The sequence below is a fragment of the Microbacterium sp. XT11 genome, assembly GCF_001513675.1.
Taxonomy (GTDB): Bacteria; Actinomycetota; Actinomycetes; order Actinomycetales; family Microbacteriaceae; genus Microbacterium.
The window spans coordinates 2,955,582-3,404,013 of record NZ_CP013859.1 but is presented as its reverse complement, the minus strand read 5'-3'; the positions used below and the strand labels follow the sequence as shown (position 1 = coordinate 3,404,013).

At 69.1% G+C, this 448,432-nt stretch carries 450 protein-coding genes, 5 tRNA genes, 6 rRNA genes, 4 pseudogenes and 1 riboswitch (2 of these 466 only partly in view); of the genes and pseudogenes, 248 read left to right on the top strand and 217 right to left on the bottom strand.

Going from position 1 to position 448,432, the window contains the following annotated elements; genetic code table 11:
* A protein-coding gene (locus tag AB663_RS16350; protein WP_067201677.1) for an ATP-binding protein crosses the window boundary here: on the top strand, positions 1-2,830 show its 3' portion. Its footprint begins 890 nt before the window's first position; only the last 2,830 of its 3,720 coding nucleotides appear in the window; its start codon lies beyond the left edge, outside the window; the stop codon is at positions 2,828-2,830.
* A gap of 302 nt (positions 2,831-3,132) precedes the next feature.
* On the opposite strand, the gene mscL is transcribed toward AB663_RS16350, so the two are convergent.
* Genes mscL through AB663_RS16335 form a run of 3 tightly spaced genes read right to left on the bottom strand, consistent with a single transcriptional unit; the run spans position 3,133 to position 4,448 of the window.
* Positions 3,133-3,537 (bottom strand): large conductance mechanosensitive channel protein MscL, encoded by a 405-nt coding sequence (gene mscL / locus AB663_RS16345; RefSeq protein ID WP_067201674.1) that lies wholly within the window; start codon positions 3,535-3,537, stop codon positions 3,133-3,135.
* A 25-nt stretch (positions 3,538-3,562) separates the two neighbouring features.
* Entirely contained in the window at positions 3,563-3,835 is a 273-nt protein-coding gene (locus AB663_RS16340) for an FmdB family zinc ribbon protein (protein WP_067201671.1), read from the bottom strand.
* Between the two features lie 16 nt (positions 3,836-3,851).
* A complete protein-coding gene (locus AB663_RS16335; protein WP_067201668.1) occupies positions 3,852-4,448 on the bottom strand; it encodes a 5-formyltetrahydrofolate cyclo-ligase in 597 nt (198 codons plus the stop codon).
* 41 nt (positions 4,449-4,489) lie between these two features.
* On the opposite strand from AB663_RS16335, the gene galU reads away from it, so the two are divergent.
* The 7 genes from galU (at position 4,490) to rrf (AB663_RS16300) (ending at position 12,963) form a co-directional block, all read left to right on the top strand.
* The gene (gene galU, locus AB663_RS16330) at positions 4,490-5,377 is read left to right on the top strand and encodes a UTP--glucose-1-phosphate uridylyltransferase GalU (RefSeq protein WP_067201666.1); all 888 of its coding nucleotides are present in this window, start codon (positions 4,490-4,492) and stop codon (positions 5,375-5,377) included.
* A gap of 28 nt (positions 5,378-5,405) precedes the next feature.
* Positions 5,406-6,035, top strand: a complete 630-nt coding sequence (locus tag AB663_RS16325) for a GNAT family N-acetyltransferase (RefSeq protein WP_232304579.1) — start codon at positions 5,406-5,408, stop codon at positions 6,033-6,035.
* A gap of 74 nt (positions 6,036-6,109) precedes the next feature.
* A complete protein-coding gene (locus tag AB663_RS16320; RefSeq protein ID WP_067201660.1) occupies positions 6,110-6,964 on the top strand; it encodes a hypothetical protein in 855 nt (284 codons plus the stop codon).
* A 49-nt stretch (positions 6,965-7,013) separates the two neighbouring features.
* A tRNA-Ala gene (locus tag AB663_RS16315) sits at positions 7,014-7,086 on the top strand.
* 663 nt (positions 7,087-7,749) lie between these two features.
* Positions 7,750-9,274 (top strand): 16S ribosomal RNA (locus AB663_RS16310).
* A 358-nt stretch (positions 9,275-9,632) separates the two neighbouring features.
* A 23S ribosomal RNA gene (locus AB663_RS16305) occupies positions 9,633-12,735 on the top strand.
* Positions 12,736-12,846: 111 nt separating this feature from the next.
* A 5S ribosomal RNA gene (rrf, locus tag AB663_RS16300) occupies positions 12,847-12,963 on the top strand.
* The 16S, 23S and 5S rRNA genes sit together here, the layout of an rRNA operon.
* 87 nt (positions 12,964-13,050) lie before the next feature.
* Here the strand turns inward: rrf (AB663_RS16300) and AB663_RS16295 are convergent.
* Positions 13,051-13,830 carry an IclR family transcriptional regulator gene (locus AB663_RS16295; RefSeq protein WP_067201658.1) on the bottom strand — a complete coding sequence of 260 codons (780 nt, stop codon included), beginning with the start codon at positions 13,828-13,830 and terminating at the stop codon, positions 13,051-13,053.
* Positions 13,831-13,882: 52 nt separating this feature from the next.
* Here AB663_RS16295 and hutH point away from each other — a divergent pair, with 52 nt between their 5' ends.
* The 3 genes from hutH to hutI all read left to right on the top strand — a co-directional run bounded on the left by hutH (position 13,883) and on the right by hutI (position 18,296).
* Positions 13,883-15,424 carry a histidine ammonia-lyase gene (gene hutH, locus AB663_RS16290; RefSeq protein ID WP_067201655.1) on the top strand — a complete coding sequence of 514 codons (1,542 nt, stop codon included), beginning with the start codon at positions 13,883-13,885 and terminating at the stop codon, positions 15,422-15,424.
* The gene (gene hutU, locus AB663_RS16285; RefSeq protein WP_067201652.1) at positions 15,417-17,069 is read left to right on the top strand and encodes a urocanate hydratase; all 1,653 of its coding nucleotides are present in this window, start codon (positions 15,417-15,419) and stop codon (positions 17,067-17,069) included. The genes hutH and hutU overlap by 8 nt, the downstream gene beginning before the upstream one ends.
* 81 nt (positions 17,070-17,150) lie before the next feature.
* Positions 17,151-18,296: an imidazolonepropionase gene (gene hutI / locus AB663_RS16280; RefSeq protein ID WP_067201649.1), complete on the top strand. Its 1,146-nt coding sequence runs from the start codon at positions 17,151-17,153 to the stop codon at positions 18,294-18,296.
* Between the two features lie 53 nt (positions 18,297-18,349).
* Here the strand turns inward: hutI and AB663_RS16275 are convergent, their stop codons facing one another.
* The 4 genes from AB663_RS16275 to AB663_RS16260 are packed head-to-tail and all read right to left on the bottom strand — an operon-like array spanning position 18,350 to position 23,449.
* A complete protein-coding gene (locus tag AB663_RS16275; RefSeq protein WP_067201645.1) occupies positions 18,350-20,269 on the bottom strand; it encodes a glycogen debranching N-terminal domain-containing protein in 1,920 nt (639 codons plus the stop codon).
* Positions 20,266-21,105, bottom strand: coding sequence for a carbohydrate ABC transporter permease (locus AB663_RS16270; RefSeq protein WP_067201642.1), 840 nt, complete (start codon positions 21,103-21,105; stop codon positions 20,266-20,268). Before AB663_RS16270 ends, AB663_RS16275 begins: the two co-directional genes overlap by 4 nt.
* Positions 21,102-22,199: a carbohydrate ABC transporter permease gene (locus AB663_RS16265; protein WP_067201640.1), complete on the bottom strand. Its 1,098-nt coding sequence runs from the start codon at positions 22,197-22,199 to the stop codon at positions 21,102-21,104. Before AB663_RS16265 ends, AB663_RS16270 begins: the two co-directional genes overlap by 4 nt.
* 2 nt (positions 22,200-22,201) lie before the next feature.
* Complete coding sequence (locus AB663_RS16260) at positions 22,202-23,449, bottom strand: sugar ABC transporter substrate-binding protein (protein WP_067201637.1); 1,248 nt, start codon at positions 23,447-23,449, stop codon at positions 22,202-22,204.
* Between the two features lie 145 nt (positions 23,450-23,594).
* On the opposite strand from AB663_RS16260, the gene AB663_RS16255 reads away from it, so the two are divergent.
* Positions 23,595-24,599, top strand: coding sequence for a LacI family DNA-binding transcriptional regulator (locus AB663_RS16255; RefSeq protein ID WP_067201635.1), 1,005 nt, complete (start codon positions 23,595-23,597; stop codon positions 24,597-24,599).
* A 19-nt stretch (positions 24,600-24,618) separates the two neighbouring features.
* Here the strand turns inward: AB663_RS16255 and AB663_RS16250 are convergent, their stop codons facing one another.
* Entirely contained in the window at positions 24,619-25,536 is a 918-nt protein-coding gene (locus tag AB663_RS16250; RefSeq protein ID WP_067201631.1) for an agmatinase family protein, read from the bottom strand.
* Between the two features lies 1 nt (position 25,537).
* A complete protein-coding gene (locus AB663_RS16245) occupies positions 25,538-26,815 on the bottom strand; it encodes a DUF445 domain-containing protein (protein ID WP_067201627.1) in 1,278 nt (425 codons plus the stop codon).
* A gap of 137 nt (positions 26,816-26,952) precedes the next feature.
* On the opposite strand from AB663_RS16245, the gene AB663_RS16240 reads away from it, so the two are divergent.
* Positions 26,953-27,225, top strand: a complete 273-nt coding sequence (locus AB663_RS16240; protein WP_067201624.1) for a metal-sensitive transcriptional regulator — start codon at positions 26,953-26,955, stop codon at positions 27,223-27,225.
* A gap of 11 nt (positions 27,226-27,236) precedes the next feature.
* On the opposite strand, the gene AB663_RS16235 is transcribed toward AB663_RS16240, so the two are convergent.
* Genes AB663_RS16235 through AB663_RS16225 form a run of 3 tightly spaced genes read right to left on the bottom strand, consistent with a single transcriptional unit; the run spans position 27,237 to position 30,384 of the window.
* Positions 27,237-28,394, bottom strand: a complete 1,158-nt coding sequence (locus tag AB663_RS16235) for an acyl-CoA dehydrogenase family protein (protein WP_067201621.1) — start codon at positions 28,392-28,394, stop codon at positions 27,237-27,239.
* The gene (locus AB663_RS16230) at positions 28,391-29,167 is read right to left on the bottom strand and encodes an alpha/beta fold hydrolase (protein WP_067201618.1); all 777 of its coding nucleotides are present in this window, start codon (positions 29,165-29,167) and stop codon (positions 28,391-28,393) included. Before AB663_RS16230 ends, AB663_RS16235 begins: the two co-directional genes overlap by 4 nt.
* Positions 29,168-29,175: 8 nt before the next feature.
* On the bottom strand, positions 29,176-30,384 hold the full coding sequence (locus AB663_RS16225; protein ID WP_198147890.1) for an MFS transporter: 1,209 nt from the start codon (positions 30,382-30,384) through the stop codon (positions 29,176-29,178).
* A 379-nt stretch (positions 30,385-30,763) separates the two neighbouring features.
* Here AB663_RS16225 and nrdH point away from each other — a divergent pair, with 379 nt between their 5' ends.
* The 4 genes from nrdH to nrdF are packed head-to-tail and all read left to right on the top strand — an operon-like array spanning position 30,764 to position 34,594.
* Positions 30,764-30,997 (top strand): glutaredoxin-like protein NrdH, encoded by a 234-nt coding sequence (nrdH, locus tag AB663_RS16220; RefSeq protein WP_067202914.1) that lies wholly within the window; start codon positions 30,764-30,766, stop codon positions 30,995-30,997.
* A gap of 9 nt (positions 30,998-31,006) precedes the next feature.
* On the top strand, positions 31,007-31,441 hold the full coding sequence (gene nrdI, locus AB663_RS16215) for a class Ib ribonucleoside-diphosphate reductase assembly flavoprotein NrdI (RefSeq protein WP_083511292.1): 435 nt from the start codon (positions 31,007-31,009) through the stop codon (positions 31,439-31,441).
* On the top strand, positions 31,438-33,582 hold the full coding sequence (gene nrdE, locus AB663_RS16210) for a class 1b ribonucleoside-diphosphate reductase subunit alpha (RefSeq protein WP_067201609.1): 2,145 nt from the start codon (positions 31,438-31,440) through the stop codon (positions 33,580-33,582). The genes nrdI and nrdE overlap by 4 nt, the downstream gene beginning before the upstream one ends.
* Positions 33,583-33,613: 31 nt before the next feature.
* The gene (nrdF, locus tag AB663_RS16205) at positions 33,614-34,594 is read left to right on the top strand and encodes a class 1b ribonucleoside-diphosphate reductase subunit beta (protein ID WP_067201606.1); all 981 of its coding nucleotides are present in this window, start codon (positions 33,614-33,616) and stop codon (positions 34,592-34,594) included.
* A 63-nt stretch (positions 34,595-34,657) separates the two neighbouring features.
* Here the strand turns inward: nrdF and AB663_RS16200 are convergent, their stop codons facing one another.
* On the bottom strand, positions 34,658-34,942 hold the full coding sequence (locus AB663_RS16200; RefSeq protein ID WP_067201604.1) for a hypothetical protein: 285 nt from the start codon (positions 34,940-34,942) through the stop codon (positions 34,658-34,660).
* Between the two features lie 71 nt (positions 34,943-35,013).
* On the opposite strand from AB663_RS16200, the gene AB663_RS16195 reads away from it, so the two are divergent.
* Positions 35,014-35,961 (top strand): acyltransferase family protein, encoded by a 948-nt coding sequence (locus AB663_RS16195; RefSeq protein WP_067201601.1) that lies wholly within the window; start codon positions 35,014-35,016, stop codon positions 35,959-35,961.
* Positions 35,962-35,964: 3 nt separating this feature from the next.
* Here the strand turns inward: AB663_RS16195 and pgi are convergent, their stop codons facing one another.
* The gene (pgi, locus tag AB663_RS16190) at positions 35,965-37,644 is read right to left on the bottom strand and encodes a glucose-6-phosphate isomerase (RefSeq protein ID WP_067201598.1); all 1,680 of its coding nucleotides are present in this window, start codon (positions 37,642-37,644) and stop codon (positions 35,965-35,967) included.
* A gap of 156 nt (positions 37,645-37,800) precedes the next feature.
* Here pgi and AB663_RS16185 point away from each other — a divergent pair, with 156 nt between their 5' ends.
* Together AB663_RS16185 and AB663_RS16180 are read left to right on the top strand one after the other, a co-directional pair.
* Entirely contained in the window at positions 37,801-39,120 is a 1,320-nt protein-coding gene (locus AB663_RS16185; protein WP_067201595.1) for a serine/threonine-protein kinase, read from the top strand.
* 46 nt (positions 39,121-39,166) lie between these two features.
* A complete protein-coding gene (locus AB663_RS16180; RefSeq protein ID WP_067201593.1) occupies positions 39,167-40,168 on the top strand; it encodes a hypothetical protein in 1,002 nt (333 codons plus the stop codon).
* 1 nt (position 40,169) lies between these two features.
* Here AB663_RS16180 and AB663_RS16175 read toward each other — a convergent pair whose 3' ends face one another.
* Positions 40,170-40,775 carry a flavodoxin family protein gene (locus AB663_RS16175; RefSeq protein WP_067201590.1) on the bottom strand — a complete coding sequence of 202 codons (606 nt, stop codon included), beginning with the start codon at positions 40,773-40,775 and terminating at the stop codon, positions 40,170-40,172.
* A 91-nt stretch (positions 40,776-40,866) separates the two neighbouring features.
* On the opposite strand from AB663_RS16175, the gene AB663_RS16170 reads away from it, so the two are divergent.
* Entirely contained in the window at positions 40,867-41,070 is a 204-nt protein-coding gene (locus AB663_RS16170) for a hypothetical protein (protein ID WP_067201587.1), read from the top strand.
* Between the two features lie 3 nt (positions 41,071-41,073).
* Here the strand turns inward: AB663_RS16170 and AB663_RS16165 are convergent, their stop codons facing one another.
* Genes AB663_RS16165 through AB663_RS16155 form a run of 3 tightly spaced genes read right to left on the bottom strand, consistent with a single transcriptional unit; the run spans position 41,074 to position 42,509 of the window.
* Positions 41,074-41,676: a GNAT family N-acetyltransferase gene (locus AB663_RS16165; protein ID WP_067201584.1), complete on the bottom strand. Its 603-nt coding sequence runs from the start codon at positions 41,674-41,676 to the stop codon at positions 41,074-41,076.
* 35 nt (positions 41,677-41,711) lie between these two features.
* On the bottom strand, positions 41,712-42,095 hold the full coding sequence (locus tag AB663_RS16160; protein WP_067201581.1) for an ImmA/IrrE family metallo-endopeptidase: 384 nt from the start codon (positions 42,093-42,095) through the stop codon (positions 41,712-41,714).
* Positions 42,096-42,116: 21 nt separating this feature from the next.
* The gene (locus AB663_RS16155; RefSeq protein WP_232304577.1) at positions 42,117-42,509 is read right to left on the bottom strand and encodes a helix-turn-helix domain-containing protein; all 393 of its coding nucleotides are present in this window, start codon (positions 42,507-42,509) and stop codon (positions 42,117-42,119) included.
* 92 nt (positions 42,510-42,601) lie between these two features.
* Between AB663_RS16155 and AB663_RS16150 the strand changes: the two genes are divergently transcribed.
* The 3 genes from AB663_RS16150 to AB663_RS16140 are packed head-to-tail and all read left to right on the top strand — an operon-like array spanning position 42,602 to position 44,193.
* On the top strand, positions 42,602-42,835 hold the full coding sequence (locus AB663_RS16150) for a hypothetical protein (protein ID WP_067201578.1): 234 nt from the start codon (positions 42,602-42,604) through the stop codon (positions 42,833-42,835).
* A gap of 10 nt (positions 42,836-42,845) precedes the next feature.
* Positions 42,846-43,775 (top strand): aldo/keto reductase, encoded by a 930-nt coding sequence (locus tag AB663_RS16145; protein ID WP_067201574.1) that lies wholly within the window; start codon positions 42,846-42,848, stop codon positions 43,773-43,775.
* Positions 43,776-43,806: 31 nt separating this feature from the next.
* A complete protein-coding gene (locus AB663_RS16140) occupies positions 43,807-44,193 on the top strand; it encodes a PLDc N-terminal domain-containing protein (RefSeq protein WP_067201571.1) in 387 nt (128 codons plus the stop codon).
* Here the strand turns inward: AB663_RS16140 and AB663_RS16135 are convergent.
* From AB663_RS16135 to AB663_RS16125, 3 genes are read right to left on the bottom strand one after another with little or no spacing between them, the layout of a single operon-like run.
* On the bottom strand, positions 44,190-45,170 hold the full coding sequence (locus tag AB663_RS16135; RefSeq protein ID WP_067201568.1) for an epimerase: 981 nt from the start codon (positions 45,168-45,170) through the stop codon (positions 44,190-44,192). The two genes, AB663_RS16140 and AB663_RS16135, sit on opposite strands and share 4 nt — an antisense overlap.
* Positions 45,167-45,796 carry a DUF4166 domain-containing protein gene (locus tag AB663_RS16130; RefSeq protein ID WP_067201565.1) on the bottom strand — a complete coding sequence of 210 codons (630 nt, stop codon included), beginning with the start codon at positions 45,794-45,796 and terminating at the stop codon, positions 45,167-45,169. The genes AB663_RS16135 and AB663_RS16130 overlap by 4 nt, the downstream gene beginning before the upstream one ends.
* Entirely contained in the window at positions 45,793-46,419 is a 627-nt protein-coding gene (locus AB663_RS16125; RefSeq protein ID WP_067201561.1) for a TetR/AcrR family transcriptional regulator, read from the bottom strand. Before AB663_RS16125 ends, AB663_RS16130 begins: the two co-directional genes overlap by 4 nt.
* 110 nt (positions 46,420-46,529) lie before the next feature.
* Here AB663_RS16125 and AB663_RS16120 point away from each other — a divergent pair, with 110 nt between their 5' ends.
* Together AB663_RS16120 and AB663_RS16115 are read left to right on the top strand one after the other, a co-directional pair.
* Complete coding sequence (locus AB663_RS16120) at positions 46,530-47,336, top strand: sugar phosphate isomerase/epimerase family protein (RefSeq protein WP_067201558.1); 807 nt, start codon at positions 46,530-46,532, stop codon at positions 47,334-47,336.
* On the top strand, positions 47,336-48,475 hold the full coding sequence (locus tag AB663_RS16115; protein WP_067201554.1) for a Gfo/Idh/MocA family protein: 1,140 nt from the start codon (positions 47,336-47,338) through the stop codon (positions 48,473-48,475). Before AB663_RS16120 ends, AB663_RS16115 begins: the two co-directional genes overlap by 1 nt.
* Before the next feature lie 31 nt (positions 48,476-48,506).
* Here the strand turns inward: AB663_RS16115 and AB663_RS16110 are convergent, their stop codons facing one another.
* The 5 genes from AB663_RS16110 to AB663_RS17455 are packed head-to-tail and all read right to left on the bottom strand — an operon-like array spanning position 48,507 to position 53,485.
* Positions 48,507-49,424, bottom strand: a complete 918-nt coding sequence (locus AB663_RS16110) for an NYN domain-containing protein (protein WP_067201551.1) — start codon at positions 49,422-49,424, stop codon at positions 48,507-48,509.
* Positions 49,417-50,412, bottom strand: coding sequence for a Gfo/Idh/MocA family protein (locus AB663_RS16105; protein ID WP_067201548.1), 996 nt, complete (start codon positions 50,410-50,412; stop codon positions 49,417-49,419). Before AB663_RS16105 ends, AB663_RS16110 begins: the two co-directional genes overlap by 8 nt.
* 22 nt (positions 50,413-50,434) lie before the next feature.
* Complete coding sequence (locus AB663_RS16100; protein ID WP_067201544.1) at positions 50,435-51,490, bottom strand: LLM class flavin-dependent oxidoreductase; 1,056 nt, start codon at positions 51,488-51,490, stop codon at positions 50,435-50,437.
* A 13-nt stretch (positions 51,491-51,503) separates the two neighbouring features.
* On the bottom strand, positions 51,504-52,796 hold the full coding sequence (locus tag AB663_RS16095; RefSeq protein ID WP_067201541.1) for an O-acetylhomoserine aminocarboxypropyltransferase/cysteine synthase family protein: 1,293 nt from the start codon (positions 52,794-52,796) through the stop codon (positions 51,504-51,506).
* Positions 52,793-53,485, bottom strand: a complete 693-nt coding sequence (locus AB663_RS17455) for an alpha/beta hydrolase (RefSeq protein WP_067201537.1) — start codon at positions 53,483-53,485, stop codon at positions 52,793-52,795. The genes AB663_RS16095 and AB663_RS17455 overlap by 4 nt, the downstream gene beginning before the upstream one ends.
* 117 nt (positions 53,486-53,602) lie before the next feature.
* On the opposite strand from AB663_RS17455, the gene AB663_RS16085 reads away from it, so the two are divergent.
* The 6 genes from AB663_RS16085 to AB663_RS16060 are packed head-to-tail and all read left to right on the top strand — an operon-like array spanning position 53,603 to position 59,850.
* Positions 53,603-55,126, top strand: coding sequence for an ABC transporter substrate-binding protein (locus AB663_RS16085; protein WP_067201534.1), 1,524 nt, complete (start codon positions 53,603-53,605; stop codon positions 55,124-55,126).
* A 6-nt stretch (positions 55,127-55,132) separates the two neighbouring features.
* Positions 55,133-56,155 carry an ABC transporter permease gene (locus AB663_RS16080; RefSeq protein ID WP_067201532.1) on the top strand — a complete coding sequence of 341 codons (1,023 nt, stop codon included), beginning with the start codon at positions 55,133-55,135 and terminating at the stop codon, positions 56,153-56,155.
* On the top strand, positions 56,152-57,006 hold the full coding sequence (locus tag AB663_RS16075; RefSeq protein ID WP_083511291.1) for an ABC transporter permease: 855 nt from the start codon (positions 56,152-56,154) through the stop codon (positions 57,004-57,006). The genes AB663_RS16080 and AB663_RS16075 overlap by 4 nt, the downstream gene beginning before the upstream one ends.
* Entirely contained in the window at positions 56,999-57,907 is a 909-nt protein-coding gene (locus AB663_RS16070) for an ABC transporter ATP-binding protein (RefSeq protein WP_232304576.1), read from the top strand. Before AB663_RS16075 ends, AB663_RS16070 begins: the two co-directional genes overlap by 8 nt.
* Positions 57,904-58,716 carry an ABC transporter ATP-binding protein gene (locus AB663_RS16065; protein WP_067201529.1) on the top strand — a complete coding sequence of 271 codons (813 nt, stop codon included), beginning with the start codon at positions 57,904-57,906 and terminating at the stop codon, positions 58,714-58,716. The genes AB663_RS16070 and AB663_RS16065 overlap by 4 nt, the downstream gene beginning before the upstream one ends.
* 3 nt (positions 58,717-58,719) lie before the next feature.
* On the top strand, positions 58,720-59,850 hold the full coding sequence (locus AB663_RS16060; protein WP_067201526.1) for an LLM class flavin-dependent oxidoreductase: 1,131 nt from the start codon (positions 58,720-58,722) through the stop codon (positions 59,848-59,850).
* Positions 59,851-59,857: 7 nt separating this feature from the next.
* Here the strand turns inward: AB663_RS16060 and AB663_RS16055 are convergent, their stop codons facing one another.
* Both AB663_RS16055 and hrpA read right to left on the bottom strand, forming a co-directional pair.
* A complete protein-coding gene (locus AB663_RS16055; protein ID WP_067201523.1) occupies positions 59,858-60,802 on the bottom strand; it encodes an NADP-dependent oxidoreductase in 945 nt (314 codons plus the stop codon).
* A gap of 34 nt (positions 60,803-60,836) precedes the next feature.
* The gene (gene hrpA / locus AB663_RS16050; RefSeq protein ID WP_067201521.1) at positions 60,837-64,706 is read right to left on the bottom strand and encodes an ATP-dependent RNA helicase HrpA; all 3,870 of its coding nucleotides are present in this window, start codon (positions 64,704-64,706) and stop codon (positions 60,837-60,839) included.
* 85 nt (positions 64,707-64,791) lie between these two features.
* On the opposite strand from hrpA, the gene AB663_RS16045 reads away from it, so the two are divergent.
* From AB663_RS16045 to AB663_RS16020, 6 genes are all read left to right on the top strand, one after another.
* Complete coding sequence (locus AB663_RS16045; protein WP_067201518.1) at positions 64,792-65,628, top strand: aldo/keto reductase; 837 nt, start codon at positions 64,792-64,794, stop codon at positions 65,626-65,628.
* 76 nt (positions 65,629-65,704) lie between these two features.
* On the top strand, positions 65,705-66,274 hold the full coding sequence (gene msuE / locus AB663_RS16040) for an FMN reductase (protein ID WP_067202903.1): 570 nt from the start codon (positions 65,705-65,707) through the stop codon (positions 66,272-66,274).
* Positions 66,275-66,307: 33 nt separating this feature from the next.
* A complete protein-coding gene (locus AB663_RS16035; RefSeq protein ID WP_067201515.1) occupies positions 66,308-68,107 on the top strand; it encodes a thioredoxin domain-containing protein in 1,800 nt (599 codons plus the stop codon).
* Positions 68,108-68,264: 157 nt separating this feature from the next.
* Positions 68,265-69,326: a histidinol-phosphate transaminase gene (hisC, locus tag AB663_RS16030; RefSeq protein WP_067201512.1), complete on the top strand. Its 1,062-nt coding sequence runs from the start codon at positions 68,265-68,267 to the stop codon at positions 69,324-69,326.
* Positions 69,323-70,711, top strand: coding sequence for an amino acid permease (locus AB663_RS16025; RefSeq protein WP_067201510.1), 1,389 nt, complete (start codon positions 69,323-69,325; stop codon positions 70,709-70,711). The genes hisC and AB663_RS16025 overlap by 4 nt, the downstream gene beginning before the upstream one ends.
* 2 nt (positions 70,712-70,713) lie before the next feature.
* Positions 70,714-71,196, top strand: coding sequence for an Lrp/AsnC family transcriptional regulator (locus AB663_RS16020; RefSeq protein ID WP_067201507.1), 483 nt, complete (start codon positions 70,714-70,716; stop codon positions 71,194-71,196).
* Positions 71,197-71,215: 19 nt separating this feature from the next.
* Here AB663_RS16020 and AB663_RS16015 read toward each other — a convergent pair whose 3' ends face one another.
* Entirely contained in the window at positions 71,216-72,769 is a 1,554-nt protein-coding gene (locus AB663_RS16015; protein ID WP_067201504.1) for a dolichyl-phosphate-mannose--protein mannosyltransferase, read from the bottom strand.
* Between the two features lie 35 nt (positions 72,770-72,804).
* Between AB663_RS16015 and rsmI the strand changes: the two genes are divergently transcribed.
* From rsmI to AB663_RS15995, 4 genes are read left to right on the top strand one after another with little or no spacing between them, the layout of a single operon-like run.
* Positions 72,805-73,626 (top strand): 16S rRNA (cytidine(1402)-2'-O)-methyltransferase, encoded by an 822-nt coding sequence (gene rsmI, locus AB663_RS16010; protein WP_067201501.1) that lies wholly within the window; start codon positions 72,805-72,807, stop codon positions 73,624-73,626.
* Positions 73,623-74,048, top strand: a complete 426-nt coding sequence (locus AB663_RS16005; RefSeq protein ID WP_067201498.1) for a hypothetical protein — start codon at positions 73,623-73,625, stop codon at positions 74,046-74,048. Before rsmI ends, AB663_RS16005 begins: the two co-directional genes overlap by 4 nt.
* A 31-nt stretch (positions 74,049-74,079) precedes the next feature.
* Complete coding sequence (gene metG / locus AB663_RS16000; RefSeq protein ID WP_067201495.1) at positions 74,080-75,657, top strand: methionine--tRNA ligase; 1,578 nt, start codon at positions 74,080-74,082, stop codon at positions 75,655-75,657.
* A complete protein-coding gene (locus AB663_RS15995) occupies positions 75,654-76,523 on the top strand; it encodes a TatD family hydrolase (RefSeq protein WP_067201493.1) in 870 nt (289 codons plus the stop codon). Before metG ends, AB663_RS15995 begins: the two co-directional genes overlap by 4 nt.
* Here the strand turns inward: AB663_RS15995 and AB663_RS15990 are convergent.
* Entirely contained in the window at positions 76,505-77,758 is a 1,254-nt protein-coding gene (locus AB663_RS15990) for an MFS transporter (RefSeq protein WP_232304575.1), read from the bottom strand. The genes AB663_RS15995 and AB663_RS15990 overlap by 19 nt on opposite strands.
* 36 nt (positions 77,759-77,794) lie before the next feature.
* Between AB663_RS15990 and rsmA the strand changes: the two genes are divergently transcribed.
* The 7 genes from rsmA to AB663_RS15955 all read left to right on the top strand — a co-directional run bounded on the left by rsmA (position 77,795) and on the right by AB663_RS15955 (position 85,991).
* Positions 77,795-78,649 carry a 16S rRNA (adenine(1518)-N(6)/adenine(1519)-N(6))-dimethyltransferase RsmA gene (gene rsmA / locus AB663_RS15985; protein WP_067201487.1) on the top strand — a complete coding sequence of 285 codons (855 nt, stop codon included), beginning with the start codon at positions 77,795-77,797 and terminating at the stop codon, positions 78,647-78,649.
* A 9-nt stretch (positions 78,650-78,658) separates the two neighbouring features.
* Entirely contained in the window at positions 78,659-79,726 is a 1,068-nt protein-coding gene (gene mgrA / locus AB663_RS15980; RefSeq protein WP_067201484.1) for an L-glyceraldehyde 3-phosphate reductase, read from the top strand.
* A gap of 7 nt (positions 79,727-79,733) precedes the next feature.
* Positions 79,734-80,666 carry a 4-(cytidine 5'-diphospho)-2-C-methyl-D-erythritol kinase gene (locus tag AB663_RS15975; RefSeq protein ID WP_067201481.1) on the top strand — a complete coding sequence of 311 codons (933 nt, stop codon included), beginning with the start codon at positions 79,734-79,736 and terminating at the stop codon, positions 80,664-80,666.
* A gap of 112 nt (positions 80,667-80,778) precedes the next feature.
* Positions 80,779-81,792, top strand: coding sequence for a LacI family DNA-binding transcriptional regulator (locus AB663_RS15970; protein WP_083511290.1), 1,014 nt, complete (start codon positions 80,779-80,781; stop codon positions 81,790-81,792).
* A 153-nt stretch (positions 81,793-81,945) separates the two neighbouring features.
* Entirely contained in the window at positions 81,946-83,466 is a 1,521-nt protein-coding gene (gene mmsA / locus AB663_RS15965; RefSeq protein WP_269465172.1) for a multiple monosaccharide ABC transporter ATP-binding protein, read from the top strand.
* Positions 83,463-84,812, top strand: coding sequence for a multiple monosaccharide ABC transporter permease (gene mmsB, locus AB663_RS15960; protein ID WP_067201475.1), 1,350 nt, complete (start codon positions 83,463-83,465; stop codon positions 84,810-84,812). Before mmsA ends, mmsB begins: the two co-directional genes overlap by 4 nt.
* 60 nt (positions 84,813-84,872) lie before the next feature.
* The gene (locus AB663_RS15955) at positions 84,873-85,991 is read left to right on the top strand and encodes a substrate-binding domain-containing protein (RefSeq protein ID WP_067201472.1); all 1,119 of its coding nucleotides are present in this window, start codon (positions 84,873-84,875) and stop codon (positions 85,989-85,991) included.
* 111 nt (positions 85,992-86,102) lie between these two features.
* Here the strand turns inward: AB663_RS15955 and AB663_RS15950 are convergent, their stop codons facing one another.
* Genes AB663_RS15950 through AB663_RS15940 form a run of 3 tightly spaced genes read right to left on the bottom strand, consistent with a single transcriptional unit; the run spans position 86,103 to position 88,870 of the window.
* The gene (locus tag AB663_RS15950; protein WP_067201469.1) at positions 86,103-86,714 is read right to left on the bottom strand and encodes a hypothetical protein; all 612 of its coding nucleotides are present in this window, start codon (positions 86,712-86,714) and stop codon (positions 86,103-86,105) included.
* Between the two features lie 56 nt (positions 86,715-86,770).
* A complete protein-coding gene (locus AB663_RS15945) occupies positions 86,771-87,394 on the bottom strand; it encodes a hypothetical protein (protein ID WP_157541166.1) in 624 nt (207 codons plus the stop codon).
* 60 nt (positions 87,395-87,454) lie between these two features.
* Positions 87,455-88,870: an HNH endonuclease signature motif containing protein gene (locus tag AB663_RS15940; RefSeq protein WP_067201463.1), complete on the bottom strand. Its 1,416-nt coding sequence runs from the start codon at positions 88,868-88,870 to the stop codon at positions 87,455-87,457.
* A gap of 288 nt (positions 88,871-89,158) precedes the next feature.
* Here AB663_RS15940 and AB663_RS15935 point away from each other — a divergent pair, with 288 nt between their 5' ends.
* The 6 genes from AB663_RS15935 to AB663_RS15910 all read left to right on the top strand — a co-directional run bounded on the left by AB663_RS15935 (position 89,159) and on the right by AB663_RS15910 (position 95,993).
* On the top strand, positions 89,159-89,830 hold the full coding sequence (locus AB663_RS15935) for an alpha/beta hydrolase (protein WP_083511288.1): 672 nt from the start codon (positions 89,159-89,161) through the stop codon (positions 89,828-89,830).
* Between the two features lie 40 nt (positions 89,831-89,870).
* Positions 89,871-91,679, top strand: a complete 1,809-nt coding sequence (locus AB663_RS15930; protein WP_067201456.1) for an ABC-F family ATP-binding cassette domain-containing protein — start codon at positions 89,871-89,873, stop codon at positions 91,677-91,679.
* A gap of 53 nt (positions 91,680-91,732) precedes the next feature.
* On the top strand, positions 91,733-93,172 hold the full coding sequence (locus AB663_RS15925; protein ID WP_067201452.1) for a cation:proton antiporter domain-containing protein: 1,440 nt from the start codon (positions 91,733-91,735) through the stop codon (positions 93,170-93,172).
* A gap of 108 nt (positions 93,173-93,280) precedes the next feature.
* The gene (locus AB663_RS15920; protein ID WP_067201450.1) at positions 93,281-94,198 is read left to right on the top strand and encodes a MetQ/NlpA family ABC transporter substrate-binding protein; all 918 of its coding nucleotides are present in this window, start codon (positions 93,281-93,283) and stop codon (positions 94,196-94,198) included.
* 92 nt (positions 94,199-94,290) lie between these two features.
* On the top strand, positions 94,291-95,334 hold the full coding sequence (locus tag AB663_RS15915; protein ID WP_067201447.1) for a methionine ABC transporter ATP-binding protein: 1,044 nt from the start codon (positions 94,291-94,293) through the stop codon (positions 95,332-95,334).
* The gene (locus AB663_RS15910) at positions 95,334-95,993 is read left to right on the top strand and encodes a methionine ABC transporter permease (RefSeq protein WP_067201444.1); all 660 of its coding nucleotides are present in this window, start codon (positions 95,334-95,336) and stop codon (positions 95,991-95,993) included. Before AB663_RS15915 ends, AB663_RS15910 begins: the two co-directional genes overlap by 1 nt.
* Here the strand turns inward: AB663_RS15910 and AB663_RS15905 are convergent.
* Together AB663_RS15905 and AB663_RS15900 are read right to left on the bottom strand one after the other, a co-directional pair.
* On the bottom strand, positions 95,980-96,900 hold the full coding sequence (locus tag AB663_RS15905) for a pseudouridine synthase (RefSeq protein WP_198147889.1): 921 nt from the start codon (positions 96,898-96,900) through the stop codon (positions 95,980-95,982). The genes AB663_RS15910 and AB663_RS15905 overlap by 14 nt on opposite strands.
* 16 nt (positions 96,901-96,916) lie before the next feature.
* Positions 96,917-97,852 carry a GlxA family transcriptional regulator gene (locus AB663_RS15900; RefSeq protein WP_083511287.1) on the bottom strand — a complete coding sequence of 312 codons (936 nt, stop codon included), beginning with the start codon at positions 97,850-97,852 and terminating at the stop codon, positions 96,917-96,919.
* A 130-nt stretch (positions 97,853-97,982) separates the two neighbouring features.
* On the opposite strand from AB663_RS15900, the gene AB663_RS15895 reads away from it, so the two are divergent.
* Entirely contained in the window at positions 97,983-98,924 is a 942-nt protein-coding gene (locus AB663_RS15895; RefSeq protein WP_083511286.1) for an NADP-dependent oxidoreductase, read from the top strand.
* A gap of 44 nt (positions 98,925-98,968) precedes the next feature.
* On the opposite strand, the gene AB663_RS15890 is transcribed toward AB663_RS15895, so the two are convergent.
* A complete protein-coding gene (locus AB663_RS15890; RefSeq protein ID WP_067201435.1) occupies positions 98,969-99,718 on the bottom strand; it encodes an SDR family oxidoreductase in 750 nt (249 codons plus the stop codon).
* A gap of 80 nt (positions 99,719-99,798) precedes the next feature.
* Between AB663_RS15890 and AB663_RS15885 the strand changes: the two genes are divergently transcribed.
* Positions 99,799-100,263 (top strand): RrF2 family transcriptional regulator, encoded by a 465-nt coding sequence (locus AB663_RS15885; protein WP_067201432.1) that lies wholly within the window; start codon positions 99,799-99,801, stop codon positions 100,261-100,263.
* Between the two features lie 3 nt (positions 100,264-100,266).
* Here the strand turns inward: AB663_RS15885 and AB663_RS15880 are convergent, their stop codons facing one another.
* Positions 100,267-100,761: a MarR family winged helix-turn-helix transcriptional regulator gene (locus tag AB663_RS15880; RefSeq protein ID WP_067201428.1), complete on the bottom strand. Its 495-nt coding sequence runs from the start codon at positions 100,759-100,761 to the stop codon at positions 100,267-100,269.
* Between the two features lie 74 nt (positions 100,762-100,835).
* Between AB663_RS15880 and AB663_RS15875 the strand changes: the two genes are divergently transcribed.
* From AB663_RS15875 to AB663_RS15850, 6 genes are all read left to right on the top strand, one after another.
* Positions 100,836-100,907: transfer RNA gene (locus AB663_RS15875), tRNA-Gln, on the top strand.
* A 1-nt stretch (position 100,908) separates the two neighbouring features.
* Positions 100,909-102,339 (top strand): bifunctional UDP-N-acetylglucosamine diphosphorylase/glucosamine-1-phosphate N-acetyltransferase GlmU, encoded by a 1,431-nt coding sequence (gene glmU / locus AB663_RS15870; protein WP_067201425.1) that lies wholly within the window; start codon positions 100,909-100,911, stop codon positions 102,337-102,339.
* A gap of 7 nt (positions 102,340-102,346) precedes the next feature.
* Positions 102,347-103,381: a ribose-phosphate diphosphokinase gene (locus AB663_RS15865; protein WP_067201422.1), complete on the top strand. Its 1,035-nt coding sequence runs from the start codon at positions 102,347-102,349 to the stop codon at positions 103,379-103,381.
* 97 nt (positions 103,382-103,478) lie between these two features.
* Positions 103,479-103,955, top strand: a complete 477-nt coding sequence (locus tag AB663_RS15860) for an FMN-binding protein (protein ID WP_067202897.1) — start codon at positions 103,479-103,481, stop codon at positions 103,953-103,955.
* 14 nt (positions 103,956-103,969) lie between these two features.
* Positions 103,970-104,845, top strand: a complete 876-nt coding sequence (locus tag AB663_RS15855) for an FAD:protein FMN transferase (RefSeq protein WP_067201418.1) — start codon at positions 103,970-103,972, stop codon at positions 104,843-104,845.
* A gap of 5 nt (positions 104,846-104,850) precedes the next feature.
* Positions 104,851-106,398: an FAD-dependent oxidoreductase gene (locus tag AB663_RS15850; protein ID WP_067201414.1), complete on the top strand. Its 1,548-nt coding sequence runs from the start codon at positions 104,851-104,853 to the stop codon at positions 106,396-106,398.
* Positions 106,399-106,584: 186 nt separating this feature from the next.
* Here the strand turns inward: AB663_RS15850 and AB663_RS15845 are convergent, their stop codons facing one another.
* The 3 genes from AB663_RS15845 to AB663_RS15835 all read right to left on the bottom strand — a co-directional run bounded on the left by AB663_RS15845 (position 106,585) and on the right by AB663_RS15835 (position 110,002).
* Positions 106,585-107,421, bottom strand: coding sequence for a DUF559 domain-containing protein (locus AB663_RS15845; protein ID WP_067201411.1), 837 nt, complete (start codon positions 107,419-107,421; stop codon positions 106,585-106,587).
* A gap of 227 nt (positions 107,422-107,648) precedes the next feature.
* Complete coding sequence (locus tag AB663_RS15840) at positions 107,649-109,247, bottom strand: sensor histidine kinase (RefSeq protein WP_083511285.1); 1,599 nt, start codon at positions 109,245-109,247, stop codon at positions 107,649-107,651.
* A 26-nt stretch (positions 109,248-109,273) separates the two neighbouring features.
* Entirely contained in the window at positions 109,274-110,002 is a 729-nt protein-coding gene (locus tag AB663_RS15835; RefSeq protein WP_067201408.1) for a response regulator transcription factor, read from the bottom strand.
* A gap of 168 nt (positions 110,003-110,170) precedes the next feature.
* Here AB663_RS15835 and AB663_RS15830 point away from each other — a divergent pair, with 168 nt between their 5' ends.
* Positions 110,171-111,649, top strand: a complete 1,479-nt coding sequence (locus AB663_RS15830) for an ABC transporter permease (protein ID WP_067201405.1) — start codon at positions 110,171-110,173, stop codon at positions 111,647-111,649.
* Positions 111,650-111,692: 43 nt separating this feature from the next.
* Positions 111,693-112,418: an ABC transporter ATP-binding protein gene (locus tag AB663_RS15825; protein WP_198147888.1), complete on the top strand. Its 726-nt coding sequence runs from the start codon at positions 111,693-111,695 to the stop codon at positions 112,416-112,418.
* Positions 112,419-112,470: 52 nt separating this feature from the next.
* On the opposite strand, the gene gndA is transcribed toward AB663_RS15825, so the two are convergent.
* Together gndA and AB663_RS15815 are read right to left on the bottom strand one after the other, a co-directional pair.
* Positions 112,471-113,925, bottom strand: a complete 1,455-nt coding sequence (gene gndA / locus AB663_RS15820; RefSeq protein ID WP_157541163.1) for an NADP-dependent phosphogluconate dehydrogenase — start codon at positions 113,923-113,925, stop codon at positions 112,471-112,473.
* 57 nt (positions 113,926-113,982) lie between these two features.
* Positions 113,983-114,873 (bottom strand): NAD(P)-dependent oxidoreductase, encoded by an 891-nt coding sequence (locus AB663_RS15815; protein WP_067201399.1) that lies wholly within the window; start codon positions 114,871-114,873, stop codon positions 113,983-113,985.
* A gap of 102 nt (positions 114,874-114,975) precedes the next feature.
* Here AB663_RS15815 and AB663_RS15810 point away from each other — a divergent pair, with 102 nt between their 5' ends.
* The 7 genes from AB663_RS15810 to AB663_RS15780 all read left to right on the top strand — a co-directional run bounded on the left by AB663_RS15810 (position 114,976) and on the right by AB663_RS15780 (position 121,468).
* Positions 114,976-116,034, top strand: a complete 1,059-nt coding sequence (locus AB663_RS15810; protein WP_067201396.1) for a D-2-hydroxyacid dehydrogenase — start codon at positions 114,976-114,978, stop codon at positions 116,032-116,034.
* 18 nt (positions 116,035-116,052) lie between these two features.
* Positions 116,053-116,841, top strand: coding sequence for an IclR family transcriptional regulator (locus tag AB663_RS15805; protein ID WP_067201393.1), 789 nt, complete (start codon positions 116,053-116,055; stop codon positions 116,839-116,841).
* A gap of 142 nt (positions 116,842-116,983) precedes the next feature.
* Entirely contained in the window at positions 116,984-118,402 is a 1,419-nt protein-coding gene (locus AB663_RS15800) for an MFS transporter (protein ID WP_067201389.1), read from the top strand.
* Positions 118,399-119,184, top strand: a complete 786-nt coding sequence (locus AB663_RS15795) for an SDR family oxidoreductase (protein WP_083511284.1) — start codon at positions 118,399-118,401, stop codon at positions 119,182-119,184. Before AB663_RS15800 ends, AB663_RS15795 begins: the two co-directional genes overlap by 4 nt.
* Positions 119,184-119,903, top strand: a complete 720-nt coding sequence (locus AB663_RS15790) for a fumarylacetoacetate hydrolase family protein (RefSeq protein ID WP_067201386.1) — start codon at positions 119,184-119,186, stop codon at positions 119,901-119,903. Before AB663_RS15795 ends, AB663_RS15790 begins: the two co-directional genes overlap by 1 nt.
* A 45-nt stretch (positions 119,904-119,948) precedes the next feature.
* Entirely contained in the window at positions 119,949-120,986 is a 1,038-nt protein-coding gene (locus AB663_RS15785; protein ID WP_067201384.1) for an alcohol dehydrogenase catalytic domain-containing protein, read from the top strand.
* Positions 120,983-121,468, top strand: coding sequence for a gluconokinase (locus AB663_RS15780; RefSeq protein WP_067201381.1), 486 nt, complete (start codon positions 120,983-120,985; stop codon positions 121,466-121,468). The genes AB663_RS15785 and AB663_RS15780 overlap by 4 nt, the downstream gene beginning before the upstream one ends.
* A gap of 51 nt (positions 121,469-121,519) precedes the next feature.
* Here AB663_RS15780 and AB663_RS17665 read toward each other — a convergent pair whose 3' ends face one another.
* Positions 121,520-121,645, bottom strand: a complete 126-nt coding sequence (locus tag AB663_RS17665) for a hypothetical protein (RefSeq protein ID WP_257720789.1) — start codon at positions 121,643-121,645, stop codon at positions 121,520-121,522.
* A gap of 222 nt (positions 121,646-121,867) precedes the next feature.
* Between AB663_RS17665 and AB663_RS15775 the strand changes: the two genes are divergently transcribed.
* A complete protein-coding gene (locus AB663_RS15775) occupies positions 121,868-122,470 on the top strand; it encodes a 50S ribosomal protein L25/general stress protein Ctc (RefSeq protein WP_067201378.1) in 603 nt (200 codons plus the stop codon).
* Positions 122,471-122,564: 94 nt separating this feature from the next.
* Positions 122,565-123,146: an aminoacyl-tRNA hydrolase gene (gene pth / locus AB663_RS15770; protein ID WP_067201375.1), complete on the top strand. Its 582-nt coding sequence runs from the start codon at positions 122,565-122,567 to the stop codon at positions 123,144-123,146.
* Between the two features lie 80 nt (positions 123,147-123,226).
* Here pth and AB663_RS15765 read toward each other — a convergent pair whose 3' ends face one another.
* The 7 genes from AB663_RS15765 to sdhC all read right to left on the bottom strand — a co-directional run bounded on the left by AB663_RS15765 (position 123,227) and on the right by sdhC (position 129,419).
* Entirely contained in the window at positions 123,227-123,856 is a 630-nt protein-coding gene (locus AB663_RS15765; RefSeq protein WP_083511283.1) for a hypothetical protein, read from the bottom strand.
* Positions 123,857-123,878: 22 nt separating this feature from the next.
* Positions 123,879-124,883, bottom strand: a complete 1,005-nt coding sequence (gene trpS, locus AB663_RS15760) for a tryptophan--tRNA ligase (RefSeq protein WP_083511282.1) — start codon at positions 124,881-124,883, stop codon at positions 123,879-123,881.
* 115 nt (positions 124,884-124,998) lie between these two features.
* A complete protein-coding gene (locus AB663_RS15755) occupies positions 124,999-125,838 on the bottom strand; it encodes an exodeoxyribonuclease III (protein WP_067201371.1) in 840 nt (279 codons plus the stop codon).
* A 105-nt stretch (positions 125,839-125,943) separates the two neighbouring features.
* The gene (locus AB663_RS15750) at positions 125,944-126,714 is read right to left on the bottom strand and encodes a succinate dehydrogenase iron-sulfur subunit (RefSeq protein ID WP_067201368.1); all 771 of its coding nucleotides are present in this window, start codon (positions 126,712-126,714) and stop codon (positions 125,944-125,946) included.
* Positions 126,715-126,716: 2 nt separating this feature from the next.
* Positions 126,717-128,522, bottom strand: a complete 1,806-nt coding sequence (gene sdhA / locus AB663_RS15745; protein ID WP_067201364.1) for a succinate dehydrogenase flavoprotein subunit — start codon at positions 128,520-128,522, stop codon at positions 126,717-126,719.
* A gap of 19 nt (positions 128,523-128,541) precedes the next feature.
* The gene (locus AB663_RS15740) at positions 128,542-128,985 is read right to left on the bottom strand and encodes a succinate dehydrogenase hydrophobic membrane anchor subunit (RefSeq protein WP_067201362.1); all 444 of its coding nucleotides are present in this window, start codon (positions 128,983-128,985) and stop codon (positions 128,542-128,544) included.
* Positions 128,985-129,419 (bottom strand): succinate dehydrogenase, cytochrome b556 subunit, encoded by a 435-nt coding sequence (gene sdhC, locus AB663_RS15735; protein WP_083511281.1) that lies wholly within the window; start codon positions 129,417-129,419, stop codon positions 128,985-128,987. Before sdhC ends, AB663_RS15740 begins: the two co-directional genes overlap by 1 nt.
* Before the next feature lie 214 nt (positions 129,420-129,633).
* On the opposite strand from sdhC, the gene AB663_RS15730 reads away from it, so the two are divergent.
* From AB663_RS15730 to AB663_RS15685, 10 genes are all read left to right on the top strand, one after another.
* Positions 129,634-130,749: a mannose-1-phosphate guanylyltransferase gene (locus tag AB663_RS15730; protein WP_067202881.1), complete on the top strand. Its 1,116-nt coding sequence runs from the start codon at positions 129,634-129,636 to the stop codon at positions 130,747-130,749.
* A 168-nt stretch (positions 130,750-130,917) separates the two neighbouring features.
* The gene (locus AB663_RS15725) at positions 130,918-132,003 is read left to right on the top strand and encodes a BMP family lipoprotein (protein ID WP_067201358.1); all 1,086 of its coding nucleotides are present in this window, start codon (positions 130,918-130,920) and stop codon (positions 132,001-132,003) included.
* A 105-nt stretch (positions 132,004-132,108) separates the two neighbouring features.
* Positions 132,109-133,623 (top strand): ABC transporter ATP-binding protein, encoded by a 1,515-nt coding sequence (locus tag AB663_RS15720; RefSeq protein WP_067201356.1) that lies wholly within the window; start codon positions 132,109-132,111, stop codon positions 133,621-133,623.
* On the top strand, positions 133,620-134,903 hold the full coding sequence (locus AB663_RS15715) for an ABC transporter permease (protein ID WP_083511280.1): 1,284 nt from the start codon (positions 133,620-133,622) through the stop codon (positions 134,901-134,903). The genes AB663_RS15720 and AB663_RS15715 overlap by 4 nt, the downstream gene beginning before the upstream one ends.
* Positions 134,900-136,174 carry an ABC transporter permease gene (locus tag AB663_RS15710; protein WP_067201353.1) on the top strand — a complete coding sequence of 425 codons (1,275 nt, stop codon included), beginning with the start codon at positions 134,900-134,902 and terminating at the stop codon, positions 136,172-136,174. Before AB663_RS15715 ends, AB663_RS15710 begins: the two co-directional genes overlap by 4 nt.
* 7 nt (positions 136,175-136,181) lie before the next feature.
* On the top strand, positions 136,182-136,580 hold the full coding sequence (locus tag AB663_RS15705) for a cytidine deaminase (RefSeq protein ID WP_067201350.1): 399 nt from the start codon (positions 136,182-136,184) through the stop codon (positions 136,578-136,580).
* Complete coding sequence (locus AB663_RS15700; RefSeq protein WP_157541160.1) at positions 136,580-137,890, top strand: thymidine phosphorylase; 1,311 nt, start codon at positions 136,580-136,582, stop codon at positions 137,888-137,890. The genes AB663_RS15705 and AB663_RS15700 overlap by 1 nt, the downstream gene beginning before the upstream one ends.
* Positions 137,891-137,942: 52 nt before the next feature.
* Positions 137,943-139,058 carry an adenosine deaminase gene (locus AB663_RS15695; RefSeq protein WP_067201344.1) on the top strand — a complete coding sequence of 372 codons (1,116 nt, stop codon included), beginning with the start codon at positions 137,943-137,945 and terminating at the stop codon, positions 139,056-139,058.
* Between the two features lies 1 nt (position 139,059).
* The gene (locus AB663_RS15690; RefSeq protein ID WP_232304574.1) at positions 139,060-140,163 is read left to right on the top strand and encodes a polysaccharide deacetylase family protein; all 1,104 of its coding nucleotides are present in this window, start codon (positions 139,060-139,062) and stop codon (positions 140,161-140,163) included.
* A gap of 27 nt (positions 140,164-140,190) precedes the next feature.
* Positions 140,191-141,051 (top strand): carbohydrate kinase family protein, encoded by an 861-nt coding sequence (locus AB663_RS15685; RefSeq protein ID WP_067201341.1) that lies wholly within the window; start codon positions 140,191-140,193, stop codon positions 141,049-141,051.
* Positions 141,052-141,063: 12 nt separating this feature from the next.
* On the opposite strand, the gene AB663_RS15680 is transcribed toward AB663_RS15685, so the two are convergent.
* From AB663_RS15680 to AB663_RS15650, 7 genes are all read right to left on the bottom strand, one after another.
* Positions 141,064-142,356, bottom strand: a complete 1,293-nt coding sequence (locus AB663_RS15680) for a flavin-containing monooxygenase (RefSeq protein ID WP_067201338.1) — start codon at positions 142,354-142,356, stop codon at positions 141,064-141,066.
* A gap of 97 nt (positions 142,357-142,453) precedes the next feature.
* Positions 142,454-143,611 (bottom strand): mannitol-1-phosphate 5-dehydrogenase, encoded by a 1,158-nt coding sequence (locus AB663_RS15675; RefSeq protein ID WP_067201335.1) that lies wholly within the window; start codon positions 143,609-143,611, stop codon positions 142,454-142,456.
* The gene (locus AB663_RS15670; protein ID WP_067201331.1) at positions 143,611-144,042 is read right to left on the bottom strand and encodes a PTS sugar transporter subunit IIA; all 432 of its coding nucleotides are present in this window, start codon (positions 144,040-144,042) and stop codon (positions 143,611-143,613) included. Before AB663_RS15670 ends, AB663_RS15675 begins: the two co-directional genes overlap by 1 nt.
* Positions 144,039-145,667, bottom strand: a complete 1,629-nt coding sequence (locus AB663_RS15665; RefSeq protein WP_067201328.1) for a PTS mannitol transporter subunit IICB — start codon at positions 145,665-145,667, stop codon at positions 144,039-144,041. The genes AB663_RS15670 and AB663_RS15665 overlap by 4 nt, the downstream gene beginning before the upstream one ends.
* Before the next feature lie 44 nt (positions 145,668-145,711).
* On the bottom strand, positions 145,712-147,379 hold the full coding sequence (gene ptsP, locus AB663_RS15660) for a phosphoenolpyruvate--protein phosphotransferase (RefSeq protein ID WP_083511279.1): 1,668 nt from the start codon (positions 147,377-147,379) through the stop codon (positions 145,712-145,714).
* Positions 147,379-147,657: an HPr family phosphocarrier protein gene (locus tag AB663_RS15655; protein ID WP_067201325.1), complete on the bottom strand. Its 279-nt coding sequence runs from the start codon at positions 147,655-147,657 to the stop codon at positions 147,379-147,381. Before AB663_RS15655 ends, ptsP begins: the two co-directional genes overlap by 1 nt.
* Positions 147,654-147,971, bottom strand: coding sequence for a PTS sugar transporter subunit IIB (locus AB663_RS15650; RefSeq protein WP_067201320.1), 318 nt, complete (start codon positions 147,969-147,971; stop codon positions 147,654-147,656). The genes AB663_RS15655 and AB663_RS15650 overlap by 4 nt, the downstream gene beginning before the upstream one ends.
* A 168-nt stretch (positions 147,972-148,139) precedes the next feature.
* Between AB663_RS15650 and AB663_RS15645 the strand changes: the two genes are divergently transcribed.
* Positions 148,140-150,062 (top strand): BglG family transcription antiterminator, encoded by a 1,923-nt coding sequence (locus AB663_RS15645; protein WP_067201318.1) that lies wholly within the window; start codon positions 148,140-148,142, stop codon positions 150,060-150,062.
* Positions 150,063-150,089: 27 nt separating this feature from the next.
* Here AB663_RS15645 and AB663_RS15640 read toward each other — a convergent pair whose 3' ends face one another.
* The 3 genes from AB663_RS15640 to AB663_RS15630 are packed head-to-tail and all read right to left on the bottom strand — an operon-like array spanning position 150,090 to position 152,874.
* Positions 150,090-150,356 (bottom strand): HPr family phosphocarrier protein, encoded by a 267-nt coding sequence (locus tag AB663_RS15640; RefSeq protein ID WP_067201315.1) that lies wholly within the window; start codon positions 150,354-150,356, stop codon positions 150,090-150,092.
* Between the two features lie 17 nt (positions 150,357-150,373).
* Positions 150,374-152,044: a phospho-sugar mutase gene (locus tag AB663_RS15635; protein ID WP_067201312.1), complete on the bottom strand. Its 1,671-nt coding sequence runs from the start codon at positions 152,042-152,044 to the stop codon at positions 150,374-150,376.
* A complete protein-coding gene (locus AB663_RS15630; RefSeq protein ID WP_067201309.1) occupies positions 152,041-152,874 on the bottom strand; it encodes a purine-nucleoside phosphorylase in 834 nt (277 codons plus the stop codon). Before AB663_RS15630 ends, AB663_RS15635 begins: the two co-directional genes overlap by 4 nt.
* Before the next feature lie 48 nt (positions 152,875-152,922).
* Here AB663_RS15630 and AB663_RS15625 point away from each other — a divergent pair, with 48 nt between their 5' ends.
* Entirely contained in the window at positions 152,923-154,371 is a 1,449-nt protein-coding gene (locus AB663_RS15625) for an NAD(P)H-quinone dehydrogenase (RefSeq protein ID WP_083511278.1), read from the top strand.
* Positions 154,372-154,439: 68 nt separating this feature from the next.
* Here the strand turns inward: AB663_RS15625 and AB663_RS15620 are convergent, their stop codons facing one another.
* Positions 154,440-156,206 (bottom strand): acetyl/propionyl/methylcrotonyl-CoA carboxylase subunit alpha, encoded by a 1,767-nt coding sequence (locus AB663_RS15620; RefSeq protein WP_067201306.1) that lies wholly within the window; start codon positions 156,204-156,206, stop codon positions 154,440-154,442.
* A gap of 78 nt (positions 156,207-156,284) precedes the next feature.
* The gene (locus AB663_RS15615) at positions 156,285-156,923 is read right to left on the bottom strand and encodes a Maf family protein (protein WP_067202870.1); all 639 of its coding nucleotides are present in this window, start codon (positions 156,921-156,923) and stop codon (positions 156,285-156,287) included.
* Positions 156,924-156,946: 23 nt separating this feature from the next.
* Between AB663_RS15615 and AB663_RS15610 the strand changes: the two genes are divergently transcribed.
* From AB663_RS15610 to AB663_RS15590, 5 genes are all read left to right on the top strand, one after another.
* Positions 156,947-158,191, top strand: coding sequence for a class I SAM-dependent RNA methyltransferase (locus AB663_RS15610; protein ID WP_067201302.1), 1,245 nt, complete (start codon positions 156,947-156,949; stop codon positions 158,189-158,191).
* Positions 158,192-158,251: 60 nt separating this feature from the next.
* On the top strand, positions 158,252-158,914 hold the full coding sequence (locus AB663_RS15605) for a response regulator transcription factor (RefSeq protein ID WP_067201299.1): 663 nt from the start codon (positions 158,252-158,254) through the stop codon (positions 158,912-158,914).
* Positions 158,904-160,139 (top strand): hypothetical protein, encoded by a 1,236-nt coding sequence (locus AB663_RS15600; protein WP_067201296.1) that lies wholly within the window; start codon positions 158,904-158,906, stop codon positions 160,137-160,139. Before AB663_RS15605 ends, AB663_RS15600 begins: the two co-directional genes overlap by 11 nt.
* A complete protein-coding gene (locus AB663_RS15595) occupies positions 160,136-161,146 on the top strand; it encodes a hypothetical protein (RefSeq protein WP_232304573.1) in 1,011 nt (336 codons plus the stop codon). Before AB663_RS15600 ends, AB663_RS15595 begins: the two co-directional genes overlap by 4 nt.
* A 219-nt stretch (positions 161,147-161,365) precedes the next feature.
* Complete coding sequence (locus AB663_RS15590) at positions 161,366-162,589, top strand: ROK family transcriptional regulator (RefSeq protein ID WP_232304572.1); 1,224 nt, start codon at positions 161,366-161,368, stop codon at positions 162,587-162,589.
* Positions 162,590-162,782: 193 nt separating this feature from the next.
* Here AB663_RS15590 and AB663_RS15585 read toward each other — a convergent pair whose 3' ends face one another.
* The 4 genes from AB663_RS15585 to AB663_RS15570 form a co-directional block, all read right to left on the bottom strand.
* Positions 162,783-163,007 carry an acyl-CoA carboxylase subunit epsilon gene (locus tag AB663_RS15585; protein ID WP_067201290.1) on the bottom strand — a complete coding sequence of 75 codons (225 nt, stop codon included), beginning with the start codon at positions 163,005-163,007 and terminating at the stop codon, positions 162,783-162,785.
* Positions 163,004-164,593, bottom strand: a complete 1,590-nt coding sequence (locus tag AB663_RS15580) for an acyl-CoA carboxylase subunit beta (protein ID WP_067201287.1) — start codon at positions 164,591-164,593, stop codon at positions 163,004-163,006. The genes AB663_RS15585 and AB663_RS15580 overlap by 4 nt, the downstream gene beginning before the upstream one ends.
* Positions 164,590-165,606 carry a hypothetical protein gene (locus AB663_RS15575; protein WP_067201284.1) on the bottom strand — a complete coding sequence of 339 codons (1,017 nt, stop codon included), beginning with the start codon at positions 165,604-165,606 and terminating at the stop codon, positions 164,590-164,592. The genes AB663_RS15580 and AB663_RS15575 overlap by 4 nt, the downstream gene beginning before the upstream one ends.
* Positions 165,607-165,681: 75 nt before the next feature.
* Positions 165,682-166,374: a phosphocholine cytidylyltransferase family protein gene (locus AB663_RS15570; RefSeq protein ID WP_067201281.1), complete on the bottom strand. Its 693-nt coding sequence runs from the start codon at positions 166,372-166,374 to the stop codon at positions 165,682-165,684.
* A gap of 251 nt (positions 166,375-166,625) precedes the next feature.
* Here AB663_RS15570 and AB663_RS15560 point away from each other — a divergent pair, with 251 nt between their 5' ends.
* The 3 genes from AB663_RS15560 to AB663_RS15550 are packed head-to-tail and all read left to right on the top strand — an operon-like array spanning position 166,626 to position 170,299.
* Positions 166,626-168,452, top strand: a complete 1,827-nt coding sequence (locus AB663_RS15560) for an ATP-binding cassette domain-containing protein (protein ID WP_232304571.1) — start codon at positions 166,626-166,628, stop codon at positions 168,450-168,452.
* Positions 168,428-169,993 carry a hypothetical protein gene (locus AB663_RS15555; protein ID WP_067201271.1) on the top strand — a complete coding sequence of 522 codons (1,566 nt, stop codon included), beginning with the start codon at positions 168,428-168,430 and terminating at the stop codon, positions 169,991-169,993. The genes AB663_RS15560 and AB663_RS15555 overlap by 25 nt, the downstream gene beginning before the upstream one ends.
* A 39-nt stretch (positions 169,994-170,032) precedes the next feature.
* Complete coding sequence (locus AB663_RS15550) at positions 170,033-170,299, top strand: DUF3039 domain-containing protein (RefSeq protein ID WP_067201268.1); 267 nt, start codon at positions 170,033-170,035, stop codon at positions 170,297-170,299.
* A gap of 12 nt (positions 170,300-170,311) precedes the next feature.
* Here AB663_RS15550 and AB663_RS15545 read toward each other — a convergent pair whose 3' ends face one another.
* Entirely contained in the window at positions 170,312-171,637 is a 1,326-nt protein-coding gene (locus AB663_RS15545) for a nicotinate phosphoribosyltransferase (RefSeq protein ID WP_067201264.1), read from the bottom strand.
* A 70-nt stretch (positions 171,638-171,707) separates the two neighbouring features.
* On the opposite strand from AB663_RS15545, the gene murI reads away from it, so the two are divergent.
* The 4 genes from murI (at position 171,708) to AB663_RS15525 (ending at position 174,897) form a co-directional block, all read left to right on the top strand.
* Positions 171,708-172,541 (top strand): glutamate racemase, encoded by an 834-nt coding sequence (murI, locus tag AB663_RS15540; RefSeq protein WP_067201261.1) that lies wholly within the window; start codon positions 171,708-171,710, stop codon positions 172,539-172,541.
* 35 nt (positions 172,542-172,576) lie between these two features.
* Positions 172,577-173,308, top strand: coding sequence for a ribonuclease PH (gene rph, locus AB663_RS15535; RefSeq protein WP_067201257.1), 732 nt, complete (start codon positions 172,577-172,579; stop codon positions 173,306-173,308).
* Positions 173,305-173,898 (top strand): RdgB/HAM1 family non-canonical purine NTP pyrophosphatase, encoded by a 594-nt coding sequence (rdgB, locus tag AB663_RS15530; protein ID WP_067201254.1) that lies wholly within the window; start codon positions 173,305-173,307, stop codon positions 173,896-173,898. The genes rph and rdgB overlap by 4 nt, the downstream gene beginning before the upstream one ends.
* A 78-nt stretch (positions 173,899-173,976) precedes the next feature.
* A complete protein-coding gene (locus AB663_RS15525) occupies positions 173,977-174,897 on the top strand; it encodes a cation diffusion facilitator family transporter (RefSeq protein ID WP_067201251.1) in 921 nt (306 codons plus the stop codon).
* 21 nt (positions 174,898-174,918) lie between these two features.
* On the opposite strand, the gene AB663_RS15520 is transcribed toward AB663_RS15525, so the two are convergent.
* Positions 174,919-177,321, bottom strand: coding sequence for an ATP-dependent DNA ligase (locus AB663_RS15520; protein WP_067201248.1), 2,403 nt, complete (start codon positions 177,319-177,321; stop codon positions 174,919-174,921).
* A 58-nt stretch (positions 177,322-177,379) separates the two neighbouring features.
* On the opposite strand from AB663_RS15520, the gene ku reads away from it, so the two are divergent.
* Complete coding sequence (gene ku, locus AB663_RS15515; protein ID WP_067201245.1) at positions 177,380-178,237, top strand: non-homologous end joining protein Ku; 858 nt, start codon at positions 177,380-177,382, stop codon at positions 178,235-178,237.
* 3 nt (positions 178,238-178,240) lie between these two features.
* Here the strand turns inward: ku and AB663_RS15510 are convergent, their stop codons facing one another.
* The 3 genes from AB663_RS15510 to AB663_RS15500 form a co-directional block, all read right to left on the bottom strand.
* Positions 178,241-178,981 carry a DedA family protein gene (locus AB663_RS15510; protein ID WP_067202864.1) on the bottom strand — a complete coding sequence of 247 codons (741 nt, stop codon included), beginning with the start codon at positions 178,979-178,981 and terminating at the stop codon, positions 178,241-178,243.
* Between the two features lie 73 nt (positions 178,982-179,054).
* Positions 179,055-179,136, bottom strand: a tRNA-Leu gene (locus tag AB663_RS15505).
* Between the two features lie 46 nt (positions 179,137-179,182).
* Entirely contained in the window at positions 179,183-180,052 is an 870-nt protein-coding gene (locus tag AB663_RS15500; RefSeq protein ID WP_067201243.1) for a hypothetical protein, read from the bottom strand.
* 69 nt (positions 180,053-180,121) lie between these two features.
* Between AB663_RS15500 and AB663_RS17265 the strand changes: the two genes are divergently transcribed.
* Positions 180,122-180,409, top strand: a complete 288-nt coding sequence (locus tag AB663_RS17265) for a hypothetical protein (RefSeq protein WP_157541154.1) — start codon at positions 180,122-180,124, stop codon at positions 180,407-180,409.
* A gap of 41 nt (positions 180,410-180,450) precedes the next feature.
* Here the strand turns inward: AB663_RS17265 and AB663_RS15490 are convergent, their stop codons facing one another.
* The 72 genes from AB663_RS15490 to AB663_RS15155 form a co-directional block, all read right to left on the bottom strand.
* The gene (locus AB663_RS15490) at positions 180,451-180,756 is read right to left on the bottom strand and encodes a hypothetical protein (protein ID WP_067201240.1); all 306 of its coding nucleotides are present in this window, start codon (positions 180,754-180,756) and stop codon (positions 180,451-180,453) included.
* 53 nt (positions 180,757-180,809) lie between these two features.
* Positions 180,810-180,989, bottom strand: a complete 180-nt coding sequence (locus AB663_RS15485) for a hypothetical protein (RefSeq protein WP_067201237.1) — start codon at positions 180,987-180,989, stop codon at positions 180,810-180,812.
* Positions 180,990-181,109: 120 nt separating this feature from the next.
* A complete protein-coding gene (locus tag AB663_RS15480) occupies positions 181,110-181,364 on the bottom strand; it encodes a hypothetical protein (protein ID WP_067201234.1) in 255 nt (84 codons plus the stop codon).
* Between the two features lie 56 nt (positions 181,365-181,420).
* Complete coding sequence (locus tag AB663_RS17260; RefSeq protein WP_157541151.1) at positions 181,421-181,576, bottom strand: hypothetical protein; 156 nt, start codon at positions 181,574-181,576, stop codon at positions 181,421-181,423.
* Between the two features lie 141 nt (positions 181,577-181,717).
* Positions 181,718-181,906, bottom strand: coding sequence for a hypothetical protein (locus tag AB663_RS15475; RefSeq protein ID WP_067201231.1), 189 nt, complete (start codon positions 181,904-181,906; stop codon positions 181,718-181,720).
* On the bottom strand, positions 181,903-182,100 hold the full coding sequence (locus AB663_RS15470) for a hypothetical protein (protein WP_067201228.1): 198 nt from the start codon (positions 182,098-182,100) through the stop codon (positions 181,903-181,905). The genes AB663_RS15475 and AB663_RS15470 overlap by 4 nt, the downstream gene beginning before the upstream one ends.
* A 79-nt stretch (positions 182,101-182,179) precedes the next feature.
* Positions 182,180-182,443: a DUF4258 domain-containing protein gene (locus tag AB663_RS15465; protein ID WP_067201225.1), complete on the bottom strand. Its 264-nt coding sequence runs from the start codon at positions 182,441-182,443 to the stop codon at positions 182,180-182,182.
* A gap of 113 nt (positions 182,444-182,556) precedes the next feature.
* Positions 182,557-183,099, bottom strand: a complete 543-nt coding sequence (locus tag AB663_RS15460) for a hypothetical protein (protein WP_067201222.1) — start codon at positions 183,097-183,099, stop codon at positions 182,557-182,559.
* Between the two features lie 40 nt (positions 183,100-183,139).
* A complete protein-coding gene (locus AB663_RS15455) occupies positions 183,140-183,829 on the bottom strand; it encodes a DUF2637 domain-containing protein (protein WP_067201219.1) in 690 nt (229 codons plus the stop codon).
* Entirely contained in the window at positions 183,826-184,137 is a 312-nt protein-coding gene (locus AB663_RS15450) for a hypothetical protein (RefSeq protein WP_067201213.1), read from the bottom strand. The genes AB663_RS15455 and AB663_RS15450 overlap by 4 nt, the downstream gene beginning before the upstream one ends.
* Entirely contained in the window at positions 184,134-184,727 is a 594-nt protein-coding gene (locus AB663_RS15445) for a hypothetical protein (protein ID WP_067201210.1), read from the bottom strand. The genes AB663_RS15450 and AB663_RS15445 overlap by 4 nt, the downstream gene beginning before the upstream one ends.
* A gap of 93 nt (positions 184,728-184,820) precedes the next feature.
* On the bottom strand, positions 184,821-185,198 hold the full coding sequence (locus AB663_RS15440; protein ID WP_067201208.1) for a hypothetical protein: 378 nt from the start codon (positions 185,196-185,198) through the stop codon (positions 184,821-184,823).
* 115 nt (positions 185,199-185,313) lie between these two features.
* Entirely contained in the window at positions 185,314-185,448 is a 135-nt protein-coding gene (locus tag AB663_RS17660) for a hypothetical protein (protein WP_257720788.1), read from the bottom strand.
* Positions 185,445-186,275 carry a hypothetical protein gene (locus tag AB663_RS15435; RefSeq protein ID WP_067201204.1) on the bottom strand — a complete coding sequence of 277 codons (831 nt, stop codon included), beginning with the start codon at positions 186,273-186,275 and terminating at the stop codon, positions 185,445-185,447. Before AB663_RS15435 ends, AB663_RS17660 begins: the two co-directional genes overlap by 4 nt.
* A 234-nt stretch (positions 186,276-186,509) precedes the next feature.
* Entirely contained in the window at positions 186,510-186,827 is a 318-nt protein-coding gene (locus tag AB663_RS15430) for a DUF7169 domain-containing protein (RefSeq protein WP_067201200.1), read from the bottom strand.
* A gap of 31 nt (positions 186,828-186,858) precedes the next feature.
* On the bottom strand, positions 186,859-188,724 hold the full coding sequence (locus tag AB663_RS15425; RefSeq protein WP_083511274.1) for a DNA polymerase: 1,866 nt from the start codon (positions 188,722-188,724) through the stop codon (positions 186,859-186,861).
* A gap of 90 nt (positions 188,725-188,814) precedes the next feature.
* Complete coding sequence (locus AB663_RS15420) at positions 188,815-189,051, bottom strand: hypothetical protein (protein ID WP_067201197.1); 237 nt, start codon at positions 189,049-189,051, stop codon at positions 188,815-188,817.
* A 15-nt stretch (positions 189,052-189,066) separates the two neighbouring features.
* Positions 189,067-191,550 (bottom strand): phage/plasmid primase, P4 family, encoded by a 2,484-nt coding sequence (locus AB663_RS15415; RefSeq protein WP_067201194.1) that lies wholly within the window; start codon positions 191,548-191,550, stop codon positions 189,067-189,069.
* A 119-nt stretch (positions 191,551-191,669) separates the two neighbouring features.
* Entirely contained in the window at positions 191,670-191,924 is a 255-nt protein-coding gene (locus tag AB663_RS15410; protein WP_067201191.1) for a hypothetical protein, read from the bottom strand.
* Positions 191,925-191,946: 22 nt separating this feature from the next.
* Positions 191,947-192,093 (bottom strand): hypothetical protein, encoded by a 147-nt coding sequence (locus tag AB663_RS17255; RefSeq protein WP_157541148.1) that lies wholly within the window; start codon positions 192,091-192,093, stop codon positions 191,947-191,949.
* Positions 192,090-192,455 (bottom strand): hypothetical protein, encoded by a 366-nt coding sequence (locus AB663_RS15405; protein WP_067201187.1) that lies wholly within the window; start codon positions 192,453-192,455, stop codon positions 192,090-192,092. Before AB663_RS15405 ends, AB663_RS17255 begins: the two co-directional genes overlap by 4 nt.
* Entirely contained in the window at positions 192,448-192,636 is a 189-nt protein-coding gene (locus AB663_RS15400) for a hypothetical protein (RefSeq protein WP_067201184.1), read from the bottom strand. The genes AB663_RS15405 and AB663_RS15400 overlap by 8 nt, the downstream gene beginning before the upstream one ends.
* Positions 192,633-192,839, bottom strand: a complete 207-nt coding sequence (locus tag AB663_RS15395) for a hypothetical protein (protein WP_157541145.1) — start codon at positions 192,837-192,839, stop codon at positions 192,633-192,635. Before AB663_RS15395 ends, AB663_RS15400 begins: the two co-directional genes overlap by 4 nt.
* Positions 192,840-192,955: 116 nt before the next feature.
* Positions 192,956-193,186, bottom strand: coding sequence for a hypothetical protein (locus AB663_RS15390; RefSeq protein WP_067201178.1), 231 nt, complete (start codon positions 193,184-193,186; stop codon positions 192,956-192,958).
* Positions 193,183-193,884, bottom strand: coding sequence for a recombination directionality factor (locus AB663_RS15385; protein ID WP_067201175.1), 702 nt, complete (start codon positions 193,882-193,884; stop codon positions 193,183-193,185). Before AB663_RS15385 ends, AB663_RS15390 begins: the two co-directional genes overlap by 4 nt.
* 333 nt (positions 193,885-194,217) lie before the next feature.
* Entirely contained in the window at positions 194,218-194,637 is a 420-nt protein-coding gene (locus tag AB663_RS15380) for a beta-sandwich lipoprotein (protein ID WP_067201173.1), read from the bottom strand.
* Positions 194,634-194,906 carry a hypothetical protein gene (locus AB663_RS15375; RefSeq protein ID WP_067201171.1) on the bottom strand — a complete coding sequence of 91 codons (273 nt, stop codon included), beginning with the start codon at positions 194,904-194,906 and terminating at the stop codon, positions 194,634-194,636. Before AB663_RS15375 ends, AB663_RS15380 begins: the two co-directional genes overlap by 4 nt.
* Positions 194,903-195,142 (bottom strand): hypothetical protein, encoded by a 240-nt coding sequence (locus AB663_RS15370; protein WP_067201169.1) that lies wholly within the window; start codon positions 195,140-195,142, stop codon positions 194,903-194,905. Before AB663_RS15370 ends, AB663_RS15375 begins: the two co-directional genes overlap by 4 nt.
* 10 nt (positions 195,143-195,152) lie before the next feature.
* Entirely contained in the window at positions 195,153-195,377 is a 225-nt protein-coding gene (locus tag AB663_RS15365; protein WP_067201165.1) for a hypothetical protein, read from the bottom strand.
* Entirely contained in the window at positions 195,374-195,583 is a 210-nt protein-coding gene (locus tag AB663_RS15360; protein ID WP_067201162.1) for a hypothetical protein, read from the bottom strand. The genes AB663_RS15365 and AB663_RS15360 overlap by 4 nt, the downstream gene beginning before the upstream one ends.
* Positions 195,580-195,867, bottom strand: coding sequence for a hypothetical protein (locus tag AB663_RS15355; protein WP_067201160.1), 288 nt, complete (start codon positions 195,865-195,867; stop codon positions 195,580-195,582). The genes AB663_RS15360 and AB663_RS15355 overlap by 4 nt, the downstream gene beginning before the upstream one ends.
* 132 nt (positions 195,868-195,999) lie before the next feature.
* Entirely contained in the window at positions 196,000-196,377 is a 378-nt protein-coding gene (locus AB663_RS15350; RefSeq protein WP_067201157.1) for a hypothetical protein, read from the bottom strand.
* Entirely contained in the window at positions 196,374-196,652 is a 279-nt protein-coding gene (locus AB663_RS15345) for a hypothetical protein (RefSeq protein WP_067201155.1), read from the bottom strand. The genes AB663_RS15350 and AB663_RS15345 overlap by 4 nt, the downstream gene beginning before the upstream one ends.
* On the bottom strand, positions 196,649-197,047 hold the full coding sequence (locus tag AB663_RS15340; RefSeq protein ID WP_067201153.1) for a DUF4406 domain-containing protein: 399 nt from the start codon (positions 197,045-197,047) through the stop codon (positions 196,649-196,651). Before AB663_RS15340 ends, AB663_RS15345 begins: the two co-directional genes overlap by 4 nt.
* Before the next feature lie 9 nt (positions 197,048-197,056).
* Positions 197,057-197,884 (bottom strand): hypothetical protein, encoded by an 828-nt coding sequence (locus AB663_RS15335; RefSeq protein WP_198147887.1) that lies wholly within the window; start codon positions 197,882-197,884, stop codon positions 197,057-197,059.
* A gap of 175 nt (positions 197,885-198,059) precedes the next feature.
* The gene (locus AB663_RS15330) at positions 198,060-198,650 is read right to left on the bottom strand and encodes a hypothetical protein (protein WP_067201151.1); all 591 of its coding nucleotides are present in this window, start codon (positions 198,648-198,650) and stop codon (positions 198,060-198,062) included.
* Positions 198,651-198,744: 94 nt separating this feature from the next.
* A complete protein-coding gene (locus AB663_RS15325; RefSeq protein WP_067201148.1) occupies positions 198,745-199,338 on the bottom strand; it encodes a deoxynucleotide monophosphate kinase family protein in 594 nt (197 codons plus the stop codon).
* Positions 199,335-199,703, bottom strand: coding sequence for a DUF7574 domain-containing protein (locus AB663_RS15320; protein WP_067201145.1), 369 nt, complete (start codon positions 199,701-199,703; stop codon positions 199,335-199,337). The genes AB663_RS15325 and AB663_RS15320 overlap by 4 nt, the downstream gene beginning before the upstream one ends.
* A gap of 61 nt (positions 199,704-199,764) precedes the next feature.
* Positions 199,765-200,022 carry a hypothetical protein gene (locus AB663_RS15315; protein ID WP_067201142.1) on the bottom strand — a complete coding sequence of 86 codons (258 nt, stop codon included), beginning with the start codon at positions 200,020-200,022 and terminating at the stop codon, positions 199,765-199,767.
* 71 nt (positions 200,023-200,093) lie between these two features.
* Positions 200,094-200,249, bottom strand: a complete 156-nt coding sequence (locus tag AB663_RS17250) for a hypothetical protein (protein WP_157541139.1) — start codon at positions 200,247-200,249, stop codon at positions 200,094-200,096.
* A 160-nt stretch (positions 200,250-200,409) separates the two neighbouring features.
* Positions 200,410-200,688 carry a holin gene (locus tag AB663_RS15310; RefSeq protein ID WP_067201139.1) on the bottom strand — a complete coding sequence of 93 codons (279 nt, stop codon included), beginning with the start codon at positions 200,686-200,688 and terminating at the stop codon, positions 200,410-200,412.
* Between the two features lie 9 nt (positions 200,689-200,697).
* Positions 200,698-200,928 carry a hypothetical protein gene (locus tag AB663_RS15305; protein ID WP_067201137.1) on the bottom strand — a complete coding sequence of 77 codons (231 nt, stop codon included), beginning with the start codon at positions 200,926-200,928 and terminating at the stop codon, positions 200,698-200,700.
* A complete protein-coding gene (locus AB663_RS17595) occupies positions 200,928-201,710 on the bottom strand; it encodes a peptidoglycan-binding protein (RefSeq protein WP_067201134.1) in 783 nt (260 codons plus the stop codon). The genes AB663_RS15305 and AB663_RS17595 overlap by 1 nt, the downstream gene beginning before the upstream one ends.
* A gap of 66 nt (positions 201,711-201,776) precedes the next feature.
* Entirely contained in the window at positions 201,777-202,592 is an 816-nt protein-coding gene (locus AB663_RS15295) for a fibronectin type III domain-containing protein (RefSeq protein ID WP_067201131.1), read from the bottom strand.
* Positions 202,589-203,494 carry a hypothetical protein gene (locus tag AB663_RS15290; protein ID WP_067201129.1) on the bottom strand — a complete coding sequence of 302 codons (906 nt, stop codon included), beginning with the start codon at positions 203,492-203,494 and terminating at the stop codon, positions 202,589-202,591. Before AB663_RS15290 ends, AB663_RS15295 begins: the two co-directional genes overlap by 4 nt.
* 77 nt (positions 203,495-203,571) lie before the next feature.
* Positions 203,572-203,718, bottom strand: a complete 147-nt coding sequence (locus AB663_RS17245; protein WP_157541136.1) for a hypothetical protein — start codon at positions 203,716-203,718, stop codon at positions 203,572-203,574.
* Between the two features lie 5 nt (positions 203,719-203,723).
* The gene (locus AB663_RS15285) at positions 203,724-205,571 is read right to left on the bottom strand and encodes a Gp37-like protein (protein ID WP_067201126.1); all 1,848 of its coding nucleotides are present in this window, start codon (positions 205,569-205,571) and stop codon (positions 203,724-203,726) included.
* A complete protein-coding gene (locus tag AB663_RS15280; RefSeq protein ID WP_067201124.1) occupies positions 205,568-206,446 on the bottom strand; it encodes a phage tail domain-containing protein in 879 nt (292 codons plus the stop codon). The genes AB663_RS15285 and AB663_RS15280 overlap by 4 nt, the downstream gene beginning before the upstream one ends.
* A 7-nt stretch (positions 206,447-206,453) precedes the next feature.
* On the bottom strand, positions 206,454-208,802 hold the full coding sequence (locus AB663_RS15275; protein WP_067201122.1) for a phage tail protein: 2,349 nt from the start codon (positions 208,800-208,802) through the stop codon (positions 206,454-206,456).
* Positions 208,803-208,811: 9 nt separating this feature from the next.
* Entirely contained in the window at positions 208,812-209,030 is a 219-nt protein-coding gene (locus AB663_RS17240) for a hypothetical protein (RefSeq protein WP_067201106.1), read from the bottom strand.
* Positions 209,031-209,149: 119 nt separating this feature from the next.
* Positions 209,150-209,428 (bottom strand): hypothetical protein, encoded by a 279-nt coding sequence (locus AB663_RS17235; RefSeq protein ID WP_067201101.1) that lies wholly within the window; start codon positions 209,426-209,428, stop codon positions 209,150-209,152.
* 104 nt (positions 209,429-209,532) lie between these two features.
* Positions 209,533-210,096, bottom strand: coding sequence for a phage tail tube protein (locus AB663_RS15260; protein ID WP_067201096.1), 564 nt, complete (start codon positions 210,094-210,096; stop codon positions 209,533-209,535).
* Between the two features lie 6 nt (positions 210,097-210,102).
* Positions 210,103-210,516: a hypothetical protein gene (locus AB663_RS15255; protein ID WP_067201089.1), complete on the bottom strand. Its 414-nt coding sequence runs from the start codon at positions 210,514-210,516 to the stop codon at positions 210,103-210,105.
* The gene (locus tag AB663_RS15250) at positions 210,513-210,800 is read right to left on the bottom strand and encodes a hypothetical protein (RefSeq protein WP_067201086.1); all 288 of its coding nucleotides are present in this window, start codon (positions 210,798-210,800) and stop codon (positions 210,513-210,515) included. Before AB663_RS15250 ends, AB663_RS15255 begins: the two co-directional genes overlap by 4 nt.
* Complete coding sequence (locus tag AB663_RS15245) at positions 210,797-211,153, bottom strand: hypothetical protein (protein WP_067201080.1); 357 nt, start codon at positions 211,151-211,153, stop codon at positions 210,797-210,799. The genes AB663_RS15250 and AB663_RS15245 overlap by 4 nt, the downstream gene beginning before the upstream one ends.
* Complete coding sequence (locus tag AB663_RS15240) at positions 211,153-211,632, bottom strand: hypothetical protein (RefSeq protein ID WP_067201078.1); 480 nt, start codon at positions 211,630-211,632, stop codon at positions 211,153-211,155. Before AB663_RS15240 ends, AB663_RS15245 begins: the two co-directional genes overlap by 1 nt.
* Before the next feature lie 74 nt (positions 211,633-211,706).
* The gene (locus AB663_RS15235) at positions 211,707-212,669 is read right to left on the bottom strand and encodes a P22 phage major capsid protein family protein (protein WP_067201077.1); all 963 of its coding nucleotides are present in this window, start codon (positions 212,667-212,669) and stop codon (positions 211,707-211,709) included.
* Between the two features lie 33 nt (positions 212,670-212,702).
* Positions 212,703-213,227 carry a hypothetical protein gene (locus tag AB663_RS15230; protein ID WP_067201075.1) on the bottom strand — a complete coding sequence of 175 codons (525 nt, stop codon included), beginning with the start codon at positions 213,225-213,227 and terminating at the stop codon, positions 212,703-212,705.
* Between the two features lie 167 nt (positions 213,228-213,394).
* On the bottom strand, positions 213,395-214,945 hold the full coding sequence (locus AB663_RS17445; protein ID WP_198147886.1) for a VG15 protein: 1,551 nt from the start codon (positions 214,943-214,945) through the stop codon (positions 213,395-213,397).
* Positions 214,946-214,960: 15 nt separating this feature from the next.
* Positions 214,961-216,331, bottom strand: coding sequence for a phage portal protein (locus tag AB663_RS15220; protein ID WP_067201073.1), 1,371 nt, complete (start codon positions 216,329-216,331; stop codon positions 214,961-214,963).
* Positions 216,332-216,405: 74 nt separating this feature from the next.
* Positions 216,406-218,097 (bottom strand): hypothetical protein, encoded by a 1,692-nt coding sequence (locus AB663_RS15215; protein ID WP_067201070.1) that lies wholly within the window; start codon positions 218,095-218,097, stop codon positions 216,406-216,408.
* Between the two features lie 24 nt (positions 218,098-218,121).
* Positions 218,122-218,508, bottom strand: coding sequence for a P27 family phage terminase small subunit (locus AB663_RS15210; protein ID WP_067201067.1), 387 nt, complete (start codon positions 218,506-218,508; stop codon positions 218,122-218,124).
* A gap of 655 nt (positions 218,509-219,163) precedes the next feature.
* Positions 219,164-219,237: transfer RNA gene (locus AB663_RS15205), tRNA-Gln, on the bottom strand.
* 100 nt (positions 219,238-219,337) lie between these two features.
* The gene (locus AB663_RS15200) at positions 219,338-219,667 is read right to left on the bottom strand and encodes a hypothetical protein (protein WP_067201065.1); all 330 of its coding nucleotides are present in this window, start codon (positions 219,665-219,667) and stop codon (positions 219,338-219,340) included.
* Positions 219,664-220,050: a hypothetical protein gene (locus AB663_RS15195; protein WP_067201059.1), complete on the bottom strand. Its 387-nt coding sequence runs from the start codon at positions 220,048-220,050 to the stop codon at positions 219,664-219,666. The genes AB663_RS15200 and AB663_RS15195 overlap by 4 nt, the downstream gene beginning before the upstream one ends.
* A 362-nt stretch (positions 220,051-220,412) precedes the next feature.
* A complete protein-coding gene (locus tag AB663_RS15190; RefSeq protein WP_067201056.1) occupies positions 220,413-221,051 on the bottom strand; it encodes a metallophosphoesterase family protein in 639 nt (212 codons plus the stop codon).
* A complete protein-coding gene (locus AB663_RS15185) occupies positions 221,048-221,356 on the bottom strand; it encodes a hypothetical protein (RefSeq protein WP_067201052.1) in 309 nt (102 codons plus the stop codon). Before AB663_RS15185 ends, AB663_RS15190 begins: the two co-directional genes overlap by 4 nt.
* Before the next feature lie 144 nt (positions 221,357-221,500).
* On the bottom strand, positions 221,501-221,749 hold the full coding sequence (locus tag AB663_RS15180) for a hypothetical protein (RefSeq protein WP_067201049.1): 249 nt from the start codon (positions 221,747-221,749) through the stop codon (positions 221,501-221,503).
* Positions 221,750-221,909: 160 nt separating this feature from the next.
* Positions 221,910-222,173, bottom strand: a complete 264-nt coding sequence (locus tag AB663_RS15175) for a hypothetical protein (protein WP_067201047.1) — start codon at positions 222,171-222,173, stop codon at positions 221,910-221,912.
* On the bottom strand, positions 222,170-222,424 hold the full coding sequence (locus AB663_RS15170; RefSeq protein ID WP_067201044.1) for a hypothetical protein: 255 nt from the start codon (positions 222,422-222,424) through the stop codon (positions 222,170-222,172). Before AB663_RS15170 ends, AB663_RS15175 begins: the two co-directional genes overlap by 4 nt.
* Positions 222,425-222,547: 123 nt before the next feature.
* Complete coding sequence (locus AB663_RS15165) at positions 222,548-222,889, bottom strand: hypothetical protein (RefSeq protein WP_067201041.1); 342 nt, start codon at positions 222,887-222,889, stop codon at positions 222,548-222,550.
* A gap of 526 nt (positions 222,890-223,415) precedes the next feature.
* The gene (locus AB663_RS15155) at positions 223,416-224,969 is read right to left on the bottom strand and encodes a recombinase family protein (protein WP_067201036.1); all 1,554 of its coding nucleotides are present in this window, start codon (positions 224,967-224,969) and stop codon (positions 223,416-223,418) included.
* A 62-nt stretch (positions 224,970-225,031) separates the two neighbouring features.
* Here AB663_RS15155 and AB663_RS15150 point away from each other — a divergent pair, with 62 nt between their 5' ends.
* From AB663_RS15150 to AB663_RS15120, 7 genes are read left to right on the top strand one after another with little or no spacing between them, the layout of a single operon-like run.
* Positions 225,032-225,994, top strand: a complete 963-nt coding sequence (locus AB663_RS15150) for a CpaF family protein (protein ID WP_083511271.1) — start codon at positions 225,032-225,034, stop codon at positions 225,992-225,994.
* Positions 225,991-226,848 carry a type II secretion system F family protein gene (locus tag AB663_RS15145; RefSeq protein WP_067201031.1) on the top strand — a complete coding sequence of 286 codons (858 nt, stop codon included), beginning with the start codon at positions 225,991-225,993 and terminating at the stop codon, positions 226,846-226,848. The genes AB663_RS15150 and AB663_RS15145 overlap by 4 nt, the downstream gene beginning before the upstream one ends.
* Positions 226,845-227,783: a type II secretion system F family protein gene (locus AB663_RS15140; protein ID WP_067201028.1), complete on the top strand. Its 939-nt coding sequence runs from the start codon at positions 226,845-226,847 to the stop codon at positions 227,781-227,783. Before AB663_RS15145 ends, AB663_RS15140 begins: the two co-directional genes overlap by 4 nt.
* A gap of 20 nt (positions 227,784-227,803) precedes the next feature.
* Entirely contained in the window at positions 227,804-227,995 is a 192-nt protein-coding gene (locus AB663_RS15135; protein WP_067201025.1) for a hypothetical protein, read from the top strand.
* A gap of 1 nt (position 227,996) precedes the next feature.
* Complete coding sequence (locus AB663_RS15130; RefSeq protein ID WP_067201017.1) at positions 227,997-228,398, top strand: TadE/TadG family type IV pilus assembly protein; 402 nt, start codon at positions 227,997-227,999, stop codon at positions 228,396-228,398.
* Positions 228,388-228,819, top strand: coding sequence for a TadE family protein (locus AB663_RS15125; protein WP_067201013.1), 432 nt, complete (start codon positions 228,388-228,390; stop codon positions 228,817-228,819). Before AB663_RS15130 ends, AB663_RS15125 begins: the two co-directional genes overlap by 11 nt.
* Positions 228,820-228,827: 8 nt before the next feature.
* The gene (locus AB663_RS15120) at positions 228,828-229,289 is read left to right on the top strand and encodes a pilus assembly protein TadG-related protein (protein ID WP_232304570.1); all 462 of its coding nucleotides are present in this window, start codon (positions 228,828-228,830) and stop codon (positions 229,287-229,289) included.
* A gap of 24 nt (positions 229,290-229,313) precedes the next feature.
* Here AB663_RS15120 and AB663_RS15115 read toward each other — a convergent pair whose 3' ends face one another.
* Positions 229,314-230,549, bottom strand: coding sequence for an MFS transporter (locus tag AB663_RS15115; RefSeq protein WP_067202849.1), 1,236 nt, complete (start codon positions 230,547-230,549; stop codon positions 229,314-229,316).
* Between the two features lie 122 nt (positions 230,550-230,671).
* Here AB663_RS15115 and prfB point away from each other — a divergent pair, with 122 nt between their 5' ends.
* Positions 230,672-231,781, top strand: coding sequence for a peptide chain release factor 2 (prfB, locus tag AB663_RS15110; RefSeq protein ID WP_067201010.1), 1,110 nt, complete (start codon positions 230,672-230,674; stop codon positions 231,779-231,781).
* A gap of 111 nt (positions 231,782-231,892) precedes the next feature.
* Here prfB and AB663_RS15105 read toward each other — a convergent pair whose 3' ends face one another.
* Complete coding sequence (locus AB663_RS15105) at positions 231,893-233,326, bottom strand: DUF2510 domain-containing protein (protein ID WP_067201006.1); 1,434 nt, start codon at positions 233,324-233,326, stop codon at positions 231,893-231,895.
* Between the two features lie 141 nt (positions 233,327-233,467).
* Between AB663_RS15105 and ftsE the strand changes: the two genes are divergently transcribed.
* The 3 genes from ftsE (at position 233,468) to smpB (ending at position 236,000) form a co-directional block, all read left to right on the top strand.
* Positions 233,468-234,532 carry a cell division ATP-binding protein FtsE gene (gene ftsE / locus AB663_RS15100; RefSeq protein ID WP_067201003.1) on the top strand — a complete coding sequence of 355 codons (1,065 nt, stop codon included), beginning with the start codon at positions 233,468-233,470 and terminating at the stop codon, positions 234,530-234,532.
* Complete coding sequence (gene ftsX / locus AB663_RS15095) at positions 234,529-235,443, top strand: permease-like cell division protein FtsX (RefSeq protein WP_067200999.1); 915 nt, start codon at positions 234,529-234,531, stop codon at positions 235,441-235,443. Before ftsE ends, ftsX begins: the two co-directional genes overlap by 4 nt.
* Positions 235,444-235,523: 80 nt before the next feature.
* The gene (smpB, locus tag AB663_RS15090; protein ID WP_067200996.1) at positions 235,524-236,000 is read left to right on the top strand and encodes an SsrA-binding protein SmpB; all 477 of its coding nucleotides are present in this window, start codon (positions 235,524-235,526) and stop codon (positions 235,998-236,000) included.
* Positions 236,001-236,036: 36 nt separating this feature from the next.
* Here the strand turns inward: smpB and AB663_RS15085 are convergent, their stop codons facing one another.
* Complete coding sequence (locus tag AB663_RS15085) at positions 236,037-237,881, bottom strand: S9 family peptidase (protein ID WP_067200994.1); 1,845 nt, start codon at positions 237,879-237,881, stop codon at positions 236,037-236,039.
* Between the two features lie 194 nt (positions 237,882-238,075).
* On the opposite strand from AB663_RS15085, the gene AB663_RS15080 reads away from it, so the two are divergent.
* Together AB663_RS15080 and metE are read left to right on the top strand one after the other, a co-directional pair.
* Complete coding sequence (locus AB663_RS15080; RefSeq protein ID WP_067200992.1) at positions 238,076-239,017, top strand: methylenetetrahydrofolate reductase; 942 nt, start codon at positions 238,076-238,078, stop codon at positions 239,015-239,017.
* A 39-nt stretch (positions 239,018-239,056) separates the two neighbouring features.
* On the top strand, positions 239,057-241,369 hold the full coding sequence (metE, locus tag AB663_RS15075; protein ID WP_067200990.1) for a 5-methyltetrahydropteroyltriglutamate--homocysteine S-methyltransferase: 2,313 nt from the start codon (positions 239,057-239,059) through the stop codon (positions 241,367-241,369).
* Between the two features lie 196 nt (positions 241,370-241,565).
* Here metE and lexA read toward each other — a convergent pair whose 3' ends face one another.
* A complete protein-coding gene (gene lexA, locus AB663_RS15070; protein WP_067200987.1) occupies positions 241,566-242,252 on the bottom strand; it encodes a transcriptional repressor LexA in 687 nt (228 codons plus the stop codon).
* A 291-nt stretch (positions 242,253-242,543) separates the two neighbouring features.
* On the opposite strand from lexA, the gene AB663_RS15065 reads away from it, so the two are divergent.
* From AB663_RS15065 to AB663_RS15040, 6 genes are all read left to right on the top strand, one after another.
* A complete protein-coding gene (locus AB663_RS15065) occupies positions 242,544-242,909 on the top strand; it encodes a LysM peptidoglycan-binding domain-containing protein (protein WP_067200984.1) in 366 nt (121 codons plus the stop codon).
* Positions 242,910-243,007: 98 nt separating this feature from the next.
* On the top strand, positions 243,008-244,093 hold the full coding sequence (locus AB663_RS15060; protein ID WP_067200982.1) for a histidinol-phosphate transaminase: 1,086 nt from the start codon (positions 243,008-243,010) through the stop codon (positions 244,091-244,093).
* Positions 244,090-244,704, top strand: coding sequence for an imidazoleglycerol-phosphate dehydratase HisB (gene hisB, locus AB663_RS15055; RefSeq protein WP_067200978.1), 615 nt, complete (start codon positions 244,090-244,092; stop codon positions 244,702-244,704). The genes AB663_RS15060 and hisB overlap by 4 nt, the downstream gene beginning before the upstream one ends.
* Positions 244,701-245,336 carry an imidazole glycerol phosphate synthase subunit HisH gene (gene hisH / locus AB663_RS15050; protein ID WP_067200975.1) on the top strand — a complete coding sequence of 212 codons (636 nt, stop codon included), beginning with the start codon at positions 244,701-244,703 and terminating at the stop codon, positions 245,334-245,336. The genes hisB and hisH overlap by 4 nt, the downstream gene beginning before the upstream one ends.
* Positions 245,337-245,433: 97 nt before the next feature.
* Complete coding sequence (gene priA / locus AB663_RS15045; RefSeq protein WP_067200972.1) at positions 245,434-246,180, top strand: bifunctional 1-(5-phosphoribosyl)-5-((5-phosphoribosylamino)methylideneamino)imidazole-4-carboxamide isomerase/phosphoribosylanthranilate isomerase PriA; 747 nt, start codon at positions 245,434-245,436, stop codon at positions 246,178-246,180.
* Positions 246,164-246,982: an SseB family protein gene (locus AB663_RS15040; protein WP_067200968.1), complete on the top strand. Its 819-nt coding sequence runs from the start codon at positions 246,164-246,166 to the stop codon at positions 246,980-246,982. Before priA ends, AB663_RS15040 begins: the two co-directional genes overlap by 17 nt.
* A gap of 69 nt (positions 246,983-247,051) precedes the next feature.
* Here the strand turns inward: AB663_RS15040 and AB663_RS15035 are convergent, their stop codons facing one another.
* Positions 247,052-247,444: a DUF1844 domain-containing protein gene (locus tag AB663_RS15035; RefSeq protein WP_067200966.1), complete on the bottom strand. Its 393-nt coding sequence runs from the start codon at positions 247,442-247,444 to the stop codon at positions 247,052-247,054.
* Positions 247,445-247,733: 289 nt separating this feature from the next.
* On the opposite strand from AB663_RS15035, the gene infC reads away from it, so the two are divergent.
* The 21 genes from infC to argH all read left to right on the top strand — a co-directional run bounded on the left by infC (position 247,734) and on the right by argH (position 270,420).
* Positions 247,734-248,312 carry a translation initiation factor IF-3 gene (gene infC, locus AB663_RS15030; protein ID WP_232304569.1) on the top strand — a complete coding sequence of 193 codons (579 nt, stop codon included), beginning with the start codon at positions 247,734-247,736 and terminating at the stop codon, positions 248,310-248,312.
* 73 nt (positions 248,313-248,385) lie between these two features.
* Positions 248,386-248,580 (top strand): 50S ribosomal protein L35, encoded by a 195-nt coding sequence (gene rpmI / locus AB663_RS15025; RefSeq protein WP_067200964.1) that lies wholly within the window; start codon positions 248,386-248,388, stop codon positions 248,578-248,580.
* A 33-nt stretch (positions 248,581-248,613) separates the two neighbouring features.
* Positions 248,614-249,000: a 50S ribosomal protein L20 gene (rplT, locus tag AB663_RS15020; protein WP_067200962.1), complete on the top strand. Its 387-nt coding sequence runs from the start codon at positions 248,614-248,616 to the stop codon at positions 248,998-249,000.
* Between the two features lie 123 nt (positions 249,001-249,123).
* Positions 249,124-249,936: a TrmH family RNA methyltransferase gene (locus tag AB663_RS15015; protein WP_067202843.1), complete on the top strand. Its 813-nt coding sequence runs from the start codon at positions 249,124-249,126 to the stop codon at positions 249,934-249,936.
* Between the two features lie 112 nt (positions 249,937-250,048).
* Positions 250,049-250,720 carry a response regulator transcription factor gene (locus AB663_RS15010; RefSeq protein WP_067200959.1) on the top strand — a complete coding sequence of 224 codons (672 nt, stop codon included), beginning with the start codon at positions 250,049-250,051 and terminating at the stop codon, positions 250,718-250,720.
* Between the two features lie 3 nt (positions 250,721-250,723).
* A complete protein-coding gene (locus AB663_RS15005; protein WP_067200956.1) occupies positions 250,724-252,100 on the top strand; it encodes a sensor histidine kinase in 1,377 nt (458 codons plus the stop codon).
* On the top strand, positions 252,097-253,059 hold the full coding sequence (locus AB663_RS15000; RefSeq protein WP_067200952.1) for a TAXI family TRAP transporter solute-binding subunit: 963 nt from the start codon (positions 252,097-252,099) through the stop codon (positions 253,057-253,059). Before AB663_RS15005 ends, AB663_RS15000 begins: the two co-directional genes overlap by 4 nt.
* A 370-nt stretch (positions 253,060-253,429) precedes the next feature.
* Positions 253,430-254,176 carry an amino acid ABC transporter ATP-binding protein gene (locus AB663_RS14995; RefSeq protein WP_198147983.1) on the top strand — a complete coding sequence of 249 codons (747 nt, stop codon included), beginning with the start codon at positions 253,430-253,432 and terminating at the stop codon, positions 254,174-254,176.
* A gap of 38 nt (positions 254,177-254,214) precedes the next feature.
* Positions 254,215-255,123 (top strand): glutamate ABC transporter substrate-binding protein, encoded by a 909-nt coding sequence (locus tag AB663_RS14990; RefSeq protein WP_067200945.1) that lies wholly within the window; start codon positions 254,215-254,217, stop codon positions 255,121-255,123.
* 61 nt (positions 255,124-255,184) lie between these two features.
* Positions 255,185-255,841 carry an amino acid ABC transporter permease gene (locus AB663_RS14985; protein WP_067200942.1) on the top strand — a complete coding sequence of 219 codons (657 nt, stop codon included), beginning with the start codon at positions 255,185-255,187 and terminating at the stop codon, positions 255,839-255,841.
* On the top strand, positions 255,838-256,758 hold the full coding sequence (locus AB663_RS14980; RefSeq protein ID WP_067200939.1) for an amino acid ABC transporter permease: 921 nt from the start codon (positions 255,838-255,840) through the stop codon (positions 256,756-256,758). Before AB663_RS14985 ends, AB663_RS14980 begins: the two co-directional genes overlap by 4 nt.
* Before the next feature lie 37 nt (positions 256,759-256,795).
* Positions 256,796-257,836 (top strand): phenylalanine--tRNA ligase subunit alpha, encoded by a 1,041-nt coding sequence (gene pheS, locus AB663_RS14975; RefSeq protein WP_067200936.1) that lies wholly within the window; start codon positions 256,796-256,798, stop codon positions 257,834-257,836.
* A complete protein-coding gene (gene pheT / locus AB663_RS14970; RefSeq protein ID WP_067200933.1) occupies positions 257,836-260,334 on the top strand; it encodes a phenylalanine--tRNA ligase subunit beta in 2,499 nt (832 codons plus the stop codon). Before pheS ends, pheT begins: the two co-directional genes overlap by 1 nt.
* 97 nt (positions 260,335-260,431) lie before the next feature.
* Positions 260,432-260,526: riboswitch (TPP riboswitch) on the top strand.
* Complete coding sequence (gene thiM / locus AB663_RS14965; RefSeq protein ID WP_067202841.1) at positions 260,518-261,366, top strand: hydroxyethylthiazole kinase; 849 nt, start codon at positions 260,518-260,520, stop codon at positions 261,364-261,366. Its footprint overlaps the riboswitch before it by 9 nt.
* Entirely contained in the window at positions 261,363-263,501 is a 2,139-nt protein-coding gene (locus AB663_RS14960) for a bifunctional hydroxymethylpyrimidine kinase/phosphomethylpyrimidine kinase (protein WP_067200930.1), read from the top strand. The genes thiM and AB663_RS14960 overlap by 4 nt, the downstream gene beginning before the upstream one ends.
* Before the next feature lie 204 nt (positions 263,502-263,705).
* Complete coding sequence (gene argC / locus AB663_RS14955) at positions 263,706-264,782, top strand: N-acetyl-gamma-glutamyl-phosphate reductase (protein ID WP_067200927.1); 1,077 nt, start codon at positions 263,706-263,708, stop codon at positions 264,780-264,782.
* Positions 264,779-265,936 carry a bifunctional glutamate N-acetyltransferase/amino-acid acetyltransferase ArgJ gene (argJ, locus tag AB663_RS14950; protein ID WP_067200924.1) on the top strand — a complete coding sequence of 386 codons (1,158 nt, stop codon included), beginning with the start codon at positions 264,779-264,781 and terminating at the stop codon, positions 265,934-265,936. Before argC ends, argJ begins: the two co-directional genes overlap by 4 nt.
* Entirely contained in the window at positions 265,933-266,850 is a 918-nt protein-coding gene (argB, locus tag AB663_RS14945; RefSeq protein ID WP_067200921.1) for an acetylglutamate kinase, read from the top strand. The genes argJ and argB overlap by 4 nt, the downstream gene beginning before the upstream one ends.
* Entirely contained in the window at positions 266,847-268,058 is a 1,212-nt protein-coding gene (locus tag AB663_RS14940; protein WP_067200918.1) for an acetylornithine transaminase, read from the top strand. The genes argB and AB663_RS14940 overlap by 4 nt, the downstream gene beginning before the upstream one ends.
* A complete protein-coding gene (gene argF, locus AB663_RS14935) occupies positions 268,055-268,990 on the top strand; it encodes an ornithine carbamoyltransferase (RefSeq protein WP_067200915.1) in 936 nt (311 codons plus the stop codon). Before AB663_RS14940 ends, argF begins: the two co-directional genes overlap by 4 nt.
* Positions 268,990-270,420 (top strand): argininosuccinate lyase, encoded by a 1,431-nt coding sequence (argH, locus tag AB663_RS14930; protein ID WP_067200913.1) that lies wholly within the window; start codon positions 268,990-268,992, stop codon positions 270,418-270,420. The genes argF and argH overlap by 1 nt, the downstream gene beginning before the upstream one ends.
* A gap of 33 nt (positions 270,421-270,453) precedes the next feature.
* On the opposite strand, the gene AB663_RS14925 is transcribed toward argH, so the two are convergent.
* Entirely contained in the window at positions 270,454-271,041 is a 588-nt protein-coding gene (locus AB663_RS14925) for a DUF1349 domain-containing protein (RefSeq protein WP_067200910.1), read from the bottom strand.
* 59 nt (positions 271,042-271,100) lie between these two features.
* Here AB663_RS14925 and AB663_RS14920 point away from each other — a divergent pair, with 59 nt between their 5' ends.
* The 4 genes from AB663_RS14920 to AB663_RS14905 are packed head-to-tail and all read left to right on the top strand — an operon-like array spanning position 271,101 to position 274,677.
* Positions 271,101-271,745, top strand: coding sequence for a SatD family protein (locus AB663_RS14920; RefSeq protein ID WP_067200907.1), 645 nt, complete (start codon positions 271,101-271,103; stop codon positions 271,743-271,745).
* Positions 271,742-272,509, top strand: a complete 768-nt coding sequence (locus AB663_RS14915) for a hypothetical protein (RefSeq protein ID WP_067200905.1) — start codon at positions 271,742-271,744, stop codon at positions 272,507-272,509. The genes AB663_RS14920 and AB663_RS14915 overlap by 4 nt, the downstream gene beginning before the upstream one ends.
* Before the next feature lie 35 nt (positions 272,510-272,544).
* Complete coding sequence (gene tyrS, locus AB663_RS14910) at positions 272,545-273,873, top strand: tyrosine--tRNA ligase (protein ID WP_067200902.1); 1,329 nt, start codon at positions 272,545-272,547, stop codon at positions 273,871-273,873.
* 9 nt (positions 273,874-273,882) lie between these two features.
* On the top strand, positions 273,883-274,677 hold the full coding sequence (locus tag AB663_RS14905) for a DUF4184 family protein (protein WP_067200899.1): 795 nt from the start codon (positions 273,883-273,885) through the stop codon (positions 274,675-274,677).
* On the opposite strand, the gene AB663_RS14900 is transcribed toward AB663_RS14905, so the two are convergent.
* Positions 274,662-275,969 (bottom strand): CoA transferase, encoded by a 1,308-nt coding sequence (locus tag AB663_RS14900; RefSeq protein ID WP_083511269.1) that lies wholly within the window; start codon positions 275,967-275,969, stop codon positions 274,662-274,664. The genes AB663_RS14905 and AB663_RS14900 overlap by 16 nt on opposite strands.
* Positions 275,970-276,548: 579 nt before the next feature.
* Between AB663_RS14900 and AB663_RS14895 the strand changes: the two genes are divergently transcribed.
* The 20 genes from AB663_RS14895 to AB663_RS14805 all read left to right on the top strand — a co-directional run bounded on the left by AB663_RS14895 (position 276,549) and on the right by AB663_RS14805 (position 298,422).
* Positions 276,549-278,073, top strand: a 16S ribosomal RNA gene (locus tag AB663_RS14895).
* A 358-nt stretch (positions 278,074-278,431) separates the two neighbouring features.
* A 23S ribosomal RNA gene (locus tag AB663_RS14890) occupies positions 278,432-281,534 on the top strand.
* A gap of 113 nt (positions 281,535-281,647) precedes the next feature.
* Positions 281,648-281,764: ribosomal RNA gene (gene rrf / locus AB663_RS14885) — 5S ribosomal RNA — on the top strand.
* 499 nt (positions 281,765-282,263) lie between these two features.
* A complete protein-coding gene (locus AB663_RS14880) occupies positions 282,264-283,049 on the top strand; it encodes a hypothetical protein (protein ID WP_232304567.1) in 786 nt (261 codons plus the stop codon).
* On the top strand, positions 283,049-284,086 hold the full coding sequence (locus tag AB663_RS14875; RefSeq protein ID WP_067200896.1) for an HAD-IIA family hydrolase: 1,038 nt from the start codon (positions 283,049-283,051) through the stop codon (positions 284,084-284,086). The genes AB663_RS14880 and AB663_RS14875 overlap by 1 nt, the downstream gene beginning before the upstream one ends.
* A 67-nt stretch (positions 284,087-284,153) precedes the next feature.
* Positions 284,154-284,327: a hypothetical protein gene (locus AB663_RS17440; RefSeq protein WP_198147885.1), complete on the top strand. Its 174-nt coding sequence runs from the start codon at positions 284,154-284,156 to the stop codon at positions 284,325-284,327.
* Positions 284,324-285,121, top strand: coding sequence for a TlyA family RNA methyltransferase (locus AB663_RS14870; RefSeq protein WP_067200894.1), 798 nt, complete (start codon positions 284,324-284,326; stop codon positions 285,119-285,121). Before AB663_RS17440 ends, AB663_RS14870 begins: the two co-directional genes overlap by 4 nt.
* Positions 285,118-286,032: an NAD kinase gene (locus AB663_RS14865; protein WP_067200892.1), complete on the top strand. Its 915-nt coding sequence runs from the start codon at positions 285,118-285,120 to the stop codon at positions 286,030-286,032. The genes AB663_RS14870 and AB663_RS14865 overlap by 4 nt, the downstream gene beginning before the upstream one ends.
* Positions 286,029-287,711 (top strand): DNA repair protein RecN, encoded by a 1,683-nt coding sequence (recN, locus tag AB663_RS14860; RefSeq protein ID WP_067200889.1) that lies wholly within the window; start codon positions 286,029-286,031, stop codon positions 287,709-287,711. The genes AB663_RS14865 and recN overlap by 4 nt, the downstream gene beginning before the upstream one ends.
* 26 nt (positions 287,712-287,737) lie before the next feature.
* The gene (locus tag AB663_RS14855; protein ID WP_067200886.1) at positions 287,738-289,432 is read left to right on the top strand and encodes a CTP synthase; all 1,695 of its coding nucleotides are present in this window, start codon (positions 287,738-287,740) and stop codon (positions 289,430-289,432) included.
* Positions 289,425-289,994 (top strand): NUDIX domain-containing protein, encoded by a 570-nt coding sequence (locus tag AB663_RS14850; protein ID WP_067200883.1) that lies wholly within the window; start codon positions 289,425-289,427, stop codon positions 289,992-289,994. Before AB663_RS14855 ends, AB663_RS14850 begins: the two co-directional genes overlap by 8 nt.
* 1 nt (position 289,995) lies before the next feature.
* The gene (xerD, locus tag AB663_RS14845) at positions 289,996-290,970 is read left to right on the top strand and encodes a site-specific tyrosine recombinase XerD (RefSeq protein ID WP_083511268.1); all 975 of its coding nucleotides are present in this window, start codon (positions 289,996-289,998) and stop codon (positions 290,968-290,970) included.
* Positions 290,963-291,853 carry a ParA family protein gene (locus AB663_RS14840; RefSeq protein WP_067200880.1) on the top strand — a complete coding sequence of 297 codons (891 nt, stop codon included), beginning with the start codon at positions 290,963-290,965 and terminating at the stop codon, positions 291,851-291,853. Before xerD ends, AB663_RS14840 begins: the two co-directional genes overlap by 8 nt.
* A complete protein-coding gene (locus AB663_RS14835; protein ID WP_067200878.1) occupies positions 291,837-292,673 on the top strand; it encodes a segregation and condensation protein A in 837 nt (278 codons plus the stop codon). Before AB663_RS14840 ends, AB663_RS14835 begins: the two co-directional genes overlap by 17 nt.
* A gap of 4 nt (positions 292,674-292,677) precedes the next feature.
* Positions 292,678-293,274, top strand: coding sequence for an SMC-Scp complex subunit ScpB (gene scpB / locus AB663_RS14830; protein WP_442922676.1), 597 nt, complete (start codon positions 292,678-292,680; stop codon positions 293,272-293,274).
* A complete protein-coding gene (locus AB663_RS14825; protein ID WP_067200871.1) occupies positions 293,271-294,059 on the top strand; it encodes a pseudouridine synthase in 789 nt (262 codons plus the stop codon). Before scpB ends, AB663_RS14825 begins: the two co-directional genes overlap by 4 nt.
* Positions 294,056-295,195 carry a prephenate dehydrogenase gene (locus AB663_RS14820; RefSeq protein ID WP_198147884.1) on the top strand — a complete coding sequence of 380 codons (1,140 nt, stop codon included), beginning with the start codon at positions 294,056-294,058 and terminating at the stop codon, positions 295,193-295,195. Before AB663_RS14825 ends, AB663_RS14820 begins: the two co-directional genes overlap by 4 nt.
* A 34-nt stretch (positions 295,196-295,229) precedes the next feature.
* Positions 295,230-295,910: a (d)CMP kinase gene (gene cmk / locus AB663_RS14815; RefSeq protein ID WP_067202832.1), complete on the top strand. Its 681-nt coding sequence runs from the start codon at positions 295,230-295,232 to the stop codon at positions 295,908-295,910.
* A 40-nt stretch (positions 295,911-295,950) separates the two neighbouring features.
* Complete coding sequence (der, locus tag AB663_RS14810) at positions 295,951-297,423, top strand: ribosome biogenesis GTPase Der (protein WP_232304696.1); 1,473 nt, start codon at positions 295,951-295,953, stop codon at positions 297,421-297,423.
* Positions 297,424-297,513: 90 nt separating this feature from the next.
* The gene (locus tag AB663_RS14805; RefSeq protein ID WP_067200865.1) at positions 297,514-298,422 is read left to right on the top strand and encodes an NUDIX domain-containing protein; all 909 of its coding nucleotides are present in this window, start codon (positions 297,514-297,516) and stop codon (positions 298,420-298,422) included.
* Positions 298,423-298,475: 53 nt separating this feature from the next.
* On the opposite strand, the gene AB663_RS14800 is transcribed toward AB663_RS14805, so the two are convergent.
* Genes AB663_RS14800 through AB663_RS14780 form a run of 5 tightly spaced genes read right to left on the bottom strand, consistent with a single transcriptional unit; the run spans position 298,476 to position 301,985 of the window.
* On the bottom strand, positions 298,476-299,858 hold the full coding sequence (locus tag AB663_RS14800) for an HNH endonuclease signature motif containing protein (protein ID WP_067200861.1): 1,383 nt from the start codon (positions 299,856-299,858) through the stop codon (positions 298,476-298,478).
* Positions 299,859-299,895: 37 nt separating this feature from the next.
* Positions 299,896-300,273, bottom strand: coding sequence for an RNA-binding S4 domain-containing protein (locus AB663_RS14795; protein ID WP_067200858.1), 378 nt, complete (start codon positions 300,271-300,273; stop codon positions 299,896-299,898).
* Entirely contained in the window at positions 300,270-300,929 is a 660-nt protein-coding gene (locus AB663_RS14790) for a lysoplasmalogenase family protein (protein ID WP_067200855.1), read from the bottom strand. Before AB663_RS14790 ends, AB663_RS14795 begins: the two co-directional genes overlap by 4 nt.
* The gene (locus AB663_RS14785; RefSeq protein ID WP_067200852.1) at positions 300,929-301,384 is read right to left on the bottom strand and encodes a hypothetical protein; all 456 of its coding nucleotides are present in this window, start codon (positions 301,382-301,384) and stop codon (positions 300,929-300,931) included. Before AB663_RS14785 ends, AB663_RS14790 begins: the two co-directional genes overlap by 1 nt.
* A gap of 16 nt (positions 301,385-301,400) precedes the next feature.
* A complete protein-coding gene (locus AB663_RS14780) occupies positions 301,401-301,985 on the bottom strand; it encodes a GNAT family N-acetyltransferase (RefSeq protein ID WP_067200849.1) in 585 nt (194 codons plus the stop codon).
* A gap of 108 nt (positions 301,986-302,093) precedes the next feature.
* On the opposite strand from AB663_RS14780, the gene AB663_RS14775 reads away from it, so the two are divergent.
* A tRNA-Pro gene (locus AB663_RS14775) sits at positions 302,094-302,170 on the top strand.
* Here the strand turns inward: AB663_RS14775 and AB663_RS16990 are convergent.
* The 3 genes from AB663_RS16990 to AB663_RS14760 all read right to left on the bottom strand — a co-directional run bounded on the left by AB663_RS16990 (position 302,133) and on the right by AB663_RS14760 (position 303,807).
* Positions 302,133-302,489, bottom strand: a complete 357-nt coding sequence (locus AB663_RS16990) for a hypothetical protein (protein WP_083511267.1) — start codon at positions 302,487-302,489, stop codon at positions 302,133-302,135. The genes AB663_RS14775 and AB663_RS16990 overlap by 38 nt on opposite strands.
* Positions 302,490-302,884: 395 nt before the next feature.
* The gene (locus tag AB663_RS14765; protein ID WP_067200842.1) at positions 302,885-303,472 is read right to left on the bottom strand and encodes a hypothetical protein; all 588 of its coding nucleotides are present in this window, start codon (positions 303,470-303,472) and stop codon (positions 302,885-302,887) included.
* 5 nt (positions 303,473-303,477) lie between these two features.
* A complete protein-coding gene (locus AB663_RS14760; RefSeq protein ID WP_067200839.1) occupies positions 303,478-303,807 on the bottom strand; it encodes a hypothetical protein in 330 nt (109 codons plus the stop codon).
* A 113-nt stretch (positions 303,808-303,920) separates the two neighbouring features.
* Between AB663_RS14760 and AB663_RS17800 the strand changes: the two genes are divergently transcribed.
* Positions 303,921-304,196, top strand: coding sequence for a glycohydrolase toxin TNT-related protein (locus AB663_RS17800; protein ID WP_442922675.1), 276 nt, complete (start codon positions 303,921-303,923; stop codon positions 304,194-304,196).
* A gap of 23 nt (positions 304,197-304,219) precedes the next feature.
* Here the strand turns inward: AB663_RS17800 and AB663_RS17435 are convergent, their stop codons facing one another.
* Together AB663_RS17435 and AB663_RS14750 are read right to left on the bottom strand one after the other, a co-directional pair.
* Positions 304,220-305,632 (bottom strand): hypothetical protein, encoded by a 1,413-nt coding sequence (locus AB663_RS17435; RefSeq protein WP_198147883.1) that lies wholly within the window; start codon positions 305,630-305,632, stop codon positions 304,220-304,222.
* A 24-nt stretch (positions 305,633-305,656) separates the two neighbouring features.
* Complete coding sequence (locus AB663_RS14750) at positions 305,657-305,953, bottom strand: hypothetical protein (RefSeq protein WP_067200836.1); 297 nt, start codon at positions 305,951-305,953, stop codon at positions 305,657-305,659.
* Positions 305,954-306,097: 144 nt separating this feature from the next.
* On the opposite strand from AB663_RS14750, the gene AB663_RS14745 reads away from it, so the two are divergent.
* On the top strand, positions 306,098-306,349 hold the full coding sequence (locus AB663_RS14745) for a hypothetical protein (protein WP_067200833.1): 252 nt from the start codon (positions 306,098-306,100) through the stop codon (positions 306,347-306,349).
* On the opposite strand, the gene AB663_RS14740 is transcribed toward AB663_RS14745, so the two are convergent.
* Positions 306,330-307,196: a recombinase family protein gene (locus AB663_RS14740; RefSeq protein ID WP_257720787.1), complete on the bottom strand. Its 867-nt coding sequence runs from the start codon at positions 307,194-307,196 to the stop codon at positions 306,330-306,332. The genes AB663_RS14745 and AB663_RS14740 overlap by 20 nt on opposite strands.
* Before the next feature lie 92 nt (positions 307,197-307,288).
* The gene (locus AB663_RS17430) at positions 307,289-307,432 is read right to left on the bottom strand and encodes a hypothetical protein (protein ID WP_198147882.1); all 144 of its coding nucleotides are present in this window, start codon (positions 307,430-307,432) and stop codon (positions 307,289-307,291) included.
* On the opposite strand from AB663_RS17430, the gene AB663_RS14735 reads away from it, so the two are divergent.
* The 3 genes and pseudogenes from AB663_RS14735 to AB663_RS16985 all read left to right on the top strand — a co-directional run bounded on the left by AB663_RS14735 (position 307,431) and on the right by AB663_RS16985 (position 309,466).
* Positions 307,431-307,742, top strand: a complete 312-nt coding sequence (locus AB663_RS14735) for a transposase (RefSeq protein ID WP_067202826.1) — start codon at positions 307,431-307,433, stop codon at positions 307,740-307,742. The genes AB663_RS17430 and AB663_RS14735 overlap by 2 nt on opposite strands.
* 212 nt (positions 307,743-307,954) lie before the next feature.
* Entirely contained in the window at positions 307,955-308,176 is a 222-nt protein-coding gene (locus tag AB663_RS14730) for an IS3 family transposase (RefSeq protein WP_067200827.1), read from the top strand.
* Between the two features lie 45 nt (positions 308,177-308,221).
* Positions 308,222-309,466: pseudogene (locus AB663_RS16985) on the top strand (IS3 family transposase).
* A 21-nt stretch (positions 309,467-309,487) separates the two neighbouring features.
* Here AB663_RS16985 and AB663_RS14710 read toward each other — a convergent pair.
* A pseudogene (locus AB663_RS14710) lies at positions 309,488-309,766 on the bottom strand (transposase); the annotation flags it as partial.
* Positions 309,767-310,031: 265 nt separating this feature from the next.
* Entirely contained in the window at positions 310,032-310,847 is an 816-nt protein-coding gene (locus tag AB663_RS14705; protein WP_067202823.1) for a helix-turn-helix domain-containing protein, read from the bottom strand.
* A gap of 130 nt (positions 310,848-310,977) precedes the next feature.
* Between AB663_RS14705 and AB663_RS14700 the strand changes: the two genes are divergently transcribed.
* The gene (locus tag AB663_RS14700; protein WP_067200821.1) at positions 310,978-311,754 is read left to right on the top strand and encodes an alpha/beta fold hydrolase; all 777 of its coding nucleotides are present in this window, start codon (positions 310,978-310,980) and stop codon (positions 311,752-311,754) included.
* Between the two features lie 55 nt (positions 311,755-311,809).
* Here the strand turns inward: AB663_RS14700 and AB663_RS14695 are convergent, their stop codons facing one another.
* Positions 311,810-313,117 (bottom strand): cytosine permease, encoded by a 1,308-nt coding sequence (locus AB663_RS14695; RefSeq protein WP_067200818.1) that lies wholly within the window; start codon positions 313,115-313,117, stop codon positions 311,810-311,812.
* Positions 313,118-313,331: 214 nt separating this feature from the next.
* Between AB663_RS14695 and AB663_RS14690 the strand changes: the two genes are divergently transcribed.
* From AB663_RS14690 to AB663_RS14675, 4 genes are read left to right on the top strand one after another with little or no spacing between them, the layout of a single operon-like run.
* Positions 313,332-314,615: an amidase family protein gene (locus AB663_RS14690; protein WP_083511264.1), complete on the top strand. Its 1,284-nt coding sequence runs from the start codon at positions 313,332-313,334 to the stop codon at positions 314,613-314,615.
* Positions 314,612-315,637, top strand: coding sequence for an alpha/beta fold hydrolase (locus AB663_RS14685; protein WP_198147879.1), 1,026 nt, complete (start codon positions 314,612-314,614; stop codon positions 315,635-315,637). Before AB663_RS14690 ends, AB663_RS14685 begins: the two co-directional genes overlap by 4 nt.
* A 13-nt stretch (positions 315,638-315,650) precedes the next feature.
* Positions 315,651-315,959, top strand: coding sequence for a metalloregulator ArsR/SmtB family transcription factor (locus AB663_RS14680; RefSeq protein ID WP_067200808.1), 309 nt, complete (start codon positions 315,651-315,653; stop codon positions 315,957-315,959).
* A 3-nt stretch (positions 315,960-315,962) separates the two neighbouring features.
* On the top strand, positions 315,963-317,381 hold the full coding sequence (locus AB663_RS14675; RefSeq protein ID WP_067200805.1) for a substrate-binding protein: 1,419 nt from the start codon (positions 315,963-315,965) through the stop codon (positions 317,379-317,381).
* A 561-nt stretch (positions 317,382-317,942) separates the two neighbouring features.
* Here AB663_RS14675 and AB663_RS14670 read toward each other — a convergent pair.
* The 8 genes and pseudogenes from AB663_RS14670 to AB663_RS14635 form a co-directional block, all read right to left on the bottom strand.
* Positions 317,943-319,192 (bottom strand): annotated as a pseudogene (locus tag AB663_RS14670) (IS256 family transposase).
* Between the two features lie 109 nt (positions 319,193-319,301).
* Positions 319,302-319,751 carry a DUF2269 family protein gene (locus tag AB663_RS14665; protein WP_067200803.1) on the bottom strand — a complete coding sequence of 150 codons (450 nt, stop codon included), beginning with the start codon at positions 319,749-319,751 and terminating at the stop codon, positions 319,302-319,304.
* A 14-nt stretch (positions 319,752-319,765) separates the two neighbouring features.
* Positions 319,766-320,239, bottom strand: a complete 474-nt coding sequence (locus AB663_RS14660) for a COG4315 family predicted lipoprotein (RefSeq protein ID WP_067200800.1) — start codon at positions 320,237-320,239, stop codon at positions 319,766-319,768.
* A 107-nt stretch (positions 320,240-320,346) separates the two neighbouring features.
* Entirely contained in the window at positions 320,347-321,567 is a 1,221-nt protein-coding gene (locus AB663_RS14655) for a Dyp-type peroxidase (RefSeq protein WP_067200796.1), read from the bottom strand.
* The gene (locus tag AB663_RS17425; protein ID WP_067200793.1) at positions 321,567-322,349 is read right to left on the bottom strand and encodes a hypothetical protein; all 783 of its coding nucleotides are present in this window, start codon (positions 322,347-322,349) and stop codon (positions 321,567-321,569) included. The genes AB663_RS14655 and AB663_RS17425 overlap by 1 nt, the downstream gene beginning before the upstream one ends.
* Positions 322,346-323,590 (bottom strand): ABC transporter ATP-binding protein, encoded by a 1,245-nt coding sequence (locus tag AB663_RS14645; RefSeq protein ID WP_067200790.1) that lies wholly within the window; start codon positions 323,588-323,590, stop codon positions 322,346-322,348. The genes AB663_RS17425 and AB663_RS14645 overlap by 4 nt, the downstream gene beginning before the upstream one ends.
* Positions 323,591-323,693: 103 nt before the next feature.
* Positions 323,694-323,978: a hypothetical protein gene (locus tag AB663_RS14640; RefSeq protein WP_232304566.1), complete on the bottom strand. Its 285-nt coding sequence runs from the start codon at positions 323,976-323,978 to the stop codon at positions 323,694-323,696.
* A gap of 69 nt (positions 323,979-324,047) precedes the next feature.
* A complete protein-coding gene (locus AB663_RS14635) occupies positions 324,048-324,725 on the bottom strand; it encodes a DJ-1/PfpI family protein (protein ID WP_067202820.1) in 678 nt (225 codons plus the stop codon).
* Positions 324,726-324,887: 162 nt separating this feature from the next.
* On the opposite strand from AB663_RS14635, the gene AB663_RS14630 reads away from it, so the two are divergent.
* Positions 324,888-325,859 (top strand): GlxA family transcriptional regulator, encoded by a 972-nt coding sequence (locus AB663_RS14630; protein ID WP_067200784.1) that lies wholly within the window; start codon positions 324,888-324,890, stop codon positions 325,857-325,859.
* 34 nt (positions 325,860-325,893) lie between these two features.
* On the opposite strand, the gene AB663_RS14625 is transcribed toward AB663_RS14630, so the two are convergent.
* Positions 325,894-326,190: a helix-turn-helix transcriptional regulator gene (locus AB663_RS14625; protein WP_006902578.1), complete on the bottom strand. Its 297-nt coding sequence runs from the start codon at positions 326,188-326,190 to the stop codon at positions 325,894-325,896.
* A 68-nt stretch (positions 326,191-326,258) separates the two neighbouring features.
* On the opposite strand from AB663_RS14625, the gene map reads away from it, so the two are divergent.
* On the top strand, positions 326,259-327,035 hold the full coding sequence (gene map, locus AB663_RS14620) for a type I methionyl aminopeptidase (protein WP_067200780.1): 777 nt from the start codon (positions 326,259-326,261) through the stop codon (positions 327,033-327,035).
* Between the two features lie 46 nt (positions 327,036-327,081).
* On the opposite strand, the gene AB663_RS14615 is transcribed toward map, so the two are convergent.
* Positions 327,082-328,026: an NAD(P)/FAD-dependent oxidoreductase gene (locus AB663_RS14615; protein ID WP_067200777.1), complete on the bottom strand. Its 945-nt coding sequence runs from the start codon at positions 328,024-328,026 to the stop codon at positions 327,082-327,084.
* Between the two features lie 73 nt (positions 328,027-328,099).
* Here AB663_RS14615 and AB663_RS14610 point away from each other — a divergent pair, with 73 nt between their 5' ends.
* A complete protein-coding gene (locus AB663_RS14610; protein WP_067200774.1) occupies positions 328,100-328,654 on the top strand; it encodes a helix-turn-helix domain-containing protein in 555 nt (184 codons plus the stop codon).
* Here AB663_RS14610 and AB663_RS17705 read toward each other — a convergent pair.
* Positions 328,577-328,954: an FAD-dependent monooxygenase gene (locus AB663_RS17705; protein WP_083511372.1), complete on the bottom strand. Its 378-nt coding sequence runs from the start codon at positions 328,952-328,954 to the stop codon at positions 328,577-328,579. The two genes, AB663_RS14610 and AB663_RS17705, sit on opposite strands and share 78 nt — an antisense overlap.
* On the opposite strand from AB663_RS17705, the gene AB663_RS14605 reads away from it, so the two are divergent.
* A complete protein-coding gene (locus AB663_RS14605; RefSeq protein WP_232304565.1) occupies positions 328,926-329,564 on the top strand; it encodes a TetR/AcrR family transcriptional regulator in 639 nt (212 codons plus the stop codon). The genes AB663_RS17705 and AB663_RS14605 overlap by 29 nt on opposite strands.
* A 94-nt stretch (positions 329,565-329,658) precedes the next feature.
* Here AB663_RS14605 and AB663_RS14600 read toward each other — a convergent pair whose 3' ends face one another.
* The gene (locus AB663_RS14600) at positions 329,659-330,807 is read right to left on the bottom strand and encodes a sensor histidine kinase (protein ID WP_067200767.1); all 1,149 of its coding nucleotides are present in this window, start codon (positions 330,805-330,807) and stop codon (positions 329,659-329,661) included.
* 110 nt (positions 330,808-330,917) lie between these two features.
* A complete protein-coding gene (locus AB663_RS14595; RefSeq protein WP_067200762.1) occupies positions 330,918-331,580 on the bottom strand; it encodes a response regulator transcription factor in 663 nt (220 codons plus the stop codon).
* Positions 331,581-331,916: 336 nt separating this feature from the next.
* Here AB663_RS14595 and AB663_RS14590 point away from each other — a divergent pair, with 336 nt between their 5' ends.
* The 4 genes from AB663_RS14590 (at position 331,917) to AB663_RS14575 (ending at position 335,345) form a co-directional block, all read left to right on the top strand.
* Positions 331,917-332,312: a hypothetical protein gene (locus AB663_RS14590; protein WP_157541122.1), complete on the top strand. Its 396-nt coding sequence runs from the start codon at positions 331,917-331,919 to the stop codon at positions 332,310-332,312.
* Positions 332,313-332,395: 83 nt separating this feature from the next.
* The gene (locus AB663_RS14585; RefSeq protein ID WP_198147877.1) at positions 332,396-333,445 is read left to right on the top strand and encodes an efflux RND transporter periplasmic adaptor subunit; all 1,050 of its coding nucleotides are present in this window, start codon (positions 332,396-332,398) and stop codon (positions 333,443-333,445) included.
* Complete coding sequence (locus tag AB663_RS14580) at positions 333,442-334,143, top strand: ABC transporter ATP-binding protein (RefSeq protein ID WP_067200752.1); 702 nt, start codon at positions 333,442-333,444, stop codon at positions 334,141-334,143. Before AB663_RS14585 ends, AB663_RS14580 begins: the two co-directional genes overlap by 4 nt.
* On the top strand, positions 334,140-335,345 hold the full coding sequence (locus AB663_RS14575) for an ABC transporter permease (RefSeq protein ID WP_067200749.1): 1,206 nt from the start codon (positions 334,140-334,142) through the stop codon (positions 335,343-335,345). The genes AB663_RS14580 and AB663_RS14575 overlap by 4 nt, the downstream gene beginning before the upstream one ends.
* Before the next feature lie 392 nt (positions 335,346-335,737).
* On the opposite strand, the gene AB663_RS14570 is transcribed toward AB663_RS14575, so the two are convergent.
* From AB663_RS14570 to AB663_RS14545, 6 genes are read right to left on the bottom strand one after another with little or no spacing between them, the layout of a single operon-like run.
* Positions 335,738-336,568 carry an ABC transporter permease gene (locus tag AB663_RS14570; protein WP_067200746.1) on the bottom strand — a complete coding sequence of 277 codons (831 nt, stop codon included), beginning with the start codon at positions 336,566-336,568 and terminating at the stop codon, positions 335,738-335,740.
* Complete coding sequence (locus AB663_RS14565; protein WP_067200742.1) at positions 336,565-337,512, bottom strand: ATP-binding cassette domain-containing protein; 948 nt, start codon at positions 337,510-337,512, stop codon at positions 336,565-336,567. The genes AB663_RS14570 and AB663_RS14565 overlap by 4 nt, the downstream gene beginning before the upstream one ends.
* 1 nt (position 337,513) lies before the next feature.
* Positions 337,514-338,290 (bottom strand): hypothetical protein, encoded by a 777-nt coding sequence (locus tag AB663_RS14560; protein ID WP_067200738.1) that lies wholly within the window; start codon positions 338,288-338,290, stop codon positions 337,514-337,516.
* A 9-nt stretch (positions 338,291-338,299) separates the two neighbouring features.
* A complete protein-coding gene (locus AB663_RS14555; protein WP_198147876.1) occupies positions 338,300-339,580 on the bottom strand; it encodes a vWA domain-containing protein in 1,281 nt (426 codons plus the stop codon).
* Between the two features lie 38 nt (positions 339,581-339,618).
* On the bottom strand, positions 339,619-340,767 hold the full coding sequence (locus AB663_RS14550; protein ID WP_257720803.1) for an AAA family ATPase: 1,149 nt from the start codon (positions 340,765-340,767) through the stop codon (positions 339,619-339,621).
* 53 nt (positions 340,768-340,820) lie between these two features.
* Complete coding sequence (locus tag AB663_RS14545) at positions 340,821-341,057, bottom strand: hypothetical protein (RefSeq protein WP_024842381.1); 237 nt, start codon at positions 341,055-341,057, stop codon at positions 340,821-340,823.
* Positions 341,058-341,564: 507 nt separating this feature from the next.
* Between AB663_RS14545 and AB663_RS16970 the strand changes: the two genes are divergently transcribed.
* The 3 genes and pseudogenes from AB663_RS16970 (at position 341,565) to AB663_RS14525 (ending at position 344,444) form a co-directional block, all read left to right on the top strand.
* Positions 341,565-342,224, top strand: coding sequence for an alpha/beta fold hydrolase (locus tag AB663_RS16970; protein ID WP_232304695.1), 660 nt, complete (start codon positions 341,565-341,567; stop codon positions 342,222-342,224).
* Positions 342,225-342,482: 258 nt separating this feature from the next.
* Positions 342,483-343,141 (top strand): annotated as a pseudogene (locus tag AB663_RS17225) (transposase); the annotation flags it as partial.
* Positions 343,142-343,439: 298 nt separating this feature from the next.
* On the top strand, positions 343,440-344,444 hold the full coding sequence (locus tag AB663_RS14525; RefSeq protein WP_067200723.1) for a hypothetical protein: 1,005 nt from the start codon (positions 343,440-343,442) through the stop codon (positions 344,442-344,444).
* Positions 344,445-344,514: 70 nt separating this feature from the next.
* Here the strand turns inward: AB663_RS14525 and AB663_RS14520 are convergent, their stop codons facing one another.
* The 7 genes from AB663_RS14520 to AB663_RS14490 all read right to left on the bottom strand — a co-directional run bounded on the left by AB663_RS14520 (position 344,515) and on the right by AB663_RS14490 (position 352,666).
* On the bottom strand, positions 344,515-346,104 hold the full coding sequence (locus AB663_RS14520) for an ABC transporter ATP-binding protein (protein WP_067200720.1): 1,590 nt from the start codon (positions 346,102-346,104) through the stop codon (positions 344,515-344,517).
* Positions 346,101-347,774 (bottom strand): ATP-binding cassette domain-containing protein, encoded by a 1,674-nt coding sequence (locus AB663_RS14515; RefSeq protein ID WP_232304564.1) that lies wholly within the window; start codon positions 347,772-347,774, stop codon positions 346,101-346,103. The genes AB663_RS14520 and AB663_RS14515 overlap by 4 nt, the downstream gene beginning before the upstream one ends.
* Entirely contained in the window at positions 347,767-348,678 is a 912-nt protein-coding gene (locus AB663_RS14510; protein ID WP_083511256.1) for an ABC transporter ATP-binding protein, read from the bottom strand. Before AB663_RS14510 ends, AB663_RS14515 begins: the two co-directional genes overlap by 8 nt.
* Positions 348,675-349,742, bottom strand: coding sequence for a FecCD family ABC transporter permease (locus AB663_RS14505; protein ID WP_067200717.1), 1,068 nt, complete (start codon positions 349,740-349,742; stop codon positions 348,675-348,677). The genes AB663_RS14510 and AB663_RS14505 overlap by 4 nt, the downstream gene beginning before the upstream one ends.
* Entirely contained in the window at positions 349,742-350,746 is a 1,005-nt protein-coding gene (locus tag AB663_RS14500) for a FecCD family ABC transporter permease (protein ID WP_067200713.1), read from the bottom strand. The genes AB663_RS14505 and AB663_RS14500 overlap by 1 nt, the downstream gene beginning before the upstream one ends.
* Positions 350,747-350,835: 89 nt before the next feature.
* A complete protein-coding gene (locus AB663_RS14495) occupies positions 350,836-351,819 on the bottom strand; it encodes an ABC transporter substrate-binding protein (RefSeq protein WP_232304563.1) in 984 nt (327 codons plus the stop codon).
* 109 nt (positions 351,820-351,928) lie between these two features.
* On the bottom strand, positions 351,929-352,666 hold the full coding sequence (locus AB663_RS14490) for a siderophore-interacting protein (RefSeq protein ID WP_083511371.1): 738 nt from the start codon (positions 352,664-352,666) through the stop codon (positions 351,929-351,931).
* Between the two features lie 224 nt (positions 352,667-352,890).
* Between AB663_RS14490 and AB663_RS14485 the strand changes: the two genes are divergently transcribed.
* The 4 genes from AB663_RS14485 to AB663_RS14470 all read left to right on the top strand — a co-directional run bounded on the left by AB663_RS14485 (position 352,891) and on the right by AB663_RS14470 (position 357,616).
* Complete coding sequence (locus AB663_RS14485; RefSeq protein ID WP_067200707.1) at positions 352,891-354,441, top strand: helix-turn-helix domain-containing protein; 1,551 nt, start codon at positions 352,891-352,893, stop codon at positions 354,439-354,441.
* A gap of 81 nt (positions 354,442-354,522) precedes the next feature.
* A complete protein-coding gene (locus tag AB663_RS14480; protein WP_067200704.1) occupies positions 354,523-354,837 on the top strand; it encodes a DUF7882 family protein in 315 nt (104 codons plus the stop codon).
* A gap of 102 nt (positions 354,838-354,939) precedes the next feature.
* Positions 354,940-357,009, top strand: a complete 2,070-nt coding sequence (locus tag AB663_RS14475; protein ID WP_232304562.1) for an MDR family MFS transporter — start codon at positions 354,940-354,942, stop codon at positions 357,007-357,009.
* Between the two features lies 1 nt (position 357,010).
* Positions 357,011-357,616 carry a TetR/AcrR family transcriptional regulator gene (locus AB663_RS14470; RefSeq protein WP_067200700.1) on the top strand — a complete coding sequence of 202 codons (606 nt, stop codon included), beginning with the start codon at positions 357,011-357,013 and terminating at the stop codon, positions 357,614-357,616.
* A gap of 26 nt (positions 357,617-357,642) precedes the next feature.
* On the opposite strand, the gene helR is transcribed toward AB663_RS14470, so the two are convergent.
* Entirely contained in the window at positions 357,643-359,784 is a 2,142-nt protein-coding gene (gene helR / locus AB663_RS14465) for an RNA polymerase recycling motor ATPase HelR (RefSeq protein ID WP_067200697.1), read from the bottom strand.
* Between the two features lie 150 nt (positions 359,785-359,934).
* Between helR and AB663_RS14460 the strand changes: the two genes are divergently transcribed.
* The gene (locus tag AB663_RS14460) at positions 359,935-360,519 is read left to right on the top strand and encodes an NADPH-dependent FMN reductase (protein ID WP_067200694.1); all 585 of its coding nucleotides are present in this window, start codon (positions 359,935-359,937) and stop codon (positions 360,517-360,519) included.
* Positions 360,520-360,576: 57 nt separating this feature from the next.
* The gene (locus AB663_RS14455) at positions 360,577-361,230 is read left to right on the top strand and encodes a UdgX family uracil-DNA binding protein (protein WP_067200690.1); all 654 of its coding nucleotides are present in this window, start codon (positions 360,577-360,579) and stop codon (positions 361,228-361,230) included.
* 113 nt (positions 361,231-361,343) lie between these two features.
* Here the strand turns inward: AB663_RS14455 and AB663_RS14450 are convergent, their stop codons facing one another.
* Positions 361,344-362,222: a DUF72 domain-containing protein gene (locus AB663_RS14450; protein WP_067200687.1), complete on the bottom strand. Its 879-nt coding sequence runs from the start codon at positions 362,220-362,222 to the stop codon at positions 361,344-361,346.
* Positions 362,223-362,297: 75 nt separating this feature from the next.
* Here AB663_RS14450 and AB663_RS14445 point away from each other — a divergent pair, with 75 nt between their 5' ends.
* Complete coding sequence (locus tag AB663_RS14445; RefSeq protein ID WP_067200683.1) at positions 362,298-362,501, top strand: hypothetical protein; 204 nt, start codon at positions 362,298-362,300, stop codon at positions 362,499-362,501.
* A gap of 649 nt (positions 362,502-363,150) precedes the next feature.
* Entirely contained in the window at positions 363,151-363,534 is a 384-nt protein-coding gene (locus AB663_RS14440) for a hypothetical protein (protein ID WP_067200680.1), read from the top strand.
* A 14-nt stretch (positions 363,535-363,548) separates the two neighbouring features.
* Here AB663_RS14440 and AB663_RS14435 read toward each other — a convergent pair whose 3' ends face one another.
* From AB663_RS14435 to AB663_RS14425, 3 genes are read right to left on the bottom strand one after another with little or no spacing between them, the layout of a single operon-like run.
* The gene (locus AB663_RS14435; RefSeq protein WP_067200675.1) at positions 363,549-367,007 is read right to left on the bottom strand and encodes an error-prone DNA polymerase; all 3,459 of its coding nucleotides are present in this window, start codon (positions 367,005-367,007) and stop codon (positions 363,549-363,551) included.
* Positions 367,007-368,545 (bottom strand): DNA polymerase Y family protein, encoded by a 1,539-nt coding sequence (locus AB663_RS14430; RefSeq protein ID WP_067200673.1) that lies wholly within the window; start codon positions 368,543-368,545, stop codon positions 367,007-367,009. Before AB663_RS14430 ends, AB663_RS14435 begins: the two co-directional genes overlap by 1 nt.
* Positions 368,542-369,339, bottom strand: a complete 798-nt coding sequence (locus AB663_RS14425) for a hypothetical protein (protein WP_067200670.1) — start codon at positions 369,337-369,339, stop codon at positions 368,542-368,544. The genes AB663_RS14430 and AB663_RS14425 overlap by 4 nt, the downstream gene beginning before the upstream one ends.
* Positions 369,340-369,494: 155 nt before the next feature.
* Here AB663_RS14425 and AB663_RS14420 point away from each other — a divergent pair, with 155 nt between their 5' ends.
* The 6 genes from AB663_RS14420 to AB663_RS14395 all read left to right on the top strand — a co-directional run bounded on the left by AB663_RS14420 (position 369,495) and on the right by AB663_RS14395 (position 374,030).
* Positions 369,495-369,965, top strand: a complete 471-nt coding sequence (locus AB663_RS14420; RefSeq protein ID WP_067200667.1) for a prepilin peptidase — start codon at positions 369,495-369,497, stop codon at positions 369,963-369,965.
* A gap of 38 nt (positions 369,966-370,003) precedes the next feature.
* Positions 370,004-370,216 carry a response regulator gene (locus AB663_RS14415; RefSeq protein WP_067200664.1) on the top strand — a complete coding sequence of 71 codons (213 nt, stop codon included), beginning with the start codon at positions 370,004-370,006 and terminating at the stop codon, positions 370,214-370,216.
* Positions 370,209-370,841, top strand: a complete 633-nt coding sequence (locus AB663_RS14410; RefSeq protein WP_067200661.1) for a CYTH domain-containing protein — start codon at positions 370,209-370,211, stop codon at positions 370,839-370,841. Before AB663_RS14415 ends, AB663_RS14410 begins: the two co-directional genes overlap by 8 nt.
* 199 nt (positions 370,842-371,040) lie before the next feature.
* Positions 371,041-372,207: a type III polyketide synthase gene (locus tag AB663_RS14405; RefSeq protein WP_232304561.1), complete on the top strand. Its 1,167-nt coding sequence runs from the start codon at positions 371,041-371,043 to the stop codon at positions 372,205-372,207.
* Positions 372,197-372,919: a methyltransferase domain-containing protein gene (locus tag AB663_RS14400; RefSeq protein ID WP_067200658.1), complete on the top strand. Its 723-nt coding sequence runs from the start codon at positions 372,197-372,199 to the stop codon at positions 372,917-372,919. The genes AB663_RS14405 and AB663_RS14400 overlap by 11 nt, the downstream gene beginning before the upstream one ends.
* Positions 372,906-374,030 (top strand): FAD-dependent oxidoreductase, encoded by a 1,125-nt coding sequence (locus AB663_RS14395; RefSeq protein ID WP_067200654.1) that lies wholly within the window; start codon positions 372,906-372,908, stop codon positions 374,028-374,030. Before AB663_RS14400 ends, AB663_RS14395 begins: the two co-directional genes overlap by 14 nt.
* Positions 374,031-374,101: 71 nt before the next feature.
* On the opposite strand, the gene lpdA is transcribed toward AB663_RS14395, so the two are convergent.
* Together lpdA and AB663_RS14385 are read right to left on the bottom strand one after the other, a co-directional pair.
* Entirely contained in the window at positions 374,102-375,499 is a 1,398-nt protein-coding gene (gene lpdA, locus AB663_RS14390) for a dihydrolipoyl dehydrogenase (RefSeq protein ID WP_067200650.1), read from the bottom strand.
* Positions 375,500-375,508: 9 nt separating this feature from the next.
* Positions 375,509-376,177, bottom strand: a complete 669-nt coding sequence (locus AB663_RS14385; RefSeq protein WP_067200647.1) for a copper resistance CopC family protein — start codon at positions 376,175-376,177, stop codon at positions 375,509-375,511.
* A gap of 99 nt (positions 376,178-376,276) precedes the next feature.
* Between AB663_RS14385 and AB663_RS14380 the strand changes: the two genes are divergently transcribed.
* From AB663_RS14380 to AB663_RS14370, 3 genes are all read left to right on the top strand, one after another.
* Positions 376,277-376,762, top strand: a complete 486-nt coding sequence (locus tag AB663_RS14380; RefSeq protein ID WP_157541113.1) for an FHA domain-containing protein — start codon at positions 376,277-376,279, stop codon at positions 376,760-376,762.
* A complete protein-coding gene (gene ftsR / locus AB663_RS14375) occupies positions 376,762-377,448 on the top strand; it encodes a transcriptional regulator FtsR (RefSeq protein ID WP_067200644.1) in 687 nt (228 codons plus the stop codon). The genes AB663_RS14380 and ftsR overlap by 1 nt, the downstream gene beginning before the upstream one ends.
* A gap of 99 nt (positions 377,449-377,547) precedes the next feature.
* Positions 377,548-378,093, top strand: coding sequence for a MerR family transcriptional regulator (locus AB663_RS14370; protein WP_067200642.1), 546 nt, complete (start codon positions 377,548-377,550; stop codon positions 378,091-378,093).
* A gap of 86 nt (positions 378,094-378,179) precedes the next feature.
* Here AB663_RS14370 and AB663_RS14365 read toward each other — a convergent pair whose 3' ends face one another.
* The gene (locus AB663_RS14365) at positions 378,180-378,992 is read right to left on the bottom strand and encodes a ParA family protein (protein WP_067202808.1); all 813 of its coding nucleotides are present in this window, start codon (positions 378,990-378,992) and stop codon (positions 378,180-378,182) included.
* Positions 378,993-379,085: 93 nt separating this feature from the next.
* Here AB663_RS14365 and AB663_RS14360 point away from each other — a divergent pair, with 93 nt between their 5' ends.
* From AB663_RS14360 to AB663_RS14350, 3 genes are all read left to right on the top strand, one after another.
* The gene (locus AB663_RS14360) at positions 379,086-382,493 is read left to right on the top strand and encodes a pyruvate carboxylase (RefSeq protein WP_067200639.1); all 3,408 of its coding nucleotides are present in this window, start codon (positions 379,086-379,088) and stop codon (positions 382,491-382,493) included.
* A gap of 67 nt (positions 382,494-382,560) precedes the next feature.
* Entirely contained in the window at positions 382,561-384,375 is a 1,815-nt protein-coding gene (locus AB663_RS14355; protein ID WP_067200636.1) for a MinD/ParA family ATP-binding protein, read from the top strand.
* Positions 384,375-384,866 carry a peptide deformylase gene (locus AB663_RS14350; protein ID WP_067200633.1) on the top strand — a complete coding sequence of 164 codons (492 nt, stop codon included), beginning with the start codon at positions 384,375-384,377 and terminating at the stop codon, positions 384,864-384,866. The genes AB663_RS14355 and AB663_RS14350 overlap by 1 nt, the downstream gene beginning before the upstream one ends.
* 9 nt (positions 384,867-384,875) lie before the next feature.
* On the opposite strand, the gene AB663_RS14345 is transcribed toward AB663_RS14350, so the two are convergent.
* Positions 384,876-386,708, bottom strand: coding sequence for an AMP-dependent synthetase/ligase (locus AB663_RS14345; RefSeq protein WP_067200630.1), 1,833 nt, complete (start codon positions 386,706-386,708; stop codon positions 384,876-384,878).
* Between the two features lie 149 nt (positions 386,709-386,857).
* Here AB663_RS14345 and AB663_RS14340 point away from each other — a divergent pair, with 149 nt between their 5' ends.
* Positions 386,858-387,574 (top strand): lysophospholipid acyltransferase family protein, encoded by a 717-nt coding sequence (locus AB663_RS14340; RefSeq protein WP_067202806.1) that lies wholly within the window; start codon positions 386,858-386,860, stop codon positions 387,572-387,574.
* A 9-nt stretch (positions 387,575-387,583) separates the two neighbouring features.
* Entirely contained in the window at positions 387,584-388,924 is a 1,341-nt protein-coding gene (locus AB663_RS14335) for a class II 3-deoxy-7-phosphoheptulonate synthase (RefSeq protein WP_067200626.1), read from the top strand.
* A 92-nt stretch (positions 388,925-389,016) separates the two neighbouring features.
* Here the strand turns inward: AB663_RS14335 and AB663_RS14330 are convergent, their stop codons facing one another.
* The 3 genes from AB663_RS14330 to AB663_RS14320 form a co-directional block, all read right to left on the bottom strand.
* Positions 389,017-391,785, bottom strand: a complete 2,769-nt coding sequence (locus AB663_RS14330; protein WP_067200623.1) for an esterase-like activity of phytase family protein — start codon at positions 391,783-391,785, stop codon at positions 389,017-389,019.
* Between the two features lie 122 nt (positions 391,786-391,907).
* Positions 391,908-393,863, bottom strand: a complete 1,956-nt coding sequence (gene pknB, locus AB663_RS14325; protein ID WP_067200621.1) for a Stk1 family PASTA domain-containing Ser/Thr kinase — start codon at positions 393,861-393,863, stop codon at positions 391,908-391,910.
* 76 nt (positions 393,864-393,939) lie between these two features.
* Positions 393,940-395,094 (bottom strand): LysM peptidoglycan-binding domain-containing protein, encoded by a 1,155-nt coding sequence (locus AB663_RS14320; RefSeq protein WP_067200618.1) that lies wholly within the window; start codon positions 395,092-395,094, stop codon positions 393,940-393,942.
* A 130-nt stretch (positions 395,095-395,224) separates the two neighbouring features.
* Between AB663_RS14320 and AB663_RS14315 the strand changes: the two genes are divergently transcribed.
* A complete protein-coding gene (locus AB663_RS14315) occupies positions 395,225-395,593 on the top strand; it encodes an Rv2175c family DNA-binding protein (RefSeq protein WP_232304560.1) in 369 nt (122 codons plus the stop codon).
* 41 nt (positions 395,594-395,634) lie between these two features.
* Here AB663_RS14315 and AB663_RS14310 read toward each other — a convergent pair whose 3' ends face one another.
* The gene (locus AB663_RS14310; protein ID WP_232304559.1) at positions 395,635-396,723 is read right to left on the bottom strand and encodes a polyprenyl synthetase family protein; all 1,089 of its coding nucleotides are present in this window, start codon (positions 396,721-396,723) and stop codon (positions 395,635-395,637) included.
* A gap of 96 nt (positions 396,724-396,819) precedes the next feature.
* On the opposite strand from AB663_RS14310, the gene AB663_RS14305 reads away from it, so the two are divergent.
* The 19 genes from AB663_RS14305 to AB663_RS14215 all read left to right on the top strand — a co-directional run bounded on the left by AB663_RS14305 (position 396,820) and on the right by AB663_RS14215 (position 415,259).
* Positions 396,820-397,191 carry a DUF3040 domain-containing protein gene (locus AB663_RS14305; RefSeq protein WP_067200609.1) on the top strand — a complete coding sequence of 124 codons (372 nt, stop codon included), beginning with the start codon at positions 396,820-396,822 and terminating at the stop codon, positions 397,189-397,191.
* 262 nt (positions 397,192-397,453) lie between these two features.
* Positions 397,454-397,885 carry a division/cell wall cluster transcriptional repressor MraZ gene (mraZ, locus tag AB663_RS14300; RefSeq protein WP_067200606.1) on the top strand — a complete coding sequence of 144 codons (432 nt, stop codon included), beginning with the start codon at positions 397,454-397,456 and terminating at the stop codon, positions 397,883-397,885.
* Between the two features lie 102 nt (positions 397,886-397,987).
* Positions 397,988-398,926, top strand: a complete 939-nt coding sequence (gene rsmH / locus AB663_RS14295; protein WP_067200602.1) for a 16S rRNA (cytosine(1402)-N(4))-methyltransferase RsmH — start codon at positions 397,988-397,990, stop codon at positions 398,924-398,926.
* Complete coding sequence (locus AB663_RS14290) at positions 398,923-399,501, top strand: hypothetical protein (RefSeq protein WP_067200600.1); 579 nt, start codon at positions 398,923-398,925, stop codon at positions 399,499-399,501. Before rsmH ends, AB663_RS14290 begins: the two co-directional genes overlap by 4 nt.
* 29 nt (positions 399,502-399,530) lie before the next feature.
* Positions 399,531-401,309 carry a peptidoglycan D,D-transpeptidase FtsI family protein gene (locus tag AB663_RS14285; RefSeq protein WP_067200597.1) on the top strand — a complete coding sequence of 593 codons (1,779 nt, stop codon included), beginning with the start codon at positions 399,531-399,533 and terminating at the stop codon, positions 401,307-401,309.
* A gap of 29 nt (positions 401,310-401,338) precedes the next feature.
* Positions 401,339-402,751, top strand: a complete 1,413-nt coding sequence (locus AB663_RS14280) for a UDP-N-acetylmuramoyl-tripeptide--D-alanyl-D-alanine ligase (protein WP_067200594.1) — start codon at positions 401,339-401,341, stop codon at positions 402,749-402,751.
* On the top strand, positions 402,748-403,860 hold the full coding sequence (gene mraY / locus AB663_RS14275) for a phospho-N-acetylmuramoyl-pentapeptide-transferase (RefSeq protein WP_067200590.1): 1,113 nt from the start codon (positions 402,748-402,750) through the stop codon (positions 403,858-403,860). The genes AB663_RS14280 and mraY overlap by 4 nt, the downstream gene beginning before the upstream one ends.
* Positions 403,850-405,388 (top strand): UDP-N-acetylmuramoyl-L-alanine--D-glutamate ligase, encoded by a 1,539-nt coding sequence (gene murD, locus AB663_RS14270; RefSeq protein WP_067200587.1) that lies wholly within the window; start codon positions 403,850-403,852, stop codon positions 405,386-405,388. Before mraY ends, murD begins: the two co-directional genes overlap by 11 nt.
* A complete protein-coding gene (gene ftsW / locus AB663_RS14265; protein WP_067200583.1) occupies positions 405,357-406,595 on the top strand; it encodes a putative lipid II flippase FtsW in 1,239 nt (412 codons plus the stop codon). Before murD ends, ftsW begins: the two co-directional genes overlap by 32 nt.
* On the top strand, positions 406,592-407,680 hold the full coding sequence (locus tag AB663_RS14260; RefSeq protein WP_067200581.1) for a UDP-N-acetylglucosamine--N-acetylmuramyl-(pentapeptide) pyrophosphoryl-undecaprenol N-acetylglucosamine transferase: 1,089 nt from the start codon (positions 406,592-406,594) through the stop codon (positions 407,678-407,680). Before ftsW ends, AB663_RS14260 begins: the two co-directional genes overlap by 4 nt.
* Positions 407,681-407,704: 24 nt before the next feature.
* Positions 407,705-409,102, top strand: a complete 1,398-nt coding sequence (gene murC, locus AB663_RS14255; RefSeq protein WP_067200579.1) for a UDP-N-acetylmuramate--L-alanine ligase — start codon at positions 407,705-407,707, stop codon at positions 409,100-409,102.
* Between the two features lie 78 nt (positions 409,103-409,180).
* Positions 409,181-410,071, top strand: coding sequence for an FtsQ-type POTRA domain-containing protein (locus AB663_RS14250; protein ID WP_232304558.1), 891 nt, complete (start codon positions 409,181-409,183; stop codon positions 410,069-410,071).
* Positions 410,072-410,277: 206 nt separating this feature from the next.
* A complete protein-coding gene (ftsZ, locus tag AB663_RS14245) occupies positions 410,278-411,426 on the top strand; it encodes a cell division protein FtsZ (protein ID WP_067200576.1) in 1,149 nt (382 codons plus the stop codon).
* A complete protein-coding gene (locus tag AB663_RS14240; RefSeq protein ID WP_067200573.1) occupies positions 411,423-412,106 on the top strand; it encodes a YggS family pyridoxal phosphate-dependent enzyme in 684 nt (227 codons plus the stop codon). Before ftsZ ends, AB663_RS14240 begins: the two co-directional genes overlap by 4 nt.
* Positions 412,107-412,150: 44 nt before the next feature.
* Entirely contained in the window at positions 412,151-412,624 is a 474-nt protein-coding gene (locus AB663_RS14235) for a cell division protein SepF (RefSeq protein ID WP_067200569.1), read from the top strand.
* A 3-nt stretch (positions 412,625-412,627) separates the two neighbouring features.
* The gene (locus AB663_RS14230) at positions 412,628-412,924 is read left to right on the top strand and encodes a YggT family protein (RefSeq protein WP_067200566.1); all 297 of its coding nucleotides are present in this window, start codon (positions 412,628-412,630) and stop codon (positions 412,922-412,924) included.
* A gap of 155 nt (positions 412,925-413,079) precedes the next feature.
* Positions 413,080-413,661 carry a DivIVA domain-containing protein gene (locus AB663_RS14225; protein ID WP_067200563.1) on the top strand — a complete coding sequence of 194 codons (582 nt, stop codon included), beginning with the start codon at positions 413,080-413,082 and terminating at the stop codon, positions 413,659-413,661.
* 9 nt (positions 413,662-413,670) lie between these two features.
* Positions 413,671-414,333, top strand: coding sequence for a signal peptidase II (gene lspA, locus AB663_RS14220; protein ID WP_067200560.1), 663 nt, complete (start codon positions 413,671-413,673; stop codon positions 414,331-414,333).
* Between the two features lie 2 nt (positions 414,334-414,335).
* Positions 414,336-415,259: an RluA family pseudouridine synthase gene (locus tag AB663_RS14215; protein ID WP_067200556.1), complete on the top strand. Its 924-nt coding sequence runs from the start codon at positions 414,336-414,338 to the stop codon at positions 415,257-415,259.
* Here the strand turns inward: AB663_RS14215 and AB663_RS14210 are convergent.
* Positions 415,256-415,855 (bottom strand): TetR/AcrR family transcriptional regulator, encoded by a 600-nt coding sequence (locus tag AB663_RS14210; RefSeq protein WP_067200553.1) that lies wholly within the window; start codon positions 415,853-415,855, stop codon positions 415,256-415,258. The genes AB663_RS14215 and AB663_RS14210 overlap by 4 nt on opposite strands.
* A gap of 102 nt (positions 415,856-415,957) precedes the next feature.
* Here AB663_RS14210 and AB663_RS14205 point away from each other — a divergent pair, with 102 nt between their 5' ends.
* From AB663_RS14205 to AB663_RS14165, 9 genes are all read left to right on the top strand, one after another.
* Positions 415,958-416,575, top strand: a complete 618-nt coding sequence (locus AB663_RS14205) for a DUF6230 family protein (RefSeq protein ID WP_067200550.1) — start codon at positions 415,958-415,960, stop codon at positions 416,573-416,575.
* Positions 416,566-417,033 (top strand): DUF6114 domain-containing protein, encoded by a 468-nt coding sequence (locus tag AB663_RS14200; protein ID WP_232304557.1) that lies wholly within the window; start codon positions 416,566-416,568, stop codon positions 417,031-417,033. The genes AB663_RS14205 and AB663_RS14200 overlap by 10 nt, the downstream gene beginning before the upstream one ends.
* Positions 417,030-417,788, top strand: a complete 759-nt coding sequence (locus AB663_RS14195) for a hypothetical protein (RefSeq protein ID WP_067200547.1) — start codon at positions 417,030-417,032, stop codon at positions 417,786-417,788. The genes AB663_RS14200 and AB663_RS14195 overlap by 4 nt, the downstream gene beginning before the upstream one ends.
* Positions 417,789-417,824: 36 nt before the next feature.
* Positions 417,825-418,397, top strand: coding sequence for a GNAT family N-acetyltransferase (locus tag AB663_RS14190; RefSeq protein WP_067200544.1), 573 nt, complete (start codon positions 417,825-417,827; stop codon positions 418,395-418,397).
* Between the two features lie 96 nt (positions 418,398-418,493).
* Complete coding sequence (gene dnaE / locus AB663_RS14185; protein WP_067200541.1) at positions 418,494-422,012, top strand: DNA polymerase III subunit alpha; 3,519 nt, start codon at positions 418,494-418,496, stop codon at positions 422,010-422,012.
* A 135-nt stretch (positions 422,013-422,147) separates the two neighbouring features.
* Positions 422,148-423,455 carry a hypothetical protein gene (locus AB663_RS14180; protein WP_232304556.1) on the top strand — a complete coding sequence of 436 codons (1,308 nt, stop codon included), beginning with the start codon at positions 422,148-422,150 and terminating at the stop codon, positions 423,453-423,455.
* Positions 423,456-423,457: 2 nt separating this feature from the next.
* On the top strand, positions 423,458-424,762 hold the full coding sequence (gene hisD, locus AB663_RS14175) for a histidinol dehydrogenase (RefSeq protein ID WP_067200538.1): 1,305 nt from the start codon (positions 423,458-423,460) through the stop codon (positions 424,760-424,762).
* Between the two features lie 9 nt (positions 424,763-424,771).
* A complete protein-coding gene (gene nrdR, locus AB663_RS14170) occupies positions 424,772-425,245 on the top strand; it encodes a transcriptional regulator NrdR (RefSeq protein WP_067200535.1) in 474 nt (157 codons plus the stop codon).
* 39 nt (positions 425,246-425,284) lie between these two features.
* On the top strand, positions 425,285-426,310 hold the full coding sequence (locus tag AB663_RS14165) for a quinone-dependent dihydroorotate dehydrogenase (protein ID WP_067200532.1): 1,026 nt from the start codon (positions 425,285-425,287) through the stop codon (positions 426,308-426,310).
* A gap of 94 nt (positions 426,311-426,404) precedes the next feature.
* On the opposite strand, the gene AB663_RS14160 is transcribed toward AB663_RS14165, so the two are convergent.
* A complete protein-coding gene (locus AB663_RS14160; protein ID WP_067200529.1) occupies positions 426,405-426,992 on the bottom strand; it encodes a DUF3043 domain-containing protein in 588 nt (195 codons plus the stop codon).
* Positions 426,993-427,038: 46 nt separating this feature from the next.
* Here AB663_RS14160 and AB663_RS14155 point away from each other — a divergent pair, with 46 nt between their 5' ends.
* From AB663_RS14155 to AB663_RS14135, 5 genes are all read left to right on the top strand, one after another.
* Positions 427,039-428,442: a dipeptidase gene (locus AB663_RS14155; RefSeq protein ID WP_067200526.1), complete on the top strand. Its 1,404-nt coding sequence runs from the start codon at positions 427,039-427,041 to the stop codon at positions 428,440-428,442.
* A gap of 75 nt (positions 428,443-428,517) precedes the next feature.
* Positions 428,518-428,880 carry an iron-sulfur cluster insertion protein ErpA gene (gene erpA / locus AB663_RS14150; protein ID WP_067200523.1) on the top strand — a complete coding sequence of 121 codons (363 nt, stop codon included), beginning with the start codon at positions 428,518-428,520 and terminating at the stop codon, positions 428,878-428,880.
* A 96-nt stretch (positions 428,881-428,976) separates the two neighbouring features.
* On the top strand, positions 428,977-429,879 hold the full coding sequence (gene ctaC / locus AB663_RS14145) for an aa3-type cytochrome oxidase subunit II (protein WP_067200520.1): 903 nt from the start codon (positions 428,977-428,979) through the stop codon (positions 429,877-429,879).
* A gap of 3 nt (positions 429,880-429,882) precedes the next feature.
* Positions 429,883-431,616 (top strand): aa3-type cytochrome oxidase subunit I, encoded by a 1,734-nt coding sequence (gene ctaD, locus AB663_RS14140; RefSeq protein WP_198147875.1) that lies wholly within the window; start codon positions 429,883-429,885, stop codon positions 431,614-431,616.
* Positions 431,617-431,619: 3 nt separating this feature from the next.
* A complete protein-coding gene (locus AB663_RS14135; protein WP_067200516.1) occupies positions 431,620-432,054 on the top strand; it encodes a cytochrome c oxidase subunit 4 in 435 nt (144 codons plus the stop codon).
* 62 nt (positions 432,055-432,116) lie between these two features.
* On the opposite strand, the gene AB663_RS14130 is transcribed toward AB663_RS14135, so the two are convergent.
* From AB663_RS14130 to ctaE, 6 genes are all read right to left on the bottom strand, one after another.
* A complete protein-coding gene (locus AB663_RS14130) occupies positions 432,117-432,536 on the bottom strand; it encodes a rhodanese-like domain-containing protein (RefSeq protein ID WP_067200513.1) in 420 nt (139 codons plus the stop codon).
* A 68-nt stretch (positions 432,537-432,604) separates the two neighbouring features.
* A complete protein-coding gene (locus AB663_RS14125; protein ID WP_067200511.1) occupies positions 432,605-433,123 on the bottom strand; it encodes a GNAT family N-acetyltransferase in 519 nt (172 codons plus the stop codon).
* Positions 433,124-433,289: 166 nt separating this feature from the next.
* A complete protein-coding gene (qcrB, locus tag AB663_RS14120) occupies positions 433,290-435,104 on the bottom strand; it encodes a cytochrome bc1 complex cytochrome b subunit (RefSeq protein ID WP_067200508.1) in 1,815 nt (604 codons plus the stop codon).
* Entirely contained in the window at positions 435,101-436,177 is a 1,077-nt protein-coding gene (gene qcrA / locus AB663_RS14115; RefSeq protein ID WP_067200505.1) for a cytochrome bc1 complex Rieske iron-sulfur subunit, read from the bottom strand. The genes qcrB and qcrA overlap by 4 nt, the downstream gene beginning before the upstream one ends.
* Before the next feature lie 36 nt (positions 436,178-436,213).
* Positions 436,214-437,017 (bottom strand): cytochrome bc1 complex diheme cytochrome c subunit, encoded by an 804-nt coding sequence (qcrC, locus tag AB663_RS14110; RefSeq protein WP_067200502.1) that lies wholly within the window; start codon positions 437,015-437,017, stop codon positions 436,214-436,216.
* Between the two features lie 20 nt (positions 437,018-437,037).
* Entirely contained in the window at positions 437,038-437,691 is a 654-nt protein-coding gene (gene ctaE / locus AB663_RS14105) for an aa3-type cytochrome oxidase subunit III (RefSeq protein ID WP_157541110.1), read from the bottom strand.
* Positions 437,692-437,882: 191 nt separating this feature from the next.
* Here ctaE and trpD point away from each other — a divergent pair, with 191 nt between their 5' ends.
* Positions 437,883-438,947 (top strand): anthranilate phosphoribosyltransferase, encoded by a 1,065-nt coding sequence (gene trpD / locus AB663_RS14100; RefSeq protein ID WP_067200498.1) that lies wholly within the window; start codon positions 437,883-437,885, stop codon positions 438,945-438,947.
* 8 nt (positions 438,948-438,955) lie between these two features.
* Positions 438,956-439,942, top strand: a complete 987-nt coding sequence (locus tag AB663_RS14095; protein WP_067200495.1) for a PHP domain-containing protein — start codon at positions 438,956-438,958, stop codon at positions 439,940-439,942.
* Between the two features lie 38 nt (positions 439,943-439,980).
* Here AB663_RS14095 and AB663_RS14090 read toward each other — a convergent pair whose 3' ends face one another.
* The 3 genes from AB663_RS14090 to AB663_RS14080 all read right to left on the bottom strand — a co-directional run bounded on the left by AB663_RS14090 (position 439,981) and on the right by AB663_RS14080 (position 442,458).
* Positions 439,981-440,910: a 5'-3' exonuclease gene (locus tag AB663_RS14090; protein ID WP_067202786.1), complete on the bottom strand. Its 930-nt coding sequence runs from the start codon at positions 440,908-440,910 to the stop codon at positions 439,981-439,983.
* Positions 440,911-441,094: 184 nt separating this feature from the next.
* A complete protein-coding gene (locus AB663_RS14085; RefSeq protein ID WP_157541107.1) occupies positions 441,095-441,787 on the bottom strand; it encodes a hypothetical protein in 693 nt (230 codons plus the stop codon).
* Between the two features lie 119 nt (positions 441,788-441,906).
* A complete protein-coding gene (locus AB663_RS14080; RefSeq protein ID WP_157541104.1) occupies positions 441,907-442,458 on the bottom strand; it encodes a hypothetical protein in 552 nt (183 codons plus the stop codon).
* A 261-nt stretch (positions 442,459-442,719) separates the two neighbouring features.
* On the opposite strand from AB663_RS14080, the gene rpsA reads away from it, so the two are divergent.
* From rpsA to AB663_RS14065, 3 genes are all read left to right on the top strand, one after another.
* Complete coding sequence (rpsA, locus tag AB663_RS14075; protein WP_067200487.1) at positions 442,720-444,174, top strand: 30S ribosomal protein S1; 1,455 nt, start codon at positions 442,720-442,722, stop codon at positions 444,172-444,174.
* Positions 444,175-444,289: 115 nt separating this feature from the next.
* Entirely contained in the window at positions 444,290-444,889 is a 600-nt protein-coding gene (gene coaE, locus AB663_RS14070; protein ID WP_067200484.1) for a dephospho-CoA kinase, read from the top strand.
* Positions 444,865-446,094, top strand: coding sequence for an MFS transporter (locus AB663_RS14065; RefSeq protein WP_232304555.1), 1,230 nt, complete (start codon positions 444,865-444,867; stop codon positions 446,092-446,094). Before coaE ends, AB663_RS14065 begins: the two co-directional genes overlap by 25 nt.
* 32 nt (positions 446,095-446,126) lie before the next feature.
* Here AB663_RS14065 and AB663_RS14060 read toward each other — a convergent pair whose 3' ends face one another.
* A complete protein-coding gene (locus AB663_RS14060) occupies positions 446,127-446,744 on the bottom strand; it encodes a DUF4126 domain-containing protein (protein ID WP_067200481.1) in 618 nt (205 codons plus the stop codon).
* 63 nt (positions 446,745-446,807) lie between these two features.
* On the opposite strand from AB663_RS14060, the gene uvrB reads away from it, so the two are divergent.
* Positions 446,808-448,432 carry the 5' portion of an excinuclease ABC subunit UvrB gene (gene uvrB, locus AB663_RS14055; protein WP_067200478.1) on the top strand. It continues 448 nt past the right edge of the window, so 1,625 of the gene's 2,073 nt are visible here — the first part of the coding sequence; it begins with the start codon at positions 446,808-446,810; its stop codon lies beyond the right edge, outside the window.

Below are 448,432 nucleotides of genomic sequence, written 5' to 3'. Positions count from 1 at the left end.
GATCGCGGCCGGTCATTCGATGACCATCGCGACGCTCCCCGGCACAGGGGGCACCCAGACCGTCATCAACGCCCTCGGCGAGCTCGTGCGCGCGGGCAAGCGGGTGCTCGTCGTGTCGGCGCGGCGCTCGACCCTCGACGGGGTGCGGCATCGCCTCGCCGGCATCGGCCTGGACAGCCTCGCCGTCTCGCCCGCGACCCTCCGCCGCGACCTCGTCCGCGCCATCGGACGCAACGAGAAGGCCGTAGCGCCCAAGGTGAGCGACGTGGATGACGCGCTCGTGCGGCTGCGCACCGTGCTGCGCGACTACCGGCAGGCACTCACCGCTCCGGTCCCCGGCACGAACGCGTCGGTCCTCGACGCTACTCGCCACCTGACGCGACTGGCATCGCTCCCGCATCCGCCGTCGACCACGGCGAGGCTGAGCCAGGACACGCTGCGCCGACTGGCGGGAGACCGCAGTGAGGCGGCCGCCGCGCTCGCTCACGCCGCGCGCCTGGGGGAGTTCCGGTTCGGGCCCGACGACTCGCCCTGGTACGGCGTGAGCTTCACGAGCACCGAGGCCGCGCGCGCTGCGCACGAACTGGCTTCCCGGCTGCACGCGGCGAGCGTGCCCGCTCTGCTGGAGCGCGGCTACGCGCTGATCGCGCAGACCCACATGCGACCGTTCGCGACGGTGGACGAGCTGGGCGAGTACCTCCGACTCCTCGAGGGCATCCGCGATTCCCTCGACCGGTTCAGCCCGACGGTCTTCGAGCGTCCGCTGGGGGAGCTCATCCAGGCGCACGGCTCACGCCGCGACGCACCGGGGATGTCCTCGGCGAACCGCCGCCGGCTCCGGCGCCTTGCGAAGGAGTACGTGCGCCCGGGCGTCCACATCACAGAGATGCACGAGGCGCTGTTGCGCATCCAGACGCAGCGGACGCAATGGCAGAGGTACGTCGACGCGGGCGTGGCGCCGGAGATCCCCATCGGGCTCGCCGAGGTGCACGCCTCGTGGCAGCGGGTCGACGCGGAGCTCGCCGAGCTCGACGCCGCGCGGGGCCGCCGGGAGCCGCTCGCGTCGCTCCCCGTCGCCAGGCTCGTGCGGACTCTCGCGGGGCTCGCGGCGAAGTCCGACGTCTTCGAGAACCTCGTCGAACGGGCCACCCTGCGCGATCGTCTGGCCGGGCTGGGCCTCGAGCCCCTTCTCACCGAGCTCTCGGTGCGGCACGTCTCGGAGGATCGTGTCGGCGACGAGCTGGAGTTCGCCTGGTGGCAGTCGCTCCTCGAGCGGGCGCTGCAGGACAACCGGGCGCTGCTCGGTGCGAACACGGCCGTGGTCGACCGCCTGGAGCGGGACTTCCGGCTGGTCGACGAGGCGCACGCGGCAGCCGCCGGTCCGCTCCTGGCGTGGCAGCTCGCGAATCAATGGAAGATCGCCATCGTCGACGAGCCGCAGGAGGCGCAGAACCTCCGCCGGGCGCTGACCCAGCAGGGGACGACCACGGCGGAGCTCGTGAGCGCTGCGCCCACCCTGATGAACGCTCTCGCACCGGTGTGGATCTCGTCGCCGTACCTCGTGCCGGAGATCCCCGACTCGGTGGAGTTCGACGCCGTGCTGCTCGTCGACGCCGCGGCGATCAATCTCGCGGAGGCCGCACCGGCCATCCGTCGCGCACGGCAGGTCATCGCGTTCGGCGACCCGGTCACCCAGCGCCCGACTCCGTTCCAGGTGGCCGTCGATCCCGATCCCGCGTGGGAGGCCGAGGTGCCCTTCGACGAGGTGTCGGTCTTCGAGCGGCTGTCAGAGCTGCTTCCGGTGGCGACGCTCACGCGCAGCTACCGTGCCGGCGGTGAAGACCTGGTCGAGCTCATCAACGACGCGTTCTACGGCGGCGAGATCGTCTCCTTGCCCTGGGCCGGTTCGTACCTCGGCCGCGGCAGCCTGACGGTCGACTACGTCGAGGGCGGCACCGGCACGCCCGATCCGGTGTCGGGAGCCGTCGAGAGCCCCGATGCCGAAGTGGCCCGAGTGGTGACGCTCGTCGTCGAGCACGCCGTGCACCGCCCGGAGGAATCGCTCATGGTCGTGACCGCGAGCACTCGGCATGCGGAGCGCGTGCGTGCAGCCGTCACCGCCGCGTTCGCCGGCCGATCTGACGTCGCGGACTTCGTCGGCCGCGACACCGCAGAGCCCTTCGCGGTGCTCACGCTCGAGGAGTCGGTGGCGGAGAGCCGCGACCGCGTGATCTTCTCGCTCGGGTTCGGCCTCACGAAGCACGGTCGCGTGCTCAGCGACTTCGGCGACCTGTCATCGCCCGATGGCGAACGCCTGCTGACCGTCGGCATGACGCGGGCTCGCCGGTCGATGGTGATCGTGTCGTCGATCCGTCCGTCCGCGTTCGACGACGGTCGCCTCGAGTACGGCGCCGCGACGCTCATGTCGATCCTCGGCGGCTTGGCCGGTCGAGGCCGCGCCCCCCGCCTCGAGGATCTCGCCGATCCGCTCACGCTGGCGCTGGCTCGCGAGCTGCGGCGCCTTGGCGCCTCCGTCGACGTCGACTACCGCGGCCTGCTGCCGCTGGTGGCGCAGCACGGCGGGAAGGCCGTGGTCATCGAGTCCGACCCCGAATCGCGCGGCGAGTCGCTTCGTGAGACGCTGCGGCTGCGGCCCAATGTGCTTCGCCGCCTCGGCTGGCACTACGTGCGCGTGCACGCTTTCGACCTGTACAGCGACCCGACGACCGTGGCGACGCGGATCGCCGGCGTCCTCGGGATCTCGCCGTCCGCCCCCCGTGCCGAGAACGACACCCAACCGATCGATGCCGACGACGCGAGAGATGCCTGAAGACCCCGAGCGTCCGAGACAGCGGGTGGTCCGTGTTGCCGGATCGCGCAGAGCGCGGCTGACCCCTGCGCCCGGCACGGACCCGGAGCCGGACACCGCCGTGCCGGGTGGCGCATCTGGGAGAGCAGCGTCGGAGAGCGGACCCGGGTCGGGCGCTGACGGCGGCGGACCCAACGACGAGCGGATGCGGCGCGAGGTGCCGCCGCACTACTGACCCGTGACCGAGCCGGATGCAGAAGAGGAGCACGGCGCCATGGGCACCGTGCTCCTCTTGTCAGCGGGTCGGGCTTGTCGTCAGCGGGTCAGGCCTGCTGCTTGCGGAGCAGGTCGCGGATCTCGATGAGCAGCTCCTGCTCGGTGGGGAGCGTCGGCTCCTCGACCTTCGGGTTCTTCGCGGCCTGACGCTCCTTGTACTTGTTCATCGGCACGACGAACACGAAGTAGACGACGAGAGCGACGGCGAGGAAGCTGATGATCGCGCTGATGAGGTCCCCGATCGGGAACGTCACCTCCTGGCCGTAGATGCCGTGCGTGGGGATGCCGATCTTGCCCGTCGAGTCGGCGTCGAAGAACAGCGACACGAGCGGGTTGATGATCGACGACACCACCGCGTTGACGATCGCGGTGAACGCACCGCCGATGACGACGGCCACCGCGAGGTCGATGACGTTGCCTTGCGAGATGAACTCCTTGAAGCCCTTGAACATGTTTCTCCCCTATTCGGATCGCGCCTCAGGTGGAGGCGGGGCTCGACGCGGGAGCCTTCGTGGCGCTCGTCGACGATTCCGACTTCGATGATGCCGAAGCATCCTTCGATGCACCAGATTTCGCGCGCGAGTCCGTGCGATAGAAGCCGGAGCCGTTGAAGGTCACCCCGATCGACCCGTACTGCTTGCGCAGCGCGCCTCCGCATTCGGGGCAGATGGTCAGAGCGTCGTCGGAGAAGCTCTGCACCGCGTCGAACTGGTGTCCGCACGTCGTGCAGGCATAGGCGTAAGTGGGCATAGCCGTCCTCGTGTGTTCAGCGTCGCGTCTGCGACAGGTTCAGGGTCTGCGTCGGGGTGACGACGCCGGTCACCGGCTGGTCGTGCACCTCGCGAGGCAGGGAGTCGAGTACCTCGGAATCATAGATGACCGCGTAGACGGGAGGGCACTTCTCCATGGAGCCGATGGTCTTGTCGAAGTAGCCGCGGCCCCACCCCATGCGCATGCCCGTGCGGTCGACGGCCGCCGCGGGGATGATCATGAGGTCGACGTCGTTGACGGCGATCGGCCCCAGCACCTCGCCCGTCGGCTCGGGGAGGCCGTGCAGGCCCTCGGCCACCTCGTCGTCGTCGGTCGCCACGGCCCAGTCGAGAAGTCCGTCGGCCCGGGTGATGGGCAGCAGCACGCGGATGCCGCGGCGGACGGCGCTCGACACGAACTCGCGCGTGCCGGGTTCGGTCGTCGTGGAGAGGTAGCACGAGATCGATCGCGCTCCCAGCGTGTCGACGAGATCGTCGAGTCGGCGGGCGATGGCCGCGGCCGCCTCGTCACGCTGCGACTCGCTCAGCAGCTGCCGGCGCTCGCGGAGCTCGGCGCGCAGTGCGCGTTTCGCGTGCTCGATGTCATTCGACATGCCTCCGAGTCTACGGGGCGGGTCACCGCTAGGCTGGAGCAATGGGTCATCAGAAGATCAAAGCCGTCATTCCCGCAGCAGGACTGGGGACGCGTTTCCTGCCTGCGACGAAGGCGATGCCGAAGGAGATGCTGCCCGTTGTCGACAAGCCGGCGATCCAGTACGTCGTGGAAGAGGCGGCGGATGCAGGGATCGAAGACATCCTGGTCATCATCGGCCGCAACAAGAACGCCATCTCCAACCACTTCGACTCGGTGCCGGAGCTCGAGGTCAAGCTCACCGAGAAGGGCGACATGGGTCGCCTCGAGCGCGTGATGAAGTCGAGCGACCTCGCCGACATCCACTTCGTCCGTCAGGGCGAGCCCAAGGGTCTGGGTCACGCCGTCCTCCGCGCGAAGACGCACGTCGGGGACAGCTCGATGGCGGTCCTGCTGGGTGACGACCTCATCGACGAGCGCGACCCGCTGCTGACCGAGATGATCGCCGAGCACGAGCGCACCGGAGCCGCCGTCGTCGCACTCATGGAGGTCGACCCCGCCAGCATCCACCTCTACGGCGCGGCCGCTGTCGAGCCGATCGAGGGCTCCGAGGCCGTGCGCGTCACGGGCCTCGTCGAGAAGCCCGCTGCGGAGGACGCTCCGTCGAACCTGGCGATCATCGGGCGCTACGTGCTGCCGTCGTCGGTGTTCGAGATCCTCGAGCGCACCGAGCCAGGCAAGGGCGGAGAGATCCAGCTGACCGACGCGCTGCAGGAGCTTGCGACCGACCCGTCCGGCCCCGGCGTGGTGGGCGTGATCTTCCGTGGTCGCCGCTACGACACCGGCGACCGCGTCGACTACATCAAGGCCATCGTGCAGCTGGCGTCCGACCGCGACGACCTCGGACCAGAGCTGCGTCCGTGGCTCAAGGAATTCGCGGAACGCCTCTAGGCGGCACCGCGGCGTCGGGAGTGCGCACATGGATCTGGCGACAGGGATGCGGCACGGTCCGATACAACTGCGGCTCGTGCGCACGCGCGCCGCGCGGCCGCTGCAGCACGAGCTCCTGTCCAACCGCGCGTGGCTCCAGCCGTGGGAGGCGACGGTGCCGCACGGGTCTGTGTCGTTCGACATGCGGCTCAGCATCCGTCGTCTCCTGCAGCAGTACCGTGACGGCACCGGGTATCCGTTCGTCATGGAGTACGAGGGCGAGATCGCCGGGCAGCTCAACGTGTGGGGTGTGGCCCGAGGATCCCTGTGTTCGGCGACCATCGGCTACTGGGTGAGCGAGCGTTTCGCCGGCAAGGGCATCACCCCGACCGCGGTCGCTCTCGCCACCGACGCGTGCTTCGTCGAGTACGGACTGCACCGCATGGAGATCTGCATCCGGCCCGAGAACGCCGCGAGCCTGCGAGTGGTGCAGAAGCTCGGCTTCCGGTACGAGGGTCTGCGGCGGCGGTACATCCACATCGACGGCGACTGGCGCGACCATTACGCCTTCGCCCTGACCAAGGAAGACGTCCCCCAGGGCGTGCTCGCTCGGTGGCTGAGCGGCCAGGTGCCGCCGAATGCCGCGACCGTCCCACCTGCGGACCGGCTGACCCCCTGATCGCGTATCCGGTGATCGCGACACACGTCGCGCCCTGAGCCGCACGCACCGCGGGTTCCCTTACCGTTGTCGGTATGGACGGGCCGGTGCTGAGCGGAGGAGTGATCTTCCTCGTCGCCGTGCTGCTGTGGATGCTCTACCTTCTGCCCTCGTGGCGCGGGCGGTTCCAGTACAACGCCGCCGAGCGCAACGCGGTGCGACTGAACCAGGCTCTCCGGGTGCTCGCCGAGACCAGCGAGACGCCGGGGGAGGTGCATCTCGAGCTCACGGCGCGCACCGCACTCGCCCAGCAGAAGCTGGCCAAGCGGCTGCAGTCGGAGAAGGAAGCCGCTGAGCTGCTGCTCCTCAAGGAGCAGCTCGCCGCTACCAAGGCCGACCCGGTGGTGCGGCAGACGCGCGCGCGTCGCCGCGTGCGTCTCGGTGCGACCATCGGTCTGGTGTCGGGGCTCGTCCTCGTCGGCGTCGGCGTATGGCAGGTCATGGCGGCGTCCTCGTCGCTCCTGCTGTGGATCGGAGGACCCGTCGCGCTGCTCTCGGCGGTCACGCTGCAGCGGATGGCGGCGGTGACGCAGCGTGCAGCGCGTCGACGGATGCCGGTTGCGTCGACGGAGCTCCCCGTGGTGCGCCGGTCGACCCCGGTGCTGCACGATCAGGGTGCTGCCACCTGGACTCCGCGCCCGCTGCCCGAGCCCCTCGTATCCAAGGCAGGTTCTCGCGCGCAGGTGGCGCAGGCCGAGATCGATGCGCAGGAGGAACGGCGCAAGGCGGCGCGACTGGCGGAGCTCCGCGAGCGCGCGGAGCGCATGGCTCCCGCCGAGCCGGTGCAGTTGCCGGCCGCCTCATCGCCGTATGCGCAGATGGGGTTCGTCGACGACGCGGAGATCGAAGCGCACGTGCGTCAGCTCCTCGCGCGGAGAGCGGCGGGGTGACCCTCGTGCGCGAGCACCTCTGATCGCGTGATAACGTAGACGAGGTCAAGGGCCTATGGCGCAGTTGGTAGCGCGCCTCGTTCGCATCGAGGAGGTCAGGGGTTCGAATCCCCTTAGGTCCACCGAACGGAAGAAGCCCCCGAGCACTCGCTCGGGGGCTTCTTCGCATACCGGGTCCTTCGTATGCGGACGGCACGCAGCCGTAGTCGGCTGATCCGTGCGCTCGAGCGCGACACGCCCGGCGGAACGGGGCGATTTGCCCGGACCCCGGAATCCACGTAAGTTATTACCTGTTCGCCCCACAGGGAAGCGGAGAGGCCGAGAGCCTCACCCCCCTCAAGCGGAGAACCGCCTCCACCGGATCAGCTTCTCGAAGCGGATCACGGACCACTTCTGTCCAAGGTGGAGGATCCTGTCCCGGCAGCGTCGATTTGACAGCCGCGCGGGAACGGATACACTAGTGAAGTTGCCTCGGCGCGGTCAGCGCCGGGTGATGAATCTGGTCCACTCCTTCTGAACATGTCGGTTTGATGTGTGGGGGAGGGTGGGTATGATTGTGAAGTTGCCCTTCGGGCCTGGTTGTGATGGCTGGGTCGGGGGAGCGTCCGATCCTTGAGAACTCAACAGCGTGCACTTGTCAAATGCCAAATTTTCCTCGTCCAGTCTTCGGGCTGGTTGAGAATTCCTTTGGATCATTGATGTGAATGTCAGTTTGATATTCATTCTTTTGGTCAGTTTCAAACTCGCTGCGTCGCCGTTTTTCCCGGTGGTGTATGCATTTCTTTTTTACGGAGAGTTTGATCCTGGCTCAGGATGAACGCTGGCGGCGTGCTTAACACATGCAAGTCGAACGGTGAACACGGAGCTTGCTCTGTGGGATCAGTGGCGAACGGGTGAGTAACACGTGAGCAACCTGCCCCTGACTCTGGGATAAGCGCTGGAAACGGCGTCTAATACTGGATATGAGCCATGAAGGCATCTTCTGTGGTTGGAAAGATTTTTCGGTTGGGGATGGGCTCGCGGCCTATCAGCTTGTTGGTGAGGTAATGGCTCACCAAGGCGTCGACGGGTAGCCGGCCTGAGAGGGTGACCGGCCACACTGGGACTGAGACACGGCCCAGACTCCTACGGGAGGCAGCAGTGGGGAATATTGCACAATGGGCGGAAGCCTGATGCAGCAACGCCGCGTGAGGGATGACGGCCTTCGGGTTGTAAACCTCTTTTAGCAGGGAAGAAGCGAGAGTGACGGTACCTGCAGAAAAAGCGCCGGCTAACTACGTGCCAGCAGCCGCGGTAATACGTAGGGCGCAAGCGTTATCCGGAATTATTGGGCGTAAAGAGCTCGTAGGCGGTTTGTCGCGTCTGCTGTGAAATCCCGAGGCTCAACCTCGGGCCTGCAGTGGGTACGGGCAGACTAGAGTGCGGTAGGGGAGATTGGAATTCCTGGTGTAGCGGTGGAATGCGCAGATATCAGGAGGAACACCGATGGCGAAGGCAGATCTCTGGGCCGTAACTGACGCTGAGGAGCGAAAGGGTGGGGAGCAAACAGGCTTAGATACCCTGGTAGTCCACCCCGTAAACGTTGGGAACTAGTTGTGGGGTCCATTCCACGGATTCCGTGACGCAGCTAACGCATTAAGTTCCCCGCCTGGGGAGTACGGCCGCAAGGCTAAAACTCAAAGGAATTGACGGGGACCCGCACAAGCGGCGGAGCATGCGGATTAATTCGATGCAACGCGAAGAACCTTACCAAGGCTTGACATATACGAGAACGGGCCAGAAATGGTCAACTCTTTGGACACTCGTAAACAGGTGGTGCATGGTTGTCGTCAGCTCGTGTCGTGAGATGTTGGGTTAAGTCCCGCAACGAGCGCAACCCTCGTTCTATGTTGCCAGCACGTTATGGTGGGAACTCATGGGATACTGCCGGGGTCAACTCGGAGGAAGGTGGGGATGACGTCAAATCATCATGCCCCTTATGTCTTGGGCTTCACGCATGCTACAATGGCCGGTACAAAGGGCTGCAATACCGTGAGGTGGAGCGAATCCCAAAAAGCCGGTCCCAGTTCGGATTGAGGTCTGCAACTCGACCTCATGAAGTCGGAGTCGCTAGTAATCGCAGATCAGCAACGCTGCGGTGAATACGTTCCCGGGTCTTGTACACACCGCCCGTCAAGTCATGAAAGTCGGTAACACCTGAAGCCGGTGGCCTAACCCTTGTGGAGGGAGCCGTCGAAGGTGGGATCGGTAATTAGGACTAAGTCGTAACAAGGTAGCCGTACCGGAAGGTGCGGCTGGATCACCTCCTTTCTAAGGAGCATCTGAGGTCTTCGGGCCTCCAGAACCCGGATCGAGCCCGAATGTGGTTCGCTGGGAGCTCATGGGTGGAACATTTGACATGGCATCGAGAGTGGATCTCGGGTTAGTACGCAGCTTGCTGTGGGAACGTCTGGGTGAAGGGTTTCGGTGCCTGCACGCTGTTGGGTCCTGAGGGACCGGGCCGGCCGTTGGGTTGGACTGTTCCTCTGGGCCTTTCGTTGTCTCCCGGGTGGGAGGGGCGAGGGGTACCGACCGTACTTTGAGAACTACACAGTGGACGCGAGCATCTTAGAGACGATCCCTTTGGGGGTCGTTTCACAACGAATGATCGATAGATCAGCTCATGTGATTTCAAGTCTTTAAGAGCAAACGGTGGATGCCTTGGCATCTGGAGCCGAAGAAGGACGTAGCAATCTGCGATAAGCCTCGGGGAACTGATAAGCAAGTTTTGATCCGAGGGTGTCCGAATGGGGAAACCCCGCTGGGCGGCGTGCCGACCTAGTGACTCCCGTCTGAATATATAGGGCGGGTAGAGGGAACGTGGGGAAGTGAAACATCTCAGTACCCACAGGAAGAGAAAGCAACAGCGATTCCGTGAGTAGTGGCGAGCGAAACCGGATCAGGCTAAACCTAGCGTGTGTGAGAGCCGGCAGGCGTTGCACGTTGGGGGTTGTGGGACTTTCCTGTCAGTTCTGCCGAACTGGCGACGTGACAGAAGCGTATAGACGAACGGTCTTGAAAGGCCGGTCATAGAGGGTGCCAACCCCGTAGTCGAAATGCGTGTTCTGGCGTGGAGAGTATCCCGAGTAGCACGGGGCCCGTGAAATCCCGTGTGAATCTGTCAGGACCACCTGATAAGCCTAAATACTCCCAGATGACCGATAGCGGACAAGTACCGTGAGGGAAAGGTGAAAAGTACCCCGGGAGGGGAGTGAAATAGTACCTGAAACCGTTTGCTTACAAACCGTTGGAGCACCCCTGGTAGGTGTGACAGCGTGCCTTTTGAAGAATGAGCCTGCGAGTTAGTGATATGTGGCGAGGTTAACCCGTGTGGGGTAGCCGTAGCGAAAGCGAGTCTGAATAGGGCGTTTCAGTCGCATGTCCTAGACCCGAAGCGAAGTGATCTATCCATGGCCAGGCTGAAGCGACGGTAAGACGTCGTGGAGGGCCGAACCCACTTAGGTTGAAAACTGAGGGGATGAGCTGTGGATAGGGGTGAAAGGCCAATCAAACTTCGTGATAGCTGGTTCTCTCCGAAATGCATTTAGGTGCAGCGTTGCGTGTTTCTTGCCGGAGGTAGAGCTACTGGATGGCCGATGGGCCCTACAAGGTTACTGACGTCAGCCAAACTCCGAATGCCGGTAAGTGAGAGCGCAGCAGTGAGACTGTGGGGGATAAGCTTCATAGTCGAGAGGGAAACAACCCAGACCACCAACTAAGGTCCCTAAGCGCGTGCTAAGTGGGAAAGGATGTGGAGTTGCTCTGACAACCAGGAGGTTGGCTTAGAAGCAGCCACCCTTGAAAGAGTGCGTAATAGCTCACTGGTCAAGTGATTCCGCGCCGACAATGTAACGGGGCTCAAGCACGCCACCGAAGTTGTGGCATTGACATTAGTGGTAGGCCTTCGTGGTCCAGCCGTGTTGATGGGTAGGAGAGCGTCGTGTGGCGGGTGAAGCGGCAGAGTGATCTAGCCGTGGACGCTACACGAGTGAGAATGCAGGCATGAGTAGCGAAAGACGTGTGAGAAACACGTCCTCCGAAAGACCAAGGGTTCCAGGGTCAAGCTAATCTTCCCTGGGTAAGTCGGGACCTAAGGCGAGGCCGACAGGCGTAGTCGATGGACAACGGGTTGATATTCCCGTACCGGCGAAGAACCGCCCAAGCTAATCCAGTGGTGCTAAACGTCCGAACCATCACATCGTCACCTTCGGGTGGCACCGTGGTGGGGAGCACGTGACCCCATGCTGGTGCGGTTAGCGTATTAACAGGTGTGACGCAGGAAGGTAGCCCAAGCCAGGCGATGGTTGTCCTGGTGCAAGTGCGTAGGCCGAACGGTAGGCAAATCCGCCGTTCATGCAGGCTGAGACACGATGCGGATGAAAAGTGGGTGATCCTATGCTGCCGAGAAAAGCATCGACGCGAGGTTCTAGCTGCCCGTACCCCAAACCGACTCAGGTGGTCAGGTAGAGAATACCGAGGAGATCGAGAGAATCGTGGTTAAGGAACTCGGCAAAATGCCCCCGTAACTTCGGGAGAAGGGGGGCCATCCACTTATTAGGACCTGCTCCGAAAGGGTGTGGTGGCCGCAGAGACTAGTGGGTAGCGACTGTTTACTAAAAACACAGGTCCGTGCCAAGTCGCAAGACGATGTATACGGACTGACGCCTGCCCGGTGCTGGAAGGTTAAGAGGACCGGTTAGCCGTAAGGCGAAGCTGAGAATTTAAGCCCCAGTAAACGGCGGTGGTAACTATAACCATCCTAAGGTAGCGAAATTCCTTGTCGGGTAAGTTCCGACCTGCACGAATGGCGTAACGACTTCCCAACTGTCTCAACCGCGAACTCGGCGAAATTGCATTACGAGTAAAGATGCTCGTTACGCGCAGCAGGACGGAAAGACCCCGTGACCTTTACTACAGCTTGGTATTGGTGTTCGGTGTGGCTTGTGTAGGATAGGTGGGAGACTGTGAAGCGGGTACGCCAGTATTCGTGGAGTCATTGTTGAAATACCACTCTGGTCACTCTGGATATCTAACTTCGAACCGTGATCCGGTTCAGGGACAGTGCCTGGTGGGTAGTTTAACTGGGGCGGTTGCCTCCCAAAAAGTAACGGAGGCGCCCAAAGGTTCCCTCAACCTGGTTGGCAATCAGGTGTCGAGTGTAAGTGCACAAGGGAGCTTGACTGTGAGACTGACAGGTCGAGCAGGGACGAAAGTCGGGACTAGTGATCCGGCAGTGGCTTGTGGAAGCGCTGTCGCTCAACGGATAAAAGGTACCTCGGGGATAACAGGCTGATCTTGCCCAAGAGTCCATATCGACGGCATGGTTTGGCACCTCGATGTCGGCTCGTCGCATCCTGGGGCTGGAGTAGGTCCCAAGGGTTGGGCTGTTCGCCCATTAAAGCGGTACGCGAGCTGGGTTTAGAACGTCGTGAGACAGTTCGGTCCCTATCCGCTGCGCGCGTAGGAAGTTTGAGAGGATCTGACCCTAGTACGAGAGGACCGGGTTGGACGAACCTCTGGTGTGTCAGTTGTTCCGCCAGGAGCACCGCTGATTAGCTACGTTCGGGATGGATAACCGCTGAAAGCATCTAAGCGGGAAGCCGGCCTCAAGATGAGACTTCCATACCTTCGGGTGAGAGGCTCCCAGCCAGACTACTGGGTTGATAGGCCAGATGTGGAAGTGCAGTAATGCATGCAGCTGACTGGTACTAATAAGCCGATGACTTGATAACACACCCGTTGCGGGTGCCCGCGTCCACTTTGTGGTTCTCGATGTACGGTCGAAAACCACCGACACGATGAACACGTGTGTCATCGCTAGGTTTTTGAAACATCAATAGTGTTTCGGCGGCCATAGCGTGAGGGAAACGCCCGGTCACATTCCGAACCCGGAAGCTAAGCCTCACAGCGCCGATGGTACTGCAGGGGGGACCCTGTGGGAGAGTAGGACACCGCCGGACTCCTTTTAAACAAGAAGGCCACCCAATGTTGGGTGGCCTTCTTGCGTTAATCATCGATCTTGTGCCGGCGAGGAGCCCGCAGGGTCGTCACCGCTTCAGGCGCGACTCCAGAGTCTGTGCTGTCTCCGCGACAGCATCGGCCAGCCGGGCCTCGTCGCCGCCGTCACCGGGCCACGTCACGGCGACGGCGGCCACAGGCCACCCGGTGTGGTCGGCGACGGCCACACCCACGCTGCGGAGGCCCTCAGCGACCTCGCTGTTCTCGGTCGCGTATCCCCGCGCCCTCACCTCACGCAGCAGTTCGCGGAGCTCCCTCGGCGTGCGGGGGCCGTGCCCCGTCCGGTCGGGGAACGCGGCCGCCGACGGATAGAGAGCACGGACCTGCTCGCGGGGGAGCGCGGCCAGCATGGCCCTCCCCGTCGCGGTGAGGTGCGCAGGCAGGCGCACGCCGACGTCGGTGATGAGTGCTGGGCGGCGCGGTGCGCGTTCCTCGACGATGTAGAGCACGTCTCCGCCGCTCATCACGGCGAGGTGTGCGCTTTCGCCGAGCCGGTCGGACAGTGCGGCCACGAGAGGTCGCCCCAGGCGCGCGAGGGGCTGTTGTCTGGCGTACCCGCCGGAGAGCTCGAACGCCGAAGTGCCGAGGCCCCAGCGCCGGTCCTCGCGCAGGTGCAGCACGAACCCGTGTGCTGCCAGCGTCGCGAGCAGGTGGTACACCGTCGATCGTGGCAGCTCCAGATCGCGTGCGATGGCGGATGCGGCGACCGGTGCCGGACGCCCCGCCAGGTAGCTGAGGATGCGGAGGGTGTGCTCCGCGGCCGGCACCCGGGCGGAGTGCGTCTCGCTGTTGTCTGTGATCACAGACACAGCCTGCCACGATCACCCTCCCGAGAGCACTCCGAAGGTGTGGAATCAAGTCATGAGTGATCTGCCTTCCGTTCTCGTCGGCTCCGAGCCTCTGCGGCTCGCCGACGTGGTCTCCGTCGCGCGTCATGGCGCGCCGGTCGTCGTCGCCCCGGAAGCGCTCGAGCGCGTCGCCGAGACACGCAGCGTGATCGACGGTCTCGCCGCGGATCCCGACCCGCATTACGGCGTCTCGACCGGGTTCGGCGCCCTCGCCACGACCTTCATCGCGCCGGAGCGCCGCATGCAGCTCCAGGCCAGCCTGATCCGGTCGCATGCCGCGGGCACCGGCCCCGAGGTCGAGCGCGAAGTCGTTCGCGGTCTCCAGCTCCTCCGTCTGCAGACGCTCGCGTCGGGACGCACGGGTGTGCGGCCTGTCGTGGTCGAGACGTATGCGGCGCTGCTGAACGCGGGCATCGTCCCCGTCGTGCGCGAGTACGGTTCACTGGGCTGCTCCGGTGACCTGGCCCCGCTCGCCCACATCGCTCTCGCGGCCATGGGCGAAGGCGACGTGCGCGATGCGTCCGGAGCGCTCGTCTCGGCATCCGATGCCCTGCGCGCCGCGGGCATCACGCCGCTCACGCTGGTCGAGAAGGAGGGCCTGGCGCTCATCAACGGGACCGACGGGATGCTCGGGATGCTCGCGTTGGCGCTGTACGACCTCGATGCTCTCCTGATCACGGCCGACATGGCGGCAGCCATGTCGATCGAGTCGCAACTGGGCACGGATGCCGTGTTCGCCGCGGATCTCATGGCTCTGCGCCCGCAGCACGGGCAGGCCGAATCCGCCGCGCACCTGCGTGCGTTCCTCGGCCGGTCGCCGATCGTGCACAGCCACAAGGGGCCTGAGGACGGCCGCGTGCAGGACGCGTACTCCCTGCGCTGCTCGCCGCAGGTGCACGGTGCCGCGCGCGACACGATGGCGCACGCGACCGCGATCGCGGAGCGAGAGCTGGCGAGCGTGGTGGACAACCCCATCATCACGCTCGACGGGCGGATCGAATCCAACGGCAACTTCCACGGAGCCCCCGTCGCGGCGGTCCTCGACTTCCTCGCGATCTCGGTCGCCGACGTGGCATCCGTATCCGAGCGGCGGACCGACCGCGCGCTCGATCCGGCACGCAACCGCGGCCTCGCGCCCTTCCTCGCCGACGAGGTGGGCGTGGACTCCGGGCTCATGATCGCCCAGTACGCCGCGGCCGGCATCGTGTCCGAGCTCAAGCGCCTCGCCGTCCCTGCGTCTGTCGACTCCATCCCCTCGTCGGCGATGCAGGAGGACCACGTGTCGATGGGATGGGCCGCCGCTCGCAAGCTTCGCCGCGCGATCGACGGGCTCGGTCGAGTGCTCGCGATCGAGATCCTCACCGGCGCCCGCGCGCTGGATCTGCGCGCCCCGCTCGAGGCAGGACCAGCCACAGGCGCCGTCCGAGACCTCGTGCGCACGGTCGCCGGCGGCCCAGGGCCTGACCGTTTCCTCTCCCCGGACATGGAGGCCGTGACTGCGCTGGTGCAGTCCGGCGCCATCGCACGAATCGCAAAGGAGCACGTCGATGACTGATGCACGCACCGTCCGCGCACCCCGCGGCAACACGCGCACCGCCAAGAGCTGGGGTGCCGAGGCCGCCAAGCGGATGCTGATGAACAATCTCGATCCCGAGGTCGCCGAGCATCCTGAGGATCTCGTGGTGTACGGCGGCACGGGGCGCGCGGCCCGGAGCTGGGAGGCCTACGACGCGATCGTCCGCACGCTCGACGAGCTCGAGCCCGATGAGACCCTGCTCGTGCAGTCGGGCAAGCCGGTTGGTGTGTTCCGCACCCACGAGTGGGCCCCGCGCGTGCTCATCGCGAACTCGAACCTCGTGGGCGATTGGGCGACGTGGCCCGAGTTCCGCAGGCTGGAAGCTCTCGGCCTCACCATGTACGGCCAGATGACCGCCGGGTCGTGGATCTACATCGGGTCGCAGGGCATCCTGCAGGGGACGTATGAGACGTTCGCGGCGGTCGCGCGGTCGCTGGGCAAGGAGTCTCTGCGCGGGACCCTGTCGCTCACCGGGGGCGCCGGAGGAATGGGCGGCGCGCAGCCGCTCGCCGTCACCCTCAACGAGGGGGCGTGCCTCATCGTCGACGTCGACGAGACGCGACTCGCGCGTCGTGTGGAGCACGGTTACCTCGACGAGTACCACACCGACCTCGACACGGCCGTCGCAAGGGCGGTCGCCGCCAAGGACGCCGGTGAGGCGCTCTCGGTGGGTGTCGTCGGCAATGCGGCCGAGGTGTTCCCCGAGCTGTTCCGCCGCGGGGTGCCGATCGACGTGGTCACCGACCAGACCAGCGCGCACGATCCGCTCGCCTACCTGCCGATCGGCGTCTCCGTCGAAGACTGGAAGGCGGAGGCGGAGCGTGATCCCGAGGAGTTCACGCGGCGCTCACGCGAATCGATGGCCGCGCATGTCGCTGCGATGGTCGCATTCCAGGACGCCGGTGCCGCCGTCTTCGATTACGGCAACTCGATCCGAGCAGAGGCGAAGCTGGGCGGCTTCGAGCGCGCCTTCGAGTTCCCCGGCTTCGTTCCCGCGTACATCCGGCCGCAGTTCGAGGAAGGTCGCGGACCGTTCCGCTGGGCGGCGCTCTCGGGCGACCCCGAGGACATCTACAAGACCGACCGAGCCATCGCCGAGCTGTTCCCCGACGACAAGGCGCTGCACCGCTGGCTCGAGAAGGCCGGGGAGAAGGTGCATTTCGAGGGTCTGCCCGCGCGCATCTGCTGGCTCGGCTACAAGGAGCGTCACCTGGCTGGTCTCAGATTCAACGAGATGGTCGCTTCCGGCGAGCTGTCGGCTCCGATCGTCATCGGGCGCGACCACCTCGATTCCGGCTCGGTCGCGTCGCCGTACCGTGAGACCGAGGCCATGAAGGACGGCTCCGACGCGATCGCCGACTGGCCTCTGCTCAACGCACTGCTGAACACCGCATCCGGCGCGAGCTGGGTGTCGTTGCACCACGGCGGCGGCGTCGGCATCGGCCGCTCGATCCACGCCGGGCAGGTCACCGTCGCCGACGGCACGGATCTCGCCGCCCAGAAGCTCGAGCGCGTTCTGACGAACGACCCCGGCACCGGCGTCATGCGGCACGTCGACGCGGGCTACGACCACGCGAAGGACATCGCGCGCGAGCGCGGACTCACGATCCCGATGGGACTCTGAGGTACCAGTGTCCCGCTCCGCGCACGGTCGGGGGATGCGTTGCGCGGAGCGGGGCCACCACACGGAAGGCGAAGGCGGCACATGACCACTCTCCTCACGAACATCGGCGAGCTGACGACGAACGACGGACCAGCCCGTCATGACGCTGCCGTGCTCATCGACGGCGACCGCATCGCCTGGGTGGGCGCGGCGGCGGAGGCACCCGCCGCTGACGAGGTCGTCGACACGCAAGGCCGCGCCGTCATCCCCGGGTTCGTCGACAGCCACAGCCACCTCGTGTTCGGGGGTGACCGTGCCGCCGAGTTCGAGGCACGGATGGCGGGACAGAAGTATGCGGCCGGCGGCATCCGCTCCACGGTCGCGGCCACCAGGACCGCGACCGACGACGAACTCCGCTCGCGCCTGCGAGGGTTCGTCGACGAGCTGCTCGCGCAGGGCACCACGACCGTCGAGATCAAGAGCGGGTACGGACTCAGCGTCGAGGACGAGGAGCGCCTGGTGCGCCTGGCCGCCGAGGTGACGCCGGAGGTCACGTTCCTCGGCGCGCATGTCGTGCCGACCGAGTACGCGGACCGCCCGGACGAGTACGTCGACCTCGTGACGGGGCCGATGCTCGACGCCTGTGCCCCGTATGCGAAGTGGATCGACGTCTTCTGCGAGACGGGTGCGTTCACCGTGGAGCAGTCGCGGCGGGTGCTCGAGGCGGGCATCGCCCGAGGACTGGCCCCCCGTATGCACGCCGGCCAGCTCGGGCCGGGCGACGGCGTGCGACTCGCGGTCGAGCTCGGTGCGGCGTCCGTCGACCACGGCACCTATCTGACGGATGCCGACATCGAGGCGCTCGCCGCGTCGGACACGGTGCTGACGCTGCTCCCCGGGGTGGAGTTCTCCACGCGGCAGCCCTACCCCGACGCGCGACGACTGATCGACGCCGGCGTGCGCGTCGCGCTCGCGTGCGACACCAATCCGGGGTCGAGCTTCACCAGCTCGATGCCGTTCTGCATCGCCGTGGCGGTGCGCGACATGGGCATGACCCCGGCCGAGGCGCTGCACGCAGCGACGGCCGGGGGAGCGGCGGCCCTCCGCCGTGACGATGTGGGCGTGATCGCGCCGGGGCGGCGAGCCGATCTCGTGCTGCTGAAGGCGCAGACGCACATCCACCTCGCGTATCGTCCTGGGGTGCCGCTCGTGGAGCGGGTGTGGAAGGACGGCGTGGCGGTCAGCTGACGCGCACCGCTCGCGGGGCCGGTGACAGATCCGGTGATACTCGAGGCGCGCCGTCAGACCGCGGCGGCGAGAGCCCTCGCGCAGACGACGGCCGCGGCCGCCGACCACGCCTGCGGACGGCACGCCGCGGGGTACGGCACCGGCCGGCCTCCCGGCACCCGCTCGTCTCCCGCGTGCAGCTCCGGCATCCGATAGGCGAAGCCCTCGGCGGCGTCGAGCAGCTGCCGCGCCACGGCGGCGGCCGGCTCCACGAGTCCCGCCCGCAGCATCCCGTGCACCGCGATGGCGCTGTCGTGCGTCCACACGCTGCCGCCGTGGTAGCTGAGAGGCCAGTAGCCTGCGGCCCCGGTCGACAGCGTGCGGATGCCGTAGCCGCTCGACAGCGCGGGCGAGGTCAGCAGCTCGGCGCACGCGCGTTCTTCGTCGCCATCGAGGAGCCCTGTGCCGAGCAGGTGACCGATGTTGCTCGTGAGCGTGTCCACTGCGCGCCCGTGGGCGTCGAGTGCGATCGCCGGGTAGCGTCCTTCCGGTGTCGAGACCCAGAACCGCTCACGGAACCGCACGCGGAGGTCCGCCGCCCAGGCGCGCAGCTCGGTGGCGCCCGTCTCGCCCAGTTCGTCGAGCAGTGCCGCGCCGCGCACAGCGGCCTCGTACGCGTACGCCTGCACCTCGCTGAGGGCGATCGGGCCCTCGGCGAGGCTCCCGTCGCGCCACTGGATCGAGTCGCCGGAGTCCTTCCACCCCTGGTTCGCGAGGCCGTGGCCGCTCTCGTCGACGTAGTCGATGAAGCCGCTTCCCGACGAGTCGCCGTGCACGGTCATCCACTCGAGCGCCCGGCGGAGCGCGGGCAGCAGCTCGCGGACCTCCGCGGTGGGCATGCCCGCCTGCGCAGCATCGGCGAGCAGGCAGACCCAGAGCGCCGTGGCGTCGACCGTGCCATAGTACAGCGGCGGCAGGTGCACGCCCTCGTTCGGCAGCGACAGCGCTCCGCTGCGCAGCTCATGCGGGATCTTGCCCGGCGCCTCCGCTGTCGCGGCATCCGCTCTCGTCCCCTGCAGCCGTGCGAGCACGCGCAGGGTCGACGCTGCGACGGAGGTGTCGTCGCCCAAGGCGAGCCGAGCCGCCCAGAGCGAGTCGCGCCCGAACAGGGTGAAGAACCACGGCGCGCCGGCGGCGTAGAACGCGTCGTCCGGATGCTCGGGCAGCGCAAGTCGCAGGGCGTCGAGGTCGGCGAGAGCCTGGGCGAGCCATCGAGTCGCGCGCGGATCGGCCGGCGCCGTTGCGGGTGCGCCTGTCGGATCGGGCGTCTCCGCCGCGCCGTCCCCGGCATCCGTCACCGCCGTGCGCGGGGGCGCGATGACGACGAGCGTCGGGTCGTCGAGCTCCACCGACCATTCGGCGTGGGCCTCGCCGCGCGCAGGCGTCTCGAGCGTCCAGCGCAGCACCAGCTCGTGCGATGTCGATTCGATGACGCCGCCGGGAGCCCGCACGGTGAAGGAGGCGTCGCCGCGCCGGCAGGTCGCGCCGTCCCATTCCCATCCGCCCTCGGCGGGGAGGCCGGCCTTGACCGACTGCATCGGTGCGAAGTCGGGGGTGAGGCGCACCGTGAGCACCACGGGCACGCTCGTGGCCAGACCGGTGGACACCCGGATGCTCTCGCTCAGCCGGCCGGCGACCACCGCGCGCTCCCTGTCGAGGCGCACCTTGGGGTCGGCCGAGGCGTCGTCGATGCCCCGGAGCACGTCAGTGAAGCGGACGTGCCGCGGGTCGGGGGAGCCGTAGCCGATGGGCTCGAGAGCCGACCCCTCGACCTCGGTCGAGATCGCGCGGATGTGCCGCACGTCGCCGTGGTACACGCCGTGGATCGGCGCCGTGCCGAGGGTCCCCGCGGCATCCGACCACACCTGCGTCGGCGCCTCCAGGACGATCACAGCGGCGTCGAGCAGCGGCTGGAGGGGGAGGGTGTCGGTCATTCCTTGACGGCTCCTTCGGTGGAGTTCATGATGCGGCGCTGGAACACGAAGAACATCACGGCGACCGGGATCGTCATGATGAGCGCCGCAGCCAGCTTGAGGGGATACTGGGTGCCCTGGCTGAGCTGGCCGCTGGCGAGCGATGCGACGCCCTTCGTGAGCGTGGTCAGGGCGGGGTCGTTCGTCGACACGATGAAGTGGCTGAGCTCGTTCCACGATCCTTGGAACGACAGGATCACGATCGTGACGAGCGCGGGGGTCGCCATGGGGAGCACGACCGACCAGAACAGGCGGAACGTGCCGGCGCCGTCGATGCGCGCCTGCTCCTCCACGGAGACGGGGATGGACTCGAAGAAGTTCTTCATGATGAAGACGCCGGCGGCGTCGACCAGAAGGGGCAGGATCATCCCGGCGTAGGAGTTGAACATTCCGAGCTGGTTGATCACCAGGAACTTCGGGATCAGGAGCACGACGGTCGGCACCGACATCACGGCGACCAGCGCGGCGAACACGACCCCGCGTCCGCGGAACCGGAGGCGCGCGAGAGCGTATCCGGCGAGAGAGTTGAAGAACACGCGCCCTGCCGTCACGACGACCGTCACGATCGCGCTGTTGACGAACCACGAGGCGAAGTCGGAGTGCGCGAACAGGCGCTCATAGGCGGCGAACGTCCACACGTCGGGGATGAGGGAGATCCCGCTCGACGCCGCGTCCTCGTCGGTCTTGAAGCTCGTGACGACCTGGATCAGGAACGGGTAGACGTAGATGAGCGCGAGCACCACCAGCACGCCGTACAGCACGATCTGCCAGGTCAGCTGCTTGGGGGAGAGTCTCATGACATCGCTCCCTTCTCCGCGACCTCATACGCCCTGATGCGACGGCGTGAGACGGGCCGGTCTCGGAGCGCCCAGCGCTGGATCAGCGTGAACACCACGATGATCACGAACAGGATGAACGCGATCGCGGCGCCCTGCCCCCACTCCTGGTTCTTGAACGCGGTCTGGTACGACAGGAACGCAGGGGTCAGCGTCGTCTTGCCCGGTGCGCCCTGGGTGCCGGTGTAGATCTGGTCGAACACCTGCCAGCACCCGATGAGCCCGAGCGTCAGCACCGTGAAGAGCGTGGGGCGCAGCTGCGGGAGCGTGATGCGCCAGAAGCGCTGCCAGCCGTTCGCGCCGTCCATCATCGCGGCTTCATCGACGTCGGCACCGAGGTTCTGCAGGCCGGCGAGGAAGAGGAGCATGAAGGTGCCGGAGGTGGTGAAAACGGCCATCAGGATGTAGGCGCTCATCGCGATCGACGGTCCGGCGAACCAGTCCCACCAGGAGACGCCCAGCATCCCCCCATCGGTCAGTGCGGCGGGACCGGCATCCGCTCCGAAGGCGGAGAGGACGAGATGCAGGATGCCGCGCGGATCGTTGAACCAGTTCGGGCCGTTGACGCCGAACCACGCGAGAACGTCGTTCACGGCGCCGCTCGCGGAGAACAGGAACATCCAGAGCACCGTGATCGCCACCGAGCTGGTGACGGAGGGGAAGTAGAAGGCGGTGCGGAAGAAGCCGCGTCCGCGCAGGACCGCGCGGTTCACGAGGATCGCGAGGAAAAGCGACAGCGCCGTCTGAAGCGGGACGACGAGCAGCACGTACCACGCGTTGTTGCGGAGAGCCGTGCCGAAGTCCTTCGTCGCGAGGCCTCCGTCGGCGAGCACGGCCGCATAGTTGTCGGCGCCGACGAACGACACGTCGCCGGAGAGGGGGCTGCCGCGTCCGGCCCAGTCGGAGACGCTCACCCACAGCGCCATCAGCACCGGAACGAGCAGGAAGACCCCGAGGATGACGATGACCGGGGCGGTGAACAGCCACCCGGCCACCGCCTCGCCGCGGCGGAGCCCTGAGGCCCTGCCGCGGCGAGGAGAGGCGTGCGCAGCCATGGTTACTCGACGACCGCTTCGAGGTTCGACTGAACGGAGTCGAGGATCTGCGCGGGGTCGCCGGTCTTGAGCGACTCCAGCTGTGCGTTGAAGTCGGCGATCACGTCGGCGGCTCCGTCCTGGTTCGGCGGGAACTGGGCGTAGTCGGCGCCCGCGAGGAACGGCTCGAGCTCGGGGTTGGCGGAGGTCCACGCGTCGGCGGCGGAGGCGATCGACGGCATCGGGCCGAAGGCCTTCGAGAACGCCAGCTGGCTGTCGGCGCTCGTCAGGTACTCGACGAGGTCGAGCGCCGCCTCCTGGTTCGGGCTGTCGGCGGCCATGCCCCAGCAGTTCGTGAACTGCAGTGTGCCCTTCCCGGCGGGCCCGGCGGGGAGCTCGGCGACGGTGTAGTCGACGGAGCTGTAGTCGTTCGACATCGCGCCGGTGATCCAGTTGCCCTCGATGACCATCGCCGCCGACTGCTTGCCGAGCGCCTCGCCGCCCCATCCTGCGCCGATGTCCTTGGCGAAGGCGAACGTCCCGTCGGCGAGGTGCGACTTCACGTACTCGAGGGCCGCGACGTTCGCGTCGTCATCGGCGATCGCCGCGCCGTCCTTGACGAGACCTCCGCCCGACTGCGCAATGAAGACCCCGAGGCGCTGATACTCCGCGCTGAACGCGAGGCCCACGTGCTCGGGGGTCGTGAGCTTCTTGGCGACCGCGGCGAGGTCGTCCCACGTCTTCGGCAGGTCGGCGTCGGTGAGTCCGGCATTCGCCCACATCGTGGAGTTGATGACGAGCGCGAGCGTGGAGAAGTCCTTGGGAGCGCAGTAGAACTCGCCGTCGACCGTGAAGTTCTCGACGAGGGACGGATAGAAGTCGTCTTTGTTCTTCAGCTCGTCGCCGTAGGCCTTGAGCGAGCCGTTGGCGGCGAAGCCGGCGATCTGGTCGGTCGAGAGGTAGAAGAGGTCGGCGGGCTTGCCCGCGGCGAACCCCTGGGACAGCTCCTGGCTCAGGTTGCTCGCGGCCTGCAGCGAGACCTTCGTGCCCGACTCCTTCGACCACGCGTCGATGGCCTCCTGCACGGCCTCGGTCTCGGCGTCGCCGGACGAGCCGATGAGCACGGTGAGGGCGTCGTCCGACGAGGTCAGGCCCTCCGACGAGGAATCGCCGCCCCCGGAGAAACCAGAGCCGCAGCCGGTCAGGGCGAGCGCGCTGGTGATGAGCACCGCGCCGGTCCCGAGGGCCGCGCGGGTGGTGTGCCGTGTCATGGTCGATCTCCTTTGATGTGTCACTGCAGGCGAGGTCGGGAGGGAGCGAAGAAATTTGAACGATCAAACTCCGCGTAGCCTAGGCTAGGCGCGGGGCTGCGGAAGTGTCAAGCCCCGCTCCTGGCGGCGGTCGAGAGGAGGACGGATGCCGAAGGCGCCCACCGTCGAAGACGTCGCGGCGCTCGCCGGGGTGTCGCGGCAGACCGTGTCGAACGTGCTCAACACCCCGGAGATCGTGCGGGAATCGACACGCGAGCGGGTGCTCAGCGCCATCGATGAGCTCGGATACCGCCGGCACGCCGCCGCGCGGCGCCTCCGTCTGCGCCGGAGCTCAGCGATCGGCATCCGTCTCGACCCGTATGTCGGCGGAGTGTCCGGTGTCGTGCTCGATCGCTTCGTGCATGCCGTGACCGAGCGCGCCAGTGAACGCGGCATGCGCATGCTCGTGTACGCGGCGCGCACGCCGGAGGAGGAGCTGGCCCGCCTGTCGGAGCTGTGGGAGGGCTCGGAGATCGATGCCGCCATCCTCACCGGCACAGTGCAGGACGACCCGCGAGTTCGCAGGCTCGACGACCAGGGTGTGCCGTTCATCTCGTTCGGCCGGCCGTGGGGTGAGGACGACATCGCCGACCCCGTGCACCTCTGGGTCGATGTCGACGGCGCCGCGGGAACGAAAGCAGCGACGGAGCACGCCCTGACCTTCGGCCCCGGCGTCGCGTTCCTCGGCTGGCCTGCCGGCTCGGGAACCGGCGACGACCGCGAGCGCGGATGGCGGGAGGCGATGCACGCGGCCGGTGCGTCCGGAGCGCGACTGGTCGCGGAGGAGTCCGTGCAGGCGGCGCTCGGGCAGATCGACGCTGCCCTTCACGACGGTCAGCGGCTGGACGCGATCGTCTGCGCGAGCGACTCCCTCGCCGTCGGCGCCCAGATCGCCGTTTCGCGCGCGGGTCGTCGCATCCCCGTCATCGGCTTCGACAACACCCCGACGGCGGAGGCGCTGGGCTTCTCCAGCATCGAACAGCATCCGGAGGACGTCGCAGCGGCGATCCTCGACCTGCTCATGGGGCCGACCGGAGATGTCGTCGTCCCGCGACAGGTGCGACCTGGCGCGGCTCACGCCCTCATCGTGCCCGAGCTCGTCGTGCGCTGAAGGGAGCGGCGTTCGCGGCTCAGCGGCGTGCGTGCAGTCCGGCGAGGAGCTCGAGCACGCACAGAGCGGCCAGCCGAACCGTGCGTCCGTCGGGGGCATCCGCCGTGGCATCCACCTCGGCGATGTCCGCACTGACCACTCTGGCGTCGGATGCCACGCCTCGGGCGAGAGCGCGCAGCTCCCAGGCGGCGAGCCCGCCCGGGACGCTCGCCGGGCAGCCGGGAGCGACGGAGCGATCGCACACGTCCACGTCGATGTCGAGGTGCACGCGCGCTCCTGCTCCGGATCCCGCGATCTCCAGGGCTTCGGCCACGACATCCGCCACGCCGCGTCGACGGAGCTCGTCGAGCGTGATGACGCGGATGCCCCAGTCGGCGGCGCGCCGCGCGTATGCGACCGAGTTGGTGAAGTCCGCGATCCCGATCTGCACGATCCGCCGCGGATCGATGCGGGAGGTCTCCAGGTCGGATGCCGCCGGCGCGTCCTCGACGAGCCGACGCACCGGCGTGCCGTTGGAGATGCCGTCGCGCAGATCGAAGTGCGCGTCGAAGGTGATGAGCCCGGTCGCCCGCGCTCCGAGCGCGACGGGGTAGGTGAGCGAGTTGTCGCCGCCGAGAGCGATGACGAGGTCGGCCACCGGCGACAGGTCTCGGACGCGGGCGATCACCTCGGCCTCGCCGGCGTCGCCGTCGGGGTCGGGCACGTCGCCGGCGTCGGCGATGCGGAGCGCGTCGTTCAGGTCGACCGCGGGCGGGCCCATGAGGGCGGTGCCGTACCGGGGGAGTGCCTCGCGGATCGCCGCCGGTGTCGCATGCGCACCCGTCGGGGAGAGGGACGTGCGCCAGACGGGTACGCCGAGGAGCACGGCATCCGCCGTGGTGTCGATGGGAGGCCAGCCTCCGGCGCGCGGCCAGAGCGGGTCGTGAGAGAGCGCCATGTCAGACTCCAGGGATCAGCGCGTGGGCGATGGTGAAGATGACGAGGCCGGCGAGAGCGCCGACCACCGTGCCGTTGAGGCGGATGTACTGCAGGTCGCGACCGACCATGAGCTCGATCTTCTCGGTCGTCTCCGCCGGATCCCACCGCTCGACCGTGTCGGTGATGATCGAGGCGATGTCGTGGCGATAGCGCTCGACGAGGAAGACGGCTGCATCGGATACCCACGTGTCGACGCGGTGCTGCAGGGCCGTGTCGGTGGTGAGGCGCTGCCCGACCTCCTGGAGCGCCTGGACGGAGCGGCGCCGCAGTCCGCTCTCCGGGTCGGCGAGCGCGGCGAGCAGTCCGTTCTTCGCGGTGTTCCATGCCTCGGCCGCCAGTGCCCCGACGCGGGGACTGTCGAACAGCGACGCCTTCGCGTTCTCGAGGCGTGCTCGTGTGACGGGGTCGTGCTGCAGGTTGTCGGCGAGCCGGGAGAGGTAGCCGTCGATCGCGAGCCTGGCCGGATGCCGAGGATCGGCCTGAACCGCGTGCACGAACTTGACGGCCTCGTTGTAGGCGGTGTCGTCGACGAAGCGGTGTGCGAGCTTGGGCACCCACGACGGCAGCCGTCGGGAGATGAGGCCGGTGAAGGCCGACGCGTTCGCATGCAGCCAGGTCGCGATGCTGTCGACCGCGAGATCGACGGCGCCATGGTGCGCATCGGTCTCGACGATCTTCTGCAACCAGGCGCCGGCGGGGGTTCCCCATTCCGGCGACAGCAGGTGCTCGCGGGCGAGGTCGCTGATGAGATCGCGCACGTCGTCGTCGCTCAGGGCGTCGAGCACCGCCGTCGCGACGGTCGCCCCCTCTCCGGCGACGCGTTCGGCGTGCTCGGGTTCGCGCAGCCATTCACCGGCGCGGCGGGCGATCGGCGTGCTCGAGAGCTTGGTGCGCACGACGTCGCCGGCGAGGAAATTCGTCTCGACGAACTCGCCCAGCGTGCGCCCGATCTCGTCTTTGCGGCTGGGGATGATCGCGGTGTGCGGGATGGGGAGCCCCAGCGGCCGCCGGAACAGCGCGGTCACGGCGAACCAGTCGGCGAGCGCTCCCACCATCCCGCCCTCGGCCGCCGCGCGGACGTACGCGAGCCACCCGACCCGCTCCTGCAGGGCGAAGGCGATGACGAAGGCGACCGCCATGAACACGAGAGCGCCGAGTGCGACGGCCTTCATGCGCCGCAGGGCGCGGCGGCGTTCCTGGTCGGCCAGGGAGAGCAGCGTCGTCGGTGTTCGCGGCATGACGTCATCCTTTCACGCGCCTCCGACGCTCCGCGGGATATGCGAGGACGATCGTCTGGCCCGCCAGACAGCGCGACCTGTCCCGTGCACCCACGACGTTCGAGTGACTTCCCTGCCACGCGACTACGCTCGATCTCGTGATCGAAGACATCAAGAAGCGCGCCCTGCATCGCACCAGCATCCTCGAGGGTCAGATGCGCGGCGTCGCGCGGATGATCGAGAACGAGGAGTACTGCATGGACATCATCACGCAGTCGCGTGCCATTCAGCGCTCCCTCGAGTCGCTGAACCGGCTGCTGCTCGAGAATCACCTGCGCACGCACGTCACGCACATGTTCGAAGAGGGCGGCGACGAGCGTGACAAGGCCGTCGTCGAACTGCTCAAGGCGTTCGACTTCGACTCCAAGTAGACGCCTCGACGTCAGGGCTCGAGCGGTCCCAGCCAGGCGCTCGCGGCCGTGGCGTGCGCGGACTCGGGGTCGGACGGATGGAAGGCGCCGGCCAGCACGTCGCGGTACAGCCGCGACAGCTCATTGGACGAGAAGTACGATCCGCCGCCCGCGGTGAGCATGGCCTGGTCGACGACGTGCTTCGCCATCGTCACGGCGCGGTGCTTGACGCCGGACAGGAGGGTGAACCAGCGGGGGCCGTTGTCGACGAGATCGTCGACCTGGCGCGCCAGGTGGGCGATCTGCGGTGGAAGCGCGTCGTAGGCGAGAGCCATGTCGGCGATCCGCCAGCGGATGTCGGGATCTTGGCTGTACGTCGTTCCGGTCTTCTTCGAGCGGCGCGCGTGAACCGTCTGCACCGAGAGGTCGAGTGCACGGCGCGCGATCCCCGTGTAGACCGACGCGAGGAGGATCTCGAACACCGAGAAGATGCCGAACACGATCGGGTCGGGGTTCGGTCCGGGGTCGATCCGGCGGACGACGTGGGCGGCGTCGGCGACAGCGCCGTTCAGGCGGGTCGTGCGCGACTGCGTCGCCCTCATCCCGAGTGTGTCCCAGTCGTCGCCGGTGTCCACGGCGTCGGTGCGCTCGACGAAGGCGAAGACCAGCTTGGGGGCATCGGGGCTGGTGGTGTCGAGGCCGTGGAGCCCCAGCCTGGTCCACACCGGGGCGAGCGATGTGAAGATCTTCGTCCCGGTGAAGGAGTAGCCGCCGTCGCCCGTCGGCGCGGCCTCGGTATCGCTGCCGAACAGCACGAGGTCGTTGCCACCCTCGCTGATGCCGAACGCGAACACCTCGCCGGCCACCGCGCCGTCCTGGACGAACTCGAGACCGGGCACTCCGCGGTCGGAGAACACCTTGGCCACGCCGGTCCACACGAGGTGCATGTTGATCGCGAGCGCTGTCGCCGGCGCCGCCGTGGCCAGGCGCTGCTGGAGCTCGGCGGCCTGGGCGAGGGAGAGCCCCGCTCCGCCGCGTTCCGCCGGGACGAGGATCGACAGGTAGCCGGCCGCCCGCAGCTCGTCGAGGTCGTCGTGCGGGAAGGTGTTCTCCCGATCGTGCACGGCGGCGCGTTCGCGGATGCGGTCGAGCAGGTCGTCGGGAAGGTGGTGGGTGGGATCGAACGTCATGACAGCGCCTCCCGCAGTCGTCGGACGGTCTCTTCGGGTTTGTCGCGGTGGGGCGAGTGCCCGGCGCCCTCGACGACCGACATCGTCAGGCGCGGGTTCGACGCGAGGATCGCGGCGGCGGCCTCGCCCCGGAACAGGCTGTATACGGCGGGGTCGGCGGCGATGACGTGCGTCGGGACGGTGAGCGCCGCGACGGCCTCGCGCACATCCCACGGCTGGTTCTGCGCGCTGGTCTGCTCCACCGCCCAGCGGCTGGCGCGCGCGACGGCGTCGACCTTCAGCTCGATGTCCTGGGGGTGCCAGTGCGGGTGCTCCTGCCGCACGGTCTCCATCCGGTTGTCCGCGAACGCGCGCTCCTGACTCTTGCGGATCACGGCGGCATCGCGGCCTTCGAGCACGATGGCGGGATCGATGAGCACGAGGCGCCGGGTCCACGACGGCACGGACGCCGCGGCCAGGGCGCTCGCCGCGCCGCCGAGCGAGTGGCCGACGACGGCATCCCATCCGCGCTTCGATGAGGGCAGGGTGGCGACCAGATCGGCTCCGAAGGCCGCGATGGAGTAATCCGTCGATCGGGGCGCGTCGCCGTGTCCGCGAAGGTCGACGGCCGTGGCGTGCCAGCCGTCGGCGGCGAGGGCATCGCCGAGACGCCACATGAGCGCGGCAGACGAGCCGAGCCCGTGCACGAGCAGCACGTGGCGGGCGGACGAGGGGTCGCCCCAGGAGAGCCGAGGCAGCGTGACCGGGGCCGGCGGGGCCGGGTGGTGGGGCATCCGATCGCTCATGAGGGGGTGACCGCCAAGGGCTCGGTGTCGGGGCGAGGGCTCGCATCCCGCCCGCGCAGGTCGGGGAACGCACGCACGAAGACGACTGACACGACGAGGCCCGCCGCTGCGAAGAGGGTTGCGGCGAGGTACGCACCGCGCGGATCCGAGAGGTCGACGAGGAAGCCGGCGACGGCCGAGCCGGCCGCGGCGCCGATGAGCTGCCCCGTTCCCGCCCAGCCGAACGCTTCCGCCGTCTCGCTGAACTTCACGCTCGCCGATGTGATGGCGAACAGCACGGCGAGGGCGGGAGCGATGCCGATGCCGGCGACGATCAGCGTGCCGCCGAGCCAGAACTCGTTCAGGGAGATCATGGTGAGCGCCAGGCCGACGGTGACGATGACGAGGCGGCGCGCCATCGCCCACGGGCCGATGGGGATGTGCCCGAAGGCGAGCCCGCCCGCCAGGCTCCCGACGGAGAACACGGCGAGCACGATGCCTGCGGCGAGGCTGCCGTGCTCGAAGGTCGCGACGACGCCCACCTCGACCGCGGCGCACGCACCGATGAGCAGGAATCCGATCACGGTGGCGAGCATCACCGGCGGCTTCAGCACCACGGTGCCCAGGGCGTTGCGGCTGCGCGGGATGCGGACGCGCCCGACCTCGGGGGAGAGGATGAACCAGGCGCCCCCGGCCACGAGGATGACGGCGACGAGGAGCAGCCCCTGCACCGTGCCGATCTGCGTCGAGACGAAGGTGATGAGCACGGGGGCGAGGATCCAGATGATCTCCTGCAGCGACGCGTCGAGCGAGAACAGCGGAGTCAGCTGAGAGGAGTTGACGAGCTTGGGGTAGATCGTGCGCACGGCCGCCTGGATGGGAGGCGTGGACAGCCCGGCGAGGCACCCGGCGATCATGTAGCCGGGCAGGCTCAGCGGCAGGAGGGCGAGGCCGAGGATCGCGACGGTGCAGACGGCGAGGGTGAGCGTGAGCACGCGGCGCATGCCCCATGCGCCCATCCACCTGCTGGTGAGCGGCCCGGCGACGGCCTGTCCGATGCTGGTCGCCGCGAGCACCAGGCCGGCCGCGCCGTAGGAGCCGGTCTGCTGTTCGACGTGCAGGAGGATGGCCAACGAGCTCATGCCGTTGGGGAATCGCGCCGTCAGCTGTGCGGCGATCATGCGCGCCACTCCCGGCGTGCGAAGAAGGTCCCGATATCCCGCCACGGGACAACGCTACCGGCCGCCGGCGACACCCGCGCATGCCGGACGGTCGCGACACGCCGCGACACGCCGACGACCCGATTCCACAGAAATCCGAATGTCGGATGCCGGGCGTAGCCTCCCCGCTGTGGATGGATCGCGGAGGAGCGTGCACGAGCCGCAGAATCTCGCGTTTCGACACCCGGTTCGACACGGCTCCGGCTGTGGAAGAAACGGTGGAGAACCTGTGTTGTACCAGTGGAGAGCGGTGGAAAACTACACGGATGTAACTACTATCCCTTGTGGTCGCACCGAATGTCCGCACCCATATGTAGTATTGAACTCCCGGAGGCGGTCAGCCCGGGGCACACCAGAGTTGTCACGAGATTTGAGGGGAATGACGATGTCGATCACCGTCTACACGAAGCCTTCCTGCGTTCAGTGCAACGCCACCTACCGCGCGCTGGATGCCAAGGGCATCGAGTACGAGATCCACGACCTGTCGGAGGACCCGGCGGCGCTGGAGCAGGTCAAGGCGCTCGGCTACATGCAGGCACCGGTCGTCGTCACCGACGAGGACCACTGGTCGGGCTTTCGTCCCGACAAGATCGACGAGCTCGCGTCTCGTCTCGCGTAGGCCCCGATCATGAGCGCCGTCGCGACCGCTGCGCCGCTCCTGGTCTACTTCTCGAGCGTGTCGGGCAACACCGCGCGCTTCATCGAGAAGCTCGGGCTTCCGGCCCGGCGCATCCCGCTGCACGCCAACGAAGAGCCGCTCGTCGTCGACGAGCCCTTCGTCCTCGTCACCCCGACCTATGGCGGGGGCGAGGGACGGGGCGTGGAACGCGGGGCCGTGCCCAAGCAGGTGATCCGGTTCCTCAATGACGAGAACAACCGGCGTCATCTCCGCGGAGTGATCTCCGCAGGCAATACCAACTTCGGCGATTCGTTCTGCCTCGCCGGAGACATCATCAGCCGCAAGTGCCACGTGCCTCACTTGTACCGGCTAGAGATCTTCGGCACACAGGACGATGTCGATCGGGTGACCGACGGATTGGAACGACGGTGGAAGCTTCAGTGACCGAGACGGTGGCGTTCAAGGAGAACCCCGCGTACGAGGGGCTCGACTATCACGCGCTGAACGCGATGCTCAACCTCTACGACGCGAACGGGAAGATCCAGTTCGACGCCGACAAGCGCGCCGCGCGCGAGTACTTCCTGCAGCACGTGAACCAGAACACCGTGTTCTTCCACTCCCTCAAGGAGCGACTCGACTACCTCGTCGAGAAGGAGTACTACGAGGGCGCCGTGCTCGAGAAGTACTCGTTCGACTTCATCCAGAAGCTCAACGACCTCGCCTACTCGAAGAAGTTCCGCTTCGAGACGTTCCTCGGGGCGTTCAAGTACTACACCAGCTACACGCTGAAGACCTTCGACGGCAAGCGCTACCTCGAGCGCTTCGAGGACCGTGTCGTGATGACGGCGCTCGCCCTCGCCGACGGCGACGAGAAGCTCGCCGTCGACCTCGTCGAGGAGATCATCTCCGGGCGCTTCCAGCCGGCCACCCCCACCTTCCTCAACGCGGGCAAGGCGCAGCGCGGCGAGCTCGTCAGCTGCTTCCTGCTGCGCATCGAGGACAACATGGAGTCGATCGCCCGTGGCATCAACTCCGCCCTGCAGCTCTCCAAGCGCGGCGGCGGCGTGGCGCTGCTGCTGTCGAACATCCGCGAGTCCGGCGCTCCGATCAAGCAGATCGAGAACCAGTCGTCCGGCATCATCCCCGTCATGAAGCTGCTCGAAGACAGCTTCAGCTACGCCAACCAGCTCGGCGCGCGTCAGGGCGCAGGCGCGGTGTACCTCAACGCGCACCACCCCGACATCATGCGCTTCCTCGACACCAAGCGCGAGAACGCCGACGAGAAGATCCGCATCAAGACCCTCTCGCTGGGCGTCGTCGTGCCCGACATCACGTTCGAGCTCGCCAAGAACGACGAGGACATGTACCTCTTCTCGCCGTACGACGTCGAGCGCGTCTACGGCGTGCCGTTCGGCGACATCTCCGTCACCGAGAAGTACCGCGAGATGGTCGACGACCCTCGCATCAAGAAGACGAAGATCAACGCGCGCGAGTTCTTCCAGACCATCGCCGAGATCCAGTTCGAGTCCGGCTACCCGTACGTGATGTTCGAGGACACGGTCAACCGCGCGAACCCCATCAAGGGCCGCATCAACATGTCCAACCTCTGCAGCGAGATCCTGCAGGTGAACACGCCGACCACCTACAACGACGACCTGTCGTACAAGGAGATCGGCAAGGACATCTCCTGCAACCTCGGCTCGATGAACATCGCGCTGTCGATGGATGCCGACGATCTCGGCCACACGGTCGAGACCGCCATCCGCGCGCTCACGGCGGTCAGCGACCAGAGCCACATCGGCTCGGTGCGTTCGATCGAGGACGGCAACGACCGTTCGCACGCGATCGGGCTCGGCCAGATGAACCTGCACGGCTACCTCGCCCGCGAGCACGTCTACTACGGCTCGGAAGAGGGCATCGACTTCACGAACATCTACTTCTACACGGTGCTGTACCACGCGCTGCGCGCGTCGAACAAGCTCGCCATCGAGCGCGGCCAGGCCTTCGACGGGTTCGAGGACTCGAAGTACGCGTCCGGCGAGTTCTTCGACAAGTACATCGAACAGGAGTGGGTCCCGGCGACCGAGAAGGTCAAGGAGCTGTTCGCGGGCAAGCACATCCCGACGCAGCAGGACTGGATCGAGCTGAAGGAGAGCATCCAGAAGCACGGCATCTACAACCAGAACCTGCAGGCCGTGCCGCCGACGGGCTCGATCTCGTACATCAACAACTCGACGTCGTCGATCCACCCGATCGCGTCGAAGATCGAGATCCGCAAGGAGGGCAAGCTCGGTCGCGTGTACTACCCGGCTGCGTTCATGACGAACGACAACCTGGAGTACTACCAGGACGCGTATGAGATCGGCTACGAGAAGGTCATCGACACCTACGCCGCCGCGACCCAGCACGTCGACCAGGGTCTGTCGCTGACGCTGTTCTTCAAGGACACCGCCACCACCCGTGACATCAACCGGGCGCAGATCTACGCATGGCGCAAGGGCATCAAGACGATCTACTACATCCGCCTGCGTCAGCTGGCGCTCGAGGGCACCGACATGACCGAGTGCGTCTCCTGCATGCTCTGACCCTCCCGGAACCCAAGGAACGACGAGAAGAATGACTCCTCACGAACCCCTCAAGCTGGTCGACCGCGTGCAGGCGATCAACTGGAACCGCATCCAGGACGACAAGGACCTCGAGGTCTGGAACCGTCTGGTGAACAACTTCTGGCTGCCCGAGAAGGTGCCGCTGTCGAACGACATCCAGTCGTGGAACACGCTCACCCCGGAGGAGCAGACGCTCACCATGCGGGTGTTCACCGGTCTGACGCTGCTCGACACCATCCAGGGCACCGTCGGCGCCGTGTCTCTCATCCCCGACGCGATCACCCCGCACGAGGAGGCCGTCTACACGAACATCGCGTTCATGGAGTCGGTGCACGCCAAGAGCTACTCGTCGATCTTCTCGACGCTGTGCTCGACGAAGGAGATCGACGAGGCGTTCCGCTGGTCGGTCGAGAACCCGAACCTTCAGAAGAAGGCGCAGATCGTCATGGACTACTACCGTGGCGACGAGCCGCTCAAGCGCAAGGTCGCATCGACCCTGCTGGAGAGCTTCCTCTTCTACTCGGGCTTCTACCTGCCCATGCACTGGTCGAGCCGGGCGAAGCTCACCAACACGGCCGACCTCATCCGCCTCATCATCCGCGACGAGGCCGTGCACGGCTACTACATCGGCTACAAGTTCCAGCGCGGTCTCGAGACGCTCGACCAGGCGAAGAAGGACGAGCTCAAGGACTACACCTTCTCGTTGCTGTACGAGCTCTACGACAACGAGGTGCAGTACACGCAGGACCTCTACGACGGCGTCGGTCTCACCGAGGACGTCAAGAAGTTCCTGCACTACAACGCGAACAAGGCGCTGATGAACCTCGGCTACGAGGCGATGTTCCCGTCGACGGTCACGAACGTGAACCCGGCGATCCTCTCGGCCCTGTCGCCGAACGCCGACGAGAACCACGACTTCTTCTCGGGGTCGGGATCGTCGTACGTCATCGGCAAGGCCGAGGCCACCGAAGACGAAGACTGGGACTTCTGAACCCCATCGTGTGATCGAGCGAAGGGCGGATGCTGCGGCATCCGCCCTTCCTCGTCTCCGGCGTCAGAGCCCGGTGTTCGTCGCCCATCGCGAGGCGGCCGCCTGTGCTGCCGACTCGATGAGCGCATCGATCTCGGGTGAGCGCCGCACGGCGAACGACACGTAGGCGCCGCGGCCGCCCGCGACGGGCCTGCCGTACGCCTTGGCGGCGAGCGAGCCGTCCGGCAGGAGACGCACGGTGATCGACTGCAGCTGGAACCGCTCTCCCCGCCGTTCGTCCTCCCAGCGAAGGTGCTCGGGAATGGCGACGTTCAGGGCGAGCGCGGCGACCTCGACAGGAGTACCCATGCTGCGACGATAGCGGTGCCGCGCTCGTCAAGCCCACTGCCCTCATAGGGAGCGCGGCCGATACTGGGGGCATGCTCGACCACCTGCCTGACCGCTCGGGCGCGATCGATCTCGTACGACTGATCGCCGTCACTGCGATCGTCGCGGGGCACTGCTTCACCAAGGAGGTCACTCAGGACTGGCTGTACACCTGGCACGTCGCCGTGTTCTTCATCCTCGCCGGGTATCTCTGGAGACCTCGCCGGCCGGTGCACGTCGAGGTCGAGAAACGGGCGATGAGTCTCGGGCGGCCCTATGTCGCCGGGTTCCTTGTGCTCACTGCGGCTCTGCTGCTCGTGAAACCCGCCGGCGCGCTCGAGAAGATCGCCGGCGGGATCGAAGGCGGACGCTTCGCACACATGCCGTATGTCACACTGTGGTTCGTCTCGGCCCTGTTCTTCACCGCCGTCGCATTCCGTGTGGTCGAGCGCGTGCCGTATGCGGCGCAGTGGGGGATCGCCCTCGCCGCAGCCGTCGCGGGGTGGATCTGGACAGAGCCGCTGTCGCACACGCCGCTCGGCATCGGTTACGTCGCGACCTGCCTCATCTATCTGCTCATCGGCGATGCGCTGCGTCGTCTGCGCACACGGATCAGAAGACCTCTGCTCTGGGGTGCGCTCGCGTTCGTCATCGGCGTCGTGCTCGTGGTGACGGGCGCTGCCGCGCCGCTTGACATCAAGCTCGGCGATTACGGAACACCCGTGTTCTCCCTGCTCGCGTCGAGTGCGATCTCGATAGGACTGATCCTCGTGGCCGAGAGCGTCGTGCACCCCGGTCGATTCTCCCGCGCGTGCACGCTGCTCGCCCTGCCTCTGCTCGCGGTCGTGCTCCTGCACCCGTTGGTGCTGTGGCTCGATGTGTCGCCGTGGATCCGCTTCGCGATCGGGATGCTCGTCCCCCTCGCCATCGGACTGATCGCCCTGCCCACCCGTGCCGCGCCCTGGATCACGGGGCAGCACACGGTGCGCAGGGCGATCTGACCGCTACTTGCGGTTGGCGTGGTAGAAGGCCAGGAGCGCCTTGGTGGACGCGTCCTGTTCGTCGATCGCGGCCTCGTCTCCTCCGATCGCCGGGGCGATCTGCAGCGCCAGCTGCTTTCCGAGCTCGACGCCCCACTGATCGAAGGAGTTGATGCCCCAGATCGTGCCCTGCGTGAAGGTGATGTGCTCGTACAGCGCGATGAGCTGGCCGAGCACCTGCGGGGTGAGAGCCGGCGCGAAGATCGACGTGGTCGGACGGTTGCCCGAGAACGTGCGCGCGGCGACGAGGGCGCCGGTGGTTCCCTCGGCCTCGACCTCCTCCGCGGTCTTGCCGAAGGCCAGCGCCTTCGTCTGCGCGAGGAAGTTCGCCAGGAACAGGGCGTGCACGTCCTGATCGCCGTCGGTCAGCGGGTAGGCCGGATTCACGAACGCGATGAAGTCGGCCGGGATGACGCGGGTGCCCTGGTGGATGAGCTGGTAGAACGCGTGCTGGCCGTTCGTGCCGGGCTCACCCCAGAAGACCTCGCCCGTGTCGGTCGTCACGGGGCTGCCGTCCCAGCGCACCGACTTGCCGTTCGACTCCATCGTCAGCTGCTGGAGGTAGGCGGGGAAGCGGCTCAGCTGCTGTGCGTAGGGGAGCACCGCGTGCGACTGGGCATCGAAGAAGTTGACGTACCAGACGTTCAGCAGGCCCATCAGGACGGGGACGTTGCGCTCCAGCGGCGTGGTGCGCACGTGCTCGTCGACGGCGTGGAATCCGGCGAGAAGGTCGCGGAACGTGGCGGGCCCCAGCGCGATCGCGAGCGACAGCCCGATCGCCGAGTCGACCGAGTAGCGGCCGCCCACCCAGTCCCAGAAGCCGAAGGCGTTCTCCGGATCGATGCCGAAGGCCGCGACCTTGTCGAGAGCCGTCGAGACCGCGACGAAGTGGTGGGCGACGGCATCGGTGCGGGACGCCTCGTCACCCGAGATCGCGCCCGCGGCCTCCAGCCCGGCCCACAGCCAGTCGCGCGCCAGCCGCGCGTTCGTGAGGGTCTCGAGCGTCGTGAAGGTCTTGGACGCGACGATGAACAGCGTCGTCTCGGGGTCGAGGTCGGCCGTCTTCTGGGCGAGGTCGGTCGGGTCGATGTTCGACACGAAGCGCGCGTGGATGCCGGCATCCGCATAGGGCTTCAGCGCCTCGTAGACCATGACCGGGCCGAGGTCGGAACCGCCGATGCCGATGTTGACGACGTGTGTGACCTTCTTGCCCGTGACGCCGAGCCAGTCGCCCGACCGCACACGATCGGCGAACGCCGAGAGGCGGTCGAGCACCTCGTGCACGTCGGCATCCACGTCCTGTCCGTCGACGACGAGCGCGGGGGATGCCCCGGCAGGGCGGCGCAGCGCGGTGTGCAGGACGGCGCGGTCCTCGGTGGTGTTGAGGTGGGTGCCCGACAGCATCGCCGCGTATCGCTCCGCCACTCCGGTCTCGCCGGCGAGCCTCACGAGCGCCGCGAGCACGTCGTCGGTGACGAGATTCTTCGACAGGTCGACGTGCAGATCGGCCAGAGGGAAGGAGAAGCGCTCTGCGCGGTCGGGGTCGGCGGAGAACCATGCGCGGAGATCGGGGACGAACCCCTCGCGCAGGACGGTGAGCTCGGACCAGGCTGCGGTGCGTGTCGGATCGATGGGAGCGGTCATGGATACACGGTATCGCTCTGCGGCGTGTGCGATCAGCAGAAGTCGAAACAGCGGATGCGCGCGGCGTCAAGCCCCGTGACACTCCGGATGCGGGGCGGATAGCGTCGGCGGCGACGCGCGGGCGTACCCGAGCCGGCGTGCGACGAGGAGGACACCGTGACGACCCCCGAGGCGACCACCACGGCGGCGCTGATCGACGGCCGGTACCGGCTGCTGGACGCCGTCGGCCAGGGCGGCATGGCGACCGTCTACCGCGCGGAGGACGTCCTGCTCGGCCGCACGGTCGCGGTCAAGATGATCCGCCACGTCGACGACGCGACGACGTCGGCGGACCGTGCGCACGTGGAGGAGGCGGCCCTGGCTTCGCTCAACCATCCGGCCCTGGTCACGCTCTTCGACTCGCAGCTGGAACCCGGCAGGGCGCAGTACCTCGTCATGGAGTACGTCGACGGACCCACGCTCAGCTCCTGCCTCGCACGCGGTCCCCTGTCGGAACGCGACGTGGCGCGGCTCGCCTGCGACCTCGCGGAGGCCCTCGACGCCGTGCACACGGCGGGCATCATCCATCGCGACGTGAAGCCGTCGAACGTGCTGATGCGCGCGCCGCGGCGGGAGGGCGCACCGTGGACGGCCAAGCTCGCGGACTTCGGCATCGCGTGTGCGATCGGCGCATCGCGGATCACCTCGCCGGGGGTCGTGCTCGGCACGGTCGCCTATATGGCCCCGGAGCAGCTGCGCGGAGCCGAGCTGACGCCGGCCGTCGACGTGTACGCGCTCGGTCTCATCCTCATCGAAGCGCTCTCGGGCCGGCCGGGCTATGCCTCGGGGAACAGCGTCGAGTCGGCCCTCGCGAGGCTCAGCGTGCCTCCGCTGATGACCGAGTCGATCGCCGGGGAGTGGCGTGAGCTCCTGACTCGCATGACGAGCATCGATCCGGCGGATCGCCCGTCAGCCGCCGAGGTCGCCACGATCGCATCGGCCCTGCTCGAGCGCGCTTCCGGGCCGCCCTCGCCCGTGCAGGCGGTGACGCATCGCGCGCAGGAGACCGGGCTGGCCCCGGCCACCGCTCCCACCCTGAGGCCCCTGCGCTCTCGGGTGCGGAGGGGCCGTGATGTGTGGCGCCGGCGGCGCGCGATCGTCGCGGTGTCGGCGGCCGCAGCTGCAGCCGCCGTGGTCGCCGGTGCGACCCTTGCCGTGCATCCGCAACCGACGGCTCGGGAGGCGGGCGGCTCACCCGTGCGCACGGGCGTCGTCTCTCAAACGGATGGCGCCGTCGATCCGCAGCCGGTCACGGTCGCGGACCAGGGCACGGAGGCGCCGGTCGGGGAGCTCACGACCGGCCCTGGTGCGAATGCCGGATCCGGTACGCCTCCGCACGCGCACGGACCGGGCGGCAAGCCCGGCCAGGGCGGCGGCGGCCAGGCCGGCGGCCAGGGCGACGACAGCCGAGGCGGCGACCAGGGCGGCGACGGCTGACCGCGGGCCTCCGGCGGCTCGCGGCGCGCCGTCTAAGATGTGCGTGATGACCGACGTCACCGCGACCGCGCCGCCTCAGCGTGCCGCGCCCCTGTGGCGTCGACTCCTGCGCAGTCCCGTTCTCTGGGGCCTGCTGCTCCTGGCCACGGCCGTCGCGCTCACGGCTGTGCACCCCGATCTCGGTCTGCTGCCGTTCCTGTGCGTCCTGGTCGGAGGCTGGCTTCTCGGCGTCGCCTTCGTCGCACGGACCTATCGGATGCCGCGCCACGGATCCGCCGTGCACGTCTCCGGCGCCTTGGTGACGGCATCCGTTCTCGTGGTGCTGACGGTGGGCGATGTCCTCGCCGGCGCTCCCGCAGCCGTGCGCCACGGACTTCTCATGCTGCAGCTGGGCGCGATCCCCGCCGCGGCCTGGATCTGGCTGGGGCTGCTCGGCCGCATCACCGGCGCGGTCGGGCGGTCGGCGCGCCGCCGCGTCGTGCCACGCGCCGTACCCCGGTGGGAACCGGTGGAGTCGGGCGAGGGCTCCGTCGTCCGGTTCGCCGGTGTGCCCCTGCGCATGCGGCGCCTGGTCGTGGTCCTGGCAGGCGCGGTCGCGGCCGTCGGTGCCGCCACGGCCGGTACGCTCATCGTCCTCGATGATGCCGTGATGCGCGTCGGTCCGCGGTTGTCGATCGTCGTCCTGGCCGTCGTGCTCGGCCTTCCGGCCTACCTCGTCATCGCGGCGGTGCTCCGCCGTCGCACGGTGCCCTGTACGGTCACGGTCGGCGCGCACGATCTCCGTGTGGCCGTGGGGGAGTCGGTGACCGTCATCCGCCTTGCCGAGATCACCCATCTGCGCTGGCGCACGCGAAGCGAGTACGCGCGGGTGGAGGCACGAGGCGGCGGTGCGGATGTCTCGGTGTTCGCGGGCATGGCGGCGACGGAGCGGGGTGTGGCGGCCGAGCTGCCGCCGCTCTCCCGGCGCGCCGTCCGTTCGCTCGAACATGCGGGTCTGTCGATGACGACGTCTCGACGCGGCGACGTCGTCACGTTCCGGCGCGCGTGAGTCAGGCCGGGTACTCGTGTGCCCTGAGCAGCCGCGCGAGGTGCGCGGCGTTGCGCGCGGCCGTCGCCGTCGCCTGAGCGACCTTCTCCGGCGTCTCGCCGAGGTCCTTGTAGTCGGTGGACTGCATGGCCTCGCCGTTCCAGTACACCGAACCCTGCGCTGGCACCGTGAAGCCGATGTCGTCGAGGGCCTGGAAGAGGATCGCGGCGATGTGGTGGGCGCCGTCCTCGTTGCCCACGATTCCGGCGAGGGCGACCTTGTCGAACATCGTCGGCCGGCCGCGCGCGTCGGTCTCGCCCAACTCGGCGTCGAGCCTCTCCAGCACGCGCTGCGCGACGCTCGAATGCTGGCCGAGCCAGGTCGGGGTCACGAGCACGAGGATGTCGGCGTCGAGCACCTTGCGGCGCAAGGCCGGCCATTCATCGTCGCCGCCCATGTCCGCCTGCACCCCGGGGCTGATCGAGACGTCGACGGCGCGGACGGTCTCGCCGGTCACCCCGTGCTCGGCGAGGGCCGAGAGCAGCTGCGACGCGAGCAGCTCGGAACTCGACGCGGCAGGGGAGGGCTTGAGGGTGCAGGTGATCACAAGTGCTTTCATCGCGTTCATGCCGCAACTCCACCACCGCCGTACGCCGCCGCACAGGGGGTTCCCCGGTCGGGGCTATCCTGGTAGACAGCGCCGAACGACAGGAGATCCCGTGATCCTCAGCTTCCTCTTCTTCTTGGTCCTCTTCCTCGGAGGAATCGGTGTGATGGGCATCGCTCACGAGCTGCCCGACTTCCAGGCGCTCGTGTTCTGCAGCGGTCTGCTGCTCGTGACCCTCTCCCTGGCCTTCGTGATGCGCCAGGCCGGGTCGGCGACGCGCCGCTCGAACAACTGGTCGGGCAACGCCACCGAGTGACCCTCACTCGCGGCGTGCGAGGCGCGCTTCGAGGTTCGCCTTCACCGCGGCCCACTCGGGTTCGATGATCGAGTATTCGACGCTGTCGCGCAGGGCGCCGTTGCGGTAGCGGCTCATCGCCCGCATCACTCCGTCTTGCTTCGCGCCGAGCCGTTCGATCGCCGCTCGCGACTGGAAGTTCACCCACTGCGTCGTGAGGCCGACGCGGAACACGCCGAGGGTCTCGAACGCGTGCTGCAGGAGCAGGAGCTTCGACTCCGCGTTCGTGCCCGTGCCGTGGGCGGATGGGCGGTTCCAGGTGTACCCGATGTGCAGGCGGGGGACATCGGCGGACAGGTCGTAGAACGAGGTGAGTCCGAGAATCCTTCCGGTGCGGTCGACCGCGGTGAACGGGATCATCTGGCCGGCGTCGAGGAGGGCCAGCCTGCGCTCGATCTCCGCGGCCAGGCCGTCGGGTGACGGAATCGACGTGTACCACGCGGTGCGCCAGAGGTCGCCTTCCTGCAGAGCCTCCAAGAGCCCGTCGTGGTGCCCGCGGTCCAGCGGACGCAGTTCGACGAGCCGTCCGGTGAGCGTGACAGGGGCAGGGGGTGTGCGGAAGGCCATGCAGCCATTCAAGCAGGCGGTCCGCAGGGCGGAGGTCACGCCGCTCGGCGCAGGAGCAGCCGCTGGAAGGCCGCGACGAGCTCGACCGTGACGCCGAGCTCGAACGCGAGGCTGGGCGGATGCGGTCCGCGAACGGCCTCGGCCTCGGCGTACGCCTCGGGGGAGATGAGCAGGCGTGCCGCCCATTCGTCTGCACGCTGCTCCTGCCGTTCGCGCTGCAGGGTCCCCCGCGGCGCCGGAACGTGGCCGAGCACCGCGTGCGCGACCTCGTGGGCCAGTACGCTGCGCGTCGCGCGTGCGCTCATGCCCGGCGACACGCGGATCGTGCGCGTGCGCGGATCGAAGCCGCCCCAGGTGGGGCCGGGGTGCTCGACGACGCGCAGACCGTGCTCGTCGATGAGCCGACGGAGCTGGTCCATGCGTCTTCCTCCCTGCGGCTTCTAGTCGTCGTAGAGGTCGTCGGTGTCGTCGCGATGCGAGACCCCGGAGTCGAAGGCGACCTCGGCTTCATTGTGCCGGTGGTCGGGGACATCGGGTCGGCGACGCAGGGGGGTCACCGGGGCCGCCTGCTGCGATCCGCGGGCGCGTTCTTCGGCGCGGTACCGCTCCTCGGCGCGGGCGAGCATCTCGTGCGGTTCCATTCCGAGGGCGACGCAGACGTCGTGGAACGTGGTCAAGGGGATCGCGCGCTTGCCCGTTGTGTAGTTGTCGAGTGCGCTGCGGGCGATGCCGAGCTCCCGGGCCATCGCTGCGATGCTGCTCCCCGCGGCGGAGATCTCGCCCTTCATCTGGCGTCCCACGGCTGCGTTGAACTGCCGGCCCGCTGTCTCCATCTGAGTCACGATAGCACCGCACCGAGGCCAGGATGCCGTCATATCGGGGCGGGCTGGTTGAGTGCCGACATACGGGGCGATAGTGTCGTCGAATGACGACAGAACTGGAGCTCGCGGTGGCCCGGTCCATCGTCTCCGCGCTCTCCACGCGGCAGCGCACGGTGTCATGGCTCGCCGAGGAGGCCGGCATCCCGCTGACGAGGCTGACGGAGCTGCTGGACGGAAAGGGTGGGTTCACCGTCGCAGACCTCGGCGACCTCGCCGCCGCGCTGGACGTCGCGGTGACGGATCTCGTTCCCCGTGACGTGACGGAGGAGGAGCGCTAGCGTTGGGGGCATGAAGACCGTCCCCTTCGGAACCTCCCCCGCGCCCGCCGTCATCGCCGGGATGATGCGCATCGACAGCAAGGACGACGTGCAGATCCGCGAGCTCTACGGCGCCGCGCGCTCCGTCGGCATCGACTTCTTCGATCACGCCGACATCTACGGCGGCAGCATGCACCACTGCGAGTCCCGCTTCGCCGAGGCCCTGTCGCTTAGCCCGTCCGAACGGGACGAGATCGTGCTGCAGACGAAGTGCGGCATCGTCCCGTCGCAGGGCATGTTCGACTTCTCCTACGAGCACATCATGCGCCAGGTCGAGGGCTCGCTGGCCGCGTTGCGCACGGACCGCATCGATGTGCTGCTGCTGCACCGGCCGGATGCTCTCGTCGAACCCGACGAGGTCGCCCGCGCCTTCGACGAGCTCGAGGCGTCGGGCAAGGTGCGCGCGTTCGGCGTCTCCAACCACACCCCGCGTCAGATCGATCTGCTCCGCACCGCGGTGCGGCAGCCGTTCGTGGCGAATCAGCTCCAGCTCTCCCTCACGCACGCGCCCATCATCGCTCAGCCCGTTGCCGCGAACATGGCGGGCGAGGAGCAGAGCGTCGTGCGCGACGGGGGAGGCATCGTCGAGTACTGCCGCATCAACGGCATCACGGTGCAGGCGTGGTCGCCGTTCCAGAGCGGCTTCTTCTCCGGCGTCTTCCTCGGCAACCCGGAGTACGCGGAGCTGAACGCCGTCATCGACAGGCTCGCGGCGGCCCACGGCGTGACGCCGCTCGCCATCGCGACGGCCTGGATCACGCGTCACCCCGCCGGCATGCAGGTGGTGCTCGGCACCACGACGCCGCAGCGGGTCATCGACGCCGCGGCGGGCGCCGACGTCGAGCTCACGCGTGCGGAATGGTACGAGCTGTTCCGGGCAGCCGGTCACCTGCTGCCCTGAGCCCGTCGCGGGCGTCGTCTACTCTGAGATCATGCCGTTCCTGTCGCTCCTCGTCGTCGCGCTGATGATCGGCGCGCTGGTCGACATCATCACGCGAGACGACTCGCAGGTGAAGCACCTGCCGAAGATGGTCTGGATCATCCTGGTCATCCTGCTTCCCCTGATCGGCAGCCTGCTCTGGTTCGCCATCGGGCACGAGTACGGCGATGCCGGCATCCGCCTGCCCCGCATGCGGCGCACCGCACAGGGCGGCCGCTCCGGAGCCGCCGAGACGCGCCCCGCTCCGCAGCGTCCGATCGACACGCGCACCACGGAGCAGCAGATCGCCGACCTCGACCGCGAGATCGAGGAGTGGCGTCTGCGTGCGGAGATCGAGAAGCGCAAACGGGAGCGGGAGGATCCGCAGGGCGAGGCCTAGCTCGTCTCGGCCGCGGAGGGCGCGAGTCCGAACGACGACCTGACCGCCTCCTCGAGGTCGGGATGACGGAACGAGAATCCCGCGCCGAGGAGCTTCTCCGGCAGCACCCAGCGGCTCTTGAGGATCAGCTCCGTCTCGGTGCGGATGCCGATGGCGCCGAGCTCGAGCATCCACCGGGGCATCGGCGGGCCGAAGCGCACACCGAGCGCCTTCCGCACCGTCGCCATGAACTCGGCGTTGTCGGACGGGTGAGGGGACGCCGCGTTGACGGGGCCTTCGAGCGCCGGTGTGACCTCGAGGAACTCGATGATGCGCGCGACGTCTTCCACGTGCACCCAGCTGAACTTCTGGCGGCCGCGGCGTGCTCCCGGGTAGTGGGCCGTCCCGGCCTCGCGGCGCGCCCTGCTCACCGGCCACCATCCGTCGTGCTGGGCGCCGCCGAGTCCGCGCCGAGCCAGTGTGCGCAGAGGGGCGAGCACGCCGCCGTCGCCCAGCACGATCGCGCTGCGCAGCGCGACGCGCCGCGTGTGCGGGAGCGGCGGAGTGAAGAGCGCGCGCTCCCACGCCTTCGCCACCTCGACGGAGAAGCCCGTGCCGAGCTCGCCGTCCGACTCGGTCATCGGGCGATCCTCGGCGTGACGGTAGATGGTCGCCGTCGACGAGTTCACCCACAGCGCCGGCGGCGACGAGGCCCGCTCGATGGCCGTCGCGAGGGCCGCGGTGGTGTCCAGCCGGGAGCGGAAGATCTCGGCGCGGTTCCGCGGCGTGTACCGGCAGTTGACGCTCTTGCCGGCGAGGCCGACGACGAGCTCGGCACCGTCGATCGCCGCGTCGATCGCTGCCTGATCGCTCCACGAGATGTCCGCCCCCGACCGTGACACGGTGACGACCTCGCGGCCGGCCGCGCGCATCCGCGGCACGAGGAACGCGCCCATGAACCCTGTGGAACCGCCGATCACCACGCGCCCCGTGCTCATGCCGCGACCCCCGCATCCTTCTCGATCCGATAGGTGAAGTCGCCCGTGTACTCGTACACGCGCCCGATCAGCGGCGCGTCGATCGTCAGCGACACGTGCTGGCGGCCGCCGCCGTCGTCGACCCGCTCGGTCAGCCGCACGCGGGGGCTGACGATGCGCGGCAGCCGCAGACGGAGTCGCCCGAGTCGCAGCCCGATGGCTCGGCTGCTCAGCGCCAGCGCGCCGCCTCGCACCTCGACGTCGAAGCAGGCGGCAACGACACCCGGCTCGCCCAGTTCGTCGACGATTCGTCCGTGGCCGGCGAGCACGACGGAGTCGCGCATCGTCCACGGACCCCGGGGCAGACGGAACTCGCGTTCGGCGATCGCGCGGGAGGCGATCGTGCGGTTCTCGATCCGGAACGGCACATCGCGCTCCCAGCACGCCGCGACGACGCCGCGGCGTTCGAGCAGGTGCAGTGCGGGCCACAGCCAGCGTCGCGGCGTGCCGACCGTGCGGAACACGCCATGGCCGACCCCGACCGAGCCCTCCGGCACCGCGCGGAAATAGGCGCGGAGGCCCGGATGCAGCTGCTCGACGCGCTCGCCGAGCGCCCTGGCGTAGGGGGACTGCTGGACCGGCGTCACACCTCGAGACTATCGGGCGACAGCAGGCGTTCGAGCAGTTCGAGCGCACCCTGCTGCGGAACGCTGTCGTCGAGCAGCCACTGGATCTGCAAGCCGTCGGATGCCGCGACGACGAGCGCCGCCACCGCAGCGGGGTCGACATCCTCGCGGATGCGGCCCGTGCGCTGCTGCTCGATCACCCGCCGCACGAGATCGTCGCGCACCCGCGTGAAGCGTTCGGTGGCGAAATCGCGTGCATGCGGGTGTCCTTCTTCGAGCGCGGCGGCCACGAGCGAGGAGTACAGCTGCACCAGCCCGGGGACGGCGCGGTTCGCCCGAGCGGAGCGCAGCATGAGCTCGACCGGGGTCAGCTCGTCTGCCGGGTCACCGTCTCCGTGGTCGTCATCCTCCGGTCGTTCCGAGCTCGCGCGGTACACCGCGACGAGGAGCTCTTCGAGCGAGCCGAAGTAGTGCGTGAGCGCGGCGTGGGTGACGCCGACCTCCCGGGCGATCGCCCGCAGGCTCGTGCGGTCCGCGCCCCTGGCCGCGAACACCTCGATGGCCCGATCGAGGATCTCCTGGCGCCGAGCGATGCCCTTCGCATACGCCCCGCGGGAGCGGGAAGGGGAGGGGTCGTCGGCCATGACCTCAGTGTAGCGAAGAAAAACTTCCGGGTGGAGGTATTTGGTGGTAGCGTGCCATCGGCGGGCGATCGAGCCACGCATGCGTCACCGACGACCGAAGGAGCAGACCCGTGACGATCCAGACTTCCCTTCAGCTGTTCACGATCAAGGAGCAGCTGGATGCCGACCTCGACGGTGCGCTCGCGCAGGTGGCGGCTCGCGGCTTCCGCGCCGTCGAGCCGTACGACTTCGTGCACCGTGCCGAGGCGCTCGCCGCCGCGCTCACGGCGTGCGGGCTCACGGCTCCGTCGGGGCACGCGTTCCTCGCCTCCGATTCCTTCGTCAACCCCGACGGCAGCGGGACCACGCTGCCGGTGCCTGCGCCCGCCGAGGTGTTCGCCGCGGCGCGCGTTCTGGGCATGGGGACCGTGATCGACCCGTACACCGAGCCGTCCCGCTGGGAGTCGGTGGCGCAGATCGAGGAGACGGCGCGCCTGCTCAACGCGGCAGCCGAGATCGGCGAGAGCATGGGCATCCGGGTCGGGTACCACAATCACGCGCACGAGCTCGAGGCGACCTTCGACGGCGTCACGGGTCTCGAGGTGCTCGCGGGGCTGCTCGACGAGCGTGTCGTGCTGGAGGTCGACCTGTACTGGGTGGCGCGCGCGGGCGTCGACCCCGTGGCGCTGCTGGAGCGTCTCGGTCGTCGTGTGATCGCCGTGCACGCCAAGGACGGCACCTTCGACCCCGCGCTCGTGAACGCCTACCCGCCGGCGGACCAGGTCCCGGCGGGCGACGGGGAGGTCCCTCTGGTCGAGGCCGCGGCGGCGGCTCCGGCGCTCGAACTCGCGATCGTCGAGTTCGACCACTACGCGGGCGACCTGTTCGACGCGATCGAGCGCAGCCGCGTCTATCTCGACGAGAAGGTGGCGAGCTGATGGCGATCGGCCAGGGACCCGTCGGCGTCGGCCTCATCGGCGCCGGCAACATCAGCGACCAGTATCTGACGAACCTGACCTCCTTCCCCGACGTGCGGGTCGTCGCCATCGGCGACCTGGTGGAGGAGCGGGCTCGAGCACAGGCCGACCGATACGGGGTGCCGCGGGCGGGCGCGGTCGACGCGGTGCTCGACGACCCCGAGATCGACATCGTCGTGAACCTCACCATCCCCGCCGCGCACGTCGAGGTCTCGGAGGCGATCATCGCCGCGGGCAAGCACGTGTGGACCGAGAAGCCCATCGGAGTCGGCCGTGAGGAGGCGCGGAGGCTGCTGGAGAAGGCGGATGCCGCCGGACTGCGCGTCGGCGTCGCCCCCGACACCGTGCTCGGGCCGGGGGTGCAGACCGCGAAGCGCGCGATCGCGCGGGGCGACATCGGCCGACCGCTCTTCGCCCAGACGACCTTCCAGTGGCAGGGGCCGGAGGTCTTCCACCCCAACCCCGCCTTCCTCTATGCCAAGGGAGCAGGGCCGCTGCTGGACATGGGGCCGTACTACGTGTCGGCGCTCGTGCACGTGTTCGGCCCCGTCGCGGCCGTCGCCGCCCTCGGACTGCAGGGCGCGCCGACGCGCCGGGTGCAGGTCGGCGAGCTCGCGGGGCAGGAGTTCCCCGTCGAGATCCCCTCCACCCTCAGCGTGCTCATGGACTTCGAGAACGGCGGGCAGGCGCAGAGCCTGTACAGCACGGACTCGCCGCTGCTCCGCCAGGGTGTGGTCGAGATCACGGGCACCGAGGGCACGATCGTCATCCCCGACCCGAACACCTTCGGCGGCCCCATCACGATCACGCGTCCCCTCACCCGGATGTTCGTGCCGCCGGAGCCGATCGAGCAGGAGGTCGTCGAGGTCGCCCAGGAGGGCATCCTGTCGGGTCGCGGGCTCGGATTGCTGGACATGGCGCGCTCGATCGCCGCCGGGCGTTCGCACGTGGCCACGGGCGAGTTCGGCTACCACGTGCTCGACACCCTGCTCGCCATCGAAGAGGCTGCGGAGTCCCGCACCTTCGTGCCCGTGGAGAGCACGCTCGGCGAGGTCGGCGCGATCGACGCGTCGTTCGACCCGTTCGCCGCGACGCTGTGACGCTGTGACGCTGTGACGGCGGAGCGCCTGGTCAGGCCGCGGGCTCGCGGAGCCTGACCAGGCGCTCGTGCCCTGTCTCCTCGAGCTCGGCGATGTCGTCGCGGGACTTGAGGAAGTCGGAGAACGAGCGGTAGCCGAGAGCCTTCTCGCTGAACGACGGGTCCATGCGTCGCATGTGGGTCTTCACGGCCGAGCTGTGCAGCCACTCGTCCGCGTCCGCCTTGTCGTGCCCCAGGCGCAGCGCCCGCTCCAGCAGCTCCGTCGCCTCCTGCTGCTCGTCGACCTTCTGCGGCTTGGCCTTCGACGCCCGCGTGCCGGGCTTCGCCTTCGCCTTCTGCGTCACGGCATCGGCCTCGCTCGCGGCGGCGGTCGCCTTGGCCGGCCGCACCACGCCGGGCAGGGAGTCGTAGGACTCGAACTCGTCGCACGCCGCCGCGAGCGACTTGGCCGTCGACCCCGACACCCCCACGCCGATGACGTATCGACCGAGGCGCTTGCAGCGCTGCGCCAGCGGGACGTAGTCGCTGTCGCCCGCGACGATCACGACGTGGGTGAGGTCGGGGAGGCGGAACATGTCCTCGACCGCGTCGACGGCCAGCCGGATGTCGGCCCCGTTCTTGGCATAGGCCGCGGCGGGGAACAGCTGCACGAGATCGACGGCGCGCGCGACGAGCTGCGACCGGTACTCGGCGTTCACGGGCGAGGACCAGTCCGCGTAGGCGCGCGTGAGCACGAGGGTTCCGAACGACGCGGCGTAGTCGATGATCGCGCCGACCTCGATCATCGCCGCCTTGAGGCGCTCGGCGACCTCGGGGTCGTTGGGATTCTCGGTGATGCGCTGGCGGTCCTTGCCGTATGAGTTGCGGCCGTGGACGCGGTCATACCAGGAGATGACGATGTTGTCGAAGTCGAGGTAGACCGCGACGCGCGCGTCGGGCGACTCAGCCATGCGTCGCCTCCTCGCGGGGGTATCGGACGCCGATCTGGGAGCGGATCTCGTCGAGCGTGCCCATGATGGCGACGCTCTCCGCGGCCGGCAGCAGATCGGAGTCGAGCGTCCCGTCGGTCACGTAGCGCTCGGCGGCGATGGCCTGGTACTGCATGCCGCGTCCCGCCACCTCCGACACGTACTCCTCCTGCACCGTGCCGTCCGGCAGGATCACGCGGAACGACGTGGGGGTGTACCAGACCCGGTCGATCTCGATCCGCGCTGCCGTGCCGATGACGGTCGCCGTGTTGGGGCCCGCGGCTCGCGAGGACGACAGGCTCGTCGAGACGGCGCCGCCCTCGTGCGTCATGATCGTCGCCACCTCGGCGTCGGCGCCGGTCTCGACGAGGCGTCCGACGGCGTGCACGCTGGTCGGCGCTCCGAGAACGTCCCAGATGAACGAGACCGGGTAGATGCCCAGGTCGAGAAGGGCGCCGCCGCCGAGTTCGAGGGCGTTGAGGCGATGGGACGGATCGGACGGGAGGAGCTGGGTGTGATCGGCCGACACCGCCCTGATCTCGCCGAGCGTGCCCGCTGCGATGATCTCGCGGATGCGCGCCATGTGGGGAAGGTACCGGGTCCACATGGCCTCCATCACGAGGAGGCCGCGCTCGGCGCCGAGCGCGCGCAGGTCTTCGGCCTCGGCCCGGTTGAGCGTGAAGGCCTTCTCGACGAGCACGTGCTTGCCTGCCTCGAGCGCCAGGCGGGCGTTGGCGTGGTGCATGGGGTGCGGTGTGGAGACGTAGACGATGTCGACCTCGGGGTCTGCGACGAGGTCGTCGTATGTCGCGTGGGCCCGCGGGATGTCGAAGCGTGCGGCGAACGAGTCGGCCGACTCCTGCGACCGTGAGCCGACGGCCACGAGGTCGAGGCCCGCCGTGCGGAGGTCGGATGCGAAGGCGCCGGCGATGCCGCCGGTCGCGAGGATTCCCCAACGAAGTCCAGTCATGGTCTCAGCGTAGACGCTGCGATCAGACGCGGACCTCCAGCGCGCGCTGGGGGACCAAGGGGAACACCTGCTCGGCGATCCGGTCGAGCTCCTCGTCGAGCGGTGACGCCTGGATGAGCAGCAGCGTGATTCCGGCATCCGCATATGCGTGGATCCGCTCCGCGACCTGTTCGGGCGTGCCGACGAGGTCGGGGCGCAGACCGCGCGTTCCCACCGAGTACTCGCGGCGGGTGAGCTCCAGCGACAGCCGGGAGTTGCGCTGGAACTCCTCGAAGGAGGCGTAGCCGGGCGAGGACGGGTCGACAGTGGTGATGCGGTCGAGCTCACGCCGCGCCTCGGCTTCGGTGTCGCGCACGATGACGTACGCGGGCATGCCGAACTCGGCGATCGGGCGCCCGTGCAGCCGCTCCGACCGTGCGTTCATGTCGCGCACGTTCGACCGCACCTCGTCGAGCGTGCCGCCGTGCATGACGTAGGCGTCGGCGAAGCTCGCGATCGACTCCCTGCCCGCCTCGCTCTCGCCACCGGCGAAGATCACCGGGTGCCGCGACGGCTTCGGCTCGACGATCGTGCCCTCGAGCTCGTAGTGGGAGCCCTGGAAGGCGAACGGGGTGCGCTCCCACAGACCGTTCAGCACCGAGACGAACTCGTGGGCCTGCACGTAGCGCTCGTCGTGCGTGGTGAACCGTCCGCCGAACTGGCGCGCCTCTTCGGCCCACCACGCGGCGACGACGTTCAGCGCGACGCGCCCAGGGGCGATGCTGTCGAGCGTGCCCACCGTCTTCGCCAGCACCGCCGGCAGGTGGAATCCGCGCCGCACCGCCGTCATCACCCGCAGGTGCTCGGTGACGGCGAGGATCGCCGCGGACAGGGACCAGGCCTCCAGGCTCGGGGCGTCTGTGCCCTTGCGGTCGTTCAGGTACAGTTCGGGCACCAGCGTGGTGTGGAATCCGAGCCGGTCGGCCTTCACCGAGACCTCGCGGATGTACTCCCAGGTGGCGGCCATGCGCCCCTCATCGGTGACGTTGCGGAGGAACCCTCCGTAGACCGGCGTCCAGTAGCCGAGATCGATTGCCATGGTTCTCCCGTGTTCAGACGAGTGCGAGCGCCTCGTCGAGGTCGGCGATGAGGTCGGCCGGGTCTTCGAGGCCCGCCGACAGACGGATAGTCGAGCGAGAGATGCCCGCAGCGGCTCGCTGCTGCGGTGAGAGGTGGGAATGGGTCATCGAGGCGGGATGCGCGACGAGGCTGCGGGCGTCCCCGATGTTCGCGACCAGGCGGATCACCCTGAGGCCGTCGACCACCCTGGCGACCCGCTCCTGCGTCTGCCCGTCATCGGGGATCGCCAGATCGAACGAGAACACCGAAGGGCCGCCGCGGGGCAGGTAGCGCTCGGCCAGAGCGTGCCACCGGTTGTCGGCGAGACCGGGGTGGTGCACCGCCGAGACGAGCGGATGGCCCTGCAGGTGCTGCGCGAGCGCGAGCGCGGTCGCGCTCTGCCGGGAGACGCGCAGGTCGAGGGTCTCGATGCCCTGCAGGATCTGCCATGCGTTGAACGGCGACAGCGACGGGCCGAGGTCGTGCACGTACTTCGACTTCACGAGGGCGGCGAAAGCCTGGCCGGCGCCGAACCTGTCCCACAGCGCGAAGTCGCCCACGCGCGCGTACGGCTCCGTGAACTGCGGCCAGCCGCCGGGCTCGGCGCTCGCGTCGAACGTGCCCTGATCGACCACCACGCCGCCGAGCGACGTGCCGTGGCCGCTGAGGAACTTGGTGGCCGAGTGCACGACGAAGTCCGCTCCGTGCTCGCCGGGGCGGATGAGGTGCGGCGTGCCCACCGTGTTGTCGATGACGAGCGGTACGCCCGCGTCGTGGGCGATGTCGGCGACGGCGCGGATGTCGAGCACCTGGGCGATGGGGTTGGCGATCGACTCCGCGAACAGCGCGCGGGTCTCCGGCCGGATCGCGGCGCGCCACGCATCGAGATCGTCCTGATCGACGAAGGTCACGGGGATGCCGAAGTCGTCGAAGGTCTCCTGCAGCAGGTCGACGGTGCCGCCGTAGAGGCGGTCCGCGGCGACGATGTGGCCGCCGCGCCCCGCCAGCGCGAGCAGGGTCACGGCCACGGCGGCCTGGCCGGAGGCGACGGCCGCGGCGGATGCTCCGCCCTCGAGCGCGGCGACGCGCTCCTCGAGGACCTGCTGGGTCGGGCCGGCGTTGCGGCTGTACAGGTTGCCGGTCGCGCGCAGCGCGAACAGGTCGGCGGCCTCGGCAAGCGAGCCGAACTCGTACGCGGCGGTCTGATGGATCGGTGCGACGGCACTGTTCTGGGCGACGCCGGCGACGTACCCGGCCTGCACCTGGCGCGTCGCGAACCCGGTCATGCGCGGCCCGCCTCGACGGGAGCGAGCGTGCGCACGACGGGCGCGTGCACGTCTCCGCCGCGCAGGCGCTCCAGCCACAGCACGACGCGCGCCGCCACACTGCGGTGGGACTGGTCGTTGAGGGCGTCATGGAGGCCGCCGACGGTCTCGACGAACTCGAGATCGGGAACCGCGCGCAGGGCCGCCGCCGCGGCGTCGACGGCCGACACCGGGTCGGCACCGCCGTGGACGGCGAGCACGGGCACGGCGATCGCTGCGAGATCGGCGGCGGGAGGCAGCGGCTCGGCCGGGACGACCGCCGTGCGGGAATCCGCGTCGGCGAGCACTCCGAGGTGCAGCGGGCACGCGGTGCGCTCCTCGTCGGCGGGCTGCGCGCCCTCGGCGTCGACGAGCGCGCCCGCGACGATGCCGCCCTCGGCCACCGCGCCGCGCGCGAGCAGCCGCAGTACCGACGCGGCGCCCGAGTCGGAGCCCACGAGCACCCGCGGCGCGTCGTCCGCTCGCTCGAGCCACACGGCGGCGGCCTCGGCATCCGACTCGAAGACGCCGACGGCGTATCCGTCGGCGCTGAGCCGGCGGCCGAACCGCTCGTACACCGCGGCGCGCTCGCCGCCCCCGCCGATGACGGCCAGCGTGCCGCGCACGCGACCGGCGGGTGTCCAGACGACAGGGGAGGGGGGCGTGGTCATGCGTCCATCTTGTTGTCGTGCCCCCGCACCCACGGGCATGTGTCGAACTGTTGCACCCCATGTCGCTCCGCTTCGCGCCGATTGTGCGTGCCGTGCGCACCTCCTAGCTTCGCTTGCATGTCGCCCCGATCCCGCCTCTCCCTGCTCGCCGCCTCCGCGGCCGCCGCCGCCCTCGCCCTCGCCGGATGCGCCGGCTCCTCTCCCGCGCCCACCGGCGCCGCATCCTCCACCTCCCTCACCTGGGGGTGGGCGCTCCCCACCAGCTGGGACCCGGTCACGTCCACGGCCGGATGGGACACGCACGCTCTCGCCCTCGTCTACGACGGACTCACCCAGCTCGACCCCGACGGCGAGGTCGTGCCGGGACTCGCGGAGAGCTGGGACTACTCCGACGACGGCACGGCGGTCACCTTCCACCTGCGCGAGGACGCCGTCTTCAGCGACGGGACGCCGGTGACCGCGGATGCCGTCAAGCAGAACCTCGAACGGGGCAGAGACCAGGAGAACTCCACGCTCGCCGGTCAGCTGCGCATCGTGGTCGGCGTCGACGTCGACGACGAGCACACCGTGACGGTGCATCTCGACCAGGCCGACTACCAGGTGCCGTACCTCTTCGCGGGCAAGACGGGCTTCATCGTCAACCCTGCCGCGTTCGACGACGTCGCCTCGCTCGCCACCCAGCCGGAGGGTTCCGGGCCCTTCACCCTCACCGAGTACGTCCCCAACGCCCGAGCAGACCTCGAGAAGAACGAGGACTACTGGAACGCGGACCACATCTTCATCGACGACTTCTCGATCGTGCCAGTGACGGACCCCGCCACGGTCGTCGCCGGCGTCGGCTCCGGACAGTGGGATGTGGCCATCGTCCCGCCCTCTCAGGTGTCGCAGGCCGAGTCGGCTGGTCTCGAGGTCGAGACCATCAAGGCGCTCACCGTGCGCGCCCTCGACGTCAACGGCACGGTGGCGCCGTTCGACGACCAGCGCGTGCTGCAGGCGATCAGCCACGCGACCGACCGCCAGGCGCTCGTGGACGCGGCGTACTTCGGGCAGGGCACCCCCAACTGGCAGCCCTTCCCCGAGGGGTACGTCGCGCACAGCCCCGAGCTCGACGACCTCTACCCCTACGACATCGACGCCGCGAAGAAGCTGCTCGCCGACGCCGGTCACCCCGACGGCATCGAGCTCACGCTCTCGCTCACCGAAGACGACACGGCGCTCGCCGAGGTGCTGCAGGCGCAGTGGGCGAAGGCCGGCATCGACGTCACCCTCAATGTGCTCCCCTCCGCCGCCGTCGCCCAGAACTACGTGCAGCGCACCCTGCCGTTCGTGCTCGACAGCTACTCGGGCCGCCAGTCGCCGCTGCAGGGGCTGGAGGTGCTCTACGGAGAGGAGGGGCTGATGAACCTCGGCAGGCAGACCCCGCCCGAGCTCACCGCGGCCATCGACGAGGCGCGGGCCACACCGACGGATGCCGCCGACTACGCCGAGAAGATCCAGAACGCCGTGGAGGTCGGAGTACGGCTGCAGCCCAACACCTTCCTCTTCAGCTGGCCGCGCATCCTCGTCCACCCCGCGCACGTCACCGGCATCCGCCACTGGCTCGACGTGCAGCGCTGGGAAGACGTCAAGGTCGAGGGCTGATCCGACATGACGATCGTGACCGCCGAGGCGCCGCCCGCGCCCGCGATCGGCGCGGAACCCCGGGTGCGCAGCGCGGTGCCCGTGCTGCGCACCGTGCTGGCGACCCTGGCGACGGCGGTCGCGGTCTTCCTCCTCGCGACGTTCGCGACCTTCGCGCTGGGGGCGGCGAGCGGGTCCAACCCGGCCGCCGTCGCCCTCGGCGAGGTGGCGACGCAGGCCGACGTCGACCGCCTCAACCACCAGTTCGGCCTCGACCGGCCGTTCCTCGTGCGCTACCTCGATTGGATCGCTGGTGCCGTCACGGGTCAGCTCGGCACCTCGTGGTTCACCGGCATCCCGGTTGCGGACAGCATCGCCCAGGCGTTCCCGGTGAGCCTGTCGATCGCCGCGGGGGCGACGATCATCGCGCTCGTCGGCGGGTTCGCCGGCGGCGTGCTCGCGGCGGTGACCCGCGGGGGAGTGGTCGACCGCCTCATCACGCTCCTCAGCACCGTGGCCGCGACCGTGCCCGCCTTCGTCGCGGCGATCGGGCTCATCCTGCTCTTCGCCTATGCGATCCCGTTGTTCCCCGTCGCCGGCTACACCCCGCCGGACAAGGGCGTCGGGGCGTGGCTGCTGTGCCTCGTGCTCCCGTCGGCGGCGCTGAGCCTTGACGCCGGCGCCGACATCGCCCGCCAGCTGCGCACCTCGCTCGTCGGCACCCTGGGTGAGAACTTCATCGTCGGCGCGAGGGTGCACGGCCTCGGCCCGGCTCGCATCGTGGTCCGCCATGCGCTGCCCATCGCCTCGGGGCCCGCGCTGTCGACCCTCGGAGTGCATGCGCCGCGGCTGGTCGGCGGCGCGGTCATCACGGAGGTCATCTTCGGGATGCCGGGCCTCGGCCAGCTCGCGAACCGGTCGGCGCTGCAGGGCGACGTGCCGGTCGTGCAGGGGGTGCTGCTGGTGACGATCGCCGTCATCGTGGCCGTCGGCGCAGTGCTCAACGTCGTGATCTCCCGCGCGGGCGGCACCGAGAGGAGCGCCGCATGAACCCCGTCTCCCGGCTCTGGCGCAGCGGATGGACGGTGCGCCTCGCCCTGCTGATCCTCCTCGCGGTGGCGACGCTCGCCGTCGCAGGACCCGCCATCGCCCCGCAGGATCCGCTGGCGCAGGATGCCGCGTCCGCATTGCAGGAGCCCTCGTGGGCCCACCTCCTCGGCACGGACTACCTCGGCAGGGACGTGCTCTCTCGGCTCTTCGCCGGCGCCCCCGCGTCGCTGCTGAGCGCGCTCGCCGCCGCGGCGATCGGGCTCGTGCTCGGCGCGCTGCCGGGTGCGCTCAGCGCATTCGTCCCGCGGGTCGGCGAGTGGCTGGCGTTGCGCGTGGTCGACGCGCTGCTCGCCCTGCCCTTCATCCTTTTTGCGATCGTGTTCGCCGCCCTTCTCGGCAACGGGCTCCCGCAGGCGACCCTGGCGATCGGCATCCTCGTGGCCCCCGGCTTCTTCCGCATCGCGCGCGCCGCGACGCTGCGGGTGCGCGACAGTCCCTACATCGACGCGGCGACGTACCTCGGCGCCTCGGCGTGGTGGGTGCTCAGCCGGCACGTCTGGAGGCAGGTCGCCCCCAACCTCTTCGTGGCCGCCGTGTCGGCGCTCGGCGGTGCACTGCTCGCCGTCGCCTCTCTGACGTTCCTCGGCATCGGGGTGCAGCCGCCTGCTCCCACGTGGGGCGGCATGCTCTCCAGCGACCTCGGGTACCTCGGGCAGCGACCGTGGGGGCCGCTCGCACCGGCCCTGGCGATCGTCGTGACGGTCGGCGCGCTGAACGTGGTGGCCGACGCCGCGCGTGACGTGCTCGGCGCCGCCGCCCCGGCCCGGCGGAAGGAGGCCGTCCGTGTCTGAGCTCTCGCAGATCACCGCTCCCGCTCCGACGGCGGATGCCGTGTCGGCGGCCCCGCACGGAGGGACCGCCCTCGGTCCCTCCTTCGACGAGGGCTCGCTCGTCCGGCCTGCGGCCGTCGAGGCGTCTGACCTCGTGATCGCCGCGTCCGACGGCTCCGTGCTCGTGCACGGGGTGTCGGTGTCGGTGCGCCCGGGGGAGGCGCTCGGCATCGTCGGGGAGTCGGGCAGCGGCAAGACGCTCACCTGCCGTGCCCTGCTCGGCATCCTTCCGCCCGGCCTCTCGGTGACCGGCGGCACCGTGCGCGTCGACGGTGTCGACCTGACCGGCGCCGGCGAGCGCGAATGGCGGGGCGTGCGGGGCACGCGCATCGGCGCGGTGTTCCAGGACCCCGCCTCGTACCTCAACCCCGCGATGCCGATCGGCGTGCAGCTGGAGGAGACCCTGCGGGTGACCGCGCGCGTGCCACGGCGGCAGGCCAGGGAGCGTGCGCGGGAGCTGCTCGACGACCTCGGCATCCGCCGTGTCGATCTCGTGCTCCGTCAGCGGGTCGCTCACCTGTCGGGCGGGATGCTGCAGCGGGTGCTCATCGCGATGGCGCTCGCCGCCGACCCCGCGGTGCTCATCGCCGACGAGGCGACGACCGCCCTCGACGTCACTGTGCAGGCCGAGCTGCTCGATCTGCTGGGGCGCCTGCGGGCCGAGCGCGGCCTCGCCCTCGTGCTCGTGTCGCACGACCTCGCCGTGGTGGCGCAGGTGTGCGAGCGGGTGCAGGTGTTCCGCGACGGCCGCGTCGTCGAAGCGGGGGCGACCTCGCGCGTGCTGCGCGCGCCGGGTCACCCGTACACGCGGGAGCTGCTCCGCGCGCACGCCGCCTACGGACTGGAGAGGTTCCTCGCATGAGCGCCACGATGCTCGAACTCGACGCGCTGTCGGTCGACTACGGCCGTGTGCGCGTGCTCGACGCCGTCTCCCTGCGCGTGCGCCCCGGCGAGGTCGTCGGCGTCGTCGGGGAATCGGGCTCGGGCAAGACCACGCTCGCCAGGGCGGTGCTGCGTGCGGTCGACGCCGCGCCGGAGTCGCGCATCCTGGTCGACGGCCGCGATGTGACCCGGCTGCGCGGATCGCAGTTGCGCGCCTGGCGCCGCTCGGGCGCGGTGCAGTACGTGTTCCAGGATCCGTTGCGTTCGCTCGACCCCGCCGTGCGCGTGGCCGAGTCGATCGTCGAAGGCCTGCGCATCGCGCGGGTGCCGGCCGGCGAGGTCCAGCGCCGGCGCACGGCGGCCCTCGAGGCGGTGGGGCTCGACGAGGATCTCCTCTCGCGCCTGCCGTCGGGGCTGTCCGGCGGCCAGCGGCAGCGCGCCGCGATCGCCCGCGCGCTCGTCGTCGAGCCGCGCCTGCTCGTGCTCGACGAGCCGGTGAGCGCCCTCGACGCCGCGAGCCGCGACCGCGTCGTCCGCGCCCTCATCGCCCTGCGCGACACGCGGGGCAGCGACCTGGCGATGCTCGTCATCTCGCACGACATCGGGTCGCCCGCCGCCATGAGCGACCGGCTGGTCGTGCTCGACCGCGGCCGCATCGTCGAAGACGGCCCCACGCGGCGCGTCATCGCCCGCCCCGAGCATCCGTACACGCGCCTGCTCATCGACTCCGTCCCCCTCATCCACACCCCGACCGCCAACCGTCCGCTGCCCGTCCCCGTCAGGAGCTGAACCATGCCCATCGAACTGCTCGGAATGATCGCCACCACCCCCGGGTCGGAATCCCTCGCCGTCACCGGCCCCGTCGTCGACCCCGACTACGTGCGCGAGTTCTCACGTGCGCACGAAGAGGCGGGGTTCGACCGCGTGCTCATCGGCTACAGCGCCAGCTCGCCCGACGGCTTCGCCGTGGCATCCGCCGCCCTGCACGCCACGGAGCGGCTGAAGGTGCTGATCGCCCACCGGCCGGGCTTCGTGGCGCCGACCGTCGTCGCACGCAAGCTCGCCACGCTCGACCACCTCACCGGGGGCGGGCGCGTCGCGATCCACCACATCACGGGCGGGAGCGAGGCCGACCAGCGCCGTGACGGTGACTTCAGCGAGAAGGCCGACCGCTACCGCCGTACGGGCGAGTTCATCGAGGTGCTGCGGCGCACCCTCACCTCGGCCGATCCCTTCGACTACGAGGGCGACTTCTACCGCGTCGAGGGCGCCTTCTCGGCCGTGAAGCCCGCGACCGACGCCGGCATCCCGATCTTCTTCGGAGGCCTCTCCGACGGGGCCGTCGAGGTCGGAGCCGCCGGCGCCGACGTGTACATGCTCTTCGGCGAGCCGCTCGCCGACGTCGCCGAGCACATCCGCACGATCAGGGCAGCGGCGGCGAAGGCCGGTCGCACCGTGGAGTTCAGCCTCTCGACGCGGCCGATCGTCGCCCCGACCGAAGAGGAGGCCTGGGCGAAGGCCGCGCGCATCTACGCCGAGGCGGAGGCGCGCATCGCGGCGCGCGACTCCGGGGACACGCTGTCGTTCGCGCGGCCGCTGCAGCGGGAGCAGAACTCCGTCTCCGCCGACCGACTGCAGGAGCACGCCAAGCGCGGCGATGTGCACGACGAGCGGCTGTGGCTGGGCATCACCCGGCTCACCGGTCCGTCTGGCAACTCGACGGCGCCCGTCGGCACGCCCGAGCAGGTCGCCGAGGCGCTGCTGAAGTACTACGACCTCGGCGTGACCCGGTTCCTCATCCGCGGATTCGACCCGCTCGACGACGTGCGGGAATGGGGCGAGGAGCTCATCCCGGCCCTCCGCGCCGGGGCGCAGGCGCGTGACGAGGCGAGAGCGGCCGAGAGCGAGGAACGGGTCGCCTGAGCACGGCTCAGGGGATCAGGACGATCTTGCCGTCTGCGGCGTGCGCCTCGACGAGTTCGTGGGCGCGCGCCGCATCGGCGAGCGGAAGCTCCGGCCCGAGCTCGATCGTGAACGCTCCGGCCTCGATCAGGCCGATCGTGACGGGGAGCGCCTCGGCACGCCATGCCTGCTCCTGTTCCGTGAGCGGCACGGGCGAGCCGCCGGAGAACGCGCGGATGCCGAACGACGCGGCATCCGGTCCGCGCACGATCGTGGCGATGCGGTCGCGGTCTTCGACGAGGGCGAGGGAGGTCTGGATGGCCTCGTCGGTGCCGGCGCAGTCCAGCACGACCGTCACGCCGTCGGGCGCCGCCTCGCGGACCCGGTCGAGCAGACCGTCGCCGTAGGCGACAGGGATCGCGCCCAGCTCGCGCAGCTGGTCGTGGCGTTCAGGGCTGGCGGTCGCCACGACCGTCGCGCCCCACGCCACGGCGAACTGCACGGCGGCCTGCCCGACGGCGCCGGAGCCCGCGTGAACGAGCAGGACGTCGCCTGCGGCGACTCCGAGGGACTTCAGCGCCTGGTACGCGGTGCCGGCGGGGATGCCGATGCCCGCTGCCTCGGCTGCGGTGACGCCATCGGGGATAGGCGCGATGTTCGCCGCCGGAACCGCGAGCGCCGATGCGTACGTGCCGAGCGTGTCGCGGATCGCGACCCTGTCGCCGACCGCGAAGCCCTCGACGCCATCGCCCAGCGCCTCGATGACGCCCGCGCCGTCGAACCCGACGGCACGCGGCTCGGTGATGGGCGGCGACGGGCGCACAGCGCCGCGCAGCTTCGCATCGATGGGATTGACTCCTGCCGCCTCGATGCGCACGACCACCTCGCCGCGGCCCGCCATCGGGTCGGGCACCTCGACCAGGTGCAGCACATCAGGGGTTCCGAACTCGGTATACACGATCGCGTGGGCCATGCCCTTCAGGCTACCCGCGCCTGCCCGCGCCGGCTCAGCTCGCGGCGAGCGCCTTGGCGATGCGCTGCGGCGACACCGGCTGTGCCGTGCCGAGCCGCTGGGCGAAGACGCTGACGCGGTACTCCTCCAGCAGCCACCTCGTCTCCACGAGATTCCGCGCGGCGTCACGGGGAAGGGGGATCACTCCGCCGGCCTCCTCGAACGCCGCCGCCGCGCGTTCGTATTCGCTCATGCGCGAACGGTCCTTGCCCGGCTCGTTCGCGAGGGTCTTCAGGCGCTCGAGCATGCCGGCGAGGTAACGGGGGAAGTGCGCGAGGCGGTCGACGCCCGCCGCCGACACGAACCCCGGATGCAGGAGTCCGCTCAGCTGTCCGCGGATGTCGCCGAGCGGGCCGAGCAGGGCGAGCGAGTTCTGCGACTTGATGCCGCGTTCGACCTCGCGCGCCGCGGTGAGGATGCGGGCGACGAGCGAGACGCACGCGAACAGCTCGTCGACGAGCGACGACGACACCGCGTCGCGGACCCGCGTGAACTCCGCCTCCGTGCGCACGACCCCGCCCGGCAGCGTCCGCTCGATCACGCTGCGCGCCACCGCGGCTCGGCAGTCCTCGATGAGCGCGGCCGCGTTCTGGTACGGCGACGCCGCCAGCGCGAGCTTCTCCTGCGCGGTCAGGTGCTCCTGCACGTACGACGACGGCGACGGCACGGTCAGCAGCACGAGACGCAGCACGCCGTCGCGGGTGGCAGCGGCAGCGGCATCCGCCGTCGCCTCCACCCGAACCGCCACGCTCTTCCCCTCGTCCACGATGGCGGGGTAGCCGCGCACGACACCGCCGGCGACGCGGGTGTCGAGCACCTCGGGCAGGTCGCCGAACGTCCAGGCGGTGAGCCCCGTGCGCTCGACGGTGCCCTGGGCGGATGCCGCGGCGACGCGACTCGGCGCCTCGGAACGTGACGCGCTCACCGATCGCGCGACGCTGCTGCGCGCGCGGTCGGACAGCCTCGACTGCAGGTCGGGGAGATCTCGACTCGACCCGACGACGCGCCCGCGTTCGTCGACGGCGCGGAAGTTCATGCGCAGGTGGGCCGGGACCCGTGCGAGGTCGAAGTCGGATGCCGAGACGGGCTGGTTCGCCAGCGGCTGGATGAGTCGGGCGAGCGCCTGCGCGAGCGTGCGGTCAGGGCGTCCGCCGTGCGACTCCGGGCCCGCTCCGGCGAGCTCGGCGCTGAACCTCTCCGCCCAGTCCGCCGCAGGGACGACATGTCGCCGGATCGCCTTGGGGAGCGAGCGCAGCAGCGCGGTGATCAGCTCGTCGCGCAGGCCGGGCACCTGCCAGTCGAAGCCGGTGTCGTCGAGCTGGGCGAGCAGCGCGAGCGGCACGACCACGCTCACCCCGTCGTCGGGCGCACCCGGCTCGAACCGGTATGCGAGCCCGAGCACCTGGTCACCCTGCGTCCAGCGGGTGGGGAACTCGCTCTGATCGGCGCGGCTGTCGTCGTCGACGAGGTCGGACTCCCGCATCGTGAGCAGCTTCGGCGTTGTCGCGAGCGCCTCTCGCCACCACTTCTCGAAGGATCGCACGTCGAACACCTCGGCGGGGATGCGCTCGTCGTAGAAGCGGAACACCTCCTCGTCGCCGGCGAGGATGTCGCGGCGCCGCTCGCGATCCTCGAGCTTCTCCAGCCTGCGGCGGAGCTCCGCGTTGCTGCGCCAGAACGCGCTGACGCGCTTGTCGAGACGCGACGGGTCCCACTCGCCCTCCACGAGGGCGTGCCGCACGAAGAGCTCGCGCGATGCCGCCCTGTCGACGCGGGCGAACTGCACGCGACGGCGCGCGACGATCTCGACGCCGAACAGCGTGACCTTCTCGTACGCGATCGCTGCGCCCGCGTCCTTCGACCAGTGCGGCTCGCTGATCTGCCGCTTGGCGAGGTCTCCGGCCAGCGCCTCGGCCCAGGCCGGATCGATCGCGGCGACCGTGCGGGCGAACGTGCGCGAGGTCTCGACGATCTCGGCCGCCATCACCGCGTTCGGGCTCTTCTTGCGCAGGCCGGAGCCGGGGAAGATCGAGAAGCGGATGCCGCGGGCGCCGCGGTACTCCGCCATCCGGCGCTTCTGCTCCTTCGACGCCGTCTTGTTCTGGCCCTTCGCGGCGGTCCGCTCGTCGAGGATGCCGATCTGCGAGAGGAGTCCTGCCAGGATCGCCCGGTGGATCGCGTCGGGGTCGGCCGCGGCGCTGTCGGAGGCGGGCTCGCCGCCCTCGCGCACGAGCGTGCGCAACTGGCGGTGCACGTCGAACCACTCCCGCACCCGCACGTAGTTGAGGTGCTCGGTGCGGCACATCCGCCGGAAGGCGCTGGAGCCGAGCTCACGCTGCTGCCGGCGCAGGTGGTTCCACAGGTTCAGCAGGGCGAGGAAGTCGCTCGTGGGATCCGCGAAGCGGGCGTGCAGGCGATCCGCCTCGTCCCGCACCGCCTGCGGCGCGTCGGCCGAGGGACGCTCGCGCACGTCCTGGATCGAGAGCCCCGCCACGATGGGGAGCACCTGCGGGACCACCCCAGTGCGTCGCGCCTCCACGAGCATCCGCGCCAGTCGCGGATCCATCGGCATCCGCGCCAGCTCGCGACCGACGCGGGTCAGTCGTCCGTCCGACACCGCGCCGAGCTCGGTGAGCAGGTCGAACGCCGCCTTCACGCCGCGCGAGTCGGGAGGGGTGAGGAACGGGAACTCCGTGATGTCGCCGAACCCGAGAGACAGCATCTGCAGCACGACGGAGGCGAGCGAGGTGCGCAGGATCTCCGGCTCGGTGAACTCGGGCCGCTTCTCGAAGTCGTCTTCTCCGTACAGGCGGATGGCGATCCCGTCGCTCGTGCGGCCGGCACGGCCCGACCGCTGATTCGCGGAGGCCTGCGACACCGGTTCGATGGGGAGACGCTGCACCTTCGACCTCGTGCTGTAGCGCGAGATGCGCGCGGTGCCCGTGTCGATGACGTACTTGATGCCCGGCACCGTGAGGCTCGTCTCGGCCACGTTGGTCGCGAGCACCACGCGCCGCCGGAGCCCTGCGACCGTGGAGCGTTCGAACACGCGGTGCTGCTCGGCGGCGGAAAGGCGCCCGTACAGCGGCAGCACCTCGACGGGCGCGGTCTGCGAGCGGTACGCGCTCCTCACGGCATCCGCGGCGTCGCGGATCTCGGCCTCACCGGGGAGGAACACGAGCACGTCTCCGGGTGCTTCGCGGTCGAGCTCGCGCAGGGCCGCGACGATCTCGGCGACCTCGTCCTCCTCCTCGCTCTCGTCGGTGCGCGGGCGATAGCGGATCTCGACGGGGAACGTGCGGCCGGAGACCTCGATGATCGGCGCCGGCTCGCCCGCGGCATCCGCGAAGTGGCGCGCGAAGCTCTCCGGGTCGATGGTCGCCGAGGTGATGATCACCTTGAGATCGGGCCGCTCCGGCAGGATGCGGCGAAGGTAGCCGAGGAGGAAGTCGACGTTGAGGGAGCGCTCGTGGGCCTCGTCGATGATGATCGTGTCGTAGCGGCGCAGCAGGCGGTCGCGGTGGATCTCGTTGAGCAGGATGCCGTCGGTCATGAGCGCGATGCGCGTGGCATCGGAGACCTGGTCGGTGAAGCGCACCTTGTAGCCGACGAGTCCGCCGAGCTCGACCCGGAGTTCCTCGGCGACGCGCTCGGCGATCGTGCGGGCGGCGAGCCTGCGCGGCTGTGTGTGCGCGATGCGCGTGCGGCCGAGCTCGAGGCAGATCTTCGGCAGCTGCGTGGTCTTGCCCGAACCGGTGGCGCCGGCGACGATGACGACCTGATGGTCGCGGATCGCATCGGCGATCTCCTCCCGTGCGGCGCTGACGGGCAGCTCGGGAGGATAGGAGATCGCGGGGGAGGACATGACCCTCCATCGTATTCCGCCGATCGGTGCCGGCGTCGCGCCGCCGCCGCGCCCTCGTGTCGCCGCCCGGTTCTAGGCTGGAGTCATGACGATCCCCACTCTCGAACTGAACGACGGCAACAGCATCCCCCAGCTCGGCTACGGCGTCTTCCTCGTGCCGGCCGACGAGGCCGAGCGTGCGGTCTCCGAGGCGCTCGAGGCCGGCTACCGCCACATCGACACGGCCGCCATCTACCGCAACGAGGAGGGCGTCGGTGCCGCGATCGCGAAGAGCGGCATCCCTCGTGATGAGCTCTTCATCACCACCAAGCTGTGGAACGACCGTCACGACGGCGACGAGCCCGACGCGGCGATCGACGAGAGCCTGGAGAAGCTCGGGCTCGAGGCGGTCGACCTCTACCTCGTGCACTGGCCCACCCCGGCGAACGACAACTACGTGCACGCGTGGGAGAAGATGATCGCCATCCGCGAGCGCGGCCTCGCCCGGTCGATCGGCGTGTCGAACCATCTCGTGCCCCATATCGAGCGCATCGTGTCCGAGACCGGCGTGGTCCCCGCGGTGAACCAGATCGAGCTGCACCCCGCGTACCAGCAGCGCGACATCACCGAATGGGCCGCCGACCACGGGGTGCTCATCGAATCGTGGGGTCCGCTCGGTCAGGGCAAGTACGACCTGTTCGCCGCGCCCGCCGTCGCCGACGCCGCGGCAGCGCACGGTGTGACGCCGGCGCAGGCCGTGCTGCGCTGGCACCTGCAGAAGGGGTTCATCGTCTTCCCGAAGTCGGTGCGTCCCGAGCGCATGCGCGAGAACATCGACGTCTTCGGCTTCGAGCTCGACGAGGCGCAGATGGCCGCGATCGACGCCCTCGATCCGCTCGACGGCTCCGGTCGCGTCGGATCGCACCCCAACGACCTGAATTGAGTCCTTCTCGTTCTCTGCATGACGCCCCGTGTCGTTCCTCGCGACACGGGGCGTCGTCGCGAGTACCTTCGACCGCATGACAGTTGCCTACCGCGTCGTCGCCGTGTCGGGTTCCCTGCACGAGCCCAGCAAGACAACGGCCCTCGTCCGCGCGATCGCGTCCGCGATCGCGGAGCGCGCCGAGGTCGAGGTGCGGCTCATCGAGCTGACCGACATCGGTCCCGATCTCGCCGGCGCGCTGCGGCGCGATCAGCTGCCGCCCCGGGTCGAGGAGCTGCTGCGTGCGATCGAGACGGCCGACCTCCTCATCGTCGGCAGCCCCGTCTACCGTGCCTCGTTCACCGGCCTGTTCAAGCATCTGTTCGACTTCGTCGGACAGTACGAGCTCGTCGGAAAGCCCGTGCTGCTGGCCGCGACCGGCGGAGGGGAGCGGCACGCGCTCATCATCGAGCATCAGCTGCGGCCGCTGTTCGCCTTCTTCCAGGCGCTCACCCTGCCGCTGGGCGTCTACGCCAGCGACACGGATTTCGCGGGCTACGAGATCGACTCCGAGGCGCTCCAGTCGCGCATCGCACTGGCCGCAGAGCGTGCACTCCCGCTCGTGGGCTATGCCGCCACCCGGCCCGTGGATCTCCTCGCCGGCTGACCCGGCGCGCGCGCAGCGGCGTAGCGTGAGGGCATGACCAACCGGCTCGCCGATACGCTCAGCCCCTACCTGCGGGCGCACGCCGACAACCCCGTGGACTGGCACCCGTGGGGGCCGGAGGCGTTCGCCGAAGCGCGGCGCCGCGACGTGCCGCTGCTCATCTCGATCGGCTATTCCACGTGTCACTGGTGCCATGTGATGGCGCGGGAGTCGTTCGCCGACCCCGAGACGGCGGCGCAGATCAATCGCGGGTTCGTGGCGGTCAAGGTCGATCGGGAGGAGCATCCCGACGTCGACGGGGCGTACATGGCCGCGGCGTCGGCGTTCACGCAGAACCTCGGCTGGCCGCTCACGGTGTTCGCGACGCCGCGCGGTCGCACGTTCTACGCCGGCACCTACTGGCCTCCCGAGCCGCATGCGCCGATGCCCTCGTTCCGCCAGGTGCTCGACGCGGTCACCGAGGCATGGACGCTCCGGCGGGCGCAGGCGGAGGAGTCGGCGGATGCCGTCGCCGACGCGCTCGCCAGCGCTGCGGCATCCACGCCCTCCGACCTGCCGACCGCCGTCGAGCTGGTCACCGCCGCTGAGGCGATCGCCGCTCGGGAGGATCACTCGTTCGGCGGATTCGGCGGCGCACCGAAGTTCCCCGTCGCCACCGTGCTGTCCTTTCTGCAGAGCCCTGTCGTGCGCAGCGGGCCGACGGAGGCCGCGGCGTCCGCCGACCGGGCCCTCGCGGCGATGGCCGGGTCGAATCTGCGTGACGACGACGGCGGCTTCTTCCGCTATGCGACCGGGCGCGACTGGACGGTGCCGCACTACGAACGGATGCTGACCGACAACGCGCAGCTGCTCGACGTCGCCCTCGATGCCGGCGACGACGCCACGGCTCGCGGCATCGCACGCTTTCTGCTGTCGACGCTCCGGCTCGACGGCGGCGGCTTCGGCGCCGCGCAGGATTCGGAGTCCTGGATCGACGGCGAGCGCAGCGAGGGCGGCTACTACCTGCGTGGGGTGCCGGAGCGTGCCGGCCTCGAGCCTCCGGCGGTCGACGGCAAGGTCATCACAGGCTGGAACGGGCTCGCGATCGGCGCCATCGCCCGCGCGGGCGCAGTGCTCGGAGAACCGGCATGGATCGACGATGCGGCTGAGGTCGCAGGGTTCGTCCTGCGCGTGAACCGCGCGCCCGACGGGGCCCTCGCACGTACCTCGCTCGACGGGAACGCCTCGGCCGCGTCGGCGACGGCATCCGATCTGGCGCTCTTCGCACGGGGTCTGTTCGCGCTCGCCGCGGCGTCTGGTGAGGCGGCCTGGGCCGTGCAGGGTCGCGAGCTGCTCGATCGCGCACTCGATGGCGTCGGTGGCGATCCGCTGCTGGCGGCCCAAGGGATCGCTCCGGCTCCGGATCAGACCGACGGCGATCTGCCGTCCGATGCGGCGGCCGTCGCGCTCGCCGCCCTCTCGGCCTGGTTCCTGGGAGCGGGCGAGCGCTATCGCGAAGCTGCGGCGTCGATCGTGCGCGCGCACGCCGTGCGAGCGCGGGAGCAGCCTTTCGCGCACGGAAGCCTGTTGCGGGCGGCCGCCGGTCTCGTCGGGGTGCCGCGGCAGCTGGTGGTCGTGACCGACTCTCCCGACGGACCGCTGGCCCGCGCTGCCGCCGTCGCAGATGCCGATGCGATCGCCGTCGTGACCCCGGCGCAGGCGCGGGCGTTCGCCGACGCCGGATTCGAGCTGTTCGAGGGCAAGGCCGATGCGCCCGAGCGGGCGTTCGACTGCCGCGCCTTCGCGTGCCGCCTGCCGGTGAGCGATCCGGCAGAGGTCGCGGTCGCGCGCTGATGCACGAGGGGGATTGTACATTCTGCATAGCGATCTCCCGATCCCAACGGTTCGACTGCGCGGCATGCGCAGATAATGATGAACCGATTGCCCAGTGCGCGGCATCCGGTCTAGTCTGGCGCGACCCGTCCGATTCACAGCAAGGATGCTCTGACCGATGACACTTCCCTCCCGTCCGGGGCTCGAGGCCGTTCCCGCCTACCGACAGGGCCGCTCGGCCCCGGAGGGCGCGTCGAAGCTCTCCTCCAACGAGTCGCCGCACCCGCCGCTGCCGGCGGTCGTGCGCGCCGTGCAGGAGCGGCTCGGCACCATCAACCGGTACCCCGACATGAGCGCCGCCGCCCTGCGCGACGACCTCGCCGCCCGCTACGACGTCGACCCCGCGCTCGTCACCGTCGGCGCCGGCTCCGTCGAGCTCGCGGCGCAGCTCATCCACGCGGTCGCCGGCGAGGGCGACGAGGTGATCTTCGCGTGGCGCTCGTTCGAGGCGTACCCCTCGCTCGTGCGCATCGCCGGCGCCACACCGGTCGCCGTGCCCCTGACCGCCGAGCACGCGCACGACCTCGACGCGATGCTCGCCGCCATCACTCCGCGCACGCGCGCGATCTTCGTCTGCAACCCCAACAACCCGACCGGCACCGTGGTGGGGGCGGCCGACCTCGAGCGCTTCGTCGCCGCCGTGCCGCGCGACGTCCTCGTGGTCATCGACGAGGCCTACGTGCACTTCGACCGGACCGACAGCTTCGGCGCGGGGATCGAGCTGTTCCGCCGGCATCCGCACGTCGCCGTGCTGCACACCTTCTCGAAGGCCTACGGTCTCGCCGGCCTGCGGGTGGGGTACGCGATCTCGCCGCGCGAGGTGGCCGAGAACCAGCGCAAGGTCGCCGTGCCGTTCGGGGTCACCGACCTCGCGCAGGTCGCCGCGCGGGCGTCGCTCGCGGCGGAGGAGGAGCTCGCCGCGCGCATCGACGAGGTCGTCGCGCAGCGCGACAGGCTGCACGACCTGCTCACGGATGCCGGCTGGCCGGCTGTGCCGTCGCAGGCGAACTTCGTCTGGGTGGCCGCTGGCGAGCGCACCGAGGAGCTGGAGGCGCTGCTGCGCGACGGCGGGGTGATCACCCGCGCCTTCCCGGGGGAGGGCGTGCGCATCTCGTCGGGGAGCGTGGACGACATCGACCGGGTCGCCGCGGCTCTCGTGCGCGAGGCGGTGACGGCATGACGGAGGTTCCCGTCACCACGACGACCACCAAGGGCCTCCACCCGGGGCTCACCCGTCGGCAGATCTCCATGATGGGTCTCGGCGGCGCGATCGGCGCAGGCCTCTTCGTCGGGTCCGGTCAGGCGATCGGCATCGCCGGCCCCGCCGTGCTCATCTCGTACCTGGTCGCCGGCGGCATCGTCGTGCTCGTCATGGCGATGCTCGCCGAGATGGTCGCCGCCCGCCCGAGCTCGGGCGCGTTCAGCTCCTATGCGCAGAAGGCCATGGGGCGCAGCGCCGGCAGCGCGGTGGGGTGGCTCTACTGGATCCAGCTCGTGGTCGTGATCGCCGCCGAGGCGACCGGAGCCGGCGGCATCGTCGCGGCGTGGATCCCGGCCGTGCCCGCCTGGGTGTGGGTGCTCGTGTTCGTCGCCGCCCTGACCGCCGTGAACCTCTTCGGCGTGCGGAACTACGGACGGTTCGAGTTCTGGTTCGCGGCGATCAAGGTCGCCGCCATCATCGCCTTCCTCGTGGTGGGCGCGTGCGCGATCATCGGGCTGATCCCCGGAGTCCCCGCGACGGGCGTGACCAACGTCGTCGCGCACGGCGGCTTCGCCCCGAACGGCATGACCGGCATCGCCGCCGCGCTCCTCATCGTGGTCTTCGCGTTCGGCGGCACCGAGGTCGTCGCGATCGCCGCGGCGGAGTCCGACGATCCCTCTCGCAACATCCGACGCATCGTGCGCGAGGTGCTCGTGCGGATCCTCATCTTCTACGTCGGCTCGATCTTCGTGATCGTGTCGGTGCTGCCGTGGAACGACCCCTCGGTGAAGGCCGGGCCGTTCTCGGCCGTGCTCGACACCCTGCGAGTGCCCGGCGTCGGCCTGGTGATGGACCTCATCGTCGTGGTGGCGCTGCTCTCGGCGATGAACGCGAACATCTACGGCGCGTCCCGCATGGCGTACTCGCTCGCCGAGCGCGGGTTCGCTCCTCTCGCAGCCACGCGCACGAGCGCCAAGGGCGTGCCCTACGTCGCGGTGCTCGCCTCGGTGGCGTTCGGGTTCGTGACCGTCGTGCTGAACTGGGCGTTCCCCGACACGGTCCTCCCCGCTCTGCTCAACGTCGTCGGCTCGACGCTGCTGGTGATCTGGACCGCGACCGCGGTGTCGCAGATCATCCTGCGTCGCCGTGCCGACCGCGACGGCGCACCGATGCCCATGCGCATGTGGGGATTCCCGTGGCTGTCATGGCTCTGCCTGGTGCTGCTCGCGGGCGTCGTCGCGCTCACGATGATCGACCCTGCCGCGCGCACGCAGCTGCTGCTCACCCTCGGGCTCACGGCGGTGCTGCTCGTCGTCGCCCGGGTGACCAGGGGAGCCTCGCGCCCCGGCGTCGTGAAGGAGTAGCCGTGCGCATCGATCGCCTCGACGCCGAGCTGATCCGGCTGCTCACCGAGGAGCCGCAGCTCCCGATCCTCGAATGCGCCCGCAGACTGGGCGTGGCTCGCGGCACCGCGACGAGCAGGCTCGCGCGGCTGCACGAGGGTGGGGTCATCGAGGCGATCGTGCCGCTCATCGACCCTGCCGGGTTCGGGTACGGCGTCGTCGCGTTCTGCCTCGTCGAGATCGATCAGAAGGTCGGGCACGACGACGTCGCGGAGGCTCTCGCCGCCGCCGTCCCGGAGATCGTCGACATGCACACGGTCACCGGGGCGAGCGACATGCAGCTGCGGCTCGTCGCACGCGACGCGGCGCAGCTGCAGGACGTGCTCGACCGGGTGGCCCTTGTTCCCGGGGTGGCGCGCACGGCGTCGTCGATCGCGATGCGCACGCACCTCTCCGGGCGCGTGCTCCCGCTCGTCGAGCACGTCGCCGGCGCCGATCAGCCCTGATCCGGACCGGGGGTGCGGTTCACACCCATCCCGGCAGCCAGTTGTGCAGGAGCCAGAACGGATACGGAACGCTCATGCCCGTCCACACGGGGTAGAAGAACACCGACACCAGCACGACGAACACGAGGAAGATCATGACGGTGCGCTCCCCTGACTGCCGTCGGGGGAGGGGGTCGTCGCGGCGCCCCGCGATGACCCGCAGGGTCGCGGCGAGGCCCAGCACGAGGAACGGCATCATCGCCACCGTATAGAACTGGAACACCGTGCGGTCGGGGAACAGGAGCCACGGCACGTACGTCGCGGCGAGGCCCACGAGGGGGAGGGTCAGCGCGGGATCGGGGGCGCGACCGGCCATGACCGCCCGCACGAGCCGGTACAGCAGGTAGACGGCGGCTGCGACGCCCGCGTACCAGATGAGCGGGTTCGGGATGCTGGAGATCACGGCGATGCAGTGGTCGATCCCGCACGGGCCGGGGTCGCTGCCCACCCACACCGCGGTGGGGCGCAGGAGGAACGGCCATTCCCACGCGGGGCTGGCGTACGGATGCCCGCTCGTGAGCCCGACGTGGAAGTTCAGCATTGCCTGGTGGTAGCGCCACAGCGACACGAACGGGTTCGGGTCGAGCGTGCGGTTGTAGCCGCCGCTCGTGACGAACCATCCGGTCCAGCTCGCGACGTACACCGCGAACGCGGGGACGACCATGAGCACGAACGACACGGGGCCCTGCCGGAACGCCGCGTCCGTCGGCCACAGGACCACGCCCGCCCGCCGGCGCGCGAGCGCGTCGGTCACGACGACGTACAGCCCGAATGCCGCGAGGGCATACAGCCCCGACCACTTCACGGCGCAGGCGGCGCCGAACGCGAGACCCGCGGCGACGAGCCACGGCCGGCGCCAGACGACGCGGCCCCACATCGGATCGGGAGCGTCGGCATCCGACTGCCCGATGAGGGGCAGCACGCGCTCGCGGTCGAGCAGGACGAACAGCACCCCGAGCATGATGAAGAAGGTGAGGATGCCGTCGAGGAGGGCGATGCGGCTGAGCACGATGCCGAGTCCGTCGATCGCGAGCAGGGTGCCGGCGACCGTCGCCACCACGACCGACCCGGTGAGGCGCCGTGCGATGAGGTAGGTGAGGAGCACGGTTCCCGTGCCGAGAAGGGCCGTCGCGAGCCGCCAGCCGACGCTGTTGTCGGGCCCGCCGATGGCCATGCCGAGCGCGATCAGCCACTTGCCCAGCGGTGGATGCACGATGAACGCCCCCTTGGGGTCGAGGGGCAGCTGCTGCAGCGTGATGAACGCCTCGTTCGCGTTCTCGCCCCAGGTGCCCTCGTACCCCAGGGTCCACAGCGACCAGGCATCCTTGACGTAGTACGTCTCGTCGAACGCGAGCTGGTGCGGGTGGCCCAGGTTGACCAGCCGCAGCACGGCGGCGAGGAGGGTGACGACGAGCGGCGCGAACCAGCGGACCGTGCGTCCCCGGTCGGGGCTCTGCAGGATGCGGTCGCGCAGGGAGCCGTACCGCGTGAGCCTCGTCTCGGGGGCGGGCAGCAGGGGCTCTGACGCGGTCACGGCACCAGCCTAGACAACGCGCCTAGGCTGATCGTGTGATCATCCTCGCCGCCACCCCCATCGGAAACCTCGGCGACGCATCGCGCCGGCTGATCGAGGTGCTCGAGAACGCCGAGGTCGTCGTGGCGGAGGACACCCGCACGACCGGCGGGCTGCTGCGGGCCCTCGGCATCGAGAACAGGCCGCGCCTCGTGGCGCTGCACGACCACAACGAGAAGCAGAAGGCCGCGGAGCTGGCCGCCCTCGCCGCCGAGCAGGACATCGTGATCGTCAGCGATGCCGGGATGCCCGCGATCAGCGACCCCGGCTACGGACTGGTGGCCGAGGCCGTCGCGCAGGGCGTGACAGTGACCGCGATCCCGGGCCCGAGCGCCGTGCTCATGGCTCTCGCGATCTCGGGTCTGCCCACCGATCGCTTCACGTTCGAGGGCTTCCTGCCGCGCAAGTCGGGGGAGCGGCGAACGGCCCTGCGTGCGCTCGCCGGGGAGCCGCGCACCATGGTGTTCTTCGAGTCGCCCGCCCGCCTGGCCTCGACCCTCGCCGACATGGGCGAGGCCTTCGGCGACGAGCGCCGCATCGCCGTGTGCCGTGAGCTGACCAAGCTCTACGAGGAGGTGCGCCGCGGCACGGCATCCGAGCTCGCGGCGTGGGCGGCCGACGGGGTGAAGGGCGAGATCGTCGTGGTCGTGGAGGGCGCCCGCCGGCGCGAGGCGTCGGCCGACGACGCTCTCGCGCAGGTGCAGGAGCTCGTCGCCTCCGGCATGCGTCTCAAGGACGCGGCGGCCGAGGTCGCGGCCCACACGGGCCTCTCCTCGCGTGACCTCTACCAGGCGGCGCTCGCCGCGCGGAAGCCGTGAACAGCGACAGCGCCGTCGCCGACGCGTACGACCGCCGCGCGGACGAGTACATCGAGATCGCCGGACGCATCGAGCAGCTCGATCCGCGGGACGCCGACACGATCCGCGTGTGGCGCGATGCCACGGCGGGGCCGTTGCTCGACGCGGGCTGCGGGCCGCCGGATGACGTCCCCGAGGTCCTCGCGGAGTTCGCGCGGGTGATCGCGCCCGGTGGATCGCTCCTCCTCGGGTTCTTCGACGGAGCCCCGCGCGAGCCCTTCGCGCACGCCGTCGCTCCGGCGTACTTCTGGAGCCCGGAGGCGCTCGGCGCCCTGCTCGAGAACGCGGGTCTCACGGTCGCCGCGGTCGAGCAGCGCGGCCGCGCACCCGGCGAGGCGAGTGCGCGCCCCCACGCCGCGGTCACGGCGGTCCGCGCGGCGTAACCAGCCCCGGCATCCCGCCTAGAATCGACCTATGCCCGCAGGCGAATCGTTCTACATCACCACGCCCATCTACTACCCGTCCGACGTGCCCCACATCGGTCACGGGTACACGTCGGTGGCGGTCGACGCGCTCGCGCGCTGGCACCGCCAGGGCGGGGACGACACGTGGATGCTCACGGGCACAGACGAGCACGGGCAGAAGATGCTCCGAGCCGCCGCGGCGAACAACGTCACGCCGCAGGAGTGGGTCGACAAGCTCGTCAGCGAGGCATGGTTCCCGCTGCTGAAGACCCTCGACGTGGCGAACGACGACTTCATCCGCACCACGCAGGAGCGGCACGAGGAGCGCGTCAAGAAGTTCGTGCAGGCGATCTACGACCGCGGCTACATCTACGCGGGCGAGTACGAGGCGCTCTACTGCGTCGGCTGCGAGGAGTTCAAGCCCGAGTCGGAGATCCTCGACGGCACCGGTCCGTTCGAGGGGCTCAAGGTCTGCGCGATCCACTCCAAGCCGCTCGAGCTGCTGCAGGAGAAGAACTACTTCTTCAAGCTCAGCGAGTTCCAGGACCGCCTGCTCGAGCTCTACAAGAACGAGCCCGACTTCGTGCGCCCCGAGTCCGCCCGCAACGAGGTCGTCTCGTTCGTGCGCCAGGGTCTCAAAGACCTCTCCATCTCCCGCTCTGCGTTCGACTGGGGCATCGAGGTGCCGTGGGACAGCTCGCACGTCATCTACGTGTGGGTCGACGCCCTGCTGAACTACGCCACGGCCGTCGGCTACGGCGACGACGAGGAGACCTTCGCGCGCCGGTGGCCCGCGTACCACGTGGTCGGCAAGGACATCCTGCGCTTCCACGCGGTGATCTGGCCGGCGATGCTCATGGCGGCCGGCGTGGACGTGCCCAAGGGCGTGTTCGCGCACGGCTGGCTGCTCGTCGGCGGCGAGAAGATGTCGAAGTCGAAGCTCACCGGCATCGCGCCGACCGAGATCACCGATGTCTTCGGCTCCGACGCGTACCGCTTCTACTTCCTGTCGGCGATCGCGTTCGGGCAGGACGGCTCGTTCTCCTGGGAGGACCTGGCTGCGCGCTACCAGGCGGAGCTCGCCAACGGCTTCGGCAACCTCGCCTCGCGCACGACCGCGATGATCGAGAAGTACTTCGAGGGCGTCGTTCCGCCGCCTGCCGAGTACACCGCCGGCGATCTCGAGATCCAGCGCGTCGTCGCGGATGCCGCGAAGAACGCGGATGCCGCGATCGAGCAGTTCCGCATCGACGAGGCCATCTCGTCGATCTGGACCATCGTCGACGCGCTGAACGGCTACATCACCGAGAACGAGCCGTGGGCCCTGGCGCGCGACGAGGACCAGCGCGAGCGCCTCGGCACCGTGCTGTACACGTGCGCCGAGGGCCTGCGCGCTCTCGCCGTGCTGCTGTCTCCGGTGATGCCGCAGTCGACCGAGAAGCTCTGGGTCGCCCTCGGCGCCGCCGAGACGCTCGGACGGCTGCAGGACCAGCCCATCCGCGAGGCCGGCGGCTGGGGCGTGCTGCGCCCCGGCACGAGCGTCAACGGCCTGGCGCCGCTGTTCCCCCGCGTGGAGTCCGCTGCGTGACGTACGTGCAGTCGAGGTCGGGTGAGGGGCGCAAGGATCTGCGGTATCCCGCGGCTCCTGAGCCCCTCACCGTCCCCGTCTATGACAACCACGCACACCTGGAGATCCTCGACGGCGACGAGCCGCTGTCGCTCACCGAGCAGCTCGACCGCGCGCAGGCTGTCGGCATCGCGGGCGTCGTGCAGGCCTCGGGAGACATCGAGTCGTCGCGCTGGGCCGTCGAGGCGGCGGCATCCGACCCCCGCGTGCTCGCTGCGGTGGCGATCCATCCCAACGACGCACCGACGTATGCCGAGCAGGGCCGTCTCGACGAGGCGATCGCCGTGATCGACGAGCTCGCCGCACACCCCCGCACCCGCGCCATCGGTGAGACGGGCCTCGACTTCTTCCGCACGGAGCCCGAGCGCCGAGGACCGCAGTTCGCCTCGTTCGAGGCGCACATCGCGCTGGCGAAGAAGCACGGCATCGCGATGCAGATCCACGACCGCGACGCGCACGACGACGTGCTCGCGACGCTCGCGCGCGTCGGCGCCCCGGAGAAGACGGTGTTCCACTGCTTCTCCGGCGACGCCGAGATGGCGAGGGTGTGCGCGGATGCGGGCTACCACCTGTCGTTCGCCGGCAACGTGACTTTCAAGAACGCGCAGAACCTGCGCGATGCGCTCGCGGTCACCCCGCTCGACCGCATTCTCGTCGAGACGGATGCGCCGTTCCTCACGCCCACGCCGCTGCGGGGGAGGCCGAACGCCCCCTATCTCGTGCCGATCACGGTGCGCTTCATGGCCGCGGAGCTCGGCCTCGACGTCGACGAGCTGTGCGCGCAGCTGGCAGAGAACGCCCTGCGCGTCTACGGCTCGTTCGCCTGAACCTCGCCGACCACCGGTCGTGCGGCCGCGATATGCGAGATGGGCCGCCAGACGAACAGCAGGGTCAGCGCCGCACCCCCGAACGCGAACCACCACGGCGCCGTGAGACCCCAGATCTGGGCGATGACGCCGCCGAGCGCCTGACCGATGACCATGCCGCCGAACACGCCGACCGCGTTGACCGACGAGACGCGGCCCTGCAGCTCGTGCGGCACGAGCCGCTGCCGCACGGTCGTCGAGATCGTGCCCCACACGAATGCGTACGCGCCGAACACGAACATGATGATCAGCGCCAGCCAGCCCGCCGTCGTCAGCGCGAACGCGAGGTGCATCAGGACCTCGAGCGACAGCGCGATGCGCATGAGCGCCGCGAACGACACGTGGCGCTCCAGCCACCCGAAGCTCGCCGTGGCGAGGAGGCCCCCGGCGGCGGATGCCGTGGTGAGGGCTCCGTAGCCGACGGGCCCCATGTGCAGGTGCTCGGTGGCGTACAGCACGAGGATGCCCCACGGTGCAGCCCACGTGACGTTGAAGAGCAGGATGATCAGCACGAGCGTGCGCACCGGCGGATTGCGCCACAGCCAGCGCAGGCCCTCGGCGATATCCGTGTGCACGGGGGCGTGCTCTTCACGAGGAGGGAGCGGGGTCCTCGCCATGCGTGAGATGAGCACCACGGCCAGCGAGACGCACACCACCTCGAGGAGGAAGGGCCACGCACTGCCTGCGGCGAAGAGGAAGGCGCCGACCGGGGGCCCGGCGAACTGGTTCGCGACGAGGTAGCCGGCCTGCAGACGGGCGTTGCCGAGGCCTAGGTCTTCGGGCTTCACGATCATCGGGAGGAGCGTGCTCCCCGCAGTGTCGACGAACACCTCTGCCGTGCCGTAGAGGAAGGCCGTGCCCAGCACGATCCAGATGTTCGCGCTGCCGGTGACCAAGAACACGCAGAGCGCGGCCAGCACGACGGCCCGCGCGCCGTTCGCGAACATCACGAGCCTGCGGCGGTCGAAACGGTCGGCGATCGCCCCCGCGTGAAGGCCGAACACCAGCCACGGCAGGAACTGCAGGACCGCTCCTGCGGCGACGAGGATCGGCGACGACGTCATCGAGGCGATGAGCAGGGGCGCCGCGGCGAGGGCCACGCCGTCGCCGACGTTGCTGGTCCACGACGACGCCAGGAGCCACCGGAAGTCGCGGCCCATGCGACGGGGCGCGACGAGTTCACCGAGGGAGGGCACCACAGAAGACTACTGACGGTAGGGGACAATGGGGGGATGACCGTCACGCTGCTCGGCGCAACCGAGATCCGCCGCCTCGCCGCCGAACTCGACGTCACCCCCACCAAGAAGCTCGGGCAGAACTTCGTCGTCGACGCCAACACGGTGCGCAAGATCGTGCATGCCGCGCGTGTGCAGCCGGGGGAGCGGGTCGTCGAGGTCGGGCCGGGGCTCGGCTCGCTCACCCTCGCGATCCTCGAAGCCGGCGCATCCGTGACGGCGGTCGAGATCGACCACCGTCTCGCCCAGCGTCTACCGAAGACCGCCGCCGAGCACGGCGTCGACCCCGGCAGGCTCACCGTGGTGGATGCCGACGCCCTGCGCGTGACCGAGCTGCCGGGCGAGCCGACCGTGCTCGTCGCGAACCTGCCCTACAACGTCTCGGTGCCCGTGCTCCTGCACTTCCTGGAGAGCTTCGACCACCTGCAGCGCGGGGTCGTCATGGTGCAGGCCGAGGTCGCCGAGCGCCTGGCCGCGAAGCCAGGGTCGAAGATCTACGGATCGCCCAGCGTGAAGGCGGCGTGGTACGGGGAGTGGAGGCTCGCAGGCACGGTGTCGCGCCAGGTCTTCTGGCCGGTGCCGAACGTCGACAGCCTGCTCGTCGGCTTCGACAGGGCAGAGGGCGAACGCGGTCCGGTCGTGGAGCGCACGCGGACCTTCGAGATCGTCGACGCCGCCTTCAACCAGCGGCGCAAGATGCTGCGGCAGGCACTCGCGGGGGTGTTCGGCAGTTCCGCTGCGGCATCCGAGGCACTCGAGGCGGCCGGGGTCGCTCCGACGGCCCGCGGGGAAGACCTCACAGTGGACGATTATCACCGCATCGCCCGGCATGTCACGGCCACGGGGGACTAACCTGGCACGATGACCGACTCTCCGCGCTTCCGTCCCGACGTCCCCGAGATCCACCGTCCGTACGCGGCCGACGAGGGCCGCTACCAGCGGTTCGCCTACCGCCAGGTCGGCACGTCCGGACTCTACCTGCCGCCCATCTCGCTCGGCCTGTGGTGGAACTTCGGCGACAACATCCCGCTCGACAACCAGCGCGCGCTCCTGCGCCACGCGTTCGACAGCGGCATCACGCACTTCGACCTGGCGAACAACTACGGCCCGCCCTACGGCTCGGCGGAGAAGAACTTCGGCAGGATCTTCGCGGAGGACCTGAAGCCCTACCGCGACGAGCTGATCATCTCCTCGAAGGCCGGATGGGACATGTGGCCTGGCCCCTACGGCGACTACGCGAGCCGCAAGTACATCCTGGCCAGCGCCGAGCAGTCGCTGCGCAGCATGGGGCTCGACTATGTCGACATCTTCTACTCGCACCGCGTCGACCCGGTGACCCCGATCGCCGAGACCGTCGGTGCGCTCGACACCCTCGTGCGGCAGGGCAAGGCGCTCTACGTCGGCATCTCCTCGTACAGCGCCGAGCGCACGGCCGAGGCCGTCGAGGTCGCGCGAGAGCTCGGCACGCCCCTCGTCATCCACCAGCCCGCATACTCGATCCTCAACCGCTGGATCGAGGACGGCCTCACCGAGACGCTCGAGAAGTCGGGGCTGGGAGCCATCGCGTTCACGCCGCTCGCCCAGGGGCTGCTCACAGACAAGTACCTCGGCGACGGCACCGCGCAGCGCGCGCAGAAGCGACGCTCGCTGCCCGACGCGCCTCTCTCCGGCGACGCCGTGGAGACTCTGCGCGCGCTCAACGAGGTCGCGCGTGAGCGTGGGCAGTCGCTCGCCCAGATGGCGCTGCAGTGGACGTTGCGCACGCCCGTCGTCGCCTCCGCACTGATCGGGGCCTCGCGTACGGAGCAGCTGGACGAGAACCTCGCGGCGGTCGACGGACCCGCCTTCTCCGACGACGAGCTCGCACGCATCGACGAGCTGTCCGGCGGCATCGACGTGAACCTGTGGGCGACGTCGTCGGAACTGTGAGGCCGTCATGAGCCAGGCGTCGTCCAGCGCGTCGGTGCACGTGCGGGCACCGGGCAAGATCAACGTCTACCTCGGTGTGGGCGGACGCCACGACGACGGATACCACGCCCTGGCGACGGTCTTCCAGGCCGTGTCGCTGTACGAAGACGTGATCGCTCGCCCCGCGGCGGACTTCTCGCTGGTCGTGCGGGGTGTCGACGACCCGTCGACCGTGCCGCTCGACGACCGCAACCTCGCGATGAGGGCCGCGAAGCTCCTGGCCGCCGCCGCCGACTTCGACGGCGGGGTGGCGCTCGAGATCCGCAAGAGCGTGCCGGTGGCTGGTGGCATGGGCGGAGGGTCTGCGGATGCCGCGGCAGCCCTCGTCGCGTGCGACGCGCTGTGGGGCACGGGCCTGTCGACCGCTCGGCTGCACGAGCTGGCCGCGCGCCTGGGTGCCGACGTGCCGTTCGCGCTTCACGGCGGCACCGCGGTGGGAACAGGCCGCGGCGATCGGCTGAACCCTGCGCTCGCACGCGGTCGCTTCGAGTGGGTTCTCGTGACGAGCGACGAGGGGCTGTCGACGCCGGCGGTGTACGGCAGGCTCGACGCTCTGCGCGAGGAGGACGGAGCGCTCGCCGACGATCCGCCGCTGTCGCTCGACGTGCCGATCCCGGTGCTCCAGGCGCTGCGCTCCGGCGACGCCGGCGACCTCGCCTCGAGCCTGCACAACGATCTCCAGACCGCTGCCGTGCACGAGCGCCCCGATCTCGAGCGCACGATCGAGCACGGCATCCGCGCCGGCGCGCTGCACGGCATCGTGTCGGGGTCCGGGCCGACCGTCGCGCTGCTGTGCGCGGGGCCCGAGAACGCGCAGGACGTGCAGTCGGCCCTGCGCGAGGCGGGGCTCGACCCGCTGCACGTGCACGGCCCGGTACCGGGCGCTCGCATCGTCGGCTGAGCAGCCCAGCGGTCTCGCCGCAGCGTGCCGCGCGGGGGCCGACATGCGTCGGAGGCGGGGTGCGGTCATAATGGGGTGAGAAATGTGACCGTGCACACGCGAGGAGGCTGTGATGTCCATGGCGTCAGAGCGTTCTCGCATGCCGAGCATCCGTGACGTGGCGCGTCTGGCGGGCGTGTCCCACCAGACGGTGTCGCGCGTGCTCAACGATCATCCGAGCATCCGTCCCGAGACGAAGGCAAAGGTGCTCGACGCGATCGCGGTGCTCGACTACCGCCCGAACCTCGCCGCACGTGCGCTGGTGACGAGCCGTTCGAACATGCTCGGCATCCTGTCCGCGACGATCGGGGAGTTCGGGCCGACGTCGTCGATCGCCGGCATCGAGGATGCCGCGCGCGAGGAGGGGTACTCGGTCTCGACGCTGAACCTTCCGGCGACGACGCCCGAGGCGATAGGGAACGCGGTGAGGCAGCTCGCGCGCGAGCAGGTCGACGGCATCGTGGTGCTCGCGCCGCAGGTGCGGGTCTTCCATGTCCTCCGCGGCATGTCGGTCGATCTGCCCTTCGTGACGCTGCAGACCGCGTCGGGCTCGGACGGAGTGAGCCTGTCCGCCGACCAGGTGGCCGGAGCGCGCGCCGCGACGGAGCACCTCATCTCGCTGGGGCACAGCGACATCCTGCATCTCGCCGGCCCACAGGACTGGATCGAGGCGGAATCCCGCATGCGCGGGTACCTGGACGCCCTGCGAGACGCGGATCTGTCGACGTTCCCGCCGATCCGCGGAGACTGGACCGCGGACTTCGGATACTTCGCCGGTCAGGAGCTCGCGCGACGCCGGGACTTCACGGCCGTGTTCGCCGCGAACGACCTCATGGCCATCGGCCTCATGCACGGCTTCCGCGATGCGGGGCTGCGCGTGCCGCACGACGTGAGCGTCATGGGGTTCGACGACATCCCGGTCGCGGCGCACGTCGCGCCGACGCTGAGCACCGTGCACCAGGACTTCCCCGAGCTCGGCCGGAGAGCCGTGCGCATCCTGCTCGCGCAGATCCGCGGCGAGGCGGTGCCCGAGCTCAGCCCCCTGAAGACCATCCTGCGCGCCAGGGAATCGGCCGCATCACGGTAGGGGCACGAAAAGCGCGCGCAGACTTGACAGCGCTTCGTCTGCCGTGGACTATGTATCAATGTGAACGGTCACATGGAAGGTGACCGCCCGTCGCGAGGAAGATCCGTGAGCACCACAGCAACGTTGCCGGTCGTGTCAGGCCCGATCCTGGAGATGCGCAGCATCACCAAGGAGTTCCCGGGGGTCAAGGCGCTCTCCGATGTGTCGATCACCGTACGCGCGGGGGAGATCCACGCCATCTGCGGTGAGAACGGCGCGGGGAAGTCGACCCTGATGAAGGTCCTGTCGGGGGTGTATCCCTACGGCTCGTACGAGGGCGAGATCCTCCTGTACGGCCAGGAGCAGCGCTTCAAGGACATCGCTGCGAGCGAGCACGCCGGCATCGTCATCATCCACCAGGAGCTCGCGCTCATCCCCGAGCTCTCCGTCACCGAGAACATCTTCCTCGGCAACGAGATCCGCCGTGGCGGCCGCATCGACTGGCAGGCGCAGAAGCAGCGGGCCACCGAGCTGCTCGCGCGCGTCGGGCTCAACGAAGACCCCGATGTGCCGATCAAGACTCTCGGCGTCGGCAAGCAGCAGCTCATCGAGATCGCCAAGGCTCTCAACAAGGACGTCAAGCTGCTCATCCTCGACGAGCCAACCGCGGCGCTGAACGAGAACGATTCGCAGCACCTGCTCGACCTCATCCTCGGGCTGAAGGCCAAGGGCATCGCGTCGATCATGATCAGCCACAAGCTCAACGAGATCGAGCAGATCGCCGACGAGATCACCATCATCCGCGACGGACGCACGGTCGAGACGCTCGACATCTCGCGCGGGGAGATCAACGAGGACCGCATCATCCGCGGCATGGTCGGTCGCTCGCTGGAGAGCCGGTATCCCGACCGCGAGCCCGAGATCGGCGAGGTGTTCTTCGAGGTCAAGGACTGGTGGGTGCAGCATCCGACCGTCTCGGAGCGCATGGTCGTCAAGGGGTCGAGCATCAACGTGCGCCGCGGCGAGGTCGTCGGCATCGCCGGTCTCATGGGCGCCGGCCGCACCGAGCTCGCCATGAGCATCTTCGGCCGCTCGTACGGGACGTTCCTCTCGGGGACGATCATCAAGGACGGCAAGGAGATCACGATCCCCGACGTGGCGTCGGCGATCAAGCATGGGCTCGCGTATGTGAGCGAGGACCGCAAGGTGCTCGGCCTCAACCTCCTGGACACGATCAAGCGCTCGGTCGTCGCGGCGAAGCTGTCGAAGATCGCGCCGCGAGGAGTGGTCGACGCGCGGTCCGAGTTCGCGGTGGCCGAGGAGTACCGCAAGGCCCTGCGCATCAAGACGCCGTCGGTCGAAGAGGGCGTCGCGAAGCTCTCCGGAGGAAACCAGCAGAAGGTCGTGCTGGCGAAGTGGATGTTCACCGACCCCGACCTGCTCATCCTCGACGAGCCGACGCGAGGCATCGACGTCGGCGCGAAGTACGAGATCTACGCGATCATCAACCAGCTCGCGGCCCAGGGCAAGGGCGTCATCGTGATCTCGAGCGAGCTGCCGGAGCTGCTGGGCATCTCCGATCGCATCTACACGGTTTTCGAAGGTCGGGTCACCGACTGCATCCCCGCTGAACAGGCCACTCCGGAGGCTCTCATGCGCAGCATGACCTCCATGACTCAGAAGGCATCCGCATGAGCACCGATCTCACACCAACGAAACGTCCGTTCCGGTTCGGCGACATCACGAAGATGTTCGGCGGCGGGCAGTCGACGCTCCGTCAGTTCGGCATCCTGGGCAGCCTGATCGTCATCCTGATCGTGTTCCAGGTGCTGACGTTCGTCGTCAAGGGGCAGGGTCTGACGCTGTCGTCGGGCAACCTCATCAACGTCGTCAACCAGTATTCGTACATCCTGATCCTCGCGATCGGCATGGTGATGGTCATCATCATGGGCCACATCGACCTCTCGGTCGGGTCCGTCGCGGCGTTCACCGGCATCGTCGTGGCCAAGGCGATGACCGACTGGAACCTCCCCTGGCCGCTCGCGATCCTCCTCGGTCTCGGCGTCGGAGTCCTGGTCGGGGCCTGGCAGGGCTTCTGGGTCGCGTATGTCGGCGTTCCCGCGTTCATCGTGACGCTGGCGGGCATGCTCTTCTTCCGCGGTGCGAACCAGTGGGTGGGGCAGTCCACCACCGTCCCGGTGCCCGACGGCTTCCAGATCATCGGCGCCGGTTATCTGCCCGAGGCTGCTCTGCCGCTCCCGTTCAACGTGCCCACGATGATTCTCGCCGTGCTCGGCGCCGCATGGATCGTCTTCTGGGAGGTCCGCACCCGTCGCGTGCAGAAGAAGATGGGCTCGGCGAGCGCGCCGCTGTGGGTGAGCGTGACCAAGGTGGTGCTCATCTCCGCCGTGATCCTCGTCGCGGGCTGGCTGTTCGCCACCGGACGTGAGGGCACCAGCTTCCCGATCTCGGGCGTGATCCTCCTCGTGCTCGTCATCGTGTACTCCTTCGTCACGAACAACACCGTGTTCGGTCGCCACATCTATGCGGTGGGCGGCAACCGGCAGGCGGCGCGTCTGTCCGGCGTGAAGGATCGCTGGGTCGACTTCTTCGTGATGATGAACATGTCGGTGCTCGCCTCGCTCGCAGGCATGATCTACGTGGCCAGGGCCACGGCGTCCGGCCCGCAGGACGGCAACGGCTGGGAGCTCGACGCGATCGCATCGGTGTTCATCGGCGGCGCTGCGGTGTCTGGCGGCATCGGCACCGTGATCGGCTCGATCATCGGTGGTCTCGTCATGGCGTTCCTCAACAACGGACTCGCGCTCCTCGGCGCGGGAGCCGACGTCGTGTCGATGATCAAGGGCCTCGTGCTGCTCTTCGCCGTCGGCATCGACGTGTGGAACAAGCAGCAGGGCCGTCCGTCGGTCATCGGCTTCCTCACCCGCAAGTTCGGTCGCAAGGAGGATCCGGCGACCGCCACCTTCGACCCCACCAAGACCTATCAGGCCCCCGCCGTCGACGAGACGCGCGGAAAGTAGGCGGATGCTCCCCGCGCGGTCCGTGCGGAACATCGGCCTCTCACCACAGAAAGAGATCACATGAAGAAGATCATCGTCACAGCGACAGCGCTCGTCGCAGCGGCAGCCTTCACCCTCACCGGATGCTCCTCGGAGCGCAGTGGCGGCAGCGGCGGCGGCTCGGGGGAGGAGTCCGCGAAGGGCTTCGCCGCCGACGCCACGATCGGCGTCGCGCTTCCCGACAAGACCAGTGAGAACTGGGTGCTCGCCGGGAAGCTGTTCGAGGACGGCCTCGCCGAGGCCGGCTTCAAGGCCGACGTGCAGTACGCACCGGCCAGCAACACGGTCGCGGAGCAGCAGAACCAGATCCAGGCCATGGTCACCGGTGGTGCGAAGGTCATCATCATCGGTGCGAAGGACGGCAAGCAGCTCACCACGCAGGTTCAGGCCGCGCACGACGCGGGCGCGACCGTCATCGCCTACGACCGTCTCATCGAGAACACCGACGCCGTCGACTACTACGTGGCGTTCGACAACTTCAAGGTCGGTGAGCTGCAGGGCAACGCGCTGCTGCAGGGCCTCGAGGAGCGTTCGGGCCACGCGGCCCCGTGGAACATCGAGCTGTTCTCGGGTTCGCCGGATGACGCGAACTCGGCGGTGTTCTTCGACGGTGCCATGAGCGTGCTGCAGCCGAAGATCGATGACGGGACCCTGAAGGTCGTGTCGGGCCAGACCGAGATCGCGCAGACCGCGACGGAGGGCTGGAAGGCGGAGAACGCGCAGCGCCGCATGGACTCGCTGCTCACGTCTTCGTACGGTTCCGAGACCCTCGACGGTGTCCTCTCGCCGAACGACACGCTCGCCCGTGCCATCATCACCTCGGTGCAGCAGGCCGGCAAGCCGGTCCCAGTGGTCACCGGTCAGGACTCCGAGGTCGAGTCGGTGAAGTCGATCATGGAGGGCATCCAGTACTCCACGATCAACAAGGACACCACGCTGCTCGTGCAGCAGGCGATCAAGATGGTCGGTGAGCTGCAGAAGGGCGACAAGGTCGACGTCAACGACGAGGAGTCGTACGACAACGGCAAGAAGATCGTGCCTGCGTACCTGCTCGACCCGGTGATCGTCACGAAGGAGAACGCGGCGGAGGCGTACAAGAACGTCCCGAACCTCCTCGAGATCGTCAACTCGTACCAGTAATCGCCGTCAGGCAGTCATCGCTCACCGAGATCACCGCTCGGTGAGCGGGGCAGGGCCGTCCGGACCATCGGGTCCGGGCGGCCCTTTTTCGTGTTCGGGTGTGGGTGTGGGTTAGCAGCCGGGGGCGGTGGGTTGTTCGGTGTAGGTGTGGCTGGTGGGGGTGGGGGTGAAGTCGGGTTGGGTGAGGTCGTTCCAGGTGCGGGCGGGGGTGGTGAGGGTGAGGGTGGTGGTGTCGCCGTAGTCGTAGGTGTAGTGGGTGGGGGTGAAGTGGATGGTGAGGGGGTGGTGGAAGAGGGTGCCGGTGCGGGTGTGGGGTGTGGCGGTGGTGAGGAAGTTGGTGGGGGTGCCGGCGATGCCGGCGGTGGCGGGTTCGGTGGTGAGGGTGGGGGGTTCGGGGGCGAATTGGGCGAGGTCGGTGGTGGTGATCGCGGATGCGGTGGGGGTGGGGGGTGTGGGGTCGGGTGTGGGTGCTGGGGTGGTGGCGAAGCACTGGCGGTTGGTGTCGCTCCATTCGGGGCATTCTGCGAGGGGCTTCGTTTCGGGCGCGGGGGCGGGGTTCGGGTTCGTCGGGTTCTCGCGGTCCGGAGCCGAAGGCGCCGGGCTGGTGGGGGTCTCAGAGTTCAGTGGCTGGGTGCGCGATGCGGTGAGGGTGAGCGTCGACCCACCGTCTGCTCCGCAGATCCCAGCTGCTGCTGCCTTCGCGTCGTATGTGGCGGCCGTCATAGGTGGAACGTGAGGCGATGAGAGAGCAGACATTGCGCTGACGATGAGCGCAGCGATCAACATTCTTCCTCCTCGAGAGAGTTCGATTCCGAGATGAGAAGCCCGTCGTCTGAAGCAACGAAGATGACGTCGAGCGGCACGAGGTTGACGCGCGTGGGCGGAGTCACGTCTTCGCCCGCATCATTGATGACCCTGGTTGAGCTCACGTCGAGACACACGGACGCTCGGACCCGTCCGTCATCTGATCGAAGATCCGCAGACTCGCCGGAGAACCTCACGACCGCGCCTTCTCCGACGATCTTCAGGCCGTTCTCGGTGAGCAGCCTGCTCGTGTTCGTGTCGCTTTCAAGAGCCAGTCCGACGAGATAGGTCCGGGAGTTGCTTGTTCCTCCGGCCCGCTCATCGTTGAGCGCGTCGTTGTACGCCCGGTAGACCTTCTCCGCAGCGGCGTAGGCCTCGTCGGCGCTGGCGAAAGCCGCGGTCGGTGTGGGAGAGGGCGCCGGACCAGAGGCGCAACCGGCGAGAACCACGGCACCGAGGGCGATCGCTGTCGACACGGTGGATCGCCCGCGCCCCCGAACGAACGCACCGCGCCGGCCACGAGGGGTGCTCTCGGCGGTGGGGTGGGCGAGGGGCGGGAGTGCCACAGCCGATGCGGCGGTGCGTCGTACGGGAGTCACGCCGTCACGGTAGCGACATCAGCGAACGCACCGTCAGCGTTATCCACAGCCCCGGCGATCTCAGAACGGCGCCCGAGCGGAGGCGAGCAATTTCTCAGCAGCGGGGATCTGAGCGTCGGCCGGCTCGAACACGACCGTATGCGGCGTCGGTGGGCGGTCGACGTAGGTACGGCCGAGCGGGCTGGTCCACTCGAACGTCCCATCGAGCCGTCGCGTCACGTGCCAGGGCGAATGATGCTTGAGCATGTGATGGCGACGGCAGAGCACACCGAGATTCTGCTCGCTGGTCGCACCGCCGGCCGCTGCCGCCTCGGTGTGATCGAGGTCGCTCTTTCGCGCCGGCAGCCCGCAGGTGGGGAACCGGCATCGCTGATCTCGCGCACGCAGGTGACGCCGGAGGCTCTTCGGAGGACGATAACGATCCACGGCCAGCACAGCTGCCGTGATGGGATGGGTCAGCACGCGATCCCAACCGCTGACCGATCCCGCGAGGACCCGTGCGGTCGCAGTGTCGATCGGCACCCCGCCGTCGAGCATCGCCGGCGGCATCCGACGGCCGACTCGGTGCTCGCGCGTCTGGCTCGCGTGCACTGCGCTGGTCTTCGGGGTCAGCGCGTCGTGCTCGCGTTCGATGAGCGTCAGAACGGGCACGGACACTTCGACACGCCCACGGATGCCCGACAGAAGGCTGTCGGGCGTCTCATGAGCGGAGGGCACACCGGTGAGCACGAGTTCGGAGAGAAGGTCCGCCCGCAACTCGTCCGCGGATCGGGTGTCGGAGTCGCGCATACCCTCGGACGTCTCGGCGCCCGGTCGGCGGGCACGCTGATTCTCCGCCCGCAGACTGTGGGCCATCTGCGACAACCGGTCGAACATGGCGTGCACCAGCACGGCGGGAGCGTGAAGGTGGAGACCGGCCATCGCATCGTCGCCGTCGGTCATCCATACCCGCCGACTGCGGCGAGCGTCGCGGTGCCTCTCATCGACGGAGCGATCACGGAAGGTCTCCGCGATGCGCTTGGCCAAAGCGCGAAGCCGGTTCGGCGACTCCGCCTCGGCGAGCGGAATCACTGCATCGGCATACGCTGCCCGTTCGGATGCATCCTCGAGATGCGCTCCAGCCTCGACGATGACCCGAGCGTGCGCGAAGGAGATGCGACCTGCCCCCTGCGCCTGCCAGACCGCCGGGAACGCATCGACGAGGCACGATGCCTGCCCCATCCGCCGTTCGACCGTGCGGTCGCTCACGCGCAGCCTCTGCCCGAGTTCGGCCGCCACGGCACGGATCGTCATGTCGCCGCGATCAGGATGGTCGCCCTGAGCGGCGATCTCGACGGCAACGCGCTCGAGGAGCGCGAGCAGACCATCGCGAGCGGCCATCATCGCGCTGATCGTCGCCTCGGCGGCCTCCACTCCGGCGATCAGATCGGCCAGCCTGGCCATCTGGGAATCCGTCGCGTCGAGCAGTGCGTCCATACCCTCATCGAACCACTGGCCACCGACATCGCAGGCTGCTCTCCACGGGCCACCGAATCCCGCGGGTCGCGCAGTCCGCGCGGGAGCGCGGAGAGGAACCCTCCGCCTGAGAGCACCGCCGTGATTGACTGTCCGGATGCTGCTCCACGTCATCGACACCCGGCCGGCCGGAGCCGTCGAACCGCCCCATCGCGGCGGCAGCGGATCCGGCTCCGGGTCGGGATCCGCGCTCGAAGGAGGCGCGCGACCCAGCACCCGGCGCTCCCGCGTCGCAGTGCTCCTCACGGCATGATGGGATCGGCCGAGAGCTGGCACCGGGTCGTCCCGTCCCTCGTCGCTCGCGGTTATCGTGTGCTGGCCATCGACCTGCCAGGGCACGGCCTCTCACCACGCGACCCGTGGCTCACGGTGGACGGGGCCGCGGCATCCGTCGTCGAGACCGTGCGCCGTGTCGCACCGGATGCCGATATCCATGCAATCGGCCACTCCTTCGGCGCCACCGTCCTCGCCGCCGCGGCGCCGGCCCTCGAACCGCAGCTCGCGGTGTACGTGGATGCCGGGTTCGCGATCGCGGGCGGTCACGAGAGGGACACGCTCATCGCGCAGTATCAGCGCGATCGCGAGCAGCGCTCCTCGGCCGCTCGGCTGCGCGAGCTTCGGCCGTTCTACTCCGCGAGCGACGCCGCGGCCGAGGCCAGAGCCGCACAGCGGTTCGACCCGGAGACCGCGGCATCCGTCTCCTGCGGCCCCGATCAGGCCTGGAGCATCGCGCCCGGCTCGATTCTCGTCCGCGCCGCACCGAGCCGGTGGGTGAGCGACGACGACGCGGCGGCTCTCGCGGCGCGCGGCGTCGCGGTGCGGAGCATCGACGGCGCGGAGCACTCGGTCTGGTACAGCCACTTCGACGAGTTCACGGCATCCGTGCCCGAGATGTTCGGGCCGGAGCCGCAGGGCGGCTGAGGCGGCCGGCACCGCCCGCGCGACTACCCTGGAGAGCGACATGGCACATCTTCTCGGCGCCGAAGCGCTCCACCTCGAATACCCGACCCGCGTCGTCTTCGACTCCGTCACCCTCGGCATCGAGGAGGGCAACCGCATCGGCATCGTCGGCCGCAACGGCGACGGCAAGTCGAGCCTGCTGGGGATGCTCGCCGGAACCAAGGAGCCGGACTCCGGCCGCGTGACAGTCCGCGGGGGCACCCGCATCGGCGTGCTCGACCAGGCCGACACCCTCGCAGACGAGCTCACGATCGGCCGAGCGGTCGTCGGCGATACGCCGGAGCACGAGTGGGCGGGCGACGCGCGCGTCCGCGACGTCATCCACGGCCTGCTGGGAGACCTTCCCTGGGATGCCGAGATCGGATCGCTCAGCGGAGGGCAGCGCCGCCGGGTGTCGCTCGCGAAGCTGCTCGCCGGCGACTGGGACGTCATCGCCCTGGACGAGCCGACCAACCACCTCGACGTCGAGGCCATCACCTGGCTGGCCGCGCACCTCAAGAAGCGCTGGGCAGCGAACGCCGGCGCACTCCTCGTCGTGACGCACGACCGCTGGTTCCTCGACGAGGTGTGCACGGAGACGTGGGAGGTGCACGACCGCATCGTCGAGCCCTTCGAAGGCGGGTACGCCGCATACATCCTCCAGCGCGTGGAGCGCGACCGGATGGCCGCGGCCACCGAGGCCAAGCGGCAGAACCTCGCCCGCAAGGAGCTCGCATGGCTTCGTCGCGGCGCTCCCGCCCGCACGAGCAAGCCCAAGTTCCGCATCGAGGCCGCGAATGAACTCATCGCCGATGTCCCCGAGATCCGGGACAAGATCTCGCTGCAGTCCCTGGCCGTCTCCCGGCTCGGCAAGGACGTCGTCGACCTCCTCGACGTCGGCGTCACCTACGGAGACCGCGCCGTGCTGCGTGACGTCGAATGGCGCATCGCACCGGGGGAGCGCACCGGCATCCTCGGAGTGAACGGCGCGGGCAAGTCCACCCTGCTCGGGCTCATCGCCGGCGCCGTCCAGCCGACGGAGGGCCGGGTCAAGCGAGGCAAGACGGTGAAGGTGCAGACCCTCACGCAGCGACTGGACGAGCTCGAAGAGGTGTGGGACGAGCCCGTGCGCATCGTCGTGTCGCGCCTGCGGACGTCGTACACGCTCGGCACCGGCTCGAAGGCGCAGGAACTGACCCCCGGCCAGCTGCTGGAGCGGCTCGGCTTCACGTCCGCACAGCTCTCCACCCCGGTCAAGGACCTCTCCGGCGGGCAGCAGCGACGCCTCCAGCTGCTCCTCGTGCTCCTCGAGCAGCCCAACGTGCTCATCCTCGACGAGCCGACGAACGACATGGACACCGACATGCTCGCCGCCATCGAGGACCTCCTCGACTCGTGGCCGGGCACCCTCCTCGTCGTGAGCCACGACCGCTACTTCCTCGAGCGCGTCACCGACCAGCAGTACGCGATCCTCCCCGGCCCAGACGGCGTCGGCCGCCTGCGGCATCTGCCAGGCGGGGTCGACGAGTATCTGCGCCTGAGGGAGCGGCACGAGGCCGAGTCTGCCGCGGCATCGTCGAAGAAGGCGGATGCTGCGGCGCCGACGCTCGACGGCGCGGCCCTGCGCGCCGCGCAGAAGGAGGTCGCCTCGCTGGAGCGACGCATCCAGAAGCTCACCCAGCAGGTGGACGCCGCCAAACAGGCGCTGGCGGATCACGATCAGTCGGACTACGCGGGGCTCGGCGAGAAGATGAAGGCCATCGGCGAGCAGGAGGCGGAGATCGAGGAGCTCGAGCTGCGCTGGTTCGAGCTGACTGAGCAGATCGGGTGACGCGACGTCGGAGGCGAGGAATATCCTTCGGTCAACGCTGTTGAGAGGTTGACATGCAAGGTCTCGAAGTCACCGTCCTGCTGGGTCTGACGATCCTGGCGGGCACCCTGCTCGCACCGCGGGTGCGGCTGGCTCTCCCGCTCGTCCTGGTGATCTTCGGCCTCATCCTCGGGTTCGTCCCCGCGCTGCGTGAGGTGCAGCTGCCGCCGGAGACGGTGCTCCTGCTCTTCCTGCCGGTCATGCTGTTCTGGGAGAGCCTCACGACGTCTCTGCGGTCGATCCGTCGGGACTTCCGCTACATCCTCCCGATGAGCACTCTCCTCGTGGTTGCATCGGCGTTCGCTGTCGCCGGTGTCGGGGTGCTGCTGGGGATGCCGTGGGAGATCGCCCTGATCCTCGGCGCGGCGGCCGCGCCCCCCGACGCGACCGCCGTCGCAGCCCTCGGTCGCCTGCTGCCGCGGCGGTCGTTCATGAAGCTCAAGGCCGAGAGTCTGACCAACGACGGCACCGCCCTCGTGCTGTACGCCATCGCGGTGTCCCTCGCGGTCGGCGGACAGGTCACGCCGCTGTCGATCACCGGGACGCTGCTCGTCTCGTTCGTGCTCATCGGCCTCGAAGTGCAGTTCGTGGTGCACCAGATCTCCGTCGCGGCGATCGGGCGGCTGGTGCTCGTCACGATCACCGTGTGGGCAGCCCTCGTCGTGGTGCGCTACCTGTTCCAGTGGCTCAGCGTGCCGTTCCAGCGGTACCCCGGTCCTCGTCCGCCGCGCGGCATGCGCGCCCGTGCCCGTGTGGTCTCCACGGTCGCCGGCATGCGCGGCGCCGTGTCGCTCGCCATCGCGCTGTCGGTTCCCGTCGAGGTGGGCGCGTCGGGCCGGGAGGAGATCGTGTTCGTCACGGCCGGAGTCATCCTGCTGAGCCTGCTCGTGCAAGGTCCTCTGCTCCCCGCCGTCGTCCGGTGGGCACGCCTGCCCGCCGACACCGCGGAGGTCGAGGAGCTCGAGCTCGCAGAGCGCACGATCTCCGGGGCGGCGCTCGCAGCCCTCGACGACCTCGCCGTCGAGCACGGCATCGGGCAGGAGGTGCTCGATAGGGTGCGCAGCGAGGGGTACCAGATGCTCGAACTCGCCAACGCCCGCGCCCTCGCCCGTGAACAGGCGGCGGTCGATGCGGAGGCGGATGCTCTCGACGCCATCCTCGGCGAGCCCGACCCCTACGACACCGCGAGCGCGGAGGCGGGGGAGACGGATGCCGGGACCGACGGGGCCCTGCAGATCATCGCGACGTCGACCGCGGTCGACCTCGCGCAGCGCTCGCCGCTCATCCGGCATGAGGAGCACACGCGTCTGAAGCTCGCGCTGCTCGACCGCAAGCGCGAGGTGCTCCTGGGACTCCGGCGATCCGGCGCGGTCGACGACATGGTCGTGCGGCGGATCGTGGCCAGGCTCGACCTCGAGCAGGTGCGCCTGCAGGGGATCGAAGAGTTCGACTGACCGGACTCACCCCGGTATTCCGGGCTGTGACGCTCTGTGACACTCGATTCCAGCAGGAGCAGGCCCCGTGCCTACCGTGGAGACGTCCCCCAAGAGAGGAACTTTCACATGTCCCGTCGCACGACGTCTGTCATCGCCGCGCTCGCCGCGGTCCCGCTGTTCATCGCACTCTCCGGCTGCGCCACGGCATCCGCCGGGTCGAACGGATCGGACGGAGGTGACGCCCAGGGCGACGAGACCGTGAAGATCGGCGTCGTCGGCAAGGGCGACGCACAGTGGGAGCCGTTCGTCGAGGCCGCGGCCGACGAGGGCATCTCGGTCGAGCTCGTCGACTTCGGCTCCTACGAGCAGCCGAACCCGGCGCTCGCCGAGGGAGAGATCGACCTGAACCAGTTCCAGCACATCGTGTACCTCGCCGACTACAACGTCAGCTCCGGTAAGGATCTCGTGCCGATCGGCTCGACGGCGATCTACCCCCTCGGGCTGTACTCGAAGAAGTACGACGACGTGAAGAGCATCCCCGAGGGCGAGACCGTCGCCGTGCCGGACGACGCGTCGAACCAGGCACGCGCCCTCCTCGTGCTGCAGTCTGCGGGTCTCATCGAGCTCAAGAGCGGCGGCACGATCTTCTCCGACCTCGCCGATATCGACACCGAGAAGTCCAAGGTCAAGGTGACTGCGCTCGAGGCTGCGCTCATCCCCACCTCGCTGCCCGACGTGGCCGCGGCGATCATCAACAACGACTTCGTCGAGGACGCGGGCCTGAAGTTCAGCGACGCGATCGCGCAGGACGACCCGGAAGACCCCAACGCTCTGCCGTACGTGAACATCTTCGCCGCCCGCGCCGAGGACGCCGACAACCCGACCTACCAGAAGCTCGTCGAGATCTTCCAGACGAACGAGGCCGTGCAGAAGGGACTGCAGGAGTCGTCCGGCGACACCGCTGTGGCGCTGCAGACCCCGGTCGACGACCTCGTCGCCTCCTTGAAGAAGGTGGAGAAGGACACCGAGGCCCACAAGGGCTGAGTCCGCGGAGCATCCGTCGATAGGGGAGAATCGGGTGGCGCCCCGTGCGCCGCCCGATTCTCCGTCTCCCGACAGCAAGACCGGAGCAGTACATGCCGATCGTGACCCTGACGAACGTCTCCAAGACGTATCCGTCGCCGACCCCCGGCGGAGACCCCGTGACCGCGGTCGACGACGTCTCCCTGACGATCGAGAAGGGCGACGTCTTCGGCATCATCGGGTACTCCGGTGCGGGCAAGTCCACGCTCGTGCGGCTCATCAACGCGCTCGAGCCCGCCACGAGCGGGACGATCACGGTCGACGGGGTCGACGTGACCGCCCTCTCCGAGCGCGAGCTGCGCACGGTCCGCGGCGGCATCGGCATGATCTTCCAGCAGTTCAACCTGTTCGCCTCGAAGAGCGTCAGGGCGAACATCGCCTACCCGCTGAAGCTCGCCGGGTGGTCGAAGGCCGACATCGACGGCAGGGTGACCGAGCTGCTCAGCTTCGTCGGCCTGGCAGACAAGGCGAAGGCCTTCCCCGACCAGCTCTCCGGAGGGCAGAAGCAGCGCGTCGGCATCGCCCGCGCTCTGGCGACGGGACCGGCCATCCTGCTCGCCGACGAGGCGACCAGCGCCCTCGACCCGCAGACGACGCACGAGGTGCTCGACCTGCTCGGCCGGGTGAACCGCGAACAGGGGGTGACGATCGTCGTCATCACCCACGAGATGGATGTGATCCAGACCATCGCCACCAAGGTCGCCGTCATGGAGAACGGACGCGTGATCGAGCAGGGCGACGTGTTCGACGTGTTCTCCGCTCCGCAGAACCCCGCGTCGCAGCGCTTCGTCGGCACCGTCATCAAGGGCGTCCCCTCGCCCGCCGAAGCAGCCGTGCTCCGGCGGCGGCATCGCGGACGACTCGTGACGTTCTCGTTCCGCGACGGCGACTCGTCGCAGGCGCAGGTCTTCCTCGACCTCGCGTCGGCCGGGCTGGACTTCGAGCTCGTCTACGGCGGCATCAACGACATCCGGGGGCGCGCGTTCGGGCACCTCACCCTCGCCATCCGCGGCGACGACGCCACGATCGACAAGACCCTGGAGGCGATCGGGGCACGCGTCGAGGTGACCGAGCTGACGGAAGAGGAGGTGCGCTGATGGATCGGCTCATCGAGCTGTGGCCGGAGTTCTGGAAGGCGGCCCTCGAGACGCTGTACATGACCTCCTTCGCCCTGGTGCTCGCCGGCGTGCTCGGGCTCGTCATCGGAGTGCTGCTCTACGTGACGCGACCGGGCGGCCTGCTGCAGAACGCCGTCGTGTCGGCGATCGTCAACCTCGTGGTGAACTTCTTCCGTCCGATCCCGTTCGTGATCTTCATGGCGGTGGCGCAGCCGCTCGCCAGGGTCGTCGTCGGCGTGGGCATCGGCACCACGGCCGGCGCGTTCATCATCGGCCTCGCGGCGTCGTTCGCGATCGGCCGCATCGTCGAGCAGCACCTCGTGTCGGTGCCGCCAGGAGTGATCGAGGCGGCTCGCGCCATGGGCGCAGGTCCGCTGCGCATCCTCTTCACCGTCGCTATCCCGGAGTCGCTCGGGCCCCTCATCCTCGGCTACACGTTCATCGTGGTCGCGCTCATCGACATGACGGCGATGGCGGGCCTCATCGGCGGCGGCGGTCTCGGGGCGTTCGCGCAGATCTACGGCTTCCGGCAGTTCGAGCCGGTCGTGATGTGGGCGGCGATCGTGCTCATCGTCGTGTTCGTGCACCTCGTGCAGCTGCTCGGCACGCGCCTGGCACGCAAGGTCATGCGCCGCTAGGCGCCTCCTGCAGCGCGAGCCGCGTGGTGAAGATCCGCTGCCGGCCGCTGAGCGGGTCGACGAAGCGCAGCTCTCGTGCCAGGAGCTGCAACGGGCGCGCGAAGTCGTCCGGTACCTCCGGACGGAGCACCGGGTAGAAGCCGTCGTTCAGGATGCCGAGCCCGAGGGCCGCAAGATGCACCCGTAACTGGTGCATCTTGCCGCTGTGCGGCCGCAGCAGCGTGTGGACGACCCGATCGTCCGCCGACAGCACCTCGATCGCCGTCTCGGAGTTCGGCTCCCGGTCGGTGTCGACGCGCACGCACACCTCGCCGCGGTTCTTCTCGATGTGGGTGCGGTAGACGAGCGGGAAGGCCGTCGGGTCCCAGTCGGCTGGGCGCGACGACACCGCCTCGTACACCTTCTGCACCTCACGGTTCTCGAACAGCAGCTGGTATGCGCCGCGGGTCTCGGGTCGAGCCGAGAACATGAGGAGGCCGGCGGTCGCCCTGTCCAGCCGGTGGATCGGGGTGAGCTCGGGGATGCCGAGGCGGTTCCGCAGCCGCACGAGAGCGGAGTTCTGCAGGAACTTGCCGCCGGGAGTGGTGGGAAGGAAATGCGGCTTGTCGACGACGACGAGATCGCGGTCCTGATGCAGCACCTCGACGTCGAAGGGGATGTCGCGCTCGACGGGCGGCTCGCGGTAGTACCAGACGAACTCCTCGTCGCCGAGTGCGGTGTGGCGGGTGAGCGGGCGCCCGTCGCGCGCGACGATCTCGCCCCTGTCGAATCGCACGAGCAGCCGCTCCGGATCCAGATGGAAGAAGCGCTCGATCATGTAGGCGGCGACGGTGGGCCATGGTCCCTCGGTCGGCACGTGCAGTCGCGTCGCGCCGACGCCGTCGCGCACCGGGAGGGGAGAGGCCATGCCCATTCGCACCAGCCTACGCGGCGCGGGCGAATCGCGAGCGGTACTGCTGCGGCGCCAGCCCGAGGCGGTCGCGGAAGTGCTTGCGCAGGGCGGCAGCGGTGGCGAATCCGGATCGCGACGCCACGTCGTCGATGAGGAGGTCCGTGGTCTCCAGGAGCTCGCGCGCGCGGTCAACGCGGGCGTCTGCGAACCAGTCGCCGACGGTGCGGCCGGTCTCGGCGCGGAAGCGGCGCGTGAGGGTGCGCACGCTCATGCCGAAGTGCCCGGCGACATCCCCCAGCGACAACGGCTCGTCGATGCGCGAGAGCAGCCACGCCTGGATGTCGCTGGCCGAGCCGCCGCCCGTCGGCGCGACGGCGGGGCGCGCGACGAACTGACGCTGCCCTCCGCCGCGGTGCGGTGCCGCGAGCGTGACGCGCGAGACGGTGGCGGCGACGGCGGCGCCGTGATCCTTGGCGATGAGGTGCATGGTGGCGTCGACGGCGGCCGACGCTCCGGCGGCCGTCAGCACGCCGCCGGTGTCGACGAAGAGCTCGTCGGCGCGCAGGCGCACCCGCGGGAATCGCCGGGCGAACTCATCGCCCGCGCACCAGTGCGTGGTGGCCTCCTTGCCGTCGAGCAGGCCGGAGGCGGCGATCGTGAACGCGCCGGTGCAGAAGCTCACGATGCGGCGGTCGGCGTAGGCGGCCAGTCCGATCGGGTCGCCCGAGGTCTCGGCATCCGTCCACGGCGGCACGATGATGGTGTCGGCCGTCTCGAGCGCGCTGCGGTCGGCTGCGGGGGTGACGGTGAAGTCGGCGTTGGTCTCGACGGGGAGGCCGTCGAGCGTGCACGTCGTGACGGAGTACAGCGGCTCGCCATCGCGCTCCGCGGCTCGGAAGAACCGGGCGGGCACGCCGAGCTCGTAGGGGAACACTCCGGGGAGGGCGACGATCACCACGCTATGCATGGCTCTATCGTGACACATGTTGTCCATCGGGACACTTCTGGGCGGGAGCGCTTCTCGGCAGGCTGGAAGCCGCGGTCGGATCGGCCGCGCGAGTGAAGCATGAGCGAAGCACGAGCGAAAGGGAGTTTCCGTGCGATCAGTGAAGTACTCCGGTGCCGGAGCCGCGTCCGAGGTCATCGCCCTCGACGACGTCGCCGCCCCAGAACCGGGAGAGGGCGAAGTGCTCGTCAAAGTCGGAGCGGTCGGCCTCAATCCGGTCGACGTCAAGATCCGGGCCGCGGCGCACGACTTCGGAGTCATCCGGTACTCCGATCGTCCCGGCTGGGACGTGGCGGGAGTCGTCGCCGCCGTGGGGCCTGGTGTGCAGCGCTGGGCCGAGGGTGACCGGGTCTTCGCGCTCGCCGCCTTCCCGGATGCCGCGCACACGCTGGCCGAGTATGCGGTGGTGGCCGATGCCGACCTCGCCGCGGTGCCGGATGCCTGGAGCACGGCCGAGGCCGGGGCGGCCCCGCTGGCCGCGCTCACGGCGTGGCAGGCGCTGGAGGCCGCTGGTGTGCGCGAGGGCCAGCGCGTGCTGGTGCTCGGCGCAGCGGGAGGCGTCGGCCACCTCGCCGTCCAGCTCGCGCACGCGCGCGGCGCCAAGGTGGTCGCCACCGCGAGCCCCGCAAAGCACGACCTGGTGCGGGACTGGGGCGCGGCCGAGGTCGTCGACTACCGCGACGACGAGGCACTCGCCGCCGTGGAGCCGGTGGATGCCGTCATCATCACGGTCGACGACACGCTGCCGCCTCGGCAGGCCGTCGTCGACGGGACGGCCGTGATCACCATCACCGGGCTGACCGAGGAGGTCGCGCAGCGGCTCGGCTCATGGGGCGCGTCTCCCGTGTCGCGCATCCTCGTGAAGGCCGACGGCGCGCAGCTCGCCCGCATCGCCGAGCTGGCGGACGGGGGAGACGTGGTCGTGCATCTCGACTCGCGCTTCGGTCTGGACGAGCTCGCGAGGGCGCAGGAGCGCGTCGAGTCCGGGCGCGTCACGGGCAAGGTGGTCGTGATCGTCGTTCCCGAGGTGTGAGCGGCCGGTGCGGGGCGACGGCTGCCGCCCCGCACCGCCTCGCATCAGCGCGCGCCTGCAGCCAGCCAGTCGTCGAACCGGGTGGACGTGAGGCGCGCGTCGTGTGAGGGGAGGAGAACCTCGCCCGCGAACTCCACGCCGAGCGCTGCACCGCGCCATGAGGCGCGCAACGGGCGGTCCACGCCCCGTGCTGCGAAGGTCCGCCGAGCCATGTCCACGGCATCCTCCGTGCGAGGTCCGGCGATCTCCACCGTGCCGTGAAGGGGCGAGGCCACTGCGACTGCCACGAGTTCGGCGGCGACGTCGGCGGGGGCGATGGGCTGCAGGAGCAGCGGAGGCACCACGGACTCGCCGTCGATGACGGTCCACTCGCCGATCATGGCGGGGAAGTCGTGGAACTGCGTCGCGCGAACGATCGTGAACGGCACATCGCCCGCACGGACGGCGCGTTCCTGCGCGCGCTTGCCGAAGTAGTGCGGATTGCCCTGCACCGCGTCGAGCGCCGCGATCGAGAGCGCGACGTGGTGGCCGACGCCGGCAGCACGCTCGGCGTCGAGGAGCGTGCGCGTGATCGCGGTGAAGGTCGCCTCGGCGTCGGCGACGTCCTCGACGGGAGGGTTGCTCGCGTCGATCACGGCGTCAGCGCCCGCCAGGCGCTCCGCCAGGCCGGTGCCCGTGCGCAGATCGACGCCTTCTCCGCGGCTGAGCGACACGGCTTCGTGCCCCTGGCCCTCCAGCTCCGCCACGACCAGCCGGCCGATCCGTCCCGTGCCTCCTGCGACCGCGATGCGCATGTGTGCTCCTTCTGCGAGTGATGCTCGATTTATTCTGGATATTGTGTATCCACAATATGCCGAGCAGATACACTGGGCAAGTGAAACTCCCCGAGACCTCCGAGTGGGTGCTGCATACGGCCGCCGTGATCGCGCAGCTCCCCGACGGAGCGACGGTCTCGGCCGCACAGCTCGCCGAGCACTTCGGCGTGCCGGGGCCGTACCTCTCGAAGCAGCTCGCGAAGCTCGTGCGCGCGGGCATCCTCACCGGGAGCACGGGACCGCGCGGCGGGTTCCGGCTGGCGCGCGACCCGCAGCGCATCAGCATGCTCGACCTCGTGGTCGCCGTCGACGGAGGCGGGAACCCGTACGTGTGCCGCGAGATCCGGCAGCAGGGCCGCGGCGCAGCACGCCCGGAGGACTGCACCGAGCCGTGCGCGCTCGCGGTCGCCATGCGCGACGCGCACGAGGCATGGCGGGCCTCGCTGCGCTCCGTGTCCCTCGCGCAGATCGTCGCAGGGCTGTCCGACGCCGTGATCGAGAAGAACCGCCGACTGCTGGGCTGAGCGTCAGGCGTCGAAGCTGAGGCTGAGCTTGCGCAGCAGCCCGGCCAGACGGTCGCGGTCGCTGCGCGACAACGCCTGCAGGAGGTCTGCCTCCACATCGACGAGCCGGGTGATGGCGGCATCCACCCTGATCCTCCCGTCGTCGGTGAGCGTCACGAGCACGCTGCGGCCGTCACCGGGATCGGCCTCCCTGCGCACGAACCGGCGTCCGACGAGCCTGTCGATGCGGTTGGTCATGGTGCCGCTCGACACCAGGGTCTGCTGCAGGAGCTGCTTGGGGGAGAGCTGGAACGGCGCGCCGGCGCGCCGGAGCGCCGAGAGGACGTCCCATTCCCACGGCTCGAGGTCGCTGCGGCGGAAGACGTCGCGACGGGCCCGGTCGAGCAGCCGCGTCAGTCGATCCATGCGAGAGAGCACCTCGAGGGGCGAGAAGTCGAGGTCGGGTCGCTGCGCGTTCCACGCCCCGACGATCCGATCGACCTCATCCGCCTGGCTCATCCGTCCATTATCGCCGGATGCACAGCGGCGGACGTGGCAGACTTGACGGGCGGCCTTCCCTCCGGATGCCGCGGTCCGCCGTGGTGTAATGGCAGCACGACAGCCTTTGGAGCTGTGAGGTCTAGGTTCGAGTCCTGGCGGCGGAGCATGACCGGGAACAACCTCGCCATCATCATCCTCGCCGCAGGCCAGGGCACGCGCATGAAGTCGCGGCTGCCGAAGGTGCTCCACCCGATCGCCGGTCGCCCGCTGGTCGGCCACGTGCTCACCACCGCCGCCAGGCTCGACGCCGATCACGTCGAGGTCGTCGTCCGTCACGAGCGCGACCAGGTCGTCACGGCCCTCAGCGCGGACTACCCCGACGCCGTCTTCGTCGACCAGGACGACGTGCCGGGCACGGGGCGCGCGGTGCAGGTGGCGGTCGAGGCGCTTCCCGAGGACTTCGACGGAGACGTGCTGGTGCTCTCCGGCGACTGCCCGCTGGCCGACGAGGCGACGCTCCGCGAATTCCTCGCCGCGCACCGCCAGGCCGAGGCGGCGGCGACGCTCATGACGGCCGTGGTCGACGATCCGACCGGTTACGGTCGCGTCATCCGCGACGCCGACGGGGGAGTCGACCGCATCGTCGAGCAGAAGGACGCCGACGACGACGAGGCGGCCGTGCGCGAGATCAACGCCGGCATGTACGTGTTCCGTGCGGCCGTGCTGCGCCGGTACCTGCCGGCGGTCGGCGTGGACAACGCGCAGGGCGAGATGTACCTCACCGACGTCCCCGGCCTGCTGCGGCGCGATGGCGAGCGGGTCGCGGCATCCGTCGTCTCCGACGTCACCGTCACCTACGGCGTGAATGATCGGGCTCAGCTGGCGGAGGTCGGCCGCATCCTCAACGCGCGCATCGTGCGCCGTTGGCAGCTCGAGGGCGTCACGGTCGTCGACCCCGCCACCACCTGGATCGACGACGACGTGAAGCTGGCCGCCGACGTGACGATCCTGCCGCACACGCAGATCCTCCGCGCGACGGTCGTCGAGTCCGGAGCGGTCATCGGCCCCGACACCACCCTCGTCGACTGCGAGGTGGGCGAAGATGCCGTGGTGCGCCGTACCGACGCGACGCTCGCGGTGATCGGGGCCAACGCGACGGTCGGCCCCTTCTCGTTCCTGCGCCCCGGCACCGTGCTCGGCGCCTCGGGCAAGATCGGCGCCTACGTCGAGACGAAGAACGCCGAGATCGGCGAGGGGAGCAAGGTGCCGCACCTGTCCTACGTCGGCGACGCGACGATCGGACGCGGCGTGAATCTGGGCGCGAGCACCATCACCGCCAACTACGACGACGTGAACAAGCACCGCACGATCGTCGAGGACGAGGTGCACACCGGGTCGCACACGACCCTCGTCGCGCCCGTTAGGCTGGGTGCTGGCGCCAAGACGGGTGCCGGTGCCGTCGTCCGCAAGGACGTGCCGGCCGGTGCACTGGCCATGAGCGTCGCGCCCCAGCGCAACATCGAGGGCTGGGTCGAGAAGAACAGGGCAGGCACGGGAGCTGCGGATGCCGCAGCACGGGCCCGAGTGGCGGAGTAGGGCACGAATGGCGCGCAAGAAGAAGACGGTCGATCTGGATCGCGACAATGACGTGGCCCCCGGGCTCGTCGCCAAGACCAAGAAGCGGCTGGTCATCGCCGGCGGTCGCTCGCACCCCGAACTGACGGCCGCCGTCGCCGCGTCGCTGGGCACCGAGATCGCACCGGTCGAGCACCGCACCTTCGCGTCGGGCGAGATCTACGCGCGCTTCGAGGTCTCGATCCGCGGCTGCGATCTCTTCCTCGTGCAGACGTTCGGCGAGCCGGTCAACGAGTGGCTCATGGAGACGCTCATCATGATCGACGCCGCCAAGCGCGCCTCGGCCAAGCGCATCACGGTCGTCGCCCCGTACTACCCCTACTCCCGACAGGACAAGAAGGGCCGCGGCCGCGAGCCGATCAGCGCCCGCCTCGTCGCCGACCTGCTGAAGACCGCGGGCGCCGACCGCGTGATGAGCGTCGACCTCCATGCCGCGCAGATCCAGGGCTTCTTCGACGGCCCGGTCGACCACCTCTTCGCCAAGCCGGTGCTGCTCGACCACTTCGAGCGCACGCTCAGCCCCGAGGACCGTGAGATCCTCACCGTCGTGTCGCCCGACATGGGCCGGGTGCGCGTCGCCGACACCTGGTCCGACAGCCTCGGCGCCCCGCTGGCCATCATCCACAAGCGCCGAGACCCGAGGGTGGCCAACCAGGTCTCGGTGCACGAGATCGTCGGCACCGTCGAGGGCCGCACGTGCCTCCTCGTCGACGACATGATCGACACCGGCGGCACCATCGTCAAGGCGGCCCAGGCGCTGAAGGCCAACGGCGCGCACCGTGTGATCGTGGCAGCGACGCACGCGATCTTCAGCGACCCGGCATCCGACCGCCTGCAGGACTCGGCGATCGACGAGGTCGTCGTCACCGACACGATCCCGCTCACCGCGTCGCGCCGCTGGGACAAGCTCACCGTCCTCCCCATCGCGCCGTTGCTCGCGCGAGCCATCCACGAGGTGTTCGAGGACGGCTCGGTCACGAGCATGTTCGGCGGCGACGCGTAGCATCCGCACGGGAACGGCACAGCCCGTCCATAGGACGGATGCATACGGTCGAATGCATCGGCACTCAGCCGAGACGCAGCCGGCCGGGAGGACCATCATGATCCGCACGACAGTTCCGACATCCATCCGCACGGGCGCCGCTCTCGCCGGCTTCGCCGGGATGCTCGTCCTCGCCGGATGCTCCGGCGCGGCTGACGCCGAGGACTCCTCGACGGGCGGCTCCGGCTCGACGAGCACGTCCGGCTCCGCGAACGGGTCCGGCTCCGGCTCCAGCGGCACGTACGAGGACGGCACGTACACGGCCGACGGCTCGTACCAGACGCCGGAGACCATCGAGTCGATCTCGGTGACGTTGACGATCGCCGACGGCGTCGTGACGGACGTCGAGGTCACGGGCGACCCGCAGGCGAGGGAGACCGAGGAGTACCAGGCCAAGTTCATCGGCGGGATCACCGACGAGGTCGTCGGCAAGAGCCTCGACGAGATCAACGTCAGCAGGGTGGCCGGGTCGTCGCTGACGAGCGGAGGGTTCAACGAGGCGCTTGCATCGATCAAGGAGCAGGCGGCCTCCTAGGCGCCTGACCCGCCATGACCGTCTGGCGTTTCGACGCGATCGGCACGGGGTGGGAGATCGAGGGTGCGCTCACCGACGATGACCGTGACGCGGTGCAGGCCGAGATCGCGCGGTTCGACCGCGAGTGGTCGCGCTTCCGTGACGACTCGGCGGTGACGAGGCTCGGGCGCGAGGGCGGGCGGATGCTGTCCGCCGACGCGGCTCCGATGCTCGACGCGTTCCGCGCGCTCTCGGCAGCCACCGGCGGTGCCGTGAACCCGCTCGTCGCGCAGAGCCTGGAGGCGCTGGGCTACGACGCGTCCTATTCGCTCGTGCCGGGGGAGCCGGTCGCTGCGCCCTCGGACTGGATGACCAGGGTCACGTGGGCCGACGGTGCGGTCACGGCATCCGTGCCGTCGCTCCTCGATATCGGCGCCCTGGGGAAGGGGCGGCTCGTCGACCTCGTCGTCGCGCGGCTGCGCGACGTGCCGGGCGACCTCGTCGTCGACGCCGGCGGCGACATCCGGGTACGAGGCGGTGCGGTGCGCATCGGGCTCGAGCATCCGTACGATCCGTCCGCGGCGATCGGAGTGGTGACGCTCGAGGACGCGGCCCTGTGCGCCTCCGCGATCAACCGGCGTGCATGGGGCGACGGACTGCACCACGTCCTCGACGCCCGCAGCGGGGATCCCGTGCGCACCTGGGCCGCGACCTGGGCGATCGCGCCCGATGCGATGACCGCGGATGCCGTGGCCACGGCGCTCTTCTTCGACGGAGGGCCGGCGCTCGCCGAGCGATGGGGCGTGGAGTGGGTGCGCATGAGCACGGACGGCAGGGCGGAGTCGTCGCCCGGCTGCACGGCTGAGTTGTTCTTCGCCCGACCCCGGGCACACCATCGTGCGGAAGAGTAGTCATCGTGTTCACGTCATTCACAGCCCTGCGGCAGCGGGTGCTCGCCCTGCTCGGGGCGATCTCGATGTACCGGCTCGTGCTGTTCGCGCTGCTGGCGCTCGCCGCGATCGCGTTCGTGCTGTCGTTCTTCGGGCTCGTCTCGCCGTCTCCGCTCGCGCTCGTCGTGTCGTTCGCCGTGCTCGCGGTCGCGATCTCGGTCGCCGACGCGCTGATCCAGCGGCTGCTCCGGCTGCCGTGGCGCGTCGAGTCGTCGCTCGTGACGGCGCTCATCCTGCTCTTCGTCCTGCAGCCGGCGCTCGAGCCCGCGGCGCTGGGAGGCCTCGCGCTGGCGGGTGCGCTCGCGAGCGTCTCGAAGTACCTCATCGCCTGGCGCGGGCGGCACATCCTCAATCCCGCGGCGTTCGGGGCCGCCGTGGTCACGATCGCCGGGCTCGGCACGTTCTCGGCGTGGTGGGTGGGTACGCCTGCGCTGTTCCTCCCCGTGGCGCTGCTCGGACTCGTGGTGCTGTGGCGCACCGAGAAGGTGCGGCTCGTGCTCGTCTTCCTCGTGGTCGCCGTCGCGGTCACACTCGTGAGGCAGCTGGTGCAGGGCGCCATGCTGGGCGTGCCTTTCTCGCTGGGCCAGGCGCTGTCGTTCGCGGTGCTGCAGTCGCCGTTCCTGTTCCTCGGCGCGTTCATGCTGTCGGAGCCGCTCACCCTGCCGCCGCGTCGCTGGCAGCAGTTGTGGGTGGCCGGTGTGGTGGGCGTGCTCGCCGGATGGCCCCTCGTCGTGGGCCCGTTCACCCTCGGCCAGGAGCGGGCTCTGCTGATCGGCAACCTGCTCGCGTTCGCCTTCGCGCTGCGCGGATCGGTCAGGCTGACACTCGTGGGACGGCAGTTCGTCACGCCGACAGCACAGGAGCTGACGTTCCGCACCAAGGGGCGCCTGTCGTTCCTCCCGGGGCAGTACCTCGAGCTCGACGTGCCGCATCGGCGTCCCGACGCACGCGGCACGCGTCGCGAGTTCAGCATCGTGTCGGCGCCGGCCGACCTGCCGACGCTTCGCATCGCCTACAAGGACGGCGACCAGAAGCATCCGTCGAGCTACAAGAGGGCGCTGGCGGCCGCAGAGCCGGGGGCGACGCTCGCCGTCACGGGGACCTGGGGCGACTTCGTGCTGCCGCGCGGTGACGCCCCGGTGCTCATGGTCGCCGCGGGCATCGGTGTCACGCCGTTCGTGTCGCAGCTGCGTCAGCTGCAGCTCACGGGCGAGAAGCGCGACGTGGTGCTCGTGTACGTCGCGTCGGAGGCGGCGGAGCTGGCCTTCCGCGAAGAGCTCGCAGCCACCGGGGCGCGCGTCGTGGTGTTCACGCGCGACGAGCCGGCCGATCTGCCCGCGCACTGGATGTGGGCTGGCGGGACACGACTGGACGCCGCCGGACTCGAGCGCGTGGTTCCCGACATCGGCACGAGGCACGCCTTCATCTCGGGGCCGCCGCGGCTCATCGCCGACCTCGCCCCGGCGCTGCAGAAGGCACGCAGCCTCACCACGGACGCCTTCGCCGGCTACTGAGACGGCCGGTTTCGGCGCGGCCTGTCCCGTTCCGGCCCGGCATCCGCGTGCGTTTTGTCGGGAGGTTGGCGGTTTGTCGGGAGGATCTGGTCCGACACGCCGGGATCCGGGGCGCCGCTCCCGACAAACTGACGGGGTATGCGGCGCATCGCCGGCTCGCGCACACCGGTCAGTGCCGCCGACGACTCAGCTGTGCTCTCGGAGCCGCACGAGCGCCGCGAGGATCGCGGCCTCGACCGAGGGCCAATCATGCACGATCTGTGCATAGTCGAAGCGAAGCGTCTCGTATCCCAGAGCGGATGCTGCGGCATCCCGCACCCGATCCCGATGACGTGCGGCGCTGCTGTCGTGGTTCTCCTTGCCGTCCGCCTCGAGAATCAGACGCCCGCCGATGACGAAGTCGACCCGCCCCACGGTCGGGATCTCGACCTGGCAGTCGAGATCGATGCCGAGCAGGTGGAGGCGGAACCGCAGCAGGGACTCCAGTCCGCTGTCGGCGTCCTCCCGGGCCAGATCGACCAGCCACCGCCCGGATGCCGGGATGCGCGCGCGAATACGCTCACGCGCGGCGCGACCAAGCAGCCGCTGCGTGAACGCCGACTCCAGCGCGGCGAAGAACACCTCGGCGGTCGCGCAGTGGAAGGCGTGCACGAGAGCGTGTTCGAGCGGAGCGAGCCCGAGAGGCGCGGTCCCCGCATGGTAGTGAGTCCGGCACCGGCATCCGGGATGCGGATGCTCGCGACCTCGGCCGCCGAGCCAGACATGCGCCTCCGGCTCCTCGTCGAGCACCCACAGGCCGTGCAGCCGCAGCGCGCGCAGGCAGGTGAGGGCGCCGCCGTGCGCGGCTGCAGTGATGACAAACGGATCCGTCGTCGGAAGTGCGAAGACGCCCTGGCGCACGCGCACGATGCGTTTCGCCTCGACCTCGGCGTGCAGCATCCGTCTGGTCTGTCCGTAGCGCGCGAGGAGGGTGCCGCGCGCGCCCCCGCCATGATGGGCGAGGAGGAATGCGGCGGAGGGCATGCTTCGATCCTCGCCCGGCCGGTCCCGCGGCGGCGGGAAGCCGCCTGATCTGTGGACAAGTCGCCACCGCGTGGTCACTCTGTCGGGAGCCTGGGGCCGATTCACGGCGTGTCGGGCCGAAACCTCCCGACAGACGGGAATCCTCCCGACAAAGTGCACGCGTGCGAGTCGGATCGGCCCGGATGCCCCGGGGCGGGATGCCGACCCCGGATGCCGGACCCGGATGCTCAGGCCGGAGCCGCCGGAGCCGCCGGAGCCGCCGGAGCCGCCGGACCGGCCGCTCCGCCACCGGCCGCCCCGCTGCCAACCGCTCCGCCACCGGCCGCTCCGCCACCGGCCGCTCCAGCGCCCGTCGGGTTCAGAGGCAGCCGGACCGTGAACACGGTGTCTCCGGGCTCGCTGGCCACGGCGATCGAGCCGCCGTGGCCCTCGACGATGGCCTTGGCGATCGCGAGACCGAGACCTGTCCCTCCGGTCTGCCTGGCGCGCGACGTGTCGCCGCGGGCGAAGCGGGCGAACAATTCGTCGCGCACCGCCGGATCGATCCCCGGACCGTCGTCGTGCACGCGCAGCACCGCGTCGTTGCCTTCCTTCGCCACGCTGAGCGTGATCGACGTGCCGGCAGGCGTGTGCGTCCTCGCGTTCGCGAGCAGGTTCGCGACCACCTGATGAAGGCGCCCGGCATCGCCGACGATGACCACGGGCTCGTCCGGCACCTCGACGTTCCAGTGATGGTCCGCGCCGGTCGGACGCGCATCCGCCAGCCCTTCCAACGCGAGCTGAGCGAGGTCGACGGTGCCGTAGACGAGCTCCCGCCCTTCGTCGAGCCGGGCGAGGAGCAGCAGGTCCTCCACGAGCCTCGTCATCCGCAGCGACTGCGCCTGGATGCGCTCCAGCGAGGTGGTCGTGCCCTCGATGGCCGCCGCGCCCACGCCCTGCTCCGACGCCGCCGACTGGCTGAGCGCGCGGAGCGAGAGCTCGGAGTATCCGCGGATGGATGCCAGCGGCGTGCGGAGCTCGTGACTCGCATCGGCCACGAACCGGCGCATCCGCTCCTCGTTCTCCTGACGAGCGGCGAGCGATGTGTTGACATGGTCGAGCAGCTTGTTCAGGGCCGCGCCGACGAGTCCCGTCTCGGTGCGCGGGTCGGCCTCGGATGCCGGAACTCTTTCGGTGATCTCCACCTCACCGCGATCGAGGGGCTGGTTCGCGACCCTCGTCGCGGTGGTCGCGACCGCCCGCAGGGGCCGCAGACCCACTCGGATCGTGATCGCGGTGGTCAGAGCCAGCAGGATGAGCCCGCCCAGCGTGGCGAGCACGATGACGGTGAGCAGCGTCGTGAGCTGGGACTGGATGTTGGTGCGGGGGAGACCCGTGACGACCGTGACGCCGTTGTGCGCCGTCATCACCGTGACGCGGTACGACCCGAGATCGTCGATGGTGACTGTCGAGTACGGGGCGGCGCTGAGGCCCTTGTTGAGCTGCGTTAGCTGGTGCGCCGAGAGGTCCTCAGGCATCCCGGCGAGCTCCCCCTGCTCGTACTCGAAGACGACCCCGCTGGTTCCGGCTGCCGCGCTCGACACCGCGATGAGGAGGCCTGGCTTCTGCGGGTCGCGACCGCTGAAGAGCGTCTCGGCGGTCGCGAGGGCGGCAGGCACAGGAGACACCCACTGGCTGGTCACCGCACGGGCGTACTTCTGCAGCTCTTCGTCCAGCTGCGCCTCCAGTGTGCGTCCGAGCGTCGCGGACGTGATGACGGCGACGATGACGAGGATGAGCGACACGAACCCGATCACCGCGGTCATCAGCCGCGTCTGCAGGCTCATGGGGCGTCGCGTCATCCCCGGGGTGCTCACTGCGGGGCCTTGATCATGTAGCCGACGCCGCGCACGGTGTGCAGCAGCGGCGTTCGCCCCGCGTCGATCTTCTTGCGCAGGTACGAGATGTACAGCTCGACGACGGAGGACTTGCCGCCGAAGTCATAGCTCCAGACCCGGTCGAGGATCTGCGCCTTCGACAGCACGCGACGCTCGTTGCGCATGAGATAGCGGAGGAGCTCGAACTCCGTGGCGGTGAGCTCGATCTCGGTGCCGTCGCGCATGACCTCGTGGCTGTCCTCGTTGAGGCTGAGGTCGGCGACGCGCAGGATGGACTGGCCGTCGTCGGCCGTGGCGTGCCCGGTGCGGCGGATGATGGCGCGCAGCCGTGCGATCACCTCTTCCAGGCTGAACGGCTTGGTGACGTAGTCGTCACCGCCGGCCGTGAGTCCGGCGACCCGCTCGCTGACGGCGTCCTTCGCGGTGAGGAACAGCACCGGCACCAGGTTGCCTGCCTCCCGGAGCCGCTTGAGCACGGCCATGCCGTCGAGGTCGGGCATCATGATGTCGAGGATGAGGGCGTCCGGCTCGAACTCGCGCGCGACCTGGAGTGCTTCGAGACCGGACGACGCGGTGCGCACCTCCCAGCCCTCCATGCGCAACGCCATGGCGAGAAGGTCGGTGAGCATCTGCTCGTCGTCGACGGCGAGGATGCGCAGGGGAGAGCCGTCAGGACGGCGCAGATCGGGATGCTCGGTGCTCATGCACCCATTCTGCGGAATCTCCTATGTGATTCCTATGGAGAGCGCTATGCGTTGTCTGTGAAGAGCGGCGACGGGTTCATATGCGCCTCATCGGCGCTCCCTCGGCGACCCATAGATCGGCTCCCTAGCGTCTGTCGTGCCCGCGACGACCGCGGCGTAAGGAGAGAGATGTACGGAAGATATCTGCGGCGCGAACTCGCGGGCCGCAAGAAGCAGACCGCGATCGTCGCGACCGGGCTGGCGGTCGCGATCGCACTCGTGATCATCGTCAACGCGCTCGCCGCCGGTGTGCGGGATGCGCAGGCGCAGGCCCTCGAGTCGGTGTACGGAGTCGGCACCGACCTCACCGTCACCGGCGCTGCCGCGGAGCCGGGGGAGGGCGGTGCGCAGCGGTTCGATTTCGACAACGACGACGCGACAACGGACGGCGACACCACGACGCTCAGCCGGTCCATGCTCCGGACCGACTTCATGCGCGGAACGCTCGCCGCCGACACCGTCGACACCGTCGCCGACACGACCGGGGTCGCCGCGGCATCCGGGGCTCTCAGCCTCACGAACTCGACCTTCTCCGGTGAGCTCCCGCGTGGGGGATTCGCGCAGCAGCAGGACGTGCAGTCCGACGGGCCGGGCGAGGGGCAGCAGCCACCGCAGGGCGGAGCAGACGGCGCCGGTGGCGGCTCGTTCGACGTCGACTCGTTCAGCGTGCTCGGCATCGACCCCGCCTCGACCTCGGTCGGCCCGCTCGCCTCCACCGAGATCTCCGACGGGCGCGCCTTCGACGCCGATGACGCGGGAGAGCTCGTGGCCCTCGTCGACGCGACCTACGCCTCCACGGAGGGGATCGGCGTCGGCGACGCGATCGACGTCGCAGGATCGAGCGTCGAGGTCGTAGGCATCCTCGCCTCCACGGCGGACTCGGCGGACACGGCGGCGAACGTGTACCTGCCGCTGGAGACCGCGCAGACGCTGGCAGGGGTGGGAGATGTGATCTCGACGGTGTACGTGCAGGCGGAGTCGGCCGCGTCGATCGACGCCGTGCAGGCGGCGATCGAGGACGCTCTGCCCGATGCGACCGTGGCCTCGCAGTCGGAGCTGGCGTCGACGGTGTCGGGGTCTCTGGCCAGCGCGACGTCGCTCATCACGAATCTCGGCACGTGGCTGTCTGTGGTCGTGCTGGCCGTGGCGCTGCTGCTCTCGGTGCTGTTGACGATGTCCGGCGTCTCCCGGCGCACCAGGGAGTTCGGCACGCTCAAGGCCATCGGCTGGTCGAACGCGCGGGTCGTGCGCCAGGTGGCCGGCGAGTCGATGGTGCAGGGGCTCATCGGCGGCGCGGCGGGCCTCGTGCTCGGAATCGGCGGCATCGTGGCGATCACCCTCATCCGGCCGACGATCGCGGCCTCCGCCGCGGGCGGTGCGCAGGGCGGTCCCGCAGGCATGGCAGGCGGCCCGACCGGTGGCGGCCGCGGCGGAGCGATGTTCCAGGCCGCCGAGGCGGCCGACATCGTCCTGAGCGCACCGCTCACGCCCTGGGTCCTGATCGCCGCGGTGGGAGTGGCCGTTCTCGGCGGGCTCGTCGCCGCGGCCTTCGGCGGATGGCGCGCCGCCAGGCTCAGCCCCGCCGAGGCGCTGCGCTCGGTGGCATGACCGGTACGACGGCACAGAACATGATCACGAGGAGGAGAACGACATGACGATCGCAGACGTTGCAACCGAGAGCGAGAACCCCGAGGTCCGGGGGCCGCTGTACACCCTGGACGCCGTGACACGGACCTATGCGCAGAAGGGTCGCGTGGTGAAGGCCCTGACCGGAGTGGACCTGCGGATCCTTCCGGGGGAGTTCGTCACGATCCAGGGACCGACCGGAGGCGGGAAGTCCACGCTGCTGCAGCTGCTCGGCGCGCTGGACACACCGACGTCGGGCTCGCTGAGGCTCGACGGCGTCGAGCTCGCGTCGGCGTCCTCGCGCGAGCTGGGGAGGTTGCGGGCGGACGAGATCGGGTTCGTCTTTCAGGGGTTCAACCTCGTCCCGACCCTCACCGCGGCCGAGAACGTGGACATGGCGCTCGAGCCGCTCCGTCTCGGGAAGTCTGAGCGTGCAGCGAGGGTGGCCGAGGCGCTCGCGCACGTCGGACTCGCCGATCGGAGCGGTCATCTCCCTGCGGAACTCTCCGGAGGCCAGCAGCAGAGAGCGGCGATCGCGCGTGCGATCGTGAAGAGGCCGCGGGTTCTGCTCGCCGACGAGCCGACGGGGAACCTCGACGAGAGCATGCGCGACGAGATCCTCGATCTGCTGCAGGCGCTGTGCGCCGAGGGCATCACGATGATCGTCGTGACGCACGACTCGGCGGTCGCACGTCGTGCGACGCGACGGCTCCGCCTGGCAGGCGGCGTCGTGCAGGACGTCACCCGGTAGCGGAGGGAGCGCGGGGCGGCGGCCCCGCGCTCCCGTCCGACTCGCCGGTGTCTCAGTGGGTGTCTTCGGCCTCGATCTCGGTGCGGTCGCCCGACCACAGGGTGTGGAAGGTGCCGTCCTTGTCGATGCGCTTGTAGGTGTGCGCGCCGAAGAAGTCCCTCTGGCCCTGGACGAGCGCGGCGGGGAGGCGGTCGGCGCGGATGCCGTCGTAGTACGACAGCGACGACGAGAACGCCGGCGCGGGGATGCCGGCCTGCGCGGCTGCGACCACCACACGGCGCCACGATGCCTGGGCGCGCGTGATGGCCTCGGCGAAGTACGGCGCCGTCATCAGGACCGGCAGCTCGGGCTCGGCGGCGTAGGCGTCGGCGATGCGGTTGAGGAACTGCGCGCGGATGATGCACCCGCCGCGCCAGATCTTCGAGATCGCGCCGAGGTCGATGTTCCAGCCGTACTCGGCGGCGCCGGCGCGGATCTCGTCGAAGCCCTGCGAGTACGCCACGATCTTCGAGGCGTACAGGGCGAGGCGCACGTCTTCGATGAAGGCGTCGACCTCGTCGGCCGCCACGGTGAAGTCGCCGTCGGGGCCCGGGAGCGCGGCCGCCACCGCACGCTGCTCCGGGTGGGAGGAGAGCGAGCGCGCGAAGGTCGCCTCCGCGATTCCCGAGACGGGGACGCCCAGCGACAGAGCCGTCTGCACGGTCCAGGCACCCGTGCCCTTGGCGCCGGCCTGATCGAGGATCACATCGACGAGCGGCTTGCCGGTCTCGGCATCGACCTGGCGGAGCACCTCCGCGGTGATCTCGATGAGGTAGCTCTCGAGCTCGCCCTTGTTCCACTCGGCGAAGATCTCGGCGATCTCCGCGGGCGACTTGCCGGTGCCGCGGCGGATGAGGTCGTAGGCCTCGGCGATGAGCTGCATGTCGGCGTACTCGATGCCGTTGTGCACCATCTTCACGAAGTGGCCCGCGCCGTCGTGGCCGACGTGCGTGACGCAGGGCTCGCCCTCGGCGACGGCCGCGATGGACTTCAGGATCGGCCCGAGGGTCACCCACGACTCGTCGGAGCCGCCCGGCATGATCGACGGACCGGTGAGTGCGCCCTCCTCGCCGCCGGAGATGCCGGCGCCGACGAAGTTCACTCCGGTCTCGCGGACCTTCTTCTCCCGGCGGATCGTGTCGGGGAAGTAGGCGTTGCCGCCGTCCACGATGATGTCGCCCGGCTCGAACACCTCGAGGAGCGAATCGATGACGGCATCCGTTCCGGCGCCGGCCTTGACCATGATGATCGCGGTGCGCGGCTTCTGCAGCGAGTCGGCGAACTCCTGGTACGTCTTCGCCGGGATGAAGCCGGCCTCCGGGTGCTCGTCGAGGAGGGTCTGCGTCTTCTCGTAGCTGCGGTTGAAGATCGCCACCGTGTTGCCCTCGCGACTCGCGAGGTTGCGGGCGAGGTTCGAACCCATGACGGCGAGTCCGACGACTCCGATGTTCGCTGATGCTCCGGGCACAGAAGGCTCCTCGGTCGTGAAGTAGGGGATGGTCTCAGGGTATCGCGGCGGATGCCGTCACGACGCGCGTGTGTCGCGGGATGCGATGAAGCGGCGCGTTACGGAGATATCGCGGTCGCCCAGACCGCTCGCGACGATCTCGTCGAAGGCGCCGCGCAGCGCGGGTAGCAGGGCGGGGGAGGTGCCGGTGGCGGCGGCGATGTCCGACGCGAACCGCAGGTCCTTCACCATGTACTGCGCCATGCCGGAGGGCGAGTCGTCGCCCGTGACCAGCTTGTCCTTGCGGCTCTCCAGCAGTCGCGAGCCGGCGTAGCCTCCGCCGAGCAGGGTCCACAGGGCGTCGAGGTCGAGGCCGGAGCGCTCGGCGAGCACGGTCGCCTCGCCGAGGGCGAGGATCGTGGCGGAGACGACGAGCTGGTTGCACGCCTTCGCGACCTCGCCCGCCCCGAGCGGGCCGAGCAGCACGGGCGTGCCGCACGGCGAGAGCACGTCTGCGGCGATCGCCGCGTCGGCCTCGGCGCCGCCGAGCATGATCGAGAGCGACCCGGCGGCGGCTCCGTCGACTCCGCCGGAGACCGGACAGTCGACCACGCGCACGCGGCCGTCCGTGCGTGCGGCGAGACGGTCAGCGAGCTCGCGGACCGCGGGAGCCGAGGAGGTGGAGCCGATGAGCAGGAGCAGGTCGCCGGCGTCCGCGAGCAGTCCGTCCTCACCGTCGAGGAGCGCTTCGAGCTCGGGGAGATCGGGCAGCATCGACAATACGACGTCGGCCCGCGCACCGAGCTCGCGCGCGCTCGCGGCGACGGTGGCGCCCGCGGAGGCGAGCTCGGGCTGCGGCCGCCGGGAGTGCACGACGAGTTCGCCGCGTGCGGCGAGCAGGCGCTCTGCCATCGGACGGCCCATGGCGCCGAGGCCGACGATCCCGACGGTGAGGGTGGCGGAGGTCATGGCGCCACCGTACCAACAATTCAGCAGGATGGATAGTGTTCAGTTGGTTGTATCTGCGCTAGACTCGCCGGAACGAGAGTACTCCCGAGGAGGCAACACGCCATGGCCGACACCCAGGATCGTCTCCGCGCCGTCGCGGCCGTGCCGCTGGCCGAGGACCTCTGCAGACTGATCGAAGAGCTCGAGCCGCGCGTCGAGATGGTGCGCGACCACTCGCTGATGCGACCCATGCGCGGGCCGGCCGACTGGTCGGGCGACCCCGACCACGTGCGGACTCCGGAGCAGCAGGCCGCGTTCGACGCGATGGTCGATTCGGCCGACGCGCTGTTCGGGATCCCCGACGTCGACCCGGCGGCGCTCGCGCGCACCGTCGCGGCGAACCCGCGTCTGCGGTGGGTGATGACGACGGCCGCGGGCGGGGGCAGTCAGGTCAAGGCGGCGGGGCTGGATCGCGCCGACCTCGACCGGATCGTGTTCACGACGAGCGCCGGAGTGCACGGTGGCCCGCTGGCCGAGTTCGCGGTGTTCGGCATTCTGGCAGGGGCCAAGGGGCTGCCGCGGCTTCTCGACGACCAGCGCGCGCGCACCTGGCCAGAGCGCTGGGAGATGCGGCAGATCGACGAGATGACGGTGCTGGTGGTGGGGCTCGGCGGCATCGGCGCCGAGTGCGCTCGCCGCTTCCACGCGCTCGGTGCACGTGTGTGGGGGACGACGCGCTCCGGTGAGCCCGTCGAGGGCGTCGATCGCCTGGTTCCGCTCGACGAGCTCGTCGACGCCGTGCGCGAGGTGGACGCGGTCGTGGTGACCCTCCCCGGCACCGACCAGACCCACCACCTCGTCGGCGCGGAGGTGTTCGACGCGATCAAGCCCGGTGCGGTGCTGGCGAGCGTCGGACGCGGCACCGTGATCGATGAGAGCGCCTTGCTGGCGGCTCTCGACGACGGCCGGGTCTCGTTCGCGGCCCTCGATGTCTTCGAGGTCGAACCGCTCCCGCAGGACTCGGCGCTGTGGACGCATCCGCGCGTGCTGGTGAGCCCGCACACCGCCGCGCTCAGCTCGAAGGAGGAGGAGCGCATCGCCCGCCGGTTCGCCGAGAACGCGGCGCGCCTGCTCGATGGGCTGCCTCTGCGCTCCGTGGTCGATACGGTCGAGTTCTACTGATCAGCCGCGGAGGAGCGCATGGACGACGACAGCAGGGACGGGCGCGATCCCGCTCCGGCCGTGACCCGCAGCATCCGTCTGCTCGGCCTGCTCGCCGACGCAGGAGGACCGCGAACCCTGACGGAGCTCGCCGGCGGTCTCGGACTGGCGAAGTCGTCGACCGCGAACCTCTGCCTCGCACTCGAGGCGGGAGGGATGATCGAGCGCACGGCCCAGGGATATCGCCTCGGCCTGCGCACCGCGGAGCTCGGGGGTGCGTTCGCCGCGCAGTTCAATCAGATCCGCGAGTTCTACAGCGTCTGCGAGGCGTCGCCGGTGCTGAGCTCCGAGCTGGTGCAGGTCGCCATGCTCGACGGCGCGGATGCGCTCTACCTCGCCCGGCACGAGGGGTCGCGGACTCTGCGCCTCGGTACGCCGCTCGGGTCGCGCCTTCCGGCGGCGCTCTCTGCGACGGGTCGCGCGCTCCTGGCTGCGATGACCGACGACGAGGTGGTCGCCCTGCTGGGGGAGGATGCCGTCTTCCCGGCGCTGACCGAGCGCAGCACGACGACCCTTGCCGGACTCCTGGAATCCCTCGCCGCTGCCCGCAAGCGGGGGTGGGCCCTCGATGCCGAGGAGTCGTTCCGCGGGGTCGTCGGCGTCGCCGTCGCTCTTCCCGGATGGGCGCCGTCTGATCCGCCGCTCGCCCTCGGTGTCGCCATCCGCGCTGCCGAAGCCGAGTATGAGCGCATCGAGCGCGTGGGGGAGGCGCTGCGCGACGCGGCGACGGCGCTCACCAACCCCTTCAGCGCCGCGGCCCGGCGCTGACGCGGGACGCCGCCCGCGTTCGATGACCGTCGGCGACCGAGGTCAGTGATGTCGCGCGCGTGCCTTCTGTTCAAAGGGTTGAACCCAATCCAATCGGCTGGTAAAGTCGTGCGCACGCCGCTGGCGAAGCCGATCGAAGGAGATGGCAGTGACCGACACCCGTACGACACCCCGCGCAGCATCCGATGACCCGGAATACGCTGCGAACCTGCGCCGCGCCACGCTCGCGTCGAGCCTCGGCAGCGCACTCGAGTACTTCGACTTCGCCCTGTACGGCCTGTCGACCGCTCTGATCTTCAACGTCCTCTTCTTCCCGCAGGGAGACCCGGGCATGGCGACGGTCCTCGCGTTCGCCACGTTCGGGGTCGGCTTCCTCGCGCGACCGTTCGGCGGACTGTTCTTCGGCGTGCTCGGTGACAAGCTCGGCCGCAAGTGGGTCCTCGTCGTCACCATCCTCCTGATGGGCGGAGCCTCCACGGCGATCGGCCTCCTGCCGACCTACGAGATCATCGGAATCTGGGCGCCGATCATCCTCGTCCTGCTGAGGCTGCTGCAGGGCTTCGGCGCCGGGGCCGAACAGGCCGGCGCGACCGTGCTGATGGCGGAGTACGCCCCCATCAAGCGCCGCGGCTTCTTCGCCGCACTGCCGTTCATCGGCATCCAGGCGGGCACGCTGCTTGCCGCCCTCGTGTTCAGCGGCATCGCGCTGCTGCCGAGCGACCAGCTGCTGTCGTGGGGATGGCGGGTGCCGTTCCTCGCGTCGTTCGTGCTCATCATGCTCGCGCTGTTCATCCGCATGCGCCTGCGCGAGACGCCGACCTTCATCGAGCTCGAGAAGCACGAGCAGATCGCCGACCGGCCCATCCGCGACATCTTCACGCACGGACTCCCCGGCGTGATCGTCGGCGTCGGGCTGCGCATGGCGGAGAACGGCGGCTCGTACATGTTCCAGACGCTCAGCCTCGCCTTCTTCGTCTCCGTGCTCGGCGACGCCGCCGACAAGAGCCTCCTCACGTGGGGTGTCACGATCGGCTCGCTGATCGGCGTGTTCTCGGTTCCGTTCGCCGGTCACCTGTCCGACCGCTTCGGCCGACGCACGGTCTACCGGGCCGGTTCGGTCTTCATGCTGGTCTACACCTTCCCCGCGTGGTGGATGCTGTCGCTGGGCAACCACGTGCTCGCCGTCGCGGTCATCGCGGTCGGCATCGGCGTCGCGGTGAACACGATGCTCGGCCCGCAGTGCGCGATGCTGCCCGAGCTCTTCGGCAACCGTCACCGCTATCTGGGCGTCGCGATGGCCCGTGAGATCTCGGCCGTGCTGGCCGGAGGACTCGCCGGCGTCCTCGGCGCCTACCTGATCGCCGTGAGCGGCGGCAACTGGATCCTGCTGGCCACGTACATGGCGACGCTCGCCCTCATCACGACGGCGTGCACGTTCCTCGCACCGGAGACGCTCCGACGCGACCTCACCCGCATCGACGACGCCATCAAGGTCTCGCGCACCGAGGGCGGCGACGACGTGTTCGCCACCACCGTGTCGATCAAGGCCGTGGCGCCGTGACGGCTCTGCCCGCGGGCCTTGCGGCCTTCGATCTCTCCGGACGGGCGGCCCTCGTCACGGGGTCGAGTCAGGGCATCGGCCGCGCTCTCGCCGAGGGGTTGGCCGGCGCAGGAGCCAGCGTCGTCGTGCACGGTCGCGATGCGGCCAAGGCCCGTGCGGCAGCCGCCGAGATCGCGCACGCCACCGGCGCCGAGACTCGGAGCGTGGTGTTCGACGTGTCGGACTCCGCATCGGTCGACGCCGGCATGGGCGAGGTCGAACGACTCGTGGGCACCCCCGACATCCTCGTCAACAACGCGGGAGTGCAGCGCCGCGCGCCGATCGCCGAGTTCTCGGATGACGACTGGGACGCGCTCGTGCAGACGAACCTCGCGAGCGTGTTCCACCTGTCGCGGCGTGTGGCGGCAGGAATGATCGCGCGCGGCAGCGGCAAGATCATCCAGATCGGCAGTGTGCAGTCACAGCTCGCCCGTCCGTCGATCGCGGCCTACGCGGCCACCAAAGGCGCCGTGGTCATGTTCACGAAGGGGCTGTGCGCGGACTTGGCCCCGCACGGCATCCAGGCGAACGCCATCGCCCCCGGCTACTTCGCGACCGACCTCACCCGGGCGCTCGTCGACGACGAGGATTTCTCCCGGTGGGTGCGCGAGCGCACTCCGGCCGGACGCTGGGGAGACACGCGCGACCTCGTCGGAGCGGCCGTCTTCCTGGCGAGCTCCGCGAGCGACTTCGTCAACGGGCAGACCCTGTTCGTCGACGGCGGCATGACGGCGGTCGTCTGATGCTGCTGGGGCGCGTCGCGACGACGGGCGGAACGCGATGGGTGCGTCGCGACGGCGACGCGATGATCGTCACGGCCGACCCCTTCAGCGGGCTGGCGCCCGAAGACGAAGGAGCCGTCGTCGCCGGCGACCTCATGGCGCCCGTGGCGCCGCTCGTGGTGGTGGGGATCGCGCAGAACGGGCCGGAGCATCCGTCGCCCGTGCAGGCGTGGCTGAAGAACCCCCGCACCGTCGTGGCAGGAGGGAAGCCCGTGGCACTGCGCCGCGATGCGGGCGCAGCGGTCGCCGAGGGCGAGATCTGCGTCGTGATCGGACGGGCGACCGACGGCCTCACTGCCGCGAAGGCACATGAGTATGTTCTCGGGATCACCGCCGTGAACGACCTGTCGAGTCCTGAACGCAACGCCCACGACCCGCGCAACTTCGAGTCCAAGGCGGGCCGGGGCTACACACCCCTCGCGCCCTGGATCGACACATCGGCCGGTATCGACGACGTGGAGCTCGAGGTCGATGTCGACGGCCGGGCCGTGTCCCGCACGAGCAGCCGCGAGCTGCCCGTCTCGATCAGGGAGTGCCTGGAGTATGCGAGTCGGTGGATGCCGCTCGGGCCGGGCGACATCGTCATGACCGGGGCGCCGTACTCGCAGGCGCCCGTACACCCCGGCCAGGTGGTCACGGTGCGGGTGGCGGGCACCGAGCTCGTCACGCCGCTGCTCTGACAGAAGTGCCGATCCGCGGAAGATCCTGGGAAAGAAGCAGACAGCATGGAGAACCTCGCCGTCGTGGCGCACGCCGCCGACGATCTGCGCATCGAAGACATCGGCGCGCCGAACCCCGCCTCCGACGAGGTCGTCGTCGACATCGCCTTCGGCGGGATCTGCGGCTCCGACCTCCACTATTGGCGACATGGTGCGGCGGGGGCGTCCGTGCTGCGTGAGCCCATGGTGCTGGGGCATGAGGTCTCGGGGATCGTGAGCGTCGCCGCAGCAGACGGAACGGGGCCGGCGGTCGGGACCCCGGTCGCCGTGCATCCGCTCACCCCGCGAGGAGACGGCGTCACGCCGTGGCCGAGGGAGCGCCCGCAGCTCGCTCCCGCATCGACCTACCTGGGCTCGGCCATGCACCTGCCGCACACGCAGGGTGCGTTCGCCCAGCGGGTCGTACTCCCTGCCCGCATGGTGCACGCGCTGCCGTCGGGACTCGACCTGCGCACCGCAGCCCTCGCCGAGCCTGGCGCGGTCGCCTGGCACGCGATCGAGCGCGCCGGCAAGATACGAGGGCGATCCGTCGCGGTCATCGGCGCAGGGCCCATCGGCCAGCTCGTCGCCTCCGTCGCCGTGCGGGGCGGCGCGTCTGCCGTCACGGTGACGGATCTCGAGCGAGCACCGCGCGAGATCGCCCAGGCGCGCGGCATCGCCGGCCTCGACGCCCGCGACGGCGAGGCCATCGCGGCGCTCCACGCCGACGTCGTCGTCGAGTCGAGCGGTACCGTGCCCGGGTTCGCCGCAGCGGTCTCGGCGGCGACGCGCGGCGGCACGGTCGTGATGCTCGGGCTCCAGCGCGCCGGCGACGTCCCCGCTCCGCTCGCCACGGCGATCTCGCGCGAGCTGTCGCTGGTGGGATCGTTCCGCTTCGGGGCCGAGTTCGGCGAGGTCATCACCGCACTCGCAGACGGATCGCTCGACGTCAGCGGTATCATCAGCCACGTGCGGCCCGCGGCGGACGCCATCGACGCGTTCGCGCTGGCCGCCGATCCCGCGAGCTCCTGCAAGGTGCTCCTCGACTTCCGCCGGGAGGAATGAACGTGCGCATCGTCGTGATGGGTCCGAGCGGCTCGGGCAAGTCGACGGTCGGTCGGGCTCTCGCCGAGCGCATCGGTGCGCGATTCGTCGACGGCGACGACCTGCATCCGGCGGCGAACGTCGCCAAGATGGCTGCAGGCATCCCTCTCCAGGACGACGACCGGATGCCGTGGCTGCGGCAGGTGGGGGCCACGCTGCGCGAACGCGACGATATCGTCATCGCGTGTTCGGCGCTCAAGAGGGCCTACCGCGACGTCATCCGGAGCGAGGCGCCCGATGCGTTCTTCGCCGAGCTCGCCGTGCCCAAGACGGAGCTGGAGGAGCGGATGCGCGCCCGCACGGATCATTTCATGCCGGCGTCGCTGCTGGAGTCCCAGCTGCAGACCCTCGAGCCTCTCGCGGACGACGAGCACGGGGTCAGGGTGGGGGAGTCGGCGGGGGTCGAGGGCACCGTGTCGGCCATCGTCAACGCTGCGCGGTAGGCGCGAGCGAATCCTCGGGCCGCGGCCGCCCGAGGTGACGACGGAGGGGGTTCAGTCCTTGCGGTAGCCCGAGCGGCCGAGCGAGAACAGCGCGCCGAACGTGCAGACCGCCGCGCACACCGTCATCGCGCCGATCAGCCATGCGAGTGCGTGAGAGAGGAAGGCGCCGTCGAGCATGGGTTTCTCCGTGATCTGGGTGGAAGGACCGGTGTCTTCAGCCTATCGGGTCATCGGGTACCATGAAGAGGTACCTCGGCGAGGGACGCTTGCGCATGCGCGGACGTCCGTGATCGACGCGGCGATGCACCCACGGTGGGCTGTGTCCTCGTGTCGACGCCCGAGTCCGCAATTCCCAGACCACCGCGCGGCTGCTCGCTGCGTGCCCCGAAGGAGAACCTCATGTCTGAAGACACCAAGGTCCAGGCCGAGCTGCGCACCAGCTTCGGCAAGGGCTTCGCCCGTCGTCTGCGCGCCGCAGGCAAGATCCCCGCGGTCCTCTACGGCCACGGCACCGACCCCGTGCACGTCGCGCTTCCCGGCCACCAGGTCTCGCTGATCGTCCGCCGCGCCAACGCACTGCTCGAGCTCGACATCGAGGGCACGCAGCAGCTCGCCCTGGTGAAGGACGTGCAGAAGGACCCGGTGCACCAGATCATCGAGCACATCGACCTGCTCGTCGTCAAGAAGGGCGAGAAGGTCGCCATCGACGTTCCCGTCGTCGTGACCGGCGAGTCGGCCCCGGGCACCATCGTGAACCTCGACTCCGCCACGATCTCGATCGAGGCCGAGGCGACGCATATCCCCGAGCACATCGAGGTGTCTGTCGAGGGTCTCGAGGAGGGCGCGCACATCACCGCCGCCGACGTCGTGCTGCCTCAGGGCTCCACGCTCGTCACCGACCCCGAGGTGCTCGTCGTGGCCGTCTCGGCCGAGACCGCCGTCGTCGAGGAGGAGGAGTCCTCCGAGAACGAGGCCGCTGCCGACGAGGCCGCCGCGGAGTAATCCCGATCTCATCGCAGAGGGGGCGCGAGCTGTTCGCGCCCCCTCTGTCGTATCCTGACCGAGGTCCGGCGATGTCGGATGAAAGGACGATGGCATGGCATCCACGTGGCTCGTGGTCGGGCTCGGCAATCCGGGGCCCCGGTACGAGGCGACCCGGCACAACGTCGGACAGATGGTCGTCGACGAGCTCGCGGCGCGTCGCGGCGAGAGCTTCCGTGAGCACAAGGCCGGTGCGCGCGTGGTCGAGACGTGGCTGCGCCCCGGTGCCGACAAGCTGGTGCTCGCAAAGCCCAACACCTTCATGAATGTCTCCGGCACACCGGTCGCTGCGCTCGCGCGGTTCTACTCGGTGCCGGCCGAGCGAGTCGTCGTCGTGCACGACGAACTCGACATCCCCTTCGACACGGTGAAGCTCAAGATCGGCGGAGGACACGGCGGGCACAACGGCGTGCGCGACGTGGCGAGGGCGATCACGACGCCCGAGTTTCCACGTGTGCGCGTGGGGATCGGGCGCCCTCCCGGTCGGCAGGACCCGGCCGATTGGGTGCTCGCACCGTTCGGCAAGGACGAGCGCACGACCCTGCCGATCCTCGTGTCGGATGCGGCGGATGCCGTGGAGCTGCTCGTGTCGGACGGGTTGCTGGCCGCCCAGCAGAAGCATCACGCCCCGAGGTGAATCGTGCACGGGGGCGGTGCAGGGCGCGCAGCCTGAGAGGTCGGCCTAAAAGGTCGGCGGGGTGCGCACAGCGCCACTGATCAGCGCGCGAATCCCATGGCGGTGCCCAGGGGCACCGCGAAGAGCAGCACGACGCCGTAGAGCAGCGGTCCGAGCACGGCGAGCACGAGACCCGTGATCCCCAGGCCACGGCTCCGCCTGGCCCGGATCGAGAGGATGCCGAGCACGATCGCCGCGATGCCGAGCACCGTGGCGATCCAGAAGGTGATCTCCGCCCACAGCACCTGATCGCGGGCGGGGGAGAGCACCTCCAGCAGACGGTCGGTGTTCCCCGCGTCGATGCCGGCGGGGATGCGGGTGCCGATCTCGACGCCGAGGAAGCCGATCACGATAGGTGCGACGATGCCGGCGATGAGGCCGAAGACGAAGGCGAGCACGCCGAACATGCCGGAGCCGGTGGGCTTCCCTGGCTCCGGCACCGCATAACCGCCGGACGGAGCGGGGTAGCCGCCGACAGGGACCTGATACGCGCCGGGAGGCGGAGTCTGCACCGTGGGCGCGTACGCCGGCTGAACCGAGGGCGACGGAGTCGTGCCCGGCGCCTGGGCGTAGCCGGGGTACTGCGGAGCCGGGGGCTGTGCTGCCGGGGGCTGCGGGGCAGGAGGCACGGGAGGGAGGGCGCCGGATGGGGGCAGCTGCGGATCGGTCACGCCCCCATCCTAGGCGGTGCGCTCAGGCTCGACGTAGCAGACCGACGCGGTCATAGACGTCGCCGAGGGTCGCATCGGCGACGGCATCCGCGCGTTCCGCGTTCGCGGCGAGGATGCGGTCGAGCTCTGCCGGATCGTCGAGCAGCTCCAGCGCGCGAGCGCGCACGGGCTCGAACTCGGCGACCACGACCTCGGCCAGGCCCTTCTTGAAGTCGCCGTAGCCGCGCCCCGCGTACTCGTCCTCGATGGCGGGGATCTGCCGACCGGTGAGGGCGGCATAGATCGTGAGCAGGTTCGACACACCCGGCTTGTTCTCGCGGTCGAAGCGGACCGAGCCTTCGTTGTCGGTGACGGCGCGCATGATCTTCTTCGCGGACTTCGCCGGGTCGTCGAGCATCCAGATCACACCCGCGTCGCTCTCCGCCGACTTCGACATCTTCGACGTCGGGTTCTGCAAGTCGTAGATGCGCGCCGTGTCCTTCTGGATAACCGGGCGCGGGACCGTGAAGGTCTCGCCGAAGCGCGAGTTGAAGCGCTCGGCCAGGTCGCGCGTGAGTTCGACGTGCTGCTTCTGATCGTCGCCGACGGGCACGACGTCGGTCTGGTAGAGCAGGATGTCGGCAGCCATGAGCACCGGGTAGGTGAAGAGACCGACGCTCGTGGCGTCAGCGCCGTAGCGGGCCGACTTGTCCTTGAACTGCGTCATGCGGCCGGCCTCGCCGAAGCCCGTGATGGTCGAGAGGATCCAGGCGAGCTCGGCGTGGGCGCGCACGTGCGACTGCACGTACAGCGTCGACTGCGACGGTTCGATCCCGGCGGCGATGTACTGCGCTGCCGTGCGGCGGGTCTTCTCGCGCAGGACCGCAGGGTCCTGGGCCACAGTGAGGGCGTGGAGGTCGACGACCGAGAAGAACGCGTCGTACGACGTCTGCAGCTCGCGCCACTGCAGGAGGGCCCCGATGTAGTTGCCGATCTGGAGCGAATCGGCGGAGGGCTGCATTCCTGAGTAGAGGCGAGGCTTGTTCATCCGTCAATCCTATGCGCCCGAGCGACCGGGTCAGGGCCGCGGAGACCAGGGCCGCGGAGAGCAGGGCCGTGGCGGCCAGGGCCGTGGCGGCCAGGGCCCTGCAGGCGCTTCTGGGTCAGTAGCTGTAGTCCACGACCACCGGAGCGTGATCGCTCCAGCGCTGGTCGTAGGTCGCCGCGCGGGCCACGTGGTAGGAGATCACGCGCTCAGCCAGGGCCGGCGTCGCCAAGTGGTAATCGATGCGCCATCCGGAATCGTTGTCGAACGCCTGGCCGCGCATGGACCACCAGGTGTACGGTCCGTCCACGTCGCCGTGGAATCTCCGCCCCACGTCGACCCAGCCCAGTCCCGTGCCCACGGTTCCGTCGACGCATCGCACCTCCGCACCGGCCTCGCCGAGGAAACGGTCGAAGTACGCCCGCTCTCGCGGCAGGAAGCCGGCCTTCTTACGGTTGCCGCGCCAGTTCTTGATGTCGAGCTCGCGGTGGCCGACGTTGAGGTCTCCGGTGACGAGGGCGAGCGCTCCCTCCTGGCCGAGTTCACTGAGGCGACGGCCGAAGGCGTCGAGGTAGCGCCACTTCTCGTCCTGCTTGGGGGTGTCGGCCTCGCCGGTGTGCACGTACGCGCTGACGACCGTGAGCGGCTGGTCGCCGAGCAGGAAGTCGGCCTCGATCCAGCGGCCCTTCGAGTCGAAATCCGCATCGCCGAACTCGGTGCGTGATGCCAGCGCCGCCGTGCGGCTCGCGATCGCCACGCCGGCGCGTCCCTTGGCGGTGCCCTCGTCATGGACGAAGGTCCAGCCGGGGAGCGCAGCTTCGAGGTGCTCGTCCTGGCCGCGGACCTCCTGGAGCGTGAGGATGTCGATGTCGGCGCTGTCGAGCCAGGTGCCCATCCCGTTTCGGGCGGCCGCCCTGATCCCATTGACATTGACCGTGGCGATACGCAGATGTGGCATGGTTCCAGCCTAGGTGGGGGTCGGACATCGGGGCGACCCTGACGGGTCGCCGTCATGACGAAGGGCGGTCTCCGCAGAGACCGCCCTTCGCCATGGTTCGTGCCGTCAGGGGCGACCGCGCAGCACGGCCTGCTTCACCTCGGCGATCGCCTTGGTGACCTCGATGCCTCGGGGGCAGGCCTCGGAGCAGTTGAAGGTCGTGCGGCACCGCCACACGCCCTCCTTGTCGTTGAGGATGTCGAGACGCACGGCGGCGTTGTCGTCGCGCGAGTCGAAGATGAACCGGTGGGCGTTCACGATCGCCGCCGGGCCGAAGTACTGCCCGTCCGTCCAGAACACCGGGCACGACGAGGTGCACGCCGCGCACAGGATGCACTTGGTGGTGTCGTCGAAGATCGCACGGTCGGCGATCGACTGCACGCGCTCCTTGCCCTTCTCCGGCACGGAGTTGGCGACGAGGAACGGCTGCACTTCGCGGTACGACGCGAAGAACGGCTCCATGTCGACGACGAGGTCCTTCTCGAGGGGGAGGCCCTTGATCGCCTCGACATAGATCGGCTTCGAGATGTCGAGGTCCTTGATCAGCGTCTTGCAGGCGAGGCGGTTGCGGCCGTTGATCCGCATGGCGTCGGACCCGCAGATGCCATGCGCGCACGACCGGCGGAAGGTGAGCGATCCGTCGACCTCCCACTTGATCTTGTGCAGTGCGTCGAGCACGCGGTCGGTGGAGTACAGCTCGACGTCGTAGTCGACCCAGTGCGGCTCGGAGTCGACCTCCGGGTCGAACCGGCGGATGTTGAACGTGACGATGAAGGACTGCACACCGCTGTCGTTTGCGGCGGAGTCGGCGGTTGGCGCCTCTGCGACGGTCGACATGATCAGTACTTCCTCTCCATCGGCTGGTAGTTCGTCACGACGACGGGCTTCCAGTCGAGCTTGATGTGGTCGCTCGGCGTCGACGAGTGCGGGTCGCCCGTCAGGTACGCCATGGTGTGCTTCATGTAGTTCTCGTCGTCGCGCTTCGGGAAGTCGTCGCGCATGTGTCCGCCGCGGCTCTCTTCGCGGTTCTGCGCGGCATAGACGACGACCTCGGCGATGTCGAGCAGGAAGCCCAGCTCCACGGCCTCGAGCAAGTCGGTGTTGAAGCGGTGGCCCTTGTCGTCGACGTGCACGTTCTTGTAGCGTTCGCGCAGCTCGGCGATCACGCCGAGCACGTGCTCGAGGGACTCATGCGTGCGGAACACCTGCGCACCCCTGTCCATCTCCTCCTGCAGCGTCTTGCGCAGCACGGCGACGCGCTCGGTGCCCTGGTTGTTCCGCAGGCCCTCGAGCATGTCGGACACGAACGCGGCCGGGTTCTCCGGGAGCGGGACGAAGTCGGCGGTCTTGACGTACTCGACCGCGTTGCGGCCGGCGCGCTTCCCGAACACGTTGATGTCGAGCAGCGAGTTCGTGCCGAGGCGGTTGGCGCCGTGCACCGAGACGCACGCGCACTCACCGGCGGCGTAGAGACCGGGCACGACGGTGGTGTTGTCGGCGAGGACCTCGGCGTTGTTGTTGGTCGGGATGCCGCCCATGGCGTAGTGCGCCGTCGGCATGACGGGCACGGGCTCGACCACGGGGTCGACGCCGAGGTACGTGCGGGCGAACTCGGTGATGTCCGGGAGCTTGGTCTCGAGGACCTCGGCACCCAGGTGGGTGCAGTCGAGCAGCACATAGTCCTTGTGCGGCCCGGCCCCGCGTCCCTCTGCCACTTCCTGCACCATGCACCGCGCGACGATGTCACGCGGCGCGAGGTCTTTGATGGTCGGGGCGTAGCGCTCCATGAACCGCTCGCCCGACGCGTTGCGGAGGATCGCGCCCTCGCCTCGAGCACCCTCGGTGAGGAGGATGCCGAGGCCGGCGAGGCCCGTCGGGTGGAACTGGAAGAACTCGAGGTCCTCGAGGGGGAGGCCCTTGCGCCAGACGATCCCCACGCCGTCTCCCGTGAGGGTGTGCGCGTTGGACGTGGTCTTGAAGATCTTGCCGAAGCCGCCCGTCGCGAAGATGACGGCCTTGGAGTGGAAGACGTGCAGCTCACCGGTGGCGAGGTCGTAGGCGACGACGCCGGCGACCTGCGTTCGTCCATCGGCATCCTTCACCGTGATGAGGTCGAGCACGTAGAACTCGTTGAAGAAGTTGATGCCGAGCTTCACGCAGTTCTGGAACAGCGTCTGCAGGATCATGTGGCCGGTGCGGTCGGCGGCGTAGCACGCGCGGCGCACCGGGCTCTTGCCGTGCTCCGCGGTGTGGCCGCCGAAGCGGCGCTGATCGATCTTTCCCTCGGGCGTGCGGTTGAAGGGGAGACCCATGTTCTCCAGGTCGATGACCGCGTCGATGGCCTCCTTGGCGAGGATCTCGGCGGCGTCCTGGTCGACGAGGTAGTCGCCACCCTTGACCGTGTCGAAGGTGTGCCACTCCCAGCTGTCCTCCTCGACGTTGGCGAGCGCCGCGGCCATGCCGCCCTGCGCCGCCCCCGTGTGGGAGCGCGTCGGGTAGAGCTTCGAGATGACCGCGGTCTTCGCGCCGGGGCCTGCTTCGATGGCCGCGCGCATGCCGGCGCCTCCGGCGCCCACGATCACGATGTCGAACTGGTGGTAGTGCACCCCGTCGCGGACGACGGAATCCTGGGCCTGAGTAGTCACTTGTCGTTTGCCTTCTCTATCAGTTGGCCGCGGCCTGGCAGGTGTCCCACAGCGTGCTCGACTCGGTCACGCCCAGGCACGGGTCGAACGTGAAGACGACCAGGGTGCCGAGGAGGATGAGGAGCGCCGCCGCGAGGCCGAGCGCCCAGATGAGCACCCTGCGCGCGGTGGTGTTCGTGACGTAGTCGTTGACGATCGTGCGCATGCCGTTGGCGCCGTGGATGAGGGCGAGCCACAGCATGAGCACGTCCCACCACTGCCAGAACGGCGACGCGAACTTGCCCGCGATGAACGCGAAGTCCAGGGCGTGGATGCCCTCGCCGACCATGAGGTTGATGAAGAGGTGGCCGAAGATCAGCACGACGAGGACGACGCCGGAGCCGCGCATGAACAGCCAGCCCCACTTCTCCAGGTTCACGCCGCGCTGACGACGGACGGGGGCGGCGACGGTCTGAGCGCTCATCAGTGTCCTCCTCCGAATCCGGCGAACGCGAGCATGAGGTGGCGGGGGACGAATCCGGCCATGAGCACGACCCACACGGCGATGACGCCCCAGAAGAGCTGACGCTGGTAGCGCGCGCCCTTCGACCAGAAGTCGACCGCGATGATGCGCAGGCCGTTGAGGGCGTGGAAGACGATCCCGGCGACCAGCACGACCTCGCCCAGCGCCATGATGGGGTTCTTGTACGTGCCGATCACGGCGTTGTACGCCTCGGGGGACACCCTGATGAGCGCCGTGTCGAGCACGTGCACCAGCAGGAAGAAGAAGATGGCGACTCCGGTGATGCGGTGAAGCACCCACGACCACATGCCTTCGCGACCCCGATAGAGGGTGCCGCGCGGGGTCTTGGACGTGGTTTCCGAAATCGACGGTGTCAAGCGAGCGCTTGCGGACACGGTCGTCCTCCCTGGATCGAAGTGACTCGGTCGCGTGCACTGCGTGGTCCAAGTGTCAGCCTGTCGAAACGCCAGGCACGGCCGATCGCTGACCATCCTATTCCCGTCGGCTCTCGCGGGCGACGAAGGGGAGCCTAAGTCTCTCGATGTCGAGAGGTTTTGCGCATGGTGACGATGCGTTCTCGACATGATCTGCGACGGCTACCCTGGCAGGGTGAACGAACCCATCAAGGACTTCTACGCGGTCATCCCGGCGGGCGGCATCGGCAGCAGGCTGTGGCCGCTGTCGCGAGCGGATGCGCCGAAGTTCCTGCACGACCTCACCGGCTCCGGCCACTCCCTCCTGCGGGACACCTGGGATCGCCTGGAACCGCTGGCCGGTCCGGAGCGCATCGCGGTCGTCACAGGGCGTGCACATCGCGCCGCCGTCGAAGACCAGCTCCCCGGCATCCCCGACCACAACGTCTTCCTCGAATCGGAGCCGCGCGAGTCCCCCGCCGCGATCGGGCTGGCGGCGGCGATCCTGCACAGGCGCGACCCCGATGTCATCATCGGCTCGTTCAGCGCCGATCACGTGATCCGGGGCACGCGGGTCTTCGAGTTCGCCGTGCGCGACGCCGTCGAGGTCGCCAGGGAGGGGTACATCTGCACGATCGGCATCTCCCCGACCGAGCCGGCCGTCGGCTTCGGCTACATCAAGAAGGGAGAGGAGCTCGTCGTCGAGCGCGCGCGCGAAGCGGCCCTCGTCGAGAGCTTCGTCGAGAAGCCCGACCTGGAGACGGCGAAGTCGTACCTCGCCGACCGGGGCTACCTCTGGAACGCGGGCATGTTCATCTCGAAGGCGAGCGTGCTGCTCGACGAGCTCGCCGCCAACGAGCCCGAGCTGCACGCCGGCCTCACCGAGCTCGCCGAGGCATGGGACGACCGTGACCGCCGTGGGCCGGCCGTCGACCGGATCTGGCCCCGGCTGAAGAAGATCGCCATCGACTACGCGGTCGCCGAGCCGGCGGCGAAGCGAGGACGCCTCGCGGTGGTGCCCGGCCACTTCGACTGGGACGACGTGGGCGACTTCGCCTCGCTGACCAAGCTCATCACGAACGGCCGCAAGAACGACCTCGCCGTGCTCGGGCCCAAGGCGAGGGTGCTGTCCGACGCGGCCAGCGGCATCCTCGTCAGCCAGACGTCGCGCGTTATCAGCCTGGTCGGTGTGCAGGACATCGTCGTCGTCGACACTCCGGATGCTCTGCTCGTCACCACCGTGGAGAACGCGCAGCGGGTGAAGGGCGTCGTTGAGTCGCTGAAGGTCACCGGTCGCGGCGACGTGCTCTGAGCCTCACTCCCGTGCTCCGATGAGCAGGCCCGCCTGCTCATCAGTTGCGTTGATTTCAGGTTTGTAACCATTCGCCAGCCCGCGCGGGCCGAACATGCCCAAACGGCGAAACACTAGGTAACTTTGAGCGATCCGCGAGGGCCGCGGAGTCCTTGAGGGAGGAACGAGTTGACCATCTCCACCACCAAGAAGCTGCTCAGCGCGACAGTCGCCGCTGGTGTGATCTTCGCTCTCGCCGGCTGCGGCCAGGCGCCGACCGACAAGCCTGCGGGCGGCGGCGAGAAGCCGGCTGCCTCGGACTTCCAGACGTGCATCGTCTCCGACTTCGGCGGCTTCGACGACAAGTCGTTCAACCAGCTCTCGATGGAGGGCGCGCAGAAGGCGGCCGATGAGATCGGCGTTCCGCTCAAGAAGGCCGAGTCGAACACCGAGACCGAGTACGGCCCCAACGTCGAGAACATGGTCTCCGAGGGCTGCAACGCGATCGTGACCGTCGGCTTCGCCCTCGCGACCGCCACCGTCGACGCGGCCACCGCGAACCCCGACACCGACTTCATCCTCATCGACGACGCCGGCGGCGACGACAAGCCCGACAACGTCAAGCCGCTGCTCTACAACACGGCCGAGGCCGCGTTCCTCGCCGGCTACCTGTCCGCCGGTTACACCAAGGCCGGCAAGGTCGGCACGTACGGGGGCATGGAGTTCCCGACCGTGACGATCTTCATGGACGGTTTCAAGCAGGGTGTCGACTACTACAACTCCGAGAACGGCACGGCCGTCGAGGTCGTCGGCTGGGACGGCAAGACCGGTTCGTTCACGGGCGGCTTCGAGGCCAACCAGGACGCGAAGACCACGGCGCAGAACATCATCGACCAGGGCGTCGACGTGCTGTTCCCGGTCGGCGGTCCGATCTACCAGTCGGGTCTGCAGGCCATCAAGGACTCGGGCAAGGACATCGCGCTCATCGGAGCGGATGCCGACCTGTTCAACACCGACCCCACCACGGCGGACTACGTGCTGACCTCGGTGCTCAAGGCCATGGACCTCTCGACGTACGAGGCCGTGATCGCCGCCTCGAAGGGCGACTTCGACGGCGAGCCGTACGTCGGCACGCTCGAGAACGAGGGCGTCGGCATCGCACCGCTCCACAACTTCGAGAGCAAGGTCGACGCCGAACTCGTCTCGAAGGTGGACGCCATCAAGCAGGACATCATCGACGGGAAGATCGAAGTCACCTCGTACCTCAGCGAGTAAGGACTCACCTCACACACGGGGAGGCCGGCAGTGGCCGGCCTCCCCGCTGTCGTCTGCTCGGGCGATCCCTGGGCACTGCGACACGTCACGAATAGGATCGGACACATGAAGCTCGAGCTGCGCGGCATAACGAAGAGGTTCGGCGCATTGACGGCCAACGACCACATCGATCTCGTCGTCGAACCCGGCGAGATCCACTGCCTCCTCGGCGAGAACGGCGCGGGCAAGTCGACTCTGATGAACGTGCTCTACGGCCTTTATCAGGCCGACGAGGGCGAGATCCTCATCGACGACGTCGTGCAGCACTTCGCCGGCCCTGGCGACGCGATGCTCGCGGGCATCGGCATGGTGCATCAGCACTTCATGCTCATCCCGGTCTTCACGGTCGCCGAGAACGTGATGCTCGGACACGAGTCGACCACGTTCGGCGGCCGCCTCGACCTCGCCGCTGCCCGTCGGAAGGTGCGGGAGATCTCGGAACGCTTCGGCTTCGACGTCGACCCGGATGCCGTCGTGGAGGACCTCCCGGTGGGCGTCCAGCAGCGGGTCGAGATCATCAAGGCGCTCGCGCGTGACGCGAGCATCCTCGTCTTCGACGAGCCCACCGCCGTGCTCACCCCGCAGGAGACCGACGAGTTGATGGCGACGATGCGCCAGCTCAAGGAGCAGGGCACCGCGATCGTCTTCATCACGCACAAGCTGCGCGAGGTGCGCGAGGTCGCCGACCGCATCACGGTGATCCGTCTCGGAACGGTCGTCGGCGAGGCCTCGCCGACCGCGTCGAACACCGAGCTGGCTTCGCTCATGGTCGGTCGCTCCGTGGAGCTCACGGTGCACAAGGACGCGCCTGTGCTCCGCGACAACGCGCTCGTCGTCGAGAACCTCACCGTGACGGATGCCGGTGGCGCCGTGCTCGTGGACGACGCCTCATTCGAGGTGCGCGGCGGCGAGGTGCTCGCGATCGCCGGCGTCCAGGGCAACGGGCAGACGGAGCTCACCGAGGCGCTCGTCGGACTCCAGGAGCGCGTCCGCGGCAGCATCCGCCTCAACGGGCAGGAGCTCGTCGGCCGCAGCGTGCGGCAGATCCTCGACGCGGGTGTGGGATTCGTCCCCGAGGACCGCGGTGTCGACGGGCTCGTGAAGGAGTTCTCCATCGCGGAGAACCTCATGCTCGACCGCTCGAACGGCGCGCCCTTCGTCAAGAACGGCGCGCTGCAGATGCGCGTGCGCGACGACTTCGCGCGAGAGAAGATCGCCGAGTTCGACATCCGCGCGCAGGGACCGACGCAACCGGCCGGCCGTCTCTCCGGAGGCAATCAGCAGAAGGTCGTGCTCGCGCGCGAGCTCAGCCGTGACCTCTCGCTGTTCATCGCCGCCCAGCCGACGCGCGGCGTCGACGTCGGTTCCATCGAGTTCATCCACAAGCGCATCGTGGAGACGCGCGATGCCGGAGTCCCTGTGATCGTGATCTCGACGGAGCTCGACGAGGTCACAGCCCTCGCCGACCGCATCCTCGTGATGTACCGCGGGAAGATCGTCGGCGTCGTCCCCGGCGACACGCCCCGCGACACCCTCGGCCTCATGATGGCCGGCGCGGCGACCGAAGGAGTGCAGGCATGACCGCCGCCCAGACCCTGCCCGATCCGGCCCCGGCCGCACCGGAGGCACCGCGCCCGTCGCGCTGGCGCGCCGCGATGACCGAGATCGTCAGCGGCAACGTGCTCGTCTCGATCCTCGCGGTGGTCGCTGCCATCGTCGTCGGCTCGCTCATGATCGCCCTCACCGACCCCGGCGTACAGGCGGCGATGAGCTACTTCTTCGCCCAGCCCGGTGACACCTTCGTCGCGATCGGCAACGCCGTCGGTGGGGCCTACGCCGCCCTCTTCCGCGGGTCGATCTACAACGTCAACGCCGACTCGTTCGCGATCGGCATCCGTCCTCTCACCGAGACGCTGAAGTTCGCGACGCCGCTCATCGCGGCCGGCCTCGGCGTCGGTCTCGCGTTCCGCGCAGGGCTGTTCAACATCGGCGGTCAGGGGCAGATGCTCATGGCGGCCGCGGCTGCCGGCTACGTCGCGACCTCGTGGAACCTGCCCTTCCCGCTGCACATGATCGTCGCGCTGATCGCCGGTGTCGCAGCCGGAGCCGTCTGGGCGGGGATCGCCGGTTTCCTCAAGGCGCGCACGGGTGCGCACGAGGTCATCGTGACGATCATGCTGAACCACATCGCGTTCTACCTGCTCGCATGGATGCTCGCCACGCAGGGGCTGCTCCAGGCGCCTGGGTCGAACAACCCCAAGACTGCGCCGATGGCAGACTCCGCCGTGCTTCCGCAGATCCTCGGCCCGATGTACAAGCTGCATCTCGGGTTCCTCTTCGCGCTCGTCGCAGTGGCCGTCACGTGGTGGCTGCTGGAGCGGTCAAGCCTCGGATTCCGCTTCCGCGCCGTCGGCGAGAACCCGGCGGCGGCACGAACGGCGGGCATCTCCGTCGGACGCATGTACTTCACCGTGATGCTCGTCGCCGGTGCGCTCGTCGGCCTCGCCGGTGTGAGCCAGGTGCTCGGCACCGAGCCGAAGGGCTTCAGCGGCGGCATCGACGCGGGCATCGGATTCGACGCCATCACCGTCGCGCTGCTCGGACGCTCGCGGCCGCTCGGCATCCTCGGCGCCGGCCTGCTCTTCGGCGCGTTCAAGACCGGAGGCTTCACGATGCAGGCCTCGCAGGGCGTGCCCATCGAGATCGTGCTGGTCGTGCAGTCGCTCATCGTGCTGTTCATCGCCGCGCCGCCGCTCGTGCGGGCCATGTTCGGGCTCCCGCAGCCCGGCCGGACCACCCGGCGCCAGCGTCGTGCCGACGCGAAGCGCCGCCTCGTCGCAGAGAAGGAGGTGGCGGCATGAGCGTCCAGACCATCGACGCAGCACCGCGCACCGTCACCGTCGTCTCGTGGAAGACGCCTGTCATCTTCACCGTCGTCACGGTGCTCGTCGCGCTGCTGCCGCTGCTCGCTCCGCGTCCGGGGGACGCGACGTTCCGGCTCACCTCGGGCGGGGAGCTGCTGGCCGTGCCGAACCTCGTCGTGCCCGGCACGGCGACCGCCTGGGTGACCATCGTCATCGCCGCGGCGATCGCCGCCGTGGCGTGGTTCCTCGCGTCCGCACGTCGCCGCGTGCCGCTGTGGCTGACGGCCGTGTTCGCGGCAGCGCTGATCTTCGGGTTCCTCGCGTGGGCGGCGGCCGGCAGCTCCGGCACGCTGCCGATGATCGGTCTGCTCGAGGGCGCGCTCGCGCTCGCCACCCCGCTCATCTTCGGCGCCCTCGGCGGCGTGATCGGAGAGCGCGCCGGTGTCGTGAACATCGCGATCGAGGCGCAGCTGCTGGCCGGCGCGTTCACGGCGGCGATCGTCGGCTCCGCCACCGGCAGCCCGTGGGCCGGCCTCGTGGCGGCCATGGCGGCCGGCGTCCTCGTGGCACTCGTGCTCGGCGTCTTCGCGATCACCTACTACGTCGACCAGGTGATCGTCGGCGTGGTGCTCAACGTGCTCGTGATCGGCGTGACGACCTTCCTCTTCCGTCAGGTGCTCGCGCCCAACCAGGCGACCCTCAACACGGTCACCCCGTTCCCGAAGCTGCCGATCCCGGTGCTCAGCGAGATCCCGATCATCGGCCCGATCCTGTTCCGGCAGACCATCGTCGTCTACCTCATGTACGTCGTCGTGTTCGTCGTCTGGTACGGCATGTACCGCACGCGCTGGGGGCTCCGGATGCGTGCGGTGGGCGAGCACCCGCAGGCGGCGGACACCGTCGGCATCAACGTCGCGCGGACGCGCTACATGAACGTGCTCATCGCGGGAGCGATCGCCGGCATGGGCGGCGCGTTCTACACACTCGTCTCGGTGCCCCGCTTCAATCCGGAGATGACCGCCGGCGCCGGGTTCATCGCCCTCGCGGCCGTGATCTTCGGCAAGTGGGACCCGATCAAGGCCACGCTCGCCGCGCTGCTGTTCGGCTTCGCCACGAACCTGCAGGGCGTGCTGAGCGTCATCGGATCCCCGGTGCCGAGCCAGTTCATGCTGATGCTGCCGTACGTCGTCACCATCTTCGCCGTGGCCGGCCTCGTCGGGCGCTCCCGCCCGCCCGCAGCCGACGGCGAGCCCTACATCAAGTCCTAGGAGAGAGATGACCGACATCGACTGGGACGACCTCCGTCAGGTCGCCACGGATGCCATGACCAAGGCGTATGCGCCGTACTCCCGCTACCGGGTCGGCGCCGCCGCCCTCGTCAGCGACGGCCGTGTCGTCGCCGGCTGCAACGTCGAGAACGCGTCGTACGGCGTCGGCCTGTGCGCCGAGTGCGCGCTGGTCGGAGACCTGCACATGTCCGGCGGCGGCAAGCTCGTGGCCTTCGTGTGCGTGAACAACGATGGCGAGACGATCATGCCGTGCGGCCGCTGTCGTCAGCTGCTCTTCGAGCACGCCATGCCGGGGATGCTGCTGGAGACGGTGTCGGGCATCCGCACCATCGACGAGGTGCTGCCGGATGCGTTCGGCCCCCGTGACCTCGAGGAGGTTCGCTGATGTCCGTCGAGCCCTTCGACGCGGTCGACGTGATCCGCGCCAAGCGCGACGGCGGGGTCGTCCCCGAGCCGGCTCTGCGCTGGATGGTCGACGCCTACACCCGCGGCTACGTCTCCGACGCGCAGATGGCGTCGTTCGCGATGGCGGTGTTTCAGCGCGGCATGCAGCGCGACGAGATCCGCGTGCTCACCGACGCCATGATCGCCTCGGGCGAGCGCATGAGCTTCGCGAGCCTCGGCAAGAAGACCGTGGACAAGCACTCCACGGGCGGCGTCGGCGACAAGATCACGCTGCCGCTGGCTCCGCTCGTCGCCTCGTTCGGGGTCGCGGTCCCGCAGCTCAGCGGACGCGGCCTCGGCCACACCGGCGGCACGCTCGACAAGCTCGAGTCCATCCCCGGGTGGCGCGCGTCGCTCAGCAACGAGGAGATGTTCGCGCAGATGCAGAGCGACGTCGGGGCGGTCATCTGCGCCGCAGGCTCCGGCCTCGCCCCGGCCGACAAGAAGCTCTACGCCCTGCGCGACGTCACCGGTACGGTCGAGGCGATCCCGCTCATCGCCTCGAGCATCATGTCGAAGAAGATCGCCGAGGGCACCGATGCGCTCGTGCTCGACGTGAAGTTCGGATCGGGCGCCTTCATGCAGGACATCGACCGTGCCAGGGAGCTGGCTCGGACGATGGTCGAACTCGGCACCGACTCCGGCGTGGCGACGACCGCCCTGCTCACCGACATGAACGTCCCGCTCGGTCGCGCCATCGGCAACGCCAACGAGGTGCGAGAATCGGTCGAGGTGCTCGCGGGCGGCGGTCCGGCCGATGTGCGCGACCTGACGATCGCCCTCGCCCGCGAGATGCTGGCACTCGCCGGACAGCCGGATGCCGATGTCGAGAAGGCGCTCGACGACGGCCGTGCGATGGACAGCTGGAAGAGGATGATCCGTGCACAGGGCGGCGACCCCGACGCCGTGTTGCCGACCGCGCGCGAGACCCACGTCGTGACCGCCGACGTCGACGGCGTGGTGACCCGCATGGATGCGCTGCCGTTCGGCATCGCGGCATGGCGGCTCGGCGCAGGTCGGGCGCGAGCGGACGACCCCGTGGTCTTCGAGGCCGGCATCGACCTGCATGCCAAGCCGGGCGACGTGGTCGCGGCGGGGCAGCCGCTGTTCACGCTGTCGGCCGCAGACGACGCGCGCTTCGCACGGGCGCTCGACGCGCTCGACGGCGCATGGGAGATCGGCGACCCGTCGGACACCGGCGCAGCGGGGCACGGGGCGGCATCGCTCGTGCGCGAACGCATCACCGCGTGACAAGACGCACCGCTAGCCTGAACTGAGCGAATCTGCGACCGAGAGGAACCCCATGTCGATCGATGCGAACGGCGACGTCAGCGTCCAGGGCGCTTCGCTGCGCAGCCTGCCCAAGGTGTCCCTGCACGACCACCTCGACGGAGCGGTGCGCCCGGGCACCATCATCGAACTGGCCGATGCGATCGGCCTCGAGGTGCCGGAGAGCGACCCGCGGGCGCTCGGACGGTGGTTCGCGCGGCAGAGCGACTCGGGTTCGCTCGTCGAGTACCTGAAGACGTTCGACCTCACGACCGCGGTGATGCAGACGACCGAGGGACTGACGCGTGTCGCGCGGGAGTTCGTGCAGGACCTCGCGGCCGACGGCGTGATCTACGGCGAGGTGCGCTGGGCTCCTGAGCAGCATCTCGCGCGCGGACTCTCGCTCGAGCAGGCGGTGGACGCCGTCCAGCAGGGCATCGAGGAGGGCGAGGACGCAGCGGACCGCGACGGGCACAGCATCCGGGTGGGCCAGCTCATCACGGCGATGAGGCACACCGACCGCGCCCGCGAGATCGCCGAACTCGCAGTGAGCTTCCGTGGACGCGGGGCCGTCGGCTTCGACATCGCCGGCCCCGAAGACGGCTTCCCGCCGTCGAACCACCGCGCGGCTTTCGACTATCTCGCCGAGAACTTCTTCCCCGTGACGGTTCACGCAGGGGAGGCGGCGGGGCTGGCATCGATCCGTTCCGCGCTGCTCGACGGTCGCGCGCTGCGGCTCGGTCACGGCGTGCGCATCGCCGAGGACCTCGAAGTCGTCACGCAGGAGGGCGACGAGGTGCAGGTGCGCTTCGGAGACCTCGCGCGCTGGGTGCGCGACCGCGAGATCCCGCTGGAGCTCTCGCCGTCGTCGAACCTGCAGACCGGCGCGATCTCCGCGTGGGGCAACACGCTCGCCGATCATCCGTTCGATCTGCTGTACCAGCTCGGTTTCGCCGTGACGGTGAACGTCGACAACCGCACGATGAGCGCGACCTCCCTCACGCGGGAGCTCGCACTGCTCGTCGAGGCCTTCGAGTACGACCTCGACGACCTCGAGACCTTCCAGTTCAACGCGGCGTCCGCGACCTTCCTGCCCGTCGAGGAGCGCGAGGAACTGGTCGAGATGATCGCCGACGGCTTCGACATCTGACGTGGCGGCAGGGGGGAGACGGCGGGCGCTGCTCGCCGTCGCGATCGTCGGCACGATCGTGATGGTCGGAGGGGGAGCAACGGTCGCCCTAGCGGGCATGCTGCGGGAGACGCGGATCGCCGAGCCCCGCGCGGAGGGCGCGAGTCTCGTGCGGACGCTCACGGCGGCCGAACAGCTGCTCGCCGAAGCGGATGATCCGCTGGCGTGCGCGGTGACCTTCACGGGGGAGGGTGCGCCGGGTGATCCCGTGCTGCTGAGGCAGGACGCGCTGTACCAGGACCTCCCCATCCCGACGACCGACGGCCGGGTGTTCGCCGGCTGGTACGCGTCGGCGGAGGCTGCGGCAGCCCTCGACACCGCGGGACGGGTGAACGGTGCGGATCCGGTCGTGTGCACCGACCGGCAGGTCGAGCTCTTCGCGGCGTGGACGACCTCCGAGCGGAACTCGGCTGAGAATGCGCGGATCCCCATCCTGATGTACCACCAGTTCACGGCGAAGCCCGAGGGCGAGTCGGGCTGGCTGCGCGGGAACTACGCCTACATCGGCGACTTCGAGGCGCAGATGAACCACATCGCGACGACCGGGTTCTACCTCCCCACGTGGGATGAGCTGGACGCCTTCATCGACGGGCGGCTGTTCCTCCCCGCGCGCTCGGTCATCATCACCGACGACGACGCGGACCAGAGCTGGTTCGACCTGGCGGTGCCGGTGATCGACGAGTACAAGCTCCTGTCCACGTCGTTCATGATCACGGCGCACCGGCAGGACGCTCCTCCGTCGATCTACGTGCAGCGACGCTCGCACACCCACGACATGCATCAGGCGGGGGCGAACGGCAAGGGGCGCATGGTGAACTGGACGGCGGAGGAGATCGCCGCAGACCTCGCCGCCTCGGGTGACGTCCTCGGCGTGCGTGAGGTGATGGCCTATCCATACGGTCACTACAACGACACGGCCAAGCAGGGCGTCGCGCAGGCGGGGTACGAGCTGGCGCGCACCATCGAACCGGGCCTGGTGACGATCGGCACCGACAAGCTGGCGCTGCCGGTCGTCCGCATCGATTACGGAATGACCGTCGACGCGCTGGTCGCGCGCATCGGCTGAGCACGCGGCGCACGGCAGGATGGGCACATGCCCTCTCCTTCCGTCTTCATCGCCGGCCCCGCATCCTGGAACTCGATCGTGGTCCTCGACCGCCTTCCTGAGCCCGTGCCGCACATGCAGTTCGCGGAGGACAGCTGGGACACCGTCGGCGGCACGAGCGCAGGCAAGGCCCTCAGCCTCACGGGCCTTGGCCGGTCGACGCTGCTGTACGCCCTGGCGGGCGACGACGAGCCGGGGGAGCGGGTGCGCGGCGCGCTCGCAGGCGCGGGCGTCGACGTCCGCTGGGCGAGTGCCTCGGCGACGGAGCGGCACCTCAACCTCATGACGCGCGCCGGCGGCCGCGTGTCGCTGTACCTCTCGGCGCCGTCGGCCACGGACGGCGCGGAGGACGACGAGCTGCGCGACCTCATGGCGGCGGCCGATGCGCTGGTGCTCGACCTCGCTGCCGAACCGCTGCGCCTGCTGCCGCTCGCGCGTGAGGCCGGCACGCCCATCTGGGTCGATGTGCACGACTACGACGGATCGGCGGAGTTCCACCGGCCCTTCCTCGACGCCGCCGACGCGGTCTTCTGCAACGCCGACCGGCTCGACGACCCGGTGGCCTTCCTCCACTCCCGCATCGCGGCCGGTGCGACGCTCGCCGTCTGCACCCTCGGCGCCGACGGCGCGGTCGCCGTGGACGCCGACGGCGTCGAGCACCGGGTCGCCGCCGTCCCCGTCGACGTCGTCGACACGAACGGCGCGGGCGACGCGTTCCTCGCAGGTGTGCTCGACGCGCATCTCGCGGGCGCGTCGGTTCCCGAGGCGCTCGCGGCGGGGGCGCGGTCGGCATCGTCGGTGCTGCGCACCAGGCACCTGCATCCGCTGCTCGATCGCGTGACGCCGTGATTCCGGTGGACGTCAGCCCCGTGCGTCGAGCGCGCCCTGCTCGCGCCGCACGGCGCGGCGGTAGGCGTCCTTGTTGACGTAGTACGACATGCGGTCGACCGCGAGGTATCGGTAGCCGCCCGTGACGTCGGGCCAGGGCTCCCGCACGACGCGATCGCGGAACCGGGCAGCGCGCCCCGGAGCACGCTCGCTCGCGTCGAGGTACGCGGCCAGCAGTTCGGCCTGCTCGTAGCGCCCCTGCCATCCGATGCCGGAGGCCTCGACCATCCCCACGACGTAGAGCCCGTTGAACGACGCGGGGAACATCTGCAGGAACAGCCGCGGCGCAGCTCCCCGCCAGTGCAGATGCGAACGGTCGACGAAGGGATAGTCCAGGCGGTAGCCGGTGGCCAGCAGCACGAGGTCGTAGTCGTCGGACGTGCCGTCGCGGAACCGCACCGTGGTGCCGTCGAAGCGCTCGACGTCGGCACGGACCCGCAGATCGCCCTGGCCGAGGTGCGTGAGGATCAGGGTGTTGACGATCGGATGCGACTCGTAGATGCGGTGGTCGGGCTTCGGGAAGCCGAAGCGCACGGGGTCGCCGGTGAACGCCCTGAGCACGCGGCTGTCGATCGCCTGCTTGAGACGGCGGGGGAGCGGAGGGCCCTGGTTGAGGGTGTCGCTCGGCCTGCCGAACAGGTACCGCGGCACGAAGTGGTACCCCCGGCGCACGCTCAAATCGACGGATGCCGCATGGTGCACGGCGTCGACCGCGATATCGCATCCCGAGTTGCCCGCGCCGACGAGCAGCACGCGTCTGCCGGCGAACCGGGTCGCCGACTTGTACGCGCTGGAGTGCAGGAGCTCTCCGGAGAACTCGCCCGGGATGGAGGGGATGCGGGGCTCGGCGAGCGTGCCGTTCGCGAGCACGACTCCTGGGTACCAGCGGGTCGCGAGGCCGTCGGGGCCGACGCTGGTGAGGTCCCAGCCGCCGCCGCGCGGCTCCAGGCGCGTGACCCGCGTGCGGAAGCGGAAGAGCTCGTCGAGGCGGAAGCGCTCGGCGTAGTCGCGGAAGTATTGCAGCACGGCCCGGTGGCCGGGATAGTCGACGTCGGAGCGCATCGGGAACTCGGCGAACTCGGTCGTCGTACGCGACGAGATGAGGTGCGCCGACTCGTAGACCGTGCTCCGCGGGTTCGAGATGTCCCACAGCCCGCCCACGCCATCGGACGCCTCGTAGCCGTCGACCCCGATGCCGCGGCGCGCCAGCGCCCTGGCTGCGGCGAGTCCCGAGGGACCGGCCCCGATGACGGCGTACGTGTTCATCAGTCTCCCTGCGCACGGACGTGCTGCGGTCGGGTCGAGTGAGTCGATCGTAGCGCTGCCGGGAGCGCGCGGGAGGCCTGACGATGGTCGCCGCGTGTCAGGCGGTCGCCATGCGCTCCTGCCGGGAGAGGACGACGTCGCGGACCGCGGCGAACAGCGGATGCTCGGGATCGAGCCCCGTGACGGATGCCGTCAGCTCCACCGCGTCCTCCGTGCGCAGCCGCTCCTGCAGCTCGACCGCCTGGGGGTCGCCGGGGTCGGTGAATTCCAGCGCCGCCCCCACGGCCGCTACGAGGGCCCCCGTCGACAGGCCGCGTTCGGCCGCCATCGCCGCCGGCCCGATGAAGCGCTCGTTGCGCGAGAGCTTGCGCAGCGGCTGTCGTCCGACGCGCTCGACGCTGTCGGCGAGCAGCGGATTGCGGAAGCGGTGCAGGATCGTCGCCCGGTACTCGGCGAGGTCCTCCGGATCAAGGCCGTGCTCGGCCGCGAGGACGGCGGAGGTCTCCTCCAGCGCCGCCTGCACGCTCCGGGCGACCTCTGGGTCGGCGAGGGCCTCGGCGATGGTGCCGGCGCCGGCGCGTGCGCCGAAGTACGCCGTCGCGGCGTGGCCGGTGTTCACCGTGTAGAGCTTGCGCTCGATGTAGGGGGCCAGGTCGTCGACGAAGTGTGCACCGGGGATGGCGGGGAGGTCGCCCGCGAAGGGCCCGGCCTCGATGGCCCACTCGAAGTACGGCTCGACCGTGACGTCGACGCCCTGGCCCTGCGGCTGAGCGGGCACGATCCGGTCGACGGCGGTGTTAGCGAACACGGCGCGCGCGACCAGGTCCGCGGCATCCGCGCCTGCGGCGTTCTCGACCTCCGTGCGGAGCAGATCGGTCGCGCCGATGGCGTTCTCGCAAGCCATGACCTGGAGGCGGGGCGCGTCGCCTGCCCGCCTCCGCAGCCCTTCGACGATCGCGGGCGCCACGAACCGCAGCACGGCGGGTCCCACCGCCGTCGTGACCACGTCGGCTGTCGCGATCTCTTCCGCCACGGCGTCCGGGTCCAGGCGGCTGTTCACCGCCCGGAACCCGGTCACCTCGCGGTCGCGGCCGCCCGGTCCGGCCTCGTGCACGATGTACGAGCCCACCGCGTTGATGGCGTCGACGAGAGCGTCGGCCACGTCGGAGAAGACGACCTCGTAGCCGCCCTCGTGCAGCAGCAGCCCGACGAACCCGCGGCCGATGTTGCCTGCGCCGAAGTGGACGGCCTTCATCAGGAGTTCACCGCCGACAGCAGCTCGTACAGCTCCGCCGGCGTCTGCGCGGCGGCCAGCTTCGCGACCTCGTCCTCGTCGGAGAAGAGGATGGCGATCTGGGAGAGGATCTCCAGGTGCTCGTCGCCCTTGCCCGCGATGCCGATCACGAACGTCACCGGATCGCCCGACCAGTCGACGCCGCCGTCGTAGCGCACGACGGAGAGGGCGGAGTCGAGGATCGCGTCCTTCGTCTCGTTCGTGCCGTGTGGGATGGCGAGCCCGTTGCCCATGAAGGTCGACACGGTCTCCTCCCGCTGTCGCATCGCGTCGACGTATGCCGGGGTGACGGCCCCCGCCGCGACGAGGATGTCTGTGGCCTCCTGCAACGCGGCGTCCCGCGTGGCGGACCCCTCGTGGATGCGGACCTGCTCGGGGCGGAGCACGCTCATGACTGTTCCTTTCGCTGTTCCTGCACCATCTGGACGACCTCGTCGTACTTCGGCGAGTTCATGAAGTTGTCCACCGAGACGTGCAGGGAGTCCGGGGACTGGGCCTTGGCGCGATCCGTCAGCTGCTGCTGCGTGATGACGATGTCGGCCGTGCCGTCGAGGTTCGCGATGGCCTGGTTGACGATCGTGAGATCCTCGATGCCCGCCTTCTTGAACTTGTTGCGCAGCACGCTGGCGCCCATGGCCGACGATCCCATTCCGGCGTCGCAGGCGAACACGATGCTCCGCACGGGAGCGATCGTGGACGTGGCTGCCGCAGGGGCGGCGCCGTCGGACGCGGAGGCGGCCGTCGATGTCCGCAGCGCGTCCATGGCGGCCGACGAGCGGCCCTTGTTCGCCTCGGTCTGCGCGATGGCGGCGCCGAAGGCGTCGCTCTCCGCGGCGAGGTCGCGGCGCCGGGACGCGCGCAGGATGACGGCGGTGATGAGGAACGTCACGGTCGCTGCGACGACGACCGACAGATAGACGACGAGCAGGTTGCCGATACCGGAGCCGACGGCCGCCGCGGTGACGGCGATGATGCTTCCCGGAGCGGCGGGGAAGCCGAGGCCGCCGCCGAGCAGCATGTTCGTCGTGACACCGGCCGCGCCTCCGGCGATGAGCGCGAGGATGGTGGTCGGCTTGCTCAGCGCGTACGGGAAGTAGATCTCGTGGATGCCGCCGAAGAACTGGATGATGGCGGCGCCAGGAGCCGACGCCTTCGCCGCCCCCACGCCGAAGAACGTGAACGCCAGCAACAGGCCGATGCCGGGGCCGGGGTTGGCCTCGATGAGGAACAGGATCGACTTGCCGACCTCGGAGGCCTGCTCGATGCCGAGCGGCGTGAACACGCCGTGGTTGATGGCATTGTTGAGGAACAGCACCTTGGCGGGTTCGACGATGATCGACACCAGCGGGAGCAGGTTCAGGGAGACGAGCCAGTCGACGGCCGCGCCCAGCGCAGCCGAGATGCCCAGCATGACGGGGCCGAAGGCGAAGAACCCGACGATCGCGAGGATCATGCCCAGGATGCCCGCGGAGAAGTTGTTCACGAGCATCTCGAAGCCCGGGCGGATCTTGCCGTCCCAGATGCGATCCATCTGCTTCGTCAGCCACGCTGCGATCGGGCCCATGATCATGGCGCCCAGGAACATCGGGATGTCGGTGCCCACGATGACGCCCATCGTGGCGATGGTCGCGACGACGCCGCCGCGCTCGCCGTAGACGATGCGTCCGGCCGTGTTCGCGATGAGCAGGGGCAGGAGGTAGCTGACCATGGGGCTGACGAGCCCGACGTACGCGAGGAAGGTGCCGCCGTCGCCCTCGGCCAGTGCGGTCATCGCACCGTTCCAGCCGATGGCGGCCGAGTCGCCGCCGCCTCCGATGATCTCCGCCACCGGGGCCCAGTGCCACCCGAAGGGGCTGTCGGCGCCGAAGAACCCGGCGGGGATGAACAGCATGGTGATGAATCCCCAGGCGATGAACGCCGCGATGTTCGGCATGATCATGCCGGAGAGGAACGTGCCGAATCGCTGCACGCCCACGCGGAGCCCACCGGGTCTGGTGGCGGGTGACGTCGTCGTCATGATGTCTTCTCTTTCGTTTCGGGGGGAGGGTCTTCTCGGGAGGGTCAGTGTCGGGGGAGGGATGCCGCGAGCGCGTCTGCGGCCGTACGCGCGGCCGCCGCGTCGTCGGCGGCGAGAGCGGCCTCGGCGAGGCTGCGCGCTTCGTCGAGGGTGCGCTCGGCGAGGCTCTGGCGCACGTCGGCGAGGGCCGCGGGAGCCATCGACAGACTCGTCGCGCCCAGACCGACCAGCACGACAGCGAGGAGCGGATCCGCCGCGGCCTCGCCGCAGATGCCGACGGGCTTGCCCAGCCGTGCGCCCGCCGCTCCCACCTCGCGCACGAGACGGAGCACGGCGGGGTGCCACGGGTCCTGGAAACCGGCCACGGAGCCGAGCAGGCGGTCCGCCGCCATCGTGTACTGCGTGAGATCGTTCGTGCCGATCGACGCGAAGTCGGCGTGCGCGAGCACGCGGTCGGCGAGCAGCGCGCTGGCGGGGACCTCGACCATCACGCCCGCCGTCTTCAGCCCGTACTCGCGCGCGAGCGCCGTGAAGTACCGCGTCTCCTCGACCGTGGCGACCATGGGTGCCATCACCCAGAGGTCCGCGTCGGTCTCGGCATCCGCCTCGGCCAGCGCCGTCAGCTGCTCGCGCAGGATGTCCTCGCTGGCTCGGAGCGCCCGCAGGCCCCGCAGACCGAGCGCCGGGTTCTCCTCGTGCGCGTCGTTGAGGAAGGCGAGGGGCTTGTCGGCGCCGGCGTCCAGCATGCGCACCACGACCTTCTTGCCGGGGAACGCCGCAAGGAGCTCACGATAGGACTCCCGCTGCTGCGCCACCGTCGGCGCCTGCGACGCCGAGAGGAACAGGAACTCGGTGCGGAAGAGCCCGACACCCTCGGCCCCGCGCGCGACCGCGTCGGCGGCGTCGGCGGGCTTCCCCAGATTCGCCAGCAGCGCGATCGGCGTGCCGTCCGCAAGGGCGCCGGGAGTCGCCGGTGCGGTCGCTGCCGCATGACGTGCTTCTGCGCGCTGCGCTGCGCGTCGCAGCTCCTCGTCGCTCGGCTCCGTGATCACGAGGCCCGCGGCGGCGTCCACGATCACGGTGTCGCCGGTGCTGAGGTCTGCGGCGTCGCGCGCTCCCACCACGGCCACGATGCCCTTCTCACGCGCGAGGATCGCCGTGTGCGAGGTCGGGCCGCCGTCGATCGTGATGAGGGCGAGCACCTGGGAGAGATCGAGCAGCGCCGTGTCGGCGGGGGCGAGGTCGCGCGCGACGAGCACGAACGGATGACCGGGATCGGGCACACCGGGGGCCGCCACTCCGGTCAGATGCGCCAGCACCCGCTGCGCGATGTCGTCGAGGTCCGCGGCGCGCTCACCGAGATAGCCGCCGACCGCCTCGAGGGTCGCGCGGAACCCGGCGAAAGCATCGTGCACGGCCCACTCGGCCGTGGCGCCGTCGGCGATGCGCGCGTCGATCTCGTCCTGCAGCGTGGGGTCCTCGGCGATCATCGCCTGCGCCTCCAGCACCTCCTGAGCGGCGCCGCCGGCAGTCCTGCCGCGCTCGGCGAGCTCCCCTGCGACCGCGGCGACGGCCTCCCGAGCCCTGGCTCGTTCGGCATCCGCCCCCTCGGTGCTCGCCGTCCGCTCGGGCGCGGGCAGTGCCTCCGTCATCCGCACCACGGGGCCCTGGGCGACGCCCAGCCCGATCCCGACGCCGCGCAGCTCGCCCATCAGGCGCTCTCCTGGTCATGGTCCGTGGTGAGCAGCTCGGTGAGCGTGTCGAGCACGGCCTCGGCGTTCTCCCCGTCGGCGGTGAGGGTGACGTAGTCGCCGAACTCCACGGCGAGCGCGATCACGCCGAGGATGCTGGCCGCGTTGACGGGCGTGCCCGAGTCCTTGGCGATGGTGACCGGGATGCCCGCGTCCTTCGCGGCCTGTGCGAAGAGCTTCGCCGGTCGTGCGTGCAGCCCGTGCGCTGAGCCGATCCGGACGGTGCGTGAGACGGTCATGATGTTCCTTCCGAGAGGGCGGGGTCGTCGGCGACGGCCGCGCGGACCAGGGCGAGTGTGCGACGTCCGTCGCGATCGGTGAAGACGTCGTCGGGGAGGATGACGAGCGGCATCGGGAGCACCTCGCGCAGCTCTTCCGCGCGCTCGGCCAGATGCGGTCCGACGAGGATCACATCGGCGATCGACGGCGTCACGCCCTGCACGGTGCCTGCCGCGGTCTCCCAGTCCAGGCCCGCGGCCTGCGCGGCGCTTCTGAGCCGCTGCGCGACGAAGGTGCTCGAGGCACCAGCGGCGCAGATCACGAGGATCTTCATCGATTCCGCCCTCCTGAGAACAGTCTGTGAGTCGGGACCGGCACCGCGCCAACACGAAGATTTCCGCCCCCGCGGAACCCTGCTTCCGCCCTCCGGTGAGCGGGATGCTGGCATCATGGGAGGCGCCGCACAGGGTCGTGATGCCCTGCAACGAGGAGTCGGAGGGATATGTCGCGTCAGCGTCAGGACCAGGTCCTCTCCGCCCTCCTCCGCGAGGACGGCTGGATGACGGCGGCGAGCCTGGCCGATCTCATCGGCGTCACGCCGCGCAGCATCCGCTCCTACGTCGTCGCACTCAACGCCCGGCTGCCAGGAGGCGACGCCGTCGAATCGGGGCCGGCGGGCTACCGGGCAGGGCCGCTGGCCCGCGACGCCCTCCGGGCCAGACCGGGTGCCGAGGGCACGCCGCGGCGCCGGCTCCACTCGCTCGTGCGGATGCTCCTCGACGAGGGCGACGGCATCGACGTGTTCGAGTCGGCCGAGCGGATGCACGTCAGCGAGGCGACCCTCGAGGCGGATCTCACCCGAGTGCGCGCGCTGCTGGAGGACACCGGCCTCTCCCTCGAGCGCGATCGTGACGCCGTGCGGCTCGTCGGCTCGGAGGAGGCACGGCGGCGGCTGCTCAGCAGGCTCGCCCACGACGAGTCGGACGCCGCGTCCTTCCACCCCGAGGCGTTCCGCAGCGCGCTGGTCGGCAACGCGGTGGAGGCGAGCGCGGTGGGGCCGTTCAAGGCGGCGCTCGTGGAGGAGCTGAGCCTCCTCGGCTACTTCGTGAACGAGCTCGCCATCTCCGACGTGCTGCTGCACATCGCGATCGCGGCGGACCGCGTCGCCGCCGGTCACTCCCTCACGATGGAACCAGGAGGCGCCCGTGCCGAGATCCCCCGTGTGGGGCGCGTGCTGGCACGGCTCGCGCACGAGCACTTCGGCGTGCGGCTCGGCGACGGCGACAGCGCGCACCTGGCGTCGCTCGTGCTCACGCGCGTCGTCGCACCCGGAGCCGCGGAGACGAGGGACGCGGCGCGCAGCGGGGTGGAGCCGCACGTGGAGACGGCCGTCCGCGAGGAACTGGAGCGGGCAGCAGAGGAGTACCGGCTCGACCTCGTCGACGACACGTTCGTGCTGCGGCTCGCGCTGCACGTGCAGAACCTGCTGCGCCGCGCCGAGTCGAGCGGCCTGTCGCGCAACCCGCTCACGCGCTCGCTGAAATCGTCGTACCCCATGATCTTCGAGGTCGCCGTCTCGATCGCCAGCGGCCTGCACGACCGGCTCGGCTCGCCGATACACGATGACGAGATCGCGTACATCGCCATGCACGTCGGAGGCCGTCTGGAGCGGAGCCGCGCGGCCGCGTCGATGCTGACGGCGACCATCGTGTGCCCCGGGTACTACGAACTCCACGAGCTGCTGCGCTCGCGCGTCGACCGCGCGCTCGGCGCATCCATCGAGGTGACGAGCGTGGTGACGAGCGTGGATCCCCCGTGGGAGTCGTTCGACACCGATCTCGTGCTGACCACGATCGACCCCGCCATCGCGGGTGAGCGGTTCGTGCGCATCCACCCGTTCTTCTCCGACACGGATGCCGAGCGGGTGCAGCAGGCGGCGGCACGCCTGCGCCGAGCACGACGGCTGAACCGGCTCCGCGAGGAGCTGGCGCGCTATTTCCACGCGGAGGCGTTCGTGCATCCGCTCGCGGACACCGGCGAGGAGTCGATCATCCGCACGCTCGGCGGGCTGCTCGTGCGGCAGGGGCTCATCGGCGACGACTACGTCGAGAACACGATCGTGCGTGAGCGGATGTCGTCCACGGCCTTCACCGACGCGCTCGCGGTTCCGCACGCGCTGCAGATGACCGCCTCGCGGACGGCCATCGCGATCGGGGTGGCAGACGGCTCTGTCGCGTGGGGCGACGGCAGGGTGCAGGTCGTCGCGCTCGCGGCGTTCAGCGAGAGCGACCGTGCCGCGTTCCAGACGGTCTTCGAACAGCTCGTCGAAGTGTTCAGCGAGCGGGAGAGCGTGCAGCGCATCGTGCGTCGCGGCACGAGCTTCGAAGCCTTCCTCGATGAGCTCGTCGCCGTGATCGACGGGTGACCCCCGCGAGACGGCAGGCGGCGCCGGTCAGGGTAGCCGCGGGGCCAGCACGTCGGCCATCGCGTCGAGGACGGCATCGGATGCCGGACCGTCGACGGTCGTGAGCTCCACGGTGTCGCCCTCGGCGAGGGCGAGATCCATGACGGCGAGCACGCTCGTGACGTCGGCCTCCGCGCCGTCGGCGGTGCGCACGACGACCGGCCGGCCGTAGGCGAGGGCGAGACGCGCGAGCTCAGCCACCGGGCGCGCGTGAACGCCGTTGTGCGCGCTGATCGTGACCCGTCTCGTCGGCATCGTCGCCCTCGCCGTGCTCAGGAGCGCTCGGCGAGGAGCGCCCGCACGCCCGTGTCGAGCTCCGCGACCGTCTCGCGCGCCCGCTCGGCGGACTCGGCCTTCGCGTCGATGTACACCTTCAGCTTCGGCTCCGTCCCGCTCGGCCGCACGATGACTCGCGCCCCGTCGGCGAGCCGGTACCGCAGCACGTCGCCGGTGGGTGCGCCCGGCGCCGCGTTCAGCAGGTCCTCCGCCGCGCCGATGGGATGCGCGCCGATCATGGTCGGCGGCAGCGTGCGAAGCGACAGCATCACGTCGGCGATGATCGACACGTCGTCGACCCTGATCGACACCTGGCCGCTGGCGAAGTGGCCGTAGGTCTCACCGAGCTCGTCGAGCAGGTCGGCGATGCCGACGCCCCGATCGCGCGCCTCGGCGGCCAGACCGAGCACGGCGACGGCGGCGGAGATGCCGTCCTTGTCGCGAACTGTACCGGGGTTCACCAGGTACCCGAGCGCCTCCTCGTAGCCGAAGACGATCCCGGGCGCCCGCGAGATCCACTTGAAGCCCGTGAGGGTCTCGTGGAAGTCCAGGCCGTGGTGGGCGGCGATCGCCCCGAGGCCGGGAGAGGAGACGAGCGAGCAGGCGAGGGCGGCGCCGGGCGTGCCCTGTGCGGCGCGTGCGGCCCTCGCCCCGAGCAGCAGGCCGACCTCGTTGCCGGTGAGCCGGCGCCATCCGCCGTCGGCCGAGGGGTCGGGGATCGCGACGGCGAGGCGGTCGGCGTCGGGATCGTTCGCGAGGATGAAGTCGGCCTGCACTCGGCGGGCCTTCGCGAACGCCAGATCCATGGCGCCAGGCTCCTCCGGGTTCGGGAAGGCGACGGTGCGGAAGGTGGCGTCGGGGGAGAGCTGTTCCCCGACCACCATCGGCTGGGGGTACCCGGCGCGCTCGACGATCCGCGACAGGGTCTCCCATCCGACGCCGTGCATGGCTGTGTACACCCAGCGCAGCCCTGACGCGCTCGACGGCGCCGGTGCGACGGCGGCCGTCGCCTCGATGTACGCCGAGACGACGTCCTCGCCCGCGGTCTCGTACGAGGCGGAGCGGGGGAGCGCGCCGACATCGCCCGCGTCGGCGACCTTCTCGATGTGCGCGGCGATCTCGGCGTCGGCGGGCGCGACGATCTGCGAGCCCGCGTCGGCACCGCCGAGGTACACCTTGTAGCCGTTGTCGTTGGGCGGGTTGTGGCTGGCCGTCACCATGACGCCTGCGTCGGCTTGCAGGTGACGCACCGCGAAGGCGAGCACGGGCGTGGGCAGGAGCCGCGGCAGGAGCACGGCTCGGAGCCCTGCGCCGGCGAAGATCTCCGCGGAGTCGGTGGCGAACACCCGGGAGTTGCGCCGGCCGTCGTAGCCGATCACCACGGTGGGCGCGCGATCCGGCGACTTCTCGCGCAGGTAGGCGGCGAACCCGGCGGCCGCCTGCGCCACGAGCACCCTGTTCATGCGGTTGCTGCCGGCGCCGAGCTCTCCGCGCAGCCCGGCGGTGCCGAAGGCCAGGCGCGATCCGAAGCGGTCGTCGAGCTCGGCGACGGCGTTCTCGTCGCCGGAGGCGGCGCGGGTGATGAGGCCGGCGAGCTCGTCGCGGGTCTCATGGTCGGGGTCCTGCCGCAGCCACGCCCTCGCCTGCGCGAGCCTGTCCGCGCTCATAGCGCCTCGACCACGTCGGCGAGGAGCTTGGTGATGACCGGCTCGGCGAGCCGGCCTGCCTCGATGACCTCGGCGTGGCTGAGCGGCGTCTCCTGGATGCCGGCAGCGAGGTTCGTGATCAGCGAGAACCCGAGCACCTCCATGCCCGACTCGCGTGCCGCGATGGCCTCGAGGGCGGTCGACATGCCGACGATGTGACCGCCGATGATCTTCGCCATCTGCACCTCGGCCGGCGTCTCGTAGTGAGGTCCGCGGAACTGGGTGTAGACGCCCTCGTCGAGAGTGGGGTCGACGGTGCGGGCGATGTCGCGGAGGCGCTGGGAGTAGAGGTCGGTGAGGTCGATGAACGTCGCGCCCTCGAGCGGGGAGTCGGCGGTGAGGTTGATGTGGTCGCTGATGAGCACGGGCTGGCCGGGCTTCCACGTCTCGCGGATGCCGCCGGCGCCGTTGGTCAGCACCATGATGGTGGCTCCTGCGGCAGCGGCCGTCCGCACGGAGTGCACGACCCGGCGCACGCCGTGGCCCTCGTAGTAGTGCGTGCGTGCGCCGATGACGAGCACGTTCTTGCCGTCGGGGGTGCGGATGCTGCGCAGCGTGCCGACGTGGCCCTCCAGCGCGGGCTTGGAGAAACCGGTGACCTCGGTGGCGGGCACGGTGGCGACGGTCTCACCGATGATGTCGGCGGCCTTGCCCCAGCCGCTGCCGAGCGTGAGGGCGATGTCGTGCTTCTCGACGCCGGTCAGGCGCGCGATGTCGGCCGCGGCTTCCGCTGCGACCTCGAACGGGTTCGCTGCGGGGTCGTCGAGGGGGTTGCTGTGAATCTCGGACATGGATCCACTCTAGGAAGGTGGAAGGCCGGTCGCCAGGATTGCGGAAGAATGGAGATCATGTCTTCCACCACTTTCGAGCGCACTCAGCGCGTCGCCGTCCTCGGCGGCGGTCCCGGCGGTTATGAGGCGGCTCTGGCCGCCGCTCAGCTCGGAGCCGAGGTGACGCTGGTGGAGCGGGTGGGCGTCGGCGGCTCCGCCGTGCTCACCGACGTCGTGCCGTCCAAGAGCCTCATCGCCACGGCCGACGCCGCGGTCGCGATCTCCGAGGCCAGCGACCTCGGCGTGCAGTTCTACGCCAAGGGCGAGAACGGCAAGCCGCTCAAGCCCGAGATCGCCATCAACCTCGCGGCCGTCAACAAGCGCCTCATCGCCCTCGCCGGCCAGCAGTCGGAGGACATGCGCACGACGCTGCTCGAGGCCGGCGTGCGCATCCTCTCCGGGCACGGTCGGCTCGAGGGGCCGAATGCCATCGTGGTCTCCACCGGCCAGGGCGGCACGGACTTCGATCGCGTCGAGGCCGACACGATCGTCGTGGCGGTCGGCGCCTCGCCCCGCGAGCTCGACTCGGCCAAGCCCGACGGGAAGCGGATCCTCACGTGGACGCAGCTCTACGACATGAAGGCCCTGCCCGAGCACCTGATCGTCGTCGGCTCCGGGGTGACCGGCGCGGAGTTCGCGTCGGCGTACATGAACCTCGGCGCCGAGGTCACGCTCATCTCCAGCCGTGAACAGGTGCTCCCCGGGGAGGATCAGGACGCGGCGCGCGTGCTCGAGAAGGTGTTCAAGCGCGGCGGGATGCAGGTGCTGTCGAAGTCCCGTGCCGACAAGGTCGAGGTGGTCGACGGCGGAGTCGTCGTCACGCTCGCCGACGGAAGGACGGTCGAGGGCACCCACTGCCTCATGGCTGTCGGGTCGATCCCGAACACCGCGGGGATCGGTCTGGAGGAGGCGGGGGTCGAGCTCACCGAGTCCGGCCACGTGCGCGTCAACAGGGTCGCCCGCACCTCGGTGCCGAACATCTACGCGGTCGGCGACTGCACGAACTTCTTCCCGCTCGCGTCCGTGGCCTCGATGCAGGGCCGTACGGCGGTGTTCCACGCGCTCGGCGACATCGTGATCCCGTTGGAGCAGATCAAGATCACCTCCAACATCTTCACCGCGCCCGAGATCGCCACGGTCGGCTTCTCGGAGAAGGACGTCGAGGACGGCGTGGCCGACGGGCTCGTCTACAAGCTCCCGCTCGCCGCGAACCCGCGGGCCAAGATGATGGGCATCAAGGACGGCTTCGTGAAGCTCATCGCGCGCAAGGGGTCGGGCACCGTCATCGGCGGGGTGATCGTGGCGCCGAAGGCGTCAGAGCTCATCTACCCGATCGCGGTCGCGGTCGAGCGGCGGCTGACGGTCGACCAGGTGTCGCGCGTGTTCGCCGCCTACCCCTCGCTCTCCAGCAGCATCACCGACGCCAGCCGCGCGATGCACCTCGTGAACATCAGCTGATCCCCGCGCAGCACGCCGGATACGACGAAGGCCCCACCGCGGTGGGGTCTTCGTCGTACGAGACGCGGTCAGCTGATGGTGAGCAGCTGGTGACCGGCGGAGACCGTGGAGCCGGCATCCGCGTTGATGTTCCCGACGACGCCGTCCTTGTGCGCCTGCAGCGGCTGCTCCATCTTCATGGCTTCGAGCACCACCACCAGGTCTCCCTTGACGACCTGCTGGCCGTCCTCGACCGCGACCTTGACGACCGTGGCCTGCATGGGCGACTTGACGGCGTCGCCGGAGGCGCCCGCGCTCACAGCGGTGGCGTGGCTGCGACGCGACGGCGGGACCGCCGCGGGGCGACCCGCCGTCCCCGCTGCAGCGGCGACGCGGTCGGGGAGGCTCACCTCGAGGCGCTTCCCGCCGACCTCGACGACGACCGTGTGGCGACCCTCGGGAGCGGCGGGCGACTCGAGCTCGCCGTCCCACGCGGGGATGTCGTTGACGAACTCTGTCTCGATCCACCGGGTGTACACGCCGAACTCACCGTTCTCCGCCGTGAATGCGGGGTCGCGGACGACCTTGCGGTGGAACGGCAGCACGGTGGGGAGCCCGGCGACCTCGAACTCGTCGAGAGCGCGGCGCGAGCGCTCCAGCGCCTCCGCGCGGTCGCGCCCCGTCACGATGATCTTGGCCAGGAGCGAGTCGAACGCGCCCGACACCGAGTCTCCGGCGGTCACGCCCGAGTCGAGGCGGATGCCGGGGCCGCCGAAGGTCTTGAAGACGTGGATGGGGCCCGGCTGTGGCAGGAAGCCGCGCCCGGGGTCCTCGCCGTTGATGCGGAACTCGATCGAGTGCCCCTGCGGAGCGGGATCGTCGTAGTCGATGGTGCCGCCGGCGGCGATGCGGAACTGCTCGCGCACGAGGTCGATCCCGGTGACCTCCTCGGAGACCGGGTGCTCGACCTGCAGGCGCGTGTTCACCTCGAGGAACGACACGGTGCCGTCCGCGCCGATGAGGAACTCGCACGTTCCAGCGCCGACGTAGCCGACCTCCTTGAGGATGGCCTTGGATGCCGCGTACAGCTGCGCGTTCTGCTCTTCCGTGAGGAACGGAGCCGGCGCCTCCTCGACGAGCTTCTGGTGACGGCGCTGCAGCGAGCAGTCGCGCGTGGAGATCACCACGACGTTGCCCGCGGCGTCGGCGAGGCACTGCGTCTCGACGTGACGCGGCTTGTCGAGGTACTTCTCGACGAAGCACTCGCCTCGACCGAAGGCGGCGACGGCCTCGCGGGTGGCCGACTCGAAGAGCTCGGCGACCTCGTCGAGCTCGCGCGCGACCTTCAGACCGCGCCCGCCACCGCCGTATGCCGCCTTGATCGCGATCGGGAGACCGTGCTCCTTCGCGAAGGCGATGACCTCGTCGGCGCCGGCCACGGGGCCCGGCGTGCCCGGCGCGAGCGGTGCGCCGACCTTCTCGGCGACGTGTCGCGCGGTGACCTTGTCGCCCAGGGCCTCGATGGCCTCAGGGGAGGGGCCGATCCAGGTCAGGCCCGCATCGATGACGGCGCGGGCGAACTCCGCGTTCTCGGCGAGGAAGCCGTACCCCGGGTGCACCGCGTCTGCGCCGGCGCGGCGAGCCACCGAGAGGATCTTCTCGATCTGCAGGTACGTCTCGGCGCTCGTCGATCCGCCGAGCGTGTAGGCCTCGTCGGCGAGACGGGTGTGCAGGGCGTCGCGGTCCTGGTCGGCGTAGACGGCGACCGAGGAGATCCCCGAGTCACGCGCTGCGCGGATGATGCGTACGGCGATCTCGCCGCGGTTGGCGATGAGAACCTTGGCGATATCAGGCATGAATGCCAGCCTAGCGATCAGGTGAGCGATCCCTTTGACGACTCTCCACAAGAAAGCCGGGGAAACATCTGGGGGAGTCTACGACCACAGATCGGTCCACCGGACGCCCAGGTCGGCGGCGAGACGGCGGACGGTCGACAACGACATCCCCACCACGGTCGACGGATCGCCCTCGACACGCGTGATGAAGGCACCGCCCAGGCTGTCGACGGTGAAGGCTCCGGCCACGTGCAACGGCTCGCCGGAGGCCACGTACGCGGCGATCTCGCCATCCGAGACGTCGTCGGCGAAGGTCACCGCTGCGTGTGCGACCGCCGTCACCTCCACCGGCTCGGCCCCCGGAGTCAGGCGGTACACGGAATGCCCCGAGTGCAGGATGCCGGTGGCGCCCCGCATCTCCTGCCAGCGCCTGGTGGCCTCCTCCGGCGTATACGGCTTGCCGTACACCCGGCCGCCGAGGGCGAACATCGAGTCACCGCCGATGACGAGGCCGTCGAAGTCGCCGTCGGAGGCGAGCCGTCGCGCCGCGTCGGCCGCCTTGGCCCGAGCCAGCAGCAGCACGAGCTCCTCTGGCGCCAGCTCGGCGCCGCGCTCTTTCTCGGCGGCGGCCGCGACGGCGTCCTCGTCGACCTCCGGGGACATCGTCATCGGTTCGATCCCGGCCTGACGCAGGAGCATGAGCCGGGCGGGCGACGTGGAGGCGAGGCAGACGCGCATGTCATCCACCGTATCCTCGAAGGATGACTTCTTCGGCGGGGACCGTGCTCGAGCTGGACATCACGGGGATCGCCCACGGCGGGATCTTCGTCGCCCGGCACGAAGGCCGCGTCGTCTTCGTCTCCGACGCGATCCCGGGGGAGCGGGTGCGGGCACGGGTGACGGAGTCCGGCGACGGCAGGAGCTTCTGGCGGGCCGAGACTATCGACGTCCTCGAGGCGTCCCCCCACCGCCGGGCCCACGTCTGGCCGGAGGCCGACCTCGACCACGATCCGGCGGAGCGGCCGGGCGGCGCGGACCTCGGGCACATCGACCTGGGCCACCAGCGTTCCCTCAAGAAGCAGGTGCTGGCGGAGGCCCTCGACCGGTTCGCCGGCGGAGGTCTCGACGCCCCGGACGTGGAGGCCGTCGACGACTCCGACGGCACCGGGTGGCGCACGCGTGTGCGGCTGCACGTCGACGACGACGGCGTGGTCGGCCCGTTCGCGGCGCGCAGCCACCGAGTGATCCCGGTCTCCACGCATCCGCTGGCCCGTCCCGCGGTGGCCGAGGTCGCGTCGCAGGTGACGGGCCGCCCTGGATCGATCGACCTCGTGGAGCCGGGTGATGGACGGGTGCGCATCCTGCGGCGGGAGGACGGCGGAACCTCGTGGGCTCGCGGACGCTCCCCCCGACGGCGCTCGCAGGCCTCGAAGGCGCATCCCGAGGTCGTGTACGAGGCGGTGGGCGATCGGCGCTTCGCCGTCGATGCGAACGGCTTCTGGCAGGTGCATCCGCGCGCGGCGGCAGTGCTCGACGGTGCGGTGCGTGACCTCCTGGCAGGCAGGGTCGACCCGTCGGCGACGCACTACGACCTGTACGGCGGCGTCGGGCTCTTCGCCGCCGCGCTCGGGGAGCTCGGCGGGTCCGAGGTCGTCACGGTCGAGTCGAGCCCACGCGCGACCGGGCATGCACGCGAGAATCTCGCAGACCTCGGGGTGCGGGCCGTCACGGCGCGCGTTGACCGCTTCCTCTCCGGTCTCCCCAAGGGTGGTCGCGCGGGAGCCGTCGTGCTCGACCCGCCCCGGTCGGGGGCAGGGCGGGCGGTCGTGGAGTCGCTCGACGCCCTTCGACCCGACGCGATCGCGTACGTCGCGTGCGATCCCGTCGCCCTCTCGCGCGATCTGGGGACGTTCCGCGGCCTCGGCTGGGATGTGGCGGCGCTGCGCGCCTTCGATCTCTTCCCGCACTCCCATCATGTCGAGGTCGTCGCCCTCCTCACCCGCTGATGCCTGCCCCCCGCCCAGCGGGTAAGTCAAGGAACCGGACGAACTCAGTAGGCTGGGCGGATGAGCAGGGTGGCACTCATCGATGACCACGAGTCCGTCCGTCTCGGCCTCGAGGCCGCATGCGCGCGGGACGGCGGCGAGACGGTCGTGTTCTCCGGCAGCACTGTCGCGTCGTACATCGAGTGGCGCGCCGCGTCAGGCGAGCCCCCGGCCGACGTCGTCGTGCTGGACCTGACGCTCGGCGACGGCACCACCGTCACGGAGAACGTGACATCCCTCGTCGCCGACGGCGCCAGCGTCGTCATCCACAGCGTCGCCGACCGACCGGCCGCGGTACGAGAAGCGCTCGCGGCCGGAGCGGCGGGGGTCGTGAGCAAGTCCTCGGCGCTCGACGACGTGCTCGACGCCATCCGCACCGTCGCGCAGGGCGAGGCGCTGAACAACGTCGAGTGGGCCAGCGCGGTCGACGGCGACCGCGACTTCGCCGACGCGCAGCTCTCGGCGCGCGAACGCGAGGTGCTCCGGCTGTATGCGACGGGCCTCCCGCTCAAGGCCGTCGCCGAGCGGCTCGGCGTGGCCTACTCCACGGCCAAGGAGAACATCTCCCGCATCCGCGTCAAGTACGTCGGCGTCGGCCGCCCCGCCTCGACGAAGGTCGATCTGCTGCGACGGGCGATGGAGGACGGCATCGTCACGTCGGACGGGATGCCGAGTGCCCGCTGAGCCGCTCAGCATCCGCGACGCCTGGAGCAGGATCCCCTCTCCGGGCGGCGTTGGGGCCGAGTCCGAGCGCTTCACCGGCAAGCGGATGGAGCGGATCCTCGCGACCGTCGTGGCGATCGGCTCCGCCGTGCTCGGGGCCCAGGCCCTGGTCGCGGCGATGTCCACGCTGTCGCGAGCCGACGCGCCGCACATCACGATGCTCCTCGTCGTCTTCGTCCCGCTGGCGGCGATGCTGCTCGCCTGCCTCATCGGCCGCGGGGTGCGCATCGCATCCGGAATCTTCGCGGTCGTGTACGTGCTCGCGCTCGCCGCCTGGCCGGCCGTCGTCGACCCGGCCGACAAGATCGCAGCCGATCAGCCCTGGATCTTCTTCCTCGTGAACGTGGGCGTCGTCGCGGCGCTTCTCGCCTTCCCCCTGCCGCTGCAGTTCGCGTGGTCGGTCGGAGTGCCGTTCATCTACGGCTACGTCCGTCTCGTGCAGGGGGAGTTCTCGCGGGCGTTCTGGGTGACGACGGCCTTCGACGTGTCGTTCACGCTCATCCTCGGGATCGTCATCGTGTCGCTGGGCTGGATGTTCCGCTCCGTCGCCGCCGGGGTCGACGAGGCGCGCGGGCGGGCCGTCGCATCGTACGCCGAGGCCGCAGCCGCGGCGGCTGCGGAGGAGGAGCGCGTGGCGATGTCCGCGCTCATGCACGACAGCGTGCTGGCGGCGCTCATCGCGGCGGAGCGCGCCGAAGGAGAGCGCGCGCGCGACCTCGCCGTCGCCATGGCCCGCGAGGCGCTCACCCGGCTCGCCAACACCGAGGCGGCGGTCACCCAGGAGGGCAGTGACGAGCCCGTCTCCACCGCGCAGATCGTCGTGGAGCTGCGCAGGGCGCTCTCGGAGCTCGGCGCCGACGCCATCGTCGAGGAGAGGGGAGGCGTCGGGCTGGTTCCCGGCCGAGCAGCGCGCGCGCTCGTGCTCGCGGCACGTCAGGCGCTGGGCAACGCGGTCACGCACGCAGGAGGGCGAGGCCTGCACATCCTCGCCGAGGGAAGGGGCGACGAGGGGATCCGCGTGACGATCAGCGACACCGGTCCCGGTTTCGACCTCGAGTCGATCGGTCCCGATCGACTCGGCATCACGGCGTCGATCTTCGCCCGGATGGCAGCCGTCGCCGGAACGGCCGACATCGACTCGGGTGACCAGGGCACCACCGTCGTCCTCGGATGGGACCGCTCGTGAACCGCAGTGTGCGCAGTGTGGCGACGTTCCTCGCGATCGGCTTCGCGATGTACTTCGCGGCACGGGCCGTCTGGTGGATCGAGCAGCCGACGGCACCGCTGCTCCTGGTGGCGGCGATCGGCATCTTCCTCGTCGTGGTCGACATCGCGATCCTCTGGGACTCGGCGACGAGCGTGCGCATGCCGCTGTGGACGGCGCTGCTCTCGCTCGCGGCATCCGTCGTCATCCCGAGCCTGGCGACGCATTCCCTCGACCCCGCGTCGCGCACCGCGCCCTTCGCGACGTGGTACATCGGTGCGCTCGGCCTGCTCGGCGTCATCTGCGTCGTGCGTCGGCGGCCGGTCGTCGCGGTGCTCATCATCGGAACCCTCACGGCGCAGTCATGGCTGCATCTGGGGATCGCGGCGGCGCTCTCCCTCGGTCTGGTCGGTTCGATCATGTGGGTGGCGGTCGCGTGGCTGCTGGTGATGTTCTGGGACAGGGCGGTGCGCGATACCGAGCGTCTCGCCGACATCCAGCAGGCGGTATCGGCGTGGGATGCGACGCAGCAGGTCCGCCAGCGGGAACGCCGCCTTCGCACCCAGTTCGCGCTCGGAGTGGCCGGGCCGGTGCTCAGCCGCACGGTCGCGTCGCACGGCATCCTCGATGAGCAGGAGCGCCTCGAGGCGCGCCTGGCCGAGGGGCGTCTCCGCGACGAGCTTCGCGGCGGTGATCTGCTCAACGATGCCGTGCGCGACGCGATAGCCGACGCCCGCCGCGACGGGGTGGTGGTGACGGTGTTCGACGAGGGTGGTCTGGATGGCATCGAGGAGAAGCGGCGCGCGGAGATCCGCGATGAGCTCGCCGAGGTTCTGCGCGGCGCCGTGTCGCGGCGTCTCATCATCCGGGCGGCGCGGGATCCGCGCATCGCGGTCACCGTCGTCGGCCGTGCTGCGGCCGGGTCTGCCCGAGACGACGACGCCGTCGACCTCTGGCACGAGATCCCGAGGGAACGACAGGGACGATGAGAAGAGAGTGGGCGAGGGGCGGCGAAGCCGCCCGCCCCTCGCCGTGCGGCACAGTTACCCGAAAACTGTCCGCTGATGGCCGGTCGGCGTCTGCCTACCCTGGGACAGAGCGACCAGCCGAACGCGAAGCGTCACACTCAGTTTCACGTTTCCGCCGACGTTTGTCTGTAGGTATTTTGGGGGACACGATGTCGACCAAAGATGGGCGAGGATGAGACGATGGGCATGCGTCGCGGCACCAATCTTCCCCGTATGGGCGACTTCAACCAGTCGGTGATCCTCGAGACGATCCGCCGCTCGGGCCAGGGGATGAGCAGGATCGAGCTCTCGGAGGCCACCGGGCTGTCGGCGCAGACCGTCACCAACATCACGCGTCGACTGCTCGACGAGGGGTTCATCGAAGAAGCCGGGCGCACCATCACCGGGCCGGGGAAGCCGCGAGTGATGTTGCGGCTCGTGCCGCACAGCCGCTTCTCGATCGGGGTGCACCTCGATCCGTCGGTGATCACCTTCGTCCTCCTGGATCTCGCGGGGACGCCGGTGCGGCGTCGCGTTGCGCACACGCCTGCGACCGAGCCCCAGCGCATCGTCGCGGCGATGGCGGAAGCCGTCGGCGCGCTCATCGCGGATGCCGGGGTCGATCGCTCCGCGATCGCGGGGGTCGGCGTGGCGGCGCCGGGTCCGCTCGACGCGGCGAAGGGCACGGTGATCGACCCGCCGAAGCTCGACGGCTGGCATCGGGTGCCGTTGCGCGCCGTGCTCGCCGAGGCGACCGGTCTCGCTGTGACCCTCGAGAAGGACACGACGGCGGCCGCGGTCGGCGAGCTCTGGATGGGCAGGGGCCCCGCCGATGAGTCCTTCCTCTTCGTGTACCTCGGCACAGGTGTCGGCGCATCGCTCGTCAGAGCGGGGGAGCCCATCCCCGGCAGCTCCCGCAACTTCGGCGAAGTCGGTCACATCATGGTCGACCCGTACGGGCCGCGATGCACCTGCGGTTCGCGCGGATGCGTTGAGGTCGTGTGCACTCCGCAGGCGATCGTGGAGCAGGCGCAGCGGACAGGAGCCCTTCCGGGCCGCGACGACGCCTCCACGGTCGAGGAGCTCTTCACCGATCTGTGCGAACGCGCGGATCGCGGAGAAGCGCCAGCTCTGGATGCTCTTCGTGCGGCGGCGCGGAATCTCTCCGTGCTGATCGCTGCTCTGAGCAACGTGCTCGATGTCGACCGCGTGGTCCTCGGCGGCCCGTTCTGGTCTCGCGTGTCCGGCGTGTACCTCGACGTGATCCCCGGGGAGCTGCACGGGCGCAGCGCCACGCGCGGGCTGCGGGCCATTCCCGTCGACGGGTCGGTCGTCGGCGACGACGTCGGCGCGGTGGGTGCCGCGTGCGTGGTGCTGGACTCCGTGCTCACGCCTCGAGCGACCGATCTCTATCTCGACGACTGACCGCGATGTCCCGCCGCAGATCGGCGACCTTGATCGTCTCTTGAGCAATATCTCTAATCGATGTAGTATTGGCCTGCGCCGATCTGGGGTGATGCGTGGCTGTCTCGACGGCATCAATCGGCGAGTTCGTCTGCGTGATCCGTGAGCTGGGGGGCTCACGGATCCGCAGGCATTTCGGGAGTGAACCCTCGGCTCAGCCGGCGAAGCGACCCCAGGGGATGTCCCGCCGCAACGGCGTGCGCAGCGGGCGCTGTGTGCGCGTCCACGCCGACACGCGCGGCTCGGGCGCGACGGCATCCGCCTCCTCCTGCGCGTACGCGTCGCTGACCACGGCGATCAGCGCGGCGAGCTCCTCTTCCGTGGCGGTCCCGCGCACGATCTCGATCGTCGGAGGACGCTGCTGGTCGTGCGCGCTCACAGCGGGATGTTCCCGTGCTTCTTCGGCGGCAGCTCTGCGCGCTTGCCCCGAAGCGCGCGCAGCGCCTTCGCGATCGAGACCCGCGTGTTCGCCGGCTCGATGATCCCGTCGATCTCACCGCGCTCCGCCGCGAGGAACGGGCTCGTCACGCTGTACGTGTACTCGTTGGCCAGCTTCGTGCGCACGGCCGCGACGTCCTCACCAGCCTCCTCCGCCCGCTTGATCTCGCCGCGATACAGGATGTTGACCGCACCCTGTCCGCCCATGACCGCGATCTCGGCCGTGGGCCAGGCGAGGTTCACGTCGGCGCCCAGCTGCTTGGAGCCCATCACGATGTACGCGCCGCCGTACGCCTTGCGCAGGATGACCGTGACCAGGGGCACCGTCGCCTCGGCGTAGGCGTAGATGAGCTTGGCGCCGCGGCGGATCACGCCGGTCCATTCCTGGTCGGTCCCGGGGAGGTAGCCCGGCACGTCGACGAGGGTCACGATCGGGATCGAGAACGCGTCGCAGAACCGCACGAACCGGCTCGCCTTCTCGCCGGCCTCGATGTTCAGCGTTCCGGCCATCTGCGACGGCTGATTGGCGATGATGCCGACCGAGCGTCCCTCGACCCGCCCGAAGCCGATCACGATGTTCGGGGCGAACAGGGGCTGCACCTCGAGGAAGTCGCCGTTGTCGACCACGTGCTCGATCACCGTGTGGATGTCGTACGGCTGGTTGGGGGAGTCGGGGATGATCGCGTTCAGCGAGCGGTCGGCATCCGTCGTCTCCCACTCGAACGCGCCCTCGTAGCCGGGGACCTCCGCCATGTTGTTGTCTGGCAGGTAGCCGAGCAGCGTGCGGGCGTAGTCGATCGCATCGTCCTCGTCTTCCGCGAGGTAGTGGGCCACACCGGAGCGGGTGTTGTGGGTGAGCGCGCCGCCGAGCTCCTCCATGCCCACGTCCTCGCCGGTGACCGTCTTGATGACGTCGGGGCCGGTCACGAACATCTGACTCGTCTTGTCGACCATGATGACGAAGTCGGTGAGCGCTGGGCCGTAGACGGCGCCACCGGCCGCCGGACCCATGATGATCGAGATCTGCGGGATCACGCCGGACGACCGCGTGTTGAGGCGGAAGATCTCGCCGTACTTGCTGAGGGCGAGGACGCCCTCCTGGATGCGCGCGCCGCCGGAGTCGAGGATGCCGATGATGGGCATGCCGCCCTGGAGCGCGAACTCCATGATCTTGATGATCTTGTCGCCGGAGACCTCGCCGAGCGAGCCGCCGAACGTGGTGAAGTCCTGCGAGTACACGGCGACGGTGCGTCCGTGGATGGTTCCGACGCCCGTGACGACGGAGTCGCCGTACGGGCGGTTGCGGTCCATGCCGAAGGCCGTGGTGCGGTGACGCACGTACTCGTCGAACTCTACGAAGCTGCCGGGGTCGACGAGCAGCTCGATGCGCTCGCGCGCCGTCATCTTGCCTTTGGCGTGCTGCTTCTGCTGCGCGATCTTCTCGGCGTCGACAACGGCTTCGTTGTAGCGAGCGCGGAGGTCTGCGATTCTGCCGGCGGTGGTCGAGAGTTCGGGCTTTTCCGTCACGGATTCCACCCTAGCGGCGGGTCGGCCGGGACCGTTGGATGCTCGACACAACGGGGCGGCGGTTCCTTTGGCGCAAGGGCACCGTCGGAGACCGCTCCGTCCGCCTCCTCGCTCCGGCGACGGCGGCCTATCCCGGCTATCTGGCGCCCCGCCCATCCGGCGCCCCGCACCGCCGTCCCGGCCGCACCGGCCACGGCGCTTCCCAGGAACTGCGCGCCGTGGAGCATCCGCTGTTCGATCTTCTCGGCACCGTCTGCCGGCTCGAGCTCTGCCGGAAGCTGCGCGGGTGGCGGCCCGAAGGCCTTGTGCGACGTGGTGAGCACCCGCCGCCCCAGGATGTGGTTCCCGGCTCCTCCGATCGCCGCTCCGACGCCGAAGGGGAGCGCCTTGCCGAGGAACGAGGCTCCTCCGCGTGCGGCGAACTGCTTCATGAACATGGCCTTGAGGCGGTCGACCACGGGGCCGACGGCTGCCCGCGGAAGCGACTTCGTCACGAGCTCGCCCCAGTACGACGAACGTGTGGCCCCTCGGCCCGTCGCCTGGCCTGCGAGCTGGCTGATGAGGGCGACCCCCTCTTTCCCCAGCATGAGGGTCATCACCAGGGCCCGTGCCCTGTCGGGGTCGGCGACGACGATCCCGTGCACCTCCGCGACCGACTGGGCGAAGAGAGCGGTCGATTCCACGAAGCCGAGGGTCTCGACGCCGGACAGCGCGAGCGTCACGCCGGTCCCGATACCTGGTACGACGGCGGTGGCGCCGACGGCGGCGCCTCCCGTCGTCACGGCGGCCAGGTACCGGCGTTCGAGGATCCTGATGATCTCGGTCGGTGTGGCGTGCGGATGCCGGAGGCGGATGCTGCGGATGTGGGCGAGCACGAGCGGACGCTGGATCGACAGCACGCGATCGAGGCCTCGGATGACGAGGGGATGCTCCTGCGACCCGACCGGCGGGATGCCCGTGTCCCAGGGAGCGTCGTCGGGCAGGGAGTGGATCTTGTGCACCTTTTTCCCCATGCCGAGATCCTAGGCGGATGATCCGCGAAAACGCCGAGAGCCCGCCCCGTGACGGGGCGGGCTCTCGGCGTTCGGTCAGACGAAGAGGTTCGCGCGCTCGAGGTCCTCGGCGAAGTCGATCTCGACCGCGTACAGGTCGGAGACGTCCATGGGCTCGAGCAGCAGGCCGTCCTCTGCGATGGCCAGCTCGAGACCGCGCTCGAAATAGTCCTGGTCGTCGACGCGCTGGAGCTGGCGCATGAAGGCCTTCTTGTGCGTCGAGGAGATGTAGTTGATGCCGACGGCCTCGCCCAGGCCGCCCTTGACCGTCTTGGAGAGCTCCTTGATGTAGCCCTCGGCGGTGACCGTGTACTTCACCTCTTCGTCGCTGACCTTCGCGGTGTTGACGGTGACGAACGACTGATCGCGCTCGATGTACGACGCCGCACGGCCGAGGATCATCGGGTCGAAGACCACGTCGCCGTTCATCCACAGCACGCCGGACTTGCCGGTGGCGGCCAGCGCGCGAAGCAGGCTCTTCGACGTGTTGGTCTCGTCGTAGCGCTCGTTGTGCACGTAGTTGACGTCGGGGAAGGCCTCGATGATGGTCTCGGCGCGATAGCCGACGACGGTGGTGATGCGGGCGTCGGAGCCGAAGGCGGCACGGATGTTGTCGTGCTGCTGACGCATGATCGTGCGGCCGTCGCTGAGTTCGGTGAGCGGCTTCGGCAGCGCTCGACCGAGGCGCGAGCCCATTCCGGCTGCGAGGATGACGGTCTGAAGAGTCACGAGAGCTCCTAAAGGAAGGTGTGTTCACGGTCGGTTCACCGACCAGACACTTCGTCGTGCCGCTCTCATGGTAGCGATCGAGCCTGGGAAGCCAGGGGGAGTCGTCGTCCCGTTGTCAATTCGTGACCGAGTACACACCCAACACTCAGAATCACATCGTGACCTGCCGTGCGGTGCGAACGCATGGCGCAAGAAGGGTGAATTGTTGCGGTTCTCCGGGCAAACGGAGGGCCCGTTGATACCGTAGTCCGGTGACTTCTCCCTCCGACGACCGCACCGAAGAGGTGGCTGACGCCGCGATCCCGCCCGCGAAGACCTCGCCGGCGAGGAAGGCTCCCGTGAAGAAGCCGCCGGTGAAGCGCGCCCCGGCGAAATCCGCGGGCGAGAAGGCCGCTGCAGCAGCGGAGGCTGTCGCCGAATCGACGGCGGAGGCGCAGACCGCCACCGCGAAGCCCGCCGCGGCGAGGGCACGTGCGAGCAAGCCGTCGGCGGCGGCCGCGAAGGCTGCGGCGGCGAAGAACACGGCCGGCGGCGCCAGGTCGAAGACCGCCGCCGCGTCGAAGACCGGTGCAGGGAGCGCGACAGGGTCGAAGGCCGCCGCGTCGAAGTCGACTGCCGCGAAGAGTGCGTCGTCGAAGACCGCGGCTGCGTCGAAGACTGCGGCTGCGTCGAAGACTGCGGCTGCGTCGAAGACTGCGGCTGCGTCGAAGACCGCGGACCTGAAGGCCGCTGAGCCGAAGACGACAGGGGCGAAGACGACCGGGGCGAAGACGACCGGGTCGAAGGCGACGTCGTCGAGGACCGCGGGCACGAAGGCGACCGGGAGGTCCACGTCGACGGCGGCTGCGGCCAAGACCGCCGCTGTGAAGTCCGCGGCCGAGAGATCCGCGGCAGCGAAGTCGACGGCGCGTGCTGCCGCCGCCCGCGCGACGTCGGCGAAGGCCGCGGCGGCCAAGGCAGCAGCGGCCAAGGCGACGGCCGCGCGCGCAGCGGCATCCGACTCGTCCGCCACCGACGAGGTCGCTCCGCCGAAGGCGCAGCCTTCGTCTGAAGCGGCGCTCGTGGGGGCCGCCGAGGAGTCGCAGCGGGCGGCTGCGACCTCCGACGGGACATCCGCTGAGACCACGCCTGCCGAGACCGCGCCTGCTGAGACCGCGCCTGCCGAGACCGCGCTCGCTGAGACCGCGCCTGCCGAGACCGCGCCCGCTGAGACCGCGCTTGCCGAGACCGCGTCTGCTGAGGGTTCTGAGGATTCCGCCGAGACGGCGAGGGATGCTGTGGAGCCGACGTCAGCCGATGAGCGCGGCGAGACGTCTGCTGCCGAGGCCATCCGCATCCGCGGTCTCGTGAAGACCTTCGGCGACCACGTCGCCGTGAACGGCATCGATCTCACCGTGCCGGCCGGCTCGTTCTACGGCATCGTCGGCCCCAACGGCGCAGGCAAGACCACGACCCTCTCGATCGTCGCCGGGCTCCTGCGTGCTGACGCAGGCGATGTGACGATCTGCGGTGTCGACCAGACGTCGAAGCCGCTCGCAGCCAAACGGATGATGGGCGTGCTTCCCGACCGTCTCCGCACGTTCGATCGGCTGACCGGCCGCCAGCTGCTCTTTTACTACGGTCTGCTCCGCGGGCTCTCCGCCGACGTCATCGAGAAGCGCGTCGCCGACCTCGCCAGAGCCTTCGACCTTGCTGACGCGCTCGGCCGTGTCGTCTCGGACTACTCCGCGGGGATGACGAAGAAGGTCATGCTCGCCGGGGCCATGATCCATTCGCCGCGCGTCCTCGTGCTGGACGAGCCCTTCGAGGCCGTCGATCCGGTGTCGTCCGCGGTGATCCTCGACATCCTCCGCGCCTATGTCGCCCACGGCGGTACAGTGATCCTCTCCAGTCACGGCATGGACCTCGTCGAACGGGTGTGCTCGCGTGTGGCGATCATCGTCGGCGGCTCCGTGCTCGCAGAGGGCACCATCGACGAGGTGCGAGCGGGCCAGAGCCTCGAGGCGCGGTTCGTCGAGCTGTCCGGCGGCACGGGAGAGGTGGAGGGGCTCGAGTGGCTGCACACATTCTCCGACTGAGAGCAGCCCTGCTGGTGGGCGCGCTGCGCGACCATCGCAGGGGGCGTACGCTCGTGCTGCTCGCCGTCGTGATCGCGCTCACGACTGTCGTCTGCCTCGCCGTCCTCAGCCTGGACCATGCTCCGGTCGCCGTCGGACGCACCGTGGTGGTGCTCGGCAGCGCCGCGATCCTGCTGGGATTCCTCGTGGGCCCCGTGCTCGTCGGCGCTGTGGACCAGCTCGACCCGCGGCGTTTCGGGGTGTTCGGCGTCGATGAGCGCCAGATGCCCTGGATCTTGACCCTGGCGGCGTTCGTCAGCGTCCCCAGCATGGCGCTCGTCGCCGTGACCGTGTGCGTGTGCATCGTCGCGGTGCGGCTCGGCGCACCGTGGCCCGCAGCCATCGCCATGAGCGTGGTGGGAGCGATGACCACGGTGCTGGCGGCGCGCATCGGCATGGCGATCAATGCGCTGCTCCTCCCCGAGCGCAGGTCGCGAGAGCTCACCGCGCTGTTCGCGCTCGCGCTCATCGTCATCGCGTTCCCCGTCGCCGTCTTCCTCGCCTCGCTCAAATGGGACGGGCACGTCCCCGCAGCCGTGGCGTCGATCACGGCGACCGTGGGGCTCACGCCCCTCGCCGCCCCATCGGGCTTCCTGTTCGCATCCGCCGCGGGAGACGCGGCCGGCGCCTGGGCGAGCGCCGTCATCGCGGTGCTGACCGCTGCGGCTCTCTGGCTCGTCTGGAGCTGGCTCGTCCGCCGCCTGCTGACGACGACGGAGCGACCCGTCGCCTCGCGCGAGCGCACCGGGCTCGGCTGGTTCGGGCTGATGCCGTCGGATGCCTTCGGCGCGATCGCCGCCCGCAGCCTCGTGTACTGGCTTCGGGACCGGCGGTACATCATGAACCTCGTCGTCGTCCCCGTCGCGGGCGTGCTCACGGTGCTGCCGCTGCTGGTCGCCGGAGTCCCGCTCGAGATCGCCGCGCTGGTGCCCGTGCCTGTCATGGCCCTCTTCTTCGGCTGGCTGCCGCACAACGACGTCGCCTACGACTCGACGGCGCTGTGGACCCACGTGGCGAGCGGCGTGCGCGGGGTTCCTGATCGTCTCGGCCGGCTCGTCCCCGTGTTCATCGTGGCGATCCCGGTGCTGGCGGTGGCGGTTCCCATGACGATGCTGTGGATCACCGACTGGCGTCTGCTCCTTCCCTTGACCGGCCTCGCAGCCAGCCTCCTCCTCTCCGGGCTCGGACTGTCGAGCATCGTGTCGGTGGTGGCTCCGTATGCGGTGTCGCGTCCGGGCGACAGCCCGTTCCAGCAGCCGCAGCGGCCGACGTCGAGGGGCGTCTACGGACCCGCCGCGGCCTTCCTGGGCGCCATCGCGCTGAGCGCGCCGACCATCTGGCTGTTCGTCCTCACCGCTGTCGAGGGAGAGCAGTTCGCGCCTGCGACGCTGTGGGCCGGCATCGCCACCGGCGTCGGCGTGTTCGTGATCGGCGTAGCCCTCGGCGGGCGGATCTTCGAACGCAGCGGCGAGCGTCTCATGGAGTTCGTCGAGACGGCGTGACAGCGCCCGTACGGCCCCGCACACGGCTAGAATCGCGGAATGAGTACTCCGCTGGACAGCCCCGATCAGGGCGGCGTGGCAACGCTTGATCGCGAACTGGAAGAGCTCCTCCGGGAGGAGAATCTCGAACCGGGCGACCACGAGCGCTTCTCGCACTATGTGAAGAAGGACAAGATCCTCGAGTCGGCCATCACCGGCAAGCCGGTGCGTGCGCTGTGCGGCAAGAAGTGGACCCCGGGGCGCGACCCCGAGAAGTTCCCGATCTGCCCGACGTGCAAGGAGATCTACGAGTCGATGGTCGCCTGACCGGAGCCCCGGTCAGCGCAGCTCGACGAACTCCGTCGGGATGGCGGGGTCGGACTTGCTGAGTGCGAGGGCCCGCACGGGGAGCTCCTCGCGCACGCGCAGGTGATGAGCGCGGGCGGATGCCGTGCCGTCGACGCCCTCGTAGGCGGTGTCGATCTCCCCCTCCTCGACGAGCGTGACCTGCAGAGGGCGGCCGTCCTGGCGCTCGGCCGGGGCGTCGAGGTTCTCGAACCCGTCGGCGACGACGACCGTCTCAGACACGGCCACGCCGTCGGCCAGCGTCCGGAACGCCGCCTTGCGGCCGCCGTGCGAGGCCTTGTCGGCGGAGGCCTTGGCCACCGCGATCCACGCGCCCGACGCGTCCTGCCGTGCGACGAGCTTGTACACCATGCTCGCCGTCGGGTAACCGGAACCGGTGACGACCGAGGTGCCCACACCGTAGGCGTCGACGGGCGAGGCGGCCAGCGCCGCGATGGCGTACTCGTCGAGATCGCTCGTGACCGTGATCTTCGTCGCCGTGGCGCCCAGTTCGTCGAGCTGCGCCCGTACCTCGGCGGCGACGATGGGGAGGTCTCCGGAGTCGATGCGCACTCCGCCGAGCTGCGTGCCGGCCACGCGGATCGCCGTCTCCACGCCCGCGCGGATGTCGTAGGTGTCGACGAGCAGCGTGGTCTCGGTGCCGAGACTGTCGATCTGCGCGCGGAACGCATCCTCCTCCGTGTCGTGCAGAAGTGTCCACGAGTGCGCTGCCGTGCCCATGGTGGGGATGCCCCACGTGCGGCCGGCCTCGAGGTTGCTCGTCGCGCCGAACCCGGCGATGTAGGCGGCCCGCGCCGCCGCGACGGCCGACTGCTCGGCGGCCCGGCGCGACCCCATCTCGGCGAGCGGCCGGTCACCGGCGGCGATGCTCATGCGGGAGGCCGCGGTGGCGACCGCCGAATCGTGATTGAGCACGCTCAGGGCGAGGGTCTCGAGCACCACCGCGTCTGCGAAGGTCCCCTCGACCGTGAGGATGGGAGAGCCGGGGAAGTACAGCTCGCCCTCGCGGTAGCCACGGATCGACCCCGTGAAGCGGTAGTTCTCGAGATACGCCAGCGAGTCCGCGTCGACCACGTCGTTGTCGCGGAGGAAGCGCAGCTCGTCGTCGCCGAAGCGGAACTCCCGCAGCAACGAGAGGAACCGCCCCGTGCCCGCCACGACGCCGAAACGGCGGCCTCCGGAAAGGCGGCGCGAGAACAGCTCGAAGACGCTGGGTCTGGAGGCGGTCCCGTCGCGGAGCGCTGCGGCGAGCATGGTGAGCTCATAGCGGTCGGTCAGGAGCGCCGTCGAGGTCGTCATGCGCTCAGCCTAGCGACGCGTGAGGCTCGGCGAGCGATGACGACGACCATCGCGGGTAGGCTGGGGAGTCATGAACGACGCCCCGATCGGAATCTTCGACTCCGGTGTCGGCGGGCTGACGGTGGCCAGGGCCATCCGCGCCCAGCTGCCCCGCGAGTCGTTCGTCTACATCGGGGACACCGCGCACTCTCCGTACGGCCCCAAGCCCATCGCCGACGTGCGCCGCTACGCGCTCGAGGTGCTCGACGCACTCGTCGACCAGGGCGTGAAGATGCTGGTGATCGCCTGCAACACGGCATCCGCCGCCATGCTGCGCGACGCGCGCGAACGATACGACGTGCCCGTCGTCGAGGTGATCGGGCCGGCCGTGCGGCGTGCTGTCTCGACCACGCGCAACGGCCGTGTCGGCGTCATCGGCACGGTCGGCACGATCGGCTCGCGCGCCTACCAGGACATGCTCGAGGTGAACGAGCGACTCGAGGTGTTCACGGCGGCCTGCCCTCGTTTCGTCGAGTTCGTGGAAGCCGGCATCACCGGCACGCCCGAGGTCCTGGCGACGGCCGAGGAGTACCTCGCGCCGCTGCGGGATGCAGGCGTCGACACCCTCGTGCTCGGATGCACGCACTACCCGTTCCTCCGAGGGGCGATCAGCTACGTCATGGGGGAGGGCGTCACGCTGGTGTCGAGCGACGACGAGACCGCGGGCGACGTGTACCGGCAGCTCGTGCGCGATGACCAGCTCGCCTCGCCCGACTCGACCGCCACGTACGTCTACGAGGCGACCGGCGACTCGACGTCCGAGTTCGCCGCGCTCGCGAACCGCCTCATGGGGCACGAGGTGCGCGACGTCCAGTTCGTGCAGACCGGTGTCATCGACCTCCCGGCATCCATCGACACGCTCTGATCACTCCGACCCGCCACACCGACCGAAGGAACTCCATGTCATCCATCGTCCGCGCCGACGGCCGCTCCACGAATCAGCTCCGCGAGGTCACCATCGAACGCGGCTGGAGCGCGCAGGCCGAGGGCTCGGCGCTGATCAGCTTCGGCGGGACGAAGGTGCTGTGCACGGCGTCCTTCACCAACGGCGTGCCGCGCTGGCTCACAGGCAAGGGCAAAGGGTGGGTGACAGCCGAGTACGCCATGCTTCCCCGCGCGACCAACAGCCGCAACGACCGCGAGAGCGTGAAGGGCCGCATCGGCGGACGCACCCACGAGATCTCGCGTCTCATCGGCCGTGCGCTGCGCGCCGTCGTCGACACCAAAGCCCTCGGCGAGAACACGATCGTGATCGACTGCGACGTGCTGCAGGCCGATGGCGGCACCCGTACCGCGGCGATCACCGGTGCGTACGTCGCGCTCGCCGACGCGATCGAGTGGGGGCGCGAGAAGAAGTTCATCGGCAAGAACTCCACGCCGCTCCTCGACTCCGTCGCGGCGGTGTCGGTCGGGATCATCGACGGGGAGCCCATGCTCGACCTGGCCTATGTCGAGGACGTTCGCGCCGAGACCGACATGAACGTCGTGGTCACCGGACGCGGGCTCTTCGTCGAGGTGCAGGGCACCGCGGAGGGTGCGCCGTTCGACAAGCGCGAGCTCGACGCCCTCCTCGACCTCGGCGTGGCCGGATGCGGCGAACTCACCGAGCTGCAGCGGAAGGCGCTCGCATGAAGGTCGTGCTCGCCACCCACAACCCGCACAAGGTCGAGGAGTTCCAGCAGATCGTGTCGGTCGCCCGGCCGGACCTCGAGATCGTCGCCTACGACGGCCCGGAGCAGATCGAGGACGGCGTGACCTTCACCGACAATGCGCTGCTCAAGGCACGGACGGCGGCCGCCCACACCGGGCTGCCCGCGGTGGCCGACGACTCCGGCATCTGCGTCGACGTGCTGGGAGGCTCGCCCGGGGTCTTCTCGGCGTACTGGGCCGGTCAGCGCAAGGACCCCGTGGCGAATCTCGAGCTGCTGCTCGATCAACTGCGCGACATCGCCGACCCGCACCGCACCGCGCATTTCACGTCAGCGATCGCCCTCGTCGCGCCCGATGGTGCCGAGCACGTCGTCATCGGCGAATGGCCGGGACGGCTGGCGCATGCCCCGTCCGGTGACGGGGGCTTCGGCTATGACCCGATCTTCATCCCCGACGGTCAGCCTGCCGGCGCTGAGCGCACCGTCGGCCAGCTCACCGAGGAGGAGAAGCAGACGCAGTCGCACCGCGCGCGGGCGTTCGCGCAGCTCGTCCCGCTTCTCGAAGCACTCTAGGAGCGAGTGAGAATCATCCCCATTCCCGACTAGGCGCAACCCGCCTCAGCGCCGGGCCGGCCGGTCTAGCCTGGGATCATGCACGACCACGCACCCAGCCCCGGCGGCATCCGTTCCGCCGGTCACCGGCGCCTGCTGGCGATCTCGCTGTGCCTGACCGCCGCGGTCATGGTCGTCCAGATCGTCGGTGCGATCCTCACGGGTTCGCTGGCTCTGCTCGCGGACGCCGCGCACATGTTCACGGATGCGTCGGCCCTCGTGATCGCACTCATCGCCGCGGCCGTCGCGGCGCGTCCGCCAGACGACCGGCGCACGTTCGGATATCAGCGCGCCGAAGTGTTCGGCGCGCTCATCAACGCGGTGATCCTCATCGCGCTGGCCGGTGGCGTCGCCGTCGAGGCGGTCGGCCGTCTGATCGACCCGCGGGAGGTCGAGGTCGCCGGCGGGCTCATGCTCGTCGTGGCCGTCGTCGGGCTGATCGCGAACGTGATCTCGATGTGGCTGCTGAGCCGCGCGCAGCGCACGAGCATCAACGTGCGCGGCGCGTATCTGGAGGTGATGGGCGACCTCATCGGCTCTGCCATGGTCATCGTGGCGGCGATCGTGATCGTCACCACCGGATGGATGCCGGCGGATGCGCTGGCCTCCATGGCTATCGCCGTCATGATCATCCCTCGGGCCGTCGCCCTGCTGCGCGAGGTGTTCTCGGTGCTCGCCGAGTCTGCTCCGCGCGGCACCGCGGTCGCCGACATCCGCGCGCACCTGCTCGGCTACGAGGGCGTGGTCGGTGTGCACGACGTGCACGTGTGGCAGCTCACGCGCGGCGCGCCGGTCTTCAGCGCACACGTCGCCGTCGCGCCGGACCTGCTGGCGGGCGGTCGGTCGGCGCAGCTGCTGAGCGACCTGCAGACCTGTCTGGCGGAGCACTTCGACGTCGAGCACTCCACCTTCCAGATCGAGCCGGCCGAGCAGTCGGACTGCGAACCGCATCACGCGTGACGGCCGGGCGAGCCGCGGTGATCATGCCTCGACGGTGACCTCGTCGGGAGCCTTGTCCGGGCGCAGCCCTCGCCACCGTGCGTGCCGTAGGATCCCGTCGGGCGTCCAGTTCGCGAACTCCACCTCGCCGACGAGATCGGGTCGCACCCACAGTGCATCGGCGGCATCCGGGCGCGGGACTCCGCTGAGCGGCGCGCGTGGCACGCGCAGAGGGGTGAGCTGACGATCCAGGTCGCGCAGCATCCGGTCGGTGAACCCGGTGCCGACGCGGCCGATGTACCGGAGGCCGTCGGTGTCGGGCACGGCGAGGAGAAGGGAGCCGATCGTGCCGGCGCGGTCGCCCTTGCCCGGGCGGATGCCGACGATCACGGCCTCCTGCATGCGCGTGTTCTTGACCTTGAGCCACGATGGTGAGCGCTGGCCTGGGCGGTACCGCGACTCGCGGCCCTTGACGACCACGCCTTCCAAACCGAACTCCCGGCTGGCGGCGAGGGCGGCGTCGACGTCGTCGAACACGGGCGGGGCCTGCACCGGCGCCTCAAGGTCCGCGACCACATCCTCGAGAAGCGTGCGACGCTGAGCGAGCGGCATGGAGGTCAGATCGTGACCGTCGAGCCGCAGCAGGTCGAAGACCAGGTACACGGTCGGCGTCCGCACTGCCTCGCGCTCGATCTCGCGCGGCCTGGTGAGGTGCATCCGGTTCTGCAGCAGCGAGAAGCTGGGGCGCCCCCGGGTGTCGAACGCCACGATCTCCCCGTCGAGCACGGCGTCGCCGACGGGGAGGTGCGGCGCGCCGTCGGCGGTGAGCTCGGGGTAGCGAGCCGTGATGTCGGTGCCGCTGCGGGCGTGCAGCCGCATCCGTCCGTCCTCCCAGCTGCCGATGGCGCGGATGCCGTCCCACTTCACCTCCACCCATGCGGGCGATCCGAGGGCTCGCGCGAGCGCGGGCGTGCCGTTCTCGGCGAGCATGGGATCGAGAGGCGCCACCGTGCTCCTGTCCGCGGGCTGCCTCTCCGGTGCCGCTCGAGGCGCCCCCTTGCGGCGCGGCTCGGTTCCGTCCTTCATCCGGTGCAGCAGCCACGACGACTTCTCGCCCTCGCCCGTCGTGCGGATGAGGGCGAGGCGCACACCGGGAAGCGGCCCTCCCTCGCGCCCAGTGAAGGTGCCGATCACCTCGTCGTCTCGCCACTTCTCGAGTGCGACGGTCCCGGTGTCCCAGATGGACATCTCTCCCGCCCCGTACTCGCCGGCGGGGATGGTGCCGGAGAAGGTGAGGTACTCGAGCGGATGCGGTTCGGTCATCACGGCGAGGTGGTTGCGCTCGGTCGATTCGGGCACGCCCTTCGGCACCGCCCAGCTCACCAGCACGCCCTTGTCCTCGATGCGCAGGTCGTAGTGCAGCCGCCGCGCGTGGTGCTCCTGGATGACGAAGCGCCGCGTCAGGCCGGTGCTCACGGATGCCACCCGCTCCGGCATCGGCTCGGGAGTGCGGTCGGCGTCGCGCTTGGCGCGGTACGCGGCCAGGAGCTCGTCGCCGCGCGGGCGCAGATCCGCGATCGGGTCGGCTCCTGCGGCCAGGCGCTCCAGGACCTCCGCCATCTCCAGGTGGCGCAGGTCGGGGTCCTCGAGCTCGTCCCATGTGCGCGGCGCGGCCACCCAGGGGCGGGACCGCCCGCGCAGCGAGTACGGGGAGATGGTCGTCTTCTTGCCGTTGTTCTGGCTCCAGTCGAGGAACACCTTGCCGCCGCGGGCGACCTTGGCCATGGTGCTCGTGGCGAGATCGGGATGGTCGTTCTCGATGAGCCGCGCGAGCTCCTTCACCACGGCGGAGATCTCGTCGCTGGTCTGCGCACCGGGGAGGGCGGCATAGAGGTGGATGCCCTTGCTCCCGCTCGTCACAGGGAAGGGATCCAGGCCCATGCCGGTGAGGATGCCGCGTGCGATCCGCGCGACCTCCGCGCACTGGGCGAGTCCGACGCCGGGGCCGGGGTCGAGATCCAGGACGAGGCGGTCCGGATTTCCGGGCAGCCCGTCGGGAGTGAACCGCCACTGCGGCACGTGGAGCTCGATCGCCGCGACCTGGGCGAGCCAGACGAGCGTCGGCACGTCCTCCACGAGCGGATACTCCTTCGGTCCGTCCGAGTGCCTGATCTCCTGCCGCGGGATCCACGAGGGTGCACCCCGCTCGAGCTGCTTCGTGAAGAACGCTTCGGCCGGAGCATCCGCTGTGCCGACGCCGTCCACCCAGCGCTTGCGCGTGACAGGGCGCCCGGCCAGCAGCGGGAGGAGCGCGGGGGCGACCTGCGTGTAGTACGCGATGATCTCGCCCTTGGTCGTCCCGGTCTCGGGGTAGACGACCTTCTGCAGATTCGTGACGCGCAGGCGTCGTCCGCCGATCTGGACCATGTGCGCGTCTGCGGGCATGACGCCAGCGTAGTCAAGGGGCTGGTCGTGACGGCTGTGACTGGTGTCTACTGGTGTGATGAGGACGATCTGGAAGGGCGCGCTGACCTTCGGTCTCGTGAACGTGCCGGTGAAGGTGTACTCCGCCACCGAGGACCATGACGTGCCCCTGCACCAGGTGCACGACCGCGACGGCGGGCGCATCCGGTACCAGCGCACGTGCGAGGTGTGCGGAGAGACGGTGGCGTACGCCGACATCGACAGGGCGTACGTCGACGACGGGCAGACGGTCGTGCTCACGAAAGAGGACCTCGCGTCGCTGCCGGCGGAGAAGAGCCGTGAGATCGACGTCGTGGAGTTCGTCCCGACCGAACAGGTCGACCTGCTCACCCTGGACAAGGCGTACTACCTCGAGCCCGACTCGAAGTCCCCGAAGGCCTACGTGCTGCTGCGCAAGACGCTCGAGCAGACGGACCGGACGGCCATCGTGCGTTTCACGCTGCGGCAGAAGACGCGGCTGGCCGCGCTCCGCGTGCGCGGTGACGTGCTCGTGCTGCAGACGCTGCTGTGGGCCGACGAGGTCCGCCAGGCCGACTTCCAGGTGCTCGACGAGGAGGTGAAGATCTCGAAGAAGGAGCTGGAGCTGTCCGCCTCCCTCGTCGAGAGCTACTCCAGCGACTTCGACCCGGACGAATACGTCGACGAGTACCAGAAGGAGCTCCGCACCCTCATCGACGCCAAGATCGAGGCGGGGGACACGTTCGACGTCGCCGAGACCTTCGGCGAGGAGGAGGGCGCGAAGGGCGGCGAGGTCATCGACCTCATGGAGGCCCTGCGCGCCAGCGTCGCCCGATCGAAGGCGGCGCGCACCGGAGGAGACGAGGGCGAGACCGACGACAAGCCCAAGAAGAGCACGCGCAAGAAGAAGGCGGGCTGAGTCTCAGTTCTTGTCGTCGCCGTCGAGATCGAGCGCGAGCGACCTGGCCTCGGCGGCATCCGTGACGACGTCCTCGCCGGCGGCTGCGGCCTTCTTGGCCTTGTGCCGCTCGGACAGGTAGTGCCAGAGGGTGACGAGAGCCGTACCCGCGACGGCGGCGAGCAGGATGAGGTCGATGTACTCGACGACGAGCTCGCGGATCCAGGGGATGAAGGCGATCAGGTAGCCGACCATCGTGAGGCCGAAGCCCCAGATCATGGCGCCGATGAAGTTGTAGAGCGTGTAGCGGCGCCACGGCATGTGCCCGACGCCCGCCGCGACCGGCGCGAAGGTGCGCACGATCGGCACGAAGCGGGCAAGGATCACGGTGAGACCGCCGAAACGCTCGAAGAACGCATTGGTGCGCTCGACGTTCTTCCGGCTGAACAGGCCCGATTCCTTGCGCTCGAACACCGCCGGTCCGCCCTTGTGGCCGATGAGGTAGCCCACCTCGCCGCCGACGAACGCCGACAGCGCGATCAGCAGCGACACGATCCAGATGTTCACCCCGAACACGTCGCTGGTGTGCGTGAGCAGGCCCGAGATGATGAGGAGGGTGTCGCCGGGGAGGAGGAAGCCGACGAGCAGCCCCGTCTCGGCGAAGATGATGAAGCACACGACCAGCAGCGCCCAGGGGCCCGCCCAGTCGATGATGTTCGCAGGGCTGAGCCAGTCGGGCAGGAACGCGGTCGGCGCGTGCAGCATGGTCTCGATCACTGATGATTCCCGTCGGTCGTGAGTGGTCGGCGGTCGCGGATGAGGATGCAGGCGCCTCGCGTGCGGAAGGTGGGACTTGAACCCACACGCCCTGGGGCACAGGAACCTAAATCCTGCGTGTCTGCCAATTCCACCACTCCCGCGCGGTGGCTTCAGTCTACTGACCGGAATGCGGCTGCTTCCTGGGGATCAGCCTGCAACCGGCCCCATCAGGGCGACGATCTCGGCGATCGTGCGACCGTAGGCCAGCTGGAAGGCGTCGACGGCGTCCTGGCCGGCCAGCTGGGCGACGGGTTCGCCCTGCGTCGTCCAGCGCCGCACGCCGGGCGGCCACTCGCCCATCGGCCGGAGTTCCGGCGCGGGGAACGGCGCGTAGGGAGGGAATCGCACCTCGCCTGCGGCTGACCTCGAGGCCGCGGACGTGGCGGCGACCAGCCACGCCTCGGCGAAGGCGGCAGGGCGGATGGAGGCGCCCTCGCCGCCGTCGCCGTGGCGGATCGAGAGCATCGTGTCGGCGCGGGAGGCCCACCAGCGCTCGCCGTGAAGGTCGAAACGCAGCAGTCGGTCGTTGTGCAGGTCGATCTCCGCGCCGACGGCCACCAAAGCTCTCATGCACTCGGGCGTGAGCAGGCGGTCGGCGATCTCGCGCTCGCGGCGCCTGTTCTCGGCCTCCGCGGCTGACTGGGCGATGGGGCGGTACTCGAGCTCGAGGGCGCTCCTGTCGGCGGGAGCGCCCTCGGCGAGCCGCCGGTGCAGCCACTCGGGGTCGATCTGCACGAAGTAGCGGAAGTGGATGGTCCGCGGAATCGTCTCGGCCGTCAGGTTCCTGTCCGGGATCAGGAGCTGCACGCCGTGGTCGACTGACCACACGGCCGCCACCCGGCCATCGACCACGACGACCCACGACCAGCCGGATGCGCGGATCTCCGGTGCCGCACGGCCGAGGAGCGCCGCGATGGTGATTCCTGCGGGCGCGCGCAGCTCGAAGGCGTGGGACACCGCATCGTCGCCCATGGCGACGCTGTCTCTGTCCACGGAGACGCTGAATCTTCCTGTCACCTGCGCCAGGCTAGTGCCGCCTGTGGATAACTTGCGAGGCCGTCGGGCGATTCTTGCGAAGATTCACGAGTGAGCCATCCATCTGCCGTAGTCGCGGAGCGCGTGCGACGGCGGTTGCGTATCGAGGGGATCGATCCGTCTGTCGATGCCGCCGCTGCCGGAGCCGTAGCCGTTTCTGAGGTGCGCAGGCACAACGATGCCGCCCTGTCGCGCGGCGAAGCGACCATCGACGACGAAGAAGGGTGGGTGCGCGACGTGCTCGCCTCGGTCAGCGGGTTCGGAGTGCTGCAACCCCTGCTCGACGATCCCGAGATCGAGGAGATTCGTTCCATGTACCGGGCTTGGAGAATAGCGTAGCGACCAGTCGTGGGGCGGCCAAAGAGGGCCGAGGGGGCCGCTCAGGCGGCGCGGGCCCCTGGTTGCCAGAAGACGCCGGAGGCGCGCTGAGCCTCGCGCCGGAGCCGCTCCTCACGCCGGGCGTCGGTCGTCTCGCGCCAGCCGTCGACGCCGCCATCGCGCTCGAAGGCTCGGACGGCCTCGGCCCAGTCGGCGACGTGGCGGGGCGAGGTGTATGTCTCTCGAAGCCAGAGCGCGAAGGCTCCGGCGTAGTCGAGCGCCGAGTCGGACGGGGCGACGTCGTCGGGGATGAGGTAGGAGTGAGCCGCGACGACGAAGCTGTCGGTCGTGAAGTGGAGGGGGGCCATGGGGCTCCTTTCGAGAGGTCGGGGGAGAGGCCCGAGGGCCCCTCCCGAGGTGGTCAGGAGACGAGGAGCGCCTTGCACTTGGCGCACGTCACGGCCTCTGGGAGCGAGGTGGCGACGAGGACCGCGCCGGAGTGGCGGCCCGTGGCGCGCTGACCGCACGCGGCCTCCTGGACGCCGGAGGCATCCCTCCAGGTCGTGCCGGGCTTGGCGCTGGCGGAGTAGTGGAGCTTCACGGGCGAGACCTCCTCGGGGTCAGGGGCCGGACCTTCCGGCGATGTCTTCAGTATAGGGCGTGTAAACGGGTTCGCGCAAGTCGGTTTACGTGAGCGGGGACCGACTCGCGCGAGGTGAGGCTAGGCGGTCGCCTCATCGCCGACGAGCTCGATACCGAGGACGTGCTCGGCGCGCATGGCGTCGACGATCTGCGCCGCGACGACATCGGCACAGAAGGCCTCGTCGATGGCGTGACCGTAGCGCTCGGCGATGCCGATGAAGCGGAAGCTGTCGGCGATGCCGGGAGCCTCGGCGCGGTCGCACGCGACGGCCCAGGCCTCGCGGACCTCGCGCCAGTTGGCGGGGGTGACGTCGGTGGGGAGGTTGCGAGCCATGGGGCCCCCTTTCGGGTCAGGAGGGGGCCGGGCCTTCCGGCCCCCTCGGGGAGTGGTCAGGCGTCGAGTGTTTCGAGCTTCTCGATGATCCGCCGACGCTCGCGGCGGATGTCCTGGGCCATCTTCTTGAGGCCGAGGCGGGTCGCCTTCTCGATGTTCGCGTTGGCCTGGGCGAGGGCGATGCGGAGGTCTTCGGCGGTGCTGGTGTTCATGCTTCCAGTGTAGCCGTGTAAACGTACTCGCGCAAGTCGGTTTACGCGGAGCGTGTCGCCTATACGACGAAGCCCCCGCCCGGGCGATCCGGAACGGGGGCTAGTCGTGGCGAGGTCAGGGCGTCGCGGCGCTACTGGCGCTCATGAGAGGTTGCGCGAGAACGTGCCAGTGCGGGCGGGGACTTCGTCCTCGTCCATGCGCGCGTGCGCCGTTTCGGGGTTGAGATAGGCGCTGATGATGGCGTTGGCCCAGGAGGGGTCGCCGAGCTCCCAGCCCGCGAGGCGGCGAGCGGCGGCGAGGCCTCCCGCGCTCGGCTCGCGGGTGGTCATTCCGCCCCTCCCTCGGCGACGTGGAGACCGTCGTCGAATCCGCGCGCGTAGGCCGCTCGGGCCTGGGCGTTGACGTCGACGCCCTCGACGAGCTCGACGGGGTAGAGGCGTGCGGCGGCGACGGCGGCGTAGTCGACCGTCTCGGGGGAGAAGGTCGCGTCGGCGAGGTCGTCAGGGGTCTTCGTTGCGGTCATGCTGTTCTCGCTCTCGTCGGTGTGGCGAACGTTACAGGATACAGGGGAGAGGCCCCCAGCGGGGCCCCTCCCGGGGAAGTCAGCGGTTGCGGGCGTCCTCGTCCGTCCACTGCTCCTGCGAGAAGAGGAGCACGGTGACGATGACGCGCGACTCGGGATCGAAGACGACGCACAGGTCGCCGAGCACGTAGCGGCGGAGACCCTGGTGGGGGTGCGAGGAGCCGCGGACGAGGGTGCGGGCGACCTCGACCTCGGAGATGTCGCGGCGGGCCATGACCTCGCGAGCGTGGCGGGAGAAGCGAATGTCGAGCAAGTCCTTCTTGCTGATGCGGTGATCGGTCATGGCTCCAGTGTAGCCACGTAAACGGCCGCGCGCAAGTCGGTTTGCGTGGGCATGGCGAGGGACGACGAAGCCCCCGCGCGCCGGAGCGAACGGGGGCCGTCAGAGGGGGAGGGTCAGAAGCCCTCGGCCGCGCACTCGCGGGACTCGGGGCCGCCGTCCTCGACGAAGGAGACGCCGAGGGCCGAGTCCGGGCCGTAAGGCCAAGTGGTGGCCTGCTGGGCGAAGCCGTCGGCGGACACGGTGAGGCCGAGCGCGCCGCCTTCGATGGTCGGGTCGTAGCCGGTCGCGAAGGTCAGGACATCGCCGTCCTGGAGGAAGCCGCCCGAGCCCTTGGCGGAGACAAACCAGACGGCCTCGCGATCCTCGGAGCGCACGGCCGCCCAGGAGTCGAGCGTGATGCCGCCCTGGAGGCCCTCGGAGATTGCCGCCTTGGCGCTCTCGGCGACGGCGAGGCACCGGGTGGGCTCCGGCTCTTCCTCGGCCGCGGGAGGGGCGGACGTCTTCGTCGTGGGCCCGGTCGCGATGGTCGTGGGCTGGGCCGTCGGGGCGGCTTCTGCGTCCGCTCCGCCGCCGAGCCCGAGGGCGTTGCCGACGATGCCGATGAGGGCGAGCGCGCCGACGACGGAGAGCGTGATGACGAGAGGCTTGCGCTTCATGCGGTTCCTTTCTGGGTCGAACATTTCAGCCTATCGACTCTCAGGCCGCCGCTTCGTCGTCGGGGTGGCGGTTGAGGATGCGGGAGACGGTGGACTTGGAGACGCCGACCTCGGCGGCGATGGCGCGGAGGCTCTTGCCCTCGGCGTCGAGTCGCCGGATCGCCGCGTTGCGGGCGTCGACGGAGGTGGGGAGCTCGGCGAGCTTGAGCGGCTCCGGGTACTCGCGCGGGGCCTCCTGGGCCGTCCGCGGGCTCGTCTCGGCGGTCTCCTCGGCGACCTCCTCGGCGACCTCCTCGGCGACCCCCTCGGCGGCCGGAGGGGCGACGATGAGGCGCGCGATGGTGTGCGTCGTCAGGACGACGGAGACCGGCGCGAGGGCGGCCAGGAGGACGCCGAGGGTGACGCGGAGCCCTGCCGGGGCCGTCTCCCAGGCGTGGACGCCATTGGCGGCGACGGAGAGCGCCGCGAAGACGCCCAGCGCGGCCCACTCCAGGCGGGCCGACTCGCCGCGAGCTCGGAAGACGAGGGCCGCGAGCGTGTAAACGAGGATCGCCCCGTCGACGTATGCCGGGATAGCCCAGGCGAGCCAGCCGGGGACGTTGGCCCAGGCGGCGGCATCCGCGAGGCCGTTGAAGCTCAGGAGGAAGGAGACGAGGGCGAGGGCCGCCGTCGCGACCGTGGCGACGACGAGGACCGCGCGAGAGTCGGGGTTGATGCGAGACGGGGTCATGCGGCCTCCTCGGTGAGGAGGGAGTCGGCACGGTGTGCGGCGCGGGAGGCGGAACGGGTGCCGAGCTCGGCGGCCGTCTCGTATGAGAGGGGCGAGCGTGAGAACGGCGAGAGGGCCGGGGCCTTGGCGTACTCCTCGCGGATGAGCGCGGCGCGACGGGCCGCGAGTGTCTCGGGGGCGGTCATGGTGGCGTTCTTTCGTTCGGCGCGGCGGGCGCGGTTCCAGCGGGCGAAGTGGGGGAGGAGGAAGGCCGCCCAGGCCAGCCCCGCGAGGGGCCAGCCCAGCGGGCCGAGGTCGTCGGGGGTCATGCCGCCTCCGCCATCGGCTCGCCGTGGCAGGGGCAGGACGGCGTCCCGTACTCGTCGAGCCACTTGCGGGTCATCCGGACGAGGTAGCCGGAGCCCGAGGCGCATTCGACCTTGAGCATCCGCGTGCTCTGCTTCTTGATGCCCGCGAGCGCCGGGGTGATGGCGGCGTGGGGGTAGGGGCCAAGCTCGCCGACGATGGCCGCGAGGCGCTCCTTGAGCTCGTTGCCCGCGGTGGTCGCGGTCATCGGACCCTTGAGGCCGAGCTTCTTGGCGAGGCGGGCGAACGCGCCGCGGTGGCCGCTCTTGTTGTCGTCCCAGGCGTGGACGAGCTCGTGCGTGAGGACGTCGAGCACGCGGACGGCGTCGGCGAGGACGGGCGAAATGAAGAGCTGGGAGACCTTGTCGGCGGATGCGGCGGAGGCCCAGCACTGGCCGATGACGGCGTTCTTCTTGCCGTTGCCGCCCGGCCAGCCGACGGAGACCCGAACCGCGGGGAGCTCAGCACCGGCCTCCGCGAAGAGCGGGCGGAGGGCGTCGACGGCGGCGACGAGCCACTCCTCACGAGTGGCGAACTTGGCGGTGGCGTTCATGCGGAGCTCCTAACGGGATGAGGGGGTCGGTCGTTGTGTAAATGATGATAGCCACGTAAACCGACCAGCGCCAGCCGGTTTACGTGGGGACGGTCACGAAAGCTGGCGGCCGCCCTGCTCGGCGAGGAGCTTGCGGAAGCGAGCTTCGGGGAGCCGGGGGAGCTTGCGGGGTCGTGGGCGGATGTCGCGAGGCTTGAAGCCGGGGGTCGCGCGGGCGGCGATCCACTCCTCGACGGAGGCCTTGGGCTCGGCGCGGCGCGGGGTGATGTCGGTGGGAGCGTAGGTACGGGATGCCTCGAAACGGAGTCCAGCGGAGTCGAAGCCGACCTCGACGGACTCGACGCCCGAGGGGCGAGTCTGCCAGCGGTCGGCGTAGGTGTGGTGGACGTGGACGACGACGCCGACGCCATCGGGGGTGTTGACGCGCTGGCCGATGAAGAAGCCGAAGCGGGGCTCTGGGTAGCGGGTCATGGGCTGAGGCTCCTCTCTTGGGTTGCTGACATGCGTGAGTATACACGCGCAGACCGGTTCGCGCAAACCGGCTCACGCGAAAAGGCCCCCGCCGAGGTGGCAGGGGCCTAGGTGCTCAGAAGAGCGGGGGAGTGACGTAGGTCACGAGCTCGCCGTCCGCGAGGACGCCGACGCGGGGCTCCTTGAGGAGCTCCTGGAGCGTCCCGAGGCGGTCGGGCGTGGCGACCTCGAAGAGGTTGGGGGCGGTCACTCGGTCACCTCCTCGTCGCCGACGAGTGCGCGGCGCATGGTGGCAATTCCCTCGGTGCGGATGCGCTGAACCTTCGAGCGGGAGAATCCGCGCCGGTAGGCAATTTCGGCGTCCGGGATCGGGTCGTACTCGGTGAAGCCGTAGGCGTCCCGGATGATGTCGCCCGTGAGCTCGTCGACGGCCTCGAAGGCGCGTGCGACAGTCTCGCGCTGGTCAACGGTGGCGTAGCCTCGCTCGGTGTAGATCGACTCGAACGAGACCGGCTCGGAGTCGCTCGCCGCGTCGGCGTTTCCGCGGCGGCCGGGGTCGGTGCGCCGATGCGAGCCGATGAGCTCGTCGACAGAGTCCACGCGGAACGCCGTGGCGGTCGCGATGAAGACCTCGCGGGACATGCCGAGCTCGGCGGCCTTGGCCTCGGCGTCGCCGCCCGGGCCAGCTTCGCGCATGGCCTGGAAGTAGCGCTGGCGCGTGCGGGTCGGCACGCTGAGCGCTCCTACAAGGTGGAAGTCCTGGGCGACGTCGTAGGCCTTCGCCTTGAGCTTCGCGGCGATGCGAGTGGAACCGTCGCACTCGGCGAGGGCCTCGGCGAACGCCAGGAGGACGTTAGCCCTCGTCTCCTCGGCATCGACGAGGCCACTGGCGCGCGAGTGCTCCGACTTCATGAGGTTCCGGAGTCCGTGCGCGTACTGGCGGAGGAGCGTGACGTAGGCGTCCTCGTCGCCGGACTGGGCGCGCTCGATGAGGGAGAGCTCCTCGTCGAAGGGGAGCGGCTCCGAGCCGCGGTCAAGCTTGGCGTCGAGGATGTCGGCGAGCGTGGTGGCGTTCATGTGGGCCCTGCTTTCTGTGTTGCGTTCTGGTATCCGCGAGCCGGTCCGCGCGGACCGGTTTACGTGGAGCAAGTCGCGAAGGCGCGACGATTTCCGCCTTGAGGCCCGCCGCCGGGTATGGCGAAGCGGACCCCTGGACGGGGTTTCGAAGGGTGCGCCGCGGGGAGGCGCGCGACCATCATACTCACGTAAGCCGGTTTACGTGGGCTGGTCTACACGAGTCGGCGTGTCGCGCTAGGCGCGCGTCCCTGCCCAGTCAACGAGAGCCGCCGTGAGCTCGTCGGCGGATGCCGTGGCGTTGGCCGTCAGGTCGTCGAGGAGGAGCTCGGCGCTGATGACGCCAGCCCGCACGCGGAGGCGGCGCTCGTCGAGGGCGATGTCCTCGGTCGGCCGGGAGACGCCGCCCTGGGAGCGCTCAGGGGTGTCCTCCCGCGTCGAGGGTCCGACGGGGCGGAGGTATTGCACCTCCTCGGCGTGGGCCAGCGTGTCGACGAGGCGGATGAGCGCCTCTCCCGCGGATCGGATGCGGTCGGCGGTGGTCGGGGTGGACATTGGGGAGTGGGGCCTTTCGTGGTCGGGGTGTTTACACGGCATCGAGCTCGGGCGGGACGTTGTAGCCCGAGCCCCAGGACCGTCCGTAAACCTCGGGGTCGCTGATGATCGGGATGGAGTAGAAGGTCGACTCCATGAGGCGGCCGATTTCGTGGATGACGTCCTCGGCCTCCTTGGCGTCCGCCTGGGCGATGAGCTCGTCGTGGACGGGGAGGAGGAGGTGGTCGCCGAGGCCCGCGTCGAAGATGTCGACGATGGCCTGGGCCAGGAGGTCGCGCGCGGTCGACTGGACGACGTAGTTGGTCGCCGCGTAGAGCCGGTCGCGATCCAGCGGGAGGTGACGGCCGGAGACGGTGACGACCTCGCGCTTGCCGAATTGAGCCCGCGACTGGAGCCTCGCGCCGTAGCGCTTGATGCCGGGGAAGGTGGCATCGTAGGCGGCCATGGCGGGCTTGACGTCCGCGATGGGTACGCCGGTCTGGCGGGAGACCGTCGACGCGCCGCCGCCGTAGACCTTGCCGAAGCCGATGGCCTTGGCGACCTTTCGCTGTCGCTTGGTGAAGTCGGGACCGAAGACTCGCGTGGCGGTGAAGTCGTGGAGGTCGGTGCCCGACCTGATCGCCTCCATAAGGGTCTCGTCCTGGCAGAGGGCCGCGAGCACGCGCATTTCGACCTGGCTGTAGTCGGCCGCGATGATGAGCTTGCCGGGGTCGGCGATCATCGCGCGGCGGATCGTCCAGTCGCCGGACGGGAGTTGCTGGAGCGGCGGCTTGCTGATCGACATGCGCGCCGTCCGCGCCGACAGGCCCCCGATGGTCGGGTGGATGCGGTCGTTCGCGTCCTTGAGCTTGAGGAACGCCTCGACGTAGGAGGTGCGCCACTTGCTCGCGCGCTTGGAGCGGAGGACGGCGTCGGCGAGCGGGTTGGGGGTCCGCGCCTCGATGAGTTGCCACTGGTCATCCAGGTCGGCGAGGGGCATGAGGACGCCCTTGTCGACCTTCCACGCTCCGGACTCGGTCTTCTCGCGGAGCTTCTCGCCCATGGCGAGGAGAGCCTCGGAGACCTGGGCGGTGGAGTTGACGTTGGCGACGCCGTAGCGAGCGGCGACGGCCTCGTAGTGTGCGGCCTCCTCGGCGAGCTTGGAGTCCAGGCTCTCGACGTAGGGGACGTCGATGAGCACGCCGCGGCGCTCCATCGTCATGAGGAGGCCCTGGAGGTGGTGCTCAAACTTGGAGAGGTCGTTGAGGCCGAGCTCCTTGATGATCGGCGCGAGCTCGGCGAAGAGGCGAGCGCCGAGGAGGACGTCGAGCCCGGCGTATCGGACGTAGGTGGGGTGGTCGATGGGGATGAAGGCCCAGCCGTTGTCCTTGGTGCAGGGCTTCCCGGTGACCGGATGCCTGATCGTTCGGAAGACGGCGTTGAGACCGTCCTGAGTGTCGGGGGCGGACTCGTCGACGTAGATGGCGGAGAGCTCCTTGAGTCGGAGCCCCGCGCCGCCCTCGGAGCGCTGGCGGGGGTCGATGAGGTGCGCGAAGATGCGGGTGTCGAAGGTGCGCGGGACGAGCTTCTCGAAGGGGACGCCGAGGTGGTAGTCGATGACTTTGAGGTCATAGGCGGCGTTGTGCATCGTGAAGATGCGCTCCTGCTCCAGGGCCTTCCGGATGACATCGGCGAAGAGGTCGGCGCGGAGTACCCAGGCCTCCCGCTCGTTGCCGATCTGGAAGAGGCGGAGCTCGAAGCCGGGGGCGTAGATGTCGAGGCCGGAGGTCTCGGTGTCGATGCAGAGGACGCGGTCGCCCTGGGCGAGGAAGCGCCGGAAGCCGTCGAGCTCGGAGCGGCGCTCCGGCATGAAGATGTGGCACTCCTCGCCCGCGAGCGTGTGGGTGTAGTGGATCAACGGGAGCCTTTCGCGTTAATGCGTCGGCCCCGCCCACCTCGGACGTTCTTTAGCGAGGCGGGCGGGGCAGGTGTGCGGGGAGGTGGCGGGCTAGTCGATGACCTCGGCGAGAGCGGCGGCGTTGATGTGCCACCAGGACTCGCCCTTGACCGGGTCGACGAAGTTGACGAGGAGGTCGCCGTCTTCGTCCGGCTCTTCTGTCGTCGTGACGACGTCGCCGATGCGCGGGGCGAAGCGCCCATTGGGCTCCTCGGAGAGGAGGTACTGGACGCCGTCGAGGACGTAGTACGGCGCGTGAGTGACGATGAGCGGCTGAGGTTCGGTCATCGGTTAGCCCTTCCGTTAGATGAGCCCGTCCAGGTCCGGGCCGGTTGTGATCTGTGACGAAGAGGAGAGCGCCTGGGTGCTCACTCCTGCCCGCGCGATTTCGGAGGGCGCTTCCTCGGGGGCGGCGTGGACCCGCGGGGCGCGCTTGATGCCCGAGAAGACGACGCCGGAGTTGGTCTTCCGCTGGTGCGCGCCACGCTCCTTGAGTGCGCCGTAGAAGGCCCGCTGGCTCCACTGCTGGAGGTCGCGGAGGTTCTCCTCCTCGGCCCAGGTGCGGAAGTCGTCCCAGAGCGTCTTGCCGGGCACCTTGTGGGCCTCGTCCTCGTCCAGGACGTACTTGCCTGGGAGGAAGCCCTGGAGGATGTCAGACGTCGCGCGGTACTGGCGGGATGCCTCCGATACGGTGGTCGGGTCGGCGAGGCCCTGCTCGTACCATTCCCGCGCGCCGCGGATCGCCCAGGCGAGGATGCCCTGAGCCTCGGCGAGGAGCTTGGCCGAGAGGCGCGGGTCGCGCTCGTGGGGCGCGAAGTAGCGCTCCCAGTTGACGAGCTTGACGCGACGCCAGAGGCCCTCGTCCTGGCCGCGGAACTGCGGTTCGAAGTTGGTAGCGAGTTGCAGGAGGAACGCCGGGCGGAACTCGAAGAACTCCTGGCGCATGAAGCGGGCGGCGATGAGGTCGCGGCCGGTGACTCGCTTGAGCACGGCCTCGGCCATCCGCTTGCCCTGCTCGCCCTCCGAGGCCATGACGAGCCGGGCTCCCTTGAGAGCCGCGAGGTCGTTGGGGATGCCGCCCGAGGGCTTCGTCTCGAAGGTGGAGAACGGCGTGGTCGTCGTAATCTCGCGGAAGACCTCGGTGAGGGTGTCCGTGAAGACGCTCTTTCCGTTCGCTCCCTTGCCGAGGTGGATGACGAAGCACTGTTCGGTGGTGTGGCCCGTGATGCCGTAGCCGACGAGGCGACGCATGAAGCCCGGCATTTGGGCATCCCTCGGGAAGACCTCCTCCAGGAACGCCTCCCAGCGCGGGGCCTTGGCCGTCGGGTCGTAGTCGAGGCTGATGCGCCGCGAGAGGAGGAGGTCCGGGTCGTGCGGGCGGAGCTCGCCCGTCCGAAGGTCGACGACGCCGTTGTTGACCGCGAGGAGGTCCGGGTGCTGGTCGAAGTCGTTGATCGACGCCGGGACGCCCTCGACGGCCTGGAGCTCGCGGAGCATCGAGTCGATGCCGCGAGTCGTCTGGACGTGCTGGGAGTACCGGATGAATCGCCCGGCGCGCTTCTTATTGCGCTCCCGCTCCTCCTCGGTCGCTCCCTCGGTCGCGGCCTTGCTGGCCTCTCGTGCGAGCTTCTTGACGATGTCGGCGACGGCCTGGGCGTGAGTGCGGACGGCCTGCCGGTCGTCGATGCGCCAGACGCCGCGGTCGAGGAGGAGGAAGCCCGCCTCGGCGGTGTACTTGACGCCCGAGTCGCGGCTCTTGAGGTAGTCGCGGAGGTAGCGTGCGCCGCCGAGGTCGGAGAGTGCGTACTCGTCTTCGTCCCAGGCCAGGAGGGCCGCCTCGCGGTGCTTGACGGGCTTGGCGTTGGTGATCGCCCGGATGACGTCGCGCGGGAACGTCTGCGGGTCGCGGGCTCGCCAGTCGGTGAGGTCGAGGCCATCCTCCAGGTCGATGATGCGGACGCTCACGCCGCGCGCGACGAGGCCCTCGGCGAGGGTCGCGGAGAAGCGGCGGCCTGCCGGGTCGCCGTCGCCCGCGACGATGGCGTCACGGTCTCCGATCCAGGAAGCGACCTCGTCGACGATGGCCGGGTTGTTTACACGCGATGCACCAGCGATGCCGATGGTGTCGTAGCCGAGGGCCGCGCCCGTGAGCGCGTCGCCCGGGCCTTCGCAGATGAGCACCTCGGGCCAGCCGGACGAGCCGGGGAACCAGCCCAGCGGCGACCACGAGCCGCCCTCGGGCGACTTCGGGCCCTGCCAGCGGACGGCGGCATCCTTCTCCAGGGCGCGGGCCTGGAAGTTGCGGGCGACGCCCTCCGGCGTGCGGAACGGCACGACGAGGCGAGGCCCTCCGCCGATGTCGTCGACGTAGCCGAGACCGAGGCGCTCGACGTCGGCCGGGTAGACGCCGAAGCGCTCCTCGGCGTAGTTGAGGGCCTGGCGCGAGTCGCCCGCCGAAGGGTTGCGAAGAGCCGCCGCGTAGCCGTCGAGACGCATGGCGAGCGAGGCGATGGCGGCGGGGGTCGCAGGGAGAGGCGTGGTCGCGCGCTTGGTCGCCGGGACGTCGCCGGGCTTCATCGTGGCGAGGTCGCGCATGGTGAGCCCGAGAGCCTTGACGACGTCGGGCGTTGCGCACATGGCGCGACACTTGACGAGCACCTTGCCCGAGTCGGACACGGTCACGCGGAGAGAGGCGTGCGTGTCGGCGTGCGCGGGGCAGGTAGCGAGGTAGCCGTCGGCGGTCTCCTCGACGCCGTCGAGCTTGGCGAGGAGGTCAGTGAGGGTCATTGAGCCCCTTTCGGTCGATAGGTGGACGAAGAGGAGAGCGCCCAGGCGCTCAGCCGTGCCCAGAGACGCCGAGAGCCCCTCGGCTCGGGGCTGAGGGGCTCAGGGCAGGGGAGGGCGGTCTAGCAACAACCGGAGTCGGGGAAGACGAAGACTCGCTCCTCGTCCGCGTCGACGTCGTAGACGGCATCCGGGGAAGAGAGGTCGATATCGGCCTCGGCCCAGTCGGCCTTGCCGTAGTGCTTGCGCGGGTCGACGTAGAGCTCCGAGCCGCGCCACGCCTCCAGCGGGTCGCGGTCGGTGATGATGACGAGACCGCCGCCGTCGTGATAGTTCCTCGTGACGGGGGCGACGTACTCGAAGACGTAGAGCTTCATGGTGATTTCCTTTCGGGGCGGCCTACTCGTCGTATGGCTCGGGGGCGAAGCCGACTCGCGGCGGGTCCGCCCGCTCGACGGTCGCGCCGGAGAGGTCGAGGTACTCGGGCGGGGCGGGCTCGGGGCGGTCGCGCTTGATCGTGAGCGAGAGCGAGAGGGTGATCTTCATGGGGTCGGGAGGCCCCGCGCGGGTCGGTCCCTTAGCTCGCGGAGGAGCCGGGCGAACGTGGCGACGTCCATGACCGCGTAGCCGTCGACGATGGGCTTACCGGGTCGCTTGACGAAGGCGACGCCGTAGGGCTGACCCGCGCGCGTGGCCTGGACGTTCGCCCCGGCGACGCCGTCGCGGAGGGCGGCGGTGAGGTCGCGGTACGCCTTGCACTGGCCGACGAAGGGGTCGATGCCGTGGATATCGCCGACGTCGAGCGCGCCCGTCTGGGCGACGCGGCGGGCCGGGATGCCGTGATCCTGGAGGAGCTTGACGACGGCCGACTCGTAAGAGGTGCCCTTGCGCTTCGCGGCGTTAGCCATGGTCGCCCTCGATGTACTCCCAGGAGCCGACCGGATGCCCGACTCCCCAGGCGATCTCGGGGTTGCGGCGGATGGTGCCGTCGGAGTGTAGAGAGGTGCCGTCGAGGAAGTGAGCGATGCCGTGGCCGAGCGCCTGCACGGCGGGGACGTCGAGAGTGACGCGGACGACGGGGGCGCTCATCGCGCGTACTCCTTGATCTTGTCGGGGCGGAAGCCTGCCCAGCGCTCGACGACGGAGCCGTGGTTGTCGAGAGCTTCGACGATGGGCGCGGCGGCGAGGCCGTGCTCCTTGAACTTCGCGAGCTCCTCGGATCGCTCAGGGGTGTCGATGCCGGGGCGCGCGTCGACGACGAGGCCCTCGCGGAGAGCGATGCGGACGGTCATGTCGCACTGGGGACAGTGGGAGAGGCTCTTGGTGTGGACGATGAGCGTTGCCATGTTGACCTTTCGGGGAGACGGGGAAGCCCCCGCCCGGGGTGAGCCGAGCGGGGGCCAGGTGGTTACTTCCGGACGAACGCCAGGAATGCCCACCAAACGAGGAAGATGGCTACCCATGCGAGCGCCAGGAGCGGGCCGGTGAGGCCCAGCGCCGGGAAGATGAGAAGCCCGAGGAGGAGCGGCACACCGAAGCCGATGAAGAGGCTCAGGAGGAACACGAGGACCGTGAGGGCCGCGAGGACCACGCCGAGCCCCTTGGGCGGGGCGGTGCGCCGGTAGGTGCCGACGGTCACGCGGCCCCCTTGAGGGTGAGGGAGCTCTTCGTGTAGCTGACCGTCTGGCCCTTGCGCGGGCCACTCTTGGCCTTGAAGCTCACGGGCTCCAGCGCGAGGACGGCCTTGACGGGGCCCTCCGCCTGCTCCAGCGCTCCCTGGACGTCGTCCCGGGCGAGCTCGTAGGCCAGGCCCCAGGAGCCCGTCTTGAAGAGGAAGATGCCGAGGTCGGGGTCGTCGGCGAGGCGGAAGAACAGGTCGATGTCCGGGACCGCGCCGATGTCCTTCTTCTCCTTCCGCTCCTGGAAGGTCAGGTCGGCGTCGGGGTCGCGCTCCTCGGTCGGGTGGCCGTTCTCGTCGAGGATGAACTCGCCATCGCTCACGTAGATCGGCTTGCCGGAGCGGCCCCAGAGGACCATGCGCTGGCGAAGCGACTTCGCGCTCTCGATGATGATGGCGACGGAGTCGGCGGCCGTGAAGACCTCGATGTTGTCCTCGCCCTTGGCGGCCCCCTCCTGCGGCTCCTCGCCGCCGAAGAGCTCGTAGACGCGGGCGGCGACGTCGGGGTCGCCGGTCGTGATGCGCCACTCGTCCAGCGATGCCGGGCGGTCGTCGATGGTGTGACCGGCGCGGAACCGGCCGACGACGTCGTCCGCGAAGCGCTGGCGCGGCTTCGGCTGGTTCTCCGGGTCGGAGCCGAAAATCTTGAGTCCTGCCATGTAGTGGTCTTCTCTCTGTCTTGTCTGGGGCCTTGCGGCCCGTCGGTTGGGACGAAGAGGAGAGCGCCTGGGGCAGGGCGGGTGCCCATACCAAATCCGCGCCGGGAACGCAAGAAGGCCCCCGCCTTGTGGGCAGGGGCCTTCGAGAGGGTGACGGCCTACGGGTCGAGGTCGTCGAGGAGCGAGCGGAGCTTCGGGTCGCTCGGCTCGTAGGCGTCGCGAAGGTCGTCGAGCTCCATGGCGACTAGTCGCCGAGGGTGAGGCGTGCGATGACGGTTCCGATGAGCCATCCGACAGGGAACGCCAGGACGAGGAGGAGGACGTCTGCGGCGGTCACTCGTCCTCCCCGACCTCGATGTCGAACTCCGGGAGGAGGTTCTGCGGCTTGAGGATGATGCGGGTGTGGTACTCGCTCACGTCGATAGCCTTCTCCTGGGTGACCGTGACGGAGTCCTGGTCGCCCATGATGAAGACGTGCTTGCGGTACTCGTCGGGGCCGTACTTGCAGGTCACGTCGACGCGGCGGGCCTTCGGGTACTCGAAGGAGCATCGGCCCTCGGCGACGAAGGTGGTCTGGCCGGTGATGCCGTTGATGCCGATGATGGTTCGCTGAACCTCGAAGGCCTCGGCGGCGGTCTTGATGTTCTGGTCGGCCTTGTCGGCGTCGCTCGTGCATCCGACGAGGGCGACGCTGGCGATGCCGAGGGCCGCGCCGATGGCGACGAGGGCGGCGATGCGGCGGGGCTTGGTCATGCTCGGGCCTTTCGGTTGCGCCGCTCGCGCGGCTTGGGGGTCGTGGTCGTGAAGCGCGAGAGGAGCTCGGCGCGGAAGTGAACGCTCGCGCCGCCGTCCTCCCAGGCGACGGCGTAGCGCTCAGGCTCGCCGACGCGATGGGGGACGACGTCGGAGACGCGGCCCCAGCGGTCGGGGTTGTCGGCGTGCGCGACGTTGTCGCCCTTGCGGAAGACCTTGGGACGCTCGGGGTAGAGGTGGACGGGGCCGAGGGATTTGGATGCGCTCACGCGGTGGGCTCCTTTCGTGCGGCCCGGCGCTCAGCGCGGGCGAGGGATCGGTCGTACCGGGCGACGAATCGGCGGGCGGCTCGGTTCGCCGGGCGGATGCGGAGTGCTCGCTTGACGAGCTCCTCTCGACGACGGGCCGCGCGCTCCTGGGGCGTTTCCTTCCCGGCGTAGACGTGCTTGCCGAGGGTGTTGAGCGCCGCCAGGATGCGAAGCTGGTAAGGGTTGGGCGCTGTCATGGGGCTCCTTTCAGAGGGCGTAGAGCATCCGGAGGACGTAGGCGGAGTGCGCGATGTCGGCGTCGATGCCGGAGCCGAGGTCACTGGGGACGAGGTCGCCGAGGTCGTGCTGGAAGCCGATGACGTCGGTCATGACGAAGGCGACGCCCTCGCGGACGAGCCAGAGGTCGCCGTCGGTGTCGCGGTAGACGCCGTCGGCGAGGTCGTCGGGCTGGGTCTCGGTCGTCTCGATCATCGGGTGACCTCCTTGATGTCGTAGGCCTCGGGGTTGGGGAGGGGGCGGTAGCGCGAGAGGTCATCGACGCCGAGGTTGAACGCGGCGACGGCGAGGGGCGCGATGAACTCGGGGAAGGGGTACGCCGCGCCGGTCTCGGTGTCCTGGACGGCCGCGTAGGAGATTCCCGAGCGGCGGTGCGTGGCGGTGACGAGGCGGGCGCTCACGCGGCGGCCTTCGCCTTCTTGGTCTCGGCCTTCTTGGCGGAGGGTGTCGGCTCCGGATCGGGCTCGGGCTCGGTCTCCTTGCCGATACGCCGGAACGGGCCGTACTGCTTCGCGTAGTGCTGGAGGTCGAGGATCGCGTGCTCGTAGACGGTGTCGCCGCGCTCGACGATGGCGTCGGCGACGTCCGGCGCGCTCACGCGGATCGTGACGCGGTCGCGGAGGACGCTGGACTCGTAGAGGCCCGGCTCGCGCGGGGTGTCGATGGGGTAGTTGGTGTTCGCCATGGGGGCTTTCTCCCTTCGGTGGGGTTCGGACGAAGAGGAGAGCGCCCGGGTGCTCGCGAGTGCCCAGAAAAATCGAAAGGCCCCTGGCCGCCGTCGGATCGTGACGGGGCCAGGGGCCTAATCTGAGGGCCGCTAGGCGGCGATGGAGGTGATGGGCGGGCCGGGGAGCGTCTTGCGGTCGTGGCCCTTGTGGTAGGCCGGGGCCGCGAGAATCTCCGCGATCCGCTGGGATCGGCGGGAGCCCATGAAGGGGAGGAGGGCGGCCATGATGTCGGCCGCGCGGTCGCCGGAGAGCTCGGCGTTCCAGGTCGGCGACGACGGGGCCTGCCGGAGCGACAGGCGGACGGACGTGCCGAGGAGGTGCGCCACTCGCTCGACGGTGTCGCGGTCGGTCATCTGGACGCGGATGCGGGGATACCGGCCGCGGTGGGCGTCGAAGGTAGCCTCGCCCTCGGTGAGTCCCGCGAGCCAGATGAGGTCATCGCGGGTGCCGTTGATGGGCAGGGTCACTTGCTCGGTACCTCCTCGCTCGCTACCTCCTCCGCGTCGGCGTACTCCTCGACTCGGGCGATGTCGTCCTTGAGGAGCCGCGCCAGACGGCGACGCTCGCGGCGGACCTTGCGGAGCTCTCGCCGGGCGATGCGGACGCCCTGAGCGGTCTTCGCGAGGAGCTCGCGCGCCTCGTCGGGGTTGGCTCGGAGCTCGAAGTCGACCGACTTGGCGGCGTCGTCGAGCGAGACGAGGAGATAGGGCTTGCCCGAGAGGGCGACGTTGAGGATGCTCACGCGGCGGCCTCCCTCGCGGCTCGGGCCTCGTCGATCCACTCGCCGACGGGGCGGGCGGGGATCGGGATGGCGTTGGCTAGGGCGGCCTCGGCTCGTGCGCCGGAGGACTCGTGCCAGCCGGGGAGGAGGGCGACGCCGTCGGCCTTCGTCACGGCGGCGACGTCGCGAGCGAGCGCGGCTCGCCGGTCGGCCTCGGTGAAGTTGTCCAGGTCGACGCCCGCCTCGCCGTCGAGCTCGTGCGGGCTGATGACGGCATAGCCCTCGGCTCGGAGAGCCTCGGTGGCGTCCTTGAACATCGGGTAGTTGAAGTGCGGTCGGCCGCTCATGGGGCCGGACACGTAGAGCGTGATGGGGAGCCGGGTGGCCTCCCCATCGGCGGTGATGGCGATGGTCATGGTGTTCTCTCAGACCTTGGCGCGGGGAGCGCGACGTCGGGCGGTGGGCGGAGCGTTGACGCCGCGACCGGGGCCGGAGGCGACCGGCACGGCCACGACGGTCTTCTTGAGCTCGTCCCACTCGAAGACCTCGCGGAGGTGGCAGAAGAGCTCGAACATGGTCTCGTCGGCGCGGACGGGCGTGAGGTGCCAGCCCTCGGGACGGATATGCAGGACGGCCGCGCCCGAGCTCTTGACGTTCGGGACGCGGGTGCCGTCCGGGCGGAGGATGTGCTTGGCATAGCGGTACGCCGCAAGCTGGAGGCCGACCTCCTCGTGGACGCCGGAGCGGGTCGTCTTGTTGTCGAGGTAGATGACCTCGCCGTCGATCTTGGCGACCGCGTCGAATGAGCCCGCGTATTGGTGCTCGTCGTCCCAGACGGTCTCCTCCATGTGGAGATACTCCGGCTGGCAGACGTCCAGGAAGTCGGCGAAGTGCCGGGCGTAGGGCTGGAGGTCTTCGTGCAGGAAGCGCGGGTTGATGTTCTCGCCGCCCGCCATGCGCTCGAACAGGTCGTGCGCCGCGGTGCCGATGTCGGCGGCCTCCTTGGTGTTGCGGTAGGGGGCCCGCTTGAGCATGTCGATTGCGGCGTCGGGGGAGCGCCGGGCCAGGCCCTCGATGACGTCGAGGTTGTTGACGGCTTCCTCGGCGACGAGCTTGGCCGCCCAGTGCTGGAGGAAGCTCTTGTCGAGGTTCTTGAGGATGGAGGTGACGCCGGGGTACTTGGCCCCGGTCGTGGGCTCGACGTAGAAGCGGGAGCCCATCCGCTTGATGGTGTTGACCTTGGGCGTTGTCACGCCATGGTCCTCCTTGCGTCGGGGAATAGGGACGCAAAGGAGAGCGCCTGGGCGGGGGTTGATGCCCGGCCCAGGCGCTAGTTAGTGGGGGTGGTGACGAAGTGACGGATATTCCGTCACTTTCTATTCCTTCTACGAGGGAGCTCCCTCTCGAAGGGGGAATAGGAAGTGACGATTATTCCGTCACTTCGTCACTGTCGAGTCGCTTTCGCGCCTCGTCGAGTGTCTCGGCGAGCTTGGCGTACTCGTCGCGGACGCGGGCCGCCGTCGTCTCCGGCGTCCCCTCCGGCATCCCCGCGATGCGTGTAAACGCGAGTCGTGCGAGGCTGGCGATGAGGCGGAGGTCGCTGAGCTCGGTGATGTACGGGCCGCCAGCGAAGATCGCGATGATGCGGGCATCGCGGTCGCGGCGGCGCTTCTTGCGGTCTTGTAGGGAGCCCGGCTCTAGACCCAGGGCTTCCACCTCCTCTCCGAATCGTTCGCGTAAGATCGGCGAGACGTGGTAGCGGAGCACTGATCCGAGCTTGGCTCGGTAGGCTTCTGGCACTTCGGCCTCGGCGAAGGTCTGAGCGACGAACTCCCGATACTCGCGCGAGCGGCCGAGGTAGTCGGGCGTCCCGTCTGCCGAGAAGAAGTGCGAGCGGGCCTCGACGAGGGCGGCGGCGGCCGCCTTCGCGTAGGGGGCACGCTCGGGGCCTTCGTGTTCCAGGTAGCCGCGGACGCCTGCCACGGCACGCTCCAGGAGTTGGGCCAGGGTGTTGCTCATAACCATGGCTCCAGCATCCCAGCGCGTACAGGTTTGCGCAAGCCGGATAACGCGAAAAGCCCCGCCCCTCGACATGGAGGGGCGGGGCTGGATATTATCCGGCGACCTTGTCGACGAGGACGTCGACGGCCTCGGAGAGACCTGCCGGGGTGCTGTCATTGTGGAGGACGACGTCGGGGACGAAGCCGTCGAGCGCCGTCTCGGATGGGTGCTCGTCGGTGCTCGGCGGGAGGCTCGGTCGGATGACGCGAACGGTCGCGCCGCCCTTGCGCCGGATGAGCTCGGCCTCGTTGGGGAAGCGGACGTCGGTGAAGACGAGTGGCTCGTCGCTGGAGTCGATCCGCTTCTCGGCCAGGACGATCCAGACGTCATCGCCGAGGAGCTCCCGGAGGCCGTACTTCTCGCCGAGCGTCTCGCGGACGCCTTCGGTGCCGAGGCGCTGGAGGAAGCGGCGGAACTCCGGGAAGCGCTCCTTGGCCGCCTCGTAGCCATAGCGGTTGATGGCGTCGGTGTAGCGGATGGGCCGGTCGGTAAACCGATCCCAGCCGACGACGGGGTCGACGGCGACCGCCATGTCGCGGAGTGGGTCCGCGAAGGCGGCCTCCCGGTAGCCGAAGCGGGCCAGGAGCCGGGCGGTGTGGTTCTTGCCGGTGCGCTTCTTGCCGATGAGGCCGATGAGGCGAGTCATGCGGAGGCCTTCGTCGGGTCGAAGCGACGGATGGCGTCGAGGAGGCGGTCGCGGTGGTCCTGAGTCCAGACGTCGTCGCCCGCGTAGCCGCCGACCACGACGGAGGCCTTGGCGGCGCGGGTGAGCTCCTCGCGGGAGCCCTCCTGGAAGTCGGCGACGCTGTAGACGCTGTCGCCGGGGCCACTGCACGAGCATCCGCCCTCGTCGAGCCAGTAGTAGCGGTCGCGGCTCGGTGAGTAGTAGGCGGAGAAGTTGCTCCAGTTCCAGCCTCCGGCGTAGGCGTCGCCGACCTGGACGAAGTCCTCGGTGCCGGGAAGGGCGACGTCCTCGCCCTTGTCGAAGTCGTACTTGGTGAAGGCGGCCATGCCGCTCCTCTCTCGTCGGTGGATATGACGAGGAGGAGAGCGCCTGGACGCCCGCGAGTGCCTACAGTCGCCCGTTGGGCGGCCCGCTACGTGCGTCGCGGCCTTCCTTAAGGTAGGCCTCCCAGGCTCGCTCGCACGCGACCTGGAGCGAGGTGGCCCAGCCGAGGAGCTCGCCGCGGAACTCGACGCGATAGCGGAGCCCGACCTCGACGCGGCGGAGCTCGATGCGCGCGAACGGCCCGTAGCCGGTGGAGTGCTGGAGCGTCCATACTCCAGGGGTCGGCTCGTCGGAGAGGAAGATCGGGTGCCATTCGCTCACGAGGCGAGGGTAGCCGGGGCCAGGTACACGAAAAGGCCCCCAGCCGAAGCCGGGGGCCTTGAGGGGGTGTGTCAGGAGGGGTCGGAGACGTGGACGGCCCACTTGTCTCCAGCGATGAAGGGGCCCGCGACGATCTTGCCGTCAACCATGCTCTTGAGGTTGGCGAACTCCTGGGCGTCGTGGCGCGTGGCGAAGGTGTACTCGGTGGCGGGGGTGTTGTTCGTCATGCCTCGATGCTACCACGTGTAAACGGGTTCGCGCAAGTCTGTTTGCGTGGGAGGGTGACGGGTCGGTATCCTGGTGGCCCTGGGGACGTCGTCGAGAAGGGCTCCGACGACGAAAGGCCCCGGGCGGGAGGCTGGGGAACCTCGCCCGGGGGCCATTCGTTTACACGTTCGGGACGAGCGAGGCGGAGCCGGTCCCGCCTCTGGAGGCCACGATGGCCTTGAGGAGCGAGACGAGCGCCGCGGTGCCAGCGCCGACGCCCATGGCGGCCCAGGAGTCGGGCGCGCCGAGGACGAAGGTGCTGGCGGAGGCGACGGCCAGAGCGCCGCCCGCCGCCGAGGTGATGACGCGCTCGGCCGTGTCGGCCCAGAAGCGCGCGGTGAAGAGAGGGCGCTGGGCTCGGAGACGCCGGAGCTCGGCACGAGTGAGGGGAGCGGACATTGAGCCTCCTTACTTGGCGATGAGGGGAGCCACGTTTCCGAGGACGCCTCCCAGGACGGCGGCGGCCCCGGAGACGAGCCAGACTTTGCGCTCCAGGGCGCGGATGCGGCCCTCGTGGTCGTCCCCTCGGGTGAGTGCGTTGTCGAGCTTGACCTCGACGCGAGTGAGGAACGAGACGAGGGCGGCATCCTCGGACGGAGGAACGCCGCCGCCTTCGTTGATGACGACGGCCGGGGGCATTAGATGCCCAGCTTCCCGAGCGTGGCGGGACCGGCGATGCCGTCGACGGCGAGACCCGCGCGGCGCTGGAACTCGCGGACGGCCGCCTCGGTCGCGGGACCGTAGATGCCGTCGACCGCGAGCTTGCCCGCGTACAGGCTGTAGTTCCGCTTGAGCGTCTCCTGGAGCTTCCGGACGAGGTCGCCCGTGGAGCCGCGGCGGAGGATGCGGGAAGGTGCCGGAGCGGTCACCTTGGCGTAGTAGACGGCGTGCGCGGCCTGCGTCGCCGGGCCCCAGATGCCGTCAGCGGCCACGCCGAGGAAGGCCTGGTAGCGCTTGATGGCCGCCGTCGTCGCCGGGCCCTGGATGCCGTCGACCGCCAGCTTCTCGCCGCGAGCCTGGTTGAGCCATGCCTGGCGCTGGCGGGTGGCCTCGTCCGCGCGAGCTCCGCCGCTGTTCGGGCGTCCGACGAAGGTGAAGTGGACCGGGTCGGACGCGCCGTACCAACGGAAGCCGAACTCCTCGCAATGCTGGCGGAAGGTGTCGTAGTCGCCGATGTCGACGGCGACTCCGCCGTTGGCGACGTGGTTGGACGCCGTCGCGGGCATGGCGGGCTTGTACAGGTGCGGCGGCCGGTTGGCCGCGCCTCCGCGGTTCCATCGGTCGATGAGCTTCTGCTGGTCGGCGACCGTCCGTCCCGCCGAATTGACGCGCCGGATGCCGTACTTCGCCTCGTAGGCGTCAAACGCGGCGGCGGCGTCGTCGCGGAGCCAGAAGCCGTGGTGGTTCTTGAGGGTAGCCATGGATGTCCTTTCGTGGGGACGAGAAAGGGCCGCCCCAGGTGGGAGCGGCCCTTTCGGGAGGGGTGGTTAGACGGCGACGGGCTCGCGCCATACGCCCGACTCGGAGAGGAGCACCTCGACGCCCTGCCAGGAGCTCCCGTTGGACACGTAGATTTCGGCCGGGAGCCACTTGGAGCCGTCGGACACGTAGACGGCGGCTAGGGTCTTCGCTGAGGCCGTCGCCGACCATGGGCCCCAGCCGCGGGCCTGGTTGGCCCCTCGGGCTCGGGCGTAGTGCATGACGCCGGGCTTGAGTCCGGTGAAGATCGTGGTACCGTTCGACGCGACCGTGCGGGGGTTGACGGAGAAGTCGGGCGACTCCGCGATCTGGGCCTCCCAGCCGGTGATCGGCGAGCCGCCGTCGGTCGTGCCCGAGAAGCGGAAGCGCATACTCGTAGTGGCGATCTGATCGAAGCCCAGGGGCGTCCCTCCGACCACGCCGGAGACGAGCGGCGCGCCGGGCGGCTTCGGGATGCGCGTGAGCGACATCACGCCTCGGACGCTCGTAGACCCCAGCGGGCCACCGGAGAAGGTCGCGTCAACGACGATGGTGGAGTATCCGCCCTCGTCATGGCCCATCCGCTTGACGACGGACGCCAGGTGGATGATTGACGAACTCCGGAAGTCGTAGGGGGACGCGCCGCTCCATGGTGTGCCGGATGCGTTGATGCTCCAGGGCTGAGGATCGTATGCGTAGGTCCGGGAGCTGGAGGCCGTCCGCACGAGGTAGAGGTTGATGATGACGTCCGTCCAGTTGCCCTCCTGGCTCTGGGTACCCTGGTCGATGGTCAGCCGGAGGACGTGGCCTGGGCGCGCGGCGAACTCGGAGTCGTAGGTGGTCACGGACGCTTGATCCAAACTCGCCCGTTAGCGTGCGCCGGGGCGGCGTTCTGGACGAAGATGCCGAGCGCCTGGAGCGCCGCGACGGCGTTGGTCGTCCCGGTGCCGCCCTTCTCGATGGGGAGGACGCCCGTGCCTTCGCTCAGGGGGTGAGTGTGCGCCGAGGGAGGGAAGGTCGTCGGCTTGCCGGTGATCTCCGTCCAGGCGTGGGAGTGCGAGGCCGCGGCGGCCCCGAGGTTGGCGCGTGCCGCGGCGGCAGACGTCGCCCCGGTGCCGCCCTCGGTGATCGGGATGGCGGCGGGCTTGCCCGGGATCGTCGACCACGACACGAGCGGGGCCCAGGAGCCGCCGAAGGTGGTCTCCCACTGGCCCGTCGAGGTGTTGAAGCCGAAGCGGAGTTGCTGGGAGGTCGGCCGGGTGGCGGTCGTCCAGACGGAGACGCGGGACGAGAGGTAGGCCCGGGACGCGGTCAGGTCGGCGGACGTGATCGTCGCGGCTCCCGCGGCGACGCGGACGGTCGCGAGCGGTAGGACGTAGACGCCGCGCACGTCGGCCGTCGCGGTCGGCGCGACCGGCGCGGCGGCCGGGGTGCCCTGGAGTACGACGAGCCGGACAACCTGGCCCGTCGGCTGGGCGAAGTCGCGACGGAGGGCAACGAGGTCGACACGGGGATTGCCCGAGGTGTTCGGGGCGATGGCGAGGGTCTCCGTCGCGGTCGACAGGAAGGCGGAGCCCGCGACGACGGCGAAGCCGGAGGAGACCTTGACGTTGAGGCCGGAGGAGTCGGCGGAGACGGTGAGGTCGGTTCCGCCGCGGATGCCCGTGCCAATGATCGAGTCGAAGAGCTCGGCGTACTGGGCGTCGGTGGTGTCCTCGTTTACACGAGGCCAGGAGGTCATGGCCATTGGGGCCGTCCTTTCAGGGGTGAGGAAGGGCCGCCCCCGTGCCGATGAACGGATGGGGCGGCCCTGCGAAAGCTCGACTACTCGGCGATGAGATGGCCACACGCGCCACAGATGACCGTGGCGACGCACTCGATGGTGATGGCCACGCCGAAGTTGAGGCACGCGGCGGTCTGACAGGTGAGCGTGCGGGTTTCGAGGGCGGGCTGGGTGTCGATTGAGTCCATCTGGGTCAACCTCCTGCGGCGGTCGGGGCCATCTGGACGGCCTGCCAGCGGATGACCGTTCCCGACGCGACGGTCAGAGCGCCGGACACGTTGAAGACACGCACGGTCATGCCGGACGCGGTCGGGGCGACCTCGGCGGCGACGCCAGCGCGTACCGATCCCGCGCCGAAAGTCACGATTGGGGCGACAGAGAAGCGACCGGACGGGAAGGTCACGGTGTAGTCCTTGTATGACCCGGCAGGTAGATCGGTGTTGGTGACGAAGCTGCCTGCGGCCATGGCGTAGGGGAGGTTGGGCTTGCTCGTAATCTCGGACCACGCGACAGAGTCCAGGAGGACGGTACGGAATGCGCCCCAGGTGCTGCCATCCGTGGATGCGCGGGACCACATGCGGCCCGACGTCTTGTCGGTAACGAGCTGGAAGGCTCGGACGTCCTGCTGGCGGGCTGTGAAGACCGTGGCGTAGGCCGAAGGCCAGCCGGTTGCCGTCGTGGCCGTGACCGACAGACCCATGGGCCAGCCGGATGGGCCTACCGTCGCCTCCTGCGGGCTGATGGTCTGCGGCGTCGCCGGGAAGGTGCGGGGCTTGCCGGTGATGTCGGCCCACGCCGGAGCGACCGGGGTAGGCACCTCGACGGTACGCTCGATGGCCGAGACGCGGGAGGCGGTGGCCTCCTGGCGGCGCTGGCTCGCGGCGTCGACGTCGAAGGCCGAGGCCTCGCCGAGGGTGGCGACGATGGTGACGACGGAGCCACTCACGCCGAGGGCGGCCTCGGAGACGGGCGACTTGACCTCCTGGCCCTCGACTACGACGGAGACGAGGTCTCCCTTGTTCCAGTCTCGGAGGTAAAGCATGGTGTCTGCGTCGGTCGGCGTGGCGCGGAGGCCGGATGCCGTGGCCGCGCCCTCCTTGACCGCCTCGTCGCCCTTCTGCTCAAGCTCCGAGGCCTGCTCGGCGTTGCGCTGGTCGACGAAGCGCTCGATGCGGCGGCCCCAGCGGGTCTCAGAGTCGGTCGCGTCCGTCGAGGTCCGCGAGACGATGAGGCGCTGGGTGCCTTCGCCCTTTCCGGCGACGATGGCGACCGTCGTGGAGGCCGCGCCGTAGCCGTAGGTGACACTCTTGAGGAGGTCGTTCTCCATGTCCATGCGGATCAACTTGGAGCGGTCCTCCGGACGCCAGACCCGGAATCGAAGCTCGGTGCCGACCTGGACGATATCGAAGGAGAGGCCGCCCGCGAAGGCGATCTCTTGGCAGAGCTCTAGGAGGTTCTGGAAGCGCGGCGACTTCGTAAGGGTCGCGCCGCGGGCCTGGTCGGGGCCGTCCAGCGTGAGGCGGGAGCGGAGCCCGGTGACGCGGCCCGCTGGGGCGTGAGTAACACAGATGTTGTACGCGACGTACTGGCGGAGGAGAGACTCGGCCGCGCCGGAGCGAGTGTCGTTCGCGGCCGTCTGCGTCGTCGGGTCAGCATTGCTCGGCTGAGGGAAAGCCAGCGCGTCGGCGAGGAGGACGGCGTCGGAGACTCCGGAGAAGGCCCAGCGGCCGGTGAGGTCGTTGCCGTCGGCCTCGAACGTGGCGGACGTCATGGGGCCGGAGAGGAGCGTCTGCGGGACGCCGTCGACGACGGAGGTGACGACGAGGCCCGCGCCCTCCTTGCGGAGCTCGCGTGCGGCGGCGTGCGGTATCCACTCGCCGGTCGTCTCGTCTAGGACGGTGTCAGGGAGGCGGAGCTCCCAGGAGCCGATGTCATTGTCGCGAGCGACGACGACAAGGCCGTCGAGGTCGGCGTCGGTGATCTGAGCGCGCCGGACGAGGTCGCGGTCGCGGACCTCGACGATGATGTCGGAGACGTTCAAAGGATGACCTCCAGACGGGGGCGGAAGTAGCAAGTGGCCGAGGTGGCGTTGGTCGCGGCGGTCATTGAGACGACGAGCTCGTTGCGACCTGGCGGGATGGGGAAGAGGCGCGGGGCGGGCCCGAGCCGGTCGTAGACGTTCTTGCCGTTGTTCGCCCCTCCGCTGAGGGTGACCGTGCGCGCCTTCGTATCGACGTTGATGACCTCGCCCGCGGCGATTGGGCCGAGGCTCCACGACGCCTCGCCGAGCTTGATCGTTGCGAGGGTTGTGGGGCCGGTGAGCCGCCACGTTGGGTATGCGTCCGCCTCGCCGACGTTGTCGACGTAGAGGACTCCCGAGGCGGCGGAACTCGTTAGATGCATCTCGGCGAGTTGCGGAAGGAAGGTTCCCGTCGACTGGAGCCCCTCGACGGTATATGGCGTCGCGTCGCGAGCGGTCCAGAAGGGGTCCGGCGCGACGAGCGAGAGCGGGACGGAGTAGAAGCCGCCGATGGGCTGGCGCTTGAGCGCATCGCCTCCGCCTTCGTGGATGAAGGGGAGCTCGTAGACGTCGCCGCCCGGGAGCGTGGCCTCCAGGCGGGGGAGGGGCAAGCCGTTTACACGCCGGATGACGGTGCTGAGAGTGCGGAGGTTGGCGTCGCGCTCCGCGACGGTGCGGCCCCAGACGTTCACGACGAGCGTGAACGGGCGGGAGGCGACCCGAGAAGCTCGGAATCGCCCCCCGTCCGTCGTCGAGGGAGTCACCTGCACTTCGCGATCCACGAAGCCGAGGCCCGTGGTCTCGTCGTCGAGCGCGAAGGGGCTGGACGACGTCGCCGAGGTGGCGAGCTCGATGCGCTGACCGCGCGGCGAGACGATGGCGAAGGTGGGGTGCATGTGTCTCCTAGGGGATGTGCTTGAGGCGGCGGGCCGCCTTGACGAGCTCCTGCTCTGCCGTGAGCCCCTGGCCGCCGTGCTGGTGGTACTCCAGGTGCGTCGAGGTGCTCGGTGCCGAGCCGCGCGAGACCGCGCCGACGAGGCCGCCGTCCGGGACGGAGCCGGAGAGGTCGGTGCCCATGTGGAGGGCCATGCCGTCGACGGCGTCGGATGCCGACGATGCGAGGCCAAGCGCGGCCTTGGCGACGTCCCCCTCCATGTCTCGGAAGCCGAGCGCGAGGCCCTCGCCGACGTTCACGCCGTAGCCGCGGAACAGGCGCGACGGGGAGTGAATGCCGAGGAAGCCGAGGAAGCCGTCGACGGCTCCCTTGACGATGTTGAGGAGCGTCTTGCCGACCGCCGCGCCCATCGAGACGATGCCGTCGATGAGGCCTCGGATGAGATCCTTACCGGCGCTCAGGAGCTTCGGGACGGCGCTGATGACGGCGCTAATGGCCTGCGGGATGACCTGCGTGATGATGGTGTTGACGAGCTCGGGGATGTTCTTGACGAGACCCGCGACGAGACCGCCGAATAGCTGGATGGCCGCGCTGATGAGACGCGGGAGCATCTGAATCAGCGTGGTCACGAGCGTTGGGAGCACCTGAGTCAGGAGCGTCACGATGAGCTCGGGCAGGATCGTCAGGATGGCTTCGACGAGCGCGAAGAAGAGCTCGATGCCCGCCTCCAGGAGCTCCGGGAGCATGTCGATGATGGTGTCGAGCACGCGGGGGAGCACTACCGTCAGGAGCGTCCGGAGAATCTCCGGGAGCACCTTGAGGACGGCCTGAACGAGGGCGATGAATGCCTGGACTCCCGCGTCGAGAAGTTGCGGGAGCATCCCCAGGATCGTCGTGAGGACGTTGGGCAGGACCGTCCCGAGGAGGGTGTCCAGGATTTGCGGCAGGACCGTGAGGATGGCCTCGACGAGCGCCATGAAGAACTCGATGCCCGCCTGGACGAGTTGCGGCAGAGCGGCGACGAGGGTGGTCGCGATCTGCGTGAGCACGCCCAGGAGCGTCGTCACAAGCGTCGGCAGGATCGTAAGGAGACCCTGCACGAGCGCCATGAAGAGCTCGATGCCCGCCTGGAGGAGCACGGGGAGCGCCGTGAGGAGCGCCGTCGTGAGCGTCTGGATGAGCCCGGGGAGGAGCGTCACGAGCGTCGTGATGATCGTCGTGACCTGGGCCAGGAGTTGCGGCAGGAAGACCGTTGCGGCCTGGGTGACTAGGTTGGTGACTCCCGCCAGGATGGTCGGGAGCATCGCCGTGATCGTCGCGCCGATGGTGGGGAGCGCCGCCGTGATGGCGTTGAGTAGCCCCATCTGCATCTGCTGGTAGCCGGTGATGAGCTCGGTTAGCCCGCCTCCGGTGAACCATGCGGCGATGTCCGAGAAGATCGTCTTGAACATCGCCCCGACGCCCGCGAGCCCGCCGCCTGCCTCCTGGAAGGCGGTTTGCATCCGAGCGCCGAAGACGGCGAAGTTGTCGGCGAGGCCCTGGACGGTGGGCATCATCGACAGGAGGATCGAGCCCGCGGCGGTGGCGAACGGGAGGAACGCCTGGCCGATGGTGGTGGACACGTTCTGCCACGACGCCTTGAGGCGCGACATGACGCCCTCGTAGGTGGTCGCCTCGCGGGCGAAGTTGCCGTGAGCGTCGGCCGTCTGCTCCATGATGAGCGCGAGGGTCGCGGCGGCGTTCGCCTGCTGGGAGAGCGTGCCGCCGACCTTCTCGAAGCCGAGTTCGGCCGCCTTCGCGTCGATGGCGGCCTGAGTGAGCGAGACGCCGTAGCGCTCGATGGGGTCGCGCTCGCCCTTGAGGGCGGACGAGAGCGCCTCGACGGCCTCGCGGCTCGTGCCGCCGAACATCGAGGCCATGTCAGCGCCGAGCGTGATGAGCTCGTTGGTCTTCGGCCCGAGCTCGTCCATCGCCATACCGGCGTTCTTGAGCTGGGAGCCGATGAGGACGGCGAGCTCGTTGTACTCGTTGCGGGCCAGGCCGGTCGATACGGCGGCGTTCTGGGCCCAGGCGTGCATCTGGGACGCCGAGCCCTTGAAGACCGTATTGATAGCTCCCACCGACTGCTCAAGAGCACCGGCCTGGGCGATGGCGTTCTTGACGAAGGCCCCCATGGCGACGGTCCCCGCGAGAGCGAAGAGCGGGGCCGCGGCGGCCTTGAGGGCGTTGCCGAGCTTGGAGCCTCCGGAGCGGCCGGAGGCGTCGAGCGCCGGGTCGACCTCGCCGGAGAGGGCCTTGCCGAAGCCCTTGGCGCTCGGGATGACGTTGAGTGTGGCGTAGCCGACGTTCTCGGCCATGGGCGGCTCCTAGGGGTTGAGTCGAGCCCGCTGGGCCTCCAGTCGCGAGCGGAGCGCGCGGTAGCGCTCAGAGCGCGTCTGAGCCTCCGGTCGGCGCGGATGGGCCTTACCGGTGAAGGCGTGGAAGAGGTCGGCGAGTAGGAACTCGGCGACGCCCCAGCCGGTCGCGGAGGAGGGGAGGCCCTGGCGCATGAGCGCCGCCTCGGGCGGGAGGTGGCGGAGGAGCACTGAAAGACGCCGGAGCGAGAGCTCGCCGCGCCATAGGTCGCCGAGGTCGACGCCGTAGAAGCGGAGGAGGTCAGCTTCTACGGCGTCGCGGTAGCGGCGAAGGGTCGCGGCGAGCTCGGTCAGTTTCCCGCGATACCGATGGCCTTCTGCATGGCGACGACGAACTCGTTGAGGTCGGCGACGCGGTTGTGGGTCTTGCGGAAGGTGGCGTAGCCATCGCCGTCGAGCACCTCGCGGAGGAGCGTCAGGACGCGGCCCTCCTCGAAGGCTTCGAGAGCGTCGAGGCTCCACTCCGAGGAGGGGAGAACGGAGTACTTCTGACCCTCGAAGGTGAAGGGGATGGGCTGGGCGAGAGCCTCGGCGGCGGTCGGGTTGGTGGCGGTCTTACGTGCGGCCATGTTGGGACTCCTTAGCGCGGATGGGGAGGTGGTCTAGGTGCGCGGGTAGGAAGGTGAAGGGGAGGAGCCCCGCGCGAGCTCCTCCCCTTGAGAGGTGGACCGGATTAGCCAGCCGGAGGCGTGTACTCCGGGTCGGTCTCGATGTCCGTGTAGAGGACGCCTTCGGCGTCGGGGAACACGATGACCTTGATGTCGTAGATGGTCGGCTCGGTCTCCGACTCCTTGATTTCGGCGACCTCGTCGACCTCAGCCGTATCGACGATGCGCCGCTTGACGCGGTCGCCGTCGCGGGTCTCGAAGCCGATGGCGAAGCGTGCGCCCGCGGTTGGAACCTTGATGGTGGAGCGGCGGACGCCGTTGAGCGAGGTTCGCTCCGAGCCGGGGTTGAGGAGGCCGAAGGTGACGGCGTTGTCCTCCAGGGCGACGAAGCGGATCGTGCGCTTGTGCTGGCTCTTGGAGCGCCGGACGAGGATGCCGCCCCAGGCGTACTTCTCGGAGGTCTCGTCCTCTCGCTCCTCGGTGAAGCCCTCTTCGCCGTCGAGGAGCCCGACGGGCTGCCATCCGGTCGGCCAGGTGGAGACGAGGTCGGTGGGGCCTTCCGTGCCGACAGGGGCGATGAATACGTCGGCTCCGGCCCACTGGTTAGTGTTCGCGGCGTTACCTGCCATGGTGGGTTAGTCCTTTCGGAGGTGGCGCGGACGGAGCCGCGCTTGGACAGTGACGAGGGCGATGGGGACGCCCGTGTCGGAGTCCGTCCCGGGCACTGGCCCAGTGACGGGACCGAAGCCGCGCACGGTGGCGCTGGTGACCTCGGACAGGAGGAGGGCCTCGACGATGGAGGCGACGCGCATGGAGTCGCCCTCGTCGCGGCCGTAGACGGTGATGCGGACGTTCGCGTTCGCTGAGACGCGGGTGTCCCGTAGGGCTGTCCCGGCTCGGACGCGAATGTGGAGCTTGTGCGGGACGGCGGGATCGTGGGACGGGGGACGGGTCGAGACGGTCGCGTCGATGCCGTATTGCTGGAGGGCGTCCCGGAGAATGTCCCGCGTCGCAAGCTGGACGTCGTCGAAGATGATGGGGTCGGTCACTTGCCCTTCCTTCCGAGCTCCAGGCCCGCCGACGCGGCGGCCTCGGTGAGGTAGCCGTACTTGGCTTCGAGGCCGATGCCCGCGGCGTGCGCGAGGGTGACGCCCGCGACGGGACGGTCGGAGGTATAGGAGTCGACGACGACGTCGACGGGGCCGTCGTGGGCCATGGGCGAGCCGATGGCCGAGGCCATGGCCTGAGCACGGGCGTTGACCGCTGAGCGGACCTTGCCGGAGTTGAGGACGGCTCGGATGCCCGCGGAGTTGATGCGGACCTTCGAGCTCACGGCGTCACCTTCTGGCGCTTGAGCTTCGCGACCGTATGGACGCCGGAGGCGAGGGACTGGCGGACGGTGGGTAGGGACGTGATCGTCCAGACTTCGCCGTCGGTCTCGACGCGGGTGGTTGCCGGGTCGGGCTCCCAGCGCCGGGACACGAGGAGGAGCCCCTCGTCCTCGGCGAGGGTCATGCCCTCCAGGTCGCGGACGATGGACGGGCCGCGCTCCAGGCGGGCTCGGTGGAGCGGCTTGCGCTCGGTGTCCCACTCCAGGCGCTCCGATGGCTCGCCATAGGAGTCCAGGGCGGGACGGGCGGCCCGGGTGTAGAGCCGCTCGCGCCGAGGTGGGACGGTGGTGAGCACTAGAGCACCTCCGGGAGGGACAGGAACGGGACATCTGTCGAGCCGTCTGAGACGGGGACGTAGGCCGTTGGGACGGCCGCGGGGTTGCCGTAGGCGGAGGGCGTGCGGATGGAGCCGACGTAGCCGCCAGCACGGCCGGAGACGGCGCGCGCGATCTGGGCGGCCTCGCGGGCGGTCAGGAAGACGCCGGAGGTGTCGGTAAGGCCGACGGTGTGCTCGCCATAGGTCTCCTGCTGGATGCCGCGCGGGTTCTCGAAGCCCCGACGGGCGGCGGTGAGGATGACGAGCCGGACGACGTCGGGCGCGTTTACACGCCAGCGCTCGGCGAGCTTGGGGGAGACCTCGGCGAGGGCGAGCGTCGTGGCGTCTTCGAGTGCATCGGCGAGGCGCTCGGGGACGCCTTCCTCGGTGAGGTCGATGCGGTCGAGGCCGATGCGCCGCGCGAGCTCGTCGACGGTGGGCGGGAGTGTGCCGGGCATGGGGCTCCTTCGGTCAGGCGGGCGCGGACGCGAAGAGGGGGCCCCTCGCTAAGAGAGGCCCCCTCGGATCGGGGTTACGCGCCAGCCGGAGCGGTCACGTCGGCGATGTGAACCACGCCGCCGTTCTCGATGGGCTTGACCGTGGCCTTACGGGTCTCGCGGTCGCGCTCGACCTTGAACGTCGGCAGGATCGCGACGCCCGCGAAGGTTGCCAGGATCGAGCGGTCGACCGTCTTGTCCGCGTCGTAGTCGCGGAGGTAGCGAATGCTGTAGCCTCCCTCCGAGACCGAAGCGCCGAACGAAGCGCCGCTCGGGACCGCGGGAGCGCGGGTGACGAGCGTGACGGCGTCCTTGTGGAACGCCAGCACCTCGTTGTCGCCCACGCGGGTCGACTCGACGACGGTGAAGCCGCGCACCTTGCCGACCTGAGCGTCGCGGAGAGCGGCCGTCGAGCCGGACTCGCTCGCGTCGGTGATCGCCTTGGCGTCCAGGAGGTCGGCGTAGATGCCGACGCCGACGACAAGCTGGATGCCCGCGGCCGGGACGCCCTGCTTGCGGAGGTGCTGGCGGAGCGCCGTGAAGTACGGAACCGGGTTCGCCGGGTCGTAGACGGCCGTGAAGTCGGTCGGGGCCGGGACGCTCAGGAGCTTCGAGGCGACTCGATGCTCGATGTCGTCGGCGATGGCCGCGGCCTGGGGGCGAATCACCTGCTTGGTCAGGTCGGTGATGTTGAGGTTGAGGTCCGCCTCGCTCAGCGGGACGGCGGAGTAGACCATCTTCTTGTCGAGGTTGATGGTCGTGCTCTGCTCGACGATCTCGTCGAGCTGGATGCTCGTGGTCACGTCGGCGATGTCCCGCTCACGCGCGAAGAGCGTGGTGGGGTACTTGATCTTGACCGGGCGGTTCGCCGAGCCCGGAGCCATGAACTCGTCCTGGTAGTTGCGCGAGACGAGCGCAGACAGGAACGAGTCCTGCTCGACGAGCTTGGCGGAGACGACGGCGACCTGGGGCGCGTCGTAGTCGAAGGTGTGAGCCATGGTGGAGGGTGCCTTTCGGTGGGACGGGAAGGGTTAGAGGACGGCGGCGACGATGGCGTCGGCGTCGAAAGGTGCCTCTTCGCCCCCGTGACCGGGGGTGAGCGCGGCCTGGGGGCGGCCGGAGGGCTTCTGCTCCTCCTGGGAGGGGGTCTCCTCCTTGCCGCCCTTGTCCGACGCGCCGAGAGCGGCGGTCAGCTTGGCGATCTGGTCGGCGATGCCGTCGTCATCGGTTGCCGTGACGAAGGCGTGGAGCTCCTCGGGGAGGTTCGCCTTGGCGAGGGCGGCATCGCGCTTCGCGGCGAGCGCCGCCTGCTCGGCACGCTCGGCCCGGGCGATGGCCTTGTCGAGCTCGCTCTTTTCGGCGTCGGCTCGCTCCTGCTCCTCCTGCTCGAACTTCGCGACCTTGGCCTTGAGGTCGCGCTCGACGTTGCGGAGCTTGGTGATCGTCTCCCAGGCGCGGGCGGGGTCGAAGTCGTCGCCCCACGGCGGCGTCGAGGAGGTCTCCTTGGACTCGTCGGCGGGCGTCTGGGCGTCGTTCTTCGGGGCGGTGTCGGACATTGGTGGGCGTCTCCTTGGACGTTGGGCACCCTCGCCTTGCTCGGGTGCGGGACAGGGAAGCCGCGTAGGGCTGTTTACGCGGCTCGATTCATGTGGGGGCCTCCGGAGGTACCCGGGGCATGAGAAAGGCCGTCAGCGCGGGGCTGGCGGCCTGGGGAGAGGGGAAGCTAGAGCGTCTGTCGGGCTTGGCCTTCTTCGTAGGTGGCTACGCGGACGGCCTCGCTCGGGTCGTAGGTCGATCCGATGCGCTCGGGGTCGTAGACGAAGAAGATGACGTCGGGGCGGCCGTTGTTCCACTGGGCGTATGCGTCGTAGTCCCAGCCGTCGGGCGCGTACTCGTCGTCGAACGCCAGGCGCGCGACGGGGCGGAAGCCCTCGCGGGCGTAGACCTTCGGGAGGTAGGTCTCGAAGGCGTCGAGACGGTTGCCTCCCTGCGAGACGGCGTAGGCCAGGAGGGAGCGCGCGACGCCGCGGACGGGCTGGTCGGCGTGGGAGAAGACGCTGATGATGTCGCCGTCGGCCGTGAGGGCGAAGCCGGAGAGGCCGTCAGGCGTGACGAAGAGCCGCATGTCGCGGTAGTCGTCGTAGAGCGTGACGGAGGAGCCGTGCTTGCCGACGCTCTCCTTGGCGCTCGCGAGCGCGCGGCGGAAGGCATCGGCCGAGGTCGCCGGGTCGAGCTCGATGAGGTCGACCGTAGGGACGCCGTTGACTTCGAGGTCGCTGAGGCGCGGAGGCTTCGGGACGGTGCGGATCGGGGTGACGTCCGCGCCGCCGACTACCAACCGGTCAGTATCGCCGCGTCTATCTCCTCGTCCGGCCAGTCCGTCGCTCGAAGCGCCGCGAGCTCCTCCGGCGTCGCCTCGGGAGCCTGGCGTCGCAGAAACGCCAGTCTGTCGGCTTCGGTGATCGGGGGCTGTGGCATGGTCGGTCTTTCGTCTGTCGGTAATGGTAACGAAGGACTCCTCGCCGGGGCGGGGCCGGTAGCGCTCCGGCACCTCCTCGCCCCGGGACTCGTACCAGAGGCGCATTCTGGCGCGCTGGTCCGCCTCCCAGGCGTCGCGGTAGCGGATCGCCTCGGGGCTCCATCCTCCGGTCGGGTCGTCGGGGGTGACGGGGCGGGCGTTGCATCCGCAACGGTCGTGCGCGGCGAAGTGAACGCTCAGCGCGGAGTAGACCGGGCCGCGGGAGACGAGCATGGCGCAGAAGCGACAGGGCGCTCCATCGCTCACGCGGGCCCAGCGGTCGAGTTGCGGGTCGCGCCGGGTGGAGTCGATGACTCGGGAGCGCGAGGCGTTGATGATCTGGCGCTTCGCGGAGCCGAGCATGTTGGAGAGGGCGACCGCGAGGGCGGCGGAGGGGTCTAGCCCGCGTCGCTGGAGTGCTTCCGCCCTTGCGAGCGCCTTGCCGGTGGCCGCGGTGAGAGAGCTCTCGATGCGGCCGGTCGGGAGGCGCGTCTCGGCGTTGCCGAGGACGGGGGCGGAGAGGCCCGCGGCGTCCTTGATCGCGGCGAGGTAGGTGTCGGCGGTGCGGTTGGATATCGTGCGCCCGGCGTTGATGTAAGTGACTGCCTTACTGCGGAAGTCGAGGAACGAGCGCCCGAGGTCACTGGGGTCGATGGTCTCTTCCCAGAGCCGAGAGAGGGCCGCCTGGACGGTCGCGGCGTGCGTGACCTGAGACCGCATGTGCGCCTTGGCTAGCGCGTCGTAGTCGGGTTCCATGCGGCCCTCCTCGGGCTACTGGGTGGCGTCGGGAGCGGCGGGTGACGGGGGCGTCGGAGCCGTCTGCCGGGCGATTTCCTGGGTGAGGGCGTCCAGCGGGTCGACCGTCGCGAGCTCGCGCCAGCGCTGGAGCTTCGAGTCGGTGACGCCGGGGACGTCCTCCCAGAGGGCCTCCTGCGGGACGCCGAGCTCGGTGGCGAGCTTCGCGAGCGCTTCGACCTTGGCCGTCATGACTTCGCCGGTCGTGTCGCGCCAGCGGACCTCTGCCTCGGGGGAGGGCTCGTCAGCGCCAGCGGCGCGGGCGGCCAGTCGGAAGACGGACTCCCATGCTTCGCCGAAGAGGAGTTGGTACTCGGCGAGCTTGCGGTTGGTCTTGTGGCGGCGGGCGTAGAGCGCCTCGCCCGTCACGTTCGTCATGTTCCCGGCGAAGAGGTCCGCGTCGATCTGGGCCGCGGCGGCGAGGGACGAGACCGCGAGCTTGTACTCCTGGTGGTGGTCCGCAAGCTGTGTCTGGGCGAAGTCGCCGAAGCGGGCCTCGTGGGAGTCAGAGACCCAGAGCCGGTTGACGGCCGCCTCGAAGTCTTCGAGGGGCTTGCCGTAGGTAGGGGAGTCGGGGTCGTCGTCGACGGGGATGGCGAGGCCGGTGGCCCAGCGCTGGCGGAACGAGGCGTACTGCATCCCGATCTGGATGTTGAAGACGGCCTCGTTGATGCGGTCCTGGTGACCCTTGAAGGGGACGACGAGGCCTTGGGCCGCGCCGTCGAGCCGGTCGCGGAAGCGGACGAAGGGCGGAAGCTGGAGGCCGTGCGCCGCGGTCTTCGTGAGCTCGTACTCGGCGCGCTCGGTGCGTGTAAACGTCGCGACCTCGTCGCCCTCGTAGACCTCCAGGATGCGGCCCTTGCCGTCGGCGGTGCGGCCGATGCGCCGGATGGCGCGGAAGGGGAACTCGTCGTCGTCGTCCTCGTACCACGCCGCCGAGCGGAGCGGGGAGAGGGGCTTGATGACCGGGCGGGCCTTGTCCTTGCCGGGGAGGACGAGCACGTAGCTTGTGCCGTACTCCAGCGCGCCGCGGTGAGCGATCGTCTGCCGGGCGTCGAGGCCGTTGTCCTGCCAGTAGCGCCAGGCGGCCTCATTGTCGTCGGCGCGCGCGGTGCGGTAGCCGTCGACGGCGAGGCCCTGGACGAACTCGGCCGGGACGAGCGGGAGCCAATTGGTCTTCGACCGCTTGGCGAGGTGCTTGAACTCGGCCTTGGCTCCCTTCGGCATGTAGGGGTCGTCGTGGTCGCCTTCGAGGTAGCGCTTCGGGAGCCCGAGGCGACCGTCGCGGGAGAGGTCCACTTCGAGCTTCGAGTCGAGCTCCTCGGCGAGCTTGGGAGTGATTGCCATTGGGCTCCTCGGGTCGGGAAATGAGGCGGCCCCGGTCACCTCGCGGGGAGGGCCGGGGCCGGGGAAGACGGGGGCTAGAAGCCGAAGAGGCGGCCGGGTGCCGAGCGGCGGCGCGTGACGCCCTCGGCGAGGACGCGGGACCGCGCCATGCGCGCCAGCACGAGCGCCGCCAGGGCGTCGACCTTCTTGGGGGACTCGCGCGTCTCCTTGCCGAAGCTCACTCCCCAGCGGTTGGGGCGGCGTCGGGCGTTCAGGACGTGGCGGGTGAGAATCTCGGCGGCGTTCAGGCCGCGCGAGCTTCCGGCGATGAGCTCGTGAGCTCGCCAGGGGAGCTCGTGGTCCGTGATGGAGCGGTGAAGCGCCTCAATAGCGCGCGTGGTATCCATCTGGTGGCCGCGCATGTCCCACTGGATCGCGTGCCGCGTGGTCGCCTTGACGAGGAGCCGCTCGCGGTACTCGTCGCGCCAGGCGTCGGTGTCGGTCTCCCAGTAGGCGACGTCGGAGAAGAACGCGACGACGTCGAGGTGGGCGAAGGCGAAGTCGACCGCGTCGCGGACGTCCTCCTTGGGGACGCTCCAGCCGACGCCAGCGGGGCCCTCTGGGCGCTCCCAGATGGCGAGGAGGAACGGGGCCCCGTCGTCGATGCGGACGGCCACGAGCGCCGTGGAGTCGTCGGTGAGGGAGCCGTCGAAGCCGAGGGCGACGGCGTCGCCGTTGCGCCAGGGCTCGCGGGAGCCCTCGCCGAGCTTGAGCGGCGCGATGTCGTCGCGCCGGTTGCCGTGCCACTCCGAGGGAGCGACCCAGCTATCGGCGGCGGCGACGATCTGGTTGAGGTAGAAGCGCCGGGCCTGCTCGGGCGGGAGGTCGGGGTCGTAGAACTCGCGGATGATGCGGTCGAGGTTGACCCAGTGCGAGTCGCCGTAGGCGAGCTTGAGGCCGTCTCGGACGGCGGCGCGGTCGGCGAGGTCGATGTCGTCGGGAGCCTGGCGGGAGTCGTAGAGGATGCCGTCGGCGTCAGCGCGACCCTCCAGGATGGAGAGGTACGCGAGGTATGACTTCTCGGCGACGGAGCCCATGCCGGGCTCGTGCGCGTTGGTCGTCTCGATGCTCCGGCCGTCGACCTTGCCCAGGTTGCGGCGGATGACGTCGGCGAGGTCGTGGCCTCGGTTGCCCTTGGTCCAGTGGTGCGTCTCGTCGAGGATCGCGAAGGTGTACCGGCCGCCCTCGGCGGTCGCGGCGGAGGCCGTGACGGAGACGAGCTTGCCGCCCGAGGGCGTGAGAATGCGCGTCATGCCGACGTCGAGGCCGTAGCCGTCGAGGAGCGCCGGAGAGGAGGCCATCGCGCGGATGGCGTCCGTCGTGTTCTTCGTCTGCGTCTCGGAGACGCCAGCGATGACAACCCAGGGCATCGGGTGGGGCGCGGCCTCGGGCCAGCCGTACTCGTCGACGCCGACGGGGACGACGGGCCCGCAGAGCTCCGCGAGAGCGATGGCCCCGAGGAAGGGCGACTTGCCCCAGCCCTTCGCGCGCCGGAGCACGCCGCGACGGCAGGAGAAGCGCCAGGAGGTGACGTTGCCGAAGCTGTCTCGCGTCGCGGGTTCGACGGCGTAGAAGTGGTGAATGAAGTTGCGCTGTTCGGCGGTGAGGACGATGAGCTCGTCGACGCCGTCGGGGCGGTAGAGGGTCGACTCGATCCAGCCGCACACGGCGTAGCCGAGGGTCGGACGGTCGGACGGGAACGGGGGGAGGAGCGCGGAGGCGTCCACTGGAGAGCCTCCTCTCGCGGGGGCTTAGAAGGGGGCGGCGGCGCGGATCGGGGTGACGTTGCCCGGCGGTCGCGAGCTCCAGCGCTTGTTTGCCAGCGCCGAGGCGGCGGCGGAGGTCGTCGACCGGCCGCCGAGGCCGAGCGCCTTGAGGGCGTCGAGGGCGGCCTTGCGGTACTGGCGGACTTCGGCGATGAGCGGGTGGGCGACGGGCTGGCCCATCGAGCCCGTGACCATGCGGCCTTCGGCGTCGATGACCTTCTGCATGGCGTCGGCCTCGGAGATTAGGTCGCACGCGCCGTAGAGGGCGCTTAGGGTCGACTTTTCGAGCTCGGGGTGGGCGTCGGCGACCTCGCGAAAGGTGCGCTTGGCGGAGGCGGACCATGTCGAGCGAGCGCGGAACGTGGTGGACACGGAAGGCCTCCTTTCGGCTGTCGATCAGGGGTTTCGGGGGAAGAATCGGGGCGGGGGCGATGCTGGAGGGCGGCCGAGAGTGTGCTCTGAAAACAGAGGCCGATGCGCACTCGTTGGCAGACGCTATGCCGCCCCGGGCTAGGCGAGCTCCCCCGCCAGGTTGAAATGAAGTCGAGTCAGCGGAACGCCGGGTGTCGTTCGGGCTCGCGCTCGCGACGGGGACGAGGCTTCTTCGCCGCGTTGCCCTCGGCCGAGCTCTTCCGGGCGTGGTGCCATCGACACAATGCTTGGAGGTTGTCCTCGTCGTGATTGTTTCCGCGCTCGATGTGGTCGACCTGATTGGCCCAGGCCCCACACACGCGGCCCTGAGAGTCGCGGGCTTGGCATCGGTACGAGTCTCGGCGAAGAACGCGGATGCGCCGGGCCTGCCAGTCGTGGGGGAGTTCAGCCTTCCGGTTGCTGGTGTCCCACGGCATGAGCACCTCCTCGGTTCGCGGGTACGACAAAGCCCCTGCCCAGGGCCCGGGGGAGGTGGGGCTGGGCAGGGGCGGCTCGCCGGGAGCGGGGCTCCAGAAACCGGCGAGGGGGTGGGGGGTAGGTGAGAACAGGGGGCCGGGTGATCGCCGCGATATCGCGTCGCGTGGGCCCGGTGGCGTGGCTTCCTCGCAAGGGGTCGAACCTCGGCCTCCGCGTCCAGAGCCCGGCGTCCTGCCATTAGACGACGAGGAAAAGCCCCCGTGCCGGGCCGCGGTTCTGTAGGTGCGCGCCCGGCCGACGGGGGTATTGGCGTACTGGGGTACACCTATAGATAGCGCCTGGGTGCCCACGTTTACACGGGGCGGGAGGGCTCCTGGGCAGGGGCGGGGATCGCGTCCATGGCGGCGGCGATGTCGTCCTCGGTGAGCGGAGCCCGGCCCAGGACGCCCGCGAGCTCAGTGAGACGCTTGCCGACGGCGGTGATGCCCGCTCGGAGGTCGTGGCCCGAGAGGCGGATGTCGTCGACGATAGACGCCGCGATGAGGGCGGCGGCCTCATCGGGGCTCGCGCCGAGGTCGGCGTAGAAGGGCATCTGTCGCCAGGAGAGGAGGAGCTTGTCCACCTCGGCCGAGGCGAACGCGCCAGGCTCCGGGGCCTCCTTCGGGTCGAGGAGGGCGGTCACAGGGAGACCCTCGTGAGCTCGAACTCCGGGAAGATCGCCCCGGCGTGATGCTGGGCGGCCTCGCCCGCGTGACCGTCGACGACGATGTAGTGGTCGCGGGAGACCTTGACGCGGGTGTCATGGTCGCCGTTGATCCGGAACGCCGCTCCGACGGGCAGGTCGTCGAAGTCGTCGCGGGAGGTGCGCTTCGGGGCGGCGTGGGGCTCCAGGCGGTCGACGAGCTTACGGATGGCCTTGGGGTCGAGGTGTATCGCGCCGCGGCCGGACTTGCCGGGAGCGGAGGTGACGCGGATGGATACGCCGCCCGTGCCGCTGAGCGAGTCCTCGACGAGGAGCGCGGCCCCGCCGAGGCCGTCGACGGTGAGGTAGTTGAGGTTGAGCAAGGGCTCTTCCTTTCGTCGGTGAGTCGGACGAAGAGGAGAGCGCCGGGGACGCCGGGCCTGCCCACGAGAAAGCCCCCGGGGTGAGCCGGGGGCGTGGCGGGTTAGGCGGCGTGAAGGGCGACCATCCGCTCGGCGGTGACCTGGAGCATGGCCTCCTTGACGGCGGGCTCGGCCTCGGTATACGTGGGATGCCCGAGGACGGCATCTTCCGCGGATATGCCGAAGGCCCCCGCGCCGAGGTGGTCGGTACGGGGGCCTTGGTCACGGGAGGAGCGGAGTGGCGAGGATCGCGAGGACGACGACGGCCAGGAAGCCGAGGAGCCCGGCGAGGTCGAGGGCGTCGTCGCTGTATCGGCGGGCGGTCATGCGGCCCACTCGTCGAGCTTGGCGACGATGTCCTCCTGCGGAACCGGGGCGAGGCCCCAGGCGTCGACGCCGACGTGGATGCCGATGGAGGGCGGTCTCGGGCTCCCGAGTTGGCCGACGTCGACGTGGTAGCGCTCGGGCTGGTGAGTGTGCCCGTGGAGGATCGGGAGGCCCATGTCGGGGAGCCGGTACTGGTCGTGACGCGAGGCCTCGGCTCCTCCTCGGTGCGGGCCTTCGCCGTACTCGGCGTAGGGGAAGTGCGAGAGGAGCACCTGATGGCCGCCGATGCGACGCCGGAGGAAGGGGGAGACCGTGTCGAAGACCTCCAGGAAGCGCGGCATCCAACGGGCGAAGGTACGGCGGTGCATCGGGTGGACCGGGTCATGGTTGCCCGAGACGAGGTGCTTCTTGCCGGGGAGGGCCTTGAGGATCGCGAGGGCCCGGGAGACGTCGGAGACGGCGACGTCGCCGAGGACATAGACCGTGTCCTCCGGCTCGACGATCTCATTCCAGGCCTCGGCGATGGTACGGTCGTGGCGCTCGACGTCCTCGCCGAAGCCTCGGAGCTCGGCCACGCGACGGTGACGGAAGTGCAGGTCGGAGGTGTAGAAGGTGCGGGGTTGGCGGCGGCTCACAGGATGCCCGCCTTCCGGAGGACGACGTCGAGGTCGCGGGCGAAGTCGAGCTCGGTACGGTCGGGCATGGGATCGACGAGCACCTCGTCCACCTCGGCGCGGATGCGCGCCAGGAGGGAGCGGACGGGAGCCGTGGCGGCCCGGAGGCCTTCGGTGACACGCTCGCCGGAGCGGCCCTCGGCGTTAGCCTTGTGCCAGGCCTCGCGGAAGGCGTCGTCGGCCCCGTTCTCGGAGGCCCAGCCGAGGCCGGGGAGGAAGGTGTCGTGTGTCTGGACGGCGGGTTCGACGGTGGCGGCGAGGCTCATGGCTGGGGCTCCTTTCGGTCGCCGAGGGGGTCGGTGTGGATGACGAGGGTAGGGATGGGCGGTCGTCCGGGGCGGGAGTGCGTCGGAGTCCTCGGGCGACGCCGAAGTCGCCGAGGGCGAAGGCCAGGGCGAGGAGGGCGGCGGTCATCGGAGAGTAAAGTCCGGGTCGTCCAGGAGGGCCCGGGCCTCGATGATGCGCGCCAGGAGAGCCCGGACGGCCAGGGCGGGCCAGACGGGAGCGCCGAGGAGCCAGCGGGCGGCCGTGCGGCTCTCGCTCTTGGATCGCTCGTCGGTGAAGCCGCGAGCGAGGCTGAGCGTCACGAGCGAGAAGCAGAGCACGATGACGAGGCCGAGGACGTAGACGGCGATGGCGGTGATGAAGAGGGCGGTCATGCGGCGATGGGCCTTTCGATGACTCGGCGGTGCTGAGGCCACGCGATGATGGCGGGCAGAGGGTCGGGGGTCGAGGATGCCGGGGGCGGCTCGACGAGGCGGTCGTCATCCTCGCGGGGCGGTCGGATATCGACAGGGATGGAGCGGAGGGTCATGCGGCTCACGCCTCCTGCGTCATGGCGGAGAGCTCCGCCTCCAGGGCGAAGAAGCGGCGCTCCGCGGAGTGGAGGGCATCGCTCGCGGCGTTGAAGCTCTCGCGGGAGGTGCGGAGAACGTTGACGGCGTGGGCCAGCTTCTTCGCGGCGAGGCCTTTGGTCTTGTAGGCGGCATCCATGGCCTCGCGGACCTGGGCGAGCTCGGCGACCACGTCGGCGGCCGTGCGCCGGGGGCGAGCGGGGATGAGGGCCGGAGAGGGGGTTGTCATCGGAGGGCTCCTTCCTTGGCGATGATCTGGCGGTGAGCGTTCATCGTGTCGCCCGCGCGGTACGCCGCGACGAAGTCGGGCCAGGTGTAAACGCGGCCGGTCGCCATGACGACGTCCTGGCCGACCTCCGCGCCGACGAGCTCGGCGATGGTCTCGTCGGTCATCGTGGCCCGCTCGGCGACGAGCTCGGCGTCGCGCTTGATGGCGAGGGCGAGGCGCTGGGCCTTGGTGTAGCGGACGGTGTTGCTCATGGCCTCCATGGTAGCCGCGTAGATCGGCCCACGCAAGCCGGTTTACGTGACTCGGGATCGCAAATGGGGCCCCGGAGTAGCTCCAGGGCCCCAGAAGCGAGGGAGGAGTTTGGCGGCGAGGGGCTAGGTGCTGAGTTCACGCCGGGCGTCGCCGTAGGTCTCCACTACCTCCGCGAGGTTCAGCGGGATCGGGCCCGTCACGGGGGCGGTCGGATCGCGCCAGAGGGGGCCGCCCGGGAAGGCGAGGAGCCTGCGGCCGATGTGGACGAAGGTGTCCGTGATGCCGTCGACGCCTCCCGAGACGTCGAGGTTGTACTCCAGGAGGTCCGCGATGGCTCGGTCGAGCCGTTGCAGGATTGGCCCCAGGATCGGAGCGGAGGGGCCAATTTCGGCGTCGCCGAAGGTGCTGTGTCGAAGGTCGTAGACGTGGTCACGGCCAGCGTCTTCGACGAGGGCGTTAGGCATGACTGGGGGCCTTCTTGGTTCGGGGGAGGGAGTCGGAGGTTGCCTTCGTCCTCGGGGTCGAGGTGGGGGGCTTCCTGGACGCGGGCTTGCGACTGCTGGTCTGGTCGGTCAGCGCGAGTGCGATGGCTTCGAGGAGCAACCCATGGCGGACGGGGGACGCATAGGGGTGCTCTCGCGCCTGCTCGATGAGAGCGGAGGCGGTGGGGGCGGACATGCCTGTCATGAGGGCTCCTTTCAGATGAGTTAGCAGGTAGGAGAGCGCCTTGAGGATGGCGCTTACCCAGAGGTGACGAAGTGACGGTATTTCCGTCACTTTCTATTCCCGCTACGAGAGAGAGCGCGCTCGAAGGCGGAATAGGAAGTGACGATTTTTCCGTCACTTCGTCACCTCTGGGGAGGTCTCCTCTGGCTTCGGCATCCACCCTAGAGCCTCCGCTCCGGCGTCCATGCCCGCGGAGACGACGACGAGGGCGAAGCCGTGGTGGTCCATGCCGACGAGCGCATATAGCGACCTCGCCGCCACGCCTCACGCGGCATCGGAGACCGTCTCCGGCATCGGCTCGCCAGCCCAGACGATACGCATTCGCTGGTGAGCGTGGAAGCGCGCGCCGGGGTACGGGGCCGCCGAGACGATGACCTTGTCGATGGCGAGCCGAAGGAGGGCTCGCGCCTCCAGCACCGGGGCGGACATGATCGCGGGGAGCGAGAGCTCCGGGTCCAGGAGCGCGCCGAGGTCGGCCTCCGGCTCGGGGAGAGCCTTGAGCTCGGCCTTGACTCGCGCCATCTGCTCGGCCAGGGCGTCGGCGATGCGGGCGTGACGCTCGGCAGAGAGCGAGCCTCGCACGTAGTGGTCGTGGTCAGCGGCGTCGAGCTTCGCCTCCAGCGTGCGGAGGCGCTCTGTGAGCTCCTCTCGCTCTCGGATCGGCGCGGGATCGTTACGGGCGAGCCAGCGCTCGGCGACTCGGTCGAGGAGCTCGTCGCCGGGCTCCAGCTTCGCCAGGTGGAAGGCCCACTCGCGCTTGACGGCGTCCTCCAGCGTCTCCAGGGTGACGCTCAGCGGGCGGGGGCAGGGGTCGCCCGTGTAGTCGCGCTTGCGGCACCGGTAGGCGTTGCCGAAGGAGTTGCACGTCCGGCCGCACGCCGCGCAGATGACCATGCCGCCGCCGAGAAGGGACTCCGGTTGCCTGACCGCGCGGAGCCCGCGGCCGTATCGCCGGAGCCGGGAGTCGAGCACCTGGAGGAGGGCCATGCGCTCGCCTTCGGTCACGATAGGCTCCTCGCCCTCTGCCATGAGCGAGACGGTCTCGCCGGTCGCCGGGTCGCGCCAGGGGTGGATATCGGCTCCCTGGTAGCCGCTCTCGCGCTGTTCGCGGTGGTCAGGGACGAGCCCGGCGAGGCAGGGGGAGCGGAGGAAGACGGACATCGACGACGAGCGCCAGTGCGAGCCCTTGCGCCGGGTCGGGATGCCGCGGTCATTCCAGTCACGGCACACCTGGAGCATTGTCTCGCCGTTGAGGAGGCGCTCGTATGCCTCGCGGACGAGCGCGGCCTCCCGGGGGTGCTGGCGGAGCTTCCGGTCATCGTCGACGATGTAACCGAACGGGCGGGAGCCGCCGAGGTACTTGCCCTCTCGGCGCTGAACCTCCTTCTTGGCGCGGACGCGGAGCGAGGTGTTCGCGGACTCGGCGCGGGCCTGCTCGGAGACCATGACGATAACCATTCGGTGGCCGGGGACTGAGGAGTCGAGGGAGTCCTTGAGGAAGTAGAGACGGCCGCCGACGGCGTCGACGTCGTCGAGGACGGTCCCGACCTGGCCCGCTCCCTGTCGGCTCAGGCGGTCCAGCTTCCAGACGGCGAGCGTGGAGACCTCGCCCGCCTTGACGGCGGCGACGGCCGCGTCGAAGTCGGGGCGCTTGACGCCGCGCTTGTATCCGGACTTGCCCGGGTCTTTCCAGACCTTGCGGACGGTGAGCCCCTCGCGCTCGGCCCACTCGCGGAGGTCGGCCTCCTGGCGCTCTAGGGAGTCCTTGCCCTCCTTGTCGATGGAGAGCCGGAGGTAGAGGTCGACGGTCTTGGTCATGCTGGGCCTTTCAGGGAACGGACGCCGAGGAGAGCGCCTGGGGCGGTCTCCCTGCCCGGTACTTGGACCTAGTCGCCGAGGAGCTGTGGCTGAACGGTCCGGAGCAGATCCACGTCGCACGCCGGGGAGTCGCCGAACGGATCGACCTCACCATCACCGATGCCATGCTCCGCGACCTCGTCGAGCGGATGCTGCAGACGACGGGGCGGCGCGTCGACATCAGCCAGCCCTTCGTCGACGCCTCGCTGCCCGACGGCTCCCGTCTGCATGTGGCGATCGCGGATGTCGTACGCGGGGGATGGGCGGTCAACATCCGCAAGTTCCTGCCGAGGTTCCGCTCGCTGGAGGCCCTGACGGCGCAGGGGTCGATGCCGGCGGACGTGGCGGCTCTGCTCGCGGGGGCCATGAGACAAGGGCAGAGTGTGATCGTGTCCGGTGCGACGCATGCCGGCAAGACCACGATGCTGGGCGCTCTCCTCGCATCATGCGCCGACACCCAGCGCATCATCACGGTCGAGGAGACGTTCGAACTGGCCGTCGAGGGCCCGGATGTCGTGTCGCTGCAAGGGCGCCAGCCGAGTCTCGAAGGCGGAGGCGAGATCACCCTGCGTCGGCTCGTGAAGGAAGCGCTGCGCATGCGTCCGGATCGGCTCGTCGTCGGTGAGGTGCGAGACGCCGAGGCGCTCGACCTCGTGCTCGCCCTCAACACGGGGGTACCGGCAGCCGCGACCGTGCACGCCAACTCGGCTCAGGAGGCTCTCGAGAAGCTGGCGCTGCTGCCGCTCCTCGCCGGACGCAACATCGACAGGGCGTTCGTCGCGCCGGCGCTCGCATCCGCCGTCGATCTCGTCGTGCATTGCGAGCGCGACGCGAGCGGCGCCCGACGGGTGCACGAAGTGATCGCACCGACCGGCGAGGTGCTCGACGGCCGCATCGTCACGCGGTCGATCTACCGGCTCGGCGCGACGCCGGCTTCGGCGCCCGCGACGAGGAGCGAGCTGCGACGGATGGAGGTTGGCGCGTGACCGTGCTGTTGGGTGCAATGCTCGCCGCCGGTGTGCTCCTGTGCTCGGCGCCGTGGCTCTGGCCGCGGCGAGAGCACGTCGAGCAGCGGCAACGGCACGGTCGGCTCGTCAGGCTCATGGGCGAGGCCGGGTTCGGCACGCTGGAGCCGCGAGTCGTCGTGTCGGCCATCGTGGCACTCGCCCTGATCGGAGCATCCGCCGCATGGCTTCTCACGGGGCTGCCCGTGTTGGCGCTGTTGGCCGGCGCTGCCGGCGCTGCCTCGCCCGTGGTCTTCCTCCGAGCCAGGCGGCTGCGCCTTCGTCGTGTGCGCCGACAGCTCTGGCCCGACGTGTGCGACCTCTTGATCGCGTCCATCCGCGTCGGCCTGTCTCTGCCGGATGCGGTGGCGGGTCTCGCCGACTCGACGCCCGTGATGCTGCGCCCCGCGTTCGTCGTGTTCGCTCGCGACCTGCGTGCGACCGGACGTTTCGAGTCGAGCCTCGACCGGCTGAAGCAAGCGCTCGCCGACCCCATCGCCGACCGGATGATCGAGACTCTGCGCATGGCTCGCCAGGTCGGAGGGACCGAGCTCACCGCAGTGCTGCGCGCGCTGTCGGCGTCGGTGCGCGCGGATGCCGCGCTCCGCGGAGAGGTCGAGGCCCGTCAGTCCTGGATCCGCGGCGCAGCCGTGCTCGGCGCGATCGCCCCGTGGGTGATCCTGGGGCTGCTCGTGATGCGTCCCGAAGGTGCAGCCGCCTACGGTACGCCAGAGGGCGTCGTCGTCATCGCCGTCGGCGCCGCGGTGTCGGTGGCGGCGTATCGCATCATGCTCCGCATCGGACGCCTTCCCGAGCCGCGGCGGTGGTTCGGGTGACCGGGGCATCGGCGGCCGCCGTCTCCGTGCTTCTCGGCGGTGCGCTCGCCGCAGGCTTGCTGGGGGTGCTCGCCGCCCTGCCGCGATGGCGCGCCGCATCGTTGACCACCAGGATCGGCCCGTACGTGCGCGACGTCGTCGCGGACGACGACCTCCCTCGCCTGTCGCTTCCGAGAGTGGGCGTGCTGCCGGCCGCGCGGAGGTCGGCGTGGAGACGGATCCTCGACCTGTTCGATCGGATGCTGGGTGGCGGAGAGTCGCTGCGGCTTCGGCTTTCGCAGGCAGGCCTCGAGGTCGAACCGACCGCGTTCCGCGGTCGCCAGCTCGCATGGACCATCGCGGGCGTCGCGGCGGGAGCGGTGCTGCTGATCGTGTTCGCGCTCGCCGGTCGGCTCAGCGCGCCGGTGACGCTGCTGCCGTTGATCGGCGGCGCCACGGCCGCGGTCACATACGACGCGCAGCTCACCGCCAGGGCGAAGGCGCGGCGCACCCGGCTGTCCGATGAACTCCCGACGACCTTGGAGTTCCTCGCCCTGTGTCTGTCTGCGGGCGAGGGCTTCCTCGACGCGCTGCGCCGCGTGGCGGCGATCGGTTCGGGCGAGCTGACCGCAGAACTGCGCCACGTCGTCGTCGCCGTGGGAACGGGATCGCCGCTGGCCGACGCGCTGGGGGAGATGGCGGGGCGGCTTCAGCTGCCAGGGCTCTCCCGGGCCGTCGACCAGGTGATCGCGGCGCTCGAGCACGGCGCACCGCTCGCCGCCGTGCTGCAGGCGCAGGCCGGCGACGCGCGCGACGACGCCAAGCGTGCGCTCATCGAGCAGGCGGGACGCAAGGAGATCCTGATGCTGCTGCCGCTGGTGTTCCTGATCCTGCCGATGAGCGTGCTCTTCGCCATCTACCCCGGCCTCTTCATCCTGCGCCTCGGCATCGGATGACCACCCATGAAAGGACGACCATGAACGAACGCCCCACTTTCCGCGACGCCGTCGATCCGACCGCACTCCTGGAAGACGAGCGCGGCGACGTCCCCGGCTGGGTGCTCGTCACGTTGATGACCGCCGGGCTGGTGGTGCTGATCTGGGCGGTCGCCGGTCCGGCGCTGAGCGACTTGTTCCAGCAGGCGATCCAGCGGGTGTCCGGACTCTGACGTGCACCCGCGCCGGGTTCCGGTCGACGATCGTGGCTCCAGCCCCATCGAGTTCGTGCTGGTCGGCACGATGCTCACTCTCCTCACCCTCGCGGTGCTCCAGCTCGCTCTCGCGGTGTACGTGCGAAACGTGGTCCATGACGCCGCCGTCGAGGGCGCGTACTACGCCGCCCGCGCGGACACGACGCTCCACGAGGGTGTCGAGCGCTGCAAGCAGGCCATCACCCGGGCTGTCGGGTCCGAGTACACAGGCGAGGTCGTCGTGGCGACGTCCGGCGCACCGGATCGCGAGGTGGTGGAGATCCGTGTCCGCACCACGCTTCCCGTCATCGGCCTCCTCGGCGTCCCGCACGCACTCGAGGTTCACGCGCACGCCCCGAGGGAGTCGTTCGGTGAGGAATGACGACGGCTCGGCGGCGCTGGAGTTCATCACGGTCGGGCTGATCCTGCTCGTACCGCTCGTGTACCTGATCGCGGCGCTCGGGGTCATCCAGGAGCAGACGCTCGGCGTGGAGGCTGCGGCACGGCATGTGGCGCGTGCGATCTCGCAATCAGCCGACTCCGCCGATGCCGTCGAGCGCGGGGACGAGGTCCTCACAGCGGTCGTCGAGGAGTACGGCCTCGACGCGGACGCCGTCGAGGTCTCGGTCACCTGCGCCCCGCGCGGCGGCCCGTGTCCTCGAGCGGGTGCCACCGTCACCGTCGCCGTCGTCACCGCGGTGTCGCTGCCGCTCATGCCGTCGGTCCTGGGTCTCGACGATCTGACCGCCGTGTCGATCGAGGCGGCCGCCGTGCAGAAGATGTCGCGCTCGTGGGGGCGATGATGCGAACCGTGCCGTGCAGGTCGCGCAACCGCGCTCGACCCGACCGCGCTCTCGAGGAGGAGGGCAGCGTTCTGCTGCTCACGCTCGGGTACGCGCTGCTCGCTCTCGCCGTCATCTTCGTGTGCGTGTGCGCCACCGACCTCTACATCACTCAGAAGCGCCTGGATGCGCTCGCCGACTCGGCGGCGCTCGCGGGCGCAGACGGCTTCACCCTCTCGGCCGGCGCGGGTGCCGGAGCGGAGCCTCGAGCGAAACTCACCGACGAGGGCGTGCTCGAGCAAGCGACGGGCCTGCTCTCCGCGCTCCCGGTGCTTCCCGCCGAGGCGCAGCTGGTGTCGGCCGGAACGCCGGACGGGCTCTCGGCGCGCGTGACGATCAGCGGGGTGTGGCGGCCGCCGCTCGTCGCCCCGTTCGTTCCCGATGGAGTGGCGCTGGAGGCGACCGGAACCAGCCGCACGGCTCTGCGCTGAGAGACGGAGCACTCGATCGGGCGCTCAGCTTCCGTCGCCGTCTCGAGCGCGCGGTACGAAGGCGGGGATCCACCGCAGGAACCCGGCGGCGCCGAGAAGGCCGACTGCTCCGATGGCGGCAGCGGCGACCGGGAGTGACGCGATCGCGATGACTCCCGAGATGAGCAGCGGTGCGACGGCGCCGCCGGCATCCGTGAGCGTCCGCCAGGATCCCAGGAACGCCGCAGGTTCCTGCTTCGGCGCGACATCCGCTCCGAGGGTCAGCAGGATGCCGCTGGAGAGCCCGTTGCCGACTCCGAGTACAGCGGCGAACATGCCGAACCAGAGCACCGACGCGGGGAGGTCATGCGTGAAGGACAGCGCCAGGAAGCCTGCGCCCATGAGAACCATGGCCGGCATGGCGGCCCACAGCCGGCCGAATCGGTCCATCACCTGCCCGCTCGCGTAGAACAGGGCGAAGTCGATCGCCCCGGACACGCCGACCACGAGAGAGATCGTCGACGCGTCCAGACCCAACGAGATGCCCCAGAGCGGCAGCAGCACCTGGCGGGCCGACCGCACGGCCGACAACGACGCAGCGGCCAACCCGAGACGACTCAGCACGAAGCGCTGCTGCCACATCGTCCGGAACACGCCGGCACGTTCCGCGGTCGGAATCGAACCCGTCACCGCCTCGCCCGTGTCTTCTGCGGGCACGGCTGCTCGTGGTGTCGACGAGGGCGGGATGGTCTTCTCGGGATCGGGGCCGAAGAGCACGAGCGCGACCATCACGACGAGGCAGCCGAGGAAGAACCAGAAGGCGGCGAGCTCCGTGCCGAAGAGCTGCAGCAGGGCTGCGGCCACGAACGGCCCGATGAAGACGCCGAAGCGGAAACTGCCGCCGAGCAACGACAATGCGCGTGCGCGGAACGCGAGGGGCACACGCGTCGTCATGAAGGCGTGGCGTGCCAAGCCGAACGCGGCGGCGCAGAAACCCAGCAGGAAGACCGAGGCCGCCAGCACGCCCGGCGAGGAGGAGAGCACTATGGCGACGCCGGCGATGATCGCCACCACTCCGGCGATGACCATCGTCAGCCGTTCTCCCACGCGGGCCACGGCCCAGCCCGCGGGGAGGTTTCCGCACAGCTGTCCGACCACCAGAGCGGATGAGATGAGCGCGGCGAGAGCGATGTCGGCGCCCATCGACGCCGCCACGACGGGGATCAGCGGGATGACCGCCCCTTCTCCGAGCGAGAACAGGATGGTTGGGAGGTACACCATCGGCCCGAACTGCCGGAGGACCGTGGACGCGCTGCTCACAGGGCCACGCTACTCCGTCGATCGGGCGCTCCTCGTCGGCGCTCGGCGAGGAGCGGAGCCGCACAGAGTAGTCTGGGAGAGCCATGCTCGAACTCGATCTCTCCGCCGACATCCAGGCCCTGCGCGTCACGTACGGTGACATCCGCGAGGTCATCGATGTCGAGACCCTCCGCTCCGACATCGCCCGCCTCAGCGAGGAGGCCGGTGCGCCCGACCTCTGGGACGACACCGAACGCGCCCAGAAGGTGACCAGCGCGCTGAGCCATCGGCAGGCGACCCTCGCCAAGATCGAGGCGATCGGCCGTCGGCTCGATGACCTGGAAGTGCTCGTCGATCTCGCGAACGAGATGGGCGACGAGGACTCCGCAGCTGAAGCGCGCGCCGAACTCGCCGCGTTGACCGAGGTGATCAACCAGCTGGAGGTGCAGACGCTGCTCGACGGCGAATACGACGATCGTGCCGCCATCATCACGATCCGTTCGGGAGCGGGCGGCGACGACGCCACCGACTTCGCCGAGATGCTCATGCGCATGTACCTGCGTTGGGCGGAGCAGCACAAGTATCCGGTGAAGGTCATGGACACCTCGTACGCCGAGGGCGCGGGCATCAAGTCGGCGACGTTCGAGATCGATGCGCCGTACGCGTTCGGCACTCTTTCCGTCGAGGCCGGCACCCACCGCCTTGCACGTATCAGCCCGTTCGGCTCCGCCGACAAGCGCCAGACGTCGTTCGCCGCGGTCGAGGTCATCCCTCTCATGGAGGAGGCCACCGAGGTCGACATCCCCGAGACCGACATCCGTGTCGACGTGTTCCGCTCTTCCGGCCCGGGCGGCCAGTCGGTGAACACCACCGACTCGGCGGTCCGCATCACGCACCTTCCGACGGGGATCGTGGTGTCGATGCAGAATGAGAAGTCGCAGATCCAGAACCGCGCGGCCGCCATGCGCGTGCTGCAGACGCGACTGCTGCTCCTGCAGAAGGAGGAGGAAGCGGCCAAGAAGAAGGAGCTCGCCGGCAATATCACCGCGAGCTGGGGCGACCAGATGCGCTCGTACTTCCTCTACGGCCAGCAGCTGGTCAAGGACCTCCGCACCGGCCACGAGTCCGGCAACCCGGCAGCCGTCTTCGACGGCGACCTCGACGGCTTCATCTCGGCAGGCATCCGGTGGCGCAAGCGCAAGGAAGAAGACTGACGCACGGCATGAACGTCGAGGGCCCCGGATCAGGTGATCCGGGGCCCTCGGCGTTCCGGCGCGGTCATCGCGACACCTCGAGCGAGCCATCGCCGGCCTGCCCAGGCGTGCTCAGCCGGCGCTGGGCTCCACCGCGATGCGCGCGACCTCCTGCATCAGCTCGTCGAGCACGATGACCGTGTACGAACTGCTCTGCGCGACGTCGAAGGAGATGAGGCCGTCGACACTCGCGCCGTCGCTGAGGTCTCCGCTGGAGATCTGCTCGTCGGCGAAGAAGTCGTACACGCCTTCCGCACCTTCGGCCGTCTCCACCGAAAGGTAGAACGGGTTGACGTGCGTCGTGCCCGAGACGTTCTTCCACGTGATGTCGACGGTGAGGTATCCGCCGTTGGTCGCGTCGGAGCCGCTGGTGCTCGTGGCCGACCAGCTCGCGGACTTCACGGTGAACTCGCTCGTGCCGTCGAGCTGCGTGACCGAGACCGGCTCACCGGCGGTGCCCTCGACCAGCTCGCCGGAGGTGAAGCCGCCGTCGGTCGTGCCATCGTCGTCGGCGCCGTCATCCGTGACCCCGGTGTCGCTCGCGGGGGGCGCGGAGGGCAGGTCGTCGAGAGCCTGACCGACGGCGAAGAGGAACACGACGGCCATCACCACGGCGACGATCATGCCGACGACCGAGAGGGCGAGACCGACGATGCCTGGCCACTTCTTGCCCTTGAGGAAGAGCGACACGATCGACACGACGAGGCCTGCGCCGAGCAGGACCCATGAGAGCACCCAGGTCACCGCGAAGAACGTGAGGATCGTGCCCACCGCCGCGAGACCCAGTCCGATGAGCCCGACCACGGAGAGGGACGCGGGCGCTGCCGGTGCGGCCGCATACGCGGCTGCGGGGTAGCCGCCTGCCGCCGGGTAGGAGGGCACACCGGGCGATCCGGCAGGGGCACCGGGATAGGCGGTGCTCGTCGGGTAACCCGTGGATGTCGTCCCCGGGTATGGCTGCGCCTGGCCCTGGTACGGCGCAGCCCCGGCATACGGAGGGATGCCCGACCCCAGCGGCGCAGCGGGCGCTGCGGCCTCGGGAGCGGCAACGGCCGCCTCCGGTGACGCAGATGTCGAGGGTGCCGAGGGCGCTGCCCAGGCGCGGGGTTCCTCGGGGGCGGCAACGGCCTCCGGCGGGACGACGGCCTCCGAGGCGGCGTCCGGGCCGGGCGAGACGGCCCAGGACGGCCCGGCGTCGGACGGCCCGGCGTCAGACGAAAGGGCATCGTTCGAGGCAGCGTCGTTCGAGACAGCGTCGTTCGAGACAGCGTCGCTCGAGACAGCGTCGTTCGAGACAGCGTCGTTCGGGGCGGCCTCGCTCACAGCGGCGTCGCTCTCCGCGAGCGCCTCGGTCCGCGCGGAGCCGGTTGCGAGGTCGGCTTCTGCGGCGGCATCCGTCGTCTGAGCGGATGCCGCGGCCGGAGCGAAGTGCTCCGTCCACTGCACGCCGTCCCACCACCGCTGACGACCGGACCCGTCGTCGTACCAGCCTGCAGGTGTCGTCATGGTGTCCCCCTGAGAAGTCGTTTGTGCGCGGCGGAGCTCGCGCGTCGGCTCTTCATGTATAGCAGCGGCAGCCGACACGCACGGCGGCAGCGGGGTGTCGCTCGCGGGCTGGGCGATCGGCGCGCTTAGGCTCGTAGCGCCATGATTCGGTTCGAGAACGTCACGAAACGCTATCGCGGGACCGCCAGGCCCGCACTGTCCGGCGTCGACTTCGAAATCCAGCGAGGAGAGTTCGTCTTCCTCGTCGGTGCGTCGGGGTCCGGCAAATCGTCGTGCCTGCGACTCATCCTGCGGGAGGACGTGCCGACCAGCGGCAGGGTCGCCGTGCTCGGCCGCGACCTCACGTCGCTCGCGAACCGCAAGGTGCCCTACTTCCGGCGCCACATCGGCTCGGTGTTCCAGGACTTCCGGCTGCTGCCGTCGAAGACGGTCTTCCAGAACGTCGCGTTCACGCTCCAGGTGACCGGGTCCTCTCGAGGCTTCATCCAGCAGGCCGTGCCGGAGGCGCTCGCGCTCGTGGGGCTCGACGGCAAGCAGAAGCGGATGCCGCACGAGCTCTCGGGCGGCGAGCAGCAGCGTGTCGCGATCGCCCGCGCCCTGGTCAACCGCCCGCAGGTGCTGCTCGCGGACGAGCCGACCGGAAACCTCGACCCTGCGACATCCGTCGGCATCATGCAGCTGCTGGCGCGCATCAACGCCGGCGGGACGACGGTCGTGATGGCGACCCACGAGGCCGGGTTCGTCGACGCGATGCAGCGCCGCGTGATCGAGCTGCGTGACGGCGAGATGGTGCGCGACGAGGTGCACGGCGGATACGGCGACACCTCGAACATCCCGCGTCTCGTGCCGGAGGAGGTGCGCGGGGCCGCGGCGGTCGCCGCGCTCACCGCCGTGCAAGAGGTGCAGCGGCAGACCGCCGACCTGTCGGTCGTGCGAGCCGCTCTCGCCGAGGAGAGGCGGGAGCAGCAGCGAGTCGACGCTCCCGCAGCGGATGCCGTGCCCCCGGCCTCCGACGTGCCCGAGGCTCAGGCAGCGCCGATCGAGCCGCAGACCGCGGCAGAGGCCGCGGCCCCTGCCGCACCGGTCGCAACCGGCCCGCGCACCCATCCGATCGTCCTGCCGCAGGTCGACGTGGCCGAGCTCGGCGTCGCCGACCGTCTCGGTTTGACAGACGACGGCACGGAGGAAGTGGGGCCGACGTCATGAGAGTCGGCCTCATCCTCGCGGAAGCACTCGGCGGCCTTCGCCGCAACATCTCCATGGTGATCTCGGTCGTCCTGGTCACTTTCGTCTCGCTCACCTTCGTGGGCGCGGCCATCCTCATGCAGGCGCAGATCGGCACCATGCGCGGGTACTGGGCGGAGCGCGCCCAGGTCGCGGTGTACATGTGCTCGTCGATCTCGGAGTCGCCGACCTGCGTCGACGGCGGCGCCACCGAAGAACAGGTGCAGGCCGTCAGGGATCAGCTCGCAGGGGAGGCGCTCGCCCCGTTCATCAGCGACGTGACCTTCGACAGCAAGGCCGACACGTACGCCAAGCTCGTCGCGCAGCTCGGCGAGGACCAGGCGAGCGTGCTCACCGAGGACCAGGCGTTCGAAGTGTTCTTCGTGACCATGAAGGACCCGGGGCAGTCGAAGGTGATCGCCGAGGCCTTCAGCGGCGTGGGCGGGGTGGAGCAGGTCAAGGACCAGCTCCAGTATCTCGAGCCGCTGTTCTCGGCGCTCACGGTCGCCACCTACATCGCCGTCGGCATCGCCGTGCTCATGCTCATCGCCGCCATCCTGCTCATCGGCACGACCATCCGGCTGTCGGCGTACGCGCGGCGCAAGGAGATCGGCATCATGCGCCTCGTCGGTGCGTCGAACCGCTTCATCCAGACGCCGTTCGTGCTCGAGGGCGTCTTCGCCGCCTTCCTCGGGTCGGTCTTCGCCAGCGCGGCCATCGTCGCCGGTGTGCACTTCGGCGTGAACGGCTACCTCCGCGGCCGCGTCCCGTTCATCACCACCTGGATCACGATGAGCGACGCGGCGTACGTGGTGCCCGTGCTCATCGGCATCGGCGTGATCCTCGCCGCCCTGTCGGCCGGCTTCGCCATCCGTCGCTGGCTCCGGACGTGAGATCTGTCCCGCACCTGATAGGCTGACAGGCTGCCCGACCGCACACCGCGCCGGGCTCGTCCACGACACAGGAGTGCATCATGCCCAGGGAACGCGGGGAGAAGGTCATCGCGACCAATCGTCGCGCGCGTCACGACTACACCATCGAGAAGTCGTACGAGGCGGGGATGGTGCTCACGGGCACCGAGGTCAAGTCCCTTCGGCAGGGCCGCGCCAACCTCAGCGACGGCTACGCGTACGTAAAGGGCGGCGAGGTGTTCCTCGACGCCGTGCACATCCCCGAGTACTCCCAAGGGCACTGGACGAACCACTCAGCCAAGCGCATCCGCAAGCTACTCCTGCACCGCGAGGAGATCGCGAAGCTGCAGCACGCGGTGTCCGCAGGCGGGTACACGCTCATCCCGTTGAAGCTCTACTTCTCCGATGGGCGCGCCAAAGTCGAGATCGCGCTCGCCAAGGGAAAGCGCGAGTACGACAAGCGCCAGGCGCTGCGTGAGCGTCAGGACTCGCGCGAAGCCGAGCGCGCCATGCGCCTGCGCAACCGACTGGGGGAGTGAGTCTGCGCGGGGCCGGAAGAGCCGGGCCGGGCGGGCTCAGAGTCCGAATGTACGACGGAGGAACGCCAGCTCGCGTTCGAGCGCGTCGATGATGGTCTCCCGCGAGCGGAAGCCGTGCCCCTCAGCGGGATAGACGACGTACTCGTGGTCGACGCCGTGTGCGCGCAGTGCGTCGCGGATCGCCTCCGACTGCGACGGCGGGACGACGGGGTCGTCTGCTCCCTGGAGCAGCAGCACGGGCACGTCGATGCGTGCGGCATGCGTCAAAGGGGAGCGTTCGTCGTACAGGGCCGCCGACTCGGGCAACGGACCAACCAGGCCTTCGATGTAGTGCGCCTCGAAATCGGGGGAATGCTCGATCAGACTGCGGAGGTCGGTGACGCCGTACCGGCTGATCCCCGCGGAGAACACTCCGCCCTGCACGAGCGCCGACAACACCGTCCAGCCCCCGGCCGAGCTCCCGCGGATCGCGAGCCTCCGCGGGTCGGCCAGCCCCTCGGCGACGAGACCGCGCGCTGCGGCGAGCACGTCCTCCACGTCGGCGACGCCCCACATGCCGCGCAGGCGTTCTCGATAGGCACGGCCGTAGCCCGTCGATCCGCCGTAGTTCACGTCGAGCACGCCGATGCCACGGCTCGTGTAGTACGCGATGGCCGCGGATGCGGCGCCGGTCACGTGGGCGGTCGGGCCCCCGTGCACGAAGACCACATACGGCGGACGCTCGCCCTCCGGAGCGGTCGCATGCGGGTTCGCTGGCGCATACGCGAAGGCGTGCACGGGGCCGCGAGGTCCGTCGACGACCAGCGCGCGGGCCGGCGGCATCCAGTCGGGATCGCACGGGGCGCCGCCGGCGATCGCGGTCGCCTCCCCGCTGTCGACGTCGACGACCCATACGCCGGGGGCGACCGTGCTGCCGCTGCCGCTCAGCAGCACGCGCGAGCCTGAGACGTCGTCAACGCTCACGTGCCCGTCGCAGGGGACGTCGAGCGACCGCACCTCGCCGTCGGGGGAGATCACGACAACCTCGTCGCGACCGTCGGTGCGCACAGCGACGATGCGGCCGTCGGCGAGAGGCTGGTACCAGCGGTTGCCCAGCACCCAGAGACCGTAGCCCGTGTCGGCGTCGGCCGGGGCGAGCGGGCGCGGGGCGCCCCACTCGCCCGGTCCGGTCGGACGCACGGCGTGGAGGCCCCAGCGGCCCGACGGGTCGTCGGCGTAGAGCAGCGCTCCACCGAGCCACTCCGGCTGCAGCGCGGCGCGGGTGGGGAGAGCCGTCTCTCGGCCCTCGGCGGAGCGCACGTGCAGCGCGGCGGAGTCCCAGGGCATGCTCTCGCCGCTCCACTGCACCCAGGCGACTGCGCCGTCGGAAGCGGCCGCCGGGTGCGCGAAGAAGCCGGCTCCCTCGGCGATCACCGCGATGCGCCCTACGTCGTCCGCGGCGCTGCCGTCGACCGGGATCTCCACGATCGCCCTGAGGTGCGGTGCGACGGTGAGGTCCTCGCGTACGGCGAACAGGCGCCCGTGCTGCAGCCGGAGTCCGCCGTGCGCGGGCCCCGCCGGAGTCAGCGGGACGGGGGCGCGCCCCGGGTCCTTCCGGTACACCCGCTGGTCTGCCGCGTGTACGAGGAACAGCACGCCGTCGTCGGATGCCGTCCACGCGCCGCCCCCGTACTCGTGGACGCGTGACCGCGCGCTCCAGGGCGCGTCGAGCACGCTCCCTCCGCCGGAGCGGCGCACGGTCATGCGCCCGCCCTCCTCGGGGAGAGACTCTCCCCACCAGATCTCGTCGCCGACGAAGCGCGCGCCGTCGATGCGCGGAGACGCGGCGGCCACCGCTGCCGCGGTGAAGGGAGAGGGCCAGGATCCGTATGGCGTCGACATGATGACTCGAGCCTATTCGCCCGGATCCGACACACGGCGTCACACAGGATGCGCCGGGAGGCCGGGTGGCATACGTTTCTGGAAACGCCCGGTGCATCCGGGAGTGGAGCGACAGCCGAGCCCGGCACCCGCCCGTGACACGACGCGCTGCGTCGTGCGCGGTTCCAGGCCCGAATCTGTCCCAGGAGAAGACGATGTCCCTCGAGACGCCGACCACGCGCGTGCCGTTCTCCTTCGAGCTCTATCCGCCCCGCTCGGCCTCGAGCGAGGGTGCGCTGCACGAGACCGTGCGCCGCCTCGCCGCAGCAGGTCCCGACTTCATCTCGGTCACCTACGGTGCGGGAGGGTCGACGGGCGGGCGGTCGCTGGAGGTGCTGCGGTTCATCCGCGAGCACACGGATGTCGAGCCGCTGGCCCACATCACCTGCGTGGGCAACACCTACGCGGGAGCCGCGGCCCTGATCCGTGAGTTCCTGGACGCCGGCATCCTCAGCTTCCTCGCGCTGCGCGGCGCCCCGCCGGCCGGCCAGGAGGAGCCGTTCCTCGGCGATCTCGAAAGCGCCGCGCAACTCGTGCAGCTCATCGATCGCGTCCAGGCCGAGCGCGCCCCTTACGAGGAGACGCCGGTGCCGGGTCTGCCGGGTGCCGCGCGCGTGGCCCCGCGGCGACGGGCGAGCATCGCGGTGGCGGCGTTCCCGAACGGTCATCCGCGCTCCGCCCACCGGTGGCAGGACGTCGACGCGCTCCTGGCGAAGCAGGCGGCGGGAGCGACGTCGGCCATCACGCAGCTCTTCTTCCACGCCGACGACTACCTCGCTTTCGTCGAGCGGGCCCGCTCCGCGGGCGTGACGATCCCGATCCTCCCCGGCATCATGCCCATCGTCTCGCCCGTGCGGCTGGCGCGAGTGCTCGAGCTGACCGGCGAGGAGCTGCCGGGGGAGCTCGCCATCGCCCTCGATGTCGAACCCACTCCGGAAGGGCGCAGGGAGATCGGCATCCAGTGGGCGGCGCGCCTCGCGCGCGAGGTGCTCGCCGGAGGCGCTCCGGGAGTGCACCTGTACGCCTTCAACCAGCACGACACGGTGCTCACGGTGCTCGAGGAAGCCGGCGTGCTTCCCGTGCCGAGCTCGCACTGATCCGTCCCCCGACCATCTACCCCCGCTGAAAGGAACCTCATGTCCGCTTTCCCCGATGGCACCATCCTCGGCTACCCCCGTATCGGTCGGCGCCGTGAACTGAAGAAGGCCGTCGAGGCCTTCTGGGCGGGCCGTCTCGACGAGGCCGCTCTCGAGGCGGCCACCGCGGAGCTGCGTGCCGCGACGCGCGAGCGGCTCGCCGGGCTCGGACTCGGCCGCACGGACTCGTCGATCCCCGAATCGTTCTCGTACTACGACCAGGTGCTCGACGCCGCCGTGACGGTCGGGGCCATCCCCGCGCGGTTCGACGACCTGCGATCGGGCGACGGCTCGATCGGGCTGTCCGCGTACTTCACGGTCGCCCGCGGCGAGGGCGACCGTGCGCCGCTCGAGATGACCAAGTGGTTCGACTCCAACTATCACTACCTGGTGCCCGAGATCGGCCCGGAGACGGTGTTCTCCCTCTCCAGCGACCGGCTGGTGCGCGAGGTCGCCGAGGCCGTCGCCGCCGGATTCGTCACGAGGCCGGTCGTCGTCGGTCCCGTGACGCTCCTCGCACTGTCGAAGGCCTCGGATGCCGCCCCCGACGGCTTCGATCCGCTGTCGCGCCTCGATGACGTGCTGCCGGTGTACACGCAGCTCCTCACGGCGCTGAAGGACGCGGGTGCCGAGTGGGTCCAGCTCGATGAGCCTGCGCTGGTGAGCGAGTCGCTGTCGGCGTCGACGGAACGCCTGGCGGATGCCGCGGCCCGCGCCCTGGCCGTCCTCGGCGGGGCGTCGTCTCGGCCCTCGATCCTCGTCGCTGCTCCGTACGCCGAGCTCGGCGCGGTGTTCCCGGTGCTCGCCGCGGCCCCGATCGAGGCGATCGCGGTCGATCTCGTGCGCGGTTCGGTGCCGGCAGCGGCCCCCGGCCTGGAGGGCAAGACGCTCGTAGGCGGAGTGATCGACGGGCACAACATCTGGCGCGGCGACCTGGCCGCAGCCTTCGAGCGCCTGCAGGAGCTCGCGGCCACGGGTGCCGGCGCCGTTTCAGCATCGACGTCGACGTCGCTCCTGCACGTGCCGCACGACGTGAGCGACGAGTCGGCGCTCGACGGGCGTCTGCGGTCGTGGCTGGCCTTCGCCGACCAGAAGGTGCAGCAGGTGGCTGTGCTGGCACGAGGCCTCGTGGAGGGCCGCGAGGCGATCGCGGCCGACCTCGACGCAGCATCCGCAGCCCTCGCCGACCGTCTCTCGGCACCGGGAGTGCGCGACGGGGCGGTCCGCGGCCGCGTGGTCGAGGAGGCCGACTTCTCGCGCGCGCCGTATGAGGAGCGCGAGCTCGCGCAGGACGCGCTGGGGCTCCCCGTGCTGCCGCTCACGACGATCGGCTCCTTCCCGCAGACCGGCGACATCCGCCGTGCGCGCGCCCGCTACCTCCGTGGTGAGATCCCCGCGGAGGACTACGAGGACTTCCTGCGCAGCGAGATCGCCCGCGTCGTCTCGCTGCAGGAGGACCTCGGCCTCGACGTTCTCGTGCACGGCGAGCCGGAGCGCAACGACATGGTGCAGTACTTCGCGGAGCACCTCGACGGCTTCGCGGTGACGGAGCACGGATGGGTCCAGTCGTACGGATCCAGGGCCACGCGCCCGTCGATCCTCTGGGGCGACGTCTCGCGGCCGGCCCCCATCACGGTCGGCTGGTCGACGTACGCGCAGTCGCTCACCGCCAAGCACCTGAAGGGGATGCTCACCGGACCCGTGACCATCCTCGCCTGGTCGTTCGTACGCGACGACCAGCCGCTGGGGGAGACGGCCAACCAGGTCGCGCTCGCCCTGCGCGACGAGATCGCCGACCTCGAGGCCGCTGGCATCGCCATCATCCAGGTCGATGAGCCGGCCCTGCGGGAGCTGCTCCCGTTGAAGAAGGCGGATCAGCCCGCCTACCTCCGCTGGTCGGTCGACTCCTTCCGTCTCGCGACCGGAGGGGCGGCGCCGGCCACCCAGGTGCACACGCACCTGTGCTACTCCGAGTTCGGCGTGGTCATCGACGCCATCCGCGCGCTCGATGCGGATGTGACGTCGATCGAGGCGGCGCGCAGTCGCATGGAGGTCGTCGCGGACATCGCCGCCTCCGGGTTCGACCACGGGATCGGACCCGGCGTATACGACATCCACTCGCCTCGGGTTCCGTCGGTCGAGGAGGTCGAGTCGCTGCTGCGCACCGCCGTCGACGAGATCCCGACGCGCCGGCTCTGGGTCAACCCCGACTGCGGCCTGAAGACCCGCGGATACGACGAGACGGTCGCCTCTCTGCAGCACATCGTGGAGGCGACGCGCCGAGTGCGGGAGGACGTCGGCGTCGCGGTTTGAGCGAGGGTCGAGACCCCGCATGACGCCGAGACCCCCGACCGGACACGTGTCCAGGCGGGGGTCTCGGCCGTGATGACGGGTCCCGGCGGATGGCGGATGCCGGAATGCCGCGGGCGTCGCGGATGCCGCGCGTCGCGGGTGCCGCGCGTCGCGGGTGCCGCGCGTCGCGGGTGCCGCGCGTCGCGGGTGGCCGGTGTCAGACGGCGCGGAGCACGGCGACGACCTTGCCGAGCACGACGGCCTCGTCGCCGAGGATCGGCTCGAACGCCGAGTTGCGCGGGAGCAGCCACGTGTGACCGTCGCGGCGCCGGAACGTCTTGACCGTGGCCTCGCCGTCGAGCATCGCGGCGACGATCTCGCCGTTCTCCGCGTCATGCTGCGCGCGCACGACGACCCAGTCTCCGTCGCAGATGGCGGCGTCGATCATGGAGTCCCCCGACACCTTGAGCATGAAGAGCTCGCCCTTGCCCACCAGCTGCCGGGGGAGCGGGAAGATCTCCTCGACCTGCTGGTCGGCGGTGATCGGCACGCCGGCGGCGATGCGGCCGACGAGCGGGACGAGGGCGGCGTCGCCGACCGGCGTGGCGACCTCGGCCGGGTTCTCGCCGCTCGTGCCGGGGAGGTCGATGAGCACCTCCATGGCGCGCGTCTTGCCGGGGTCACGGCGCAGGTATCCGCTCAGTTCGAGCTGCCCGAGCTGGTGCGTCACGCTGGACAGCGACTTCAGCCCGACGGCGTCGCCGATCTCGCGCATGCTCGGCGGGTAGCCGTAACGGCTGATCGACGTCTGGATGACCTCGAGGATGGCCATCTGCTTGGGGCTCAGGCTCTTGCGGCGACGGGTGCGCGGCGCCTCGGTCTCGGGGGCGGAGTTCTCGCTCATCGTGCTCCTTCACTAGGCGGATCCGGCGTCGCCGTTCGAATGTCGGTGGTCCGTGGTGGGGTGTCCGTATCGAAACCGTATCCGAGAAGGTCCACACTCTGGAAGATCTGTTCGAGCGTGTCGGAGGATTCGGTCGTCCGGTTTCGAAAAGACCTTGACAGATGTTCGAACTCGAAGATATCTTCGGAACGTAGCTTCGCATCCTCGGCTCCCGGCCGAGTCGCGGATGCGAACGCTACGCCAACCTTCGCCGCACGCGCAGCGCAAGCGGCACACGCAGAGGAGCAGGCAATGAGCAGCATCACCTTCAGCACCACGGCAGTCGTCCCGGCACGTCCCGCGACTCGGCTGCGGCTGACGGCGCGCGGTCGCCGGGTGCTTCTCTTCCTTGCGGCGCTCCCGCTGGCGCTCGGCATCGGGGTAGCGGCCATCAGCGGGGGGAGCGCACTGGCTTCGGGTCAGGGCGCAGACACCCCGGCGTCGTTCGAGACGGTGACGGTCATGCCCGGCGACACGCTGTGGTCGATCGCGGAGGAGGTCGCTCCGACCGCCGACCCGCGTGACGTCATCGGCGACATCACCCGCCTGAACATGCTCGACGGCGGTGCGATCCAGGTCGGCGACGAGATCGCGATCCCCGCCGAGTACTCGCGCTGACGTCGGGTTCCTGAGCAGCGCCGTGCGGCGCCGAGTGTCGAGAGGGTCGTCCGTGCAATGCGGCGTCACCTTCTGTGCACGCGCCCTAGCATTGAGGAGTGACTGTTTCTCTCGCTGACCTCCCGCTTCGCGATGACCTGCGCGGTCTCACGCCGTATGGCGCACCGCAGGCGCCGCTCCCGATCGCGCTCAACGTCAACGAGAACACCCATCCGGTTCCGGATGCCGTCGCGAGCGACATCCTCGACGACATCGCCGTGGCGATCCGTGATGTCAACCGGTACCCCGACCGGGAGTTCACGACCCTGCGGGAGGGCTTCGCCGAGTACCTCGGGCACGGGCTGACGGCCGAGCAGATCTGGGCGGGAAACGGATCGAACGAGGTGCTGCAGCACATCCTGCAGGCCTTCGGAGGACCTGGGCGCACCGCGTTCAGCTTCGCGCCGACCTATTCGATGTATCCGCTCATCTCACAGGGGACAGGGGCGCGCTGGGTGGCCGGCACGCGTGAGCCCGATTTCTCGATCGCGCCCGACGATGCTGCCGCCCAGGTCCGCGCCGCCGATCCCGATGTGATCCTGCTCTGCGCGCCGAACAATCCGACGGGCACCCCTCTTCCCCTCGAGGTGGTCGAGGCCGTTTACGAGGCTTCGCGCGGCGTCGTCGTGGTCGACGAGGCCTATCAGGAGTTCGCGCCCCGAGATGCGGCATCCGCTCTGACCCTGCTCGAGGGGCGTCCGCGCTTGGCCGTGTCGCGCACGATGAGCAAGGCCTTCGCCTTCGCGGGCGCGCGCGTCGGGTACCTCGCCGCCGATCCCGCCTTCATCGACGCACTGCGCCTCGTCCGCCTGCCGTATCACCTGAGCGCTCTCACACAGGCGGCGGCGATCGCGGCCCTGCGCAACTCCGACGTCATGCTCGCCATGGTCGACGAGATCGTCGAGCAGCGCGACCGGATCTCGGCCACCCTCGAGGCGCTGGGGTACACGCCGCACGAGTCCTGGTCGAACTTCGTCCTCTTCGGCGGCGTCGGCGACCCGCGCCGCACGTGGCAGGAGCTGTACGACCGCGGCGTCCTGATCCGCGACGTCGGCCTGCCCGGTCACCTGCGCGTCACGGCCGGCACCGAGGCGGAGACGACCGCGTTCCTCGAAGCGCTGGCCTCGATAGGATCGGCGTCATGAGCACCCCCGCCCAGCCGCGCACGGCGCGCCGCGTGCGCAGCACATCCGAGTCCACGGTCGAGCTCGAGCTGAACCTCGACGGCAGCGGCGCGAGCCGCATCGACACGTCGGTGCCGTTCTTCGACCACATGCTCACGGCGTTCGCCAAGCACTCGCTGACCGACCTCACGGTGCGGGCCTCGGGCGACACCGACATCGACGCGCACCACACGGTCGAGGACGTCTCGATCGTGCTCGGACAGGCGATCCGTGAGGCGCTCGGCGACAAGGCGGGCATCTCGCGCTACGGAGACGCGCTGGTGCCCCTCGACGAGGCTCTCGCTCAAGCCGTGGTCGACATCTCCGGCCGCCCCTACCTCGTGCACGACGGCGAGCCGGCCGGCTTCGAGTACCACCTCATCGGCGGCCACTTCACCGGTGCGCTCGTCCGGCACTCCTTCGAGGCCATCACGTTCAACGCGGGTCTCACGGTGCACGTGCGCGTGCTCGGAGGCAGGGATCCGCACCACATCGCCGAGGCCGAGTACAAGGCCTTCGCGCGCGCGTTCCGTCAGGCGAAGTCGCTGGATCCGCTCGTCGACGGCATCCCGTCGACCAAGGGAGCGCTGTGAGCGCCGCACCGAGGGTGGCCGTCTTCGACTACGAGTCCGGCAATGTGCACTCGGCGGTGAAGGCCCTCGTCGCAGCCGGGGCGGATGCCGTGCTCACGCGCGACCGCACCGAGGCGATCGAGGCCGACGGGCTCGTGGTCCCGGGCGTCGGCGCCTTCCAGGCCGTGCGGGACGCCCTGCACGCGCACGGAGGCGATGAGATCATCGACCGTCGGCTCGCGGGCGGGCGCAAGGTCCTCGGCATCTGCGTCGGCATGCAGGTGCTCTTCGAACGCGGCGTCGAGCGAGGCCACGACACCGAGGGACTGGGGGAATGGCCGGGCGCGGTCACCGCCCTCGAGGCCCCCGTGCTCCCGCACATGGGATGGAACACGGTCGACCCCGGCGCTGACAGCATCCTTTTCCGGGGCATCGAGCACGAGCGCTTCTACTTCGTGCACTCCTACGCCGCGCAGTCCTGGGAGCTCGACGTCATCCCGCCGTTCCCCCAGCCCGTGGTGACGTGGGCCACGTACGGGAGGCCGTTCTTGGCAGCGGTCGAGAACGGCCCTCTGTCGGCCACGCAATTCCACCCGGAGAAGTCCGGCGACGCCGGTATCCAGCTGCTGCGCAACTGGGTCTCCAGCCTGTGAACGGAGCCGCTGCGTCACGCATTTGAAGCCGCGTGATCGCGGGGGTACCCTCGTTTCTCGTGCCCGACTCCGGCGCTTCCCACCATCCAAGGACCTCATGAACGACTTCGCGCAGTCTCCAGCCCTCACCCTCCTTCCGGCCGTCGACGTGGCGGGCGGCAAGGCCGTGCGCCTCACCCAGGGCGAGGCCGGCAGCGAGACCAGCTACGGCGACCCGCTCGACGCTGCGGGGGAGTGGGTCGCGCAGGGCGCGCAGTGGATCCATCTCGTCGACCTCGACGCCGCGTTCGGACGTGGGAGCAACGCCCCGATCCTCCGCAAGGTGATCAAGCAGTTCAAGAACGTCAATGTCGAGCTCTCGGGCGGCATCCGCGATGACACGAGCCTGGAGGCCGCCCTCGAGAGCGGTGCGACGCGCATCAACCTCGGCACTGCCGCGCTGGAGAACCCCGAGTGGGCCGCCGACGTCATCGGGCGCTACGGCGAGGCCATCGCCGTCGGCCTCGACGTGCGCGGCACCACGCTCGCCGCACGCGGCTGGACGAAGGACGGCGGCGACCTGTGGGAGGTCCTCGACCGCCTGGAGGATGCCGGATGCAGCCGGTACGTCGTGACGGACGTCACGAAGGACGGCACGCTGCGCGGCCCGAACCTCGACCTCCTGCGCGAGATCACCTCGCGCACGCCGAAGCCCGTCGTCGCCTCCGGCGGCATCGCCAGCCTCGACGACATCGCCGCACTGCGTGAGCTGGTACCCCTGGGCGTCGAGGGCGCGATCGTCGGCAAGGCGCTCTACGCCGGCGCGTTCACGCTGGCAGAGGCTCTGGATGTCGCAGGAGACTGACGGTCACGGTCACTCCTGTGGACCCGGCGCGCACGATCATGCGCCGGCCGGCCATGGTGATTCGGCGGGCGTCCCGTGGGAGGGGCGCAGCTTCGAGCCGAACCCCCACGCGAGCGACGACGGATCAGCCGACCCTGCACTGCTCTCCGCGCTGATCCGCTTCCGTCAGGGCGCAGGGTCGCAGAGCGAGGTCGTCGACGCCTTCCGCTCTGCGCGCGTGCTCATCCCGCTCGTCGCTGAGAAGGGTGACGAGGGGGTCGGACCCACCGGCCTCGCCGTGGACAAGACGCAGGAGCTGTCGATCGTCACGGTCGCCGCTCCGGACGGACGCCGCGTGCAGCCCGTGTTCTCCTCCGTCGATGCGATGCAGCGGTGGGATCCGACCGCGCGGCCGATCCCGGTCGAGGCGGTGCGGGCAGCGCTGGCGGCATCGGCCGACGACACAGACCTCATCGTGCTCGACCCGACCTCCGAGACCGAGTTCGTGATCCGCCGTCCGGCCGTCTGGGCGGTCGCCCAGGGGCAGCGCTGGGAACCGAGCTTCCTGTCTCCCGAGGTCTTCGCGGCTCTCCAGGAGAGCGTCGCGCACGAACTCGCCGTCATCGACGTCGCCGTCGCGCCGGGCGACCCCGACGCTCGGCTGCGCGGTCCCGAGCTCGTCGTGATGCTCGACCTCGTCGACGGGCTCGAGCGCGACGTGCTGGACGCCGTGCTCGCGCGGCTCGCGCAGCGCTGGGCGGCCGACGACCGCATCGCCGTGCTCGCGGACTCGCTCACGGTCAAGCTGCGCCGCAGCGCCTAGTCTGCGTCCCGAGAAGACGCAGAGGCGCGGTCCGGGACGCGCGTCGACAGCTGTGCCGTCCGTCTCGGATCAGCTGACGGGACCCGTCCACTTCTCACCGGGGCCCTTGCCGATCGGGTCGGGGATGGTCGACGCCTCACGGAACGCCAGCTGCAGTGAACGAAGGCCATCGCGCAGCGACCGGGCGTGCATGTCGCTGATCTCGGGAGCGCCTGCGGTGATGAGTCCGGCCAGGGCGTTGATCAGCTTGCGCGCCTCGTCGAGGTCGAGCTGCGACTCGGGGTCGTCGGCGAGACCGAGCTTGACGGCGGCTGCGCTCATGAGGTGCACGGCGGTGGTGGTGATCACCTCGACCGCGGGAACGTCGGCGATGTCGCGCGTGGCGGATGCCGCAGCCTCCTCCTGTCGAGCCCAGCGCTCCTCGCGCTCGCGTGCCGCCTCGTCGGGTGCCTGGTTCGTCACTTCGCCTTGCCTTCTGTTAGACTTTGTCGGGCTCCGGAGCGTCATGCTCCGGCACGAAAGAGGATTCACTTCCCACCCGCGCTTGCCGTTCCAGGCTACCGGGTCTTGCACTCCGCCGGATCGTGTCGTCAGACAGTTCCGGTAGGCAGGGTGCGAAGCCGGCGTTCTGATCGTCGGCGGGTGGGGAGTACTCCGATTTCGCACGGGATGCAGACAGCGTCCCGGAGGCCGAATCCCATCGTCTAAGGAGTTCCGCATCAGCGATCCCCGCACCAATGAGCGCATCCGCGTGCCCGAGGTCCGCCTCGTCGGCCCTGCGGGTGAGCAGATCGGCGTCGTCCGCATCGAGGCGGCGCTGCGCCTTGCGCAGGAAGCCGACCTCGACCTCGTCGAGGTCGCACCCAACTCGAAGCCGCCCGTGGTCAAGATCATGGACTACGGCAAGTTCAAGTACGAGGCTGCGCAGAAGGCGAAGGAAGCCCGACGCAACCAGGCCAACACGGTCCTCAAGGAGGTCCGTTTCCGCCTGAAGATCGAGGCTCACGACTACACGACCAAGCTCAAGCGCGCCGAGGGCTTCCTCAAGGCGGGCGACAAGGTCAAGGCGATGATCCTGTTCCGCGGCCGTGAGCAGTCGCGGCCGGAGCAGGGTGTGCGCCTGCTCCGCAAGTTCGCGGAGGACGTGGCCGAGTTCGGAACCGTCGAGTCGAGCCCGACCATCGACGGACGCAACATGGTCATGGTCATCGCGCCCCTGAAGAACAAGTCCGAGGCCAAGGCCGAGCAGAACGCGGCGCGCGCCGCGAACAAGCAGGCGGCCCGTGAGGCGAAGGCGGCGGATGCCGCGGCCGACGCCGCAGCGGAGTGACCTCCGCCCCCACGACTCCCGCACCGCGGGTCCCCACCGTCGCCTGAGAAGGCGCCATACGAAGGAAGAGAAGATGCCGAAGCAGAAGACCCACTCGGGTTCCAAGAAGCGCTTCAAGATCACCGGCAGCGGAAAGCTGAAGAAGCAGCAGGCGAACATGCGCCACAACCTCGAGCACAAGTCGAGCCGTCGCACCCGTCGCCTGAACCAGGACCAGGTGCTGTCGAAGGCCGACTTCAAGGTCGCCAAGAAGCTTCTCGGTCGCTGACGCGTCCGAACGCACGAATAGGAACACAGGAAAATGGCAAGAGTCAAGCGGGCGGTAAACGCCCACAAGAAGCGTCGCGTCATCCTCGAGCGCGCCTCCGGTTACCGCGGCCAGCGTTCGCGCCTCTACCGCAAGGCCAAGGAGCAGGTCATCCACTCCCTGGTGTACTCGTACCGCGACCGGCGCAAGCGCAAGGGCGACTTCCGTCGTCTGTGGATCCAGCGCATCAACGCCGCTGCCCGCCAGAACGGCATCACCTACAACCGCTTCATCCAGGGCCTCGGCCTCGCGGGTGTCACGGTCGACCGTCGCATGCTCGCCGACCTCGCGGTCAACGACGCGGCGACGTTCGCCACGCTGGTCGAGACGGCCAAGAAGGCTCTGCCCTCTGACGTCAACGCTCCGAAGTCGGCTGCGTAAGCCTCTTCGCACACAGGGCGCTCTCCTCCGGGAGGGCGCCCTGCGTCGTCTCCGGGGGAGGCGCCACGCTCGACGCAAGCGGCCATGGCAGGGCATGGCGCTGCGGTTCCCTAGACTGTGAACGTGCTGGAGAACCCCCGGTCCCCCCGAGTCCGAGCCGTCGCCAAGCTGACGAAGCGCAGCGCGCGCACCGAGACGGGCCTGTTCCTGCTCGAAGGTCCGCAGGCAGTGCGCGAGGCCCTGACCTATCGGCCCGAAGCGATCGTCGAGCTCTTCGCAACGCCGACGGGCTGGGAGAAGCATCACGACATCCGGTCCGCCGCGGCGGCGGCGGGGGTCGACGTCGAGTACGTGACGGAGTACGTCCTCAACGCCATGGCCGACACCGTCACGCCGCAGGGCCTCGTCGCGGTCGTGCGGCAGACTCCGACCTCGGTGGACGAGGTGTTCGCGTCGTCGCCCCGGCTCGTCGCGATCTGCGAGGAGGTGCGCGACCCCGGCAACCTCGGCACGATCATCCGCGCCGCCGATGCCGCCGGTGCCGACGCCGTCGTGCTGACCGGCCGCACCGTCGATCCGTACAACCCGAAGGTGGTCCGGGCGACGACCGGGTCGCTGTTCCACCTTCCGGTGTCGGTGGGCGGCGAGCTGGCGCACGTGGTGGAGCGCGCGCATGACGCCGGTCTGCGCATCCTAGCCGCCGATGTGAAGGGTGACGACCTGCTCGCGGCCCGCGCCGAAGGTGTGCTCGCCGAGTCGACGGCCTGGCTGTTCGGCAACGAGGCGCGGGGTCTGGAGGACGCGGCTCTAGAACTGGCGGATCGGGTGCTGAAGCTCCCGATCTTCGGTCGTGCCGAATCGCTCAACCTGGCGACCGCGGCGAGCGTGTGCCTGTACGAGAGCGCGTTCGCCCAGCGTGCCGAGGCCCGCGGCTGAGCGGCGAAGGCCCGCTCTCGCGCAGGAGCCCGCATCGACGGCTGGTACGGTTGATCCCCGGCATGGCGGCCTGGGGGCCGGAAGGTCCGCAGTCGAAAAGGGGACAGGATCGATGCAGATTCTGATTGTGGAGGACGACGACCGCGTCGCGGCGGCGCTCGAGGCGTTCCTGGCGCGCTCGGGGTACGCGACCCTACGCGCCGTGGATGGAGCGTCAGCACTCGACCTCCTCGACGCCCACACCGAGGCGGTGCTCCTCGACCTCGGTCTGCCGGACGTCGACGGCATCGATCTGTGCCGCCGCATCCGCGGCCGCTCCGAGGTGCCGATCGTCGTCGTGACGGCACGCAGCCAGGTCACCGAACGCATCCGCGGTCTGCGTGCGGGCGCCGACGACTTCGTCATCAAGCCCTATGACGTGCATGAGCTTCTCGCGCGCATCGAGGCGGTCACGCGCAGGGCCCGTCCCGTACGGCCGGATGCCGCGCAGCGTGTGGTCGTGCACGGCGACGAGGTCGAGATCGATCTCGTCTCCCGGAGGCTCGTCGTCGATCGCACGCCCGTGGCCCTCACGCCCAAGGAATTCGACATAGTCGCCGTGCTCGCACGGTATCCGGGAGTGGCCGTGCCGAAGGAGCGGCTGATCCGGGAGGTGTGGAACACGGACTGGCGAGGGTTCCACCACTCGCTGGAGGTGCACGTCGGCGCCATCCGGCGCAAGACCGGAGACCGACGCCTCATCGAGACGGTGCGCGGGGTCGGCTACCGCCTGGTGGGTTCCTGACCGGTGCGCGCCCGGCTCGTCGTCGTCTTCCTCGTCCCCCTCGTCGCGCTCCTGCTCGGCCTGGGCGCGGCCGCAGCCTGGGGTGCCGCCCGCGGCATCCAGCAGGAGTTCTACGCCACGCAGATCGGCGATCTCGGATCGTTCGTCACCACGGCACGGCAAGGGCTGCTGTCGGGCAGCGCCACGGTGTTCGAGGGGGAGGCGCGCCGCTATCAGGAGGTGTACGGCATCGAGGTCGCCCTCTACGATGCGGCGGGCACCGTGTGGGCATCGAGCGGAGACGCACCCAGAGCCACGTCTCCCGAGCACGTCGACGAGGTGAGGCTGGCGCTCTCGGGGCGCAGAGCCGAAGCGCCCGTGTCTGGCTCTCCGTGGGCGCTGGCCGACTCTGCCCTGGTCGAGCCCGTCGTCGATGACGGCGACGTCATCGGAGCCGTGCTGCTCGCCGCCGATGTCGAGGCTCCGCGCCGCGCCATCTTCCGGCAGACGATGGTGCTCGTCGTGGTCGTGGTCGCGGCGATCGGTCTGGGCGTCGCACTGGTCTTCCTCCTCGCCAGGTGGGTGCTGTCTCCCGTGCGGCGACTCGACCGCGCGATGGTCGCCATCGAGCGCGGTGAGATGGATGCGCGAGTGGCGGTCGACACCGGACCCCCTGAGCTGCGCCGCATGACGCGCGTGTTCAACGACATGGCGGAGCAGATCGAGCGCACCATGGCGCGCCAGCGCGAGTTCGCGCTCAACGCGTCGCACGAGCTCCGCAACCCGCTCAACGCGCTGCTCCTGCGCGTCGAGCACCTGGCTACCGGCCTCGGCCGCGAATGGGACGACGACGTGGAGGAGACGAGGGAGGAGGGACGCCGCATGACCCGCATCCTGGAGACCCTGCTGGGACTGGCGCGCAACGGCCGTGCCGACTCCACCTTCTCGGCCGTGGATCTCTCCGTCCTCGCCGCGCGCCGAGCGGATGCATGGCGAGACGTCGCGGCGGAGCGCGGCATCTCCTTCGAGCACACCGGCGATGAGCGGGTCATGAGCGTCACGGACCGGATGATCGTGGAGAGCGCCCTGGACGCGGTGATCGACAACGCCGTCAAGTACTCGCCGCCGGGAGGCACAGTCGAGATCGGCGTGCGGCGCGACGGCACGGTGTGCATCCTCACCGTCCGCGACCGCGGTCCCGGTCTGCCATCGGACGACGCCGCTCTGGCCACGCACCGCTTCTGGCGGAGCACCGATACCGCCGAGATCCCCGGGACCGGACTGGGGCTCTCGATCGCGGTCGACCTCCTCGCGTCGATCGACGGCGAGCTCACGGTCGACACGCCGGAGGGCGGGGGACTGGCCGTCTCGCTCGTCGTGCGGGATGGGGCCGCGGCATGAGGAGACTGCATACGCGCATCCTCGCCGCGGTGCTCGTGGCCGCGACGGTGCTCGGTCTGGCGGCGTGCGATCAGACCGCCCCGGAGTGGCGGCAGGAGGAACGCGTGATCGCGAGCGGAACCCCGACCGGCGTCTACTTCGCCTACGGCACCGGGCTGGCGGATGAGCTCGCCGCCGCCACCGGTGCGACGGTCGTCGCGGCCGAGTCGGCCGGCTCGGTGGACAATCTGCTGCGCGTGGCCTCGGGGGAGGCGCTGCTCGGCTTCGCGCAGGGCGACGCGGCGGCGGATGCCGTGAACGGCACCGGGGCGTTCACCGACCCGTTGCCGATCACCGCCGTCGCGCGGCTGTACGACGAGTACCTGCACATCGTCGTCCGCGGGGACTCCGACATCCGATCCGTCCCGGATCTGGCCGGGAGAGCGCTGTCTCTCGGAGCCGAGAACTCCGGAGTCAACGTCATCGCCGGCCGCGTGCTGGAGGCGGCGGGGGTCGATCCGTCGACGCTCACCGATGCACGCCTCGATCTCGCCGGGTCGATCGCGGCCATGCGACGCGGCGACATCGACGGCTTCTTCTGGGTCGGCGGCCTCCCGACCCCTGGCATCGAGGACCTGGCCCGCGCGATGCCGGTGCGGCTGCTGCCCGTGGAACGCTCGTGGGTCACGGCCGTGAACGAGCGGTACTCCGACGCCTACCGCCCCGCTGACCTGCCCGTGGGGACGTACGGCCTCACCGAGTCCGCCCCGACGATGGCCGTCCCGAACTATCTCGTGACGTCGTCGTCGACTCCAGACGCGCTCGTGCGCGATGCGGTGGAGGTGCTGTTCGACGCGAGAGTGCGCATCGCCGCGCGGGTGCCGGCAGCGGCGCTCCTCGACCGGAGGCAGGCCATCTTCACAGAACCCGTCGAACTGCACCCCGGTGCCGTCCGCTACTACCGCGATCTGCGTGGCTGACCCCGCACGCGGCGGCCGGCGGTGTCTGCCTCAAGAATTCCTCAAGAAGTCTGACAACCGGTTCCGGGGTCTGCCATCGTGTTGACGATCGCGATCGATTCGATGGAGAAATCAGATGTCCTGCAGCCCCCGCAAAGGCGCAGGCATGAGGTCATCCGGAACTCTGAATCGCACGCGGTCATACCCGATTCGGGTCTCGCGATGCTCTGCGTCCTCTGGGGTTGGACGGCAGCAGCTGCGGCGGCCCCGCGATCCGCTGGGGGGCGGATCGCGGGGTGCCGGAGTGCGGCGGGACCACCCCGTCGGCGCCTGGTTACAAACAGGTTACGACCTGGTAGCACGCGCATCCCGTGGCTAGTTTGGAGACATGATGACCTCTGATTCACCCCTCGTCGTGGTCGAGAACGTGCAGAAGCACTACGGCGAGTTCCAGGCGCTCACCGATGTCAACCTCACGGTCAACGCCGGAGAGGTGGTCGTGGTGATCGGCCCGTCGGGCTCGGGCAAGTCGACGCTATGCCGCACGATCAACCGGCTCGAGACGATCACCAGCGGCAGCATCCGGATCGACGGCAAAGAGCTCCCGGCCGAGGGCAAGGGGCTGGCCACGCTTCGGGCCGATGTCGGCATGGTGTTCCAGTCGTTCAACCTCTTCGCCCACCTGACCATCCTCGAGAACGTCACGCTCGGGCCGATCAAGGTGCGCGGAGTGAAGAAGGCGGATGCCGAGAAGGAAGCCATGGAGCTGCTGGAGCGCGTCGGCGTCGCCAAGCAGGCCGCCAAGCTGCCCGCTCAGCTCTCCGGCGGCCAGCAGCAGCGCGTCGCGATCGCGCGTGCCCTCGCCATGCATCCCAAGGTGATGCTCTTCGACGAGCCCACGAGCGCCCTCGACCCCGAGATGATCAACGAGGTGCTCGACGTCATGGTGGAGCTCGCGCAGCAGGGCATGACGATGATCGTCGTGACCCACGAGATGGGCTTCGCGCGCAAGGCGGCCGACCGCGTGGTCTTCATGGCCGACGGCCGGATCGTCGAAGAGGCGAGCCCCGAGGAGTTCTTCACGAACCCCCTGAGTGATCGCGCCAAGGACTTCCTCTCGAAGCTCCTCACCCACTGACCCATTCCCCTGCACACAGCACAGAAGGAGACGCACACATGCGACGGACACGGACCCTGGCAGGACTCGGAATCGCGGCGGCGACGCTGCTCGCCCTGACAGCCTGCAACAGCGGCACGCCCTCGAACCCCGGAGGCGGCTCCACCGACGGCGGCGGAGAGGACTCGACCTGGTTCGAGGTCGCCAAGGACATGAAGCTCGACGGCAGCCCCACGTTCGACAAGATCGAGAAGGCGGGCAAGGTCACCGTCGGCGTCAAGGAGGACCAGCCCGGTCTCGGCTACCTCGACGTCACCTCGGGTGAGCGCACCGGCTTCGATGTCGACATCGCGCGCTGGATCGCCGCATCGCTCGGCTACGACGAGGACAAGATCGACTTCAAGCCGATCGCCTCGGCCAACCGCGAGCAGGCGATCGTGAACGGCGACATCGACTACTACGTCGGCACATACTCGATCAACGACAAGCGCAAGGAGCTCATCGACTTCGCCGGCCCCTACTTCATCACGGGTCAGGGCCTGCTCGTCGCGAAGGACGCTCCCGGGGCCGACAAGCTCGAGGACTTCAACGGCAAGACCGTGTGCTCGGCGACCGGATCGACCCCGATCCAGAACATCAAGGCGAACTTCCCGGAGATCAAGACGCAGGAGTACGACCTGTACTCGGCCTGCGTGCAGGACTTGATCGACGGCAAGGTCGACGCGGTCACCACCGACCAGGCGATCCTCATCGGCTACGCCGCGCAGTACCCCGACGAGGTGAAGGTCACCGGCGGCCTGTTCACCGAGGAGCGCTACGGCGTCGGACTCGCGAAGGGCGATGACGTGCTGCGTGCGCACATCAACGACCTGTTCACCGACAACCCCGACATCTGGCAGGCGATCTTCGACAAGAACCTCGGCTCCAGCGGCATCGAGGTCGAGCAGCCCGAGGTCGACGCGTACTGATGCCCCGCGCGGCGGCCTCTCCGGAGGCCGCCCCGCACACTGACTGAGAAGGGAGGACGGCGTGGACGTCATCTTCGGCAACCTGGACCTGTGGGGAGAGGCGCTCGGCAACACGCTGATCGTGTTCTTCGCCGGCGGCCTGATCGCCCTCGTGCTGGGCATCGTCGTCGGCGCGATGCGCGTGTCACCCGTGCCCATCGCCCGCGGCGTCGGCACGGTCTACGTCAACACCGTGCGCAACACCCCGCTCACGCTCGTCTTCTTCTTCTTCGTCTTCGGGTACCCCCAGCTCGGCCTCCCCGAGCTGTCGAACCTCGTGCTCGGCATCCTCGCGATCGGCATCTACACCGCCACTTACGTCGCCGAGGTGCTGCGCGCCGGCATCAACACCGTGCCGGTCGGCCAGGCCGAGGCAGCGCGGGCCATCGGGCTGCCGTTCGGGCAGGTCATGACCCTCGTCATCCTCCCGCAGGCCTTCCGCTCGGTCGTCCCGCCGATGATGAGCGTCTTCATCGCACTGCTGAAGAACACAACGGTCGCAGCGGGATTCTCGGTCGCAGAGCTCGCCGCCCTTCGGTCGACGATCAACGACTCCGCCGACCGGCCGGGCAACCCCATGGAGGTGCTGCTCTGGGTCGCCGTCGTCTTCGTGGCGCTCGTGCTGCTCATGAGCTGGCTGCAGCGTCATCTCGAGAACAAGTGGAGGATCGCCCGATGAGCTCGGTGCTGTACGACGTCCCCGGTCCCCGGGCCATCGCCCGCAACCGCATCCTCGCGGTCGTCACGATCGTGCTCGTCCTCGCCGTGGTCGGTTTCGTCGTGTACCGGCTGGTCGAGACGGGGCAGTTCTCGGCGCAGAAGTGGTACGTGTTCTCGTTCACGAACGTGTGGATGGGCATCTTCAAGGCGCTGGGCAACACCCTCGCGGCGTTCGCGCTCGCCGCCGTGCTCAGCTTGGCGCTCGGCTTCGTGCTGGCCATCGGCCGGCTGTCCGACCACGCGTGGGTGCGCATCCCCGTCACCGTGATCACAGAGCTGTTCCGTGCCGTCCCGGTGCTCGTCTTCATGATGCTGCTGTACTACGGCCTTCCGGTCATCGGCATCAAGATGGACCCGTACTGGGCCGTCGTGCTCGCCCTGATGGCGTACAACGGATCGGTGCTCGCCGAGGTGCTGCGCGCCGGCGTCGAGTCCCTCCCGCGCGGGCAGAAGGAGGCGGGCTACGCGATCGGGCTCCGCAAGAGCGGCGTCATGCGGCTCATCCTCCTGCCGCAGGCCATCCGCGCGATGCTGCCGGTGATCGTCGCGCAGCTCGTCGTGACGATGAAGGACACGGCTCTGGGCTTCATCATCACCTACCCCGAGCTGCTCTACTACGCCAAGCAGCTGACGTCGCAGCAGGGTCGTCCGATCCTGCAGTCCGCCTTCATCATCGGCGGCATCTACATCATCATGTGCCTGATCCTGTCGGGCATCGCGAAGTGGGTCGAGGTGCGCACGCGGCGATCGGTGAAAGTGCAGGGCCTTGCCGGGGGCAACGTGGCCGCCGACGACGAGTCCACTCTCACCGAGGTGATCGCGGTGCAGCGCGGCGCCGGACGGTTCGACGGAATGAGCACGGGACCCGGGGTCTGACGGATCGCGCGTCCGCGCCCCGGTAGACTCACATCTCGTGCCTGATGTTCCTGAGATCACCCCGGAAGCGGTCGAAGCCGCGGTCGCCGCAGCCCTCGAGGCCATCGACGCTGCGGCAGACACCGGCGAGCTGAAGGCGGCACGCGCCGCCCACGTGGCCGAGGGTTCGCCCCTCGCGGTGCTGAACGCCTCGATGAGGCAGGTGGCGCCGGAGAACAAGGCCGCTTTCGGCAAGCTCATCGGCCAGGGGAGGGGAAGGGTCACCCAGGCGCTCGCCGCCAAGGAGGCCGAACTGGAGGCCGCCGAGGTCGCCGCACGCCTCGAGGCCGAGCGCGTCGACATCACGGCCGTCCCCTCGCGTACGCGGGTGGGAGCACGGCATCCGCTCACCCTGCTCAGCGAGCAGATCTCCGACATCTTCGTCGGTATGGGGTGGGAGATCGCCGAGGGACCGGAGCTCGAGCACGAGTGGTTCAACTTCGACGCCCTGAACTTCGACGTCGACCACCCTGCCCGCCAGGAGCAGGACACCTTCTACGTCGACCCGACGTCGCGCCATCTCGTCATGCGAACGCATACCAGCCCCGTGCAGGTGCGCTCGATGCTCGACCGCGAGGTGCCGATCTACGTGCTGTGCCCCGGCCGCGTGTACCGAACCGACGAGTTCGACGCGACGCACCTGCCCGTGTTCACGCAGTTCGAGGGCCTCGTCGTCGACCAGGGCATCTCGATGGCGCACCTCAAGGGCACGCTCGACCACGTCGCACGCCAGATGTTCGGCCCTGAAGCCAAGACGCGCTTCCGCACGAACTACTTCCCCTTCACCGAGCCGTCGGCCGAGCTCGACCTGTGGCACCCGACCTTCAAGGGCGGCGCGCGGTGGATCGAGTGGGGCGGCTGCGGCATGGTGAACCCGAACGTGCTGCGCGCAGCGGGCATCGACCCCGAGGTGTACAGCGGCTTCGCCTTCGGCATGGGGGTGGAACGCGGACTCATGTTCCGCAGCGATGTGCAGGACATGCGCGACATGGCCGAGGGCGATGTCCGCTTCAGCGAGCAGTACGGGATGGTGGTGTGATGCGCGTCCCGCTCTCGTGGCTGCGTGAATACGTCGATGTGGCGCCGGACGCCACGCCCGAGGACGTCCTCGCGGCGATGGTCTCCGTCGGGTTCGAAGAGGAGGACGTGCACCGCTTCGACATCAGCGGTCCCGTCGTCGTCGGCCAGGTGCTCTCCTTCGAGGAGGAACCGCAGTCGAACGGCAAGACGATCCGCTGGTGCCAGGTCGACGTCGGCGAGGCGGAGCCCCGTGGCATCGTGTGCGGCGCCCGCAACTTCGCCGTCGGTGACAAGGTCGTGGTGACGCTTCCCGGCTCTGTGCTGCCTGGCCCGTTCCCGATCGCGGCGCGCAAGACATACGGCCACGTGTCCGACGGGATGATCGCGTCGGCCCGTGAGCTGGGTCTCGGCGACGAGCACAACGGCATCCTGATCCTCGGCGACCTGGGCATCGACGCGCCCGTCGGCACCGACGCGATCGCCCTGCTGGGCCTCGACGATGTGGCCGTCGAGGTCAACGTCACGCCCGACCGCGGATACGCGTTCTCGCTGCGCGGACTGGCGCGCGAGTACTCCCACGCCACGGGAGCGGCGTTCCGCGACCCGGCCGAGCGCGATTTCGCAGAGTTGCAGCCCGGCGCAGGCCACACGGCCATCGTCGACGACGCGGCCCCCGTGCGCGGTCGCGTGGGTGCGAGCGAGTTCGTCACCCGCGTCGTGCGCGGCGTCGACCCCTCGCGTCCGACCCCGCCGTGGATGGTCGCGCGGTTGACGCTCGCCGGCATGCGCTCCCTCGGCGTCCTCATCGACATCACCAACTACGTGATGCTCGAGCTCGGACAGCCCCTGCACGGCTATGACCTCGACAAGCTCGCGGGCGGTATCACCGTGCGGCGGGCAGCTCCGGGCGAGAAGATGACGACCCTCGACGGTCAGGAGCGCGTGCTCCACGTCGAAGACCTCCTCATCACCGACGAGTCCGGCCCCATCGGCCTCGCCGGCGTCATGGGTGGCGGCACGACCGAGATGAGCGAGACCACGCGGAACGTGCTCATCGAGGCGGCGACCTTCGACCCCACGACGATCGCCAGAACGGCCAGGCGGCACAAGCTTCCGAGCGAGGCGTCCAAGCGATTCGAGCGCGGCGTCGACCCGCTCATCCCGTTCGTGGCCGCGCGCCGGGCGGCCGACCTCATGGTCGAGCTCGCGGGCGGCACGCTCACCGAGGAGGGCGGCGCCCTCTTCGCGGAGGTCTTCATCGAGGAGATCGCGCTTCCCCGCGGGTTCGTGCAGGGGCTCATCGGCGTCGACTACACGGATGACGAGATCACCGGCGCGCTGACGACCATCGGCGCGGAGGTGACCGAGTCCGAGGGCGGGTGGACGGTCATCCCGCCGACCTGGCGCCCCGACCTCACCGACAAGTGGACGCTCGCGGAGGAGGTCGCGCGCATCCACGGTCTGAACCGCATCCCGTCGGTGCTGCCCACCCCGCCGTCCGGGCGTGGCCTCACGCCGGCGCAGCAGGGGCGCCGTCGCGTCGCGAACGCGCTCGCGGCCGCCGGCTTCGTCGAGACGCCGTCGTTCCCGTTCACGACCGAGGCGCAGAACGACCTTCACGGATCGGCCTCGGGGAATCACCTGCCCAGCATCCGCCTGGCCAACCCGCTCGACGGCTCGGCGCCGTTCCTGCGTCGCTCGCTCGTGCCCGGACTCCTGCAGACCGCGCACCGGAACATCTCGCGAGGTCTCACCGACCTCGCGCTGTTCGAGACGGGCACGGTGTTCCTCCCGGAACCGGGCGTCGAGTACGGGACCGACGAGGTGCCGCCGCTCGGCGTGCGCCCGAGTGACGAGACGCTCGCGGCGCTCGATGCCTCGATCCCGCCGCAGCGCCGCTACGTCTCGGTGCTGCTCACCGGCAACGTCTCGGCTCGTCAGCCGGGTCGGCCCGCCGAGGCGGCCGGTCTCTCCGAGGCCCTCGACGCCGTGCGGGTGATCGCGGCTGCTGCGGGCGTCGAGATCGAGGTCGTGCAGTCGCAGCGGGCCGCGCTGCACCCCGGTCGTGCGGGGTCGCTGCGCGTCGGCGACGTCGAGGTCGGATACGTGGGCGAGCTGCATCCGTCGGTCGCCGAGGCCGCCGACCTGCCCGGTCGTGCCACCGTCGCCGAGATCGACCTCGACGTCGTCCTCGAGCTGGCCGTGCCGTCGACCGTCGCCGCTTCGCTGTCGACGTACCCGGCAGCGACGCAGGACGTGTCTCTCGTCGTGCCGGCCGAGCTCGCGGCCGGAGAGGTGCGCGCGGCTCTCGCCGAGGGCGCGGGTGCGCTGCTGGAGTCCGTTCGGCTCGTCGACGACTACCGGGGCGACGGCGTGCCCGAGGGATCGAAGAGTCTCACGTTCGCGCTCCGCTTCCGTGCCGACGACCGCACGCTCACGGCCGCCGAGGCGACCGAGGCGAAGCTCGCCGGTGTCGCCGTGGCGTCGGAGAGGTTCGGCGCGACGATCCGCGACTGAGGCGGGTCTCTGCCGACAGCGGAGACGGCTTCCCTCCGGCGCCCGGTGCTGGTGACATGGATGCCATGACGACGGCACTCGCCTTCGCTAGACTCCGAGCAGTGACACGGGGTGCCGCACGCGCGGCTGAGATCACACCCGTCGAACCTGATCTAGTTCGTACTAGCGAAGGGAATGTCGCGCATGAGCGATCTTCTGCGTCCTGCATCCGCCACCCGCCTCGTCTCCGAAGCCGGCGCGCTCCTGGAGGAGCTGCGTGCGGCGCCTCCACTGACCCACTGCATCACGAACGCCGTCGTGACCGGCTTCACCGCGAACGTCCTGCTGGCAGTCGGGGCGGCACCCGCGATGGTCGACATCGTCGGAGAGGCGGGGGCGTTCGCCGGTGTCGCCTCAGGGATGCTCGTGAACCTCGGCACGCCCACCCCGGAGCAGCGGGACGCGACCGTCGAGGCGGTCGAGGGGGCTGAGGCGGCGGGCACGCCGTGGGTCCTCGACCCGGTCGCGATCGGGATGCTTCCCGTGCGCACCCAGTTCGCCCGCACGCTCGTGTCAGCCCGGCCGACCGCCATCCGCGGCAACGCGTCGGAGATCCTCGCGCTCGCCGGACTCAGCGCGGGAGGACGCGGAGTCGATGCCGTCGACAGCACGGATGCAGCCGCAGACGCGGCGCTGTCGCTCGCACAGCGCTTCGGCAGCGTGGTCGCGGTGTCCGGTCCCGTGGATCTCCTCACCGACGGCCGTCGAGTGCTCCGCATCGCGAACGGCCATGGGCTGCTCACCAGGGTCACGGGCGGAGGCTGCGCGCTCGGCGCGGTGATGGCCGCGTTCCTCGGCACCGCACGCACGAGCGGCGCCGATCCGCTGACCGCCGTCGCCGCGGCCAGCCTCGTCTACACGGTCGCGGCCGAGCAGGCGGCACGCGCTGCCGAGGGCCCGGGGAGCTTCGCCGTGGCGCTGCTCGATCGGCTCGCCGGGGTGCAGGCGTCCGACCTCGCGGCAGCCGCACGGGTCGAGGACGGCGCGCTGTGATCGCCGACCTCGCGCTGTACCTCGTGACCGACGCTCGCCTGTGCGGCGACCGCGGGGTCGTCGAGACCGTGCGGCGCGCCGTCGACGGGGGAGTGCGCGTCGTGCAGCTCCGCGACAAGACCGCGACGGATGCCGAGACCGCCGCGCAGCTCGTGGAACTCTCGCGCGTGATCGACGGCCGCGCGCTCCTCGTGGTGAACGACCGTCTCGACGCGGCCCTCGCCGCGCGGCAGGCCGGCGCGCGCGTGGACGGGGTGCACCTCGGCCAGGGGGACGAGTCGGTGCTCCGTGCCAGGGCGCTGCTCGGTCCCGACGCACTCATCGGGCTCACGGCGAACAGCGCAGAGCACCTCGACGCGGTCCTCGCCCTTCCGGAGGGCACCGTCGACTACCTCGGCGTCGGCGTCATCCGACCGACGTCGACCAAGCCCGACCACCCTCCGGCACTGGGCGTCGACGGGTTCCGCGCGTTCGCCGCGGAGAGTCCGCTCCCGTGCGTGGCGATAGGCGGCGTCGGCATCGACGACACCGAGGCGCTGCGCGATGCGGGCGCCGCCGGTCTCGCGGTGGTGTCCGCGCTGTGCACAGCGGACGACCCCGCCGAGACGGCCAGCGCCTTTCTCAGCCGCTGGCGCGCCGCCGGTGTGCCCCGGGTGCTGAGCATCGCAGGCAGCGACCCGTCGGGCGGTGCGGGCATCCAGGCCGATCTGAAGTCGATCGCCGCCAACGGCGGATACGGCATGGCCGTGCTCACGGCGCTCACCGCGCAGAACACGCGGGGCGTGCGGGGTGTGCACGTGCCACCCGCCGAGTTCGTGCGGGCGCAGCTCGATGCGATCTCCGACGACATCGTGGTGGATGCGGTGAAGATCGGGATGCTGGCAGAGGCCGGCGTGGTGCGGGAGGTCGCGGCGTGGATCGACCGCACGCGGCCGCCGATCGTGGTCGTCGACCCGGTCATGGTGGCGACGAGCGGCGATCGGCTGCTCGACGCGGACGCTGAGCGGGCGCTCGGCGAGCTCCTCAGCCGCGCCGATGTGATCACCCCGAACCTGGAAGAGCTCGCGGTGCTGGCCGGCCACGGTGTCGACGGGTGGTCGCAGGCGCTCGCCGCGGCATCCGACGTGTCGGCGTCGACCGGCGCGGCCGTCCTGGTGAAGGGCGGCCATCTGCCCGGTGCCGACGTGCCCGATGCCCTCGTCGACGCGTCGAGCGGCGCGACGACGGAGTTCCCCGGTGTGCGGATCGCGACGAGCAACACGCACGGCACCGGGTGCTCGCTCTCCTCCGCGGTCGCCACACGTCTCGCGCGCGGTGAGAGCGCGCGGGATGCCGTCGCCGGCGCGCGAGCCTGGCTGCGCGAGAGCCTGAAGGGCGGCGCGCCGCTCAGGGTCGGCGGCGGGCACGGCCCGGTTCATCACTTCGCGGGACTGTGGTCGCGCGGCGGGCTCGAGACGCGACCGGCCGCGTCCGACATCGCGACGGAATGGTGGGAGGGCATCGCAGGCACCCGCGCCGACATCGACGAGCTTCCGTTCGTGCGTGCGCTCGCCGACGGCAGCCTGCGCCGGCCGGCGTTCCTCTCCTACCTCGCGCAGGACGCGCTGTATCTGCGCGAGTACGCCCGCGTGCTCGTCGAGGCCTCGCGGCTAGCGCCGTCGTCGGACGAACAGGCGTTCTGGGCGGACGCCGCGCACGGCTCGATCGTGGGAGAGCTGGAGCTGCACGCGTCGTGGCTGAACCCCGGGCGCGGAGTGAGCGCCGCGACCTTCGCCGCCGAGCCGTCGCCTGCGACCACCGCCTATCTCGACCACTTGCGCTCGGTCGCCTTCGGCGGCGACTACGCCGAACTCACAGCCGCCGTGCTGCCGTGCTTCTGGCTGTACACCGACCTCGGTCGCCGGCTGCACGCGGGCGAGTTCGGCCAGTACGCGCGCGACCAACGGCATCCGTACGCCTCCTGGCTCACCACCTACGCCGATCCGGTGTTCGCGGAGGCCACAGAGCGCGCGATCGCCATCGTGACGACGACGGCATCTCTCGCCGACGCCGGAAAGCGTTCGCGCATGCTGCGGGCCTTCGACGCATCGGCGCGGCATGAGCGGGCGTTCTTCGCCGCCGTCGATCTCGCATGACGCCGCGGATTTGCGCAGGCCGCGTCGCGCGCGCTATCGTCGCGGCATGCTTCCGGCCGCCACCGCTCCCGCAGTCGCTGTGCGCCGACGTCGCGGCGGCCGCCGATCCTAGGCGACCCCGCGCTTCCGCCTGCTCCGCACGGAGGGCCGAGTGCCGGTGTCGCCGCCCCGGTTCCCCGACCGTCCCACCGTTAAGGTAGAAGCATGACGTATTCCGTCGCCGTCTCCGGCGCATCCGGCTACGCAGGCGGCGAGATCCTCCGCCTCCTGGCCGACCACCCCGACGTCGAGATCCGCACCGTCACAGCGCACTCGAACGCAGGCCAGCCGCTCGCGGATCATCAGCCGCACCTGCGCTCGCTCGCGCACCTCACGCTGCAGGACACGACGCCCGACGTGCTCGCGGGGCACGACATCGTGTTCCTCGCGCTGCCGCACGGCCAGTCCGGGCAGTACACCGACGCACTGGGGTCGGTGCCGCTCGTCATCGACGCGGGAGCGGACCACCGGCTCACCTCGAAGGACGCATGGGACGCGTTCTACGGCGGGCAGTTCCACGAGCCGTGGACGTACGGCGTGCCAGAGCTGGTCACGGGTCCCCGTCACGCGGATCCGAGCGGAGTCGTGAAGCAGCGTGAGGTGCTGCGCGGCGCGACCCGCATCGCCGCACCGGGGTGCAACGCCTCCACCGTGAGCCTCAGCCTCGCCCCGGGCGTCGCGGCGGGAGTGATCGACGCGTCGGACATCGTGACGGTGCTTGCGGTCGGTCCGTCCGGCGCAGGCAAGAGCCTCAAGCCGAACCTCCTCGCGAGCGAGATCCTCGGCAGCGCCAACCCCTACGCGGTCGGCGGCACCCATCGGCACATCCCTGAGATCCGGCAGGCCATCGCCGCGGCCGGAGACCTCGACCCCGACGGCATCCGCATCTCCTTCACGCCCGTGCTCGTGCCGATGTCCCGGGGGATCCTCGCGACCTCGACCGCCCCGATCGCGGAGGGAGCCACCGACGCGCAGATCCGCGACGCCTGGGAGAGCGCCTACGGCGGCGAGACGTTCGTGCAGCTCCTCCCGGAGGGGCGCTTCCCGCGTACGTCCGATGTGCTCGGCGCCAACACCGCCCTCATCGGGCTCGCGATCGACCGTGCGGCGAACCGCGTCACGGTGGTCACCGCCGTCGACAACCTCGTCAAGGGCACAGCGGGCGCCGCCATCCAGTCCATGAACATCGCGCTCGGTCTGCCCGAGACCCGCGCCCTCTCAGTGAACGGAGTCGCGCCGTGAGCGTCACCGCACCCGCAGGATTCGAAGCGGCAGGCGTCGCCGCCGGGCTCAAGTCGACCGGAAACCCCGACGTAGCGGTGGTCGTGAACCGTGGCCCGCGCAAGGTCGGTGCCGCCGTGTTCACGAGCAACCGGGCCAAGGCGAACCCCATCATCTGGTCGCAGCAGGCGGTCGCCGACCGCGTCGTCGAAGCGGTGGTGCTGAACTCGGGCGGCGCGAACTGCTTCACCGGCTCCTTCGGATTCCAGACCACGCACCAGACCGCGGAGAAGGCGGCGGAGCTTCTCGGCGTGAGTGCGGGCGACGTGCTCGTCTGCTCCACCGGTCTCATCGGCGTCGGTGACGAGACGTTCCGCGCCAAGGTGCTCGACGGCACCGCCCGCGCCATCGCCGAGCTGTCCGAGAACGGAGGGGAGTCAGCCGCGCAGGCCATCATGACGACCGACACCGTGGCGAAGACCGCGGTGGTGCGGCGCGACGGCTGGACGATCGGCGGCATGGCGAAGGGGGCGGGCATGCTCGCTCCTGGGCTCGCGACGATGCTCGTGGTGATCACGACGGATGCCGATCTCGAACCGCTCGAGGCCGACGCCGCACTGCGCGCGGCGACAGGCCGCACGTTCGACCGCCTCGACTCGGACGGGTGCATGTCGACGAACGATCAGGTCACGCTCCTCGCCAACGGCGCGAGCGGTGTCAAGCCAGATCTCCACGAGTTCGGCGCGGCGCTCGCGGAGCTCTGCCAGGAGCTCGCCGTCAAGCTGCAGGGCGATGCCGAGGGCGCGAGCCACGACATCACGATCGAGGTCCGGAACGCGGCATCCGAGCAGGACGCGGTCGAGGTCGGCCGCTCCGTCGCCCGCAACAACCTCTTCAAGGCGGCGATCTTCGGCAACGATCCCAACTGGGGGAGGGTGCTCGCGGCCATCGGCACGACGAATGCGCAGTTCGATCCGTACGACGTCGACGTCTGGATGAACGGCGTGCGCGTCTGCACCGAGGGCGGCCCCGATCGCCCCCGTGAGGAGGTCGACCTGACGCCGCGCGCCACGCACCTCGTCATCGACCTCAAGGTCGGCGACGCGACGGCCTCGATCCTCACCAACGACCTCACCCACGACTACGTCCACGAGAACAGCGCGTACGCCTCATGACCGACATCCAGGACACCCCGGCAGAGATCGCCGCGGTCAAGGCCGAGACGCTCATCGAGTCGCTGCCCTGGCTGAAGAAGTTCCGCGACCAGATCGTCGTCGTCAAGTACGGCGGCAACGCGATGGTCTCGGACGAGCTGCAGGAGGCCTTCGCGCAGGACATCGCGTACCTGCGGTACGTCGGCGTGCAGCCGGTCGTCGTGCACGGCGGCGGCCCGCAGATCTCCGACATGCTCGCACGCCTCGACATCCCCAGCGAGTTCAAGGGCGGCTACCGCGTCACCACCACCGAGGCGATCGGCGTCGTGCGCATGGTCCTCACCGGACAGGTGAATCCGCAGCTCGTGTCGAAGATCAACTCGCACGGCCCCATCGCCACGGGCCTCAGCGGCGAAGACGCCGGGCTCTTCGGGGGCCGCAGACGCGGCGTGGTCGTCGACGGCGAGGAGATCGATCTCGGCCGGGTCGGGGACGTGGTGCAGGTCGACCCCACGCCCGTGTTCGACCACCTCGCGGCGGGACGCGTTCCCGTCGTCTCGAGCATCGCGCCGGACCTCGACCATCCAGGCCAGTCCCTCAACGTCAACGCGGATGCCGCAGCCGCCGCGCTCGCCGTGGCGCTGGGCGCCCGCAAGCTGGTGATCCTCACCGACGTGCCCGGGCTGTACGCCGACTGGCCGAACCGCGACTCGCTCGTGTCGCATCTGACCTCGGATGCGCTGATCGAGATGCTGCCGCGCCTGGAGTCCGGGATGATCCCGAAGATGCGCGCATGCCTCGACGCCGTCGAGGGCGGGGTCGACGCCGCGGCGATCATCGACGGACGGGTGCCGCACTCGGTGCTCGTCGAACTCTTCACCAGCAAGGGAATCGGGACAGAAGTGGTCTTGGGAAGCGCAGGGACGAACGCATGAGCAACTGGCAGGACGACGCCGCGAATCATCTGATCCTCAACGTGGGGCCGCGCCTCGCGCTGCTGACCCGCGGTGAGGGCTCGAACCTGTGGGACGCCGACGGGAAGCGGTACCTCGACTTCCTCGCAGGTATCGCTGTGACCTCGCTCGGTCACGCGCACCCCGTGTTCGTCGATGCGGTCTCGCGGCAGGCCGCCACGCTCGCGCACGTGTCGAACTACTTCGCGACGCCTCCGCAGCTGGCCCTTGCCGCGCGCCTCAAGCGTCTCGCCGGCGCGGGCATCGACGGCCGCGTGTTCTTCTCGAACTCGGGAGCCGAGGCGAACGAAGCCGCGTTCAAGCTGGCCCGTCTGCACGGAGGAAGCGCGAGGCCGCGCATCATCGCGTTGGAGAACGGCTTCCACGGACGCACCATGGGGTCGCTCGCGATGACCGCCAAGGAGTCGATGCGTGCGCCGTTCGAGCCCATGCCCGGCGGCGTCGAGCACATCCCCGCGACCGTCGAGTCGCTCGAACAGGCCATGGACGACCGCGTGGCGGCCGTCATCGTCGAGCCCATCCAGGGAGAGGCCGGCGTCGTGGAGCTGCCAGAGGGGTTCCTCGCAGCGGCGCGTTCCCTCACGCTCGCGCACGGCGCGCTTCTCATCGTCGACGAGATCCAGACGGGGGCCGGTCGCACCGGAGCGTGGTTCGGATTCAGCCATGAGGGCATCACGCCCGACGCGATCACGCTGGCGAAGGGCATCGGCGGAGGCTTCCCCATCGGCGCCCTGGTGACCTACGGTGCGGCGAGCGAACTCTTCACGCCCGGGTCGCACGGCTCGACGTTCGGCGGCAACCCGCTCGCGACCGCGGTCGCCGACGCCGTGCTCGGCGAGATCGAGCGCGCCGGCCTCGTCGACAACGCGGCGCGGCGCGGTGTGCAGCTGAGGGAGATCATCGAAGGCATCGGTTCGCCCCTCATCGCCGAGGTCCGCGGGCGCGGTCTGCTCATCGGCGTCGGGCTCTCGGCACCCGTCGCGGGCGACGTCGTCGCCGCCGCGCAGGAGCGGGGCCTGATCGTCAACGCAGCCAACCCCGAGACCGTGCGCATCGCCCCGGCGCTCACGATCGGCGACGCGGAGCTCGCCGAGTTCCGCGAGCTGTTCACCGCCGCGCTCTCCGACGTCCAGGCGTCCCTCACCCCCTCCGGAAAGGCCCTCGCATGACCCGCCACCTGCTGCGCGACGACGATCTGAGCCCCGCAGAGCAGGGGGAGATCCTCGACCTCGCACTCGAGCTGAAGAAGGACCGCTGGGCCGACAAGAGCCTCGCCGGGCCGCAGACGGTCGCCGTCATCTTCGACAAGTCGTCCACGCGCACGCGCGTGTCGTTCGCCGTGGGCATCGCCGACCTGGGCGGTTCGCCCCTCATCATCTCCACCGCGAACAGCCAGCTCGGCGGCAAGGAGACGCCGTCGGACACGGCGCGCGTGCTCGAACGGCAGGTCGCAGCGATCGTGTGGCGCACCTACGCGCAGGCCGGGCTCGAGGAGATGGCGGCGGGCACGCGCGTACCGGTGATCAACGCGCTCTCCGACGACTTCCACCCGTGCCAGCTGCTCGCCGACCTCCTGACCATCCGCGAGCACAAGGGCGAGCTCGCCGGCCTGACCCTCACGTTCTTCGGAGACGGGCAGAGCAACATGGCGCACTCGTACGCCCTGGCCGGCGTGACGGCCGGCATGCACGTGCGCATCGCCTCTCCCGCCGATTACGCGCCGCGCGCGGACGTCGTGGAGGCGGCCGACCGGCGCGCGGCCGAGACCGGCGGCTCCATCACGCTGTTCACGGATCCGATCGAGGCGGCCGCCGGGGCCGACGTCATCGTGACCGACACCTGGGTGTCGATGGGCAAGGAGGAGGAGAAGCTCGCCCGCATCCGCGACCTCGGCGGGTACAAGGTCACCACCGAGACCATGCAGCTCGCCGACCCTGAGGCGATCTTCATCCACTGCCTCCCCGCCGACCGAGGCTACGAGGTCGATTCCGAGGTGATCGACGGGCCGCAGAGCGTCGTCTGGGACGAGGCCGAGAACCGGCTGCACGCGCAGAAGGCGCTCCTGGTGTGGCTGCTGCGCAAGAATGCCGAGGCCGCCTGATGACCGAAGGCACGCACGGAGGCACCAACGAGGGAGCGCTCTGGGGTGCGCGGTTCGCGAGCGGGCCGTCGCCCGAGCTCGCCGAGCTGAGCAGGTCGACGCACTTCGACTGGATCCTCGCCCCGTACGACATCGCAGGATCGCACGCGCACGCCACCGCGCTCGCCGCGGCCGGGTATCTGGAGCCCGACGAGGCCGCGCGCATGCACGAGGGGCTGGACGCCGTCGCGCGTAAGGTCGCCGAGGGCGCCATCGTGCCGATGCCGACCGACGAAGACGTGCACGGGGCTCTCGAACAGGCGCTCATCGCGGAGCTCGGTCCTGAGCTCGGAGGCCGGCTGAGGGCAGGACGAAGCCGCAACGACCAGATCGCGACGCTCGTGCGGATGTACCTCATCGACCACGCGCGGGTGATCGCGCGCGACATCCTGCGCGTCATCGACGCTCTCGTCGCACAGGCGGAGGCGCACCCGGATGCGATCCTCCCCGGACGCACGCATCTCCAGCACGCGCAGCCCGTGCTCCTCGCCCATCACCTCCAGGCCCACGCCTGGCCACTCGTGCGCGAGCTCGAGCGGCTCGTCGACTGGCGGCGCCGCGCCGGCGCATCGCCGTACGGCGGGGGAGCGCTCGCGGGATCGACGCTGGGTCTCGACCCCGAGCTCGTCGCGCGCGAGCTCGGTCTGGACCGCCCCGCCGAGAACTCGCTCGACGGTACGGCGGCCCGCGACGTGGTGGCGGAGTTCGCGTTCATCGCCGCGATGACCGGCGTCGACCTGTCCCGCCTTGCGGAGGAGATCATCCTCTGGAACACCCATGAGTTCGGCTTCGTGACGCTGCACGACAGCTACTCGACCGGCTCGAGCATCATGCCGCAGAAGAAGAACCCCGACATCGCCGAGCTGGCACGCGGCAAGTCGGGGCGCCTCATCGGCAACCTCTCCGGCCTGCTGGCGACGCTCAAGGGGCTTCCGCTCGCGTACAACCGCGATCTCCAGGAGGACAAGGAGCCGGTGTTCGACTCCGTCCAGACGCTCGAAGTGGTGCTCCCGGCGTTCGCGGGCATGATCGCGACCCTGCGGTTCGACACGCAGCGGATGGCGGAACTGGCCCCGCAGGGCTTCTCTCTGGCGACGGACGTCGCGGAGTGGCTCGTGAAGCGGCGGGTGCCGTTCCGCGACGCCCATGAGATCTCCGGCGCGCTCGTGCGCGCGTGCGAGGAGCACGGGATCGGGCTGGAGGATGCGAGCGACGAGCTCCTGCTCTCGGTCTCGCCGCACCTGGTGCCCCAGGTGCGCGAGGTGCTCACGATCGAGGGCTCCGTGGCGTCGCGGACGGGCGCAGGGGGCACGGCGCCGGTGCGCGTGTCGGAGCAGCGCGCCGAGCTCATCGCCAGAGCCCAGGCCGCGGCGCACGCGCTGGGACTGTGACGTCGGCGGGCGCTCGCTGCACGCGCCCCGTGGTCAGTGCAGGGAGTCGTCGGCCGAGGTGCGCACCCATCGCGTGAAGACGACGGTGAGACCCGCGCGGGTGGGCGCGGCGAGGAACGGGCCGGCGGATGCCGCGGCCGCGCCGTCGAACGGGGCCACGCGCACGAGCCGCCAGTCGCCGTCTCCTGCGCGGGCTCGCACGATGACGGCATCCGGCCACCGGCTCACCCGCACGGTGAGCTCGCTGTCGCGCCAGTCGTCGACGTGACCGACGGACCAGTCGGAGCTCCCGTCGGTGACGACGGCGCCGAGTCCCAGATGCCCGTCGGCGAACTCGACGCCGGCCTTGATCCAGCGCTCGTCGTCGATCCGCACGAAGATCCCTGCCTGGTCGAACTGCCCCTCCCAGGGTGCGTGGAACGTCACCTCCATGGCTTCGCCGACCGCCAGCGGGGCGACGAGGGCGTGCTCGGTGTCGTGGACGAACCCGTACGCCGTGTGGCGCCAGGCGTCACTGTCTTCGACCGCGGTGACCACGAGGGCGTCGCCCTGCGGAGCGGCGGATGCGGGCTCGTGCGTCCAGGTTCCGTCGGTCCAGGGGATGGGGGTCATCTCAGGCATAGATCGAGAATATAACCAATTCAAGCATAAAGCGAGACTATTCGTGCTACGGTAATCGCATGGTCATCGCGGTCCTCGCAGACATCGTCGGGTCGCGGCGCCTCCGCGACCGAGGCGCTGCGCAGCACGTGCTCGATCAGGCCATCGCCGACGTCGACGACGACCTGCCTCTCGCCCTCCAGCGCCTCACGCCCACCGTGGGCGATGAGCAGCAGGGCGTCTACCGCACCCTCTCCGACGCGCTCGTCTCGCTCCTCATGATCCAGCTGCGGCTGCCCGACGGCGTCGCCTTCCGCTTCGGTGTGGGCATCGGCGAGGTGCGCACGGTCGCTTCGGTGCACGGAGAGCTGTCGGACGGACCCGGGTGGTACGCCGCGCGGGAGGCGATCGAGACCGTGCACGCCCGAGAAGCGCGCGCCGTGCCGCGCACGCGCAGCTGGATTGTCGGAGCCCCGGGGCAGGATGAAGTCATGCAGAGCACGATCGCCGCGTCGAACGCGTACCTCCTCGTGCGCGACGAACTGGTGGGCGCCATGAGCGAACGCGAACGCCGCCTCACCTACGGTCGTCTGCTCGGCCGCTCGCAGCACGACCTCGCCGCCGAAGAGGGCGTGACCCAGCCGAGCGTCTCGAAGGCGCTGCGCACCGCCGGGTCCGCCGCCATCATCGAGGGCGTCACGGCGCTCAGGGGAGAGCCGTCGTGATCGCCGCGGGACTCCTGCTCCTGGCCGTCGGGGCTGCCGATCTCGTACGGCAGTTCGCTCCGCGCCGGTGGATCGGCTACCTCGCCGTCGTGGTGGTCCTCCTGCTGCTCGGAAGCGTGAGCGACGCGCTCCTGCCCACGGCTGCCGCGCTCGCGGTCGGCGCGCTGTGGGTGTGGAGCATGCCCGACGACCGCCCGACACCGCTCGGCTTCTGGCCTGCGGTGCTCCTCGCGCTCGTCGTCGTCGGCGCGGTCGTCTGGCTGCCGTCCCGCGTCGAGTCCGGACTGATCGGCGAGGTCTGGGTGCTCCGATCCCCGTTCGGCGACGTGCCCTTCGATCTCGCCGTTCTCGCGCTGGGCGCTGCGGTGTTCCTCCTCGAGTCGTCGAACCTCGTCGTCCGCGCGGCACTCGACGGCGAGCACACCTGGCGTCCCGTCGACGCGCGCGCCGAGAGGAGCGGGCCCCCCGCGAGCGCGCCCGCCGCCCTGACTGACGGAGAGTCCCCGGCCGCTCCTCGTTCCGGCTTCCAAGGCGGCCGGCTCATCGGTCCGCTCGAGCGGATGCTGGTGCTGATCCTTACCCTCGCCACCGCCTACCCGGTCCTGGCGGCCATGCTCGCGGCGAAGGGCATCGTGCGGTTCCCGGAGATCTCACGCGACGGCGAGACCGGGGCGAGAGCCGAGTACTTCCTCGTCGGCAGCCTCGTCAGCTGGGTGATCGCACTCGGTGCAGCCTTCCTCGTGTGGTGGGCGGCGCACAGCTGACCGCACGCGCAGCGGATGCGACTGCGCAAACGCGGATGCCGCGCGCTGATAGCCTTGAGCGCGTGTCAACTCCCGCTCTGACGACCGCGACACCGGCGATCGACCCCTCGTTCGAGAACGTGTGGGACGAACTGGTGTGGCGCGGCCTCGTCCACGTGTCCACCGACCAGGAGGCGCTGCGCGCCCTGCTCGCGGGAGACCCCATCACGTATTACTGCGGGTTCGACCCCACGGCGCCGAGCCTGCACCTGGGCAATCTCGTGCAGCTGCTGACCCTTCGTCGCATCCAGCTCGCCGGTCACAAGCCGCTCGGGCTCGTCGGCGGATCGACGGGTCTCATCGGTGACCCTCGGCCCACCGCCGAGCGCACGCTCAACACGCGCGAGACCGTGGCCGAGTGGGTCGACCGGCTGCGGTCGCAGGTGGAGCGCTACCTGAGTTTCGAGGGCGAGAACGCCGCGCGGATCGTCAACAACCTCGACTGGACGGCTCCGCTGTCGGCGATCGACTTCCTGCGCGAGATCGGCAAGCACTATCGCGTCGGGACCATGCTGAAGAAGGACGCGGTCGCCGCGCGATTGAACTCGGATGCGGGCATCAGCTACACGGAGTTCAGCTACCAGATCCTGCAGGGGCTGGATTTCCTGGAGCTGTACCGGCAGTACGGCTGCGTGCTGCAGACCGGTGGCAGCGATCAGTGGGGCAACCTCACCAGCGGCACGGACCTCATCCACCGGGTCGAGGGCGTTTCGGTGCACGCGATCGGCACGCCGCTGATCACGAACAGCGACGGCACGAAGTTCGGCAAGAGCGAGGGCAATGCCGTCTGGCTGGATGCCGACATGTGCAGCCCGTACCGCATGTACCAGTTCTGGCTGGGAACGGCCGACGCCGACGTGATCGACCGCCTCAAGGTGTTCACGTTCCTCACCCGCGCGGAGATCGAGGAGTACGCCGCTCTCGTGGAGTCGGAGCCGTTCCGTCGTGCTGCCCAGAAGCGCCTCGCCCTCGAGGTCGTCGCCACGGTGCACGGCATCGAGGCGGCCGAGTCCGTGATCGCGGCATCCGAGGCGCTGTTCGGCCAGGGCGACCTGAGGGCGCTCGACGCGGCCACCCTGCGTTCGGCGCTCGAGGAGCTCCCGCATGCCGAGGTCGCGACCGGCACGCCCGTGATCGAGGCGCTCGTGACCACGGGGCTGGTCTCGAGCCTGTCGGAGGCGCGGCGTGCGATCGCACAGGGCGGTGTGTCGCTCGACGGTGAACGGGTGGACGAGGACACGGCCGTGGTGACGGGATCGCTCCCCGGCGGCGTCTCGGTGCTCCGGCGCGGCAAGAAGACGCTCGCCGGCCTGTTCGTCGGCTGAGCAGGGCGGATGCCGTTCACCGCGAGCCACGCCGTCGTGGCGCTGCCGTTCATCCGTACCCGGCTGGTCCCGTCGGCGATCGCGATCGGGGCGATGACCCCCGACCTGCCGCTGTTCCTCCGCGGGACGGGCGTGAGCTACGGGTTCACGCACGGCGTCGAGAACGTCCTGTGGACCGCACTGCTCGCATCGGTGCTGTTCGCGGTCTGGCGGTTCGTGCTGCGCCCAGCCGTGCCGCAACTGGTCCCGCGGCCGCTCGCCGTGCGCCTTCCCGCCGAGTGGAACCGGTGCGGGATGCGGTCGTGGCGCGACGTGCTCGGTGTCGGACGCCGGCGCACCGATGTGCTCTGGCTGGCGCTGTCCCTGGTCATCGGCGTGCTGTCGCACATCGCGTGGGACCTGTTCACCCACGAAGGACGCGGCGGGGTGATGCTGATTCCCGCACTCGACCAGCTGTGGGGGCCGTTGCCCGGCTACAAGTGGCTGCAATACGGGTCGAGCGCAGCCGGGCTCGTCGTCATCGCGCTCTGGGGGGCGCTCCGGCTGCGCCGGCTCGTGCCGGGCGAGCCACCGTCGCGTGTCGTGCCGACGGGCGTCGTCATCGCATGGTGGTGCTCGCTCCCCGTGATCCTGATCGTCGCGTGGGCCGCAGGTGTGCTGGCGTTCGGGCCGTTCACCGCCGAGTTCACCCCGCGCCATCTGGCGTACCGCGTGCTCCCGCCGGCCTGCGCCGTGTGGGGAGCCCTCACGCTGGTGCTCTGCCTGTCGATGCCGCTGTTCGCACGGGCTCACCAGCGAGGCTGATCCGACCCCCAGGCGTGGGGCGCGGCGAACTCCGCTCCGGGGATCGCGGGGCGGACCGTGACCACCGATCCGCTCCCGACCGCGAACTCCGCGACATGCGCTGAGGGGTCGAACTCGACCGCGGCCGGGGGTTCCGGGCGACGCGGCATCCCGAGCAGCTCGGCGGCGACGCGCAGGAGCGACGTCCGCACGATCCAGCTCCCTCCCTCCTCGGCCCGACGTCGGAGCAGCGCGATCACGGCGGCAGCGAGGAGATACCCGGCGCTGTGGTCAAGGGCCTGCGCAGGGAGGGCGCCCGGCGTCTCGCCGTCGACGGACTCGATGAACGATATCCCCGTCTCCGCCTGGACGAGGCTGTCGAACCCCGCGCGGTCCGGCTGCTCCGCCCCCCACGCGCTGAGCTGCGCGATGACGAGACCCGGGTGGCGCTCGGCGAGCGACATCGGATCCAGGCCGAGACGCTCGAGCGCCGCGGGGCGATAGCCGAGCACGACGACATCGGCGCGGGAGAGCAGCTCGCGCATGGCTCCGGAGCGCGCGTCGAGCACGGTGGTCCTCTTGCCGTGGCCCGTGTCGAGGTGCTGCCACTCCGGCTCAGGGAGCTGCGGGGGATCGACGCGCAGCACGTCGGCTCCGAGCTGCGCGAGAGCGCGCGTCGCGACTGGGCCGGCGATGACGCGCGTGAGATCGAGCACGCGGACGCCCTCGAGCGGTCGCGGCCCGGTGCCGATGCCCCGCGCGGTCGGCGCGTCGCCTGCCCGCTCCACGCCGAGCACGGGCGCGGTCCGGAGCGCGGCGTGCGCGCGCGGCTGCTCGTGGCGCACCTGCACGGCGAGTCCGCCCGCAGACGTGATGGCGAGCGTCGCGTCCGCGGCCGACATCCGTTGGAGCACTCGTGCCATGCTCTCCGGGTCGTCGACACGGAGCGCGGCATGAAGGCGCCGTGCGTGATGCGGGTAGTTGCCGTGCGTGCGGATCCAGCCGTCGCCGGTCTGCCAGAACCGCGAGTACGGCGACCACACCGTCGGCACCGCGCCGTCGACGAGGAGCGCCCGGTCGCTGCGGTACGAGAGCGCCACCCTGTCCGGGTCGGGGGAGCGACGGATGCCGGCCGCTGCGGTGGCGGTGCTGACGCTTGCCCACGCCAGGTCGGCGGTGGCCAGCCGTGAGGGCAGCGGCACGGGGTGCGCCGGCGGCGCGAGATGACGGTCGGCCAGGAGGCGCAGGCCGAGCTCGTCCCACACGCGAGCGAACAGCGCGGCCGCCGGGTCGGGGGAAGGAGTGGCGCTCATGCAGCGATGCTACTCGCGTGCGTCGATCCCGTCGGAGGTGTGGTTTCCGTCGCTGGCCTGGGCAGAACCCGTCCATCCCAGCACGCGACACGCCCGGGATGTACGGCCCGATTTGCCAGACACCCGCAATCCACGTAAGTTAGTACCTGTTCGCCCCACAGGGAAGCGGAGAGGCCGAGAGCCTCACCCCCCTCAAGCGGAGAACCACTCCCGATCCCCTCACTTGTGAGAACAGGCCTCTGCGTCTAGGATGGGAGATCCACCCCTTCTGCGATCGTCAACGATCGTGCGGTGAGCCTCCGGTTCACGAATCGCGTCGGTTTGATGTGTGGGGGAGGGTGGGTATGATTGTGAAGTTGCCCTTCGGGCCTGGTTGTGATGGCTGGGTCGGGGGAGCGTCCGATCCTTGAGAACTCAACAGCGTGCACTTGTCAAATGCCAAATTTTCCTCGTCCAGTCTTCGGGCTGGTTGAGAATTCCTTTGGATCATTGATGTGAATGTCAGTTTGATATTCATTCTTTTGGTCAGTTTCAAACTCGCTGCGTCGCCGTTTTTCCCGGTGGTGTATGCATTTCTTTTTTACGGAGAGTTTGATCCTGGCTCAGGATGAACGCTGGCGGCGTGCTTAACACATGCAAGTCGAACGGTGAACACGGAGCTTGCTCTGTGGGATCAGTGGCGAACGGGTGAGTAACACGTGAGCAACCTGCCCCTGACTCTGGGATAAGCGCTGGAAACGGCGTCTAATACTGGATATGAGCCATGAAGGCATCTTCTGTGGTTGGAAAGATTTTTCGGTTGGGGATGGGCTCGCGGCCTATCAGCTTGTTGGTGAGGTAATGGCTCACCAAGGCGTCGACGGGTAGCCGGCCTGAGAGGGTGACCGGCCACACTGGGACTGAGACACGGCCCAGACTCCTACGGGAGGCAGCAGTGGGGAATATTGCACAATGGGCGGAAGCCTGATGCAGCAACGCCGCGTGAGGGATGACGGCCTTCGGGTTGTAAACCTCTTTTAGCAGGGAAGAAGCGAGAGTGACGGTACCTGCAGAAAAAGCGCCGGCTAACTACGTGCCAGCAGCCGCGGTAATACGTAGGGCGCAAGCGTTATCCGGAATTATTGGGCGTAAAGAGCTCGTAGGCGGTTTGTCGCGTCTGCTGTGAAATCCCGAGGCTCAACCTCGGGCCTGCAGTGGGTACGGGCAGACTAGAGTGCGGTAGGGGAGATTGGAATTCCTGGTGTAGCGGTGGAATGCGCAGATATCAGGAGGAACACCGATGGCGAAGGCAGATCTCTGGGCCGTAACTGACGCTGAGGAGCGAAAGGGTGGGGAGCAAACAGGCTTAGATACCCTGGTAGTCCACCCCGTAAACGTTGGGAACTAGTTGTGGGGTCCATTCCACGGATTCCGTGACGCAGCTAACGCATTAAGTTCCCCGCCTGGGGAGTACGGCCGCAAGGCTAAAACTCAAAGGAATTGACGGGGACCCGCACAAGCGGCGGAGCATGCGGATTAATTCGATGCAACGCGAAGAACCTTACCAAGGCTTGACATATACGAGAACGGGCCAGAAATGGTCAACTCTTTGGACACTCGTAAACAGGTGGTGCATGGTTGTCGTCAGCTCGTGTCGTGAGATGTTGGGTTAAGTCCCGCAACGAGCGCAACCCTCGTTCTATGTTGCCAGCACGTTATGGTGGGAACTCATGGGATACTGCCGGGGTCAACTCGGAGGAAGGTGGGGATGACGTCAAATCATCATGCCCCTTATGTCTTGGGCTTCACGCATGCTACAATGGCCGGTACAAAGGGCTGCAATACCGTGAGGTGGAGCGAATCCCAAAAAGCCGGTCCCAGTTCGGATTGAGGTCTGCAACTCGACCTCATGAAGTCGGAGTCGCTAGTAATCGCAGATCAGCAACGCTGCGGTGAATACGTTCCCGGGTCTTGTACACACCGCCCGTCAAGTCATGAAAGTCGGTAACACCTGAAGCCGGTGGCCTAACCCTTGTGGAGGGAGCCGTCGAAGGTGGGATCGGTAATTAGGACTAAGTCGTAACAAGGTAGCCGTACCGGAAGGTGCGGCTGGATCACCTCCTTTCTAAGGAGCATCTGAGGTCTTCGGGCCTCCAGAACCCGGATCGAGCCCGAATGTGGTTCGCTGGGAGCTCATGGGTGGAACATTTGACATGGCATCGAGAGTGGATCTCGGGTTAGTACGCAGCTTGCTGTGGGAACGTCTGGGTGAAGGGTTTCGGTGCCTGCACGCTGTTGGGTCCTGAGGGACCGGGCCGGCCGTTGGGTTGGACTGTTCCTCTGGGCCTTTCGTTGTCTCCCGGGTGGGAGGGGCGAGGGGTACCGACCGTACTTTGAGAACTACACAGTGGACGCGAGCATCTTAGAGACGATCCCTTCGGGGGTCGTTTCACAACGAATGATCGATAGATCAGCTCATGTGATTTCAAGTCTTTAAGAGCAAACGGTGGATGCCTTGGCATCTGGAGCCGAAGAAGGACGTAGCAATCTGCGATAAGCCTCGGGGAACTGATAAGCAAGTTTTGATCCGAGGGTGTCCGAATGGGGAAACCCCGCTGGGCGGCGTGCCGACCTAGTGACTCCCGTCTGAATATATAGGGCGGGTAGAGGGAACGTGGGGAAGTGAAACATCTCAGTACCCACAGGAAGAGAAAGCAACAGCGATTCCGTGAGTAGTGGCGAGCGAAACCGGATCAGGCTAAACCTAGCGTGTGTGAGAGCCGGCAGGCGTTGCACGTTGGGGGTTGTGGGACTTTCCTGTCAGTTCTGCCGAACTGGCGACGTGACAGAAGCGTATAGACGAACGGTCTTGAAAGGCCGGTCATAGAGGGTGCCAACCCCGTAGTCGAAATGCGTGTTCTGGCGTGGAGAGTATCCCGAGTAGCACGGGGCCCGTGAAATCCCGTGTGAATCTGTCAGGACCACCTGATAAGCCTAAATACTCCCAGATGACCGATAGCGGACAAGTACCGTGAGGGAAAGGTGAAAAGTACCCCGGGAGGGGAGTGAAATAGTACCTGAAACCGTTTGCTTACAAACCGTTGGAGCACCCCTGGTAGGTGTGACAGCGTGCCTTTTGAAGAATGAGCCTGCGAGTTAGTGATATGTGGCGAGGTTAACCCGTGTGGGGTAGCCGTAGCGAAAGCGAGTCTGAATAGGGCGTTTCAGTCGCATGTCCTAGACCCGAAGCGAAGTGATCTATCCATGGCCAGGCTGAAGCGACGGTAAGACGTCGTGGAGGGCCGAACCCACTTAGGTTGAAAACTGAGGGGATGAGCTGTGGATAGGGGTGAAAGGCCAATCAAACTTCGTGATAGCTGGTTCTCTCCGAAATGCATTTAGGTGCAGCGTTGCGTGTTTCTTGCCGGAGGTAGAGCTACTGGATGGCCGATGGGCCCTACAAGGTTACTGACGTCAGCCAAACTCCGAATGCCGGTAAGTGAGAGCGCAGCAGTGAGACTGTGGGGGATAAGCTTCATAGTCGAGAGGGAAACAACCCAGACCACCAACTAAGGTCCCTAAGCGCGTGCTAAGTGGGAAAGGATGTGGAGTTGCTCTGACAACCAGGAGGTTGGCTTAGAAGCAGCCACCCTTGAAAGAGTGCGTAATAGCTCACTGGTCAAGTGATTCCGCGCCGACAATGTAACGGGGCTCAAGCACGCCACCGAAGTTGTGGCATTGACATTAGTGGTAGGCCTTCGTGGTCCAGCCGTGTTGATGGGTAGGAGAGCGTCGTGTGGCGGGTGAAGCGGCAGAGTGATCTAGCCGTGGACGCTACACGAGTGAGAATGCAGGCATGAGTAGCGAAAGACGTGTGAGAAACACGTCCTCCGAAAGACCAAGGGTTCCAGGGTCAAGCTAATCTTCCCTGGGTAAGTCGGGACCTAAGGCGAGGCCGACAGGCGTAGTCGATGGACAACGGGTTGATATTCCCGTACCGGCGAAGAACCGCCCAAGCTAATCCAGTGGTGCTAAACGTCCGAACCATCACATCGTCACCTTCGGGTGGCACCGTGGTGGGGAGCACGTGACCCCATGCTGGTGCGGTTAGCGTATTAACAGGTGTGACGCAGGAAGGTAGCCCAAGCCAGGCGATGGTTGTCCTGGTGCAAGTGCGTAGGCCGAACGGTAGGCAAATCCGCCGTTCATGCAGGCTGAGACACGATGCGGATGAAAAGTGGGTGATCCTATGCTGCCGAGAAAAGCATCGACGCGAGGTTCTAGCTGCCCGTACCCCAAACCGACTCAGGTGGTCAGGTAGAGAATACCGAGGAGATCGAGAGAATCGTGGTTAAGGAACTCGGCAAAATGCCCCCGTAACTTCGGGAGAAGGGGGGCCATCCACTTATTAGGACCTGCTCCGAAAGGGTGTGGTGGCCGCAGAGACTAGTGGGTAGCGACTGTTTACTAAAAACACAGGTCCGTGCCAAGTCGCAAGACGATGTATACGGACTGACGCCTGCCCGGTGCTGGAAGGTTAAGAGGACCGGTTAGCCGTAAGGCGAAGCTGAGAATTTAAGCCCCAGTAAACGGCGGTGGTAACTATAACCATCCTAAGGTAGCGAAATTCCTTGTCGGGTAAGTTCCGACCTGCACGAATGGCGTAACGACTTCCCAACTGTCTCAACCGCGAACTCGGCGAAATTGCATTACGAGTAAAGATGCTCGTTACGCGCAGCAGGACGGAAAGACCCCGTGACCTTTACTACAGCTTGGTATTGGTGTTCGGTGTGGCTTGTGTAGGATAGGTGGGAGACTGTGAAGCGGGTACGCCAGTATTCGTGGAGTCATTGTTGAAATACCACTCTGGTCACTCTGGATATCTAACTTCGAACCGTGATCCGGTTCAGGGACAGTGCCTGGTGGGTAGTTTAACTGGGGCGGTTGCCTCCCAAAAAGTAACGGAGGCGCCCAAAGGTTCCCTCAACCTGGTTGGCAATCAGGTGTCGAGTGTAAGTGCACAAGGGAGCTTGACTGTGAGACTGACAGGTCGAGCAGGGACGAAAGTCGGGACTAGTGATCCGGCAGTGGCTTGTGGAAGCGCTGTCGCTCAACGGATAAAAGGTACCTCGGGGATAACAGGCTGATCTTGCCCAAGAGTCCATATCGACGGCATGGTTTGGCACCTCGATGTCGGCTCGTCGCATCCTGGGGCTGGAGTAGGTCCCAAGGGTTGGGCTGTTCGCCCATTAAAGCGGTACGCGAGCTGGGTTTAGAACGTCGTGAGACAGTTCGGTCCCTATCCGCTGCGCGCGTAGGAAGTTTGAGAGGATCTGACCCTAGTACGAGAGGACCGGGTTGGACGAACCTCTGGTGTGTCAGTTGTTCCGCCAGGAGCACCGCTGATTAGCTACGTTCGGGATGGATAACCGCTGAAAGCATCTAAGCGGGAAGCCGGCCTCAAGATGAGACTTCCATACCTTCGGGTGAGAGGCTCCCAGCCAGACTACTGGGTTGATAGGCCAGATGTGGAAGTGCAGTAATGCATGCAGCTGACTGGTACTAATAAGCCGATGACTTGATAACACACCCGTTGCGGGTGCCCGCGTCCACTTTGTGGTTCTCGATGTACGGTCGAAAACCACCGACACGATGAACACACGTGTGTCATCGCTAGGTTTTTGAAACATCAATAGTGTTTCGGCGGCCATAGCGTGAGGGAAACGCCCGGTCACATTCCGAACCCGGAAGCTAAGCCTCACAGCGCCGATGGTACTGCAGGGGGGACCCTGTGGGAGAGTAGGACACCGCCGGACTCCTTTTACGTAAAATGGCCACCCAGAGCTGGGTGGCCATTTTACGTTTCAGCCGTAGAGGAGAGTCATGTCGGAAGAGGAAGAGCGTCGCCCGCGCCGCAGAAGCGAAGGCGGTTCACGTGACCACATTCCTTCCCGTGATCGCTCCCGCGGCGACCGCGATCGCACCTCTCGGCCCCGTAGCGATGGCGAGAGGCGCCTCCCGCGCGACGGCGCTAAGCCGCGTCATGACGGCGACAGGAGCTTCTCCCGCGACGGCGCTAAGCCGCGTCGTGACGGTGACAGGAGCTTCTCCCGCGACGGTGGCAAGCCGCGTCGTGACGGTGGCAAGCCGCGTCGTGACGGTGACAGGAGCTTCTCCCGCGACGGCGCTAAGCCGCGTCGTGACGGGGGAGCGCGACGTGGAGCCGGCGCAGGGAAGTCTTTCCCGCAGCGTGGCGGCGCCGGTCGGGAACGATCGATCCACTCGTCGAGCGAGCGTCCGCGTTTCAACGATCCGGTGATTCCCGAAGAGGTCACCGCACGGGACTTGCATCCGTCCGCACGGAACGAGCTCAAGACCCTCAGCAAGGAGAACGCCGAGCAGGTCGCGCGTCACCTGGCGATGGCGTCGCGTCTCATCGACGATGATCCTGCGCTCGCGCACGAGCATGCTCTGGCTGCATCACGGCGCGCCGGACGGATCGCGATCGTGCGCGAGACGCTCGGGATCACGGCGTATGCGACGGGAGACTTCGCGCTCGCTCTTCGTGAGCTGCGCACCTATCGCCGGATCTCCGGCAAGGACGATCAGATCGCGCTCATGGTCGACAGTGAGCGGGGGATCGGACGACCCGATCGCGCCCTGGAGACCGGACGCTCCGTCGACCGCGCGACGCTGCCGACCCCGGTGCGTGTGGCGCTGGCGATCGCGATGTCGGGTGCGCGACTGGACCAGGGCGATCTGGAGCTCGCGCTCGGCGAGCTCGAGATCCCCGAGCTCGACCCCGACCGCGCGTTCGAGTGGAGCCCCGCGCTCTTCGCTGCTCGGGCCGCCGTGCTCGAAGACCTCGGACGTACGGAGGAAGCGGCCTTCTGGAGTCGTCGCGCAGACGTCGCCGCCGAAGCACTCGGCATCGACGAGGCAGGCGACGAAGAGCTCATCGTCGAGGACGGGCTCATCGATGACGCCGACATCATGGAGACGGACGCCGCCCGACCCGAGGCAGAGCCGTCGATCGAGGATGAGGTGCGCGAGCTTCTCGGAGAGGACGACGCGGCCGACACGAACGGCAAGGAGAAGTGATGGGACTGTTCTCGAAGAAGCCTGCGGCACGCACCCCCCTCGACGGAATCGATACCGTTCTCGCTGATCTCGACGGCGTGGTGTACGCCGGCCCTGGTCCGCTGCCGCATGCCATCGAGAGCCTGAACGCGGCGGCGGCGAAGGCACGTCTCGGCTACATCACCAACAACGCCTCGCGCACGGATGCGTCGGTCGCCGAGCACCTGCGCAGCCTCGGCCTCAACGTCGAGCCGTCCGACGTCGTCACCAGCCCTCAGGCAGCCACGCGACTGCTCTCGAGCATGGTTCCGCCGCCCGCGACGATCTTGGTGGTCGGTGGCGACGGACTCGTCGACGAGCTGCACAAGGCCGGGTACTCAGTGACCCGCAGCGCCGATGACGCACCCGCCGCGGTGGTGCAGGGCTTCGCACCCGAGGTGGCGTGGACGGACCTCGCCGAGGCGGCATTCGCCCTCAAGGTTCCCGAGGAGGAGGGCGGCATCCCGTGGATCGCCACCAACACCGACTGGACCATCCCGCGGGAGCGTGGCGTCGCGCCCGGGAACGGCACGTTGGTCTCCGCCGTGCACACCGCGGTCGGCCGTCTCGCGACCGTCGCGGGCAAGCCCGAGGTCCCGATCTTCGAGGAGGCCAAGGCGCGCTTCCAGGCGACGCGCGCACTCTTCATCGGCGACCGCCTCGACACCGACATCATGGGTGCCGTGCGTGCAGGCATCGACTCGGCACTCGTGCTCACCGGGATCGATCGGCCCAAGCACGTCCTCGCCGCCCCGGAGGGGTCCCGCCCCACCTACATCCTCAGCGACCTGCGTGAGCTGCACCAGCCATACCCGCCCTCCACGGAGAAGGACGGCGTGCACTGGGTGAACGGCGCAGGCGTGCGCGTGCGCGGCGGTGACGTCGAGATCGTGGCGGAGGGCGGCGCTCAGATCGACCTGCTCCGCGCCGGTGCCGCGGCGATCTGGGCGTCGGGGACTCCGGTCTTCGTGCTGCGCGTCCCCGAGCGCCTGTACGACGATCCCTTCCATCGCCCCTGATGCGCATGTTCTGCGCCGGCAGCGCGAGCCGCTCTCCGGTGTCCGACGTCCCGCGTACAGTGGAAGGGTGACCGAAGAGACGACTGCGCCGACTGATGGCCTGTGGAGCCGCCTCCGTCTGATCGAGGGACAGCCGCTGGCCGACCGTGCCGACGCGTACGCCGCGCTGCACGATGACCTGTCTCGACGCCTCGAGAGCGGGGCCAAGCTCGACCAGCGCGACGCGTCCGGTTCCCGATGACCCGACTCGACGCCGCACTCGCTGCGCGAGGCCTGGCGCGATCGAGGTCGCACGCCGCGACGCTCATCGCCGACGGGCTCGTGAGCGTCGACGGGCGCCCCGTCGTCAAGCCGTCGACGCCGGTCGACGATGCGTCTCAGCTGGTTGTCGCCGGCGCCGATCACTACGTCGGACGCGCTGCGCACAAGCTCATCGCCGCACTCGACGGCTTCGCGATCACGGTCGCCGGACGCCTCGCCCTCGACATGGGCGCGTCGACGGGCGGCTTCACGCAGGTGCTGCGCGAACGCGGGGCGCGACGCGTCCTTGCCGTCGACGTCGGGCACGGTCAACTCGCAGCTCCCGTGGCCGATGATCCCGGCGTCGTCTCCGTGGAGGGATACAACGTCCGGCACATGACGCGCGCGAACCTGTCCGCGGCGACGGGGGAGAACGACGCGCCCGACCTGATCGTCGGCGATCTGTCTTTCATCTCGCTCGAACTGGTCCTCCCCGCCGTGGCGTCGGTGGCCGCACCGGATGCCGACATCGTGCTGCTCGTCAAACCGCAGTTCGAGGTCGGACGCACCGCTGTCAAGGGCGGTCTCGTGACAGACCCCTCGACGCGTGCCGATGCCGTCGCCCGCACGGTGTGGAGCGCGTGGGACGTCGGCCTCGGCATGCTCGGCATCCTTCGCTCGCCGATTCTCGGTACGCACGGCAACACCGAGTACCTCGTGCACCTCGCACCAGGGCGGGGCAGTGATCCGTCAGAATGGTCAGACCGCATCAACGCACTGGCAGGGGGACGATGAACGAGCGCAACATCCTGGTCGTCGCTCACGCGGGCCGTGAGGACACCGTGGCCGCCGCTCGCCGCGTCGTCGATGCCCTGCGTCAATCGGGTGCCCGACCCGTGCTCGCCCGTGAGGACCGCGCGGACCTCGTCGCAGTCGACACCTTCTTCGCCGACGTCGCGGCGCTCGGCGATGACATCGACCAGTCGGAGCTGGAGCTGGCGATCGTCCTGGGTGGAGACGGGACGATCCTTCGCGCCGCCGAGCTGGTGCGCGGCTGCGAAGCGCCGGTGCTCGGGATCAACATGGGGCACGTCGGCTTCCTCGCCGAGATCGACCGCGACGACATGGACGCCGCAGTGCGCCGTGTGATCGACCGCGACTACGAGGTCGAGGAGCGCATGGCGCTCTCCGTGCGCGTCAAGGATGCCGAGGGCGCGGTCGTGTACGAGACCTGGGCTCTGAACGAGGCGACAGTCGAGAAGGCCAGCCGCGAGCGCATGATCGAGGTCGTGCTCGAGATCGACGGACGCCCGCTGTCGAGCTTCGGCTGCGATGGAATGGTCGTGTCCACACCCACCGGCTCGACCGCCTACAACTTCTCGGCCGGGGGCCCGGTGATCTGGCCGAGCGTGGAGGCGATCGCGGTCGTGCCGCTGTCCGCGCATGCGCTCTTCGCTAAGCCGCTGGTGGTGAGCCCCGAGGCAGCCGTGGCCATCGAGATGCTCGAGGGCACCTCCGGGTTCGGCATCCTCTGGTGCGACGGCAGGCGGTCGCACGACCTGCCGCCCGGCGCGAGGGTGGTCGTGCGGCGCTCGTCGCGGCCCGTCCGCCTGGCGCGGCTGCATCCGACGGCCTTCACGAACCGTCTGGTCCGCAAGTTCCAACTGCCGGTCGCGGGATGGCGTGGACAGGGGGCCTCGGCATGATCGAAGAGATGCGCATGCAGGGTCTCGGAGTGATCGCCGACGCCGTCCTCCCGCTCGGTGCCGGCTTCACCGCGATCACGGGAGAGACCGGGGCGGGCAAGACCATGGTGGTCACCGGGCTCGGACTGCTGCTCGGGCAGCGGGCCGACTCCGGCGCCGTGCGGGCCGGCTCGGCGCAGGCATCCGTCGCCGGCGTCTGGGTCGTTCCGCAGAACGGGCCGGTCGCCGACATCGTCGCGGATGCCGGAGGCGAGCTGGAACCGGCGGGCGATGGCCTCGGCGAGCTCTACGTGTCGAGGACGCTGAGCGCCGAGGGCCGCAGCAGGGCGAGCGTGGGGGGCCGCGCGGCCCCCGCCGGCGTGCTGTCGTCGCTCGCCGAGGAGCTCGTCGTCGTGCACGGTCAGTCGGAGCAGCTGCGATTGCGGTCGGCCGCCGCGCAGCGCGACGCCCTCGACCGCTTCGGAGGAGCACCCATCGCCGAGGCACTGGACGCCTATGCCGAATCGTATGCGCGATGGCGCGAGCTGGAGGCGCAGATCGCGGACATCACGCAGAACCGCGAACGTCGTCAGGACGAGGCGGCGCGCCTGCGCGAGGATCTTGCGCTCATCGAGGCCACGGCTCCGGAACCCGGCGAAGACCGTGAGCTCGCCGCACGGGCCGAGCGTCTGGCCAACGCCGAAGAGCTGAGGCTGGCCGCGACCGTTGCCCACGAAGCCCTCTCGAACGAAGAGGGTGCGCCCGATGTGTCGGCTCTGCTCGCCGAGGCCCGCCGTGCTCTCGAGCGCGCGTCCGATCCGACGCTCACAGAGCTCGCCGAGACCATCGCCGACATCGGCTACCGGGTCTCCGACGCCGCCGTGCAGCTGTCCGCGTTCCTGGCAGACCTGGACGAATCGGGCCCGCACGAGCTGGCCGCCGTCGAGGAGCGCCGTGCGGCGCTGAACGTGCTCGTTCGCGCCCACGGCTCCCTGGACGAGGCGCTCGAGCTGTGGAAGACGGGCTCCGCGCGTCTGGCGGAGCTGGACGACGACGATGACCGGCTCGGACGGCTCGAAGAGGAGCGCGACCGTGTGCGTTCCGTGCTCGACGAGCGCGCAGCGATCCTCACCGCGCGGCGATCCGACGCAGCCGCACGCCTCGGCGCCGCCGTGACCGAGGAGTTGCACGCGCTGGCGATGCCGGATGCGCGCCTCGAGGTGTCGGTGACCCAGGGCGCCGAGAGCTCGCATGGCCGTGACGATGTCGCCATCCTGCTCGCACCGCATCCGGGGGCGGAGCCGCGTCCGGTGGGCAAGGGGGCGTCGGGTGGTGAGCTCTCCCGGGTCATGCTGGCGATCGAGGTCGTCATCGCCGGCACCGATCCGGTGCCGACCTTCGTGTTCGACGAGGTGGACGCAGGCATCGGCGGAGCCGCCGCGATCGAGGTGGGCCGCAGGCTCGCCAAGCTCGCCGAGACCTCGCAGGTGATCGCCGTCACGCACCTCGCCCAGGTCGCCGCGTTCGCCACCAACCACCTCACCGTCGTCAAGTCGAACGACGGTGCCGTCACGGCGTCGAGCGTGCGCCGGCTGGACGGTGCGGAACGCGAGGCCGAGATGGCGCGCCTGCTCTCCGGGCTGGCTGACTCGGACGCCGCGCTCACCCATGCCCGCGAACTTCTCAGCCTGCGCGACTGATCGAACTGTTAGGATAGAAGCCCGTGATGAACTCTTCTTCAGCGGGGCCCAAGAACGACACGACCAAGCACATCTTCGTGACAGGTGGTGTCGTTTCGTCTTTGGGCAAGGGGCTCACAGCAGCCAGCCTCGGCAACCTGCTCACCGCGCGGGGCCTCCGCGTCGTGATGCAGAAGCTCGACCCGTATCTGAACGTCGACCCGGGGACGATGAACCCCTTCCAGCACGGCGAGGTGTTCGTCACCGACGACGGCGCAGAGACCGATCTCGACATCGGCCACTATGAGCGCTTCCTCGACATCAACCTGACGCAGGCCGCCAACGTCACCACAGGTCAGATCTACTCGCAGGTCATTGCGCGTGAGCGCCGCGGGGAGTACCTCGGCGACACGGTCCAGGTCATCCCGCACATCACCGACGAGATCAAGCGGCGCATGCGCCTGCAGGCGACCGAGGAGCCACGTCCCGACGTCATCATCACCGAGGTCGGGGGCACCGTCGGCGACATCGAATCGCAGCCCTTCCTCGAGTCGGCCAGGCAGCTGCGTCATGAACTTGGCCGCGACAACGTGTTCTTCGTGCACGTGTCGCTCGTGCCGTTCATGGGCGCGTCGGGCGAGCAGAAGACCAAGCCGACGCAGCACTCGGTCGCCGCCCTCCGTCAGGTCGGAATCCAGCCCGACGCGCTCGTGCTGCGCAGCGATCGCCCTGTGAGCGAGAGCAACCGGAACAAGATCGCCCTGATGTGCGACGTCGATGTCGAAGGCGTCATCAACACGGTCGACCTGCCCAGCATCTACGACATCCCCTCCACGCTGAACGCGCAGGGGCTCGACTCGTACATCGTGCGCCGACTCGGCCTCGCGGAGAAGGCCGACGAGGTCGACTGGTCGCGCTGGAACAAGGTCCTGCACGCCGTGCACAACCCGAAGCACGAGGTCACCATCGGCCTCGTCGGCAAGTACATCGACCTTCCGGATGCCTACCTGTCTGTGACCGAGGCGCTCAAGGCCGGCGGGTTCGCGCACGAGGCCAAGGTCAACATCCGCTGGATCCCGTCCGACCTGTGCGAGACGCCGGATGGCGCGAGGGAGCACCTCGCGCAGCTCGACGGCATCTGCGTGCCCGGCGGCTTCGGCATCCGCGGCATCGAGGGCAAGCTCGGCGCGCTGAAGTTCGCGCGCGAGCAGGGCATCCCGACTCTCGGTCTCTGCCTCGGACTTCAGTGCATGGTGATCGAGTACGCGCGCGACGTCGCCGGGATCGCGGGTGCGTCATCGAGCGAGTTCGACCCCGAGACGACCGAGCCGGTCATCGCCACCATGGCCGAGCAGGTGAAGATCCTCGACGGCGGCGACCTCGGCGGCACCATGCGCCTCGGCCTGTACCAGGCCGCTCTCGCGGAGGGATCGCTCGCGCGGGAGGTGTACGGCGCGCCTGTCGCGTCCGAGCGCCACCGTCATCGGTACGAGGTCAACAACGCGTACCGGGATCGGCTCTCCGAGGCTGGGCTGGTCTTCTCCGGCCTGAACCCCGAGCTCGACCTCGTCGAGTACGTGGAGCTGCCGCGCGACGTGCACCCGTACTACATCGCCACCCAGGCGCACCCGGAGCTGCGCTCGCGCCCCACGGATCCGCACCCGCTGTTCCGCGGACTCGTCGGCGCCGCCATCGAGCGTCACCGCGCGAGCGAGCTGTTCGACGTCAGCGACGATGCCTGAGGTCCTGCAGGACGACCGGTTCGAGCCGGAGATCCTCCACAGCGACGTCGTCTACGAGGGCGCCGTGTGGGATGTCCGGTCCGACCGGGTGCGGTACGGCGGCGGCGAGATCGTTCGGCAGTACGTCGATCACACCGGCGCCGTGGCGATCGTCGCCATCGACGACGATGACCGCGTGCTGCTCATCCAGCAGTACCGGCATCCGATCCGCCACCGCGACTGGGAGCTCCCCGCCGGGCTGCTCGACGTCGAGGGCGAGGACCCGCTCTCCGCCGCCAAGCGCGAGCTCGCCGAGGAGGCGGATCTCGCCGCCCGGCACTGGGAGCCGCTGCTGAGCACGTTCGCGACGCCCGGAGGCAGCAACGAGATCGTCCACTTCTTCCTCGCCACCGGGCTGACACCCATCGCGGATGCTCATGCGCGCGAGGATGAGGAAGCGGACATCCGGGTCGAGCGCGTTCCGCTCGCGGATGCCGTCGCGGGCGTGCTCGACGGTCGCATGCACAACGCCCTCCTCGCGATCGGCCTCCTGGCCGCCGAACGGCGACGCGCGGGGGCATGACGTGGACCTCGGGCGTGCGCTCGACGTCTACCTGCGCCACGTCACGATCGAACGCGGCCTGAGCGAGCACACCGTCGCGGCCTACCGCAGGGATCTGACCGGGTACCTCGAGTGGTTGCGTTCGCACGGCATCGAGGACACGTCGGCCGTCGACGCCGCCGTGATCGGGAGGTTCATCGCCGACCGTGCGGGGGCCGAGCCGCGGCCGGCCGCCACGAGTCTCGCGCGGTTGCAATCGTCCGTACGCGGCTGGCACCGGTTTCTCGCCAGGGAGGGCATCGAACAGGACGACCCGAGCGGCAGGTTGCGCCCGCCCAAAGCACCGCAGCGGCTGCCGAAGGCTCTGACGATCGACCAAGTGGAACGGCTGCTCGCAGCGCCCTCGGCAGACGAGCCGCTCGGGATCAGGGACAGAGCGCTGCTGGAGCTGCTGTACGCGACCGGCGCCCGCGTGTCGGAGGCCGTCGGCCTCGACGTCGATGATCTCGCCCACGGCGATGTGCTGAGGCTGCGCGGCAAGGGAGCGAAGGAGCGCATCGTTCCACTCGGCTCCTATGCTCGCGCAGCCGTCGACGCGTACCTCACGCGCGTCCGGCCCGGCCTGGCGGCCAAGGGGCGCGCGTCGTCGCGGCTCTTCCTCGGTGCGCGGGGTGCCCCGCTGTCGCGGCAGAGCGCGTGGCTGATCATCAGGGCAGCGGCCGAGCGCGCAGACATCACGGCGGAGATCTCCCCGCACACCCTGCGCCACTCGTTCGCGACCCACCTCCTTCAAGGCGGCGCGGATGTGCGCATCGTCCAGGAGCTGCTCGGGCACGCCTCGGTCGCGACCACGCAGATCTACACCCACGTCTCGGTGGATGCGCTGCGCGACATCTACGCGACGTCCCACCCTCGCGCGGGCGCGGCGCGAGCCTCGAAAGAGGCGCCTCCGGCTACAATCGAGCAAGCACGAAGGAGCAGGAGAACCGGTGGCTGACAGAGCGGCGAAGTCCAGGGCGAAGACGTCGACGAACGACGACACCCCGATCGGACCCACCGGACGCCCCTACCGCGGGTTCCCGATCCCGGCGCCGCTGAGCTCCCACGGTCCTGCCCGCATCATCGCGCTGTGCAACCAGAAGGGCGGCGTCGGCAAGACCACGACGTCGATCAACCTCGCCGCGGCGCTGGCCGAGTACGGCCGCAAGGTGCTCGCCGTCGACTTCGACCCGCAGGGCGCGCTGTCCGCCGGCCTCGGCATCCAGACGCATGAGTCGCCCACCGTGTACGACCTTCTGCTCGACACGAAGCGCGATGCGCACGACGCCATCGTCCATTCGCGCGTCGACGGACTCGACGTCATGCCCGCCAACATCGACCTGTCGGCCGCCGAGGTGCACCTCGTGAACGAGGTCGCCCGCGAGACGATCCTCGCGCGCGTGCTGCGTCAGGTGGCGGGGGAGTACGACGTCATCCTCATCGACTGCCAGCCTTCGCTCGGCCTGCTCACCGTGAACGCCCTGACGGCGGCGCACGGCGTCATCATCCCGCTGGAGTGCGAGTTCTTCGCTCTGCGCGGCGTCGCGCTGCTGATCGAGACGATCGACAAGGTGCGCGATCGGCTCAACCCGTCGATCACGATGGACGGACTGCTCGCGACGATGTACGACCCGCGCACCCTGCACTCGCGCGAGGTGCTCGAGCGTGTCGTCGAGGCCTTCGGCGACGACGTGCTGGAGACGGTGATCGGGCGCACCGTGAAGTTCCCCGATGCCTCGGTCTCCGGCGTGCCCATCACCGAGTTCGCACCCGAGCACGCCGCCGCACAGGCGTACCTGCGGCTGGCGCGGGAGCTGGTCGCCCGTGGCGCCGTCGCCTGAGGACATCCCCGGCACCGCTGAGCCCGCAGAGGGATCCGCCGACGGGTTCCGTGTCTCGCTGTCGAACTTCGACGGCCCGTTCGACCTGCTCCTCACGCTGATCTCGAAGCACGAGATGGACATCACGGAGGTGTCGCTCAGCGCCGTCACCAACGAGTTCATCTCGTACCTGCAGGAGCTCGACGATTCCGAGGAGCTCGATCAGGCGTCGGAGTTCCTCGTCGTGGCGGCGACGCTGCTGGACATGAAGGTCGCCGGCCTCCTCCCGCAGGGCGAGCTGGTCGATGCCGAGGCCGTCGCCCTGCTCGAGGCCCGCGACCTGCTCTTCGCCCGGCTGCTGCAGTATCGCGCCTTCAAGGAGGTCTCGGCGTGGTTCGCCCGGTGCCTCCAGCGTGAGGACCGCAGGCACGCGCGAGCCGTCCGCCTCGACGAGAAACACCGCAGGAAGACCCCCGAGCTGGTCTGGTCGCTCAGCGTCGACGATTTCGCGGCGCTCGCGCTCCTCGCCTTCGCGCCGAAGGAGATACCGCACGTCGGTCTCGATCATCTCCACGCGCCGCTGGTGAGCATCCGTGAACAGGCGGCGATCGTGGTCACCCTGCTCCGCGGCACCGAGTCGCTCACGTTCCGCGAGCTCGTGGCCGGCATCCGTGAGCCCGGCATCGTCGTAGCGCGCTTCATCTCCGTGCTGGAGCTCTACCGCCATGCCGCGCTCTCGTTCGAACAATTGGAGCCGCTCGGCGAATTGACGCTGCGCTGGTCGGCCGAGCACTGGTCCGACGAATCCCTTGCGACCCTGGGGGCCGACTATGACAGATGACACCATGACCACGGCGGATGCTGAGACCGGCTCGGCTGCGCCTGAGACACCGCTCACCGAGCGGATCGAGGCGATCCTGATGATCATCGACGAGCCGATCGGTCTCGTCGCCCTGGCTGCGGCCGTCGGGTCTCCCGTGCCGGCCGTGCGCCAGGCCATCGAGACGCTGGTGGACGACTACGACGGCAAGGGGCGCGGGCCCCGGCGAGGCTTCGAGCTGCGCGAAGTCGGCGGAGGGTGGCGCCTCTACGTGCGCGAGGACCACGACGACATGGTCGCGGAGTTCGTCGGCGGACAGGCGCCGGCGCGTCTGTCGCAGGCGGCGCTCGAGACGCTCGCCGTGATCGCCTACAAGCAACCCGTCACCCGCAGCCAGGTGGCGTCGATCCGCGCGGTGAACGTTGACTCCGTGGTGCGCACCCTGCTCGCACGCGGGCTCATCACCGAGCTCTTCGCCGATTCGGAGACCGGCGCCATCAACTACGGCACCACCGACGCGCTGCTGCAGCACCTCGGGATCAACTCGCTCGACGAGCTGCCTCCGATCTCCCCGTTGCTCGACGACGGCGCAGACGGTTTCGACGAAGGAGTGGTCCGATGACAGAGAACACGCCCGCAGAAGGCGTCCGGTTGCAGAAGGTGCTCGCCGCCGCCGGCGTCGCGTCGCGCCGGGTCGTCGAGAACTACATCGTCGAGGGTCGCATCCGCGTCAATGGTCGCGTCGTGACCGAGCTCGGCACGCGCATCGACCCCGAACGGGACCTGGTCGATGTCGATGGCACGGCCGTGCAGCTCGACGTGACGAAGCGCTACGTGATGCTCAACAAGCCGACCGGCGTCGTCAGCAGCATGCGGGACGAGAGCGGCCGGCCGGACCTCCGGCGGTTCACGAGGGACTACGACGAGAGGCTCTACAACGTCGGCCGCCTCGACGCCGAGACCAGCGGGCTCCTGATCCTGACGAACGACGGTGAGCTCGCCCACGTTCTGGCCCACCCCTCGTTCGGCGTCACGAAGGTGTACATCGCCAAGGTCGAGGGCACCGTGACCGCGCAGACCATCGCGAAGCTGACCAAGGGGATCGAGTTGGAGGACGGACCGATCGCCGCCGACAAGGCACGGCTGCTCGACACGTCGCGCGGCTCGAGCCTCGTCGAGCTCACGTTGCACTCGGGGCGCAACCGCATCGTGCGGCGCATGATGGCCGCCGTCGGACACCCGGTGACCGAGCTCGTGCGCCGCCAGTTCGGCCCGCTGCACCTGGGAACGCTCCCTGCGGGGAAGACGCGCGACCTGACTAAAATCGAACTTGGCGCGCTGCTGACTCTGTCGCGCCGTGATTCGGGTGTCGCCGCGGCGCCAGGCGAGCAGCAGGAGAACGAGTGACGGAAACCACGGGTGCGCCCATCGCGCCGCGATCCTCTGTCACCGTCGCGCCGCGGCTGTCTGGCACCGTGCGGATCGTAGGCGCCGGTCTGCTCGGCGCGAGCATCGGCCACGCCCTCCGCGCCAAGGGCATCGACGTCGTGCTCTCCGATACCTCGCCCGCGCAGCTGCGGCTCGCCATCGACTACGGGGCGGGACGCGCGGCGGAGGATGCCGACAGCCCGGCCCTGGTCGTGGTCGCCGTACCGCCGGACGTCACCGCGGACGTCGTCGAGGCCGAGCTTCGCCGTTACCCGGATGCCGTCGTGACCGACGTCGCCAGCGTCAAGCTGCAGCCGTTCCGCGAACTGACGGCGCGCGGGGTGGACCTCACCCGGTACATCGGCTCGCACCCGCTCGCGGGACGTGAGCGTGGCGGCGCGATCTCCGCCCGTGCCGACCTGTTCATCGGACGTCCCTGGGTGGTGTGTCGGGATGAGCAGACTCGTCCCGCCGATCTCGCGCTCGTCGAGGCTCTCGCTCTCGACGTCGGCGCCATGCCCCTCGAGATGACGCCCGAGGAGCACGACCGTTCGGTCGCGCTCACCTCGCACGTGCCGCAGGTCGTCGCGAGCCTCCTCGCGGGTCGGCTGGCGGAGGCCGAGGAGGGCGCGCTGCGGCTCGCCGGACAGGGCGTGCGCGACACCACGCGCATCGCCGCATCCGCCCCCGAACTGTGGGTGCAGATCCTGGGTGCGAACGCGACGCCGGTCGTCGAGGTGCTCGATGCGCTTGCCGCCGACCTGCGCGAGGTCTCGGATGCGCTGCGGGCTCCGGATGCGCCGGGCTCGCGGCGTGTGGTCGCCGAAACGATCCGTCAGGGCAACGAGGGCGTGGAGCGACTCCCCGGAAAGCACGGGCAGAACCGTCGGTTCGAACAGCTCGTCGTCATGGTCGACGACACCGCGGGTCAGCTCGGCCGCCTCTTCGGCGAACTCGGCGAGCTCGGGGTGAACGTGGAGGACCTGCGACTGGAGCATTCGCCGGGTGCCCAGTTCGGTCTTGCCGAGATCAGCGTCGACCCCGCCGCTCTGCACGGCGCGATCAGCGGGCTGACCGAGCGCGGATGGCGGATTGCGGGGACATCCAATGACTGATCTCTCCGACCGTTCGACCGAGCAGAGGACTCGCATGACCACGCCCGACTTCATCGCCATCGACGGACCTGCCGGGTCCGGAAAGTCCAGCGTGTCCAAGGCCGTCGCCCGGCGCCTGGGCTTCGGATATCTCGACACCGGTTCCGCCTATCGCGCGCTCGCGTGGCACGTGCTCGACCGCGGCGCCGACACGTCGGATGCGGATGCCGTGCTCGCGGCGGCATCCGACTTTCCGGTGCGCCTCGGACTCGACCCGGACGACCGGACGGTGCGCGTCGGCGATGCCGATGTCACCGAGGCGATCAGGGAGCCCCGCGTCTCCGGCGCGGTGAGCGGTGTGGCGCGCGTCCCGGAGGTGCGCGCACAGGTGAACTCGCTGTTCCGGGCGCTCGTGGCCGAGGCGCCGTATCCCGCCGTCGTCGTCGAAGGACGCGACATCACGACCGTGGTCGCCCCCGACGCGCCGGTGCGGATCCTGCTGACGGCCGCCCCCGAGGTGCGCGCTGCTCGTCGCGCCGGCGAGCTCGCGGGCGAAGACGCGGCTTCCGTCGCTGCCGCGCTGCACAAGCGCGACGCATCGGACAGCGCTGTCGTCGACTTCCTCAACGCCGCTGAGGGCGTCGAGGTCGTCGACTCCACCCATCTCGATTTCCCCCAGACCATCGACGCCGTTCTCGCGGTGATCGAACGACTCCGAGGAGCACACCGTGGCTGACGATGAGTACGAAGGCGGCCCCGACCAGCTCGCCGAGAAGATGGAGGCCCTCGACGAGGTGCTCGCCGAGCAGCGCGCGGAGACGCTGCGTGCCGGTCTCGCGGACTACGAGCTCGACGACGAGGACGCTGCGCTCCTCGCGGGCGTCGCTCTCGGCGACGACGGCATCGAGTTCCTGCCGGCGCTTCCGGTCGTCGCGATCGTCGGACGTCCCAACGTCGGCAAGTCGGCTCTGGTGAACCGCATCCTCGGCCGCCGTGAGGCCGTCGTGGAGGACACCCCCGGCGTGACGCGCGACCGCGTGACGTACAAGGCGGAGTGGAACGACCGTCGCTTCACCCTCGTCGACACCGGGGGGTGGGAGCCCGACGCGAAGGGTATCGATCGGTCGGTGGCCGCGCAGGCCGAGGTCGCGATCGACCTTTCCGATCTCGTGCTGTTCGTCGTCGACGCGATGGTCGGTGCGACGTCGACCGATGAGCACGTCGTGAAACTGCTGCGTCGGAGCGGAAAGCCGGTCTTCCTCGTCGCCAACAAGATCGACGACAGCCGTCAGGAGCCCGAGGCGGCGGCACTGTGGAACCTGGGTCTGGGCGAGCCGTACCCGGTCTCGGCCATACACGGGCGCGGGGTCGCCGATCTGCTCGACGCCGTGCTCGAGAAGCTGCCCGAGACCTCGGCGGTGGCGAAGCAGGAGATCGGCGGACCGCGTCGCGTCGCCATCCTCGGTCGTCCGAACGTCGGGAAGTCCTCGCTCCTGAACAAGGCCGCGGGGGAGGAGCGCGTGGTCGTGAACGACCTCGCCGGCACGACGCGCGACCCGGTGGACGAGATCGTCGAGCTCGGTGGCAAGATGTGGCGGTTCGTCGACACCGCCGGCATCCGTCGCCGTGTGCATCTGCAGCAGGGTGCTGACTTCTACGCTTCGCTCCGGACATCCGCGGCGCTGGAGAAGGCCGAGGTGGCCGTCGTCGTGCTCGATGTCTCGCAGTCGATCAGCGAGCAGGACGTGCGGATCATCGACCTGGTGCTGGAGTCGGGACGCGCGCTCGTGCTCGCCTTCAACAAGTGGGATCGGCTGAACGACGAGGACCTCGAGAACCAGGATCGGCGGAAGTACCTCGAACGGGAGATCGAGCAGGATCTCGCGCACGTCGCCTGGGCGCCTCGTGTGAATATCTCCGCGAAGACCGGACGCCACCTCGACAAGCTCGTGCCGGCGCTCGAGACCGCGCTGGAGAACTGGGACCGCCGCATCCCCACCGGGAAGTTCAACGCCTTCCTCTCGGAACTGGTCGCCGAGCATCCGCACCCGCTGCGGGGCGGCAAGCAGCCGCGTATCCTCTTCGGGACTCAGGCGTCCACGCGTCCGCCCACGTTCGTGCTCTTCACGACCGGCTTCCTGGACCCCGGCTATCGCCGGTTCATCCAGCGTCGTCTGCGCGAGCTGTACGACTTCGAGGGAACGCCGATCGTGATCAACATGAGGGTGCGGGAGCGCCGCCAGCGCTGAGTGGGCGGAGTGCGCGCCTTCGGCTCCACAGATGTTCCCGTGTGTCACGGACGGCGTGCCGGTGGCCGCATGCTGTGAAAGGCTGGAGGGGTGACTGTCGTACCTCCTGCCCCGGGTGAGCCGCGTCGTCCGGACGGACCTCGCGACGCCGGTGACGCATGGGTGGTCGCCCCAACCGGTGAACGGTACTGGGGTCGCTACGGTGCGGCCGGACTGCTCGCCCATGACCCCGCTCGCGGTGTGCTGCTGCAGCACAGGGTGGCGTGGAGCCACTTCGGCGGCACGTGGGGGCTCCCCGGAGGTGCGATGCACGAGGGCGAGAGCGCGATCGCGGGCGCCGTGCGCGAGGCGCAGGAGGAGGCCGGAGTGCCGGACGGCGCCGTGCGTCCACGCTTCACGAGTGTGCTGGACCTCGACATCTGGTCGTACACGACCGTGGTCGCCGATGTCGTCGCGCCGTTCGATCCGGTGATCAGCGACCGGGAGAGCGTGGCTCTCGAGTGGGTTCCCGTCGCGAACGTGAGCGACCTGCCTCTGCACCCGGGCTTCGCGTCGGCCTGGCCGATGCTGCGGTCGCTGCTCGACGTGCGACCGGTGGTCGTGGTCGACGCCGCGAACGTGGTGGGCTCTGTGCCGGATGGCTGGTGGAAGGACCGGCTCGGGGCGGCGGAGAGGCTTCGTGACCGCCTCGGCGGTCTGACGGTCGATGGTGCCGACCTCAGCCTCGGAGGCGCGCGGTGGTTCCCTTCCGTCGCCCTCGTCGTCGAAGGCAAGGCCCGCCACCTGGCGCAGGACTCCGCGGACGTGACGGTGGTCCGGGCCGAAGGAGCGGGCGACGACGCGATCGTCGCGGAGGTCGAGCGGCGCGTCGCGGAGGGGGACACGGTGATCGCCGTCACCAGCGACCGTGAGCTGCAGGAGCGGGTCGCGGAAGCCGGCGCGTCGGCCGTGCGCTCGGTTCGGTGGCTGCTGGAACGCATCTCGTACTCGGGTCGATGAGAGCTCGCTTGCGCGCCGGCTCGTCCCGGTGATGCGCACGCCCTCCGCCGCGTTCATGTGAACATCACCCGCCGCGCTGCTCGGTCGCGATAGGCGCGACCGAGGGGACTCGTCCAGGTGAGCGTTCCATCCGGCAATTGCCTCGCCGTCCAGCGATGCAGGCCGGGGATGTCGGGGTGTTTGAGCGTGTGGTGAGCTCTGCAGAGGTGCGCGAGATTGTCGAGCGCCGTCACTCCGCCCTTCGCGTGATCGTGGTTGTGGTCGATGTCGCACCGGTGCACGGGCGTGCGGCATCCGGGGAATCGGCATCGCTGGTCGCGCGCGCGAAGGAATCGCTTCATGGCTGCGGTCGGCGTGTATGAATCCGTTCGGGTGACGTGACCAGCCGCATCGAGGAACAGTCGCGACCACCCGGCCGATCGGCCGGCGAGAGCGCGCGCGACATCGGGATCGAGCGGTCCCAGCCCATCGAGATCGGCGGGTGCATCGTCGATGCCGGCGAGGGTCGTCGCGGCGATCGTCACCTGCACCCGCGCCTGCACCGCGTCCAGTCCGTCTCCGAGGATCTCGCTCGGTGACGCGGCCAGCAGGAGGTCGGAGAGGAAGTCGGCGCGCAGCTGGTCGGTCGTGCGCGCGTCTGCGGCGTCCGGTGCGCTGCCGGCGTCCGGTGTGCTGCCGGCGTCCGGTGTGGTGCCGGCGTCCGGTGCGGCGGCGTCCGCGTCGACGGCGAAGACCGCAGCGTCGACGGCGAAGGCATCCCCGGGCTCGTGCCTGCGCGCATCTGTGATGTGCGCGGCCATCTGCGTGAGCCGGTCGAAGATCGCGTGCGCGATCCACTCAGGAAGCACCGCCGTCAGGATCGCCAGACCGTCATCGAGAGTCCGCACGGTGACGCCCCGCTGCTCGACCGCACGACGCTGTCGCTGCACCACGGTGTCGCCCACGAGCGCCGCGGCAACCTGGCGCGCGTGCGGTCGGGTGCGTGCGGCTGAGTCTTGTTCGGCGACGACGAGCACGGCAGACTTATACAGCGCCAGGATCTCGGCATCCGCTCGGGCATTGGTCACCGCCTCGTCAAGCGGTGCGGACGCACGAACGATCTCGCGGACGTGGGCCGCGCTGATGCGTCCCTCCCGGAAGGCGGTACGCACCGCCGGCAGTGAGGTGGCGAGTGATCGTGCGTCTCCGAACGCGAATTCGACCGTCGTGCGGGGGAGCCGCGCCGCGGCGGAGAACTCGGCGATCATCGACCGGTGGATCGCGTCGCGATGCGTGGGATGTTCGGCGACATCGCCGTCGTAGATGTTCAGCTGGTCGATGAGGAGTTCGGCGGCCTTCGCCTCGAGCACCGCGATCTGTCGGCGCTTCTCGACCCACGCGTCGAGCAACGCGGCACGCCGCTGCAAATCGCGGTCGAGGTCGGTCGGAGGTGCCATGCCTCCAGATTAGAAGATATGTTCGAAGGGGGGAAGGCTAGTCCTGAATACGATGCGAACCGCGACCCCGGAGGCGGTCGATCTCCCGGCGCTCCCGTTTCGTCGGACGCCCTGCACCTCGGTCGCGCACCGCCAGTGCTGCTTGAGGTTCGCGCACCGGTGTCCGGTCTTCGTACGCCGCGGCGGCGAGGGGAGCACTCACGCGCTTGACGAGCAGCTGTCTGATGATCAGGATGCGATCGAAGCCCGCGACGCGGATCCGCACCTCATCGCCGATGCGTACCGCTTGCGCGGCCTTGACCCTGTCGCCGTTGACCCGCACATGGCCTGCGCGGCATGCCGTGGTCGCCGCCGAGCGCGTCTTGAAGACGCGTATCGCCCACAGCCAGCTGTCGATGCGCACGGAATCCGTCATCGCGCCGCCTTCTCGTGCAGCCGGACCAATGCTCCCGCGATGAGGAGACCCTGCCCCAGGGTGTAGGTCGACATCACCGCCGGGCTGGTCCACGAGGGCATGGCGTCAGGGAGGAAGAGCCGGAAGGCGAGGATCGTATCGCTGAGCAGGAAGAGTGCGCCGCCCGCGGCGATCAGTCGAGAGCACCGCGCCGCCATCGCGGCTGTTCCTGCGAGCACCACCCCGTACCCGCCCACGGCCGGAAGGAGCGCACCGGTGTGTGGGCCGAGCGTGAACATCATGACGATCCACCAGGCGGCGTATGCAAGGGCCCACCACGGCATCCGTCGTCCACCGAGGAAGCGCGCGAAGAGCACGATGTATGCGATATGGGCGACGCCGAAGAATCCCAGCATGAGCGGGAGTTCGGGGGTGTCAGGGAAGAGCGAGCCGGCGGCGGCGCGGAGCCACGAGAAGAGAAGAGCGGTCAGGATCAGCAGGATGCTGACGCGGCGACGCGCGCGGCGGATCGACAGGAGCACCGGCACCGCCAGGAGAGGCATGAGGATGAGCTTCGTCGGTGCGGCAAGCGGGTTCTCCATGGCTAGGAGCACCACGTGAACCGCTGACGCCATCGCATACGGGACGAACGCCCAGAGGACAGTGCGCAGGCTCATCAGGACTCGACGGTGACGCGCTCGACGTCGTCACCGACGCCCGGGTGGACGGCCGGCCAGTATCCCTCGGGGAAGTGCTCGCCGCACGCATCGGTGAAGTGGAGGACGATGCTGCCGTCGGCGGCGGCTTCGATGGCGTCGAGGGACAGATCGGAGGCGGCGGCTTCGAGGTCGGCCGGCTCGGGCTCCGCGGTGCTGAACGTGCTCACGACGGCGTCGGTCGCGGTGAGGTGGAGGTCGGCGATGCGAGCGACTGCCTCGCGCAGACGGGGGAGCAGGGGAGTGACGCCTTCGGGTGTCGTCGCATCGATCATGATCTCCACGTCTCCGACGTCGGTGGGCACGGTTCCCGCATACCAGTCGTGCGTGAGCGCCGTGACGTCGGCGAGCTCACTGGTGGCGCGGGAGAGGCGGCCGAGGACGGCGTCGTCGACGAACGGATGCGGGTCGCTCATCGTTCCACGCTAGCGCTCAGGGTCGCAGAGCCAGTGCGACGAGCGCGCGTCCGGGTTTCATCGGCGTGCGTTCCTCGAATCCTGCGGACAGGAAGGTGCTCAGCGCTCCGTGGTAGAGATCGTTCGAGCGCACCGTCTCGCCACCGGTGTCGACCGGATAACCCTCGATGAGGCGTGCGCCCGACGTGCGCGCATACGCGACGGCTGCCCTGAGCAGCTCGCGGTTCACGCCGAGCCCTCGATGCTCCCGGCGCACGACGTAGCACGTCACCGCCCAGACCGAGCCGTCGTCGAACGGCTCTGTCGTCGCGGCTGCGATCATCCGTGTGTGAAGCACTCGCGCCTGACGTGTGCGCGGGCCGATGCAGATCCACCCTGCGGCTTCGCCGTCGACGTAGGCGACGATGCCCGGCGGCGGGCCCGCGTCGATCTCTGCGCGCAGCATCTCCTTGCGCTGCGGTGTCGTAGTTGCATTCCAGTCTTTGTTGCGGAGCATGGGCCAGATGCACTGGCAACTGGCGTCGTCGCCGCCGCCAATGAGAGCGCGCTGAACGTCGTCCCATCGATCGGCGGTCGCCGTCTCGGTCGTGATCGTCACCATGAGGGGGGACGGTACGCGGAGCCTCCGACACTCGCAACGCCTCGGTTCGCGGACGGGTCGCGCATCAGGCTAAGATAGGGGAGTTGCCTGCGCGAGAGCGAAGGACAACGGGCTGTGGCGCAGCTTGGTAGCGCACTTGACTGGGGGTCAAGGGGTCGCAGGTTCAAATCCTGTCAGCCCGACCAGGTGAGGCTTACTGCAAACACCGACCCTATGGGCCGGGTTTGGAGGAGCTTCCAGGGTCAACGAAGTAAGGGAGTCGCCCATGTGGGCGGCTCCCTTCTTCTTCGTGGTCTGGTAGTGCTTGGCCCAGGAGGCCTGGGCGAGGTCGTGCAGGCGGCCAGGCGGTGCTCCGATGGTGCTGGCGTGGTAGATCGTCTGGACGGTGAACAGATCACCGAGCGGGTCTTCGAGGTCGTGATCGATGATCTCGTCGTGGTCGATGAAGATGTGCTTGAGGATGGCCTGGTTGAGGCGGCGGCGGACTTCGTCGCTGGCGTTCATGTACAGCTCGTAGGGATCCTCGAGCAGGCGCAGGTTGGTCCCGATGAACTCGACCGCGTCCTTGAGGGCGTCGACGGTGGCTTGGAGCTGGGCGGTGAGGCGTTCGCGCTCGGTGCCGATCTCGCGCCGCCGGCACGAACCAGAGCGGGATGGCGAAGACGATCACGGGCAGGGCGTCGATGATCGTCGCGAGCACGCGGCGCCCGTACGGTGCACGACGCACCCCGAGCAGCTCCGCCCGGGCGACGCTGATGGGCGTCGGCTCCGGCGCCGCCTCGGCCTCGCTGATGATCGACCAGCCGCTCACACTGTCCTCCCCGCAGAAGCCTAGTTCGCGCGGTCGCCGCACGATGGCCGCGCTCGACGCCCCGGCGCGTGCCGGGCCCGTTCGGCGATCAGGACTGCGGACGCGCGATCCGGCGCGCGGCGTCCCCGTCCCACGCCGCCTGGGCGGTGCGCCCGTCCGCGGCCTCCAGCCACACGTGGACGATCCCGTGCTCGCGGTCCTCCATCGTCTGCAGGATCATCTTGCCCCGCGTCGCGTCGCCCTTGGGCAGCGGCGCCGTCAGCGTGCGGGAGAAGACCTGGTGCGCCAGCTCGTCGAATCGATCGGCCGTGGGGTAGCGCTCGACGAGGCCGTTGGTGAGGATCGCCCCCGTGGTGCGATCCCGCCAGCTCTTGCCGTCGAAGATGCCGGTGTAGGCGAAGATCCCGCCGATGATGAGGCCGAGCGCCCCCGCGAGCATCACGCCGACGAACGCCGCACCCGGGCCCCGGCCGATGCGGATGTTGTCGACACCGGCGGCGATCTGGGCCTCGAAGTGCGCCCAGATCCACGGCGAGGCGACCGCGATGCCGATGCCGATGAGCAGGAACGGCGCCGCCGCGATGAGCCACCCGGCGCGCTTGCGCGCATTGGGCACGCGCTCGAAGCGGTGCGGCTGCGCCTCGAAGTACCCGCGATCGATCTCCTGCAAGGCCATGCGTCTCACCATCCCTGGAAGCCCTGGCATGCGATGCCGAGGCGGTAGAACCCGGAAGCCTGATCGGTGAACAGCTTGTACGAGGTCTCGGCGTCGCCGCGCTCCAGCGCGTCGATCATCGCGGCGACGGTGCGACGCCCGGTCGGCAGCCAGTCCGTGAACCCGCCCGGCTCGATGCCGGAGGCGTCCTCATCGAGGATCGCCTTGACCGCACGCGCCGCCGCGAGCGCGTCGTCGATCCCGGTGGGGCTCACGGCGGCACCGAGGCTGGTCGCCGCCAGCGAGGTCACCGGCTGGACCAGTCGTTCGCAGCGCTCCTGCAGCGTGTCGGGCATCGCGCCTCACCTCTCGGCCGTTCACCCAGAAGCCTAATCGGCCCGCCCCCTCGCCCACGGCCCCTGCCACCGGGTCGAACTGCTCATCCAGCTGCCCGTCGGGCTTCTGCTCGATCGCATCGGCGTGCTCGACGGCGTGCAGCTGTTCCCGTACGGCACCCGCTTCGAGGCGCGCTCGCTCCCCCCCCCCCCCCCCGACGGCGCTCGGGCAGGGCGCGGAGCGGCACGCGCTGCTCACGCGCGCGAACGTGCTCGTCCGCGTGGAGGTCGCCCAGCCCTGGTTCGCTCAGCCCGGCGGTGGGCTGCGCATGACCCTCGCCGAGGATCGCATCGGCATCCGCGATCTCGTCGCTCAGAGCGTGCTCGAGCGCTTCACCGTCGCCGAGTAAGACCGGTCGACGCCGGGCCGGTGTCAGTCCAGGAGCCAGCTCTCCAGACGATCCATCAGCTCAAGTGCCGACGGGGAGGTCTCCCGCTCCCTGCTGTCGTCGCGCTCCCAACGACGAAGCACGTAGGTCCCATCCAGCCACGCGATCGACCACGACATCTCCAGATCGAACAGCGCACACACCTGCCACGCGCGGAGAAGGTGCGCGCCGGCGATGTCGGGGCGGCGCTCCAGGAGACGCTCGACACGCGGCGCGAGGCGCGCCCGCTCAGCCGTGATCGGATCCTCGCCACCGAACTCCGCCAACGGCGTCCGCGCCCCCGAACGATACGCCGCAAGCGCCGCCTCCGGCTCGCCCTGCCACAACAGGTGCTCGCCGTCCTTCGGGCTGACGACGACCACCCGGGGCCCGCACTGCACAGCGAACACATACTCCTCGGCGACGTAGTACCGATACGCCGCCACATCCGACTCCCCCAGACGACGCAACAGCTCACGACCCCACGCCGCCAGGTCAGCGGCATGCCGGTAAACCGGCAGCTCATCCTGCGTCCTCGGGCGAAGACCGTCCGGATCCTCCGACGGCGGAACGAACATCGAACCCACCTCTACCACCTCACGCCAGGGTCGACCGCCGTCGCCCGCGAAGTGCGACGGATCGGTGCGCTGGCCGTCCAGGAACGCGCGCAGCGCCTTGTCGGGCGAGACCGCCGACGCCGCGAACATCGCCGACCCGTCCGGAGCCACGTACAGCGACCCCCCGCCGCGCACCTGGTGGACCACGATCACCCCGGCACCGCCGGGCAGATCCTCCACCTTCAGCTGCTCGACCGGCGAGCCCTGCTCACGGAAATACCGCAGCCGCGAGAACATCTCGACCGCTCGCTCATGCGCCTCCGGCGCCCCCGATTCCTGCGCGGCCGAATCGCCGTAGTTCGGATCGGCGAGCTTCTCCCAGTCCCCGAACACCGGACGCTCCGCCCAATACGAGTCGATCGGGACGCCCCGGTACTCCTCGACCGTCTCCTTGCCCGGCTCCACGTTCGTGGAGATCACCTTCGACGTCCCATTCGGCTTGATGTACGCCGTCACATGCGCCGTGGATTCCGACTGGTCGTACCGGTTCTCCTGGTCCGGGTAGAAAAAGTCGATCACCTCGTCATGGAACAGCCGCCCGTCATAGCGCCGGAAACCCGTGACCCGCGAGATCGAACCCGCCGCGTTGTAATGCTGCACCCGGAACGCGCCATCACCCGTGTACACCCGCATCGACCACGCCGGCACACCCGTCGCCGCATCCGGCTCCGGAATCACCTCGAACGCATCACCACCGCCCTCATACCGCGCACGCGCCTCCGCCTCGTCGAGATAGGGCTCGCTGGCCACGGGTCGCAGCGTCAGCTCGTTCCACTGATTCATGTACCGGTACTGCGGCATCGTCATCCTTCGTTCGGGGCGCGATCAAGCGTACCGACGGCCTTCGACATCCCGGATCGTGATCCGGTTGTCCCTGGCGAAGTCGATGATGCTCTGCGGAATCGCTGCACGTTTCGCCTTGGCGCTGAGGTCGAATCCAGCCCGGCGGAGCGTGTCGCGGACGGTGTTGCGGCGCACGTTGTACCGCTCCGCTAGCTCGTACGTCGAGGCGCCAGCCTCGTAGTCCTCGATCAGGAGCTTGACGACCGAGCGGTGGAGCGTGTTCTGCTGGGGGAGCGGGCGGTCGTCCGGCGCACGTGTCGAGTCGCGGGCGGTGGCCAAGAGCTCGGCCAGTTCAGCGGTTTTCCGCGCTTGTTGGCAGTAGTTTCGCAGCAGCCCGACAAGCTGAGTCTTGTTGCAAAATTCGACCCTATGGGCCGAATGCGGTGAGATTTTCAGGGGCGATGTAGAGAAGGAGCCGCCCGGATGGGCGACTCCTTCTTTCTTGCTGTGGGGGCGGGGCGTTGCTGCGGACCGGGTCGGGCGGTGCGGGGCGACGTGGGTGGCAGCGGACAGGAAGTGCTGCTGGGTGCGGAGCAGATCGTCGAACGGTTCGTTGAAGTGTGGGTGGATGCCGTCTTCGCGGTGGATGAGGAGATGTGCGAAGAACGCTTGGTTCAGTCGGCGTCGTACTTCGTCACTGGCGCTGAGGTAGAGCTCACACGGGTTCTTCAGTAGGGGTCTTGATGAACGTGGCGGCTTCGTCGAGGTCGTCTTGGACTCGGTCGAGTTGTGTCGTGATGCGTTCGCGTTCCTTGGCTATTTCCTGCAGGCGGGCGCGGATCTTCTGTTGCGGAAGTGTGCCGTCGCTGGCGAGGTCGATGAGGTTGGTTTCGCGTGCATTTAGTCCGGTGAGCTGTGAAGTTAGCTGGTCTCTCAGCGCCTTCTGGGCCGCCTGCTGGTCGGCGAGTGTCTCATCGAGCGTGTCGGACATGAAGTTGATGAACGCCGGAGATGCGTTGAGGTGCCTGTAGTGGTTTTCGACCGCTCGTTCGGCTTCGAGCATGTTGATGTACTTCGAGTTGCAGGTGCCGTCGTTGTTGCCGATGCAGAAGAAGTAGAAGTACTCGTCGCCGGCGCGAGAAATGGTGCGTCGGGCGATCATGCGCCGGAAGGTGCCGTGGGCGTCGTAGCAGTCGCCGCACCAGAGCGTGCCCTTGAGGTAGTGGTGGACGATGCGCCGGCGTTCTCCTGCGCGTCCGCAGGAGGCGAGTAGGGCCTGGACGCGGTTGAAGAGGTCGGCATCGATCAGGGGCTCGTGTCTGCCCGGGTACTCGTCGCCCTTGTAGATGACGATTCCGGTGTAATAAGGGTCACGGAGCATCTGGTGGATCTTGCTGACCGAGATCGGCCCGGAGGGGCGCCGCTGGGTGCTCGGGTTCGAAGGCCACGATCGGTAAGTTACTCGACGATGTCCTCCATCGTCGAGTTGCCATCGGCGTACATCTCGAGTCCCGATGAGTTCAGTCTGCCGTTCCGCGAGGCTGCTGGCGGCGCACCACCCCTGAGGCTCGGCGGCACACACGAGTGACCGAGACTCTGACTGTCGGGTGTTCGGAGTCTTGGTGCCGCACTTGGAGCCTCGCTTTGGCGATTCGTGGCCCGTTTTTCCGGATCTCAGATGATGAGCTCGCGTAGGTGGGCTTGGCGCTTCGGCCGGCGAAATTCGTAGAGTCCTGGCCAGGTGACGCCAATGTCAGGATGAACCGTCCCCGGTTTGATGCCGCTTCCTTTCGAGTCTGGAAGGAAGATGTTGATCATGCCGAAGAGGATTCCGGAGGAGACGAAGCAGCGCGCAATCAGGCTCGTGCTCGATCATCTCGATGAGTACCCCAACCTGACGGCTGCGTGCGGAGCTGTCTCGGCCCGCTTGGGATTCGGGACGGAGTCGCTGCGCCGCTGGGTGCGGCAGGCGCAGGTCGACGCTGGCGACCGGCAGGGCGTCACGACGAGCGAATCGGAGCGGATCCGCCGACTCGAGCGGGAGAATCGTGAGCTGCGCGAGGCGAACGCGATCCTGCGGGACGCGGCGGTTTTCTTCGCCGGGGAACTCGACCCCCGACGCCGCTGATCCTCGCGTTCATCGAGGAGCAGCGGGCCAAACACCGCTCGGTCGGGTCGATCTGTCGGGTCCTGCAGGAGCAGGGCGTTCAGGTCGCCGAGCGGACATATCGAGCGTGGCGTCGCGCGCAGCCCAGCAGCCGAGACGTCGGGGATGCCATCGTCATCGACGCGATCCTCGCCGCGCGTGTGAATGCGAAGGGTGAGGCGACACCGGAGTCGATGTATGCGCGGCGGAAGATGACCGCGTTGCTGCGCCGGCGCGGGTTGACCGTGTCGCGGCGGCGGGTGGACCGGCTGATGCGTCATCTCGGGATCAACGGGTTGGTGCGCGGCAAGGGCGTGCGCACCACGGTCCCTGACCGCAACGCCGCGAGAGCCCCAGACCTGCTGGACCGGGACTTCACCGCGCCCGCCCCGAATCGGCGTTGGGTGGCCGACTGAATCGGCCTGACTTTCGTTCCGTTCTTCAAGCAAGGATGGAACACGATGAACAGGAAGTACTCGCCGGAGATGCGTGAGCGGGCGCTCAGGATGCTCGCGGAGACGCGGCCGTCGCACCCGAACATGATGAGCGCGGTCCGTCACGTCGCCGGGCTGCTCGGGATGAGTCCGGAGACGCTGCGGCTCTGGCAGCGCCGCTACGAGGTCGACGCGGGCGTCAAGCCTGGGCTGACGACCGATGCGGCGGCGGAGATCAAGCGGCTGCAGAAGGAGAACGCCGAGCTGCGGAAGGCGAACGAGATCCTCAAGGCCGCGAGCGTGTTTTTCGCGAAGGAGCTCGACCGCCCCTGACCGAGATGATCCGGTTCATCAACGAGCACCGGGATCGTTTCGGGGGCGAGCTCATCTGCCGCGTCCTCCGACCGGCAGTCCAGGGCTTCCTCACCGCGCGGGGCTACCGCGCCGCAGTCGGCCGTGCGCCGTCAGCGAGGCAGCTCCGTGACGACCTCCTTGTTCCGGAGGTCGCGAGGCTGCACGCCGAGAACTACGGCGTCTACGGGCGGCGGAAGATGCACGCGCTGATGCGTCGGCAGGGGTGGCAGGTGGTCGGTCGCGACCAGACCGAACGCCTCATGCGGCTCGCCGGGGTCCGCGGCGTGCGCAAGTCGAAGCGGGTCTTCACCACGCGCTCCGACAAGACGACCGTCCTGCCGAGCGATCTCGTGAACCGCCGCTTCACGGCGCCGGCGCCCCGGCGGCTCTGGGTCTGCGACGTGACCTACGTCGCGACCTGGAGTGGTTTCGCCTACGTCGCGTTCGTCACCGACGTCTAATCGAGACGCATCGTCGGGTGGAACGTCGCATCGATGCCGCGCTCGGAGATTCTGCCGTTGCAGGCCCGCGACATGGCCGCCTGGGGTGCCGGTGACGATCTCACCGGGCTCACGCATCATTCGGACCACGGCTCGAACTACATGGCGATGGTCTACACCGACCGCATCGTCGAGCTCGGCGCGGTCCCCTCCACGGGAACCGTCGGCGACTCGTTTGATTGTCAACGCGATGGCCGAGGCGGTCAACAACCTCTACAAGACCGAACTCATCCGCCAGCGCGGCCCCTGGCGGACCGTAGAGCAAGTCGAACTCGCGACGCTCGAATGGGTGTGGTGGTGGAACAACCAGCGGCTCCACGGCGAACTCGACATGCGCACCCCACTCGAGGTCGAAACGGCGTACTACGCTGACCAAGAATCAGCCAATCCGGCACCTGCCGGACAAGGCTTCCGATAGGAACGAAAGTCAGGCCGATTCACCGACGACGTTGGTGCGGCGTTTGATCTCCTTGTTGAGTCGTTCGAGGGGGTTGGTGGACCAGATCTGCCGCCAGTGCGTGGGTGGGAACTCCGCGAATGCGAGGAGGTCTTCGCGGGCGTCGTCGAGCATGTCCGCCACGGTCGGGTGGGACCGGGCGAGCATGGTGACGACTTCGTCGAATTGGGCGCCGACGAGGTCGCGTTTACCGCGCGGGACGAAGATCGTGCGGATGATCGCGGCGACCATCGGGCCGGCGACCTTGGGCACTCGGGTGAGCATCGGCGACGCCATGCGCTGATCCGACATCGGGATCGACCGGTACGGTCGAAGGATGGATGCGGCTCGTCGCCCTTCTGGGCCTCGACCTCAGCGCACTGTGGGAGATCGTCGAGTGGGCCGGGTGGCGGTTCATCAGCAGCGACGTCTATGAGCTATCAGGACACGATCGGCGACATGGTCGCCGGCGGCATCGGTGCGGCGGCCGCCGGTGTTCTGCTCGCCCGTGTCGGGCTGCGTCGCACCGACGTCGCCTGAGGAGCAGTCATCCGACCGGATCGAGCGCGGCGGTCTGCCAGGCACCGGGGCGCATGCCGGTGGCGTTGCGGAAGAAGACGGAGAAGGTGGAGGGGTCGGGGAAGCCGAGCACGGCCGCGCAGGAGGCCGCCGTCAACCGATCGTGGGCCAGCAGTCGCTTCGCCTCGAGAACGATGCGGTCCACGATGCAGCCTTTCGCGGTTCGACCGGTCGCCCGCAGCGCCGCGCGTGAGAGCGTCCGCGGCGCGTATCCGAGAGTGCGGGCGTAGAAGAGCGTGTCGTGGTGCTCGCGGAAGTGCGTCTCCACACTCTCCCGGAAGACCCTGAACACCCGATTCGCCGCGGCCGCTTCCCCGTGTGGCGGCCGCAGCCTGCCCAACAGCGCCGACAGCAGGATCGACGGGACCTCGCCGGCGCAGCCCGGACCTGCGGCCGCGGTTTCGAGCACGAGGTGCGCACGAGCCGCGTCGACGAACATCCGCTCCGCCTCCGGCAGGCGCCACGCGCCGACGAGGTCCGGGTCGGCGACGATCCGACGGGTGACATCGGTGACCGGGGCCGTCGGCACGAACAGCACGAGGGTTCCCGACACCGCCGCGATGTCGTCCCACCGGTGAACGGCTCCCGGCGGAATCCACACCGCCGACCCCGGCTCGAGGGGGAAGGAGGCGAAATCGACGGTCGCCGCACCGTGCCCGGCGTCGACCAGTCCAATGACGTGGAAATCGGCACGTTGCGTCCCGCCGTCGTTCCGGTCGCGCAACTGGCGGAACGTCATCGTCTCGACCGGCGTCGCACGCCCGTTCGGAGGCTGATAGGTCATCTGCGCGATGCTCGGCACGTGTCCAGTTTCCCCTATCTCAGGTCAGGTTCTGGCGATGCGCAGCCGCCGAGGCCCACGTTGGATGGATTCGAGGAGAAGTACCTCGACCAACCGATCGAAGGAGCACTCGATGGCCGACACCACACTGACGGATCTGCCCGCTTACGACCACCGCACCGGCACGGGACCCACCCTGGTGTTCCTGCACTACTGGGGAGGCTCGTCGCGCACCTGGGATCTCGTTCTGAAGCGCCTTTCCGAGCGGGACACGCTCACCCTGGACTTCCGCGGCTGGGGCCGCTCGCGCGATCTCTCGGGCCCCTACACGCTGCGGCAGCTCGCGGCCGACGTGCTCACCGTGATCGAGGACGCCGGCGTCGACGACTACGTCCTCGTCGGTCACTCGATGGGCGGGAAGGTCGCCCAGCTGGTGGCCGCCACCCAGCCCGCCGGTCTGCGCGGCATCGTGCTCGTTGGATCGGGACCGGCGAAGCCGCACGAGAAGATCACGCCCGAGTACCAGCAGGTGCTCTCGCACGCGTACGACACGGCGGAGTCCATCGCCGGTGTCCGCGACCACGTCCTGACGGCGACGCCGCTTCCGCAGCGGCTGGCGGATCGGATCGTGACGGACTCCCTCGCGAGCGCCGAGGATGCCCGCACGGAGTGGCCGCTGCGCGGCATCGCCGAGGATGTCGCCGAGCAGACCCGCGCGATCACCGTGCCGGCGCTCGTCGTGGCCGGAGAGCGGGACGCCGTCGAGCCCGTCGACGTGCTGCGGCACAACCTGATGCCCTTCCTCGACCGCGCCGAACTCCAGGTCATCCCGGTCACCGGCCACCTCATCCCGTTCGAGGCGCCCGAGGCGCTGGCCGACGCCATCGCGGCCTTCGAACCGGCCCGCTGACGCGGGGGCAGTGCCCGCCTGCCGGGGGGCGGCGGTCTCGGCAGGCAGGCACTCGCTACGCCTCGGTGCGGACGGCGCTGCGCGCGGGGGACGCGAGGCGCTCGGCGATCAGGGAGGCGACAGCGGCGACGACGATCCCGACGACCGCGTCGCTCAGCGCCGGGGCGAACAGGTGGGTGAGCAGCGCCGCGGCGGACCCGATGGCCCACGCGACGAACGCTCCGACGCGCACACGCGCGGCATCCGCAGCGAGGAACCCGTAGCCGCGAACCAGGACGCTCACGATGATCACCACGCCGATCGGGGGCACGATGACGCCGAGGATCGTGAGCCAGTCGCTGAACAAGGACCACACTCCGAGCCCGGCGGCGAATAGACCGATGAGCCCCAGCACTACCGTGGTCGTGCGGAACCGGGCGCCGGTCGCGTGGCTCCATCCCATCGCGCCGTTGTAGAGGCAATGGGCGCAGACGGCGGCGAGGTTGAGCACCACGAAGACGGCGACGACGACCTGGGAGACGGGGCTGCCGAGGAGGACGCCGATGAACATGCCGCCGTTGACGGCCGGATCCACCGCGAGTCCGGCCGAGACCACGAGCACCCCGATGAACGCCGAGACGAACTGGCCGACGGGGAAGGCCGCCAGAGTTGCCGCGACGGCCTCTCGACCGGTCCGCGAGAACCGGGTGAAGTCGGCGGTCATCGTCCCGGCGTCGACCAGGCTCGCGATGACGACGGTCACTCCGACCCCGAGGGGCCACGCCGCGGCGGTGCGGGACGCGCCGGCGTACGCGGCGATGTCGGGCCACCCCTGGGCGGTCCCGCCGATGACCAGCGCCGCAACGCCGAAGACGATGAACAGCGGGGCCGAGATGTATCCGATCCACGAGATCGCCCGGATACCGACGAAGGTGATGAAGATGAAGACGATCCCCGCTGCGATGGCGAGGATGCCCGCATTCCACCCCGTGATCGCGGAGAGCAGGGACCCCGTCAGCCCGGTCTGGAAGGCGTACCAGCCCACGATCACCGTCGAGAGCAGGAGAGCCGGCACCAGAGCGCCGACGCGGCCGAACACCGACCGCGAGAACTGCCCGAAGTTGCGACCCGTGTGCCCGGCCGTGTAACTCAGGATGCCGACGTAGACCGCCAGCACCGCGGCACCGATCACCAGAGCGAGGAGCCCTTGCGCGAAGCCGAGAAAGTAGGCGAGCTGCCCTCCGATCACCGTCGCCGTGAGGACCATGGGCATGCCGGCCCAGGCCGCCCCGATCGCCAGCGTGCTCTTGCGGTGCTCGGGAGGCACGGGAGTGTGTTCGTACTGGTCGTCCAGACGCGGAGGATGCGTGTGGATGTCGGTCATGGCGGCTCCGTTCGGGTGTGTGAATGCCGGGCAGGTCGGCGGCAGTGCGCCCCCTGACGACCGGATCGTCGTCGATTTGCGATCATGAGTAAACACATCTTTACCCATTTGTGCAAGAATAGCGTTCGTGCATCCGACCGACTCAGCTGTCCCCGATGACATCGCCGCCTGGCGCGCTTCCCACGCGCGCGACGGCGCGGCGAATCTCCGGGAGATGCGATCGCGGGCGGCGCAGGCGGCGGCTTCGTGTGGGGCCTACGTCCGGGTGATGGAGCCCTCCGCATCGTCCTCCGGCGTCCTTGCGGGGGTGCCGTTCGCGGTGAAGGACAACATCGTCGTCGCGGGAGCACCCACGACGGCAGGAAGTCTCGCGCTGGACGACCTGCTGCTCTCGCCGACCGCCTCGGTCGTGCGCACGCTCGCCGCCGCCGGGGCGACCGTCGTCGGCAAGGCCAACATGCACGAACTCGCTCTTGGCGTCACATCCGACAATGCCGGCTACGGTGCCGTGAGCGACCCGCGGCATCCGGGAAGGTCGGCGGGCGGCTCCAGCGGCGGCTCGGCAGCTGCGATCGCCGCCGGTTCCGCGGCCTTCTCCCTCGGAACCGACACCGGCGGATCGATGACGATACCGGCCTCGTTCTGCGGTGTGGTCGGGATGCGTCCCACCCACGGACGCTACGCGGGAGACGGAGTCTTGATGATCTCACAGAGCCGCGACACGATCGGTGTCATGGCACATAACGTCGGCGACGTCCAGTTCATCGACGGGCTGATCAGCGGAGACACGACGGCCGGGTCGGCGGGCACGCGGCTGGGCGTTCCGCAGGGCGCCTATTGGGACCAGATCGACGACGCGGTGCGCGGCGCCGCGATGCACGCGCTCGACGAGCTCGCATCCCACGGATTCGAGCTGGTCGAGATCGACCTGAGCGATGTGCAGGCCCGCGCGCTGGAGCACCGCCACGACCTCGTCGGCTACGAGGCGCCCCGCGCGCTCGACGCGCTCCTGCAGGCGTCGGACCTCAGCATCCGCTCCGTGGCGGAACTCGTCGGAGAGGTGCGCTCACCGGACGTTCGTGCGGCGTTGGCCGGTTTCGTCGCCGCACCGGTGGGTGAGCGCCGCTATCGCGCAGCCCTCCGACTGCGCCGCGATCTGCGCGCGATCGTGAAGCATCGCGTCCTCGCCGCCGGGGTGGATGCGCTCGTCTACCCGTCCACCCCGGTGGTCGCCGTGGAACTCGGCGCAGATCGCGCTGTGGTCAACGGCCACGAGTCGCCCCTGTTCGAGACGATCACACGCAACACCGAGACAGCGAGCATGCTCGGGCATCCGATGATCACTGTTCCCGCCGTGCGGGATCCCGATCGCCCCCCGGTCGGGCTCACGATCGAGTCGCTCCCCGGCAGCGACAGAGATGTGCTGGCTACCGCGGTGGAGATCGAACGGGTCTTGCGCGCCGGCGGGTCCAGGCGGATGCCGGAGGCCGCATCGTGAGCGGCTCGGTCGTCCGCACGCATCCGCTCGGGGATCTCGCCCTCGACACCGGTCGACGTCTCTCGGACGCCGCACTCGTTTACGAGGTGCACGGCGAGCCTGCGGCGGACGGGTCGAATGTGATCCTGTTCCCGACCTTCTTCATGGGCACGCATGCGGAGAACCGCTGGCTCATCGGGCCCGGCCGGCCGCTGGATCCCCGGCGCTACTGCATCGTCGTCCCGAATCTGCTGGGCAACGGCGTCTCGACCTCGCCCAGCAACGCCGCGGCAGGGCAGCGCGGCGCCGACTTCCCGACGGTGGGGTACGGCGACCAGGTCCGCGCGCAGCGCCGTCTCATCCGCGAGGTCTTCGGGGTGGCGCAGCTGCACGCGGTCGTCGGCTGGTCGATGGGGGCCGCGCAGGCGCTGCACTGGGCGGTCGCCTTTCCGCGGGAGGTCGAGCGCGTCTTCGCGTTTTGCGGCTCGGCGCGGACGTCGGAGCTCAACGCCGTGTTCCTCGACAGCGTGGAGGCCGCGATCCGCACCGACCCGATGCTCGCCGACGGCATCCCGACCGCTGGGTTGCGAGCCGCCGCACGCGTGTATGCCGGCTGGGGCTTCAGCGGCGCCTTCTACGAGGGCCAGGAGTACCGCACCCTCGGCTTCGACACGCGGGAGGACTTCGTGCGCGGCTTCTGGGAGGAGATGCTGCTCGCGCAGGACCCGTGGAACCTGATCACGATGATCCGGACGTGGCGCGAGGGAGATGTCGGGACGACGGCCGGCAGCAGCACGGACGCGGCGCTCGCCGGGATCACCGCACGCACCGCGATCCTCTCGGCGGCGCTGGACATGTACTTCACTCCCGAGCAGGGCGCACGAGACGCCGAGCGCATCCCGGGCGCGACGTTCGAGGTGATTCCGGGGACGTGGGGGCACTCCGCGGGAGTGGGTCTGAACCCGCCGGACAATGCTTTCATCGACCGCGCGCTGCGGGAGCTGCTCGGCCGCGATAGTGTCGACCTCGACCCGACGTCCTGAAGGAGCAAGCCGAATGGGGCAGAACCAGGTGTTCACCGCGGTCGCGGATCCGACGCGACGCGCGATCCTCACGACTCTGCGGGAGCGCGATGAGATCTCGGTCGGCGAGATCGCGGAGCTCTTCCCCGGTATGACGCGCGCGGCCGTGTCGGCGCATCTGCGGGTGCTGCGGGACTCGGATCTCGTCGCCGAAGAGCGCCGCGGCCAGCGGCGCATGTATCGTCTCGGCCCCAACCGGGCCGACGAGATCATCCAGTTCTTGATGAAGGTCTACGCCGACGGCGTTGAGGCCTTCGTCCGAAACAACCAGACCGGCGAGTGAGCGATGGCCGAGGAGTTGTCGTTCGTCGTGGGGAGCTCCTCGCCCCGCAGTCCTGCCGAGCTGTGGTCGGCGCTACGCACGGGGGCGGCGAGCGGATGGCCGATGCTCCGCGAGTGCCGTCGCGTGGAGCGCGGCGCGCCGGTCATGTTCGACATCCCGCAGCCCGACGGCTCGGCGGTGCGCTGCGCGGGTCGCATCGTCGGGCTCGAAGAGAACCGCTCCCTCACGATCGCTCAGGAGACGCCGTGGGTGGGACGCGTGAAGCTGGTCCTTCACCCCGAAGAGTCCGGCACACGCTTGAGCGTGCTCGTCACGGTCGAGCAGGCCGGCGTCGAGTGGCTCGCCGACCGCGGTTCGTCGGGGGCGCTGCGTTCTTCCGGAATCGCCCACATCGACGTCCGCATAGGCCTCCTCGTCTCGCTCTCGGGCGCGGCGGGGCTGATGGGCCGGAGCATCGTCAACGGTGCCGCGCTGGCAATCGAGGACGTGAACGCGGACGGCGCGTTCGGTCGCCGCACCGCCCGACTTTTTGTCGAGGACGACCGCACGAGCCCGGAACGCGCACTGTCGGCCTACCGGCGCCTGGTGGAGGAGCACGCCTGCGACGTGGTGATCGCCAGCATCTCCTCCGCCGCGATGCAGACCGTGCGTCCCTATGCGGTGGCGACAGGCAGGCTCGTCCTCAACACCGCGATGGCGGAGCGCCGCACCGGTCCGCGACGGAACTTCATCGACCTCGGCGAATCGCCGCTCGAGCAGCTGCGGCGGGCCATCCCGGAGACCATGACCGCCGCGGGCGCGTCGAACTGGTACCTCGTCGGCAACGACTACGTGTGGCCGCGGACCGTCTCCGCGGTCGCACGGAGGCTGATCACGCAGCACGGCGGACGCATCAGCGGCACGGCATTCGCACCGATCGGATCGTCGGGATTCGATCGGATCCTGGACGACATCGGCGCCGGCGACGGGGATCTCATCCTCTCCTCGTTCATCGGCGAGGATGCCATCCGATTCGAGCGCACCTTCCATGCCCAAGGTCTTCGCAGCTCGTTCCGCACCCTGGCCACGAACTTCGACCAGGCGCAGCTCGACCATCTGGGCACGGGCGTCGCGGCGGGCATCCTCGTCAGCAACGACCACGCCGGACTGATCGGGCTGGGCAGCGACCTCGGCATCCGCTACCGCCGCCGTTTCGGTCTCACGTCGGCGCCGCTGACGAGCCTCGCGGTCAACGCCTACAACGGAATCCGCCTCTACGCCCAGGCCGCTGCCGTAGCACGTACCCTCGACCCGTCGATGATCGGACGCCGGATCCGCGCCGGCGGGGTCGGAACCGAGACGGCACGGCGCAGAGCCACGGGACGCTTCGCCGCCGCATCTCTGGCGGAGGTCACCTCCCACGGCATCCGCCCCGTCGCGTAGCTGGACCGCGCGGCGCTCGTCCACACGGGGGACGACACGTCGTCACCGCCTGTTTCCGAGGTGTCGGGGACGTTCTTCCTGACGTGGGCTCATCGTGCCAGCGTATGGCGTTCAGTCCGCATTTCGTTGGAGACCGGCCTCGTTGGTGTGAGTTCGAGGCGCGATGCGGGCCGGCGGAAGTCCATCGTGACCCGCGAGCGAAGGCGCTTGGATCCACCTTGCCGCCTTGTAATTCAAGTCCCTCCGTTGGCTCGAAGTTCCTCTCGGCGAACCTCACCTCGATGAGCAGATTGGTGGCATCGACAGACTCCTTCGCGAAGTTCCTCTGCGTCGTTCCTGCATGAAGATCTTGCGATTGCGCCTGATCACGAGACAGTCGAGGTGGTGCACGGTTCAGATAAGGAGAAGATCACGGCGGAGTCTCACGTTTCTGTCCGAGGTGCTATGGCGCCGTATATGGCGCAAGTGTGTTCGACGCAGGCCGTTCCGCAGGAAAGCGCACCCCTGCACAGCGGCTCGCGGGTCTGTCTGATGAATGTTGTGTGGGGTCCGGCGTTTTCATTAGTGAGTGGTTCTCTCGAACCGTCCGGCGAAGGTGATCGCGAACGCGTTCAACGCGGGCTTCCACCTCATCATCCAGCGTGCCCGCCCGCCGCCGGTCGGGTCAAGCGACCTCGTCACCAGATACAAGCACTTCAGCGCGGCTTGCTCGTTCGGGAAGTGCCCGCGCGCCCGGACGGCCCTGCGGTAGCGGGCGTTGATCGACTCGATCGCGTTGGTCGTGCAGATCACCCGCCTGATCTCGACGTCGTATTCGAGGAACGGCACGAACTCCGCCCAAGAGTTCCGCCACAGTTGCACGATCGCCGGATATCGTCCGCCCCACGAGGCGGCGAACTCCTCGAACCGGTCCTTCGCCGCCTGCTCGGACGGGGCCGTATAGACCGGCTTCAGTGAACGGACGATCGCGTCGCGGTGCTGCCGTCCTGCATAGCGGAAGCTTTGCGGATCAGGTGGACGATACACTGCTGCACGACCGTCTGCTCCCACGTCGTGTTGATCGCCTCAGGGAGACCTTTCAGCCCGTCGCAGACGGCGAGGAGGACGTCTTCGACGCCCCGGTTCTTCAGCTCGGTGAACACCTGCAGCCAGAACCGTGCTCCCTCACCGCCGTCGCCGGCCCAGATGCCGAGGATCTCCCGCTCCCCGTTCGTCGTGACGCCCATCACGACATAGAACGGGGTGTTGCGGACCTGCCCGTCACGGACTTTCACGACGATCGCGTCGACGAAGATCACCGGATAGAGCGGATCCAACGGGCGCGAGGACCACTCGGTGAGCTCCCCGGCGACCTTCTCGGTGATCCGGCTGATCGTGTCTTTCGAGACCTTCGCCCCATAGACCTCGTCGAAGTGCGAGGCGATCTCCCCGGTCGTCAACCCACGGGCGGTCAGCGACAGCACGATCTGGTCGATCCCGTCGAGGCGGCGCTTCCGTTTCGGGACGATCACCGGCTCGAATGACCCGTCACGATCACGAGGCACCTCGATCTCGACCGGGCCGATCTCGGTGAGCACGGTCTTCGTCCGGGTCCCGTTGCGCATGTTCTCGCCGATCGGGGTCCCACCGTGCTCGTGACCGAGGTGCTCGGTCAACTCGGCATTCAAAGCCGTTTCGAGGACGTTCTTCGTGAGCTGGCTGAGCAGGCCACCGGGCCCTGCCAGGCTCACGCCCTGTTCTTTCGCCTGCGTCAGCAACCGCTCTGCAAGTTCCTTCTGGTCGACGATCTCCCCGGTCACCGGATCAACCATCTCGTCATCAGCGACGACGTCGGTCGTGTCAGCCACGGCCATCTCCTTACGGATCAGGCCGGACCCTCACACACCGCTTTTCTTACATCCCAGCGGAGCCCGCGTTCCGTCATCCGCCTGCCCCGGGTTTCAGGACCATGAGGACGAGGATGGCGAACCAAATCGAGTTGAGGATTCCTGCTGCTGCGCCGGCGCGGCGGCGGGTGCTCGGTTCGTGTCGTGGATCCGCCAGCATCCGTCGCTGTGCGGGGATGATGACCCAGATCAACAGGGCTCCGCCGATGAGGGAGAGGGCAACGGAGAGGATGATCCACAGTTCGTCCAGCCTGCCGAGGACTACGGCGAGGGTGATGCCGACGGCGGGCGGGATAATCGCGAGGCGTCCGTACACCTTCGTGATCCGGTGCATTGCGAGCGCGACGGGGTGTGTGTCGTGGGACTTGTCGTTGACATCAGAGGCCTGTGCGGCGTACCGAGGGAAGAGGCTGACGGAGATCGTGAGTGCGCCGATGAAGACGATCGCGGTGGCGATGTGCACGATGAGCAAGAAGTAGGCCATGGCTTGTTGTGGGGTTATGGGATCAGGGGCTGGCCGTCGGGTTGCATGACGTACCACACGCCTCCGTTGAGGTAGGTGTCCTGTCCGCGCGCATCTCCGGGGTTCTTGTCGGCTGTGTAGCCGTAGAGCGGCCAACCGTTGTAGGTGATGACTTCACCACCGGCGGGGTTTGGCAGTGTGCCGATGAGCGAGGCGTCGATGCCGTCTCCCGCGGTTGGGGTACCGCCGTCGATCGCGCGCAGCGGGGGCCATCTGTTGGCGCACGTGAAGGTGCAGGTCACGGTCTGAGCGGCGTCCGGTTCGAAGACGTACAGGACGAAGCCTTCACCGTCGACGAGAGCGTCACCGAGCCCTGGCAACTTGGCGATCGTGATGGCGGATGCGCGTAACTCGTCGTGTTCGGAGGGTGCGCTCGTGCATCCGCTGCCGGTCAGCACGAGAACGATGGCGGCAGCGGCCGCGGAGAAGCGGGTTGTCAGAGATCTCATCCCTTGGTGTGTCCTCATGGTCAATGTGGTCCTCGCGTGTCCGGGTCTGGTGACGCGGCAGGACCGTGCGCGGGGTTTCGCTGGTGCGCTGGTTGGTGCCGAGCGCGTCACGACAGCAGCTCTCGTCCGTACCAGTCGTCGGAGTCCTGGACGCCGGGGAAGACGGCGAACAGTGAGCTCGACGTGGCGATCACGAACCGGTTCAGCGCGTCGCTATCCGCGAGACGCTGCTGCACAGGGATGAAACTGGTGGTGGGGTCGGACTGATAGGACACGAAGATCAGCCCGGCATCCTCATCGCCCATCGCGCTGTCGAACTGCCCGGTGGAGTAGGAGTACGACCGCCGCAGCATCTCCTCGCCAGCGCCGCGGCGGGGTGCGGCCAGCCGGATGTGCGCGTCGAGCGGAATCAGGGGAGCCCCGGAAGCGTCTGTCGCATCCAGGTCGACCGGATCCTGCTCCTGACGGGAACCGATTGGGGCGCCGGTATCCAGATGCCTGCCGATCGTACGGTCCTGCGTGCCGCGTGGCGTGTCTTCCCACGCACCCAGGAGCATGCGGAACCGCCGGATCGCGACATAGCTTCCCCCGATCAGCCATCGGGGTCCGGCGTCCTTCACCCAGACAGCTCCGCCTTCGGTGGCCCGGCTGGCGGCGATGTTGTTGGTGCCATCGATCTGGCCCATGAGGTTGCGGCCGTTGCGCGGTGTGCTGTCGGCATCCGCGTTACGGAAACCGCTGAACTGCCATCGCGGCGTCAACGCGGCCGCTGCCGATTGCCGCACTGCGCGAATCGCGCCGGCGAGGTAGACGCGGTCCGCTGAGCACAACTGGACGAACATGTGCCCGAACGACATGCGCTCGTCGATCTGGTCGCCGGGAAAGACGGGATGGTCGACAAGCGGTGCGGGGCGCTCAGCGCCGAGCGCATCCAGTCCCGGGCCGCTGATCCCGACGGTCATGGTGAACCGGCCAGGTTCGGTTCCCACCGAGACGAGCGATTCATCTGCCGAGGTGTCGCCCATTGCGAGCGCGGCTGAGATCATCGTCCACTTCTTCATGACTTCGGCGACGGCAGTGCGGCTGGTTCCCGGCGCGAGGTCGAATCCGAGGAACGCTGCCTGAGCAGGCGGTGGTTCGGCGATGCCAGGCTGGTGGATGCCGTAGAGGGGAACCGTGGTCTGCGTATCGGGTTGCGCATCCGACCCCGCTTCCGGGGTCACGGCGGTGGTCAGCAGGGATCCGGCGGCCACGCCTGCGGCTGCGGCTCCGAGGCTGGCGGCGCCTCCGATGAGGAACGCGCGACGGCTGGTGTGGTGCTCGGCCATCAGTCGGTCACGTTCCGGTTCACGGCCAGCCCGAATGCGCCCGCGGTGAACGCGACGGTCAGCACGATCGTGGCGATCAGCGATGGGAGGTAGAGGTTCCCGTTGAGGCCGGATGTCGCGACGGTGCTGAATGCGCTCGCAGGCATGAGACCTTGGCCGAATGGTGCGGCGGCGTTGATCATGTTCTCGAAGAGTGCGTACACCAGCGCAACTGTGAGTGCCGCGATCGACGAACGCAACCAGATCGCGAGTGTCGCACCCGCCAGCGCGAACGCGACCATGCCGAGCGCGAGGTTCGCGGTCGCGCCTGCTGCGGCGCCGAGCCCGTCCACCCATTCGCCGGTGTCGACTCCCCAGATCGCTGCACACACGTAGCCGGAGGCGACAGCGGTGAGCGCTCCGATGAGCGCGCAGGTGACCGCCGCAGTTGCCAGAGCAGCCCAGTTTCCCAGGAGCCAGGTCGAACGGCGCGGCTGCACGACGAACTGCATCCGCACAAGACCGGACGAGTACTGGCCGGTGATGTGCAGGATGGACGCGGCGAACACGACCAAGCCCGTGACCATGACCGGCCTGCCGACGAACTGCACCAGTGTGTCGGCATCGGCGAGGTCGGCGAGCAGGGTGGGAGGGTCCGTGAAACGCGATCCTCCGGGCGCGGCCGCGGTCGAGAAGGTGAACACGATCGACATCGCGGAGAACACGACGATCGCCGCCAGCAGAGGCCACACGATCGTCGGACGCTTAAGCATCGTCCACGCGGACGAGAACGCACCGATCACGCCGGCACCTCCACATCCTCTTCTTCGCTTCCTGCACGGTCATGCGTGTCAGGGGTGGCGCGTGCGGATGTCAGGTGCAGGAACGCCTGCTCCAGCGTGGGCCGTTCTGCGGTGATCTCCGTGAGCGTTGTCCCGGCCTTCTGCGCGAGGCGATTGAGGACAGCACCGTGGCCGGTATCGGCGGTGACTCGTATGGCGTCCCGGTCAAGCGCAACCTCGTATCCCGTGTCGACGAAGGCGGCTGCCGCTGCGTCACGCTCAGACGGACCGGCTGCACGGCACAGGATGGTCTCGGGGATCACCCGACGCATCTGCGCCGGAGTGCCCTGAAAGATCACGCGTCCGCGGTTCATCGCGATGAGGTGATCGCAGAGCTCGTCGACCTCGTCGAGTGCGTGGGTTGCGAGGATGATCGTCTTGCCTTCGGCAGACAGTTCCCGCAAGAACACGCGCAGGTCTGCTTTCCCGCGAGGGTCCAGACCGTTCGTCGGTTCGTCGAGGATCACGATGTCCGGGTCTGCCAGGAGAGCTGCCGCCAGACCGATCCGCTGCTTCATGCCCAGCGAGAAGGTTCCCACCGTGCGATGCGCCACCGGGGTCATCTCGACACGTTCCAGCGCCTGATCTACGACGGCAGGTTCCCATCCGGCTAGGCGAGCAAGGACGAGCAGGTTGTCCCTGGCGGTGAGGCTGGGCAGCAGTCCCGGGGAGTCGATCAGCACACCCATCCGTGCGGCGGCACCGGACGGGTCGTCTGCGGTGAGGATGCTGCCGCTCGACGGTGCCACCAGTGCGCACATGAGCCGCAGCGCCGTGGTCTTTCCCGCACCGTTCGGTCCGACCAGCCCGGTGATCGTCCCGCGCGGCACGGCGAAACTCAGCGGGCCGATCCGCGTGTCGCTGGACAGTGTTGCAGTGACACGGTCAGCGATGACGATCGCCTGTCTGCGTTGGTCATCCGTGACATCCAGCGCCGACGGGGGCTCGTCTGCCGGGGCCGGAGTGTGCCGGTGTGCCCGCCAGAGGGCGAGGACGCCGCCGACACCGGGGACGACCGCGAGCCACTTCGAGGCGCGGGGAAGCGGAAGGAACAGCGCCAGCAGGATCGTCGACACATAGAAGAGGCCGTGCAGCGGTCCGCCCGTCGAGGTCACGACAGGAAGGTGAACAGTGAACCTGTTGGTGAGGATGACGGCCAGCGAGATCAGTTCCAGAGCGGACAGGACTCGCAGAACAACCATTGCGGGTGAACGATTGAGCTTCATGCGCGACCAACCTCGCTCCCGTTCGCCCAGGATGATCCGGCCACCGGTGTGGACGTGCCGAGTAAGCGGATCGGCGCCCTCATGCGGTGATCCTTTGCCCGGTGACACGGGTGCGTGGGAGGCGTCCCGCGCGGGATTCGCCGGTGAGGGTATCACCGGTGGTGGTGACGTCGTATTCGAGGTTGAGCCGGAGGGGCCTGGTGATCTGCTGCCGCCAGGTGACGCGCGGGCCGTCCGGGGTGTCCCGGGTGACAAGATCGGTCAGGGTGACGGCTTCGCCCGCGCCGTTCGCTGTCCCGGTGACTACACCGTCGTGTTCTTCGAAGTGGTAGTCGGCTTCGATGGTCCCGATGGGGGTCTTCATCTGGAGCCGCCAGTCGCCGCAGATAGGGTTCATACGCTTCGGTGTTCCTTTCGTTCTCCGGTCTGGGCGTCAGGCCGCGGGGATCGCGGGCACCGTGGCTGGGACTGTCCCTTCGGCACGCCAGACGGTGCCGCGCCGCTCGTACTCGAACAGGCCCTCGACGGCGTGGGCGATCCGGGGCCCGAACTGCCTATCCAGCAGGTAGAGCGCCAGGTCGAGCCCGGAGGTGACGCCTCCAGCGGTGACGAGGTCGCCGTCGTCGACAACGCGGGCGTTCACCGCCGTCGCGCCGGTTGCGTCGAGCAGCGGCATCCCGAGGGCGTGGGTGACGACATTGCGGCCTTCGAGGAGCCCACCCATCGCGAGCGCGAGTGAGCCGCCGCACACTGCCGCGACCAGGACGTCGGGGTTGTGCATTGCTTCGGCGATGAGCGGCATCGCGCCGGTCGCCGCGAACCGTGCCAAAAGGACCGGGATCGTCTCGGCGCCCTCGTCGGGGTCGCCGTCAACCGGCCCGGATGCACCGGGCACGAGCACGATCCCCGGCCGGTGGGGATCGAGCGCCGCCGTCGCGCGGAGCCTGAGGCCTTGCGAGCCGGAGACGACATCGCGCGCCCCTTCGGCGCTGACCAGAGTGATGTCGAGTGCGTTGTCGAGGAAGTACTCGCTGCCTGCGACGAACACCTCGAACGGCGCGATCACATCGAGCGGATCAAACCCGTCGAACAGCACGATCTGCACGGACATCGACACGGGAACTCCCTTGCGTTGGCGGAAACGGCGGCGACGCTATCGAGTCTCCGGCCTGTTCCGATCGGGCACAATCGGCCCGATGGCCAATCATCGCCGGAATCTGGCCACGCGTTCTGAACGTCAATCCCGCGCTTGAATATCTGTAGGATGCACGGTATGTACACCGTTGTCGCGCTCGCTCTTCCTGATGTGATCGCGTTCGATCTGGCCACCGCAGTGGAGACGTTTGGTCGTGTGACGCTCCCGGACGGGCGCCTGGCGTATCGGGTGATCGTCGCCGGGACGGCGCCCACGGTCGACGCGGGCCCCCTCCAGATCGCCACGAGCGTGGGTCTCGAAGCGCTAGAGCGGGCGGACACGATCATGGTTCCAGGGCGCAACGACGCGGCCGCGCCGCTCCCGGACGGCGTCGCGGACGCGCTCCGTGCGGCAGCGGCGGCGGGGACGCGCATCGCTTCGATCTGCGTGGGGGCGTTCGTGCTCGCAGACGCAGGGCTCCTCGATGGGCAGCGCGCGACGACCCACTGGCTCGCCGCCGATCTGCTCGCACGACGGTTCCCGCGGGTGATCGTGGAGCCGGATGTGCTCTACACCGACAATGGGCAGGTGCTCACTTCGGCGGGTGCGGCCGCAGGGCTGGACCTGTGCCTGCACATGATCCGTCGGGACTTCGGTGCAGCGGTCGCCGCCCACGCGTCACGGTTGGCGGTCGCGCCGCTGCACCGCACAGGAGGGCAGGCGCAGTTCATCGTCCGGAATCCGCCCACCTACCGCACCGCCACGCTGGAGGACGTGCTCGTGTGGATCGAGGAGAACGCCCACCGTCCGCTCACGCTCGCCGACATCGCAACAGCAGCCCACACGAGCATCCGTACTCTGACCCGACGTTTTCACCAGGAGACCGGGCAGGCTCCCATGGAATGGGTCACCGGTGTGCGCATCCGGCACGCGCAGGAGCTGCTGGAGACCACCGACCACAGCATCGAGCGCATCGCCCGACAGGTCGGCTTCAGCAGCCCCAGCGCCTTCCGCGACCAGTTCCGCCGCGCCACCCGAGTCTCTCCCAGCGAGTACCGCGCAACATTCTCCGGCCGTCCGCCATACGACAACGACGAGGCGACCCGGTGAACACCGCGGGCGAGCAGGTCCGCGCGCGGTGTCGTTAGCGCGAAGCCAACACCGCCGCTGACGTCAGCGCCTCCGGAGGTGATCCGTGGGGTGTGCTGATCTGGGCCCAGAGGTCGTCGAGGGACAGGCCGAGCACGATGGCGACCGCGGCAACGGTGGGAAACGCTGGTGTGGCGACCCTGCCGGTCTCGATCTTGCGCAACGTCTCGGGGGAGATCCCCGCCTCGATCGCGACGTCGAGGATCGAACGTGGACCGCGCGCGACACGGAGTAGTTCTCCGAGCCGCTGCCCGCGTTTGACGTCCTCGCGAGTGAGCGGCAATCTGACCATGCCACCAATACTAATCACGGTATAGTCGTACCGGTATAAGTATTGGAGACCTGGCGGGAAGGTGCCGGATGATCGAGATCCTCACTCCGAGCGAGCTGGACCGGGCGCGGGTCACCGCCCGGGTTGTCGGCGACATCCTCCAGAGCCTCAAGGCCCGGTGCCGGGTGGGGACGAACCTGCTCGACATCGACCAGTGGGCGCGGGAGATGATCGACGCGGCGGGAGCGGCCTCGTGCTACGTCGACTATGCGCCGTCGTGCGGGCGCGGTCCCTTTGGGCACTACATCTGCACCGCCGTCAACGACGCCGTGCTGCACGGCATGCCACGCGACTACCGCCTCGCGGATGGGGACCTGCTCACCCTCGACCTCGCGGTCATCAAGGACGGGGTCGCGGCGGACGCCGCGATCAGCTTCATCGTCGGCGACACCCGCAACCCGCAGGACGTCGCGATGATCGACGCCACCGAACGGGCGCTGGTGGCCGCGATTCATGTTGCCGCGCCGGGGTTGCGGCTGGGGGACCTCTCGCACGCGATCGAGCAGGTGCTGTCGGGCGCCGGCTACCTGATCAATACCGAGTTCGGTGGTCACGGCATCGGATCGACGATGCACCAGGACCCGCACGTGTCCAACAAGGGACGACCCGGCCGAGGATACCGGCTGCGGCCCGGGCTGCTGCTGGCCTTGGAGCCGTGGGTGATGGCCGATACCGACCGGCTCATCACCGACCCGGACGACGGGTGGACGCTGCGCAGCGCAACCGGATGCCGCACCGCCCACACCGAGCACACCATCGCCATCACCGACCATGGCGCCGAGATCCTCACCCTCCCACAGCAATAGATGCCCCGATAGCGTCACCGGTCCCCGCCGCTGCCCGCGTGCGCGGTCAGGACACCCGCGCAGGCGTGGCGAGGGCGGTGTCTGTGTCCTCTTTAGCGAGTCGAGCGTTGACGACGCCACCGGTGATGGCCCCGGCCCCGAGTGACATCGCCACGTTCGCGCCAGGGTCGACGACGTTCCCGGCAGCCCAGATACGTTCGTGGCTGGTCTGACCGGTGCGGTCGACGCTGAGGAACGAGCCGACGGGAGTGTCGACGCGGTCGAGGTCCAGCCCGGCGACGAACTCGTCAAGCGGGTGCAGGGTGCCCGCGGTGAAGATCGCATCGACGGAGGTGGTGCGGCCGTCCGCAAGCGCGACCTGTGAGATCGCGGGGGCGGGCCCGTGAATCTCGGTGACAGGCGCCGGTTCGATCCGGATGCCGCGCGCGGCCAGGCGCTTCTCGTCGTCGGGGGAGAGGTCGCCTGCGCCTGCGGAGAAGAAGGTGACCTGGTCGCTGAGCTGTCGCACGAGCTCAACCTGGTGCAGGGCGAGCGGCGAGGTGGCAAGCACGCCCAGGTGCTGGCTGCGAACCTCCCACCCATGACAGTACGGGCAGTGCAGCACCGTCTTGCCCCACCGCTCGGCCAGCCCGCCGATCGCGGGCAGGTCGTCCCGCAGCCCGGTGGCGATGACCAGCGCACGCGCACGGTGGACGGAACCATCATCCGCGGTCACGCGCACCCCGGCGGGTACGTTGGTGACCTCCCGCACGGTCCCGTCATGGAAGACCACTCCGTAGCCCTCGGCTTCGGCGCGCCCGAGCCGGCGCAACTCGGACGGGGGGAGCCCGTCATGGCCGAGCACGCCGTGCATGTGCGCGGCGAAACGATTGCGCCCACTGCCCGCATCGATCACGAGCACACGACGGCGAGAGCGCCCGAGCATCACCGCCGCGGTCAACCCCGCCGGACCGGCGCCGACGATCACTGCATCCCAAAGTTGTTCTGCCATACCGGCATCCTCCGGCCAGGTCCGGCAGAATAGCAAGGAAACTTGCAGTAATGGCAAAGAAGGGAAAGCGGACATGGAGAGCGCACGGATCGGGTCGAGGCTGCGCGCGATCCGCCGATCACAGGGTCTGACCCTGGAAGAGCTGGCCGCGGCCGCAGGCATGTCGGTAAGCACGCTCTCGCGTCTGGAATCGGGTAAACGTCAGGCGAATCTCGAACTGCTCGTACCTTTGACGCGACGGCTCGGCATCCGAGTCGATGACCTGGTCGCCGACGAACGTCCCGACCCGCGGGTACGCAGGCCGCCGATCCACCGCGATGGCCTGGTCATCGTCCCCCTGGCCCCCGAACATGCACCGGTCATGACCTACCGCATCACCTACCCACCACGGGCGCAGGCGCCCGAACCGCGGGTGCACGACGGTTATGAGTGGATCTATGTGCTGAGCGGTCGGCTCCGGCTTATCCTCGGGGACCAGGATCTCGTTCTCGAGCCGGGCGAAGCCGCGGAGTTCGACACCCGCACCCCCCACAGCATGAGCGCCGCAGGATCAGACAGCGCCGAAGCGATCAGCATCTTCAACCGCGACGGCGCCAGAATCCACACCCACACCACCCCACAGGATTAGGCCCTCGGGTGCCAAGTACGCGGAGTTGGGCTCCGGCGCGTCCTCGGAGCCCGCGAGCCGGGCAAGCAGGCCGCGATGATCCAGCACACGCACCACCTGCCCCAGAAGCCCGTTCGCTTTTGCTTCACGGCTCGCCTCCGGAAGCCGGTCGATGACGACGGACCGGACGCCGGTAAGCGCGAGCTCACACGCCAGCATCAGCCCCGTAGGACCGGCCCCGGTATTCGGTGGCCTTCGCGGGCCTACGGCGGGTTCCTGAGAGGGGGACGGGATGGGATCGATGGATTCCGGCGCAACCATTCCCGATGATCCGGGCTCTGACGGCCGAGAAGCGGGTTCGTCGACCACCGGGGGGGTCTTGGCCGATGCCATAGTCCAAGCGGCTGCCGATGAGCTACTCGAAACCGGCTATGCGGCCATGACCGTGGATCGTGTCGCGGCGCGCGCTGGCACCAACAAGAATGCGATCTACCGCCGGTTTTCAAACCGGATGGAGCTGGGGGTGGCAGCCTATGGACGCCTGACGCGGTCGGCCCCCGTGCCCGACACAGGCAGTCTTCGCGGCGACATCCTGGCTCTGCTCACGGGAGCGAACGAGCACTGGACCTCACCGTTGGGAAAGGTCCTGCGGGAGCTGATGGTTGCCGCCGGAGGCGCCCCGGACCTCCTCGAACACCTCGACGACGGAGGCTCTGATCAAATCGCAGCACCGTGGATGCAGGTGCTCGAGCGCGCGGTGGCCCGCGACGAGGCTCCCTCGTCCGCCCTTCGTCTCCGGGTGGCAACGCTCCCGATGGTCATGCTGCGCAACGAGTTCGTCACCCGCGGAGCGCCGTCGGTGCCCGCACACGTGCTCATCGAGATCGTGGACGACGTCTACCTTCCGCTCATTCGCGGATACCGAAGCTAGCGCAACTCAACGGCCCCGCAGACGCCGGGAACGAACGGCCCGCGGTCTGGCATGCAGCGCGCTCCCACTTCTGTGGGCCGCTCCATACGTAGGCTCAGCCTGCTTCGTCCCGCTCCTCGTTCCATGCCACGGAGACGCAGAGCCCACCACCAGGCCGTGGCCGGATCTCAAGGTTCGCGCCGTGGGTCTCGGCGATGGCGTGGACGATGGACAGTCCGAGTCCGTATCCGTGCCCGTCCCCGTGTGCGGTGCGAGTGCGGTCGAGACGCCAGAATGGTTCGAGCAGGGCATCGACGGAGTCCTCCGGGACGGTGTCTCCTGTGTTGGTGATCTTGAGCTCGACCATCCCGTTGCTGGTACTGGTGCTGATGTGCACGGAGCCGCCGGGGCGGTTGTAGCGGATCGCGTTGTCGAGCAGGTTTGCTATGAGGCGCTCGATCAGCCGGGGGTCGCCGACCACGGATGCGGGCGAGAGCTTGGCATCGAGCGTGAGGTTCTGTTGTTTCGCGGGCGATTGGCTGTGAGCCAGGCAGTCACGAACGAGGGAGGCGAGATCGATGGGTTCGGAGCTGCGGACTCCGGCCTGTCCTCTCGCGAGAGTGAGTAGGGCGTCGATGATCTGCTCCTGCTGCGCGCCGGCCGCGAGCACGCGTTCGTGGGCGGCGCGAAGGGATTCGATTGTGGCGGCTGGGTCGTCTAGGGCGACCTGGGCCACTGTGCGTTGCCGGGCGAGCGGTGTGCGGAGTTCGTGCGACGCGTTGGCGACGAAGATGCGTTGTGCCCGGAACGAGCCGTCCAATCGCGTGAGCAATCCGTCGATGGTGTCGCCGAGTTCGGTGAGCTCGTCTCGGGGGCCATCCAGGGAGAGGCGTTCGTCGAGGTTCTGAGCGGTGATACGTCGTGTCGTCGCCGTGATGGCGCGGAGAGGGCGCAGCGCTCTGGTGGCGACGATCCAGCCGAGCACGACCGAGACCAACGTCATGATGCCCAGCGCGATCGCGGATTGGCCGAGCAGCGTGAGCATCCGCTCGGTGTGCTGCTGCGCCGCGCGGTCGCGAAGCTCGGCGGGGTCGAGACCCGGAGGCGTCAGCCCTGGGCCGTCGCCCGTCGTCTCCGGCTGACCGAGCGGCGGAGCACCGTCGAGGTCGACGTCGACGACCACCCCGGTGCCGTCGGGCTGGACAAGAGTGAGCGACTCCGATCGGGTCGTCTGGTCGACGAGACCATAGGTGATCGCGAGCATTGTCGCGCCGCAAGCCAGAAAGAGAACCGCGTAGAGCGCGGTGAGTCGCGCCCTGATCGGCAGTCGAACGTGCCTCGACCGGGGACGTGGACTGCCCTGAGGCGCAGTCCTCACGAGAGGATCACCCGGTAGCCGGACCTTGCGACGGTCTCGATCACGGGTGGATCGCCCAGTTTGGCCCGCAGTCTGCTCACCGTGATCTTGACGGCGTTGGTGAAGGGATCGGCGTTCTCGTCCCAGACACGTTCGAGGAGCTCCTCGGCAGAGACCGTGCGTCCCCCGGCCGTCACCAGCAGCTCGAGCACCCCGAACTCCTTTGGTGTCAGATCTTGCGGTTTATCGTGTCGGAATGCTCGTCGCCTGGCGGTGTCGACGACCAAGTCGCCGACACGCAGCACCGGGGGGTGCGCAGGCTGGGAGCGCCGCGCCAGTGCGCCGATACGCGCGACGAGGACGGCGAAATCGAACGGCTTGGCGAGGTAGTCGTCGGCGCCCAGATCCAGGCCGTCCACCAGGTCACCCGCGGAGCCCGCCGCCGTGAGCATGAGGATCCGACTGCGACCGCCTTTTTCCACCAGCCGCGCGCAGACATCGTCGCCATGCATGGAGGGTAAGTCTCTGTCTAGGACGATCACGTCGTAGTCGTTCAGCTCGGCCCGTTCGAGACCCGAAGAGCCGTCGTAGGCGACGTCCACGGCCATGTTCCGACGCCGCAGCCCGATGGTCACGGCATCCGCCAACTCTGTGTCGTCGTCGATCACCAAGATCCGCATGCATCCAGGATGCGCCCGATCCGGTTTCGGAGCGGTTTCACCACCCATGTGTAGAAGCCCAGAAGACCCAACGCGGTCCCGCGCAGCGATACCTCCCCGAAACCACGGCGGTCCTAGAAACGGAGCATCACCGAACCGAAAGGACTCACTGACATGACCAGATCAACATCGCCGGCACGGACGCGGGCGCAAGCGCGCGGCGCAGTCTTGGCCGCATTGACCGTTGCTCTTCTTCTCACCGGGTGCGCGCCAGACAGCGGATCACCGTCGGGTGACGACTCCGCAGGGGGAAGCACTCCAGCTGGAGCCGCAGACGCAGTGGCCTACGCGCAGTGCATGCGCGACAATGGCGTTCCCGGCTTCCCCGACCCGGACTCGGACGGCGGGTTCGACGTCGTCGCGGACGAACTCGGGGTCCCGATCGACTCGGACCAGTACCGGGACGCGGAGCAGAGCTGTGCACCGCTGCTGCCTACCCAGGGTTCCCACGTGCAGGACGAGGACTACCAGGCTGTGCTGCGGTACGCGCAGTGCATGCGCGATGAGGGCGTTCCCGGCTACCCGGACCCGCCGGCACCCGCACAGGGACCAGACACCAAGCGCGGGGACAGTGGCGACGGCGCCGCCATCGACCCCAACTCGCCGCAATTCCAGGCCGCACACGAAGCCTGCAAGAGCCTGTTGCCCGATGGCGGCGACGAGCCGGGCATGACGGAAGGCAACGCACCGTGACCACGACGGATGCGCACCCTTCCGCGGACGATCTGGTGATTCCGGAGCGGTCTCGCGGCACCCGCCGCCGGCGCCGGATCATCGTGGCCGCAGCCGTCATCGTCATCCTCGCCACCGGCGGCGGTGTCCTCGCCGCAACCCTCTGGCATCCCTCAAACCCAGCCCCGGCGGCTTCCGCCCCCGCACCCGCGACAGCAGCGGTCGAACGTCGGACCATCGCCGCACAGCAGCAGGTCAGCGGGACCCTTGGCTATGCGGGCGATCTCGATGTGATCGGTCAGCTTTCCGGAACGATCACCGCGCTCCCGACGCCCGGCACCGTCGTCGAACCGGGCGGTATCTTGTATCGCGTCGACGGCAAACCGGTCGTCCTGCTCGCAGGCGACACCCCGGCCTGGCGCGCCTTCGAGTGGGGAACAACCGGAGTCGACGCCCAGCAACTGAACGCGGCCCTGGTCAAACTCGGCTATGCCGACGGCCTCGACATCGACCCCGAATGTGACGAGATCACCTGGCGCAGCCAGCAAGCCATCAAGAGATTCCAAGCGGCCTTCGGATTGCGAGAGTCGGGATCGCTCGACTTCGGACAAGTGGTGTTCCTGCCCAGCGCCGTGCGCGTCACGGTGACATCGGCGACCCTCGGCGCGCCCGCCGGGGCAGGGCAAACCGTCATCGAGGGAACCTCCACCACGCCGCAGGTCGAGGCCGAAGTACCCGTCTCGCTCCTCGCTCACGTCAAAGTGGGCGATGCCGTGGCCGTCACCCTTCCCGACCTCACCACCGCATCCGGCACTGTCACCGACGTCGGCGCGGTCGCCACCCAGAAAGAGAGCGGCTCCGCAACCGTCCCGGTGCGCGCGGCCCTCACAGATCCGGGCACCGCCGCAGGCCTGGACCAGGCACCGGTGCTCGTCGCGATCACGACCGAGACCGTCGAGGACGTGCTGACCGTCCCGGTCACCGCCCTTCTCGCTCTCTCGGGCGGCGAATACGCGGTCGAAGTGACCGACACCGGCGGCGACAGTCACCTTGTCACCGTCGAGCTCGGCCTATTCGACAGCGCCGGCGGACTCGTCCAAGTCTCCGGCGACGGCCTTCGAGCTGGCCAGCGAGTCGTGGTGCCTGCAGCATGACCCCCGTCATCGAGCTGATCGGCGTGACACGCACCTACCCCGGCGAACCGCCGGTTGCCGCCCTCCGCGGCGTCGACCTCACCATCGAGCCGGGAGAGCTCGTCGGCATCGTCGGCCCCTCCGGATCCGGAAAGACGACACTGCTGCAGATCATGGGCACTCTCGACCGACCCACGGCCGGAAAGGTTCGTGTCGCGGGCCGCGACACCTCCGACCTCGACGACCGGCAACTCTCCACCCTCCGTTCAGCGCGCATCGGATTCGTCTTCCAGCAGTTCTTCCTGGACGAGCACCAGAGCGTGCTCGACAACGTCGCCGACGGACTCCTGTACGCGGGAACCCCAGCCAGCACCCGCCGCAGGCTAGGGCGCGAAGCGCTGACACAGGTCGGCCTCGATCACAGGACCGACGCTCTCCCCTCGCAGTTGTCTGGAGGCCAACGGCAACGCGTCGCGATCGCTCGAGCCCTCATTGGCGAACCCGACATCGTCCTCGCGGACGAACCCACCGGAAACCTCGACAGCACCACGGGGAACGCGATCCTCGCCCTCCTCGACGCCCTCAACCGGCGCGGCACCACCATCGTGGTCATCACCCACGACCTCGCTATCGCCGCCCGCCTGCCCCGGCGCGTGGAGATCCTCGATGGCCGCATCGTCAGCGACACGGTCCGAGCCCACCGCAAGGAGAACGCATGACCACCGACGACGACCTCTCGCCACGACGGCTGCGCCCGCGGGACGTGCTACGCGTCAGCAGCATCGGCATCAGAACCCGGAAAGTCCGCGCCGCGCTGTCCGCCCTAGGGATCGCGATCGGTACCGCATCTATCGTCGGCGTCCTCGGACTCTCCTCCTCGTCGCAGGCAGGACTGCTCGCCGAGATCGACTCGCTCGGCACCAATCTCCTCACCGTCAGCACCGGGCGTGACCTCTCCGGCGACGCGGCCGCCCTCCCAGTCGATGCGCCAGACCGAATCGGCCGGATCACCGACGTGACCGACGTCGAGTCCACCGCAGCGATCGACATCCCCATCTACCGCAACCCGTTCATCCCGGCCGTCAACACCAACAGCCTCGCCCTGCGCGCCGCCACCCCGGGACTGCCAGACGCGATCGGTGCTGCCGTCGCCCACGGCGACTTCCTCAACCCCGCCACCGGGCGGCTTCCCGTCGTGGTCCTCGGCTCCACAGCGGCGCGGCGTCTCGGCATCACCAGCGTCCAACCAGGAGCGCGCATCTGGATCAACCGGCAATGGTTTTCCATCGCCGGCATTCTGGCCCCGGCAACCCTGGCGCCGGAGATCGATTCATCTGTGCTCGTCGGGTTCGCTGCCGCGCAGAACTATCTCGGCTTCGATGGACACCCCACCACAATCTACGTGCGCACAGACACCGAACAGGTCGCGGCGGTTCACGCTCTCCTCGCCCGCACCGCGAATCCGGAGAACCCCAACGAAGTAGCCGTCAGCCGCCCCTCGGACGCCCTGCTCGCCCGCGCCCAAGCAGAGAGCGCACTGAACTCGCTATTCCTCGGACTCGGTGCCATCTCGCTGCTGGTCGGAACTGTTGGCGTCGCCAACACGATGATCGTCTCGGTCCTCGAACGGCGTGGCGAGATCGGCTTGCGTCGCGCACTCGGCGCCACCAGAGGACACATCCGCACTCAGTTCTTCAACGAAGCGATCCTGCTCTCACTCATCGGCGGAGCCATCGGAGTGCTGGTCGGAGCACTCGCGACCGTCGTCTACGCGACCAGCAAAGGCTGGCTCGTAGTCATCCCCCCGCTCGCCTGGACCGGCGGACTGGGCTCCGCGCTCGTCATCGGAGCCATCGCAGGCCTCCTTCCCGCCATACGCGCCGCGCGCATGTCGCCGACGGAGGCACTGTGGGCCTCGTGAGATGCACCGCCAAACGATTAGGCGCCGAATCCCAACTCGCTGTCAGCTTCTCGAGCGCCTGCGCAACGGACAGGCCGTTCTGGCGCTGCGCCCGTGGCGGACAGCCTGGAGCTAGACGGGCTCGTTTGGACGCCTGGCTTCTCACCGAACTCGCTGAACAGGATCGCCGAGCCTGATCGAACGAAGATCAGTTTTACGCAGTCGTAGGCGACGGGATCAATCGGCGCGTGCACCGTGCTGTTCCGTGCGAAAACAGGAGCGAAACTGCCTACGTGTTCCTCGATCGGGTGCAGCGCGAACCGAGTCACGGTGGTGGACATGACGGGGTCAGTGCACGCGAGCGATCCGCGGGTGGAGGCACACGACGATGGCGTGAGGACGCATCGTTGCTCCTACGCGGCGAGGTGCCGGTACCGCCGGGCTGCCAGGGGGAGGAACACGGCGATGAGGATGAAGGGCCAGGCGATGGCGAGGAGTGTCGCGTTCTCGGCGGCCCATGATGTCGATGTCGTGATGCCGGGATTACCGAAGAGCTCGCGCGTGGCAGTGACTGTGGCGGAAAGTGGGTTCCACTCGGCGATGACCCCGAGCCAGGCCGGCATCTGGGCAGGGAGGACGAAGACGTTGGAGATCATCGTCAGCGGGTAGATGGGCGCGAGGGCGACGCTCGCGAGGTCTGGCGACCGCAGCGCGAGGCCGAGGTAGATGCCGACCCACGCGAGCGCGTAGCGCAGAAGCAGCAGGAGCCCGATCGCCGCGAGGGTCTGCCCTACGGTTCCGTTGGCGCGCCAGCCGACCAGCAGGCCGCAGGCGAGCAGGGCGATCAGTTCGAGGACGGATGCCGCAAGGTCGGCGAGGCTTCGTCCGGTGACGACGGCGGCGCCCGACATGGGAATCGTGCGAAACCTGTCCGTGATGCCCTTGGCGGTGTCGGTGGTGACGGAGATGACGGTCTGTGCCATGCCGAGCGCCATCGTCATCACGAACAGCCCGGGCATCAGGAACTCGCGGTAGTTGCCGCCGTCGGGCAGCGTGATCGCGCTCCCGAACACGTACCCGAACATGATCACCATGACGATCGGGAAGAGGAGGTTGCCAACAAGTCGTGACGGTTGCTGGCGAAAGTGGGTGAGGTATCTGCGGGCGACGATCAGGCTGTCGTGCAGAGCCCACCGCGACGGCGAGCCGGGGGCCGTTGCGGTGAGGGGTGCGAGCGATGTCATGCTGTCTTCTCCTTCCGATCGGTGAGCTTGAGGAACACGTCGTCGAGGGTCGGTTGGCGCAGGGCGATGTCTTCGGCGTCGATGCCTGCCTCGTGGAGTTGCCGCATGGTGGTGCTCAGGCTGTGGAATCGTTCGGGAGCGGGCGCGCTGACGCGGCGACGGTGGAGGTCGACGCCAGGGTCAGTGCCGGTCGAGGTGGCGACGATGCGTGCGGCCGCTTTCGTCTGATCCTCGTCGCGGAGTGCGAGTTCGATCCGGTCACCCCCGACGCTCTCTTTGAGCTCGCGGGGTGTGCCGCGGGCGATGATCGTCCCGCTGTCGATGACGGCGATCTGGTCGGCGAGGTGGTCGGCCTCATCGAGATACTGGGTCGTGAGCAGGACGGTTGTGCCCGCCGACACGAGTTCTCGGATGTCGGTCCAGACCTCGGCGCGCGTGCGTGGATCGAGGCCGGTGGTCGGCTCGTCGAGGAAGAGCACACGTGGTGCGAGGATGAGGCTGACAGCGAGGTCGAGGCGACGCCGCATCCCGCCGGAGTAGCCGCCTGCGGGTCGGTCGGCGGCGTCGTGGAGTGCGAACCTGTCGAGCAGTTCGTCTGTTCGTTGGCGCGCCTGTCGTCGGTCGAGGTGGTAGAGCCGGGCGAACATGTCGAGGTTCTGCCGTCCGGTCAGGATCTCGTCGACGGCCGAGAACTGTCCGGTGAATCCGATCGCGGCGCGTACTCGGTCGGAGTCTGTCGTGAGGTCGTGTCCGGCGATGCTGGCCTTACCCGAGTCGGCTTTCAGCAGCGTGGCGAGAATGCGCACCGCCGTGGTCTTTCCCGCACCATTGGGGCCGAGCAGCCCGCATACTGTTCCTTCGTCCACGGAGAGCGTGAATCCGTCGAGCGCCTGTTTCTTTCCGTAGGTTTTGCGGAGGTCGGTGGCGCTGATCATCGCGGTCATGTCAGTTCCTTTCTTCGGGTGGTTTCGGGGCGCTCTGGCCGCTGAGCGCTCTGAGCACGGCGGCGTGTTCGGCGGTCGTGCCGGCGTCGCGGGCGTGACGGGCGCCGTCGGGTGTGAATCCGGCGACGACCCAGGCAGGGACTTCCGTTCGGGGGATGCCTGCGTCCCACCACTGCCGGAGGAGCTCGAAGCCGTCGTGGCCGGCCTCAGCGAGGGTTGATGCTTCGGAGGGGGTGAAGCCGATGCTGTGGCACACGGCGGCCTGTGCCGGGTCGAGGCCCGTTCTGGCCCAGGACACGGCCGTTGCGGCATCGCGCCATCCGGCGTCGAGGTAAGCGCGTCCGATCGCGACAGGAACTCCGGAGCGGAGCAGCGCCCGCATGGTCGCGGACTGTTCGCCGGTCAGCGTGTCCGACTTGCGAGGGCGGTGTCCGAGCAGGATCCGCCACCAGCGTCGGGGGCGCGGTCGCTCTCCGGCGAGGTGCCGTTCTGCGGCCTCGGTGTGGCTGTAGCCGAGTTCGTGCCATTGCACGGCGTCGCGGGGTGTCATCCCGGCGCGCAGCAACGGTTGCACGGTGTAGGGGCTGAGGCCGGCGGTGCGCCAGGCGTACGCGTCGCCCGGAGTGTAGACGCCACTGCCGCGCCAGCGTTCGGCTGAGCCCTGCAGAAATCCGTTGTCGATCCAGCGGCGTGCTTCGGCCACGGTGAAGCCGCGCTCGGTCCAACGGTGGAGGTCTTCGGGCTCGGGATCGGGATGCTCGTCGTAGGCGATGGTCATGGGTGCTCCTTATGCAGTGGCAGGGAGGGCGATGACATGTGCCCATCCAGGTGGCGGTGTCTCGGTGTGGTAGCCGGGGCCCGGTTCGACCAGGCCGACCACGACCGGCACGGGCGGGCGACGATCCGGCCACGGGGTTTGCCCGTCGGTGAGGACAAGGATCAGATCAGGCCGGGGTCGCAGCGCGAGCGCGGCGCCGATGCCCTCGCGCATATCCGTGCCGCCGCCGCCGAGCAGCTCGATGTCCTCTGCGCGGCGGACGGTCTGGACGGGGTGGGCGTTCAGGTCGCAGCAGATCACGTGCAGCCGCCGGCTCGGTCCACTGGCGCGGGCGATGATCGCCGTCACTTCGGCGAGGAAGCCGGTCAGGATTGCGGGGGTGATGCTGCCGGAGGTGTCGATGACCAGCGCGATCTCCGGTGCGGGAGCGACCATCGCAGGCATCACGATGCTGTCGACGGCCGGCCTCCGGGAGGGACGGCTATAGGAGAAGTCCACCCGGCCTGCCGCCTGTCGCGCTCCGCGGCGCAGCATCGCGCCGAGCTCGGCGCGCCAGTCGACGGCGGGATGCAGCCTCTCGCTAGCCCAGCGTCGCCAGCCGCCGGGAATCGTGGCTCGCGCGGCCGAGCGGGTTTCGATCTCGCGGGCGACCGCCAATTCGAGGATGTCGCGCTCGGTCTCACTGAGCCCGTCGCCACTGGCCGAGTCCTCGTAGTCGTGCGGGATCCCGTCCGCCGCGCTGCCGCAGTCGATCAGCTCGGCGAGCCGCCGCCCACCCTTGCTGTGGGCGGTGTCGAGAACCTCGATGAGCGACAGGTACTCCTCGGCAAGTCGTCCCTCGGGCAGCCCGAGTGCGTGTGGCGAGATGATCCCGGCCGGTGAGTCGAGTCCTGCCGCTTCGAGGTCGTCGTTGACCTCGGCGTCCGCGGCCTGGTTCCACCGCCGCGCGATCGAGTCCGGCGCGCCCGCCTCGCCGGTGGCATGCGTGCTTGGAGCGTTGGCTGACACCGGGGAGCGGGTCGCGTGATGGCGGACAAGATGCCCGATGTGGTGCAGCAGCCACCAGCCGACCACCGGCGGGGCCGTCGCGAGCGTCGCGCCGGGATCGAGGTGGACGTTCCAGCGGGTGTCGGCCGGGAACGCCCGGAAGTCGTCGTCCGGGACGGGCTCGCCGGTCTCTTCGTCCACGTATGGTTCCAGCACGACCGGTCGGAGTGCGAACAGCGCACTTGCGAGGTATGGCGCCTGTGCTGCGGCCCACAGCCGCGCCTCGGCGAAGCGTGCTAGCACTTCGGGTGTGTGATCGGGGTCTGTCGGAGCCGGGCCGGTCATGGCATGAGTCCTGCTGTGCGGAGGATCGGGGCGAGCTCGAGCAGGGCCGTGGGCAGGTTCGCCCCGGCCGGGCGCTGGCCTGCAAGCGCCCTGGCGGAGGTCGCGGCCACGTCCGGCGTGGTCTTGGCAACCCGAGCAATCACGTCCCATGCGCGCTCCCATGCCGACTCGCTCGCATCCGCGTGAACGTGGGCGACGACCGCGCCGAGCAGCGCGTGCAGGTGGTCGGGCCGGTCCGGCAGTGGCGCGTGGGGGTCGTTCAGCACCGACTCAGGGTCCGGCAGGTCGAGCGTGCGCAGCCAGGACAGCGCCTCGAAACCCGCCGCCTCTCCGACCGCACCGATCACCAGCGCGGCGATCGTCGCCTCGTCGCTGGCGTTCGCAACCCCGGCGGCCAGGCCGCGCGCCGCCATCTCCCAGCTCCGAGGGCTTGGCCAGCTCCGTCCCGCCCGCTCCGGCGAATCCGGCACGGCAAGCACCAGCTCCGGCCGGATACGAAGGAATGCACCGAGCTGCGCCTTCGCTGTCGCGATCTGCCCGGACGTCGGCGCGGCGACAGAGGCGGCATCGGCGACGGCGAACCCGTGAGCGAATCCCTCAGCGACCGCGGCGGCCTCGATCTGCCAGTCCAGATGGACGAGCCGGTTCGCCAGCGGCGCAGACAGCTCCCAGCCGTCAGCGGCGATTCCGGGCGGGTTCGCTGCGGCGACGATACGCACGCCCTCCGGGAGCACAAGATCGCCCACAGCGCGTTCCAGGACGACGCGGAGCATCGCGGCCTGCACCGCGGGCGGTGCCGTGGTCAGTTCGTCCAGAAACAGCAACCCGGATCCTGAAACGGACAGCCGTTCCGCCCATCGTGGCGGCGCGAACCAGGTCCCGTCATCGCGGATGACGGGAAGACCGGAGAAGTCGCTCGGTTCGCGGATCGAGCCGACCACCACCTCGATCGGCATGCCCAGCTGCTCAGCAAGCGCCACGACGGCGGAGGTCTTGCCGGTGCCTGGCGCACCCCACAGCAGGACAGGGAGGTTCGCCCTCACCGCCAGTGAGAGCGCCGAACGCACGGTCTCGTTCTTGGTCATGAGGTCCTCCTTCATATGCGCGCGGGCAGCACGAAGCCGCCCGTTTTCGGGTGTGCTGATCTCCGGCGGCTGAGGCTGCTGCTCGCCGCCTACGGATGGGGTCGGCTACCCGCCTATTTCTGGCTGCCGAACAGACCTCTGCCGCCGTACTTCTTGTGGATGGCCTGCTTGGACACGCCCAGTACGGCCGCGATGTCGACCCAGGTCGCTCCCTGGTTGCGGGCACGGCGCACCAGCACCGCCTCCACACGCTCCATCTCCTTGCGAACCTGCACGGTCGCATCCAACCCGACCAGCGGGTCCTCGCTCGCCGTCGCCCGGGCTAGCGCCGTCAATTGCTCCACGTCCATGTGGTCAACCATAATTGACCGCTTGGCCGAAGTCAACCTGGATTGACCGGTGCGCCGGGCGTGGAGGGCTGCGCTCGGCATGGAACGGTATCGACCGGGACGCCGACCCTCCGCAAAGTCGACGTCGAGCGCTTCTCCGACGCAGGCCCTCGCCAAGAGGGCGGCGGCCACGACCTCAGAGCATTTCGGGCGAGGATGCCAAGTCACCACAAAGTCCGAAGCCTGGACGAACAAGCACAACTCTGGCTCGTCAGAGCATTGAAGGCTCAGTAGACCACTCCATACGGTTGCTTTGAACATCACGATCGAACGTGGAATATCGCCAGGGGCAGCACGCCGAGCCGGCAGACGCGGCGGCCTCCCGGACACCGGCAATCCACCAGAAGAAGGAGACACGGCGTGACAGACCGAAGCTCAAGCCCACTCCCCGAAATCGTCGTGGACGAGTTCGGCGACCGCAATGGGACACCCGTCCTCCTGCTCCATGGAGGTGGAGTCGCCGGGTGGATGTGGCGACCACTGATCGAGCAGATGAGTCCCGGATACCGACTCCTTGTCCCGGACCTGCCAGGGCACGACCGCAGCGCGCACGCAGACTACGAGTCGCACGAACGGACCATCGAGGCGCTCGTGGAAGCGCTCGAGCACCGTCAGGTCCGCCCGGTCGCGGTCGTCGGCTTCTCGCTCGGCGCGCAACTCGCTGTGCTCCTCGCCGTCCGCCGCCCTGACCTGGTCTCGCACGTCGGGATCATCAGCGCCCAGGCAGAACCATCGAGATGGCCGAACGCGACCCTCGCACTGCTGCGAACGGCGGCGCCGCTTGCGAAGCGGGAGTGGTTCGCGCGAGCACAGGCGAAGGAACTGTTCATCCCCCCGACCCTGTTCCCCGACTACCTCAGAACCACTCAGAACCTTTCGACACGGACCCTCTTGGCGTCGGTGGGCGAGAACATACGGTTCACAATCCCGCCGACGTGGGCCTCATACGCAGGCAGAACTCTCGTCCTGGTGGGCGAGCGAGAACGAGCGATCATGGCCCGCTCGGCGCATCACCTCACCCGTTGTCGAGCCGATGGCGAGCCTGAAACCATCGCCGAGTGTGGTCACGGAGTTCCGCTCCAGAAGCCACACTGGCTGGCAGACCGACTACAGGCTTGGCTTGCCTGATTGGGTTCACGCCCGACGGCGGTGCCTGAGGCAAGATCGAGTCCCTGTATTCAGCGTGATTGCGTCCGTAGCATGACGCGGAGAGCTGTCACCGCCTGAATCGGCAGGACGCCGTTTCCAAGCGCAGCGAGTTGCTGGTTGTCGGTCAGATCGTGGGACGACTCGGTGACCCAGCTGGGCTGACCCCGTTTCGTAGGTCCGGCGGTTCTGAGAGTCGTCCTGTTGCCCGAGGGTTCGGGCAGGGAGACTGGTCAGATCATGTCGAACAGCAGGAAGCGTCACACCCCGGAGCAGGTCGTCCGCAAGCTCGGGCAGGCCGACAGGATGCTCGCCGACGGCGCGGATGTCGCGGCGGTGTGCCGGGAGCTCGGGGTGTCCGAGCAGACGTACTACCGGTGGCGTAACCAGTACGGCGGGTTGAAGGCCGACGACGCGAAGCGCCTGAAGGAGCTCGAGAAGCAGAACGCGACGCTCAAGCGGCTGCTCGCCGAGGCGGAGTTGGAGAAGTCCGCGCTCAAGGAGTTGGCTGAGGGAGACTTCTAGGCCCGGGCAGGCGCCGCGCTGCCGTCGCTCACCTGATCAGGACACTGCAGGTGAGTGAACGGATGGCGTGCCGTCTGGTCGGGCTGTCCCGCTCCGCGTACCGGCGGCCGCTCAAGGGCGACACGACCGCAGACCCGGACCGGGCGTTGCGGGACTGGCTGCGTGCCTGGGCGAAGAAGCACCCCCGCTACGGGTACCGGCGCGCGTATCACGATGCGCGCGCCGAGGGGTGGGTGGTGAACCACAAGAAGATCCAACGCCTGTGGCGTGACGAAGGGCTCCGGGTCCCGTAGCGGCGTCGACGCAATCGCGTCGGGTCCTCGACCGTCGACGCGCCGACGGCGGACGCGCCGAACGTGGTGTGGGCGGTGGAGCCCGTTTCTGATGACTTTCGCGGATCCTCCGGTCGGGGCCGGATGCCCTCCGGTCGGGCGGGATACGGGTCGAAGAGCTGCCCGCGATCACATCCCGCTGCAAGGTCGTTGGCGAGCCAGTGTGCCAAGAAACGGAAGTCTCGTGCGCCGTGATCTGGCGGCGCGACGCTTCCGCCTTTTCTCGAGCCGGGTCCGTTGAGCGTGCGATAGCCTAAGCGCAGTCCGGCCCTTGCGCTGAAGCAGTGAAGTAGCGACACCGACACGCGGATCACCGAGATCGCCGGCGAAGGAGGGTCCTGTGACTGCCACCCCGCCGCACGACGATCGATCCGACGAGGTCGGGCTGGAACCCGTTGAAGCTACCACCGTGCACGGGATCGGTGATCCCGACGAGCCGAGCGAATCGAGCGACCCGAACGGTGAGTGGTGGATCGACGGGCCGATCTTCTCGACCGCGCACAGCGGTTCGAGCATCACCTCCCTGAGGCCTGGCGCTCGACCCGGGCGCTTCACCGCGAGCATGATCGCCCGACTCTCCTTCGCGTTCCTCTTCTGGATCGGTTTCGCGTTCCTTGCCCTGCCGAGGATCGTCGACCCCATCGCGGCACCGGCAGTCGAAGCCCTTGCCACGCAATGGTGGTGGTACGTCGTCGTGGTCCTCGCAGTGATCTCGATGGTCGTGCTCGGCCCGACCTTCGGGTTCACGAGGCGTGCCACGGCGCAGTACGGACAGCTCGGACTTCCGGCAGTCGCCGCGGCGCTCGTCATCACGGCGGCCGTCTTCATCGCGCTTCTGCTCCATCTCGCGATCGGCATCGACTACATCAGGCACGCACCCCCGACCGTCGAGTACTGGGAACTGCCCGACACCGGGATCCTCCTGATCTTTCTCGCCGTCGCCGGGGTGGGCGCGCTCGGGCTCCTTGTCGCTCTTCCGTTCTCCATCCGTTTCGCCGTGAAGACGCAGCGGACGATCGTGGCGATCCGCAGGACAGGCACGCGCTACGCCGGACGGCTCGAGCATCTCGATTTCCGACACCGCCGGATCAGCCATCTGAGCCAGTTCTCCGTCCGCGTCAGCTTCGGGACGCCGGATGCGCCTCGCGTCGTCACCGCGCAGATGCAGGCGGATCCGGAGCGGGTGCCGCTCGTGGGCGAGCCTCTGCTCGTCATCGTCTCGACGATTCCTGGGCGAAGAGGTTCGCGTGAGCAGATTCTCATCGAACCCGATCCGGACCGGCCCATGCGCTTCGACCCCGACAGCGGCAAGTACGTCGTCACCGCGGACGGGGGCGGTGGCTGAGGTCAGGGATGGAGAACCTGGACCTCGGTTGCGCTGCGCACAGCGTTTCCGCGGGAAGGCCTGCACCTGGTCACCCCGAAGCGACCCTGTCCAACGAGATCACGTGATCCGGCCGCCATTGCTCGGCGTCGCGGTGTGTCACGATCACGACGGTGCCCGTCAAAGCGCGGACAGCGTCTGCGATGTGGGATTCCGTGCCGACGTCGAGTGCTGACGTCGCTTCGTCGAGTATGAGGATCGGCGCGCGCTTCAAGAATGCGCGCGCGACGGCGACACGTTGCCGCTCCCCACCCGACAGGGAAGCGCCGTTGGCGCCGACGTGCTGGGCGAGACCCTCGGGCGCGCGCTCGATGACCGCACCCAGCCGGGCGGCGTTGGCTGCTTCGAGAACCCGGGCGTCGGAGGCAGTGGGGTCGCCGAGCCGAATGTTCTCCTCCAGAGTCCCCGTGAACACCACCGGGTCTTGCGGGACATAGGCGACGAGCGCGGCGAGCTGGGCGTAGGGCATCTCGGCCAGCGGCACGCCGCCCAGAGTGATGCGGCCGCCGTCCGGGTCGTCGAACCGCATGAGAAGGCCGAGCAGTGTGCTCTTACCGCTGCCGGAAGGTCCCGAGACGAGCACGGTGGTGCCGTAAGGGATCGACGCTGTGACGCCCCGCAGTGCAGGGGTGCTGGTGACGTCGTCCAGCTCGATATGGAGGTCGCCGCGCACGCGTGACGCTGGTGCGGCACTCTCAGCGAGCACCGGCGCCGTGGTGACCGCGGCATAGTCGCGCAGATGAGCGCGGAGATCGTTCGCCGAGACGCCCAGGACAGCCAGGGACTCCAGCGGTCCCGCGGCGCGGAGGACGAGCAGGATGATGCTCAACGCGGTGGCCGACTCGACCTCGGCGGTGGCGAGGGCGCAGACCACGCCGGCGAGGGGGATCAGGCCCGCCGCTCCGGAGGCGAAGGTCGCGGCGGCTGAGGCCCTGTTCGTTCGCGCGAGGGCCGAGCGCTGCGCGGACCAGGATGCGCGGAGCCGTTCCGTGGCGCGCGCCGGTCCCGCGGCCGTGCGCAGCAGCTCGAGGTGATCGACGAACTCCAGGCTCGCTTCGGCGACGTCGTGCTCGGTCGTGTTGCGAGCTGCGTCGGCCCGCGCGAGCGCCCGTTGAGAGACGGCCTGCACGCCGAGCGAGACGGCCAGCAGCCCGGCGATGAAGAGCATCGCCCGCCATCCCGCGATGAGTCCCACCGCCGGGAGAAGCAGCAGCGGGATCAGCGGAGCATGCACGAACATCTGCAGTCCGTGAGCCGGAAGGCTCATCATCGCCGGAATCGAGCGCCCCGCGACCGTACCGGCTCGTGTGCGGTTGCGCTCCGTGAACCAGGAGAGCTTCGTGCGTGCGAACGCACGGCCGAGCCCGGCGTAGAGGTCGCCCGTCAGGCGCGCGCCGGCGAGGTATCCCGCGCGCTGCACGAGAACCGTGATCACCACGGCGGCAGCGCATGACAGGGCCACGGGCCACGGCCCCCAGGCCCCGGCGATCGCGACGGCCAAGATGCTGTATGCCCCGGCTTCGGCGAGGGCGACGAAGGCCCAGCCGAGCGAGACGCCGACGAGGCGCCGTCGCGCCGGGCCGGGCAGCGCTCGGAGGTACGGTGTCCGTGGGTTCCTCATGACATGTCTCCTGCGTTCATCAGTCGAGCTGAGCGGGTTTCGGGATCGAGGATCAGATGGTGGTCAGCGCGGGACGACAGCGCCGGGTCGTGGGTCACCATCACCAGCGCCGTGCCAGTCGCTGAGGCGAAATCGCGCAGCTCCTCCAGCACTCGGCCGGCGGTGCCCCCGTCGAGCGCGCTCGTGGGCTCATCGAGCAGCACGATGCTCGCGGAACCGAGGAACACTCGCGCGAGGCCCACACGTTGCCTCTCCCCGCCGGACAACTGGGCCGCGGGCGTTGCCGGGTCGACGTCGAGCTGAGCTCTGCGGAGCGCGGCGGCGATCTCGGCGTCGGTCGCGCACGGCGCCGACAAGCTCAGGTTCTCCCGGATGCTGCCCGGAAGCGCGTCCGCACCCTGAGGGATCAGCAACACCGGTTCGCCGCCCTCTTCGCCACCGTCCGCGCCTCTGGGGCCGCCGGTCGACCTCGCGTTCATCCGGATCGAACCGGCGGTGTGCGCCTCGAGACCTGCGAGTACGCGCAGCAGAGTGCTCTTGCCGCTTCCGCTCGGACCCGTGACGACCGTCAATGCACCGGCAGCGGCCACGTCCACGGAGAAGTCGTGCAACAGCCGCCGCTCGCCGTGGGCCACCGTCACTCCCCGGAGCGCGATGCGGGCGTCGGGGACGGCGGCTGCGGGCCCCTCCGCTGCCGTGCCATCGGCGAAGACCGGGGGTCGCGGACGAATGTCCTCGACCGTGGGCTCGCGCAAGAGCGCGGCGATCCGCTGCGCCGCAGCGCGGCCGGCGTGGACGTAGTCGAGCCCGTGCCCCAACCGAAGCGCCGGCGTGACGATCGCCATACCGAACAGCAGCATCGCACCGAGCACGACCGGTTCTCGTCCGTAGCCGAGGAGGAACACGATCGCGTACGTCGCGACCGGTTGCAGCAGCGCGGCCGCGATGCTGCCTGGCGTCGCGACGCTGCCGACCCACGAGACCATGCCCCTCGTGAACGACGCGGTCGCGTCGGCATACCGCGCCGCAGCGCCGGCCTGGTCGGAGTAAATGCGGCTGATGCGGATGCCGCGGGCGTAGTCGTCCACGGCGGTGACGATCCCGCTCATCACCTGCGCGGTGCGTTCTCCGTGCCTGGCGGAACTGCGGGGCACCACGAAGAGGTAGTAACAGGAGGCGAGCACACCCGGAACGAGGACGAGCAGCGCCGCCGGCCCCGCGATGGCGACCAGAACCGCCACACTCGCGGCAGGGACGACGATCATCGTCGCGATCTCCCCTGGCAGATGCGCGATGGCATGATGCAAGGCTGCGATGTCCTCGCCGACCAGCCGTCGCAGCGCATCCGTTCCGTACCGTGCCAGCGCACTCATCGGCATCCTTATGAGGTGCTCTGCGGTCCGCAGCCGAAGGCGCGCCGAGACCGCGGCTTCTCCGTGATGGGCCAGCCATGCCGCCACGGCTGCGAGTGCGGCGGCGGCCATCCCGCTCGCGCACACCCGAAGGACGCCGTCCCATCCGGGGGCTCCGATCACCTGGATGGTGAACCACAGCATGGCGACTCCGGCGAGTCCGCTGACGGCCGCGGCCATCACGGCGCATCCGAGCACGAGAGCTGACGGGCGCAACGCGTCCGCGACAGGGGACATGGCCGACGTGTTCTCAGGCACGGGGACCTCCCTCAGCCGGATCGTCGTCTCGACGGCGCCCGAGCGGAACGACGAGCGGGGTGCCCGCCACCGGATCCTCGACGATGCGGCAGGCCAGCCCGTAGACACGCTCCACGAGCTCGGCGGTGATGACGTCTGACGGCGTTCCTTCGGCGACGATCGCTCCGTCTTTCATGGCGATCAGATGAGTCGCATACCGTGCTGCCTGATTCAGATCGTGCAAGACCGCGACAAGCGTGCGGCCCTGCGCCTGCAGATCTGCGAGGAGCTCGAGCAGGTCGATCTGGTGCGCCAGATCGAGGTAGGTCGTCGGTTCGTCCAGCAGGAGGATGTCGGTCTTCTGCGCCAGTGCCATGGCGACCCAGACGCGCTGACGCTGACCGCCGGAGAGCTCGTCGACCAGGCGGCCGGAGAGCTCCCCGACTCCCGTCGCCGCCATGGCCGATGCGACCGCCGCGTCGTCGGCCGCTGTCCACCGCTGGATCAGTCCCTGGTGAGGGTAGCGGCCCCGGGTCACGAGATCGGCGACGCGGATGCCTTCCGGGGCCAGCGACGACTGCGGCAGCAGACCCAGGCGCTTGGCGACCAGTCTGGCTCCGAGTCGGTGGATGTCCTGCCCGTCGAGGACCACCTGTCCGCCGCGCGGCCTGAGCAGCCGCGACAGCCCCCGAAGCAGCGTCGACTTCCCGCACGCGTTCGGACCGACGATCACGGTGAACGATCGGTCGGGGACCGCGACCGAGAGGCTGTCGGTGATGACCCGATCGTCGTAGCCGATGGTCAGGGAGTGCGCGCTGAGTCGGGACAGCCCGGCGGCGGCATCGGATGCGCGTGAGACGGATCCTGTTTCGGTGGGTGACGGCGCGGTTCTGGAGAGTGTGAAGGAGGCGGGTGGATGCGTCATGCGTGTCTTCTCGTTTCGTGGATCAGGAGCCAGATGAGGTACAGGCCGCCCAGCAGGATCGTGAGCAGCCCGACCGGAACCGGCCGGAACACCTGTGCGATTCCCTGTGACAGTGCGTGCGCAGCGGCGAGCAGCGCGGCTCCCATGAGCGCAGAAGCGGGAACCGTGACCCCTGGGCTGCCGGTCAGGCGGCGTGCCAGCTGGGGTGCGGCGAGTGCGATGAAACTGATCGGGCCGGCGGCCGCCGTGACGACCGCGGTCGTCGCGGCGCCGGCGACCAGCAGCGCAGGACGGATACGTGTCGGGTTGACACCGTGCGCCGTCGCCGCGTCATCGCCCAGCTCCAGCTGACGCAGCCCGGGGGTGCCGAGGGCGACACCTGCGAGCAGGACCGCGCCGACGGCGAGCGATGGCACGAAGGTGGCGCCGTCTACGCGGGTGAGTGAGCCCGCCGCCCAGAAGCCGACCGACATGGCGTCGTCGATGTCGGCCCGGGTGACGAGGTAGGCGTTGATCGCGACCAGCATCGCCGAGACGGCGATGCCGACGATGATGAGGCGGACCCCCTGGACTCCGCGCCGGTACGCGAGCGCATAGACCAGGATGCCCGTGAGCAGGCCGCCCGCCAGCGCGGCGCCGGCCGTGGCCCAGTAGCTGTGCGTGCCCACGACCAGCGTGACGACGACGACCCCGAAGTATGAACCCGCGTCGAAGCCGATGACATCCGGTGACCCCAGGGGATTCCGGGTGAGCGACTGGAACAGCGCACCGCCGACCCCGAGCAGGGCGCCGAACAGTAGGGCCGCGGCGGCGACCGGAAGGCGCCACTCGCGCACGATGGTCTGGGGGAAGGTCTCGCCGCGCCCCAGCAGGGCGTCGACCACCTCACCGGGGGAGAGGGGGTACTCGCCGAGTCCGAGAGCGACGCAGCCGAGTGCGAGGGCGACGCCGATCAGGACCGCGCCGACGACGGCTCCGCGCAGGCTCACCCGGAAGGCGATGCCGGGCGCGGCGATCGTGCGCTGCCGGTAGCCGAAGTCGACCGAGGGCGCAGGGGAGACCATCACAGGCCGGCCGCCTTTCTTCTCCGCACCAGTGCGATGAGCACCGGGCCTCCGAGCAGGGCTGTGAGCAGGCCCACTTCGATCTCGCCGGGTCTGGCGATGATCCGGCCGAAGACGTCGGCGATGAGCACCATGCTCGGAGCCGCCACGGCGGTGTATGCGACGATCCATCGGTGATCCGGTCCGGTGCGCCAGCGGACGAGGTGCGGCACCGCCAGCCCCACGAATCCGAGACCGCCTGTGAGAGCTGTCGCGCCGCCCGCGAGGAGCGTGATGGCAAGGAATCCGATGGCGCGAGCCCGGGCCACACCGGCGCCGAGCGATACGGCGAGGTCATCGCCCAGAGCCACGGCGTTCAGCGGTCCGACCGTGACGAGAGCCAGCATCAGGCCAAGGAGCAGGAACGGCAGGACGGAGCCCGCGTCCGCGCTGCCGGCCCGGTCCAGCGCACCCAGACCCCAGTTCTGGAACGCTCGGAACTTCTCCTGATCCATGAGCGTGAGGAACCGCGTCATGGCGCTCAGCACGGCGGTCAGCGCCACACCGGCCAGCACCAGCGTCGCGGGGGACACCGTTCCGCGGCCGCCCGACCCGATCGCATACACGAGCACTGTCGCAGCCATGGCCCCGGCGAACGCGAACCAGACGAAGCCCGAGGCGCTCATCGCGCCGAAGAGCCCCACACCCGCCACGACCGCGAACCCGGCTCCTGCGTTGATCCCGAGGACGCCGACGTCCGCGAGCGGATTTCGAGTCAGCGCCTGCACCAGCGCACCGGCGACACCGACCGCCGCTCCGGCCACGACGCCGACGACCGTGCGGGGCACACGAAGGTCCCAGACCACGGAGGCGACGTCGGACCCGTCGGGATGCAGCACCGCGAGCCACACGGCATCCGCCGAGTGCGTGCTTGCGCCGATGCTCACGCTGAGCGCGCAGGCGCCAACCAGCAGCGCCGCGAGGACCAGAAGTCCGGGCAGCCGCCCGCGGCGGACAAGATCCATCCGCGACACCGTCAGAGCACGGCCGCGATCTGCGGTGCCAGCTGTTCTGCCGCCCAGCGGTTGCCGATCGGGCCTCCGCTGACGATGGCCTACGTGAGGTCTCCGCCGTCGTCGGTCTTCGCGGGCAGCTCGACCAGGTGGCCCTTCGACACGGCGCCGAGACGCTGGAAACGGTCGCTGGAGACGAGCGCGTCGTACTCCGCATCCGTCGTGCTCACCACGCGGCCCATCAACAGGACATCCGCGTCGAGTTCTGAGACCAGCTCAGCGCTGACATCCCGGCTCGACGCGAACTGCCCGGCCCGAGGGTTCGGGACGAATCCGAGATCCTGAAGGAAGGACTCCGAAGCCGAGCCGGGCTGAGACCAGTACTGCAATCCAGTGCTCGCGCCGTACTCCATCGCCCACGTCGCGGTCAGCCCCGCGAACTCCGGGTGGTCCTCGCGCAGTTCGGTGAACCAGGCCTCATGCTCGTCGATGACCCTTTGCGCGGCGTCGGCCAGATCGAGGGCCTCGCCGAGCACCATGATCGACTCCTGCCACGGCACGGCCTGTGCGCTGTCCGCGTCAGGGTTCATCACCACCGGGGCGATGTCGGTCAGTCGTCCGTAGACGTCGCTCAACCTGAGGCCGCCGTACCCCTCGGTCCACCCCACCGCCACGATGAGGTCCGGGTCGCTGGCGGCGATCGCCTCCACCGGCAGATCCTCGCCCATGGAGACCTCGTAGGTGTCCAGGTCTTCCGCACCGTACTCGTCGAGGTATCCGCCCTCCGTCACCATGTTCGACGACAGCACCGGGGTCACGCCCAGCGCGATCAGCAGCTCGGTGTCGATCGCGTTGGGGACGATCGCGGCGACGCGCTCGGGGCGACGCTCGAGCACGGAGTCGCCGTATGGGGATTCGAGGGTCAACGGGTAGCGGGTCGCCTCCTCCGCGGCCGGTATAAGGGGAGCAGCGCTCGCGTCCGAAGGGGGCGTGTCATCCGCCGAGCACGCGGAGAGCATCCCCGCGGTCGCGGCGAGCACGACGAGCAGCGAGACGGAGCGGGACAGGGGCAGCCGAGTGGGCATGGCTTCCTTTCATGGGTGGAGGGTCTCGGCACGGCACGGCCGAGAGGCTCTCCCCGCGGCGATGTGCGTCCGGGGGAGGGGGGCAGGTGAAGCGGGCTTCGGGAGCCTGCTACGCGTCGGTGGCGACGGCGCTCCGACGCCAGTAGCCCGAGAAGTCGATGGCGGATGCGGGAACCGAACGCTCCTTCACGAGGTGGCGCCGCACAGACCTGACCTCGGACTGTTCACCGGCGACCCAAGCGAACGGGGTGCCGTCGGGCCACGTGCTGCTGCGCATGGCGTCGATGACGTCGTGCGGGTCGGTCCTCCCGGGTTCCGGATGCAGCCAGGTCACCGAAACGCCCGGAGGAGTGTCGAGCTCCTGCTGGTGTGCTGCGTCGAGGGTGGTCAGGAACACGAGGCCGCGCGCGGAACGCGGCAGCATCTCGAGCAGACGCGCGATCGCCGGAAGAGCCGTGTCGTCGCCCACCGCGAGAACCCAGTCATGTCCGACGGGCAGGCTCTCGGTCCGCCCCGGGCCGACGATGTGCATGGGGGCGCCGGGTGTGACGTCGCGCGCCCAGGCGGAGGCGACACCATGGCCGTGAAGGACCACGTCGACATCGAGCTCGCCGGTACGAGGGCAGTGACGGCGGACCGTGTACGCGCGCGCGATCGGCCGCCGCCCGCGGGCGAAACGGATCCTCCCGTTGCGGATCAGAGGCAGAACAGGGCGCTCATCGCCGGGATAGGGGAACAACAGGCGGATGTCGTCATCGAAGCCCTCGGAGGAGAACGCCGGATGATGCCGGCCATCGGGGCCGGTGAACTCGCCCAGTTGCTCGCCGGCGAGGGTCACGCGACGCATCCCCGGAGTGACATCGACGACGCGCCGAACGGCCAGCTCACGCACCACGAGAGGAAGCGGGGTAGGCGATCTCAACGAACCGGGCAACGAACTCAACACTCCTCAGGACGGGTACCAGATGGGCGCACCGACATGCGCCGTTGTAAGGTTAGGCTCAGCTCACTTCGAAGAATTGTCCTGAGATGCACTGTTCGTGTACTCCGGCGCGACCGACGAGGAGGACCATGTCCCGGACTCTTCCGCTGCCGGATCCTTCGATCGAGGCGTCTTCCGCGCCGGCCACGATGAACCGCCGCGAACCGTGCCTGTTGTGGGTTCACTCCGGTGCGGCGCGCGTGGTCATCGGAGCGGAGACGCACATGCTCGCCACCGGACAGGGCCTGTGGGTGCCGCCTGGAGTGCGCTACCGGGTGACGACCGAGACCGACTCCGTCGCGTTTCCGATCTTCGTCGGCGCTGCTCCCGGAACGCCGCGCCTGGAGAAGCCGGTCCGCGTGGAGTTCCCTGCGGCCTGGACGGACTGGTTGATCCACCAGTTCGCCCGCAGCCTCGGCTATCTGCGCGGCATGGGGGCGGACGGCAGCCTCATGGAACTCGTCACCCGAGCCCCTGCCGACGCGAGCTGCCACACGGTCGCGCCCCCGCCCCTGCCGATCTCGGCGGCGGCGGCCGGTGTGGCTCAGCGTCTGCTCCAGACCCCTGCGGATGACACGAAGCTGACCGTGCTCGCGGCCGAGGCGAACGTCAGCATCAGAACCCTCCAGCACCAGTTCGCGAGTGAAACCGGTCTCTCGTTCAACCACTGGCGCACAGCTATGCGCATCGCGGCCGCTCGCGCGTACCTCGAGGATGGGTTCCGGCCTGCGCAGGCTGCGGCCAAGTCGGGGTTCGAGACGGCGGCCGGCTTCACGAAGGCATTCCGCGCGGCCGTCGGCGTGACACCGAACCAGTACCGCCGATCAGCGGCGAAGGCCGGCCGGGCGCTCGCCGCGGGTACCCGTTCGGCGGGGGCGGCGCGGATCAGCATCCCCGAAAGCCCGCCACCGATCCCTGCGACGAGAACCTGGGAGCGGACCAGCGACTTCCACGTGCTGGTGTGGGTGTGCAGGGGGTCGGCGAAGGTCAGCGCGGGAGGCCGGATCCGCCGTCTGCGGGAGGGGGAGGCCGCCTGGCTCCCCGCAGGTGTGCCGAACGAGGTCGAGCTCGAGGCCGGGACGCTCCTCCTCCCACTCGGCTCGCGACCCGCGTTCCCTCCGCTCGTCGTGCCCTGGCCTGCCGTGCGACGATTCCCGCCGGAAGCCGAACGCCGTCTCCTGCACTCCGTCGTCGCGAACTACACGACGCTTCGGCCGCGAGGGCACGATCCGCATGCGATCACGCGGTTCTACCTCCGCCACGCGCCTGCGGCCGACACCTCGGCCGACCCGTACGCCGCAGCCATCGACCGCATCCAGCGCGGGCTCATCGACGACCCCGCCGACCGGCGCGGCATCCGAGAATGGGCGCTGGCCCTCGATGTCGACGCGGGGGAGCTCGGGCTCCGCATGCAGCGGGAGAGCGGATCGACCTTCGCGCAGTGGCGCGCACAGATCCGCTCGACCATCGCCAGACGTTACCTGGAAGATGGACTGACCGTGCAGCAGGCCGCGGCCAAGCTCGGCTACGCGCACCCGTCCGGGTTCACCAAGGCGTTCGCCCGCGCGCACGAGCTCGCACCCCGCGAGTATCAGAGACGCGGATGGCGGCGCAGCACCGAACCACTCATCGATTCATGAACCAGGGCGGTGCAGGAGCGCACACGGCAGCCATGCGGATTTCACGGTGCGCACGCCCGGAGCCGCGAGTATCGTTACCGCATGGCCACCCTGCAGTACGGCACGTCGACCGACCCCATTCACATCGAGGATCGCGCGCTCGCGCATCTCAAGGTCGTCATCGCCACGAAGCTTCGCCGGCAGGAGAGCTTCACACTGTCGTGGAAGCACTCCGACGACGAGCCGGGCGGACGCTCGACGATCTGGCTCCATCCCTCGATCCCGCTGCGCTTCACGTTCGATGACCCGGAGCCCCCGCAGCTCAACATGCGCTGGATCGAAGACCTCATGCACTCCGCGAACAGCTCTGGCGGAATCATGCTCGTCGACGAGGTGCTCGACCCTGACGGGGCGTGACGGCAAGCGGATCTGCTGAAGCCGCATCCACAGCCGGCGCACAAGATGCAGTCATGTAATATTGCACGTCTGCAAAAATCTCTCCGCCTCAGAAGGGCTTGAATGTCCACTGCTTCAGCTCAGACCGACGCGACGCGCGACGCCGCCGGGCCCACGCCGATCATGACCCACCGGCAGATCCTCTTCGTGATCTACGGGCTCATGGCCGGAATGTTCCTGTCCTCGCTCGACCAGACCATCGTCGGCACCGCCATCCGCACGATCGGCGACGACCTCCAGGGTCTCGACCAGCAGGCGTGGGTCACCACCGCCTACCTCATCACCTCGACCATCTCGGTGCCGATCTACGGCAAGCTCTCCGATATCTTCGGCCGGCGTCCCCTGTTCATCTTCGGCATCGCGGTCTTCGTGCTCGGCTCGCTCCTGTCGACGTTCTCGACCTCGATGCTCATGCTCGCCGGCTTCCGCGCGTTCCAGGGCATCGGCGCCGGCGCGCTCATGTCGCTGCCGCTCGCGATCATGGGCGACATCCTCGCTCCCCGCGAGCGCGCCAAGTATCAGGGCTACTTCTTCGCCGTCTTCGGCATCTCGACCGTCATCGGTCCGCTCGTCGGCGGCCTGTTCGCCGGAGCGCAGCAGATCCTCTGGATCGACGGCTGGCGCTGGGTGTTCCTCATCAACGTCCCCGTGGGGCTCATCGCTCTGGGCATGGTGATCACGTTCCTCCACCTTCCGAAGGTCGCGGCTCATGAGAACCCGCGCATCGACTGGTGGGGGGCGACGTCGGTGATCGTCGCGCTCGTCCCGCTGCTGCTCGTGGCGGAGCAGGGACGTGAATGGGGATGGGCCTCTCCCGGCGCCATCGCGTGCTACATGGTCGGCGCCCTCGGCGCCATCGCCTTCGTGCTCATCGAGATCTCGATGAAGAAGGACGCGATCATCCCGATCACGCTGTTCCGGTCGGGAACCTTCTCGATGGCGACCGTCATCGGCGTCCTCGTCGGCTTCGGGATGTTCGGCGCGATGATGACGATCCCGCTCTACATGCAGATCGTCGTCGGTCTCAACCCCACCGAATCGGGTCTCGCGATGATCCCGATGGTGGTCGGCCTCATGATCGCAGCCATGAGCTCGGGGCAGATCACCTCGCGCACCGGCAAGTACCGCATCTTCCCCGTCACGGGGAGCCTCTTCACGGCCACCGGGTTCTTCGTGCTGACGTTCCTGAGGTACGACTCGCCGCTGTGGCACATGATGCTCGGCATGTTCATCGTCGGTCTGGGGCTCGGGCAGCTCATGCAGACGCTCGTGCTCGCAAGTCAGAACTCCGTCGCCCCGGGTGACATGGGGGTGGCGTCCAGCGCGGCCACCTTCTTCCGGCAGATCGGCGGCACACTGGGAACCGCCATCATGATCTCCGTGCTCTTCACCGTGCTGCCGACGAACATCGTCAGCAGCATGTCGAACCGTGACACCCTGACTTCCGCGCTCGACGCCGCGCTCGATCCGGCGGTGGCCACGGCCCCCGAGAACGCGGCGATCATGGCGCAGCTCTGGGATCCGGTCGTCGACCCGATCACGAAGGGCATCCAGGACCAACTCGACGAGGGCGTCGCCGCCGCGAAGGAGCAGGCCGAGAAGTCGGTGACGGATGCCGTGGCGAGCGCTGTCCAGGCTCAGGTAGCCGCCGGAGTCGTACCGGCGGACGCCGCACCGGCCGTCATCGCGCAGCAGGTGCAGGCCGCTCTCCCCGACGCGCAGGAAAAGGCTCTGGCAGCCGTCGCGGAAAAGGCCCATGCATCCGTCTCCGGCGACACGGTCTCGGTGGACTGGGCCGATGCCGATCAGCGCTCGTACTGGGTGGATCAGCTCGCCGACGAACTGTCCGACAAGGTCAAGGACGGCGACAGCTCGGCCACCGACAGCGCCAGCGGATCGGTGAGCGACACGTCGTTCCTCACCGGCGCCGACCCGCGACTGGCGAAGCCGTTCATGGTCGGCTTCACCGAATCGGCTGTGACGATCTTCTGGGTCGGCTTCGGCGTGCTGCTCCTCGCCTTCGTCCTGACGTGGTTCTTCCGGGTGCCGCCGCTGCGGACGCGTTCGGCTCTGCAGGAACGCGCCGACGAGGCGGGCCTCAGCGAGACCGGGACCATCCGGGTGCAGCTCTGACATGACGATCGATCAGGATGCGGGGCGGCCCGACGGCCTCCGCGAACGGAAGAAGAGACATCGCCGGCAGGCGTTGCACGAGGCCGCCCTGCGTCTGATCGAGAGTCGAGGGCTCGACGGGACGACCGTCGAGCAGATCTGCGAGGAGGTCGGCGTCTCGCCGCGCACCTTCTTCAACTACTTCCCGTCGAAGACGGCCGCGGCGCTGAACCTCCCCGAACGCGTGTTCTCCGCTGAGGCCGCCGAGCGCTTCCGCTCGGCACGCGGTGACCTGATGCCCGCGATCTGCGAGCTCATCGCCTCATCGATCGATACCGGGATGGAGCGGCGTCGCCTCAAGGCGCTGATCGCCGCCCAGCCAGAGCTCCTCTCCGCGATGACCCAGTGGATGGGGACCTTGAAGGAGGAGTTCACCGGTCTCGTGCGCGACCGCGTGGACTCCGACGAGACCGCGGAAGCGGCGATCATGCTGGCGCTCGCGTCGGTGCGCGCTCTCGTGCACGCGCCAGGCGGCGACGACCGGCCCGACGCCGAGCGACTGCTCGCGACGATGGACCGTCTCATCGCCGTGCGGCACGTCACCATGACGGACCCGGCTGACGGCTGACTCCGCGGCCGGCATCCGCCGAGCGCTCATCCCTCGCCGCCCTCCAGGATCACCAGCTGTCCGGTCGTGCGGGTCATGGCCACGTAGCGGTCGACCGCTCCGGTGATGTCGTCGCCGAGAGCCTGGGGGTTCACGAGCACGACGAGGTCGAACTCCAGCCCCTTCGCCGCCGCCGCGGTGAGAGAACGCACGCGCGCCGATCCCGGATGCCATGGCGCTCCGATCACGCACGCGGTCCCCTGCGGGTGCGTGGCCGTCCACTCGTCGACGATCGCCCTCAGCTCGCCGACCTCGCCGTAGCGCACCGGCGTTCCGCTCTTGCGCACGGAGGTCGGCACATTCGCATCCGGGATGGCCGTGCGCACGGCGGGGGCCGCGACTGTCATCACCTCCGCGGGGGTGCGGTAGTTGACGCTCAGGTGCGCGACCTGCGCGTCCCGCAGCCCGACCCGGGACAGCCGTTCCTCCCACGTCTCCGTGAAGCCGTGCCGCGCCTGCGCGCGATCGCCGACCACGGTGAAGCTGCGCGACGGGCATCGCGCCAGCAGCATCCGCCATTCCGCGTCCGTCAGCTCCTGCGCCTCGTCGACCACGATGTGCGCGAAGGGTCCGGCGAGCTCGTCCGGGGTGGCCGCGGGCGGGGCATCCGCCCCCGCGAGCACGGCACGCGCGTCCACGCCGCGGAGGATCGACATCACCTTCATCTCGCTGTCGTCCGATTCGACGAGGTGATCGACGACGTGGGACATCTGCTCCTGCGCCGACGCGATCACCGCCTGGCGACGATGCTCGGCGCGTACGGCATCCGGGTCGCCGATCAGGCGGTGCGCGGCATCCAGCAGCGGCAGATCCGAGATGGTCCATGCGCCGCCGTCCTCGCGCTGCAACAGCGCCACTTCATCGTCCGACAGCTGCGGCGCGCACCGGCGGAGGAGGCCCGGCGAGGTCCAGAGACGTTCCACGACCCCGGCAGGCGAGAGCAACGGCCACGCACGCACGAACGCTCCGGTGAGCTCATCGTCCTGCCGCAGCCGGCGTCGAACGACATGCGGAGGCACCTCGTCGTCGACCTGATCGATGAGGAGCTCGAGGAGCGCTTCCCACACCTCGTCGCGCGCGTCGTTGTGCGACGACGCCGGGTCGGCGGCGGCGAACGCCTCGGCCCAGTCGTCGCGCCCGAGCCACAGGTCGGCCCACGGGGTCTCGATGCGCATGTCGTGCTGCGGCGGATGCGTGAACTGGTCCACCGCCGCGGTGATGACATCCGTCGGATCGAGACTCGCCTTCAGTGCGGCGACCGCGGGGTCGTCGTCCTCCTGCGCCGACGCGCTCTCCGGCACCATCTCGGTGAGAGTGCACAGGCGCACGGAGTCCTCGCCGAGGCTCGGGAGGACGTCCTCGACGTAGGAGAGGTAGTGGGCGTTCGGCCCGACGAGCAGCATGCCTCCGCCGCCGTGCGTGAGCCGCGGTTCCGCATACAGGAGATGCGCGGCGCGGTGCAGCGCGACGACGGTCTTCCCGGTGCCGGGGCCGCCGTCGACGACCAGCGCGCCTCGCGACGGCATCCGGATGATGGCATCCTGATCGGCCTGGATCGTGGCGACGACGTCGCGCATCCGAGGCGACCGGTGCGCGCCGAGGCTCGCGATGAACGCCGACTGGTCGTCGAGCGCGGCATCCGTCGTGAATCCCTCCTCGGTGAGCGCTTCGTCCCAGTAGTCGGTGATGCGGCCTCCGGTCCACCGATAGCGGCGTCGCGACACGATGCCGCGCGGGTCCTCCATCGTCGCGGCGAAGTACGGGGCGGCCGCCGGGGCGCGCCAGTCGACCAGCAGCCGCGTCCCGTCAGCCGCTGCGAGTCCGGTCCGGCCGATGTACACGGGTTCGCCGTCGCGCGGCGTCATCCTCCCCAGGCAGAGGTCGATGCCGTAGCGGTCGAGCAGACGAAGCCGGGCGCTCAGCCGTCGGATCTCGATGTCACGGTCCACAGCCGCCCCGCCCTCGTCCGCGCGCTGGGTGCGGGCGCGGGTGAGACGCTCGGCCGTCTGGACGCGCTGATCCTGGAGCTCGTCGGCGATGCGTCGGAGGTGCGCGCGGTCGGCGTCGATGAGCGACGGAGCCGCCTTGCGGTCGAGGGTGAGGGGGAGGTCGAAGGGGTCGGCGGGCATGGATCTCCTTCGCGTCAAGCGTGCATTCACGCGGGCGAACGTCGATTCTGCACTGCCATGGGGGCCTTGCGGCAAGCCCGGGTCGGACAGATATCCTGAAAACGGAGGAAGAAGGCAACGGCGCGCTCCGCCCGGCCGAAGGAGGACGTGATGGTCCATCGCATCGGATACCTGATCGGGAGCCTCTCCCGCGACTCGATCAATCGAGTCTTGTCCACCGCCCTCGTGCGCCTCGCTCCTCCCAGCCTGGAGCTCAGCGAGATCCCTATCCGCGACCTGCCGCTGTACAACCGGGACGACGAGCTCGATCCCGTCCCCGCGGTGACGGAGTTCAAGAACGCCGTCGAGCGCGCGGACGGACTGCTCATCGTGTCTCCCGAGTACAACCGGTCGATCCCCGGCGCGCTCAAGAACGCGATCGACTGGGGCTCGCGACCCTGGGGGCACAACTCGTTCGCACGCAAGCCGACCGGCATCATCGGCGCCTCGACGGGCGCGATCGGCACCGCCGTGATGCAGTCGTCCATGCGCAGCGTGCTGAGCTTCCTGAACGCACCGCAGCTCAACGCCCCCGAGGCCTACATCACCTTCCGCCCGGAGGTGTTCGGGGCCGATGGACAGGTGACGGATGCCGGAACGGAGCAGTTCCTCCAGCACTACATGAGCGAGTACGCGGCGTTCGTCGAGCGGGTGCTCTCGCTCACGGCTCCCGGCCACGTCGGCGACCGGGACTAGCGCGTACGGCGGGCGCAAGGGGCTGTCGCCGACGGCGTGTACGCGTAGTCTCGCGGCATGACGGCAGAATCCTCTCCTTCGCGCCCCGGCGCCGAGCACTGGGTGCCCGGCTCGGCCTCGGTCGAAGAACTGAGGCACGCGGCAGAGGCGTGCCGCGGATGCGAACTCTGGCAGGACGCCACCCAGGTCGTGTTCTCGGAAGGGGCGCAGGGCGCGCGGCTCATGCTCGTCGGCGAGCAACCGGGCGACCGGGAGGATCTCTCCGGCGAGCCTTTCGTCGGACCGGCGGGCCGGATGCTCGACACCGCCCTCGACGACGCCGGCATCGCACGGGAGACGACGTACCTCACCAATGCGGTGAAGCACTTCCGCTTCGAGAGACGCGGCCCGCGCCGCATCCATGAGAAGCCAGGGGTCGCGCACGTGAACGCCTGCAGGCCGTGGCTCGACGCGGAGGTCGCGGCCGTGCACCCCGCCGTGGTCGTCGCGCTCGGCGCCACGGCCGCGCGCGCCGTGCTCGGCCGGCCGGTGACGATCGGCGAGGTACGCGGGGAGCCCCTCGACGCCCCGGACTGGCGCGGGGTCTCCATCGTCGTCACCGTGCACCCGTCGAGCCTGCTCCGCATCCGTGACGATGCGGACCGCCACGCCGCGTTGCGCGCCTTCGTCGCCGACCTTCGCGCGGCGGCGGACCTGGCCGGGGTACGTTGAGCTGCCCTCGGTGAGCGAAGCTCGTCGGCCGTGAAGCCCCGCGTCGACCGGTGCGGCCGGCGAAGGGCAGCCGGTCGGGCGGGGCGAGGTCAGGCGGGTCGGGCAGGGCGAGGTCAGCCGGTCCGGCCGGGCGAGAAGGACTCGACCAGTGCCGACAGCGCGAGGGCGTCATGCGGAGCGTACCCCCGGGCGTCGTTGTCGAAGTAGGCATAGACGTCACGGGGCTTCCCGTCACCGGCGCCGCTGCCATCGGCCCATGCTGTGATGAGCGACGCCCAGTCACCGAGTTCGGCTGAGGTGTACCCGCTGTGATACAGCGTTGTGGCTCCGTGCAGCCGGATGTACACGAAGTCCGCGGTCAGAGCATCGAACCGCGGCCACGTCCCCGCGGTGTCGGCGACGACGAGGCCTGCCCGGTGCTGCTGCAGCAGACGCAGGCTCGCAGGGTCCGCGAATGTCGACGACCGTGGCTCGAGGGCATGCCGCAGCGGTGCGTCGCCCTCGATCTCCAGCCACGACCGTCCATCCAGCCGAGCATCGTGCCGTCTCGCGAGCTCAAGCGCCTCTCCTGCCGTGGACGGCAGGGTACTAAGGAAGGCATCCAGCACGTCGGCGTCGAACTTCTCCCTCTCCGGGAGTTGCCACAGCAGCGGACCCAGTTGCGAGCCGAGAGCCAGGACGCCCGATGCGAAGAAGTTCGCGAGCGCCTGCTCGACTCCGCGCAGCCGCAGCATGTGGGTCACGTATCGTGACCCCTTCACCGCGAACACGAAGTCGTCCGGCACGCTCGCGCGCCACCGGCGGTAGCTCTCCGGACGCTGGAGAGAGTAGAACGATCCGTTCAGCTCGACGGTGGAGAAGTGCGTGCCGATGTACTCCAGCTCGCGTCGTTGCGCGAGCCCGCGGGGGTAGAAGTCGCCGCGCCAGCGCGGGTATCGCCACCCCGAGACGCCGACGCGCACCGTGCCTATCGCCTTCGCCGCACTCGTCATGACGGGTCAAGCCCCTTGCCACGACACGGTTGCGCGGAGAGGCTGGAAGCACACCGCAACCGGAAGGAGAGAGCCATGTCCGACGCACGCGACCGGATCGATGAGGACAAGCCCACGGCTGATCTGCTCGAGCAGGACCGCCCCGACGTCGACGAGCCGGACGATCCCGAATACGCCGTCTCCTCCGCACCGCTGACGGATGCGCGGGAGGCCGACGTCGCGGACGTCGCCGACCAGCGCGAAGAGGTCCCGCTGGACGATGAAGATCCCTGGGAATGACGCGCTCGGCACCTCCGGGCGTGCCAGGACCGCGGTGCTCCGGCGACCAATGAACGGGAGCGAGGGGACGGGCCCACGTCGGTGGTGTCTCGCATGACGCGCCCTCCTTCGCTCCTGCGCCGCACCGCGGTCACTCCTGCGCCGCGCCGCCGTCCGCCTGCGATCGGTCGCGCGTGCGCGTGCGCGCTTCACCTCCGTGCTCGCTTCACCTCGCCGTGCAGGCGCGTTCTTGCTTCCTCCGCGACGCGGGGGCGGCCGTACCTCGACGGTACGGCGGCGATCGGCCAGACCCAGCGGGGTTGACGTGTCGAGCGCGGGCCGCTAGATGCGGCGATGGTGTGGTGTCCCGCACACGCGACTGGTTGCCCTCCCGAGTCATCCGCCCCAGCCGAATCGCTCGAGAGGGCTCACCGTCCGTCCCGGACGGTAGGGGAGGCGGCGAAGATCTCGCTGCGCTCGACGGCTGATCCCCAGTCACCAGCCTGTAGCCCCCGCTACGCACATCAGAATATCGCTTAACCACCTTGTCCGCCATTTGGGGGACAAAGAAATCTACGAATCTTTTTTCCACCGTTCCGGCGGGCCGTGGAGCCCGTGTCCGTTCCGAGGTGATCGTTGCCTTTGCCCTGCTGATTCGTAGAGTGGGTGCATGGACAGGAAGCTCGCGCTCAACGCGCAGCTCGCGATCGCCCAGGGGCACCGCGTCGAGGTCATCGAGGTGACGGATCCGGAGACCAGGGCTCCGGTCGTGATGGCTGTCGTCGACCTGGACACCGGGATCCGCTACCGCCGGGCCGAGGACGCGCAGACGGATGCCGCGCGCTGGCTCGGGCGTGTGCTGGAATGCACGGTGACGATCGGCGGACACGGTGCGCACACGGTGCTGACGGTGGCGCCTGAGCAGCAGCCGGCGACAGGAGCGAAGGCGGCGTTGCTCGGTGCTGATGCCGCGGTGGAAGCGGCGAAGGCCGAGGCCGACCGGTGGGGCGGAACCGACCGTTCGCCCGAGGAACCTCCGCAGCGCATCTGGTAAGCGGCCGAGCCGGGTCATCGGAAGTCCCGTGACTGATGGGAGAGGCCGGTGCGGAGGTCTTCGAAGGCATCGGCGAGGATGTTGACGACGCCCTCCGCCGAGCGCTCCAGGATGCCTCGGACGATCAGCGCCGGCGACGTGCGGGCCGCTCGACGATAGCGCGTCCACACTCCGGTCGAGCAGATCACGTTGATCAGGCCATGCTCGTCTTCGAGATTGAGGAATGTCACCCCGGCCGCGGTCTCCGGGCGCTGACGGTGGGTGACCAGGCCGGCGACCTCGACCCTCCTTCCGGTCTCATGGGTGCGCAGGCGGTCGGACGTGATCACGCCGCGCTCATGCAGTTGCGAGCGGAAATGGGTCATCGGGTGGTCGTCGGTGGACACCCCGGTCGCCCAGAGATCAGCGGCAAGCCGCTCGTAACCCGACTGATCCGGGAACAGCGGAGGCTGCACGGCCACCGTCGTCCCCGGCAGGAAGCGCGCGCGGTCCTCAGCAGCCGCTCCCGCGAGCCAGATCGCCTCTCGCCTGCTCAGCCCCAGGCATTCGAAGGCGCCGGCCGTGGCGAGGGACTCGAGGTGCGCGGCGGTCGCATCGGTGCGACGCACGAGGTCGTTGAGGTCGCGGAACGGCCCGCGCTCCTCACGCTCGGTCACGATGCGTTCGGCGAGCGCCTCGCCGATGCCGCGCACTCCCGCGAGCCCCAGCCGCACCGCATAGGCTCCGTCACGACGATGCGCCGCCGACTCGTCGGGCGCGTCACGATCGAACCGCGTCTTCGGCGGAGGATCGACCTGCAGAAGGCAGCTCCGCATTCCCGTGGCCGCACGCTCCTCGCCGAGCGGTTCGAGGGTGTCGACCGCCGCTGAGGCATGCAGATCCGGTCGGAGCACGGTGACGCCGTGCCGGCGGGCGTCGGCGGTCAGGGTCGAGGCGGAGTAGAAGCCCATGGGCTGAGAACGCAGCAGACCGGCGAGGAAGGCCGCGGGGTAGTGCAGCTTCAGCCACGAGCTGGCATAGACGAGCAGGGCGAACGACAGGGAATGGGACTCCGCGAAACCGAAATTCGAGAACGCCTGGATCTGCGCATAGATCCGGTCGGACTGCTCGGCGGAGAGCCCGTGCCTCGCCATGCCCTCGTAGAGCTGTCGGCGGATGGTCTCGATCTTCTCCAGGCCGCGCTTCGACCCCATCGCCCGACGCAGCGTGTCCGCCTCGTCGGCAGTGCAGTCGCCGATCGTCGTCGCCATCTGGATGAGCTGCTCCTGGAAGATCGGAACCCCGAGGGTGCGCTCCAGCACGGGCTTCAACCGCGGATGCGGATAGGGGATGGGCATCTCGAGCGGAGGCTCTCCCGTTTCGCTGCGCCGCTCGTTCTCGGCATCGATGCGGTCCTTCTGCATCTTGAGCCGGACGAACGGATGAACCGCCCCGCCCTGGATGGGACCGGGACGGATGAGGGCGATCTGGATCGCGAGGTCGTAGAAGCAGCGGGGCTGCAGGCGGGGGAGCAGGCCCATCTGCGCACGGGACTCCACCTGGAAGACCCCGATGGAATCGGCGCGGCACAGCATGTCGTAGACGGCGGGCTCCTCCTTGGGGATGGTCTCCAGCGTCCAGGACTCTCCGGTGCTCTCCCGGATGAGGTCGAAGCAGACCTGAAGAGCCGAGAGCATTCCCAGCCCCAGCAGATCGAACTTCACCAGTCCCATCCATGCGGCATCGTCCTTGTCCCACTGGATGACCGTGCGGTCCTCCATGCGCGCATGCTCGATGGGTACGACCTCTCCGACGGGACGCTCGGTGAGCACCATCCCACCCGAGTGGATGCCGAGGTGCCGTGGAGCCTTCAGCAGGCGATTCGCATACTCGCGCACCGTGTCGGGCAGGTCGTCCTCGCCGTCGACCATGATCTCGGCACCCCAGCCGTCGACCTGCCGAGACCACGCGTCCTGCTGGCCGGGGGAGTAGCCCAACGCCCTCGCCATGTCGCGCACGGCGTTCTTCGGCCGGTACTGAATCACGTTCGCGACCTGGGCTGCGCGATCCCGGTCGTACTTCTCGTACACCCACTGGATGATCTCCTCCCGGCGCCCGGAGTCGAAGTCCACGTCGATGTCAGGCTCCTCCTCGCGCGTGCTCGCGAGGAACCTCTCGAAGGGAAGGCCGTACAGGATGGGATCGACGGCGGTGATCCCGAGCAGGTAGCAGACGGCGCTCGCCGCTGCCGATCCGCGTCCCTGGCACAGGATCTTCCGTCTCCGCGCCTCCGTGACGATGTCGTGCACGATGAGGAAGTACCCCGGGAAGTCCTTCGACTCGATCACGTTCAGCTCGTGCTCGATCCTGCGGCGTCCTCTGTCGTCGAGACGCGGGTACTTCTCGGGCACAGCCTGCCACACCAGAGTGCGCAGCCAGCTCATGGGCGTATGGCCTTCGGGGACCTTCTGCGTCGGCAGCGCAGGCCGAGCTCGTCGCAGCGGGAAGGCTGATGCCGCAGCCAGCTCCAGACCGCGCTCGATGGCGCCGGGATAGCGTCGGAACCTCTTCGTCATCTCAGCGCCGCTGCGCAGGTGGGCACCGTCGTGCACGGGGAGCCATCCGTCGAGCTCATCCATGCTGCGCACGGCCCGCACGGCGGCGACGGCCTCGGCGAGACGCGCCTGCTCGGGGACGGCGTAGTGCACGTTGTTCGTCGCCACGACCGGCAGTCGCAGCGCCTGGGCTGCCTCGAAGAGGGCGTCGTTCCGGCGGGTGTCGAGCGGATCGCCGTGGTCGAAGAGCTCGACGGCGACGTGATCGCGCCCGAACAGATCGATGAGCCGCCGCAGCGGGGTCACGGGGTCGCCCGCTTCCAGCCCGCGTCGCACGGCTCCCTTGCGGCATCCCGTGAGGATGGTCCAGCATCCACCGGCCCTGGCGCTCAGATCGTCGAGATCGTAGACCGGACGTCCTTTCTCGCCGCCGCGCAGCTGCGCTGCCGTGATCGCCCCGGAGAGGCGGTGATACCCTTCCAGACCCCTCGCGAGCACGAGCAGATGCTCTCCGGCGGGATCGGCCGCGCCCTGCTGCGGTGCGTCGAGGCCGAGCGACAGCTCGGCGCCGAAGACCGTCTGCACCTGCACTTTCAAGGTCTCGGCCATCTCGGCGAACCGGGCCGCGCCGTAGAACCCGTCATGGTCGGTCAGGGCGAGTGCCGTGAGACCCAGGCGCTCGGCCTCGACGAGGAGCTCGACGGGAGAGGAAGCGCCGTCGAGGAACGAGTACGTCGAGTGCGCATGCAGTTCGGCGTAGGGGACGGGATCCTCTGGACGGACCACCTCCAGTGGCGGAGGAGACTGCCGCCGTCTGCTCGTGGGGCCGGCGTCGCGGCGTTCTCCCGGCTCGGCGGAGGGCGGCCGCTCGACGGGCTTCCTGCCGCTCAGGGTTCGTTCCAGCTCCGACCACGACAGAGGCGGGTTGTTCCAGCCCATCAGCGGTACCTGCCCTCTGCCCACCAGCGGGAGCCGGCTCGGAACACCAGCCATGCCCTATCGCGGTCGTCGACGATCTGCAGACGATGCCCCACGCGCCCCTCGGCGCGATCCCAGAGCCGCTCGTGCACGGGCCACGGACCGGCCCAGGCTCGCACCGCCGCGCCGTCGATGTGCGCCGGCGGAGAAGAGAGCGCGCCACGCTCGTCGATCCCCACCGGGGCCCCGTCCGCACCCTGCACGCCGATCGGGCGCGGCGGACGGAACACCTCCGCAGGCACCGGGTCGGGAAGGCTCCCCGGCCACGGGCGCTCGGGATCGCGTGGCGGAACCGTGCGCTCTCCCCAGGGAGTGAGGACCTGTCGATCGGCGAGCCAGCGTCCGCCGGAGACGGCCGCCGTGACCACCCCCTCGTGGCCGAGCATCGTCTGCACCCGGGAGACGGCGTGGTGAAGGCGCTCATCTGTGCCTGAGCCGAACAGTCCCGGCTGGTGATGCGCGGCATCGTCGACCGCGGTCGGCACGATGCGCACCGCGACGATCCCCCCGAACGCGCGCGCTTCGTCGACGGGCGCCTTCGCCGATTCGCCCGCCAGCGCCTCGAGCTGCCAACGCACCCGGTCGACGAGGTCGACGGCGTCGAAGCAGGTCGGGTGCAGCCAGGTGCGTGAGTAGACCGTGCCGTTGTCATCGGTGAGGTCGATGCGCACCTCGGTGCACACGACCGAGGCATCGCCCAGGGCGAGGAGCACGGCATCCGCCGTCTGCCTCACCGCGAAGGCCACCTGATCGGCGCCGGACAGGGCCGGCTCGAACTCCACCGCGCGTGCGAGCTCGGGGTCGGGAGCGTGGGGGGTCAGCGGGCGGGAGTCGGCGCCGGCGGCGAGCGCATGCAGGCGTGCGCCGCGCTCGCCGAAACGATCACGGACCTCGATCTCGCCGAGCGCGGCGAAGTCGCCGAGGGTGTGCACGCCGAGGCGGGTCAGGAGGCCGGTCAGCTGCTCGTCGCGGAGCACGGACACGGGGAGCGGGGCCAGGAACGCGCGGGCACGGCCCGCCGGGACGACGGTGCACGGCTCTGGGCCTCTGGCGGCGAGTTCTGCGGTGAAGGGTCCGTCGGCGATGCCGATGCGGGTCTCGGGGAAGCCGGCCTCGCGGAGGACGCCGAGGAGCGCCCGTGCCGCCTCGGCCTCGCCGCCGTGATAGCGGGAGATTCCGCGCGCCCGCATCACCGCCAGGCCAGGACGCAGCAGAGAGGTTCCCGGTGCGTGCTTCTCGATGAGGCGGAGCACGGGGAGGAAGGCGCGCTCGTCTCTGCTCGGGTCGTGGGGGAGGATCTGCAGCGAGGGCAGCTGCCCCTGGGCGACCCGGCGTCTCTGGCCGGTGCGCACGCCGTGCTCTCTCGCCGACGCCGTGCAGGCCACCACGGCGTTCGCGTGCACCAGTGCGGTGGGCGGGTGGGGAGGAGGGGCACCGAGGGCTGCGCGCAGCGGCCAGTCGGGGAACCACAGCACGAGGACGCGGAGCGGAGGGGTCATCCGGCCACCGCCCAGTCGTTCGCCGCTCGCTCATCGGCTGCAGGCGTCCACGGGCGCGGCGGAGCGGGCTCGGGCCGCCGCAGGGGAAGCGCCGTGAGCTCGGGCATCACGGCCTCGATCGTGCCGCTGGGGCCGGGCAGGCGCACGAGCACGCTCGACGCCCGTGGGCTGCGCCTGGTCTGGGCTGTCACGGTCGCCGTGCAGTCGGAGAGCAGTCCCCACCCTTCGCCGAGACCGTGCCAGTGCGGATCGTGCAGGCGGATGGTGCCCTCGCTCTGCGGCCATGCCCCTGCGGAGGGCGACTCGGCGACGAGCAGCGTGCTGCCTCGGTCGCGAAGCCGGGCGTTGAGCCGCGAGACGTCGGCATCGCGCATGCGCGACGCCGGATGCACGGCGATCAGGGGAACCACCTCGGCCAGCGCGGAGGTCACAGCCAACCAGCGCTCGCCTGGTTCGGGCACGAGGATCAGCCGGGACAGGTCGATGCCGAACGCGGAGGCCGCCTCGATCCCGAGCGTGGGCATGCCCACCACCGCACACCAGTGCCCTCTCTGCGATGCGGCGCTGAGCAGCGCGAGCACCAGACTCGGCGAAGGGGATACGGAGTACGCGGCGCCCGTCAGCAGCCCCTCATCGGGAAGGATGCCGGAGAGCGCCGGAGCGAGGGGGAGCAACGGCTGGTCGCTGCGGCGACGTTGCATGCGGCTGATCTCGCGGCGCAGCCGGAGGACCTCTCCGGCGCGGACATCGCCTGTCGGAGAGAGCGTCGCAACCGCATCGAGCCCGATCCCCATGCATCCATCCTCGAAGATATGTACGAATAAAGCAAGTGACGTGATGACGATAGTTCGAACGTCGGACATCGCCTCGCGCCGCGGAGCGGGCCTACGGCAGCGCGCTTATCCACAGGCCGAACACACGGCTCCCGCAGATCTCCTAGCCTTCCCGCATGGACATCCGCGCCCTCCTCGTCGTGCTCGCGCACCTCGTCCTGCTGGCGATCGGCACATGGCTCCTCATCATCGATGCGCGCACCCACCGGCTGCCCAACCGCATCGTTCTGCCGACGCTTGCCGCCGTCCTCGTTGCGGCAGCGACCGACGCCGCCCTGACCGGAAGTGCGGCGGCGTTGCTGCGCGCCCTCGCAGGGCTGCTGGTCCTCGGGGGCTTCTTCACGCTCCTGCGCATCGTGAGCAGAGCGGGCCTGGGCGGCGGAGACGTCAAGCTCGCGGCGCTCCTGGGCTTCGTGCTCGCGTGGCACGGATGGCAGGAGCTCGCGATCGGAGCCGCGTCGGCCTTCGTGCTCGCAGCGCTCTACGCCCTGGTCCTCCTTGCGCTGCGCCGGGCCGACGGTGAGACGCGCATCGCCTTCGGGCCGTGGATGATCATGGGCGCGGTGATCGGCATCGCCGCAGGCTGATCCTCCGCGATGTCGTCGGTCGGCGTTAGGGTGAGCACATGGCACTCGCACGACTCCACGGAGGCCCGCTCGACGGGCAGATCATCCCCCTCGGCGACGTCGACGACAAGCTGATCGTCCCGTACAGCGAGACGCAGGTGGTGTACCACCGCCGCGGCGAGGCGCAGAACACGGGGGAGGGCGACGGTCCCACCGAGATCGACTACTGGTACGACGAGGCGCTGGAAGACCTCAACCCGGCCGATGACTGAGGCTCCCACCGGCTCGGAGCCCTCGCGCACCGTCGAAGTCGAGCGCAAGTACGACGTCGATGAGAACACGCCACTGCCGGACTGGCATGGTCTTCCCGGTGTCACGACGGTCTCCGAAGGTGAGGTCCGAGAGCTGGACGCGCGTTATCTCGACACAGCGGATGCCGCGTTGTCCCGCGCCGGGGTCGCACTGCGCCGGCGCACGGGCGGACCCGACGCCGGGTGGCACATCAAAGGCCCGCGCGACGGGGACGGGCGGCTCGAGATCGGTTGGCCTCTCGGAGACGACGACACCGTCCCCGAACCGGTGTCCGCCGTGCTCGCCCGGTGGACGAGCGCCGAGCTGTCCCCGCTCGCCCGCATCGAGAACCACCGCACCGCCTATCACCTCTCCGGAGCAGACGGCGTCGTGGCGGAGTTCGTCGACGACCACGTCCGCGCGACCGACCTCCGGCAGGACGTGCGACGTGAATGGCGGGAGTGGGAGTTCGAGCTCGGACCGGCCGCTCCGTCCGACCCCGCCGCACGCGAGGTCCTGTTCGCCGCAGCGGAGCGCGCAATCTTCGCGGCGGGAGGACGGGAAGCGGCATCCGGCTCGAAGCTGGCGCGTGCGCTGGGTTTCTGAGCAGGCACCCACACGTCCACCCGCGTGATCAGCCCGCGCCGCCGCGCATGCGCCCGTGTTCACGCCCGCGCAGACGCTCGGCTCGAGGGCCGCGGTCGAGACTGAGCGCTCGGATGCGGCCGAACCGGGGAGAGCGGGTTCCGGATCACGCGAGCGCAACCCCCTTCCGTCGCGTCGTACCGCGTGCTTGAGTGGCCGCATGACGCCGACTCCCGTGCTCCGCTCCCTCGAGACGATGGTTCCGGAGACCGTGCTCCATCAAGACGAGGTCCGCGACGTGTTCGCGGGCCAGCCCGGCATCGGCCGGCTTGCGCAGCGCATCGTCGCCGCCTCGTTCAACGGCTCCGGAATCGACACCCGCCACACGGTCATCGACGAGCTCTCGCTCGACCGCATCGCCGACGACCCGGTGTTCTTCGACCGCGACTCGCGCGAGCTGCTCGCACCGGGGACGCGGGTGCGCAACGACGTCTATACACGGGAGGCGAAGAGGCTCTTCGTCGAGGTGGCGCGACGCTCCCTCGATGCCGACCCGGATCTCGTCGCCGCCGATGTCACCCACGTCATCACGGTGTCCTGCACGGGATTCCACGCTCCAGGCCCGGAGTACGAGATCGTGCGTGCGCTCAGGATGGGTGACGGCGTGCAGCGGTATCACCTCGGTTTCATGGGCTGTTACGCCTCGATGCCTGCGTTGCGGGCGGCCCGGCAGTTCTGCCTCGCCGACCCCGACGCCGTGGTCCTCGTGGTGAGCGTGGAGCTCTGCACGCTGCACCTGCGCTCTTCTGAGGATCCGGACACGATCGTGGCGTCGTCGCTGTTCGCCGATGGGGCGGCGGCGGGCATCGTCACCGCGAGGGACCTTCCCACGCCGGTGGCGGGTCTGCAGCTCGACGGCTTCCACACGGCGATCGCCCCGGATGGCGAGAAGGACATGGCGTGGACCATCGGCGACAGCGGTTTCGAGATGATCCTTTCGACCGCTGTCCCTCAGATCATCGGCGAGACCATCATCGGCGCGCTGCGACCGCTCTACGCACGCGAGCAGGATCTCGTCTCGGCGTTCGATGAGGGCAGAGTCGGCGAGCGCGTGGCGCACTGGGCCATCCACCCCGGCGGACGCAGCATCCTCGACCGGGTGCAGGAGCGGCTCCGCCTCGACGACCGCCAACTGCGACCCGCGCGGGAGATCTTGCGCACCAGGGGGAACATGTCGAGCGCGACGGTGCTTTTCGTGCTCCAGCGCATCCTCGAACAGGAGGGGGCGCGCGACGGGGAACGCGTCGCGGCGATGGCCTTCGGGCCGGGGCTGACGGCGGAGAGCGCGCTCATGACGGTCGTCGCTCCCATCGACGATGCACCCTGATCTCACCGTCAGGGATACCGGCGCCCGCGAGCTCATGGATGCACCCGACGCCGACCTGCGGATGCTGGAGCAGACCTACCGCCGGTTCGGCGTGGTCAACAGGGTCGTATCCGCCCCCGTTTCGCTCTACCGGCGTGATGTGAGGCCGCGGGCGGGCACGAGGCCGCTGCGGATCCTCGACATCGGCGCCGGCGGCGGAGACCTCTGCCGCTTCCTCGCCCGTCGCCTGCGCCGGGACGGGATCGCCGCCGAACTCACGGCGCTCGACCCCGATGAACGAGCCATGACCTGGGCGCGACGCAACGGTGCGGGAGCCGGCGTCACCTATCGTGTCGCGTTCAGCGGGGATCTCGTCTCCGAGGGGCGCAGCTTCGACCTCGTCCTCTCGAACCATCTGCTCCATCATCTGACCGCCGAAGAGCTGCGCACGCTGCTTCGCGACAGCAGCGCGCTCGTCGCCCCGGGTGGCCTGGTCGCGCACCGTGACATCGCGCGGAGCCGCGCCGCGTACGCGCTGTTCGCCGCGGCGACCCTGCCGTTCGCCGGGAACCTCTTCGCCGGCTCGTTCATCCGCGCCGACGGGCTGACCAGCATCCGCCGTTCGTACACCGCGGAGGAGCTGAGAGCCGCCGTCCCGCCCGGCTGGCACGTGGCGACGAGGATGCCTGCTCGTCTGGAGCTGAGGTGGGAGCCCGGCGATGACCGACCATGACGTCGTGATCGTCGGCGCGGGCCCTGTGGGCCTGCTCCTGGCCTGTCTTCTCGCGCAGTCCGAGATCGACGTCCTCGTGTGCGAGCGGCGTGCCGAGGTCGAGGGGCGCAGCCGAGCCATCGGCATCCATCCTCCCGGTCTCGACGCTCTTGACGCGGCAGGCCTCGGGGCCGTTGTCCGCCGTGACGCCCTCGCGCTGTCAGGCGGCGAGGTCCGCAGCCGCGGGCGCACCCTCGCGGCACTGGATTTCCCTGCTGATCGGCCGGTGCTCGTGCTGCCGCAGGCGTGTACAGACGCGCTGCTGCGGGAGCGCCTCGAGCGCGTGGCGACGGGGGCCCTCCGCGCAGGGCATGTCGTGCGGTCGATACGCGATGAACAGGACTTCGTCCGCGTCTCGGTCGACGGAGACCACGGCTTGCGGGAGATGACGGCGCGACTGGCCGTCATCGCCGACGGCGTGCACAGCGCCCTCCGGGATGCGCTCTTCCCCGCCGGATGGCGCCCGCGTCCGGGTGACGGATGCTATGCCATGGTCGACGTCGCAGACCACGCCCCGACGGAGCGTGCGGTGCTGCACTGCGAGCCGCTGGGGCTGGTCGAGTCCTTCCCCCTGCCAGGGGGGATCCGGCGATGGGTCGTGCGCGAGAACCGGGGCGGGGAGCTCGCAGAGGCCGTCGCCTTCCGTGAGGAGATACGGCGGAGGACAGGCATCGCAGCACCGGTTCCGGCTGATGCGGTCCCGGTGTCGTTCCGTGCGCGGCAGCATGCGGCGCAACGGCTGGTCCGTGGACGCGTCGTCCTCGTCGGCGACGCCGCGCACGAGGTGAGCCCGATCGGCGGTCAGGGGATGAACCTCGGCTGGGTCGGTGCGGTTCGACTCGCGGACGGCATCCGGGTGAGCTTCGACCGCGGACGGATGGATCTCCGCCGGTACGAGCGGCTGACGCGCCGCGCCGCGCGAGCGGCCCACGGTCGCTCGACGTTCTACATGGCCATGGGGACACCGGCATCCGGCGTGCAGCTGCAGGCGCGGGAGGCGTTGATGCGCGCCCTCGGCTCGCCTCCGCTGCGGGCATGGACGACGGGTCTCCTCACCATGCGCAGCGTGTGACCGCGTTCGCGATCGGCAGACGCGACGGGGCACGGCCGCGCCACGCGCGACCGGGCCCCGAGGCGGTGCGATCAGAAGTTGATCATGTGTCCCGCGAGTCCGTGGAAGCCCTCCTGCAGGGCCTCGGACAGCGTCGGGTGGGTGTGCACGTTGCGCGCGAGCTCGAGCGCCGTGAGGTCCCACTTCTGAGCCAGCGTCAGCTCGGGGAGGAGCTCCGACACATCCGGGCCGATCATGTGCGCGCCGATGAGCTCGAGGTGCTCGGCATCCGCGATGAGCTTGACGAACCCGACGGGCTCGCCGAGGCCGTGGGCCTTGCCGTTGGCCATGAACGGGAAGGTCGCGACCTTGATCTCGCGGCCCTCGTCCTTGGCCTGCTGCTCGGTGAGCCCGAACGACGCCACCTGCGGCGAGCAGAAGGTCGCTCGCGGCATCATGCGGTAGTCGCCGAGCGCCATCGTCTCCGCGCCGCCGATGGTCTCGGCCGCGACCACGCCCTGCGCCTCCGCGACGTGCGCGAGCTGCAGCTTGGCGGTGACGTCGCCGATCGCGTAGATGCCGTCGACGTTCGTGCGCATGTAGTCGTCGATCTCGATCGCACCGCGCTCCGTGAGCTTCACGCCCGTGTTCTCCAGGCCGTAGCCGGTGACGTTCGGGGCGAAGCCGATGGACATGAGCACCTTGTCGGCGGTGATCGAGCCCTGCTGGCCGTCCTTCGCGGTGTAGGTGACCGTGACGTTCGACCCGTTGTCGACGACGGTCTCGACCTTGGTCGAGGTGAGGATGTCGACGCCGTAGTTCTTGTACTGCTTGGCGATCTCCTTCGAGACGTCCGCGTCCTCGTTGGGGAGAGCGCGGTCGAGGAACTCGATGATCGTGACCTTCACGCCGTAGTTCGTCAGCACGTAGGCGAACTCCATGCCGATCGCGCCCGCTCCGACGATGACGATCGACTCGGGGAGGTCGCGGGTGAGGATCTGCTCCTCGTAGGTCACGACGTTCTTGCTCAGCGTCACGCCGGGCAGGAGGCGCACGGTGGAGCCGGTGGCGATGATGACGTTGTCGAAGGTGACCTCCTCGGTCGTGCCGTCGGACTTGGCGACCGTGATGGTCTTCGGGCCGGTGAAGGTGCCGCGGCCGTCGTACTCGGTGACCTTGTTCTTCTTCATCAGGAAGTGGATGCCCTTGACGCGGCCTGCGGCGACCTCGCGGCTGCGGTCGAACGCCTTGCCGAAATCGAGAGTGAAGTCGCCCGAGATGCCGAAGAAGTCGGCCTTGTGCGTGAGGGTGTGCGCGAGCTCCGCGTTCTTCAGGAGCGCCTTGGAGGGGATGCACCCCACGTTGAGGCACACACCGCCCCAGTACTTCTCCTCGATGATGGCGGTGGACAGGCCCAGCTGCGCGCTGCGAACGGCGGCGACGTAACCGCCAGGACCTGCACCGAGGACGACGACATCGTAGTGTGGCATGCCTTCAGCCTATCGCGCCGAGGGGTCGTCGGAGGCCTCGGAGGACGCCCCGTCGGCACCGCGGATGCCGGTCGTCCCGCGGTTTCCACGACGTGAAAGAAGCACCACGATCACGGCGGCGACGATGAGCGCCCCGATGATCGCGAGCAGCCAGATGCCGACGCCGTCGCCCTCCGCGGGAGCATCCGCGGCCGGTGCCGTGGTGGGGGTGGACGTGGCGGACGGAGCGCTGGCCGTCGCGGTCGGCTCGGCGCTCGGCGACGCGCTGCCCGTTCGCGTGCTCGCGGCGACGGCGAAGGAGAATTCGCCCGACGTCGGATGCCCGTCGCTGGACACGATCCTCCACACCACGTGATACGCGCCGGCGTCGGCCTCCGCGACGAGCCCCTGCGTCACCACGGCGCCGTTCACGGTGGCCGGGCCATCGGAGACGACCGTCCCCGCGGCATCCGTCACGACGACCTCCGTCGCGCCCTCGCCGTCGATCAGCTTGTTGCTGAAGGTGAGGGTCAGCTCGGACGGCAGCGTCTGCACGGTGCTGTCGGCCTCAGGAGACGAAGCCACCAGTGCGTCGTGCGCGGATGCCGACAGCGGTGAGAACAGCACGAGGAACGCGGTCAGCAGTGCTGCGGCGAGGGCGATCGGGGCGGCGGGGAGGCGGCGAGCTGCGGTTTTCACAGGACCAGCCTAGGAATCGCCGGTATGCGACGGCTGAGTGTGAACGAGCCTCCCGCGAGGCGCCCCGGATCGGTTAGTCTGGACGACCAGGAGGGCACAGTGACTGACAGCGAGAGCCGACCGGGCGGAGACGCCGCGATCCATCGTCCCGGCGAGCAGAGGCACGACGTGACGCAGACGTTCGGGCATGACTCCGACCTGTCGTTCGTGCCGTTCGGCGTCGAGTTGACCGACGTCGAGCAGAGCGCCATCGCGGCGCTCCCTTCCGGCTCCGCGCTCCTCCTGGTCCGCTCCGGCGCTCTTGCCGGTGCCCGCTACCTGCTCGACACCGACGTCACGACCGTCGGACGCCACCCCGAGGCAGACATCTTCTTCGACGACGTGACCGTGTCGCGCCGTCACGCCGAGATCACCCGGAACGGCACCTCTTTCGAGATCATCGATCAGCGCTCGCTCAACGGCACGTATGTCAACGGCGAGCGGGTCGACCGCAGCGCTCTCACCGATGGTGCCGAGCTGCGCGTCGGCAAGTTCCGGCTGAACTTCTTCGCCTCGCCCGCCGACCGTCCGGCGGCGAACGCCTGATGGCGGCCTCTCCCGCCCGCGAACGCTCCGCGTCCGCGGGCCTGCTGAGCATCGGTCAGGTGCTCGCGAGGCTGACGCCCGAGTTCCCCGATCTGACCTCGAGCAAGCTCCGCTTCCTGGAGGTGCAGGGCATCGTCACCCCCTCGCGCACCGAGTCGGGGTACCGCAAGTTCTCGCAGGCGGACATCGAGCGCCTGCGTCTGGGGCTCACCCTGCAGCGCGACCACTACCTGCCGCTCAGCGTGATCCGCGAACAGCTCGACGAAGCCGAGGCCCGCGGCGAGTCCGCCGGCATCGTGCCTCCGCCGTCCATCGCGCCCGCGCCCCGACGCTACCGGCGGGAGGAGCTGCTGGCCGCAGCGGGCGCCGGGCCGCAGCTGCTGAACGACGCGATCAGCACCGGCGTCATCGCAGCGCAGGAGACCTACCCCGAGAGCACGGTGACGCTGCTGCGCGGACTCGTCGCGCTCGACCGCCACGGCATCGAACCGCGCCATCTGCGATCGCTCCGGCAGAGCGCCGAGCGAGAGGTGTCGCTCATCGAGTCGGCGATGTCCGCGCTGCTGCGGCGCACCGACGCCGCGTCGCGTGCCAAGGCGAGCGAACTGGGCCCCGAACTCGCGACGAAGATCGACGAGGTGCGCGCGCATTTCGTCAAGGAAGCGCTGTCCAGGGTCCTTTCGTAACGAACTGATTGCGACACACCTTCCGAGCGGTGCGGATGTCGTTGCCGGTGTCATGGCACTGCTCTAGCGTGGAGGTAACAGCTTCAGGGAGGACTTCAGATGAATGCGGACGAGCGTGCAGGCGACCCGCGGTTCGTGACCGAACTCCTCTTCACCGACGGCCTCCCGGCCATGGATGACGAGGTCGGCTACCGCGGCGCCGTGGCCGCGCGGGCGGCGGGCATCACGTATCGCCAGCTCGACTACTGGGCCCGCACCGAGCTCGTGGAGCCGACCGTCCGCGGCGCCAGCGGCTCCGGTTCGCAGCGCCTCTACGGGTTCCGCGACATCCTCGTCCTCAAGCTCGTGAAGAGCCTTCTCGACACCGGCATCTCGCTGCAGCAGATCCGCACCGCGGTGGAAGAGCTGCGCCGGGCCGGCATCCGCGATCTCGCGGGCACCACCCTCATGAGCGATGGCGCGTCGGTCTACCTGTGCACGTCGAACGACGAGGTGATCGACCTGGTCAGCCGCGGTCAGGGCGTCTTCGGCATCGCCGTCGGAAAGGTCCTGCGCGAGGTCGAGTCGACGCTCGTGGAGTTCGACCCCACGGCGCCCGACCCTGTCGACGAGCTGTCTGCACGTCGTGCCCGGCGCTCGGCCTGACACTCCCGGGCACTGACCCGGAGCGCATCCGACAGAAACGGAGAACGCCCGCTCGATGAGCGGGCGTTTCACGTGTGCGCGGTGGATCAGGCCTGAGGGCCGTTCTCCGGCACCGGGATGCGCCCAGTGCGGATGATCCGGTCGAGCAAGAGGTCGAAGTCGGCGGCCAACTCCTGTGCGGAGTCTCCCGGCCAGATGTGCAAGGGCTTCGCGGCGCCCTGTGCCTGCTGCAGCGACGTGCGCTCGGGAAGCTGCGGAGACAGGACGAGCGGGCCGAACATGTCGCGCAGCTCCTTGATGCGGAACTGGTGCTCGATCGACTGCGGGCGCACGCGGTTGACCACGATGCCCAGCGGCTGCAGACGGGGGGAGAGGCCGCGGCGGATCTCCTCGATCGCACGCAGCGCGCGGTCGGCCGCCGCGACGGAGAACAACCCCGGCTCGGTGACCACCATCACGCGGTCGCTGGCAGCCCATGCCGTGCGGGTGAGGGCGTTGAGAGACGGTGCGCAGTCGATGAGCACGAGATCATAGTCGGCCTCGACGGCGGCGAGGGCCTCCTCGAGCTTCCACACGTCGCGGACGCTCGGGTGCGGACCGTCGAAGTTGATGGCCGACGGGCTGCCGATGAGCACATCGATGGTGCCCGGGTGCACCTTCGCCCAGCCGCTGGCGGTGATCGCCTGCCGGACGACCTTCTCCTTGGGGTTCGCCAGGACGTCTGCGACGTTGAGTCGACCGGCGACCTGGATGTCCATGCCGGTGGAGACGTCGGACTGCGGGTCGAGGTCGACGACGAGAGTCCTGACGCCCCGGGCGAAGGCCGCTGAGGCCAGTCCGAGAGTCACGGTCGTCTTGCCGACGCCTCCCTTGAGAGAGCTGACGCTGAGTACGTGCACGGACTCCACGTTACCTTCCCCTAGGCTGGGGGAACACTCAGCCCCGCCCCATGCACGACGAAAACGTCGAGCATCGAGCCCTTAGAGGTGTGCATGTTCACGAAGATCCTTGTGGCGAACCGCGGCGAGATCGCGATCCGCGCATTCCGCGCGGCGTACGAGGTGGGTGCGAGGACGGTCGCCGTCTTCCCTCACGAGGACCGGGGTTCCGTCCACCGGCTGAAGGCTGATGAGGCGTACGAGATCGGAGATCGCGGGCATCCCGTGCGCGCCTATCTCGACGTCGACGAGATCATCCGCGTCGCGCGGGAGTCGGGTGCCGACGCGATCTACCCCGGGTACGGGTTCCTGTCGGAGAACCCGGAGCTCGCCGAGAAGGCCGCGGCGAACGGCATCGTCTTCATCGGCCCCCCGGCGAAGGTGCTGGAGATGGCAGGCAACAAGGTCGAGGCCAAGCGCCACGCCATCGAAGCGGGCGTGCCCGTGCTGCGATCCACGGAGGCGTCCGACGACGTCGATGCGCTCGTGGCGCAGGCGGACGAGATCGGCTTCCCGCTCTTCGCCAAGGCGGTCGCGGGCGGCGGCGGGCGCGGCATGCGCCGCGTCGAGACGAAGGAGGAGCTCGCGCCCGCTCTGGCCGAGGCCATGCGGGAAGCCGCCAGCGCGTTCGGCGATCCGCGCATGTTCCTCGAGCAGGCCGTGGTGCGGCCGCGGCACATCGAGGTGCAGATCCTCGCCGACAAGACCGGCGAGACCGTGCACCTGTTCGAACGCGACTGCTCGGTGCAGAGGCGGCACCAGAAGGTCGTCGAGATCGCACCGGCGCCCAACCTCGACGACAGCATCCGCACCGCTCTGCACGGATACGCCGTGGCCTTCGCGCGGTCGATCGGCTACGAGAACGCCGGAACGGTGGAGTTCCTGCTGGAGACGGCGGGGGAGCGCGCGGGCGAGGTCGTCTTCATCGAGATGAACCCGCGCATCCAGGTCGAGCACACCGTGACCGAGGAGGTCACCGACGTCGACCTCGTGCAGAGCCAGATGCGCATCGCGGCGGGGCAGACCCTCGATGAGCTGGGTCTCCGCCAGGAGGATCTGCACCTCCGCGGAGCCGCGCTGCAGTGCCGCATCACGACCGAGGACCCCACGCAGGGCTTCCGCCCCGACACCGGGAAGATCACCACCTACCGCTCGCCCGGCGGCGCCGGCATCCGCCTCGACGGCGGCACGGTGCACCAGGGGGCGCAGATCAGCCCTCACTTCGACTCGATGCTCGCGAAGCTCACCTGCCGCGGCCGCGACTTCCCCGCGGCGGTCGCTCGTGCGCGCCGTGCCCTCGCCGAGTTCCGCATCCGGGGCGTGTCCACCAACATCCCGTTCCTCCAGGCGCTCCTCGACGACGAGGCGTTCGTCGCCGGTGACGTGAGCACCTCCTTCATCGACGAGCGGCCCGACCTCGTGCGCGGTCGAGTGTCGAAGGACCGCGGGACCAAGCTGCTCACCTGGCTCGTCGACGTCACCGTCAACAAGCCGCACGGGAACCGGCCTGCCGTCGCCGACCCGCTCACGAAGCTCCCGCCGATCGACCTGACCGCCGAACCGCCGGCAGGTTCGCGGCAGCGCCTCCTCGAACTCGGGCCTGAGGGCTTCGCGAAGAGCCTCCGTGCGCAGACCACTCTCGCGATCACGGACACGACGTTCCGCGATGCGCACCAGTCGCTGCTCGCCACGCGGGTGCGGACGAGGGACCTCGTCGCCGCCGCTCCTTACCTGGCCAGGCTCACCCCTGGTCTGCTTTCCGTCGAAGCCTGGGGAGGCGCGACCTACGACGTCGCCCTGCGCTTCCTCGGCGAGGACCCGTGGGAGCGACTGGACAAGCTGCGCACGGCGCTGCCCAATGTGGCGATCCAGATGCTCCTGCGCGGGCGGAACACCGTCGGCTACACGCCGTACCCGACGGCCGTGACGGATGCGTTCGTCGCCGAGGCCGCTGCCAGCGGCGTCGACATCTTCCGCATCTTCGACGCGCTGAACGACGTCGAGCAGATGCGCCCTGCGATCGAGGCCGTGCGGGGCACCGGCACCGCGATCGCCGAGGTGGCGCTGTGCTACACCGGCGACCTGCTCAACCCGTCCGAGGACCTTTACACGCTGGACTACTACCTGAGGCTGGCGGAGCAGATCGTGGACGCCGGCGCGCACATCATCGCGATCAAGGACATGGCGGGGCTCCTGCGCCCCGCCGCGGCCGCTCGCCTGGTCACGGCGCTGCGCGAGCGGTTCGAGCTACCCGTGCACCTGCACACGCATGACACCCCCGGCGGTCAGCTCGCCACGCTCCTCGCAGCCAGCGCGGCGGGCGTGGATGCCGTCGACGCGGCATCCGCTCCTCTTTCCGGGACGACGAGCCAGCCGTCGCTCTCGTCGCTCGTGGCTGCGCTCGCGCACACCGAGCGAGACAGCGGGATCGATCTCGCCGGGGTCTCCGACCTCGAGCCCTACTGGGAGGCCGTGCGGCGTCAGTACGCCCCGTTCGAGTCCGGGCTTCCCGGACCCACGGGCCGCGTGTACCACCACGAGATCCCGGGCGGGCAGCTCTCCAACCTCCGCCAGCAGGCGAAGGCGCTCGGCCTGGCAGACGACTTCGAGCTGATCGAGGACATGTACGCCGCCGCCGACCGCATCCTGGGCCGCGTGCCGAAGGTGACCCCGTCGTCGAAGGTCGTCGGCGACCTCGCGCTGCACCTCGCGGCCGTCAAGGCGGACCCGGACGATTTCGAGGCGCACCCCGAGAGGTACGACGTGCCGGATTCCGTGGTCGGCTTCATGGCCGGGGAGCTCGGCGACCTCCCCGGCGGATGGCCGGAGCCGTTCCGGTCCAAGGTGCTCGCAGGGCGCACGGTGCGCACCGGTGTGACGGAGCTCTCCGCGGATGACGAGAAGGCGCTCGCGGGCGACAGCGCGACCCGGCGTTCGCGTCTGAACGCGCTGCTGTTCCCCGGCCCGACCCGGGAGTTCACGCAGACGCGCGAGCAGTACGGCGACCTGTCGGTGCTCGCCACCGGCGACTACCTCTACGGTCTCGTGCAGGGGCAGGAGCACCTCGTCGAGATCGATCGCGGAGTGCAGCTGTACGTAGGGCTCGAAGCGATCGGCGACGCCGACGACAAGGGCATGCGCACGGTCATGACCACGCTCAACGGCCAGCTGCGTCCTGTCTTCGTGCGCGACCGTTCGATCGCGGTCGACGTGCATGAGGCGGAGAAGGCAGACACCTCCGTGCCCGGCCAGGTGGCCGCGCCGTTCTCCGGTGTGGTCACTCTCAAGGTCGAGGTCGGCGACAGGGTGCGTGCCGGTGAGCCGGTGGCGTCGATCGAAGCCATGAAGATGGAGGCCGCGATCACGGCGCCCGTCGAGGGCGTGGTGGAGCGGCTGGCGATCGGTGCCACCCAGCAGGTGGACGCGGGAGATCTTTTGGTCGTCATCAGCCCCGCACACTAATCTTGTGCGGGCGAGGGCCGCGCACGCATGTGACGCACCCGAGGCCCGCACACGCTTGGAGTGCATCGTGACACCGAAGAAGAAGTCAGACCCTGATGACGAACAGTCGCGGGGTGTGCTCGACGACGCCGCGTCGCTCGACACCGCCGGCATCGGCATCCTGGGCGGCACCGCGCAGGTGACCGTCTCCCTTCCGACCGCTGACGAGGACGACCTCGTCGACGACGAGGTCGTCGACGGCGAGGTCGTCGATCTCGTCATCGACGACGAGCGCGAGCCCGACGCTGCACCGGAGGAGGAGCCCTCCGCCGTCGAGGAGCCCGCCACGCTGGGCTCCTCGATCGTGATCGAGATCGACGAGCCCGCCGTGCCGGCCGATGACGGCTCTGCGGCGGATGCCGACGCGGAGGCCGCGCGTGCGCAGGTGGACGCCGACGCTCCGCTCGCCTCCGCGGAGGACACGGCACCGGGCGCGCCGGAGGACGCAGCGCCGGCGGCCACGGATGACGCAGCGCCGGCGGCGGAGGAGGTGTCCACGCCTTCCGCCGCAGAAGAAGACGAGGTGCCTTCGGTCGACCGGGTGGTCGCGGCGGAGGCCGAGGCGACGAGCGTGCCGGCCGGCGCCCCCGCGGACGTCGTCGCAGCCGAGGCCGCTGCCGCCGCCGCATTCATCGCGCGGGCCGGGGCCGATCTCGAGGCGAAGGCCTCCGCACTGACGCCCACGCCGTCGCGTCCGCCGCGCTCCGCCGCCGCACCGGCATCCGCGCGCCCGTCGGCATCCGATCGCACGCCGGGCGCAGCGCGCACCGACGCGTCGACCACGAAGGGACACACCGTGAACGACACTGCGCCGAAGGCTGTGGCGCCGCAGGCGCGCCCCGCGCGCGGTGAGGTGGCGCTCACATCGAAGAGGCTCGACGATCTGGGCGACTCCTCGCGCGAGAGCGCCGACCTGCTCACCGCCGACCGGCTGCTCGATCCGTCTCAGGTCACGAAGCCGGAGCCCGAGGGCGCGTGGAGCCAATTCCTCTACACGATCTCCGGCCGGCGCATCAACATCGGCGACGGCCGCAGGGCACGGGAGCGCAAGGCGCTGACTGCCCGCATCGCGGCTCCGCTGTCCGGCAGTGCGCGCTTCGTCCCCGTGCTGTCACGCAAGGGTGGCGTCGGCAAGACGACGATCACCGCGCTCCTCGGAATGGCGCTCGCCGACGCGCGCGAGGACCGGGTGATCGCGGTCGACGCGAATCCGGATCGCGGCACGCTCGCCGATCGGGTGGCGCGGCCGCATCACAACAAGTCGGTGCGCGACCTCGTGCGGATCCACGGCGACGTACGCGGCTACCACGACATCTCCGCGATCGTGGCGCGCGACGCCACGCGCCTCGACGTGCTCGCCTCCGACGCCGACCCCCACATCGCCGAGGCATTCAGCGACAGCGACTATCGCGATGTCGCCGACGTCGCGGCTCACTATTACTCGCTGGTGCTCACGGACACCGGAACGGGTATCGTGCACTCGGTCATGTCGGCCACGCTCGACCTCGCCGACCAGATCGTGATCGTCTCCGGACTCAGCGTCGACGAGGCGCGGCTCGCGTCCGAGACCCTGACGTGGCTCGAGACCAATGGCTATGCCGAGCAGGCGCGCGAGGCGATCGTCGTGCTGAACCAGTCGACGCCCGGCGCTCCGCTCGTTCGTCTCAACGAACTGGAAGCCCATTTCGCGACGAGGACGAAGAAGGTCGTCCGCGTCCCTTACGACCCCCAGATCGCGGGAGGCGGAACCATCGTGTTCGCGAATCTCCAGCCGGAGACGCGCGTCGCCGCGCGCGAGCTGGCTGCCCTCCTCGTCGAGGGTCTCAGGGCGAAGGCCGCCTGATGGCCGTCCGCGAGATCCGCGTGTTCGGCGATCCGGTGCTGCGCCAGGTCTGCGCGCCGATCGAGGACATCGACGAGGGGGTGCGCGCGCTCGTCGCGGATCTCCTCGACACCGTGGCGCTGCCGGGCCGCGCAGGAGTCGCCGCCAACCAGATCGGGGTCGCGCTGCGCGCGTTCAGCTACAACATCGACGGGGATATCGGCTACGTGCTGAATCCCGTGCTCACCGAGGTGCGCGGCGAGCCCGTGCCGACGGGGGAGGGCTGCCTCTCGGTGCCGGGGCTGTGGCACGACGCATTGCGCCACCCGTGGGCACGCGTCGAGGGCATCGACCTCGATGGCGCCCCGGTCGTGCTCGAGGGCGAAGGGCTGCTGGCCCAGGCCCTGCAGCACGAGACCGATCATCTCGACGGCACGCTCTACCTGTCGCGGTTGGACCCGGAGACCCGCAAGATCGCCATGCGCGAGGTGCGCGAGAGCTCCTGGTTCTGAGCGGACGGCTCAGCCGCCGATGGCCACGTTGGTGGTCGCGACCGGCTCGTCGTAGATCGCCGCGATCTCGTCGGCGAAGTCGTTCATGATGACGTTGCGCTTGATCGACAGCTTCGGGGTCAGGTGTCCCGAGGCCTCCGTCCATTCGGTGTCGAGGATCGTGAACTTGCGGATCGACTCGGCGCGCGACACACGTGTGTTGGCGGCGTCGACGGCACGCTGCACCTCGGCGCGGACGGCGTCGTTCTTGGCGGCATCCGCGAGCGACATGTCCGACGGGAGCCCGTTGTTCGCAAGCCACGTCGGCAGCATCTCCGGGTCGAGAGTGATCAGCGCCGAGATGAACGGCTTCTGATCGCCGACGACGACCACCTGGCCGACGATGGGATTGGCGCGGATGGGGTCCTCGAGCGCGGCGGGCGAGACGTTCTTGCCTCCGGCCGTGACGATGATCTCCTTCTTGCGGCCGGTGATCGTGAGGAAGCCCTCGGAGTCGAAGCTGCCGATGTCGCCGGTGCGGAACCACCCGCCCTCGCTGAAGGCCTCGGCGGTCGCCTCCGGGTTGTTCCAGTACTCCTTGAAGACGTTGATGCCGCGCACCTCGATCTCGCCGTCGTCGGCGAGACGGATGCCGACGCCGGGAAGAGCCGGTCCGACCGTGCCGATCTTGGACTTGTCGGCGAGGTTCACGGTCGCCGGCGCCGTCGTCTCGGTGAGGCCGTATCCCTCGAGGATCACGACTCCGAGGCTGTGGAAGAAGTGGCCGAGCCGAGCACCAAGCGGCGCGGAGCCGGAGACGGCGTACACCACCTTTCCACCCATCGCCTCGCGCAGCTTGCTGTAGACGAGCTTGTTGAACAGGGCGAACTTCAGCTTCATGCCGAACGGGATCGGCTTGCCCTCCTCGAGGAGCATCGAATGCTGGATGGCGACATCGGCAGCGGCGCGGAAGATCTTTCCCTTGCCGCCGGCCTCGGCCTTCTGCTCTGCGGAGTTGTACACCTTCTCGAACACGCGCGGCACTGCGAGGAGGAAGGTCGGCCGGAACGACCCGAGCGCGGGAAGCAGCTGGCGCGTGTCGGGCTGATGCCCGGTGCGCACGCCGGCGTGCACGTCGAGGATCGAGATGAACCGGGCGAAGACGTGCGCGGTCGTGATGAACAGGAGCGTCGAGGCGCCGGGGGTGTTCACGACCTCGTCCAGGGCCTTGGCGGAGTTGCGGGCGAGCTCGACGAAGTTGCTGTGTGTGAGCACACAGCCCTTCGGCCGGCCGGTCGATCCGGAGGTGTAGATGAGCGTCGCGATGTCCGAGCCCTTCGCGAGGTGACGCCGGCGTTCGATCTCCGCGTCATCGACGGAGGCGCCCTGGGCGACGAGCGCATCGATCGCGCCGAGGTGCATCTGCCACACCTCGCGGATCAGCGGCAGGTCGCCGCGCACCTCATCGACGCGCGAGAAGTGCTCGGGCGACTCGACCATGAGGGCGATGGCGCCGGAATCCTCGAGGATCCACTGGATCTGCGACGGCGAGCTGGTCTCGTAGATCGGCACCATCACCGCGCCGGCGTAGAAGAGCGCGAAGTCGACGAGCGTCCATTCGTAGGTGGTCCTGGCGAGGAACCCCACCTTCTCGCCCGGCTGGATGCCGGCGGCGGCGAACCCCTTGGCCAGGGCGATGACGGCGGTCTGGAAATCCGCGGCGGAGATGTCGCGCCATCCGTCGCCCTCGGGCACGGAGAAGAGGGCGAGATCCGGCGTGGCTCTGACGCGCTCGGCGAGGATGTCGGAGATGTTGGCGTCCGGGTCGGCGGGGACGACGGCGGGGACTTCGAACTGGACCACGGCAGCTCCTTCGGCACCGGTCGGGCATGTGATGCTCCGAGTCTACGACATGGCATCCGGTCGCAGGCCAGATGAGACTCAGTCGCGTCGTGGGTGATCCCCGGATGCCGCATCGGCGCGGACGCCCGGCGGCGCTAGACTTCACCTCGATGTTCTACTGGCTGATGAAGTACGTCGTTATCGGCCCTGCGGTCAAGGCGATCTTCCGACCGTGGGTGGTCGGGCGCGCGAACGTCCCGTCGAGCGGCGCGGCGATCCTCGCGAGCAACCACCTCTCGTTCGCCGACTCGATCTTCCTGCCGCTGATGCTCGACAGGCCCGTCTCCTTCCTCGCCAAGAGCGACTACTTCACCGGGCGAGGACTGAAGGGCTGGGCGACCCGCTTCTTCATGAAGGCCACGGGGCAGCTCCCCATCGACCGCTCAGGAGGCAAGGCGTCGGAGGCCTCCTTGAACACCGGGCTCCAGGTGCTCGGACGAGGCGATCTCCTCGGCATCTATCCGGAGGGCACGCGGAGTCCTGACGGCAAGCTGTACCGCGGACGCACCGGCATCGCTCGCATGGCGCTCGAAGCCAAGGTTCCCGTGATCCCGGTCATCATGGTCGACACCGACACGGCCATGCCGATCGGGCAGCGCATCCCTCGAGTCATGCGCGTCGGCGTGGTCATCGGCGAGCCGCTCGATTTCTCGCGCTACGCGGGGATGGAGAACGACCGTTACATCCTCCGCTCCGTCACCGACGAGATCATGGTCGCGCTGCAGCGGCTCGGTGCGCAGGAGTACGAGGACGTGTACGCCTCGACGGTGAAGGACCGGCTTCCAGCTGCTGCCACGCGGCGTTCCGGCACCTCCCGATCCCAGTAGGCTGGGGGCATGCTCCAGCACCACATCGACGCGCTTGACGCGTGGCGCTCGCTCCCGATCAAGCAGCAGCCGCAGTGGCCCGACAACGAGCGCGTCGCGGAGGTCTCCGCGCAGATCGCGACCTTGCCGCCGCTCGTCTTCGCCGGAGAGGTCGACAACCTGCGCGACCGCCTGGCCCGCGCGGCGTCAGGCAACGCCTTCCTGCTGCAGGGCGGCGACTGCGCCGAGACGTTCGCCGGCGCCACGGCCGATCAGATCCGCAACAGGATCAAGACCGTGCTGCAGATGGCCGTGGTGCTCACGTACGGTGCATCGATGCCGGTCGTGAAGATGGGGCGCATGGCAGGGCAGTTCGCCAAGCCGCGGTCGAGCGACACCGAGACGCGCGGCGAGGTCACCCTTCCGGCGTACCGAGGCGACATCGTCAACGGCTACGACTTCACTGAGGCATCGCGTCAGGCCGACCCCGGTCGCCTGCTGCAGGGCTATCACACGGCGGTGTCGACCCTGAACCTGATCCGCGCGTTCACGCAGGGCGGCTTCGCCGACCTCCGCGAGGTGCACTCGTGGAACAAGGGATTCGCGCAGAACCCGGCCAACCAGCGCTACGAACGGATGGCTGCCGAGATCGATCGGGCCATCAAGTTCATGGAGGCGGCGGGCGCCGACTTCGACGAGCTCAAGCGCGTCGAGTTCTTCACAGGGCACGAGGGTCTGCTCATGGACTACGAGCGCCCGATGACCCGCATCGACTCCCGCACCGGCCTGCCGTACAACACCTCGGCGCACTTCCTCTGGATCGGGGAGCGCACGCGCGACCTCGACGGGGCGCATGTGGACTACTTCTCGCGCATCCGCAACCCCATCGGGGTGAAGCTGGGACCCACCACGACGCCCGAGACGGCGCTCGCGCTCATCGACAAGCTCGACCCCGAGCGCGAACCCGGTCGCCTGACCTTCATCACCCGCATGGGCGCTGGCAAGATCCGCGATGCGCTGCCGCCGCTGCTCGAGGCTGTGAAGGACTCGGGCGCCACCCCGCTGTGGGTCACCGACCCCATGCACGGCAACGGCATCACGACCCCCACCGGCTACAAGACGCGGCGCTTCGACGACGTGGTCGACGAGGTCAGGGGCTTCTTCGAAGCGCACAGGGCAGTCGGCACGTTCCCCGGCGGGATCCACGTGGAGCTCACCGGCGACGACGTGACGGAGTGCCTCGGCGGATCCGAGCAGATCGACGAGGCCGCGCTTGCGACGCGCTACGAGAGCCTGTGCGACCCGCGTTTGAACCACATGCAGAGCCTGGAACTGGCGTTCCTCGTCGCCGAGGAGCTCGAGAAGCGCTGAGCGCCGAGCATCGACCACGGAGTCCGTCACGAACAGAACCGCCCCGTCCATCACGGACGGGGCGGTTCTGCGTCGGAGCCGTCAGGCTCGGGTCAGGCTCCGCGCCGCCGCAGCGCGAGCAGGGCGCCTGCGGCGACGAGCGCGCCGGCACCCAGCACGGCGGGAAGCACCCACGCCGCGTCGCCGCCCGACGTCGCCAGGTCTCCCGGCCGTGACTCGACACCACGCCCGGGTTCGGGAGCCGTGGCGCCGCCGGATGCCGCCGCCGTCACCGTCAGTGCGGACCGCGCCGTGACGTCGCCGGAGACGGCGACGATCTCGTGGGCGCCCGGTGCGGTCTCGGCGGGGATGGTCGCCGAGAACCGGAGTGCTCCGTCGGCATCGGTCGCGGCGGTGCCGAGCACCACAGGATCGCTGTGCAGCTCGATGCGGACCGTGCTGGACGCCGGGAACCCGGTGCCCGTCACCTCGACCGCGCCGCCCGCCGCCACCGACGCGGTGCTCAGGGAGATCGCGGCGGGCTCCGCAGGTTCGGAGTCGTCGGGGAAGACCTCTGCGGCTTCGCCGAGTCGGAGGAACACGGTCTCGCCCGTCGCGTCCTTGAGGCCGTCGTTGTCCGTCACCGCGTACAGGCGGCCGTCCGCCGCAACCGTGAAGCCCTCGAGCTTCTCCTGCGTCCATCCGGCGGTGGTGCGCAGCGCGGGGAGCACGTCGATGGCCGTGGTCTTGTCGAGCACCGTGAGCGGCTCACCGAACGCGGACGGTTCGACGCCCTCCGGGATGTCGACGCGCGTGATGCGCTTCACAGCCGCAGCCGGGCCGTTGAGCTTGTCGCGTTCGATGAGCGCGAAGGTGTCGTCATCGATCGCGGTGATCTCCGACAGGCCGATCCAGTCGCCGGGTGCCTCCGTGGAATCCAAACGGTAGCCGAACCACGCCCACGCGCCGGTCGCGGGGTCGAGACGGCCGATCCTGGCCACCTCGGCGCCGTCGACGGTTCCCGCGTCCACGTCCGCAGGGTCGGTCCACAGAGGGCGCTGGAGCACGCTCCACACACGCAGGCCGTCGCCCTCGCCCGTGATCGTCACACCTTCGAAGCCCCATTTGCCCACGTGGGCTGCGACGTCGGCCGGAAGCGGGTACCGAGCCGTGATGAGCCCGGCGGCATCCGTGTGCACGATCTGGTTGCCGCTTCCCTCGGCTCCTTCGACCGCGAGCCAGAAGCCGCCGTCCGCCGCGGCGGCGATGCCTTCGACATCCAGCGCGATCGGAGATCCGCCGTCGTGGACCTGCAGCGACGAGATGATGCGTGCCGGCGCGGCCGACACGTCGACGGTGTAGATGGTGGCGGGGGAGACCACGGCGTCGCTCGCGGCATACAGGAGCGAGGCGTCCGTCGGGTGTCCGGAAAGGGCGCCGAGTGCAGACCACCCGATGGGGGTGCCGTCGACGACATCGGACACGATGCCGGGCTGCGAACCGCCGTTCTGACCGAAGGTAAAGACGCTGACGGAGGCGCGCACGCCGGCCTCGGCGTCGTCGGTCTCGCTCGAGACGACGAGGAGATCGCGCTCCGGCACCGGGAGGATGCCCTCAGGGCCGTTCGTCGTGAACAGGAGCTGCACGAACGCCGGTGAGGTCGGCTGCGACATGTCGTAGACGGCGACGAAGTTGGAGCGCTCGCTCGCCACGAACACGTATGGCGTGCCGTGGAACTCGGCGAAGGCGAGACCCTCCGGCTCCGCGCCCTTCTTGGCGGCGCGGTCCTCGTTGTGCAGGCCGTGCTGCACGGCGATGTTCGCGAACGAAGCCCCCGCGTCCCACACCGGCTCGCCGGTGTCGGTGCGGAACACCGTCCAACCGCGGGTGCCGCCCTTCCAGTCGCCCTCGTTGGCCGTCGCCACGAGTCCGTCGCCGACCCAGGCGATCGCATCCGGCTCGCGGGGAGTGGCGGGAATCGACCCGGTGAGGTCGATGCGTCCGTCCTTGACCGTGTCGATGCCGCTGACCGCCACACTGCCGGCCGAGAACACCGAGGTGAGCGTCTTCGTCGCGAGGTCGATGATCGCGATCCCGTTGTTCTCCTGCAGCGTGACGGCGAGTTGGTTCCTGTCGTCGATCGTGACGTACTCCGGCTCAGGATCCTGCGGGGTGTCGATCCCGGATGCCGCGACGATGGGCAGCGGAGAGCCGTCTTCGGCGAGGAACGACACCGGTGTCGCCGACCACGCCGCGGGGTCAGGACCGAGATCGAGCACCTGCACGAAGCCGCCGGGCAGCTGCGGGAGGTCGCCCTCGTCGCCTCCCTCAGGCGTGGCGTCTTCGTCGCGCTGGTTCTCCATCGCGATCGCCGCATAAGCGCCGTCGTGGGAGATCGCGATGGAATCGGGCTGCCCGCCGAGATCCAGGGAACGCACGAGCGAGCGGTCTGAAGCCCGCAGCACGTCGAGTCGTCCGCGCGGTGAGGTGTAGTCGCCGCCCGTCTCGTCGATCACGACGAGGATGTAGTCGCCGTATGCGGCGACCGAGGTGGGCTGGTCGTCGGCGTGCCCGAGATCGGCCAGCGAGACGGTTCCGGTGCCCTTCGGCGCGGCTGGATCGGTCACATCGACGAATCCGATGCGCTTGCCGAGCGCGTCGGTGTACACGACGGTGCCGTCCTGGGTGATCGTGGAGATCTCCGCGACGGTCGGTGCCGACGGGTCGACATCCGCCGGCGCGTTGAGGTATACGGGGAAGGTCGCGGTTCGGGTGAAAGAGCCGGCGGGCGACGGCGCGGCAGATGCCGGGACGGCTGCGCCGACGGCACCGGCGAGCAGGCAGGCCGCGAGCACCGCGGCGGGCACGGGACGAGAGGGCATGGACACACTCCGGGTAACGGGGGACGGGTTCTCCGTCAGGGTGTTGCCCGTGGGAGTCCGGAAGGTGCCCGTGGCCTTGCGCGGCGGTGGCCGAAAGGTGAACGACAGGTGGCGGTGCCCCGCTAGTCGTTGAGCCCCATCTCCAGCGTGATCGTGGCGCCCTTGCGCTGCGGGTCGGAGGGCGTGTATGAGCGCACCTTCGTGTTCTTGTCGTCGAGCAGGTCCCAGGCGCCATCCGGGATCAGAGTGTCGCTCGTGTAGGTCCAGCGGAAGCCGGCCTTCGAGAGCGCATCCTTCGCCTTGTCGCGGGTCATGCCCTTGACATCGGGCACCTCGAAGAGCTCGGGCCCCTTGGACACGATGAGCTGGATCGTGTCGCCCGGCCGCCACGGGCCCTCTTGCGCGCGGTCGGCGTACCCGAGGACCTTGTCCTTGGCCACGTCCTCGCTGAAGTTCTGGATGTGCTCCGGGCTCACGACGAGTCCCTTGTCGGTGAGCGTCTTGGTCGCCTGGTCGATCGTCATGCCGCTGACGTCCGGCACCGGCCCGACCGACACCTGGATGGTGGCGGTGTCCTTCTCGTGCACGGTGCAGCCCTGGTCGCAGCCGAACGCGTCGCCTCCGTCGCGCGGGGTGATGCGCACGTTGAGCACCTTGCCCTCGTCGAGGTCGTCGAAGTACTTCTCGTCGTCAGTGAGGTCGAGGTTCGCAGCCGTCAACTGCTCGCGGACGCTCGCGGCGTCGGCACCCGCCAGGGGACCGAGATCGTGCGAGGCGGGGCCGGCTGAGACCACGACGGCGACGGCGACGCCCTTCTCGAGACGCTCGCCCTCCCCGGGTTCCGAGCGGATGGCGGTTCCGGCATCGACGTCGACGGAGAACTCCTCCTCGCGATGGGGCACGAAGCCCTCCGCCGTCAGCGCGGCTGCCGCGTCGTCGTACGACATGCCGGCGACGGCGGGCACGGCGACGAGCGACCCCGGACCTGAACCGAACCACCAGCCGAGACCGCCGGCGATGGTCGCCAGCAGAAGCACGAGAGACAGGAGCAGGGCACCGCGGGCGCGCCGCTTCGACGCACGCCGTCGCAGAAGCGTCGCGTTGTCGGCAGGGGCGGTTGCGGGGGCTGCGGCATCCGGGATCGGCAGGGTGCCCGGCATGACCTTCGTCAGATCGCCCGAGTCGGCCTGGGCGCGCTGCGGTGCCGTGGCGGCGGCGACGGCGGGAGCGATGCCGAGGTCGCGCTCGATCTCGCGCAGCCGGTCGAGCATCTGGCGGGCGTCGTCCGGGCGTTCGTCGGGGGACTTCTCCGTGGCCCACAGCACCAGCTCGTCGAGCTGCTCGGGAACGGCGGGGTTCCGGACGCTGGGCCGCGGCACCGACTCCGTCGCATGCTGGAACGCGATCTGCATGGGCTGTTCGCCCTTGTACGGCTGCTCGCCCACGAGCATCTCGTACAGCATGATGCCGAGGGCGTAGATGTCACTGCGTGCGTCGGCCGTGCCCCGTGTCACCAGCTCCGGGGCCAGGTACGCGATCGTGCCGAGGAGCTGCTGCCCCGTCGCGGTGTTGGCGGTCGTGGCACGCGCGAGGCCGAAGTCGCCGATCTTGATGCGGCCGTCCTCGGCGAGCAGGACGTTCTCCGGCTTGACGTCGCGATGCACGATGCCGGCGCGATGCGCGGCCGAGAGGCCTGCGAGCACGGCATCCATGATCGTGATCGTCTGCGACACCGTGAGGCGCTTCTGCTCTCGCAGGAGCTCGCGCAGCGTGATGCCGGGCAGGTACTCCATCACGAGATAGGCGAGTTCGCCGTCCTGGCCCTGGTCGAAGACGTTCACGACGTGCGGGTCGGCGAGGCGGGCGGCGGCCCTGGCCTCCTGGATGAACCGGCTCTGGAAGTTCGAGTCGTCGCTGAGGTGCGCGTGCATCACCTTCAGCGCGATGCGGCGCTCGAGGCGCAGATCGGTCGCGACGTAGACCGTCGCCATCCCGCCGCGGGCGATGCGTGCCCTGACCCGGTACCGACCGTCGACAAGCCGCCCGATGAGGGGGTCGGCCTGCTGATTGGTCGTCACGTCAAGATTCTATGGAAGGCTGGCTGAAAGCCCTGGGAACGGCTCGCCCCCAGAGGCTGAGGTTTCGCCTGGAGCGTCACCCGTAGAGCGCCAGCCACTGGTGCGCCTGCGTCTCCCATTGACCGTAACGATCCGGATACGCCGAGATCTGCACGGCCTGCGCTGCGTCGGTGAAGGCCATCGTCTCCCACCCCGGGATGTCGAGGAGGCCGCGCGTGACCTGACCGTTGGGGTCGCCCTGCCCACCGTAGAAGGCGCGGATGCTGCGATCGACGTCGCGCACCTGCTCCGGCGTCCCCCACCCGGTGCTGGGGCGCTGCTGAAAGAGGCCGAGCGAATCGCGGTCGCCCCAGTCGAGATTGCGCATGCCGGACTCGACCATCGCCGTCGCGAGGGCGATGGCGATCCCGCGGTCCGGGACCCCGAGCTGCCGGCCGATCGCGATGATGCCCGCGGCGTTGGCGGCCTGTTCGCCGTCCAGGGAGGCCGTGCGCTGGATCGGGGCGGATGCCGCGGCAGGAGAGGAAGCAGGCGGAGCGGCGACGACGATGCTCTGGCCCGGGTAGATGATCGAACCTGGGCCGAGGCCGTTGAGTGCGTAGAGCGTCGCCGTCGTGGTGCCGTAGGTCTTCGCGATGCCGAAGAGCGTGTCGCCGGCTGCGACGACATGACTCTGAGCAGCCGAGAGGGCCGGAGCGGCGACGGCGGCCGGCGCGGCGGGGGCAACGGGGGCACCCGCGACCGCGATGGTCTGGCCCGGGTAGATGACCGAGTCCCCGCTGAGGCCGTTGAGGGAGAGGATCGCGTCGACGGTGGTGCCGTGGGTTCGGGCGATCCCGTACACCGTGTCTCCGGTCACGACGACGTGCGTGGCGGCGACCGGCGCCGGCGCAGCAGGAGCGGGAGCGGGGGCCGCGGGCCCGCTCAGCGCCAGCGTCTGGCCGGGGCGGATCACGGAGCGTCCGGTCAGGCCGTTCCAGGCGAGGACGTCGGCCGTGCGCAGGCCGAAGCGGCGTGCGATGTCGTAGACCGTGTCTCCGGGCTGCACGACGTACGTCGGGGGCGTCGCGGTCAGGCGCGCGGGGCCGAGCTGCAGGCGGCCGGCCGGGGGAGCGGACGCCTCGGCTGCAGCCGGGGCCGCCGACAGCGCTCCGGCGAGCGCGCCGAGGACGGCGACGGGCGTGCCGATCTGCAGCAGACGGGCGCGGCGTGCGGCGGTGCTCTGTCTCACGGTTCCCCCTGGTTCGGCGTCTGCCTACGCTGACACGTCTGTTAACGGATGTCAACAGGAGTGACGAAAGTGTCACCTGTGACTGGTGTGACGATATGCGATCGTCCCACGGAGGTGAGATAGTGGCATCGTGTCTGCGCATCCAGGAAACGACGACAACGTGACCGCCCCCGACGCCGTCGAATGGCTCACACTTCCCGATCTCGTCGAGGCTCTCGGTGAACCCCTCGGCCGGGTGCGGCGCCTCATCGACGAGCATTACCTCATCGGCTCGAAGCGCAGCGGCGTGTACGCCGTCCCCTCGGTGTTCATCGTCGACGGTCACCCGCTTCCCTCGCTCCGCGGCACGATCATCGCCCTGCAGGACGCAGGGTTCAGCGACGACGAGCTCATCGACTGGCTCCTCAGCGAGGAGGACACGCTCGGGCGCACGCCCATCGCGGCGTTGCGCGACGGGCACAAGAGCGAGGTGCGGCGGATAGCACGCACGCTCGCCTGAGCGGCGCCCGCTCCGGCGGCACGCCGAAAGGCGACGGGTTCTCAGGCCGCCCTGTGCGTCGCCGCACGGGCCAGCTCCCGCAGGTCCGACACGGCCTCGGAAGCCAGAGGTGCGTCCGCGAGGGCGTCGTCCGCGGCGGTCGTGTAGCGCTCGATCATCGCCTCCAGCTCGTCGAGCGCGCCGGAGCCGGTCATCATGGACTGCACCACGGCGACCTGTTCCGCCGTCAGGTCGTCGTCGCCGATCATCTCGTCCAGCAGGTCGCGGGTCGCACGGTCGACCCGCGAGCGCGTGAGGGCGACCAGCGCCGTGCGCTTCCCCTCCCGCAGATCGTCTCCTGCGGGCTTGCCGGTCACTGCGGCATCCCCGAAGACGCCCAGCACGTCGTCGCGGAGCTGGAAGGCCATGCCGAGGGGGTGCCCGAACCGCCGCAGCGCATCGAGCTGCGGCGCCGATCCGCCGGCGAGCGCTCCGCCCAGCACGAGCGGCTGCTCGATGCTGTACCTGGCCGACTTGAGCGATGCGATGCGCAGCGCGCGCTCCAGGTGCGACTCGGTGGCGTTCACGCTCCAGGCCGACTCCTCCGCGATGTCGAGGAACTGCCCGGTGGTGACGTCGCGACGCATGCGCGCGTACTCACGGCGGACGGCCGCGGCCTGGGGGTGCCCGTCGAGTCCCTGCTCGAGCAGATCGTCGCTCCACGCCACGAGGAGGTCGCCGAGGAGCACGGCCGACGAGCGCCCGAAGGCCGCAGCGTCGCCCGACCAGCCGGAGTCGCGATGCGATCCCTCGAGCGCGCGGTGGGCCGCGGGTCGACCCCGCCGGGTGTCCGAGTTGTCGATGAGGTCGTCGTGCACGAGCGCCGCCGACTGGAAGATCTCCAGGGCCGCGCAGACGTCCCACAGCGCATCCGGCTCGGCGATCCCCGGGGCGTCCATGCGGGCGACGGCACGCCAGCCTGCGTGGCAGAACCGTGCCCTGAGCCGCTTGCCGCCGATGAGCGTGGAGGCCGCGGCGTCGAGCATCGCACCGGCATCCGGACCGTACTCGACGGCCTCTTCCCGCATGCCGGAGACGAACAGGGCGAGGCGGTCGGCGACCGCTTCGGCGACGGGGGTGAGGGGCGGCACGACTCCCAGCATACGTAAAGGCATTCCGGCGCTGATCCGCTACCCCGGAACGCGGTCCGCGCGTAGAATGATCGGAAGACACCCGAGGGGGACGAAATGCCACTCTCCGAACAGGAGCAGCGTCTGCTCGACGAGATGGAACGCCATCTCTTGCACAATGACGCCGACGTCGTGAGCGCGCCTACTGGCGACCGCACGTTGAGCTATCGGAATCTCGTCTACGGAGCGCTGCTGCTGCTCGCCGGCATCGGCGGACTGATCGTCGGCGTCGTCCTCGGAGATGTCTGGGGGATCGTCGTCGGCGTCGTCTCGTTCGCGGCGATGCTGGGCGGCGTCATGGTCGCCGTCACGCCGGTGCGACGATCCGTCCCCGCTGCGCCGCGTGAGCGCGCCACCTCTTCGCAGAAGCACGCGTCCTTCATGGACCGCATGAACGACCGATGGGACCGCCGCCAAGACGGTCGCTGACCGCACCACCACCAGACCACAGGCCCGGATGCACTGAGCATCCGGGCCTTTTTCATGCCCTCTGGCGGGCAGTTCCTCCACTGCCCCTCCACTGCCCTCCACCCACGCTCCACCCCGTTCTTCCGCGGCATTCCGGGGGAGTCGTCGCGGTGCTGGGTGAACTCCGGCGGCATCTCGCCGAATTTTCGTAGGAAAGTGGAGGGAAGTGGAGTAAAGTGGGGCGCACCTCGAAGTTGGCCGGACGAAGAGGGGGTGATGGCCGATGCTCCTGGGTACGCACTCACCGAAGCTGGACGACAAGGGGCGGGTCATCCTCCCCGCGAAGTTCCGTGAGGACCTGGGCGGCGGCGTCGTCGTCACCCGGGGTCAGGAGCGCTGCCTCTACGTCTTCAGCACGGCCGAGTTCGAGTCCATGCACGAGCGGATCCGTCAGGCGCCGCTCGCCAACAAGCAGGCGCGTGACTTCATGCGCATGTTCCTCTCCGGCGCCAGCGCCGAGATGCCCGACAGCCAGAACCGCATCACCATCCCCGCGCACCTCCGTCAGTACGCGGGGCTGCAGAAGGAGCTCATCGTCACCGGTGTCGGCGCCCACGCCGAGATCTGGGACGCACAGAGCTGGAACGACTACCTCGCAGCCGGCGAGGAGACCTACTCAGAACTCGAGCAGGAGGTGATCCCGGGACTGTTCTGACCGCGGCTGTGATGCCCCGCCGCTCCCGCCCCGACACACTTCCCCGGTGCCGGGTCGCGAAGCGGAGGGGGATCAGAGCCGAAGGTCGCCCCGAGAAAGATCATGAACCTCCGAGACATCCACACCCCCGTCATGCTCGAGCGCTGCGTCGAGCTGCTGGCGCCCGCCCTGCAACAGGACGGCGCCGTGCTCGTCGATGCCACCCTCGGCATGGGAGGGCACTCCGAAGCGCTGCTCGAGCGCTTCCCCGGCATCCGTCTCATCGGGCTCGACCGCGACACCGACGCGCTGCGCATCGCGGGGGAGAGGCTCGCCCGGTTCCGTGACCGCATCACGCTCGTGCACGCCGTGTACGACGAGATCGGCCTCCACGCACAGGGTGCGGCAGGCATCCTCTTCGACCTCGGCGTGTCCTCTCTGCAGCTCGATGAAGCCGAGCGCGGGTTCGCCTACGCGAAGGACGCGCCTCTCGACATGCGGATGGACCAGACGGCCGGCATCACGGCGGCCGAGGTCATCGCCACGTACAGCGAAGGCAACCTCCGGCGCATCTTCGAGCGCTACGGCGAGGAGAAGCTGGCAGCCCGCTACGCCCGGTTCATCGTCGAAGCACGGCAGAAGAGGCCGATCACCCGCTCGGGAGAACTCGTCGACGTGCTGGTCGCCGCGACCCCCGCAGCAGCGCAGCGCGCCGGGCACCCGGCGAAGCGCGTGTTCCAGGCGCTTCGCATCGAGGTGAACGCCGAGCTCAGCGTGCTCGCCGACGCGATCCCGTCCGCCATGGACGCCCTGGCCGTCGGCGGACGCATCGTGGTCATGTCGTACCAGTCCCTCGAAGACCGCCTCGTGAAGCAGGCGTTCGCCGCGGCATCCGCATCGACCGCCCCCGCCGGCCTCCCGGTCGAGCTCCCCGAACACGCTCCGCGCTTCCGGGTCATCACCCGGGGAGCGGAGCTCGCCGACGACGACGAACGTGCGCGCAACCCGCGTGCGATCCCGGTGCGGCTGCGCGCAGCCGAGAAGGTCAGAGACAGCGCATGAGCCTCAACGCCGCAATCCGCACGCCCCGCGTCGCCCTGCAGCAGCCGACGCCGACGCAGCGACCGCGCCTCGAACCCGTCACCGGAGCCCGCGCGCGGCGCAAGCCGAAGCTCGTGTACGCACTCATCGCCCTCGCCGGGGCGCTGGCGATCGGGGCGGCGCAGATCGGACTCTCGCTCGCCATCACCCAGGACTCCTACACCCTGGCCACCCTTTCTTCGCAGCAGCGTGACCTCACCCTCCAGACCGAGGCGCTGCAGGAGGAGCTGACCGGCGTGAGCTCCCCGCAGGCGCTCGCCAGCAGCGCCGCAGCCCTCGGCATGGTCGTCGCCGGGTCGCCGTCGTACCTCCGGCTCAGCGATGGCGCCGTCTTCGGCGCAGGCACAGGCGCCGGATGGTCGTCGACCATCGATCCGAACGGATCGGGCGCCGTGGGCAACGCGCTGCTCACGCATCCGGACGCCGGTGCGACAGCGGGTGAGACGGATGATGACCCGGACGGTGCCGCGACGCCCAGCACGGAACAGCTGCCACCTGCCATCACCGACGGACTTCCGAGCCCGACCACCCACTGAGCCGCCCACGAGACCGACGGAGAGAGTCCATGACGACACGAGCCACCCGAAGTCCCCGGCGACGCACCGTCGTCGCCCTGGCGGTCATCCTCTCGATCCTCGCGGCGTTCATCGTGCGCCTCGTCGACATCCAGGTCGTCAGCGCCGACGAGCGCGTGGCACAGTCCATGAAGTACCTGAGCATCGGCAGCTCCATCCCCGGCCAGCGGGGTTCGATCGTCGACGCAGACGGCACCGTGCTGGCGCAGAGCGTCATGGTCTACGACGCCAACATCGACCCCAAGGCGATGTCAGCAGTCGAAGGCAACGAGAAGAATCCGCCCAAGCTGCCGTGGGCGGAGGCGTCGACGCGCATCGCCGAGATCATGGGGCTCGACGCCGAGCAGCTGCGCACCGGCGTCGCCGACGCGCTGGCCGCGAACCCCGACACACGGTGGTACCAGCTGAAGAACGGGCTCGACACCGAGCAGTACATCGCGCTGCGCGACCTCAAGCTGCCCTACCTTCACGTCGACCCGCGTGAGACCCGCGTGTATCCGAACGGAGCCGTCGCAGGGAACGTGATCGGCTACCTCGACGGAGAGGGCAGCGCGCAGGCCGGCATCGAGAAGATGGAGAACCAGTGTCTCGCGCCCACCGACGGCGAGAAGAGCTACCGCAGGGGCAAGGACGGCGTCGTGATCCCAGGGAGCGAGCGCGTCGTCGACGCCGTGGACGGCGGCAGCGTGCAGCTGACGATCAACAGCGACCTGCAGTGGTACATGACGCAGATGATCGCCGAAGAAGCTCAGGCGCAGGGCGCGCAGGGCGGCACCGTGACGGTCGTCGAGGTCAAGACCGGCAAGATCCGGGTCGCGGCGGAATGGCCGACCATGGACCCCAACGACCTCGACGCGTCGTCGCCCGACACCTGGGGCAGCAAGCTGTTCACATATCCGTTCGAGCCCGGTTCGACGTTCAAGCCGGTGACGGCCGCAGCCGTGATGGAGAACGCGGGAGTCACCCCGACGAGCCCCACGGTCAGCGCTCCCTCACGCGAGAAGTTCCCCAACGGGGCCGTGATCAACGATGCGTTCGTGCACCCCACGTACAACTACACCCTCGCGGGCGCCCTGATCGACTCCTCCAACGTCGCGCTGTCGAAGTTCGGCACCATGGTGAGTCCCGACGTGCGGTACGACTACCTCCAGCGCTTCGGCGTCGGCACTCCGACGGTCGGGTTCCCGAGCGAGAGCGGGGGCGAGCTGCATCCGACGAGCGAATGGGACAACCAGTCGCTGTACACCACGACCTTCGGTCAGCACTTCACGGTGACCGCGCCGCAGGTGGCGGGTGCGTACCAGGCCATCGCCAACGGCGGGGAGAAGATCGACCTGTCGCTGATCGAGTCGTGCACGGATGCCGACGGCACGGTGCACAAGGCGCCTGAGCCTGCCCGCAAGCAGATCATCAAGCCGGAGACCGCCGCAGAGCTCACGCGCATGCTGGAGAACGTCGCGGTGCAGGGCGGCAACGCTGAGCGCATCCAGGTTCCCGGCTACCGCGTGACGAGCAAGACGGGTACGGCACAGATCCCCGACGGGCACGGCGGATACAAGGCGGGCGTGTACTACACGAGCATGGTGGGCTTCGCGCCGGTCGACGATCCTCAGTACGTCGTGATCGTGACCCTCGATCAGCCGACTAGAGTTACATCGTCCGCGGCCACCGCCTCGGCCTTCCAGAAGGCCATGACGCAGGTGATGAAGACCTACCGCGTGATGCCGTCGTCCACCCCGATGGACGCCCTTCTTCCCAAGTTCGAATAGAGCCGGCTTCCGCCGCGCCTGGAGACTCCATGATCGCCCTGTCGCTCGCTGAGATCGCCGCCGCCACCGGCGGTGAGCTGCGCCTCGCCGGAAACGACACCGCCGAGACCGTCGTCGACGGTGTCGTCGACACCGACTCGCGCGCCATGCGCCCGGGCGGCATATTCGTCGCCAAGCCCGGCGCCGAGACCGACGGGCACCGCTTCGTCGGCCAGGCGGTGGAGGCGGGTGCGGTGCTCGCGATCGTGGAGCGCCCGGTCGAGGTCGCCGTGACGCAGATCGTCGTCCCCGGCGCCGTCGCCGCGCTCGCGGACCTGGCGCGCGAGGTCGTCGCGCGAGTGCGCGCCGGCGGCCGCTTGCGGATCGTCGGCATCACCGGTTCGAACGGCAAGACCACCACGAAGAACTTCCTCGCCCGCATCCTCTCCGACGAGGGGCCCACCGTCGCCCCGATCAACTCGTACAACAACGAGGTCGGCGCGCCCGTCACGATGCTCCGCGTCACGCATGAGACCAGGTACCTCGTGAGCGAGTTCGGCGCAGATGCGCCCGGGAGCATCGCACGACTCGCCGGTCTCGTCGAGCCGGACGTCGCCGTGGTGCTCATGGTGGGCATGGCGCACGCCGGCGGCTTCGGCGGAATCGAGGCGACCGCCAAGGCGAAGTCCGAGCTCGTGGCAGCGGCCCGCGAGGGCGGGACGGCCGTGCTGAACCTCGATGACCCCCGTGTCGCCGCGATGGGCGAGCTGGCTCGATCGCGCGGCATGACCGTCGTCGGCTTCGGCCAGGCCTCGGCCGCGGATGTGCGCGCCCGGGACATCACCGTCTCGGCCTCGGGAACGACCTGCACCATCGAGGCGGGAGGGGAGAGCACCCCGTTGCGCCTGCGCGTGCTCGGTGCGCACCACGTGAACAACGCGATGGCCGCGATCGCCGCCGCCGGGGTGCTCGGCGTCTCGGCACCCGATGCCGTCTCCCGACTGGAGACCCTCGACATCGCGGAGCGCTGGCGCATGCAGCCGCTCGGCAACGACCGGGTGCGCATCATCAACGACGCATACAACGCCAGCCCCGACTCGATGGCCGCAGCCCTGCGGACCCTCGCGCAGATCACGGGTCCGGGGGAGCGCACCGTCGCCGTCCTCGGCGCGATGAGCGAGCTCGGCGAGACGGCTGGCGAGGAGCACGACCGGATCGGCCTGCTCGCGGTGCGCTTGAACATCCAGCGCATCGTCGTGGTCGGCCCCGAGGCGCGCCGCCTGTATCTCGCTGCGGTGGGCGAGGGGTCGTGGGACGGCGAGGCCGTGCACCTCCCCGATCAGGACGCCGCGTTCGAGTACCTCCGCTCGGAGCTGCGCGACGGGGACCGCGTGCTCGTGAAGTCGTCCAATTCCGTGGGCCTCCGGCATCTCGGTGATCGTCTGGGAGAATTGTTCTCGTGAGGTCCCTCATCATGGCGGCGGCCATCTCGCTCGCCTTCACACTGTTCCTGACCCCCGTCTTCCTCCGGCTCTTCCGGAAGTGGGGTTGGGGTCAGGTCATCCGCACTCCCGAGGCGATCGAGAACCCCAGCCACGAGGCGAAGCGCGGCACCCCCACCATGGGCGGCGTGATCTTCATCGTCGGCACCATGGTCGGGTACTTCACGGGTGTGTACGTTGGTGGCGGGACGCCCTCCCTGTCGGCTTTGCTCCTCATCTGGCTGATGGTCGGCTTCGGCGTCGTCGGCTTCATCGACGACTACATGAAGGTGCGCAGCCAGCGCAGCCTCGGCCTGTCCGGCTGGCGCAAGGTGCTCGGTCAGCTCCTCGTCATCATCCCGTTCGGCATCGTCGCGCTGAACTTCCCCAACCGGTCGGGGCAGACACCGGCATCCGGCGCCGTCTCGCTGTTCCGAGACATCCCCTGGCTGAACTTCTTCTTCTTCGGGGTCGTGATCGGCTGGATCGTCTACATCGTGTGGATCTCGGTGATCGGCGTCGCGACGTCGAACAGCGTCAACCTCACCGACGGGCTCGACGGGCTCGCCGCCGGTGCCGGGGTGCTTGTCGTGTCGTCGTACGGGCTCATCGCCTTCCGTCAGTTCCAGCAGTCCTGTGTGGGCGAATCCATCGAGAAGGCGGCGATCGGCGGATGCTACGAGGTGCGCGATCCGCTGGATCTCGCCGTCATCGCCGCGGCCTTCGCCGCCAGCCTCATCGGCTTCCTGTGGTGGAACGCGCCGAAGGCCAAGGTGTTCATGGGCGACGTCGGCTCCATGGCGATCGGCGGCGTCATCACCGCCCTCGCGATCCTCACGCACACCGAGCTGCTGCTCCTGGTCATCGCCGGCGTCTTCGTGCTCTCCTCCGGCTCGGTCATCCTCCAGCGCGCGTACTTCAAGATCACGCGCGGCAAGAGGCTGTTCCTCATGAGCCCGTTCCACCACCACCTCGAGATGCGCGGGTGGTCGGAGGTCACGATCGTGGTGCGCCTGTGGATCATCGCCGGTCTGCTCGCGGTCTCGGCCGTCGGTCTCTTCTACGTCGAATGGCTCACTCGTGTCAGCTGATGCCCGTCTGCAGGGCCTCACCAGCTGGAACGCCGACTGGTCGGGACTGCGCGTCGCCGTGCTCGGCCTGTCGATGACCGGTTTCTCCGTCGCGGACACGCTCACCGAGCTCGGCGCCGACGTGCTCGTCCTCAGCGAGTCGGCCGAGGAGGAGTACGCGCGCCTGCTGCCCGTGATCGGAGCGCGGCTCGAACTGGGGCCGCTCGCCGAGGTGCCGAGCGCGCTCCGTGACTTCGAGCCGGAGGTCGTCATCGCGTCCCCAGGGTTCCCGCCGTCGCATCCGGTGATCCGGTGGGTGCAGGAGTCCGGCATCGCGCTGTGGGGAGACGTCGAGCTCGCGTGGCGCGTGCGCGACAAGGTGACGAGACCCGACGGAACGCCGGCCGACTGGGTGCTCATCACGGGAACCAACGGCAAGACGACGACCACCCAACTCACCGCGACGCTGCTCGTCGAAGGCGGGCTGCGTGCGGCTCCGTGCGGCAACATCGGCGTGCCCGTGCTCGACGCGGTGCGCGACCCCGCGGGCTTCGACGTCCTCGTCGTCGAGCTCTCCAGCCATCAGCTCTGGTACATCGGCCAGTCGCACCTCGAGGGGCAGCTCGTGCCCTACTCGTCTGTCTGCCTGAACCTCGCCGACGACCACCTCGTGTGGCACGGCAGCGCTCGTGCGTACCGCGACGCCAAGGCGCAGGTCTACCGGAACACCCGCGTCGCGTGCGTGTACAACAAGGCCGACGAGGCCACCATGCGCATGGTGGAGGAGGCCGACGTGATCGAGGGGGCGCGCGCGATCGGCTTCGATCTCGGCATCCCCGGTCCCAGCGACCTCGGCGTGGTCGACGGCCTGCTCGTCGACCGTGCCTTCCTCGACGACCGCCGGCGCAGCGCCCTGGAGCTCACGACGCTGCACGACCTCGAGGAGGCAGGGCTCGCCGCTCCGCACATCGTGCAGAACATCCTCGCGGCCAGCGCTCTCGCGCGATCCCTCGGTGTCGAACCGGAGGCCATCCACTCCGCACTGCAGAAGTTCCGCCTCGATGCGCACCGCATCCAGGTGATCGCCCGACACGCCGGCATCACCTGGGTCGACGACTCGAAGGCCACCAACCCGCATGCCGCGGCATCGTCGCTGCGGGCCTACCCCGGAGCGGTCTGGGTCGTCGGCGGGGATCTGAAGGGCGTCGACATCGCCGAGCTCGTCGCGGACGTGGGGGTGACTGCCCGTGCCGCGGTCGTCATCGGCGTCGACCGGGCCCCCGTCGTCGCGGCATTCGAGCGACACGCGCCGGCGGTGCCGGTCTTCGAGGTTGATGCTGGTGACACTGGACAGGTCATGACCCGCGTCGTGGAGATCGCGGCGGGGATCGCCGGTGACGAGGGGACGGTCCTGCTGGCCCCCGCGGCGGCATCCTTCGACCAGTTCTCCGGCTACGCGGATCGAGGCCACCGCTTCGCCGAAGCGGTGCGGGACTGGATCGACCGGGGGAGCGCCGATGACGCAGGTGGCCCGCACCCCGCGCTCTGAGCCGGGGCGCACCGGATCCGGCGGCCTCGCCGCGCGGGTGTCCCTCGGGCGCCGATTCACCCCGGTGTCGACGGAGTTCCTCCTGATCGCGTCGACGGCGCTCCTGCTCACGGTGTTCGGGCTCGTGATGGTGCTGTCGGCGACGAGCGCGACCGCCGTCTCCCGCGGAGAGAGCCCGCTCGACGGCGCGCTGCGCCAGGGGCTCTTCGCGGTGCTCGGCATCCCGCTGATGTTCGTGATCTCCCGCGTCCCGGTGGACGTGCTGAAGAAGCTCGCGTGGCCCGCGCTGTTCGGCGCCGTCGCCCTGCAGCTGCTCGTCTTCACGCCGCTCGGCGTCGAAGACGGCGGCAACCGGAACTGGATCAGGATCGCCGGGTTCTCCCTGCAGCCGTCGGAGTTCCTCAAACTGGCCCTCGCGCTGTGGATCGCCTACGTGCTCCTGCGCAAGCAGGCGATGCTCGGCACGTGGCACCACGTGTTCATCCCGGTGGTGCCCGTGAGCGCACTCGCCATCGGCACGGTGCTCGCAGGCAAAGACCTCGGCACGTCCATGGTGCTCGTGATGGTGCTCCTCGGATGCCTCTTCTTCTCCGGCGTCAAGCTGCGCCTTTTCATCATCCCGGTCCTGCTCGGCATCACCGCCGTGATCGCGCTGGCGATCACCAGTCCTGATCGCATGCGGCGCATCACGGCCACGTGCGATTCGATGGCCGACTACGAGGGCGACTGCTACCAGTCGATCCACGGCATCTGGGGCATGGCATCCGGCGGCGTCTTCGGTGTCGGCCTCGGTAACTCGCAGGAGAAGTACGGCTGGCTCCCCGCTGCGGGCAACGACTTCATCTTCGCGATCGTGGGCGAGGAGCTCGGGCTCATCGGCTGCCTCGTCGTGCTCGCTCTCCTGATGTTCTTCACCGTCGGGGCGTTCCACATCATCCGCAAGACCGACGATCCGTTCATCCGGGTCGCGGCGGGCGGCATCGTCGTCTGGATCGTCGGCCAGGCGGTGCTGAACATCGGCGTCGTGATCGGCGTCTTCCCCGTCATGGGCGTCCCGCTGCCGTTCATGTCGCAGGGCGGTACGGCGCTCCTGGCCGTGCTGATCGCGTGCGGCGTGCTCCTCGCGTTCGCCCGCACGCTCCCGGCAGGCGAGCCGCGTGCGGCTGACGGCGGACGTTCGGCAGGGCGGGGTAAGGTCACACGGTGACCACGTATCTGCTCGCCGGTGGGGGAACCGCCGGCCATGTGAACCCCCTGCTCGCCGTCGCCGACGGACTCCGTGCGCGCGGCGCCGACGCCGAGGTCCTGGTGCTCGGCACGGCGGAGGGATTGGAGTCACGGCTGGTCCCGGCGCGCGGCTACGAGCTCCTCGTCGTCGCCAAGGTGCCGTTCCCGCGTCGGCCGGACAAGGCCGCCGCCGCCTTCCCGCTGCGGTTCCGCCGCGCCGTGGCGCGCGTGCGCGAGTACATCCGCACGCGCGGCGTCGACGTCGTCGTCGGCTTCGGCGGCTATGCCGCGGCGCCCGCCTACGTCGCCGCGCGCCGAGAGGGCGTTCCGTTCGTGGTGCACGAGGCGAACGCGAAGCCCGGACTGGCGAACGTGCTCGGCGCACGGCGTGCCGCCGCGACGGGCGTGGCGTTCGACGGCACTCCGCTGCGCGGCGGAGAAGTGGTCGGGATGCCGTTGCGCACCGAGGTCGTGGAGCTCGACAGGACAGCTGCCCGCGCCGAGGCAGCAGAGTATTTCGGCCTGGACGCCGACCGCCCCGTGCTCCTCGTGTTCGGGGGGTCGCTCGGGGCTCAGCGCCTCAACGACGCGCTCGCGGGCAGCTGGAAGGACGTCCTGGCGGCGGGATGGCAGCTGCTGCACGTGACGGGCGAGCGCAGCGATCTGGTCGACCCCGGCGCACCGGGCTACGTGATGCGCCGCTACGTCGACCGCATGGACTTGGCGTTCGCCGTCGCCGATCTGATCCTCTCGCGTTCGGGTGCTGCGACCGTGAGCGAGATCAGCGCGCTCGGCATCCCGGCCCTCTACGTGCCGTACTCGGTGGGCAACGGCGAGCAGCGCCTCAACGCGGCGTCGGCGGTGGCCGCCGGTGCCGCCGAGCTCCTCGACGACGCGACCTTCGATGCCGACGCCGTCCGACGCATCGTCGTGCCTCTCCTGCGTGACGACGAGCGCCGCTCGCGCATGGCCGCTGCAGCGGAGCGGGTGGGGACGCGCAGCGGCACAGACAACGTGATCGCGCTGATCGACCGCGCGGTCGCCGGCGCTCCGGCCCGCCGCTGAGACGAAAAGTAGACTGAAGAAGACATGATCAGACCCGACCTCTCCCTCCCCATCCCCGAGACGATCTCCGCTGCGCATTTCATCGGCATCGGCGGCTCGGGGATGAGCGGACTCGCGCGCATGTTCCTCGACGCGGGGATCCGCGTCTCCGGCAGCGATCGCGCCGACAGCGCGAACCTGCGTGCCATCGAGGCTGCGGGCGCGACCGTGCACGTCGGGCACGACGCGGCTCACCTGGGTGACGCCGACACCGTCGTGCACACCGGGGCCATCTGGCCCGAGAACCCGGAGTTCGTGCTCGCCAAGGAGCGGGGGCTGCACGTCATCCACCGCTCGCAGGCCCTGCACTGGCTGATCGGGTCGCGCCGGCTGGTCTCCGTCGCGGGCGCTCACGGCAAGACGACGTCGACGGGGATGATCGTCACGGCCCTGCAGGCGCTGGGGGCCGACCCGAACTTCGTCAACGGCGGGGTCATCGAGCAGCTCGGCACGTCGAGCGCGACGGGCACCGGTGATCTGTTCGTGATCGAGGCCGACGAGTCCGACGGCACGTTCCTCCTCTACGACACGGCGGTGGCCCTCATCACCAACGTCGACCCCGACCACCTCGACCACTACGGCTCCGACGACGCATTCCACGACGCCTTCGTGCGCTTCGCCGACGGGGCGTCCGAGGCGGTCGTGATCTCCAGCGACGATCCGGGTGCGCAGCGGGTGCGCGCGGGTCTCTCGCATCCGCGTGTGATCACCTTCGGCCAGGCCGACGACGCCGACCTGCGGGTGGGCGACGTCGTGTCGGCCGACGCCGTCTCGGCGACGCTGACGTGGGCGGGGGAGCAGGCGCATCTGCAGCTCGCGGTCCCCGGCGTGCACAACGCGATCAACGCGGCCGGTGCGGTCGCGGTGCTGTTGTCCCTCGGCTACGGCCTGCAGGAGTCGGCGCGCGCCGTCGAAGGCTTCGCCGGCACCGTCCGGCGCCTGGAGCAGCACGGCGTGGAGCGCGGCGTCACCGTGTACGACGACTACTCCCACCACCCGACCGAGGTGCGGGCGGCGCTCGAGGCCATGCGCGCCATCGCCGGCTCCGGCCGCATCATCGCGATCCAGCAGCCGCACACCTATTCGCGCACGCAGCACATGTACCGGGAGTTCGCCGACGTCCTCGAGACGCACGCGGATCACACCGTGATGCTCGACGTGTACGGCGCCCGCGAAGACCCGGTACCCGGCGTGACCGGCGAGCTGGTGAGCGGTGCGTTCCGCGACCCCTCGCGCGTGCACTTCGTCGCGGATTGGCAGGAGGCCGCCGATTACACGGCGAGCGTGGCCCGCGAGGGCGACTACGTCATCACGCTCGGCTGCGGCAACGTCTACCAGATCATCCCGCAGGTGCTGGAGTCGCTGCGGTCGTCCGGAGCCTGACGCATGCGCCGGCCCGCCCCGCTTCCGCCCGGCAGGGACAGCACGTCCGCCGCGCCGCGCGGCTCCGCTCGTGCGTCCGTGGACGCCCGTGCGGCTCTGGACGCTCACGAGGAGCGGCCGGAGGCGCGCATCAGCCGACTCGCGGCGACGACCTCCCCTGAGTCTGCGGATGCCGCGGCCGAAGGCGCCGCCCTCGAGCACGGCTCCGATGCGCCGCTGTCCACCATGGACGTGTGGCGCGCAGCGCGTGCGCGGAGGAAGGCGCTGCGAGCGGAGATCCGTCGGTTCACGCAGCGCTCCCGGCGGCGCCGCATCGTCTGGCTCAGCGCCGTCGGGTCTGTGCTCCTCCTGATCGGAGGCAGCCTCGCCGCGGCATACAGTCCCCTGTTCGCCGTCGAGAAGATCACCGTGGTCGGTGCGAAGACCCTCGACGCCGGCGCGGTGGAGACGGCGCTGGCGGGGCAGCTCGGCACTCCGCTGGCACTCGTCGACACCAGCGCGGTGAAGGCCGCGCTCCTCTCCTTCCCGCTCATCGAGACGTACGCGCTCGAGGCCCGCCCGCCGCACGACCTCACGGTGCGCATCGTGGAGCGCACCCCGGTCGGCGTCATCCGCTCGGACGCCGGATACAGCCTCGTCGACGCGGCGGGGGTCGTGCTGTCCACGACGACGGATCAGCCGGCGGGGCAGCCCCTGCTCGAGATCGCGGGTGGGACGTCGTCGTCGGCGTTCGAGAGCGCCGGGCTCGTCATCCGGTCGCTGCCCGCCGACGTACGGGGTGCTCTGACGGGGGTGCGGGCGAGCACCGCCGACGACGTGACGCTTCTGCTCGACTCGGGCCTCACGGTCGTGTGGGGGAGCTCCGAAGACTCGGCACTCAAGGGCATCACGCTGGCGAAGGCGATCGGTGCGAACCCGCAGGCGAAGACCATCGACGTCACCTCTCCGCACGTCGCCGTGATCGGCTGACGGCAGGTCGCGGCTGTCCACAGACGGATTCCGTCGCCAAACGGGCGACACGCCCGCGTGGCTGCGCACGGGCGACTGCCGGGCGCTTACCTTCGAACAAGAGAAACCGATACCCGGAAATACTTTACACCTCTAGTTGAGGTTTAAGGTTCAGCCCCGCGGAATCTCTGACACAACGACAGGCTCGAATCATTCGGAGGCCGGCAATGAGCCAGAACCAGAACTACCTCGCCGTGATCAAGGTCGTCGGCGTCGGCGGTGGCGGCGTCAACGCCGTGAATCGCATGATCGAACTCGGTCTCCGCGGAGTCGAGTTCATCGCCGTCAACACGGATGCGCAGGCGCTCCTGATGAGTGACGCCGACGTCAAGCTCGACGTGGGCCGCGAGCTCACCCGCGGCCTCGGCGCCGGGGCCGACCCCGAGGTCGGACGCCGTGCTGCCGAAGACCACGCCGAGGAGATCGAGCAGGCGCTCACCGGAGCCGACATGGTGTTCGTGACCGCGGGCGAGGGAGGCGGCACCGGCACCGGTGGAGCGCCGGTCGTCGCTCGCATCGCCAAGTCGATCGGCGCTCTCACCATCGGCGTCGTGACGAAGCCGTTCTCGTTCGAGGGTCGGCGTCGTCAGAGCCAGGCCGAGGCAGGCGTCGCGAAGCTCAAGGAAGAGGTCGACACCCTCATCGTGGTTCCGAACGACCGTCTCCTCGAGATCAGCGACCGCGGCATCTCCATGATCGAGGCGTTCGCGACCGCCGACCAGGTGCTGCTCGCCGGTGTGCAGGGCATCACCGACCTCATCACCACCCCCGGTCTCATCAACCTCGACTTCGCCGACGTCAAGTCGGTCATGCAGGGTGCGGGCTCGGCGCTCATGGGCATCGGGTCGGCGCGGGGCGCCGATCGCGCGATCAAGGCCGCGGAGCTGGCCGTCGAATCGCCGCTGCTCGAGGCGTCGATCGAGGGTGCGCACGGCGTGCTGCTCTCAATCCAGGGCGGATCGAACCTCGGCATCTTCGAGATCCACGACGCTGCCGACCTCGTCAAGGAGGCTGCGCACCCGGAGGCGAACATCATCTTCGGAACGGTCATCGACGACACGCTGGGCGACGAGGTGCGCGTGACGGTGATCGCCGCGGGCTTCGACGGAGGCGAGCCGTCTCTGCGCCTCGACCCGATGGTCGTGTCCCGTCCGGCGCCTGCGACGACTCTTCCCGAGGTCGCGCTCCCCGAGGAGACGGAGAGCGCTCCGGCAGCCCAGGGGACCGATGCCGAGCAGCCCGCTCCGCGCGTGACCACGAGCATCGAGCCGGCGTTCGCGGACGACGACATCGACATCCCCGAATTCCTCAAGTGAGCGAGCTGGCTGCACGGCTGTCGGCGATCGATGCACGCATCGCCGACGCCGCGCGGCTCGCCGGCCGCGACCCCGGAGAGATCACCCGGATCGTGGTGACGAAGTTCCATCCGGCGAGCCTCGTGCAAGACCTGTATGACCTGGGCGTGCGCGAGGTCGGGGAGAACCGCCAGCAGGAGCTCACGGCCAAGAGGGGCGACCTCGGCGACCTTGCAGACCTGCGGTGGCACTTCATCGGGCAGGCGCAGACCAACAAGGCCTCGGCGATCCGGCGCAGCGCGGATGCCGTGCACTCGGTCGACCGCGCCCGGCTCGCGGATGCTCTGCACCGAGCGGCCGACGACGATGGTCGTCTCGACGTGCTCGTCCAGGTGAACCTCACCGACGACCCGGCGCGTGGCGGCATCGCCCCCGCCGACGCTGATGCCCTCGCCGAGCATGTGCTCGGCCTCTCGTCGCTTCGCCTCCGCGGCGTGATGGCGGTCGCTCCTCTCGATGAGGAGCCCGCATCCGCGTTCGCGCGGCTGCGAGCGGTAGCCGAACGCATCCGTTCCCTCGACTCCGCAGCCGACTGGATCTCCGCCGGGATGACCGGCGACTTCGTCGAGGCCATCGCTGCCGGTGCGACACACCTGCGCATCGGCTCGGCAATCACGGGACCCCGGCCTGACCGGGGTTAACCTGTCACCAAGACCCGCCCGAATCGTTCGAACCGGAGGACACAATGGGTAACCCGCTGAAGAAGACCATGGTGTATCTCGGCCTGGCCGACGAGGAAGAGGTCTACGAGGACGAGACGCCGGCGCAGGCGCCAGCCCGCGCCCACCGCGAGCGTGAGCGCGAGGAGCCGGCCCCGGCGCCGGTCACCCCGTTGCGTCGTCCCGTCGCCGTGCGTCAGCCCGCAGGAGGGGCAGTGAACGAGATCCTCACCGTGCACCCGAAGCAGTACCGCGACGCGCAGCTGATCGCGGAGAGCTTCCGAGAGGGCGTGCCGGTCATCATCAACCTGTCGCAGATGAGCGACGCCGACGCGCGCCGGCTCATCGACTTCGCCAGCGGGCTCTCCCTCGGCCTCTACGGCCGCATCGAGCGCGTCACCTCGAAGGTCTTCCTGCTGTCGCCGGAGAACATCGCGGTGTCGGGCCACGGGGGGATCGCCCACGCTGACCCGGAGTCCGCGGGCTTCGACCAGTCGTAACCCGTGGGGGTTGTCTCGATACTCGCCGGCGTCGTCCACCTGGCGCTGCTGCTCTATCTCCTGGTGCTCTTCGCGCGCCTGATCCTCGACTACATCCCGCTCTTCAATAGGGAATGGCGTCCCAAGGGAGCAGGCCTCGTGGCCGCGGAGATCGCCTATACGATCACCGATCCGCCGGTCCGGTTCTTCCGGCGGCTCATCCCGCCCCTGCGCATCGGTTCCGTGTCGCTGGACTTCGGCTTCTCGCTGACCGTCCTCGTCGTACTGATCCTCATGAACGTCGTGCGGATCTTCATCTGACGCGACTGCGACTTCGCGATGCCTGGGTGTCGCGGCATCGCGGCTGACAGGAGCGGGGACTATGCTTGGCTCCCAGGTGCGCGCCCCGGGTTCGCGCCACATCACGACCACGCCATAGAACCACACTGGCAACCGAACTCATCGAAGGAGCCACCATGGCACTCACCCCGGATGACGTCGTCACCAAGCAGTTCCAGCACGTCCGCTTCAAGGACGGCTTCGACCCGGACGAGGTCGACGACTTCCTCGACGAGATCGTCATCGAGTGGCGCAAGGCCCTCGAGGAGAACGCGGAGCTGAAGGCCAAGCTGGCCGCGTACGAGTCCGGCGCAGCGCAGCCCGCTGCCGCCGCTGAGGCTCCTGCCGCTCCCGCGCCGGCGCCTGCCGCCGAGGCCGCGCCCTCCGGATCCGCCACCGCCACCGCCGGCATCATCGAGTTGGCTCAGCGTCTGCACGACGAGCACGTCGCAGAGGGCGAGGCGAAGCGCAACCAGCTCATCGCCGAGGCTGAGAACGAGGTCGCCCGCATCCGCAGCGAGGCCGAGGCCAAGCAGCGCGAGGAGACGGCGCGCATGGAGCGCGAGCGCAACACGCTCGAGGCCCGCATCACCGAGCTCCGCAACTTCGAGCGCGACTACCGCTCGCAGCTGCGCGGCTACATCGAGGGCCAGCTGCGCGAGCTCGACGAGAAGTCGGCGTCGACCGACTCGACGCCGGTCTCCGCGATCGGCCTGTAAGGCGTCCTCTTGTCAGGACGCCGTCCCCTTCGTCGGTCGGCGGCCGGTGCGATCGTTGCGGTTCTCGCAGCGATCGTGCTGGCCGCCGATCAGTTCGTGAAGCACCTCACGATCGAGAATCTCCCTCGAGAAGAGGTCGTCCCGGTGCTCGGCGACTTCCTCCAGCTGTACTACGTACGCAACTCCGGAGCCGCGTTCTCGCTCGGGAGTGACGTCACGTGGATCTTCACCATCGCGCTCACCGTGGTCGCCGGCGTGATCGTCTGGAAGGCCTTCGGTCTGCGCTCGCGCCTGTGGGCGATCGTGCTCGGTGCCCTGCTGGGCGGGGTGCTCGGCAATCTCACCGATCGGCTGTTCCGCGAGCCGAGCTTCGGCATGGGTCACGTCGTGGACATGATCTCCATGCCATGGATGATGCCCGCGATCTTCAACGTCGCCGACATCTTCATCGTCACGGGGATGATCTCGGTGGCGCTGCTCGTCGTCTTCGGCCTGCGCTTCGACGGCACGCGTGAGCGGGACCACGCGCCCGTCGAGACGGATGCCGAGGCTGAGGCGGCTGCCGCCGAAGCGGCCGCGCCGGGCTCCGACACCGCGACTCCGGCGGACCGGCGCGCGGCCGATGCTGAGGCGTCGGCCTCCGACGCCGGCGCGACGGCCGAGGAGCGCTGAGCGTGGAGTCCCGCTCCCTTCCCGTCCCCGACGGCCTCGACGGCGTGCGCGTCGATGCCGCACTCGCCAAGATGCTGGGGTTCTCTCGCACGTTCGCGGCAGAGGTGGCGGAAGCGGGCGGAGTACGCGTCGACGGCGCGACGCTCGGCAAATCCGATCGCCTGCGCGGCGGCGGCTGGCTCGAGGTCGAATGGCGTCCGAAGGAGGAGCCGCGGATCGTCCCGGTGGCGGTGCCTGAGCTCGGGATCGTGTACGACGACGATGACATCGTCGTCGTCGACAAACCGACAGGCGTCGCCGCGCACCCTTCGCTCGGCTGGGAGGGGCCGACGGTGGTGGGCGCTCTCGCCGCGGCAGGGTTCCGCGTCGCGACGAGCGGGGCCCCCGAGCGGCAGGGAGTGGTGCACCGGCTCGACGTCGGCACGAGCGGGCTCATGGTCGTCGCGAAGACCGATGCGGCGTACACGGCGCTGAAGCGCGCCTTCAAGGAGCGCACGGTCGAGAAGATCTACCACGCCGTCGTCCAGGGCCACCCGGATCCGCTCGTCGGGACCATCGACGCGCCGATCGGCAGGCATCCGAACCACTCGTGGAAGTTCGCGGTCACCCCCGACGGCAAGCATTCGGTCACCCACTACGAGACCCTGGAGGCTTTCCCCGGGGCCTCGTTGCTCGAGATCCACCTCGAGACAGGGCGTACGCACCAGATCCGCGTGCACATGGCGGCGCACCGGCATCCGTGCGTCGGCGACCCCCTGTACGGGGCCGATCCCACGCTCTCCGCCCGGCTGGGACTCACCCGGCAATGGCTGCACGCGCACCAGCTCGCGTTCACGCACCCGACGACGGGGGAGTGGGTGCAGTTCGAGTCGTCGTACCCCGCGGACTTCCAGCACGCGCTGGACGTGCTCAGGGGGGACCTCTAGAACCTGGCCCTGCCTGCGGCCGTGACCACGCCGTCGAGCGTGTGCTCGAGGAAGTCGACGACGTCGACGGGATCGGCGCCGCGGTCGATGATCAGCTCGAGCAGGGCTTCCTCCGTGAACGACACCCAGGCACGCAGGGCGACACGCAGGGCCGGGGTGTCGTCCGCGCCCAGTTCTGCCAGCGCCTCCCGCAAGCGCACGGCGTTGAGTTCTCGCGACTCGTCGACGATCGCTCGCACGGCGGGGTCTCCGCTGGCGACGCCGCGCACGAGCGATGAGAAGGTCCCGCTGTGGTCTCGAACGAAGCCGGCGATGCGGAGGAGCGTGTCCCGGATGCGCTCGCGAGGCGGGAGCTCGGCCACGGGCTCCGTCGCCACAAGCAGGCTGTCACGGGCCGTCGTGACGATGGCGCGCTTCACGCCCTGCCTGTTCTCGAAGTAGTGGAAGATCAGCGCCTTCGACACGCCGGCGCGGGCTGCGAGCTCATCGACCGTGAGCTCGTCGAGGGGATGCTCGGCGAGGAATCCCACCCCGATCGCGACGAGCTGTGCACGGCGCTCATCAGGGCTGAGACGGGAGCGTGATTCTGCGCGCATGCGAGAAGCCTAGCCAGGACGACAGGTATTGACTATCAGTCAATTATGACTAGTATCGGGGATATCGCGAGGACGGAGGGGTCCACGCGAGGAGGAGGATCGATGAAGTTCCCGAAACCGTCCGCCATGCTCTCCGCTGCGACGAGATCCCACGCGGGACGCATCGTCCTGGTCGCCGTCCCCGTCGGCGTCGTCGCCGCCGGACTCCTCGGCGGCGTCGCGCAGGGCGCCGTGCCCGTGTCGTTCGCCGTCTCCGGCAGCCAGTTCCAGATCTCCGCCAGCCAGCTCGAGGGGACGGGCTTCTCGCAGTACGCGGGCGTCGCCACCGATTCAGAGGGCACGGAGCACACCGTCGCCATCGCGAACATCAAGAGCGCGACGTTCAGCGATCTCTGTCAGGCCGTCGTCACCGATACACCGCTCGGCAAGGTCGGCGTGCTCATCAAGGCGGGAGGCGATGGCGCTCCGGCGACGGCGAGCGACCTCCAGATCGGCATGACCGGCCTGAAGGGCGACGCGTCGTTCGGTGCCATCCGCATCGGTGTGGACGCGTCGACGGTCGCAACCGAGGCCAAGGGCGCCGCGGGAGATTTCGCACAGGATTCGGACACGATCTCGATCACGAATCTGCAGCAGACGGCATGGAGCACGCAGGCATCGGTGTTCACCCTGACGGGGATGTCACTCGAGCTCACGGACGGTTCGCAGGGATGCTTCTGAACGGAACGGATGCCGTGACCGGGGAGAAGGAGAAGAGGGCGCCGCGTGCCACCGGACGCTTCCGGGAGTGGCGTCGTGGGCGTCCGTTCGTCGGAGGAATCCTTGTCGCCCTCGGCGGCGTCGAGCTGTTCTTCTCCGGTCAGCTCGACATCGGCCACCTGCACGTGCAGCTCGGCATCGAGGGCATGCAGGCGACGATCATCCCCGTGCTTCTCGTGCTGCTCGGCATCCTCGCGATCACCATGCCGGCGCATCACGTCTTCTATGGAGTCATCGCGCTCGCGGTGTCGATGTACTCGCTCATCGGCGTCAACCTCGGCGGGTTCCTCGTCGGCATGCTCCTCTCGACGGTCGGCGGCATCCTCGTCGTCGCGTGGATGGGGCCCAAGCCCGCCCCCGCCGACGTCCGAGACCGCACCGCGACCCCCGACGACCGGGGCGAGGTGACCTCGGGGTGATCCGCCGCCCTGCCGTACTCGCCGCAGGCCTGGCGCTCGCACTGACGGCGACGGCCATGATCCTCGGCGCCTCAGCGGCACCCGGCGTGCGAGACGCGGGCATCTGCATCCCCGTGATCTACTGCCCGAGGCCCGCGCCGAAGCCCGCCCCGACGGAGCCGACGCCGGGAGCGCCGATGGCGCCCACCGACCCCGCACCACCCGCCGTCCCCGGCATGCCCGGAGTGCCGGGCGGCCCCGCCGATCACGCCGACCTGCTCGACCCGGCAGTCCCCGCCGATCCCTCGGCGACCCCGACGCCGGCCGACCCGGTTCCCGCCCCGGCGGATCCCGGCGCGCCGGTGTTCACCGCGACGCCTGCCTCCATGGGGTCGGAGTCCCTCTCGTTCCGCGGGTTGTCCGGCATCTCGATCGTGAGTGTGCCCACCGCCGACGGCGGCAGCATCCGCGTGCTCAAGATCAGCGCCGACGCCATCACGATCGAGGGATTCTCGCTCACCGTCCGTCCTCCGGGCGGACCGGGGCTCGTCACGGAGGCCGACACCATGTCGCTCCGCGGGCACGTGACGGTGTACGTCGGCTCTGTCACCGGCTCGTCGATGGGGGGTGCACCTCTCACGATCGGCACCGACACCCCGCCGCCTTTGACGGATGTGGAGCCGGGCCTGCTGGACGTGACCATGGGACTCGTCGGGGCCCTCGCCGATTCGATCGTCTATACGAACACCGACCAGCGCATCGTGGCCGGGACGTGAGCGGCGGATGTCGGCGGCTCACGGAAGACTGTGCGCATGAGCATCGAAGTGCGCCCGGCCACCGTCTTCGACGACGTCGCCGTGCTGGTTGGGCCGAAGAAGCCGACGTCGAACGTGTGCTTCTGCCTGAGTTACCGCATCGGCAACAAGGAGAACGTGTCCCTGAAGGGTCAGGAGCGCGCTGACAGGGTGCGGGAGCTGTGCCACCAGGACCCGCCGCCCGGTGTGATCGCCTACCTCGACGACGAGCCCGTCGGCTGGGCGGCGCTGCATCCGCGTCGCGAGACGAGCTTCGCGCGCAACCGCCTCATCCCGCACATCGACGACCTCGACGTGTGGTCGCTGTGGTGCTTCCGCGTGCGCCCCGGCTTCCGCAAGCAGGGGGTGTCGCACGCGTTGATCCACGGAGCGGTCGCGTACGCGAAGGAGCGCGGGGCGCCGGCGATCGAGGGGTATCCGGTCGACAACGTAGGGGAGAAGGTCAACCTGACCATGGCCTACGTCGGCACGAGGGCTCTCTTCGAGAACGCGGGATTCGTCAAGGCCGCCGACACCGGGTCCGTGCTCGACGGGTTCCCCCGCGTGCTGATGAGGCTCGACCTGCGCTGAGGGCGGCTGACCTGCGCCGAGCGGGGCGCGAGCGGATCGACCCGGATGCCGGGCTCGTCGGCGCCCGATGTCAGAGGCCGAACGTAGACTCGAACCATGGCATCCGACTCCTTCGTCCACCTGCATGTGCACAGCGAGTATTCGATGTTGGACGGGGCCGCCAAGATCGGCGCGATGACGCAGGCGGCCGCCGAGTACGGCATGCCGGCCATCGCCGTGACCGACCACGGCAACACCTTCGCGGCCTTCGAGTTCTACCGCGCCGCGCAGGCCGCCGGGGTGAAGCCGATCATCGGTCTGGAGGCGTATGTCACCCCCGGTACGCACCGCAGCGACAAGTCCCGTGTGCAGTGGGGGTCTCCCGACCAGAAGAGCGACGACGTCTCCGGTTCCGGTGCGTACACCCACATGACGATGTGGAGCCAGAGCACCGAGGGCATGCACAACCTGTTCCGGCTGAGCTCGCTGTCGAGCATAGAGGGCTACTACTTCAAGCCCCGCATGGACCGCGAACTGCTGCAGACCTACGGCAAGGGCCTGATCGCGACGACGGGATGCCCGTCGGGGGAGGTGCAGACTCGCCTGCGGCTCGGTCAGTACGACGCCGCGCGCGCCGCGGCGGCCGAGTTCCAGGACATCTTCGGCAAGGAGAACTACTTCGCCGAGATCATGGATCACGGGCTCTCCATCGAGCGCCGGGTGATGACGGATCTGCTCCGTCTCGCGAAGGATCTCGGCATCCCTCTGGTCGCCACGAACGACTCCCACTACACGCATCAGCACGAGGCCGATGCCCACGCTGCTCTGCTGTGCGTGCAGTCCGGATCCACGCTCGACGACCCGAACCGCTTCAAGTTCGACGGCGACGGCTACTACATCAAGACCGCCGCCGAGATGCGTCAGCTGTTCCGCGATCACCCCGAGGCCTGCGACAACACGCTGCTCATCGCCGAGCGCTGCGAGGTCGAGTTCAACACCTCCGCCAACTACATGCCGCGGTTCCCCGTGCCTCCGGGCGAGACCGAGGACAGCTGGCTCATCAAGGAGGTCGAGAAGGGCCTCCACTACCGCTATCCGAACGGCATCCCCGACAAGGTGCGCAAGCAGGCCGAGTACGAGACCGGCATCATCCTGCAGATGGGGTTCCCCGGGTACTTCCTCGTCGTCGCCGACTTCATCAACTGGGCGAAGGACAACGGCATCCGCGTCGGGCCCGGTCGAGGATCGGGAGCCGGATCGATGGTCGCGTACGCCATGAAGATCACCGACCTCGACCCGCTCGAGCACGGACTCATCTTCGAGCGGTTCCTCAACCCCGACCGCGTCTCGATGCCCGACTTCGACGTCGACTTCGACGACCGTCGTCGCGGCGAGGTGATCGACTACGTCACGGAGAAGTACGGTTCGGAGCGCGTCGCGCAGATCGTCACGTACGGCACCATCAAGTCCAAGCAGGCGCTCAAAGACGCAGGCCGGGTGCTCGGCTTCCCCTTCAGCATGGGGGAGCGGCTCACCAAGGCCATGCCGCCGCCCGTGATGGGCAAGGACATGCCCCTCGACGGCATGTTCGACCCGGCGCATCCCCGCTACAAGGAGGCCAGCGAGTTCCGGGCACTGATCGAGACCGATCCCGAGGCCAAGACGGTGTTCGACCGCGCGCTCGGCCTCGAAGGGCTCAAGCGGCAATGGGGCGTGCATGCGGCCGGCGTCATCATGTCCTCCGAACCGCTGCTCGACATCATCCCGATCATGCGCCGCGAGCAGGACGGGCAGATCGTCACGCAGTTCGACTACCCGTCCTGCGAGACGCTCGGTCTGATCAAGATGGACTTCTTGGGGCTGCGCAACCTCACGATCATCTCCGACGCCCTCGACAACATCCGCTCCAACCGCGGTGAGGATCTCGACCTCGAACACCTCACCCTCGACGACCGCGCCGCGTACGAACTGCTCGCCCGAGGCGACACGCTCGGCGTCTTCCAGCTCGACGGCGGGCCGATGCGGTCATTGCTGCGCCTGATGAAGCCCGACAATTTCGAGGACATCTCGGCCGTCATCGCGCTGTACCGCCCAGGACCCATGGGCGCCAACTCGCACACGAACTACGCGCTGCGCAAGAACGGACAGCAGCCGATCACTCCGATCCATCCGGAGCTCGAAGAGCCGCTCAAGGACATCCTCGACACCACCTACGGCCTGATCATCTATCAGGAACAGGTCATGGCCATCGCCCAGAGAGTCGCGGGATTCAGCCTCGGCCAGGCCGACATCCTGCGTCGCGCCATGGGAAAGAAGAAGAAGTCCGAGCTCGACAAGCAGTACGAGGGCTTCGCCGGAGGCATGACCGAACGCGGATTCAGCGAGGGTGCGATCAAGGCGCTGTGGGACATCCTGCTGCCGTTCTCCGACTACGCCTTCAACAAAGCGCACTCCGCGGCCTACGGCCTGGTGTCGTACTGGACCGCCTATCTCAAGGCTCACTATCCGGCCGAGTACATGGCCGCGCTGCTCACCAGCGTTGGTGACTCGAAGGACAAGATGGCCCTGTACCTCAACGAGTGCAGGCGCATGGGCATCCGTGTCCTCCCGCCGGACGTGTCCGAGTCCATCAACTTCTTCGCCGCTGTGGGCGACGACATCCGCTTCGGGCTCGGGGCGGTGCGCAACGTTGGAAGCAACGTGGTCGACGGCATCGTGGAGGCTCGCAAGGACGGCGCGTTCACCTCCTTCCACGACTTCCTCGACAAGGTGCCGCTGCATGTGGCCAACAAGCGCACGGTCGAATCGCTCATCAAGGCCGGAGCCTTCGACTCGATGGGCGACACCCGACGCGCTCTGCTCGAGATCCACGAGGATGCCGTCGAGGCGGCGGTGGACCGGAAGCGGAACGAGGCTCAGGGAGCCATCGGGTTCGACTTCGACAGCCTGTACGACGGACTCGAGGAGACCGCTCCGCCCAAGGTGCCCGCCCGTCCCGAGTGGGTCAAGAAGGACAAGCTCGCCTTCGAGCGCGAGATGCTCGGGCTCTACGTGTCCGACCATCCGCTCGCCGGCCTCGAAGTCGCCCTTGCCAAGCACGCCTCGATCTCGATCCACGATCTGAACAACTCCGAGGACCTGCAAGACGGAGATCAGGTGACCGTCGCCGGCCTCGTCACGAGCGTCCAGCACAGGGTCGCCAAAGCCAGCGGCAACCCCTACGGCATGATCACCGTCGAGGACTTCAACGGTGAGGTCACCGTGATGTTCATGGGCAAGACCTACACCGAGTTCCAGCACATCCTGCAGCAGGACTCGATCCTCGCGGTTCGCGGACGTGTCTCCCGGCGCGACGACGGGCTGAACCTCCACGCGCAGTCGGCGTTCGCGCCGGATGTCGGGTCGTTCGATGCGTCGGGGCCGCTCTCGCTCGTGCTGGCTGAACAGCGGGCCACAGAGAGCGTCATGACCGACCTCGCAGAGGTTCTCAGGCGCCACCGCGGCGATACCGAGGTCGTCCTGCGGGTGCACCGGGGCGGAACTGCGAAGGTGTTCGATGTGCCGATGCCCGTGAAGGTGTCGGCTGACCTGTTCGGCGATCTCAAGTCGCTGCTCGGCCCGTCCTGCCTCGGCTGACGCCGGCATCCCGTGGCCGTCACCGTCGGTCATGGCCAGGCTTTCCTGAGCGCTCTCTCCGGCGCACCGAGTAATATCGGGTCGCGTTGGGCGCGCCCTGTCGACACGGAACGCGCCCCGACGAAAGGACCCCTCATGAGCACGGACTTCCCCCTGCGCAGCTCTCGAACGGATGACGACACCATCGCCGCAGCGTCCATCGCGCCCGAGGACGTCGATCCGGGAGCCGTCGACGCGGGCGACGAAGAGACCTTCGACGACGACGGCGTCCTGTACGACGAGGAAGTCGCTCCGGAGTACGGAATCCTGGGATTCACGCTCCGCGAGCTGCTGATCGTCGGTGTCTGGGCGCTGAGCTTCATCGTGTCGTTCTTCCCGCTCGGCTGGTCCCCCACGGTGTGGGCGCAGGGCGTCGCGTGGATCCTGCCGATCGGAGTTCCGACGGTGGCCGTCTTCCTGCTCGTTCTCCGCCGCTTCTCGCCCGACGGGATCCGCCGTGTCGGCTCCTTGGGGATCGATCAGTTCGCATCCGTCGCCTTCTCCGTCGCCGCGGTGTGGTGGCTCCAGCAGGTATGGCGGTACGTGACCGTGGTCGTGACGACCGGACTCTCCGCCGTCGTCTGGGTGCCGTGGGTGGAGCTCGTGCTGTCGGTCGCCCTCGTGGCGATGACGGTCTTCGCGCCGATCATCCCCGGCATCAAGGAGGACTTCCACGGCCGGCTCGTGACCCTCGCGCACCGCAACGCGAACCCGGTTCGCCCCGTGATCGCGCGTCCCAAGCCGGAGCCTGTGTCGACGGACACACCTGCCGCGCCGCCTGCCGCTGACACCGCCGCTGCGACGGTCGCGGCTGCGACCGGACCTGCGAGCGAGTCCGTGCCCTCCGCCGCGTCGCACGGGGACGCGTCGGGGCCGCAGCCGACCGCGGGCGCGCTCGATGTCGAGCTCTCGGGTCAGCAGGCGACCGACGAGGTGGCGCGCCTCGACCTCGCCGGAAGCATGCCGCTGTCCGCCCATGCCTCGGGAGGGGGAACCGGCACATCCGAAGCGACGACACCCGACACGGGGTACACGCCGGGATACGCCAGACGTTCGCGCGCCGAGGAGATCGTCTCCGACACGGCGAGCATCGAAGCTCTCGTGACCCTCGAACCCGATCCCATGACGTCGCCGACCTCGGTGCTCGATGAGGGCGATGTGTCGGAACTCTCCGACGTCGAGAACACCCACCCGCGCGAGGAACCACCTGCCGCAGCGCAGCCCTTCTGGATCCTCGCCCCGACGGAGCGCGACGTGCACGACGAGCGCGGGAACCCCATCTTCCGCATCGGGCCGAGCGCCTGGGCCCTCGTCATCGAGGATCGCGGCGGCGCGTTCGTCGTGCGCCATGACGACGGACGCATCGGATACCTGCACGACATCTCCGACATCACGAAGGGCTGACATTGCGCACCATCGATCTGCGAGGGCGCGAGCTCTCGCCGGCTGACATGCTCGCCGCCGTTCCGCGCGCCACGCAGGCGCGTGCGGAAGCACTCGACACGGCGGCACGCATCGTCGACGACGTCCGCGCGCGTGGCGAGGAGGCGTTACGCGAGCAGGCCGAGCGCTTCGACCGCGTCACCGGTCACGAGATCCGCGTACCGGAGGCCCATCTCGAGGAGGCGCTGAGGACCCTCGAGCCTCGGGTGCGCCACGCCCTCGAAGAGGCGATCCGTCGGGTACGGCTCGCCTCTGCGGCGCAGGTCCCCGCGCAGACGGTCACCGAGATCGGCCCGGGTGCGCGCATCACGCAGCGCTGGCAGCCTGTGCACCGGGTCGGCGTGTACATCCCAGGCGGCAAGGCGGTGTACCCGTCGAGCGTCGTGATGAACGTGGTCCCCGCGCAGGTCGCGGGGGTGACGCAGATCGCTTTGGCATCGCCGCCGCAGGCCGACCACGGCGGGCGCATCCACCCGACCATCCTCGCCGCGGCCGCGCTGCTCGGCGTCACCGAGGTGTACGCCATCGGCGGCGCCGGGGCGATCGGCGCCTTCGCTCATGGCGTCGCCGATCTCGGCCTCGACCCCGTCGACGTCGTGTCGGGTCCGGGGAACAACTACGTCGCGTCGGCCAAGCGGGCTGTCGCAGGAGTGGTCGGCACGGACTCGGAGGCGGGGGCCACCGAGATCCTCGTGGTGGCGGATGCCGCCGCCGATCCGCGCCTCGTCGCCGCCGACCTCGTCAGCCAAGCCGAGCACGACGAGCAGGCCTCAGCGGTGCTCGTCACGGATTCCGCCGAACTCGCCTCGGCCGTCGCCGAAGCCGTGGCGACGCTCGCCGGCCGCACACGACACGCGGAGCGCGTCGCCGCAGCTCTCGACGGCCCGCAGTCGGCGATCGTGCTCGTCGACGATCGCGCGATGGCCACCGCTTTCAGCAACGCGTACGCTCCGGAGCACCTCGAGCTCCACCTCGCGGATGCGGAGGTCGCGGCCGAGACCTTCACCAGCGCCGGAGCCGTCTTCGTCGGGGATCAGACCCCGGTGAGCCTCGGAGACTACATGGCCGGGAGCAACCACGTGCTGCCCACAGGTGGACAGGCACGTTATGCCCCAGGGCTCGGCGCGTACACGTTCCTCCGGCCGCAGCAGGTGATCTCCTACGATCGCAACGCCCTCGCCGCGGTCAGAGAAGGGGTCGTCGCGCTCGCCGACACTGAGGTCCTCCCGGCGCACGGAGAGGCGATCGAGGCCAGGTTCACGGCGTAGGATTCTCGAGTGCACTGCCCGTTCTGCCGCCACCCCGACTCCCGCGTGATCGACTCGCGCACCAGCGACGATGGACTCTCCATCCGTCGGCGCAGGCAATGCCCCGAGTGCGGCGGCCGCTTCACCACCACCGAGACCGCGAGCCTCAACGTCATCAAGCGCTCCGGCGTGATGGAGCCCTTCAGCCGGGACAAGGTCATCGCGGGCGTGCGCAAGGCGTGCCAGGGGCGCCCCGTCACCGAGGCCGATCTCGCGATCCTCGCTCAGCGCGTGGAGGAGGCAGTGCGCCAGACGGGCGTGTCGCAGCTCGACACGAACGAGATCGGACTCGCGATCCTCGGCCCGCTCCGCGACCTCGACGAGGTGGCCTATCTGCGGTTCGCGAGCGTGTATCAGGCCTTCGACTCGCTGGAGGACTTCGAGAGCGCGATCGGCGAACTGCGTGCGGACCACGCGTCCCGGTCCTCGTCCGAGGGGGAGTAGCGCGCGGCGCGTACGGGCTGACCGGTACGCTGGCTGTTGATGTATCCCCTCCTCTTCCGCGCCGTCCTGACGCGCTTCGACCCCGAGTTCGCTCATCACGCAGGCATGGCTGTGATCCGGTTGCTCGGCACCCCTCCGTTCTCGTGGGCGACGCGCGCGCTGACGGCGCCCGACCCTTCGTTGCGGGTCGAGACACTCGGGTCGGTGTTCCCCTCACCCTTCGGCATCGCCGCAGGGTTCGATAAGAACGCGGTGGGCATCCGCGGTCTCGCCGCGCTCGGATTCGGCCACGTCGAGGTCGGCACCGTCACCGCCATCCCGCAGCCGGGAAACCCCAAACCGCGCCTGTTCCGCCTCGTGAAGGACCGTGCGGTGATCAATCGCATGGGTTTCAACAATCACGGAGCGGATGCCGTCGCGCGGCGCCTCGCCCGGTTGCGGCGCGGCGCACCCGACACGGTGGTCGGCGTGAACATCGGCAAGAGCCGCGTGGTCGACGTCGAGGACGCCACAGCGGACTACGTGGCCGCCGCCACGCGGCTAGCCCCGCTCGCCGACTATCTGGCGGTGAACGTCTCGTCTCCCAACACGCCGGGCCTGCGAGGACTGCAGTCGGTGGAGGCGCTTGCGCCGCTGCTGCGTGCGGTGAAGCACGCATGCGGAACCACTCCGCTTCTGGTCAAGATCGCTCCTGATCTGAGCGATGAGGAGATCACCGCGATCGCGCAGCTGGCGGTGTCCGAAGGTCTGGCAGGCATCATCGCGCACAACACGACGGTGTCGCGGGAGGGTTTGCGCACGGACGCCGCGACGGTCGAGGCCGCCGGCGCAGGTGGGCTCTCTGGCGCGCCGCTGAAGAAGCGGTCGCTCGAGGTGCTGCGCGTCGTCCGGGCGGTCGTCCCCGAAGACTTCTGCGTCATCGCGGTCGGCGGGGTGGAGTCCGCGGACGACGTGCGGGAGCGGCTCGCCGCCGGTGCGACCCTCGTGCAGGGGTATACGGCGTTCCTGTACCGCGGGCCTTTCTGGGGTCGTCAGATCAACCGCGGGCTCGCGCGGCCCAGCTGATCTCGCACGCTGCGCTCAGTCGGACATGCCGAACGTCTCGTGCCGCAGCACGAGACGTTCGAAGGTGTGAGGCGTGGGACGCTCGAGGCGCTGGTCAGGCTGGGTAGTCGCCGCGCTTGACCTGAGGCTTCGGCAGGCGCATGAATCGCATCTGCAGGGAGCGCATCGCAGCGTACCACCCGAGGCCGCGTTCGAGGCGCTCCTTGCCGAACTTGGCCGCAGCCTTGCGCTTGACACGCAGGCCGAGGAAGATCATCCCGCCGATCGCGAGGACGAGATAGGCCATCATGACGAGGTACGCCCAGAAGGCGATCGCGAATCCGCCGATGGCGAAGTTCGGGGGGAGCAGCGAGGCGATGATGACGAGGACCATGACGCCCATGACGAACTCGGCCGGGTGCCAGCCGGCGTCCACGTAGTCCCTGACCCAGCGGCGCTGAGGACCCTTGTCGCGCGCCGGGAGGTACTTCTCTTCACCGGCCGCGAGACCTTCTTGTGCCCTGCGACGACGCTCGTTGAGCTCGGCCCTGGCGGCGGCGCGCGCTTCCTTCGTGTTGGCGACGAGCGGACGGCGTCGGGCGGCCTCGCGCTCTGCCCGCGTCGGAGTCGCGCGGCCCTTTCCGACGGTGGGCGTCGCGGGGGCGTCGTCGTTCGTGGAAGGGGGAGTGGGGGTCTTGGCCACGAGGTTCCTCGGTTCGGTCAGGGTGGTTCACCTTAAGATTACTCGCATGACCTCACCTGATCTCCCCGGCGACATCGACTCCGCAGTCCTGGAGGCGGTGGCCACCGGCATCCCCGCCGCCCTCGCTGATCTGGGCGACCTCGTGCGCATTCCCGGTATGGCATGGCCGGCGTTCGACCAGACCCAGCTCGAGCGCAGCGCCGAGGCGGTCGCGTCTCTCGCGACGCAGACCGGCGTCTTCGATGAGGTTCGCGTGCTCCGGGCGGCGATCCCGGGGACGGACGAGATGGGGCAGCCCGCGGTTCTGGCCACGCGCGCGGCGAAGAACGGCAAGCCGACGATCCTGCTCTACGCGCACCACGACGTCCAGCCGCCGGGTGACGACGCGCTCTGGGAGACGCCGCCGTTCGAGCCGACGGTCCGTGGAGGACGCCTCTACGGGCGAGGCGCCGCAGACGACAAGGCCGGGATCATGGCGCACATCGCCTCGATCCGCAGCGTGGCCGAGGTGCTCGGCGACGATCTCGACCTCGGGATCGCGCTCTTCATCGAGGGCGAGGAGGAGTACGGCTCCCGATCCTTCGCGCAGTTCCTCTCCGACAACAAGGACGCCCTGCGCGCAGACGCCATCGTCGTCGCCGACTCGGGGAACTGGGATTCCACGACGCCGGGCCTGACCGTGTCGCTGCGGGGCAATGCGCGGTTCACCATGCGGGTCCGCACGCTGGATCACGCCTCGCATTCCGGCATGTTCGGCGGGGCCGTGCCGGACGCCATGATGGCGACCGTCACACTGCTGTCGACGCTGTGGAACGCGGACGGCTCGGTCGCCGTCGAGGGCTTGACGTCGCGCGACTCGCCGACTCCGGAGTACACGGAGGACACCCTGCGCGAGGAGGCGGGACTTCTGCCGGCGACGACGCCCATCGGCGACGGCACCATCCTGAGCCGCATCTGGAACAAGCCGGCGGTGACCGTCATCGGCATCGACGCGACCAGCCTCGCAGAGGCGTCGAACACGCTGCTTCCCGAGGTCACCGTGGTGATCAGCGCCCGTGTGGCCCCGGGGCAGACCGGGGAGGAGGCATATCAGGCGCTCGAGCGGCATCTGCGTGCGCACGCGCCGTTCGGCGCCGAGCTGAGCTTCTCCGACGTCGACCTGGGCAACGGGTTCCTCGTCGACACGAGCGGCTGGGCGGTCGGGCTCGCGCGCGAGGCGATGCGCGACGGATACGGCGTGGCGCCGGTAGACCTGGGCGTCGGCGGCTCGATCCCGTTCATCGCCGACCTCGTGCGCGAGTTCCCGGAGGCGCAGATCCTCGTCACCGGAGTCGAGGACCCGCATTCGCGTGCGCACAGCCCGAACGAGTCGCTGCACCTCGACACCTTCCGCCACGCTGTCGCCACCGAGGCGCTCCTGCTGGCGCGGATGAACCGCGTCGACTCGTGAACCGGCCCCGCCGGCGCCCCGGCGGGTAAAATCGAAGCACCAGCCGTGTGACCGCGGCCCGTCCCAAGGAGTGACATGAGCGACACCACCCTGACCGCAGAGACCACCCGTGCGCACGGCGTCAGCCTGACCGCAGCCGCAGCCGACAAGGTGAAGAGCCTCCTCGCGCAGGAGGGCCGTGACGACCTGCGGCTCCGCGTCGCGGTGCAGCCGGGCGGATGCTCCGGCCTGATCTACCAGCTGTACTTCGACGAGCGCTTCCTCGAGGGCGACCAGACCGTCGACTTCGACGGCGTCGAGGTCATCGTCGACAACATGAGCATCCCCTATCTCGACGGCGCGTCGATCGACTTCAAGGACACGATCTCGGAGCAGGGATTCACGATCGACAACCCAAACGCGGCGGGAAGCTGCGCCTGCGGCGACAGCTTCCACTGATCCCGCGAACCCCGCCAACCTGCGTGGTTGGCATGAATCAGGTGTGAGGTTGCCCTAGACTTGGGTGTGCCCTGTCCGCGATCTGAAAGGTGCATCGTGCCCTCGAAACGCCGCCTTCGTTGGGCCGCACTCCCGGTGGGAGTTGCGGCAGCTGTGGCCCTGGCGGGATGTACTCCCACCGAGCTGCACGGCTTCCTCCCGGGGTTCGTTGAGGACGGCACGGCCGCCACCAACCAGACCGACCGAGTCGCATCGCTCTGGGTGAACTCCTGGATCGTGCTGCTCGCGGTCGGCATGATCACGTGGGGCCTCATGGCGTGGGCCGCGATCGCGTATCGCCGTCGCAAGGGGCAGACGGGTCTGCCCGTGCAGATGCGGTACAACATGCCGATCGAGATCTTCTACACGGTCGTGCCGCTGATCCTCGTGCTGGGCATGTTCTTCTTCACGGCTCGCGACCAGGCGGAGATCGAAACCAAGTGGGACGACCCCGATGTCGAGATCACCGCGATCGCGAAGCAGTGGGCGTGGGACTTCCAGTACGACGGCGAGGAGGAGGACAACTCCGACGCCGTCTGGACGATGGGCATCCAGGCGCAGCCCGACGCCGACGGCAACATCGACCAGGCGCAGCTGCCGACGCTCGTGCTGCCGGTCGATCAGAAGGTCACCATCCACCTGCAGTCGCGTGACGTGATCCACTCCTTCTGGATCATCGACTTCCTCTACAAGAAGGACATGTTCATCGGGAAGGACAACTCCTGGTCCTTCATCCCGACCCGCGAGGGCGAGTACCAGGGCAAGTGCGCCGAGCTCTGCGGCGAGTACCACTCGATGATGCTCTTCAACGTGAAGGTCGTCTCCCAGGGGGAGTACGCCTCCTACCTCGAGTCCCTCAAGGAGCAGGGCAACACGGGCGACATCACCGACGCCTACGACCGTCTCTCGAACTACCCCGGCACGACCGGGAAGAACGACTCCGAGGAAGGAGAGGAGTAAGCCATGTCGACGACCGAAGCACCCCGCACCGACGAGGCGCACCGCTCCCGCCCGACGACTCTGCCTCCGCGCCAGGCGGCTCTGATGAGCTCGACGCGTGTGGAGCAGAAGGGCAACATCGTCGTCAAGTGGTTGACCTCCACCGATCACAAGACGATCGGGTACATGTACCTCATCGCATCGGTGATGTTCTTCCTGCTCGGTGGCGTGATGGCCCTCGTGATCCGTGCTGAGCTGTTCGCGCCGGGCATGCAGATCATCCCGACGAAGGAGCAGTACAACCAGCTGTTCACGATGCACGGCACGATCATGCTGCTGATGTTCGCGACGCCGCTGTTCGCCGGCTTCGCGAACGCGATCCTGCCACTGCAGATCGGCGCGCCCGATGTGGCGTTCCCGCGTCTGAACGCCTTCGCGTTCTGGCTGTTCCTGTTCGGCTCGACCATCGCGGTCGCCGGCTTCCTCACGCCGCAGGGTGCGGCCTCGTTCGGCTGGTTCGCGTACCAGCCGCTCGCGAGCGCCTCGTTCTCGCCCGGCGCGGGTGGGAACCTCTGGATGCTCGGTCTGGGTATCTCCGGTTTCGGGACGATCCTCGGTGCGGTGAACTTCATCACGACGATCATCACGATGCGTGCGCCCGGTATGACGATGTGGCGCATGCCGATCTTCTCGTGGAACACCCTCATCACCAGCCTCCTCATCCTGATGGCCTTCCCGGTGCTCGCCGCCGCGATCTTCGCCGCAGGTGCCGACCGTGTCCTGGGTGCCCACATCTACGACCCGGCCAACGGGGGCGTTCTGCTGTGGCAGCACCTGTTCTGGTTCTTCGGCCACCCCGAGGTGTACATCATCGCGCTGCCGTTCTTCGGCATCGTGTCCGAGATCTTCCCGGTGTTCAGCCGCAAGCCGATCTTCGGCTACAAGACCCTCGTCTACGCCACGATCGCGATCGCGGCGCTCTCGGTGGCGGTCTGGGCGCACCACATGTACGTCACCGGCTCGGTGCTGCTGCCGTTCTTCGCGCTCATGACGATGCTCATCGCGGTCCCGACCGGTGTGAAGATCTTCAACTGGATCGGCACCCTGTGGCGTGGTTCGGTGACCTTCGAGACGCCGATGGTGTTCTCGCTGGGCTTCCTCGTGTCCTTCGTGTTCGGTGGCCTCACGGGCGTGATCCTGGCTTCTCCGCCTCTGGACTTCGCGCTGTCCGACTCGTACTTCGTCGTGGCGCACTTCCACTACGTCGTGTTCGGCACCGTGGTGTTCGCGATGTTCGCCGGTTTCTACTTCTGGTGGCCGAAGTGGACGGGTCGGATGCTCAACGAGCGTCTCGGCTACGTGCACTTCTGGATGCTGTTCATCGGCTTCCACATGACCTTCCTCATCCAGCACTGGCTGGGCGTCGACGGCATGCCTCGTCGTTACGCCGACTACTCGGCCTACGACAACTGGACGTGGCAGAACCAGGTGTCGACGATCGGCGCCATCATCCTCGGCGCATCGATGCTGCCGTTCTTCCTGAACGTATGGATCACGGCGCGCAAGGCGCCGAAGGTCACGGTGAACGACCCGTGGGGTTACGGAGCGTCGCTGGAGTGGGCCACCTCGTGCCCGCCGCCGCGTCACAACTTCACCTCGATCCCGCGCATCCGCAGCGAGCGTCCGGCGTTCGACCTGAATCACCCGGAGGCCGCGGAGTTCGCGACCACCGCACCCGGAGAGCGAGAGGGCCACTGACCCATGCGCGACAACGTCATCCTCTGGTGGATCCTCACCGCGTTCTTCGCCCTCGTTGGCGTCGTGTACACGGGGTGGAACATCCTCGCGCACCCCGACCTCCCGCTCGTCAACCAGATCGAGTGGGTCGGTACCGTGACGCTGTTCTTCACGGCCTTCATGGCTGCGATGATCGCGTTCTACCTCGACCGCACGCACCGCGCGCAGGGCGGTGAGCTTCCGGAGGACATCCTCACCAGCGACATCGACGACGGCGACCCGGAGCTCGGCGAGTTCAGCCCGTGGTCCTGGTGGCCGCTCGTCCTTGCCGGATCTGCCGCGGTGTTCGCGATCGGACTCGCTGTCGGGCACTTCCTGCTCCCGATCGGTCTCGCTATCTTCGTCGTCGCGATCGTCGGCTGGGTGTACGAGTACTACCGCGGCAACTTCGCGCGCTGACCCTCTTCATGCAAACGGCCCCCGAGTCATTCGGGGGCCGTTTTCGTGTCGGTGGGAGACGTTCAGGCGCGTGTGCGGATGCGCGGCACGCCGGTCAGGGGATCGATCGGGCGCCGGTGCACGCCGTCGGCGTTCTCGACCGGATACCCCTCGCGAACCCAGTACTCGAAACCGCCGATCATCTCGCGGACGGAGTACCCGAGGCGGGAGAATTCAAGCGCGCCCTTGGCGCCGGCGTTGCAGCCGGGACTCCAGCAGTACACCACGACATCCGCGTCCTTCGGGATCTCGGCTGGGGCACGCGTGGCGATCTCGCTGTAGTGCATATGTATCGCGCCCGCGACACGCCCCTGTGCCCAGGCCTCATCCGAGCGCACGTCGACGACGTACACGTTCCGGCCCGCAGAGCGGGCCGCGTGAACATCGCTCGGGTCGGTCTCGTATGCGAGTTTGGCGGCGAAGAAGTCTGCGCGTTCGATCATGGTCACAGCCTATGAGCGCGCGGGGCGCGGCGTCGCGCAGATTTCAGACGACGATCGTGCGGATCGCGTCAGCGGTCCAGGTGCGCGGTCATCTGAACCCGTCGACCGTATCGATCGATTCCTAGACGCTGCTCAGCGTCAATGAGGCCGCAGAGGAGGGGAGAACCCGGCTCACTGAGCTCGAAACCGCAGGTCGCGTAGAAGGGAGCGTTCCAGGGTACGTCGGCATAGGTGCGGAGGGTGATGAGCTTGTAGCCGCGGCGAGCGGCCTCAGCGAGTGCAGCTCCCACGAGCTTCCGACCGATGCCCCTCCGCATCCGCGAAGGAAGCACGGACAGCTGCTCGAGATGTGCATGACCGTCGAGCTCGAGCGCCTGCGCGAAGCCCACGGGTTCCGGGTGCCGTCCCTCGTACGCGAGGAAGATGAACCCCGGTGCAGACAGTCGTTCGTCGACGGACGGGGGAGCCGGCCAGTCTGACGCGCCGAACAGCTCGATCAGGAGCTCGTCAGCGAGGCGCTCGATCTCGATCGTCGCGGCCACCTCAGCGTCTGTTGTGGCGGGAGCGATCCGCACATCGGACGTCATACGGGCATGACAGCGCGAAGGTCGACCACGGCCGTTGCGGCCGCAACGAGGGCGGATGACGTCATGTCCTTCGTTCCTTCTGAGGGGAGAGCAGAACAGCGACGGAGAAACCCCGGTGGCGTTGCTCATGGCAGCGCCACCGGGGCTTCACGGATGGGGGAGGATCTTACGCGTCCTCGTCCGACTTCTTCTTCCGAGGCTTCTTCACCGGCTCGGTCGCGATGACGGTGCTCGGCGTGTTGGGCGTCTCATCGATGTGCGTCTCACTGACGGTGAGAGGGGCGTCAGGGAACCCGGCACGCTCGTGCGCGCCCTGGATCTCAGCGGCCTCGATCTCCTCGTCCTGTGCGAGGACGTGGTGCTGGTGCGCATCGGCCGCTTCGACCTCTGCTTGCGTGAGCGGAGCGAGACGGTCCTCGAAGAACCAACGCGAGAGCGCGGAACGGAGGTTCTGCGTCCACGGGATGCGTCCCTTGTCGTTGGGCCGAACCACGAGGGGCTCGTAGCCGTCGACGTCGATGAGCTTCCAGCGGTCGTACTTGTCGACCGGCTGGTGAACCTCGATGAACTCACCACCGGGGAGGCGCACGATGCGTCCGGACTCGTAGCCGTGCAGGACGATCTCGCGGTCCTTCTTCTGCAGGGCGAGAGCGATCCGCTTGGTCACGAAGTAGCCGAGGATCGGACCGAGGAACAGCAGCGCCTGGAGCGTGTGGATCACGCCCTCCATCGTGAGCATGAAGTGCGTCGCGATGAGGTCGGAGGAGGCGGCCGCCCACAGCACCGCGTAGAAGATCACGCCGGCGACGCCGATCGCGGTGCGCGTGGCGGCGTTCCGCGGACGCTGAGCGATGTGGTGCTCGCGCTTGTCACCCGTGATCCACGCCTCGATGAAGGGGTAGATCGCGACGACCACGATGAACAACCCCAGCACGAGAACCGGGAGGAGGATGCCGAACGACCACGTGTGGTCGAGGAAGACGACGTCCAGGTTCGACGGCGCGAGACGCAGCGCGCCGTCAGCGAAGCCGATGTACCAGTCAGGCTGCGTGCCCGCGGAGACGGGGGAGGGGTCGTAGGGGCCGTAGTTCCAGATCGGGTTGATCTGGAAGAAGGTCGCGATGAGGACGATCGCGCCGAAGACGATGAACAGGTAGCCGCCCATCTTCGACATGTACACCGGCATCATCGGGTAGCCCACGACGTTGTCGTTCGTGCGGCCGGGGCCGGCGAACTGGGTGTGCTTGTTGATGACCATAAGCATCAGGTGCACGACGATCAGGCCGATGACCAGCAGCGGGAGCAGCAGGATGTGCAGCGTGTACAGGCGTCCGACGATGTCGGTCCCGGGGAACTCACCGCCGAAGATCAGGAACGAGGTCCACGTGCCGATCAGCGGGATGCCCTTGATCATGCCGTCGATGATGCGGAGACCGTTACCCGAGAGCAGGTCGTCGGGGAGGGAGTACCCGGTGAAACCCTCGGCCATGGCGAGGATGAAGAGCACGAAGCCGATCACCCAGTTGAGCTCGCGCGGCTTGCGGAACGCTCCCGTGAAGAAGACACGGAGCATGTGCACGCCGATTCCGGCGACGAAGACCAGGGCAGCCCAGTGGTGGATCTGACGCACGAGCAGTCCACCGCGCAGATCAAACGAGATGTGCAGCGACGACTCGAGCGCAGCGGACATCTCGATGCCGCGCATCGGAGCGTACGCGCCGGTGTAGTGCGTCTCGACCATGGAGGCCTGGAAGAAGAACGTCAGGAACGTCCCCGAGAGGAAGACGACGACGAAGCTCCAGAGCGCGATCTCACCGAGCATGAACGACCAGTGGTCGGGGAAGATCTTGCGACCGAGCTCCTTGACGAACCCGGAGAGGCTGGTGCGCTCATCGATGTAGTTCGACGCGGCACCGACGAAGCGGCCGCCGAGGGGCGCCTTGGTGTCCTTCTCGTCCTTGGACAGCGTTGCGGTGCTCAATGGCGCTCCCAGAAGCTCGGGCCGACGGGCTCGGTGAAGTCACTGCGTGCGATGAGGTAGCCCTCGTCGTCGACGGTGATGGGCAGCTGAGGCAGCGGACGCGCGGCTGGGCCGAAGATGACCTTCGCGTGATCCGTGACATCGAACTGCGACTGGTGGCAGGGGCAGAGGAGGTGATGGGTCTGCTGCTCGTACAGTGCCACGGGGCAGCCGACGTGCGTGCAGACCTTCGAGTAGGCGACGATGCCGTCGTACGACCAGTCCTTGCGCTCCTCCGACTCGATGAGCTGCTCGGGGCGCAGGCGCATCATGAGAACGATCGCCTTGGCCTTCTCTTCGAGATAGCCGTCGTGGTGGCTCAGGTTCGCGAGCTCCTCGGGAATGACGTGGAACGCAGAGCCGAGCGTGACGTCCGCTGCGCGGATCGGGGTGCCGTCCGGGTCGCGGACGAGGCGCATGCCCTTATCCCACATCGTCTGCTTGAGGAGTGCGACCGGGTCGCCGGCCTCGGGGTTCTCCGCGGTCGAGTGCGGTGCGAGTCCGCGGAAGAGGGTCACGCCGGGGATGATCGACGCGACGAGAGCGGCGAACAGCGAGTTGCGGATCATGGTGCGGCGACCGAACCCGGACTCCTCGTTCGCATCCGCGAACGCCTTGATCGCGGCCTCGCGCGTCGAGTCGCGTCCCCGTGTGGGGTGACGGTGCTCGATGTGCTCCTTGTCGCTCATCAGCGCCTTGGACCAGTGGATGGCTCCGATGCCGAGGGCGAGCAGTGCGAGGGCGATGCCCAGGCCGATGAAGAGGTTGTTCTGGCGGATGTCGATGAGAGCGCCGCTCTCGATCGGGAACAGCATGTAGGCGGCGACCGCCCAGATGCTGCCGGCGAGCGAGAGGTAGAACAGCGTGTAGACCGTGCGCACCGCGGCCTTCTCAGCCCGCGGGTCCTTATCGGTCATCCGCTCGCGGTGCGGCGGCAGCCCCGGGTTCTGCACGGGATCGCTGACTGCGACACCCAGCCCCGGAGAGGGCTGGTAGGCCCTGTCAAGAGCCTGCGAGTCGTCGTCGTGTGCCATGGTGCTCCTCGTACGTTCCTCTTCGATGAATAAGCGTCAGTTGGACTTCGCCGTGATCCACACGGTGACGGCGACGAGAGCGCCGATTCCGAAGATCCACACGAACAGGCCCTCGGAGACGGGACCGAGGGACCCGAGCGAGAAGCCGCCGACCTGCACGGACTGCTGCTGGAACAGCAGAGCGGAGATGATGTCGCGCTTGTCCTCGTCCGAGAGGTTCATGTCGCCGAAGACCGGCATGTTCTGGGGTCCCGTGACCATGGCGGCGTACATGTGCAGCGCGCTGGTCTCGGTCAGGGCGGGGGCGTACTTGCCCTCCGTGAGAGCACCACCGGCCGCGGCCACGTTGTGGCACATGGCGCAGTTGACGCGGAACAGCTCAGCGCCGTGCGCGACATCGCCCTTGCCGTCGAGGATGCGCTCCTCGGGGAAGGTGGGGCCGGGGGCCTCGGACTGGATGTACGAGGAGATGGCCAGGATCTGGTCCTCAGTGAACTGCGGCTTCTTCTGCGGGGCCTGCGGCGCCTGCATCTGCAGCGGCATCCGGCCCGTCGACAGCTGGAACTCGGCCGCGAGCTCACCGACGCCGTACAGCGTCGGACCGTTCGCGGTGCCCTGCAGGTCGAGGCCGTGGCAGGTGGCGCAGTTGGCCTGGAACAGCTTCTCGCCGTCTTCCACCGTGAGCGTGCTCGACGCCGAGGCCTGCGTGTCGGTCGCCGCGAAGGCGGCGGACGCGCCGGCATACACCGCGCCGGTGATCATGAGTCCTGCTCCGATGAGGGCCGCGGCAGCCAGGGGGCTGCGACGACCGTGTGAACGGCGCTTCTTCTCTCGTGCCATCTCTGGGATCAGCTCCGCTCTTATTTCAGGAAGTAGATGACGATGAACAGCACGATCCAGACGACGTCGACGAAGTGCCAGTAGTAAGACACGACGATCGAGGAGGTCGCCTCCTTGTGCCGGAAGTTCTTGACGGCGTACGCGCGCCCGATCACGAGGAGGAAGGCGATGAGACCGCCCGTGACGTGCAGAGCGTGGAAGCCGGTGGTGAGGTAGAACGCCGAGGCGTAGGAGTCGGCGCTGATGGGCATGCCCTCAGCGACGAGCTGCGCATACTCCCACACCTGTCCCGAGACGAAGATCGCGCCGAGAGCGAAGGTGAGGAAGAACCACTCGACCATTCCCCAGCCGAAGAGGCGACGACGGCCCGCGCCGTTCTTCTGGCCCTTCGCGATGCGATAGGGCTGGAGGTCCTCAGCGGCGAACACGCCCATCTGGCAGGTGAACGACGAGAACACCAGGATCGCGGTGTTCACGAAGGCGAACGGCACGTTCAACAGCTCGGTGCGGTCCGCCCAGAGTTCGGGGGACGTGCTGCGCAGCGTGAAGTAGATCGCGAAGAGTCCCGCGAAGAACATCACCTCGCTGCCGAGCCACACGATGGTGCCGACAGCTACAGGGTTGGGCCGCTTGATCGTTCTCGCCGCCGGGGCATACGTCGCTGAGGTCGTCACCCCTCCATTATGGCCGATGCTCGGGCGTGATTCTTGCACTCGAGACCCCAGATTCGCCCCGTCCTCACTTAGGGGACCCTAAGAGAACACTGCGAATCCCCGGTGAATCCGCGGCAAACGGCGGATGCGGTCGCGGTCGGATGCCGTCGCGAAATGTCTGCACGTTTTCCCGACGCCATAGGATCACAGTCATGGTTGATTCCCTGACGTGGTCCGATGTGCTCACCTCGCTCCTGGAGCGTCGCGATCTCAGCGTCTGGGAGTCGACGTGGGCCATGCGACAGATCATGCAGGGGAAGGTCACCGAAGCGCAGCTGGCGGGTTTCCTCATCGCTCTTCGCGCCAAGGGGGAGACGATCGACGAGATCGTCGGCTTCCGGGATGCGATCCTCGAAGCGGCCGTCCCCCTTCCCGTGTCTCCCGACGTCCTCGACATCGTCGGGACGGGCGGAGACCGGGTGGGCACCGTGAACGTCTCGACCACGGCCGCGATCATCATCGGCGCGACGGGGGTGCCCGTCGTCAAGCACGGGAACAGGGCGGCGAGCTCGGCGTCCGGCTCCTCGGATGTGCTTGGTGCGCTCGGTCTCGAGCTCTCGCTCGACCCGGAGTCCGTAGCCGCCATCCTCGACCGCACGGGCATCACGTTCGCGTGGGCGGGAGCGTTCCACCCCGGGTTCCGGCACGCCGGCGCGGTCCGGGCCGAGCTCGGCGTGCCCACGGTGTTCAACATGTTGGGGCCCCTCTGCAATCCGGCGCGGGCGGAAGCCAACGCGGTCGGGGTGGCTCAGTTGGAACGGGTGCCCCTCATCACAGGCGTGTTCCGCACCCGAGGTGCGACCGCCCTCGTCTTCCGTGGCGACGACGGACTGGACGAGCTCACCACGACGGGACACTCGCGGATCTGGGAGGTGACCCGAGGCGACATCCACGAGCACGATCTCGACCCGCGCGACCTGGGCATCCCGCTGGCGGAGCTCGCGGATCTGATCGGCGGGTCTCCCGAGCACAATGCGGAGGTCCTGCGCCGTACCCTCGACGGGGAGACAGGGCCCGTCCGCGACATCGTTCTCCTCAACGCCGCAGCCGGCATCGTCGCCTTCGAGCTGTCGCAGGACGCCATGCAGGTGCAGCGGCCGATCCTCGAGCGGCTGCGTGATGCGTACGCCCGTGCCGCTGCTGTCGTCGACGACGGTCGTGCGGCGGCCAAGCTCGAGCAGTGGATCGGGGTCAGCCGAGAGCTGGCGTCGGCATAGGAGAGGCCTTGGACCCGATCGCGGCGCTGCTGGAGATCGCATCCCTGCTGGAACGCGAGCGGGCTTCGCGATACCGCGCCAAGGCGTTCCGTCAGGCGGCAGCGACGTTTCAAGAGCTTCCAGCGGACGTGCGGGAGGACCCGACGCGACTGCGCGCGGCGAAGGGCATCGGCGAGTCGACGTTCGCGGTGATCCGGCAGGCGCAGGCCGGGCAGACGCCTGACTATCTGTCCGAGCTTCGGGGCGACGTCCAACCCGAGATCGAGTCGACGCTGAGGCCGAAGTTGCGCGGCGACCTGCATGCGCACACCGACTGGTCGGACGGCACGACGCCGATCCCTGTCATGGCGGCTGCAGCGAGGGCGTTGGGGCACGAGTACCAGGCGATCACGGACCACTCACCGCGTCTGCGTGTCGCTCGGGGTCTTTCCGCGGAGCGTCTGCGTGAGCAGATACCGCTCGTGCGGGCGGAGTCGGGTGATGGATTCACGCTCCTGGCGGGCATCGAGGTCGACATCCTCGAAGACGGGACGCTGGATCAGGACGATGATCTGCTCGGAGAGCTCGACATCGTCGTCGCCTCGGTGCACTCGAAGCTACGGATGGACTCGCGATCCATGACCGATCGGATGATCGCTGCGGTCTCCCATCCTCGGGTCAACGTGCTAGGACATTGCACCGGCCGCCTGGTCGAGGGAAGCCGCGGCACGCGTCCTGCGTCGGAGTTCGACGCCCGCGCGGTCTTCGCCGCGTGCGCCGAGAACGGAGTCGCCGTCGAGATCAACTCGCGCCCTGAGCGTCAGGACCCGCCCGATGACCTCATCGCCCTTGCGCTCGAGGCCGGATGCCTGTTCTCGATCGACTCCGACGCGCACGCGCCCGGGCAGTTGTCGCTTCTCGACCATGGCGCACAGCGAGCGGAAAGGGCGGGGGTTCCCGCTTCGCGGATCGTGACGACGTGGAGTCTGGAGCGACTTCGGGCATGGGCGGAGTGACCCAGGTGCCGCGCGCCTGACTCGTCGTGCAGCGGGGCTCAGGACGCTGCGGCGGTCACCGCCGCGCCCGCGGGAGCCATGGACGAGCCGAGGTTCCATCGGCTCGCCAGGTCGTCGGCGGCGGCGCGTGCATAGTCGTCGAGAGGGTGCAGCCGGGCCTCGGGCAGAGGGATGTCCAGGTTCCTCGCGACCTCGACGACCGTCGGCGCGACGTCGAGGTATGCCGAGGCCGCGATGATCTTCGCGCGGATGCCGGCGCTCATGCCCTCACCCGCTTCGGCCGCAGCGCGAATGCCTGCGAGGTCGCCGTGCGCCTGAAGCAGGGTTGCGGCGGTCTTCTCGCCGACTCCGGTGACGCCGGGCAGTCCGTCCGATGCATCTCCGCGCATGGTCGCGAAATCCGCATATTGCGAGGGAAGGACACCGTACTTGCGCACCACCACGGCGTCGGTCACCACCTCGAGATTGCTCATCCCGCGTGCCGTGTAGATGACTCGCACGTCTCGTTCGTCGTCGACGAGCTGGAACAGATCGCGGTCACCCGTCACGATGTCCACCGGCGTCGTGGCCTTCGTCGCCAGGGTTCCGATGACGTCGTCCGCCTCGTGAGCCGCCACGCCGACGATCGGGATGCCGAGGACGGTCAGCGTCTCGCGAATCAAGGGCAGCTGGGCTTCGAGCGGATCCGGCACGTCCTCCCGGTCCGGCCCGTCGACTACGAGCTCGACGACGCGGTGCGTCTTGTAACTGGGAATGAGTTCGACGCGCCACTGCGGGCGCCAATCGTCGTCCCAGCATGCGACGACGTGGGTGGGCGCGTAAGCGCTGACGAGTTTCGCGATGATGTCGAGCAACCCCCGGGCCGCGTTCACCGACGTTCCGTCGGGCGCCTTGACCTTGTCGGGAACGCCGTAGAAGGCGCGGAAGTACAGCGAGGCGGTGTCGAGCAGCATCAAGCGGTCTGTCACGCTGCACAGTCTGGCACGGTCGTGCGACATGCACGTGGCATCTCGATATGCGGTCCCGTTCGTGGGTGCGTGATGCGGTCCCGTTCGTGGGTGCGTGATGCGGTTCCGGTCGTGGGTGCGTGATGCGGTTCCGGTCGTGGGTGCGTGATGCGGTTCCGGTCGTGGGTGCCTGGTGTGGGGTGGGTTAGCAGCCGGGGGCGGTGGGTTGTTCGGTGCAGGTGTGGGTGACGAGGGCGGTGTGGGCTTCGTAGATGGTGAGGGTGTGGGGTGGGCTGGTGGTGGTGAGTTCTCCGGGGATGGGGATGGGGCCGGTGCCGAGGTCGATGGTGGCGGTCCAGTGGGTGGTGACGGTGGTGGTGTAGGTGCCGCGGTGTGTGTAGGTGTGGCTGGTGGGGGTGGGGGTGAAGTCGGGTTGGGTGAGGTCGTTCCAGGTGCGGGCGGGGGTGGTGAGGGTGAGGGTGGTGGTGTCGCCGTAGTCGTAGGTGTAGTGGGTGGGGGTGAAGTGGATGGTGAGGGGGTGGTGGAAGAGGGTGCCGGTGCGGGTGTGGGGTGTGGCGGTGGTGAGGAAGTTGGTGGGGGTGCCGGCGATGCCGGCGGTGGCGGGTTCGGTGGTGAGGGTGGGTGGTTCGGGGGCGAATTGGGCGAGGTCGGTGATGGTGATCGCGAAAGGCGCCGGGGCGGCTGCGGCGGGCTCCGGCGAAGGCTCGGTGCTCTTGCGGAAGCAGTGGCGGTTGCCATCCCATTCGTTGAGGCAGTCGGACAGACGGGTGTCCTTGTTCTCCGGGGCGGGAGACGGACGCGAGGTGTCCTTGGGGGACTTGCCCGGCGTAGACGGTGCTTGGGAGGAGGGTGAGGTCGTAGTGCGGGAGCCTTGCACCGTGACATCGGATCTTCCAGTGGAGATCGCAGCGCTCCCCAACGATGGAGTGTCGGACCCGTCCGGATCGGTCGCGGGATGCTGGATTCCACCCAGCAGGGAAGTCAACAGCATCACAGTCACTCCGATTCGCATGGTTCCTCCTCGTTCTTCTCGGCCGCGTCGATGAGCATGCGGCCCTGGTCGTCCATGACGAAGGTGACGTCCAGCGAGTACACGTCCGGACGATCCGGGCTGACCTGGGAAACTCCGGCGGAATCGAGCACGACGACGGAGGAAGTGTCGAGGCACACATGTGCGATGACGGTCTCGTAGGGTGGTGATGCTGCTTTCCCAGTGAAGGACTGCACTTTCGTTTCGCCGGTCATCGTGTATCCCTCAGCGTGCATCTGCGAGTAGGCCTTTCTATCTGCCTTTTCGAACGCGCCACTCGACAGATCGAATAGAGGCTCAAAAGTGCTCGTGTCGGCGAGATCTACCTCATTGAGTCGTTTCGTGAACGCGCGATACGTCTCTTCTGCGGCGGTGAACGCTTCCTCCTTGTTCGCGAAGGTCGGCGTGGGAGTGGGGACGGGGGCCGCCGGCGCGGCAGAGCATCCGGCGAACAATGCGGCTGAGGTGGCAATCGAGATGGCGCCCGACCAGCGGGCGAAGCAGTGGCGATGGATCACGGCCACAAGCTAGTGCGGATCGCTGTCGCGGCGTCAAAGTTATCCACAGGCTCGCGCGGCCGGGGCCGCTTCACCGCTGTTAAGCGAAGGGGGCAACACGCCCCTGGAGATATCTGATAGCCTGAAGTGTCACTCGTGGCGTGCCTGCGCATGCCCTCGTGTCAAAGCAATCGCAATCCATCCGCTGTGAAGCATGCTTTCGGGCGTGCGCGTCCGTTGCATCACAGCCCGAGTCTCCATTCAACAAGGACAACCCACTACATGACTACCGCAACGACCGCCCCGGCCACCAAGCAGGTCGCCATCAACGACATCGGATCTGCTGAGGACTTCCTGGCCGCGGTCGAGAAGACCCTGAAGTTCTTCAACGACGGCGACATCATCGAGGGCACGATCGTCAAGGTCGACCGCGACGAGGTCCTGCTCGACGTCGGCTACAAGACCGAGGGCGTCATCCCCTCGCGTGAGCTCTCCATCAAGCACGACGTCGACCCCAACGAGGTCGTCAAGGTCGGCGACGAGGTCGAGGCGCTTGTGCTCCAGAAGGAGGACAAGGAAGGCCGTCTGATCCTCTCCAAGAAGCGTGCGCAGTACGAGCGCGCCTGGGGTGACGTCGAGAAGATCAAGGAGAACGACGGCGTCGTCACCGGCACCGTCATCGAGGTCGTCAAGGGTGGCCTCATCGTCGACATCGGCCTCCGCGGCTTCCTCCCGGCATCGCTCATCGAGCTCCGCCGCGTCCGCGACCTGACGCCGTACCTCGGCCAGGAGATCGAGGCGAAGATCCTCGAGCTCGACAAGAACCGCAACAACGTCGTGCTCAGCCGCCGTGCGCTGCTCGAGCAGACGCAGTCGGAGTCGCGCACCACTTTCCTCAACAACCTGCACAAGGGTCAGGTCCGCAAGGGTGTCGTGTCGTCGATCGTCAACTTCGGTGCGTTCGTCGACCTGGGCGGCGTGGACGGCCTCGTGCACGTCTCCGAGCTGTCCTGGAAGCACATCGAGCACGCCTCCGAGGTCGTCGAGGTGGGCCAGGAGGTCACCGTCGAGATCCTCGAGGTCGACCTCGACCGCGAGCGCGTCTCGCTGTCGCTGAAGGCGACGCAGGAGGACCCGTGGCAGGTCTTCGCCCGTACGCACGCCATCGGCCAGGTCACGCCGGGCAAGGTCACCAAGCTCGTCCCGTTCGGTGCGTTCGTGCGCGTCGCAGACGGCATCGAGGGCCTCGTCCACATCTCCGAGCTCTCCAGCAAGCACGTCGAACTCGCTGAGCAGGTCGTCTCGGTCGGCGAAGAGGTCTTCGTCAAGGTCATCGACATCGACCTGGAGCGTCGCCGCATCTCGCTGTCGCTGAAGCAGGCCAACGAGTCGGTCGACCCGTACGGCACCGAGTTCGACCCTGCCCTCTACGGCATGGTCGCGGAGTACGACGAGAACGGCGAGTACAAGTACCCCGAGGGATTCGACGCCGAGACGGGTGCTTGGAAGGAGGGCTTCGACGCCCAGCGCGAGGCGTGGGAGCAGGAGTACGCCGCTGCCCAGGCTCGCTGGGAGGCGCACAAGGCCCAGGTCGCCAAGGCTCTCGAGGCCGAGGCTGCCGCCGGCGACGACTTCTCCGGTCAGTCCTTCTCCAGCGAGTCGGCCGGTGCCGGCACGCTCGCCGATGACGAGGCTCTCGCGGCTCTGCGTGAGAAGCTCTCGGGCGGCAACGCGTAAGCATCTCGCTGAGAACGGGCCGTCACCCCTCGGGGTGGCGGCCCGTTCCGCATCTGGGCGTCACGCACGGTTCGGCGGCGAGCTCACGCAGCCCGCGCGTGACAGGATGGAGCACATGCCGCTCATCGCTCTCACCGGAGGCATCGCCTCGGGGAAGTCGACCATCGCCCGGCGCCTGGCGGAGCACGGGGCTGTCGTCGTCGACGCGGATCAGATCGTTCGCGACGTGCAGGCTCCGGGCAGTCCCGTCCTCGCCCGCATCGCCGAGGAGTTCGGTGGCGATGTCCTCACCTCGACGGGAGAGCTCGATCGTGCTGCCCTCGGTGCCCTCGTCTTCGGCGATGCCGAGCGTCTGGCCGCACTGAACGCCATCGTGCACCCCGCTGTCCGCGCGGAGTCGCAGCGTCGGTTCGACGACGCCTTCGCGCGGGATCCACAGGCGGTCGTCGTCTATGACGTCCCGCTGCTCGTAGAGGCCAGAGTCGACGATCCCTGGGATCTCGTCGTGGTGGCGCATGCCCCGGCATCCGATCGACTGCGCCGGCTGGTCTCGTTGAGAGGAATGGACGCCGCAGCGGCGCAAGCGCGCATCGACGCGCAGGTTTCCGACGATCGACGGCTCGCCATCGCGGATGTGGTCATCGACACGGGCGGTTCGATCGAGCACACGCGCGAGCAGACGGACGCGTTGTGGGAGCGCGTCCGAGCGCGGTGACGTTCTCCGGTCACTCACGCGGTTCGGCGTCGTATCGACGCCTCATCGGCGGCCTCTTCTTCGCGGGGATCGCGACGTTCGCACAGCTGTATTCCCCTCAGTCGGTGTTGCCACTGATCTCCGACGACCTCCGCGTCTCGCCGGCGACCGCAGCGCTCACCGTATCCGCGGCCACTCTGGGATTGGCAGTGGCGGTCATTCCCTGGTCATCCGTCGCCGACCGCCTTGGGCGCGTGCGCGCAATGGCGATCGGGGTCGTCGCCGCAACCTGCTTCGGACTGGCCGCGCCGTTCAGCGCTGATGTCGGCACGCTGTTGGCGTTGCGCCTGCTGGAGGGCGCGGCCCTCGGCGCGGTGCCATCGGTCGCGCTCGTGTACTTGAGCGAGGAGGTCGAACGGCGCTCCGTCGCAGCCGCTGCCGGCAGCTACATCGCGGGTACGACTGTCGGCGGGCTGCTCGGGCGCGTCCTTTCAGGGCTCGTCGCCGAGCTCGGCGACTGGCGGCTCGGTCTCGGCTCCACCGCAATGGTCTGCGCGCTGTCCGCCGTGGTCTTCCTCTGGCTGGTCCCGCGCCCGCGCCGCTTCGCAGACGCCCGGGCCGACGCGGAGGCGCGATCCCTGCTCCAGCGGGTGTTCGCGTGCATCGGCTCGGCTCCACAGCTCGCGTTGTATGCGCAGGGACTCCTCCTCATGGGCGCCTTCGTCGCGGTCTACAACTATCTCGGATTTCATCTGACCGCGGAGCCGTTCCTCCTTCCGGCATGGCTGGTGACGCTGCTGTTCCTCGCGTACCTTGCCGGAACAGCGTCATCTCCGCTGGCCGGTGCGCTCGCGTCCGCCCGAGGGCGGTTCCCCGTGCTCCTCGGCTCGATGGCCGTGATGAGCCTCGGTGCGCTGCTGATGCTCGTTCCTCAGACCCTCGTCGTGCTCATCGGTCTGCTGCTGTTCACTGCCGGATTCTTCGGGGCTCATGCCGTCGCATCGGGATGGACGCCCGTTGCTGCGCCGCCGGGGACGGGCTCGCAGGCGTCGTCGCTCTACTACTTCTCCTACTACGCCGGCTCGAGCCTGTTCGGCTGGGGTCTCGGGATCGTGTTCGGTGTGGCGGACTGGAGCTGGTTCGTCGCGGGGGTTGTGGCGATGTGTGTCCTCTCCGCCGCCGTCGCCGTCATCGGGCTCCGCTCAGAATCGACAGGTCGCGTGTGACTCCCGAACAAGCGGCTGCGGTGGTGGGGGAGTCACACCTCGGTTCGTCCGCGAGCCTCGTCCGCGCGTGTGCGGCGACGAAGACGGCGTCGGTGCAGCAGGACCACCGCCGCAGCGACGAGGCCGAGGAGCAGGAGAGCAGCGATCGCGGGAACGAGGATCGCCGAGACGGCGAGGGCGAAGGACGCTCCGTCTTCCGCCGTGCTGAGAACGGGCGCCGCGAGTCCGGCCGTCGTCGCATTCGCAGCGACCCTGGCGGTGGCCTTGACCACGTGCACCGCAAGGGAGATGGCGATGCCGGCGACGACGGGCACCCATGCGTTGTCGGAGAAGAAGGACGCCGGATCATCGACCGCGACGGTCTGGGCGCCCGTGCCTGCGCCGAAGGCGATGCCGCCGGCCGCTGGGCGCACGATGCTCTGGATGATGTCGTTCAGTGAGTCGAGGGCGGGGATCTTATCGGCGACGATCTCGACCGCCAGCAGTGCGCCGATGATCCACAGTGCGAGGTCGCCGGACAGCCATGCCCAGCCGGAGGGGAGGTGCACGGCTGGAAGGAGCCGGTCGGCCAGTCCGAGCAGGAACAGCGGCATCCATGCGTTCAGACCGGCGGATGCTGCGAGGCCGGTGCCGATCACGAACTCGATCACGTCACCACTCTAGGCTCAGGTGGCCACGGAGCCGATGTCGGTGGCCCGGCCTACGCTGGATGTATGCAACCCACGCGCAGTGTCCGTCCGTTCGAGGTCGTCAGTGAGTATGCGCCGGCCGGTGACCAGCCGCAGGCCATCGCGGAGCTTGCGGCGCGGATCAACGCGGGTGAGACGGATGTCGTGCTGCTGGGTGCGACCGGAACGGGGAAGTCCGCGACGACGGCCTGGCTCGTGGAACAGGTTCAGCGTCCGACACTGGTGCTGGCGCATAACAAGACCCTGGCGGCACAGCTCGCGAACGAGTTCCGTGAGCTGATGCCGAACAACGCCGTCGAGTACTTCGTGTCGTACTACGACTACTACCAGCCCGAGGCCTATGTGCCGCAGACCGATACGTTCATCGAGAAGGATTCGTCGATCAATGCCGAGGTCGAGCGGCTGCGGCACTCCACGACGAACTCGCTCCTCAGCCGGCGCGACGTGGTGGTCGTGTCGACCGTCTCGTGCATCTACGGCCTCGGCGCCCCAGAAGAGTACCTGCGCGCGATGGTCGCGCTGCAGGTGGGCGAGCGGTATGACAGGGACGCGCTGATCAGGCAGTTCATCTCGATGCAGTACAACCGCAACGATGTGGACTTCTCGCGGGGGAACTTCCGCGTGCGCGGGGACACGATCGAGATCATCCCCGTCTACGAAGAGCACGCGATCCGCATCGAGCTCTTCGGCGACGAGATCGAGGCGCTCTATTCCCTGCATCCGCTCACCGGGGAGGTCATCGAGAAGCTCGATTCCGTGCCGATCTTCCCCGCGTCGCACTACGTCGCCGGGACGGATGTGATCCAGCGTGCGATCGGCACGATCGAGACCGAGCTGGCGGAGCGGCTGGCCGAGCTCGAGCGTCAGGGCAAACTCCTCGAGGCGCAGCGGCTTCGAATGCGCACGACGTTCGACCTCGAGATGCTCCAGCAGCTCGGATTCTGCTCCGGCATCGAGAATTACTCACGGCACCTCGACGGACGTGCGCCGGGCGAGCCGCCGCACACGCTCCTCGACTTCTTCCCCGACGACTTCCTCCTCGTCATCGATGAGTCGCATGTGACCGTGCCGCAGATCGGAGCCATGTACGAGGGCGACGCGTCGCGTAAGCGCACGCTCGTCGACCACGGCTTCAGGCTGCCGAGTGCGATGGACAACCGTCCGCTCCGCTGGGACGAGTTCAAGAACCGCATCGGGCAGACCGTGTATCTGTCGGCCACTCCCGGCAAGTACGAGATGGGTATTGCGGACGGTGTCGTGGAGCAGATCATCCGCCCGACCGGCCTCGTCGATCCGGAGATCGTCGTGAAGCCGTCTAAGGGTCAGATCGACGATCTTCTCGAGGAGATCCGTCTCCGGGTCGAGCGCGACGAACGGGTGCTCGTCACGACGCTCACCAAGAAGATGGCCGAGGAGCTCACCGACTTCCTCGGTGAGCACGGGGTCCGGGTGCGGTACTTGCATTCGGACGTCGATACGCTGCGGCGCGTCGAGCTGCTGAGCGAGCTCAGGGCCGGGGTGTACGACGTTCTCGTCGGCATCAACCTTCTCCGAGAGGGTCTCGACCTTCCCGAAGTCTCCCTCGTCGCAATCCTCGACGCCGACAAGGAGGGATTCCTGCGCTCCGGGACCTCTCTCATCCAGACGAT

Bases quoted from the DNA above. Each gene is read 5' to 3' on its own strand.
- AB663_RS15275 (WP_067201122.1), bottom strand. From the start codon at position 208,802: ATGGCCGAGAACGTCGGCTACGCCACACTCAACGTCATCCCGAGCGCC.
- AB663_RS14610 (WP_067200774.1), top strand. From the start codon at position 328,100: ATGGAGAGCGCACGGATCGGGTCGAGGCTGCGCGCGATCCGCCGATCA.
- AB663_RS15635 (WP_067201312.1), bottom strand. From the start codon at position 152,044: ATGAGCGCGGACAGGCTCGCGCAGGCGAGGGCGTGGCTGCGGCAGGAC.
- argH (WP_067200913.1), top strand. From the start codon at position 268,990: ATGACCGAAGGCACGCACGGAGGCACCAACGAGGGAGCGCTCTGGGGT.
- AB663_RS14435 (WP_067200675.1), bottom strand. From the start codon at position 367,007: ATGGGCTGGAACAACCCGCCTCTGTCGTGGTCGGAGCTGGAACGAACC.
- AB663_RS14455 (WP_067200690.1), top strand. From the start codon at position 360,577: ATGACGGCAGAATCCTCTCCTTCGCGCCCCGGCGCCGAGCACTGGGTG.
- AB663_RS14640 (WP_232304566.1), bottom strand. From the start codon at position 323,978: ATGAAGACCCCCATCGGGACCATCGAAGCCGACTACCACTTCGAAGAA.
- AB663_RS15800 (WP_067201389.1), top strand. From the start codon at position 116,984: ATGGCAGTGACCGACACCCGTACGACACCCCGCGCAGCATCCGATGAC.
- ftsE (WP_067201003.1), top strand. From the start codon at position 233,468: ATGATTCGGTTCGAGAACGTCACGAAACGCTATCGCGGGACCGCCAGG.
- rdgB (WP_067201254.1), top strand. From the start codon at position 173,305: ATGAAGGTCGTGCTCGCCACCCACAACCCGCACAAGGTCGAGGAGTTC.
- AB663_RS15420 (WP_067201197.1), bottom strand. From the start codon at position 189,051: ATGACCGAACCTCAGCCGCTCATCGTCACTCACGCGCCGTACTACGTC.
- AB663_RS14400 (WP_067200658.1), top strand. From the start codon at position 372,197: ATGCACCCTGATCTCACCGTCAGGGATACCGGCGCCCGCGAGCTCATG.
- AB663_RS14980 (WP_067200939.1), top strand. From the start codon at position 255,838: ATGAGCTCGGTGCTGTACGACGTCCCCGGTCCCCGGGCCATCGCCCGC.
- AB663_RS15545 (WP_067201264.1), bottom strand. From the start codon at position 171,637: ATGACGACCTCGACGGCGCTCCTGACCGACCGCTATGAGCTCACCATG.
- murC (WP_067200579.1), top strand. From the start codon at position 407,705: ATGATCAGACCCGACCTCTCCCTCCCCATCCCCGAGACGATCTCCGCT.
- der (WP_232304696.1), top strand. From the start codon at position 295,951: ATGGAGGCCCTCGACGAGGTGCTCGCCGAGCAGCGCGCGGAGACGCTG.
- AB663_RS15815 (WP_067201399.1), bottom strand. From the start codon at position 114,873: ATGACCTCCGCCACCCTCACCGTCGGGATCGTCGGCCTCGGCGCCATG.
- qcrC (WP_067200502.1), bottom strand. From the start codon at position 437,017: ATGGCACGAGAGAAGAAGCGCCGTTCACACGGTCGTCGCAGCCCCCTG.
- AB663_RS15395 (WP_157541145.1), bottom strand. From the start codon at position 192,839: ATGACCGTCCGCATCGCTCTCCGCGAGGGCCTCGTCGTCGACGCGCGC.
- AB663_RS16270 (WP_067201642.1), bottom strand. From the start codon at position 21,105: ATGAGACTCTCCCCCAAGCAGCTGACCTGGCAGATCGTGCTGTACGGC.
- AB663_RS15715 (WP_083511280.1), top strand. From the start codon at position 133,620: ATGACCGCCGCCCAGACCCTGCCCGATCCGGCCCCGGCCGCACCGGAG.
- AB663_RS16255 (WP_067201635.1), top strand. From the start codon at position 23,595: ATGCCGAAGGCGCCCACCGTCGAAGACGTCGCGGCGCTCGCCGGGGTG.
- AB663_RS17665 (WP_257720789.1), bottom strand. From the start codon at position 121,645: ATGCTCGACGGCGCCTTCCTCTCTCACGCACTCGCATGGCTGATCGGC.
- AB663_RS15355 (WP_067201160.1), bottom strand. From the start codon at position 195,867: ATGGCGAACACCAACTACCCCATCGACACCCCGCGCGAGCCGGGCCTC.
- AB663_RS15905 (WP_198147889.1), bottom strand. From the start codon at position 96,900: ATGGCCTCTCCCCTCCCGGTGCGCGACGGCGTCGGCGCGACGCGACTG.
- hisB (WP_067200978.1), top strand. From the start codon at position 244,090: ATGAGCACCCCCGCCCAGCCGCGCACGGCGCGCCGCGTGCGCAGCACA.
- AB663_RS15640 (WP_067201315.1), bottom strand. From the start codon at position 150,356: ATGCCGACGAGACGGGTCACGATCAGCGCGCACAACGGCGTTCACGCG.
- AB663_RS14990 (WP_067200945.1), top strand. From the start codon at position 254,215: ATGCGACGGACACGGACCCTGGCAGGACTCGGAATCGCGGCGGCGACG.
- rpsA (WP_067200487.1), top strand. From the start codon at position 442,720: ATGACTACCGCAACGACCGCCCCGGCCACCAAGCAGGTCGCCATCAAC.
- hutH (WP_067201655.1), top strand. From the start codon at position 13,883: ATGAGTGATCTGCCTTCCGTTCTCGTCGGCTCCGAGCCTCTGCGGCTC.
- argF (WP_067200915.1), top strand. From the start codon at position 268,055: ATGACCCGCCACCTGCTGCGCGACGACGATCTGAGCCCCGCAGAGCAG.
- AB663_RS15780 (WP_067201381.1), top strand. From the start codon at position 120,983: ATGAACGTGCGCATCGTCGTGATGGGTCCGAGCGGCTCGGGCAAGTCG.
- AB663_RS15775 (WP_067201378.1), top strand. From the start codon at position 121,868: ATGTCTGAAGACACCAAGGTCCAGGCCGAGCTGCGCACCAGCTTCGGC.
- AB663_RS17455 (WP_067201537.1), bottom strand. From the start codon at position 53,485: ATGACCACGCCCCCCTCCCCTGTCGTCTGGACACCCGCCGGTCGCGTG.
- AB663_RS14190 (WP_067200544.1), top strand. From the start codon at position 417,825: ATGAGCATCGAAGTGCGCCCGGCCACCGTCTTCGACGACGTCGCCGTG.
- AB663_RS14745 (WP_067200833.1), top strand. From the start codon at position 306,098: ATGGGCGACTCCTTCTTTCTTGCTGTGGGGGCGGGGCGTTGCTGCGGA.
- AB663_RS15790 (WP_067201386.1), top strand. From the start codon at position 119,184: ATGCTGCTGGGGCGCGTCGCGACGACGGGCGGAACGCGATGGGTGCGT.
- AB663_RS14200 (WP_232304557.1), top strand. From the start codon at position 416,566: ATGCTTCTGAACGGAACGGATGCCGTGACCGGGGAGAAGGAGAAGAGG.
- AB663_RS14225 (WP_067200563.1), top strand. From the start codon at position 413,080: ATGGCACTCACCCCGGATGACGTCGTCACCAAGCAGTTCCAGCACGTC.
- AB663_RS16100 (WP_067201544.1), bottom strand. From the start codon at position 51,490: ATGGCAATCGATCTCGGCTACTGGACGCCGGTCTACGGAGGGTTCCTC.
- AB663_RS15705 (WP_067201350.1), top strand. From the start codon at position 136,182: ATGACCGACATCGACTGGGACGACCTCCGTCAGGTCGCCACGGATGCC.
- ctaD (WP_198147875.1), top strand. From the start codon at position 429,883: ATGTCGACGACCGAAGCACCCCGCACCGACGAGGCGCACCGCTCCCGC.
- AB663_RS16095 (WP_067201541.1), bottom strand. From the start codon at position 52,796: ATGACCGGGTTCGCGACGCGCCAGGTGCAGGCCGGGTACGTCGCCGGC.
- AB663_RS14635 (WP_067202820.1), bottom strand. From the start codon at position 324,725: ATGTCCGTGCAGATCGTGCTGTTCGACGGGTTTGATCCGCTCGATGTG.
- AB663_RS14765 (WP_067200842.1), bottom strand. From the start codon at position 303,472: ATGGCCTTGCAGGAGATCGATCGCGGGTACTTCGAGGCGCAGCCGCAC.
- AB663_RS15220 (WP_067201073.1), bottom strand. From the start codon at position 216,331: ATGGCAATCACTCCCAAGCTCGCCGAGGAGCTCGACTCGAAGCTCGAA.
- AB663_RS15860 (WP_067202897.1), top strand. From the start codon at position 103,479: ATGATCCGCACGACAGTTCCGACATCCATCCGCACGGGCGCCGCTCTC.
- nrdF (WP_067201606.1), top strand. From the start codon at position 33,614: ATGACTCCTCACGAACCCCTCAAGCTGGTCGACCGCGTGCAGGCGATC.
- ftsR (WP_067200644.1), top strand. From the start codon at position 376,762: ATGGCGGCCTCTCCCGCCCGCGAACGCTCCGCGTCCGCGGGCCTGCTG.
- metG (WP_067201495.1), top strand. From the start codon at position 74,080: ATGCCCGCAGGCGAATCGTTCTACATCACCACGCCCATCTACTACCCG.
- AB663_RS14560 (WP_067200738.1), bottom strand. From the start codon at position 338,290: ATGACCATCGCCTACGACGAGCATCCCGATCCCGAGCCCGAAGACCTC.
- cmk (WP_067202832.1), top strand. From the start codon at position 295,230: ATGACCACGCCCGACTTCATCGCCATCGACGGACCTGCCGGGTCCGGA.
- galU (WP_067201666.1), top strand. From the start codon at position 4,490: ATGGGTCATCAGAAGATCAAAGCCGTCATTCCCGCAGCAGGACTGGGG.
- AB663_RS15695 (WP_067201344.1), top strand. From the start codon at position 137,943: ATGTCGATCGATGCGAACGGCGACGTCAGCGTCCAGGGCGCTTCGCTG.
- AB663_RS15785 (WP_067201384.1), top strand. From the start codon at position 119,949: ATGGAGAACCTCGCCGTCGTGGCGCACGCCGCCGACGATCTGCGCATC.
- AB663_RS15385 (WP_067201175.1), bottom strand. From the start codon at position 193,884: ATGGCAGGACTCAAGATTTTCGGCTCCGACCCGGAGAACCAGCCGAAG.
- msuE (WP_067202903.1), top strand. From the start codon at position 65,705: ATGACAGTTGCCTACCGCGTCGTCGCCGTGTCGGGTTCCCTGCACGAG.
- AB663_RS15610 (WP_067201302.1), top strand. From the start codon at position 156,947: ATGACTTCTTCGGCGGGGACCGTGCTCGAGCTGGACATCACGGGGATC.
- AB663_RS15040 (WP_067200968.1), top strand. From the start codon at position 246,164: ATGTCGCAGGAGACTGACGGTCACGGTCACTCCTGTGGACCCGGCGCG.
- hutU (WP_067201652.1), top strand. From the start codon at position 15,417: ATGACTGATGCACGCACCGTCCGCGCACCCCGCGGCAACACGCGCACC.
- mraZ (WP_067200606.1), top strand. From the start codon at position 397,454: ATGCTCCTGGGTACGCACTCACCGAAGCTGGACGACAAGGGGCGGGTC.
- AB663_RS15470 (WP_067201228.1), bottom strand. From the start codon at position 182,100: ATGACCGCAACGAAGACCCCTGACGACCTCGCCGACGCGACCTTCTCC.
- AB663_RS14500 (WP_067200713.1), bottom strand. From the start codon at position 350,746: ATGGATCTTGTCCGCCGCGGGCGGCTGCCCGGACTTCTGGTCCTCGCG.
- AB663_RS16165 (WP_067201584.1), bottom strand. From the start codon at position 41,676: ATGGCCTTCCGCACACCCCCTGCCCCTGTCACGCTCACCGGACGGCTC.
- AB663_RS17255 (WP_157541148.1), bottom strand. From the start codon at position 192,093: ATGAAGATCACCCTCTCGCTCTCGCTCACGATCAAGCGCGACCGCCCC.
- AB663_RS14855 (WP_067200886.1), top strand. From the start codon at position 287,738: ATGAACTCTTCTTCAGCGGGGCCCAAGAACGACACGACCAAGCACATC.
- AB663_RS16230 (WP_067201618.1), bottom strand. From the start codon at position 29,167: ATGCCCCACCACCCGGCCCCGCCGGCCCCGGTCACGCTGCCTCGGCTC.
- AB663_RS14605 (WP_232304565.1), top strand. From the start codon at position 328,926: ATGGGATCGATGGATTCCGGCGCAACCATTCCCGATGATCCGGGCTCT.
- AB663_RS15740 (WP_067201362.1), bottom strand. From the start codon at position 128,985: ATGAGCGCTCAGACCGTCGCCGCCCCCGTCCGTCGTCAGCGCGGCGTG.
- AB663_RS14660 (WP_067200800.1), bottom strand. From the start codon at position 320,239: ATGAGATCTCTGACAACCCGCTTCTCCGCGGCCGCTGCCGCCATCGTT.
- ftsX (WP_067200999.1), top strand. From the start codon at position 234,529: ATGAGAGTCGGCCTCATCCTCGCGGAAGCACTCGGCGGCCTTCGCCGC.
- AB663_RS15340 (WP_067201153.1), bottom strand. From the start codon at position 197,047: ATGACCATCGCCATCACCGCCGATGGGGAGGCCACCCGGCTCCCCATC.
- AB663_RS15400 (WP_067201184.1), bottom strand. From the start codon at position 192,636: ATGAGCGCCCCCGTCGTCCGCGTCACTCTCGACGTCCCCGCCGTGCAG.
- AB663_RS16105 (WP_067201548.1), bottom strand. From the start codon at position 50,412: ATGACTGGACTTCGTTGGGGAATCCTCGCGACCGGCGGCATCGCCGGC.
- AB663_RS14280 (WP_067200594.1), top strand. From the start codon at position 401,339: ATGATCGCCCTGTCGCTCGCTGAGATCGCCGCCGCCACCGGCGGTGAG.
- AB663_RS15325 (WP_067201148.1), bottom strand. From the start codon at position 199,338: ATGACTCGCCTCATCGGCCTCATCGGCAAGAAGCGCACCGGCAAGAAC.
- AB663_RS14590 (WP_157541122.1), top strand. From the start codon at position 331,917: ATGCGCGACAATGGCGTTCCCGGCTTCCCCGACCCGGACTCGGACGGC.
- AB663_RS16155 (WP_232304577.1), bottom strand. From the start codon at position 42,509: ATGGAGACAGCGGGCCGGCAGTTCAACGCAGCCGTGGGACGCCAGATG.
- AB663_RS15950 (WP_067201469.1), bottom strand. From the start codon at position 86,714: ATGACGGCCGCCACATACGACGCGAAGGCAGCAGCAGCTGGGATCTGC.
- AB663_RS15115 (WP_067202849.1), bottom strand. From the start codon at position 230,549: ATGGTGTACCTCCCAACCATCCTGTTCTCGCTCGGAGAAGGGGCGGTC.
- dnaE (WP_067200541.1), top strand. From the start codon at position 418,494: ATGGCATCCGACTCCTTCGTCCACCTGCATGTGCACAGCGAGTATTCG.
- AB663_RS14495 (WP_232304563.1), bottom strand. From the start codon at position 351,819: ATGCCCACTCGGCTGCCCCTGTCCCGCTCCGTCTCGCTGCTCGTCGTG.
- AB663_RS15680 (WP_067201338.1), bottom strand. From the start codon at position 142,356: ATGAACACGTACGCCGTCATCGGGGCCGGTCCCTCGGGACTCGCCGCA.
- AB663_RS15940 (WP_067201463.1), bottom strand. From the start codon at position 88,870: ATGGACGCACTGCTCGACGCGACGGATTCCCAGATGGCCAGGCTGGCC.
- AB663_RS14425 (WP_067200670.1), bottom strand. From the start codon at position 369,339: ATGGGGATCGGGCTCGATGCGGTTGCGACGCTCTCTCCGACAGGCGAT.
- ftsW (WP_067200583.1), top strand. From the start codon at position 405,357: ATGACGCAGGTGGCCCGCACCCCGCGCTCTGAGCCGGGGCGCACCGGA.
- AB663_RS14415 (WP_067200664.1), top strand. From the start codon at position 370,004: ATGGCACTCGCACGACTCCACGGAGGCCCGCTCGACGGGCAGATCATC.
- AB663_RS15865 (WP_067201422.1), top strand. From the start codon at position 102,347: ATGGCGCGCAAGAAGAAGACGGTCGATCTGGATCGCGACAATGACGTG.
- murI (WP_067201261.1), top strand. From the start codon at position 171,708: ATGAACGACGCCCCGATCGGAATCTTCGACTCCGGTGTCGGCGGGCTG.
- AB663_RS14760 (WP_067200839.1), bottom strand. From the start codon at position 303,807: ATGCCCGACACGCTGCAGGAGCGCTGCGAACGACTGGTCCAGCCGGTG.
- AB663_RS15370 (WP_067201169.1), bottom strand. From the start codon at position 195,142: ATGACAGCGCCCAACCCTTACCAGCTTCGCATCCTGGCGGCGCTCAAC.
- AB663_RS15290 (WP_067201129.1), bottom strand. From the start codon at position 203,494: ATGGCCATGACCTCCTGGCCTCGTGTAAACGAGGACACCACCGACGCC.
- AB663_RS14450 (WP_067200687.1), bottom strand. From the start codon at position 362,222: ATGACGAGTGCGGCGAAGGCGATAGGCACGGTGCGCGTCGGCGTCTCG.
- AB663_RS14825 (WP_067200871.1), top strand. From the start codon at position 293,271: ATGACAGAGAACACGCCCGCAGAAGGCGTCCGGTTGCAGAAGGTGCTC.
- AB663_RS16245 (WP_067201627.1), bottom strand. From the start codon at position 26,815: ATGCCGCGAACACCGACGACGCTGCTCTCCCTGGCCGACCAGGAACGC.
- AB663_RS14615 (WP_067200777.1), bottom strand. From the start codon at position 328,026: ATGGCAGAACAACTTTGGGATGCAGTGATCGTCGGCGCCGGTCCGGCG.
- AB663_RS14780 (WP_067200849.1), bottom strand. From the start codon at position 301,985: ATGGTGACGATCACGACCGAGACGGCGACCGCCGATCGATGGGACGAC.
- AB663_RS15700 (WP_157541160.1), top strand. From the start codon at position 136,580: ATGTCCGTCGAGCCCTTCGACGCGGTCGACGTGATCCGCGCCAAGCGC.
- AB663_RS16135 (WP_067201568.1), bottom strand. From the start codon at position 45,170: ATGAGCACGGGGCGCGTGGTGATCGGCGGTTCCACAGGGTTCATGGGC.
- AB663_RS15000 (WP_067200952.1), top strand. From the start codon at position 252,097: ATGAGGAGACTGCATACGCGCATCCTCGCCGCGGTGCTCGTGGCCGCG.
- AB663_RS14790 (WP_067200855.1), bottom strand. From the start codon at position 300,929: ATGAGCCTGCGCACTGTCCTCTGGGCGTTCGTCCCGTATGCGATGGCG.
- AB663_RS14330 (WP_067200623.1), bottom strand. From the start codon at position 391,785: ATGCCCTCTCGTCCCGTGCCCGCCGCGGTGCTCGCGGCCTGCCTGCTC.
- AB663_RS16265 (WP_067201640.1), bottom strand. From the start codon at position 22,199: ATGGCTGCGCACGCCTCTCCTCGCCGCGGCAGGGCCTCAGGGCTCCGC.
- AB663_RS15105 (WP_067201006.1), bottom strand. From the start codon at position 233,326: ATGACGACACCTGCAGGCTGGTACGACGACGGGTCCGGTCGTCAGCGG.
- AB663_RS14645 (WP_067200790.1), bottom strand. From the start codon at position 323,590: ATGGTTGTTCTGCGAGTCCTGTCCGCTCTGGAACTGATCTCGCTGGCC.
- AB663_RS16085 (WP_067201534.1), top strand. From the start codon at position 53,603: ATGTCGCCCCGATCCCGCCTCTCCCTGCTCGCCGCCTCCGCGGCCGCC.
- AB663_RS15910 (WP_067201444.1), top strand. From the start codon at position 95,334: ATGGATCGGCTCATCGAGCTGTGGCCGGAGTTCTGGAAGGCGGCCCTC.
- AB663_RS14785 (WP_067200852.1), bottom strand. From the start codon at position 301,384: ATGAGCGACCCGCATCCGTTCGTCGACGACGCCGTCCTCGGCCGCCTC.
- AB663_RS15805 (WP_067201393.1), top strand. From the start codon at position 116,053: ATGGACGACGACAGCAGGGACGGGCGCGATCCCGCTCCGGCCGTGACC.
- AB663_RS17705 (WP_083511372.1), bottom strand. From the start codon at position 328,954: ATGGTTGCGCCGGAATCCATCGATCCCATCCCGTCCCCCTCTCAGGAA.
- hisC (WP_067201512.1), top strand. From the start codon at position 68,265: ATGACACTTCCCTCCCGTCCGGGGCTCGAGGCCGTTCCCGCCTACCGA.
- AB663_RS15720 (WP_067201356.1), top strand. From the start codon at position 132,109: ATGAAGCTCGAGCTGCGCGGCATAACGAAGAGGTTCGGCGCATTGACG.
- AB663_RS15330 (WP_067201151.1), bottom strand. From the start codon at position 198,650: ATGAGCAACACCCTGGCCCAACTCCTGGAGCGTGCCGTGGCAGGCGTC.
- AB663_RS15750 (WP_067201368.1), bottom strand. From the start codon at position 126,714: ATGTCGACCGTCGCAGAGGCGCCAACCGCCGACTCCGCCGCAAACGAC.
- rsmH (WP_067200602.1), top strand. From the start codon at position 397,988: ATGAACCTCCGAGACATCCACACCCCCGTCATGCTCGAGCGCTGCGTC.
- AB663_RS15455 (WP_067201219.1), bottom strand. From the start codon at position 183,829: ATGACCCCGTCTCGCATCAACCCCGACTCTCGCGCGGTCCTCGTCGTC.
- coaE (WP_067200484.1), top strand. From the start codon at position 444,290: ATGCCGCTCATCGCTCTCACCGGAGGCATCGCCTCGGGGAAGTCGACC.
- AB663_RS14420 (WP_067200667.1), top strand. From the start codon at position 369,495: ATGGACATCCGCGCCCTCCTCGTCGTGCTCGCGCACCTCGTCCTGCTG.
- AB663_RS16275 (WP_067201645.1), bottom strand. From the start codon at position 20,269: ATGACCGACACCCTCCCCCTCCAGCCGCTGCTCGACGCCGCTGTGATC.
- AB663_RS15320 (WP_067201145.1), bottom strand. From the start codon at position 199,703: ATGGCCGCCTTCACCAAGTACGACTTCGACAAGGGCGAGGACGTCGCC.
- ptsP (WP_083511279.1), bottom strand. From the start codon at position 147,379: ATGGGCGAGCTGCGCGGCGTCGGGATCGGGCTGGGCGTCGCCCAGGGC.
- AB663_RS16320 (WP_067201660.1), top strand. From the start codon at position 6,110: ATGGACGGGCCGGTGCTGAGCGGAGGAGTGATCTTCCTCGTCGCCGTG.
- AB663_RS14730 (WP_067200827.1), top strand. From the start codon at position 307,955: ATGTATGCGCGGCGGAAGATGACCGCGTTGCTGCGCCGGCGCGGGTTG.
- AB663_RS16065 (WP_067201529.1), top strand. From the start codon at position 57,904: ATGAGCGCCACGATGCTCGAACTCGACGCGCTGTCGGTCGACTACGGC.
- AB663_RS15280 (WP_067201124.1), bottom strand. From the start codon at position 206,446: ATGCACCCCACCTTCGCCATCGTCTCGCCGCGCGGTCAGCGCATCGAG.
- AB663_RS15935 (WP_083511288.1), top strand. From the start codon at position 89,159: ATGATGGGATCGGCCGAGAGCTGGCACCGGGTCGTCCCGTCCCTCGTC.
- pheT (WP_067200933.1), top strand. From the start codon at position 257,836: ATGCGCGTCCCGCTCTCGTGGCTGCGTGAATACGTCGATGTGGCGCCG.
- AB663_RS14865 (WP_067200892.1), top strand. From the start codon at position 285,118: ATGAACGAGCGCAACATCCTGGTCGTCGCTCACGCGGGCCGTGAGGAC.
- AB663_RS14125 (WP_067200511.1), bottom strand. From the start codon at position 433,123: ATGACGTCCGATGTGCGGATCGCTCCCGCCACAACAGACGCTGAGGTG.
- AB663_RS15575 (WP_067201284.1), bottom strand. From the start codon at position 165,606: ATGGGGAAAAAGGTGCACAAGATCCACTCCCTGCCCGACGACGCTCCC.
- AB663_RS14475 (WP_232304562.1), top strand. From the start codon at position 354,940: ATGTCCACTGCTTCAGCTCAGACCGACGCGACGCGCGACGCCGCCGGG.
- AB663_RS17595 (WP_067201134.1), bottom strand. From the start codon at position 201,710: ATGGCTACCCTCAAGAACCACCACGGCTTCTGGCTCCGCGACGACGCC.
- AB663_RS14340 (WP_067202806.1), top strand. From the start codon at position 386,858: ATGTTCTACTGGCTGATGAAGTACGTCGTTATCGGCCCTGCGGTCAAG.
- AB663_RS14675 (WP_067200805.1), top strand. From the start codon at position 315,963: ATGGCCGAGGAGTTGTCGTTCGTCGTGGGGAGCTCCTCGCCCCGCAGT.
- pth (WP_067201375.1), top strand. From the start codon at position 122,565: ATGGCATCCACGTGGCTCGTGGTCGGGCTCGGCAATCCGGGGCCCCGG.
- AB663_RS14655 (WP_067200796.1), bottom strand. From the start codon at position 321,567: ATGGCCGAGCACCACACCAGCCGTCGCGCGTTCCTCATCGGAGGCGCC.
- AB663_RS14410 (WP_067200661.1), top strand. From the start codon at position 370,209: ATGACTGAGGCTCCCACCGGCTCGGAGCCCTCGCGCACCGTCGAAGTC.
- AB663_RS15240 (WP_067201078.1), bottom strand. From the start codon at position 211,632: ATGCCCGGCACACTCCCGCCCACCGTCGACGAGCTCGCGCGGCGCATC.
- AB663_RS14205 (WP_067200550.1), top strand. From the start codon at position 415,958: ATGAAGTTCCCGAAACCGTCCGCCATGCTCTCCGCTGCGACGAGATCC.
- AB663_RS14130 (WP_067200513.1), bottom strand. From the start codon at position 432,536: ATGATCGAACGCGCAGACTTCTTCGCCGCCAAACTCGCATACGAGACC.
- AB663_RS15065 (WP_067200984.1), top strand. From the start codon at position 242,544: ATGAGCAGCATCACCTTCAGCACCACGGCAGTCGTCCCGGCACGTCCC.
- AB663_RS14480 (WP_067200704.1), top strand. From the start codon at position 354,523: ATGGCCACCCTGCAGTACGGCACGTCGACCGACCCCATTCACATCGAG.
- AB663_RS17445 (WP_198147886.1), bottom strand. From the start codon at position 214,945: ATGGAACCCGACTACGACGCGCTAGCCAAGGCGCACATGCGGTCTCAG.
- AB663_RS15260 (WP_067201096.1), bottom strand. From the start codon at position 210,096: ATGGCAGGTAACGCCGCGAACACTAACCAGTGGGCCGGAGCCGACGTA.
- AB663_RS15670 (WP_067201331.1), bottom strand. From the start codon at position 144,042: ATGAGCGTGCTCCGCCCCGAGCAGGTCCGCATCCACGAGGGGTCCGCC.
- AB663_RS15080 (WP_067200992.1), top strand. From the start codon at position 238,076: ATGTCCCTCGAGACGCCGACCACGCGCGTGCCGTTCTCCTTCGAGCTC.
- AB663_RS16235 (WP_067201621.1), bottom strand. From the start codon at position 28,394: ATGACGTTCGATCCCACCCACCACCTTCCCGACGACCTGCTCGACCGC.
- AB663_RS15450 (WP_067201213.1), bottom strand. From the start codon at position 184,137: ATGACCCCCGACGACCTCGGCCCGCTGGGCTGGCCCCTCGCGGGGCTG.
- AB663_RS16055 (WP_067201523.1), bottom strand. From the start codon at position 60,802: ATGGCCCACGCGATCGTGTATACCGAGTTCGGAACCCCTGATGTGCTG.
- AB663_RS14305 (WP_067200609.1), top strand. From the start codon at position 396,820: ATGCCACTCTCCGAACAGGAGCAGCGTCTGCTCGACGAGATGGAACGC.
- AB663_RS15840 (WP_083511285.1), bottom strand. From the start codon at position 109,247: ATGAGCCTGCAGACGCGGCTGATGACCGCGGTGATCGGGTTCGTGTCG.
- AB663_RS14850 (WP_067200883.1), top strand. From the start codon at position 289,425: ATGCCTGAGGTCCTGCAGGACGACCGGTTCGAGCCGGAGATCCTCCAC.
- AB663_RS15180 (WP_067201049.1), bottom strand. From the start codon at position 221,749: ATGACCGCCCTCTTCATCACCGCCATCGCCGTCTACGTCCTCGGCCTC.
- AB663_RS14995 (WP_198147983.1), top strand. From the start codon at position 253,430: ATGACCTCTGATTCACCCCTCGTCGTGGTCGAGAACGTGCAGAAGCAC.
- AB663_RS17235 (WP_067201101.1), bottom strand. From the start codon at position 209,428: ATGGCCGCACGTAAGACCGCCACCAACCCGACCGCCGCCGAGGCTCTC.
- AB663_RS16335 (WP_067201668.1), bottom strand. From the start codon at position 4,448: ATGTCGAATGACATCGAGCACGCGAAACGCGCACTGCGCGCCGAGCTC.
- AB663_RS16145 (WP_067201574.1), top strand. From the start codon at position 42,846: ATGAAGACCGTCCCCTTCGGAACCTCCCCCGCGCCCGCCGTCATCGCC.
- AB663_RS15685 (WP_067201341.1), top strand. From the start codon at position 140,191: ATGCCCTCTCCTTCCGTCTTCATCGCCGGCCCCGCATCCTGGAACTCG.
- AB663_RS15930 (WP_067201456.1), top strand. From the start codon at position 89,871: ATGGCACATCTTCTCGGCGCCGAAGCGCTCCACCTCGAATACCCGACC.
- qcrA (WP_067200505.1), bottom strand. From the start codon at position 436,177: ATGGCACACGACGACGACTCGCAGGCTCTTGACAGGGCCTACCAGCCC.
- AB663_RS14165 (WP_067200532.1), top strand. From the start codon at position 425,285: ATGTATCCCCTCCTCTTCCGCGCCGTCCTGACGCGCTTCGACCCCGAG.
- rplT (WP_067200962.1), top strand. From the start codon at position 248,614: ATGGCAAGAGTCAAGCGGGCGGTAAACGCCCACAAGAAGCGTCGCGTC.
- AB663_RS15975 (WP_067201481.1), top strand. From the start codon at position 79,734: ATGAGCCAGGCGTCGTCCAGCGCGTCGGTGCACGTGCGGGCACCGGGC.
- mscL (WP_067201674.1), bottom strand. From the start codon at position 3,537: ATGTTCAAGGGCTTCAAGGAGTTCATCTCGCAAGGCAACGTCATCGAC.
- AB663_RS17250 (WP_157541139.1), bottom strand. From the start codon at position 200,249: ATGACGAACAACACCCCCGCCACCGAGTACACCTTCGCCACGCGCCAC.
- AB663_RS16970 (WP_232304695.1), top strand. From the start codon at position 341,565: ATGTGGCGACCACTGATCGAGCAGATGAGTCCCGGATACCGACTCCTT.
- smpB (WP_067200996.1), top strand. From the start codon at position 235,524: ATGCCCAGGGAACGCGGGGAGAAGGTCATCGCGACCAATCGTCGCGCG.
- AB663_RS15710 (WP_067201353.1), top strand. From the start codon at position 134,900: ATGAGCGTCCAGACCATCGACGCAGCACCGCGCACCGTCACCGTCGTC.
- AB663_RS14665 (WP_067200803.1), bottom strand. From the start codon at position 319,751: ATGGCCTACTTCTTGCTCATCGTGCACATCGCCACCGCGATCGTCTTC.
- AB663_RS14290 (WP_067200600.1), top strand. From the start codon at position 398,923: ATGAGCCTCAACGCCGCAATCCGCACGCCCCGCGTCGCCCTGCAGCAG.
- AB663_RS14925 (WP_067200910.1), bottom strand. From the start codon at position 271,041: ATGCCTGAGATGACCCCCATCCCCTGGACCGACGGAACCTGGACGCAC.
- AB663_RS15590 (WP_232304572.1), top strand. From the start codon at position 161,366: ATGGGCATGCGTCGCGGCACCAATCTTCCCCGTATGGGCGACTTCAAC.
- glmU (WP_067201425.1), top strand. From the start codon at position 100,909: ATGACCGGGAACAACCTCGCCATCATCATCCTCGCCGCAGGCCAGGGC.
- AB663_RS16990 (WP_083511267.1), bottom strand. From the start codon at position 302,489: ATGAACGCCAGCGACGAAGTCCGCCGCCGCCTCAACCAGGCCATCCTC.
- AB663_RS15915 (WP_067201447.1), top strand. From the start codon at position 94,291: ATGCCGATCGTGACCCTGACGAACGTCTCCAAGACGTATCCGTCGCCG.
- AB663_RS14595 (WP_067200762.1), bottom strand. From the start codon at position 331,580: ATGCGGATCTTGGTGATCGACGACGACACAGAGTTGGCGGATGCCGTG.
- AB663_RS14235 (WP_067200569.1), top strand. From the start codon at position 412,151: ATGGGTAACCCGCTGAAGAAGACCATGGTGTATCTCGGCCTGGCCGAC.
- AB663_RS15890 (WP_067201435.1), bottom strand. From the start codon at position 99,718: ATGCGCATCGCGGTCGCAGGAGGCACGGGACGGATCGGCCGGCTGGTC.
- hrpA (WP_067201521.1), bottom strand. From the start codon at position 64,706: ATGTCCTCCCCCGCGATCTCCTATCCTCCCGAGCTGCCCGTCAGCGCC.
- AB663_RS15155 (WP_067201036.1), bottom strand. From the start codon at position 224,969: ATGACCAAGACCGTCGACCTCTACCTCCGGCTCTCCATCGACAAGGAG.
- lexA (WP_067200987.1), bottom strand. From the start codon at position 242,252: ATGAGCGAGAACTCCGCCCCCGAGACCGAGGCGCCGCGCACCCGTCGC.
- AB663_RS16325 (WP_232304579.1), top strand. From the start codon at position 5,406: ATGGATCTGGCGACAGGGATGCGGCACGGTCCGATACAACTGCGGCTC.
- AB663_RS15675 (WP_067201335.1), bottom strand. From the start codon at position 143,611: ATGAAGGCCGTCCACTTCGGCGCAGGCAACATCGGCCGCGGGTTCGTC.
- AB663_RS16340 (WP_067201671.1), bottom strand. From the start codon at position 3,835: ATGCCCACTTACGCCTATGCCTGCACGACGTGCGGACACCAGTTCGAC.
- AB663_RS15435 (WP_067201204.1), bottom strand. From the start codon at position 186,275: ATGAACGCCACCACGCTCGCCGACATCCTCGACGCCAAGCTTGACCGC.
- argB (WP_067200921.1), top strand. From the start codon at position 265,933: ATGACCGACATCCAGGACACCCCGGCAGAGATCGCCGCGGTCAAGGCC.
- AB663_RS16060 (WP_067201526.1), top strand. From the start codon at position 58,720: ATGCCCATCGAACTGCTCGGAATGATCGCCACCACCCCCGGGTCGGAA.
- AB663_RS15625 (WP_083511278.1), top strand. From the start codon at position 152,923: ATGGAGATCATGTCTTCCACCACTTTCGAGCGCACTCAGCGCGTCGCC.
- AB663_RS14795 (WP_067200858.1), bottom strand. From the start codon at position 300,273: ATGACGGATTCCGTGCGCATCGACAGCTGGCTGTGGGCGATACGCGTC.
- mgrA (WP_067201484.1), top strand. From the start codon at position 78,659: ATGACCGACTCTCCGCGCTTCCGTCCCGACGTCCCCGAGATCCACCGT.
- AB663_RS14630 (WP_067200784.1), top strand. From the start codon at position 324,888: ATGTACACCGTTGTCGCGCTCGCTCTTCCTGATGTGATCGCGTTCGAT.
- AB663_RS15305 (WP_067201137.1), bottom strand. From the start codon at position 200,928: ATGCCCCCGGCCGTCGTCATCAACGAAGGCGGCGGCGTTCCTCCGTCC.
- tyrS (WP_067200902.1), top strand. From the start codon at position 272,545: ATGCCGCGCGCTGATAGCCTTGAGCGCGTGTCAACTCCCGCTCTGACG.
- AB663_RS15475 (WP_067201231.1), bottom strand. From the start codon at position 181,906: ATGACCACCCGCGAGCCGAGCGCGGGAGGCCTCGCCGCCGCTCGCCGC.
- AB663_RS15755 (WP_067201371.1), bottom strand. From the start codon at position 125,838: ATGCCACATCTGCGTATCGCCACGGTCAATGTCAATGGGATCAGGGCG.
- AB663_RS15085 (WP_067200994.1), bottom strand. From the start codon at position 237,881: ATGTCGACGCCATACGGATCCTGGCCCTCTCCCTTCACCGCGGCAGCG.
- erpA (WP_067200523.1), top strand. From the start codon at position 428,518: ATGAGCGACACCACCCTGACCGCAGAGACCACCCGTGCGCACGGCGTC.
- AB663_RS15900 (WP_083511287.1), bottom strand. From the start codon at position 97,852: ATGCATAGCGTGGTGATCGTCGCCCTCCCCGGAGTGTTCCCCTACGAG.
- AB663_RS15440 (WP_067201208.1), bottom strand. From the start codon at position 185,198: ATGACCCGCTACCCAGAGCCCCGCTTCGGCTTCTTCATCGGCCAGCGC.
- AB663_RS14705 (WP_067202823.1), bottom strand. From the start codon at position 310,847: ATGACCTATCAGCCTCCGAACGGGCGTGCGACGCCGGTCGAGACGATG.
- AB663_RS14800 (WP_067200861.1), bottom strand. From the start codon at position 299,858: ATGGCACCTCCGACCGACCTCGACCGCGATTTGCAGCGGCGTGCCGCG.
- AB663_RS16035 (WP_067201515.1), top strand. From the start codon at position 66,308: ATGACCAACCGGCTCGCCGATACGCTCAGCCCCTACCTGCGGGCGCAC.
- nrdI (WP_083511292.1), top strand. From the start codon at position 31,007: ATGAGCGCCGTCGCGACCGCTGCGCCGCTCCTGGTCTACTTCTCGAGC.
- AB663_RS15810 (WP_067201396.1), top strand. From the start codon at position 114,976: ATGGCCGACACCCAGGATCGTCTCCGCGCCGTCGCGGCCGTGCCGCTG.
- AB663_RS14545 (WP_024842381.1), bottom strand. From the start codon at position 341,057: ATGGACGTGGAGCAATTGACGGCGCTAGCCCGGGCGACGGCGAGCGAG.
- AB663_RS17435 (WP_198147883.1), bottom strand. From the start codon at position 305,632: ATGCCGCAGTACCGGTACATGAATCAGTGGAACGAGCTGACGCTGCGA.
- AB663_RS14505 (WP_067200717.1), bottom strand. From the start codon at position 349,742: ATGGTCTCCCCTGCGCCCTCGGTCGACTTCGGCTACCGGCAGCGCACG.
- rpmI (WP_067200964.1), top strand. From the start codon at position 248,386: ATGCCGAAGCAGAAGACCCACTCGGGTTCCAAGAAGCGCTTCAAGATC.
- AB663_RS16045 (WP_067201518.1), top strand. From the start codon at position 64,792: ATGACGATCCCCACTCTCGAACTGAACGACGGCAACAGCATCCCCCAG.
- mmsA (WP_269465172.1), top strand. From the start codon at position 81,946: ATGCGCAGCATCACCAAGGAGTTCCCGGGGGTCAAGGCGCTCTCCGAT.
- AB663_RS15550 (WP_067201268.1), top strand. From the start codon at position 170,033: ATGAGTACTCCGCTGGACAGCCCCGATCAGGGCGGCGTGGCAACGCTT.
- AB663_RS16080 (WP_067201532.1), top strand. From the start codon at position 55,133: ATGACGATCGTGACCGCCGAGGCGCCGCCCGCGCCCGCGATCGGCGCG.
- AB663_RS14490 (WP_083511371.1), bottom strand. From the start codon at position 352,666: ATGCGTCGCGTGACCCTCGCCGGCGAGCAACTGGGCGAGTTCACCGGC.
- AB663_RS16075 (WP_083511291.1), top strand. From the start codon at position 56,152: ATGAACCCCGTCTCCCGGCTCTGGCGCAGCGGATGGACGGTGCGCCTC.
- AB663_RS14575 (WP_067200749.1), top strand. From the start codon at position 334,140: ATGACCACCGACGACGACCTCTCGCCACGACGGCTGCGCCCGCGGGAC.
- AB663_RS15825 (WP_198147888.1), top strand. From the start codon at position 111,693: ATGACGATCGCAGACGTTGCAACCGAGAGCGAGAACCCCGAGGTCCGG.
- thiM (WP_067202841.1), top strand. From the start codon at position 260,518: ATGAGCGATCTTCTGCGTCCTGCATCCGCCACCCGCCTCGTCTCCGAA.
- AB663_RS14395 (WP_067200654.1), top strand. From the start codon at position 372,906: ATGACCGACCATGACGTCGTGATCGTCGGCGCGGGCCCTGTGGGCCTG.
- AB663_RS15665 (WP_067201328.1), bottom strand. From the start codon at position 145,667: ATGACGACGACGTCACCCGCCACCAGACCCGGTGGGCTCCGCGTGGGC.
- AB663_RS16025 (WP_067201510.1), top strand. From the start codon at position 69,323: ATGACGGAGGTTCCCGTCACCACGACGACCACCAAGGGCCTCCACCCG.
- AB663_RS14470 (WP_067200700.1), top strand. From the start codon at position 357,011: ATGACGATCGATCAGGATGCGGGGCGGCCCGACGGCCTCCGCGAACGG.
- prfB (WP_067201010.1), top strand. From the start codon at position 230,672: ATGCTCGAACTCGATCTCTCCGCCGACATCCAGGCCCTGCGCGTCACG.
- AB663_RS16125 (WP_067201561.1), bottom strand. From the start codon at position 46,419: ATGGCCGACGACCCCTCCCCTTCCCGCTCCCGCGGGGCGTATGCGAAG.
- AB663_RS14510 (WP_083511256.1), bottom strand. From the start codon at position 348,678: ATGACGCATCCACCCGCCTCCTTCACACTCTCCAGAACCGCGCCGTCA.
- trpS (WP_083511282.1), bottom strand. From the start codon at position 124,883: ATGAACAAGCCTCGCCTCTACTCAGGAATGCAGCCCTCCGCCGATTCG.
- AB663_RS14900 (WP_083511269.1), bottom strand. From the start codon at position 275,969: ATGAGCGCCACTCCTTCCCCCGACCCGGCGGCCGCGCTGTTCGCTCGC.
- AB663_RS14335 (WP_067200626.1), top strand. From the start codon at position 387,584: ATGCTCCAGCACCACATCGACGCGCTTGACGCGTGGCGCTCGCTCCCG.
- AB663_RS15650 (WP_067201320.1), bottom strand. From the start codon at position 147,971: ATGAAGATCCTCGTGATCTGCGCCGCTGGTGCCTCGAGCACCTTCGTC.
- AB663_RS14695 (WP_067200818.1), bottom strand. From the start codon at position 313,117: ATGACCGACATCCACACGCATCCTCCGCGTCTGGACGACCAGTACGAA.
- AB663_RS15645 (WP_067201318.1), top strand. From the start codon at position 148,140: ATGTCGCGTCAGCGTCAGGACCAGGTCCTCTCCGCCCTCCTCCGCGAG.
- rsmA (WP_067201487.1), top strand. From the start codon at position 77,795: ATGACCGTCACGCTGCTCGGCGCAACCGAGATCCGCCGCCTCGCCGCC.
- AB663_RS15920 (WP_067201450.1), top strand. From the start codon at position 93,281: ATGTCCCGTCGCACGACGTCTGTCATCGCCGCGCTCGCCGCGGTCCCG.
- AB663_RS16195 (WP_067201601.1), top strand. From the start codon at position 35,014: ATGCTCGACCACCTGCCTGACCGCTCGGGCGCGATCGATCTCGTACGA.
- AB663_RS15970 (WP_083511290.1), top strand. From the start codon at position 80,779: ATGTCCATGGCGTCAGAGCGTTCTCGCATGCCGAGCATCCGTGACGTG.
- AB663_RS15175 (WP_067201047.1), bottom strand. From the start codon at position 222,173: ATGACAACCCCCTCTCCGGCCCTCATCCCCGCTCGCCCCCGGCGCACG.
- AB663_RS15955 (WP_067201472.1), top strand. From the start codon at position 84,873: ATGAAGAAGATCATCGTCACAGCGACAGCGCTCGTCGCAGCGGCAGCC.
- AB663_RS14920 (WP_067200907.1), top strand. From the start codon at position 271,101: ATGGTCATCGCGGTCCTCGCAGACATCGTCGGGTCGCGGCGCCTCCGC.
- AB663_RS15480 (WP_067201234.1), bottom strand. From the start codon at position 181,364: ATGGCTCGCAACCTCCCCACCGACGTCACCCCCGCCAACTGGCGCGAG.
- AB663_RS16160 (WP_067201581.1), bottom strand. From the start codon at position 42,095: ATGGACCAGCTCCGTCGGCTCATCGACGAGCACGGTCTGCGCGTCGTC.
- AB663_RS14430 (WP_067200673.1), bottom strand. From the start codon at position 368,545: ATGACCCCTCCGCTCCGCGTCCTCGTGCTGTGGTTCCCCGACTGGCCG.
- AB663_RS14360 (WP_067200639.1), top strand. From the start codon at position 379,086: ATGTTCACGAAGATCCTTGTGGCGAACCGCGGCGAGATCGCGATCCGC.
- AB663_RS14940 (WP_067200918.1), top strand. From the start codon at position 266,847: ATGAGCAACTGGCAGGACGACGCCGCGAATCATCTGATCCTCAACGTG.
- AB663_RS14905 (WP_067200899.1), top strand. From the start codon at position 273,883: ATGCCGTTCACCGCGAGCCACGCCGTCGTGGCGCTGCCGTTCATCCGT.
- ftsZ (WP_067200576.1), top strand. From the start codon at position 410,278: ATGAGCCAGAACCAGAACTACCTCGCCGTGATCAAGGTCGTCGGCGTC.
- AB663_RS16140 (WP_067201571.1), top strand. From the start codon at position 43,807: ATGCCGTTCCTGTCGCTCCTCGTCGTCGCGCTGATGATCGGCGCGCTG.
- priA (WP_067200972.1), top strand. From the start codon at position 245,434: ATGAACGACTTCGCGCAGTCTCCAGCCCTCACCCTCCTTCCGGCCGTC.
- AB663_RS16200 (WP_067201604.1), bottom strand. From the start codon at position 34,942: ATGGGTACTCCTGTCGAGGTCGCCGCGCTCGCCCTGAACGTCGCCATT.
- AB663_RS17430 (WP_198147882.1), bottom strand. From the start codon at position 307,432: ATGATCAACATCTTCCTTCCAGACTCGAAAGGAAGCGGCATCAAACCG.
- AB663_RS15010 (WP_067200959.1), top strand. From the start codon at position 250,049: ATGCAGATTCTGATTGTGGAGGACGACGACCGCGTCGCGGCGGCGCTC.
- AB663_RS15310 (WP_067201139.1), bottom strand. From the start codon at position 200,688: ATGTCCGCTCCCCTCACTCGTGCCGAGCTCCGGCGTCTCCGAGCCCAG.
- AB663_RS15380 (WP_067201173.1), bottom strand. From the start codon at position 194,637: ATGACCAAGCCCCGCCGCATCGCCGCCCTCGTCGCCATCGGCGCGGCC.
- AB663_RS14565 (WP_067200742.1), bottom strand. From the start codon at position 337,512: ATGACCGCGATGATCAGCGCCACCGACCTCCGCAAAACCTACGGAAAG.
- AB663_RS14580 (WP_067200752.1), top strand. From the start codon at position 333,442: ATGACCCCCGTCATCGAGCTGATCGGCGTGACACGCACCTACCCCGGC.
- AB663_RS14875 (WP_067200896.1), top strand. From the start codon at position 283,049: ATGGGACTGTTCTCGAAGAAGCCTGCGGCACGCACCCCCCTCGACGGA.
- recN (WP_067200889.1), top strand. From the start codon at position 286,029: ATGATCGAAGAGATGCGCATGCAGGGTCTCGGAGTGATCGCCGACGCC.
- AB663_RS15170 (WP_067201044.1), bottom strand. From the start codon at position 222,424: ATGAGCAACACCGTCCGCTACACCAAGGCCCAGCGCCTCGCCCTCGCC.
- AB663_RS15415 (WP_067201194.1), bottom strand. From the start codon at position 191,550: ATGACCCTCACTGACCTCCTCGCCAAGCTCGACGGCGTCGAGGAGACC.
- nrdH (WP_067202914.1), top strand. From the start codon at position 30,764: ATGTCGATCACCGTCTACACGAAGCCTTCCTGCGTTCAGTGCAACGCC.
- AB663_RS15880 (WP_067201428.1), bottom strand. From the start codon at position 100,761: ATGAGCCAGGCGGATGAGGTCGATCGGATCGTCGGGGCGTGGAACGCG.
- AB663_RS16115 (WP_067201554.1), top strand. From the start codon at position 47,336: ATGGCGATCGGCCAGGGACCCGTCGGCGTCGGCCTCATCGGCGCCGGC.
- AB663_RS15230 (WP_067201075.1), bottom strand. From the start codon at position 213,227: ATGTCCGACACCGCCCCGAAGAACGACGCCCAGACGCCCGCCGACGAG.
- AB663_RS15460 (WP_067201222.1), bottom strand. From the start codon at position 183,099: ATGAAGCGCAAGCCTCTCGTCATCACGCTCTCCGTCGTCGGCGCGCTC.
- AB663_RS14370 (WP_067200642.1), top strand. From the start codon at position 377,548: ATGAATGCGGACGAGCGTGCAGGCGACCCGCGGTTCGTGACCGAACTC.
- AB663_RS15520 (WP_067201248.1), bottom strand. From the start codon at position 177,321: ATGCCCGCAGACGCGCACATGGTCCAGATCGGCGGACGACGCCTGCGC.
- ku (WP_067201245.1), top strand. From the start codon at position 177,380: ATGAGGACGATCTGGAAGGGCGCGCTGACCTTCGGTCTCGTGAACGTG.
- argC (WP_067200927.1), top strand. From the start codon at position 263,706: ATGACGTATTCCGTCGCCGTCTCCGGCGCATCCGGCTACGCAGGCGGC.
- rph (WP_067201257.1), top strand. From the start codon at position 172,577: ATGTCATCCATCGTCCGCGCCGACGGCCGCTCCACGAATCAGCTCCGC.
- AB663_RS14405 (WP_232304561.1), top strand. From the start codon at position 371,041: ATGACGCCGACTCCCGTGCTCCGCTCCCTCGAGACGATGGTTCCGGAG.
- AB663_RS15510 (WP_067202864.1), bottom strand. From the start codon at position 178,981: ATGCTGCACGCGCCGACCGCGTTCCTGCCCGACTGGCTCAGCCCTGCG.
- AB663_RS15845 (WP_067201411.1), bottom strand. From the start codon at position 107,421: ATGCCCTCCGCCGCATTCCTCCTCGCCCATCATGGCGGGGGCGCGCGC.
- helR (WP_067200697.1), bottom strand. From the start codon at position 359,784: ATGCCCGCCGACCCCTTCGACCTCCCCCTCACCCTCGACCGCAAGGCG.
- AB663_RS16260 (WP_067201637.1), bottom strand. From the start codon at position 23,449: ATGACACGGCACACCACCCGCGCGGCCCTCGGGACCGGCGCGGTGCTC.
- AB663_RS15465 (WP_067201225.1), bottom strand. From the start codon at position 182,443: ATGACCGATCACCGCATCAGCAAGAAGGACTTGCTCGACATTCGCTTC.
- AB663_RS14735 (WP_067202826.1), top strand. From the start codon at position 307,431: ATGCCGAAGAGGATTCCGGAGGAGACGAAGCAGCGCGCAATCAGGCTC.
- AB663_RS14210 (WP_067200553.1), bottom strand. From the start codon at position 415,855: ATGCGCGCAGAATCACGCTCCCGTCTCAGCCCTGATGAGCGCCGTGCA.
- AB663_RS16180 (WP_067201593.1), top strand. From the start codon at position 39,167: ATGACCGACGTCACCGCGACCGCGCCGCCTCAGCGTGCCGCGCCCCTG.
- AB663_RS14680 (WP_067200808.1), top strand. From the start codon at position 315,651: ATGGGGCAGAACCAGGTGTTCACCGCGGTCGCGGATCCGACGCGACGC.
- AB663_RS14135 (WP_067200516.1), top strand. From the start codon at position 431,620: ATGCGCGACAACGTCATCCTCTGGTGGATCCTCACCGCGTTCTTCGCC.
- AB663_RS14180 (WP_232304556.1), top strand. From the start codon at position 422,148: ATGAGCACGGACTTCCCCCTGCGCAGCTCTCGAACGGATGACGACACC.
- hutI (WP_067201649.1), top strand. From the start codon at position 17,151: ATGACCACTCTCCTCACGAACATCGGCGAGCTGACGACGAACGACGGA.
- AB663_RS14445 (WP_067200683.1), top strand. From the start codon at position 362,298: ATGTCCGACGCACGCGACCGGATCGATGAGGACAAGCCCACGGCTGAT.
- AB663_RS17260 (WP_157541151.1), bottom strand. From the start codon at position 181,576: ATGAACACCAGCACCGCCGAAGACCTCCGCATCGCCCTCGCCCAGGCC.
- AB663_RS15405 (WP_067201187.1), bottom strand. From the start codon at position 192,455: ATGGCTAACGCCGCGAAGCGCAAGGGCACCTCTTACGAGTCGGCCGTC.
- AB663_RS15165 (WP_067201041.1), bottom strand. From the start codon at position 222,889: ATGCCTAACGCCCTCGTCGAAGACGCTGGCCGTGACCACGTCTACGAC.
- AB663_RS15185 (WP_067201052.1), bottom strand. From the start codon at position 221,356: ATGAGCCTCGCCGCCACCGTCGAACCCGCCGTCCAGACACACGACACC.
- AB663_RS15925 (WP_067201452.1), top strand. From the start codon at position 91,733: ATGCAAGGTCTCGAAGTCACCGTCCTGCTGGGTCTGACGATCCTGGCG.
- metE (WP_067200990.1), top strand. From the start codon at position 239,057: ATGTCCGCTTTCCCCGATGGCACCATCCTCGGCTACCCCCGTATCGGT.
- AB663_RS14520 (WP_067200720.1), bottom strand. From the start codon at position 346,104: ATGAGGAACCCACGGACACCGTACCTCCGAGCGCTGCCCGGCCCGGCG.
- AB663_RS15835 (WP_067201408.1), bottom strand. From the start codon at position 110,002: ATGAGCACCGAGCATCCCGATCTGCGCCGTCCTGACGGCTCTCCCCTG.
- AB663_RS14460 (WP_067200694.1), top strand. From the start codon at position 359,935: ATGGTCCATCGCATCGGATACCTGATCGGGAGCCTCTCCCGCGACTCG.
- mmsB (WP_067201475.1), top strand. From the start codon at position 83,463: ATGAGCACCGATCTCACACCAACGAAACGTCCGTTCCGGTTCGGCGAC.
- AB663_RS14485 (WP_067200707.1), top strand. From the start codon at position 352,891: ATGTCCCGGACTCTTCCGCTGCCGGATCCTTCGATCGAGGCGTCTTCC.
- AB663_RS14600 (WP_067200767.1), bottom strand. From the start codon at position 330,807: ATGCTCGCGATCACCTATGGTCTCGTCGACCAGACGACCCGATCGGAG.
- AB663_RS14440 (WP_067200680.1), top strand. From the start codon at position 363,151: ATGGACAGGAAGCTCGCGCTCAACGCGCAGCTCGCGATCGCCCAGGGG.
- AB663_RS15620 (WP_067201306.1), bottom strand. From the start codon at position 156,206: ATGCCTGATATCGCCAAGGTTCTCATCGCCAACCGCGGCGAGATCGCC.
- AB663_RS15445 (WP_067201210.1), bottom strand. From the start codon at position 184,727: ATGAACGCCACCGCCAAGTTCGCCACTCGTGAGGAGTGGCTCGTCGCC.
- AB663_RS17245 (WP_157541136.1), bottom strand. From the start codon at position 203,718: ATGGACTCAATCGACACCCAGCCCGCCCTCGAAACCCGCACGCTCACC.
- AB663_RS15410 (WP_067201191.1), bottom strand. From the start codon at position 191,924: ATGAAGCTCTACGTCTTCGAGTACGTCGCCCCCGTCACGAGGAACTAT.
- AB663_RS15605 (WP_067201299.1), top strand. From the start codon at position 158,252: ATGAGCAGGGTGGCACTCATCGATGACCACGAGTCCGTCCGTCTCGGC.
- AB663_RS15855 (WP_067201418.1), top strand. From the start codon at position 103,970: ATGACCGTCTGGCGTTTCGACGCGATCGGCACGGGGTGGGAGATCGAG.
- AB663_RS14350 (WP_067200633.1), top strand. From the start codon at position 384,375: ATGGCCGTCCGCGAGATCCGCGTGTTCGGCGATCCGGTGCTGCGCCAG.
- AB663_RS15490 (WP_067201240.1), bottom strand. From the start codon at position 180,756: ATGGCCCCCCTCCACTTCACGACCGACAGCTTCGTCGTCGCGGCTCAC.
- AB663_RS15830 (WP_067201405.1), top strand. From the start codon at position 110,171: ATGTACGGAAGATATCTGCGGCGCGAACTCGCGGGCCGCAAGAAGCAG.
- AB663_RS15235 (WP_067201077.1), bottom strand. From the start codon at position 212,669: ATGGCTCACACCTTCGACTACGACGCGCCCCAGGTCGCCGTCGTCTCC.
- AB663_RS15135 (WP_067201025.1), top strand. From the start codon at position 227,804: ATGAACGAACGCCCCACTTTCCGCGACGCCGTCGATCCGACCGCACTC.
- AB663_RS14155 (WP_067200526.1), top strand. From the start codon at position 427,039: ATGACCTCACCTGATCTCCCCGGCGACATCGACTCCGCAGTCCTGGAG.
- AB663_RS15525 (WP_067201251.1), top strand. From the start codon at position 173,977: ATGCACGACCACGCACCCAGCCCCGGCGGCATCCGTTCCGCCGGTCAC.
- pgi (WP_067201598.1), bottom strand. From the start codon at position 37,644: ATGACCGCTCCCATCGATCCGACACGCACCGCAGCCTGGTCCGAGCTC.
- AB663_RS14285 (WP_067200597.1), top strand. From the start codon at position 399,531: ATGACGACACGAGCCACCCGAAGTCCCCGGCGACGCACCGTCGTCGCC.
- scpB (WP_442922676.1), top strand. From the start codon at position 292,678: ATGACCACGGCGGATGCTGAGACCGGCTCGGCTGCGCCTGAGACACCG.
- AB663_RS14690 (WP_083511264.1), top strand. From the start codon at position 313,332: ATGCGATCGCGGGCGGCGCAGGCGGCGGCTTCGTGTGGGGCCTACGTC.
- AB663_RS15655 (WP_067201325.1), bottom strand. From the start codon at position 147,657: ATGACCGTCTCACGCACCGTCCGGATCGGCTCAGCGCACGGGCTGCAC.
- AB663_RS15430 (WP_067201200.1), bottom strand. From the start codon at position 186,827: ATGTCCACCCCGACCACCGCCGACCGCATCCGATCCGCGGGAGAGGCG.
- AB663_RS16175 (WP_067201590.1), bottom strand. From the start codon at position 40,775: ATGAACGCGATGAAAGCACTTGTGATCACCTGCACCCTCAAGCCCTCC.
- AB663_RS15365 (WP_067201165.1), bottom strand. From the start codon at position 195,377: ATGATCGAGACGACCGAGACCCAGCCCGACGACCTCGCCGACGGCGTC.
- AB663_RS14870 (WP_067200894.1), top strand. From the start codon at position 284,324: ATGACCCGACTCGACGCCGCACTCGCTGCGCGAGGCCTGGCGCGATCG.
- AB663_RS16150 (WP_067201578.1), top strand. From the start codon at position 42,602: ATGACGACAGAACTGGAGCTCGCGGTGGCCCGGTCCATCGTCTCCGCG.
- trpD (WP_067200498.1), top strand. From the start codon at position 437,883: ATGGTTGATTCCCTGACGTGGTCCGATGTGCTCACCTCGCTCCTGGAG.
- AB663_RS14570 (WP_067200746.1), bottom strand. From the start codon at position 336,568: ATGACATCGCTCGCACCCCTCACCGCAACGGCCCCCGGCTCGCCGTCG.
- map (WP_067200780.1), top strand. From the start codon at position 326,259: ATGATCGAGATCCTCACTCCGAGCGAGCTGGACCGGGCGCGGGTCACC.
- AB663_RS14700 (WP_067200821.1), top strand. From the start codon at position 310,978: ATGGCCGACACCACACTGACGGATCTGCCCGCTTACGACCACCGCACC.
- AB663_RS14625 (WP_006902578.1), bottom strand. From the start codon at position 326,190: ATGGTCAGATTGCCGCTCACTCGCGAGGACGTCAAACGCGGGCAGCGG.
- AB663_RS16250 (WP_067201631.1), bottom strand. From the start codon at position 25,536: ATGGCGCTCTCTCACGACCCGCTCTGGCCGCGCGCCGGAGGCTGGCCT.
- AB663_RS15630 (WP_067201309.1), bottom strand. From the start codon at position 152,874: ATGTCCGAGATTCACAGCAACCCCCTCGACGACCCCGCAGCGAACCCG.
- lpdA (WP_067200650.1), bottom strand. From the start codon at position 375,499: ATGCCACACTACGATGTCGTCGTCCTCGGTGCAGGTCCTGGCGGTTAC.
- AB663_RS15615 (WP_067202870.1), bottom strand. From the start codon at position 156,923: ATGCGCGTCTGCCTCGCCTCCACGTCGCCCGCCCGGCTCATGCTCCTG.
- AB663_RS16110 (WP_067201551.1), bottom strand. From the start codon at position 49,424: ATGGCTGAGTCGCCCGACGCGCGCGTCGCGGTCTACCTCGACTTCGAC.